Origin of the sequence: Streptomyces sp. NPDC051822, from assembly GCF_044452745.1 — a bacterium.
Classification (GTDB): Bacteria; Actinomycetota; Actinomycetes; order Streptomycetales; family Streptomycetaceae; genus Streptomyces.
The window spans coordinates 453,593-913,507 of sequence record NZ_JBITBZ010000002.1; the positions used below are offsets into that span (position 1 = coordinate 453,593).

General features: G+C 71.9%; 401 protein-coding genes, 8 tRNA genes, 2 pseudogenes and 2 riboswitches (2 of these 413 only partly in view). Of the genes and pseudogenes, 256 read left to right on the forward strand and 155 right to left on the reverse strand.

Features of this window, described 5'->3' with window-relative positions; all coding sequences use genetic code 11:
• The 5 genes from ACIA8N_RS07895 to moeZ all read left to right on the forward strand — a co-directional run.
• On the forward strand, positions 1-1,632 hold the 3' portion of the coding sequence (locus ACIA8N_RS07895) for a glycosyltransferase (protein WP_365785267.1). The gene continues 63 nt to the left of window position 1, outside the view; 1,632 of the gene's 1,695 nt are visible here — the last part of the coding sequence; the start codon falls outside the window, past its left edge; the stop codon is at positions 1,630-1,632.
• A gap of 13 nt (positions 1,633-1,645) precedes the next feature.
• Positions 1,646-2,929 (forward strand): hypothetical protein, encoded by a 1,284-nt coding sequence (locus ACIA8N_RS07900; protein WP_365785265.1) that lies wholly within the window; start codon positions 1,646-1,648, stop codon positions 2,927-2,929.
• A 130-nt stretch (positions 2,930-3,059) separates the two neighbouring features.
• On the forward strand, positions 3,060-4,031 hold the full coding sequence (locus tag ACIA8N_RS07905; protein WP_365785263.1) for an NAD-dependent epimerase/dehydratase family protein: 972 nt from the start codon (positions 3,060-3,062) through the stop codon (positions 4,029-4,031).
• The gene (locus ACIA8N_RS07910; RefSeq protein WP_365785261.1) at positions 4,019-4,765 is read left to right on the forward strand and encodes a spherulation-specific family 4 protein; all 747 of its coding nucleotides are present in this window, start codon (positions 4,019-4,021) and stop codon (positions 4,763-4,765) included. Before ACIA8N_RS07905 ends, ACIA8N_RS07910 begins: the two co-directional genes overlap by 13 nt.
• A 63-nt stretch (positions 4,766-4,828) precedes the next feature.
• Complete coding sequence (moeZ, locus tag ACIA8N_RS07915; protein ID WP_030207517.1) at positions 4,829-6,007, forward strand: adenylyltransferase/sulfurtransferase MoeZ; 1,179 nt, start codon at positions 4,829-4,831, stop codon at positions 6,005-6,007.
• A 76-nt stretch (positions 6,008-6,083) separates the two neighbouring features.
• Here the strand turns inward: moeZ and ACIA8N_RS07920 are convergent, their stop codons facing one another.
• The 3 genes from ACIA8N_RS07920 to ACIA8N_RS07930 all read right to left on the reverse strand — a co-directional run bounded on the left by ACIA8N_RS07920 (position 6,084) and on the right by ACIA8N_RS07930 (position 12,122).
• Positions 6,084-7,640 (reverse strand): alpha/beta hydrolase, encoded by a 1,557-nt coding sequence (locus ACIA8N_RS07920; RefSeq protein WP_365785258.1) that lies wholly within the window; start codon positions 7,638-7,640, stop codon positions 6,084-6,086.
• Between the two features lie 54 nt (positions 7,641-7,694).
• The gene (locus tag ACIA8N_RS07925) at positions 7,695-9,269 is read right to left on the reverse strand and encodes an alpha/beta hydrolase (protein WP_365785256.1); all 1,575 of its coding nucleotides are present in this window, start codon (positions 9,267-9,269) and stop codon (positions 7,695-7,697) included.
• A 201-nt stretch (positions 9,270-9,470) separates the two neighbouring features.
• Complete coding sequence (locus tag ACIA8N_RS07930) at positions 9,471-12,122, reverse strand: flippase-like domain-containing protein (protein ID WP_399415920.1); 2,652 nt, start codon at positions 12,120-12,122, stop codon at positions 9,471-9,473.
• A gap of 186 nt (positions 12,123-12,308) precedes the next feature.
• Between ACIA8N_RS07930 and ACIA8N_RS07935 the strand changes: the two genes are divergently transcribed.
• The 7 genes from ACIA8N_RS07935 to nudC all read left to right on the forward strand — a co-directional run bounded on the left by ACIA8N_RS07935 (position 12,309) and on the right by nudC (position 24,143).
• Positions 12,309-12,674 carry an MGMT family protein gene (locus ACIA8N_RS07935; protein ID WP_030548499.1) on the forward strand — a complete coding sequence of 122 codons (366 nt, stop codon included), beginning with the start codon at positions 12,309-12,311 and terminating at the stop codon, positions 12,672-12,674.
• A gap of 233 nt (positions 12,675-12,907) precedes the next feature.
• Complete coding sequence (locus ACIA8N_RS07940; RefSeq protein ID WP_365785252.1) at positions 12,908-16,288, forward strand: ATP-dependent DNA helicase; 3,381 nt, start codon at positions 12,908-12,910, stop codon at positions 16,286-16,288.
• Positions 16,289-16,454: 166 nt separating this feature from the next.
• Positions 16,455-17,219, forward strand: coding sequence for a hypothetical protein (locus ACIA8N_RS07945; protein WP_365785250.1), 765 nt, complete (start codon positions 16,455-16,457; stop codon positions 17,217-17,219).
• 97 nt (positions 17,220-17,316) lie between these two features.
• Complete coding sequence (locus tag ACIA8N_RS07950; protein WP_365785248.1) at positions 17,317-18,183, forward strand: hypothetical protein; 867 nt, start codon at positions 17,317-17,319, stop codon at positions 18,181-18,183.
• A 70-nt stretch (positions 18,184-18,253) separates the two neighbouring features.
• A complete protein-coding gene (locus ACIA8N_RS07955) occupies positions 18,254-21,694 on the forward strand; it encodes a UvrD-helicase domain-containing protein (protein WP_365785246.1) in 3,441 nt (1,146 codons plus the stop codon).
• A 10-nt stretch (positions 21,695-21,704) separates the two neighbouring features.
• Positions 21,705-23,117, forward strand: coding sequence for a dipeptidase (locus ACIA8N_RS07960; RefSeq protein WP_365785244.1), 1,413 nt, complete (start codon positions 21,705-21,707; stop codon positions 23,115-23,117).
• Positions 23,118-23,186: 69 nt separating this feature from the next.
• Entirely contained in the window at positions 23,187-24,143 is a 957-nt protein-coding gene (nudC, locus tag ACIA8N_RS07965; RefSeq protein ID WP_365785334.1) for an NAD(+) diphosphatase, read from the forward strand.
• Positions 24,144-24,226: 83 nt separating this feature from the next.
• On the opposite strand, the gene ACIA8N_RS07970 is transcribed toward nudC, so the two are convergent.
• Complete coding sequence (locus ACIA8N_RS07970; protein ID WP_004925982.1) at positions 24,227-24,469, reverse strand: mycoredoxin; 243 nt, start codon at positions 24,467-24,469, stop codon at positions 24,227-24,229.
• Positions 24,470-24,617: 148 nt separating this feature from the next.
• Between ACIA8N_RS07970 and ACIA8N_RS07975 the strand changes: the two genes are divergently transcribed.
• The 5 genes from ACIA8N_RS07975 (at position 24,618) to ACIA8N_RS07995 (ending at position 28,497) form a co-directional block, all read left to right on the forward strand.
• Positions 24,618-26,801 carry an ATP-dependent DNA helicase UvrD2 gene (locus ACIA8N_RS07975; protein ID WP_365785242.1) on the forward strand — a complete coding sequence of 728 codons (2,184 nt, stop codon included), beginning with the start codon at positions 24,618-24,620 and terminating at the stop codon, positions 26,799-26,801.
• Positions 26,802-26,973: 172 nt separating this feature from the next.
• A complete protein-coding gene (locus tag ACIA8N_RS07980) occupies positions 26,974-27,333 on the forward strand; it encodes a hypothetical protein (RefSeq protein WP_365785240.1) in 360 nt (119 codons plus the stop codon).
• Positions 27,334-27,506: 173 nt separating this feature from the next.
• Positions 27,507-27,884: a WhiB family transcriptional regulator gene (locus ACIA8N_RS07985; protein WP_030207475.1), complete on the forward strand. Its 378-nt coding sequence runs from the start codon at positions 27,507-27,509 to the stop codon at positions 27,882-27,884.
• Positions 27,881-28,204, forward strand: coding sequence for a hypothetical protein (locus ACIA8N_RS07990; protein WP_030207473.1), 324 nt, complete (start codon positions 27,881-27,883; stop codon positions 28,202-28,204). Before ACIA8N_RS07985 ends, ACIA8N_RS07990 begins: the two co-directional genes overlap by 4 nt.
• Positions 28,205-28,314: 110 nt before the next feature.
• The gene (locus ACIA8N_RS07995) at positions 28,315-28,497 is read left to right on the forward strand and encodes a hypothetical protein (RefSeq protein WP_365786848.1); all 183 of its coding nucleotides are present in this window, start codon (positions 28,315-28,317) and stop codon (positions 28,495-28,497) included.
• 56 nt (positions 28,498-28,553) lie between these two features.
• Here ACIA8N_RS07995 and ACIA8N_RS08000 read toward each other — a convergent pair whose 3' ends face one another.
• Positions 28,554-29,933, reverse strand: coding sequence for an AarF/ABC1/UbiB kinase family protein (locus ACIA8N_RS08000; RefSeq protein ID WP_365786846.1), 1,380 nt, complete (start codon positions 29,931-29,933; stop codon positions 28,554-28,556).
• Between the two features lie 41 nt (positions 29,934-29,974).
• Positions 29,975-31,150, reverse strand: coding sequence for a TOMM precursor leader peptide-binding protein (locus ACIA8N_RS08005; RefSeq protein WP_365786844.1), 1,176 nt, complete (start codon positions 31,148-31,150; stop codon positions 29,975-29,977).
• 257 nt (positions 31,151-31,407) lie between these two features.
• Here ACIA8N_RS08005 and ACIA8N_RS08010 point away from each other — a divergent pair, with 257 nt between their 5' ends.
• The 4 genes from ACIA8N_RS08010 (at position 31,408) to ACIA8N_RS08025 (ending at position 35,256) form a co-directional block, all read left to right on the forward strand.
• Entirely contained in the window at positions 31,408-31,983 is a 576-nt protein-coding gene (locus ACIA8N_RS08010) for a SprT-like domain-containing protein (RefSeq protein ID WP_365786842.1), read from the forward strand.
• Between the two features lie 132 nt (positions 31,984-32,115).
• Entirely contained in the window at positions 32,116-33,786 is a 1,671-nt protein-coding gene (locus ACIA8N_RS08015) for a TerD family protein (protein WP_365786840.1), read from the forward strand.
• Positions 33,787-33,800: 14 nt separating this feature from the next.
• Positions 33,801-34,481: an AIM24 family protein gene (locus ACIA8N_RS08020; protein ID WP_365786838.1), complete on the forward strand. Its 681-nt coding sequence runs from the start codon at positions 33,801-33,803 to the stop codon at positions 34,479-34,481.
• 19 nt (positions 34,482-34,500) lie between these two features.
• Positions 34,501-35,256, forward strand: coding sequence for an AIM24 family protein (locus ACIA8N_RS08025; protein ID WP_030548470.1), 756 nt, complete (start codon positions 34,501-34,503; stop codon positions 35,254-35,256).
• Positions 35,257-35,343: 87 nt separating this feature from the next.
• Here ACIA8N_RS08025 and ACIA8N_RS08030 read toward each other — a convergent pair whose 3' ends face one another.
• Both ACIA8N_RS08030 and ACIA8N_RS08035 read right to left on the reverse strand, forming a co-directional pair.
• On the reverse strand, positions 35,344-35,865 hold the full coding sequence (locus ACIA8N_RS08030) for an NUDIX hydrolase (RefSeq protein ID WP_030207454.1): 522 nt from the start codon (positions 35,863-35,865) through the stop codon (positions 35,344-35,346).
• On the reverse strand, positions 35,862-37,292 hold the full coding sequence (locus ACIA8N_RS08035) for a zinc-dependent metalloprotease (protein ID WP_365786834.1): 1,431 nt from the start codon (positions 37,290-37,292) through the stop codon (positions 35,862-35,864). Before ACIA8N_RS08035 ends, ACIA8N_RS08030 begins: the two co-directional genes overlap by 4 nt.
• A gap of 274 nt (positions 37,293-37,566) precedes the next feature.
• Here ACIA8N_RS08035 and ACIA8N_RS08040 point away from each other — a divergent pair, with 274 nt between their 5' ends.
• From ACIA8N_RS08040 to ACIA8N_RS08055, 4 genes are all read left to right on the forward strand, one after another.
• Positions 37,567-38,676, forward strand: a complete 1,110-nt coding sequence (locus tag ACIA8N_RS08040) for an SDR family oxidoreductase (RefSeq protein ID WP_365786832.1) — start codon at positions 37,567-37,569, stop codon at positions 38,674-38,676.
• 179 nt (positions 38,677-38,855) lie between these two features.
• Positions 38,856-39,317: a molybdenum cofactor biosynthesis protein MoaE gene (locus tag ACIA8N_RS08045; protein ID WP_365786830.1), complete on the forward strand. Its 462-nt coding sequence runs from the start codon at positions 38,856-38,858 to the stop codon at positions 39,315-39,317.
• Positions 39,318-39,552: 235 nt separating this feature from the next.
• The gene (locus ACIA8N_RS08050; protein ID WP_365786860.1) at positions 39,553-39,684 is read left to right on the forward strand and encodes a hypothetical protein; all 132 of its coding nucleotides are present in this window, start codon (positions 39,553-39,555) and stop codon (positions 39,682-39,684) included.
• A gap of 65 nt (positions 39,685-39,749) precedes the next feature.
• On the forward strand, positions 39,750-40,838 hold the full coding sequence (locus ACIA8N_RS08055; RefSeq protein ID WP_365786828.1) for a PDZ domain-containing protein: 1,089 nt from the start codon (positions 39,750-39,752) through the stop codon (positions 40,836-40,838).
• A gap of 66 nt (positions 40,839-40,904) precedes the next feature.
• Here the strand turns inward: ACIA8N_RS08055 and ACIA8N_RS08060 are convergent, their stop codons facing one another.
• Complete coding sequence (locus ACIA8N_RS08060) at positions 40,905-41,456, reverse strand: PPA1309 family protein (protein ID WP_359206130.1); 552 nt, start codon at positions 41,454-41,456, stop codon at positions 40,905-40,907.
• Positions 41,457-41,591: 135 nt separating this feature from the next.
• Between ACIA8N_RS08060 and ACIA8N_RS08065 the strand changes: the two genes are divergently transcribed.
• The 4 genes from ACIA8N_RS08065 to ACIA8N_RS08080 all read left to right on the forward strand — a co-directional run bounded on the left by ACIA8N_RS08065 (position 41,592) and on the right by ACIA8N_RS08080 (position 46,907).
• Positions 41,592-44,492, forward strand: a complete 2,901-nt coding sequence (locus tag ACIA8N_RS08065; RefSeq protein WP_365786858.1) for a UPF0182 family protein — start codon at positions 41,592-41,594, stop codon at positions 44,490-44,492.
• 45 nt (positions 44,493-44,537) lie between these two features.
• Positions 44,538-44,611, forward strand: a tRNA-Met gene (locus tag ACIA8N_RS08070).
• A gap of 204 nt (positions 44,612-44,815) precedes the next feature.
• On the forward strand, positions 44,816-46,786 hold the full coding sequence (locus ACIA8N_RS08075; protein WP_365786826.1) for a tetratricopeptide repeat protein: 1,971 nt from the start codon (positions 44,816-44,818) through the stop codon (positions 46,784-46,786).
• Between the two features lie 47 nt (positions 46,787-46,833).
• A tRNA-Met gene (locus ACIA8N_RS08080) sits at positions 46,834-46,907 on the forward strand.
• 110 nt (positions 46,908-47,017) lie between these two features.
• Here the strand turns inward: ACIA8N_RS08080 and ACIA8N_RS08085 are convergent.
• The gene (locus tag ACIA8N_RS08085; protein ID WP_365786824.1) at positions 47,018-47,437 is read right to left on the reverse strand and encodes a Fur family transcriptional regulator; all 420 of its coding nucleotides are present in this window, start codon (positions 47,435-47,437) and stop codon (positions 47,018-47,020) included.
• Positions 47,438-47,581: 144 nt separating this feature from the next.
• On the opposite strand from ACIA8N_RS08085, the gene ACIA8N_RS08090 reads away from it, so the two are divergent.
• Positions 47,582-49,051, forward strand: a complete 1,470-nt coding sequence (locus ACIA8N_RS08090) for a catalase (RefSeq protein WP_365786822.1) — start codon at positions 47,582-47,584, stop codon at positions 49,049-49,051.
• A 77-nt stretch (positions 49,052-49,128) separates the two neighbouring features.
• Here ACIA8N_RS08090 and ACIA8N_RS08095 read toward each other — a convergent pair whose 3' ends face one another.
• Together ACIA8N_RS08095 and hisN are read right to left on the reverse strand one after the other, a co-directional pair.
• Positions 49,129-49,518: a cyclic nucleotide-binding/CBS domain-containing protein gene (locus tag ACIA8N_RS08095; RefSeq protein ID WP_030548447.1), complete on the reverse strand. Its 390-nt coding sequence runs from the start codon at positions 49,516-49,518 to the stop codon at positions 49,129-49,131.
• Between the two features lie 150 nt (positions 49,519-49,668).
• Positions 49,669-50,478, reverse strand: a complete 810-nt coding sequence (gene hisN / locus ACIA8N_RS08100; protein WP_015036048.1) for a histidinol-phosphatase — start codon at positions 50,476-50,478, stop codon at positions 49,669-49,671.
• 116 nt (positions 50,479-50,594) lie between these two features.
• On the opposite strand from hisN, the gene ACIA8N_RS08105 reads away from it, so the two are divergent.
• On the forward strand, positions 50,595-51,248 hold the full coding sequence (locus ACIA8N_RS08105) for a helix-turn-helix domain-containing protein (protein WP_365786856.1): 654 nt from the start codon (positions 50,595-50,597) through the stop codon (positions 51,246-51,248).
• On the opposite strand, the gene ACIA8N_RS08110 is transcribed toward ACIA8N_RS08105, so the two are convergent.
• From ACIA8N_RS08110 to ACIA8N_RS08125, 4 genes are all read right to left on the reverse strand, one after another.
• Positions 51,140-51,463 (reverse strand): multidrug efflux SMR transporter, encoded by a 324-nt coding sequence (locus ACIA8N_RS08110; protein ID WP_030548441.1) that lies wholly within the window; start codon positions 51,461-51,463, stop codon positions 51,140-51,142. The two genes, ACIA8N_RS08105 and ACIA8N_RS08110, sit on opposite strands and share 109 nt — an antisense overlap.
• A gap of 92 nt (positions 51,464-51,555) precedes the next feature.
• Positions 51,556-52,569: a ribosome small subunit-dependent GTPase A gene (rsgA, locus tag ACIA8N_RS08115; protein WP_365786819.1), complete on the reverse strand. Its 1,014-nt coding sequence runs from the start codon at positions 52,567-52,569 to the stop codon at positions 51,556-51,558.
• Positions 52,570-52,572: 3 nt separating this feature from the next.
• Positions 52,573-53,904 (reverse strand): 3-phosphoshikimate 1-carboxyvinyltransferase, encoded by a 1,332-nt coding sequence (gene aroA, locus ACIA8N_RS08120; RefSeq protein ID WP_365786817.1) that lies wholly within the window; start codon positions 53,902-53,904, stop codon positions 52,573-52,575.
• Between the two features lie 21 nt (positions 53,905-53,925).
• The gene (locus ACIA8N_RS08125) at positions 53,926-54,621 is read right to left on the reverse strand and encodes a M50 family metallopeptidase (protein ID WP_365786815.1); all 696 of its coding nucleotides are present in this window, start codon (positions 54,619-54,621) and stop codon (positions 53,926-53,928) included.
• Between the two features lie 48 nt (positions 54,622-54,669).
• Here ACIA8N_RS08125 and ACIA8N_RS08130 point away from each other — a divergent pair, with 48 nt between their 5' ends.
• From ACIA8N_RS08130 to def, 8 genes are all read left to right on the forward strand, one after another.
• Positions 54,670-55,485: an SOS response-associated peptidase gene (locus tag ACIA8N_RS08130; protein WP_365786813.1), complete on the forward strand. Its 816-nt coding sequence runs from the start codon at positions 54,670-54,672 to the stop codon at positions 55,483-55,485.
• Positions 55,486-55,557: 72 nt separating this feature from the next.
• Entirely contained in the window at positions 55,558-56,190 is a 633-nt protein-coding gene (locus ACIA8N_RS08135) for an alpha/beta family hydrolase (protein ID WP_365786854.1), read from the forward strand.
• A gap of 252 nt (positions 56,191-56,442) precedes the next feature.
• Positions 56,443-57,099 carry a sigma-70 family RNA polymerase sigma factor gene (locus ACIA8N_RS08140; RefSeq protein WP_030207410.1) on the forward strand — a complete coding sequence of 219 codons (657 nt, stop codon included), beginning with the start codon at positions 56,443-56,445 and terminating at the stop codon, positions 57,097-57,099.
• On the forward strand, positions 57,096-57,419 hold the full coding sequence (rsrA, locus tag ACIA8N_RS08145; protein ID WP_030207407.1) for a mycothiol system anti-sigma-R factor: 324 nt from the start codon (positions 57,096-57,098) through the stop codon (positions 57,417-57,419). Before ACIA8N_RS08140 ends, rsrA begins: the two co-directional genes overlap by 4 nt.
• 153 nt (positions 57,420-57,572) lie before the next feature.
• Complete coding sequence (locus ACIA8N_RS08150; protein WP_365786852.1) at positions 57,573-58,973, forward strand: HD-GYP domain-containing protein; 1,401 nt, start codon at positions 57,573-57,575, stop codon at positions 58,971-58,973.
• Positions 58,970-60,229: an HD domain-containing protein gene (locus tag ACIA8N_RS08155; RefSeq protein WP_365786811.1), complete on the forward strand. Its 1,260-nt coding sequence runs from the start codon at positions 58,970-58,972 to the stop codon at positions 60,227-60,229. Before ACIA8N_RS08150 ends, ACIA8N_RS08155 begins: the two co-directional genes overlap by 4 nt.
• A 79-nt stretch (positions 60,230-60,308) precedes the next feature.
• Positions 60,309-61,289 carry a hypothetical protein gene (locus tag ACIA8N_RS08160; RefSeq protein WP_030548424.1) on the forward strand — a complete coding sequence of 327 codons (981 nt, stop codon included), beginning with the start codon at positions 60,309-60,311 and terminating at the stop codon, positions 61,287-61,289.
• 60 nt (positions 61,290-61,349) lie between these two features.
• Positions 61,350-61,988 (forward strand): peptide deformylase, encoded by a 639-nt coding sequence (gene def, locus ACIA8N_RS08165; RefSeq protein WP_365786809.1) that lies wholly within the window; start codon positions 61,350-61,352, stop codon positions 61,986-61,988.
• Positions 61,989-62,283: 295 nt separating this feature from the next.
• On the opposite strand, the gene ACIA8N_RS08170 is transcribed toward def, so the two are convergent.
• From ACIA8N_RS08170 to ACIA8N_RS08195, 6 genes are all read right to left on the reverse strand, one after another.
• Positions 62,284-63,300 carry a ribonucleotide-diphosphate reductase subunit beta gene (locus tag ACIA8N_RS08170; RefSeq protein WP_030548422.1) on the reverse strand — a complete coding sequence of 339 codons (1,017 nt, stop codon included), beginning with the start codon at positions 63,298-63,300 and terminating at the stop codon, positions 62,284-62,286.
• On the reverse strand, positions 63,300-65,681 hold the full coding sequence (locus tag ACIA8N_RS08175) for a ribonucleoside-diphosphate reductase subunit alpha (protein ID WP_365786807.1): 2,382 nt from the start codon (positions 65,679-65,681) through the stop codon (positions 63,300-63,302). The genes ACIA8N_RS08170 and ACIA8N_RS08175 overlap by 1 nt, the downstream gene beginning before the upstream one ends.
• A 132-nt stretch (positions 65,682-65,813) precedes the next feature.
• Positions 65,814-65,964, reverse strand: a riboswitch (cobalamin riboswitch).
• Positions 65,965-66,001: 37 nt separating this feature from the next.
• A complete protein-coding gene (locus ACIA8N_RS08180) occupies positions 66,002-66,502 on the reverse strand; it encodes a GNAT family N-acetyltransferase (protein ID WP_365786805.1) in 501 nt (166 codons plus the stop codon).
• A gap of 103 nt (positions 66,503-66,605) precedes the next feature.
• Positions 66,606-68,231, reverse strand: a complete 1,626-nt coding sequence (mctP, locus tag ACIA8N_RS08185) for a monocarboxylate uptake permease MctP (RefSeq protein WP_365786803.1) — start codon at positions 68,229-68,231, stop codon at positions 66,606-66,608.
• A complete protein-coding gene (locus ACIA8N_RS08190; protein ID WP_365786801.1) occupies positions 68,228-68,491 on the reverse strand; it encodes a DUF3311 domain-containing protein in 264 nt (87 codons plus the stop codon). The genes mctP and ACIA8N_RS08190 overlap by 4 nt, the downstream gene beginning before the upstream one ends.
• A gap of 193 nt (positions 68,492-68,684) precedes the next feature.
• Entirely contained in the window at positions 68,685-69,449 is a 765-nt protein-coding gene (locus tag ACIA8N_RS08195; RefSeq protein ID WP_365786850.1) for a GntR family transcriptional regulator, read from the reverse strand.
• A 285-nt stretch (positions 69,450-69,734) separates the two neighbouring features.
• Between ACIA8N_RS08195 and ACIA8N_RS08200 the strand changes: the two genes are divergently transcribed.
• From ACIA8N_RS08200 to ACIA8N_RS08215, 4 genes are all read left to right on the forward strand, one after another.
• Positions 69,735-71,030, forward strand: a complete 1,296-nt coding sequence (locus ACIA8N_RS08200; RefSeq protein ID WP_030548413.1) for an extracellular solute-binding protein — start codon at positions 69,735-69,737, stop codon at positions 71,028-71,030.
• A 318-nt stretch (positions 71,031-71,348) separates the two neighbouring features.
• Entirely contained in the window at positions 71,349-72,371 is a 1,023-nt protein-coding gene (locus ACIA8N_RS08205) for a carbohydrate ABC transporter permease (RefSeq protein WP_030207372.1), read from the forward strand.
• Positions 72,368-73,234: a carbohydrate ABC transporter permease gene (locus ACIA8N_RS08210; protein WP_078623429.1), complete on the forward strand. Its 867-nt coding sequence runs from the start codon at positions 72,368-72,370 to the stop codon at positions 73,232-73,234. Before ACIA8N_RS08205 ends, ACIA8N_RS08210 begins: the two co-directional genes overlap by 4 nt.
• 7 nt (positions 73,235-73,241) lie before the next feature.
• Positions 73,242-74,768: a glycoside hydrolase family 3 N-terminal domain-containing protein gene (locus ACIA8N_RS08215; protein ID WP_365782225.1), complete on the forward strand. Its 1,527-nt coding sequence runs from the start codon at positions 73,242-73,244 to the stop codon at positions 74,766-74,768.
• Between the two features lie 89 nt (positions 74,769-74,857).
• Here ACIA8N_RS08215 and nagB read toward each other — a convergent pair whose 3' ends face one another.
• Positions 74,858-75,643 carry a glucosamine-6-phosphate deaminase gene (nagB, locus tag ACIA8N_RS08220; protein WP_365782223.1) on the reverse strand — a complete coding sequence of 262 codons (786 nt, stop codon included), beginning with the start codon at positions 75,641-75,643 and terminating at the stop codon, positions 74,858-74,860.
• 178 nt (positions 75,644-75,821) lie between these two features.
• On the reverse strand, positions 75,822-76,583 hold the full coding sequence (locus ACIA8N_RS08225) for an SDR family oxidoreductase (protein WP_365782221.1): 762 nt from the start codon (positions 76,581-76,583) through the stop codon (positions 75,822-75,824).
• Between the two features lie 84 nt (positions 76,584-76,667).
• On the opposite strand from ACIA8N_RS08225, the gene ACIA8N_RS08230 reads away from it, so the two are divergent.
• Positions 76,668-77,324 (forward strand): TetR/AcrR family transcriptional regulator, encoded by a 657-nt coding sequence (locus ACIA8N_RS08230; protein ID WP_365782219.1) that lies wholly within the window; start codon positions 76,668-76,670, stop codon positions 77,322-77,324.
• Positions 77,325-77,618: 294 nt separating this feature from the next.
• Entirely contained in the window at positions 77,619-79,085 is a 1,467-nt protein-coding gene (locus tag ACIA8N_RS08235; protein ID WP_030553379.1) for a sensor histidine kinase, read from the forward strand.
• Between the two features lie 147 nt (positions 79,086-79,232).
• Here the strand turns inward: ACIA8N_RS08235 and ACIA8N_RS08240 are convergent, their stop codons facing one another.
• Together ACIA8N_RS08240 and ACIA8N_RS08245 are read right to left on the reverse strand one after the other, a co-directional pair.
• On the reverse strand, positions 79,233-79,490 hold the full coding sequence (locus ACIA8N_RS08240; RefSeq protein ID WP_003953983.1) for a WhiB family transcriptional regulator: 258 nt from the start codon (positions 79,488-79,490) through the stop codon (positions 79,233-79,235).
• Between the two features lie 318 nt (positions 79,491-79,808).
• Positions 79,809-80,777, reverse strand: coding sequence for a diacylglycerol kinase family protein (locus tag ACIA8N_RS08245; protein WP_365782217.1), 969 nt, complete (start codon positions 80,775-80,777; stop codon positions 79,809-79,811).
• An 87-nt stretch (positions 80,778-80,864) separates the two neighbouring features.
• Here ACIA8N_RS08245 and ACIA8N_RS08250 point away from each other — a divergent pair, with 87 nt between their 5' ends.
• On the forward strand, positions 80,865-81,284 hold the full coding sequence (locus ACIA8N_RS08250; protein ID WP_365782215.1) for a hypothetical protein: 420 nt from the start codon (positions 80,865-80,867) through the stop codon (positions 81,282-81,284).
• Between the two features lie 6 nt (positions 81,285-81,290).
• Here ACIA8N_RS08250 and ACIA8N_RS08255 read toward each other — a convergent pair whose 3' ends face one another.
• From ACIA8N_RS08255 to ACIA8N_RS08265, 3 genes are all read right to left on the reverse strand, one after another.
• Positions 81,291-82,295, reverse strand: a complete 1,005-nt coding sequence (locus ACIA8N_RS08255; RefSeq protein ID WP_399415939.1) for an RNA polymerase sigma factor SigF — start codon at positions 82,293-82,295, stop codon at positions 81,291-81,293.
• The gene (locus tag ACIA8N_RS08260; protein ID WP_019889334.1) at positions 82,292-82,705 is read right to left on the reverse strand and encodes an anti-sigma regulatory factor; all 414 of its coding nucleotides are present in this window, start codon (positions 82,703-82,705) and stop codon (positions 82,292-82,294) included. The genes ACIA8N_RS08255 and ACIA8N_RS08260 overlap by 4 nt, the downstream gene beginning before the upstream one ends.
• Positions 82,706-83,079: 374 nt before the next feature.
• Positions 83,080-83,340, reverse strand: a complete 261-nt coding sequence (locus tag ACIA8N_RS08265; RefSeq protein ID WP_365782212.1) for a UBP-type zinc finger domain-containing protein — start codon at positions 83,338-83,340, stop codon at positions 83,080-83,082.
• A 39-nt stretch (positions 83,341-83,379) separates the two neighbouring features.
• Here ACIA8N_RS08265 and ACIA8N_RS08270 point away from each other — a divergent pair, with 39 nt between their 5' ends.
• Positions 83,380-84,978: a Na+/H+ antiporter gene (locus ACIA8N_RS08270; protein WP_365782209.1), complete on the forward strand. Its 1,599-nt coding sequence runs from the start codon at positions 83,380-83,382 to the stop codon at positions 84,976-84,978.
• 34 nt (positions 84,979-85,012) lie between these two features.
• Here ACIA8N_RS08270 and ACIA8N_RS08275 read toward each other — a convergent pair whose 3' ends face one another.
• Positions 85,013-85,912, reverse strand: a complete 900-nt coding sequence (locus tag ACIA8N_RS08275) for a pyridoxal-phosphate dependent enzyme (RefSeq protein ID WP_365782207.1) — start codon at positions 85,910-85,912, stop codon at positions 85,013-85,015.
• A gap of 58 nt (positions 85,913-85,970) precedes the next feature.
• Positions 85,971-86,561: a peptidoglycan recognition family protein gene (locus tag ACIA8N_RS08280; protein ID WP_365782205.1), complete on the reverse strand. Its 591-nt coding sequence runs from the start codon at positions 86,559-86,561 to the stop codon at positions 85,971-85,973.
• Between the two features lie 254 nt (positions 86,562-86,815).
• Between ACIA8N_RS08280 and ACIA8N_RS08285 the strand changes: the two genes are divergently transcribed.
• Both ACIA8N_RS08285 and ACIA8N_RS08290 read left to right on the forward strand, forming a co-directional pair.
• Positions 86,816-88,231 carry a family 2B encapsulin nanocompartment shell protein gene (locus ACIA8N_RS08285; protein WP_365782203.1) on the forward strand — a complete coding sequence of 472 codons (1,416 nt, stop codon included), beginning with the start codon at positions 86,816-86,818 and terminating at the stop codon, positions 88,229-88,231.
• 110 nt (positions 88,232-88,341) lie between these two features.
• Positions 88,342-89,391 carry a family 2 encapsulin nanocompartment cargo protein polyprenyl transferase gene (locus tag ACIA8N_RS08290; RefSeq protein ID WP_365782201.1) on the forward strand — a complete coding sequence of 350 codons (1,050 nt, stop codon included), beginning with the start codon at positions 88,342-88,344 and terminating at the stop codon, positions 89,389-89,391.
• A gap of 44 nt (positions 89,392-89,435) precedes the next feature.
• On the opposite strand, the gene ACIA8N_RS08295 is transcribed toward ACIA8N_RS08290, so the two are convergent.
• Entirely contained in the window at positions 89,436-90,011 is a 576-nt protein-coding gene (locus tag ACIA8N_RS08295; protein ID WP_365782199.1) for a TetR family transcriptional regulator, read from the reverse strand.
• Between the two features lie 102 nt (positions 90,012-90,113).
• On the opposite strand from ACIA8N_RS08295, the gene ACIA8N_RS08300 reads away from it, so the two are divergent.
• From ACIA8N_RS08300 to ACIA8N_RS08310, 3 genes are read left to right on the forward strand one after another with little or no spacing between them, the layout of a single operon-like run.
• Entirely contained in the window at positions 90,114-90,695 is a 582-nt protein-coding gene (locus tag ACIA8N_RS08300) for a dihydrofolate reductase family protein (RefSeq protein ID WP_365782197.1), read from the forward strand.
• Between the two features lie 50 nt (positions 90,696-90,745).
• Positions 90,746-90,985: a hypothetical protein gene (locus ACIA8N_RS08305; RefSeq protein WP_365782195.1), complete on the forward strand. Its 240-nt coding sequence runs from the start codon at positions 90,746-90,748 to the stop codon at positions 90,983-90,985.
• A 42-nt stretch (positions 90,986-91,027) separates the two neighbouring features.
• Positions 91,028-91,447, forward strand: coding sequence for a DUF6304 family protein (locus ACIA8N_RS08310; protein ID WP_030207306.1), 420 nt, complete (start codon positions 91,028-91,030; stop codon positions 91,445-91,447).
• Positions 91,448-91,557: 110 nt separating this feature from the next.
• Here ACIA8N_RS08310 and snpA read toward each other — a convergent pair whose 3' ends face one another.
• Positions 91,558-92,202: a snapalysin gene (gene snpA / locus ACIA8N_RS08315; RefSeq protein ID WP_365782193.1), complete on the reverse strand. Its 645-nt coding sequence runs from the start codon at positions 92,200-92,202 to the stop codon at positions 91,558-91,560.
• A gap of 185 nt (positions 92,203-92,387) precedes the next feature.
• On the opposite strand from snpA, the gene ACIA8N_RS08320 reads away from it, so the two are divergent.
• The 3 genes from ACIA8N_RS08320 to ACIA8N_RS08330 all read left to right on the forward strand — a co-directional run bounded on the left by ACIA8N_RS08320 (position 92,388) and on the right by ACIA8N_RS08330 (position 94,835).
• Positions 92,388-93,356 (forward strand): LysR family transcriptional regulator, encoded by a 969-nt coding sequence (locus tag ACIA8N_RS08320; RefSeq protein WP_365782191.1) that lies wholly within the window; start codon positions 92,388-92,390, stop codon positions 93,354-93,356.
• Entirely contained in the window at positions 93,353-93,886 is a 534-nt protein-coding gene (locus ACIA8N_RS08325; protein ID WP_365782189.1) for a GNAT family N-acetyltransferase, read from the forward strand. Before ACIA8N_RS08320 ends, ACIA8N_RS08325 begins: the two co-directional genes overlap by 4 nt.
• Before the next feature lie 130 nt (positions 93,887-94,016).
• Positions 94,017-94,835 carry a class I SAM-dependent methyltransferase gene (locus ACIA8N_RS08330; RefSeq protein WP_365782187.1) on the forward strand — a complete coding sequence of 273 codons (819 nt, stop codon included), beginning with the start codon at positions 94,017-94,019 and terminating at the stop codon, positions 94,833-94,835.
• Positions 94,836-94,905: 70 nt separating this feature from the next.
• Here ACIA8N_RS08330 and sodN read toward each other — a convergent pair whose 3' ends face one another.
• A complete protein-coding gene (gene sodN / locus ACIA8N_RS08335) occupies positions 94,906-95,301 on the reverse strand; it encodes a superoxide dismutase, Ni (RefSeq protein ID WP_015036129.1) in 396 nt (131 codons plus the stop codon).
• 173 nt (positions 95,302-95,474) lie between these two features.
• Between sodN and sodX the strand changes: the two genes are divergently transcribed.
• The gene (gene sodX, locus ACIA8N_RS08340; RefSeq protein WP_365782185.1) at positions 95,475-95,909 is read left to right on the forward strand and encodes a nickel-type superoxide dismutase maturation protease; all 435 of its coding nucleotides are present in this window, start codon (positions 95,475-95,477) and stop codon (positions 95,907-95,909) included.
• Here the strand turns inward: sodX and ACIA8N_RS08345 are convergent.
• Positions 95,813-96,442, reverse strand: a complete 630-nt coding sequence (locus ACIA8N_RS08345; RefSeq protein WP_365782183.1) for a CGNR zinc finger domain-containing protein — start codon at positions 96,440-96,442, stop codon at positions 95,813-95,815. The genes sodX and ACIA8N_RS08345 overlap by 97 nt on opposite strands.
• A gap of 93 nt (positions 96,443-96,535) precedes the next feature.
• Here ACIA8N_RS08345 and ACIA8N_RS08350 point away from each other — a divergent pair, with 93 nt between their 5' ends.
• Positions 96,536-97,285: a class I SAM-dependent methyltransferase gene (locus ACIA8N_RS08350; RefSeq protein WP_365782181.1), complete on the forward strand. Its 750-nt coding sequence runs from the start codon at positions 96,536-96,538 to the stop codon at positions 97,283-97,285.
• Positions 97,286-97,356: 71 nt separating this feature from the next.
• Here ACIA8N_RS08350 and ACIA8N_RS08355 read toward each other — a convergent pair whose 3' ends face one another.
• From ACIA8N_RS08355 to ACIA8N_RS08365, 3 genes are read right to left on the reverse strand one after another with little or no spacing between them, the layout of a single operon-like run.
• A complete protein-coding gene (locus ACIA8N_RS08355; protein WP_030553409.1) occupies positions 97,357-98,124 on the reverse strand; it encodes an amino acid ABC transporter ATP-binding protein in 768 nt (255 codons plus the stop codon).
• A complete protein-coding gene (locus ACIA8N_RS08360) occupies positions 98,121-99,071 on the reverse strand; it encodes an amino acid ABC transporter permease (RefSeq protein WP_365782179.1) in 951 nt (316 codons plus the stop codon). The genes ACIA8N_RS08355 and ACIA8N_RS08360 overlap by 4 nt, the downstream gene beginning before the upstream one ends.
• A 49-nt stretch (positions 99,072-99,120) precedes the next feature.
• Positions 99,121-100,089 carry an ABC transporter substrate-binding protein gene (locus ACIA8N_RS08365; RefSeq protein WP_365782177.1) on the reverse strand — a complete coding sequence of 323 codons (969 nt, stop codon included), beginning with the start codon at positions 100,087-100,089 and terminating at the stop codon, positions 99,121-99,123.
• Between the two features lie 538 nt (positions 100,090-100,627).
• On the opposite strand from ACIA8N_RS08365, the gene ACIA8N_RS08370 reads away from it, so the two are divergent.
• From ACIA8N_RS08370 to ACIA8N_RS08380, 3 genes are all read left to right on the forward strand, one after another.
• Complete coding sequence (locus tag ACIA8N_RS08370) at positions 100,628-101,839, forward strand: NADP-dependent malic enzyme (RefSeq protein WP_365782175.1); 1,212 nt, start codon at positions 100,628-100,630, stop codon at positions 101,837-101,839.
• Between the two features lie 161 nt (positions 101,840-102,000).
• Positions 102,001-102,966 carry a zinc-binding dehydrogenase gene (locus tag ACIA8N_RS08375; protein WP_365782173.1) on the forward strand — a complete coding sequence of 322 codons (966 nt, stop codon included), beginning with the start codon at positions 102,001-102,003 and terminating at the stop codon, positions 102,964-102,966.
• Positions 102,967-103,087: 121 nt separating this feature from the next.
• Positions 103,088-104,461, forward strand: a complete 1,374-nt coding sequence (locus tag ACIA8N_RS08380; protein WP_365782171.1) for a cellulase family glycosylhydrolase — start codon at positions 103,088-103,090, stop codon at positions 104,459-104,461.
• Positions 104,462-104,537: 76 nt separating this feature from the next.
• On the opposite strand, the gene ACIA8N_RS08385 is transcribed toward ACIA8N_RS08380, so the two are convergent.
• Together ACIA8N_RS08385 and ACIA8N_RS08390 are read right to left on the reverse strand one after the other, a co-directional pair.
• The gene (locus ACIA8N_RS08385; protein ID WP_365782169.1) at positions 104,538-105,437 is read right to left on the reverse strand and encodes a helix-turn-helix transcriptional regulator; all 900 of its coding nucleotides are present in this window, start codon (positions 105,435-105,437) and stop codon (positions 104,538-104,540) included.
• A gap of 1 nt (position 105,438) precedes the next feature.
• Positions 105,439-106,314, reverse strand: coding sequence for a DUF4097 family beta strand repeat-containing protein (locus tag ACIA8N_RS08390; protein WP_365782167.1), 876 nt, complete (start codon positions 106,312-106,314; stop codon positions 105,439-105,441).
• A 147-nt stretch (positions 106,315-106,461) separates the two neighbouring features.
• On the opposite strand from ACIA8N_RS08390, the gene ACIA8N_RS08395 reads away from it, so the two are divergent.
• Entirely contained in the window at positions 106,462-107,277 is an 816-nt protein-coding gene (locus tag ACIA8N_RS08395; RefSeq protein WP_365782165.1) for a hypothetical protein, read from the forward strand.
• A 67-nt stretch (positions 107,278-107,344) separates the two neighbouring features.
• Here the strand turns inward: ACIA8N_RS08395 and ACIA8N_RS08400 are convergent, their stop codons facing one another.
• Positions 107,345-107,530 (reverse strand): DUF6104 family protein, encoded by a 186-nt coding sequence (locus ACIA8N_RS08400; protein ID WP_030207192.1) that lies wholly within the window; start codon positions 107,528-107,530, stop codon positions 107,345-107,347.
• A gap of 139 nt (positions 107,531-107,669) precedes the next feature.
• Here ACIA8N_RS08400 and ACIA8N_RS08405 point away from each other — a divergent pair, with 139 nt between their 5' ends.
• From ACIA8N_RS08405 to fxsT, 7 genes are all read left to right on the forward strand, one after another.
• Positions 107,670-108,119, forward strand: a complete 450-nt coding sequence (locus ACIA8N_RS08405; protein ID WP_365782163.1) for a CU044_2847 family protein — start codon at positions 107,670-107,672, stop codon at positions 108,117-108,119.
• Positions 108,116-110,164, forward strand: a complete 2,049-nt coding sequence (locus tag ACIA8N_RS08410) for a trypsin-like peptidase domain-containing protein (protein ID WP_365782161.1) — start codon at positions 108,116-108,118, stop codon at positions 110,162-110,164. The genes ACIA8N_RS08405 and ACIA8N_RS08410 overlap by 4 nt, the downstream gene beginning before the upstream one ends.
• 121 nt (positions 110,165-110,285) lie before the next feature.
• Positions 110,286-111,302, forward strand: coding sequence for a MoxR family ATPase (locus ACIA8N_RS08415; RefSeq protein WP_365782159.1), 1,017 nt, complete (start codon positions 110,286-110,288; stop codon positions 111,300-111,302).
• A gap of 7 nt (positions 111,303-111,309) precedes the next feature.
• Positions 111,310-114,588, forward strand: a complete 3,279-nt coding sequence (locus ACIA8N_RS08420) for an SAV_2336 N-terminal domain-related protein (protein WP_365782157.1) — start codon at positions 111,310-111,312, stop codon at positions 114,586-114,588.
• A 138-nt stretch (positions 114,589-114,726) separates the two neighbouring features.
• Complete coding sequence (locus ACIA8N_RS08425; protein ID WP_030207171.1) at positions 114,727-114,924, forward strand: hypothetical protein; 198 nt, start codon at positions 114,727-114,729, stop codon at positions 114,922-114,924.
• Positions 114,925-115,071: 147 nt separating this feature from the next.
• Complete coding sequence (locus ACIA8N_RS08430; RefSeq protein WP_365782155.1) at positions 115,072-116,349, forward strand: HEXXH motif domain-containing protein; 1,278 nt, start codon at positions 115,072-115,074, stop codon at positions 116,347-116,349.
• Positions 116,350-116,407: 58 nt separating this feature from the next.
• Positions 116,408-119,431 carry an FxSxx-COOH system tetratricopeptide repeat protein gene (gene fxsT, locus ACIA8N_RS08435; protein ID WP_365782153.1) on the forward strand — a complete coding sequence of 1,008 codons (3,024 nt, stop codon included), beginning with the start codon at positions 116,408-116,410 and terminating at the stop codon, positions 119,429-119,431.
• 77 nt (positions 119,432-119,508) lie between these two features.
• Here fxsT and ACIA8N_RS08440 read toward each other — a convergent pair whose 3' ends face one another.
• From ACIA8N_RS08440 to ACIA8N_RS08495, 12 genes are all read right to left on the reverse strand, one after another.
• Positions 119,509-123,327, reverse strand: coding sequence for a multifunctional oxoglutarate decarboxylase/oxoglutarate dehydrogenase thiamine pyrophosphate-binding subunit/dihydrolipoyllysine-residue succinyltransferase subunit (locus ACIA8N_RS08440; protein WP_365782151.1), 3,819 nt, complete (start codon positions 123,325-123,327; stop codon positions 119,509-119,511).
• Positions 123,328-123,617: 290 nt separating this feature from the next.
• Positions 123,618-124,670, reverse strand: a complete 1,053-nt coding sequence (locus ACIA8N_RS08445) for a HAMP domain-containing sensor histidine kinase (protein WP_030207165.1) — start codon at positions 124,668-124,670, stop codon at positions 123,618-123,620.
• Positions 124,671-124,750: 80 nt separating this feature from the next.
• Positions 124,751-125,488, reverse strand: a complete 738-nt coding sequence (locus tag ACIA8N_RS08450) for a response regulator transcription factor (protein WP_030207163.1) — start codon at positions 125,486-125,488, stop codon at positions 124,751-124,753.
• Positions 125,489-125,570: 82 nt separating this feature from the next.
• Complete coding sequence (locus tag ACIA8N_RS08455) at positions 125,571-126,242, reverse strand: spermidine synthase (protein ID WP_365782149.1); 672 nt, start codon at positions 126,240-126,242, stop codon at positions 125,571-125,573.
• An 86-nt stretch (positions 126,243-126,328) separates the two neighbouring features.
• Complete coding sequence (locus ACIA8N_RS08460; protein WP_365782147.1) at positions 126,329-126,928, reverse strand: hypothetical protein; 600 nt, start codon at positions 126,926-126,928, stop codon at positions 126,329-126,331.
• Positions 126,925-127,512, reverse strand: coding sequence for a hypothetical protein (locus ACIA8N_RS08465; protein ID WP_365782145.1), 588 nt, complete (start codon positions 127,510-127,512; stop codon positions 126,925-126,927). The genes ACIA8N_RS08460 and ACIA8N_RS08465 overlap by 4 nt, the downstream gene beginning before the upstream one ends.
• A complete protein-coding gene (locus ACIA8N_RS08470) occupies positions 127,436-128,254 on the reverse strand; it encodes a hypothetical protein (protein WP_365782143.1) in 819 nt (272 codons plus the stop codon). Before ACIA8N_RS08470 ends, ACIA8N_RS08465 begins: the two co-directional genes overlap by 77 nt.
• Positions 128,251-129,066 (reverse strand): ABC transporter ATP-binding protein, encoded by an 816-nt coding sequence (locus ACIA8N_RS08475; RefSeq protein ID WP_365782141.1) that lies wholly within the window; start codon positions 129,064-129,066, stop codon positions 128,251-128,253. Before ACIA8N_RS08475 ends, ACIA8N_RS08470 begins: the two co-directional genes overlap by 4 nt.
• A complete protein-coding gene (locus ACIA8N_RS08480; RefSeq protein WP_365782241.1) occupies positions 129,063-129,974 on the reverse strand; it encodes a zf-HC2 domain-containing protein in 912 nt (303 codons plus the stop codon). The genes ACIA8N_RS08475 and ACIA8N_RS08480 overlap by 4 nt, the downstream gene beginning before the upstream one ends.
• Positions 129,975-130,150: 176 nt before the next feature.
• Complete coding sequence (locus ACIA8N_RS08485) at positions 130,151-130,834, reverse strand: RNA polymerase sigma factor (protein ID WP_399415955.1); 684 nt, start codon at positions 130,832-130,834, stop codon at positions 130,151-130,153.
• A 33-nt stretch (positions 130,835-130,867) separates the two neighbouring features.
• Positions 130,868-131,443 (reverse strand): hypothetical protein, encoded by a 576-nt coding sequence (locus tag ACIA8N_RS08490; protein WP_365782139.1) that lies wholly within the window; start codon positions 131,441-131,443, stop codon positions 130,868-130,870.
• Positions 131,444-131,507: 64 nt separating this feature from the next.
• Entirely contained in the window at positions 131,508-132,149 is a 642-nt protein-coding gene (locus ACIA8N_RS08495) for a GNAT family N-acetyltransferase (protein ID WP_365782137.1), read from the reverse strand.
• 130 nt (positions 132,150-132,279) lie between these two features.
• Between ACIA8N_RS08495 and lon the strand changes: the two genes are divergently transcribed.
• Positions 132,280-134,691, forward strand: a complete 2,412-nt coding sequence (lon, locus tag ACIA8N_RS08500) for an endopeptidase La (RefSeq protein ID WP_365782135.1) — start codon at positions 132,280-132,282, stop codon at positions 134,689-134,691.
• A gap of 119 nt (positions 134,692-134,810) precedes the next feature.
• The gene (locus tag ACIA8N_RS08505; protein ID WP_365782132.1) at positions 134,811-135,404 is read left to right on the forward strand and encodes a DUF4240 domain-containing protein; all 594 of its coding nucleotides are present in this window, start codon (positions 134,811-134,813) and stop codon (positions 135,402-135,404) included.
• Between the two features lie 13 nt (positions 135,405-135,417).
• On the opposite strand, the gene ACIA8N_RS08510 is transcribed toward ACIA8N_RS08505, so the two are convergent.
• Together ACIA8N_RS08510 and ACIA8N_RS08515 are read right to left on the reverse strand one after the other, a co-directional pair.
• On the reverse strand, positions 135,418-136,314 hold the full coding sequence (locus tag ACIA8N_RS08510; RefSeq protein ID WP_365782129.1) for a lytic polysaccharide monooxygenase: 897 nt from the start codon (positions 136,312-136,314) through the stop codon (positions 135,418-135,420).
• A 193-nt stretch (positions 136,315-136,507) separates the two neighbouring features.
• Positions 136,508-137,338, reverse strand: coding sequence for a lysozyme (locus tag ACIA8N_RS08515; RefSeq protein ID WP_365782127.1), 831 nt, complete (start codon positions 137,336-137,338; stop codon positions 136,508-136,510).
• Positions 137,339-137,711: 373 nt separating this feature from the next.
• On the opposite strand from ACIA8N_RS08515, the gene ACIA8N_RS08520 reads away from it, so the two are divergent.
• Positions 137,712-138,179 carry a MarR family transcriptional regulator gene (locus ACIA8N_RS08520; protein ID WP_365782237.1) on the forward strand — a complete coding sequence of 156 codons (468 nt, stop codon included), beginning with the start codon at positions 137,712-137,714 and terminating at the stop codon, positions 138,177-138,179.
• Between the two features lie 4 nt (positions 138,180-138,183).
• Here ACIA8N_RS08520 and ACIA8N_RS08525 read toward each other — a convergent pair whose 3' ends face one another.
• On the reverse strand, positions 138,184-138,975 hold the full coding sequence (locus ACIA8N_RS08525; protein WP_365782125.1) for a hypothetical protein: 792 nt from the start codon (positions 138,973-138,975) through the stop codon (positions 138,184-138,186).
• A gap of 359 nt (positions 138,976-139,334) precedes the next feature.
• Here ACIA8N_RS08525 and ACIA8N_RS08530 point away from each other — a divergent pair, with 359 nt between their 5' ends.
• The 6 genes from ACIA8N_RS08530 to ACIA8N_RS08555 all read left to right on the forward strand — a co-directional run bounded on the left by ACIA8N_RS08530 (position 139,335) and on the right by ACIA8N_RS08555 (position 145,965).
• Positions 139,335-142,352, forward strand: coding sequence for a nitrate- and nitrite sensing domain-containing protein (locus ACIA8N_RS08530; RefSeq protein WP_365782123.1), 3,018 nt, complete (start codon positions 139,335-139,337; stop codon positions 142,350-142,352).
• Positions 142,349-142,840: a roadblock/LC7 domain-containing protein gene (locus tag ACIA8N_RS08535; RefSeq protein ID WP_078946129.1), complete on the forward strand. Its 492-nt coding sequence runs from the start codon at positions 142,349-142,351 to the stop codon at positions 142,838-142,840. Before ACIA8N_RS08530 ends, ACIA8N_RS08535 begins: the two co-directional genes overlap by 4 nt.
• Positions 142,837-143,268, forward strand: a complete 432-nt coding sequence (locus tag ACIA8N_RS08540; RefSeq protein ID WP_365782120.1) for a DUF742 domain-containing protein — start codon at positions 142,837-142,839, stop codon at positions 143,266-143,268. Before ACIA8N_RS08535 ends, ACIA8N_RS08540 begins: the two co-directional genes overlap by 4 nt.
• Entirely contained in the window at positions 143,249-143,980 is a 732-nt protein-coding gene (locus ACIA8N_RS08545) for an ATP/GTP-binding protein (protein ID WP_365782118.1), read from the forward strand. The genes ACIA8N_RS08540 and ACIA8N_RS08545 overlap by 20 nt, the downstream gene beginning before the upstream one ends.
• 48 nt (positions 143,981-144,028) lie before the next feature.
• Positions 144,029-145,264: a styrene monooxygenase/indole monooxygenase family protein gene (locus tag ACIA8N_RS08550; protein ID WP_365782116.1), complete on the forward strand. Its 1,236-nt coding sequence runs from the start codon at positions 144,029-144,031 to the stop codon at positions 145,262-145,264.
• A 173-nt stretch (positions 145,265-145,437) separates the two neighbouring features.
• Complete coding sequence (locus ACIA8N_RS08555) at positions 145,438-145,965, forward strand: DUF6584 family protein (protein WP_365782114.1); 528 nt, start codon at positions 145,438-145,440, stop codon at positions 145,963-145,965.
• 58 nt (positions 145,966-146,023) lie between these two features.
• Here ACIA8N_RS08555 and ACIA8N_RS08560 read toward each other — a convergent pair whose 3' ends face one another.
• From ACIA8N_RS08560 to ACIA8N_RS08580, 5 genes are all read right to left on the reverse strand, one after another.
• Complete coding sequence (locus ACIA8N_RS08560; protein ID WP_365782112.1) at positions 146,024-146,473, reverse strand: hypothetical protein; 450 nt, start codon at positions 146,471-146,473, stop codon at positions 146,024-146,026.
• A gap of 47 nt (positions 146,474-146,520) precedes the next feature.
• Positions 146,521-147,897 carry an NlpC/P60 family protein gene (locus ACIA8N_RS08565; RefSeq protein ID WP_365782110.1) on the reverse strand — a complete coding sequence of 459 codons (1,377 nt, stop codon included), beginning with the start codon at positions 147,895-147,897 and terminating at the stop codon, positions 146,521-146,523.
• A 74-nt stretch (positions 147,898-147,971) separates the two neighbouring features.
• Positions 147,972-148,274 (reverse strand): hypothetical protein, encoded by a 303-nt coding sequence (locus tag ACIA8N_RS08570; RefSeq protein ID WP_365782108.1) that lies wholly within the window; start codon positions 148,272-148,274, stop codon positions 147,972-147,974.
• Between the two features lie 37 nt (positions 148,275-148,311).
• Positions 148,312-149,034 carry a TetR/AcrR family transcriptional regulator gene (locus ACIA8N_RS08575; RefSeq protein ID WP_365782106.1) on the reverse strand — a complete coding sequence of 241 codons (723 nt, stop codon included), beginning with the start codon at positions 149,032-149,034 and terminating at the stop codon, positions 148,312-148,314.
• Positions 149,035-149,231: 197 nt separating this feature from the next.
• The gene (locus ACIA8N_RS08580; RefSeq protein ID WP_365782104.1) at positions 149,232-150,167 is read right to left on the reverse strand and encodes a diiron oxygenase; all 936 of its coding nucleotides are present in this window, start codon (positions 150,165-150,167) and stop codon (positions 149,232-149,234) included.
• 205 nt (positions 150,168-150,372) lie between these two features.
• Between ACIA8N_RS08580 and ACIA8N_RS08585 the strand changes: the two genes are divergently transcribed.
• The gene (locus ACIA8N_RS08585; RefSeq protein ID WP_365782102.1) at positions 150,373-151,482 is read left to right on the forward strand and encodes a ferritin-like domain-containing protein; all 1,110 of its coding nucleotides are present in this window, start codon (positions 150,373-150,375) and stop codon (positions 151,480-151,482) included.
• Between the two features lie 28 nt (positions 151,483-151,510).
• Here ACIA8N_RS08585 and ACIA8N_RS08590 read toward each other — a convergent pair whose 3' ends face one another.
• The 7 genes from ACIA8N_RS08590 to ligD form a co-directional block, all read right to left on the reverse strand.
• Positions 151,511-152,989 carry a penicillin-binding transpeptidase domain-containing protein gene (locus ACIA8N_RS08590; RefSeq protein WP_365782100.1) on the reverse strand — a complete coding sequence of 493 codons (1,479 nt, stop codon included), beginning with the start codon at positions 152,987-152,989 and terminating at the stop codon, positions 151,511-151,513.
• A gap of 34 nt (positions 152,990-153,023) precedes the next feature.
• A complete protein-coding gene (locus ACIA8N_RS08595) occupies positions 153,024-154,403 on the reverse strand; it encodes an FtsW/RodA/SpoVE family cell cycle protein (protein WP_365782098.1) in 1,380 nt (459 codons plus the stop codon).
• 60 nt (positions 154,404-154,463) lie between these two features.
• Positions 154,464-155,735, reverse strand: a complete 1,272-nt coding sequence (locus tag ACIA8N_RS08600; RefSeq protein ID WP_365782096.1) for a HAMP domain-containing sensor histidine kinase — start codon at positions 155,733-155,735, stop codon at positions 154,464-154,466.
• Positions 155,732-156,445, reverse strand: a complete 714-nt coding sequence (locus ACIA8N_RS08605) for a hypothetical protein (protein WP_365782095.1) — start codon at positions 156,443-156,445, stop codon at positions 155,732-155,734. Before ACIA8N_RS08605 ends, ACIA8N_RS08600 begins: the two co-directional genes overlap by 4 nt.
• 172 nt (positions 156,446-156,617) lie before the next feature.
• On the reverse strand, positions 156,618-158,783 hold the full coding sequence (locus ACIA8N_RS08610) for a PBS lyase (protein ID WP_365782235.1): 2,166 nt from the start codon (positions 158,781-158,783) through the stop codon (positions 156,618-156,620).
• A 211-nt stretch (positions 158,784-158,994) separates the two neighbouring features.
• Positions 158,995-159,879, reverse strand: coding sequence for a DNA ligase (locus tag ACIA8N_RS08615; protein WP_365782093.1), 885 nt, complete (start codon positions 159,877-159,879; stop codon positions 158,995-158,997).
• A gap of 128 nt (positions 159,880-160,007) precedes the next feature.
• Positions 160,008-160,904: a non-homologous end-joining DNA ligase gene (gene ligD, locus ACIA8N_RS08620; protein ID WP_365782090.1), complete on the reverse strand. Its 897-nt coding sequence runs from the start codon at positions 160,902-160,904 to the stop codon at positions 160,008-160,010.
• Positions 160,905-160,953: 49 nt separating this feature from the next.
• Between ligD and ACIA8N_RS08625 the strand changes: the two genes are divergently transcribed.
• From ACIA8N_RS08625 to ACIA8N_RS08635, 3 genes are all read left to right on the forward strand, one after another.
• Positions 160,954-162,039, forward strand: coding sequence for a Ku protein (locus ACIA8N_RS08625; protein ID WP_365782088.1), 1,086 nt, complete (start codon positions 160,954-160,956; stop codon positions 162,037-162,039).
• A 272-nt stretch (positions 162,040-162,311) separates the two neighbouring features.
• The gene (locus tag ACIA8N_RS08630) at positions 162,312-163,922 is read left to right on the forward strand and encodes a M4 family metallopeptidase (RefSeq protein WP_399415965.1); all 1,611 of its coding nucleotides are present in this window, start codon (positions 162,312-162,314) and stop codon (positions 163,920-163,922) included.
• Between the two features lie 273 nt (positions 163,923-164,195).
• Positions 164,196-164,996, forward strand: coding sequence for a DUF4239 domain-containing protein (locus tag ACIA8N_RS08635; RefSeq protein WP_365782086.1), 801 nt, complete (start codon positions 164,196-164,198; stop codon positions 164,994-164,996).
• 577 nt (positions 164,997-165,573) lie between these two features.
• On the opposite strand, the gene ACIA8N_RS08640 is transcribed toward ACIA8N_RS08635, so the two are convergent.
• Entirely contained in the window at positions 165,574-166,245 is a 672-nt protein-coding gene (locus tag ACIA8N_RS08640) for a hypothetical protein (protein WP_365782084.1), read from the reverse strand.
• A gap of 126 nt (positions 166,246-166,371) precedes the next feature.
• Complete coding sequence (locus tag ACIA8N_RS08645; RefSeq protein WP_365782082.1) at positions 166,372-167,499, reverse strand: hypothetical protein; 1,128 nt, start codon at positions 167,497-167,499, stop codon at positions 166,372-166,374.
• A 263-nt stretch (positions 167,500-167,762) separates the two neighbouring features.
• Between ACIA8N_RS08645 and argF the strand changes: the two genes are divergently transcribed.
• Together argF and asnB are read left to right on the forward strand one after the other, a co-directional pair.
• Positions 167,763-168,812 carry an ornithine carbamoyltransferase gene (gene argF / locus ACIA8N_RS08650; RefSeq protein WP_365782080.1) on the forward strand — a complete coding sequence of 350 codons (1,050 nt, stop codon included), beginning with the start codon at positions 167,763-167,765 and terminating at the stop codon, positions 168,810-168,812.
• Positions 168,813-168,877: 65 nt separating this feature from the next.
• On the forward strand, positions 168,878-170,428 hold the full coding sequence (gene asnB / locus ACIA8N_RS08655) for an asparagine synthase (glutamine-hydrolyzing) (protein WP_365782078.1): 1,551 nt from the start codon (positions 168,878-168,880) through the stop codon (positions 170,426-170,428).
• Here asnB and ACIA8N_RS08660 read toward each other — a convergent pair.
• Together ACIA8N_RS08660 and ACIA8N_RS08665 are read right to left on the reverse strand one after the other, a co-directional pair.
• On the reverse strand, positions 170,363-171,415 hold the full coding sequence (locus ACIA8N_RS08660) for a saccharopine dehydrogenase (protein ID WP_399415968.1): 1,053 nt from the start codon (positions 171,413-171,415) through the stop codon (positions 170,363-170,365). The two genes, asnB and ACIA8N_RS08660, sit on opposite strands and share 66 nt — an antisense overlap.
• 175 nt (positions 171,416-171,590) lie before the next feature.
• Positions 171,591-171,662, reverse strand: a tRNA-Arg gene (locus ACIA8N_RS08665).
• 159 nt (positions 171,663-171,821) lie between these two features.
• On the opposite strand from ACIA8N_RS08665, the gene ACIA8N_RS08670 reads away from it, so the two are divergent.
• The 25 genes from ACIA8N_RS08670 (at position 171,822) to ACIA8N_RS08790 (ending at position 197,696) form a co-directional block, all read left to right on the forward strand.
• On the forward strand, positions 171,822-172,319 hold the full coding sequence (locus ACIA8N_RS08670; RefSeq protein WP_365782076.1) for a response regulator: 498 nt from the start codon (positions 171,822-171,824) through the stop codon (positions 172,317-172,319).
• A gap of 155 nt (positions 172,320-172,474) precedes the next feature.
• Complete coding sequence (gene nrtL / locus ACIA8N_RS08675; RefSeq protein ID WP_365782074.1) at positions 172,475-173,455, forward strand: ArgS-related anticodon-binding protein NrtL; 981 nt, start codon at positions 172,475-172,477, stop codon at positions 173,453-173,455.
• Between the two features lie 18 nt (positions 173,456-173,473).
• Positions 173,474-174,865 carry a diaminopimelate decarboxylase gene (gene lysA, locus ACIA8N_RS08680; RefSeq protein WP_365782072.1) on the forward strand — a complete coding sequence of 464 codons (1,392 nt, stop codon included), beginning with the start codon at positions 173,474-173,476 and terminating at the stop codon, positions 174,863-174,865.
• Positions 174,866-175,036: 171 nt separating this feature from the next.
• Complete coding sequence (locus tag ACIA8N_RS08685; RefSeq protein WP_365782229.1) at positions 175,037-176,335, forward strand: homoserine dehydrogenase; 1,299 nt, start codon at positions 175,037-175,039, stop codon at positions 176,333-176,335.
• 6 nt (positions 176,336-176,341) lie between these two features.
• Entirely contained in the window at positions 176,342-177,412 is a 1,071-nt protein-coding gene (gene thrC, locus ACIA8N_RS08690; protein WP_365782069.1) for a threonine synthase, read from the forward strand.
• Positions 177,413-177,713: 301 nt separating this feature from the next.
• Entirely contained in the window at positions 177,714-178,631 is a 918-nt protein-coding gene (thrB, locus tag ACIA8N_RS08695) for a homoserine kinase (RefSeq protein WP_365782067.1), read from the forward strand.
• A 416-nt stretch (positions 178,632-179,047) separates the two neighbouring features.
• Positions 179,048-181,114 (forward strand): transcription termination factor Rho, encoded by a 2,067-nt coding sequence (gene rho / locus ACIA8N_RS08700; RefSeq protein WP_365782065.1) that lies wholly within the window; start codon positions 179,048-179,050, stop codon positions 181,112-181,114.
• A gap of 205 nt (positions 181,115-181,319) precedes the next feature.
• The gene (locus ACIA8N_RS08705; protein WP_365782063.1) at positions 181,320-182,417 is read left to right on the forward strand and encodes an LCP family protein; all 1,098 of its coding nucleotides are present in this window, start codon (positions 181,320-181,322) and stop codon (positions 182,415-182,417) included.
• 134 nt (positions 182,418-182,551) lie between these two features.
• The gene (gene rpmE / locus ACIA8N_RS08710) at positions 182,552-182,773 is read left to right on the forward strand and encodes a 50S ribosomal protein L31 (RefSeq protein ID WP_030210647.1); all 222 of its coding nucleotides are present in this window, start codon (positions 182,552-182,554) and stop codon (positions 182,771-182,773) included.
• Between the two features lie 98 nt (positions 182,774-182,871).
• A complete protein-coding gene (gene prfA, locus ACIA8N_RS08715) occupies positions 182,872-183,948 on the forward strand; it encodes a peptide chain release factor 1 (protein WP_359214636.1) in 1,077 nt (358 codons plus the stop codon).
• 49 nt (positions 183,949-183,997) lie between these two features.
• The gene (gene prmC, locus ACIA8N_RS08720) at positions 183,998-184,879 is read left to right on the forward strand and encodes a peptide chain release factor N(5)-glutamine methyltransferase (protein ID WP_211270406.1); all 882 of its coding nucleotides are present in this window, start codon (positions 183,998-184,000) and stop codon (positions 184,877-184,879) included.
• Positions 184,880-184,964: 85 nt separating this feature from the next.
• Positions 184,965-185,612 carry an L-threonylcarbamoyladenylate synthase gene (locus tag ACIA8N_RS08725; protein ID WP_030553520.1) on the forward strand — a complete coding sequence of 216 codons (648 nt, stop codon included), beginning with the start codon at positions 184,965-184,967 and terminating at the stop codon, positions 185,610-185,612.
• On the forward strand, positions 185,609-186,256 hold the full coding sequence (locus ACIA8N_RS08730) for a low molecular weight phosphatase family protein (RefSeq protein ID WP_030553522.1): 648 nt from the start codon (positions 185,609-185,611) through the stop codon (positions 186,254-186,256). The genes ACIA8N_RS08725 and ACIA8N_RS08730 overlap by 4 nt, the downstream gene beginning before the upstream one ends.
• Positions 186,257-186,392: 136 nt before the next feature.
• The gene (gene glyA / locus ACIA8N_RS08735; RefSeq protein ID WP_365782060.1) at positions 186,393-187,640 is read left to right on the forward strand and encodes a serine hydroxymethyltransferase; all 1,248 of its coding nucleotides are present in this window, start codon (positions 186,393-186,395) and stop codon (positions 187,638-187,640) included.
• Positions 187,641-187,758: 118 nt separating this feature from the next.
• Positions 187,759-189,072 carry an MraY family glycosyltransferase gene (locus ACIA8N_RS08740; protein WP_365782058.1) on the forward strand — a complete coding sequence of 438 codons (1,314 nt, stop codon included), beginning with the start codon at positions 187,759-187,761 and terminating at the stop codon, positions 189,070-189,072.
• 262 nt (positions 189,073-189,334) lie between these two features.
• Entirely contained in the window at positions 189,335-189,748 is a 414-nt protein-coding gene (locus tag ACIA8N_RS08745) for a hypothetical protein (protein WP_365782056.1), read from the forward strand.
• 222 nt (positions 189,749-189,970) lie between these two features.
• Positions 189,971-190,780, forward strand: coding sequence for a F0F1 ATP synthase subunit A (gene atpB / locus ACIA8N_RS08750; RefSeq protein WP_030553529.1), 810 nt, complete (start codon positions 189,971-189,973; stop codon positions 190,778-190,780).
• 89 nt (positions 190,781-190,869) lie between these two features.
• Entirely contained in the window at positions 190,870-191,103 is a 234-nt protein-coding gene (gene atpE / locus ACIA8N_RS08755) for an ATP synthase F0 subunit C (protein WP_030553531.1), read from the forward strand.
• A gap of 41 nt (positions 191,104-191,144) precedes the next feature.
• Positions 191,145-191,690, forward strand: coding sequence for a F0F1 ATP synthase subunit B (locus ACIA8N_RS08760; RefSeq protein ID WP_030553533.1), 546 nt, complete (start codon positions 191,145-191,147; stop codon positions 191,688-191,690).
• A complete protein-coding gene (locus tag ACIA8N_RS08765; protein WP_030210626.1) occupies positions 191,687-192,502 on the forward strand; it encodes a F0F1 ATP synthase subunit delta in 816 nt (271 codons plus the stop codon). Before ACIA8N_RS08760 ends, ACIA8N_RS08765 begins: the two co-directional genes overlap by 4 nt.
• Positions 192,503-192,639: 137 nt before the next feature.
• Entirely contained in the window at positions 192,640-194,238 is a 1,599-nt protein-coding gene (atpA, locus tag ACIA8N_RS08770) for a F0F1 ATP synthase subunit alpha (RefSeq protein WP_359214655.1), read from the forward strand.
• Positions 194,239-194,258: 20 nt separating this feature from the next.
• Positions 194,259-195,176, forward strand: a complete 918-nt coding sequence (locus tag ACIA8N_RS08775) for a F0F1 ATP synthase subunit gamma (protein ID WP_359214658.1) — start codon at positions 194,259-194,261, stop codon at positions 195,174-195,176.
• A complete protein-coding gene (atpD, locus tag ACIA8N_RS08780; protein WP_030210618.1) occupies positions 195,176-196,618 on the forward strand; it encodes a F0F1 ATP synthase subunit beta in 1,443 nt (480 codons plus the stop codon). Before ACIA8N_RS08775 ends, atpD begins: the two co-directional genes overlap by 1 nt.
• A gap of 111 nt (positions 196,619-196,729) precedes the next feature.
• On the forward strand, positions 196,730-197,104 hold the full coding sequence (locus tag ACIA8N_RS08785; protein ID WP_030210616.1) for a F0F1 ATP synthase subunit epsilon: 375 nt from the start codon (positions 196,730-196,732) through the stop codon (positions 197,102-197,104).
• Between the two features lie 145 nt (positions 197,105-197,249).
• Positions 197,250-197,696 (forward strand): DUF2550 domain-containing protein, encoded by a 447-nt coding sequence (locus ACIA8N_RS08790; RefSeq protein WP_030553537.1) that lies wholly within the window; start codon positions 197,250-197,252, stop codon positions 197,694-197,696.
• 71 nt (positions 197,697-197,767) lie between these two features.
• Here ACIA8N_RS08790 and ACIA8N_RS08795 read toward each other — a convergent pair whose 3' ends face one another.
• From ACIA8N_RS08795 to ACIA8N_RS08805, 3 genes are all read right to left on the reverse strand, one after another.
• Complete coding sequence (locus ACIA8N_RS08795) at positions 197,768-199,615, reverse strand: glycosyl hydrolase family 18 protein (RefSeq protein ID WP_399415977.1); 1,848 nt, start codon at positions 199,613-199,615, stop codon at positions 197,768-197,770.
• A 124-nt stretch (positions 199,616-199,739) separates the two neighbouring features.
• Complete coding sequence (locus ACIA8N_RS08800) at positions 199,740-200,384, reverse strand: response regulator transcription factor (protein WP_365782052.1); 645 nt, start codon at positions 200,382-200,384, stop codon at positions 199,740-199,742.
• Positions 200,381-201,592, reverse strand: a complete 1,212-nt coding sequence (locus tag ACIA8N_RS08805; protein WP_365782050.1) for a histidine kinase — start codon at positions 201,590-201,592, stop codon at positions 200,381-200,383. The genes ACIA8N_RS08800 and ACIA8N_RS08805 overlap by 4 nt, the downstream gene beginning before the upstream one ends.
• A gap of 152 nt (positions 201,593-201,744) precedes the next feature.
• Here ACIA8N_RS08805 and ACIA8N_RS08810 point away from each other — a divergent pair, with 152 nt between their 5' ends.
• Positions 201,745-202,377, forward strand: coding sequence for a hypothetical protein (locus tag ACIA8N_RS08810; RefSeq protein WP_365782048.1), 633 nt, complete (start codon positions 201,745-201,747; stop codon positions 202,375-202,377).
• Here the strand turns inward: ACIA8N_RS08810 and ACIA8N_RS08815 are convergent.
• From ACIA8N_RS08815 to ACIA8N_RS08825, 3 genes are all read right to left on the reverse strand, one after another.
• A complete protein-coding gene (locus tag ACIA8N_RS08815) occupies positions 202,297-202,869 on the reverse strand; it encodes a cob(I)yrinic acid a,c-diamide adenosyltransferase (protein WP_030210599.1) in 573 nt (190 codons plus the stop codon). The genes ACIA8N_RS08810 and ACIA8N_RS08815 overlap by 81 nt on opposite strands.
• Positions 202,870-202,883: 14 nt before the next feature.
• Positions 202,884-203,633, reverse strand: a complete 750-nt coding sequence (locus ACIA8N_RS08820) for an ABC transporter permease (RefSeq protein ID WP_365782045.1) — start codon at positions 203,631-203,633, stop codon at positions 202,884-202,886.
• 171 nt (positions 203,634-203,804) lie between these two features.
• Positions 203,805-204,578: an ATP-binding cassette domain-containing protein gene (locus tag ACIA8N_RS08825; RefSeq protein WP_365782043.1), complete on the reverse strand. Its 774-nt coding sequence runs from the start codon at positions 204,576-204,578 to the stop codon at positions 203,805-203,807.
• A gap of 88 nt (positions 204,579-204,666) precedes the next feature.
• Here ACIA8N_RS08825 and ACIA8N_RS08830 point away from each other — a divergent pair, with 88 nt between their 5' ends.
• The 4 genes from ACIA8N_RS08830 to ACIA8N_RS08845 all read left to right on the forward strand — a co-directional run bounded on the left by ACIA8N_RS08830 (position 204,667) and on the right by ACIA8N_RS08845 (position 209,685).
• The gene (locus ACIA8N_RS08830; RefSeq protein WP_365782041.1) at positions 204,667-205,305 is read left to right on the forward strand and encodes a TetR/AcrR family transcriptional regulator; all 639 of its coding nucleotides are present in this window, start codon (positions 204,667-204,669) and stop codon (positions 205,303-205,305) included.
• A gap of 181 nt (positions 205,306-205,486) precedes the next feature.
• On the forward strand, positions 205,487-206,335 hold the full coding sequence (locus ACIA8N_RS08835; protein WP_030210575.1) for a 3-hydroxyacyl-CoA dehydrogenase family protein: 849 nt from the start codon (positions 205,487-205,489) through the stop codon (positions 206,333-206,335).
• 126 nt (positions 206,336-206,461) lie between these two features.
• Positions 206,462-206,785 (forward strand): STAS domain-containing protein, encoded by a 324-nt coding sequence (locus ACIA8N_RS08840; protein WP_030210572.1) that lies wholly within the window; start codon positions 206,462-206,464, stop codon positions 206,783-206,785.
• A gap of 245 nt (positions 206,786-207,030) precedes the next feature.
• Positions 207,031-209,685, forward strand: a complete 2,655-nt coding sequence (locus ACIA8N_RS08845) for an ATP-binding protein (RefSeq protein ID WP_399415981.1) — start codon at positions 207,031-207,033, stop codon at positions 209,683-209,685.
• A gap of 88 nt (positions 209,686-209,773) precedes the next feature.
• Here the strand turns inward: ACIA8N_RS08845 and nucS are convergent, their stop codons facing one another.
• Complete coding sequence (gene nucS / locus ACIA8N_RS08850; RefSeq protein WP_365787704.1) at positions 209,774-210,445, reverse strand: endonuclease NucS; 672 nt, start codon at positions 210,443-210,445, stop codon at positions 209,774-209,776.
• 249 nt (positions 210,446-210,694) lie between these two features.
• Here nucS and ACIA8N_RS08855 point away from each other — a divergent pair, with 249 nt between their 5' ends.
• Positions 210,695-211,087, forward strand: a complete 393-nt coding sequence (locus ACIA8N_RS08855) for an SCO5389 family protein (protein ID WP_030210566.1) — start codon at positions 210,695-210,697, stop codon at positions 211,085-211,087.
• 146 nt (positions 211,088-211,233) lie between these two features.
• Here ACIA8N_RS08855 and ACIA8N_RS08860 read toward each other — a convergent pair whose 3' ends face one another.
• Positions 211,234-212,268: an LLM class flavin-dependent oxidoreductase gene (locus ACIA8N_RS08860; protein ID WP_365787707.1), complete on the reverse strand. Its 1,035-nt coding sequence runs from the start codon at positions 212,266-212,268 to the stop codon at positions 211,234-211,236.
• A gap of 198 nt (positions 212,269-212,466) precedes the next feature.
• Here ACIA8N_RS08860 and ACIA8N_RS08865 point away from each other — a divergent pair, with 198 nt between their 5' ends.
• Entirely contained in the window at positions 212,467-212,799 is a 333-nt protein-coding gene (locus tag ACIA8N_RS08865; RefSeq protein WP_365787709.1) for an ATP/GTP-binding protein, read from the forward strand.
• Positions 212,800-212,806: 7 nt separating this feature from the next.
• Here the strand turns inward: ACIA8N_RS08865 and ACIA8N_RS08870 are convergent, their stop codons facing one another.
• The 7 genes from ACIA8N_RS08870 to mce form a co-directional block, all read right to left on the reverse strand.
• On the reverse strand, positions 212,807-213,637 hold the full coding sequence (locus tag ACIA8N_RS08870) for an ABC transporter permease subunit (RefSeq protein ID WP_365787711.1): 831 nt from the start codon (positions 213,635-213,637) through the stop codon (positions 212,807-212,809).
• Entirely contained in the window at positions 213,634-214,749 is a 1,116-nt protein-coding gene (locus ACIA8N_RS08875; protein WP_365787713.1) for an ATP-binding cassette domain-containing protein, read from the reverse strand. The genes ACIA8N_RS08870 and ACIA8N_RS08875 overlap by 4 nt, the downstream gene beginning before the upstream one ends.
• A 182-nt stretch (positions 214,750-214,931) precedes the next feature.
• Positions 214,932-215,711, reverse strand: a complete 780-nt coding sequence (locus ACIA8N_RS08880) for an ABC transporter permease (protein WP_365787715.1) — start codon at positions 215,709-215,711, stop codon at positions 214,932-214,934.
• Between the two features lie 2 nt (positions 215,712-215,713).
• Positions 215,714-216,718, reverse strand: coding sequence for an ATP-binding cassette domain-containing protein (locus ACIA8N_RS08885; RefSeq protein WP_365787717.1), 1,005 nt, complete (start codon positions 216,716-216,718; stop codon positions 215,714-215,716).
• A gap of 85 nt (positions 216,719-216,803) precedes the next feature.
• On the reverse strand, positions 216,804-217,739 hold the full coding sequence (locus ACIA8N_RS08890) for a cellulose-binding protein (protein WP_030210548.1): 936 nt from the start codon (positions 217,737-217,739) through the stop codon (positions 216,804-216,806).
• A 114-nt stretch (positions 217,740-217,853) separates the two neighbouring features.
• Positions 217,854-222,278: a polarized growth protein Scy gene (gene scy, locus ACIA8N_RS08895; protein WP_399416087.1), complete on the reverse strand. Its 4,425-nt coding sequence runs from the start codon at positions 222,276-222,278 to the stop codon at positions 217,854-217,856.
• Between the two features lie 185 nt (positions 222,279-222,463).
• Positions 222,464-222,916 (reverse strand): methylmalonyl-CoA epimerase, encoded by a 453-nt coding sequence (gene mce / locus ACIA8N_RS08900; protein WP_365787721.1) that lies wholly within the window; start codon positions 222,914-222,916, stop codon positions 222,464-222,466.
• A gap of 137 nt (positions 222,917-223,053) precedes the next feature.
• Here mce and ACIA8N_RS08905 point away from each other — a divergent pair, with 137 nt between their 5' ends.
• Both ACIA8N_RS08905 and meaB read left to right on the forward strand, forming a co-directional pair.
• Entirely contained in the window at positions 223,054-224,256 is a 1,203-nt protein-coding gene (locus tag ACIA8N_RS08905; protein ID WP_365787723.1) for an acetyl-CoA C-acetyltransferase, read from the forward strand.
• Between the two features lie 25 nt (positions 224,257-224,281).
• Positions 224,282-225,238, forward strand: a complete 957-nt coding sequence (meaB, locus tag ACIA8N_RS08910; RefSeq protein WP_030553566.1) for a methylmalonyl Co-A mutase-associated GTPase MeaB — start codon at positions 224,282-224,284, stop codon at positions 225,236-225,238.
• Positions 225,239-225,301: 63 nt separating this feature from the next.
• On the opposite strand, the gene ACIA8N_RS08915 is transcribed toward meaB, so the two are convergent.
• The 4 genes from ACIA8N_RS08915 to ACIA8N_RS08930 all read right to left on the reverse strand — a co-directional run bounded on the left by ACIA8N_RS08915 (position 225,302) and on the right by ACIA8N_RS08930 (position 227,926).
• Positions 225,302-225,778 (reverse strand): MarR family transcriptional regulator, encoded by a 477-nt coding sequence (locus ACIA8N_RS08915; protein ID WP_365787726.1) that lies wholly within the window; start codon positions 225,776-225,778, stop codon positions 225,302-225,304.
• Positions 225,779-225,861: 83 nt separating this feature from the next.
• Positions 225,862-226,647, reverse strand: a complete 786-nt coding sequence (locus tag ACIA8N_RS08920; RefSeq protein ID WP_365787728.1) for an AIM24 family protein — start codon at positions 226,645-226,647, stop codon at positions 225,862-225,864.
• Positions 226,644-227,294 carry an AIM24 family protein gene (locus ACIA8N_RS08925; RefSeq protein ID WP_030210529.1) on the reverse strand — a complete coding sequence of 217 codons (651 nt, stop codon included), beginning with the start codon at positions 227,292-227,294 and terminating at the stop codon, positions 226,644-226,646. The genes ACIA8N_RS08920 and ACIA8N_RS08925 overlap by 4 nt, the downstream gene beginning before the upstream one ends.
• The gene (locus ACIA8N_RS08930) at positions 227,294-227,926 is read right to left on the reverse strand and encodes an AIM24 family protein (protein WP_365787732.1); all 633 of its coding nucleotides are present in this window, start codon (positions 227,924-227,926) and stop codon (positions 227,294-227,296) included. The genes ACIA8N_RS08925 and ACIA8N_RS08930 overlap by 1 nt, the downstream gene beginning before the upstream one ends.
• A gap of 138 nt (positions 227,927-228,064) precedes the next feature.
• On the opposite strand from ACIA8N_RS08930, the gene ACIA8N_RS08935 reads away from it, so the two are divergent.
• From ACIA8N_RS08935 to ACIA8N_RS08965, 7 genes are all read left to right on the forward strand, one after another.
• A complete protein-coding gene (locus ACIA8N_RS08935) occupies positions 228,065-228,406 on the forward strand; it encodes a DUF3817 domain-containing protein (RefSeq protein ID WP_365787730.1) in 342 nt (113 codons plus the stop codon).
• Positions 228,403-228,696: an MTH1187 family thiamine-binding protein gene (locus ACIA8N_RS08940; RefSeq protein ID WP_030553578.1), complete on the forward strand. Its 294-nt coding sequence runs from the start codon at positions 228,403-228,405 to the stop codon at positions 228,694-228,696. Before ACIA8N_RS08935 ends, ACIA8N_RS08940 begins: the two co-directional genes overlap by 4 nt.
• 167 nt (positions 228,697-228,863) lie before the next feature.
• Positions 228,864-229,586 carry a hypothetical protein gene (locus ACIA8N_RS08945; protein ID WP_365786298.1) on the forward strand — a complete coding sequence of 241 codons (723 nt, stop codon included), beginning with the start codon at positions 228,864-228,866 and terminating at the stop codon, positions 229,584-229,586.
• Positions 229,583-230,266 (forward strand): DUF4166 domain-containing protein, encoded by a 684-nt coding sequence (locus tag ACIA8N_RS08950; protein WP_365786300.1) that lies wholly within the window; start codon positions 229,583-229,585, stop codon positions 230,264-230,266. The genes ACIA8N_RS08945 and ACIA8N_RS08950 overlap by 4 nt, the downstream gene beginning before the upstream one ends.
• On the forward strand, positions 230,263-230,943 hold the full coding sequence (locus ACIA8N_RS08955) for a TetR/AcrR family transcriptional regulator (protein ID WP_365786302.1): 681 nt from the start codon (positions 230,263-230,265) through the stop codon (positions 230,941-230,943). The genes ACIA8N_RS08950 and ACIA8N_RS08955 overlap by 4 nt, the downstream gene beginning before the upstream one ends.
• Positions 230,944-231,033: 90 nt before the next feature.
• Positions 231,034-232,848 carry a cellulose synthase catalytic subunit gene (locus tag ACIA8N_RS08960; protein ID WP_365786304.1) on the forward strand — a complete coding sequence of 605 codons (1,815 nt, stop codon included), beginning with the start codon at positions 231,034-231,036 and terminating at the stop codon, positions 232,846-232,848.
• A gap of 3 nt (positions 232,849-232,851) precedes the next feature.
• Positions 232,852-234,813 (forward strand): kelch motif-containing protein, encoded by a 1,962-nt coding sequence (locus tag ACIA8N_RS08965; RefSeq protein WP_365786306.1) that lies wholly within the window; start codon positions 232,852-232,854, stop codon positions 234,811-234,813.
• 10 nt (positions 234,814-234,823) lie between these two features.
• On the opposite strand, the gene ACIA8N_RS08970 is transcribed toward ACIA8N_RS08965, so the two are convergent.
• A complete protein-coding gene (locus ACIA8N_RS08970; RefSeq protein WP_365786308.1) occupies positions 234,824-235,840 on the reverse strand; it encodes a glycoside hydrolase family 6 protein in 1,017 nt (338 codons plus the stop codon).
• Between the two features lie 207 nt (positions 235,841-236,047).
• Here ACIA8N_RS08970 and ACIA8N_RS08975 point away from each other — a divergent pair, with 207 nt between their 5' ends.
• The 3 genes from ACIA8N_RS08975 (at position 236,048) to ACIA8N_RS08985 (ending at position 238,775) form a co-directional block, all read left to right on the forward strand.
• Positions 236,048-236,557: a MarR family transcriptional regulator gene (locus ACIA8N_RS08975; RefSeq protein ID WP_030210505.1), complete on the forward strand. Its 510-nt coding sequence runs from the start codon at positions 236,048-236,050 to the stop codon at positions 236,555-236,557.
• 112 nt (positions 236,558-236,669) lie between these two features.
• Entirely contained in the window at positions 236,670-237,002 is a 333-nt protein-coding gene (locus ACIA8N_RS08980) for a DUF3817 domain-containing protein (protein WP_030210502.1), read from the forward strand.
• A 72-nt stretch (positions 237,003-237,074) separates the two neighbouring features.
• Positions 237,075-238,775 (forward strand): methylmalonyl-CoA mutase family protein, encoded by a 1,701-nt coding sequence (locus ACIA8N_RS08985; RefSeq protein WP_365786311.1) that lies wholly within the window; start codon positions 237,075-237,077, stop codon positions 238,773-238,775.
• Between the two features lie 78 nt (positions 238,776-238,853).
• Here the strand turns inward: ACIA8N_RS08985 and ACIA8N_RS08990 are convergent, their stop codons facing one another.
• Both ACIA8N_RS08990 and ACIA8N_RS08995 read right to left on the reverse strand, forming a co-directional pair.
• Entirely contained in the window at positions 238,854-239,264 is a 411-nt protein-coding gene (locus tag ACIA8N_RS08990) for a PPOX class F420-dependent oxidoreductase (protein ID WP_365786313.1), read from the reverse strand.
• Between the two features lie 34 nt (positions 239,265-239,298).
• Positions 239,299-239,931 carry a TetR/AcrR family transcriptional regulator gene (locus ACIA8N_RS08995; protein WP_365786315.1) on the reverse strand — a complete coding sequence of 211 codons (633 nt, stop codon included), beginning with the start codon at positions 239,929-239,931 and terminating at the stop codon, positions 239,299-239,301.
• Positions 239,932-240,229: 298 nt separating this feature from the next.
• On the opposite strand from ACIA8N_RS08995, the gene ACIA8N_RS09000 reads away from it, so the two are divergent.
• The 4 genes from ACIA8N_RS09000 to ACIA8N_RS09015 all read left to right on the forward strand — a co-directional run bounded on the left by ACIA8N_RS09000 (position 240,230) and on the right by ACIA8N_RS09015 (position 244,385).
• Positions 240,230-241,201 (forward strand): tetratricopeptide repeat protein, encoded by a 972-nt coding sequence (locus ACIA8N_RS09000; protein ID WP_365786317.1) that lies wholly within the window; start codon positions 240,230-240,232, stop codon positions 241,199-241,201.
• A 560-nt stretch (positions 241,202-241,761) separates the two neighbouring features.
• On the forward strand, positions 241,762-242,454 hold the full coding sequence (locus tag ACIA8N_RS09005; protein WP_365786319.1) for a DUF6230 family protein: 693 nt from the start codon (positions 241,762-241,764) through the stop codon (positions 242,452-242,454).
• A gap of 109 nt (positions 242,455-242,563) precedes the next feature.
• Positions 242,564-243,112, forward strand: coding sequence for a DUF6114 domain-containing protein (locus tag ACIA8N_RS09010; protein ID WP_365786321.1), 549 nt, complete (start codon positions 242,564-242,566; stop codon positions 243,110-243,112).
• Positions 243,102-244,385 carry a hypothetical protein gene (locus ACIA8N_RS09015; protein ID WP_399415992.1) on the forward strand — a complete coding sequence of 428 codons (1,284 nt, stop codon included), beginning with the start codon at positions 243,102-243,104 and terminating at the stop codon, positions 244,383-244,385. Before ACIA8N_RS09010 ends, ACIA8N_RS09015 begins: the two co-directional genes overlap by 11 nt.
• A gap of 82 nt (positions 244,386-244,467) precedes the next feature.
• On the opposite strand, the gene pyk is transcribed toward ACIA8N_RS09015, so the two are convergent.
• The 3 genes from pyk to pta form a co-directional block, all read right to left on the reverse strand.
• Positions 244,468-245,898, reverse strand: a complete 1,431-nt coding sequence (gene pyk / locus ACIA8N_RS09020; RefSeq protein ID WP_365786324.1) for a pyruvate kinase — start codon at positions 245,896-245,898, stop codon at positions 244,468-244,470.
• Between the two features lie 82 nt (positions 245,899-245,980).
• Positions 245,981-247,204 carry an acetate kinase gene (locus ACIA8N_RS09025; RefSeq protein ID WP_365786326.1) on the reverse strand — a complete coding sequence of 408 codons (1,224 nt, stop codon included), beginning with the start codon at positions 247,202-247,204 and terminating at the stop codon, positions 245,981-245,983.
• Positions 247,201-249,288, reverse strand: a complete 2,088-nt coding sequence (gene pta, locus ACIA8N_RS09030; RefSeq protein ID WP_365786328.1) for a phosphate acetyltransferase — start codon at positions 249,286-249,288, stop codon at positions 247,201-247,203. Before pta ends, ACIA8N_RS09025 begins: the two co-directional genes overlap by 4 nt.
• 378 nt (positions 249,289-249,666) lie before the next feature.
• Here pta and ACIA8N_RS09035 point away from each other — a divergent pair, with 378 nt between their 5' ends.
• On the forward strand, positions 249,667-250,692 hold the full coding sequence (locus ACIA8N_RS09035) for an ATP-dependent 6-phosphofructokinase (RefSeq protein ID WP_365786330.1): 1,026 nt from the start codon (positions 249,667-249,669) through the stop codon (positions 250,690-250,692).
• 174 nt (positions 250,693-250,866) lie between these two features.
• Positions 250,867-252,030 carry a helix-turn-helix transcriptional regulator gene (locus ACIA8N_RS09040; RefSeq protein ID WP_365786332.1) on the forward strand — a complete coding sequence of 388 codons (1,164 nt, stop codon included), beginning with the start codon at positions 250,867-250,869 and terminating at the stop codon, positions 252,028-252,030.
• Here ACIA8N_RS09040 and ACIA8N_RS09045 read toward each other — a convergent pair.
• From ACIA8N_RS09045 to ACIA8N_RS09060, 4 genes are all read right to left on the reverse strand, one after another.
• Positions 252,027-252,770, reverse strand: a complete 744-nt coding sequence (locus ACIA8N_RS09045) for a tyrosine-protein phosphatase (protein ID WP_365786334.1) — start codon at positions 252,768-252,770, stop codon at positions 252,027-252,029. The genes ACIA8N_RS09040 and ACIA8N_RS09045 overlap by 4 nt on opposite strands.
• A 53-nt stretch (positions 252,771-252,823) precedes the next feature.
• On the reverse strand, positions 252,824-253,432 hold the full coding sequence (locus ACIA8N_RS09050) for a helix-turn-helix transcriptional regulator (RefSeq protein ID WP_365786379.1): 609 nt from the start codon (positions 253,430-253,432) through the stop codon (positions 252,824-252,826).
• Positions 253,433-253,641: 209 nt separating this feature from the next.
• A complete protein-coding gene (locus ACIA8N_RS09055; RefSeq protein ID WP_365786336.1) occupies positions 253,642-254,337 on the reverse strand; it encodes a response regulator in 696 nt (231 codons plus the stop codon).
• Positions 254,334-256,163: an ATP-binding protein gene (locus ACIA8N_RS09060; protein WP_365786338.1), complete on the reverse strand. Its 1,830-nt coding sequence runs from the start codon at positions 256,161-256,163 to the stop codon at positions 254,334-254,336. Before ACIA8N_RS09060 ends, ACIA8N_RS09055 begins: the two co-directional genes overlap by 4 nt.
• Positions 256,164-256,292: 129 nt before the next feature.
• On the opposite strand from ACIA8N_RS09060, the gene ACIA8N_RS09065 reads away from it, so the two are divergent.
• Positions 256,293-257,711 (forward strand): cation:dicarboxylate symporter family transporter, encoded by a 1,419-nt coding sequence (locus ACIA8N_RS09065; protein ID WP_399415997.1) that lies wholly within the window; start codon positions 256,293-256,295, stop codon positions 257,709-257,711.
• A 330-nt stretch (positions 257,712-258,041) separates the two neighbouring features.
• Here ACIA8N_RS09065 and ACIA8N_RS09070 read toward each other — a convergent pair whose 3' ends face one another.
• Both ACIA8N_RS09070 and ACIA8N_RS09075 read right to left on the reverse strand, forming a co-directional pair.
• Entirely contained in the window at positions 258,042-258,923 is an 882-nt protein-coding gene (locus ACIA8N_RS09070; RefSeq protein WP_365786342.1) for an aldo/keto reductase, read from the reverse strand.
• Positions 258,923-259,819, reverse strand: a complete 897-nt coding sequence (locus ACIA8N_RS09075) for an NAD-dependent epimerase/dehydratase family protein (protein ID WP_365786344.1) — start codon at positions 259,817-259,819, stop codon at positions 258,923-258,925. Before ACIA8N_RS09075 ends, ACIA8N_RS09070 begins: the two co-directional genes overlap by 1 nt.
• A 67-nt stretch (positions 259,820-259,886) precedes the next feature.
• Here ACIA8N_RS09075 and ACIA8N_RS09080 point away from each other — a divergent pair, with 67 nt between their 5' ends.
• The 5 genes from ACIA8N_RS09080 to ACIA8N_RS09100 all read left to right on the forward strand — a co-directional run bounded on the left by ACIA8N_RS09080 (position 259,887) and on the right by ACIA8N_RS09100 (position 264,131).
• On the forward strand, positions 259,887-260,411 hold the full coding sequence (locus ACIA8N_RS09080; protein WP_365786346.1) for an Lrp/AsnC family transcriptional regulator: 525 nt from the start codon (positions 259,887-259,889) through the stop codon (positions 260,409-260,411).
• A gap of 70 nt (positions 260,412-260,481) precedes the next feature.
• On the forward strand, positions 260,482-260,898 hold the full coding sequence (locus ACIA8N_RS09085; protein WP_365786348.1) for a MerR family transcriptional regulator: 417 nt from the start codon (positions 260,482-260,484) through the stop codon (positions 260,896-260,898).
• Positions 260,899-260,903: 5 nt separating this feature from the next.
• Entirely contained in the window at positions 260,904-261,245 is a 342-nt protein-coding gene (locus tag ACIA8N_RS09090) for a thioredoxin domain-containing protein (RefSeq protein WP_365786350.1), read from the forward strand.
• Between the two features lie 58 nt (positions 261,246-261,303).
• Positions 261,304-261,741 (forward strand): hypothetical protein, encoded by a 438-nt coding sequence (locus ACIA8N_RS09095; protein WP_365786352.1) that lies wholly within the window; start codon positions 261,304-261,306, stop codon positions 261,739-261,741.
• Positions 261,742-261,887: 146 nt separating this feature from the next.
• Positions 261,888-264,131 (forward strand): UvrD-helicase domain-containing protein, encoded by a 2,244-nt coding sequence (locus ACIA8N_RS09100; RefSeq protein WP_365786354.1) that lies wholly within the window; start codon positions 261,888-261,890, stop codon positions 264,129-264,131.
• A 70-nt stretch (positions 264,132-264,201) separates the two neighbouring features.
• On the opposite strand, the gene glgB is transcribed toward ACIA8N_RS09100, so the two are convergent.
• The 5 genes from glgB to ACIA8N_RS09125 form a co-directional block, all read right to left on the reverse strand.
• Positions 264,202-266,457, reverse strand: coding sequence for a 1,4-alpha-glucan branching enzyme (gene glgB, locus ACIA8N_RS09105; protein WP_365786356.1), 2,256 nt, complete (start codon positions 266,455-266,457; stop codon positions 264,202-264,204).
• 162 nt (positions 266,458-266,619) lie between these two features.
• Complete coding sequence (locus tag ACIA8N_RS09110) at positions 266,620-267,969, reverse strand: maltokinase (protein WP_365786358.1); 1,350 nt, start codon at positions 267,967-267,969, stop codon at positions 266,620-266,622.
• A 246-nt stretch (positions 267,970-268,215) separates the two neighbouring features.
• A complete protein-coding gene (treS, locus tag ACIA8N_RS09115; RefSeq protein WP_365786360.1) occupies positions 268,216-269,910 on the reverse strand; it encodes a maltose alpha-D-glucosyltransferase in 1,695 nt (564 codons plus the stop codon).
• A complete protein-coding gene (locus ACIA8N_RS09120; protein WP_365786362.1) occupies positions 269,907-271,892 on the reverse strand; it encodes an alpha-1,4-glucan--maltose-1-phosphate maltosyltransferase in 1,986 nt (661 codons plus the stop codon). The genes treS and ACIA8N_RS09120 overlap by 4 nt, the downstream gene beginning before the upstream one ends.
• Before the next feature lie 432 nt (positions 271,893-272,324).
• Positions 272,325-273,278 carry an NmrA family NAD(P)-binding protein gene (locus tag ACIA8N_RS09125; protein ID WP_365786364.1) on the reverse strand — a complete coding sequence of 318 codons (954 nt, stop codon included), beginning with the start codon at positions 273,276-273,278 and terminating at the stop codon, positions 272,325-272,327.
• Between the two features lie 118 nt (positions 273,279-273,396).
• Here ACIA8N_RS09125 and ACIA8N_RS09130 point away from each other — a divergent pair, with 118 nt between their 5' ends.
• From ACIA8N_RS09130 to glgP, 6 genes are all read left to right on the forward strand, one after another.
• The gene (locus ACIA8N_RS09130; protein WP_365786366.1) at positions 273,397-274,377 is read left to right on the forward strand and encodes an AraC family transcriptional regulator; all 981 of its coding nucleotides are present in this window, start codon (positions 273,397-273,399) and stop codon (positions 274,375-274,377) included.
• Between the two features lie 159 nt (positions 274,378-274,536).
• A complete protein-coding gene (locus ACIA8N_RS09135; protein ID WP_365786368.1) occupies positions 274,537-275,961 on the forward strand; it encodes a 4-hydroxyphenylacetate 3-hydroxylase N-terminal domain-containing protein in 1,425 nt (474 codons plus the stop codon).
• Positions 275,958-277,370: an MFS transporter gene (locus ACIA8N_RS09140; protein WP_365786370.1), complete on the forward strand. Its 1,413-nt coding sequence runs from the start codon at positions 275,958-275,960 to the stop codon at positions 277,368-277,370. The genes ACIA8N_RS09135 and ACIA8N_RS09140 overlap by 4 nt, the downstream gene beginning before the upstream one ends.
• Before the next feature lie 40 nt (positions 277,371-277,410).
• Positions 277,411-278,517 carry a monodechloroaminopyrrolnitrin synthase PrnB family protein gene (locus ACIA8N_RS09145; protein ID WP_365786373.1) on the forward strand — a complete coding sequence of 369 codons (1,107 nt, stop codon included), beginning with the start codon at positions 277,411-277,413 and terminating at the stop codon, positions 278,515-278,517.
• A 22-nt stretch (positions 278,518-278,539) separates the two neighbouring features.
• Positions 278,540-279,865 (forward strand): FAD-dependent monooxygenase, encoded by a 1,326-nt coding sequence (locus ACIA8N_RS09150; RefSeq protein ID WP_365786375.1) that lies wholly within the window; start codon positions 278,540-278,542, stop codon positions 279,863-279,865.
• A 127-nt stretch (positions 279,866-279,992) separates the two neighbouring features.
• Complete coding sequence (gene glgP / locus ACIA8N_RS09155) at positions 279,993-282,545, forward strand: alpha-glucan family phosphorylase (protein ID WP_365786377.1); 2,553 nt, start codon at positions 279,993-279,995, stop codon at positions 282,543-282,545.
• Between the two features lie 126 nt (positions 282,546-282,671).
• Here glgP and ACIA8N_RS09160 read toward each other — a convergent pair whose 3' ends face one another.
• Together ACIA8N_RS09160 and ACIA8N_RS09165 are read right to left on the reverse strand one after the other, a co-directional pair.
• On the reverse strand, positions 282,672-284,702 hold the full coding sequence (locus ACIA8N_RS09160) for a M4 family metallopeptidase (protein ID WP_365780376.1): 2,031 nt from the start codon (positions 284,700-284,702) through the stop codon (positions 282,672-282,674).
• Between the two features lie 222 nt (positions 284,703-284,924).
• Entirely contained in the window at positions 284,925-285,845 is a 921-nt protein-coding gene (locus ACIA8N_RS09165; protein WP_365780377.1) for a TetR/AcrR family transcriptional regulator C-terminal domain-containing protein, read from the reverse strand.
• A gap of 124 nt (positions 285,846-285,969) precedes the next feature.
• Here ACIA8N_RS09165 and ACIA8N_RS09170 point away from each other — a divergent pair, with 124 nt between their 5' ends.
• On the forward strand, positions 285,970-287,472 hold the full coding sequence (locus ACIA8N_RS09170; RefSeq protein WP_365780378.1) for an MFS transporter: 1,503 nt from the start codon (positions 285,970-285,972) through the stop codon (positions 287,470-287,472).
• A gap of 49 nt (positions 287,473-287,521) precedes the next feature.
• Here ACIA8N_RS09170 and ACIA8N_RS09175 read toward each other — a convergent pair whose 3' ends face one another.
• The 3 genes from ACIA8N_RS09175 to glgX form a co-directional block, all read right to left on the reverse strand.
• A complete protein-coding gene (locus ACIA8N_RS09175) occupies positions 287,522-289,336 on the reverse strand; it encodes an ABC transporter ATP-binding protein (protein ID WP_365780379.1) in 1,815 nt (604 codons plus the stop codon).
• Positions 289,333-291,144, reverse strand: a complete 1,812-nt coding sequence (locus ACIA8N_RS09180; RefSeq protein ID WP_365780380.1) for an ABC transporter ATP-binding protein — start codon at positions 291,142-291,144, stop codon at positions 289,333-289,335. The genes ACIA8N_RS09175 and ACIA8N_RS09180 overlap by 4 nt, the downstream gene beginning before the upstream one ends.
• 63 nt (positions 291,145-291,207) lie before the next feature.
• Positions 291,208-293,406 carry a glycogen debranching protein GlgX gene (glgX, locus tag ACIA8N_RS09185; protein WP_365780381.1) on the reverse strand — a complete coding sequence of 733 codons (2,199 nt, stop codon included), beginning with the start codon at positions 293,404-293,406 and terminating at the stop codon, positions 291,208-291,210.
• 215 nt (positions 293,407-293,621) lie between these two features.
• Here glgX and ACIA8N_RS09190 point away from each other — a divergent pair, with 215 nt between their 5' ends.
• The 8 genes from ACIA8N_RS09190 to ACIA8N_RS09225 all read left to right on the forward strand — a co-directional run bounded on the left by ACIA8N_RS09190 (position 293,622) and on the right by ACIA8N_RS09225 (position 301,302).
• The gene (locus ACIA8N_RS09190; RefSeq protein ID WP_365780544.1) at positions 293,622-294,788 is read left to right on the forward strand and encodes an Ig-like domain-containing protein; all 1,167 of its coding nucleotides are present in this window, start codon (positions 293,622-293,624) and stop codon (positions 294,786-294,788) included.
• A gap of 198 nt (positions 294,789-294,986) precedes the next feature.
• Positions 294,987-296,252: an Ig-like domain-containing protein gene (locus ACIA8N_RS09195; RefSeq protein ID WP_365780382.1), complete on the forward strand. Its 1,266-nt coding sequence runs from the start codon at positions 294,987-294,989 to the stop codon at positions 296,250-296,252.
• A 110-nt stretch (positions 296,253-296,362) separates the two neighbouring features.
• Entirely contained in the window at positions 296,363-297,130 is a 768-nt protein-coding gene (locus tag ACIA8N_RS09200) for an enoyl-CoA hydratase/isomerase family protein (protein ID WP_030553672.1), read from the forward strand.
• 70 nt (positions 297,131-297,200) lie between these two features.
• Entirely contained in the window at positions 297,201-297,707 is a 507-nt protein-coding gene (locus ACIA8N_RS09205) for an ATP-binding protein (RefSeq protein ID WP_365780383.1), read from the forward strand.
• Between the two features lie 372 nt (positions 297,708-298,079).
• A complete protein-coding gene (locus tag ACIA8N_RS09210) occupies positions 298,080-298,844 on the forward strand; it encodes a polysaccharide deacetylase family protein (RefSeq protein ID WP_365780384.1) in 765 nt (254 codons plus the stop codon).
• Positions 298,844-300,025: a hypothetical protein gene (locus ACIA8N_RS09215; RefSeq protein ID WP_365780385.1), complete on the forward strand. Its 1,182-nt coding sequence runs from the start codon at positions 298,844-298,846 to the stop codon at positions 300,023-300,025. The genes ACIA8N_RS09210 and ACIA8N_RS09215 overlap by 1 nt, the downstream gene beginning before the upstream one ends.
• Before the next feature lie 75 nt (positions 300,026-300,100).
• A complete protein-coding gene (locus ACIA8N_RS09220) occupies positions 300,101-300,316 on the forward strand; it encodes an EF-hand domain-containing protein (RefSeq protein WP_030223519.1) in 216 nt (71 codons plus the stop codon).
• Positions 300,317-300,384: 68 nt separating this feature from the next.
• Entirely contained in the window at positions 300,385-301,302 is a 918-nt protein-coding gene (locus tag ACIA8N_RS09225; RefSeq protein WP_365780386.1) for a CopD family protein, read from the forward strand.
• Between the two features lie 137 nt (positions 301,303-301,439).
• Here ACIA8N_RS09225 and ACIA8N_RS09230 read toward each other — a convergent pair whose 3' ends face one another.
• The 6 genes from ACIA8N_RS09230 to gcvT all read right to left on the reverse strand — a co-directional run bounded on the left by ACIA8N_RS09230 (position 301,440) and on the right by gcvT (position 306,713).
• A complete protein-coding gene (locus ACIA8N_RS09230; RefSeq protein ID WP_365780387.1) occupies positions 301,440-301,832 on the reverse strand; it encodes a PIN domain-containing protein in 393 nt (130 codons plus the stop codon).
• Entirely contained in the window at positions 301,829-302,101 is a 273-nt protein-coding gene (locus ACIA8N_RS09235; protein ID WP_365780388.1) for a hypothetical protein, read from the reverse strand. Before ACIA8N_RS09235 ends, ACIA8N_RS09230 begins: the two co-directional genes overlap by 4 nt.
• Positions 302,102-302,276: 175 nt before the next feature.
• Entirely contained in the window at positions 302,277-303,647 is a 1,371-nt protein-coding gene (locus tag ACIA8N_RS09240; RefSeq protein WP_030223510.1) for an L-serine ammonia-lyase, read from the reverse strand.
• A 170-nt stretch (positions 303,648-303,817) separates the two neighbouring features.
• The gene (gene glyA, locus ACIA8N_RS09245; protein ID WP_365780389.1) at positions 303,818-305,086 is read right to left on the reverse strand and encodes a serine hydroxymethyltransferase; all 1,269 of its coding nucleotides are present in this window, start codon (positions 305,084-305,086) and stop codon (positions 303,818-303,820) included.
• Positions 305,087-305,118: 32 nt separating this feature from the next.
• Positions 305,119-305,496 carry a glycine cleavage system protein GcvH gene (gene gcvH / locus ACIA8N_RS09250; RefSeq protein ID WP_365780390.1) on the reverse strand — a complete coding sequence of 126 codons (378 nt, stop codon included), beginning with the start codon at positions 305,494-305,496 and terminating at the stop codon, positions 305,119-305,121.
• Between the two features lie 101 nt (positions 305,497-305,597).
• Positions 305,598-306,713, reverse strand: a complete 1,116-nt coding sequence (gene gcvT, locus ACIA8N_RS09255) for a glycine cleavage system aminomethyltransferase GcvT (RefSeq protein ID WP_365780391.1) — start codon at positions 306,711-306,713, stop codon at positions 305,598-305,600.
• 173 nt (positions 306,714-306,886) lie between these two features.
• A riboswitch (glycine riboswitch) is annotated at positions 306,887-306,986 on the reverse strand.
• A gap of 151 nt (positions 306,987-307,137) precedes the next feature.
• Here gcvT and ACIA8N_RS09260 point away from each other — a divergent pair.
• The 11 genes from ACIA8N_RS09260 (at position 307,138) to ACIA8N_RS09310 (ending at position 319,290) form a co-directional block, all read left to right on the forward strand.
• Positions 307,138-307,800: an AAA family ATPase gene (locus ACIA8N_RS09260; RefSeq protein ID WP_365780392.1), complete on the forward strand. Its 663-nt coding sequence runs from the start codon at positions 307,138-307,140 to the stop codon at positions 307,798-307,800.
• A 124-nt stretch (positions 307,801-307,924) separates the two neighbouring features.
• Positions 307,925-308,665 carry an enhanced serine sensitivity protein SseB gene (locus tag ACIA8N_RS09265; RefSeq protein WP_030223499.1) on the forward strand — a complete coding sequence of 247 codons (741 nt, stop codon included), beginning with the start codon at positions 307,925-307,927 and terminating at the stop codon, positions 308,663-308,665.
• Positions 308,666-308,738: 73 nt separating this feature from the next.
• Positions 308,739-309,530, forward strand: coding sequence for an enhanced serine sensitivity protein SseB C-terminal domain-containing protein (locus ACIA8N_RS09270; RefSeq protein WP_365780393.1), 792 nt, complete (start codon positions 308,739-308,741; stop codon positions 309,528-309,530).
• A 361-nt stretch (positions 309,531-309,891) separates the two neighbouring features.
• Positions 309,892-310,920, forward strand: coding sequence for an ABC transporter permease (locus ACIA8N_RS09275; RefSeq protein ID WP_365780394.1), 1,029 nt, complete (start codon positions 309,892-309,894; stop codon positions 310,918-310,920).
• A gap of 106 nt (positions 310,921-311,026) precedes the next feature.
• Positions 311,027-312,790 (forward strand): ABC transporter substrate-binding protein, encoded by a 1,764-nt coding sequence (locus ACIA8N_RS09280; RefSeq protein WP_365780395.1) that lies wholly within the window; start codon positions 311,027-311,029, stop codon positions 312,788-312,790.
• A 114-nt stretch (positions 312,791-312,904) separates the two neighbouring features.
• On the forward strand, positions 312,905-313,903 hold the full coding sequence (locus ACIA8N_RS09285; RefSeq protein WP_365780396.1) for an ABC transporter permease: 999 nt from the start codon (positions 312,905-312,907) through the stop codon (positions 313,901-313,903).
• Positions 313,900-315,018 carry an ABC transporter ATP-binding protein gene (locus ACIA8N_RS09290; protein ID WP_365780397.1) on the forward strand — a complete coding sequence of 373 codons (1,119 nt, stop codon included), beginning with the start codon at positions 313,900-313,902 and terminating at the stop codon, positions 315,016-315,018. The genes ACIA8N_RS09285 and ACIA8N_RS09290 overlap by 4 nt, the downstream gene beginning before the upstream one ends.
• Positions 315,019-315,026: 8 nt before the next feature.
• Positions 315,027-316,181, forward strand: a complete 1,155-nt coding sequence (locus tag ACIA8N_RS09295; protein ID WP_365780398.1) for a dipeptide ABC transporter ATP-binding protein — start codon at positions 315,027-315,029, stop codon at positions 316,179-316,181.
• Positions 316,182-316,359: 178 nt separating this feature from the next.
• Complete coding sequence (locus tag ACIA8N_RS09300; protein ID WP_030216132.1) at positions 316,360-317,037, forward strand: trimeric intracellular cation channel family protein; 678 nt, start codon at positions 316,360-316,362, stop codon at positions 317,035-317,037.
• Positions 317,038-317,060: 23 nt separating this feature from the next.
• A complete protein-coding gene (locus tag ACIA8N_RS09305) occupies positions 317,061-317,969 on the forward strand; it encodes a thioesterase family protein (protein WP_365780399.1) in 909 nt (302 codons plus the stop codon).
• A 157-nt stretch (positions 317,970-318,126) separates the two neighbouring features.
• Positions 318,127-319,290 carry a cysteine desulfurase family protein gene (locus ACIA8N_RS09310; protein ID WP_365780400.1) on the forward strand — a complete coding sequence of 388 codons (1,164 nt, stop codon included), beginning with the start codon at positions 318,127-318,129 and terminating at the stop codon, positions 319,288-319,290.
• 48 nt (positions 319,291-319,338) lie between these two features.
• On the opposite strand, the gene ACIA8N_RS09315 is transcribed toward ACIA8N_RS09310, so the two are convergent.
• Positions 319,339-320,016, reverse strand: a complete 678-nt coding sequence (locus ACIA8N_RS09315; RefSeq protein WP_365780401.1) for an N-acetylmuramoyl-L-alanine amidase — start codon at positions 320,014-320,016, stop codon at positions 319,339-319,341.
• A 61-nt stretch (positions 320,017-320,077) separates the two neighbouring features.
• Between ACIA8N_RS09315 and mnmA the strand changes: the two genes are divergently transcribed.
• Positions 320,078-321,223, forward strand: a complete 1,146-nt coding sequence (mnmA, locus tag ACIA8N_RS09320; protein ID WP_365780402.1) for a tRNA 2-thiouridine(34) synthase MnmA — start codon at positions 320,078-320,080, stop codon at positions 321,221-321,223.
• A gap of 156 nt (positions 321,224-321,379) precedes the next feature.
• Here mnmA and ACIA8N_RS09325 read toward each other — a convergent pair whose 3' ends face one another.
• Entirely contained in the window at positions 321,380-322,162 is a 783-nt protein-coding gene (locus tag ACIA8N_RS09325) for an alpha/beta fold hydrolase (protein ID WP_365780403.1), read from the reverse strand.
• 97 nt (positions 322,163-322,259) lie between these two features.
• Here ACIA8N_RS09325 and ACIA8N_RS09330 point away from each other — a divergent pair, with 97 nt between their 5' ends.
• From ACIA8N_RS09330 to gatB, 9 genes are all read left to right on the forward strand, one after another.
• Positions 322,260-322,799 carry a TIGR00730 family Rossman fold protein gene (locus tag ACIA8N_RS09330; RefSeq protein ID WP_365780404.1) on the forward strand — a complete coding sequence of 180 codons (540 nt, stop codon included), beginning with the start codon at positions 322,260-322,262 and terminating at the stop codon, positions 322,797-322,799.
• 7 nt (positions 322,800-322,806) lie between these two features.
• Positions 322,807-323,505, forward strand: a complete 699-nt coding sequence (locus ACIA8N_RS09335) for an SDR family oxidoreductase (RefSeq protein ID WP_030553711.1) — start codon at positions 322,807-322,809, stop codon at positions 323,503-323,505.
• 17 nt (positions 323,506-323,522) lie between these two features.
• Entirely contained in the window at positions 323,523-324,521 is a 999-nt protein-coding gene (locus ACIA8N_RS09340; protein ID WP_365780405.1) for a methionine synthase, read from the forward strand.
• A 32-nt stretch (positions 324,522-324,553) separates the two neighbouring features.
• Positions 324,554-326,743 (forward strand): NAD-dependent DNA ligase LigA, encoded by a 2,190-nt coding sequence (ligA, locus tag ACIA8N_RS09345; RefSeq protein WP_365780406.1) that lies wholly within the window; start codon positions 324,554-324,556, stop codon positions 326,741-326,743.
• Between the two features lie 263 nt (positions 326,744-327,006).
• A complete protein-coding gene (locus ACIA8N_RS09350; RefSeq protein WP_399416014.1) occupies positions 327,007-329,196 on the forward strand; it encodes a putative bifunctional diguanylate cyclase/phosphodiesterase in 2,190 nt (729 codons plus the stop codon).
• 106 nt (positions 329,197-329,302) lie between these two features.
• Complete coding sequence (gene gatC, locus ACIA8N_RS09355) at positions 329,303-329,599, forward strand: Asp-tRNA(Asn)/Glu-tRNA(Gln) amidotransferase subunit GatC (RefSeq protein ID WP_015036350.1); 297 nt, start codon at positions 329,303-329,305, stop codon at positions 329,597-329,599.
• Between the two features lie 5 nt (positions 329,600-329,604).
• Entirely contained in the window at positions 329,605-331,101 is a 1,497-nt protein-coding gene (gatA, locus tag ACIA8N_RS09360) for an Asp-tRNA(Asn)/Glu-tRNA(Gln) amidotransferase subunit GatA (RefSeq protein ID WP_365780408.1), read from the forward strand.
• Positions 331,102-331,106: 5 nt separating this feature from the next.
• Positions 331,107-331,340 (forward strand): hypothetical protein, encoded by a 234-nt coding sequence (locus ACIA8N_RS09365; protein ID WP_365780545.1) that lies wholly within the window; start codon positions 331,107-331,109, stop codon positions 331,338-331,340.
• Between the two features lie 16 nt (positions 331,341-331,356).
• Positions 331,357-332,868, forward strand: coding sequence for an Asp-tRNA(Asn)/Glu-tRNA(Gln) amidotransferase subunit GatB (gene gatB / locus ACIA8N_RS09370; RefSeq protein ID WP_030216159.1), 1,512 nt, complete (start codon positions 331,357-331,359; stop codon positions 332,866-332,868).
• Between the two features lie 78 nt (positions 332,869-332,946).
• Here the strand turns inward: gatB and ACIA8N_RS09375 are convergent, their stop codons facing one another.
• Positions 332,947-334,794: a protein kinase gene (locus ACIA8N_RS09375; RefSeq protein ID WP_365780409.1), complete on the reverse strand. Its 1,848-nt coding sequence runs from the start codon at positions 334,792-334,794 to the stop codon at positions 332,947-332,949.
• A 303-nt stretch (positions 334,795-335,097) separates the two neighbouring features.
• Between ACIA8N_RS09375 and ACIA8N_RS09380 the strand changes: the two genes are divergently transcribed.
• From ACIA8N_RS09380 to ACIA8N_RS09405, 6 genes are all read left to right on the forward strand, one after another.
• Positions 335,098-337,212 (forward strand): phosphocholine-specific phospholipase C, encoded by a 2,115-nt coding sequence (locus ACIA8N_RS09380; protein ID WP_365780410.1) that lies wholly within the window; start codon positions 335,098-335,100, stop codon positions 337,210-337,212.
• A gap of 199 nt (positions 337,213-337,411) precedes the next feature.
• Positions 337,412-339,652, forward strand: coding sequence for an MMPL family transporter (locus tag ACIA8N_RS09385; RefSeq protein ID WP_365780411.1), 2,241 nt, complete (start codon positions 337,412-337,414; stop codon positions 339,650-339,652).
• Positions 339,630-340,196, forward strand: a complete 567-nt coding sequence (locus ACIA8N_RS09390; protein ID WP_365780412.1) for a GNAT family protein — start codon at positions 339,630-339,632, stop codon at positions 340,194-340,196. The genes ACIA8N_RS09385 and ACIA8N_RS09390 overlap by 23 nt, the downstream gene beginning before the upstream one ends.
• A gap of 35 nt (positions 340,197-340,231) precedes the next feature.
• Positions 340,232-340,849 carry a hypothetical protein gene (locus ACIA8N_RS09395; protein ID WP_365780413.1) on the forward strand — a complete coding sequence of 206 codons (618 nt, stop codon included), beginning with the start codon at positions 340,232-340,234 and terminating at the stop codon, positions 340,847-340,849.
• A gap of 167 nt (positions 340,850-341,016) precedes the next feature.
• Positions 341,017-341,214: a hypothetical protein gene (locus ACIA8N_RS09400; RefSeq protein ID WP_365780414.1), complete on the forward strand. Its 198-nt coding sequence runs from the start codon at positions 341,017-341,019 to the stop codon at positions 341,212-341,214.
• Between the two features lie 7 nt (positions 341,215-341,221).
• Positions 341,222-344,278, forward strand: coding sequence for an AAA family ATPase (locus tag ACIA8N_RS09405; RefSeq protein ID WP_365780415.1), 3,057 nt, complete (start codon positions 341,222-341,224; stop codon positions 344,276-344,278).
• Here ACIA8N_RS09405 and ACIA8N_RS09410 read toward each other — a convergent pair.
• The 3 genes from ACIA8N_RS09410 to ACIA8N_RS09420 form a co-directional block, all read right to left on the reverse strand.
• A complete protein-coding gene (locus ACIA8N_RS09410; protein WP_365780546.1) occupies positions 344,162-344,494 on the reverse strand; it encodes a DUF6191 domain-containing protein in 333 nt (110 codons plus the stop codon). The genes ACIA8N_RS09405 and ACIA8N_RS09410 overlap by 117 nt on opposite strands.
• A 27-nt stretch (positions 344,495-344,521) precedes the next feature.
• Positions 344,522-345,676 (reverse strand): PQQ-dependent sugar dehydrogenase, encoded by a 1,155-nt coding sequence (locus ACIA8N_RS09415; RefSeq protein ID WP_365780416.1) that lies wholly within the window; start codon positions 345,674-345,676, stop codon positions 344,522-344,524.
• Positions 345,677-345,812: 136 nt separating this feature from the next.
• Positions 345,813-346,823 (reverse strand): aldo/keto reductase, encoded by a 1,011-nt coding sequence (locus ACIA8N_RS09420; RefSeq protein WP_365780417.1) that lies wholly within the window; start codon positions 346,821-346,823, stop codon positions 345,813-345,815.
• A gap of 75 nt (positions 346,824-346,898) precedes the next feature.
• On the opposite strand from ACIA8N_RS09420, the gene ACIA8N_RS09425 reads away from it, so the two are divergent.
• Complete coding sequence (locus ACIA8N_RS09425; RefSeq protein WP_365780418.1) at positions 346,899-347,864, forward strand: 2-hydroxyacid dehydrogenase; 966 nt, start codon at positions 346,899-346,901, stop codon at positions 347,862-347,864.
• A 365-nt stretch (positions 347,865-348,229) separates the two neighbouring features.
• Here the strand turns inward: ACIA8N_RS09425 and ACIA8N_RS09430 are convergent, their stop codons facing one another.
• Positions 348,230-348,580 carry a hypothetical protein gene (locus ACIA8N_RS09430; protein ID WP_365780419.1) on the reverse strand — a complete coding sequence of 117 codons (351 nt, stop codon included), beginning with the start codon at positions 348,578-348,580 and terminating at the stop codon, positions 348,230-348,232.
• Positions 348,581-348,658: 78 nt separating this feature from the next.
• Here ACIA8N_RS09430 and ACIA8N_RS09435 point away from each other — a divergent pair, with 78 nt between their 5' ends.
• From ACIA8N_RS09435 to ACIA8N_RS09460, 6 genes are all read left to right on the forward strand, one after another.
• Complete coding sequence (locus ACIA8N_RS09435; protein WP_399416020.1) at positions 348,659-351,499, forward strand: putative bifunctional diguanylate cyclase/phosphodiesterase; 2,841 nt, start codon at positions 348,659-348,661, stop codon at positions 351,497-351,499.
• Positions 351,500-351,728: 229 nt separating this feature from the next.
• Complete coding sequence (locus ACIA8N_RS09440) at positions 351,729-353,579, forward strand: acetolactate synthase large subunit (RefSeq protein ID WP_365780420.1); 1,851 nt, start codon at positions 351,729-351,731, stop codon at positions 353,577-353,579.
• A gap of 41 nt (positions 353,580-353,620) precedes the next feature.
• Positions 353,621-354,148, forward strand: a complete 528-nt coding sequence (gene ilvN, locus ACIA8N_RS09445) for an acetolactate synthase small subunit (protein WP_030216183.1) — start codon at positions 353,621-353,623, stop codon at positions 354,146-354,148.
• A 119-nt stretch (positions 354,149-354,267) separates the two neighbouring features.
• Positions 354,268-355,269 carry a ketol-acid reductoisomerase gene (ilvC, locus tag ACIA8N_RS09450; protein WP_030216185.1) on the forward strand — a complete coding sequence of 334 codons (1,002 nt, stop codon included), beginning with the start codon at positions 354,268-354,270 and terminating at the stop codon, positions 355,267-355,269.
• Positions 355,270-355,507: 238 nt separating this feature from the next.
• Positions 355,508-357,097 carry a phosphoglycerate dehydrogenase gene (gene serA, locus ACIA8N_RS09455; protein ID WP_030553741.1) on the forward strand — a complete coding sequence of 530 codons (1,590 nt, stop codon included), beginning with the start codon at positions 355,508-355,510 and terminating at the stop codon, positions 357,095-357,097.
• Positions 357,098-357,169: 72 nt separating this feature from the next.
• Positions 357,170-357,745 (forward strand): TetR/AcrR family transcriptional regulator, encoded by a 576-nt coding sequence (locus ACIA8N_RS09460; RefSeq protein ID WP_365780421.1) that lies wholly within the window; start codon positions 357,170-357,172, stop codon positions 357,743-357,745.
• Positions 357,746-357,755: 10 nt separating this feature from the next.
• Here ACIA8N_RS09460 and ACIA8N_RS09465 read toward each other — a convergent pair.
• The 3 genes and pseudogenes from ACIA8N_RS09465 to ACIA8N_RS09475 form a co-directional block, all read right to left on the reverse strand.
• Positions 357,756-358,933 (reverse strand): annotated as a pseudogene (locus ACIA8N_RS09465) (DUF1266 domain-containing protein).
• On the reverse strand, positions 358,924-360,072 hold the full coding sequence (locus tag ACIA8N_RS09470) for a DUF1266 domain-containing protein (protein WP_365780423.1): 1,149 nt from the start codon (positions 360,070-360,072) through the stop codon (positions 358,924-358,926). Before ACIA8N_RS09470 ends, ACIA8N_RS09465 begins: the two are co-directional and overlap by 10 nt.
• 40 nt (positions 360,073-360,112) lie before the next feature.
• Positions 360,113-361,243, reverse strand: coding sequence for a helix-turn-helix domain-containing protein (locus ACIA8N_RS09475; RefSeq protein WP_365780424.1), 1,131 nt, complete (start codon positions 361,241-361,243; stop codon positions 360,113-360,115).
• Positions 361,244-361,426: 183 nt separating this feature from the next.
• Between ACIA8N_RS09475 and ACIA8N_RS09480 the strand changes: the two genes are divergently transcribed.
• Both ACIA8N_RS09480 and pruA read left to right on the forward strand, forming a co-directional pair.
• A complete protein-coding gene (locus tag ACIA8N_RS09480; protein ID WP_365780425.1) occupies positions 361,427-362,353 on the forward strand; it encodes a proline dehydrogenase family protein in 927 nt (308 codons plus the stop codon).
• A gap of 30 nt (positions 362,354-362,383) precedes the next feature.
• Entirely contained in the window at positions 362,384-364,024 is a 1,641-nt protein-coding gene (gene pruA, locus ACIA8N_RS09485) for an L-glutamate gamma-semialdehyde dehydrogenase (RefSeq protein ID WP_365780426.1), read from the forward strand.
• A gap of 84 nt (positions 364,025-364,108) precedes the next feature.
• Here the strand turns inward: pruA and ACIA8N_RS09490 are convergent, their stop codons facing one another.
• Positions 364,109-364,993: an alpha/beta hydrolase gene (locus tag ACIA8N_RS09490; RefSeq protein WP_365780427.1), complete on the reverse strand. Its 885-nt coding sequence runs from the start codon at positions 364,991-364,993 to the stop codon at positions 364,109-364,111.
• A 110-nt stretch (positions 364,994-365,103) separates the two neighbouring features.
• Between ACIA8N_RS09490 and ACIA8N_RS09495 the strand changes: the two genes are divergently transcribed.
• A complete protein-coding gene (locus ACIA8N_RS09495) occupies positions 365,104-365,640 on the forward strand; it encodes a GNAT family N-acetyltransferase (protein ID WP_365780428.1) in 537 nt (178 codons plus the stop codon).
• A gap of 22 nt (positions 365,641-365,662) precedes the next feature.
• Here ACIA8N_RS09495 and ACIA8N_RS09500 read toward each other — a convergent pair whose 3' ends face one another.
• Both ACIA8N_RS09500 and ACIA8N_RS09505 read right to left on the reverse strand, forming a co-directional pair.
• Entirely contained in the window at positions 365,663-366,421 is a 759-nt protein-coding gene (locus tag ACIA8N_RS09500; protein WP_365780429.1) for a hypothetical protein, read from the reverse strand.
• Positions 366,418-366,759: a helix-turn-helix transcriptional regulator gene (locus ACIA8N_RS09505; RefSeq protein ID WP_365780430.1), complete on the reverse strand. Its 342-nt coding sequence runs from the start codon at positions 366,757-366,759 to the stop codon at positions 366,418-366,420. The genes ACIA8N_RS09500 and ACIA8N_RS09505 overlap by 4 nt, the downstream gene beginning before the upstream one ends.
• Positions 366,760-367,032: 273 nt before the next feature.
• Between ACIA8N_RS09505 and ACIA8N_RS09510 the strand changes: the two genes are divergently transcribed.
• The 3 genes from ACIA8N_RS09510 to ACIA8N_RS09520 all read left to right on the forward strand — a co-directional run bounded on the left by ACIA8N_RS09510 (position 367,033) and on the right by ACIA8N_RS09520 (position 369,633).
• Positions 367,033-367,164 (forward strand): hypothetical protein, encoded by a 132-nt coding sequence (locus ACIA8N_RS09510; protein WP_281181669.1) that lies wholly within the window; start codon positions 367,033-367,035, stop codon positions 367,162-367,164.
• 82 nt (positions 367,165-367,246) lie between these two features.
• Positions 367,247-368,287, forward strand: coding sequence for a 3-isopropylmalate dehydrogenase (locus ACIA8N_RS09515; RefSeq protein WP_365780431.1), 1,041 nt, complete (start codon positions 367,247-367,249; stop codon positions 368,285-368,287).
• A gap of 257 nt (positions 368,288-368,544) precedes the next feature.
• Complete coding sequence (locus ACIA8N_RS09520) at positions 368,545-369,633, forward strand: branched-chain amino acid aminotransferase (protein ID WP_365780432.1); 1,089 nt, start codon at positions 368,545-368,547, stop codon at positions 369,631-369,633.
• A 3-nt stretch (positions 369,634-369,636) separates the two neighbouring features.
• On the opposite strand, the gene ACIA8N_RS09525 is transcribed toward ACIA8N_RS09520, so the two are convergent.
• On the reverse strand, positions 369,637-371,064 hold the full coding sequence (locus ACIA8N_RS09525; protein WP_365780433.1) for a cytosine permease: 1,428 nt from the start codon (positions 371,062-371,064) through the stop codon (positions 369,637-369,639).
• Positions 371,065-371,210: 146 nt separating this feature from the next.
• Between ACIA8N_RS09525 and ureA the strand changes: the two genes are divergently transcribed.
• From ureA to ACIA8N_RS09565, 8 genes are all read left to right on the forward strand, one after another.
• Positions 371,211-371,906 (forward strand): urease subunit gamma, encoded by a 696-nt coding sequence (gene ureA, locus ACIA8N_RS09530; protein ID WP_365780434.1) that lies wholly within the window; start codon positions 371,211-371,213, stop codon positions 371,904-371,906.
• Positions 371,906-373,588: an urease subunit alpha gene (locus tag ACIA8N_RS09535; protein WP_365780435.1), complete on the forward strand. Its 1,683-nt coding sequence runs from the start codon at positions 371,906-371,908 to the stop codon at positions 373,586-373,588. The genes ureA and ACIA8N_RS09535 overlap by 1 nt, the downstream gene beginning before the upstream one ends.
• A 20-nt stretch (positions 373,589-373,608) precedes the next feature.
• Positions 373,609-374,625, forward strand: a complete 1,017-nt coding sequence (locus tag ACIA8N_RS09540; RefSeq protein WP_365780436.1) for an agmatine deiminase family protein — start codon at positions 373,609-373,611, stop codon at positions 374,623-374,625.
• Between the two features lie 29 nt (positions 374,626-374,654).
• Positions 374,655-375,284 (forward strand): TetR/AcrR family transcriptional regulator, encoded by a 630-nt coding sequence (locus ACIA8N_RS09545; protein ID WP_365780437.1) that lies wholly within the window; start codon positions 374,655-374,657, stop codon positions 375,282-375,284.
• A gap of 75 nt (positions 375,285-375,359) precedes the next feature.
• Complete coding sequence (locus ACIA8N_RS09550) at positions 375,360-376,688, forward strand: MFS transporter (protein ID WP_365780438.1); 1,329 nt, start codon at positions 375,360-375,362, stop codon at positions 376,686-376,688.
• A gap of 282 nt (positions 376,689-376,970) precedes the next feature.
• On the forward strand, positions 376,971-378,602 hold the full coding sequence (gene cimA / locus ACIA8N_RS09555; RefSeq protein WP_365780439.1) for a citramalate synthase: 1,632 nt from the start codon (positions 376,971-376,973) through the stop codon (positions 378,600-378,602).
• 118 nt (positions 378,603-378,720) lie between these two features.
• On the forward strand, positions 378,721-381,069 hold the full coding sequence (locus tag ACIA8N_RS09560) for a glycoside hydrolase family 3 protein (protein ID WP_365780440.1): 2,349 nt from the start codon (positions 378,721-378,723) through the stop codon (positions 381,067-381,069).
• Between the two features lie 59 nt (positions 381,070-381,128).
• A complete protein-coding gene (locus ACIA8N_RS09565) occupies positions 381,129-382,475 on the forward strand; it encodes a hypothetical protein (RefSeq protein ID WP_365780441.1) in 1,347 nt (448 codons plus the stop codon).
• A gap of 15 nt (positions 382,476-382,490) precedes the next feature.
• Here the strand turns inward: ACIA8N_RS09565 and dnaN are convergent, their stop codons facing one another.
• Complete coding sequence (gene dnaN, locus ACIA8N_RS09570) at positions 382,491-383,609, reverse strand: DNA polymerase III subunit beta (protein ID WP_365780442.1); 1,119 nt, start codon at positions 383,607-383,609, stop codon at positions 382,491-382,493.
• 173 nt (positions 383,610-383,782) lie between these two features.
• Here dnaN and ACIA8N_RS09575 point away from each other — a divergent pair, with 173 nt between their 5' ends.
• A complete protein-coding gene (locus ACIA8N_RS09575) occupies positions 383,783-384,223 on the forward strand; it encodes a DUF4267 domain-containing protein (protein ID WP_365780443.1) in 441 nt (146 codons plus the stop codon).
• A 47-nt stretch (positions 384,224-384,270) separates the two neighbouring features.
• A complete protein-coding gene (locus ACIA8N_RS09580) occupies positions 384,271-385,419 on the forward strand; it encodes a serine hydrolase domain-containing protein (RefSeq protein ID WP_365780444.1) in 1,149 nt (382 codons plus the stop codon).
• An 84-nt stretch (positions 385,420-385,503) separates the two neighbouring features.
• Here the strand turns inward: ACIA8N_RS09580 and ACIA8N_RS09585 are convergent, their stop codons facing one another.
• Positions 385,504-386,115: a YceI family protein gene (locus ACIA8N_RS09585; RefSeq protein WP_365780445.1), complete on the reverse strand. Its 612-nt coding sequence runs from the start codon at positions 386,113-386,115 to the stop codon at positions 385,504-385,506.
• 171 nt (positions 386,116-386,286) lie between these two features.
• Here ACIA8N_RS09585 and ACIA8N_RS09590 point away from each other — a divergent pair, with 171 nt between their 5' ends.
• From ACIA8N_RS09590 to ACIA8N_RS09610, 5 genes are all read left to right on the forward strand, one after another.
• Positions 386,287-386,796 (forward strand): hypothetical protein, encoded by a 510-nt coding sequence (locus ACIA8N_RS09590; protein ID WP_365780446.1) that lies wholly within the window; start codon positions 386,287-386,289, stop codon positions 386,794-386,796.
• A gap of 131 nt (positions 386,797-386,927) precedes the next feature.
• Positions 386,928-390,815, forward strand: coding sequence for an endo-alpha-N-acetylgalactosaminidase family protein (locus ACIA8N_RS09595; protein ID WP_365780447.1), 3,888 nt, complete (start codon positions 386,928-386,930; stop codon positions 390,813-390,815).
• A 119-nt stretch (positions 390,816-390,934) separates the two neighbouring features.
• Positions 390,935-393,256, forward strand: a complete 2,322-nt coding sequence (locus tag ACIA8N_RS09600; RefSeq protein WP_365780448.1) for a polysaccharide lyase 8 family protein — start codon at positions 390,935-390,937, stop codon at positions 393,254-393,256.
• A 164-nt stretch (positions 393,257-393,420) separates the two neighbouring features.
• Positions 393,421-395,004 (forward strand): acyl-CoA carboxylase subunit beta, encoded by a 1,584-nt coding sequence (locus tag ACIA8N_RS09605; RefSeq protein WP_030216282.1) that lies wholly within the window; start codon positions 393,421-393,423, stop codon positions 395,002-395,004.
• Between the two features lie 14 nt (positions 395,005-395,018).
• Positions 395,019-395,213: an acyl-CoA carboxylase subunit epsilon gene (locus tag ACIA8N_RS09610; protein ID WP_365780449.1), complete on the forward strand. Its 195-nt coding sequence runs from the start codon at positions 395,019-395,021 to the stop codon at positions 395,211-395,213.
• A gap of 154 nt (positions 395,214-395,367) precedes the next feature.
• Here ACIA8N_RS09610 and ACIA8N_RS09615 read toward each other — a convergent pair whose 3' ends face one another.
• The 8 genes from ACIA8N_RS09615 to ACIA8N_RS09650 all read right to left on the reverse strand — a co-directional run bounded on the left by ACIA8N_RS09615 (position 395,368) and on the right by ACIA8N_RS09650 (position 406,086).
• Positions 395,368-395,949: an ATP/GTP-binding protein gene (locus ACIA8N_RS09615; protein ID WP_266897066.1), complete on the reverse strand. Its 582-nt coding sequence runs from the start codon at positions 395,947-395,949 to the stop codon at positions 395,368-395,370.
• Positions 395,930-396,478 carry a DUF742 domain-containing protein gene (locus tag ACIA8N_RS09620; RefSeq protein ID WP_365780548.1) on the reverse strand — a complete coding sequence of 183 codons (549 nt, stop codon included), beginning with the start codon at positions 396,476-396,478 and terminating at the stop codon, positions 395,930-395,932. The genes ACIA8N_RS09615 and ACIA8N_RS09620 overlap by 20 nt, the downstream gene beginning before the upstream one ends.
• 92 nt (positions 396,479-396,570) lie before the next feature.
• The gene (locus ACIA8N_RS09625; protein WP_030224397.1) at positions 396,571-396,984 is read right to left on the reverse strand and encodes a roadblock/LC7 domain-containing protein; all 414 of its coding nucleotides are present in this window, start codon (positions 396,982-396,984) and stop codon (positions 396,571-396,573) included.
• A 7-nt stretch (positions 396,985-396,991) separates the two neighbouring features.
• Positions 396,992-400,321 carry a nitrate- and nitrite sensing domain-containing protein gene (locus tag ACIA8N_RS09630; RefSeq protein WP_365780450.1) on the reverse strand — a complete coding sequence of 1,110 codons (3,330 nt, stop codon included), beginning with the start codon at positions 400,319-400,321 and terminating at the stop codon, positions 396,992-396,994.
• 339 nt (positions 400,322-400,660) lie between these two features.
• On the reverse strand, positions 400,661-401,251 hold the full coding sequence (locus ACIA8N_RS09635) for an ATP/GTP-binding protein (RefSeq protein ID WP_359205260.1): 591 nt from the start codon (positions 401,249-401,251) through the stop codon (positions 400,661-400,663).
• Positions 401,232-401,636, reverse strand: a complete 405-nt coding sequence (locus tag ACIA8N_RS09640; RefSeq protein WP_030206207.1) for a DUF742 domain-containing protein — start codon at positions 401,634-401,636, stop codon at positions 401,232-401,234. The genes ACIA8N_RS09635 and ACIA8N_RS09640 overlap by 20 nt, the downstream gene beginning before the upstream one ends.
• Positions 401,637-401,799: 163 nt before the next feature.
• On the reverse strand, positions 401,800-402,213 hold the full coding sequence (locus tag ACIA8N_RS09645; RefSeq protein ID WP_015036421.1) for a roadblock/LC7 domain-containing protein: 414 nt from the start codon (positions 402,211-402,213) through the stop codon (positions 401,800-401,802).
• A gap of 9 nt (positions 402,214-402,222) precedes the next feature.
• Entirely contained in the window at positions 402,223-406,086 is a 3,864-nt protein-coding gene (locus ACIA8N_RS09650) for a nitrate- and nitrite sensing domain-containing protein (RefSeq protein ID WP_365780451.1), read from the reverse strand.
• 570 nt (positions 406,087-406,656) lie between these two features.
• Here ACIA8N_RS09650 and ACIA8N_RS09655 point away from each other — a divergent pair.
• From ACIA8N_RS09655 to ACIA8N_RS09700, 10 genes are all read left to right on the forward strand, one after another.
• Positions 406,657-406,872, forward strand: coding sequence for a hypothetical protein (locus ACIA8N_RS09655; protein WP_365780452.1), 216 nt, complete (start codon positions 406,657-406,659; stop codon positions 406,870-406,872).
• 80 nt (positions 406,873-406,952) lie between these two features.
• The gene (locus tag ACIA8N_RS09660) at positions 406,953-407,747 is read left to right on the forward strand and encodes a fumarylacetoacetate hydrolase family protein (RefSeq protein WP_365780453.1); all 795 of its coding nucleotides are present in this window, start codon (positions 406,953-406,955) and stop codon (positions 407,745-407,747) included.
• The gene (gene gltX / locus ACIA8N_RS09665) at positions 407,740-409,215 is read left to right on the forward strand and encodes a glutamate--tRNA ligase (RefSeq protein ID WP_365780454.1); all 1,476 of its coding nucleotides are present in this window, start codon (positions 407,740-407,742) and stop codon (positions 409,213-409,215) included. The genes ACIA8N_RS09660 and gltX overlap by 8 nt, the downstream gene beginning before the upstream one ends.
• A gap of 87 nt (positions 409,216-409,302) precedes the next feature.
• Positions 409,303-409,947 (forward strand): DUF4241 domain-containing protein, encoded by a 645-nt coding sequence (locus tag ACIA8N_RS09670; protein WP_365780455.1) that lies wholly within the window; start codon positions 409,303-409,305, stop codon positions 409,945-409,947.
• 42 nt (positions 409,948-409,989) lie between these two features.
• A complete protein-coding gene (locus ACIA8N_RS09675) occupies positions 409,990-410,712 on the forward strand; it encodes an HAD family hydrolase (protein ID WP_365780456.1) in 723 nt (240 codons plus the stop codon).
• Between the two features lie 92 nt (positions 410,713-410,804).
• Positions 410,805-410,876, forward strand: a tRNA-Gln gene (locus tag ACIA8N_RS09680).
• Positions 410,877-410,918: 42 nt separating this feature from the next.
• Positions 410,919-410,991, forward strand: a tRNA-Glu gene (locus ACIA8N_RS09685).
• Positions 410,992-411,052: 61 nt separating this feature from the next.
• A tRNA-Glu gene (locus ACIA8N_RS09690) sits at positions 411,053-411,125 on the forward strand.
• Positions 411,126-411,139: 14 nt separating this feature from the next.
• Positions 411,140-411,211 (forward strand) — tRNA-Gln (locus ACIA8N_RS09695).
• A gap of 39 nt (positions 411,212-411,250) precedes the next feature.
• Positions 411,251-411,323 (forward strand) — tRNA-Glu (locus tag ACIA8N_RS09700).
• A gap of 136 nt (positions 411,324-411,459) precedes the next feature.
• Here ACIA8N_RS09700 and ndgR read toward each other — a convergent pair.
• The gene (gene ndgR, locus ACIA8N_RS09705; protein WP_015036427.1) at positions 411,460-412,176 is read right to left on the reverse strand and encodes an IclR family transcriptional regulator NdgR; all 717 of its coding nucleotides are present in this window, start codon (positions 412,174-412,176) and stop codon (positions 411,460-411,462) included.
• A gap of 140 nt (positions 412,177-412,316) precedes the next feature.
• On the opposite strand from ndgR, the gene leuC reads away from it, so the two are divergent.
• The 4 genes from leuC to ACIA8N_RS09725 all read left to right on the forward strand — a co-directional run bounded on the left by leuC (position 412,317) and on the right by ACIA8N_RS09725 (position 415,530).
• A complete protein-coding gene (gene leuC / locus ACIA8N_RS09710) occupies positions 412,317-413,741 on the forward strand; it encodes a 3-isopropylmalate dehydratase large subunit (protein ID WP_365780457.1) in 1,425 nt (474 codons plus the stop codon).
• 6 nt (positions 413,742-413,747) lie between these two features.
• Entirely contained in the window at positions 413,748-414,341 is a 594-nt protein-coding gene (leuD, locus tag ACIA8N_RS09715; RefSeq protein WP_365780458.1) for a 3-isopropylmalate dehydratase small subunit, read from the forward strand.
• Between the two features lie 104 nt (positions 414,342-414,445).
• On the forward strand, positions 414,446-414,673 hold the full coding sequence (locus ACIA8N_RS09720) for a hypothetical protein (protein WP_030206244.1): 228 nt from the start codon (positions 414,446-414,448) through the stop codon (positions 414,671-414,673).
• Between the two features lie 143 nt (positions 414,674-414,816).
• Positions 414,817-415,530 carry an HU family DNA-binding protein gene (locus ACIA8N_RS09725; RefSeq protein WP_365780459.1) on the forward strand — a complete coding sequence of 238 codons (714 nt, stop codon included), beginning with the start codon at positions 414,817-414,819 and terminating at the stop codon, positions 415,528-415,530.
• Between the two features lie 84 nt (positions 415,531-415,614).
• Here ACIA8N_RS09725 and ACIA8N_RS09730 read toward each other — a convergent pair whose 3' ends face one another.
• Both ACIA8N_RS09730 and cofC read right to left on the reverse strand, forming a co-directional pair.
• Positions 415,615-415,824, reverse strand: coding sequence for a hypothetical protein (locus ACIA8N_RS09730; protein WP_365780460.1), 210 nt, complete (start codon positions 415,822-415,824; stop codon positions 415,615-415,617).
• A gap of 10 nt (positions 415,825-415,834) precedes the next feature.
• Positions 415,835-416,509 (reverse strand): 2-phospho-L-lactate guanylyltransferase, encoded by a 675-nt coding sequence (cofC, locus tag ACIA8N_RS09735; RefSeq protein WP_365780461.1) that lies wholly within the window; start codon positions 416,507-416,509, stop codon positions 415,835-415,837.
• Between the two features lie 127 nt (positions 416,510-416,636).
• Between cofC and ACIA8N_RS09740 the strand changes: the two genes are divergently transcribed.
• From ACIA8N_RS09740 to ACIA8N_RS09750, 3 genes are all read left to right on the forward strand, one after another.
• A complete protein-coding gene (locus ACIA8N_RS09740) occupies positions 416,637-417,389 on the forward strand; it encodes a lysophospholipid acyltransferase family protein (RefSeq protein WP_365780462.1) in 753 nt (250 codons plus the stop codon).
• Positions 417,386-418,387, forward strand: a complete 1,002-nt coding sequence (locus ACIA8N_RS09745; RefSeq protein WP_365780463.1) for an NAD(P)H-dependent glycerol-3-phosphate dehydrogenase — start codon at positions 417,386-417,388, stop codon at positions 418,385-418,387. The genes ACIA8N_RS09740 and ACIA8N_RS09745 overlap by 4 nt, the downstream gene beginning before the upstream one ends.
• 128 nt (positions 418,388-418,515) lie before the next feature.
• Positions 418,516-419,655 (forward strand): D-alanine--D-alanine ligase family protein, encoded by a 1,140-nt coding sequence (locus ACIA8N_RS09750; RefSeq protein ID WP_030551085.1) that lies wholly within the window; start codon positions 418,516-418,518, stop codon positions 419,653-419,655.
• A gap of 35 nt (positions 419,656-419,690) precedes the next feature.
• Here ACIA8N_RS09750 and ACIA8N_RS09755 read toward each other — a convergent pair whose 3' ends face one another.
• Together ACIA8N_RS09755 and ACIA8N_RS09760 are read right to left on the reverse strand one after the other, a co-directional pair.
• The gene (locus tag ACIA8N_RS09755; protein WP_365780549.1) at positions 419,691-420,170 is read right to left on the reverse strand and encodes a DUF3515 domain-containing protein; all 480 of its coding nucleotides are present in this window, start codon (positions 420,168-420,170) and stop codon (positions 419,691-419,693) included.
• Between the two features lie 23 nt (positions 420,171-420,193).
• Positions 420,194-420,427, reverse strand: coding sequence for an Lrp/AsnC family transcriptional regulator (locus tag ACIA8N_RS09760; RefSeq protein WP_030551081.1), 234 nt, complete (start codon positions 420,425-420,427; stop codon positions 420,194-420,196).
• 233 nt (positions 420,428-420,660) lie between these two features.
• Here ACIA8N_RS09760 and ACIA8N_RS09765 point away from each other — a divergent pair, with 233 nt between their 5' ends.
• Together ACIA8N_RS09765 and thiD are read left to right on the forward strand one after the other, a co-directional pair.
• Positions 420,661-421,623, forward strand: coding sequence for a thiamine-phosphate kinase (locus ACIA8N_RS09765; protein ID WP_030206271.1), 963 nt, complete (start codon positions 420,661-420,663; stop codon positions 421,621-421,623).
• Positions 421,620-422,420 carry a bifunctional hydroxymethylpyrimidine kinase/phosphomethylpyrimidine kinase gene (gene thiD / locus ACIA8N_RS09770; RefSeq protein ID WP_365780464.1) on the forward strand — a complete coding sequence of 267 codons (801 nt, stop codon included), beginning with the start codon at positions 421,620-421,622 and terminating at the stop codon, positions 422,418-422,420. The genes ACIA8N_RS09765 and thiD overlap by 4 nt, the downstream gene beginning before the upstream one ends.
• 123 nt (positions 422,421-422,543) lie before the next feature.
• Here the strand turns inward: thiD and rpmB are convergent, their stop codons facing one another.
• A complete protein-coding gene (rpmB, locus tag ACIA8N_RS09775) occupies positions 422,544-422,729 on the reverse strand; it encodes a 50S ribosomal protein L28 (RefSeq protein WP_003957616.1) in 186 nt (61 codons plus the stop codon).
• A gap of 275 nt (positions 422,730-423,004) precedes the next feature.
• Here rpmB and ACIA8N_RS09780 point away from each other — a divergent pair, with 275 nt between their 5' ends.
• The 9 genes from ACIA8N_RS09780 to mutM all read left to right on the forward strand — a co-directional run bounded on the left by ACIA8N_RS09780 (position 423,005) and on the right by mutM (position 432,028).
• Positions 423,005-424,618 (forward strand): DAK2 domain-containing protein, encoded by a 1,614-nt coding sequence (locus ACIA8N_RS09780; RefSeq protein ID WP_365780465.1) that lies wholly within the window; start codon positions 423,005-423,007, stop codon positions 424,616-424,618.
• Positions 424,619-424,690: 72 nt separating this feature from the next.
• Complete coding sequence (gene recG, locus ACIA8N_RS09785; RefSeq protein ID WP_365780466.1) at positions 424,691-426,901, forward strand: ATP-dependent DNA helicase RecG; 2,211 nt, start codon at positions 424,691-424,693, stop codon at positions 426,899-426,901.
• Between the two features lie 81 nt (positions 426,902-426,982).
• On the forward strand, positions 426,983-427,564 hold the full coding sequence (rsmD, locus tag ACIA8N_RS09790; RefSeq protein ID WP_365780467.1) for a 16S rRNA (guanine(966)-N(2))-methyltransferase RsmD: 582 nt from the start codon (positions 426,983-426,985) through the stop codon (positions 427,562-427,564).
• A gap of 26 nt (positions 427,565-427,590) precedes the next feature.
• Complete coding sequence (gene coaD / locus ACIA8N_RS09795) at positions 427,591-428,070, forward strand: pantetheine-phosphate adenylyltransferase (RefSeq protein ID WP_211270411.1); 480 nt, start codon at positions 427,591-427,593, stop codon at positions 428,068-428,070.
• Between the two features lie 110 nt (positions 428,071-428,180).
• Positions 428,181-429,236 carry an ATP synthase F0 subunit B gene (locus ACIA8N_RS09800; RefSeq protein ID WP_365780468.1) on the forward strand — a complete coding sequence of 352 codons (1,056 nt, stop codon included), beginning with the start codon at positions 428,181-428,183 and terminating at the stop codon, positions 429,234-429,236.
• 111 nt (positions 429,237-429,347) lie between these two features.
• On the forward strand, positions 429,348-430,031 hold the full coding sequence (locus ACIA8N_RS09805) for a DUF177 domain-containing protein (protein ID WP_365780550.1): 684 nt from the start codon (positions 429,348-429,350) through the stop codon (positions 430,029-430,031).
• Positions 430,032-430,033: 2 nt separating this feature from the next.
• Entirely contained in the window at positions 430,034-430,207 is a 174-nt protein-coding gene (gene rpmF / locus ACIA8N_RS09810) for a 50S ribosomal protein L32 (RefSeq protein ID WP_015036448.1), read from the forward strand.
• Positions 430,208-430,227: 20 nt separating this feature from the next.
• On the forward strand, positions 430,228-431,040 hold the full coding sequence (gene rnc, locus ACIA8N_RS09815; protein ID WP_365780469.1) for a ribonuclease III: 813 nt from the start codon (positions 430,228-430,230) through the stop codon (positions 431,038-431,040).
• 127 nt (positions 431,041-431,167) lie between these two features.
• Positions 431,168-432,028 carry a bifunctional DNA-formamidopyrimidine glycosylase/DNA-(apurinic or apyrimidinic site) lyase gene (mutM, locus tag ACIA8N_RS09820; RefSeq protein ID WP_365780470.1) on the forward strand — a complete coding sequence of 287 codons (861 nt, stop codon included), beginning with the start codon at positions 431,168-431,170 and terminating at the stop codon, positions 432,026-432,028.
• A 28-nt stretch (positions 432,029-432,056) separates the two neighbouring features.
• On the opposite strand, the gene ACIA8N_RS09825 is transcribed toward mutM, so the two are convergent.
• Positions 432,057-432,443, reverse strand: coding sequence for a helix-turn-helix domain-containing protein (locus ACIA8N_RS09825; RefSeq protein ID WP_365780471.1), 387 nt, complete (start codon positions 432,441-432,443; stop codon positions 432,057-432,059).
• Between the two features lie 122 nt (positions 432,444-432,565).
• Between ACIA8N_RS09825 and ACIA8N_RS09830 the strand changes: the two genes are divergently transcribed.
• Positions 432,566-433,150 carry a flavodoxin family protein gene (locus ACIA8N_RS09830; RefSeq protein WP_365780472.1) on the forward strand — a complete coding sequence of 195 codons (585 nt, stop codon included), beginning with the start codon at positions 432,566-432,568 and terminating at the stop codon, positions 433,148-433,150.
• Between the two features lie 87 nt (positions 433,151-433,237).
• Here ACIA8N_RS09830 and ACIA8N_RS09835 read toward each other — a convergent pair whose 3' ends face one another.
• Positions 433,238-434,191, reverse strand: a complete 954-nt coding sequence (locus ACIA8N_RS09835; RefSeq protein WP_365780473.1) for a CAP domain-containing protein — start codon at positions 434,189-434,191, stop codon at positions 433,238-433,240.
• Positions 434,192-434,400: 209 nt separating this feature from the next.
• On the opposite strand from ACIA8N_RS09835, the gene ACIA8N_RS09840 reads away from it, so the two are divergent.
• The 4 genes from ACIA8N_RS09840 (at position 434,401) to ACIA8N_RS09855 (ending at position 440,679) form a co-directional block, all read left to right on the forward strand.
• Positions 434,401-434,682, forward strand: a complete 282-nt coding sequence (locus tag ACIA8N_RS09840; RefSeq protein ID WP_030206330.1) for an acylphosphatase — start codon at positions 434,401-434,403, stop codon at positions 434,680-434,682.
• 392 nt (positions 434,683-435,074) lie between these two features.
• Positions 435,075-435,293, forward strand: coding sequence for a hypothetical protein (locus ACIA8N_RS09845; protein WP_030206333.1), 219 nt, complete (start codon positions 435,075-435,077; stop codon positions 435,291-435,293).
• A gap of 185 nt (positions 435,294-435,478) precedes the next feature.
• Positions 435,479-439,051 (forward strand): chromosome segregation protein SMC, encoded by a 3,573-nt coding sequence (gene smc / locus ACIA8N_RS09850; RefSeq protein ID WP_365780474.1) that lies wholly within the window; start codon positions 435,479-435,481, stop codon positions 439,049-439,051.
• A 194-nt stretch (positions 439,052-439,245) separates the two neighbouring features.
• Positions 439,246-440,679, forward strand: coding sequence for a sugar porter family MFS transporter (locus tag ACIA8N_RS09855; RefSeq protein WP_030551055.1), 1,434 nt, complete (start codon positions 439,246-439,248; stop codon positions 440,677-440,679).
• Positions 440,680-440,723: 44 nt separating this feature from the next.
• Here ACIA8N_RS09855 and ACIA8N_RS09860 read toward each other — a convergent pair whose 3' ends face one another.
• Together ACIA8N_RS09860 and ACIA8N_RS09865 are read right to left on the reverse strand one after the other, a co-directional pair.
• Positions 440,724-441,695, reverse strand: coding sequence for an LLM class flavin-dependent oxidoreductase (locus ACIA8N_RS09860; RefSeq protein WP_365780475.1), 972 nt, complete (start codon positions 441,693-441,695; stop codon positions 440,724-440,726).
• 232 nt (positions 441,696-441,927) lie between these two features.
• Positions 441,928-442,539 (reverse strand): annotated as a pseudogene (locus ACIA8N_RS09865) (RNA-guided endonuclease TnpB family protein); the annotation flags it as partial.
• A gap of 92 nt (positions 442,540-442,631) precedes the next feature.
• On the opposite strand from ACIA8N_RS09865, the gene ftsY reads away from it, so the two are divergent.
• A complete protein-coding gene (ftsY, locus tag ACIA8N_RS09870; protein ID WP_365780476.1) occupies positions 442,632-443,855 on the forward strand; it encodes a signal recognition particle-docking protein FtsY in 1,224 nt (407 codons plus the stop codon).
• Between the two features lie 76 nt (positions 443,856-443,931).
• Here ftsY and ACIA8N_RS09875 read toward each other — a convergent pair whose 3' ends face one another.
• Positions 443,932-444,585 carry a bifunctional DNA primase/polymerase gene (locus ACIA8N_RS09875; protein WP_365780477.1) on the reverse strand — a complete coding sequence of 218 codons (654 nt, stop codon included), beginning with the start codon at positions 444,583-444,585 and terminating at the stop codon, positions 443,932-443,934.
• 427 nt (positions 444,586-445,012) lie between these two features.
• Between ACIA8N_RS09875 and ACIA8N_RS09880 the strand changes: the two genes are divergently transcribed.
• The 6 genes from ACIA8N_RS09880 (at position 445,013) to ftsH (ending at position 454,730) form a co-directional block, all read left to right on the forward strand.
• On the forward strand, positions 445,013-446,488 hold the full coding sequence (locus ACIA8N_RS09880; RefSeq protein ID WP_365780551.1) for a hypothetical protein: 1,476 nt from the start codon (positions 445,013-445,015) through the stop codon (positions 446,486-446,488).
• A gap of 344 nt (positions 446,489-446,832) precedes the next feature.
• Complete coding sequence (locus tag ACIA8N_RS09885; protein ID WP_365780478.1) at positions 446,833-448,179, forward strand: ammonium transporter; 1,347 nt, start codon at positions 446,833-446,835, stop codon at positions 448,177-448,179.
• Positions 448,176-448,514 (forward strand): P-II family nitrogen regulator, encoded by a 339-nt coding sequence (locus ACIA8N_RS09890; RefSeq protein ID WP_015036464.1) that lies wholly within the window; start codon positions 448,176-448,178, stop codon positions 448,512-448,514. Before ACIA8N_RS09885 ends, ACIA8N_RS09890 begins: the two co-directional genes overlap by 4 nt.
• Positions 448,515-448,534: 20 nt before the next feature.
• Positions 448,535-451,003 carry a [protein-PII] uridylyltransferase gene (locus ACIA8N_RS09895; protein ID WP_365780479.1) on the forward strand — a complete coding sequence of 823 codons (2,469 nt, stop codon included), beginning with the start codon at positions 448,535-448,537 and terminating at the stop codon, positions 451,001-451,003.
• Between the two features lie 118 nt (positions 451,004-451,121).
• Positions 451,122-452,675 (forward strand): signal recognition particle protein, encoded by a 1,554-nt coding sequence (gene ffh, locus ACIA8N_RS09900; protein WP_030206373.1) that lies wholly within the window; start codon positions 451,122-451,124, stop codon positions 452,673-452,675.
• 132 nt (positions 452,676-452,807) lie between these two features.
• A complete protein-coding gene (gene ftsH, locus ACIA8N_RS09905) occupies positions 452,808-454,730 on the forward strand; it encodes an ATP-dependent zinc metalloprotease FtsH (RefSeq protein WP_365780480.1) in 1,923 nt (640 codons plus the stop codon).
• Between the two features lie 42 nt (positions 454,731-454,772).
• Here the strand turns inward: ftsH and ACIA8N_RS09910 are convergent, their stop codons facing one another.
• Positions 454,773-455,498, reverse strand: coding sequence for a methyltransferase domain-containing protein (locus ACIA8N_RS09910; protein ID WP_365780481.1), 726 nt, complete (start codon positions 455,496-455,498; stop codon positions 454,773-454,775).
• Positions 455,499-455,875: 377 nt separating this feature from the next.
• Between ACIA8N_RS09910 and ACIA8N_RS09915 the strand changes: the two genes are divergently transcribed.
• The 7 genes from ACIA8N_RS09915 to lepB all read left to right on the forward strand — a co-directional run.
• Positions 455,876-456,469 (forward strand): hypothetical protein, encoded by a 594-nt coding sequence (locus ACIA8N_RS09915; RefSeq protein WP_030551033.1) that lies wholly within the window; start codon positions 455,876-455,878, stop codon positions 456,467-456,469.
• 185 nt (positions 456,470-456,654) lie between these two features.
• Positions 456,655-457,098 carry a 30S ribosomal protein S16 gene (gene rpsP, locus ACIA8N_RS09920; RefSeq protein ID WP_030206380.1) on the forward strand — a complete coding sequence of 148 codons (444 nt, stop codon included), beginning with the start codon at positions 456,655-456,657 and terminating at the stop codon, positions 457,096-457,098.
• Positions 457,099-457,100: 2 nt separating this feature from the next.
• Entirely contained in the window at positions 457,101-457,340 is a 240-nt protein-coding gene (locus tag ACIA8N_RS09925) for an RNA-binding protein (RefSeq protein ID WP_005311361.1), read from the forward strand.
• 119 nt (positions 457,341-457,459) lie between these two features.
• Positions 457,460-458,017 (forward strand): ribosome maturation factor RimM, encoded by a 558-nt coding sequence (gene rimM, locus ACIA8N_RS09930; RefSeq protein WP_365780482.1) that lies wholly within the window; start codon positions 457,460-457,462, stop codon positions 458,015-458,017.
• Complete coding sequence (trmD, locus tag ACIA8N_RS09935; protein ID WP_365780483.1) at positions 458,014-458,835, forward strand: tRNA (guanosine(37)-N1)-methyltransferase TrmD; 822 nt, start codon at positions 458,014-458,016, stop codon at positions 458,833-458,835. Before rimM ends, trmD begins: the two co-directional genes overlap by 4 nt.
• 126 nt (positions 458,836-458,961) lie before the next feature.
• The gene (gene rplS, locus ACIA8N_RS09940) at positions 458,962-459,312 is read left to right on the forward strand and encodes a 50S ribosomal protein L19 (RefSeq protein ID WP_015036473.1); all 351 of its coding nucleotides are present in this window, start codon (positions 458,962-458,964) and stop codon (positions 459,310-459,312) included.
• Positions 459,313-459,381: 69 nt separating this feature from the next.
• Positions 459,382-459,915 carry the 5' portion of a signal peptidase I gene (gene lepB, locus ACIA8N_RS09945; RefSeq protein WP_365780484.1) on the forward strand. The gene runs 276 nt beyond the window's last position, so 534 of the gene's 810 nt are visible here — the first part of the coding sequence; the start codon lies at positions 459,382-459,384; the stop codon falls past the right edge of the window.

Consider the following 459,915-nt stretch of genomic DNA (forward strand, 5'->3'; position numbering starts at 1 on the left):
TGCGAGCGGCTCGTACACGGACTCGGGCAGCACCAGTTCGACCTGTACGCGCTCGGCGGATCCGGCACCCCGGCGGCGCTCCCCGCGAACGCCCGCGTCGCACGGGTCGCGGACCTCGGCGGCCCCGACGCGGCCCCGGCGGGCAGGACGCTCCTGGAGCGGGCCGGCTGCGGCGACCACCGCGCCGCCCGCCGCGCGTACGGCCGCCGCGAGCGGCACCGCTTCATCGAGGCCTTCCACCAGCTGGCGGCCGGCCTCTGCACGGACGACGAGGACGGGTCCTGGCCCTCCACGGACGGCGCCACGGCCGGGCTCCGCGGCGCGGCCGCCTTCGCCGCCGGGCTCCACGCGCTCGCCGACCTCGCCCGTGAGCGCGGCGGTCTCTCCGGGGCGCTCCGCTCCGACGACGCCGTGCGCACCCTCGAAGCCGCCTGCCGCGCCCCCGGCGCGCGCCGGGGCGCCGCCGCCGCGGGGCTCCCCGACCACCTCGCCTTCGTCGAGCACCTGGAGCGCGCGCTGCGCCCCCTCTCCCTCGACTGGTACGAGGGCGACGCGCTCGGCGCCGTCGACCTCTGCCACGCCGCCGCCGGAGGCACCACCGCCCTCCCCGGCCTGCTGGCCAAACGCTTCTTCGGGACGCCCCTGCTCGTCACCGAATACGGCGTGCAGCTCCGCTCCCACTACCTCTCGGCCGCCGGTGCCGACCGCTCGGGGCCGCTGCGCACCCTGCTCGCCGCCCTCCACGGCCGGCTCGCCGGCGAGGTCTACCGGCAGGCGGAGCTCCTCACCCCCGGCAACGCCCACGCCCGCCGCTGGCAGGAGAAGTGCGGCGCCGACCGCACCCGGATCCGCACGGTCCACCCCGGCATGACGGCCGACCGCTTCGCCGAGGTCGGCGAGGACGAGGAGAGCGGCGACCCCGCCACCCTGGTCTGGGTCGGCCGCGTCGAACCCGCCAAGGACCTCATCGCCCTGCTGCACGCCTTCGCCGAGATCCGGGCCCGCCAGCACGACGCCCGGCTGAGGATCGTCGCCGCACCCGTACGGGACCAGGGATCAGGGGCGTACCTCGCGCACTGCAAGGGGCTCGCCGCCCAGCTCTTCCCCGACGAGGCGGCCGGAGCGCACGCCGTCGGCGAGAACCCGGTCACCTTCGAGGAACTCGGCGGCCCCGAGGCGCCCACCCTGGAGGACGTCTACGCCTCCGGCGCGGTCGTCGTCCTCTCCAGCGTCGTCGAGGGCTTCCCCGCGAGCCTCGTCGAGGCGATGTTCTGCGCGCGGGCCACCGTCTCGACCGACGTCGGCGCGGTCGTCGAGATCATCGGCGGCACCGGCCTCGTCGTCCCGCCGCGCAACCCCCGGGCACTCGCCGACGCCTGCCTGGCGCTGCTCCGCGACCCCGAACGCCGCTACCGCCTGGGCGCCGCCGCCCGCGCCCGCGCGCTCGAACTCTTCACCGTCGAACAGAACCTCGCCGCGTTCCGCGGCATCTACCTGGAGCTCCTCTCCCACGCGCCGGTGCGCCACCGCTCCGGGGACGGCGTGCCCTTCGCCCACCCCGCCGAGGCGCACGTCCCGGGCAGCTGGGCGCAGAAGGCCGTGGCCGCCGAGACGGGAGCCCCCGATGCCTGAAGGAGGCACCCCCATGCGCGGCTCCGCCGCCCCGACGAGCCCCGGAGCCTGGGACGCCCGTTCCGAAGCCCTGCTCGGCGCCACCGCCCTGACCCCGCACGCCGGCGGAAGCCTCGAACCGCGCCCCACGGAGGAGCCCGTCGACGTCCCGCCCGCCGGGATAGCCCCTGCTCCCTCGGTGACCTCCGGCCCGGTCCCGTCCGCGACGCCCTCCCCGGCCCCCGTCGAGGCCCCGGCCTCCCGCACCGCGCCCGCCTCCCGCGCCCGGCGCGGGAACGCCGACCCGGTCAAGGTGCTCATGCACCGGCACCAGGAACTCTGCGCACGTGCCGTCGACCCGCTGGAGATCGCCGCCGGACTCGAAGCCCAGGGGTTCACCGACCGGACCGCCGCCCGGTTCCGCCACCGGGACGTCTTCTCGCTCGCCGAGGAGCTCTACGCGCGCGTGCCCCGGGGGACCGAGGCCGTCCCACCCACCGTGCCCGCGGCGGCCCGTTCGGACGCCTGGGTCCTCGCCGTCCTCACCCCGGGCGCCGCCGCCGCGCTCACCGGCATCGGGCTCGCCGTCACCCACGGCCCCCTCCGGCTCGCCGTCGGCGCGGCAGGGGCGCTGCTGCTCGCCGGAGCCCTCCTGTTCGCCGTCCGGCGCGGACCCCTCCGCGCCCCCGACGGTGCGACCCCGCCCGCCGTCCGCGTCTGGACCCTGTGGCTCCTGGCGTACGCGGTCGCCGGCGACGGACTCCTCACGCAGGTCCTCAGCGGCGGCCCCGACGGCCCCTGGGACCTCGCCCCGGGACCGCTCCTCGGCCTCGCGCTCGCCGTCGCGCCCGCCGCCTGGTGCGCCCGGCTCTTCGCGAACCGGGCTCGCCGCAGGATCGCCGACAGCCGGGGGCTCGCCGACTTCGCCGCCGGTGTCCGGCCGCTGCTCCTCGGCACCGTGGCCCTCCAACTCCTCGCCCTCGCCGTCCTGCTCGGGCTCACCGGGTTCAGCTCCGGGGCCCTGGCCCTCGGCGCGCTCCTGCTGTTCGCCCGGCTCCTCACCGTCCACGGCTTCCCCGAGACGGCCGCCGCCGCCCTCGCCGCCGCCAGTGCGGCCGAGGCCCTCGCCCTCGCGAGCGTCTTCGCCGCCCGCGTCCCCGCCCCCGGCTTCGACGCGCTCGCCGCACCGGTGCGCGCCGTCGTCGACACCTGGGGCCCCGGGGCCGTACCCACCCTCGTCTGCGGCGCCGCCGCGCTCGGCCTGCTGGCCCACGCGACCGGCTCCCTCGTCCGGGCCTCGGCCCACGCCACCCCGTGAATGTCCCGCGCCCCCGCGGAGCCGACGCCGCGGGCGCGCCCCGTCACCTCTGTCATCACCCCGCAAGGAGACCCAAGACCATGACCCCGCAACCTCCAGCACCGGCCGGTCGGCACGAAGGGGCCGCACGATGAGGGTGCTACTGCTCGGAGCCAACGGCTTCATCGGCCGCTTCGTCGCCGACCGCCTGCTCGCAGACCCGGCCGTCCACCTCACCGCGCTCGGCCGGGGCGACGACGCCGACGTGCGTTTCGACCTCGCGTCCGGCAGCCCCGGCGCGCTGACCCGCTTCCTCGACGCCGTCCACCCCGGAGTCGTCGTCAACTGCGCGGGCGCCACCCGCGGCGGAGCCCGGGACCTGACCCGGCACAACACCGTCGCCGTCGCCACCGTCTGCGAGGCCCTGCGCCGCAGCGGCTGCGGCGCCCGGCTCGTCCAGGTCGGCTGCGCCTCGGAGTACGGGCCCAGCCAGCCCGGCTCCTCCACCGCCGAGGACGCGGTGCCCCGCCCCGGCGGCCCGTACGGGGTGTCGAAGCTGGCGGCGACCGAGCTCGTCCTCGGTTCCGGCCTCGACGCCGTGGTGCTCCGGGTGTTCTCGCCCGTGGGACCCGGCACGCCCGCGGGCTCGCCGCTCGGCCGGCTCGCCGAGGCGATGCGCCGGGCCATGCAGGCCGGGGACGGCGAGCTGAAGCTCAGCGGCCTCGGGGTGCAGCGGGACTTCGTCGACGTGCGGGACGTGGCCAGGGCCGTCCACGCGGCCTCGCTGTCCGCCGCGCAGGGCGTCGTCAACATCGGCACCGGCCGCGCGGTCCGGCTCCGGGACGCCGCCGCGGTCCTGGCGAGAGTCGCGGGCTACGCCGGCAACCTGCACGAGCTGGACGCCCCGCACGGCATGGCGCAGCGCCCCATGATCGGCGCCCCCCGCACCGAGGGGACCATCGCCGACCAGCTGGCCTCCGCGCCCTACCCGTACCCCGACGGCTGCGGCCCCTGGCAGCAGGCCGACGTCCGCACCGCCCGCGACCGGCTCGGCTGGCGGCCCCGGATCAACCTGGAGGAGTCGCTCGCGGACATCTGGATGGAGGCGGCGTGTCGCATCTGACGACGAGCACCGCCACCGGGGCGGTCCAGGCCCTCGGAGTGGGCGTGCCCGGCTACGCCCACCCGCTGCTCGCCCCGGTCGAGTGGGGCGAGCTGACCCGCCCCGGGACCCCGCTGCACTGGGCCGTGCTGAACGTGGCCGAGGGGCCGGGCAGCCGCCCGGACCCGCACTGTCTGGAGGCGGCGGGAAAGCTCCGTAACGCCGGGGTCAGGGTCCTCGGGCACCTGGACGCGGCCCACGGTTCCCGGCCCTTCGGGGAGCTGGTCTCGGAGGCCCACCGTTTCCTCGACTGGTACAAGGTGGACGGCTACTACCTGGACCGCGCCCCCGCCGACCGGGCGGACCTGGCCGGGATGCGGCGGGTCACCGCGACCCTGGAGGCGGTCCTCGGCGGTGAGGCGCACCTCGTCCTCGGCCACGGCGCCCATCCCCATCCGGGATACGCCGAGGTCGCCGACCAGCTCGTGACCTTCTCCGGTGCCTGGGCGGACTACCGCTGGTCGCAGGTGGCGGAGTGGACGGCCGAGTACACGGAGTCGAAGTTCGTCCATCTCGTGCACGGGGTCCCGCGGACCCACCTCGAAGAGGCGCTGCGGATCGCCCGCTGGCAGGGGGCCGGGACGATCTTCTTCACGGACCGTCCGGGGGGCCGGGGACAAAGCGCGCCATTCCACTCGCTGCCCGGCTACTGGGACGAAATCGTCTCGCGGATCGGACCGGGTGTCTCGGAATGAGGAGGGGCGTGGCAGTGTTACGGGGAGAACAACCGTACTGACATACCGACAACCGGAGTCCCCGTGTCGCTGCCACCCCTGGTCGAGCCGGCTGCCGAGCTCACCGTAGACGAGGTCCGCAGGTACTCCCGCCACCTGATCATCCCGGACGTCGGGATGGACGGGCAGAAGCGGCTGAAGAACGCCAAGGTGCTGTGTGTCGGCGCCGGTGGCCTCGGCTCGCCGGCGCTGATGTACCTGGCCGCCGCCGGCGTGGGCACGCTCGGCATCGTGGAGTTCGACGAGGTCGACGAGTCGAACCTCCAGCGCCAGATCATCCACAGCCAGGCCGACATCGGCCGCTCCAAGGCCGCCTCGGCGCGCGACAGCGTGCTCGGCATCAACCCGTACGTGAACGTGATCCTTCACGAGGAGCGGCTCGAAGCCGAGAACGTGATGGAGATCTTCGGTCAGTACGACCTGATCGTCGACGGCACGGACAACTTCGCCACCCGTTACCTGGTGAACGACGCCTGCGTGCTGCTGAACAAGCCGTACGTCTGGGGCTCGATCTACCGCTTCGACGGCCAGGCGTCGGTCTTCTGGTCCGAGTACGGCCCCTGCTACCGCTGCCTCTACCCGGAGCCCCCGCCGCCGGGCATGGTCCCGTCCTGCGCCGAGGGCGGCGTCCTCGGCGTGCTGTGCGCGTCCATCGGCTCCATCCAGGTCACCGAGGCCATCAAGGTCCTCGCCGGCGTGGGCGACCCGCTCGTCGGCCGCCTGATGATCTACGACGCCCTGGAGATGCAGTACCGCCAGGTCAAGGTCCGCAAGGACCCGGACTGCGCGGTCTGCGGCGACAACCCGACCGTCACCGAGCTCATCGACTACGAGGCCTTCTGCGGCGTCGTGTCCGAGGAGGCCCAGGAGGCGGCGCTCGGCTCCACGATCACTCCGAAGCAGCTCAAGGAGTGGATCGACGAGGGCGAGAACATCGACATCATCGATGTCCGCGAGGTCAACGAGTACGAGATCGTCTCGATCCCCGGCGCGCGCCTGATCCCGAAGGGCGAGTTCCTGATGGGCACGGCCCTCCAGGACCTCCCGCAGGACAAGCGGATCGTCCTGCACTGCAAGACGGGTGTCCGCAGTGCGGAAGTCCTCGCCGTGCTCAAGTCCGCGGGCTTCGCGGACGCGGTGCACGTCGGCGGCGGCGTGATCGGCTGGGTCCACCAGATCGAGCCCGAGAAGCCGGTCTACTAGGCGACGCACGGCGACAGACGGCGACACACGGAAGGCCCCGGACCTCCTCGCGAGGTCCGGGGCCTTCCGCGCGTCCTCAGCAGGTCGTGCCGTACGCGGGGACCCTGCCGTCCAGGAGGTACGCGTCGACCGTCCGCGTCACGCACCTCGAGGTGCCGTAGGCGCCGTGGCCCTCACCCTTGTTGGTGACCAGGATGCCGACGCCGTCGCCGAGTTCCTTCGCCATCTTCTCCGCGCCCTCGTACGGGGTGGCCGGGTCGCCCGTGGTGCCGACGACCAGGATCGGGGCGGCGCCGGGGGCGCTCGCCTCCGGGTTGGCCCGCTCGCCCTTCACCGGCCAGTCCCAGCACCAGCCCGCCGTGTCCCAGGCGAGGAACGTGCCGAACACGGGGGACAGCTCGCGGAACTCGGGCACGAGGGCCTTCGCCTGGGCGGCGGTCGGCCGGGCGTTGGAGTCGGCGCAGGAGATGGCCCGCTGGGAGTGCGACTGGGTCGAGTAGTGGCCGTTCGCGTCGCGGTCGTTGTAGTAGTCGGCGAGTTCGAGCAGGGCGTCCCCGCTACCGCGCTCCGCCTCCTCCAGCGCCTCCGTCAGGAGGGGCCAGTTGGCCTGGCCGTACAGCGTGACCGCTATGCCCGTGAGCGCCAGGCCCTCGGTGAGCCGCCGTTCGCCGACGGCCAGCGGCTCCCGGTCCAGCTTCGTCAGCAGGCGGGTGATCCGCTCGTTGCCGGCCTCGCGGTCCTGGCCGGTGCTCTTCAGGTAGTTGTCCAGGGCGCGCTGGAAGCCGATCGTCTGGTGGCGGGCGTGCCCGACGGAGTCGGCCGTCGGGTCGACGACCGCGTCGAGGACGAGCCGGCCCACGCGCGACGGGAACAGGTGGGCGTACGTGCCGCCGAGCTGGGTCCCGTACGAGATGCCGAAGTAGTTCAGCTTCTCGTCCCCGAGCACCTGCCGGATCAGGTCCAGGTCCCTGGCGGTGGCGGTGGTCGTGGTGTGGGCGAGGAGCGGGCCGGAGCGGCGGGCGCAGCCGGCCCCGAAGGCGGCGCCGTCCTCGAGGTACGCGGCCTCCTCGGCGGCCGAGTCGGGGGTGAGGTCGACGGTGGCCTCGGCGGCGGCCTGTTCGGCGTCGCTCCGACAGACGACGCCCGCGCTGCGGCCCACCCCCCGCGGGTCGAAACCGACCAGGTCGTAACGCTCGCCCGGCTTCCGGTACTCGTCCTCCAGCTGCGGCAGCATCGCCACGCCCGAGGCGCCGGGCCCGCCGAAGTTGAAGAGGAGCGAGCCGATGCGGCCACGCTCGTCGGTGGCCTGCTTGCGGATCAGCGCGACCGGCAGGGTGGCGCCCTCGGGCTTCGCGTAGTCGACCGGGACGGTCACCGTGGCGCAGCGCCACTTCGCACCGGGTGCCTCGCCGCCCCCCTGGGCCTCGCAGGTCTTCCAGTCGGGGCGCTGGCCCGTGAGGGCACCGGGGAGCGCCGGGGCGGCGGGCGCGGTGCCGGTGGCGCCGGCCGAGGGCTTGGCGTCGCCGGTGGGCGGGGCCGACGTGGCGCCGGTGCCGCCGCCGTCCGTGCTCGTACAGCCCGCGACCAGGACCCCGGTCACCGCCAGCACCGTCATGCGTACACGTATGGACATGTGTTCCCCCTGGATCCCGGCAAGGCGGCCATCCTATGGGCCCGATTTTCCCGCCTACTTGCACACCGTCCCGGAGGTCGGGACCTTGCCGTCGAGGAGGTACGCGTCGACCGCCTTCTTCACGCACGCGCTGCCGCTGTTGTACGCGCCATGGCCCTCGCCCTCGTACGTCAGCTCCACGCCGACGCCGTCGCCGAGCGCCTTCACCATCGACCGGGCGCCCTCGTACGGCGTCGCCGGGTCCCCGGTGTTGCCGACGACCAGGATCGGCGCGGAACCGGGCGCGGACACGTCCGGGTGCTCCCAGGTGCCCGCCACCGGCCACTGCGAGCAGCTGGAGAGGGCCCAGCCCATGAAGTCGCCGAAGACGGGGGAGGCCTCCCGGAACTCGCCGAGCCGCTCCTTCGCCTGGCCGAGGGTGTAGCGCTCCTTGAAGTCCACGCAGTTGATGGCGGCGTTGGCGGCCTGGATGTTGCTGTACGAGCCGTTCTGGCCGCGCCCGTTCATCGAGTCGGAGAGGGACAGGAGCAGCGCCCCGTCGCCGCCGTCGGCCGCGTCGAGCCCCTGCTCCAGATAGGTCCAGAACTCCTTGGAGTACAGGGCCTGCGCGATGCCGTTGGTGGCCTGCGTCTGGGTCAGCTTCCGGTCGCCGATGCCGGGGATCGGCTCCTTGTCGAGGGCCGCGAGCAGCTCCGTGACGAAGGACTCGATCTCGGCGACGCTCGTGCCGGGCAGGGTGCACTCGTCGCCCCGGTCCACGCAGTCCTGTGCGAAGTTGTCCAGGGCGAGCTGGAAGCCCTTCGCCTGGCCGAGCGCGCCCTCCTCGACTCCCGCGTCCGGGTCGACGACGGCGTCGAAGACGGCCCTGCCGACGTTCTTCGGGAACAGATGGGCGTAGACGCCGCCGAGTTCGGTGCCGTACGAGATTCCGAAGTAGTGGAGCTTCGTGTCCCCGAGGACCTGGCGCATGAGGTCCATGTCCCGGGCGGCGTTCTCGGTGCCGACGTGCGGCAGGGCCCGGCCGGCGTCCTTCTCGCAGCCGGACGCGTACTTTTTCTGCGCCTCGGAGAGCGTCCGTTCCTCGGTCTCGTCGTCGGGTGTGAAGTCCAGGGCGTAGTACGCGTCGAGCTCCTTGTCGGTCGCGCATTCGACGGGGTCGCTGCGGCCCACCCCGCGCGGGTCGAAGGAGACCAGGTCGTAGCGCCCGCGCAGGGTCTCGTAGTCCTTGGCGAAGCCGGGAAGCCCGGTGATGCCGGAGCCGCCTGGCCCGCCGAAGTTGAAGACGAGCGAACCGATCCGCCGGTCCTTGTCGCGGGCCCGGGCCCGGATCAGCGCCAGCTCGATCGTCTCGCCCTCCGGCACCGCCCAGTCGAGCGGCGTCTGGAGGAAGGAGCACTCCCAGGCGGTGCCGCCGGGGAGCGGCGAGGGCGGCTCGCCGCCGCCCTCGGCGGCGGACGGCGCCGGGCAGGGGGCCCAGGCGAGTTTCTGCGCCGCGAGGGCCGGGAGCCCGGCCGAGCCGCTCGGCTTCGTCGGATCCGCCGCGTCGTCGCCCCCGCCCGAGCACCCGGCGGCGAGCAGCACGGTGGTGGCGGTCAGCAGAGCGGCGCGCTGGGCGGCGGAGATCGGCATGACCCCATCGTGGGCCGCCGCCCCCGAGGCCGCGCGGGACGGAGGTCCATGCGGGTGGCCGGGGGCCGGCGGAGCCCGGATTGCGGACTGCCGGGCTCCGCGGCTAGCCAGGATCCGGACTACCGGTCTCGGCGGGTATCCCGGATCCGGACTACCGGCCTCGGCGGGTTATCCCGGATCCGGACTACCGGGCTCGGCCGGTCACAGCGCCTCGCGCTTCGTCAGCCAGTTGAAGCAGAGCCAGCCCGGCAGCACCGGGATCCACAGGGTGAGCAGGCGGTAGAGCAGGACGGCCGGGGTGGCGACCTCCAGCGGCAGGCCCACCGCGACCAGACCGAAGGTCAGCGCGCCCTCGACCGCGCCGACACCGCCCGGCGTCGGCGCCGCCGAGCCGAGCGCGTTGCCCGCGAGGAAGACGACCGCGACGCTCGCGTAGCTGATCGTCTGGTTCCCGTTGCTGAAGGCCCGGATCGAGGCGTCCAGACAGAGGACGAACACACCGGTGAGGAGCAGCATCCCGCCGATGCCGGTGACCAGCTTCATCGGCCGCTGGAGCACGTCCAGCATGCGCGGCACCACACCGGCGAACAGCGACCGCAGCCGGGTCGACACGAACTTGCGCATGAACGGGATCGCCGTGACGACCAGGACGAGCACCGCGACCGTCAGGAGACCGGCGATGACCGTCCTCGACGGGGTGAAGGACTGCGACTTCTCCGTCCCCGTCAGATAGCCGAAGGAGAGCAGGAGCAGGATGTGCGCCCCGAGACCGAAGAGCTGGGAGGCGCCGACGCTCGCCACCGCGAGCCCCGGCCGCACGCCCGCGCGCTGGAGGAAGCGGGTGTTCAGGGCGACACCGCCGACCGCCGCGGGGGCCACGATCTTCACGAACGAGCCGGCGACCTGCGCCACCACCGTCCGCCAGAACCCGACCCGCTCCGGTACGAAGCCGAGCAGGCTCATCGCCGCCGCCACGTAGCTGACGGCGGAGAACAGGACCGCCGCCGCGACCCACCGCCAGTCCGCCTGACTGATCGTGGAGAGCGGGGTGCGGGCGATCTGCGAGAGCAGGAAGTACGCGGCGACCGCGCCGGCGATCAGGCTGACCAGGGTCCGCGGCTTGATCCGTTCGAGCCGGACCGGCTCCACCGGGGCCTGCGGGCGGATCAGCAGCACCTGCTGCCGGATCTGGGCGAGCAGATCCTCCTCGCGGGCCTCGTCGAGGGCCGTGTCCAGGGCCCGCTTCTCGGCCTTCTTGTCCGCCTTCTTCTCGGCCTTGGTCTCGGCGCGTACGAGCGTCGGGTCCGCGGCGACCTCCGCCGCGTGGCCCTTCGCCAGCTCCCGTTCGTGCTTGGCCGCCTCCGAGGCGGCGAGCACGGCCTCCCGCTCGCGGGCCGACCGCTCCCGGGCCAGTTTCCGCAGCGTCGCGCGCGTGGAGCGGCTCAGCGCGATGGGCTGGAGCAGCGGCAGGCAGTCGGCGACGGTGTCCGGGCCGAGCACGTCGACGGCCGCGGCTACCGCCCGCTCGGCCCCGACCCGCAGGCCCAGGGTGGTGAGCAGCTGGGCGATGTCCATCCGCAGGATCAGATCGCCGGCGGCGATCTCGCCGCCGCGCAGATCGGTGAGGATCACTCTGCCGGAACGATCCACCAGAATCGCGTCGCCGGTGAGCCTGCGGTGGGCGATCCGGCGCGACTGGAGCGCCCGCATCTGCCGGAAGGCGCTGCGGACCAGTTCGTCGGTGATCTCGTGGTCGTCCAGCGAGTCCAGGCTCCGGCCGCCGATGTGCTCGTACACCAGCATCACGGCGTCCGGGCCGAGCTCAGAGGTGGCGATCAGCTTCGGCGCGTTCGCCCCGGCGGCGATCGCCGCGTACGCGAGGAGCGCCTCCTGTTCCAGGGCCTGGCGGAGCGAGACGATCGAACGGCGGGTGGTGATCGTCCGGAGGGTGAGCCTGCGCCACGCGCGGTAGAAGAAGCCGTGCGCCTGCTGTTCCCGGTCGACGACGGTGACGTCGAGCGGCGGCCCCTCCTCCAGGGTCACGATGTACCGGCGGCCCCGGTCGCCGCTGTCCGCCGCGTCGGGCACTCCCTCGGCGCGCAGCGCCGTCACCGGCCGGAAGCCGACCCGGCGCAGGCCGGCGAGGAGGGTCTGCCCGGTGGGCCGGACGTTGGGGGAGCCGACCGCGTACAGCGTGCCGTACGCCACCGTCCAGCCGATCAGGACGGTCAGGATGATCGAGAGCGCGGTGGTGTAGCCGGCCACCAGCATCGTGAACGCGTCGAGCAGCAGCACCGCCCAGAGCGAGACCCGCCAGCGCGGCCTGCGGGCCATGCCGACGGCGGTCATGTACGCGATCACCGGGGCCAGGTAGTTGTGGACCGGGTCGGTGAGCCCGCCGCCGGACTGCGCCTGGGTCAGCGCGTCCTGGATCGTGCCGGGCGCGGCCTGGGCGACCCAGAGGTCGGTGGCGAGGGTGACGCCGTGCGCGAGGACGGCGGCGAGGACGCCGTCGGCGATGCGCAGGCCGTCCCGTTTGATCAGGCGCTCGATGGCGAAGGCCACGGGGACGAGCAGGACGGCGATGGAGGAGACGAGTCCGGCGATCTTGACGAAGACGTCGGGTGCGCCGACGGCGCCCTTGTTGATGTCCTCCTCCAGGCCGGAGGTCGTCGCGTGGGCGAACGCGGCGACGGCGATGACCAGGGCGATGGCGAGGAGACCGGCGAGCAGCCGCATGAGGTCGGAGGGCCGGTGCACGCGGGCGGCGAGCAGCGGTTCGTCACCGGAGACGCGCTCGGGCACGTCGGCCTTGCCCTCCTCGGGAGGCTGCGTCTCCTGCCCCATCACCATGTCCGTCTCTGCATGCGCGTCGCGTTGTTCTCGTTCTCGTTCTTGTTCGTCAGTTTGTTCTTGTCTGTGCGTTTGTTCTTGTACTTGTCGCTCTTGATCTCGTATCACCAGTCACCGCCCGCACGATGGTGGCATGAAGAGCCGCCGCACGGAGGCATCAGGGCCATGTCGGTGGGGTGAGGCACGATGGGGCGGATGAGCATGGAGGAGCCTGTGGGGGAGACCGGAGAACTGCCCGAGTACGCGGAGCGGGTGCTCGACGTCGCCGACGGGATCCCGCCCGGCCGGGTGATGACCTACGGCGACGTCGCCGAGTGGCTGGGCGAGGGCGGGCCGCGTCAGGTCGGCCGGGTGATGGCCCTGTACGGCGGGACGGCGCCCTGGTGGCGGGTGGTCCGCGCGGACGGCACGCTGCTGCCGGGACACGAGCTGCGGGCCCTCGGCCACTACCGCGAGGAGGGCACCCCGCTGCGCGAGGCCGGCCGCGCCGCCGAGGGACACGTACCGCGCATCGACATGCGGCGGGCGCGCTGGGACGGAACTCACACCTGAGGGACCCGGCCGGGGTGGGACCGGCCGGACACGGCGGATACGGCTCCGCCCGGGGCGCGTACGGCTCCGCCCGGAGGGTGGAACGGGGCCCGGAGTACGGCTCGGCGACGGGCCGTTTCGCGTAACGTCGACGTTCGCGTCCTCCGCGACGGCGGGCCGGCGCGCTCGCCTGCCGGCCGCGGCGGACGACCGCCTCACCCGCACCACCACTCCCACCAGGACCGGCGACCCACGTGAGTACCTCCTCCACCACCCGGCGTACGCCGCCGCACCAGGGACAGCCGTACCCCGGTCCGGGACGGCAGCGGACCCCGGGCGCGTACCGACTGGTGCGTACCACGCCGGCCCCGATGGATCCCCCTCACCTGGACGCAGCCCAACGGGAAGTGGTTGACCACACCGGCGGACCGCTTCTCGTCCTCGCAGGACCCGGCACCGGCAAGACCACGACCCTGGTCGAGTCCGTCGCCGCCCGCATGGAGAACGGCGCCGACCCCGAGCGCCTCCTCGTCCTCACCTTCAGCCGCAAGGCCGCCGTCGAACTCCGCGACCGCATGGCCGCCCGGCTCGGCGGCCGCCGCCCGCCCCAGGCCACCACCTTCCACTCGTACTGCTACGCCCTGATCCGCGCCCACCAGGACGCCGAGCTCTTCGCCGAACCCCTGCGGCTCCTCTCAGGACCCGAGCAGGACCTCGCCGTGCGCGAGCTGCTCGCCGGCCACGTCGACCTGGGGAAGAGCGGCCTCGGGAGCATCCGCTGGCCCGACGAACTGCGCGCCTGCCTCACCACCCGCGGCTTCGCCGACGAGGTACGGGCCGTCCTCGCGCGCTCCCGGGAGCTCGGCCTCGGACCCGACGCGCTCGCCCGGTTCGCCGACCGCGTCGGCCGCCCCGACTGGAAGGCCGCGGCCGGCTTCCTCGCCGAGTACCTCGACGTCCTCGACCTCCAGGGCGTCCTCGACTACACGGAACTCGTCCACCGGGCCGTCCTCCTCGCCGAGGACATCAGCCTGCCCGCGTACGACGCGGTGTACGTCGACGAGTACCAGGACACCGACCCGGCGCAGGTCCGGCTCCTCCACGCGCTCGCGGGCGGCGGACGCCGCACGGTGGTCGCCTTCGGCGACCCCGACCAGTCCATCTACGCCTTCCGCGGCGCCGACGTGAACGGCATCCTCGACTTCCCCTCCTCCTTCGGCGGCGCCGACGTACGCGTCCTGCGCACCGCCCGCCGCTCCGGAGCCGGCCTGCTCGGGGCGACCCGGCTGCTCGCCCAGCGGATGCCGATGCCCCGGCTCCCCGCCGACAAGGTCCGCGCCCACCGCGACCTCACGGCGGCGCGGGACGGCGGCGGGGCGGAGGCGTACACGTACCCGACGGCCTCCGCGGAGGCCGAGAACATCGCCGACCTGCTGCGCCGCGCCCACCTGGAGGACGGCGTCCCCTGGCAGGACATGGCCGTCCTCACCCGCGCCGCCGCCTCCCTCCCTTCCCTCCGCCGCGCCCTCACCTCGGCGGGCGTCCCGGTGGAGACCGACGCGGCGGACACCCCGCTCCGCCACGAACCGGCGGTGGCCCCCCTGCTCCTCGCCCTGCGCGCGGTGGCGGGCGCGGCACCGGACCCGGTCGTGAGCGAGCCCGAGCCCGAGCCCGAGTCGGACCAGGTTGTGGGCGAGCCCGCGCCTGATGCGGGCCTGGTCGTGGGCGTGCGTTCCACCGAGCCCGAGCCCGACGCCACCGCCTGGCTCCCCGTGGAGACCGCGCTCGAACTGCTCGCCTCCCCCCTCGCCGGGGTGGACCCCGCCGACCTCCGCCGCCTGGGCCGCGCCCTCAGGGACGAGGAGAGGGCCGCCGGCAACAAGGTCCCGCCCCCCTCCGACGTCCTCCTCGCCCGCGCCCTCGCAGAGCCGACGCGCCTCGTCGCCCACGACCCCGCGTACACCCGCGGCGCGAAGCGGCTCGGCGACCTCCTCCGGGAGACCCGGGCACTGCTCGCGGCGGGCGGTACCGCCGAAGAGGCCCTCTGGGTCCTCTGGAACGGCACCCCCTGGCCCGGCCGCCTGGAGCGCGCCGCCCTGCGCGGCGGCCCCGCCGGCCGCAACGCCGACCGCGACCTCGACGCCGTCTGCGCCCTCTTCGAGACCGCGGCCCGCGCCGAGGAACGCGTCGGCGGCCGCGGTGTCCTCAACTTCCTCGAAGAGCTCGACGCCCAGGACATCGCCGCCGACACCCTCACCCGACGCCACACCCGCCCCGACGCCGTCCGTCTGATGACCGCCCACCGTTCCAAGGGCCTCGAATGGAGCCTCGTCGTCGTCGCGGGCGTCCAGGAGGGCCTCTGGCCCGACCTGCGCCGCCGCGGATCCCTCCTCGAAGCCGACCGGATCGGCCGCGACGGCCTCGCCGAGCCCCTCACCCCCGGCGCCCTCCTCGCCGAGGAACGCCGGCTCTTCTACGTGGCCGCCACCCGCGCCCGCGACCGGCTCGTCGTCACCGCGGTGAAGGCCGCCGCCGAGGACGGCGACCAGCCCTCCCGGTTCCTCACCGAGCTCGGCGCCGAACCGAAGGACGTCCCCGGCCGCCCCCGCCGCCCCCTCGCCGTCTCCGCCCTGGTCGCCGAACTGCGCGCCACCACCGTCGACCCGGCGGCCTCGCCCGCGCTCAGGGACGCGGCCGTCCAGCGCCTCGCCGAACTCGCCGCGCTCACCGACGAGGACGGTCAGCCGCTGGTGCCCGCCGCGCACCCCGACCGCTGGTGGGGCCTGTTCGAGCCGACGCACAGCACGGTGCCGCTGCGCGACCGCGACCTGCCCGTCGGCCTGTCGCCGAGCGCCCTGGAGAACCTGGTCACCACCTGCTCCCTCCAGTGGTTCCTGGGCCGCGAGGTCAAGGCCGCCGCCCCCGCCACCGCCGCCCAGGGTTTCGGCAACGTCGTCCACGTCCTCGCCGACGAGGTCGCCTCCGGCCGTACTCCGGCGGACCTCGACGTCCTCATGGCCCGCCTGGACTCCGTCTGGGACGCCCTCGCCTTCGACGCCCCCTGGAAGTCGGCCCAGGAGAAGCAGCACGCGCGCGTGGCCCTCGAACGCTTCCTGAGCTGGCACGTCATGGACCGGGGCGGCCGCACCCCCGCCGCCTCGGAACACGGCTTCGACGTGACCCTGGAGGCGGGCGAGTACGAGGTCCGCATCCGGGGCTCGATGGACCGCGTCGAGACGGACGAGCAGGGCCGCGCGTACGTCGTCGACTTCAAGACCGGCAAGTCGGCGCCCACCCGCGACGAGGTCGCCCACCACCCGCAGCTCGCCGTCTACCAGCTCGCGGTACGGGAGGGCGCCCTCGACGAGGTCTTCGACGGCCGCCGACCGGAGCCGGGCGGCGCCGAACTCGTACAGCTGCGGCAGCCCGCCCCCCAGAAGGAGGGCGGCGACGCCCTCCCGAAGGTCCAGGCGCAGGAGCCGCTGGCGGGGGAGTGGGTCGGCGACCTGCTCGCCACCGCGGCCGGCCGGGTCCTCGACGAGCGCTTCTCCCCGACCACCGGTCAGCACTGCGCGAACTGTGCCTTCCGGGCGTCGTGCAGCGCCCAGCCGGAGGGCCGCCAGGTCGTCGACTGACAGTGAGGATGTACGTGAGCTGCCGCTCTTCTTTCCTTCGCCTTGTGGGGAGCGTCACGTTCCTGTCCGTACATCCTTCGCACGCCCTGCGAGGTCACTCTCTCCGCGTCGCCCTCACAAGGGCGGCGTGAAGACAAGCTGTGAAAGACGCTGAGGGAGTACGCGCATGAGGGCCAACAGGAAGCTCTGGGCAGTGGCGACGGTCTGCGTGGCCGTGGTCGCCGGTGTCACGGGCTGTTCCAAGGGTGAGGACAAGCCCGCCGACCCCTTCACGGGCCTCACCGCGGACGCCATCGCGGACAAGGCCGTCGAGACGACGAAGGCGGCCACCGCGCTTCGTATGCACGGCACCGGCAAGTCCGACGGTGACGAGCTGACGGTCGACTTCTCCGTCGACGACAAGGGCAACTGCAAGGGCTCGATGCAGGCCCCCAAGGGCGGCAAGGCCGAACTCATCGGCACCGGCGGCGTCAGCTACATGAAGGGCGACGACACCTTCTGGCGCTCCAGCGGCGGCGAGGACGGCGCCTCGGCGGACGAGTCCGGCGCCATGGGCGAGATGCTCAAGGGCCGCTGGCTGAAGATGCCCGCCGACGCCGGCTCGGACAGCCCCTCCGCCTTCTGCGACCTCAAGACCATCGTCAAGGACATGGACGAGGACACGCCGCGCAAGGGCCTGACCCGCGGCGCCGACGCCGATGTCGACGGCAAGCCCGCCGTCACCCTGACGAAGAAGGGCGAGAAGGGCGAGACCACCACCTTCTACGTCGCCAAGGACGCGGCCAAGCCGTACGTCCTGCGCGTCGTGGAGACCGGCGGCGAGGAGCCCGGCACGACCACCCTGAGCGACTTCGACAAGCCGGTCACCGCCACGGCCCCGCCGGCCGACCAGACCGTCGACATGGAGGAGCTGATGAAGGGCGCCTCCTGACGCCCTTCCCCACGCCCCTCCCACGGCAGGAGTAGCGGCCACGCGCGCGTGGGGCGACCCTGGTGAGAGCCCTCGGGGAATCCGCGAGGAGGCTCACATGGCGCCCCGTCCCGACCGAAAGCTCCTTGCCGCCGCCGTCGTCTGCGCGGCCGTCGTCGCCGGTCCCGTGCCGACGGCGGCCTGGGCGGCGACGGCGGGCCCTCCGGCCGGCGCCGGCCAGGCCGCGCCGGCCGCAGTGGCCGTGGCCGCGGCCGCCCCGGCGGCCCTGGCCCCGTCCCCGGATCCCTTCGCCGACCTCACCCCCGACGAGATCGGCGACAAGGCCGTCACCGCTACCCGCTCGGCGACCTCGCTCCGCATGGCGGGCCGGATCGTCACGGACGGCCAGCCGCTCGACATCGACTTCGCCGTCAACGACCGCTTTGAGTGCACAGGCGTCATGAAGATCGAGGGCGGCACAGCGGAACTCCGCCGCCTCGACGAGATCACCTACATGAAGGGCGACGAGGCCTTCTGGCGCGCCTCCATGACCTCCCAGGGGATGTCCGAGGCGCAGATCGACACCACGATCGAGCTGGTCAAGGGCCGCTGGCTGAAGATCGCTCCGGGGCAGCCGGGCAGCGGCGACCTCGGCGGCGTCTGCGACCTGAAGGAACTACTCGCCGACCTCGACAAGGACAAGGACGAGGAGAAGGCGGAGGGCGAGGGACTGACCAGGGGCCCCGACGCCGAGGTCGACGGCACCCCCGTCGCGACGCTGGTGAAGAAGAAGGACGGCGGTGAGACCACCACCGTGTCCGTCGCCCGGGAGGGCAAGCCGTACATCCTGAAGATGGTCAAGACCGGCGGCGACGAACCCGGCTCGATGACGCTCTCCGACTACGACAAGCCCGTGAAGGTGGTCGTCCCGCCCGCCGACGAGACGGTCGACCTCTCCAAGCTGCAGAGAAGCACGCCCGCGTGAGCCCACGTGAGGTGCACCGGGCAGACCGGGCGGGACCGGACTGTCGGTGGTCCGCGTTAGCCTCTTTGAGGTGACCGCACGCATCACCGACCCCGAGCAGCTCAAGGAGCTCCTCGGCATCCCCTTCACCCCGGAGCAGACGGCCTGCATCACCGCGCCGCTCGCCCCGCAGGTCGTCGTGGCCGGAGCCGGCTCCGGCAAGACCACGGTGATGGCCGCCCGGGTGGTCTGGCTGGTCGGCACGGGCCAGGTGGCCCCCGAGCAGGTCCTCGGTCTCACCTTCACCAACAAGGCCGCGGGAGAACTCGCCGAGCGCGTCCGCACCGCCCTCGTCCGCGCCGGAGTCACCGACCCCGACGTCATCGACCCGGACAACCCCCCGGGCGAGCCCCGCATCTCTACGTACCACGCGTTCGCCGGGCAACTCCTCACCGACCACGGGCTCCGCATCGGCCTCGAACCCACCTCCCGGCTCCTCGCCGACGCCACCCGCTACCAGCTCGCCGCCCGCGTCCTGCGCGAGGCCCCCGGCCCGTACCCGGCCCTCACCCGGTCCTTCCCGACCCTCATCACCGACCTGCTCGCCCTCGACGCCGAGCTCGCCGAACACCTCGTACCGCCCGAGCGGCTCCTCGCGTACGACTCCGAGCTGCTCACCGGCCTCGCCGACGTCAAGCTCAGCAACGCCGAACTGCGCAAGGTCCCCGAGGCCGCCGCCGCCCGCCGGGAACTCCTCGACCTCGTCGTCCGCTACCGCGCCGCCAAACGCTCCCGTGACCTGCTCGACTTCGGCGACCAGATCGCCCGCTCCGCCGAACTGGCCACCACCCGGCCCGAGGTCGGCGAGATCCTCCGCGCGGAGTTCCGGGTCGTCCTCCTCGACGAGTACCAGGACACGTCCGTCGCCCAGCGGCTGCTGCTCTCCGGCCTCTTCGGCCAGAGCACCACCGGCACCGGCACCGGCACCGGCCACGCCGTGACCGCGGTCGGCGACCCCTGCCAGGCCATCTACGGCTGGCGCGGCGCCTCCGTCGCCAACCTGGACGACTTCCCCGAGCACTTCCCGCACGCGGACGGCAGCCCCGCGAGCCGCTACTCCCTCTCCGAGAACCGGCGCAGCGGCGGCCGCCTCCTCGACCTCGCCAACGGTCTCGCCGGCCCCCTGCGCGCCATGCACGCGGGCGTGGAGGCGCTGCGCCCCGCGCCCGGCGCCGAGAACGACGGCAGCGTCCGCATCGCGCTCCTCCCCACCCACGCGGAGGAGATCGACTGGCTCGCGGACTCCCTCGCCCACCTCGTCCGCACCGGCCGCGAGCCCGGCGAGATCGCCGTCCTGTGCCGTACCGCCACCGACTTCCCCGCCATCCACGCGGCCCTCGTCGCCCGTGACGTGCCCGTCGAGGTCGTCGGCCTCTCCGGCCTCCTCCACCTGCCCGAGATCGCCGACCTGGTCGCCGTCTGCGAGGTCCTCCAGGACCCCGGGGCCAACGCCTCCCTCGTCCGGCTCCTCACCGGCCCGCGCTGGCGGATCGGCCCCCGGGACCTCGCCCTCCTCGGGCGCAGGGCCCGGCTCCTGGTCCACCGGGGCGGCGAGGAACCCGACCCCGAGCAGCGGCTCGCCGCCGCCGTCGAAGGCGTCGACCCGGCCGAGGTCGTCTCCCTCGCCGACGCCCTCGACACCTTCCTCGACTCCGGCGGCGCGGCCGACGACGGCCTGGCGTTCTCCGCCGACGCCCGGGTCCGCTTCGCGCGCCTCGCCGCCGAACTGCGCGCCCTGCGCGGCTCCCTCGCCGACCCCCTCATGGACGTCCTGCACCGGGTGCTCACGGCAACCGGCCTCGAAGTCGAGCTGTCCGCCTCCCCGCACGCGCTCGCCGCCCGCCGCCGCGAGACCCTCGGTCACTTCCTCGACATCGCCGCCGGCTTCGCCTCCCTCGACGGCGAGGCCAGCCTGCTCGCCTTCCTCGGCTTCCTGCGCACGGCCGTCCAGTTCGAGAAGGGCCTCGACAACGCCCTCCCGGGCGGTGAGAACACCGTCAAGGTCCTCACCGCCCACAAGTCCAAGGGCCTGGAGTGGGACGTCGTCGCCGTCCCCGGCCTCGTCACCGGGCAGTTCCCCAGTACGCGCGCGCGTGAGGCGTGGACCTCCCAGCCGCAGGTGCTCCCGCACGACCTCCGCGGCGACGCGGCCACCCTGCCGACGATCGGCGCGTGGAACGCGAAGTCCCTCACCGCCTTCAAGAACGACATGCGGGACCACCAGCACACCGAGGAGCTCCGCCTCGGCTACGTCACCTTCACCCGCCCCCGCTCCCTCCTTCTCGGCTCCGCCCACTGGTGGGGCCCGACCCAGAAGAAGCCCCGCGGCCCCTCCGACTTCATGCGCGCCCTGTACGACCACTGCGCGGCGGGCCACGGCGACATCGAGGCCTGGACGGAGGCACCGGAGAAGGACGCGGAGAACCCGTCGTCGGCGGACCGGGACGGGGATCTGGCGTGGCCGCTGCCGCTGGACGCGGACTCGTTCAAGCGCCGCAAGGAAGCCGCGGACCAGGTGCGGGCCAGGTTGTGGGCCATCGTCCCGCAGGGCGATGGGGGTGCCCCCTGCTCCAGCGAAGCCGAGAGCTCGGGGGAGGGTGGGCACAACCCCCCTGGCGCGGCGACCGACCCCAAGGACCCGCACCCGGAGGACCTCTGGCCGGACGAGGAGGAACCCGTCTGGGACGAGGACGAGGAGGCCCTCCCGGAGGACACCCACGCGGACGCGGTCCCGGCCCCCCGCGAGGAGGCCCATCCGCTCACCCCCGAGGACGCCCGCGCCATCGCCTCCTGGGACCGCGACCTCACCGCCCTCACCACCGAACTCCGCCGTACCCGCGCCACCACCCGGGACGTCCTCCTGCCCGCCTACCTCTCCGCCTCCCAGGTGCTGCGCCTCGCCGCCGACCCCGACGGCTTCGCCCAGGAGCTGGCCAGGCCCATGCCCAAGGCGCCGCAGCCGGCCGCCCGCCGGGGCACCCGGTTCCACGCCTGGGTGGAGTCCCGTTTCGAGGAGCTGCCGCTGCCGTTCCTCGGCCCGGAGGAGCTGCCCGGCGGCGAAGACTTCGCGGGCGAGCCCGAGATCCTCGACGAGCGGGACCTCGACGAGCTCAAGGAGGCCTTCGGCCGTACCGCGTACGCCCGCCGCACCCCGTACCGCGTCGAGGTCCCCGTGCACCTCACCCTCGGCGGCCGGGTCGTGCGGGGCCGCATCGACGCCGTCTACCGGGACCCGGACTCCGGCGCGTACGAGATCGTCGACTGGAAGACCAGCCGGGTGCGCACCGCCGACCCCCTCCAGCTCGCCATCTACCGGCTCGCCTGGGCCGAGCAGCACGGCCTCGCGCCCGAGGACGTGGCCGCCGCCTTCGTCTACGTCCGTACGGGTGAGGTGGCCAGGCCCGCCCGCCTGCCGGGCCGGGCCGAGCTCGAAGCCATCCTGCTTGGCGGAGCACCCCCGGACGCCGGATAGGCTCGGAGGCATGAGCGAGACCCCGGACAGCGCCGTCCACGCCGTACGCACGTACATCGACCAGCACCGCGCCGCCTTCCTCGGCGACCTGGCCGAGTGGCTGCGCATCCCCTCCGTGTCCGCCCAGCCGGACCGGGCGGGGGACGTACGGCGCAGCGCCGAGTGGCTCGCGGCCAAGCTCACCGCGACCGGGTTCACCACCGTCGAGGTCTGGGAGACCGATGGCGCCCCGGCGGTCTTCGCCGAGTGGCCCTCCGACGAGCCCGACGCCCCGACCGTCCTCGTCTACGGCCACCACGACGTGCAGCCCGCGGCCCGCGAGGACGGCTGGCACACGGACCCTTTCGAACCGACCGTGGTCGACGGCCGGATGTACGCGCGCGGGGCCGCCGACGACAAGGGCCAGGTGTTCTTCCACACCCTCGGCGTCCGCGCCCACCTCGCCGCCACCGGCCGCACGGCGCCCGCCGTGCACCTCAAGCTGATCGTCGAGGGCGAGGAGGAGTCGGGATCCCCGCACTTCCGCGCCCTGGTCGAGGCGCACGCGGAGCGGCTCGCCGCCGATGCCGTGATCGTCTCCGACACCGGCATGTGGTCCGAGACCACCCCCACCGTCTGCACCGGCATGCGCGGGGTCGCCGACTGCGAGATCGAGCTGTACGGCCCCGACCAGGACATCCACTCCGGCTCCTTCGGCGGCGCCGTCCCGAACCCGGCCACCGTCGCCGGCCGGATCGTCGCCGCGCTCCACGACGAGCACGAGCGCGTGGCGATCCCCGGCTTCTACGAGGGAGTGACGGAGCTCACCGACGCCGAGCGCGCCCTCGTCGCCGAGCTGCCCTTCGACGAGGACGCCTGGCTGCGTACGGCGAAGTCGCACGGCACGCTCGGCGAGGCCGGCTTCACCACCCTGGAGCGGGTCTGGGCCCGCCCCACGGCCGAGGTCAACGGCATCGGCGGTGGTTACCAGGGCCCCGGCGGCAAGACGATCGTGCCCGCCTCCGCCCAGCTCAAGCTGTCGTTCCGCCTCGTCGCGGGCCAGGACCCGGACAAGATCGAACTCGCGGTACGGGACTGGCTCGCCGGACTCGTCCCGGCCGGCATCCGGTACGGGATCGTCTTCGGCGCCCCGACCCGTCCCTGCCTCACCCCGCTGGACCACCCCGCCCTCAAGGCGGTCGCCGGGGCCATGAGCCGGGCCTTCGACGGCGCCAAGGTCCGCTACACCCGCGAGGGCGGCTCGGGCCCGGCCGCCGACCTCCAGGACGTCCTGGATGCGCCCGTCCTGTTCCTCGGCATCTCGGTACCGTCCGACGGCTGGCACGCCCCCAACGAGAAGATCGAACTCGATCTCCTCATGAAGGGCGTCGAGACGACCGCCCACCTGTGGGGCGACCTGCCCGCCGCCCTAGGGCGTGTCTGACCGGCCCTGGCCGCCGAGCGCCGAACCCACACACCGATCCGGGGGAGTTGGAAAGCACCTGTGAGCACCCTGAAGAACGCGCCGGACCTGAAGAACGCGCCGGCGGACCGCCCGATCTCGCTCACCGCTGCGAGCGGCATCGACCGCGCCGCGCACCACCGCCTCGACGAGGCGTGGCTCGCGGCCGCCTGGAGCCACCCCACGACCCGTGTCTTCGTGGTCTCGGGCGGCCAGGTGCTGATCGACGACACCCCCGACGGCCGGACCGAACTGGTCATGACCCCGGCGTTCGAGGCCCCGGTCACCGAGACCCACCGCTACTTCCTGGGTACCGACGCCGAAGGCGTCTCGTACTTCGCGCTCCAGAAGGACTCCCTGCCGGGCCGCATGGACCAGTCCGCCCGCCCGGCAGGCCTCCGCGAGGCGGGCCTGCTGCTCTCGGACCGCGACGCGGGCCTGATGGTGCACGCGGTGGCCCTGGAGAACTGGCAGCGACTCCACCGCTTCTGCTCGCGCTGCGGCGAGCGCACGGTCATCGCGGCGGCCGGCCACATCCGCCGCTGCCAGGCCTGCGGCGCCGAGCACTACCCGCGCACCGACCCGGCCGTGATCATGGCGGTCACGGACGAGCAGGACCGCATCCTCCTGGGCCGCCAGGTCCACTGGCCGGAGGGCCGCTTCTCGACCCTCGCCGGTTTCGTCGAGCCCGGTGAGTCCATCGAGCAGTCGGTCGTCCGCGAGGTCTTCGAGGAGGCCGGCGTCACGGTCGGCGAGGTCGAGTACATCGCCAGCCAGCCCTGGCCGTTCCCGTCCAGCCTCATGCTGGGCTTCTTCGCCCGCGCGACCTCCTCGGAGATCACCGTCGACGGCGAGGAGATCCAGGAGGCCCGCTGGTTCTCCCGCGACGACATGACCGCCGCCTTCGAGTCCGGCGAGGTCCTCCCGCCGTACGGCATCTCGATCGCCTCCCGGCTGATCGAACGCTGGTACGGCAAGCCCCTCCCGAAGCCGGGCGACGCGGTCTGACCCGAACACGACGAAACCCCCGGCCACACGGCCGGGGGTTTCGTCGTGTCCGGGTCCGGCTCGGACGCCGGCCCGGCTTCGGCTCAGACGCCGACCTTCTGCTTGACCTGCGCGAGGCTCGGGTTCGTCAGCGTCGAGCCGTCCGGGAAGAGGACGGTCGGGACGGTCTGGTTGCCGCCGTTGGCCTTCTCGACGAACGCCGCCGAATCCGGGTCCTGCTCGATGTTGATCTCCGTGTACGCGATGCCCTCGCGGTCCATCTGGCTCTTCAGCCGACGGCAGTAGCCGCACCACGTGGTGCTGTACATCGTCACAGTGCCCTGCATGGCGAGGCGCTCCTCTTCGTTCGCTGACGGGTGCCGAGAAGAAGAACGTACGCCCCGACCGGGCCATTCCCGGAATTCGTATGACCGGTGGCACGGGCCTGTGGACAATGCTCGGCACCGATCGTCCGCGACCTGGCAGCATTGGGGGGTGACAGCAGCAACGCACTCCACTCTCTTCCCGCAGGTCCCGGAGACGGCCGACGCGGTGCTCGACGGGCTCGACCCGGAGCAGCGCGAGGTCGCCCTGGCCCTGAACGGCCCGGTGTGCGTGCTGGCGGGAGCCGGCACGGGCAAGACGCGGGCCATCACCCACCGGATCGCGTACGGGGTGCGGGCGGGCATACTCCAGCCCGCCAGTGTGCTGGCCGTCACCTTCACCAACCGCGCCGCGGGCGAGATGCGCGGCCGGCTCCGCGAGCTCGGCGCGGGCGGCGTCCAGGCCCGTACGTTCCACTCCGCGGCCCTCCGCCAGCTCCAGTTCTTCTGGCCGAAAGCAGTCGGTGGCGATCTGCCCCGGCTGCTGGAGCGGAAGGTTCAGCTGGTCGCCGAGGCCGCGGCCCGCTGCCGGATCCGGCTCGACCGGAACGAGCTCAGGGACGTCACCGGGGAGATCGAGTGGGCCAAGGTCACCCAGACCGTCCCCGCCGACTACCCGGCCGTCGTCGCCAAGTCCGTCAGGGACGCCCCCCGGGACCCGGCGGAAATTGGCCAGATCTATGCCATGTACGAGCAGCTGAAGCGCGACCGCTCGGTGATCGACTTCGAGGACGTGCTGCTGCTCACCGTCGGCATCCTCCAGGACCGGCACGACATCGCCGACCAGATCCGCCGCCAGTACCAGCACTTCGTGGTGGACGAGTACCAGGACGTCTCACCGCTCCAGCAGCGGCTGCTCGACCTGTGGCTCGGTGACCGCGACAACCTCTGCGTCGTCGGCGACGCCAGCCAGACCATCTACTCCTTCACCGGCGCCACCCCCGACCACCTGCTGAACTTCCGCACCCGGCACCCGGGCGCCACGGTCGTCAAGCTCGTCCGCGACTACCGCTCCACCCCGCAGGTCGTCCACCTCGCCAACGGACTGCTCGGCCAGGCCCGCGGCCGGGCCGCCGAGCACCGCCTGGAACTGATCTCCCAGCGCGACCCGGGCCCCGAGCCCGTCTACACGGAGTACGCCGACGAGCCGACCGAGGCCGAGGGCACCGCCCGCCGCATCAGGGACCTCATCGCCGCCGGAGTCCCGGCCGGCGAGATCGCCGTCCTCTACCGGATCAACGCCCAGTCCGAGGTCTACGAGCAGGCCCTCGCCGACGCCGGAGTGCCCTACCAGCTCCGCGGCGCCGAGCGCTTCTTCGAGCGCCAGGAGGTACGGGAGGCGGGCATCGCGCTGCGCGGCGCCGCCCGCGCCGGGGGCAACGACTCCCTCCTCGACGACGTCGAGGACCTGCCCGCGCAGGTCAGGGCCGTCCTCTCCACCAAGGGCTGGACCGGTCAGCCGCCCACCGGCTCCGGCTCCGTCCGCGACCGCTGGGAGTCCCTCGCCGCCCTCGTCCGGCTCGCCGAGGACTTCGCCCGCGCCAAGCCCGGCGCCACCCTCTCCGACCTGGTCGCGGAACTGGACGAGCGCGCCGCGGCCCAGCACGCCCCGACCGTCCAGGGCGTCACCCTCGCCTCGCTGCACGCCGCCAAGGGCCTCGAATGGGACGCCGTCTTCCTGGTCGGCCTCACCGAGGGCATGATGCCCATCACCTACGCCAAGACCGACGAGCAGGTCGAGGAGGAGCGGCGCCTGCTGTACGTCGGCGTCACCCGCGCCCGGCTCCACCTCACGCTCTCCTGGGCGCTCTCCCGCTCCCCGGGCGGCCGGGCCTCCCGGCGCCCCAGCCACTTCCTCAAGGGACTACGACCCGGCTCGGGGACGCTCGGCGCCACGGGCTCCGGCGGTTACGGCTCCGCTTCCTTCGAGCGCGGCGGCGGAGCGGGCCGGCGCAAGCCGCGCGGCCCCGTCCTGTGCCGGGTCTGCGGGGCGACCCTCACCGAGGCGGGCGCGATGAAGCTGATGCGCTGCGAGGACTGCCCGTCGGACATGGACGAGGCGCTGTACGAGCGGCTCCGCGACTGGCGCTCGGATCAGGCCAGGGAGCTCGGCCAGCCGGCCTATTGCGTGTTCACCGACAAGACCCTCATGGCCATCGCCGAGCGTGTCCCCTCCACCGGTGGAGAGCTCTCGTCGATCTCCGGGGTCGGTGCCCGCAAGCTGGACCGCTTCGGGGACGAGGTCCTGGCCATCTGCGCAGGTGGGGTGGGTGGGGCGGGAGACGGGGAGAGCTGAGGAAAACTCGTCGGAAAAATAGTTTGCGCACGCCCCGTCAAGCCCCATAGGTTCTTAACCACGGACACGGCGGCTTCTTCGAAGCCCTGTCTTCGTGCTGTACTTGTCCAATAGAACATGAGGGTCCGGCTCGCACCCGAGCCCTCCGAGACGCCGAGAGGAGGCGATTCCAGTGATCAGCTACACCATCCAGACCAGCACCGCCAGCTTCGTCAGCACCGCCAAAATGACCGATCGCTCCGTCGTCTCCGCCTGCACCCTCGGCCTTTCCGCCTCGGCGTTCATTGGCACCGGTCTGCCTGTCGCCGGCCTGCCCGTCACCGGTCTTCCCGTCTCCGGACTCTCCGGTCTCGGCATGGCCGCCATCGAGCGCCGCGACGAGCGACCGACCAAGGCACTGGAAGCAGTAGCAGCAGGCAAGGCCTCGGCCTATGGCTTTGCGGCGACCAGTGCCGGCAACCAGCAGACGACGAAGCACCACCACACGATGTGGGCCTTCCGTGGGCTCGAACCCTGGAGTGATCCAGTCTGATCCATGATCAGACCGGCGCCTTCAGGGCCGCGGAACCCCACCCGGGATCCGCGGCCCTTCTGTTTGTCCCCGAACGGGGACGACGGCGTGAAGGCGCCTCGGGACAGATACCACCCGGTACCAGCCGAAACCCCGGTCAACAGGCCGGAACGACCAGACGAGGAAAGACCACCGTGCAACTCGAAGCGCACGCCCCGTCCGTACCGCCTTCCGATTCGATCCCCCTGCCCGGCCTCACGGAGGACCCCGCTTTGACCCCCGTCACCCCCCTCACCGCGCTCACCGCGCTGGACGACGCCATCGAGAACCTCGGCGTCCCCGTCCCCTGTCGCGCCTACGACCCGGAGGTCTTCTTCGCGGAGTCCCCGGCCGACGTCGAGTACGCGAAGTCCCTCTGCCAGACCTGCCCCCTCGTGGCGGCCTGCCTGGCCGGTGCCAAGGAGCGCCGCGAGCCCTGGGGTGTCTGGGGTGGCGAGCTCTTCGTCCAGGGCGTGGTCGTCGCCCGCAAGCGGCCCCGTGGCCGCCCGCGCAAGAACCCGGTCGCGGCATGAGCGCCACCGGAACCATCGACCGCCCCCTCACGCACGATCCCCAGAAGCAGGCCCCGATGACCTCTTCCGCAAGCGAGCCCGTCGGCTTCGCGACCCCAGTCTTCTCCCCGTCCGCCGCGCCCACCGCGCGTCAGAACAGGACCCGTGAAATGCAACTCATCCCAGAAGCCCTCGCCCGTGCGCATATGGACCAGCGACGGCATGAGGCCGAGGCGGAACGCCAGGCCCTGCGCCTGGTCGCCGCCCGGCGCATGCAGCGCCGCGCCGAGCGCGTCTCGCTGCGTGCCCGCCGCGCGCTGGCCATGGCCGTCATGCACTAGGCAGTGACCTCGCGCCCCCAGGGGCGCCGTCGCGGGGGCCGGTCCGTCAGGACCGGCCCCCGCGGTGCGTTGTCGGGTCCGCGGGGCCTTGTCGGGTTATCGTCACGAAGATGAACGACGCCCGTACCCCCGAGGGACCCGTCGCCTGCGCGCGCTGCGGCAAGACCGCCGAGACCCTGCCGCTGACCTGGACCTGTTCGGTGGAGAACGGCCGGCGCAGCTACTTCTGCGAGGACTGCGCCCGCGCCAACATCCGCTCGATCGAGGGCCGTCTCGACTCCTCCTGGTGGTGACGCCCCGGACCTCGGGTCACCCGCCCGGACCTCGGGTCACCCGCCCGGACGTCGGGTCACGTGTCCTGGGCGGCCGGTGACACCTCTTCGGTCTCGGCGGGAGCCGCGAAGCCCGGCAGCCACTCCTCCAGTTCCGCCCGCAGCCGTACCGTCGCGTTGAGCTGGCACAGCACGCCGATGGTGCTCAGCGTCACCCGGTGTATCAGCAGGTACGAGGGCGGCAGGTTGAGCTGCTTGCCCAACTGGTGGGCGGGGGAGCGGGGATCGGCGATCCGGGCCGCCTGGGCACGCATCCAGCCGCGGGTGAAGACGAAGGCCTCCGCCTCGGCCGGCTCGATGATCGGCAGCAGGTACTCCAGGACCGTGTCCGGGGCGAGCGCGACGGACTCCTTCACGAAGCCTTCGGCGCGCAGCAGTTCGTAGACGGTGTCGGCCTCACCGGTGAGCGCCATCCGCAGACAGGTGCCGATGGTCTCCGGCAGCCCGCCCGGAAGCCGGTCCACGGTGCCGAAGTCCAGCACCCCGAGTCGCCACGACTCCGGTCCCCCGTCCTCGTCTGCGCCCGGAAGCAGCCGGAAGTTCCCCGGGTGCGGATCGGCGTGCAGCAGACCGGTCCGCGCCGGGCCGGAGAAGAGGAACCGGGCGAGGAGCTGGCCCGCCCGGTCCCGCTGCGCCTCCGTGCCGTCCGCGATGATCTCCGCGAGCGGGATGCCGTCCATCCACTCGGTCACGAGGATCTGCTCCGACTGGTGCACCACCGCAGGGACCACCACGCCCGGGTCGTCCGCGAACTCCTCCGCGTGCCTCTGCTGCGACGCCGCCTCCAGGGCGTAGTCCAGCTCCTCGGAGACCCGGTCCCGCATCTCCGTGATCAGCGGCTTGATGTCCATCCCCGGGATCAGCGGCCCGAGCAGCCGTGCGAAGCGACTCAGCTGCGCCAGGTCGGACAGCAGTGCCTCCCCGGCCCCGGGGTACTGCACCTTCACCGCGACCTCGCGCCCGTCGTGCCACACGGCCCGGTGTACCTGGCCGATCGAGGCCGCCGCGGCCGGCTTGTCCTCGAACTCCAGGAACAACTCGCGCCACTCGGCGCCGAGCCGCTCCTCCAGGACCGCGTGCACCGTCCGCGTCGGCATCGGCGGCGCGGCGTCCTGAAGCTTCGTCAGCGCCGCCCGGTACGGTCCTGCCACCTCCTCGGGAAGGGCCGACTCGAAGACGGACAGCGCCTGCCCGAACTTCATGGCCCCGCCCTTGAGCTCACCGAGCACCTTGAACAGCTGCTCGGCCGTGCGCTGCTGGAGCTCGCGGGCGACCAGCTCCGCCGATCTGCCCCCGATCCGCTTGCCCAGGCCCCAGGTGGCCCGGCCCGCGAAGCCCAAGGGCAACGCGGCCAACTTCGCGGTCCGGGTGACCGCCTTCCGGGGAAGATCAGACATACGCCCCTCCAAAACCCAGACTGCCGTGCCGCGCAGGGCCGTTACCCCGCCATTGTGTCCTGCGCCCCTCGGGCTGCCGAGACGCGCACCCCCTCTGCGTCGTTCGCCGCCCCGCAGGGACAGTACGGATGAGGTCTCAGACGCTCCGCCCGCCACTCGACGCGGGGCAGTGACGCCGACCAGCGGGTGCCCGTGCTCGCCGGGAGATCGCCGTCCAGAAAAGCCAGCGCGTGTGCCGCCGCGAGACCTGCCACCGCCGTAGCGAGCCCCAGGTCGCAGGCGGGCAGCGGATGCGCGGCGCCGGAGCGCCACTGGGCGAGCAGCCGGGGCGAGACGGGCTCCCGGTCGGTCCGCGCCTCCTGGAGACACCGCGCGCAGGCGGTGCCGCCCGGCAGGACGAGCGGTCCGACGGTGCCCGTCGCCTCCAGGACCCCGGCGTACAGGTGCGGGGTGCCGGTGGCGATCCACCGCTCGGCCGGAAGCGGATCGGGGACGTACGCGCCGAGACCGTCGCGCGGTGTCACCACGACGAGTGACAGGCCGACCCCGCCGGAGCCCTCACCCGGCCCGCTCCGGTCGTCCGCCGCGGGACCGCTCGACGCGCCCGGTCCGCCGCGGCCGCGCCGCCATCTCCCGACCATGCGTCGGGCCGCCGTCGCCCGGCGCTCCCCGACGGCCTCGGCGGGAAGGCCGCCCGGGGCGGTCTCCCAGGGCTCGACCCGGCCCGAGTCCACCACGTCGACCCCGCCGACTCCCGCCGCCGAGAGGAGCGCCGCCACCGTCGTCCCCACCCGCCCCGCGCCGCGCACCTGGACGCGCAGGGCGCGCCGGGCCGCCAGGGTCCGTACCGCCCGCTCCGGTTCGGGGTGGACGACGGAGAGGGAGGCCAGATCGGCACGGAGCGGGTCGAGGACCGGGTCCACGACGCCCGCCTTCGGGCCCGGCCTGCCGGGCCTTCCGGTCGTGGCGTCGGCGAGCAGGCCGGCCGACTCCAGGCGTTCGAGGAGCGCGTCGAGGCGGCCCTCGGGCAGGCCGAGCGCCCGCGCCTCGGCGCGCAGCAGTTCGGTCCCGCGGGTGCCGTCGAGCAGCCCGAGCAGCGTGCCCGTCCGCTGGTCGACGGGGTCGAGGACCACCGCGTGCGCGGGCGTGACGCCGAACTGGACGCAGCGCAGACTCCGCCAGGCCCGCCGCAGTGCCGGTTTCACCATCGGATGCATTTCTCTGGCCCCCGCCCTCGTCCTGTCCCCACGGATGTATCGGAACGTCGTGATCACTAACGTCACGACCACGTCGTGATCGACAACGCCTCTTTCGCCGTCCCGAGGTGAGAATGCCCCGTCGCCGCGACGGCTGCCGAAAGTTGTCCACAGGCGAGGCAATTAGTCATTCGAATGGTGCGGGGCGGGTGCGGATCGTTCCCGAAACCACTCCCGGGGCGGGACTTCCCCCACCGCAGGCGGGTAACGTCGGGGCCGTGCCCGTCGACCCACAGCGCAGCCTGACCGACTCCCCGCACCGCGGTGCGGGGACGAACGCGGTCGAGGTCCGCAGAAGCGCACGACGGAGCAGAACCGTCTCGGCCTACCGCGAGGGCGACCGGACCATCGTGCTCATCCCGGCCCGGATGTCCGAGACCGAGGAGCGCCGCTGGGTCGGCGTCATGCTCGACAAGCTCGCCGCCAAGGAGAGCCGCGGCGTCCTCGGGGACCGGGAGCTGACCGAGCGGGCGCTGCGCCTGTCCGAGCAGTACTTCGACGGCCGGGCCCGCCCCCGCTCCGTGCGCTGGGTCACCAACCAGAACACCCGCTGGGGCTCCTGCACCCCCTCCGAGGCCAGCATCCGCCTCTCCCACCGGCTCCAGGGCATGCCCGAGTACGTAGTGGACTACGTCCTGCTGCACGAGCTGGCCCATCTGCTCGTCCCCGGACACGGGCCGGGATTCTGGCGGCTCCTGGAGGCGTATCCCCGCACCGAGCGGGCCCGCGGCTACCTGGAGGGCGTGGTCGCCGCCGCGCGCCTGCCGCACCTCCCGGCCGCTCGCGAGGAGTGACAGCGCCGGTACGCGCGGGTGAGCGGGTTTCCCGATTCCGTACCGAAAACGACCTGCCCTGTCTCAATGTCGCACTCAGCGGCTAGCCTGGCGCGAGCAATCGCCATTCGGGATGGGGGACGGTCGTTACGCATGGCCAGGGAATTCCAACGCGGCCACAAGGCCAAGATCAGTGATCTCACCGCGGGAACCGATCTGTACGTGGGCGTGCAGATCGCGGCGCCCGGGCTGACCTTCGACATCAGCTGTTTCGGACTCGACGCGGAAGAGCGGCTCTCCGACGACCGCTACTTCGTCTTCTTCAACCAGCCGAAGACTCCCGAGGAGTCCGTGCAGCTGCTCGGGGCCCAGTCCGGTGACACCGAGTCGTTCCGCGTCACCCTCGACCGCATCCCCGCCAGCATCCACAAGCTGTCGTTCACCGCGACGATCGACGGCGCCGGCCAGATGTCCCAGGTCGGCCCCGGTCACCTGCGGATCGTGGCGGGTGGCGAGGAGGTCGCCCGGTACGCCTTCACGGGCTCGGAGTTCAGTACCGAGCGCGCGGTGATGCTCGGCGACTTCTACCTCAAGGACGTCTGGCGGTTCGCCGCCGTCGGCCAGGGCTTCGACGGAGGTCTCGACGCGCTCCTGCGGAACTTCGGCGGCGAGGTCGCCGAAGAGGAGCCTGCCGCGCAGCAGCAGGCCGGCGCCCCCGGCTTCGCGCCTCCGCCGCAGGCGGCGACGCCTCCGGCCTTCGGCGCGCCCGCGGCGCCCGCGCCCGCTTTCGGCGCACCCCAGGCACCCGCGCCCGCCTTCGGCGCGCCGCAGGCGCCCACCCCGCCGCCCGCGCCCGCGCAGCCGGTGCACGCCACGCCCACGATGGTGGCCCCCGTGGCGCCCGCGCCCGTCCCGCCGCCCGCGCCGGCTCCCGCCCCCTACGGGCAGCCGCCGCAGCAGCCCCAGTACGGGCAGATCCCGGGGCAGTACCCGGGCCAGGGCCAGCCGCCGCAGGCGCCCTACGGCCAGGCCCCCGCCCCCTACGGTCAGGCCGCCCCTCCCGCGTACGGGCAGGCCGCCCCCGCCCCGTACGGGCAGCAGCCGCCGTACGGCCAGCAGCCCGGCGTCCCGCAAGGCGTGCCACAGGGCGTGCCGGCGACCGGAGCGGGGCTCGCCGCCGCGCTCGCGCCGTACAAGGAGACCGCCACCGGCGCCCGCTGGACCCCGCAGAACCAGCAGCTCATGCGGGTCGACCTGGCCATGGGCGGCACCCCCGTCCTCGCCCGGCAGGGCTCCATGGTCATGTACCAGGGCAAGGTCGACTTCTCCCACAAGGGAGCCGGCTTCACCGGCCGGATCGTCGGCAACGCCACCGGCCAGGAGATGCAGCTGATGCGCTGCACGGGCCGCGGCCAGCTCTTCCTCGCCGAGGAGGGCGCCCACCTGCACCCGATCGAGCTCCAGGGCGACGGCATCTGCGTCTCCGCGGAGAACGTCCTCGCGTTCGACGAGTCCCTCCAGTACGAGGTGCGGCGCATCGAGGGCCACGGCATCCCCGGCGGAGCCCTGTTCACCATGCAGTTCCAGGGCACCGGCACCGTCGTCGTCAAGACGCACGGCGTCCCCGTCGTCCTGCCCGTCACCCCGACGACCTTCGCCGACTGCAACGCCGTCGTCGCCTGGTCGTCCGCGTCCCAGGTCGTCCTCTCCAGCCAGGTGAGGCTCCGGCGCAACGCCTACCCGGGTCACAGCGGGGAGACCGTGAACCTCCAGTTCCGGGGAGCCCCCGGCAACTTCATCGTCGTCCAGCCCTACGAGGTCTGAGGGAGCCCGAAGTCATGAACCAGCAACTCGCGGGCTATGCCCCGACCCCCGTCGCGGCCCGGATGGAGAACCACGGCCGCACCATGCTCAGGGTGGCCATGGCCTCCGGCCAGGACCTCTACGCCCGGACCGGCTCGATGGTCTCCTACGAGGGCTACATCACCTACGAGCCCAACCCGCCCGCCGCCCGCCAGGTCGCCCAGCACTGGGCGACCGGCGAGGGCGCGCCGATCATGAAGTGCTCGGGCGACGGGCTGCTCTACCTCGCCGACTACGGCGCCGACGTCGTCGTGATCAACCTCCAGAACGACTCGATCTCCGTCAACGGCACCAACCTGCTCGCCTTCGACGCCCACCTCCAGTGGGGCGTCGAGCGGGTCAAGGGGCTCGCCAAGTTCGCCGGACAGGGCCTGTTCAACGTGGAGATCGCCGGTACCGGCTGGGTCGCGCTCACCTCGCGCGGCACGCCGATCGTGGTCGACTGCGGCCGCGGCGACGACGAGACCTACGTCGACCCCGACGCCCTCGTCGCCTGGTCCCCGGCGCTCAAGGTCAAGGGCAAGCGCAGCTTCAAGGCCTCGTCCCTCATCGGGCGGGGCAGCGGCGAGGCCTTCCAGATGGCCTTCTCGGGCCAGGGAATCGTCGTCGTACAGCCGAGCGAGGACAGCACCGACCGCCTGCGGATCCGGGGCTGAGGGGGAGCGAGAACACACCATGCAGAGCCCGCTTTTCAACCACGCCGAACAGCAGAGCCAGGAGCGGTACGTCATCCAGAACCCGCAGCTCCTGCGGGTCAGCCTCACCGGCCAAGACGACATCCTCGCCCGTAAGGGCGCCATGGTCGCGTACCAGGGGCTCGTCGACTTCGACGGCGAGTACAAGACCCCGAGCCAGCGCCGGGCCCAGGCCCGCACCGGCGAGGGCCTCGACCTGATGCGCTGCTCCGGCCAGGGCACGGTCTACTTCGCCAACCTCGCCCAGTACGTCCACGTCGTGGACGTCGAGCAGGAGGGCCTGACCGTCGACAGCGCCTACGTCCTGGCGCTCGACTCGACCCTCAACACCGAGGTCATCGCCGTCGACAGCCAGTACGGCATCTCCGGCTCCGGCAAGTACCAGCTCAACATCTCCGGCCGCGGCAAGGTCGCCCTGATGACCTCCGGTCAGCCGCTGATGATGCAGGTCACGCCCGAGAAGTACGTCAGTGTCGACGCGGACGCGATCGTCGCCTGGTCCACCGGGCTGCGCGTCCAGATGCAGGCGCAGACGCACAACTCCAGCATCCGCAGCCGCCGCGGCAACACGGGGGAGGGCTGGGAGCTCAGCTTCCTGGGCCAGGGCTTCGCGCTCGTCCAGCCCAGCGAGGTCATGCCCCCGCAGAACGCGGCCATCGGGCAGGGCGTCGCCGCCCAGTTCGGCGCGGGACAGCACGGCTCCCACGCCCAGAACCAGAACAACGCCTGGAACTGAGCACGGGACACACGGAAGGGGCGGTCGCCACGGCGACCGCCCCTTCCGCATGCCCCGCCGACGCGGGCGTCCCGCTCGGGGCGCCCGCTACAGACGGTCGAGCGTGTTCTCCAGGAGACGGACCACGGACGTGTCCGCCACGCCCGCCACCTCCTCGTACGCGAACCAGCGCAGGTCCAGCGACTCCTCGCTGATCTCCGCCACCGCACCGGCCGGCGCGAGCGCCGCGTACTGCACGTCCAGGTGCCAGTGGCACGGCGCAGGAATCGGATGCCGGTCGAGCCGCACCGGACCGCCCGGCAGCAGCGTCAGACCCGCGATCCCGGACTCCTCCGTCGCCTCGCGCAGCGCGGCCGCCTCCACCGTCACGTCGTCCGGCTCGCAGTGGCCGCCCATCTGCAGCCACATGCCCAGCTTCTTGTGCAGGGTGAGGAGCACCCGGCCCCGCGAGGGGTCGACGACCAGCGCGCTGCTCGTGAGATGACCGGCACCGCACGGCTTGTACATGCCGTCGGGATGGGCGTCCAGATGGTCCAGATAGACCTGCCGGAGCTCCTCCTGGCCCCCGTACGCCTTCAGTACGAGGACCGCGTCGTCGTGCAGGCTCACTCCTTGCCTTCCCCGTCCTCCGGGGCGTCGCCCCTCGCCGCGTCGCCGAGCATCTTGTCCAGCTCGGTGAAGTCGAGGTGCTCGCGGTGCACGAAGCCGTCCGGGTCGTCCAGGTCGGTCGCCGTCGGCAGCATGTCGGGGTGCTCCCACAGGGCGTCCCGGCCGTCGACCCCGCGCGCGTCGGTCAGCGACGCCCACAGGCGCGCCGCGTCCCGCAGTCGCCGCGGACGCAGCTCGAGACCGATCAGGGTCGCGAAGGTCTGCTCGGCGGGACCGCCCGACGCCCGGCGCCGGCGCAGCGTCTCGCGCAGCGCGTCCGCCGAGGTCAGCCGCGTCTTGGCGGCCTCGTGGACCACCGCGTCAACCCAGCCCTCGACGAGCGCGAGGGCCGTCTCCAGCCGGGCCAGGGCCGCCTTCTGCGCCGGCGTGTCCTCCGGCTGGAACATGCCCTGCTGCAGCGCCTCCTGAAGCTGCTCAGGACGCGACGGGTCGAGCTGGCCGACCGCCTCCTCCAGCTTCGAGGTGTCGACGGTGATCCCGCGCGCGTACCCCTCGACCGCGCCGAACAGGTGCGCGCGCAGCCACGGCACGTGCGCGAAGAGCCGCTGGTGCGCGGCCTCGCGCAGGGCCAGATAGAGCCGCACCTCGTCGGAGGGCACGCCCAGGTCCTTGCCGAAGGCCTCGATGTTCAGCGGAAGCAGCGCGGCGCGGTTGGCGGGGCCGAGCGGGAGACCCACGTCGGTCGAGCCGACGACCTCGCCGGCGAGCGCGCCCACGGCCTGCCCGATCTGCTGGCCGAACATGGCGCCGCCCATGGAGCGCATCATGCCGATCAGCGGGCCGGCCATGGCCTGCATCTCCTCCGGCAGGACGTCGCCCATCGCGGCGCCGACCCGCTCGGCGACCGGGTCCACGAGCTGCTGCCACGCGGGCAGCGTCGCCTCGACCCACTCCGCGCGGCTCCACGCCACCGCCGTGTTCGCCCCGGAGGGCAGCGACGTGACCTGGTCGAGCCACAGGTCGGCGAGGCGCACGGCCTCCTCGACCGCGGACTTCTCGGCCGGGCCCACGCTGGCGTCCTTGGTGCCGTCGGCGGCGCCCTGGGCCACCACCTGGCGCGCGATCTGCTTGGCCATGTCCCAGTTCACGGGACCGCCCTCGTAGCTCAGCATCTGGCCGAGCTGCTGGAAGGCCGCACCGAGATCGTTGGGGTTCAGCGAGCCGAACATGGCCGCGAACGGGTTGTCCGCGCCGCCGGGGCCGCCCATGCCGGGCAGTCCGCCGAAGCCGAACGGGTTCGCCCCGAACGGGTTGCCGCCCTGGCCGCCGGACCCCTGGCCACCTCCGGCGGGGTCCTTCTTCTTGCCCTCGTCGCCGTTGTCCGGCTCCTCCGGCGGAAGGCCGAATCCGAATGGGGTGTCACTCACAGGTTTCCTCGGCTCGTAGGGCCGCCGGCCTCCTGCCGACGGCGACTGCCCGACCAGGGCCCGTCCAGACAAGCCCCGCACACCACCAGCGTAGGTGGTGTCCCGCCGATCGGACCGGGCTCTCGACCGGTCCGATCGGCGGGACACCATCTGACATCCGGGCCCGGAAACGGGCTCGGTGCTCCGTAGGGCCCTGCCCTGCGGCAGGATGGACGCCACCTGGTCCGTACGCGTCATGCGCGTACGTACTGAAGACAACCGCTGGAGACGCCCGGTGAGTTCCCCAGATCCTCAGGTTCGCGGAGCGCGAAACCACTCAACCCGGTCCGCCGCGCGCGGCCCCGTCGTCGCGGTCACCGGCGCCGCTTCCGGCGTCGGTGACCTGCTGACCAGGCGCCTCGCCGCCTCCGACGAGGTCAAGAAGGTCGTCGCCATCGACGAGCGCAGGGGCGAGGTCGCCGAGGCGCACTGGCACGTCCTCGACGTGCGCGACCCGGCCATCGCCGAGAAGCTGCGCGGCGCGGACGTCGTCGTGCACCTCGCCGTCGATCTCGACCTGGAGAGCGACCCCGCCGCCCGAACGGCCTACAACGTGCGCGGCACGCAGACCGTGCTGACCGCCGCCGCGGCGGCCGGCGTCCACCGCGTGGTGCTGTGCACCTCCGCGATGGTCTACGGCGCCCTGCCCGACAACGACATCCCGCTCTCCGAGGACGCCGAGCTCAAGGCCACGGCGGAGGCCACCGGCGTGGGCGACATGCTGGAGATCGAGCGCCTCGGCCGCCGGGCACCCCGCGCGCACCCCGGGCTCAACGTCACCGTCGTCCGTCCGGCCGTCCTCGTCGGCGGTACGGACACGGCGCTGACCCGCTACTTCGAGTCGCCCCGGCTCCTCGTCGTCGCGGGATCCCGGCCGACCTGGCAGTTCTGCCACGTCGAGGACCTGGTCAGCGCCCTGGAGTACGCGGCCCTCGAGAAGGTCGACGGGGAGTTCGCCGTCGGCTGCGAGGGCTGGCTGGAGCAGGAGGAGGTCGAGGAGCTCTCCGGGATCCGGCGCATGGAGCTGCCCTCCGCCGTCGCCCTCGGCGCGGCGGCCCGCCTCCACCGCATCGGGCTCACCCCGTCCCCGGCCGGCGACCTCGCCTACACCATGCATCCCTGGGTGGTGAGCGTCGGACGGCTGCACGACGCCGGCTGGCGGCCGAAGTGGACGAACGAGGAGGTCCTCACGGCGCTCCTGGAGGAGGTCGAGGGCCGTCACACGGTCGCCGGCCGCCGGCTGGGCCGCAAGGACGCCACGGCGGCCGGTGCGGCCGGTGCGACGGTGGCGCTGCTCGGCACGGCGGCGCTCGTCCGGCAGATGCGGAAGCGGCGCGGGATCTGACCGGCGCCGGGCGTCCGCCGGACCGGACAGCCTGACCCGGTCGACGGGCCGGACCAGCTGGACCCGGTCGGCGGGCCAGGTTCTCGCGCGACCGTCTGTAGGACCCTCCTACCGCAGCCGCCGTCCGCCGGTCGAAACCGCTATTCCGGGATCCCGCGCGCGTGCGGCACGATGGGTCCATGGCACCGACGTTTGACCACCCCGGCGAGCAGGCCGCAGCCGACCCGATCAAGCTCCTCGCGATCCGGGAGACCCCGCTCTCCCTCGACGAGGTCTTCCGGGCCGTCGGCGACGACGCCTCCGGCGGGACGACGCTCTTCGTGGGCACCGTGCGCAACCACGACGGCGGCGCCGACGTGGACGCCCTGGGCTACTCCTGCCACCCCACGGCGGAGGCGGAGCTGCGCCGGGTCGCGGAGAAGGTCGTCGCGAACTACCCGGTCCGCGCGCTGGCCGCCGTCCACCGTGTGGGCGACCTCCGGGTGGGCGACATCGCGGTGGTCGTCGCCGTGTCCTGCCCGCACCGCGGCGAGGCCTTCGAGGCCTGCCGCAAGCTCATCGACGACCTCAAGCACGAGGTCCCCATCTGGAAGCACCAGACCTTCTCGGACGGCACCGAGGAGTGGGTGGGGGCCTGCTAGAGGCGACCCCGGCAGGCAAGGCGGCGCGCCGACACCGTGTAGCCGACCGCCCGATTTGCGTAACCGGCCCCCAGGCGCGAGCGTTGGCATCACAGATGACAGAGTTCGCTGATCAACTCACTGGGGATGGGAGGTCGGGATGGCAGCGCTGGCCTGGTTGCTGATTCCGCTTTTCGCAGTCGTCGGCGCGGCGATATGGGGAAGCTGGGCTTCGAGGAACAAGACCATAGGCGACGTGGCCGAACTCGCGGGCTACGCACGCTTCCGGGACGCGATGGAGCGTTCCCACACCACGACTCCCCACGCCGCCCGCGCGGACCTCGAACCGGCCGCAGCCGCCGGTGTCACCACCTCGCCGTCGAGCTGACTCCGGCCGCCCCGTACGGACCGCCCCAGGGGTGCACTCACAGGCGAGTCCCGTACTGTCGTTCCATGCCACGCCGCACCGCGACGATGCTCGCCTCCACCCTGGTGTTGATCTGTCTGCTCATCGCAGGCGTCCTGATCCCGGTGCCGTACGCGGAGATGAGTCCCGGCCCCACGGTCAACACCCTCGGTGAGGCCAGGGGCGAGCCCGTCCTCTCGATCTCCGGACGCAAGACCTACCCGACCGACGGTCACCTCAACATGACGACCGTCCGGGTCACCAGCGCGGACTACAAGATGAACGCCGTCGAGGCCGTCTACGGCTGGCTGGCCCACGACAACGTGGTGGTGCCGCACGACACGCTCTACCCGGACGGCAAGACCGAGGAGCAGTCGAGCCAGGAGAACGCCGAGGAGTTCAGCCAGTCCCAGGAGAGCGCCAAGGTGGCCGCCCTCGGGGAGCTGGGGATCCCGGTGGTCGCGAGGGTCGTCGTCGGATCGGTGATCAAGGGCTCGCCGTCCGAGGGCAAGCTGCACGCCGGAGACGTGATCAAGGCCGTCGACGGCGTGCCGATCGCCGCCCAGGACGAGGTCGCCAAGCAGGTCACGAAGCGCAAGCCCGGCCAGGACGTCGAGTTCACGGTCGTCCCCGCCAAGGAGGCCGCGGCGGCCGAGAAGGCGCGCAAGGAGCCGACCGTCACCCGGAAGGTGGTCATCACCACCACCACGTCCGATGAGGGCGACCGCGCCGTCGTCGGCATCAAGGCCGGCACCGACCACGTCTTCCCGTTCACGATCGACATCAACCTGGCCGACGTCGGCGGCCCCAGCGCCGGCCTGATGTTCGCCCTCGGCATCGTCGACAAGCTCACCCCGGACAGCCTCACCGGCGGCCGGTTCGTCGCCGGGACGGGAACCATCGACGACGCGGGCAAGGTCGGCCCGATCGGCGGGATCCAGATGAAGCTGGTCGGCGCGCGCGACGCCGGCGCGGAGTACTTCCTCACCCCGGCCGACAACTGCGCGACCGCCGTCTCCGACATCCCCGAGGGGCTCACCCTCGTCAGGGTCGACACCATCGACGACGCCACGAAGTCCCTGGAGAAGCTCCGCAAGGGCGACACGAAGTCCCTGCCGAGCTGCTCGAAGAACTGAGCGGCGGATACGCCGAAGGGGCGCCCGGTCGACCGACCGGGCGCCCCTTCGGCGTACCGCCGTGTCTCAGGACTCGAAGGTCGCCGCCAGTGCCTCGGCGAGGCCGGGCACCAGGTCGGGGCCCGTGAGGACCTCGGTCGCGGTGTCCTTCTCGCGCAGCCGGATCGCCGCCTCGCGCGCACCGCTGCGGAGCACCGCCACGGTCATCCGTACCTCCTGGCGGTCCGGGTGGGCGGCCACCCACTTGGCGAGCTGCTTCTCGCCGAGGCCCTGCGGGACCTGCGTCTCGGCCGAGGGGGGCAGCATGAGCCGCTCCACGGTCATGGCGCAGCCGGCCACGGTGTCGGGCCAGGCGACGGTGCCGAGGAACTCGTCGAGGGGCTTTCCGCGCGGCAGTTTGTCCTGCTCGATCGGGGTGTAGGTGGTGGCGTCGTCACCCAGGCCCAGCTGGGAGGCGAGGGCGGGTGCCTTGGCGCGCAGGCGTGCGGTGTCGACGAGGGCGAAGAGACGGGCCGGCTGGTCCCAGCCGAGGCCCGCCGCGTACTCGTCGATCTCGAGCACCGCGCGGGTGAGGGGGCTCGCGGCCATCGCCGGGCCGGAGGGGGAAACGTTGGACATGACCAACATCCTGCCTCCTCCACCCCGGAACACGGGAACTAGGTAAAGCCTCAGTAAGTTGCATCAGTGGGCTCTACGATCGCGGGGCCTGCTTTCAGACGCATCAACATCGAGGGGCGCACGTTGGCTTTCCAGATGCCGGACCGCGGCGGTAGCCCGTCCGGGCCAAGGATGAGGGTCGGCCGGCCGTCCCGGCGGGCCCGTACCTTGCTCATGACTCTCGGGGTGCTGGCCGTTCTGGCCATGGCGTTCGTGATGTTCGCCGGGTTCTGGACGGACTGGCTCTGGTACCGCTCGGTCGAGTACTCGTCCGTGTTCACCACCACGCTGTGGACCAAGATCGGCCTCTTCGCGGTCTTCGGCCTGCTGATGGGGCTCGCCGTCGGCCTCAACATCTGGCTGGCGTACCGGCTGCGGCCGCCGCTCAGCGCGATGTCCCTCGAGCAGCAGAGCCTCGACCGGTACCGGATGGGCCTCGCCCCGTTCAAGAAGTGGGTGCTGCTCGCGGTCACCGCCCTGGTGGCGCTGATCGCCGGCGCCTCCGCCTCGGGACAGTGGCGTACGTGGCTCATGTGGGTCAACGGCGTGAAGTTCGGCCAGAAGGACCCGCAGTTCGGGCTCGACGTGTCGTTCTACGCCTTCGACCTGCCCTGGTACCGCTTCCTGCTCGGCTTCGGCTTCGCCGCCGCCGTGCTGTCGCTGATCGCCGCCGCGCTCACGCACTACCTGTACGGCGGGCTGCGGATCACCAGCCCCGGCGCGCGTGCCACGGCCGCCGCCACCGGCCACCTGTCGGTGCTGCTCGGCGTCTTCGTGTCGCTGAAGGCCGTGGCCTACTGGCTCGACCGGTACGGCCTGGCCGTGAAGTCCAGCGACTTCAAGGCGACCGGCAACTGGACGGGCCTGCGGTACGTCGACGCCAACGCGTACCTGCCGGCGAAGACCATCCTGTTCTGCATCGCCGCGATCTGCGCCGTGCTGTTCTTCGCGACGCTCTGGCGCCGCACCTGGCAGCTGCCGGTGATCGGCTTCGGCCTGATGGTGCTCTCCGCGATCCTGATCGGCGGCCTGTACCCGGCCATCGTGCAGAAGTTCCAGGTCCAGCCGAACGAGCAGGCCAAGGAAGCGCCGTACATCCAGAAGAACATCGACGCGACCCGCAAGGCGTACGCGATCGACGGGACCAAGCCCGAGAACTACTCGGGCAAGTCGACGGTGAAGGCCAAGGACCAGCTGCGGGCGGACTCCGACTCGGCGGCCAGCTACCGCGTCCTCGACCCGAACATCGTGTCGCCGACGTTCCAGCAGCTGGAGCAGAAGCGGAAGTACTACCAGTTCCCGATGACCCTGGACGTCGACCGCTACCAGGGCAAGGACACCGTCGTCGGTCTGCGTGAGCTCAACATCAAGGGCATCCCGAAGCGCAACTGGATCAACGACCACTTCACGTACACCCACGGCTACGGCGCCATCATGGCCTCGGGCACCCAGACCGACGCGAACGGCTCCCCGGTCTTCACCGAGGCCGGCCTGCCGACCAAGGGGACGCTCGGCACGTACCAGCAGCGGATCTACTACGGCGAGAAGACCGACCAGTACTCGATCGTGGGCGGCCCGCAGAAGGAGCTGGACTACGAGGAGAACGGCGAGAAGACCACCAGCTACAAGGAGAAGAGCGGCGTAAGCCTCTCCAGCACCTTCAACCGCGCCGCGTACGCGGTGGCCTTCAGCGAGCCGCAGATCCTCTACTCGGGGGCCATCGGCGAGGGCTCGCGGATCCTCTACAACCGCACCCCGAAGGAGCGCGTCGAGGCGGTCGCGCCCTGGCTGACCATCGACGGCGACGCCTACCCGGCGGTCGTCGAGGGCCGGATCCAGTGGATCATCGACGCCTACACGACGACCAACGGCTACCCGTACGCGTCGCGCACCACCCTCGGCGACACCACGGCCGACTCGCTGACCGTCGGCAACCAGCAGCGCGCGGTCGTCGCCCAGCAGAACCAGGTCAACTACATCCGCAACTCGGTGAAGGCCACCGTCGACGCCTACGACGGCACGGTGACCCTCTACCAGTGGGACACCCAGGACCCGGTCCTGAAGACCTGGATGAAGGCGTTCCCGGACACGGTCAAGCCGAAGTCCGAGATCAAGGCCGACCTGATGGAGCACCTGCGGTACCCGCAGGACATGTTCAAGGTCCAGCGCGAGCTGCTGACCCGCTACCACGTCACCGACCCCGCCCAGTTCTACAGCGGCTCGGACGCCTGGCAGGTGCCGGACGACCCGACCAACAAGGACGGCAACGCGGTCCCGCCGTACTACCTGAGCATGAAGATGCCCGGGGACACGGCGCAGCGCTTCTCGCTGACGACGACGTTCACGCCGAACGGGCGGCCCAACCTGGGCGGCTTCATGGCGGTCGACGCCGACGCCACCAGCAAGGAGTACGGCCGGCTGAGGCTGCTGCGGGTCACCGAGGACGTTCCGGGACCGGCGCAGGTGCAGAGCAAGCTCAACGGTCTGCCGTCGGTGGCCACCTTCGTCCGGGACATGAAGGGCGCCGACTCCGACATCCAGTACGGCAACCTGCTGACCGTCCCGCTCGACGGCGGCTTCCTGTACGTGGAACCGGTGTACGCCCAGGGACGGAACGCGCTCTACCCGCTCCTGAAGAAGGTGGCCGTGTCGTACGTGGACGCGGACCAGCCGGACGGTGACACGACCAAGGACACCACGGTGTTCGAGGACAACCTCACGGAGGCGCTCAACGCGGTCTTCGGGGTCGACGCACCGACCACACCGCCGCCCACCTCGCCCACGACCCCGCCGGGCACCACCGAGCCGCCGGCGACGAACGACGCCAAGCTCAAGCAGGCCATCGCCGACGCCCAGAAGGCGTACGACGCGGGCGAGGCGGCTCTGGCGAAGGGCGACTGGACCGCGTACGGCAAGGCCCAGGAGGACCTGCAGGCGGCACTCGAGCGGGCCGCGGAGGCCGGAGCGAAGCTCAAGACGACCGGATCAAGCGGCTGACCTGAGGTTTTCCACCCCGCGTCCGTGATACTGTTGGTTCACCGACGCGGGGTGGAGCAGCTCGGTAGCTCGCTGGGCTCATAACCCAGAGGTCGCAGGTTCAAATCCTGTCCCCGCTACTCAGAGGATGAGGGCCCGGATCCATAAGGATCCGGGCCCTCGTCGTGTGTCGGCGTGCGGAGGGGGCCCGAAGAGCGGTAGGGAGGGGGCGAGTTGGCGTGAGTCGTGTTTGACTTGTCTCTCTGTGGGCATGTCGACAAAACGCTGAGTGACCTCACTGGCTGCGGTATACCAGGTGTGCTCGGGTTGCGGGTGGTGCGACGATGGTATTTATGGGGGACAGGGCAACTCTGTTGGAGACAGGGCGGTTTGTGCAGCGGCACGCCAGGAACGCCGCGGACGAGATCATCGAGGCAGTAGGGGCCGTCGATACGGCCGTCGACACCACCGCCGAGACCGATGCCGACACCGAGAACGAGACCGAGACCGAGGCCCGTCACCGGCGCGCCGCCGAGCGCGGCGACCTCGCCGCGATGAGCGCCCTCGGCGCTCTGCTGCTGCGCCGCGGCGACCTCGACGGCGCCGAGCCCTACCTGCGCGGTGCCACCGCCGAAGGTGACCGGGCCGCCGCCAACAACCTCGGCGTCCTGCTGCACCAGCGCGGATACGCGGAAGAGGCCGCCGGCTGGTGGCGCGTCGCCGCCGTCGCGGGCTCCGCGCCCGCCGCCCACGCGCTCGGCCGCCACCACCGCGAGCGCGGCGACGAGCCGGCCGCCGAGTACTGGCTGCGCCAGGCCGCCGAGCAGGGCCACGCCCTCGGCGCGTACGCCCTCGCCGACCTCCTGGAGCACCGCAGCGACGTCGGCGCCGAGCGCTGGCTGCGCGCCGCCGCCGAACAGGGCCACCGCGAGGCCGCCTACCGGCTCGCCCTCGCCCTGGAGCGCCGCGCCACCGAGACGACCCGCGGCCCGCACGAGACCGGCACCCGGCTGAGGGCGCCCGGCACCGGCGTGGTCGTGCCCTCCGGCGCGACCGCCACGGCCGGAGCGGTCACGCCAGGACCCGCCGCCGGCGAGCCCGGCGGCGCGCCCGCTGAGGCCGAGCAGTGGTTCCGGCAGGCCGCCGCGCGCGGCCACCGGCGGGCCGCGCTGCACCTCGGCGCGATCCTGGAGCACCGCGGCGAGCTCAAGGAGGCCGGCCGCTGGTACCTCAGCTCCGCCAAGGAGGGCGAGGCCAAGGCCGCCTGCGCCCTCGGCTTCCTGCTCCGCGACGCGGGCGACGAGGAGAGCGCCGCCGTGTGGTGGCTGCGCGCCGCCCAGGACGGCGACGGCAACGCCGCCAACGCCCTGGGCGCGCTCCACGCTGCCCGGGGCGAGCAGCAGACCGCGGAGCGCTGGTACCGGGCCGCCATGGACGCGGGCGACGTGAACGGGGCGTACAACCTCGGTCTGCTCTGTGCCGCGCAGGACCGCATCCCGCAGGCCGAGCAGTGGTACCGCCGCGCCGCCTACGCGGGCCACCGCGAGGCCGCCAACGCGCTCGCGGTGCTGCTCCTGCAGGCCGGTGACGCCAACGGCGCCGAGCCCTGGTTCTCCAAGGCCGCAGAGGCGGGCAGCGTGGACGCCGCCTTCAACCTGGGCATCCTCCACGCAGGCCGCGACGACGACCGTACGGCCCTCGTCTGGTACGAGCGGGCCGCCGCCGCCGGGCACACCGAGGCCGCCCTCCAGGTCGGCATCGCCGCCCTGCGCGACGGTGACGAGCGGACCGCCGAGCGGCACCTGCGCTGCGCGGCCGGTGGCGGCAGCGCCGAGGCCGCCTTCCGGCTCGCCTCGGTGCTCGACGCGCGTCGCCCCGACCCCGGCCCCGCCGTCCTCGGCGCGCCCCGGGAGGAGAAGACCGAGTGCGAGGAGTGGTACGAGCGGGCCGCCCAGCAGGGGCACCGGCGGGCCCAGGTGCGGGTCGGCATGCTCGCCGCCGGGCGCGGCGACCTGGCGGAGGCCGACCGCTGGTACCGCGAGGCGGCGGAGGCGGGCAGCCGCAACGGCGCCTTCAACCTCGGGCTGCTGCTCGCGCGTGAGGGCAGCGAGCGCGAGGCCGCCCTCTGGTGGACCCGGGCCGCCCGGGCCGGCCACGGCCGGGCCGCGCTCCGGCTCGCGCTGCTCGCGGCGCGCCGCGGGGAGCTGACGGAGGGGCGGCGCTGGTGCGCCCGAGCGGTGGAGCTGGGCCCCGCGGAGGTCGCCGAGCGGGCGGCGCGACTGAGCGAGGCGCTGCACCAGGAGCTCACCGCGTAAGGGATTTGCGCTGGTCGGGGGCGGTCCCGTAGAGTCGGGTCTACCGACGCGGGGTGGAGCAGCTCGGTAGCTCGCTGGGCTCATAACCCAGAGGTCGCAGGTTCAAATCCTGTCCCCGCTACTCAGCAGAAACGAAGGCCCGGATCCAGTCACTGGATCCGGGCCTTCGTCGTGTGTCATGGCCGGGGGAACGGGGAGAGCCCCCGCTTCGGCGGGGGCTTCCTGCTGCTGTCAGGCGGTCGTCGCGCAACTCGGGCAGATGCCCCGGTATGTGACCTCGACGTTCGAGATCGTGAAGCCGAAGCGCTCGGTGTCCGGCAGGTCCGCCAGCGGGTCGCCGCCCGGGTGGACGTCACGGATCGCGCCGCAGCGTCCGCAGACCAGGTGCTGGTGCGGCCGGTGGGCGTTGGGGTCGTACCGCTTGGCGCGGCCGTCGGTCGCGACCTCGATGACCTCGCCGAGGGTGACCATCTCGCCCAGCGTGTTGTAGACGGTCGCGCGCGAGATCTCCGGCAGTCGTGCCACGGCCGCCGCGTGGACCTCGTCGGCGGTCAGGTGGACGTGGTCCCCGTCGAGCACCTCGGCGACGACGCGCCGCTGCGCGGTCATTCGCCAGCCGCGGCCGCGCAGTCGTTCCAACAGGTCGCTCATGGGCGCCAGCTTAACAGTCGGGTGCCGTGATCCGATCAGGTGTGATTTTAGAAGTACACTTGACTTAGACAATGTCCATTGTAGAGTCGGGTGCGGCACCGGCCAGCGCCCCACGAGGGCGCGGCCGGAGGACAGGACTCGCGAATGACGCAGGAGGCGCACGTGACGCAGGGACCGCTCACCACGGAGGCCGGCGCGCCGGTCGCCGACAACCAGAACAGCGAGACGGCGGGCGTCGGCGGTCCGGTCCTCGTACAGGACCAGCTCCTCCTGGAGAAGCTCGCCCACTTCAACCGTGAGCGCATCCCGGAGCGCGTGGTCCACGCGCGCGGTGCGGGCGCCTACGGCACCTTCACGCTCACCCGTGACGTGTCGCGGTGGACGCGGGCCGCGTTCCTCTCCGAGGTCGGCAAGGAGACCGAGACCTTCCTGCGCTTCTCCACCGTCGCGGGCAACCTCGGCTCGGCCGACGCGGTGCGCGACCCGCGCGGCTGGGCGCTGAAGTTCTACACCGAGGAGGGCAACTACGACCTCGTCGGCAACAACACCCCGGTGTTCTTCATCAAGGACGCCATCAAGTTCCCCGACTTCATCCACACCCAGAAGCGCGACCCGTACACGGGCTCGCAGGAGGCGGACAACGTCTGGGACTTCTGGGGGCTCTCCCCGGAGTCGACCCACCAGGTGACCTGGCTCTTCGGTGACCGCGGCATCCCCGCCTCGTACCGCCACATGGACGGATTCGGCTCGCACACGTTCCAGTGGAACAACGAGGCCGGCGAGGTCTTCTGGGTCAAGTACCACTTCAAGACCGACCAGGGCATCAAGAACCTCACCCAGGACGAGGCCAACCGCCTCGCCGGCGAGGACCCCGACTCGCACCAGCGCGACCTGCGCGAGGCCATCGAGCGCGGTGACTTCCCGACCTGGACCGTGCAGGTCCAGATCATGCCCGCGGCCGAGGCGGCCACCTACCGCTTCAACCCGTTCGACCTCACCAAGGTGTGGCCGCACGCGGACTACCCGCCGATCGAGATCGGCAAGCTGGAGCTCAACCGCAACCCCGAGAACGTCTTCGCCGAGGTCGAGCAGTCCGTCTTCAGCCCGGCGCACTTCGTGCCCGGCATCGGACCGTCCCCGGACAAGATGCTCCAGGGCCGGCTCTTCGCCTACGGCGACGCCCACCGCTACCGCGTCGGCATCAACGCCGACCACCTGCCGGTGAACCGCCCGCACGCCACCGAGGCGCGCACCCACTCCCGTGACGGCTTCCTGTACGACGGCCGCCACAAGGGCGCGAAGAACTACGAGCCGAACAGCTTCGGCGGCCCGCACCAGACGGACCGGCCGCTGTGGCGGTCGACGGCGGTCACCGGCGGCACCGGCAACCACGCTGCCCCGGTCCACGCCGAGGACGACGACTTCGTGCAGGCGGGCAACCTCTACCGCCTGATGTCGGAGGACGAGAAGGGCCGTCTGATCGGGAACCTGGCGGGCTTCATCGCCAAGGTCTCGCGTGACGACATCGCCGAGCGGGCGATCGGCAACTTCCGCCAGGCGGACGGTGACTTCGGCAAGCGGCTGGAGGCCGCGGTCCAGGCCCTCCGCGGCTGACGACGCTTGCCGTAGAGGAGGCGGGCCGGATTTCCGTACGGATTCCGGCCCGCCTCCGCGTATCGAGACGGGGAATCTCAGCCGGCGACGCTGTGCACCGGGATCCAGCAGCGGATGATGTCGCGCACGGAGACGATGCCGACGGGGCCCCGGTCGTCGAGGACGACGAGGTGGCGGAAGCCGCCATGGGTCATGGCCTCGGCCGCCTTCGCCAGGGTCCAGGTGGGCGCGGCGAAGACGACGTCGCGGGTGGTGTGGGACCCCGCGGTCTCGCAGTCGGGGTCCTGGTCCCTGGCGAGGGAGTTGAGGATGTCGCGCTCGGTGAGGATGCCGAGGCCGCCGGCGTCGGTGTCGAGGACGACGGCCGCGCCGACGCGGCGCGCCGACATCAGCCGGGCCGCCTGCCGGAGGGTGTGGGCGGGGCCGATGGTGAGGACCACGGTGCTCATGGCGTCACGGACGAGCATGGGCGGAGCCACCTCCTTGGTGAATTCTTCAAAGAGAAGGGATTCACAAGTTCACAAGTGGGGGGACTCTCAGAGTGGCATCGAGGAAGGGACCCGACAAGGGGGCGCGCAAGGCGCCCCGGGGGAGTGAACGGGGAGTGAATGCGGCGCTCAGCCCTCCGCGTTCTCCTGGTTCAGGTAGCTCAGCAGCTCACCGTGGAGCAGACCGTTCGACGCCGCCGCGTTCCCGCTGTGCGGACCGTGCCGACCGTCGAGACCCGTGTACGTACCGCCCGCCTCCTGCACCACGACCGCCACCGCCGCCATGTCCCACAGCGACAGCTCCGGCTCCGCGCAGATGTCCACCGAGCCCTCCGCGACCATCATGTACGGCCAGAAGTCGCCGTACGCCCTGGTCCGCCAGCACGCGCGCGTGAGGTCCAGGAAACCCTCCAGGCGGCCCTGCTCCTCCCAGCCGCTCAGCGAGGAGTACGCGAAGGAGGCGTCCTCGAGGGACGCCACCTTCGACACCCCGATCCGGCTCGCCGAGGCCAGGCTGCGCCCGGTGTACGCCCCCAGGCCCTTCGCCGCCCACCAGCGGCGGCCGAGCGCCGGGGCCGACACCACGCCCACCACCGGCTGGAACCCGGTGTCCCCGGCCTCCATCAGCGCGATCAGGGTCGCCCAGACGGGCACACCGCGCACGTAGTTCTTCGTACCGTCGATCGGGTCGATCACCCAGCGGCGGGGGCCCGAGCCCTCCACGCCGTACTCCTCGCCCAGGATCGCGTCGCGCGGCCTGGCCCGCTGGAGCTGCCCCCGGATCAGTTCCTCGGCGGCCTTGTCGGCCTCGCTCACCGGGGTCATGTCCGGCTTCGTCTCGACCTTGAGGTCGAGCGCCTGGAACCGGTCCATGGTGGCCGCGTCGGCGGCATCCGCGAGGACATGGGCGAGACGCAGATCATCGTGGTAATCGGCCATGGTCGGCACTCTATCCCCGTGTGATCCCCGAACGGAGAACCGTCCGCGGGCACCCTTGACAGGGTGTGGGCGGCTGCCGACGCTGGGCGGAGAACCGTTCCCTCCCGGAGGTGGCGATGGCGCCCGCCCGCGAGGCCCTGCTCGACGCCGCGCTCGCCGCGCTGGAGCACCGGCCGTGGTCCGCCGTGCGGATGGCCGACCTCGCGGCGGCCGCCCGGGTCTCCCGGCAGACCCTCTACAACGAGTTCGGCAGCAAGGAGGGGCTCGCCCGTGCCCTGGTGCGGCGGGAGGCCGACACCTACCTCCAGGGCGTACGGCGACTGCTCGCCGACCCCGCCCCGCCCGAACGGAACCTGGTGGCCGTCGCCGAATGGACCGTGGCCAGGGCCGCCGCACGGCCCGTCCTGCGGGCCCTGCTCACCGGCGCCTGGGACGCGCGGCTGCCGGCGCCCCGGCCCGCCAGGCACGGCGCACGCCCCGCGGCCGTCCCCGCCCAGCGCCTCGCCGACGAGGGGCCGCCCGCGCCGGGCGAGCTGGTGGCGGCGACCGCGGCCTGCGCCGGCGAGCGGTGGGCGGCGGGCTGCGAGCTGGCCGTCCGGCTCGCCCTCAGCCATGTCGTGGCGCCCGCCGTCCCGTACGACCGGGGACGGGGGACGGCCGGTCAGTGGGAGGAGCCGGAGAGCTGGAGTCCGATGACCCCGAGGATCACCAGCGTGATCGAGACGATCTTGAGCGTGGAGACCAGGTCGCCGAGGAAGACCATGCCGTAGATCGCCGTCCCCGCCGCACCGATCCCGGTCCACACCGCGTACGCCGGGCCCACGTCGAGCTTGCGCAGCGCGAGCGTGAGGAGACCGAAGCTTCCCATGGCGAAGATCGCGAAGGCGATCGTCGGCCACAGCCGGGTGAATCCGTGCGAGAGCTTCAGACAGACCGCGAAGCCCGTCTCCAGGAAACCTGCGACCACCACCAGCAGCCACGCCATCGTCAGTGCCTCCCACGCCGTCGGTGACTGCTTCGTCGCACTTGGTGCGATTATGCACTTACCTGGAGCGGTCGGCCCTAAACGCGGACGGCTCAGTCGCCCTCGCGTCGCTCCCGGGTGGCGAGGAGCCGTCGCAGCGACACCAGGCGCGCCTGATCGGCGTGTCCCTCGGCCACCCACGCGTCGAGCGCGCAGTCCTGCTCGTCGTGGCTGCACGCGCGCGGGCAGTTCTCCGTGCCCGGTACGAGGTCGGGGAACGCCAGGATCACCCGGGACGGGTCGACGTGGTGCAGACCGAAGGAGCGCACGCCAGGCGTGTCGATGACCCAGCCGCCCTCCTTGTCGTCCAGCGGCAGGGCGAGCGCCGAGGTGGTGGTGTGCCGGCCGCGGCCGGTGACCGCGTTGACCACACCGGTGCTCCGCCGCCGGTCCGGCGGCACCAGGGCGTTGACCAGGGTCGTCTTGCCGACGCCCGAGTGCCCCACGAACGCGGTGGTGCGCCCCTTGAGGTGCTCGTGGACCCGCTCGGCAGCGACCCCGTCGACGAACTCGTCGCGCGTGGTCACGACGTACGGCACACCGAGCGCGCCGTACATCTCCAGGAGCGAGTCCGGCGACGCCAGGTCCGACTTGGTGAGGACGAGCAGCGGGGTGAGGCCGCCGTCGTAGGCGGCGACCAGGCAGCGGTCGATCAGCCGGGGGCGCGGCTCGGGGTCGGCGAGCGCGGTGACGATCGCGAGCTGGTCGGCGTTGGCGACCACCACGCGCTCGTACGGGTCGTCGTCGTCGGCCGTGCGCCGCAGCACCGAGGTGCGCGGGCTGATCCGCACGATCCGGGCCAGCGTGTCCTTCTCGCCGGACAGGTCCCCGACGATCGAGACCCGGTCGCCCACCACGGCGGCCTTGCGGCCCAGCTCGCGCGCCTTCATCGCCGTGATGACCAGGTCGTCGACCAGACAGGTGAGCCGGCCGCGGTCGACGGTGAGGACCATGCCCTCGACGGCGTCCTCGTGCTTCGGGCGGATGCTCGTACGGGGACGGGTGCCCTTGCGGTTGGGCCGCTGGCGGATGTCGTCCTCGTCGGTGTTCTTGCCGTAACGCCGCATGGTTCAGACCCCGAGCATTTCGGTCCACATCGTCGGGAAGTCCGGCAAGGTCTTCGCCGTCGTCGCCACGTCCTCGATCTGCACGCCCTCGACCGCGAGGCCGATGATCGCGCCCGCCGTCGCCATGCGGTGGTCGTGGTACGTGTGGAAGACGCCGCCGTGCAGCGGGCGCGGGCGGATGTGGAGACCGTCCTCGGTCTCGGTGACGTCGCCGCCCAGCTCGTTGATCTCCTTGGTGAGCGCCGCCAGCCGGTCCGTCTCGTGCAGCCGCAGATGGGCGACCCCGCGCAGGGTGGACGGCGAGTCGGCGAGCGCCGCGACCGCCGCGATGCCCGGCGTCAGCTCGCCGACCTCGCCCAGGTCCACGTCGATGCCGTGGATCCGGCCCGTACCGGTGAAGGTCAGCCCCGCCTCGGTCAGCTCGCAGGATCCACCCATCTCGGTGAAGATCTCCCGCAGCGCGTCACCGGGCTGGGTGGTCCGCTCCGGCCAGTCCCGGACCGTCACCCGGCCGCCGGTCACCAGGGCGGCAGCAAGGAACGGCTGTGCGTTCGACAGGTCCGGTTCGACCACCAGGTCCCGGCCGCGCAGCGCCGAAGGCGCCACACGCCACACGTCCGGCGCACCGCCGTGCTCCGGCTCGTCGACCTGCGCGCCGACCGCGCGCAGCATGTCGACGGTCATCCGGATGTGCGGCAGCGAGGGCAGCCGCGTGCCCACGTGCCGTACCTCGACGCCCTGGTTGAAGCGGGCCCCGGACAGCAGCAGGGCGCTCACGAACTGGGAGGACGAGGAGGCGTCGATCTCGACCGTGCCCCCGTCGAGGCCACCGGCGCCGTGCACCGTCATGGGCAGCGCGCCCCGGCCCTCGTCGTCGATGCGGGCGCCGAGCGCGCGCAGGGCGTCGATCACGCCGTGCAGCGGGCGCTCGTGGGAGCGGGGGTCGCCGTCGAAGCGCACCGGGCCGTCGGCGAGAGCCGTGACCGGGGGCAGGAAGCGCATGACCGTACCGGCGTTGCCGACGTCGACGGTCGCCTCGCCGCGCAGCGGGGAGGGGATGATCCGCCAGGCCTCGCCGGAACCGTCGGGGCCGACGCCCTCCTCGATCCTCACGCCGAGGGTACGGAGCGCCTCGGCCATCAGGAGGGTGTCCCGGGAGCGCAGCGGGCGGCGCAGCCAGCCGGGCTCGGAGGCCAGTGCGGCGAGCACCAGGGCGCGGTTGGTGACCGACTTCGATCCGGGCACGGTGACGGTCGCGTCGACGGCGCCGCGGGCGTACGGGGCGGGCCAGAGGTCGGTGGGCGGGTCGGTGTGCGCGGAAGCAGCTGCGGTCATGGAACTCACTGTACGGGGGAGTCAGAAGCCGAGGAGCCAGCGCCCGCCGCCGATCAGGGACGAGATCGCGACCGCGTGGAAGAAGAACAGCCACGCGCCCGCGGGCACATGGGTGAGCCTCGCCAGCTGGTCGGCGTCCGAGTCGGGGGTGCCGCCGTGGCGCCGCTTCGCCTGGAGCTCGAAGGCCGGGCGGACGCCGCCGAGCAGCAGGAACCAGACCACCGCGTAGGCGAAGACCGACTGGACCTCGGGAGCGGTCAGCCAGGAGACGAGGAGGAAGGCGGCGCCCGTCAGGACGACGGTGAGGACCCCGTACGCGTTGCGGACCATCACCAGCATGGCGAGCAGCAGGGCGGTCGCGGCCCACAGCAGAAGGGTGACCCGGTGGGTGCCGAGCAGGGCGGCGCCGCCGAGGCCGAGCAGGGGGGCCGCGGGGTAGCCGGCGGCCAGGGTGAGGACCACGCCGAGACCGGTCGGGCGGCCCCGGCTCACGGTCAGTCCGCTGGTGTCCGAGTGCAGCCGGATGGCTTCGAGGCGCCGGCCGGTGGCGAGGGCGATCAGCCCGTGGCCGCCCTCGTGGGCGATGGTGATCGCGTTGCGGGCGAGGAGCCAGACGCGGCGGGGCACGGTGACGGCGAGGGCCGCGACGCCGGTGGCGATCACCAGCCACGCGGCCGGGGCGTCCTGCGGACCGAAGAGGTCCATCGAGAGGTCCATCGTTCGGGCCGCTCCTCGGGGGTCGGGGATCGTGGCAGTCTGGCACGTATGTGCGGACGGTATGCAGCGAGCCGGCGGCCCGAGGACCTCGTCGACGTCTTCGGTGTCCACAAGTGGGAGCCGGAGGAGACTCTGGCCCCCGACTGGAACGTGGCCCCCACCAAAGAGGTCTGGGCCGTTCTGGAGCGTCCTCTGAAAGACGCGGAATCCCCGCGGCCGGTTCGCCAGCTGCGCAGGTTGAAGTGGGGCCTCGTCCCCTCCTGGGCGAAGTCGCCCGAGGGCGCCGCCCGGATGATCAACGCGCGGGCCGAGACCCTGGACGAGAAGCCCTCCTTCAAGAAGGCCTTCACCTCCCGCCGCTGCATCCTGCCCGCCGACGGCTACTACGAATGGGTCACCGGCGCGGGGGAGCGCGAACTGGAGGTCGAGGGGAAGAGGAAGCGGCCCCGCAAGCAGCCGTACTTCGTGACGCCGGCCGACGGCTCGGTCTTCGCGATGGCCGGGCTCTACGAGTTCTGGCGCGACCGGACCCTGCCCGCGGAGCACCCTTCCGCGTGGTGGGTGACCTGCTCGGTGATCACCACCGAGGCGGAGACCGGGCCGCTGGGCGTCGCCCCGGCCGAGGGCCCGCACTCGCTCGCCGACATCCACCCCCGGATGCCGCTGATGCTCACCGAGGACCGCTGGGACGCCTGGCTCGACCCGGCGCGCACCGACCCGGAGGAGCTGCGCGGGTTGCTCGCCGCGCCGCCCGGGGGGCTCATGCGGGCCTATCCGGTGGCGACAGCGGTCAGCAACGTCCGGAACAACGGACCCGAACTTCTCGAGGAACTGGCGGGACCGGAGATCATCACGCTGTTCTGACGGCTCGGGCGGACGCGTCTCCGATGCGCGCGTTTCGGGTGCCTGCGGGGGCAGGATGGGCCCGTGACCGACGTGACACAGTACGAGACCGTTCCCACCGGCGCCGGTGAAGCCCGCGTCACCTGGCGCGAGGCGGACGGGCCGTGGGCCGTGCTCGCCCTCGGCCACGGAGCCGGCGGCGGCGTCGAGGCCCGCGACCTCCAGGCCCTGGCCGGCGCGCTGCCCGCGCACGGCGTGACCGTCGCCCTCGTCGAGCAGCCCTGGCGGGTAGCGGGCAAGAAGGTCGCGCCCGCGCCGAAGACCCTCGACACCGGATGGCGCGGCCTCTGGCCCGCCCTCGCCGGGCCCGGCCTCCCGGTGATCGCGGGCGGCCGCAGCGCGGGCGCCCGGGTCGCCTGCCGTACCGGCCGTGACCTGGGCGCACGCGCCGTCCTCGCCCTGAGCTTCCCGCTGCACCCGCCGGGCAGGCCCGAGAAGTCCCGCGCCGAGGAACTCCTCGGCACCGGGCTCCCGACCCTCGTCGTCCAGGGCGGCAACGACCCCTTCGGACGGCCGGAGGAGTTCCCGGAAGGCCCGTACGAGCTCGTCGGGATCCCGTACGGGGACCACGGCTTCGCCCTGCCCAAGCGGGCGCCCCTCGGCCAGGACGAGGCCCTCGCCGCGCTCGTGGACGGCGTCGTCCGGTGGATCACCGCCCTGCGCTGATCTCCGCCGCCGCACCGGGAATGTGGAGCGGGGGACCACTGTTGTTCCGTGCGTCGGTGTGAGAGCAAGGAAGAGGGAGTCCGTCGCATGGGTTCGACCATCTGCCCGGAGCGTGCGCAGGCCGCTGACCTCGACTGGACAGTGCTGGCCGCGCCCAAGGGCGCCCCGATTCGGGCGGCGGGCGGAGCGGTTCCTCGTCTATCCTCCGAAACGAGCGGGTCCGCCTTCGGGCTCGCCGCCGCGCTGGAGGAGGTGGGTCCGGTCACTGGGACCGACACAGGGACCGACGACGGCCCCGAGGAGACGACCGAGGAGCGCAACGCGCGCTTCGAGCGGGACGCCCTCGGATTCCTCGACCAGATGTACTCGGCCGCGCTGCGCATGACGCGCAACCCCGCGGACGCGGAGGACCTGGTGCAGGAGACCTACGCCAAGGCGTACGGATCCTTCCACCAGTTCCGCGAGGGGACGAACCTGAAGGCGTGGATGTACCGCATCCTCACGAACACCTTCATCAACTCGTACCGCAAGAAGCAGCGTGAGCCCCAGCGCAGCGCCGCCGAGGAGATCGAGGACTGGCAGCTCGCCCGCGCCGAGTCGCACATGTCGACCGGTCTGCGCTCCGCCGAGTCCCAGGCGCTCGACCACCTCCCGGACTCCGACGTGAAGGAAGCGCTCCAGGCGATTCCCGAGGAGTTCCGCATCGCCGTCTATCTCGCCGATGTCGAGGGCTTTGCGTACAAGGAGATCGCGGACATCATGGGGACACCCATCGGTACGGTGATGTCCCGGCTGCACCGGGGCCGCCGCCAGCTGCGCGGCATGCTCGAGGACTACGCCCGCGACCGCGGGCTGGTACCCGCGGGCGCCGGAGAGTCGTCGAACGATCTGAAAGGCTCGGGCTCATGAGCTGCGGAGAGCCGCACGAGACGGATTGCTCAGAGGTCCTGGATCATCTCTACGAGTTCCTCGACAACGAGATGCCCGACAGTGACTGCACGAAGTTCGAGGTGCACTTCGAGGAGTGCTCCCCGTGCCTGGAGAAGTACGGGCTCGAGCAGGCGGTGAAGAAGCTCGTCAAGCGCTGCTGCGGCAGCGACGACGTGCCCACCGACCTGCGGTCCAAGGTGATGGGCCGGATCGACCTGATCCGCTCGGGGCATCTGGTGCCCGAACAGGAGGTCACGGCGATCCTCCCGACGACGCCCACTCCGGCGCCGCAGGAGTAGACGCCGGAAACGCGGAAGCGGGAACGGGGGCCGTCGCGGCACGACACGCGACGGCCCTCTTCGTATATCAGCTTGTATCACCCGATGGTGCGAACCTGCGCCGCAACGCCGCCCCCAGCAGCCCAACTCGCTAGCGTGACAGGCGTGATGGGCGTGAAGGTCATTCCGCGAGCGGCCCGCGTGTACATCGGCTGCGCCCTGCTCGGCGCCGGGGCCTGCGCCCTGCCCGCGCTGCGCCCCGGCGCGGCCACCCCCTGGAGCACGGTCGCGCTCCTCGCCGCCCTGTACGCGCTCTGCGAGCTGCCCGCCCGCTGCCGGCTCCTCGGCCGCGCCCTCGGCGGCTCCGTCCCCATGGGAGCCGGCTCCTTCTTCCCCGTCCTCCTCGCCGCCGCCCTGATCCTGCCGCCCTCCGCCGCCGCGCTCACCGCCCTGCCCGGCAGCCTCCTCGCCCGCGTCGACGAACCACCCGCCGCACCCCGCCGCGCCTGGCGGGCCGCCGCCACGGCCCTCGCCGTCTGGGCCGCCGCCCACACCGCCGGGGCACTCGGCATCGGCGAAGCCCTCGGACACGGTCCCGACGTCCCCGACTTCCCGTACGCCCTGCTCCCCGCCGGCGCCGCCGCGCTCACCTTCTGCCTCGTCCTGACCGCCCTCGACGGCGGCATCAGGGCCGCCGCCGACGGACTGCCCCCACGGGCCGCCTGGCGCGGCCTCCTCGGCCGCGCGCTCGCCCCGCACACCGTGCACGGGCTCGCCGGACTCATGATGGCCGTCCTCTGGCGCAGCGCCCACGGCCCGGTCTCGGCGCTCTTCGTGCTCCTCCCGATGTACATCTCCTGCTGGGTCTTCGCCCAGTACCACCGGGAAAGGGCCGCGCACCAGGCCACCATCCGCGCCCTCGTCCAGGCCGTCGACATCAAGGACCGCTACACCCGCGGCCACAGCGAACGCGTCGGGCACGCCTCCGTCCTGATCGCCCGTGAGCTGGGCATGCCGGAGGACCGCCTCGACGTCGTACGGTTCGCCGGCATCCTCCACGACGTCGGCAAGCTGGGCGTGCCCACCCGCGTCCTCCGCAAGGACGGGCCCCTCACCCCCGAGGAACGCCGGATCATCGAACTGCACCCGGAGTACGGCCACGAGATGGTCCGGGGCATCGGCTTCCTCGGCGACGCGCGGGCCGCGATCCTCCACCACCACGAACGCATGGACGGCAGCGGCTACCCCTACGGCCTGCACGGCGACGAGATCCCCGAATTCGCCCGGGTGGTCGCCGTCGCCGACGCCTTCGACGCCATGACCTCCACCCGCTCCTACAGCCGGGCCCGCCCGGTGCCGACCGCCGTCGCCGAACTGGAGCGGTGCGCGGGCACCCACTTCGACCCCCGGATGGTCGCCGCCCTCGTCAGCGCCCTGGACCGGCACGGCTGGCAGCCCGCCGTCACCGCCGACACCAGCGACACCACCGTCACCGCCGAGGGCCAGGCCCCGTCGGCCGAGCACGTTCCGCCGCCCCGCGAACCCCTGCCCGCCCACCCGAAGGAACACGCGTGAAACCCGGCGCCGCCACCGTCGGCGCCGTCCACGGCGCCGCGCTGCTCCTCAGCCTCACCGGCCTCGGCGCCACCCTCTGGTACGGCGTCGCCGAACCCGGCAACGCCCTCGCCTTCGGCACCCTCGTCGCCCTCGGCGAACTCGCCCGGTGGGGCGCCTCCCCGGACGAGAGGGAACCGGCACCGCTCGCCGCCGCCGGAGCCCTCGCCTACGCCCTGCTCGGAACGAGCGGAGGCACCGCCACCACCCACGGCGTCCTCCAGATCGTCGCCGTCGTCATCGCCGCGGGGCTCGCCGGGATCGTCCCCCACGTCGCCCGGGGCCGCGGACCCGGCCGCGACCACCTCGCCCGCCGCGTCCTCACCGTCGGCTTCGCCGCGCTCTGCTTCCAGCCCCTCTTCAACTCCGGCATCCTCGTCGAGCACCTCGGCCAGGGCCCGCCGTACGCCCTCTTCCTGCTGCTCCTGCTCGTCCTCACCGCCCTCTGCGACGCGGTCCTCGCCGCCCTCCTGCTCCGCGCCCGCACCGGATTCCCGTACGGCCCCCTCCTGCGCGACGAACTCCGCGCCCTCCTCGGCATCGGCTCCGCCGTCTGCGCCACCGGCACCGTCATGGCGCTCGGCGTGGCCGCCGCCGGCCTCTGGGCCCTGCCCGTACTCGCGGTACCGCTCCTCCTCACCCAGGTCTCCTTCCGGCGGTACGCCGCCGTGCGCACCGTCAACCGGCAGACCATCGCCTCCCTCGCCCGTGCCACCGAGATCGCCGGCTGCACCCCGCCCGGCCACGCCCGCCGGGTCGCGGCCCTCAGCGCGGCCGTCGGACGCGAGCTGGGCCTCTCCGGGACCGAGCTGACCGTCCTGGAACACGCGGCCCTCATGCACGACATCGGACAGCTCTCCCTCGTCGACCCGGTCGCGGGCGGCGCCACCGCCCTCCTCCCGTCCCGCGAACAGCGCCGGATCGCCCTCCTGGGCGGCGAGGTCGTCCGCAGGACCGGCGTCCCCGAGGCCGTCGCCCTCGTCGTGGAGCGGCAGGCCGACCCGTACCGCGAGCAGCCGCTGCCCGCCCGGATCGTCCGGGCCGTGAACGCCTACGACGACCTCGCGGGCGGCGAGGGCCCTGTCGCCGCCCTCGACGCCCTGGAGCGGCTCCGGCTCGCCACGGCCCGCGACTTTCACCCGGATGTCGTCGAGTGCCTGGCCAGGGTCCTGGCACGGGGCGGAGCTGCTGGGGTGACCTCGGCCCCCACTGGGTAACCCATGGGTAATGAGCGCGCGTCCGACCGGGCATGGTTGGATGCGAACAAGAGGGTGAAGCGACCGGCAGGCGGGAATCGTGAAGATCTTCGGGAAGGTACGGCATCGGCCCTCCGCCTCGTGGCGGCAGGCCACCGACCGCGCGTTCACGCTGATCGGCGACGGCCGGTACGAGGACGCGGGCGCGCTCCTCACGCGCGCGGCGGACCTGGAACCCTGGCTCTCGGAGTCCTGGTTCAACCTGGCGCTGCTGCACAAGTTCCGGCACGACTGGGAGCAGGCGCGGGCCGCCGGGCTCCGCGCGGTCGCGCTGCTCGACAAGGAGACCGGCGCCCCCGACTGGTGGAACGTCGGCATCGCCGCCACCGCCCTCCAGGACTGGCCGCTGGCACGCCGCGCCTGGCAGGCGTACGGCCTCAAGGTCCCGGGCGCCGCCGCGGGCACCGGCGAGCCCGCCGGGATGGAGCTTGGCAGCGCCGCCGTCCGCCTCTCGCCCGAGGGCGAGGCCGAGGTCGTGTGGGGCCGCAGGCTCGACCCGGCCCGGATCGAGGTCCTCTCCATCCCGCTGCCGTCCTCCGGACGCCGCTGGGGCGAGGTCGTCCTCCACGACGGCGTGCCGAACGGCGAGCGGACCACCACCGCGGGCCCCTCCTACCCGGTCTTCGACGAGATCGAGCTGTGGGCGCCCTCACCCGTACCCACCTGGGTCGTCCTCCTGGAGGCCGCCACCGAGGCCGACCGGGACGCCCTGGAGCAGCTCGCCGCGGAGGCGGGCTTCGCCGCCGAGGACTGGTCGTCCTCCGTGCGGCTGCTCTGCCGTGCCTGCTCCGAGTCGACCATGCCCAGCGCCGAGGGCGAGGGCGAGCACTCCGACCCGCACGACCACAGCGAGCCGGGACACCCCGGGCCGCTCGGCCACCGCTCGCCCGGCGAGCTGTGGGTGCCGGAGCGGGAGTGCGGCCTCGCGGCCCCGGCCGGCCTGGTGCGCGGACTCCTCGACGGCTGGGTGGCGGACAGCCCGGACAGCCGTGAGTGGCGCGATCTGGAAGAGGTCTGCTGACCCTGCCCGTAGGCTGTACGGGATCGTTTACTGGGGTTCCGAGGAAGGCACGCGCCGGACATGACGCAGCAGGACACTGACGAGCAGCTCAACGACGGAAACGACGGATTCGTCGTGGACACCGAGGACTGCGAGGCGCGCGAGCTCGCGTACCGCGAGCGTGGCACGGCCCGCCCGATCACCGTCGTCGGCAACCCCGTGCTCCACCGGGAGTGCAAGGACGTCACCGAGTTCGACGACAAGCTCGCGTCCCTCATCGACGACATGTTCGCCAGCCAGAAGGCCGCCGAGGGCGTGGGCCTGGCCGCCAACCAGATCGGCGTGGACCTCAAGGTCTTCGTCTACGACTGCCCCGACGACGAGGGCGTCCGGCACACCGGCGTCGTGGTCAACCCGGTCCTCCAGGAGCTCCCGGCCGACCGGCGCGTCCTCGACGAGTCCAACGAGGGCTGCCTCTCCGTGCCGACCGCGTACGCCGAGCTGGCCCGCCCCGACTACGCGGAGGTCCACGGCCAGGACGCCCAGGGCAACCCGATCAAGGTGCGCGGCACCGGCTACTTCGCCCGCTGCCTCCAGCACGAGACGGACCACCTGTACGGCTACCTGTACATCGACCGCCTCTCCAAGCGCGACCGCAAGGACGCCCTGCGCCAGATGGAAGAGGGCACCCCGAGGTACGAGACGGTGCCGAACGCCTGATCGCCGTGGACATGGCCGGGCCCCGCTCCTTCACGAAGGAGCGGGGCCCGGCTTTCGTACGACTACTGCCAGCCCATGTCGGCGGCGGCGACGGCGGCCGTCCCGCCGACCAGCAGAACGGTGAAGACGGCCGTCGTGAGCGTGCGAGCGATGCGGGTCATGAGAATCCCCCCAAGGGTGTGTGCCACTGGGACATGCCCCGTGGGTTCGCCCTGCGGCAAGTGCCCACGAGACATGCGACTTTACGGCAGCGCCCGGGCGGACGAACTGGTTCCTCGCCTTCTGATCCGAAAACTCAGAAGTCCTCGTCCAGGTCCACCGAGCCCTCGACCGCCACCTGGTAGGCGGACGGGCGGCGCTCGAAGAAGTTCGTGAGCTCCTGGACGCCCTGGAGCTCCATGAACGCGAACGGGTTCTCCGAGCCGTACACCGGGGGGAAGCCGAGGCGCTGGAGGCGCTGGTCGGCGACGCACTGGAGGTACTCGCGCATCGACTCGGTGTTCATGCCCGGCAGGCCGTCGCCGCACAGGTCGCGGCCGAACTGGAGCTCCGCCTCGACGGCCTCCCGCAGCATGTCGGTGACCTGCTGCTGGAGCGCGTCGTCGAAGAGCTCCGGCTCCTCCTTGCGGACGGTGTCCACGACCTCGAAGGCGAAGTTCATGTGCATCGTCTCGTCGCGGAACACCCAGTTGGTGCCGGTCGCGAGACCGTGCAGCAGGCCGCGGGACCGGAACCAGTAGACGTACGCGAAGGCGCCGTAGAAGAACAGGCCCTCGATGCACGCGGCGAAGCAGATCAGGTTCAGCAGGAAGCGGCGGCGGTCGGCGGCCGTCTCCAGCTTCTCGATCTTCTCGACCGAATCCATCCACTTGAAGCAGAACTGCGCCTTCTCGCGGATGGAGGGGATCTCCTCGACCGCGTCGAACGCGGCGGCGCGGTCGGCCGGGTCGGGCAGATAGGTGTCGAGCAGCGTCAGATAGAACTGGACGTGCACGGCCTCCTCGAACAGCTGGCGCGACAGGTACAGGCGCGCCTCCGGGGAGTTGATGTGCTTGTAGAGCGTCAGGACCAGGTTGTTCGAGACGATCGAGTCGCCCGTCGCGAAGAACGCGACCAGACGGCCGATCATGTGCTGCTCACCGGGCGTGAGCTTGGCGAGGTCGGCGACGTCCGAGTGGAGGTCGACCTCCTCCACGGTCCAGGTGTTCTTGATGGCGTCCCGGTAGCGCTCGTAGAAGTCCGGGTAGCGCATCGGACGCAGGGTCAGCTCGAAGCCCGGGTCGAGGAGGTTCTTGTTGTCGCTGGTGCTCATTACTGGCAGGCCTCGCAGGACTCGGGGTTTTCGAGGGAGCAGGCGAGGGCGTCCGCGTCGGGCGTCGCCTGCTGTACGGGAATGGTGGCGGCGGCCGTCGACGCCTGCGCGGCGCGGGCGATCCGGGTCGCCGGGCGGGAGCGCAGGTAGTACGTCGTCTTCAGACCCTGCTTCCAGGCGTACGCGTACATCGACGACAGCTTGCCGATCGTCGGCGTCTCCAGGAACAGGTTCAGCGACTGCGACTGGTCCAGGAACGGCGTACGGGCGGCGGCCATGTCGATCAGACCGCGCTGCGGGATCTCCCACGCCGTGCGGTACAGCTCGCGCACCTCGGCCGGGACCCAGGTGAAGCCGGCCACGGAGCCGTTGGCGTCGCGCAGCGCCTCACGGGTCTGCGCGTCCCACACGCCGAGCCGCTTCAGCTCGTCGACCAGGTAGGAGTTGACCTGGAGGAACTCGCCGGACAGCGTCTCGCGCTTGAACAGGTTGGAGACCTGCGGCTCGATGCACTCGTAGACGCCCGCGATCGAGGCGATCGTCGCCGTCGGCGCGATGGCGAGGAGCAGGGAGTTGCGCATGCCGGTCGACGCGATGCGGGCGCGCAGCGCCGCCCACCGCTCCGGCCAGTTCAGCTCGACGTCGTAGTGGTCGGGGTGCAGGACACCACGGGCCGTACGGGTCTTGTCCCAGGCCGGCAGCGGGCCGCTGCGCTCGGCGAGGTCGGCGGAGGCCTCGTAGGCCGCCAGCATGATGCGCTCGGCGATCTTCGTCGACAGGGCGCGGGCCTCCGCCGAGTCGAACGGCAGCTTCAGCTGGAAGAAGACGTCCTGGAGGCCCATGGCGCCCAGGCCGACCGGCCGCCAGCGGGCGTTGGAGCGGCCCGCCTGCTCGGTCGGGTAGAAGTTGATGTCGACGACCCGGTCGAGGAAGGTGACGGCCGTGCCGACGGTGGCGTCGAGCCGCTCCCAGTCGATGTCCTGGGTCGAGGCGTCCACGAACGAGCCGAGGTTGACCGAGCCGAGGTTGCAGACGGCCGTCTCGCCGTCGTTCGTGACCTCGATGATCTCGGTGCAGAGGTTCGAGGAGTGGACGACCGTGCCGGGCTCGGCGGTCTGGTTGGCCGTCCGGTTCGAGGCGTCCTTGAAGGTCATCCAGCCGTTGCCGGTCTGGGCCAGGGTCCGCATCATCCGGCCGTAGAGGTCACGGGCCGGCATGGTCTTGCGGGCCAGGCCCTTCGCCTCGGCGGCGCGGTAGGCGGCGTCGAACTCCTCGCCCCACAGGTCGACGAGCTCGGGCACGTCGGCGGGGGAGAACAGCGACCAGTCGGCGTCCGCGTTGACCCGGCGCATGAACTCGTCCGGGATCCAGTGCGCCAGATTCAGGTTGTGCGTACGGCGCTGGTCCTCGCCCGTGTTGTCGCGGAGCTCCAGGAACTCCTCGATGTCCGCGTGCCAGGTCTCCAGGTAGACGGCGGCGGCGCCCTTGCGGCGGCCGCCCTGGTTCACGGCGGCGACGGAGGCGTCGAGGGTCTTCAGGAACGGCACGATGCCGTTGGAGTGCCCGTTGGTGCCGCGGATCAGCGAACCGCGGGCGCGGATGCGGGAGTACGAGAGGCCGATGCCGCCCGCGTGCTTCGAGAGGCGCGCCACCTGGTGGTAGCGGTCGTAGATGGAGTCCAGCTCGTCCTGCGGGGAGTCGAGCAGGTAGCAGGAGGACATCTGCGGGTGGCGGGTGCCGGAGTTGAAGAGCGTGGGGGAGGAGGGGAGGTAGTCCAGACGGCTCATGAGGCCGTACAGGGCCGCCACCTCGTCGAGCGCGCGGACGCTCTCGTCCTCGGCCAGGCCGCAGGCCACGCGCAGCATGAAGTGCTGCGGCGTCTCGATGACCTTGCGGGTGATCGGGTGGCGCAGCAGATAGCGCGAGTAGAGGGTGCGCAGACCGAAGTAGCCGAAGCGGTCGTCGCCCGCCGGGTCGATCGTCGCGTCGAGCCGGGCCGCGTGCAGGGCGACGAACTCGGCGGTGCGGTCGGCGATCAGGCCCTCGCGGTGACCTGTGGCGACGGAGGCGGAGAAGGAGACCGCGCCCTGGCCGGCCGCCTCGTCGGCGATAGTGACCGTCAGGAGCCGGGCGGCGAGCCGGGAGTACGCGGGGTCCTCGGCGATCAGGCCGGCGGCCGCCTCGGTGGCCAGCTCGCGCAGCTCCGCCTCGTCCGACGCGGCGCTGCGGCCGCGGAGCGCGGCGGCGGCGACCTTGCCGGGGTCGGTGTCGGGGAGATCGGCGGTGAGGTCGGTCAGGGTCCGCAGCAGTACGGTCCCGGGGCCGTCGCTCTCGACCGCGGAAACCTCGGCGGAAGCCGGATCGGCGGGCGCGATGGTCACGTGGGGGCTCTCCCTCGCTCGGCTCGGGGCCGCGGCGGGGGAAGGCGGGCAGGCGGGCATCCGTAACGCCGGACGCGACGCTTCCACCGGCCCACTCCGCGAGGCCCGGACGTCAGTGGCACCCGGAACGGACGGACCGGGTGCGCTGTCGGCAGGTCCTCGGACTCACGTCGTACGAAACTCGTCGTATCCGTACGAAGCACACCGTTGCGGGACAGTTCCGGATTCGCGCCGGATTCCCCTGCGTCGACAGCGAGGTCGAGCATACATGTGGGGGGCGCCGCTCTTGGCGCCCCCCACATGTTGTGTCGCCCGGCGACTCAGAACTCCAGCGCGTAAGTCCTGAGTGTGTGGTCGGGGATGGGCTCCCAGTCGCGGTGCGGGGTGCGGACGAAGCCGAGGCGCTCGTATATCCGGTGCGCCGAGACCATCTTCGCGTCCGTGGAGAGCACGAGGCGCGCGCACCCGGGGAGGGCCCGTGCGCGCTCCACGCACGCCCGTACGAGGGCTTCTCCGACGCCCCTGCCGCGGGCGTCGGGGGTGACCGCGAGCATCCGGAACTCGGCCTCGCCGGCGACCGCGATGTCCGCCCAGGGGGTGCCCCCGGTGGCGAAGGTCACCCCGCCGATGAGGTGCCCGTCGGCCTCCTCGGCGACGAGCACCTCGGCCTCGCGCGCCCGGCGTGCCGTGTCCCTGAGCACCTCCAGATAGAAGTCCTCCGCCCCGTACTTCAGCAGCCCGTCGTTCAGATAGGTCCCTGCGGTCAGCTCGCCGAGCGCCTCGTACTCCTCGGGCCGTACCGCCCTGATCGTGAAGTCCATGAGGGCAGTGTGCCTCCGACCGGCCGCCGGCTCCCAGAACGGCGAAGGCCGTCCTGCCCCCGGAGGGAGGCGGGACGGCCTTCGTCAGGTCGTGGGCGGGCGGTCAGTGGGTGTCGGCGCCGAGCTTCGGCATCTCGGTCTGCACGCCCTTGTCGCCGGCGTCCGCCGTGTAGTCCGAAGGGGAGGTCTCGTCGACGCCCTCGGGGGCCTTGACGGCCTTGAGGACGAAGGTGAGGACGACCGTGACGACGAGGTTCAGGACGAAGGCGGTGAGACCGATGTAGCCGATCTCGCCGATGCCCGGGATCTCGGTGGAGTGGCCGCCGAAGTGCTTCTGGGTCGGGCTGGCGACGCCGTACGCGGCGACCGTGCCGTAGATCATGCCGACGGCCCAGCCGGCGAGCAGCGCCCAGCGGTGCATCCAGCGGGTGAACAGGCCGCCGACGAGGGCGGGGAAGGTCTGCAGGATCCAGATGCCGCCGAGCAGCTGGAAGTTGATCGCTACCGTCTTGTCCATGGTGAGGACGAAGGCGAGCGCGCCGACCTTCACGAGGAGCGAGACCAGCTTGGAGACCTTCGTCTCCTGCGCCGGGGTGGCGTCCTTCTTGATGAAGTCCTTGTAGATGTTGCGGGTGAAGAGGTTGGCCGCGGCGATCGACATGATCGCGGCGGGCACGAGCGCGCCGATGCCGATCGCGGCGAACGCGACGCCCGCGAACCAGTCCGGGAACATCGTCTCGAAGAGCTGCGGGATGGCGAGCTGTCCGTTCTTCACCTGGATCCCGGCGGCGATCGCCATGAAGCCGAGCAGCGCGAGCAGGCCCAGCATCAGCGAGTACAGCGGCAGGATCGTGGTGTTGCGGCGGATGACCTCACGGCTCCGGGACGACAGGGTCGCCGTGATGGAGTGCGGGTACATGAACAGCGCGAGCGCCGAGCCGAGCGCGAGCGTCGCGTACGTCCACTGGCCGGCGTCACCGGGCACGAGCGAGCCGCGCGGCTTTCCGGTCGCCTCGTTGGTCTGCGCGTACGCCTCGCCCGCCTTGGAGAAGATCTCGTCGAAGCCGCCCAGCTTGATCGGGATGTAGATGATCGCCACCACGATGACGATGTAGATCAGCGTGTCCTTGACGAAGGCGATGAGCGCGGGAGCGCGCAGACCCGAGGAGTACGTGTACGCCGCGAGGACGCCGAAGGCGATGAGCAGCGGCAGGTCCTTGATGAACCAGTGGGTGTCCTCGCCGCCGCCGACGCCCATCACGTCCAGGACGGCCTGGATGCCGACGAGCTGGAGCGCGATGTACGGCATGGTGGCGAGGATGCCGGTGACCGCCACCGCGAGGGAGAGGCCCTTGGAGCCGAAGCGGCCGCGTACGAAGTCGGAGGTGGTGACGTATCCGTGCTTGTGCGAGACCGACCAGAGGCGGGGCAGGAACGTGAAGATCAGCGGGTAGACCAGGATCGTGTACGGCACGGCGAAGAAGCCGGCCGCGCCCGCCGTGTAGATGAGCGCCGGGACGGCGACGAAGGTGTACGCGGTGTAGAGGTCGCCGCCGAGCAGGAACCAGGTCACCCAGGTGCCGAACGACCGGCCGCCCAGGCCCCATTCGTCGAGGCTGTTCTCGTTCTCGGCCCTGCGCCAGCGCGAGGCGAGGAAGCCCATGACCGTGACGGCCAGGAAGAAGAAGATGAAGACGGCGAGTGCGACGCCGTTCACGCCGTCCTTCATCGCGCGTCACCTCCCTTGCGGGCGCGCTGGTCCAGCTGCCACAGCTTGTACGCGACCATGGTGAGCGCGGTGGAGATCAGCACCCAGAGCATCTGGTACCAGTAGAAGAACGGAATGCCTGCGAAGAGCGGCTCGGTCTTCGCGTAGGAGCTCACCCAGAGCATCGCCACGAACGGCGCGAACAGGCAGAGTGCGATAACCACCCGCAGGGGCGTGATGGTCCCTTGATTCCCTTGATTCCCTTGTGTCACTTCTGGCATCGTGCCTCGTCCCCTCGCTGATCACCTTGGTAATGGTGGGGAAATCTAGGGGACGCTTCAGCTCCGCGGAACCCCCGCCCGTATAACGGATGTGATTGCCATACGGAAGTTCCGGAAATGCGAAACGAGGGGGCCGCCGAATTCTCGGCGACCCCCTCGTCCGGTGTGCGGATCCGCTCAGCCGCGGACCCGCTCAGCCGTTGGGGCGCTTCAGACGCGCCACGAACTTGTACCGGTCGCCGCGGTAGACGGACCGCACCCACTCCACCGGCTCGCCCTGGCCGTCGAGGGAGTGGCGGGAGAGCATCAGCATCGGCAGGCCCACGTCCGTGCCGAGCAGCCCGGCCTCGCGCGGGGTGGCGAGGGAGGTCTCGATGGTCTCCTCGGCCTCGGCGAGGTGCACGTCGTAGACCTCGGCGAGCGCGGTGTACAGCGAGGTGTACTTGACCAGCGACCGGCGCAGCGCGGGGAAGCGCTTCGCCGACAGATGGGTGGTCTCGATCGCCATCGGCTCGCCGCTCGCGAGCCGCAGGCGCTCGATGCGGAGCACCCGGCCGCCGGTGGAGATGTCGAGCAGTCCGGCGAGCGTGTCGTCGGCGGTGACGTAACCGATGTCGAGGAGTTGCGAGGTCGGTTCGAGGCCTTGGGCGCGCATGTCCTCCGTGTAGGAGGTGAGTTGCAGGGCCTGGGAGACCTTGGGCTTGGCCACGAAGGTGCCCTTGCCCTGGATGCGCTCCAGGCGGCCCTCGACGACCAGCTCCTGGAGGGCCTGGCGCACGGTGGTGCGCGAGGTGTCGAACTCGGCGGCGAGGGTGCGCTCGGGCGGGACCGGCGTGCCGGGCGGCAGGGTGTCCGTCATGTCGAGCAAATGCCGCTTCAGTCGGTAGTACTTGGGCACGCGCGCGGTGCGGGTGGGTGCCCCACCCTCCGTCTCCGTGCTGCCCGCGTCCGTGGCCATGGCCTGCCTTCCCGACTCCTGTGCTGCTGCCGTCACCGGCTCCTCCGTCTGTCGCGGCTCACATGGTGGCACGGACCGGTCACGGGTCGTCGCCCTCCCTCAGGTGTCGGTCCGATAACGGACCCGACTGCCCTTCTTATACACCCTTGACACCCCTAAAGGTCTAGGCCAAGCTCCGGGTACTGGTCTAAACCATTAAAGACCAGGTCCCAGCCCCACGAGCACTACCTGACGTATGTCTTCGCGCGGTGGGCAGGGGTTGCAGGCATCCCTGAGGAGGGTGGCGTGAAGCGCAAGCTCATCGCGGCGATCGGCGTCGCAGGCATGATGGTCTCTATCGCTGCGTGCGGTTCGGACAGTGACAAGGGCAAGGACGGCGGCAAGGCGTCCGCCGGCGGCGACAAGACCCTGACCGTCTGGGTCATGGACGGTTCCGCTCCGGACGCGTGGATGGCCGAGGTGAACAAGGCCTTCGAGGCCAAGCACCCGGGCGTCAAGGTCAAGGTCGAGAAGCAGATCTGGAACGGCATCCAGGAGAAGGTCACCACCGCCCTCTCCGAGGACACCCCGCCGGACGTCCTGGAGCTTGGCAACACCCAGACCGCCGGCTACGCGGTCACCGGCGGTCTCGCCGACCTGACGGGCGACAAGGCCACGCTCGGCTACGACGCCTGGAACAAGGGCATGGTCGCCTCCAACGAGCTGGACGGCAAGCTCTACTCCGCCCCGTGGTACGCCGCCAACCGCGTCGTCGTCTACGACAAGGCGGCCTACAAGAAGGCCGGCGTCACCCCGCCGAAGACCCGCGCCGAGTGGATCGAGGGCCTGAAGAAGCTCAAGGCCTCCGACCCCAAGAGCCAGGCGATCTACCTGCCCGGCCAGAGCTGGTACGTCCTCGCGGGTCTCATCTGGGACGAGGGCAGCGACCTCGCGGTCAAGGACGGCGACAAGTGGAAGGGCAACCTGTCCTCCCCCGAGGCCGCCGCCGCCATGAACTTCTACAAGGAGCTGGCGTCCTACTCGACCGCTCCCAAGGACAAGGACGAGGCGACCCCGCAGCAGTCCACCGACGTCGTCCCCAAGGGCGGCGTGGCGTCCTGGATCGGCCTCGGCTGGGAGGCCGGCGGCGCGATCGACGCCATGAAGAAGGCCGGCAAGACCGCCGACTTCGGCTACTTCCCGATCCCGGGCAAGACCGCCGACAAGCCCGGCTCCGTCTTCCTCGGCGGCTCGAACCTCGCCATCGCCGAGCGCTCCCAGAACAAGGAGCTCGCGAAGGAGTGGCTGGCCCTCGCCGCCGGCAAGGACTTCATGACGAAGTACGCCGCCGCCACCGAGGGTGCGCTGCTTCCGAACACCGACGCCGCGCAGTTCAAGCCCGCCGCCGGCTCCTTCGCCGAGGCCATGGCCCTCTCCTCCGCCTCCGGCAAGGTCACCCCGGTGACCCCGGGCTGGGCGAACGTCGAGACCGCCCCGAACCCGATCAAGGACTACATGACCAAGGTCCTCAAGGGTGAGGACGCCAAGGCGGCCGGCGAGGCGGCCGACAAGGTCATCAACGAGCGCATCAACCAGCAGTAACCCGTAGCCCGGTGGTGGGGGGGGGGGGGGCCCGGGCCCCCCCCCCCCCCGGGGGGGGGGGGGGGGGGGGGCGCCGCCCCCCCCCCCCCCCCCCCCCCCCCCCCCGCCGGGGGGGGCCCCCCCCGGCGGCGAGCGTGCACAAAACCCAACACCCCCCCCCCCCCCCCCCCCCGCGCCCCCCCCCCCCCCCGGGCGCCCCCCCCCCCCCCCCCCCCCCCCACCACCGGGCGTTGTGCAGTGATGCAGTGATCAGCGGCCCGCTCCCCCGGGCCGCGCCCCGGTGGGCGCGGGAGCCCCAGAACCGCGAGGAATAAGACCATGACCGTGGACTCCCAGGGGACGGCGACCGCCGATCCTCAGGACGCGCCCGGAAGGGCGGCAGGAAAGTCCCAGACTCCGCCACCTTCTTCGGGCCCGAAGGAAGTCCTTCAGCCTCCACGCGGCAGACGCTCCCTGCCCAGCGGGCTGCTGCCGTACCTGCTCGTCGCGCCGGCCCTGCTGTCGATGGCGGCGCTCCTGCTCTACCCGCTGATCCGCAATGTGATCCTCTCCTTCCAGCAGCTCAACCGGAAGGAGTTCATCACCCGCGAGACGGTGTGGACCGGCTTCGACAACTACACCGAGCTCCTCGGCGACTCGCACTTCTGGACCGTCGTCGTCCGAAGCGTCGTCTTCACGGCCGTCAACGTCGCCCTCATCATGGCGATCGGCACCGGCATCGGACTGCTCCTGAACCGGCTCGGCAAGAAGATGCGCCTGGTCCTCTCGCTGTCCCTGATGTTCGCCTGGGCCATGCCGATCGTCGCCTCCGTCACGGTCTTCCGCTGGCTCTTCGACGAGCAGTTCGGCGTCGCCAACTGGGTGATGCGCACGCTCGGCTTCTCCGGCTACGAGCAGCACAACTGGTTCGAGACCGGCTTCTCCACCCTGGTCATCATCCTGCTCCTGCTCGTCTGGGGCTCCGTCCCCTTCGTCGCCCTCAACATGTACGCCGGCCTGACCACCGTCGGGACCGAGCTGTACGAGGCCGCCAAGATGGACGGCGCCAGCGGCTGGCGGACCTTCTGGGCCGTGGTCTTCCCGAACCTGAAGTCCTTCTTCATGATCACGACCTTCCTGGAGATCATCTGGATCTTCAAGGCGTTCGCCCAGGTCTACGCCATGAACCAGGGCGGCCCCGACCGCGGTTCCGAGACCCTCCCGGTCTACGCCTACATCGAGGGCGTCGGCCAGTTCCACTACGGTGTCGCCGCCGCCATCTCCATCCTGACGATCGTGATGCTCATCGCGGTCATGTCCTTCTACTTCCGCCTGATCCTGAAGCAGGAGGAGGAGCTGTGAGCGCCACCACCCAGACTCCGCAGAAACTGCGCACCAGGAAGCCGCTCACGGTCGGCACTGTCGCCAAGAACGTCAGCGCCCTCGTCCTCGCGGTGGTGTTCGTCTTCCCCGTCTACTGGATGTTCTCGTCCTCGCTGAAGCCGCAGCACGAGATCATGACGAAGGACCCCGTCTTCGTCTTCACGCCGACGCTGGAGAACTACACGACGGCGACCGGTGTCGACCTCTTCTGGACGTACGTCACCAACAGCCTCATGGTCACCATCGGGGCCGTGCTGCTCGCCCTCCTCGTCGCCCTGGCCGCGAGCTTCGCCATCGCCCGGATGAGGTTCAAGGGCCGCAAGGGCATCGTCCTCATCGTGATGCTGGCCCAGATGGCCCCCTGGGAGGTCATGGTCATCGCGATGTACATGATCTCCCGTGAGAACGACATGCTGAACAGCATTCCGATGCTCACGCTCGTCTACTTCGTCATGGTCCTCCCGTTCACGATCTGGACCCTGCGCGGCTTCATCGCCGCCGTCCCGGTCGAGTTGGAGGAGGCCGCGCAGATCGACGGCTGCACCCGTGGCCAGGCCTTCCGCAAGGTGATCTTCCCGCTCCTGGCCCCCGGCCTGATGTCGACCTCGCTCTTCGGCTTCATCACGGCCTGGAACGAGTTCGCCATGATCCTCATGCTGAACAAGGACAAGGAGTCGCAGACCCTGACGCTCTGGCTGACCCAGTTCCAGACCGCGTTCGGCAGCGACTGGGGCGCCACCATGGCCGCCTCCACGCTCTTCGCACTTCCCGTGCTCGTCGTCTTCCTCTTCCTCCAGCGCAAGGCCGTCGGCGGCATGACCGCCGGCGCGGTGAAGGGATAAGGGCCCCATGACCACACTCGTACACGGCACGGACACCCTGACCCGTGACGCGCTCACGGTGCTCCAGCCGGGCTTCGTCGGCACCACCGCCCCCGACTGGCTGCTCCGCCGCATCGGCGAGGGCCTGTCGTCGGTCGGCCTGTTCGGCCGGAACATCGCAGGACCCGAGCAGCTCGCCGCGCTCACCGCGCAGCTGAGGGCCGAGCGGGACGACGTCCTCGTCGCCATCGACGAGGAGGGCGGGGACGTCACCCGCCTGGAGGTCAAGCAGGGCTCGTCGTTCCCCGGCAACTACGCGCTCGGCAGCGTGGACGACGTCGAACTCACCCGGGCCGTGGCCCGCGAGCTCGGCCGCCGGCTCGCCCGGTGCGGGGTCGACCTCAACTGGGCGCCCTCGGCGGACGTCAACTCCAACGCCGAGAACCCGGTCATCGGCGTCCGGTCCTTCGGGCCGGACCCGGACCTGGTCGCCCGGCACACCGTGGCGTACGTCGACGGCCTCCAGGGAGTCGGGGTCGCGGCCTGCACGAAGCACTTCCCCGGACACGGCGACACGAACGTGGACTCCCACGACGCGCTGCCCCGGATCGATGTGGACCTCGCCACACTGCACGCCCGTGAGCTGGTACCTTTCCGCGCCGCCGTCGCCGCGGGTACCAAAGCGGTCATGAGCGCGCATATTCTGCTCTCCGCGCTCGACCCGCACCGCCCGGCCACCCTGAGCCCGCAGATCCTCACCGGTCTGCTCCGCCAGGAACTGGGCTTCGAGGGGCTGATCGTCACCGACGGCATGGAGATGCAGGCCGTCGCGGCGACGTACGGCATCGAGCGCGGATCCGTCCTCGCCATCGCCGCGGGCGCCGACGCCATCTGCGTCGGCGGCGGGCTGTGCGACGAGGGCACCGTACTGCGGCTGCGCGACGCGCTCGTGAACGCGGTACGGACCGGTGAACTGCCCGAGGAGCGGCTGGCCGACGCCGCGGCGCGCGTGCGCGCCCTGGCGGCCTGGACCCAGTCGCACCGGGCGAGGGGCGGGGCTGAGACGGTGCCGGGCGCGGCAGTGCAGGAGGGGACCGCGCCCGGCGCCGACATCGGACTCGTCGCCGCCCGCCGGGCGCTCAAGGTGACCCGGGGGGAGCGGCCGTACACGCCGATGACCAGCGCTCCGTACGTGGCCTCCTTCACGCCCGTCGCCAACTTCGCGGTCGGCGACGAGACGCCCTGGGGCATCGCCGCCGAACTCGGGCGACTGCTGCCCGGCACGGAGACCGGCTCCTACGCCGACTCCTCCGTGGACGCGGTCCTCGCCGCCGCGGGGGACCGGCGGATCGTGGCGGTGGTACGCGACGCCCACCGGCACCCGTGGATGACGGAGGCCCTGGACAGCCTCGTCGCGGCCCGCCCCGACACCGTGGTGGTGGAGATGGGCCTCAACGAGGCCGAGCCCCGTGGGGCCCTGCACATCGCCACCCACGGCGCTGCCCGGGTCTGCGGCCGCGCGGCCGCGGAGGCCGTGGTCGGTACCGCTTCCTGAGCGACTCCCGTACGCGGAGGGGCCCGGCACCTGGATCAAGGTGCCGGGCCCCTTCACGTACGGGGAGCGCGTGTGGAGTGCGTGCGGGTCTAGATGCCCTGCCAGGCGGGCTTGTTGGCGAAGGTGTGGCGGAAGTAGTCCGCGAGCTTCAGCTTGGAGGCGGCGGCCTCGTCCACCACGACCGTGGCGTGCGGGTGCAGCTGGAGCGCGGAGGCCGGCACGAGCGCCGCCACGGGGCCCTCGACGGTCTGCGCCACGGCCTCGGCCTTGCCCTCGCCGGTGGCGAGCAGCACCAGGTGGCGGGCCTCCAGGATGGTGCCGATGCCCTGGGTGATGACGTGGTGCGGCACCTGCTCTATGTCGTTGTCGAAGAACCGTGCGTTGTCCACGCGGGTCTGCTCGGTCAGCGTCTTGATCCGGGTGCGGGAGGCGAGCGAGGAGCACGGCTCGTTGAAGCCGATGTGCCCGTCGGTGCCGATGCCGAGGATCTGCAGGTCCACGCCACCGGCCTCGGCCAGCGCCCTGTCGTACGCCTCGCAGGCGGCCAGGACGTCCTCGGCGGAGCCGTCCGGGCCCATGAACGCCTCGGGGGAGAGCCCGAGCGGCTCGACGACCTGGCGGAGCACGGTCGAGCGGTACGACTCCGGGTGCCCGGCCGGCAGCCCGACGTACTCGTCCAGCTGGGCGATCCGGGCCCGGGAGGCGTCCACGCCGCCGGCCTTGACCTGGGCGATCAGGGCGTCGTAGATCGGGATCGGAGTCGATCCGGTGGCCACGCCGAGCAGCGCGTCCGGCTTACGGCGCAGGAGGTCGGCGATGCCGTCCGCGATGAGTTCGCCGCCCGCCTTGGCGTCCTTGACGATGACAACTTCCACGCTGTGCCTGCCGATCTGGTGAGGGGCTGGTGAAGGGCCGTGTGGTATAGACCAATCCAAGGCCAAATCTAGCAGAGGAGAGGCCGTCTCCTCATGCCGTTCCACCCCACGGACGGCCACCGACTCCATCGTCGGCCGCCCCCGCCGCACCAGCCACTCGGAGCCCTCCTGCCCCCGTTCAGGCCAGCGAGCCGCCCGTGGCGTCGATCCAGTGGCCCGTCACCCAGCGCGCGTCCTCGGAGGCGAGGAAGGCCACCACGTCCGCTATCTCCGCCGGGGTGCCGACCCCGCCGAGCGCCGACATCGCCGCCGCCCCGGCCCAGGCCTGCTCGTCGCCCCGCAGCCAGTCCGCGTTGATGTCGGTGTCGATGATTCCCGGCGCCACCGCGTTGACCGTGATGCGCCGGGGGCCGAGGACCTTGGACAGGTCCCGGGTGAACACGTCGAGCGCGGCTTTCGACATCGAGTAGGCGATCAGGTCCGGCATGGCCGCCGTCTTGGTCAGGCCGGTCGAGATGTTGATGATCCGGCCGCCGTCCCGCAGTCGACCCGCGCCCAGCTGGGCGAGGAAGAACGGCGCCCTGGCGTTGACGGCGAAGACCCGGTCGTACTCCTCCTCGTCGAGTGTCGCGAACGGCTTCGACGCCGCGATCCCCGCGTTGTTCACCAGGATGTCCAGACCGCCCTCGCCGCCGACGGCCGCGTCGAACGACTCCCACAGGGCCGCCGCGTCCCCCGGCACCCCCAGCTCCTGGCCGAGCGCGAAGGCCTCGCCGCCGGCCTCCTCGATCGCCGCGACCGTCTCCTTGGCCGCCGTCTCATTGCTCCCGTAGTGCACCGCGACCCGCGCCCCCTCGCGGCCGAGCCGCTCGGCGATCCCCCGCCCGATGCCCCGGCTTCCGCCCGTGACCAGTGCCGTCTTCCCCGCGAGCACGCCCATGGCGACGCCCCCCTCACTTGTGTAGTGGTCGTTACGAAAAGACCGTACCCCACCTTTCGTATCGAGCGCTATAGAATTCACTCCATGGTGACGAGACAGCGCGGCCGCCCCCGCTCCTTCGACCGGCTCACGGCCCTCGAACAGGCCACGATGGCCTTCTGGGAGCACGGCTACGAGACGACCTCCGTCTCCGACCTCACGCGCGCCATGGGCATCAGCGCCCCCAGCCTCTATGCCGCCTTCGGCGACAAGAAGACCCTGTTCGAGGAGGTCGTCGAGGCATACGCCGGGTCCTACGGCGCCTACGGCGGCCGGGCCCTGGCGGAGGAGAGGAGTGCGCGCGAGGCCATCGGGCGCATGCTGCGCGAGGCCGCCACGCTCTTCACGGAACCGGGTCACCCCCGCGGCTGCCTGATGATCTCGGCGGCGACGAACTGCTCGACCCCCGAGGTCGAGGAGGCCCTCAGAGCGCGCCGGAACGAGAACCTGTCGACCTTCGAGGCCAGGATCCGCCGGGACGTCGAGTCGGGCGACCTGCCCCCCGACGTGGACGCCCGCGCGCTCGCCCGCTTCAGCGGCGCCGTCCTCCAGGGCCTGTCCCAGCAGGCCAGGGACGGCGCGACGGCGGAGGAGCTCACGGCCGTGGCCGAGACGGCGATGCGGGCCTGGCCGCCGGCCGCCGCAGAGGCCCCGGAAACACCCGAAAAGCCCCCGGAAACACCCGCGGGCCGCGGCGCCTGACGGGACCCTCAGCCCGCCCGGCACCGCAGCCCGGAGTTTCTCCGGCCGGGGGTGTGCGGTCCCTCGGCCGTTGTGGGAGGTCTCGACGCAGTCAGGGCAGAGAGCGTCGGGTACCTCGGTCCATCCTCCTGTGCGGGGAGGATGGAGGTCTATTGCATTCATTGTGGACTAGACCATTCTTGTCTGTCCATCCACAGGAACGCGGTGCTTCCTGGCCCATCCTCCAGCACGGAGCCGGATAGATCCAGGTTCACCGCCCCTTTATTCCGCGGGTACGCTCGCACCGTGCCCTCCATGAACGACCTCGTGCGCCAGCACACCGCCCTGAGCGACTCGGACCTCGAGTGGCTCCACCTGCTGGTGTCGGAGTGGCAGCTGCTCTCCGACCTCTCCTTCGCCGACCTCGTCCTCTGGGTCCCGACCCTCGACGGCACGCGGTACGTGTCCGTCGCCCAGATGCGGCCCAACACCGGCCCCACCTCCTACCAGGACGACATGGTCGGCCACCTCGTGCCGCGCGGGCGCCGCCCGCTGCTCGACGCCGCGCTCGACGAGGGCAGGATCGTCCGCGAGGGCGACCCGGAGTGGCGCGAGGAGGTCCCGGTACGGGTCGAGTCCATCCCCGTGCGCCGCGAGGGCCGGGTCCTCGGCGTCATCGCGCGCAACACCAACCTGCTCACCGTCCGCACCCCCTCCCGCCTGGAGCTCACCTACCTCCAGTCGGCGTCGGACCTGGCCCAGATGATCGCCGCCGGAACGTTCCCCTTCCCCGGCGAGCAGGTCGACATGGACTCCTCGCCCCGGGCCGGCGACGGCCTCGTGCGCCTGGACGCCGAGGGTGTCGTCCAGTACGCCTCGCCCAACGCCCTCTCCGCGTACCACCGGCTCGGCCTCGCCGCCGACCTCGTCGGTCAGCACCTCGGTCAGATCACCGCCGAACTGGCCCCCTCCCGCGGCCCGGTGGACGAGGCCCTGGTCACGCTGGCCTCCGGCTACGCGCCGCGCGAGTTCGAGGTCGAGGGCAACAGCGGGGTGATCCAGCTGCGGGCCATCCCGCTCAAGCCCAAGGGCACCCGCATCGGTTCGCTGGTCCTGCTCAGGGACGTCACCGAACTGCGTCGCCGCGAGCGCGAGTTGATCACCAAGGACGCCACCATCCGGGAGATCCACCACCGGGTGAAGAACAACCTCCAGACGGTGGCCGCCCTGTTGCGTCTCCAGGCCCGCCGGATGGATTCCGACCAGGGTCGCGAGGCGCTCAACGAGGCCGTCCGGCGCGTCGGTTCGATCGCCATCGTCCATGAGACGCTGTCCCAGAACCTGGACGAGCGGGTGGAGTTCGACGAGATCGCCGACCGGGTGATCGCGATGGTCGCCGAGATCTCCCCGGGCAAGGTCACCTGCCGGCGCAACGGCCGCTTCGGCATTCTCGACGCCCAGGTCGCGACCCCGCTCTCCATGGTCCTCACCGAAGTCCTGCAGAACGCGCTGGAGCACGCGTTCGCCCCGGGCGACGAGGGCGCCGTCGAGGTCACCGCCGTACGCGGCGAGCCGAGGGCGGACGCCCGGCTCCTGATCACGGTGCAGGACGACGGCCGCGGTCTGCCCGAGGGCTTCGACCCGCAGCGGGCCGGCAACCTCGGCCTCCAGATCGTACGGACCCTGGTGGAGGGGGAGTTGGGCGGTTCCTTCGACATGCTCCCCGGCGCGGAGCGCGGTACGAAGGTGGTTCTCGACATCCCCGTGCAGCCGCAGAAGTAGGACGCGACGGAGAACAGCAGCGAGCCCCGGACCGAAGGGAATCGGTCCGGGGCTCGAATGCTGTGGGTTACTGCTGCGCGCTGCGGCTCAAGGGCGGTGATTGCATACGCGATGTATGCGCCGTCGGCCTCAGGCTGTCGGTGGGCGTCAGGCGCTGGCGTTACGCGCCCGGTTGCGAGCGGCGCGGCGCTTCATCGCGCGGCGCTCGTCCTCGCTGAGGCCACCCCAGACGCCGGAGTCCTGGCCGGACTCGAGCGCCCACTGCAGGCACTGCTCCATGACGGGGCAGCGGCGGCAGACGGCCTTGGCTTCCTCGATCTGCAGCAGCGCAGGACCGGTGTTGCCGATGGGGAAGAACAGCTCGGGGTCTTCCTCACGACAAACGGCGTTGTGACGCCAGTCCATGGCTGCTACCTCTCTCAGTGTTTCGTGCGAGTTGCTTGTGAATGTGAACGCTTTCACGAATCCCCCCGCAAGGGAAGGGCCGACTGCCAGGTGAACTGGTGTGGTCCTTGTTACTGAGGAGGGGTTCTGGCTCTCAGTGGAGGCCGGTGTTGCGGGCCGTCCCGATCGCCAAGAAGAGACTCCCAAACCCCAGCAACGGATACAACCCCTTCCGGAAAGTTTTTTTTGATTCCTCGGTGTCGGCTAGGTCACAGCCGTACTTCGTAGGGGTGGATGCGCGCCTAAACGTTCGAGTGAAAGGACTTTGGGCCCTTCCACTCACACAATCACACGCAGTGCACGGCGTACGCCTGTGAACGCGACGCTCGTACGCAGTCCGAGGTGGTCTCCGTCCATCTGCAGGGGGAGGGGAACCTTCGAATGCAAGGTGAAGTCGGTCAGGTCGTGCAGAGTCGTCGCATGCTTGCCGCGCGGTCCCCGCTCGGGGGTCGAGGTGAGCAACTGAGTGGCGTAACGGGCCACCGCCGGAGTGGAGAGACGGCGCAGTCCGAGCACGTCGAGCGCGGTCTCGAAGGAAGCCTCCGGGGACGCGTACACCGGACGATTGCCCAGGTAGGTCCAGGGGGAGGTGTTGCAGATTATGGAGAGGACCAGGTCCTCGACCGGCTCGGAGCCGGGGCGCTCCAGGGTGATCGTGCCGTGCCGGCGGTTCGGTTCCTCCAGGAACTGGCGGAACACCTGGCGCAGATAGAGGGCGTGCGTGGACCGCTTCCCGCGCTCCCTCTGCTGTTCGACCCGGCCGATGACGCTGGCGTCGAAACCGAGCCCGGCGCAGAAAGTGAACCAGCGCGACGGCACCGATTCGTCCTCCGTACCCGGCGCCCCGGACGCCAGCCCGAGGCTCACCGTGCGTGTCCGGCGCTCACGCAGTGCGTCGAGCAGGGCGCCGGTCGCCTCCACCGCGTCGTTCGGCAGCCCGAGGGCGCGGGCGAACACGTTCGTCGACCCGCCGGGCACCACCGCGAGGCTGGGCAGCCGGTCGGGGTCGGGCCCGTCGTGCAGCAGTCCGTTGACGACCTCGTTCACCGTGCCGTCGCCGCCGAGGGCCACGACGAGGTCGATGTTGCCGGCGTCGGCGGCGCGCCGGCCCAGGTCCCGGGCATGCCCGCGGTACTCGGTCGTGACCGCCTCGAGCTTCATCTCGCTCGCGAGCGCGTGGATGAGCACGTCGCGGGTGCGGGCACTGGTGGTGGTGGCTGCCGGGTTGACCACGAGAAGTGCGCGCATGGGCGCCAGCGTACCTACCCGGCGGTACCGGGGCCCAGCCCAGGGCGACCCCGCAGAGCCTGCCGGGCCCCGGATACCCTGCCTTCCATGAGCAGTACGGAGCAGACCCCCCGCCCCGCCCGCCTCGCCGCCGCCGCGGCCGTGGCCGGCATCGAGGCCCTCGGGCTCGTCGCCGGGGGCGTCTACATGCTGGTGGACGCCCTGACCGGGAAGTCCGGCGACCTCACCGGTGCCATGACCGGCGCCGTGACGCTCGTCGCACTCGGGCTGATTCCGCTCGCCGCGGCCCGGGGCCTGTGGCTGCGCCGCTCCTGGAGCCGGGGCCCGGCCGTGATCACCCAGATCCTGGCGCTGCCGGTCGCCTGGCAGATGCTCCAGGCGAACAGCGCGATGATCCCGGCCGGTGTCGTCCTCGGCGTCCTGGCCGTCACCGGGCTCGTCCTCCTGGTGAACCCGGCCACGACCGAGGCGCTCGGCATCCGGCGCCCCGGTCAGGACACCGCGTAACCGGTCCTACTCCTCCACCAGCAGCTTCTCCCGCAGCTGCGCGAGCGTCCGGGCGAGCAGCCGGGAGACGTGCATCTGCGAGATGCCCACCTCCTGCGCGATCTGCGACTGGGTCATGTTCCCGAAGAACCGGAGCAGCAGAATCCGCTTCTCCCGGGGCGGCAGGTCCTCCAGGAGCGGCTTGAGCGACTCGCGGTACTCGACCCCCTCCAGGGCCTCGTCCTCCGCGCCCAGCGTGTCCGCCACCGCGGGGGACTCGTCGTCCGTGTCGGGAACGTCCAGGGAGAGCGTCGAGTAGGCGTTCGCCGACTCCAGACCCTCCAAGACCTCCTCCTCCGAGATCCCGAGCCGCTCGGCCAGCTCGTGGACCGTGGGTGAGCGGCCGTGCTGCTGGGACAGCTCCGCCGTCGCCGTGGTCAGCGAGAGCCGCAGCTCCTGGAGCCGGCGCGGAACCCGCACCGCCCACCCCTTGTCGCGGAAGTGGCGCTTGATCTCGCCGACCACCGTCGGGGTCGCGTACGTCGAGAACTCGACACCGCGCTCCGGGTCGAACCGGTCCACCGACTTGATCAGGCCGATGGTCGCCACCTGGGTCAGGTCGTCCAGCGGCTCGCCGCGGTTGCGGAAGCGCCGGGCCAGGTGCTCCACCAGCGGCAGGTGCATCCGCACCAGCCGGTTGCGCAGCTCCGCCTTCTCCGGGGAGCCCTCGGGCAGCTCACGCAGCGTGACGAAGAGAGCGCGGGCGGCGCTCCGGTCGTGCGGATCCGGGACGGTGGGGGCGACGTCCGGAGCCTCGTCGGCTCCTTCGCCGTCACGGTCACCGTCCTCGGCCTTGGCCGCTGAGGCCTCCGCCTCGGGCCCGGGCTCCTGCGCCGCCTCGGAGACCCCTGGTGCCCCCGGAACATCGTGGTGCTGCTCGTGCTCGCTCATCTGGTCCGCCTGCTCCGTAGCGACCTCGTGCGGCCGCGCCTGCTGCTCAGGGATGCCGGCCGTCGCGTCCCCGCTCCTCACGCCGGGCCTGGCCCCGCGCCGCGCTGTTTGTACAGGCTGATCGAGACCGTACGGTCGTCGGCCACCGACGATTCCACCTTCCCGGCCAGTGCCGACAGCACCGTCCAGGCGAAGGTGTCCCGCTCGGGCGCCCGGCCGTCGGTCGTCGGGGCGGAGACGGTCACGTCGAGGGAGTCGTCGACCAGCCGGAACACACAGCTGAGGACGGATCCGGGCACGGCCTGCTGGAGCAGGATGGCGCAGGCCTCGTCGACCGCGATCCGCAAGTCCTCGATCTCGTCGAGGGTGAAGTCCAAGCGCGCCGCGAGGCCGGCCGTGGCCGTACGCAGCACGGACAGATAGGCACCCGCAGCGGGCAGCCGGACTTCCACGAAGTCCTGGGTCCCGGGCTCGCCTGCGATCTGGGACACCCTCACCTCCAAGGTGGCACAAGCTCATTCGGGGCTCGGGGGGAGAGGCCCCGAACCGGGCGGTGCGCAGGGGGCTGCGCGGTCCGCCGTGACGCTATCGCGATCCGTCCCGCCGTGTCGCCGCGAGTTCCCAGCCCCTGTCGACCCCCCGCCATCGATCATCACCCATGGTAGGGCCATGGATGCGGATGGTGGTCGGGGGTCCGCCGGGGCCGGAAACGTGCGACCGGCGGAGGGGTGACGTACCCAACCGGAGAGCGGGCGAACCACCCGACGGCCGAATCGCCGGACGGTCGTACGGTCGGAGGATCGAACCGGTCCCGCAAAGGGGGTGAAGGGGGGCTTTTCGGCCGCCCCGGCCCGACCTCCGGAGCTCAGACGATCGAGCCGTCCACGAAGCACCAGCGCCAGGCCTCGCCCGGCTCGAACGTCCGCATCACCGGGTGCCCGGTCGAGCTGAAGTGCCCCGTCGCGTGCCGCCCCGCCGAGGAGTCGCAGCAGCCGACGTGGCCACACGTCAGGCAGAGGCGCAGTTGGACGGGGTGCGTGCCGTCCGCCAGACACTCGGGGCAGGTGTCGGCCGCCGGCGCCGGTTCGGGGCGCGGCATTTCGGCAACGTGCGGGCACTCACTCATGATGGCCAGGTTACGTGGCGGATCAGGACAGGGACGGGCATGAACGCACTGCAGCTGGTGGCACTGGTGGCGGCGAGCGCCGCCATCGCGGGACTCGCCCGCAGGACCCCGGTGCCCGCTCCGCTGCTCCTGGTCGCCGTGGGCCTCGTCGCCTCGTACGTCCCCGGGGTACCCGACTACACCCTCGACCCGCACATCGTGCTGCCGCTGATCCTGCCGCCCCTCCTCTACACGGCGGCGGTCGACTCCTCGTACCTCGATCTGCGGGCCAACATCCGGCCCGTCGCCCTGCTCTCCGTCGGGTACGTCCTCTTCGCCACCGTGGCGGTGGGCTGGCTCGCGTACGTCCTCGTGCCCGACCTCCCGCTGACCGCGGCGCTCGTGCTCGGCGCGGTCGTCGCCCCGCCGGACGCGGTCGCCGCCACCGCGATCGCCCGCAAGCTCGGCCTGCCCCACCGGATCACCACGATCCTCCAGGGCGAGTCCCTCGTGAACGACGCCACCGCCATCACCGCCTTCAAGGTCGCCCTCGCCGCGGCCGTCGGCGAGGGCGTGAGCTGGGCCGGCGGCATCGGGGAGTTCGCGCTCGCGGCGCTCGGCGGCATCGGCGTCGGCCTGGTCCTCATGGTTCCCATCCACTGGCTGCGCCGGTGCCTCGGTGACTCCCTCCTCCAGAACACGCTCTCCCTCCTCATCCCCTTCGTCGCCTACGCGGCGGCCGAGGAGGTCCATGCCTCAGGAGTCCTCGCCGTCGTCGTGGTCGGCCTCTTCCTCGGGCACCGGGCCTGGCAGGTCGACTTCGCGACCCGGCTCCAGGAGGAGGCCGTCTGGAAGATGGTCGCCTTCATCCTGGAATCCGCCGTCTTCGCCCTGATCGGTCTTCAGCTTCCGTACGTCGTCCAGGGCCTCGGGCGGTACGGCATCGGCGAGGCGATCTGGTACGCGGTCGGAGTGTTCGTCGCCGTGGTCGTCGTCCGGTTCGTCTGGGTCTACCCGGCGACCTTCCTGCCACGGTGGCTCTCCGCCGGCGTCAGGGAACGGGAACCCGGAGTCGACTGGAAGGCGCCGCTCGTCGTCGGCTGGGCCGGCATGCGCGGTGTGGTCTCCCTCGCCATCGCCTTCTCCATCCCCGTCGTCACCGACGGCGAGGAGTTCCCCGCCCGCAACCTCGTCCTCTTCCTCACCTTCACCACGGTCATCGGCACCCTGGTGGTCCAGGGCCTCACCCTGCCGCCCCTCATCCGGTTCCTGAAGCTCCCCGGGCGGGACAGGTACGCCGAGACCCTGGCCGAGGCGCAGGCCCAGAGTGAGGCCTCGCGGGCCGCCGAGGAACGCCTCGACGCGCTCCTCGCCGACGAGCGCAACGCGCTGCCACAGCCCCTCGCGGACCGGCTCCGCACGGTCCTGGAACGGCGGCGCAACGCGGTCTGGGAGCGCCTCGGGGCCGTCAACGAGGCCACCGGGGAGACAGCGGACGACACCTACCGGCGCCTCTCGCGCGAGATGATCGACGCCGAGCGGGAGGTCTTCGTGCGACTGCGCGACGCCCGCCGGATCGACGACGAGATGATGCGGACCCTGCTCCGCCGGCTCGACCTGGAGGAGGCCGCCGCCTTCCGCGAGGAGGCGGACGGCTGAGCAGCCGACCTCCGTCGGTTCGTTTCCCGGGACGTCACGGGCCGTCGGGAGCGCCCGTCACCACCGCCACGAGCCGGGTGCCCGCCGGGAACGCGCCCTCCTGCGCCAGGGTCGTGAGGCCGTGGAGCATTTTGGCCACATACAGTCGCTCGATGGCGAGTCCGTGCCGCGCCTCGAAGTCGCGTGCGAACGCCTCCAGAGCGGGGGACACGCGCGCGTACCCCCCGAGATGAAAACGCTCGTCCAGGGTCCAGTCGCCCCGGGGCCCGCCGAACGCCGCCTCCTGGAGGGCGCGGACCTCCGCGCCCAGGAAGCCGCCCTTGAGGACCGGGACGCCGAGCGCGCGCTGCCCGGGCGAGAGGCCGGCCGCCATGCCCGCGAGGGTGCCGCCCGTGCCGCAGGCGACGGCCACCGTGTCCGCCGCCCCGGCGAGCTCGCGGCCCAGCTCCACACACCCGCGGACGGCGAGTGTGTTGCTGCCGCCCTCCGGGACCACGTACGCGCCCGCGGGTGCCCGTTCCAGGAGCGCCGCCAGGACCGCGGGGTCGTTCTTCGCGCGGTACGTGGTCCGGTCCACGAACTCCAGACGCATGCCGTCGGCCGCGCACCGCGCGAGGGAGGGGTTGAGCGGGCGCCCCGCCAGCTCGTCGCCGCGGACGACGCCGACCGTGGGGAAGCCGAGCAGCCGCCCGGCGGCCGCCGTGGCCCGCAGGTGGTTGGAGTAAGCGCCGCCGAAGGTGAGCACGGGACGCCCGTCCGCCGCCGCCAGGTTGAGGGCGAGCTTGCGCCACTTGTTGCCCGGCAGGTCGGGGTGGATGAGGTCCTCGCGCTTGAGCAGCAGCGTGAGCCCGCGCCGGGCGAAGCGCTCGTCCTCCACCGGTTCCAGGGGCGAGGGGAGCCGGGGCCGCAGGTGGGAGAGGTCGAACGCGTTCACCCGGCCATTGTCCCGGCCACGCGCGCGCGGGGCGCGGCCGGTCCCGCGCCGGCGGCGGTCAGCGCAGCAGGTCGGCCACCCGGTCCCGCATCGAGGCCATCGTGAAGCCGCGCGGGTCGACCTTTCCGGGCTTCCACTCCCGGTGCCCGATGACCGAGCGGTGCGTCCAGCCGTGCACGCGGCACAGCGCGGCCGCCGCCTTCGCGATGGCCTCCAGCTGGACCTTGGGCCACGGGTCCTCGCCGTCCCCGAGGTTCTCGCACTCGAAGCCGTAGAAGTGCCGGTTGCCGTCCGTGGTGGCCTCGTTGTCCGGCGGCAGGCCCTGCTCGGCGATCACCGCCCGGAGCACCTCGTCGTCGCCGAGCCCGGCGTGGTTCGCGCGCCCGTAGCCGACGAGGTGCACCGTGCCGTCCTTGGCGATGACGCCGTGACAGAGCGGCCCCGGCAGGGCCTGGTAGCCGTCCCGGCAGATCCGGACGGTGTTCGCGGTGCCGCGGGTCACGGTGTGGTGGATCATCACGCCGTGCACCGGGCCCCAGGGGCCCTTGTGGTTGCGGTTGTGGGTGGACCAGTCGCCGACCTGGACGACCGTGAGGCCCTGGTCGCGCAGCGCGTCGAGGAACCTGCTCGCCGACATGGGTGTGGACATGACCGACTCCCTTCGGGGGACGGGGTGAGCTTCCGGAGTACCGGAGTCCGCTACTCCGCCGCCATCCCCTCGAACCGTGTGCGACTCGATCCGGACAGGGGCCGCCGGGGCGGGTGGGGCTCCGCTGTTCGGATGGAAATCGCGTGACATGCCCCGAAGATCGTCGAACAGTCCCACTCGAATGTGTAATGGCGTCGACACGCTCCGTGCTGAAAGGCTTGGTGTCGCAAGTCAGTCATACGAGAGGGAGTTCCATGTCCGTTGGTTCGGTTGGCGACGACGTACGCGCGGAGCAGCAGGCGCCGCAGCAGAGTCTCGGCACCGCCGCCGCGCGGAACCTCGCCACGACCACCAAGTCGGCACCGCAGATGCAGGAGATCACCTCACGGTGGCTGCTGCGGGCGCTGCCGTGGGTCCAGGTGCAGGGCGGTACGTACCGGGTGAACCGGAGGCTCAGCTACTCCGTCGGTGACGGCAAGGTCACCTTCGTCCAGACCGGAGAGCGCGTCGCGGTCATCCCCGCCGAACTCGGCGAACTCTCCGTCCTGCGCGGCTACGAGGACGAGGAGGCCCTGGCCGAGCTGGCGTCCCGCTGCCGCCAGCGGGAGTACGCGGCCGGCGAGGTGATCGCCGTCGCGGGCGAGCCGACCGACCGGGTCCACCTCCTCGCGCACGGCAGGATCGAGCAGGTCGGTGAGGGACCGTACGGCGACGAGGCCGTCCTCGGGGTCCTCGCCGACGGCGCCCACTTCGGCGACGTCGCCCTCGTCGACCCGGACGCCACCTGGGAGTGGAGCGCCCGCGCCGCCACGGCCTGTACGGTCCTCGAACTCACCCGGGACGACGTCCGCAACCTCGCGGAGCGGGCCGGTTCGCTCGCCGCCCACCTCGCGACCGTGGCGGCGCTGCCCCACCAGCGGACCAACAAGTACGGCGAGGCCGAGATCGACCTCTCCGCCGGTCACGTCGGCGAGGCCGTCGTCCCGCACACGTACGTCGACTACGACGCCTCGCCCCGCGAGTACGAGCTGAGCGTCGCCCAGACCGTGCTGAAGGTGCACAGCCGGGTAGCCGACCTCTACAACCAGCCGATGAACCAGACCGAGCAGCAGTTGCGGCTCACGGTCGAGGCGCTCCGCGAGCGCCAGGAGTACGAGCTCGTCAACAACAAGGAGTTCGGCCTCCTCTCCAACTGCGACTACGGGCAGCGGCTCCAGCCCCACGACGGCGCCCCCAGCCCCGACGACATGGACGAGCTGCTCTCCCGCCGCCGGGGCTCCAAGATGTTCCTCGCCCACCCGCGGGCCATCGCCGCCTTCGGCCGCGAGCTCAACAAGCGCGGCCTCGTGCCCGAGACGATCGACGTCAACGGCAACCGCATCCCGACCTGGCGCGGCGTTCCGATCTACCCGTGCAACAAGATCCCGGTCTCGGACGCCCGCACCACGTCGATCATCTGCATGCGTACCGGCGAGGCCGACCAGGGCGTGATCGGTCTGCACCAGACCGGCATCCCCGACGAGATCGAGCCCAGCCTCTCCGTCCGCTTCATGGGCATCGACGAGCAGGCGATCATCTCCTACCTCGTCACGGCCTACTACTCGGCGGCGATCCTCGTCCCGGACGCGCTCGGTGTCCTGGAGAACGTCGAGGTCAGCCGCTGGCGCTGAGCCGACGACGCGCCCGGGGGCGGGAACCGAACCCTCCCGCCCCCGGGCGTTCCCGGCTCGTCGCCGCAGCACCGACACGACTGCCACGGAGGGATACGAAGGAAGTGACCGTGACCATAGCCAGCGCGGATGCCGTCGCCGACGGCCAGGGGGCCGTGGTGCTCCTGGAGCGGACGCGCACCGCTGTCGATCCACAACTGCGCTCGACCGTCGAGACCCTGCCGGGTTCCATGCGGCGGGTCGCGATGTACCACTTCGGCTGGGAGCACGCCGACGGCAGCCCGGCCGCCGAGCAGGCGGGCAAGGCGATCAGGCCCGCCCTCGTCCTCGCGGCGGCCCGTGCGCTGGGCGCCGAGGAGGCCGGGGCCGTGAAGGCCGCGGCGGCGGTGGAGCTGGCGCACAACTTCACCCTGCTCCACGACGACATCGTCGACGAGGACGTGACCCGCAGACACCGGCCCACCGCCTGGACGGTCTTCGGGATCCCGGACGCGCTGATCGCCGGCGACGCGATGTGCGCGCTCGCCCTGCGGATGCTCGCCGAGGACCCGCATCCCGTCTCGGCGGCGGCCTCCGCGCGCCTGGCGGCCTGCATCATCGAGCTGTGCGCCGGGCAGCAGGCGGACTGCGCCTTCGAGGGGCGCGGCCCCCGCGAGGTCTCCCTCGACGAGTGCGTGGCCATGGCCACCGCCAAGACCGGCGCCCTGCTGGGCTGTTCCTGCGCCCTCGGCGCGCTCTACGCGGGCGCGGGAGAGGAGGAGGTCGCGGCGATGGACGCGTTCGGCCGGGAGGCAGGCCTCGCCTTCCAGCTGATCGACGACCTCATCGGGATCTGGGGCGACCCCGACCGGACGGGCAAGCCGGCCGGAGCCGATCTCGTCGCCCGCAAGAAGTCGCTGCCGGTCGTGGCGGCGCTCGCGTCGGGTACCCCGGCGGGCGAGGAGCTGGCCGAGCTGTACGCGCTTCCGGCGCTCGACGCGGCGGCGGTTCGGGCGGCGGCGGACGCGGTCGAGCGGGCCGGCGGGCGCGACTGGGCCCAGGCCCAGGCGGCCGAGCGCATGGGCCGTGCCGTCGAGCACCTGGCACAGGCGGTTCCCGACCTGGCGGCGGCGGGCGACCTGCTCGCCCTCGCGGAGTTCGTCACGCGGCGCTCGCGCTGAGGCCGAAGGCCGTCACCCGGCGTCCGTGCTGACGGCCCCCGGTCTCACCGCTCGGGCACGAGGCGGTGGACCACCGTCTCGATCAGCTCGTCCAGGTCCCGGTCGCCGTGCAGGCCGGGCACGGTGAAGTGGTCGAACAGCAGCCCGGTCAGGGCGAAGTAGAGCAGCCGGACCGTGTCCGCGTCCCCCGGCATTCCGGAGTCGAGGTGCAGCCGGACGTTCTCGTCCAGGTCGGCGCGGAGCACCTTGGTGAGCTGGGTCCGCAGCTCCGGGCGGCGTGCGGCTTCGAGCCGCAGCTCGAAGAGGCCGAGGTAGCAGGTGCGTTCGGCCGCGAGCCGCCGGGCGAGCTGCCTCATCAGCTCGACGACCAGGGGGCGGCTCGGCGGCGGCAGCAGGGCGGTGTCGATGACGCCGGGCTCCGGGGTGAGCCGTACGAAGATCCGGTCGGCGACCTGCGAGAGCACCTGGTCGCGGTCACGGAAGTAGTTGGACGAGGTGCCCGTGGGGACCGCCGCCCGGGCGTCGACCGCCCGGAAGGTCAGCCCGCGGGCGCCTTCGTCCGCCAGGACCTCGATCGCGGCGTCGAGCAGTGCCGTACGCCGCTCCGGATTTCTCGCCATGTCGATCTCTTTCGGAAGAGGGCTTGCGTAACCACTACAAGTGAAGCACTATAGCCGTCGTGGTTGCGGCAGCGGCCACGTTCCCACTGGAAGAGGACCGGCTTGCGCAAGCTCACGTACTACATCGCCTGCACCATCGACGGATTCATCGGTGACCCCGACGGCGATGCCAGCTCCATGTTCAAGTACACGGAGGGCTCGTACGCGGCGACCATGGCCGCCGAGTACCCCGAGACCTTCCCGACGCACGCCCGGGAGATCCTCGGGGTCGAAGGCGAGAACAGGCACTTCGACACGGTCGTCCAGGGGGTGGCGTCGTACCGGCTCGCCCTGGACATCGGCATCACCAGCCCGTACAACCACCTCCGCGAGTTCGTCGCCACGCGCTCGCTCACGGAGTCGCCCCACCCGAACGTCGAGCTGATCGCCGACGACCTCGTCGGCCGCATCCGCGAGCTCAAGGCCGAGGACAGCCCCCTGGACGTCTGGCTCTGCGGCGGCTCCACCATCGCGGGTGAGCTCATCGACGAGATCGACGAGCTGATCATCAAGACGTATCCGCAGGTCTACGGCTCCGGCATGCCGATGTTCGGCGCCGGCTTCGAGCCCCGCGACTTCGAGCTCGGCGCGGTGCGCACCTTCGACAACGGCGTGCTCGTCCGTACGTACACCCGGAAGCGGTAGCCGTACGCCGGCGGGAAGCGCTCCCGTGCGGGGCGTCCTACCCTGGACGTATGGGTGACGAGGCGCATCACACGACGCGGGACCCCCTGGGCGAGCACAAGTGCCCGGCCTGCGGTCGTCCGCTTGCCATGCTGGCCACCCGGCACAAGGTCCTCGGGGCCTGGGTGCCGGAGTGGGAAGTGCAGCCCTGCCGCAACCCCGACTGCCCGCTCCACGAGAGCGCGGAAGCCTCGAGCGCGCACGTGACCGGCAAGAACGACGAGATCGGGAGAAGTCCGGCCTCTGGGTGACCGGACGCGCGCCGGAGCCGGTCATACCGCTACAGTCCGCGCATGTCATCGGAGTCGACAGAAGTCTGGACCGGCTGGTACCGGGACCGCAGCGGCGCGGAAGCGATCGTCATCACGGCCGACGGGCGGCACGTCGCCACCCGGATCAGGGGGATCGAGTACACGGGCGAGAGCTTCGCCGCGCTCAGCGCGGCCGACGAGGGCGGGCAGGCCCTCACCGGCTGCGTCCTGGAGTGGGACCTCCCGCTCCCGGTCGTCGTGGACGGCGCCACCCAGCCGGCCACGTTGGGCTGCCTCCTGACGCTCGGCGAGCGCGCGGACCTCAGCCTGACGCTGCACTACGGGGGCGCCGCCTTCGAATCGTGCGTCGCCGGAGGTGACTTCGACGGGGCTCTTGAGCGGGTCCGGCGGCAGCTCCCGCCGGGCGCGGACTTCGCCCGCCGCCTGCTCCAGACGGCCTGAGAACGAGGACGGCGGCGCCCCGAGGGGGCGCCGCCGCCGTGTTTCCCGGGCCGGCCGCCCGGCTCCGACGGCCGCCCGGCTCCGGAGACCGCTCGGGCTCCGGCCGCTCGTCAGCTCTTGAAGGCGGACGCGAGACCGTAGCGCCACAGCTGGTCGACGCGGGAACGCTCCTGGGTGTTCGGCTGGGCGTTCTGGCAGGACGTACCGGGTCCGCCGCCCGACATCAGCTCGCTGCACGGACCGCTGTAGTGGTCCGGGAGCCCCAGGACGTGCCCGGTCTCGTGGGCGGTCACCCGGGTGGAGTTGTACTGCTGGTTCTGCCGGTAGTCGAGGAAGATGTAGCCGCTGCCGTGACCGTCGGTGCTCGCGTACGAGCCACGGGAGTCGTTGCCCTCGTAGTAGCGGAAGTCGGGGTTGCTGCCCTCGACGAGCCGGACGTTCACCACCGAGCTGTTCCATATCTGGGTGGAGCGGGCGATCTGGGTGCGGAAGGTCGGCGCGTTGGCGGCGCTGTAGACGACGGTGACGGCCAGCGCGCCGGGGTTGGCGGCCCGCTTCTTCGCGACCGACTTCACGACGGCCTCGAAGAAGGCCTGATTGGCCTTGGCCTCCTCGGCCGAACCGGCGTACGCCACGGCGGCGCCGGCCTGGCGGTCGGCGCTCACGGCCGCCGCCGGCGCCGTACCGAGCGAGACGGCGAGACCGAGACCGAGGGTGGCGGTCAGGACGGAGGTGAGGACCTTGGGGTGACGCATGGGGGGCTCCTCCTCTAGGGGACTGGAGAGAGTCTCGGGGGAGGCGGGGCGCGCGGGGATGATGCCAACCGCCGATAACCCCACGACATCACCGCAGTGACCTGCCCCAACTGCCTTGCAATCAAAGGCGATTGACGTGTTCCTGACGTCTGGTGCGACCCGGGGGGCCGCCCTACCCTCGGGGCATGGAGCTGGAGGTCAGACACCTGCGCGTGCTCTGCGCCATCGCGGACACGGGCAGCCTGCACAAGGCGGCGCGTCAACTGGGCATGAGCCAGCCCTCGCTGACCACCCAGCTGCGCCGCATCGAGAACTCCCTGGGCGCCGAGCTCTTCTCCCGCGGCCGCACCGGCTGCCGCCCCACCCCGCTCGGCCGCTCGCTGCTCAGCCGGGCCCGCCCGCTCGTCGCCGACATGGCCGCACTCGTCACCGAGACCCGCGCCGCGGCCGCCCGCACCGAAGGACCAGGGCTCCGCGTCGGCTCCACCGCGAGCCGGGCCCTCCCCGGCTGGCTCCGCCGGCTCCGCCAGCGGCTGCCCGGCACCGACATCGCCCTCCGGATGGACGTCTCCGCGAACGCGCTGCTGCGCGCCGTCGCCGCGGGCCGGCTCGACGTGGCCTTCGTGCACGAGGTGGAGGGCTGCCCCTTACGGGTCCCCGAAGGCCTGGAGCGACGGGTCCTGGTCGCCCGCGAACCGCAGTTCGTCTCGATGGCCCGCGACCACCCGGCCGCCGGCAGGCCCGTGGTCGACCTCGCCGAACTGGCCGGTGACCACTGGATGGTCGACCCGACCGTGGACGGCGAATGGGACGGACTCCGCCGCGTCCTGGCCGCCGCCGGCATCGACCCGCCCCTGCTGCACGGCGACTACCACACGGCCGCCTCCCTCATCGTCCTCGGCGAGGCCGTGGCGCCCTGCCAGCCCACCTCGGTCCCGCGCGAGGACATGGCCGTCCGCCCCCTGCGCGGCGACCCCCTGGCGGTCCGGCTCCTCCTGTACGCGCGGCCCGGAGCGCCCCTGGACACCCTGTACGCGGAACTCGCCACGGCCTACCGGGAGGTGGCCCTGAGGGCGGCCCCGTACCGGGAGTGGCTCCACCGCCAGGGGACGGCGGCGGCGCTGTCGGTGGGACCGTGCATGATGACGGCATGAACGCACGCGAGGACGGCACGGGCCGGACGAGGGCAGGGGACGAGCCGAGGAGCGCCGCCCCGTCAGTGGTACGTCACGCGCGCCCCGGGGACATGACCCGGATCGTCGAACTCATCGCCGAGCACGCGGCGTACGAGAAGGCGTCACCCCCGGCCCCGGGCCTCGCGGACCGCCTGAGCCGCCTCCTCTTCGGCCCCGGGCAGCCCCGCCTCCGCTGCCTCGTCGCGGCCCTCCCCGACGGCACCCTGGCGGGCTACGCCACCTGCGCCCCGGAACTCTCCACCTGGGACGGCACGGAGTACCTCCACATGGACTGCCTCTACCTCACGGAGACCTCCCGCGGCCACGGCCTGGGCCCCCTCCTGATGGCCGCGGTCACGGCCGAGGCCCGCGCCCTGGGCCTCTCCGAGATCCAGTGGCAGACCCCGGCGTGGAACGAGAACGCGATCCGCTTCTACGACCGCCTCGGCGCCACCTCCAAGGAGAAGCGCCGCTACACCCTCCCCGTGGACCCGGTCACCGCCCTCTGACCGCGTTCCGGGCCGCAGTCGGGGCGCCCGCAGTACGGTGGATCCGCGCAGGCGGTGCTTCTGCGTGAACGACTCCTGTACAAGGCCGTCCGTGCGTGCTGCCCGCTGCCGACCCTCCGGAGTTGCCGACATGACCGAGATGTCCGCCGCCCACGACGCCGCCGCCACCGACCGGGCCCGCCTGGCGGGGAGCGCGTACGACGGAGACCGGGACCTTGCGGCCCGGCAGTCGCTCTACCTCTGGCAGACGCCCCGGTACGACCTCCCCGGCCTCGTCACCGAGCGGCTGGGCGACGTACGCGGCCGGGTCGTCGACATCGGCTGCGGCAACGGCACGTTCGTCCAGCGGCTGCGCCAGGACCGTCCGGACCTGTCCCTGCTCGGCCTCGACATCGCCCCCGGCATCCTCGCGCATGTCCCGGGGCCGGTCGCCGTTGCGGACGCCACGAGCCTGCCGCTGGCGGCGGGGAGCGTCGACGGCGCGCTCGCACTCCACATGCTCTACCACGTGCCCGACATCCCCCAGGCGGTCAGGGAGCTGGCGCGGGTCGTGACCCGGGAGGGGGTGGTCATCGCCTCCACCAACAGCGACCGCGACAAGGCCGAGCTCGACGAGCTGTGGCGGCTGGCCGCCGGCGACGTCCTCGGCGTCGACCGCGGCCCGGCACGGATCGCACTCGGTTCCCGCTTCGCCCTGGAGAGGGCTCCGGCCGTCCTCGGCGAGGAGTTCGGCCGCGTGGAGGTCGTCGAACTGCCCGCGACCGTCACGGTCCGCGACCCCGAACCCGTCATCGCCCACATGGCCTCGTACCGCGCCTGGGCGGACCAGCAGGACGCCCCCTTCGACGCGACCATCGACCGGGCCCGCGTCCTTGTGGCCGCACACATCTCCCGGCACGGGGCCTTCGAGATCACCTGCCGCGCGGGCATCCTCGTCTGCCGTCCGTGACCGGCCCGAAAAGGCCGACGGCCCGCCCGGGTGACCGGGCGGGCCGTCGTGTCCACCGGGGACGAGAAGGTCAGGCCTTCTTCGTCTCCCAGAAGATGCGGTCGATCTCGGCGATGAGTTCCAGCGCCTTCTCGCCCGTCTTCGGGTCGGTCGACGCCTTGGCGGCCGAGAGGGCCTTCAGGGTGTCGTTGACCAGCTGGTTGAGCTCGGGGTACTTCTCGAAGTGCGGGGCCTTGAAGTAGTCGCTCCAGAGCACCGACACGTGGTGCTTGGCGAGCTCCGCGCGCTGCTCCTTGATGACCGTGGCGCGGGCGCGGAAGTGCGCGTCCTCGTTCGCCAGGTACTTCTCCTGGACAGCCTTGACCGACTCGGCCTCGATGCGGGCCTGGGCGGGGTCGTACACGCCGCACGGGAGGTCGCAGTGGGCGCTGACCTTCACCTTGGGGGCAAACAGGCGGGAGAGCATTGTGCCGTCCTTCCTCGTGATCGTCTTCTCAGGTGGGACATTACTCGGTGAGAAGGGCGATTTCGCGGGCGCCCCCTGGGGCTTAGGTCAAAAGTCCAGGGTCACCATGGGACTCGTGTACGAGTGGACGAGCGGACGCGCGAGCGGACCGGGAGCGGATCGGGAGGTGCCGGATGAGGGGACCGGGGTCGGAGCGGGTGGCGGAGGCCGGGGCTCCGTTCGGGATCGCCGAGGTGACGGGGGTGTCGATGGTGCCCACGCTGCTGCACGGCGATCAGCTGCTGGTGCACTACGGGGCGCGGCTGCGCGCCGGCTGCGTGGCCGTGCTGCGGCATCCGCTCCAGCAGGATCTGCTCATCGTGAAGCGGCTGATCGAGCGACGCGACGGCGGCTGGTGGGTGCTGGGGGACAACCCCGACGCCGAGGGTGACAGCCGGGTCTTCGGAGCCGTACCGCCCGAGCTGGTTCTCGGGCGGGTGCGGGCGCGCTACCGGCCGGTGACGCCGGGGCGTCAGCGGTCGGCCGGTGTGGTGCTCTCCTGGCTGCTCTCGGCGGTCAGGCCCGTGTCGTCCGGCCGGTCGGCCTCCAGGCGTTTGCGGGCCCGGTAGGCGGCCACGTTGGCACGGGTCGCGCAGCGGTCCGAGCAATAGCGGCGGGAGCGGTTGGTGGAGGTGTCCAGGTAGGCGTTGCGGCAGGGCGGGGCCTGGCACAGACCGAGCCGGTCGGCACCGAACTCCGTCAGGTGAAAGGCGAGGCCCATCGCCGCGATGGCCGCGTATCCCGCGGTCGCGTTCGACGGGTGGTCGGCGAGGTGCATGTGCCACCGCGGCCGGCCGTCCTCGTCGAGGGTGTCGTGGCCGGAGATCTGGGGGCTGACCGGGTACTCCAGGAGCAGGGAGTTCAGCAGGTCCACCGCGCCCGTGTGGTCGCCCTCGTCGGCCGCGGTGAAGACCGCCCGCAGCCGGGCCCGGACCGCGCGGAAGCGGGTCACGTCGGAGTCGGTGGCCCGGCGGGCCATCTGGGTGGCGGGCCCGAAGAGTTCGCGGATGACCTCGACGGAGGTGAGGGCGTCCTTGTTGCGGACCGGCTCCTCGGTGTTGACCAGACGCACGGCGTAATCCGAGTAATAGGCCAGTTCCACTTGTAGTCCTTACTCTGGCGGTCTAGTGTCTTGGTCGGAAGGGGTAACGACTGTTTCCCCTGTCAGGGTATTACGCGAGGGGGAGGATCGGCGATGACCGGGACCGACTGGGCGGGCTGGCAGCAGAGCTGGGACCGTCAGCAGGAGTGGTACATGCCGGACCGTGAGGAGCGGTTCCGGGTGATGCTCGACATGGTCGAGGCCGTGGTGGGGCCGAAGCCCCGCATCCTCGACCTCGCGTGCGGTACGGGAAGTATCACGGATCGCGTCCTCAAGAGGTTCCCCGAGGCGAGAAGCGTCGGCGTCGACCTCGACCCCGCCCTGCTCGCCATCGCCGAGGGGTACTTCGCCGGCGACGAGCGCGTGACCTTCGTGACCGCCGACCTCAAGGACCCCGCCTGGCCCGCGCGGCTGCCCCACGGCTCGTACGACGCCGTCCTCACCGCCACGGCCCTCCACTGGCTCCACAGCGGGCCCCTGACCGCCCTCTACGGTCAGCTCGCCGGTCTCGTCCGGGACGGTGGCGTCTTCATGAACGCCGACCACATGATCGACGGGACCACGCCCCGTATCAACGCCGCCGAGCGCGCCCAGCGGCACGCCCGCATGGACCTGGAGAAGGCCGCCGGGGTCCTCGACTGGGCCGACTGGTGGGCCCTCGCCGCCAAGGACCCCGTCCTCGCCGAACCCACCGCCCGCCGCTTCGAGATCTACGGCGAGCACGCCGACGGCGACATGCCCTCCCCGGCCTGGCACGCCGACACCCTCCGCGCCGCCGGCTTCGGTGAGGCCAGGGCCGTCTGGGCCTCGCCCTCCGACACCCTCCTCCTCGCCGTGAAGTAGACAGGACGGGCGAGAACAGGCGAGAGGGGCGGTACGGGCCACCCGTACCGCCCCTCTCCTGTGTCGTGCGCCTACAGCACCTTCGACAGGAACGCCTTCGTCCGGTCGTGCTGCGGGTTGCCCAGGACGTCCCGCGGGTTGCCGGACTCGACCACCACGCCGCCGTCCATGAAGACCAGCGAATCGCCCACCTCGCGGGCGAAGCCCATCTCGTGGGTGACGACGATCATCGTCATGCCCGACTCGGCGAGGTCCCGCATGACGTCGAGGACGTCACCGACCAGCTCCGGGTCGAGCGCCGAGGTCGGCTCGTCGAAGAGCATCAGCTTCGGCTCCATCGCCAGCGCGCGGGCGATGGCGACGCGCTGCTGCTGGCCGCCGGAGAGCTGCGACGGGTAGTTGCCCATCTTGTCCCGCAGGCCGACCCGGTCGAGCAGACGCTCGGCGCGCTCCCGCGCCACCGCCTTGGACTCGCCCTTGACCTGGATCGGGGCCTCCATGACGTTGCCCAGGGCCGTCATGTGCGGGAAGAGGTTGAAGCGCTGGAAGACCATGCCGATGTCACGGCGCTGGACCGCGACCTCGCTGTCCTTCAGCTCGTAGAGCTTGTCGCCCTTCTGCCGGTAGCCGACCAGGTGGCCGTCGACCGACAGCCGGCCGCCGTCGATCCGCTCCAGGTGGTTGATGCAGCGGAGGAAGGTCGACTTGCCGGAGCCGGAGGGGCCGACGAGGCAGAAGACCTCGCCGTTCTGCACCTCCAGGTCGATGCCGCGGAGGATGTGGGCGGCGCCGTAGGACTTGTGGACGCCCTCCGCCTTGACCATGGGCTGACCGGTCATGCCGATGCCTCCGGGGAACGCTTGAACGTGGTGAGGTTCGCCTTGATCCGCTGGAGCGGGGTGGGCGGCAGGTTACGGGTCGAACCGCGGGCGAAACGGCGCTCCAGGTAGTACTGGCCGACGCTGAAGACGCTGGTCAGCGCGAGGTACCAGATGGAGGCGACGAAGAGCATCTCCATCACGGCACCGGCCGTGTTGCCGATGTTCGACGAGGCCCGCAGCAACTCGGTGTACTGCACGGCCGAGACCAGCGACGAGGTCTTCAGCATGTTGATGAACTCGTTGCCCGTCGGCGGCACGATCACCCGCATGGCCTGCGGAAGGACGATGCGACCCATGGTCTTGGTCTGGGACATGCCGAGCGCGTGCGCCGCCTCGGTCTGGCCCTCGTCGACCGACTGGATGCCCGCGCGGACGATCTCCGCCATGTAGGCGCCCTCGTTGAGGCCGAGGCCGAGCAGCGCCACCATGAACGGCGTCATGACGTCCACGGTCTCGTTCTTGTAGATCGGCCCGAGGTCGATGTACTGGAAGATCAGCGACAGGTTGAACCAGACAAGGAGCTGGACGTAGACCGGTGTGCCGCGGAAGAACCAGATGTAGAGCCAGGCGACCGCGCCTGTCACCGGGTTCTTGGACAGGCGCATCACCGCGAAGACGATGCCCAGGACCAGGCCCAGGGCCATCGAGGCGACGCTGATGATGATCGTGTTCCACAGGCCGCTGATGACCGAGGGGTCGAACACCTTGTCCCACACCGTGTCCCAGAGGATGTTGCCCTGGGAGAAGGCGAAGACGAGCCAGCCGAGCAGTGCGACGACCACGACGGCGCTGATCCAGCGCCCGTAGTGCCGCACGGGGATGGCCTTGATCGCCTCGTACGGATTGCCCGAGGCGCCGGACCCGGCCGGAGCGGCGGCCGGGTCCTTGCTGATCTTGTCAGTCACGACGACTGCCCTTCAGTGGAGCGGGGAGGTTCTGCCGGCGTCGGGGAGGTCACTTGCCGGCGTTGATGGTGGCCGACTTGACGGCGCTGCCCTCGACGTTCCACTTCTTCAGAGCCTCGGCGTACGTGCCGTCCTTGATGATCGCGTCGAGCGCTTCCTTGACGGCGTCGCGCAGCTGGGTGTTCTCCTTCGAGACGCCGATGCCGAAGAGGCCGACGTCGCTCTGGCTGCCGACGACCTCGAAGTCGTTGCCGCCGCCCGAGGTCTTCGCGATGTACGCGGCCACCGGGTAGTCGTTCAGGTCGGCCACGGCGCCGCCGGCCTTGACGCGGGTCTGTGCCTCGGCGTCGGTGTCGAACGCCTGGATCGTCAGCTTGTCGGCGCCGCACTTCGTGGCCTGGGCCTTGAAGGTGTCCTCGTAGATCGTGCCGCGCTGGACGGCCACGGTCTTGCCGCACAGGTCGTCGAGGGAGTTGATGCCCTGCGGGTTGCCCTTCTTGACCAGCAGGGAGACGCCGGAGCTGAAGTAGTCGACGAAGTCGATGCCCTTGCCGATCTTCTTCCCGCTGTCGTCCAGGCCCTCCTGGCGCTTCTTGTTGTCCGTCATCGAGGACATGATCAGGTCCTGGCGGCCGGTGTAGATCGAGGTGATCAGGCCGTCGAAGGTGCCGGACGTGAACTTGAACTCGACGCCGAGCTGCTTGCTCAGGGCCGCGGCGATGTCGGGGTCGACACCGACGATCTTGCCGCCCTCGGTGAACTCCATCGGAGCGTACGAGGCGTCGGTGCCGACCTTGATGACACCGGCCTTCTGGATGTCGGCGGGGAGCTTCGAGAAGAGCGGCGCGGCGTTGGTCGACGGCGAGCCGCCTTCCTTCGTCGGGGTCGCGGAGCCGCCCTCGGTCTGGTCACCGCAGGCGGTCAGCAGCACGGAGCCGGCGACCGCGATGGCGGCGACCGCGGCAAGACGGGAGGTGCGGGTCTTGGCGGTCGTACGGCGCGTGGTGCGTGCGGTCATGATCGGGTTCCTCCGGCGTGTGAGGGAGTTGCCAGGCGGCCACGTACATCTCTTCGAGTGTCGTGACCTCGTGTGATTACGGCATCTTGCCATTCGGACCGCCTCAAACCGACGGCCACGGATGTCAAAATCGGGTAACGGGTGACGGCCGAATGCCGACAGGCCGGTACATCCGGGCCGGATCATCTTCTGAATCCCTTCCCCACCGCCGGAAAATCTCCTGTTGATCTCGCCATTCGGACGAGGGGAACGCGGCCAATCGGGTGGGGACGATATCTATCGGGACATGGGGTGACGTGTCGCTCTCCGTCCGTGTCCGGATGCACTCGGTATGAGTCGCGTCACCGAGGCGTTATGGACTCGTCTGCGGTGCCGTCCGTCCGGTAAGAAGGATCCTTACACCCCTCATCCGGGGCTCAGGGCGCGTTGTGCGGCGCGCCCGCGCGGCTGCCAGACACGGCGGGCGCGGTGCCTCCCCACCCCTCCTCAACCGGGAGTGGACCACCCTCAAATGAAGAAGACTTAAGGGGTCAACCCAATGGCAGCGGAGATCGTCAATCCTCGCAATGACAGCGGTACGGAAGGAGCTCCCGAGGAGCTCTTCGATCCTGTCTTCGCCCTCCACAGGGGCGGCAAGATGGCCGTGCAGGCCACCGTCCCCCTGCGGGACAAGGACGACCTGTCCCTCGCGTACACGCCCGGCGTCGCCAAGGTGTGCACCGCGATCGCCGAGCAGCCCGAGCTGGTCAACGACTACACCTGGAAGTCCCAGGTCGTCGCGGTCGTGACCGACGGTACGGCAGTGCTCGGCCTCGGCGACATCGGCCCGGAGGCCTCCCTCCCGGTCATGGAGGGGAAGGCCATCCTCTTCAAGCAGTTCGGCGGCGTGGACGCGGTCCCGATCGCCCTCGCCACCACCGACACCGACGAGATCGTCGAGACCGTCGTCCGGCTCGCCCCGTCCTTCGGTGGCGTGAACCTGGAGGACATCTCGGCGCCGAGGTGCTTCGAGATCGAGCGCAAGCTCCAGGAGCGCCTCGACATCCCCGTCTTCCACGACGACCAGCACGGCACCGCGATCGTCACCCTCGCCGCCCTCCGTAACGCGGCGAAGCTGACCGGCCGGACCCTCGGCGAGCTGCGCGCGGTCATCTCCGGCGCGGGTGCGGCCGGCGTCGCCATCGCGAAGTTCCTCCTGGAGGCGGGCCTCGGAGACGTCGCCGTCGCCGACCGCAAGGGCATCGTCAGCCGCGACCGCGAGGACCTCACGGACGTCAAGCGCGAGATCGCCGAGCTCACCAACAAGGCCGGTCTCTCCGGCTCCCTGGAGAGCGCCCTGGCCGGCGCGGACGTGTTCATCGGCGTCTCAGGCGGTACGGTCCCCGAGGCCGCCGTCGCGGCCATGGCTCCGAACGCGTTCGTGTTCGCCATGGCCAACCCGAACCCCGAGGTCCACCCCGACGTCGCGCACAAGTACGCGGCCGTCGTGGCGACCGGCCGCTCGGACTACCCGAACCAGATCAACAACGTGCTCGCGTTCCCCGGCATCTTCGCCGGTGCGCTCCAGGTCCGGGCCTCCCGGATCACCGAGGGCATGAAGATCGCCGCGGCCAACGCGATCGCGGACGTGGTGAAGGACCAACTCGCCGCCGACTGCGTCATCCCGTCGCCGTTCGACGAGCGGGTCGCCCCGGCCGTCGCGGCCGCGGTCGCCGCCGCCGCCCGTGCCGAGGGCGTCGCCCGCCGCTGACGCGCGCACCTGGCGTCGTGCCCACGGGTACGCGTGTCGTGCCCACGGGTACGCGAAGGGCCCCGTTCCGTACGCCGGGACGGGGCCCTTCCGTGTGGGCGACACGGGTCACACCGGGGTGTGGTTCCCCTCGCCGTCCGCCGCGGCCTAGGGTCGGGGCCATGTTCGCTGCCTACGCTGCCCGAATCGACCGCGACCAGCCCCTGAACGGCCTCGAATTGGGCGAACGCCCCGAACCGGTTGCGCGGCCCGGCTGGACCACCGTCACCGTCAAGGCCGCCTCGCTCAACCACCACGACCTGTGGTCGCTGCGCGGGGTCGGGCTGCCCGAGGAGAAGCTGCCGATGATCCTCGGCTGCGATGCCGCCGGCATCGACGAGGACGGCAACGAGGTCGTCCTGCACTCCGTGATCGGCCAGACGGGACACGGCGTCGGGCCGGACGAGCCCCGGTCCATCCTCACCGAGCGCTACCAGGGCACCTTCGCCGAGCGGGTGAGCGTGCCCCGCTGGAACGTGCTGCCCAAGCCGAAGGAGCTCTCCTTCGAGGAGGCCGCCTGCCTGCCCACCGCCTGGCTGACCGCCTACCGGATGCTCTTCACCAACGCCGGGGTAAGGCCCGGGGACTCGGTGCTCGTGCAGGGCGCGGGCGGCGGTGTCGCCACCGCCGCCATCGCTCTCGGCAAGGCGGCCGGCCTCCGGGTCTTCGCCACCAGCCGCGACGAGGCCAAGCGCAAGCGGGCCGTGGAGCTGGGTGCCGTCGAGGCCTTCGAGCCGGGCGCCCGGCTCCCGCAGCGGGTGGACGCGGTCATCGAGACCGTCGGCGCCGCCACCTGGTCCCACTCGGTCAAGTCGCTGCGGCCGGGCGGCACGCTCGTCATCTCGGGTGCCACGAGCGGCGACCGGCCCGCACACGCCGAGCTGACCCGGATCTTCTTCCTGGAGCTCAAGGTCGTCGGCTCGACGATGGGCTCCAAGGACGAACTGGAGGACCTGCTGTCCTTCTGCGCGGCCACGGGCGTCCGTCCGGTGATCGACGAGGTCCTGCCGCTGGACCGGGCGCGGGAGGGCTTCGAGAAGATCGCCTCCGGCGAACTCTTCGGCAAGATCGTCCTGACGACCTCGTGAACACCCCGACGACTTCGTGAATACCTTCTGACGACCTCTTGATGACTCGTCAGGACTACTGATGGTATCTCCGGCACGCGAAACATGAACAATCCTCACCTCGTCGTGCCGGAGGTCTCCCTTGCTGCGCACCATCCTGACGGCCGGTGCCGTCGTCGCCGCTCTGCTCGCCCCGACCGCCGCCCACGCGGAACCGGCCCCGGTCCCGGCCGGAATCCCCGCCCTCACCGACGAGCACGGCCGCACCCTCACCCTGCGCGGCTGGAACGTCGAGGACAAGACGAACCGAGGCGCCGCCGCCCTCTCCGCGATCACCGAACGGCAGTTCCGCGACATGCGGGCCAAAGGCTTCAACTTCGCCCGCCTCCTGGTCTTCTGGGACGACCTGGAACCCCGGCCCGGCGAGTACAGCCAGGACTACCTCCGGAAGATCGAGCGGATCCTGGACTGGGCCGAGAAACACGACGTCAGGGTCCTCGTCGACGCCCACCAGGACGTCTTCGGCCCCGCGTTCGGCCACCGGGGCGTGCCCGCGTGGGCGACCAGGACCGACGGGCTGCCCTTCACCCCGCACCCGGACGACTGGTTCTCCGAGTACTTCGAACCCGCCGTCCAGCGGGCCTTCACCCACCTCTACGAGGACGAAGACCTGCGGCGCGCCCAGGCCCGCATGTGGCGGGTGCTCGCCGACCGCTTCGAGGACCACCCGGCCGTCCTCGGCTACGACCTGATCAACGAGCCGATGGGCGAGATACGGGAGGGTGAGGACCTGGCGATGGCGGCCCGCCGCATCGAACGGGACCAGCTCACCCCGATGTACAACCGCCTCGCGGACGCCGTCCGTTCGGTCGACCCCTCCACGTGGGTCTTCGTCGAGCCGACCCCGATCGTGGGCGAGGGGGTGCCCACCGGGCTCGGGCGGATCGACGACCCGAAGGTCGTCTACGCCCCCCACTTCTACAACACCGCCATGGAGGCGGGTGCCGACTACGACCCGGCCGCCGGCTGGATCGAGAACTACGAGCAGGCCGTCACCCGGTACCCCGAGGAGCACAAGGTGCCCGTCGTGGTGGGCGAGTGGGGTCCGCTCAACAACTCCCTTCCGAACATGAACCGCTTCTACCGCGAGGCGATGGCCTCCCTGGGCCGCTACGGCTCCGGCTGGGCCGGCTACGTCTGGTGCTACGGCGGCGGCTACTGCGCGGTGGACGGTGCCGGGACCTTCCGTACGAACAAGGAGCTCACCGCCGAGCCGTACGCGGAGGCGGTCGCGGGCACGGTCCGCTCCGCCGCCTACGACGGGGCGGCAGGCGTCTACCGCCTCTCGTACGACTCCGCCCGGCGCGGCCCCCGGGTCACCGAACTCTCCCTGCCGCCCGGCACCTGGCGGGTGGCGGCCGGCGGAGCGGCGCTGGTGCTCCGCACGTCGCCGGGCAGGGCCTGGATCCTCGCGGCCCCGGGCGCCCGGGTGACGGTGACCGCCGACCGGGGCTGAGGCCCGCCGTCGACCGGACTGGGCCCCGGCCCGGTCTCGGCCCCCGGCCCACGCTTTGGCCCCCCGCCCCGTCCGGCTACGGCGTGGGGCGGGACCGCAGCAGGCCCGTGATGCGGATCGCCGCCGCCGACAGCTGTTCTCTGGCCTCGGCCAGTTGGTCCTGGCTCACGCCGTGGTCGCGGGCCGCGTCCCGGATCTCGTCGCGGAAACGGTCGAGGAGCCGGTCGAGGTCACGGGCCGGGTCGCCCGAGCCCTCCGTGTCCCGCGCCCACTCGGGCACCTCGCCGACCGGGGCCGTCATGAACGACGGCTCCTGGGCGGCCGCCTTCGGGTGGGTCGTACCCGCCACCAGGCCGCCGAGCTGGGCCGTGATGTCCGAGAGGCCCTCCCAGACCCCCTTCGGCCAGTCGCCCCGCGAGAAGCGGTCCTGGACCTCCTCCTGCACCTGCTGGGCGATCCGCTGGAACTCCTTCGCCTGGTGGCGGGCGGACTTCGCCTCGGCGCGGGCCTGGCGGGCCTGTTCCTTCCACTCCTGCCCGACCCGGCGCAGCTCCTCCCTGGCGTCGGCGAACGAGGACGGCTCCGCCGTGCGGGTCCGGCCCGCCGCCGCGCGCATCTCGCTGCGCACCCGGCCGGCCGCGCCGCGCACGTCGTCGCGCATCTCCGCCGCCAGCTCCGACACCGACTCGCGGATCTCCCGCTCCAGGTCGTCCAGTTCGGTGCCGCGCCCGGCCAGCTCGGCACGGCCCGCGTCGGTGATCGAGTAGACCTTCCGGCCGCCCTCGCTGGCATGGGTGACGAGGCCTTCGGCCTCCAGTTTGGCGAGCCGCGGGTAGACCGTGCCCGCCGAGGGGGCGTAGAGCCCCTGGAAGCGCTCCTCCAGGAGGCGGATCACCTCGTAGCCGTGGCGCGGGGCCTCGTCGAGCAGCTTGAGCAGGTAGAGGCGGAGGCGGCCGTGCGCGAAGACGGGCGGCATGTCAGAGCACCTTTCCGGTCGCGGAGGTGGTGGGGGAGGAGGTGGGGCCGGTTTCCCCGTCGGGCTCGGGGCGCCGCAGCAGGGCGATGGAGCCGGAGACGGTGGTCGCCTTGAGGGTGCCGCGGCCCGAACCGAGGGTGCCGGTGACGGACTTGGTGCCCCACTGGCCGTCCACGCGCAGGTCCTCGAAGGCGTTCGCCACGGAACCGCTCGTGGTGCTCGCCTCGACGCGCGCGTCCGCCGGGTGCGGGAGCCGGATGGCGACCTCGCCGGAGACACTGGCGAGCCGGATGTCGGCGGGCGGCCCGTCCAGGTCGGCCGGGTCGAGGTCGATGACCATGTCACCGCTGACCGTCTCCGCCTTCACGGAGGCGCCCGCGCCCTCGATCACCGTCACGTCGCCGGTCACGGTGTTGATCCGGAGGGCGCCGGTGACCGACTGGGCCTCCAGATTGCCCGAGACGCTCTCGGCGCGGACCGGTCCCGAGAGGCCGAGGAGGGTGGTGTCGCCGGTGACCCCACGCACCTCCGTACGCCCTCTGATGCCGGTGACGACGGCCTCGGCGCCGACCACTCCCACCTCGACGTCGACGCCCGCGGGAACGGCGACGGAGACGACGGCCCGGCGCCGGTACTCCTTGCGGTCGAGCCACTTGAGGATGCTCTTCCACTGCAGGTCCTCGTAGCTCACCGTCAGGGTGGAGCCGTCCTGCGACACGATGAGCGGAGGGCCCTCGATCTCCGAGATCTCCACGCGGGCGGAACTCTCCTCCGTCCCCACCACGTTCACCGTGCCGTTGACGATGCGGACCTGCAGGCGGGTCACGGGGTCGGCCGGTGCCAGCTTCGTCGGCTCGGTGACGGACCACTCTGTCATGGTGCTGACCTCCCGTTCGGCAACGCAACATATCGCGTCTTTCCAGAGACACGCTATATCGCGGTGAAAGGAAGTCAACCCTGACTCTTCCCTGACAGGGATGACAATCACCGCCGTACACGGACAAACTGCCCTAGCGTAGGGCCCATGAACGCGACCTCCGGACCGCGCCCCGTCGGCGCACTGCTGCTCTGCCGCGCCGACCCCCCGGCGGTCCGGCCGCCCGCCCAGCTGCTCAGGGAACAACTGCTCCTCGCCCCGGCGGGCGACGACTGGAGCGTGCTCGTCCCGGAGGGGAAACCGTGGCTCCACGGCGGGGAACCCGTCGAACAGGTCGTCACGGGCTGGGCCACCGCCCTCGCCGTCTCCGCCGCCACCTGGCCCGTCGTCGCGCTCTGGTGGGACCGCGACAGGGCGGGACTCACGCTCGCCGCCGGCTTCCGCCGTACGGTCGGCTACACCTGGCTCGCGGACGGCACGCCCGCCGGCGAGGACGAGGCCATGCGCACCTTCGCCGCGCGGCTCGCCCTCGACCCGGTCCTGGACGTGCAGGCCCTGGAACCGCTCACCGTGCCCGACCCGGAGGCCGACGCCCACAGCCGGCTCGTCGGCGTCGTCGCCGTCCTCACCCGCGCCGGCCTCGCCCTGCCGACCGGGCTCCTGCCCGGCGAGAACCCCGACAGGCTCCGCTCCGTCGCCCTGGCGCAGGGCGCGGAACAGCTCGAATGGTCCGGCTGGAAAGACGCGGTGCGCGCCGAACTCGACGCGGTGGAGGGCAGTCCCCTCGGGCCGTACCTGCGCGGCCCCAAGGCGCGCGCACTGGGTGCGGCGCAGCTCGCGGCAGGGGCGCCGCTGCTGCTCTGGGGCATCGGCCGGCGCAGTGGCGGCTGGGCGGCGGCCGGGGCACTGCTCGTCGCGCACGGCGCGCTCGGACTCGCCTACGACCGGCTGCGGGACGGGTGACCCGGGGCGGGATGCCCCGGAGAGGGATGACCCGGGGCGCGGCGAGCTTCGCTACGCGCGCGTGCTCCTACTCCTCGTCGTCCTCGTCGTCGTCCAGACGGGCCAGCCAGGTCGCGAGGCGCTCGACGGGCACCTCGAAGTCGGGGTTCAGGTCGACGAACGTCCGCAGCTGCTCGGCGAGCCACTCGAAGGTGACCTCCTCCTCGCCTCGCCGCTTCTCCAGTTCCTCGATGCCACGGTCGGTGAAGTACATGCGATCAGGATAGGCCGTACCTCTCCCGTCCCCTGTCGCCCGTCAGTCCCACCGACTAGCCTTCCTCATCATCGTTGCGGGGAGCGGGGGCGCTGTGACTCACGGGATCGCTCGGATTCGGCTGGACGACGGTACGCCGGTGTGGGCACGGGTCAGTGACGTGCAGGAACTGGGCAGGGGCGGCGGGTTCCAGGACACCGGTGTCAGGGACCGGGTGGTCTCGATGACCGGCGGGCTCACGGACGTGGTCCGCGGGGTGGTCGGCTCGCTCCGCGCCGGACTCGACCCGCAGGGTCCCGTGGAGGTCGCGGTCAGCTTCGGCATCGAGCTCTCGGCACAGTCCGGCAAGGTCATCGGCGTTCTCGCGGACGGCTCGGGCAAGGCCTCCGTGAGCGTCTCCCTCACCTGGACCGAGCCGGGCAGGACCCCGGCGGCGGAGCCTGGACCGGCCCCGGCGTCCGCGGCGGAGGCGGCGTCCGGCACGGTGCCCGCGACCGACCCCGCCCGCCCGATCCCGGCGCCCGCCCGCAGCCAGGACGCACCCGACAGAGCCCCTCGGACGCACCCGGCGGCCGATGAGCCCGCATGAGCGCCTTCGACGCTCTCGTGCGCCCCGCACTCGTACGCATCGCGGCTCCCGGCTGCGGGTATGACCCGCACGGCGACCGGTACTGGGGCACCGGCTTCTTCATCGCCCCCGGCTGGGTGCTGACCTGCGCCCATGTCGTGGCCGAGGGGGGAAGCGCGGTGTGGAGGAGCGAGCCGGCCATCGGCATCACCTGGGAGGACGGCAAGACCACCCGGGAGACCACCGGCACCGTCGTGCTCGCCCTGCCGCGCCCCGAGAGGCCCGACGACCCGCCGGACCGGTGGGCCTTCCCCGACCTCGCGCTCGTGCGGGTGCCCGGCGCCCACAAGGCGTCCTGCGTGCGCCTCAGCGAGCGCCCGCCCGTCCCGCCGACCGCCGTCGGACTGCACGGCTGGTCCCGGGAGACGGGCGAGCTCGGCATCCGGCACGTCCACGGCACCCTGATCGGCAGCGACGGCAAGGCCCTCATCACCGACTGGGTCATGCCCGTCGAAGGCTGCTCCGGCGGGCCCGTCGTCGACCACCGGCAGGGCGCCGTCATCGGCCTCAACAAAGGCCGTGGGCGCGACGGCGGCGCGGTCGTCCCCGTCACCGCCCTGCGCCGGCTGCACGACCTTCCCGGCGGCGAGGCCATGGGCGAGGCGCTGCGCGCCCACGACCGGTACCACCTCGCCAGCTACCGGTCCCTCGACGACCGGCCCGACTGGACCCGCGTCCAGGGGAAGCTGACGGGCACCCAGGGCGGTGTGAGTCCCGGCCTGCGCACCCGCCTGTACGGGCACTTCGCCGAGCTGCCCGCGGCCACCGCACCCGGCGAGATCCTGGACCTGATCGACCAGGTCAAGGCCTGGATCAGGGACGACGACCTGCCGGACGCCCTGGAGGACGATCCGCGCACCTGGAGCGAGGGCGCCGGACTCCTTCGCGGCCTGCGGGCGCCCGGCAGGGACGGCGTCCGCGACCTCGACCTGGACGCGGTGCTCCTGTACGCGGCCCATGTCGTCCGGCACGTCGGCGCGCGGTACGGCGAGCGGGCCGAGACGGCCGCCCTCACCGGCTGGATCGTCAACCAGTCGGGAGACGCCGACCGGCACCTCCGGCGCGAGATCGACCGGCTCGTCACCCCCGGCAGGCCCGCGCCCCTCTCCGTACGCGAACCCCGCGCGCGTGCCGACGTCCTCCTGGAGATCGGCCTCCCCCTCTACGACCGGCGTTACCCGTGGCGGGTCAAGCTCCTCCTCGACGGGCACACCGTCAGCCCGCTCCACTTCGACGACCGGGGCGTCGAGCGGGCCCGCCTCGGCGAGGCCCTCCGCGAACCGCTCGCGGACGCCCTGCGGCGCGGCGACAGCGGACCGCACCTGGCCGCCGTGCAGGCGGTGCTGCCGCGTGAGCTCTTCGACGAGCCCCTGGACACCTGGCGGATCGACCCCCCGCAGGGCCCCGACGGCGCCTGGGCGACCACCCTCGGCCAGCGCAGGATCGTGGTCATCCGTGACGCCCACCGCCACGGCAGGGAACCGGCGCCCGAGTGGCGGGAGCGCTGGGAGGCGGAGGAGCGCGGACCGCTCCGTGCCGTCCCGCTGCGCGGCGAGGTGCCCGGCACCGGCCCGGACACCCACACCGCGCGCGTACGCAGGGAGACCTGGGCGGAGACGTACGACCGGCTCCGTGAGGCCGACGGCGCCGCCGTCCCGGTCTACTGCGGCCACGTGGGCGGCGGCGACGGGCTGATGGCGATGAACGCGGCCCTCGCCGCCGGCCACCCGCTCGCCCTCTGGCGGACCGGCGCCCACGACCACACCGACTGCGCGGAGTTCCACGAGCAGGCCGAGCTGCTGCTCGCCGCCGGATCCGCCGCCTGGGGAGTGCCCGGGCCCGTCCGATCCCTGCGCACCCGCGCGGCCGACCCGGCGGCCGGGCCCGAGGCCCGCGCCCGGTACGCCTGGGCCCAAAGCATCGCGGTGCTGTTCGACCCGCCCGACCGACCGCCGTACGGCGGGCCCCTGGAGCCGCCGCCGCTGCTCGCGGAGGGGGAGCAGTGACCCCAGCGGCCGCCGGGGCGACCCGCTCGCGATCCGTCCGGATACGCCATCGGCAGGCGCCGTCCCCGGGCGGTACCTTCGACGGACCCGGCATCGACACCACAGCCAGGAGGAGTCCATCGTGAACGATTGGCGGATCTACCGTGGTGCCGGTCTTCCGCACGACGAGATACAGCGGCTGCCCGCCCCACCGCCCTGGCGCGACTTCTCGACGGGCAGCGCCGACGACACCCTGGCCGGTTCCGACCGGCGGCTCGGCGTCAAGCGCAGACTCGTCCAGAACCACCACCCCCGGCCCGCCGAGACCGACGCCGTCAACGCCGCCCTCTACCTCCGGCGTCCGCTCCTCGTCACCGGCAACCCCGGCACGGGCAAGTCCACCCTCGCGCACGCCGTCGCCCACGAGCTGGGCCTCGGCCGGGTGCTGCGCTGGCCGATCGTCAGCCGCACCACCCTCCAGGACGGTCTCTACCGGTACGACGCCATCGGCCGCCTCCAGGACGTGCAGCTGGAGCGCGCCCAGGCCGGTTCGCCCGGCTCCGCCGCCGCGGCCCCGGCGGGCATCGGCTCGTACATCCGGCTCGGGCCGCTCGGCACCGCGCTGCTTCCCTCCGATCAGCCGCGGGTGCTGCTCATCGACGAGCTGGACAAGAGCGACCTCGACCTGCCGAACGACCTCCTGAACGCCCTGGAGGAGGGCGAGTTCGCCATTCCCGAGCTGGAGCGGCTCGCGGACCGTGAGCCCGTCGTGGAGGTGCTCAGCGACGACGGCCGCAAGGTGCGGGTGTTCGGCGGCCGGGTCCGCTGCACCACCTTCCCCTTCATCGTGCTCACCTCCAACGGCGAACGTGACTTCCCCGCCGCCCTGTTGCGCCGCTGCATCCGGCTGGAGCTCGAACCGCCCGGCGAGGAGCAGCTCCGCGCCATGATCGAGGCCCACCTCGGGACCGAGGCCGCCGCGGGCGAAGGGGAGCAGGGTCTCGTCCAGCGCTTCCTGAACCGCGAGCCGGGCGAGGTGATCGCCACCGACCAGCTCCTGAACGCGCTCTACCTGACCCAGCACGCCTCCCGTGCCGAACGGGTCACCAGGGAACGCATCGCCGACATGCTCATGCAACCGCTCGATCAGCCGAGGTGACGGTCGGATGCACCGGATGCATCTGGAGGAGATCACCCGCAGACTGCGGGCCGGTGGCCAGGACCCCACCGCCGAGGACCTCGCGGACGCCCTCTGGCTGTCCCAGTGGCTCCCCGGCCCCGACTCGCGGGATCCGGGCCCGGCGGACGGGGCGGCGGCCGGCCCGCCTCCGGAGACGGCGGAGGGCGCAAACGACCGTCTGCGCCGGTCTGCCGGGCAGCGGGAGCAGGGCGAGAGCGGTGATGTTCGCGACGGCGGGGGCGCGGCAGGCGTGGCGGACCAACCGGGGTCCGCCGCCCACGAGTCCGTCTCCCTCCACATGACCACCACCGGAGCCACCGGAGCCGCCGGAGCCGCCGGAGCCGTGGGCGCCGCCGGAACCGACGGAGCCGACGGCCGCGGCGGGCGTACGGATCGGAGCGCGACGCTGCCCGTACGCGCCCCCGGCGCCAACGCCCTGCCCGGACTCCTCGGCCTCCAGAAGGCCCTCCGCCCCCTGCGCGGCTACGCCCTCGCTCCGCACCGCCCCGGCGAGGGCACCCTCGACGAGGAGGCCACCGCCGAACGCAGCGCCGCCGCTGGCTTCCTCGTCCCCGTCCTGCGCCCGGCCACCGGGCTCCGCCCCGACATCCAGCTCCTCATGGACACCGGCCCCGCCATGGTCGTCTGGGACCGGATGGTCGAGGAACTCCGCCAGGCCTGCCAGCAGTCCGGTGCCTTCCGGGACGTGCAGGTGCACCGCCTGTACGACACCGGCGAGGGGCCCCCGCTCGTCACCACCACCTCGGGCGCCGACGGCCGGCCGCGGCTGCGCCCCGTCGACCAGCTCCACGACCCGACCGGCCGCCGCCTCACCCTCGTCGTCAGCGACTGCGTGGGCCCCCTGTGGCAGTCCGGCGCCGCCCAGCGCTTCCTGCGCCGGTGGCCCCGCCACTCCCCGCTCGCCCTCGTCCAGCCCCTGCCGCCCCGCCTCTGGTCCCGGACCGCGCTCCCCGCCGAACCGGGCACCTTCCAGCGCTCCGCGGCCCCCGGCGGCCACACCGTCTTCCGCTCCGACGACGAGCCCTGGGGACCGCGGGAGCCCGGCCGCCGGGCCGTGCCCGTGCTCACCCCGACGCCCGAGGCCTTCGCCTCCTGGACCCGGCTCCACACCGGGCACGGCGGCAACGCCGTACGCGGCTGGGCCGCCTGGCTCACCCCAGGACCGGCGGAGCCGCCCGTGCCCAGGACACTCCGCGCCCGGCGGAGCGACGACGAACTCCTCCGCGCCTTCCGGGCCGCCGCCTCGCCCGGTGCGCTCCTGCTCGCCGTCCATCTCGCGGCGGCCCCGCTGACCCTGCCGGTCATGCAACTCGTCCAGCGCGCCATGCTGCCCGACACCGGCCCCATGGAACTGGCGGAGGTCCTGCTCAGCGGGCTCCTGCGACGGCTGCCCGGCCCCACCCCGTACCCCTGCTACAGCTATCCGCCCGGCATCCAGCAGCACCTCCTCGGCTCGCTCGACCCCAGCGCAGCCGCCCTCGTCCTCAAACACTGCTCCGCCTATGTGGAGCGCAATTTCGGCCAGGGGATGCGCAACTTCCCGGCGCTCGCCGCCGCGCGTCTCGCGGGAGCGGAGCCGGGAGCGGGAGCGGGAGCGGAAGCCGGAGCGGCAGCGGAAGCAGGGACCGGTACGGACCGGGACACCGGCCTGCCTCGCGAGCGCCACACGACCCAGGCGACCCACGCGACCCACGGCACCGACCGAAGCGACCGGACCGACCGGGCTCACGAGACCGACGCGACCGACGAGCCCGTCGGGCCGGACGGAGCCGAGACCGAGCTCTTCGCCCGCATCCCCGCGCGCGTACTGCGCTTCTACCACCCCGACCTGGTCACCCCCGACCCGCTCACGGAGGCCCGCCGGCTCCTCGCCCAGGGCCGGGCCCAGTCCGACCCGGCCCTCCTCGCCGGCGCCCGCGAACGCGCCGAGGCCGCGCTCCCCGCCGAGCCGGTCGAGGCCCGGATCGTCCTCGCGGGCGCCCTGTACGCCGAAGCGGGCACCGCCGCCGCCCGGCGTACCGGCCGCCGCCCGGAACTCCTCGGCCAGGCCGCCGACACCCTCGTACAGGCCGGTGAGCTGGCCGCGCCCGGCGAGGAGGCATGGGCCGAGGCCCGGCTCGAACTCGCCGTCGTCCACCACGCCCTGTGGCGCGTCACCGAGGAAACCGGCCATCTCGACGCGGCCCTCGCCGCCCTCGACGAGGAAGCCGACCGCTGGCCCGGGACCGCCCGCCACACCCTCCATCTGCGCCGCGGCCGTCTGCTCCTCGCCCGGGGTGACGGCGAGGCCGCGGTCGGCGAACTCACCGCCGCCCTCGCCCTCCACGAGAGCGCCGCCGTCCTCCTCGACCTCGCCGACGCCCTGCGGCTCGCCGAGGCCGAGCCCGGCCGCATCCGCCTCGTGCTCGACCGCGCCGAACCCCTCATCAGCCACGGCCGTGCCCTGCGGCTGCGCTTCACCACGGCACGCGCCCGGCTGTACGACTCCGAGGGCGACGGGGCCGCCGCCGACGCGGCGTACGAGGAGGCCACCCTGCTGGCCCCCGACGACAGCGAACAGCGCGGCCCGCTCCTGCTCACCTGGGGCGGATCGCTCCTTCGGCGCGCGGCGGCCGGCACCGGCACCGCGCCAGTGGACCGGGCCGAGGGCGTCCTGCGCGAGGCCCTCACCCGGCTGCCCGCAGGGGCGCCGGAGCGGGCGAGGGCGCGGACCCTGATCGGCAGCGTCCTCGCGCTCCGCTTCCACCGCGCCGGATTCCTTCCCGACCTCTTCGAGAGCCGTCACCTGCTCGAACAGGCTCTCCGTGGCACCGACGACCCGGGTGAGCGTGCCGAGGTGTGGCTGCAGCTCGGGCGGGTGCGGCTGGAGTTGGCCGAGACGGCGCGGGACGGGCTGATCGGCGACGCGCTCACCGCGTACCGCAACGCGGGGGAGGACTCCCGTACCGCCCACGGAGACGACCCGGGAACGATCACCGGCGCCCGCGCGCTGCACGCCCAGGGAGCCGTCCTGTGGCTGATGGGCCGTCCGGCCCGGGCCGGAACCGTGCTGGTCGCCGCGACCGAGCGGTGGCGGCGGCTCACCGGGCGGCTCGTGGAGGTGGACTGGACGGACGTGGAGCGGACCAGAGCCCTGCTGAGCGAGGTCGAGGGCGCGGCGGGAGGGGGCCGGGTGAGGGTCTCCGACGAGGACTGGCGCAGGATCGCACCGCCCTGGTGGGCGTGGAGCGGCACCACCGGATGAGCTTGTCGTCGGACGGCTGGATAACGGGGGCGTGAATGGGCGCAGTTGAATCGAAAGGGTTTCCGGTCTCCCGGGGTCGGGAAGAACCGCTGCGCCGCTACGACCGTGGGGGACAGCGTCGGTGAGGAGGAGCCGAGAGTGTTCGAGCGTACGGAGTGGGCGACCGGTGTCGGCCGGAGTGCCGGCCGGTCCCCGCGTCTGCCCGATCTCGCGGCCGTTGATCTGCGGACCTTGCGCGTCACGGACGACGCCGTCGTCGGCGCGGCGGTCGAGAGAGTGCTGCGCCACCCCTCGGACCTGGTCGTCTCCTGGCCGGAGGACGCCCTCGTCGACTGACGTACGAGCGGCCGGAGCCGTTCGGTCCGGGCCGCCCCGCACCCGCCCCGACCACTCGTTTCCGGCCGTATCGAGGCCGAAGCCGAAGCCGAAGCCGACCTCAACGCCGACGACGAGGCCGAGGCCGGTCCACCCCAGGAGCCGGGAGTGATCGCCACGCCCCCGCGCCCCGCGGCCTTCGCCGCCCTGGCGGCCACCCGGCCCGCCCCGGCGGGCGCCGCCTTCCTGCGGTCCGGAGTGCACGCCCGACGCCTGCTGCTGCTCAAGGCCCTGCTCGTCCGGGTGCGGCGCCACCGCGACGAGGTCGCCCCCGAGACCCTGCGCGGCTTCGAGGCCGCCTGGCGCCTCCTCGAGAGGACCGAGCGCGCCGCCCCCGGAGTGGTCCGCGCCGTCCTCGACTACCCGACCACCGGCGCCTGGCTCGCCGCCGCCCTCACCGAGCCCGCGGGCCCCGCCCTCGACCGGCACCTGACCCGCCTCGAACTGGTCGCCGCCACCGCCGCCCTGCGGGCGGGCCGGCCGCTCGACCTCGTCGTCCAGGCACCCGGCGGCATGCTCTCGCTCCCGGGCGTCGGCAGCGTCCTGGTGGCCCCGGGCCCGGTCCGGCTGACCTCCCGCGCCCAGGCCGTACGGGTCCGCTCCGACGACGCCCGAGGGGCGCCCGCGGCGCTCCTCAGGCTGGTCGACGCCCGCACCGGCGCCGTCACCGGCAGCGGCCCGGGCTGGCGCGGCCTGCGCGGCCTCGCCGGCGGGGCCGCCCGCCTGGAGGACCTGGATCCGTACCGGGTGCCGCCCGGCGGCGTCGGGACTCCCGCCAGGGTCGCGGCCGAGCGGCCCGACATCGACCACGCCGCCTGGTCCGCGCACTGGCGGGCCGCCGGGGAGCTGCTGCGGCGGACCGACCGGGAGCGGGCGACGGAGGTCGGGCGGACGGTCGGCGCGCTCGTGCCGCTGCTCCCGCACGGGCCGCGCTCCGTCGGAGCCACCCTGAGCGTCGCCCCGGGGGCCGTCCTGATGACGCCGTCGGCCGGCGCCTTCGACATGGCGGAGACGCTCGTCCACGAGCTGCACCACAGCAAGCTCTCCACGCTCCACGAGCTCGTCCCGCTCTACCGCCCCGGCCGTGCCGCGCTGTACCGGGTCGGCTGGCGCACCGACGCGCGCCCGGTCGCAGGCGTCTTCCAAGGGGCCTACGCCCACCTGGCCTTGGCCGATCTGTGGCGGCGGGCGATGGCCGCCCCCGGGGTGCCGGGACCGTGGAGCGTACGGGCCGTGCAGCAGTTCGACCATGTCCACGATCAGGTGGGCGAAGCGCTCGCGATGCTGCTTGAATCCGATGAACTGACCAATGAGGGGCGGGAGTTCGCACGGCAAATGAGGCGGCTCCATGCGAGCCTCGGCGCGAGCCCCAGGGCCCGTGGGTAACACTGTGCCCACGGCACATGACACTGCGTTGCGCGTGAGCGGGACGGGAGACGTACAGATGGCGGAACAGCGGTCGGGCGGAGGCGCGGAGAGCCACGGGGGCAGGGCCGCGCCCGAACACGTCCTGGTGGTCTTCCCCGGATACCACCGCCCCTGGGCGGCCTGGATCAACCAGCGCCTCGAAGCCCACGGCGTACGCGCCACCCTCCAGCGCTGGGACCCGCCCCGCGAAGTCCCCCTGGAGGACTCCCTCGGCGACCTGCTGCTCGCCCGCGGCCAGGTGCTCCTCGTCCTCAACGACTGGTTCTTCGAACTCGGCCCCCGGCCCGCCGGCGAGTGGAACGACGTCCTGCGCGGCTTCGTCGCCGCCCACGCCGAGCGCTTCGCCGCCGTCAACCTCACCAACCGCACCCTGCTGCCGTCCACCGCGGTCCTCGAACCCGTCAGCCTCTGGGGCGTCGGCGAGGAGGAGGCCGAGGTACGGCTCCTCAGCAGGCTCGCCATCGAGCCCCGCAGGAACGCGGGCCGGCGCCTCCCGGCGAGCGCCCTCGCCCGCTACCCGGACACCCCGCCGGAGATCTGGGGCGACATCCCCCGCCGCAACCCCCGCTTCACCGGCCGCGACGACCTCCTCACCGAACTGCAGGAACGGCTCATGGACGCCGAGCGCGGCAGCGCCGCCTGCACCCTGCTCGGCATGTCCGGCATCGGCAAGACCCAGATCGCCGCCGAGTACGCCCACCGCTTCAGCCCCGACTACGACGTCATCTGGTGGGTCAACTCCGACGACCGCAACGTCCAGCGCGACCGCCTCGGCGAACTCGCCGTCAAACTCGCCCTGCCCACCGGCAGCGAGCCCGGCGAACGCATCCGCGCCGTCCGCGAAGCCCTCCGCCGCGGCGACCCGCACGCCCGCTGGCTCGTCGTCTTCGACGGCTGGGACGACACCGACGGCATCGACGTCATGCTGCCGCAGGGACCCGGCCACGTCCTCATCACCTCCCGCAACCGCGGCTGGCGCGAGCACACCGACTTCCTGGAGATCCCCAGCTTCGACCGGGCGGAGTCCACCGGCTACCTGATGCGCCGCGCGCCCCAGATCAACGCGGCCGAGGCCGACGAGGTCGCCGCCGAGTTCGGAGACGTACCCCTGCCGCTCGTCCAGGCCGCCGCCTGGCTCGGCGAGTCCGGCATGGACGCCCCCGAATACCTGCGCATGGTCCGCGACGGACGGCTCTCCACCGTCGACGACCCCACGGCGGGCGACGGCATGCCCAACGCCTCCCTCACCTCCTGGTCGATACTGATCAACCGACTCCGCCGCGCCCAGCCGCAGGCCATCGACATCCTCAGCCTGTGCGCCTCCTTCGCCCCCGGCCGCATCCCGCTCGGCATCGTCCGCGCCTACCCCCAGGCACAACTGCCCGAGGACCTGCGCTGGATGGCCACCGACCTGCCCGCCTGGACGCGCGCGCTCGACACCCTCGTCAACTACTCGGTGCTCACCCGCGAGACCCGCGGCCCCATGACCACCGACGAGATCGGCCCCCACCAGGAGTCGATCCACATGCACCGCCTGGTCCACGACATCGTCGCCCGGCTCACCGACGGCGATCACCGCGACGCCCACCGCAAGGCCGTCCGCACCCTGCTCGCCGAGGCCGACCCGGGCAACCCCACGGACAGCAGGCACTGGCCCCGCTACTCCGAACTCCTGCCCCACCTGGAACCGTCCGGCGCCCTGCGCAGCACCGACCCCCGCATCCAGGTCGCCGTCCTCAACTGCCTGCGGTTCTGCGACCGCAGCGGCGAGTACAAGGCGGGCATCCGGCTCGCCGGGCGCATCCGGGACGAGTGGACGTCCTTCATGGACCCGCTGGCCCCGCACATGCAGGAACTCACCACCCTCGAAGGGGACATCCTCCGCCGCTACGGCCGGTTCCGGGAGGCGTACGACCTCGACCTCGCCCAGCGCGAGCGCCTCGCCGCCACGGGCAACAGCGACCGGCTCGGCACGCTCCAGAGCAAGATCTCCATCGCCCGCGACCTGCGCTTCCTCGGCCAGTACCAGGAATCCGAGCAGCTCCAGCGGGAAGCCCTCGCCGAGGCCAGGAGCCTCCTCGGCGACACGCAGTTCCTCACCCTCGTCGCCCGCCACAACCTCGGCGTGGTGCTGCGGATGCTGGGCCGCTACCAGGAGGCGTACGAGCAGGACACCGACACCCTCGCCACCTGCGAGACGGTCCTGCGCCCCCACCACGCCTCCACGCTCAACTCCAACAACGCCGTCGCCCAGGACCTGAGGCTGCTCGGCCGCTACCGCGAGGCGCTCGGCCGCCAGGAGGCCAACGTCAAGCTGCACGTGAAGATCCTCGGCCCCCAGCACCTCCACACCCTGTACGCGCGCAGCCAGCTCGCGCTCTGCCGCCGCCGCGAAGGCGGCTTCAAGGAGGACATCGGCACGATGATGGCCTCCGTCCTCGACCACCTGGAACAGGCCTACGGCCGCGACCACTACGTGACGCTGTCGGCCGTCACCAACTACGCCAACTTCCTCCGCGAACACGGCGACCTCGACCTGGCGAGGGAGCTCATCACGGAGGCCGAGGCCGGCTACCGCGCCCTCCTCGGACCCGCCCACCCCGTCTCCACCGGCGTCCTCGCCAACACCGCCCTCGTCATGCAGGCCTCCGGCGACCGGTCCTCGGCCCTGACCATGCTGGAGTCCGCGCTCGCCGGACTCACCGCCACCCTCGGCTCCGACCACCCGTGGGTCCTCGGCTGCGCCCTCAACGCCACCGCCGCACGCAACTTCAACGGCAGGGTCGTCGAGGCCGCCGAACTCAGCCGCGACACCCTCCGCAGGGCCCGGCACGTCCTCGGCAACGAGCACCCGCTGACCCTCTCCTGCCAGGTCGCGCTCGCCACCGACCTGCGCGGCCTGCGCGAGACCGAGGAGGCCGGGAAGCTGGAGGAGGACGCGCTGCTCACCCTCACCAGGACCCTCGGCGCCCAGCACCCGCACACCCTCTCGGCCCGCCAGCGCAACCGCCCCTACTGGGACTTCGAGGCCAACCTCTGACCGTCGGGGGAGACGCCGGAGGCCCGGCACCCACTCGGGGTGCCGGGCCTCCTTCCGTACGTGTACGGAGCGACAGGTCAGGCGTCGAAGACCTCGTTGACCAGCTGCTGCTGCTCCGCCTGGTGACGCTTGGCCGAGCCGACCGCCGGGGAGGAGGAGTGCGGACGCGAGATCCGGCGCAGGCGCTCGCCCGCCGGGATGTCCGCGCCGACCGCCAGGTCCAGGTGGTCGATCAGGTTGAGCGCGATGAACGGCCAGGCACCCTGGTTCGCCGGCTCCTCCTGCGCCCAGATGTACTTCGCCGCGTTCGGGTACTTGGCGATCTCGGCCTGCAGCTCGGCACCCGGCAGCGGGTACAGACGCTCCAGACGGATGATCGCGGTCTCCGTGTCACCGCGCTTCTGACGCTCGGCCTCCAGGTCGTAGTAGACCTTGCCGGCGCAGAAGACGACCTTGCGGACGTCGGCGGCCTGCACCGTCGTGTCGCCGATCACCGGGCGGAAGCCGCCGGTGGTGAACTCCTCCACCTTGGACGCCGCGGCCTTCAGACGCAGCATCGACTTCGGGGTGAAGACGATCAGCGGCTTGTGGTGCGGGTTGTGGACCTGCCAGCGCAGCAGGTGGAAGTAGTTCGACGGCAGCGTCGGCATGGCGACCGTCATGTTGTCCTGGGCGCACATCTGGAGGAAGCGCTCCGGGCGCGCGGACGAGTGGTCCGGGCCCTGGCCCTCGTAGCCGTGCGGCAGGAGCAGCGTGACGCCGGAGGTCTGGCCCCACTTCTGCTCGGCCGAGGAGATGAACTCGTCGACGACGGTCTGCGCGCCGTTGACGAAGTCACCGAACTGGGCCTCCCAGATGACCAGGGAGTCCGGACGGGCCAGCGAGTAGCCGTACTCGAAGCCCATCGCCGCGTACTCGCTGAGCAGCGAGTCGTAGACGTTGTAGTGGGCCTGGTCCTCGGTCAGGTAGAGCAGCGGGGTGTAGTCCTCGCCGGTCTCCTGGTCCACCAGGACCGCGTGGCGCTGGCCGAAGGTGCCGCGGCGCGAGTCCTGACCCGAGAGGCGGACGGGGGTGCCCTCCATGAGGAGGGAGCCGATGGCGAGGGTCTCGCCGAAGCCCCAGTCGATGGTGCCGTCGTCGATGGACGCGGCGCGGCGCTGCATCTGCGGCAGCAGGCGCGGGTGGACCGTGATCCGCTCCGGGATGCTGACCTGCGACTCGGCGATCCGCTTCACGACCTCCTGGGAGACCGCGGTGGTGACGCCGACCGGGAAGGCGGCCTTGGCGTCCGGCACGGTCGTCGCGGCGGGGGCGGTGGTGGCCTCGCGGACCTCCGCGAACACCTTCTCCAGCTGGCCCTGGAAGTCCTGGAGCGACTGCTCCGCCTCTTCGAGGGTGATGTCGCCGCGACCGATGAGCGACTCGGTGTAGAGCTTGCGCACCGAACGCTTCTTGTCGATCAGGTTGTACATCTGCGGGTTGGTGAACGAGGGGTTGTCGCCCTCGTTGTGACCGCGGCGGCGGTAGCAGATGAGGTCGATCACGACGTCCTTGTTGAACGTCTGGCGGAACTCGAAGGCGAGCCGCGCGACGCGGACCACGGCCTCCGGGTCGTCGCCGTTCACGTGGAAGATCGGCGCCTCGATCATGCGGGCCACGTCGGTCGCGTACATCGAGGAACGCGACGACTCCGGGGCGGCGGTGAAGCCGACCTGGTTGTTGATGACGATGTGGACCGTGCCGCCGGTGCGGTAGCCGCGCAGCTGCGACATGTTGAGCGTCTCGGCGACGACACCCTGGCCGGCGAAGGCCGCGTCACCGTGCAGGGCGACGGGCAGGACGGTGAAGTCCGTGCCGCCCTTGTTGATGACGTCCTGCTTGGCGCGGACGATGCCTTCCAGGACCGGGTCGACCGCCTCCAGGTGCGAGGGGTTGGCGGCCAGGGAGACCGTGATCTCCTCGCCGTCGAGACCGGTGAAGATGCCCTCGGCGCCCAGGTGGTACTTGACGTCGCCGGAGCCGTGCATCGACTTCGGGTCGAGGTTGCCCTCGAACTCGCGGAAGATCTGCGCGTACGACTTGCCGACGATGTTCGCGAGGACGTTCAGGCGGCCGCGGTGGGCCATGCCGATGACGACCTCGTCGAGGCGCGACTCGGCGGCCGAGTCGATGACCGCGTCGAGCAGCGGGATGACGGACTCGCCGCCCTCCAGGGAGAAGCGCTTCTGGCCGACGTACTTGGTCTGCAGGAAGGTCTCGAAGGCCTCCGCCGCGTTCAGCCGGCGCAGGATCCGCAGCTGCTCCTCGCGCTCCACACGGGAGTGCGGGCGCTCGACGCGGTCCTGGATCCACTTGCGCTGCTTCGGGTCCTGGATGTGCATGAACTCGACGCCGGTGGTGCGGCAGTACGAGTCGCGGAGCACGCCGAGGATGTCGCGGAGCTTCATCATCGACTTGCCGGCGAAGCCGCCGACCGCGAACTCCCGCTCCAGGTCCCACAGGGTGAGGCCGTGCTCGGTGATGTCCAGGTCGGGGTGCTTGCGCTGCTTGTACTCCAGCGGGTCGGTGTCGGCCATGACGTGGCCGCGGACCCGGTAGGAGTGGATGAGCTCGAAGACCCGCGCGGCCTTGGTGACGTCGTCGTCGTGCGACGCGTCGATGTCCTTGAGCCAGCGGACCGGCTCGTAGGGGATGCGCAGGGCCTTGAAGATGTCGTCGTAGAAGCCCTGCTCGCCGAGGAGGTAGTTCGCGACGACGCGCAGGAACTCGCCGGAGGCGGCACCCTGGATGACCCGGTGGTCGTACGTCGAGGTCAGGGTCATGACCTTCGAGATGCCCAGCTTGTTCAGGGTGTCCTGGGAGGTGCCCTGGAACTCGGCCGGGTAGTCCATCGAGCCGACGCCCATGATGACCGACTGTCCGGGCATCAGACGCGGCACGGAGTGGACGGTGCCGAGGCCGCCGGGGTTGGTCAGGGAGACCGTGACGCCCGTGAAGTCCTCCATCGTCAGCTTGCCCACGCGGGCCCGCTTGACGATGTCCTCGTACGCCTGCCAGAACTCGAAGAAGTTGAGCGTCTCCGCCTTCTTGATGCCCGCGACGACGAGCTGGCGGTCGCCGTTGGGCTTCACCAGGTCGATCGCGAGACCGAAGTTCACGTGCTCCGGCTTGACCAGGGTCGGCTTGCCGTCCTTCTCCGCGAAGGAGTAGTTCATCGACGGCATGGCCTTGATCGCCTGCACCATCGCGTAGCCGATGAGGTGCGTGAAGGAGATCTTCCCGCCCCGGGCGCGCTTCAGGTGGTTGTTGATCACGATCCGGTTGTCGAAGAGCAGCTTCACCGGGACGGCGCGGACGGACGTGGCCGTCGGCACCTCCAGGGAGGCGTTCATGTTCTTCGCGACCGCGGCGGCGGGACCGCGCAGCGTGACCAGCTCGGGGCCGGCGGGTGCCGCGGTCGCCGGAGCGGCGGCAGCGGGCTTGGCCGGGGCCGGAGCGGCGGCGGGCTTCGCGGCGGCAGGGGCGACCGGAGCGGCCGGAGCCACGGCGGGCTTCGGGGCGACCGGGGCCGGAGCGGCCGGAGCGGGCACGGTGGCCGGGGCGGCTACCGGAGCGGCAGGCGCGGCCTGTGCGGGGCCCGTCTGCGTCGCGGCGGGCACGGCCTGGCCGGCGCTCTGCGTGGTGGGTGCCGGGGCGGCCGGGGTGTCCGACGCTCCGGGCTTGTAGTCGGCGAAGAAGTCCCACCAGGCACGATCGACCGAATTCGGGTCCTGGAGGTACTGCTGGTAGATCTCGTCGACGAGCCACTCATTGGCACCGAAGGCGGTCGCAGGGTTCTGGCCCTGCCCGTCTTGGTCGGTCGGGGAGCTCGGGGTACTGGGGGACTGAGACGACACGGCGGCAACCGCCCTCTTCCGCTTCACAAGGTGATGGACAGCGGAAATAAAGGCTACGCCTGTCCGGCCGAGAGGTGCAGGCCGGGCGCTCCAACGTCGCGCAAGTCACACTTGACGAGGTGTTTCGGAGCCGTGAATGGCGGGAAACAAGCGTGGTTCCGCTGCTGTGAGGGTACGGAAAAGCGCAGGCACGGCCCTCTTCGGCCGCACCCCTGATCGCGTCCCGCTCACGTGCACGCAGGTCCTGCTCACGTACACGCAGAACGCGCTCTTCCGGTTCGAACCCTACGTCAATCTCTCGGAGGAAGACTGCCCGGAAGGGTGACCCTGATGCGGCACCCACGTGAGGATTCGGCCACACCGATCCCGCCGCCGTGCAGATCCACCGCCCAGCGGGCGATCGCGAGCCCGAGCCCCGTGCCGCCGTCGCTGCCCGGCCCCTGCCGCAGCGGCGCCGTGCCCCGGTTGAAGCGCTCGAAGACCTTGTGCCGCTCCGACTCCGGGATGCCGGGACCCTCGTCCTCGACCTCCAGCTCCAGCGAGTCCGGATACGGGCCGCGCCGCGCCCTGACCGTGACCCGGCCGTGCGGCGGCGAGTGCTTCACCGCGTTGTCGATCAGGTTCGCCATCACCTGGTGCAGCCGCTCCGCGTCCGCGACCGCGACCAGCTCGGGCGGCGACACGTCCAGGTGAAGATGCACGTCCGTACGGTTGTGCAGCCCGGAGGTGGACGAGAGGCCGCGCTGCGACGCGGCCAGGTTCGCCTCCCGCAGCACCCCCGACAGATACGGCCACACCTCGAAACGGCTCGCCCTCAGCGCGACGACACCGTTGTCGAGACGTGACAGGTCGAGCAGTGTCTCCACCAGCCGGCCAAGGCGTTCGGTCTGTTTGAGCGCCGACCGCATGGTCTCCGGATCCGCCTCGGACACCCCGTCCACGACGTTCTCCAGTACGGCCCTGAGCGCGGCGATCGGTGTGCGCAGCTCGTGCGACACGTTCGCGACCAGCTCCTTGCGGTGCCGGTCGACGGCCTCCAGGTCGTCCGCCATCCGGTTGATCGTCGAGGCCAGGTCGCCCAGCTCGTCCCGCCGGTCCGCGCCCCGCACCCGGCGGCTGAAGTCGCCGCGCGAGATCGTCCCGGCCACCGTCGTCATCTCGTCGAGGGGAGCCGTCAGGGACTGGGCCACGAACTGGGTGATCAGCAGGGTCGCGATCATCGCGAAGATCGTGATGTACCGGAACTCCGTCGACGTCCGGATCGCCACCAGGGCCAGGCACGAGGTCAGCAGGACCGCCCCGACGACCAGCGCGCCGAGCTTGGTCTTGATCGAGATCACGATCCGGCGCGGCCCGGGGGCGGCCCCGCTGCCCGCTCCTCGCGGTCCCTGCCGCCCCCGCGGCCCCCTGGGCCCCCGCCGGCTCACAGCGCCGGGGTCTCCAGGGCGTAACCGACACCGTGGACCGTACGGATCCGCTCGGCCCCGATCTTCCGGCGCAGCGCCTTGATGTGGCTGTCCACGGTCCTGGTGCCCGAGGCGTCCGCCCAGTCCCACACCTCGGCGAGGAGCTGCTCGCGGGAGAGCACCGCCCGGGGCGTGCTCGCCAGGCAGACGAGCAGGTCGAACTCGGTCGGCGTCAGGTGCACGTCCTCGGAACGCACCCGGACCCGGCGCTGCGCGTGGTCGATCTCCAGCTCGCCGAGCCGCAGGATGCCGCTGCGCGGGGTGACCGCCGCGAGCGCGGCCCGTTCCACCCGGCGCAGCAGGACGTGCACCCGGGCGGCCAGCTCGCGCATCGAGAACGGCTTGGTCATGTAGTCGTCCGCCCCGACGCCGAGGCCGACCAGCATGTCGGTCTCGTCGTCGCGGGCGGTCAGCATGAGGACCGGGACGGGGCGCTGGGCCTGGACCCGGCGGCACACCTCCAGGCCGTCGAAGCCGGGCAGCATCACGTCCAGGACCATCAGGTCCGGCTGCCAGGCCTCGGCCGCGTCCACGGCGGCCGGGCCGTCGGTCGCGGTCTGCACGAGGAAGCCCTCGGCGCGCAGCCGCGCCGAGATCGCCTCCACGATCGTCGCGTCGTCCTCGACCACCAGGACACGTCGCTGAGCCCCCGGAGTGGCCGCCGCACCGTGGTGAGTGGTGTGTGTCTGCTCCATTGCCCCGCCTCGCGTCGCCGATGTCGGCTCAGCAGCCTAGAGGTACCGGCGGCGTCCCGGCTATCCAGGAGCTGTCCTGCGGCTATCCGGGACGGACGGCGAGGTGCACCACGTCGGGGACGCCCCGGGCAACGGGGATCTCTTCCGTCCGTACCCCGTTGAATCCGGCATTCCGCAACGACTCTTCGAAATCGCCGGACGGCTGGGCGGACCACACGGCGAGCACTCCGCCCGGGTTCAGGCGGGCCGCGCAGGTGGCCAACCCCTCGGTGGAGTACAGGGATTCGTTGTCGTCGGTGACCGTCCAGTCCGGGCCGTTGTCGATGTCCAGACAGAGGGCGTCGTAGGTGTCCGACGAGGTACGGAGGTACTCCACGAGGTCCGTGTGCAGGATCACCGTCCTCGGATCGCCGAGCGCCCTCCCGGAGATCGCGGCGAGCGGCCCCTGCCGGTGCCAGTCGATGATCGCCTCCTCACGCTCGGCGACGGCGATCCGCCCCCAGCGGGGCTCGGCGGCGGCATGCGCGAGCGAGAAGCCCACCCCCAGGCCGCCGACCAGGACTGAGGCGCCGGCCCGCGACTGCTCGGGCAGGGCGGCCAGGGCCGCGTCGATCAGCAGCCGCTCGGAGCGCCCGTCGGAGGTGTCCATCAGGAAGGTGCCGTTGGCGATGATCTCGTAGTGCTCGTCGCGGCGGCGCAGCACCACTTCTCCGTACGGCCCTTCCCGGCGGTCGAGGGTCACGGTTTCCGACATCGTTCGTCACTCCGTCCGTTTCTCGTCATGTCGTGGTCGTCCACCGACACGTTACGAAGCCACGGGGTCACGAATCCTGGATATCCTCAGGATTCCCCGGTCATGTACCGGGCGCCCCGCCACCCGTACGCACACGTACCCGCCACGAAGACGGCAACCGCCACCGTCCACGCGCCGCCCTGCGGGCCCGGCTGCATCACCCACGCCCACCACTGCGCCGCACCGCCCGGCTCCGAGGGGGCCGCGAGGTAGACCACGCCGACGAGGAAGACCGGCGGGAGCCAGCTCAGCCGGGCACCGACGACGGCGGCGGCGCCCGCCGTCAGCCCCACGAGCCCGAGCGTGTTCCGTACGGCGGCGGGCGCCCCGTACGCCTCCGCGTGCCCCGGCAGAGCGAGGGCGAGCAGGGCGACGGCGAGCCCGGTCGCGGCGAGGACATGGGCGAGCCGACGGGGCCACCACGCGCGGACCGCCGTACGGTCCAGCTCGTCGCTCGGGGCGTGCAGGCTCGCCCCGACCGCCGCCGCGGCGAACAGCGGGCCGAAGACGACGACCGGGAGGCGGGCCGTGTGGTCGAAGCCGGGCAGGGAGACCAGCCACCAGGCCGCCGAGAAGGCGGCCGCGGCCGCGCCGGCGAGGGCGGCGAGCGTGCCGGACAGCGCGCGGGAGCGCAGATAGAGCCTCACGGGACCGGCACCTCGTCAGGGTCGCAGCTGTCCGCGGCCAGATAGCGGGCGAGGTAATCGCGCTGCTCGGCGGGGGACTTGGCGGTGAGCCGGTCGATGTACGGCCGGGCGGCGGTGGGATCGGGGCCGTAGCCGTCGGGGGTGGGCGCCAGCCACTCGCTGACGGCGAGGTGGATGACGCTCGCCCGCTCGGCGTTCGGGCCGGTGCCGTCGCCGGGTTGGCAGGTGTCCGAAAACAGCCAGTTCACGGCCGAGTTCAGATACAGATCGGCGCGCACGAGCCGGCCGCGCACCGCCTCCCCCTCGGTGTCGGGAAGGGCGACGTCACCGGGGCGGGCGGGACCGCCCGGGCCGCCCACCCAGCGCACCGGGGCGCCGGGCAGCCCCTTGAGGCGGGCGTTCAGCGGGGCGAGGGCCGCCGACACGTCCGGCAGCAGGCTCTCGTCCACGGCCGTCAGACACACCTGCGGGGCGCCGTCGTCGCACACCCACCGGGCCAGGGCGGGGTCATGGCGCCACGGCCCCTCGTCCCCCGGCAGCCGCAGGATCAGGCCCGCCGCGGCGACGGCCACGGCCGGCGGCACGAGGGCGAGCGGGAGCAGCCGGTTCCCGCGCAGCCCGTACGCGAGGAGCACGGCGAGCGCGATCCCCGCCGTCCATACCATCGACACGGGACCGAACCACCACACCGGCCGGTCCCAGAAGAACTGGTGCTCGCCGGCCGGACCGAGCCAGCGCACCGGGCCCTCCTGGTAGGCGCTCAAGGCCAGGCCGACGTACCCCGACGATCCCCACGAGCGGGGCGGTCAGCCGCCAGCGCACGACCCGCCCGACGACATGGCCGAGCGCCCCGAGGGCGGCGACGGCGACCGCGTCGGCGGCGACGAGTTCCAGGTAGGGGCGGCCCGCGGAGACGTACGGCCAGGTCACGAGGAGACAGACGGCGTCGGCGAGGAGCAGCCCGGCGGCCGGCCAGAGCGCGGACGGCGCGACGGCGACGAACAGGCGCCGCAAGGGGGAGCGGGGCACGGACTCCCAGAGGTCCGTCGTCCCGCGCCGCCGGTCCCGGCCGCCCTGCCAGCCGCCCGCCGCGAGCGCGAGCGGCCCGGCGAGCAGCCCGGCGACGACGTGCAGCATGTTCGTGGCGTCGGCCCAGCGGCCCTGCCAGTCGGGAGCCTTGCCGTACATCGTGACGAGGACGGTGACGGCGACGGCGGCCCCGGTCCAGGGGCCGAGGCCGCGCCGCAGCTCGGTGCGGAGCGGGGAGGGGGCCCGTGCGGGCGTGGCTCCGTCGGTACGGGGCGGGGGGACGAGGGTGGTGGTCACCGGAGCGCCTCCTTCGGGTGGGTGCCGGACGCCCGGTGGACGCCGGACGCCCGGTGGGCGTGCAGGGCCGCCGTGTAGCCGCGTTCGACGGCTTGGCTCGCGGAGTCGTCCGGCGCGCCGGACTCCCCTCCGAGCGCGGTCAGCTCGACCGTGGTGCCCTGGAAGGCGAGCCGCCCCGCCTCGATGAGGGCGACATCGGTGCAGGCGGCGGCCACGTCCTCCACCAGGTGCGTGGAGACCACCACCGTCGTCTCCCCGCCCAACTCGCGCAGCAGCTCACGGAAGTCGACCCGCTGTTCCGGGTCGAGGCCGGCGGTCGGCTCGTCGAGCAGCAGGAGGTCGGGCTCGTTCACGATGGCCTGGGCGATCCCGGCACGCCGGACCATGCCGCCGGACAGCGTCTTCATCCTCGCGTCGATCCGGTCGCCCAGCCCGACCCGCCGCACCGCGCGCTCCACCGCCGCCGGGGCCCGGTCGGCGGGCAGCTCCTTGAGCCAGGCCACGTACGCGACGAACTCGCGCACCGTGAAGGACGGGTAGTAGCCGAACTCCTGGGGCAGATAGCCGAGCCTGCGCCGCACGCCGGTGCGGTCGCGATGGCTCGCGACATCCTCGCCGAGCAGCTCCACCCGGCCGGAGGAGGGCGCGGCGACGGTCGCGAGGACCCGGATGAGGGAGGTCTTCCCGGCTCCGTTCGGGCCGAGCAGCCCGTGCACGCCGGGCCCCAGGGTCAGGTCGAGCCCGTCGAGGGCGACGGTACGGCGGTGGCGGACGGTCAGTCCGGTCACCGCGACGGCGGGCGAGGGGTTCATCGGGGCTCCAGGTGGTCGAAGGAACGGCGCCGCAGGACGAGGAGCGCCGCACAGGCCAGCGCGGCGGCGGCCCAGCCCCCTTGCGCGGCGGAGCCGGAGAAGTACGGGGCGAGCGCCCCCGCCCCCGCGCCCGCCTCGGGTCCCGCGAGGAGCGGGCCCGTCACGGCGAGCAGCCATCCGCCGCCGAGCGTCGCGGCCGCCGCCCGGCAGCCGACGAACGAGCCCAGCGCGAGGGCGGCCAGGGTCAGCGCCAGACCCGGAAGCAGCCACGCGGCGGCCCCCGGGAACCCGGCCACCCGCGGCAGCAGGGCGGCGCCCGCCGTCAGCAGCGGTACGCAGCCGGCGAGCACGGCGGCGGTACGGGTGAGCAGCAGCCGCAGTCCGCCCGAGGGCGTGGCGGCGGTGATCTCGTACAGGGGGTCGGCGTGCCGTCCGTACGAGACGGCGACACCGGCGAGCGGAAGGATCGGGGAGATCGCGAGGAGCAGGCTGCCCGCGCCCTGGAACCCGGCGCCGTGGGCGAGACCGAAGGCACCGCCGACGACGAGGACCACGGCCACCGCCCAGGACCCCCGGAGGGCGGGCCCGACGGCCCACCAGAGCCGTGCCCACCTTCCGAGGGGGCTTCCGGCGGAGACGGGCACGGACGCGGGCACGGAGACGGGCGAGACAGGCACAGGGGCGGGCGCGGAGACGGGCGAGACAGGCACAGGGGCGGGCGCGGGGGCGGGCCGGTGGCCCAGCGAGGTCAGGAGCTCGGCGCGGACGGCCGCGAGTACGGGACCGGCGGCGCTCGCGCGGACGGCGGCCGACACACGGGCCGCGCAGGCCGTACAGGACTCGACGTGCTTCTCCAGGGACCAGGCGTCCGTCTCGGGGGCGCTGCCCTCCGCGTACCGCAGCGCCATGGCGTCGGTGACGTGCCAGGGCGGTCGGGGGGAGCCGGGGCCGGGACGGGGTACGGGGCCGCGTCCGGGTCGGGGTGCGGGGCCGGAGCCGGGTCGGGGTGCGGATTCGGGGTCGCGTCCGGGTGCGGGTGCGGGTGCGGGTGCGGGCGACGGGTGGGCTTCGGGGCGCGGTGTCGTCATGCGGTGCCTCCCAGGGCGTGCGGGCCCCCGGGGTGCCCGGCGGCGAGGGCGGCGCGCAGCTCGCGGCGGGCGCGCAGGGCGCGGGTCTTGACGGTGCCCTCGGGTATGCCGAGGAGCCGGGCCGTCTCACGCGTCGTCAGGCCGTCGACGACGGTGGCCCGGAGGACCTCGGCGAGTTCGGGCGAGATCCGGTCGAGGGCGGCGCCGACCTCCGCGTACTCCAGGCCCGCGAGGACCCGGTCCTCCGCGGAGGGCGCGACGGCCGGCGGCGCGGGGTGGGCGGGGTGCGCGGAGGCGTGTGCACCGGCCTGCGCGGTGACGTGTGCGGCGGCGTGCGCGGCGGCCCGTTCGGCGCGGGCGCGGGCCCGCTGGGCGTCCACCAGGCGCCGGGCGGCGATCACCCACAGCCAGCCGCCGGCCTCGCCCCGGCCGCGGTGGCCGCCGGCCGAGCGCCAGACGGTGACGAAGGTGTCCTGGAGGACCTCCCTCACGGTCTCCTCGTCGGGGCAGCGGCGGGCCAGGCGCGCGTGCAGCCAGCCGGCGTGCCGGTCGTAGAGGACGGCGAGTGCCTCGGTGTCCCCCCGCGCGACCGCGCGCAGCAGCGCCGCGTCGTCGGCGGCGCCGGCATCGTCTTCCTCGCCCCCCGAGGGGCCTCCCCCTGTGGGGCGCGACAGTCTCACGCCCTCTCTATCGCAGGGCGGGCCCCGAACGGTTCACGGGCCGGTGGGCGGCCCGCCCCCGGGGAGCGCGTCGAAGACGCGGCGGAGGGCCGGCGGGCGTTCGCCGTCGTCCGCGACGACGAGGCGGTGGCGGTAGGTGACGAAGTACTGGAAGCCGTCCGGGATCGGGCCGCCGGTCGGCCGGTCCGGCACGCGCGCGTAGGCGGGGTCTTCGAGCGCGGCCCGCAGTTCCGCGGCCTCGGCGGGGGTCATGCGGCCGGTGCGGGGCGGCTTCGTGCCGGAGCGGCTCGTCCAGGTGCCGTCGTAGTGGACGACCAGCTGGTTGCGGACCCCGGCGAGGCCGCCGTTGACGACCACCTCGACGAGGACCTCCTGCCCCTGCGGCTCCTCCGTCCCTTCGGGAGGCGCCACCGTCCCGGCCGCGGTGGTCGGCGCGGGCGGCGTGGCGGCGCTCGACGCGGGTCCGCCTGGTGCGGGCGGGGTCCCGGCACCGCAGCCGCTCGCGCCGAGAGCGCCGCCGAGGGTCAGGGCCGCCGCGAGGAGCAGGGCGCCGCGCCGCCTCGCCCGTACAGCGGGAAGGGCTCGTACGGCTCGTCCGGCTCGTGTCATGGACCGAGCATGCACGGGCGGCCGCGCCCCCGCAGCCGGAAGGGAGGAGTCCGCGTCCGGGCGGTCAGATCTCCTCCGCCCGGACGATGCCCGTGAGCGGCCCCCGGTAGCGCCAGTCCAGCGAGTCGTAGAGCGCGAGGCCGTCCGTGGTCGCGGAGAGCACCCCGGTCTCGGCGCCCGCCTGGGCGGCGGCGGCCTCCAGGGTGCGCATGACGTTGGCGCCGAGGCCGCGCCGCCGGTGCGCGGGGTCGGTCTCGATCTGGTCGGCGACGGCGGTGGAGCCCGTCGGGGCGATCTGGCCGCGCGCGGCGAGGGTGCCGTCGGGGGCGAGGACGCGGACCCGTATGACGCCGTCCCTGACCTCGGTGGTCCGTGCGTACCCCTCCGGCGGCGCGGGCCGGGCGCCGGGGTCGAGCGGCTTGACCATCATGAAGCCCGGGTCGTCGGGGACCGTCCATCCCTCGGTGATCCACGAGGCCGCCTCCTCGGGGCCCGCCATGATCTTGAGCCAGCTGTACGGGGCGGTGAGCCGGGTGCAGAGCGCGCCGACGGAGGCCGCGTCGGGGGCGGGCAGGACGTGCCGCACGACGTGCCGGGTGAGGCCCACGTCGATCCGGTAGCCCCAGGGCTCGGGGACGGCGGCCGGGGTGCCCCGGGACACCGTCCAGCCCGCCACCCACGCCGATGTAATAGATGCGATATCCATAGAGGTATTACAGGTCCTGAATGCTCCTGGTGGGAGAGTGATCGCTCAGAGCGAACGCGCGTCCGGGAACATTCATCGGCTCAGGTGCATTGAGTCCACATAGCTCAACTTGACTGCCGAAGGGGAGATCATGGCTTCTGAGTCCAAGCCGTCCGTGCTGCTCACACTGCCCGTACTGCCGCTCGACGACGAGGTCGTGCTGCCCGGAATGGTGGTGCCCCTGGACCTCTCCGACAACGACGTACGCGCCGCCGTCGAAGCCGCCCAGGCCGCCGCCCGCTCCGGCACCGGCAAGCCCAGGGTGCTGCTCGTGCCCCGCGTCGACGGGACCTACGCCGCCACCGGCGCCCTCGGCACCGTCGAGCAGGTCGGCCGCCTCTCCGACGGCGACCCCGGCGCGCTCATCCGTGCCCTCGGCCGGGTGCGCATCGGCGCCGGCACGACCGGGCCCGGCGCGGCCCTGTGGGTCGAGGGCGGCACCGTCGAGGAGACCCTGCCCGACCCGCTGCCCGGCCAGGTCACCGACCTGGTCAAGGAGTACAAGGCACTCGCCACCAGCTGGCTCAAGAAGCGCGGCGCCTGGCAGGTCGTCGACCGCGTCCAGCAGATCGACGGCGTCGGCGCCCTCGCCGACAACGCCGGCTACTCGCCCTTCCTCACCGTCGAGCAGAAGGTCGCGCTCCTGGAGACCGCCGACCCGGTCGCCCGCCTCAAGCTCGCCACGGCCCAGCTCCGCGAGCACCTCGCCGAGCAGGACGTCGCCGAGACCATCGCCAAGGACGTCCAGGAGGGCGTCGACAAGCAGCAGCGCGAGTTCCTGCTGCGCCGACAGCTCGAAGCCGTCCGCAAGGAACTCCGCGACCTCAACGGCGAGGCGGAGGGGGACGAGTCCGACGACTACCGCGCCCGCGTGGAGGCCGCCGACCTGCCCGAGAAGGTCAGGGAGGCCGCCCTCAAGGAGGTCGAGAAGCTGGAGCGGTCCAGCGACCAGTCCCCCGAGGGCTCCTGGATCCGCACCTGGCTCGACACCGTCCTCGAACTGCCCTGGAACGAGCGCACGGAGGACCGGTACGACATCCGCGGCGCCCGCGCCGTCCTCGACGCCGAGCACGCGGGCCTGGACGACGTGAAGGAACGGATCACCGAGTACCTGGCCGTGCGCAAGCGCCGCTCCGAGCGGGGCCTCGGCGTCGTCGGCGGCCGTCGCGGCGGAGCCGTACTCGCCCTCGTCGGCCCGCCCGGCGTCGGCAAGACCTCCCTCGGCGAGTCCGTCGCGCACGCGATGGGACGCGAGTTCGTCCGGGTCGCCCTCGGCGGCGTACGGGACGAGGCGGAGATCCGAGGCCACCGGCGCACGTACGTCGGCGCGCTGCCCGGCCGGATCGTACGGGCCATCAAGGAGGCCGGCTCCATGAACCCGGTCGTCCTCCTCGACGAGATCGACAAGGTCGGCTCCGACTTCCGCGGCGACCCCGCGGCGGCCCTCCTCGAAGTCCTCGACCCGGCGCAGAACCACACCTTCCGCGACCACTACCTGGAAGTCGAACTCGACCTCTCCGACGTCGTCTTCCTCGCCACCGCCAACGTCCTCGAAGCCATCCCCGAGGCCCTCCTCGACCGCATGGAACTGGTCAGGCTCGACGGCTACACCGAGGACGAGAAGGTCGTCATCGCCCGCGACCACCTGCTGCCCCGGCAGCTGGAGCGGGCCGGCCTGGAGCCCGGCGAGGTCGTCCTGACGGACGCGAGCCTGCGCAAGCTGGCCGGCGAGTACACCCGCGAGGCGGGCGTCCGCACCCTGGAGCGGTCCATCTCCCGGCTGCTCCGCAAGGTCGCGGCCCAGCACGAACTGGGCGACCGCGAACTGCCCTTCACGGTCGCACCGGACAACCTGCGGGAACTCATCGGGCGGCCGCACCACGTGCCGGAGTCCGCGCAGGACCCGGCGGAGCGCCGCACCGCCGTGCCGGGTGTCGCCACCGGGCTCGCCGTGACGGGGGCGGGCGGGGACGTCCTCTTCGTCGAGGCGTCCCTCGCCGACCCGGAGACCGGCGCCGCCGGCCTCACCCTCACCGGCCAGCTGGGCGACGTGATGAAGGAGTCGGCGCAGATCGCGCTCTCCTTCCTCCGCTCGCACGGCGCCGAACTGGAGCTGCCCGTCACCGGCCTGAAGGACCGGGGCGTGCACATCCACTTCCCGGCGGGCGCGGTCCCCAAGGACGGGCCGAGCGCGGGCGTCACCATGACGACCGCACTCGCCTCGCTCCTGAGCGGCCGACAGGTCCGCACGGACGTGGCCATGACCGGCGAGGTCTCCCTCACCGGCCGGGTCCTGCCGATCGGCGGCGTGAAGCAGAAGCTGCTCGCCGCGCACCGGGCGGGCATCACGACGGTCGTGATCCCCAAGCGGAACGAGGCCGACCTGGACGACGTCCCGGCCGAGATCCTGGAGAAGCTGGAGGTCCACCCGGTGACGGACGTCCGGCAGGTACTGGAGATCGCGCTGGCGCCGGCGGCGGTGCCGGTGGGCGTGGCGGCGTAACCCCGTACGCATCGGCACGCGGCTTCTCGAAGGGCTTGGTACGGCGGAGCGGGGTGTCCCCGGTGGGCACCCCGCTCCGCCGTACCGGGTTGTCGGTGCGAAGTGTCATGCTCGTACGCATGAACGACGACGCCTTCTGGGCTCTCATCGACGAGTTGAGCCGCCGTCCCGGTGACCGGGACGAGCGGCTGGAGTGGCTGGGTGGGCAGCTGCTGCTGCGGCCGGCCACCGAGAGCGCGGAGTTCCAGGTACGGCTGGAGCGGGCGTGCGAGGCCGCCGACACCAAGGGGGTGTGGACCGCGGCGAACCGCGTCGAGAGCGGCTCCTGCACCGACGACGGCTTCCACTACTTCACGCTCTGGCTGGTGGGGCAGGGCCGCAAGGTGTACGAGTCGGTCCTCGCCGACCCCGACGCGCTGGCCGACGTGCCGGGGATCCGCCTCCTGGTGGGGCGGCCCCGTGACGAGTGGCACGACGACGAGTGGCCGGAGTGGGAGGAGCTCGACTACGTCGCCCAGGACGCGTACGACGAGCTGACCGGCCAGGAGGACGACGACGGCGAGGAGTTCCTCGACGCGGTGGAGGAGGCCGAGGCGGCGGCCGAGGCCGCGGGGGAGTGGGAAGAGGACGACGAGCTCCGGGGGGCTCGTCAGGAGGGGGTGGCGATCCCCCGGCTCACCGCCCTCTTCCCGCTCGGGACGTCCGGCCCCTGATCGCCCGGAGGGCTCAGGAGGCGGACGGGTTCCGGCGGCGGCCGATCAGCAGGCTCCCCGCCGCGAAGGCGGTGAGGGCGCCCGCGCCCGCGAGGGCCAGGGGGAGCGGCGAGGAGGGGGCCTCGGCCGTCCCGGCGGAGAGGGCCGGTGCCTGCTCGTCGCCGCCGTGGCCCGCGTGGCTCACGGTGGACAGCTCCGCGCCGGCCGCGATCTTCGCCTCGGTCGGGGCCTGGGCCTGTGACGAGGGCTGGGCCGGGGCCTGCGCCGCCGTCCCGCTCCCGAAGGTGACGTCCGAGCAGCTGTAGAAGGCCTCGGGGCTGTCGTTGCGCTGCCACACCTTGTAGACGATGTGCCGTCCCGTACGGGCGGGCAGGTTGCCCGTGAAGGCGTAGTAGCCGTCGGTGGCGGTACGGGGCGTGGCGTACACGGCGACGGGGGTCGCGTCCAGGTCCGACCACTTCAGCGGCTGCGTGGGGTCGAAGCCGGGCTTGGTGAGGTAGACGGTCATGGTGCCGGAGTGGGCGGCCGTCACCCGGACCTTGAAGTCGAAGGAGCCCGCGGTGACCGCCGTCGCGGGCCAGTCGGTGCGCGCCCAGTCCAGGGCGCGGTACTTCTCGCGGTTGGCCGAGCAGAGCTTGCCGTCCGGGATGACGGCCTGGTGCTGTCCTGCGGCGTTCGCGATGTTGACCTCGTTCCAGTCGTAGAGCGGCTGGGTGCCGGAGTCGGCGACGAGGTCCTTGCAGACCTGCGACCTGGGCGTCTCGGGCCCCTCCGCGTAGCAGGCGGCCACCCGGCTGACGGGGTTGAAGACGGCCCCGTGGGCGCTCGCGGTGGTGGGGGTGAGGCTGACGAGTGCGGCCGCGGCGGACAGGGCGGCGACGCCGGTGGCGGTACGGCGGGAGGACGGCATGCGGGGGCTCTCTCTCGTGCGTGGGGGAGGACGGGACGAGCAACGCGCGCTGACCGCAGGGAAGTTGAACTCCGTGCGATCGTCGAAGAGCCTCGCATTGGTCCATACCAATAGGCAAGGGGGTGGACCGGGAAAGCCGAAGCGGCCCCCGGGGTGCCGCCCACCCGGGGACCGCTTCGGAGCAGCGGGGGCGTCAGCCGTTCGCGAGCGCCTGCACGCGCGAGAGGTCGCCGTTGAAGTGGTTGTGGTCGCCGACCGTCGGGCCGGAGGAGGTGTACTGCCACATCGTGTAGTACAGCCAGCCGGCCGGGAGTTCGCCCACCGTGGAGGCGTACCGCGCGACCCACAGCGGGTTGGTCGAGCCGAAGCCGGAGTAGTTGCCGGTGCACTGGGTCCACCAGCTCGTCGCCGTGTAGATCACCGCGTCCCGGCCGGTCCGGTACTTGTAGCGGTTCACGAAGTCGCGGATCCAGGCCACCATCCCGGCCTGGGTCTTGCCGTAACAGGTCGCCCCGTACGGGTTCCATTCGATGTCGAGCACGCCCGGCAGCGTCCTGCCGTCCTTCGACCAGCCGCCGCCGTTGTTCACGAAGTAGTCGGCCTGGGCGGCGCCGGTCGTCGTGTCCGGGGTCGCGAAGTGGTACGAGCCGCGGATCATGCCGACGTTGTACGAGCCGTTGTACTGCTGCGCGAAGTAGGTGTTCTTGTAGTAGGTGCCCTCCGTCGCCTTGACGTAGGCCCACTTGACGCCGCTGTTCCACAGTGTGGACCAGGCGACGTTGCCCTGGTGGCTGGAGACGTCCACGCCTTCCGTCTGGACGGCCTGGATCGAGATGCCGCCAGGCGCGCCGTCGCGCCCGTCGTGTTCGAGGACGCCCATGCCCATGCTGGCGGACCCCCGCTCGGGCACCTGGCGGACGCCCGGGTCCTGGGCGGCGCCGGCGGGTCCGGCGAGGGGGAGAAGGAGGGCCAGGGCCGCGAGGGCGGCACCGGCGAGGGTCGTTCCGGATCTGTGCACACGCATTCCGTGCCTCCGAAAGGATCGGTGGGGGAGCGAGGTCGAGAGCCTCTGGTGTGGACATGTCATCGACGAGGCCGGGGATGACGCTACGCACGTAGACCCGGGCGGCGGAAGGGGGACCGGATACCGCCGTTGGTCTACTCCTGCGAAATACTGGAGGAGCTGCGGCGATGGCCTCGGCCGGCAGAAACTTTCAGCGGCCGGAAAGCCGCCGGGAGTCACCGGAGAACGCGTGGGAGGTGCTGACGTGCACGGAAGCGGTACGGGAAGCGAAGACCGGGTCGCACCGCCCGCCGGCGTGCGCCCGGGAGAGCCGCCCGCGGGAGCGGTCGAGCCGGCGGTCGAGCCGGCGGTCGAGCCGGGCACCCCGTCCGCAGTGCCCGCCGAGCCCGGCACCCCGCCCGCCGGCGCCGTCGACCGGGAGTTCCTCGCGCTCGAACGCGAGCTGGCGGTCTTCCTGCGGCGGGCCCGCGCCCAGTCCGGCGAGATGGCCAGGGAGGTCCACCCGGAGCTGGAGCCCGCCGCCTACGGCCTCTTCGTGCGCCTCGACGACGCCGGCCCCCAGCGGGCCACCGAACTCGCCGGGTACTTCGGGGTCGGCAAGGCCACCATGAGCCGCCAGCTCCGTGCCCTCGAGGACCTCGGGCTCGTCGCCCGCGACCCCGACCCCGCCGACGGGCGCGCCTCGCTGGTCCGGCTCACCGAGGAGGGCCGGCAGCGGTTCCGGCGCGTACGAGACGCCCGGCGCGAGCGGTACGTCCGCAAGCTCACCGACTGGGACCGCGCCGAGGTCGCCGAACTCGCCCGGCTGCTGAACCACTTCAACGTCCGCTTCGAGGGGTGACCCCTCAGGGGGCGGGCAGTTCCACGTAGGCGGCCGTGGCGTCGTCGTGCCGCTTCCAGCGGCGCACCCCGCCCGCCTCCCCGTCCGCCGCCTCCAGGGCCCGCACCCGGTGGAGCAGGCCGAGCGGCCCCTCCTTGCGCAGGACGCGGTGGCAGTCCGTCCAGTCGCCCTCGCGGAACAGGTCCACCCAGCGGCTCGCCCCGTCCGTGAGCGCGGCCAGGGACCGTACCTCCGCGCGCGGGGTCGTCCCCGTCACCGCCCGCCCCGCGACCGCCGGATCGGCCGCCGCGGTGAAGAAGCCGCCCTCCCGGTTCCGCAGCCGGTCCGTCGCCGCCAGGGAGCGCAGGACCTCCACCGGCACCCGGTCGAGGCGGTCGTCGAGCACGGCCCGCACCGACCCGTCCGGGGACTCCAGGAGGAGGACGGAGTCCGAGAGGACGAGGTGCTCGACCCGGGTCCCGTCCCAGCGGGCGAGCACCACGGTCGCCTGGGGCGTACGTACGTGAGAAAGGTCACAGGTGTTCCGGTGGGCGTCCGCGGTGCGCCGGATTGCGACGGAGAGGATCTCCGGCAGGGTCATGTCCGGCCGGGAAGCGGACAGTTCGGTCAAAGCCCCGCCCAGTCGTGCGGTGAACCACGGCACGGTGTGCACACAACCGTCATCACCCACGGGCGGTGTGACGCCGTCGAGTAGGACGACGACCCCGCCGCTGCCCGAGGCGGGCAGCGCGGTGGCCACCCAGTCCTCGTTGGGGCGTTCGGGGCTGCCGGGGAGGGAGGCGGCTTCACTGCGCATGGCGTCCAGTGTGCCCGGCCAGGTGCGCTCCTTCACGAGACCTGCAAATGACCGTAAATGGCCTGTACCAACCCGGCGGGGGCGGTTCGAGAGGCGGAACGGGCACTTCCGTGGAGCTGCGGGCGGGCATCTTGCCAAAGCCCGCGCGGAAGATCCAACCGGGGGCCCCGCGGGGCCCTCGGGGCCCGCCCGGAGAAGTTGTTCGCCAACTCATGAGTGTTGTTCACTCGTTCGGGTGGCGGAGCGGCCGATGCACGCCCCCTTCCCAGAAGCGCTGGAATGGTCGGAAGCCGTACCAGGGGTGGGGGCGCTCCATGTGACCGGCCGTCACCTCTGCTTTGTGGCTGGACGAGTCAAGAATGCGAGCACCGGTGCAGATGAAGCGGCCTCGGAGCAAGAACGGCGCGCGGAGCCAGACCCCCGGTGTGATCCCGACCCCGGACGCGGGCGCCGCCACGGCGCCCCACGGCAACCCCGGCTCCGGAAACGTCGTCTCCGGCAACCCCGTCTCCGGGGACTCCGTTTCCGGCAGCGCCACCACCCCGGGCAGCGCGCCCGCCGGGCAGGCCCCCGCCGGCCGTTCCAAGCGCGTCCGCAACCGGCTGGTCGCCGGCGTCGCCCTCGTCGGCGTCACCGTCCTCGCCGCCGGAGCCCCCGCGGTCCTCGCCGCCTCCACCCAGCTCACCGACTCCCAGCGCCTGGTCACCCTCGCCGAACTCGACCGGCAGGCCGTCACCCTGGCCCACTCCCTCGCCGACGAGCGCGACGAGGTCGTCGCGTACATCGCCGCGGGCCGGGACGCCCAGAGCGGCGACGCCAAGGACAAGCGCCAGGTCACCAGCGTCCGGTCGACGCGGGTCGACCGGCAGATCGACGAGATCCGGCCCGCGGCCTCCGCCGAACTCCGCCGCGACCTCGCCGGAGTCCCCTCCGTCCGCCGCGCCGCCCTCACCGGCAAGGGCACGGCCCTTGAGGCCCACCGGGCGTACTCCGAGGTCATCGCCAAGCTCCAGGCCCTCGCCGACGAACTGGCCGACGAGACGCCGCCCCGCGCCTCCGACACCGCGCTCACCGAGACCACCCGCGCCCCCGCCGCCCTCGGCCGCGCCGTCGAACAGGCCTCGGCCACCCGCGGCCTGCTCCTCGCCGCGCTCTCCGTGGCACAGCCCGAGCCCACCGGGGACGTCCACTACGACCCCGAGACCGGCACCTACGTCCCCGACGTCCCCGAAGGCACCGCGGAGGCGGAGCGGGCCCGCGACGCCCTCACGGCCGCCGCCCAGCAGGCCAGGGTCCGCGAACTCGCCGCCCTGGGCGACTTCGACCAGGCCGCCGGCTCCGCGGCCCGGGACGCCATGGCCGCGACCGTCGCCGGACCGGACGTCAAGAGCGCCGAACGCTCCCTCGCCTCCCTCACCGACCAGCCCCGCCTCACGGAGACCGAGCGCGAGACCGACCGGGCCGGCCTGGAGTCCGCCCTCTCCGCCCGCATCGAGCAGATGCGCGGCCTCGAGTCCCGTCTCGCCGCCGACCGGGTCGAGCACCTCGGCGCGCTCCGCAACGACGACGTCACCGCCCTCGAACTGCGCATCGCCTTCCTCGGCGGCTGCCTGCTCGTCGCGATCGGCATCTCCACCTACGTCGCCCGCACCCTCACCCGGCCGCTCGCGGTCCTCCGTATCGGCGCCGCCAGGCTCGCCGCCGCCCCCGCGCCGCAGACGGAGGAGCCGGTCCGCTTCACCGGCCGCAACGACGAGTTCGCCCAGGTCGTCCGCTCCCTCAACACCCTGCACGGCAAGCTCCACGGCCTCGCCGCGCACACCGAGCGACTCACCGCGGGGCAGGCCGACCTCGCCTCGGCCAAGGACGCCCTCGGCGCCGAGCTGGCCACCCAGCGCGCCGAACTCCAGGGCCGGGTCGCCCTCCTCACCGCCGACCTCGAACGGCTCAGGAGCACCGTCCACCACACCTTCGTCAACCTCTCGCTGCGCAGCCTCGGGCTCGTCGAGCGGCAGCTCGGCGTCATCGAGAAGCTGGAGGAGCGCGAGCAGGACCCGGACCGCCTCGCGACCCTCTTCAAGCTCGACCACATGGCGACCGTGATGCGCCGCCACAGCGAGAACCTGCTCGTCCTCGCCGGGCACGAGCACGTCCACGGCCACGCCGGGCCCGTCCCGCTCGTCGACGTGCTGCGCGCCGCCGTCAGCGAGATCGAGCGGTACGAGCGGGTCACGATCCAGTCGCTGCCGCCGCACGCCCAGATCGCCGGGTTCGCCGCGGACGACCTGAGCCACCTGATCGCGGAACTCCTGGAGAACGCCACGTCGTTCTCGCCGCCCGACGCGGAGGTCCAGCTCTCCGGCTGGCTCCTGGAGTCCGGCGAGGTGATGCTCTCCGTGCAGGACGCGGGCATCGGCGTGACCCCGTCCCGCCTCGCCGAGCTCAACGAGCGCCTGGCCGAGGCCGATCCGGCCGCCTTCGACGGCGAGGGCCTCGGCATGCGCGTCATCGCCATGCTCGCCGCCCGCCACGGCGTCCGCGTCGAGCTGCGCGAGCAGAAGCCGGGCGGCACGGCGGCCGTCGTGGTCCTGCCGCAGGCCCTGCTTCCCACCGCTCCGCCGGCCACCGTGACGGAGCCGGTACGGGTGGCGGGCGCGGCGCCCGTGATCCAGCTGCCCGGCTCGGCCGCGGAGGCCAACTCCAACACGCTGCCGTCCCGGAACCGCGACCCGCTCGTGGAGGCGGCGGAGCGCGCGTTCCTGGAGGCGGAGGTGAACGCGGCGAGGGGCGCGGAGACGCCCCCGGAGCCGGCTCCCGGGCCGACCCCGGAGCCGGCCCCTCACCAGGACGTGGAGCCGGCCTACGAGGAGCCCGAGCCGACCGCCCCGGGCGCGTCGGTCTCCGAGACCACGCTCCAGGTCCGGCTGCCCGCCCCGCCGCCGGAGCCGGACGCCCACGGACGCGCCGCCGACGAGCCGCTCACGGCCCAGCCGGTCGCGGCCACCCCCGTCACCGACCAGCCCGTCACCGACCAGCCGGTCACCGGCGAACAGGCCACCGGCGAACAGGCCACCGACGAGCACGCCACCGACGAGCAGGTTCCCGGCCCGCGCCCCGCCCAGTGGGAGCGGATCACCGACAAGGGCCTGCCCAAGCGCACCCCGCAGGTGGTCCGCCCGGCCGGCGGCGCCACCACGCCCCGGCAGGGCGGCGTGGACGCGGAGGCCCTGCGCCGCCGCCTCGGCGGCTTCCACCAGGGAGCCAAGGCCGGGCGCCGCGACGTGGAGGCGGAGATCGACACGGCGCGGATAGATGCCGCGAGGACCGCACGTAAAGAGGAGTTGACGGGGGACACAGTCGAGGAGGCACGCAGTTGACTGCGACGGGAACGTTCGGACTGAGCACGGAAGCCCGCAACCTGCAATGGCTGCTGGGGAATCTGGTGGAGGAGGTACCCGGCGTCCGCTCGGTCGCCGTCGTCTCCTCCGACGGCCTCCTGCTGCTCTCGTCCGACCCGGCCGCCCAGCAGAGCACGACGGCCGCCGCCGAAGCCGGCCGTCCTGACGGGCCGCGCGGCTCCAGCGCCGACCTGGCCACCATCGTCTCCGGCATCGGCAGCCTGACCATCGGCGCCGCGCGCCTGATGGACGGCGGCGGGGTCAAGCAGACCATGGTGGCGATGGAGGAGGGCAGCGTCTTCGTGATGTCGATCAGCGACGGTTCGCTGCTCGGCGTACACGCCACGCCCGACTGCGACATGAGCGTCGTGGCGTACCACATGGCGCTCTTCGTGGGCCGCGCCGGTCACGTACTCACCCCCGAAGTCCGCAGCGAGCTGCGCAAATCGATGGAGAGCCCCCAGTGACCTCAGCTTCTTCGGCCTACCCGGGGCCTTACGCCCACCGGCTGCCGGTACGCGGAGACGGCCGGCGCCCCGCGCGCGTACGCCCGTACTCGCTGACCGGCGGGCGTACCCGCTTCGGCCACGTCCTGCTCGTCGAGACCTTCGTGGCGGCGCTCGAAGCGCCCGCCGCCCGCAAGGTCCTGACGGACGGCGGGCCCGGCGCCCGCGGTCTGATGCCGGAGATGCGGGCGATCGTCGAGATCTGCCGCCGGATGCGGACGGTCGCGGAGATCTCGGCGCTGTTGAAGATGCCGTTGGGGGTCGTCCGGGTGCTCCTCAGCGACCTGGCCGACCAGGGAAAGATCCGTGTGTACGGGACCGGTCACGGCACCGGCCAGCCCGACCGCGCGCTCCTCGAAAGGGTGCTGAGTGGACTCCGTCGTCTCTGACGCCTCCGCCGTCTCCGATTCACCGTCGGTCGCCGGCATCCCCGCGCAGCCCGAGGCCGATCCGTTCGGACGGGATACCGCCGGCTCGCACACCCCGGCGCCCGCCCAGGCCCCCGTCCCGGACGCCGACGACGGGGCGCAGGACTGGCAGCTCGACCACACCCGCGCACCGATCGCGACGAAGATCGTCGTCGCGGGCGGCTTCGGCGTGGGCAAGACCACCTTCGTCCGCGCGGTCTCGGAGATCACCCCGCTCCAGACCGAGGCGCTGATGACGCGGGCGAGCGAGGACACCGACGACCTCAGCGCCACCCCGGACAAGCTCACCACCACGGTGGCGATGGACTTCGGCCGGATCACGCTCGACAACGACCTGGTGCTGTACGTCTTCGGCACGCCGGGACAGCAGCGCTTCTGGTTCATGTGGGACGACCTGGTGCGCGGGGCGATCGGCGCGATAGTCCTCGCCGACACCCGCAGGCTCACGGACTGCTTCCCCGCCCTCGACTACTTCGAGAGCTGTGGACTTCCGTACATCGTGGCCGTCAACCACTTCGAGGGCACCGAGGTGTTCGAGGCGGAGGACGTCAGGGAAGCTTTGACCGTGCCGCCGCACGTACCCGTGGTGATCATGGACGCGCGCAAGCGGTACAGCGTCGTCGAGAGCCTGCTCGCGATGGTCGCGCACGCGCTCGAAGCCACCCCCGAATAGCCCTCCCCCGTCACGACTGACACGACCGTCACGCCAGGAGCACCATCCATGCGGAAGATACTCATAGTCGGCGCGGGCCAGTCCGGCCTGCAGCTCGCCCTCGGACTCCAGTCGCGGGGGTACGAGGTCACCCTCATGTCGAACCGGACGGCGGACGAGATCCGGTCCGGCCGGGTCATGTCCACCCAGTGCATGTTCGACACCGCGCTCCAGCACGAGCGGGACCTCGGCCTCGACTTCTGGGAGTCCCAGGCGCCGCGCATCGAGGGCCTCGGCGTCTCCGTCGCGGGCCCCGACTCGGGCCGGGTGATCGACTGGGTCGGGAAGCTCGACGGCTACGCCCAGTCCGTCGACCAGCGGGTCAAGATGGCCGGCTGGATGGAGACCTTCGCCCAGCGCGGCGGCCAGCTGGTGATACACGGCGCGGCCGTCGGCGACCTGGACTACTTCTCCCGCAGCTACGACCTGGTGCTCGTCGCGGCGGGCAAGGGCGAACTGGTGTCGATGTTCGGCCGGGACGCCTCCCGCTCCCCGTACAGCGAGCCGCAGCGCGCGCTGGCCGTCGCGTACGTCCACGGCCTCGGCCCGCGTCCCGAGCACCCGGACTTCGACGCGGTCCGCTGCAACATCGTCCCGGGCGTCGGCGAACTCTTCGTCATGCCGACCCTGACCACCGGCGGCCGTGCCGACATCCTCTTCTGGGAGGGCGTCCCGGGCGGCCCGCTCGACGCGTTCCAGGGCGTGAAGGACCCGGCGGAGCACCTGTCGCTGACCCTGGAGCTGATGGAGCAGTTCACGCCCTGGGAGTACGCGCGGGCCACCAAGGTCGAACTGACCGACGCCGGCGGCACCCTCGCCGGCCGGTACGCGCCGACCGTCCGCAACCCGATCGGCCGCCTCCCCGGCGGCGGACTGGTCCTGGGCGTCGCCGACGTGGTCGTCGCCAACGACCCGATCACCGGACAGGGCTCCAACTCGGCGTCCAAGTGCGCCGCCGCGTACCTCGCCGCCATCGTCGAGCACGGCGAGAAGCCCTTCGACGAGGAGTGGATGCAGGGCGCCTTCGACCGCTACTGGCAGACGGCCCAGCACGTCACCAAGTGGACGAACGCGATGCTCGCCCCGCCGCCGGAGCACGTCCTCAACCTGCTCGGCGCGGCCGGCCGGCTCCAGCCGGTCGCCGACCGCTTCGCGAACGGCTTCAACGACCCGTCGGACTTCGAGAACTTCTTCTTCGACCCGGAGAAGACGAACGCGTACCTGGCCTCCCTCACCGGAAACTGACCGCTCGCAGGAGTGGGTCCGGAAGGGTGCTGGTGGTCCTATCCGACCACCGGCACCCCTCCGGCCCGCCGCGACTCACCCTCCGGGCCGCCGCGACTCACCCTCCGGGCCGCCTCGGCGGAGCCCGCGCAAAGGGTTCGAACCATCCGGCCGCCGTGTTCGATGATGTGCGCATGTCCCTCTCGAACACCCTGGACCGCGTGGACGCGGACCTGGCCGCCGGCCGTGTGCCGATGGCGCGCCAGCGCCTGCGCGGGCTCGTCTCGTCCTTCCCGTCCGACCTGGCCCTCCGCCGCCGTCTCGCCGAGGTGTACCGCCTCTACGGCGACGCCGCGGAGGCGGGGCGCTGGATGTACCTCGAAGAGGACCGGAGCGAGGACGAGACCGCCGCCTTCGAGGCGCGCTACCGGTCTACGGGCCGGCGGATGAAGGCCCTCGCGTGGCGCGGTCCCGAGGCGCTCGCCGCCACCGCGTTCGCGGAGGGACAGCTCGCGGCACTGAGGACGGCCCGCGACGAGGAGACCCGGCGCCCGGTCGCCTGGGACGACCCCGCCTCCTACGAGGACGACGAGGACGAGGCGTACGAGGCGCCCTCCGAGCCCTGGACGGTCGGCGGCGTACTCGCGGGCCTCGGCTGCCTGGTGGCGGTCGGCGCCTTCGTGGCGGTCTGGATCATCGGCGTCATCGCCCTCTTCGACTGAGAGACACGGCTCGCGGCCCCGGCGCGGCCCGCCTCCGCCCGGCGGACCGCGAGCGGAGTCAGCAGGCCCGTGAGCGCGAAGAGAGCGCCCACGGCGAGCCGGCCGGGGCGGCCCCAGCCGACGCACAGCGCGATGAGCAGGCGGGTCCCACCGCCTCTGCCAGCCCGGCGCCGAGACCGAAGGCGCTTAGGTACTGGCCGGTGGCGTGAGGCGGGGCGAGTGCGTACGACACCTCGAAGCCGCCCGCCGAGTGCCACAGTTCGCCGACGGTGTGGACCACCACAGCGGTCAGCAGCAGCCCGACCGCCACCACCCCCGGCATCCCCGCCGAGCGCGCGACGAGCGCGCAGGAGACGAGGAAGGCCGCTGCGGCCCGGCGGTACGCGCGCCCGCCCGCGCGCGGGATGTCGATGCCGCGGCTCGCGCGCACCTGGAGGGCGACGACGAGCACGGTGTTGGCGAGCATCGCGCCCGGGACGAGTCGGTGCGGGGCGGTGGTGGGCCTCACACGCAAGAGTAAGAGGCATGCCAATTCAAAGAGTTGAGGCCAAGGGCTCAGGTGTGGTCGTACCCCTCGTCCTCGCCGTCCCTGGCCCCCGCCGGAAGCGCGGGCGGGCTGTACGCGGCCAGGGGCTCGCCGCCCGGGTCGGGGCGCACGGCACCGAGCAGCGGGTTCGCCGCGATGGGGGAGACCTTCACCTTCCCGCCGGGCCGCGGGGCCTGCACCACGAGGCCCTCGCCCAGGTAGACCGCCACATGAGTGGCGCCAGGGAAGTAGACCACCAGGTCCCCGGGGCGCAGCTCGGACAGCGGCACCCGGGGCAGGGTCGCCCACTGCTCCTGGCTGGTGCGCGGCACCTCCCGGCCCGCCGCCGCCCACGCCCGCTGGGTGAGGCCCGAGCAGTCGTACGTCTCCGGGCCCTCCGCCCCCCACTCGTACGGTTTGCCGATCTGGCCCACCGCGAACCGCAGCGCCTCCGCGCCCGCCCGGGACGGGGTCCGCCGGCCGTCCAGGACGCCGGAGCCGAGGAGTTCGCGCTGCGCGCCCGCCGTCTGGGTCCGCTCAAGCTCGGTGAGTCTGGCCAGCTGCTCCGGCGAGAGCCCGGCGAGCAGCTTCTCGACCTCCGCGAGACGGGCCCGCACCTCGTCGCGGCGGGTGCGCTGCGCGGCGGCGAGGGTCTGCTGCCGGTCCAGGGCCTTCCGGGATGCGCTCGCCAGGGCGGCCGCCTGCCGCTCGGCCCCTTCGAGCCGTGGCAGGGCCGCGGCACGGTCGCGTGCGGCCCGGGCCATCAGGTGCCCCTGGTCCAGGGCGGACCGGGGGCTCGGCGCGAAGAGCAGCCGCAGGTAGGAGGAGAGTTCGGACCTGCCCTGGTACTGGTCCCGGGCGATCCGCCCGGCGGCGGCGCGCCCCTTCTCCAGGGCGGTACGGGCGGCGGTGAGCCGGGCGGTGAGCTTCTTGGTGTCGGCGGTCTGGAGCTTCAGCGCCTCCTCGGCGGCGTTGAACCGCTCGGTGGCCTCCTCGGCCTGCCGGTACAGCGTCCGCATGCGCGTCAGCAGGGCGGTGACGGAGTCGCCACCGGGGGGAGGGAGAGCGGCGCCGTCGTCGAGTGCGGCGGGGCTCTCGGGGACGTCGGGGTCGTCGGGCGCGTCGGGTCCGGCGGGCTGGACCTCGCCCTCGGCCTCGGCATCACCCCCACCCCCGCCCTCAGCCTCGGCCTCGCCTTCGGCGGGATCCACCGGCCCGGCCTCCGGATCGACGGGCTCCACCGGCTCCGCCGCCGGGTCGGCCCAGGCGATCGGGGCCTCCGCCGGAGGTTCCCCCGGCGGCTCCGGCGCGCCGGCGGCGCCCGTGGGACCCGTCACCCCGGTGAACGCCGTCGCCGCGGCGAGCGCCCCCGTGCAGACCGTACGCAGCAACAGCCTCCGCGACACGTCACCACCTCCACGGGGATGATGACGTCTCACTTCATCTGATTACCGTACGAATGGTGGCGCGCCCGGCGTGCTCACCCGTTCGGCTCAGCATCCGTCGGCGTCGGCTTCGGCGTCGGCTTGGACCACGGCCACTTCAGCTCGCGCCGCTCGCGGCCCTCCGGCGCGTACTGGTAGACCCAGCCCCGCTGGAGTCCGAGCCGCTTCGTGTAGCCCGAGGGCTCGCGCCGGTACGTGTACAGGGCCGGCGGGCGACCGTCGTGTGCCGGGACCGGGACCTCGTACCACTTCGGCGGGTGGCCGGTCGGGCCGAGCAGGATCGGCAGGACCCGGCCGTCGAGCGGGCCGCCGCGGAAGGGGGTGTTCTCGCTTCTCACCCCGACAGTCTCTCCCGCCCAGGGCAGGCCCGGGGGCTCACAGCAGGCGGGCCGCCTCGCCCACCACCGGAATCACCCGCCGGGCCAGCCTCGCCACCGGTCCCTCCGGCGTCTCCTGGGCGAGCAGCCGGCCGACGACCCGTGCCGTCTCCTCGTCGCTCGCCGCCGTCGCCGCGAGGAGGGCGACGAGATGGTCGACGAGCCAGTCCCGCAGCTCCCCGGCCGGGGACCGCGCGTCCTCGTCGAGCCAGATGAGCGAAGCCGCCTCCACGGCGGCGATCCACGTCCTGACCAGCATGCCCAGCCGTGGCCCCGGGTGTTCCACCCCCAGGTGGACGAGGATCTGCTCGGCGGCGGCCCGACGCACCTCGTCGACGATCGCGGTGGTCCGGGAGGTCTCGGCGACGCTGCCGCCGCGCAGCAGGGCGCTGAACCCCGCGTCGTGCTCGTCGACGAAGGCGAGATACCGGTCGAGCACCCGGCCGAGCCGCTCCGTCGGCGGACCGTCCGGCGGCTCGGTGAAGCAGCGGTTCAGCGCGTCGGCGGAGGAGCGCAGGGCGGCCTCGTACAGCTGCTGCTTGCCGCCGGGGAAGTAGCGGTAGACGAGGGGCCGCGAGACGCCGGCCGCCTCGGCGACGTCGTCGAGCGAGACGTCCTCGGGCGTCCGGTGGGCGAAGAGCTCCTGGGCGGCGTCGAGGAGCTGCCCGCGCCGCTCCTCGACACTGAGCCTGCGGTACGCGGGAGTGGCGGCGCTCGTCATGGTCCGCAGCGTAACCGCGGAACGCGCCGGTCAGGCGGCCGGTCCGGAACCAGCCCCTTCCGGGCGCCGAGGGCGGGAAGGTGGCCTGGAACTCCTCCGCCACGGAGGAACCGGCCGCGAACCGGCCCCCAACCAGCCGCGAACCAGCCCCCAACCGGCCGCGAACCGGCTCGGAACGGGTCCCGCACCCGCTCGGGTCAGGCCAGCAGCCCGGACGACTTCCAGAGCCGGCGCCCCGCCCCGCGCAGCACGCCGATGTCGTCGAGGAAGTCCGTGAGCCGCCGCGCCCCGGACTGCATGACCTCGCGCCGGTGCCCGCTCGCCCGCACCTGGGCCACGGCCTCCCGCCGGTCCAGGCCCACCGCCTCGTACACCTGGGGGTTGACGAAGCAGGTGGAGAAGACCCGGGCGGCCTCGCCGCAGCTGAGCCGGGTGAACTCCTGCTCCCAGCGCGGCGCCGTCACCATCTGGCGCCGCAGCTCCTCCCGGGCGTACCGCACGTGGCGGGCCTCCTCCACCACGTGGATGCGGGTCACACCGCGCACGAGGGCCTGCACCCGCTCGTCGGGGAAGGTCAGCCGCTGCATCCAGTCGAGGATCTCCTCGCCGAGCAGGGTCGAGGCGAAGGACCCGGGGGTGGTGGAGACGGTCTTCAGGATCCGGGCGAGATTGTGGTAGATCCGCGGCACCGGGTACGCGGGCGTGCCGCCCCGCTGGATCATCCGGGCGAACATCATCGAGTGCCGGCACTCGTCGGCGATCTCGGTGAGCGCGTACCGCACGTGATGGCTGGTCAGCGACTTGTCGTAGATGTGGCGGACGAGCAGCTGCATGAGGATGATCTCGAACCAGACGCCCAGCGAGGCGAGCGAGGCCGCCTCGTGGCGCGAGAGCGCGATCCGCTGCTCCTCGGACATCCGCCGCCACAGCGGGGTGTCGTAGAGCGAGACCAGCTCGGGCGGCCAGAACCACTTGCCGTCCTCGAACGGCGCATCCCAGTCCAGTTCGGTGTCCGGGTCGTAGGAGTGCTTGCGGGAGGACTCCAGGAGGCGCTCGGCGACCTGCTCACGGTCGCGCAGCGGCCCCAGGGCGTCCCGCAGGAGGCTGAAGTCGGGCTCGGTGAAAGGGGTCATGGTGGAGGCACCTCGCTGCGTTCGCCGTCGCGTACCTGTCCTTCACCCTTATGAGACTGCCCGTCAGCAGCACCGTCAATCCCCCGTGCGCGACTTGTTGACGACCCGTCTAGCAGCGTGTGAGCCTGGCCGGAGGCGCGTACGAAGGAATCGTACGAACGACTCGCACCACGGGAACGGCCATCCGACCCCCAAGGAGGCGTCAGTGTCGACGCGCGACCTCTACACCACGGCCCCGCCCGCCCTCACCTGGCAGGTGCCCGCCACGGGCGCCGCCCGCTTCTCCTGGGAGTACGAGGAAGGCCGCGAACGCCTCCTCGCCCTCTACCAGAAGGGCAAGGACAAGCAGTGGGACGGCGCCACCCGGATCGACTGGGACCTGGAGGTCGACCCGTACGACCCGCTCGGCACCCCCGACGAGGTCCTCACCCTCCACGGCACCCGCCACTGGGCGAGGATGACCGAGAAGGACAAGGGCGACCTGCGCCGGCACTACGCCTCCTGGCAGTTCAGCCAGTTCCTCCACGGCGAGCAGGGCGCCATGATCTGCGCCGCCCGGATCGTCGAGTCCGTCCCCGACCTCGACGCCAAGTTCTACTCGGCCACCCAGACCATGGACGAGGCACGGCACGCCGAGATCTACGGCCGCTTCCTCCACGACAAGATCGGCATGCTCTACCCGATCAACGACAACCTCAAGGGCCTCCTCGACGACACCCTGCGCGACTCCCGCTGGGACATGCCCTACCTCGGCATGCAGGTCCTCATCGAAGGCCTCGCCCTCGCCGCCTTCGGCATGATCCGCGACACCACCGACAAGCCGCTCCCCAAGCAGATCCTCGCGTACGTCATGCAGGACGAGGCCCGGCACGTGGCCTTCGGCCGGATGGCCCTGCGCGACTACTACCGGCAGCTGTCCGACGCCGAACTGCGCGAACGCGAGGAGTTCGTCATCGAGGGCTGCCACCTGATGCGGGACCGGCTGCGCGGTGTCGAGGTCCTGGAGAACTTCGGCATCCCGAGGAAGGAGGCGGAGGAACTCAGCGAGCAGAGCGAGTTCCTGCACCTCTTCCGCAAGCTCCTCTTCAGCCGCATCGTCCCCTGCGTCAAGGACATCGGCCTCTGGGGCGAACGCCTCCAGAAGGCCTACCTCGACATGGGCGTCTTCGACCTCGGCGACTCCAACCTCGACCTGCTCATGACCCAGGACGAGGAGATCGCGGAGGCGCTGGACCGCGAACGGTTCGCGGCGGAGGAGCGGGAGCGGGTAGCGGAGGTGGCGGAGGCGATCGCCGAGGGGGGAAAGACGTCCTGAAAGGACATCGGATCCACCAAGCCCCGACCTACGGATTCCGCCTCTCCGCCTCCAGCCGCAGCGCCTCCCCCATCACCGCCCGGGCGATCGGCGCCGCGCTGCCGCCCCCGCTGATGTCCGTACGGGAGGCCTCGGCGTCCTCGACGACCACGGCCACGGCGACGGCCGGCTGGGCCGTGTCGTCGGCCTGGGCCCAGGCGATGAACCAGGCGTACGGGGTGCCGGTGTTGCCGAAGCCGTGCTGTGCGGTGCCGGTCTTGCCGCCGACCCGGGCGCCGGGGATCGCCGCCTTGGAGCCCGTGCCCTCCTCCACGGCCTTCACCATCAGGCGCTGGAGCTGGAGGGCGGTCGAGGGGTTCATCGCCTGCCGGTAGCTGCGGCGGCCGGTGCGGTCGACCGTGGTGCCGCCGGCGGTGGTCGTGCGGTCGACGAGGTAGGGGTGGGCGATCTCCCCGTTGTTGGCGACGGCCGCCGCCACCAGGGCCATCTGGAGCGGGGTCGCCGTCGTGTCGAACTGCCCGATCGACGAGAGCGCGAGCTGGTCCGGGCTCATCTCCCGGTCGAAGTTGGACTTCGCGACCCAGGAGGGGACCCGGAGCCCGGTGTCGTTGAAGCCGAAGCGTTCCACGGCGTCGACCATGCCCGTCAGGCCGACCTCCACCCCGAGCCCGGCCATCACGGTGTTGCAGGACCACTGGATCGCGTACGCGAGGGACGCGTCCGCGCACCCCCGCGCCTCGTTCGGCAGCACCTGCCGGGTGCCGGGCAGGACGAACGGGTCGGGCGTGTCCGTCGGCGCGTCCACGTCCCGTACCGCCCCCGCGTCGAGGGCCGCCGCGGCCGTCACGATCTTGAACGCGGAGCCCGGCGGGTACGTCTGGCGCAGCGCGCGGTTCAGCATCGGCTGGTTCGGCGAGGTGTTCAGCCGCTTCCAGGCGTCCTTGACCCCCCGGCCCGTACCGGAGAGGACGCCCGGGTCGTACGAGGGCGAGCTGACGAGCGCCAGGATCCGGCCGCTGTACGGCTCGACCGCCACGACCGCCCCGCGCTTCCCGGCGAGCCCCCGGTAGGCCGCTTCCTGCATCGGGGACCGGATCGTCGTCACGACGTCACCGCCCGCCTGCCGGCCCCGCGTGAGGTCGTTCCAGAGCGGCAGCGGCGCCAGCATCGGTTCGGTGCCGGCCAGGACCGCGTCCTCGGCGTGCTCGACGAGGGTCGTGCCATAGGTCTGCGAGGAGTAGCCGGTCAGCGGCGCGTACAACGGCCCCTGGCGGTAGGTGCGTTCCCAGCGCAGCTGCTGCCCGCTGTCCCGGGAGCCCGTCACCGGCTTCCCGTCGACGACGATCTCGCCGCGCGGCTGCGCGTACCGGTTGATGGCGATCCGCCGGTTGGCCGGGTTGTCGTCGAGGGACTCGGCCTCGAAGACCATCACGCGCGCGGAGTTGACGAGGAGGGCCGCGAGCAGGACGAGACACAGCGCGGCGGCCCGCCGGGCGTACCGGATCACGAGGCGCCGCCCTTCCCGGTGGCGTACGGCCGGATCACGAGGCGCCCTCCTTCACCGGGGCGAGCGTCCCGGTGTCGGCGGAGTCGGGCTGAGGTGCGCGCGCCGAGTCGCTGACGCGGATGAGCAGCGCCACGATCACCCAGTTGGTGACCACCGACGAACCTCCCTGGGCGAGGAACGGCATGGCCATGCCGGTCAGCGGGATGAGCCCCATCACCCCGCCCGCGATCACGAAGACCTGGAGCGCCACGATCGACGCGAGCCCGATGGCGAGGAGCCGCCCGAAGGGGTCGCGCAGCGAGAGCCCGGCGCGGTATCCCCGGGCGACGAGCAGCGCGTACAGCAGGAAGAGCGCCGTCAGGCCGACGAGTCCCAGTTCCTCGCCCGCCGTGGCCAGGATGAAGTCGGACTTGACGGCGAACCCGATGAGGACGGAATGGCCGAGTCCGAGCCCGCTGCCGAGCATGCCCCCGGCGGCGAAGGAGAACAGCGACTGCGCGAGCTGCCCCGGGCCGTCGCCCGCCCGGATGGAGGCGTACGGGTCGAGCCAGTCCTGCACCCTGCTGTGGACGTGGGGTTCGAGCGAGCCGACGAGGAAGGCTCCGGCGGAGGCGAGTACGAGACCGACGGCGATCCAGCCGATCCGGCCGGTGGCCACGTACAGCATGATCACGAAGAGCCCGAAGAAGAGCAGCGAGGTACCCAGGTCCCGTTCCAGGACCAGCACGCCGACGCTGAGCAGCCAGATGGCGACGATGGGCCCGAGCACCCGCCCGGCCGGGAACTGGAACTTCCAGATCCGGCGGCCGGTGTACGCGAGCGCGTTGCGGTTGGCGGCGAGGTACGCGGCGAAGAAGACGGCGAGCAGGATCTTGGCGAACTCGCCCGGCTGGAAGGAGAGACCGCCGATCCGGATCCAGATCCTGGCGCCGTTCACGGCGGGGAAGAAGATCGGCAGGATCATCAGCCCGAGCGCGGCGGCCACGGACACGTACGCGTAGCCCTGAAGGACGCGATGGTCGCGAAGCAGCAGCACGACCACGATGAAGAGCGCGACGCCGAGCGTCGACCACACCAGCTGGGTCGCCGCCGCCTGGTCGTGGGGCGTCTCCAGGTCGAGGCGGTAGATGAGCACCAGGCCGAGCCCGTTGAGCAGGACCGCGATCGGCAGCAGCAGCGGATCGGCGTACGGGGCTCGGAACCGGACCGCGAGATGGGCGACGAGCGCGAGCAGGCCGAGCCCGGCCCCGTAGCGGGCGGCGTCCGGCGGTACGGCGCCGCTGCGGGCGAGGCCGACCTCGGCGTAGCCGTAGACGGAGATGAGGACGGCGCAGACGAGGAGGGAGAGTTCCACGCCGCGGCGCTTCGGGATGCGTACCCCGGGCGGGGGAGCGTCCGTGCGCGGTGCGGTCATGGCCGCAACGTAGCAAGCGGTATGCCCTATGTCCCTTTTGTGTGACGGTGTGCCGTCCGCTCAGTCGGCCGGCCCGTCCTCTTCGAGGGATACGTACTCGGGAAGCCGCAGCCGGGCGACGGCGCCCCCTCCTTCCGCGTCGGCGAACACGAGCCCGGCGCCGATCACCTCGGTCTGCCCCGCGGCGATCGTCAACCCCAGGCCGTGCCCCTTGCCCCCGCCCTCGGTCCGAAAGCGCTGTGGCCCCGACTCGATCAGATAGCGGGGATACCCACTCCCATGGTCCCGCACGGACACCACGGACCCGTCGACGGTGACGACCACGGGCGGGCCCCCGTGCTTGTGGGCGTTGGCCACCAGATTGCCGAGGACCCGCTCGAGCCGCCGCCGGTCCGTCTCCACCATGGCGTCCCGCACGACCCGTACCTCTGTCTCCGTGCCCGAGGCCCGAACCAGCCGCTCGACGAGCTCACCGAGCGGGTGCACGGCCAGATCCACGGTCTCGTTGCCCGCGTCGAGCCGCGAGATCTCCAGGAGATCCTCGGTCAGTCCCCGCATGGCCCGCACCCGGTCCCGCACGAGCTCCGAGGGCCGCCCCTCCGGCAGCAGTTCGGCGGCGGCCGAGAGCCCGGTCAACGGCGTGCGCAGCTCATGGGCCACGTCGGCGGTGAACCGCTGCTCGCTCTGCAGCTTGCGCTGCAGCGAGGAGGCCATGGTGTCGAGCGCCCCGGAGACCGTCGCCACCTCGTCCTGCGGACGCGAGGGGTCCTTGGTCCGGGGATCGTCCACGCGCGCGTCGAGATCACCGGCGCTGATCCGGCGGGCCACCTGGGCGGTCAGGTGCAGCCGCCGGGTGACCCGGGTGACGGCGAAGGCGCCCACCAGCAGCGTCGCCCCGATCGCGAGGACGGAGGAGCCGAGGATCGAACGGTCGAGCGCGTCGATGGTCTCGGCGCTCTGGGTGTAGTCGACGCGGACGGCGAGGGCGCGCCCGTCGGCGGGTCCCGCCGCCCACATCGTCGGCCGGCCCTCGTGGTCACCGACCACCGTGCCCCGCTCGCCCCGGACCGCGAGCGCCCGCAAGGACGCCGGAAGCCCCACCGGATCGATCCCGGAGAACCGGGGGATCGGCTCGCCCGACTCGTACAGCCGGGTGACGTCGTCGAGCCGCGCGAGCGCCTTCTCCCGGGAGTCGGCAACCGTCTGCCCGGCGACGGAGACATGCACGAGAACACCGAGCAGAGCCGCGAGGGCGCAACACATCACTCCGATGAAGACGGCGGCCTTCCACGTGAGGGTCGCGGTCCAGGCGGGCAGCCGGGGCGCCCTCACGGGCGGGTCTCGACGGGCGAGGGGACGGTCGGACCGACAGGACGGGGAACGGCCCCGGCCGAGGGCTTCACCCGCACGATCTCGTCCCGGGTGGGCAGCATGCTGTGCTGCTGCTCGTCCCAGGACCAGGCGGTGCGGTACTCGTACCCGGGGATGCCGGCCGAAGCGACCCGCATGATCAGATCCCGTCCGGCCAGCTCGACGCTGACGACCTGGTCGACGGTGGACATGATCCGGGTGAGCCCGCCCTTCTCGGCGAGGTAGACCCGGATCCCGACCTGCTGCTCGGGCATGCGGATCCCCACGATGAGCTCGTCCCGCCCGTTGCCGGTGAGATCCCGGTAGTACGGCCGCATGACGGGACAGCCGGCAGGCGCGCTGCCGCAGGCCGCGATGGCACGGGCGGTCTCCTCGTACATCCCGTCGGGACCGCTGTACACGCCGGGCCGGGCCCGCACCTCGGCGCGGACGACCGCCACGGCATCGACCGAACGGACGTCGTCGCCGGAAACCCTGAGGCCGGGTACGCGCGAGGTCTCCGACTCGCCGTAGTCGAACGGCGGATCGGTCGCGGGCGGAAGATCGGGCCAGAGCCGTACGGGCCCCACGGCGGCAGGAGTGGCACCGGCACTCTCCAGGGCACCCTCACCACACCCCGCGACGAGCAGCAGACCACAGACGGCGGCAAACACCCGACGAGGCTTATCCACAGGGAGACCTTATTCGCAGGAAAGCCCCGTCTGCCCACCGCTGAAATGACGAGCCGCAGACGCCCGACGAGGCCCGAACGCGACCCCCGGAACGTCCCCCACGGAGGGCGCACCAACCGATGCGAACCCACCAAGCCAAGCCCCGACCACCGAGCGCAACCCTGGAACGCCCCTAGAAAACCCCCCGCTCCATCCGGGCCAACGCGGCCCGGCACAAGGTCAGCAGCTTCTCGTCGAGGTGGACGTCATGACTGCCCGAGGCCCCTTCGCGGGCGTTGTGCCGCCGCCGACGGGTCAGCTCCGTGAGGACCACCAGCTGCGCGGACGCCGCCGCGGGCCCCATCTCCGCCAGACATTCGGCGACGTCCACGCGCGCGTGCCGGTTCTCCTCCCAGGCGGCGAGCAGCACCGGCAGGGCCGCCGCAGTGTCCCCGGACACCCGCCACAGGGCCGCGGCACTGCGGACCCGCACCCACAGGTCCCGCGAGGCGAGCCCGGGCCGGAGGGCGGGAGCGGCCGCGGCGGCGGCCGGGCCTATCTCGCCGAGGGCCTGGGCGGCGACGCACCGGTCGGCGCCCGAGACGCCCGGCCGCAGCCACCGTTCGAGGGCCGGCAGGACCTCCGCAAGGTCGCCCTCGGCCGACCACAGGGCACGTGCCGCGGCGGTGGCGACGGCGGCCGATTCGGAGGCCATGAGTCTTCGCATGTCCGGTACGGCTTCCCGGGCGGCGGGCCCGAAGGCCGCCAGGGTCCGCAGGGCGGCCTCGCGCACCCAGTCGCGCCGGTTGGGCGGCGCCCCGCGCAGGACCCGCAGGACCTCCGGCAGGGCCTGCCCGCCCCGTACGGCCCCGAGGGCGAACAGCAGGGGCGCGGCCCGGTCGTGGAGCCGCTCGTCGAGATCGACCTCGGAGAGCCGGCGCCGCAGCAGCGGGGCGAGCATGGCGGCGGAGGGCCCGAGCCCGTCCACGGCGTACAGCAGCTCCCGCCGCACCTCGCCCTCCTCCAGGGCGCGCGCGAGCAGCGGAACGGCGCGGCTGTCCCCGGCGCGGGCCAGCGCGAGGAGCACCCCGTCCCGCCCGGACCGCCCGCCGCCACGCGAACCGGCCCCACCGGCCCCGACCTGACCGGCACCCCCGGGCCGACGCGAACCCCCGAGCCCAGGCCCCGCCCCCGCCGCCGCCCCCGCCACTGGCCCGGCGGCGAGCCGCGCGACGAGCGCGTCCGCGGCGGGCGCGCCCAGCTCGAAGAGCCGCTCGAGGAAGGTGGCGGCGGCCTCGCGGAGCCGCGGCTCGGGGTCCTGGAGCTGCGCGCCGACGAGCCGGACGACTTCCTCGTACCGCCCGCGCCAGACCCGTATCAACCCGCCGCACAGCCAGATCGCGTCGGAGCGCTGCCCCCAGTCGGGGCTGCGCAGCTGCGCGAGGATGAGGGCGATGCGGTCGTCGACCCGGTCGTCGAGGGCCGTGTGCAGGGTCCGGAGCAGTTCCTCGGTCCAGGGGGCGGGCCGTCCGGCGGCGTGTTCCTCCAGGAGCTCCCGGAACTGTCCGATCAGCGTCGAGGTGGCCGGCCGCTCCGGCGCCGCGGGTTCGGGCCGGTGCGCCGTGGTCCTGATCTCCTCAAGGAGCCCGGTCACGCAGGGCACGACGTCGTCGGGGATGTCGCCGGGGGCGCACCGGGCCCGCTGGGCGAGGGCGGCGAGGCGGAGGCCGGGGTCCTGGGCGGCGCGGGCGAGCCAGCCGAGCCAGTCGACGGTCTCGGTGCGCAGGGAGGCGTGCCGCAGGGCGATGCGCCCGACGGCGGCGACGAGGGCGAGCCGTACCTCGGTGTCCCGCTCGACGGTGAGCCGCTCCCGCAGGAGGGTGAGGACCCGGGCGGGCTCGGGGTGGAGGGAGGCGAGTGCGCAGGGCGCGGTGAGCCGCACCTCGGGGTCGGGGTCGCAGACGAGCCCGAGGAAGACGTCGGAGCCTGCGGCGATGGCGGCCGCGGCCATCGCGTAGTTGGCGGCGGGGATGAACTCCTCGTCGTCGGCGCCGAGTTCGTCCAGCTCGTCGTCGTCGTCGAGTTCGATCCCGCCGATGCTGGTGAGCAGTTCGACGATGCAGCCGCGGTCCTGGACGGCGGGGTCGGCGACGAGTTCGAGGAGGAAGGGGATGCAGGCGAGGGTGGAGTCGTAGACGTCGCCCTGGTGGTGCACGGCCCCGTACATGCCGTCGAGGGCGGTCTCCCGCTCCGCGGGGTCGGCGGAGGCGAGTCCGCGGAGCAGCTCTGGCACGTCGTCCGCGGGGCCGTACGCGTGCCCCAGTGAGGCCCAGTCGACCTCCTCGATCCCCGTCAGCATGTACCAGGCCGCCTTCCCCGTGAGCGCTGTACCAGGCAGCAAGTGTGCACCACGGGAGGGGTGACGAGGCGGTAGCGGCGACACCGGCCGCGCGGGAGGCTTCCGTTGCGTTCTCTTTGCGCCATGTACGGTACGCAGCAAGGCAGTTGCTCTGCGTATACGACTCGAAGACGGTTCCGCACGGCCCCGCGCGGTGCCGGCGGCGGGCGGCTCAACCTTCGCCCCGTACGCGTACGAAGGTCGGGTTCTCCTGCCGCTGCCGCCCCGCGATCTGCCGCAGTTCGACGGGTACCGGGGGGTCCACCCACCGCACGGGCCCGTGGTCCGGTTCCTGGACGAGCGGCCCGGCGCGGTCGCCCACCAGGGACCCGACCTCGCGCGACTGGGCCGGGGTGAGCCGGGGCGAGGTGGTCACGGTGCGGCCGTCGGGGAGCCGTACGACCAGGGTCCGGGGCCGGTCGGCGGGGCCGAGGACGCCGAGGAGGACGCCGTCGCTGGTGTCCGCGTGCCGGATCTTCCGCCATGCCCAGGTGGGCCCGGCGCGGTAGGGCGAGCCGAGGAGCTTCGCGACGATGCCCTCGACGCCCGCTTCCCGCAGGTCGTGGAACCAGCTGCGCGCGGTCTCCTCGTCGAGGGTGGCCAGGACGCGCTGGATCGGCGGACGCGCCTCCCCCAGGGCCGTTCCGAGCAGCTCCCACCGGTCGCGGAGCGGCAGGCTCCGTACGTCCCGGCCGGGGACGGCGAGGAGGTCGAAGGCGATGTACGAGACGGGAACCCCGGCCCTTACCCGGTCCGGGTGCGAGCGCAGCAGGTCGGTGAAGCTGAGCCGCCCCTCCCGGTAGGCGCACAGCTCCCCGTCGAGGACGATCCCGGGCGGCAGCTGGTCGCGCAGGTGGGCGGCGATGTCGGGGAACTCGGGGGCGAGGTCGCGGCGGGAGCGGGACTGGAGGACGACCCGCCCGTCGCCGAGGACGAAGGCGAGCGCGCGGAACCCGTCCAGCTTGAGCGAGTACTGCAGCTCCCGGGGCGGCCGGGCCTGTACGGGGATCTCGTCGGCGGGCCGCGGCCGCATGACGTCGACGGGCGGGAACAGCACGACGGCCGCGGACTCCCCGGCACCCCCGCCCCTGGCATCCCCATCCCCGGCGCCCCCGCCCATGGCACTCCCGCCCCAAGCGCCCCGGCCCCCGGCGCCCGCCACGCCTCCCGCGCCCCCGGCGCCCCTCACGGCAGTCTCCCGGCCCGTTCGGGCTCGAAAAGGGGCGCCAGGAGGTCCCCGTACCGCTCAAGACGTGGCGTGATGTCGTCCATCAGGAAAACGAGGGCCTCCGGGGTCGCGGCGCGGTGGGCGCCGTCCTCCACCTCCTCCCAGGTGACGGGGGCGGAGACGGCGGGCCGGGCCCTGGCCCGCAGGGTGTAGGGGGTGGCGGTGGTCTTGGCGGCGGCGTTCTGGCTGTGGTCGACGAAGACCTTCCCGGGCCGCAGCGCCTTCGCCATCCGGTGCACGACCAGCTTGGGCAGCGCCGCCTCCGCCTCGACGGCGAGCTGCCTCGCGTACGCCGAGACCTGGGCGGACGGCGTCGGCGCCACGGGTACGAGCAGGTGCAGCCCCTTGGACCCGGAGGTCTTGGCGAAGGCCTCCAGGCCGTCGGCGGCGAGCCGCTCGCGCAGGTGCAGCGCGACCCGGCAGCACTCGACGACCGTCGCGGGCGGCCCGGGGTCGAGGTCGAAGACGAGCCGGTCGGCGACGGCGGGGGAGGAGGTCCGCCACTGGGGCGTGTGGAACTCCACGACGAGGTTCGCCGCCCACATCAGGGAGGCCAGGTCCTGGATCACCACCTGCCGGGCGCCCGGGTCCTCGGAGCGGGGTACGGGGGTGGTCGTCACCCAGGAGGGTGTGCCGGGCGGGGGATTCTTCGTGAAGAAGAGCTGCCCCTCGGGACCGTCCGGATAGCGCAGGAAGGACACGGGCCGGTCCCGCAGATGCGGCAGGATCGCGGCCCCGACGGTCGCGTAGTAGTGGAGCACCTCCCCCTTGGTGGTGCCGGTGACCGGGTGGAGCACCTTGTGCAGGTTGCTGAGCGCCAGGCGCCGTCCGTCCACCTCTGTGAGGGGCGTCATACGATGAGAATCGCACGTTTTGGGACAATTCGGCTCGAAAGGGAGAACCGTGAGATCCATCTGGAACGGTGCCATATCCTTCGGGCTGGTCAGCATCCCGATCAAGCTCGTGAACGCCACGGAGAGCCGGTCCGTCTCGTTCCGCCAGATCCACACCGAGGACGGCGGACGCGTCCGCTACAAGAAGGTGTGCGAGGTCGACGGCGAGGAGCTCTCGGCCGCGGAGATCGGCAAGGCGTACGAGGACGCGGACGGGACCATGATCCCGATCACCGACGAGGATCTGGCCGCCCTGCCGCTGCCCACGGCGAGGACGATCGAGATCGTCTCCTTCGTGCCGGCCGGTGAGATCGACCCGCTCCAGATGGACGCCGCGTACTACCTCTCGGCGAACGGCGTACCCGCCGCCAAGCCGTACACGCTGCTCCGGGAGGCGCTCAAGCGCAGCGACAAGGTGGCCGTGGCCAAGTTCGCCCTCAGGGGGCGCGAGCGCCTCGGCATGCTCAGGGTCGTGGACGACGTGATCGCGATGCACGGCCTGCTGTGGCCGGACGAGATCCGCGCCCCGGAAGGGGTGGCCCCGGAGACCCCGGTCGCCGTACGGGAGGCCGAACTCGACCTGGCGGACGCCCTGATGGCCACGCTCGGCGAGGTCGACATCAGCACCCTGCACGATGACTACCGCGCCGCGGTCGAGGAGATGATCGCGGCGAAGGCGGAGGGCGGCGAGGGTGTCGCGGCCCCGGAGCCGGGGGAGCCGGCCGGTGGTCAGGTCATCGACCTGATGGCGGCCCTGGAGAGCAGCGTCAGGGCGGCGAAGGAGGCGCGCGGCGAGGGGGACGCCGTGGTGACGGAGTTCAAGCCGCGCGGTACGCCGAAGGAGACGGGCGGCAAGAAGTCCACGTCCAGGGCGCCGGTGAAGGGGACGGCGGCTCCGGCCCGCAAGTCGACGTCGACGGCCACGGGCCAGGCGGCGAAGAAGACGGCGGCGAAGAGCACGGCGAAGACGGCGGCGAAGAAGGCGACGGCGAAGGAGGAGCCGAAGGCCACGGCGAAGAAGACGGCGGCGAAGAAGGCGACGGCCAAGAAGTCCGCCCCGGCCAAGAAGGCGACCCCGCGCAAGCGCACGGCCTGAACCCCGCCAGCCCCACCGGCCCCCCACCGCCCCACCCGCACACGAAGCCCCCCGGCTCTCCCGCCGGGGGGCTTTCCGTTGCCCGCTTCCGGGCAAATGTCACCCTCGACCCCGCCCAACACCCCGCATACCGAACACACTTCACTGTCCTTCGGACAACACATGGTCAAATTCTTGTTGCAGACCTGTCAAACAGGCTCATTCGCTGGCACGCTCTCACCCGCGCCACCACCCCCCCCACAACCCCCACGCTTTTCAGCGAAGGAGCCCGCGTGACCCGCCAGCAGTCCTCGCACCGCCGCACCGCCACCACCGCCGCCGCCCTGATCGCATCCGCCGCGATGGTCGTCGTCGGAGTCCAGACCGGATCCGCCAGCGCCGACGTCCAGCGGGAGGCCGGCGCCACCGCGCTCGTGCTCACCGGCTCCGAGCGCGCCGCCGCCGTCCAGGAGGCGCAGGCCGGAGCGGCCGCCACGGCCAGGGCCATCGGCCTCTCCGGCCAGGAGAAGCTCGTCGTCAGGGACGTTGTCAAGGACGCCGACGGCACCGTCCACACGCGGTACGAGCGCACGTACGAGGGCCTGCCCGTCCTCGGTGGCGACCTCGTCGTCCACCAGAAGAAGAACGGCTCGCGCGCCACCACGAAGGCGACCGAGGCCCGTATATCGGTGGCGAGCACGGCCGCGAAGGTCACCGCCGCGACCGCGGGCAAGGCCGCCGCGGCCTCCTCCGACGCGAAGTCCGCCGCCCCCGCCTCGTCCCGCAAGGTGATCTGGGCGGCCACCGGCAAGCCGGCCCTCGCCTGGGAGACGACCGTCACGGGCGTCCAGGCCGACGGCACCCCGAGCGAGCGCCACGTCATCACCGACGCCGCCACGGGCAAGGAGCTGTACGCGTACGAGGCGATCGAGACGGGCACCGGTCACACCCAGTACGCGGGCACGGTCACGCTCGGCACGGCCCCCTCGTACACCCTCACGGACACGGCCCGCGGCGGCCACAAGACGTACGACCTGAAGGGCGGCACCAGCGGCACCGGCACCCTCTTCACCAACAGCACCGACACCTGGGGCAACGGCCTGGCGACGAACCGCGAGACCGCCGCCGCGGACGCCCACTACGGCGCGGCCCTCACCTGGGACTTCTACAAGAACGAGCTGGGCCGCAACGGCATCCGCGGTGACGGCGTCGCCGCCTACTCCCGCGTCCACTACGGCAACGCGTACGTCAACGCCTTCTGGTCCGACTCCTGCTTCTGCATGACGTACGGCGACGGCGCGGGCAACGCCAAGCCGCTGACCTCCATCGACGTGGCCGGCCACGAGATGACCCACGGCCTGACCGCCGCCACCGCCAACCTGCGCTACAGCAAGGAGTCGGGCGGCCTCAACGAAGCCACCTCCGACATCCTCGGCACCTCGGTCGAGTTCTACGCGGCCAACGCCTCGGACGCCGGCGACTACCTCGTCGGCGAGAAGATCGACATCCGCGGCAACGGCACCCCGCTCCGCTACATGGACAAGCCGAGCCGCGACGGCAACTCCGCCGACTACTGGTCCAGCAGCCTCGGCCGCCTCGACGTCCACTACTCCTCGGGCCCGGCCAACCACTTCTTCTACCTGCTGGCCGAGGGCAGCGGAGCCAAGACGATCAACGGCGTCTCCTACAACTCCCCGACCTCCGACGGCTCCACCGTCACGGGCATCGGCCGCGCCGCCGCCTACAAGATCTGGTACAAGGCCCTCTCCACCTACATGACCTCCTCCACCAACTACGCCGGCGCCCGCGTGGCCACCCTCTCGGCGGCCGCCGACCTCTACGGCGCGGGCAGCCCGGAGCACACCGCCGTGGCCAAGGCCTGGACGGCGATCAACGTCAAGTAACCACCCCCACCACCCAGGGGCCGCCCGGCGAAAGCCTGCCGGGCGGCCCCTTCCGGGCTTCGGCGGGCAGCCGGCGTCAACCTCGCGACGCGCGAGCACCGTCTCGCCCGGGGGACGGCCGACCACCGGGGACATGGGCGAGACACGCCTGAGCGCGGGGCTGAACAGGCCTGAGCGCGGCTGGGGACACGCCTGAGCGCGGGGCTGGGACAAGCCTGAGCGCGCCGTCGCGGCGGCGCCGCCGTGATCACCGCGTCCCTAGACTTCCCGCACATGTCGCTCTGGCTGCTCAATCACTTCAGCACCTTCACCCTGGCCCTGATCACCGTCGGCGGGACGGTCGCCCTGGCCGCCGCCGGCAGCGTGGTGGCCCGCCGTAAGTACCCGTCGCTGGCCGAGGGCGAGCACAACGACATGGTCGGGGTGACGCTGGGGATGTTCGGCGCCATCTACGGGATCATCCTCGCCTTCGTCATCGTCACCCTCTGGACCCAACTGGACAGCACCCAGACCATCGTGGCCACCGAGGCCACCGACGTCGCCCTCATCGCGCGCGACGCCGGCGCCTTCCCGCCACCGGTCCGCGCCGACCTCGACGCGGCCCTCAGCGGCTACGTCCACGCGGTCGTCGAGGACCAGTGGCCCCGCATGCGCGACGGGCAGCCCACCTACGGGGCCACGGAACAGCACCTCCAGACCGCCTTCGGCGTCCTCCAGGCGTACGAGCCGAAGACCACCCGCGAGGAGGTCTTCTACGAGGAGGCCGTCGCCCGCCTCAACGACGTCGCCGGTCAGCGCCGCTCCCGCCTGACCATGGCCGAGCAGGAACTTCCGCCGCTGCTCCAGGTCCTGGCCTTCGGCGGCGCGCTCGTCCTGATCCCGCTCACCTTCCTGTACGGCATGCGCAGGCTGCGGATCCAGCTCCTCTTCGTCGCCTCCGTCGCCGCCCTCATCGGTTTCAGCCTGCTCCTCGTCCTGGTGCTCGACCGTCCCTTCGCCGGCGAACTGAGCGTGAGCCCCGCCCCGTACCAGGAGGGCGCGCTCGCCCGGTACTGGGAGCCCGTGAGCCGCTGACGGACACGGCGACAGGCCGTGACCGCGGTCAGGTGACCGGCTCCGGCGGGGGCACCGGACCGGGCAGAGGCCCCGGATGCGGTCCCGGCTCCGGGGAAGGGCCGCCCGGCTGAGGATCCGGTTCAGGTTGCGGCGGCGCGGGAGGCACCGGATCCGGCCCGCCGGGCCCGGGCACCGGGCCGGGAACGGGCCCGGGCTGCGGTCCGGGCCCGGGACCCGGCGCCGGGGTGGGACTCGGCGGAACCGGATCGCTGGGCGGATGCCCCGACCCCGACCCCGACCCCGACCCCGGCCCCGACCCCGGCCCCGACCCCGGACCTGGCTTCGGCCCCGGACCTGGCGTCGGCTTCGGGGACCGCGGGTCGGCCGGGAAGGGGCGTGTCGGGGGCGCGGGGGGCGGTTCCGGGGGGTCGTGGGGGAACGGACGGGTGGGTGGCCCGCTCTTGGTGCTCATCATTGCCATCGTGCTCATCATCGTGATCCGCCTCCTTCGGCCTTGGCACCCACCGGCTACCCGCCACGGTGCGGGTCACGCGTGGGGTGTCCGGCCGTCGTCGGCGCGGAGCGGCCGGCGACGCTACTTCCGGCCCGGAGTCCATTTCATGCCGAGCCGGTACGCGCGGGAGATCACGTCCTGCACACCGGGTCCGTCCTGCGGGGTGAACCAGCGCACCTCGCGTCCGACGACGAGTTCGCCCTTCTGCCGCTTGATGAGGGCGATGGCGCAGGCGTGCGCCTGGGGCGGGCAGTCGTCCAGAGTCACCTGGAAGCGGTCGCCGCGATCGGACGTCAGGGTCACCACCGCGTCGAGGCCGCGGAAGTCGCCGGACCCCTCGTAGATGTAGACGAAGAGGAGGAGCTTCTGGAACTCGGCCTGGTGGTCCAGGTTGATGACGAGGTTCTCGCCCGTCGCGTGGGCGCCGGTCCTGTCGTCCCTGTCGAGGGCGACGTACGGGAAGCGGTCCACCGAACCGAACGCGTTGCCCAGGGCCTGGACCACGGTCTTGGAACCGTCGGTGCAGCGGATCATGCAGCCGAGGTCGAGATCCACCTTCCTGGCCGCGGCAGACCGCAGCGACGCCCGGACCCGCCCGAACAGACCACGGGCCTCGCCTGCCGCCCGCTGCGCGACGGCCTGCGGCGAGGTCCAGTTGAGATTGACCTTGATCAGTCCGGACGTCACACCGTGCTTGTCCAGAGAGACCGTGGGCGAAGCCTTGGTCAGGTTCACGGTGGTGGGCTTCGTCATGCGGCACCTTTCCGGGTCGGGGACGTCCGAAGTCGTGGCGGACGAAGGCGGGATGCGCCGCGGTGCCGACGGGCTGACGACGGCGTGCTCACGGCGTGCTCACGGCGTGACCACGGCGCGTCCGGCTCAGCGGCGGATGCCCGCGTACGCCGACGGGGAGACGCCACCCTCCGCTCCCGCCGTGCCGCCCACGGTCCACACCCGGCCCGCCGCGTCGGCGGCGGCCCCGTACAGGTAGCCGGCGCCGGCCGGGTCCTCGGTCCGGGTGAGGAAGCCCTGGGGACCGGGGGTCAGGACGTAGTTCCCGGCCGGGTTGACGGCGGGGTCCATGGTCTCGCCCACCGCCACCGGACGGCCCGAGCCGTCGAAGGCGATGTCGAACAGCTGGCCCGTCTCGGCGGGGGTACGGACCGTGCGCCACGCGCGACCGTCGTAACGCACGATCACGGGACGCCGCCACAGCCTCTCGTCCCTGATGTGGCCGACGGCCCAGATGTCGTTCGCCGCCCGCTCCTCGATCCCGTCGAAGATCGCCCCGTCGAGCGCGGGCGGCAGGCTCTGCCTGGTCCACGACGTGCCGTCGAAGCGGGAGACGCCGTCGCCGAGGGCGAGGAGGACGCCGCCGGCCCGCGCCTCCAGCTGGGAGACCCAGTTGAGCCCCGTGTTCGCGGGCAGCCGGGTCCAGCCGCCGCCCCCGTCCGCGTCCCCGCGGAACATGACCGGCACGTAATCCCCGGCCGTGTCGGCGTAGCCGCCGTACACCCAGACCGAGCCGCCCGCGTCCACGTCGACGGCCGACAGCGAGGTCGCGTCGGCGCCCTCGGGGAACGGCAGGGCGGCCTCGCTCCACGCGGTGCCGTTCCAGTGCTGGAGCAGTGCGCGCCCGCGGTCCCAGTCCGACTCGCCCACGAGTTCGTTGCGCGAGCCGACGGCCCAGACCTGGTCGGGCGCGCCGACGGCGAGGTCGTCCAGGCGGCCGTGTTCGGCGGGCTGCGGGGGCGCCTGCCACCCCGTACCGGTCCAGCGCAACGCCACCGGCGCGAAGGGACGGGTGGTCGCGTCGCTGCGCGAGCCGACCGCCCAGGTGGCACCTCCCGCGGTCTCGATGTCGAACAGGACGCTGCCGTTGCTGTCGGGCGGGCTGACGTCCCGCCAGGTCCGGGTGTCGGCGGCGGCGGGTGAGACGGCGGTGGCGACGACCGCCGTCAGTCCGACGGCAAGGGCGGTCGCCGCCCGGGGCAGGGAACGAAGCATGAAAGGGCATCCTCGGCTCGGAGTGAACGACATGACCGATGTGATCGATGTGATCGACGTGATCGATGTGACGTGCTTGCTCTCGATACGTTCGATGCGCCGAGCCCCCGGAAATGTTTCACCGACGTCGAGAAGACCGGCCCGCCGCCCTCCCCTTCCTCCCTTCCTCCCTCCGTCCCCACCCGATCGGCTCGTTTCAACGGCTGGGCGAGGGGAGACGCATTGCGAGAGCCTCACGCCAGTGCGGGGAAGGGACACACGACATGGGCGACGACCACCGGGCGCGGGGCCTCCTCAAGGACCCCGACCTGACGTCCGACCGGGTCGAGGAACTGATCGCCCGGGCGGCGCACCTCAAACGCGTACACCGGACCTCGGCCGACCGGCCGGCCCTGGCGGGCAGGACCATCGCGCTGCTCTTCGCCAAGTCATCCACCCGTACCCGCTCCGCCTTCGAGCTGGCCGCCCTCGGGCAGGGCGCGCGTGTCTCCTGCTTCGGGCCCGGCGCGAGCCATCTGGGCGTGCACGAATCGGCCGTCGACACCGCCATGGTGCTGGGACGGCTGTACGACGGGATCGCCTACCGGGGCCCGAGTCACGACACCGTCGAAACGCTCGGCCGGCACGCAGGAGTCCCGGTCTGGAACGCGCTGACGCCGCCGTGGCACCCCACCCAGGCCCTGGCCGACGTCCTCACCGTCAAGGAGCACTGCCGCAGACCCTGGACGGACATCTGCCTGACCTTCGTCGGCGACGGCAGGTCGAACGTGGCCAACTCGCTGCGGATCACCGGCGCGCTGCTGGGCATGACGGTCCGTGTCGTGGCCCCCGGGTCGATGACCGGCGCGGCGGACGTACGCGAACGGGCCGAGCGGATCGCCCTGCGCACGGGCGGCCGTGTGGAGGACACGGACGACATCGAGGCGGGAGTGCGCGACGCCGACTTCGTGTACGCCGACACGTGGATCCATCTCGGTGAGCCGGTCGACTCCTGGCGACCCAGGATGGTCGCCCTCGCCCCGTACCGGATCGACGACCGGGTCCTCTCGGCGGCGAAGAACCCGGAGGTGCGGTTCCTGCACTGCATGCCCGCGGTGCACGACAGCAGTACCTCGGTCGGCGCGGCGGTGCTGGCAGAGACGGGCCGGGAGGGCGCGGAGGTCACCACCGAGGTGTTCCGCGGCCCCGCCTCGCTCGTCGTCGACCAGGCGGAGAACCGGATGCACGCGATCAAAGCCCTGCTGGTCAGCGACCTGGCCGACGCGGCCCACGACCGTCCCGCGGAAGATGGTTCACCCCGGCAGTGGCCCTAGCCAGGGACGGATCCACCCCCTGCTGATCCACCCGTACGCGCCCCTGCCGATCTAGGAGTACGCACATGTGCGGAATCGTCGCCGCGACCGGCCGGGTCGATGTGCCGCTCTGCCGCGAGATGCTCGCCCGGATCGCGCACCGCGGTCCCGACGGCACGGGAGAGATCCACCGCGGTGACGTCTGGCTCGGCCACCGGCGCCTGTCCATCATGGACCCCGCCGGCGGGCATCAGCCGCTCGTGGGTCCGGACGGCCGTTCCCTCCTCGTCGCCAACGGCGAGATCTACAACCACCTTCGGCTCAGGGAGGAACTCGGCGTCGAGCGGTTCACCACCGGCTCCGACAGCGAGGCGGCACTGCACGCACTGCTCGCGGACGGCCCGGCCGGACTCACCCGGCTGCGAGGCATGTTCGCCCTGGCGTACGCCGACGAGGCGGGCTCCCTCCTCGTGGCCCGCGACGCCCTGGGCGTGAAGCCTCTCTACTGGGCCCGCAAGGACGGCTGCGTGCTCTTCGCCAGCGAACTCCGGGCCTTCGACCCCGCCGACCGGCCGATGGTGGAGAGCTTCCCGCCGGGATGCTCCTGGAGCCCGCGGGGCGGCCTCGTCCGCTTCGCCGACGCAGTCCCGCCTCACGTCCGCCCGGCCAGGCGCGCCCAGGCGGGGGAACCGGCCGAGACGCTGCTCAAGTCGGTGCGGGAGACGATCACCGGCGCCGTCGAAGCCCGGATGATGAGCGACGTCGGCATCGGCGTGTTCCTCTCCGGTGGCCTCGACTCGGCGATCGTCACCGCCGTGGCCGCGGAGTACGCGCGACGGCACGGAGACCGCCGCCCGCTCCCCACGTTCGCGGTCGGCGCCCCCGGCAGCCCCGACCTGCTGGCCGCGCGGGTGGTCGCGGAGCATCTCGGCACCGATCACCACGAGGTGGTGATGACGCCCGAGGACGCCGTGGCCGCGCTGCCGAGGGCGGTCCGGGCGATCGAGCACTTCGACGTGCACCTGGTGCGCAGCGCCGTACCGAACCTGCTCCTCGCCGAATACGCCTCCCGGCACGTGCGCGCCGTGCTCACCGGCGAGGGCGCGGACGAGCTGTTCGCCGGGTACCCGGACTGCCATCGCGAGCCGTACCTGCACCCGGACGCCCTCCAGGCCCGGCTGGTGGAGACGGTGGAGGGACTGCACAGGGAGAACCTGCAGCGCTGTGACCGGACCACGATGGCGTACGGGATGGAGGCACGGGTGCCGTTCCTCGACCGGGACGTCATCGAGCTGGCGCTCTCGATCCCGCCGGAGCACAAGATGACCGGTCCGGGCGTCGAGGAGAAGAAGCTGCTGAGGGACGCCTTCGCCGGCTGGCTTCCGGAGGAGATCCTGCGCCGCGGCAAGCTCCAGTTCGGCCACGGTTCCGGTTCCAAGAACGCCTTGACCGCCGCGTTGTCGACCTCCGTCTCTGTCTCCTCGCCTTCGGACGCCCAGGAGGAGGCTGCGTTCTACGCCCTGTGGCGGGCCGCGTTCCCCGGCATCCACCCGGAACGCACCCTGGGCCGGTCACCCGCCGTCCGGCGTGCCGACGGCTCGCCGGAAGGCCCGCAGGCAGCGCCCCCACTCCGGTGAGCCCTCCCGCAGCGCGAGGAGGAGGGGCCACAGGTCCGCGGAGAAGGCCCTGCTGGACTCGGCGGGAAGCAGGGAGGGCAGGTTGTCGATGGCGATGACGTCGAGCGGCCGGGGGCGGGCGCGCAGCCGCTCCACCGGTCGGTCCCAGTCCGTGGCCCTGTCGTAGACCGGGAGCGCGTGGAGGGGTGAGCCGACGTCGCAGGTGACGTCACCGATCACCGACAACCGCCGCCGGGGGCCGTCCAGATCGTCCTTCGTCAGGAACGGGGCCACCGGGTGGTCGGTGGCGATGGTGTTCACGAGGATGTCGTGCGCGAGCAGCGCGTCGCGGTCCAGCGCCCGGGTCTCGGCACTGTTCCAGCGGCTCGGCGCGACACCCGCGGTCGTGAGCGCGTCACAGGCCCCGCGGCCGCTGCGTCCGTGGGCGCCGATCACCACGGCGGTGAGCGGTTCGCCGCCGGAGGGCGGACGCAGCCTCTCGTCCAGCTCGCGCTGGGGCAGCGAGGCGAGGGGCGCGGTCAGGAGGCCCCTCCGGTGCAGAACGGCGAGGGCCGCGCCCGCGTATCCGGCCCAATGGCCGAACGCGGCGAGACGATGGCCGCCGGCGTCCACCAGGTACTCCAGGTCGAGCAGCAGACCCCCGCCGGCCTCGAACCGCCGGAGCAGGGCCCGCGCCCCCGCCTGTCCCTTGTAGGCGTGCCCGAAGTAGATGTGCCGGTGCCGCAACGGGCCGGGCCGGTCGGGCAGTTCTTTGAGTCCGAGGACGTAACTCCCCGCGGGGCAGAGGCTCGTCCAGCTGTCCTGCGGCGCGATCTCGCAGCCGGCGGCGGCGTACTCGTCGACCTGGAAGACGCGCTGCGTGGACTCCTCGACGGTCAGCCGAACCCCGTGCTCGACCAATCTGCGGGCATCCGCCGGGGCGAGCGCCGCACGCTGCTCGTTCCGCCGGGTCTCGTGTCGCATCCACAGGCACAGGGTGTCGGGCACCGGACGAGCGTCCGACATCCCCGCCCACCTGAACGCCCCGCCTCACCGCCGACCCCCGCGCGCGGCCCGTTCGCGTGACAGCCGTTCGGCCCAGCACACCCGCCCGCACACACAACAAGACCCCGCACTCAGCGTTTCCACTGATCACGGGGTCTGTGTGGCACTTCCTGCGAAGTGCCCCCGGCAGGATTCGAACCTGCGCACACGGCTCCGGAGGCCGTTGCTCTATCCCCTGAGCTACGGGGGCGCTGCCGCGTTCAGCGGCGACGGGTAGAACCCTACCAGCTCTCCGGGAGTGGCTGTGAACAGGTATTTCCGGGGCGTCACCAGGGGGTGGGTCCCCCGCGCGGGTCAGAAGTGGGTAAAACCCGGACGCGGCCGTTGGGGGCGCCCTACTCTCGTTCGTGTGTCAGGCGTGTCCGGTCGGGTGCTCGTTGTCGATGACAACAAGGTGATCCGGCAGTTGATCAGGGTCAATCTCGAACTCGAGGGGTTCGAGGTCGTGACCGCGGCCGATGGTGCCGAGTGTCTGGATGTCGTACATCAGGTTCGTCCTGATGTCGTCACCCTGGACGTCGTCATGCCCCGACTCGACGGGATCAAGACGGCCGAGCGGCTGCGGGCCGATCCCCGCACCAGTCATCTGCCGGTCGCGATCATCAGTGCCTGCGGTGAGCACGAGGTCGCCGGCGTGGCCGGTTCCGGTGCCGACGCCTTCCTCGCCAAGCCCTTCGAGCCTGCCGAGCTCGTCCGCGTCGTGCATCAGCTGATGCAGCGGGAGCCCCGTGAGCGGCGCGAGCGGCCGGAGTCGGGCGGGTCCGACGGGGGAGAAGAGCCTGCCGCAGTGGAGGGGCGGCAGGAGCCGGGGACCCGACGTGCCGGCAGCACCCCCGGGATGCACTGAGCACGGTTCCGCCATCACGGGTCCGGATTCACGATTCCGGAATCACGGGTCCGGAATCACGTTCCCGGCGTCCCCGCGTCCCCTTCCGCCCCCCAGGTGCCCGCATGGCGAAACCCGTTCGCGTTTCGACCCCCCTCCTCCCCTAGGCTTGACCCGTGACCCCCGCGGACCTCTCCCTCACCGTGCTGCACGCCGTGCGCCGTGCGGTCGACGACGGTGCGCTGCGGGTCGACGTGCCCCCGCGGGTGAAGGTCGAGCGGGCCCGGCCCGGTGGTACAGGGGAGTACGCCAGCAACATCGCGCTCACTCTCGCCCGGCCCGCCGGGCGCAGCGCCCTCGTCGTCGCCGGGATCCTGGAGGAGCGGCTCCGTGACGCGCCCGGGCTGCGGGGCGTCGAGATCACCGGGCCCGGGTTCCTGAACTTCACCCTCAGGCGGGACGCCGGTGGCACGCTGGTGCGCGAGATCCTCGCCGCCGGGACCGGGCAGGGTTCCTCGTACGGGAGCGGCAGCGCCCTCGCAGGGACGACCGTCCGCTTCGCCCGCCCCGCCGAACCGCGGGCCGTCCTCGTCACCGAGACCGTCGTCCTGCTCCTGCGGGCGCACGGGGCCGACGCCGCGTTCGGCGGTGCCGAGCGGATCCACGTACGGCCCGGGACCTACGAGCCCGACGTCCTCGGCGTCGACGCCGCCCGCTGGGCCCTGCTGCGGCCCGCGCCGCAGGACCGGCCGCTCGACGGGCCGCCCCTCCTCGTCCAGCACGAGCGCAACTCCCTCTTCCGCGTCCGGTACGCGCACTCCCGGGTGCGCCGGCTGCTCGTCAACGGCGCGCAGCTCGGCGTCACCCCCTTGTACGAGGAGGAGGCGCCCGTCGACGCGCCCGAACTCCTCGGTCTCCTCGGCGACCACCCCGCCGTCCTCCTCGCCGCCGCCCGCCACCGCGCCCCCGACCGGGTCGCACGGCACGTGGAAGCGACCGCCGACGCGCTGCTCGCGTTCCAGCACACCGTTCTGCCGCTCGGCGACGAGAAACCCTCGGCCGCCCACCGCTCCCGGCTCGCGCTCGCCGAAGCCGCCGGGACGGTGCTCGCCGGTGGCCTCTCCGTGCTCGGCATCAGCGCACCCGACCGGATCTGAGAGAGCAGAAGAACAGACATGAGCCGTTCCGCCCACCCCGCAGGGCCCCGCCACGCCGACGTCCTCCCCGAGGGGCACTACACCGCACCCGCGGCCGACCTCAACGTCCTCGACCCGAAGGTCTGGTCCCGGACCGTCGACAGGGACGAGCGGGGGGTCCTCACCGTCGGCGGCATCGGCGTCGACGCGCTCGCCGAGGAGTTCGGCACGCCCGCCTACTTCCTCGACGAGACCGACTTCCGCGCCCGCTGCCGCGCCTGGGCCGACGCCTTCGGCAAGGACGCGGACGTCTTCTACGCCGGAAAGGCGTTCCTCTCGCGTGCCATCGTGCGGTGGCTCAAGGAGGAGGGGCTGAACCTCGACGTGTGCTCCGGCGGCGAACTCGCCACCGCCCTCTCCGCAGGGATGCCCGCCGAGCGGATCGCCTTCCACGGCAACAACAAGAGCGAGGAGGAGATCCGTACCGCCGTCGAGGCCGGCGTCGGCCGGATCGTCCTCGACTCCTTCCAGGAGATCGTGCGCGTCGCCCACATCGCACAGTCCCTCGGCAAGCGGCAGCGCGTGCAGATCCGGGTGACGGTCGGCGTCGAGGCCCACACCCACGAGTTCATCGCCACCGCGCACGAGGACCAGAAGTTCGGCATCGCGCTCGCCGGCGGGCAGGCCGCGGAGGCCGTACGGCGTGCGCTGAAGCTCGACGGCCTGGAGCTCATCGGCATCCACTCGCACATCGGGTCCCAGATCTTCGACATGGCCGGCTTCGAGGTCTCCGCCCGCCGCGTCGTGCAGCTGCTCGCCGAGGTCCGCGACGAGCACGGCGTCGAACTGCCCGAGATCGACCTCGGCGGCGGCCTCGGCATCGCGTACACCTCCGAGGACGACCCGCGCGAGCCCCACGAGATCGCCAAGGCGCTCGGCGAGATCGTGACGCGCGAGTGCGAGGCCGCCGGGCTCACCACCCCGCGCATCTCCGTCGAGCCCGGCCGCGCGATCGTCGGCCCGACGGCCTTCACGCTCTACCGGGTCGGCACGGTCAAGCCGCTCGAAGGGCTGCGCACGTACGTGAGCGTCGACGGCGGCATGTCGGACAACATCCGTACGGCCCTGTACGACGCCGAGTACAGCGTGAGCCTGGTCTCGCGGACCAGCGACGCCGCGCCGATGCTCTCCCGGGTCGTCGGCAAGCACTGCGAGAGCGGTGACATCGTCGTACGGGACGCCTTCCTCCCCGCCGACGTGGCGCCCGGCGACCTCATCGCCGTGCCGGCCACCGGCGCGTACTGCCGGTCCATGGCCAGCAACTACAACCACGCGCTCCGGCCGCCCGTCGTCGCCGTCCGGGAGGGCGAGGCGCGGGTGATCGTCCGGCGCGAGACGGAGGAAGATCTCCTGCGTCTCGACGTCGGATGATGAAATAGTCGAGTGATGGCCGAGTGATGAAATAGATGTCTCAGGATCCGGACAGGGGGCGGAAACCCCCGTCCGGTGAGTGAGACTGGTTCCACCGCGGAACCGCGGAGACACGAACCGCAGAGACACGAAACGTAGAGATACGAAGCAGGACGGGAAAGAGGTCGGATGATGCGTACGCGTCCGCTGAAGGTGGCGCTGCTGGGCTGTGGAGTGGTCGGCTCAGAGGTGGCGCGCATCATGACGACGCACGCCGACGACCTCGCCGCGCGCATCGGCGCCCCGGTCGAGCTCGCCGGCGTGGCCGTCCGCCGCCCGGACAAGGTCCGCGAGGGCATCCCCGCGGAGCTGATCACCACCGACGCCACGGCCCTGGTCGAACGGGACGACATCGACGTCGTCGTCGAGGTCATCGGCGGGGTCGAGCCGGCCCGCACCCTCATCACCACCGCCTTCGAGCACGGCGCCTCCGTCGTCTCGGCGAACAAGGCCCTGCTCGCCCAGGACGGCGCGAGCCTCTACGCCGCCGCCGAGAAGCACGGCCAGGACCTCTACTACGAGGCCGCCGTCGCCGGCGCCATCCCGCTGGTCCGGCCGCTGCGCGAGTCCCTCGCCGGCGACAAGATCAACCGGGTCATGGGCATCGTCAACGGCACCACGAACTTCATCCTCGACAAGATGGACACGTCCGGCGCCGGCTACTCCGAGGCGCTCGACGAGGCCACCGCCCTCGGGTACGCCGAGGCCGACCCGACCGCCGACGTCGAGGGCTTCGACGCCGCCGCCAAGGCCGCCATCCTCGCCGGGATCGCCTTCCACACGCGCGTGCGCCTCGACGACGTGTACCGGGAGGGCATGACCGAGGTCACCGCCGCCGACTTCGCCTCCGCCCGGCAGATGGGCTGCACCATCAAGCTGCTCGCCATCTGCGAGCGGGCCGCCGACGGCGGCTCCGTCACCGCGCGCGTGCACCCCGCGATGATCCCGCTCAGCCACCCGCTGGCCTCCGTCCGTGAGGCGTACAACGCGGTGTTCGTCGAGGCGGACGCGGCCGGGCAGCTCATGTTCTACGGCCCCGGCGCCGGCGGCTCTCCGACCGCCTCCGCCGTCCTCGGCGACCTCGTCGCCGTGTGCCGCAACAAGCTCAACGAGGCCAACGGCCCCGGCGAGTCCGCGTACACCCAGCTGCCCGTCAGCTCCATGGGCGAGGTCGTCACGCGCTACCACATCAGCCTCGACGTGGCCGACAAGCCGGGCGTCCTCGCCCAGGTCGCGACGGTCTTCGCCGAGCACGGTGTATCCATCGACACCGTCCGCCAGCACGGCCGACAGGACGGAGACGGCGAGGCCTCCCTCGTCGTCGTCACCCACCGCGCGCCCGACGCCGCCCTCTCCGGGACCGTCGAGGCACTGCGCAAGCTCGACACCGTGCGCGGTGTCGCCAGCATCATGCGTGTTGAAGGGGAGTAAGGACCCATGACCAGCAAGGGCACCCACCAGTGGCGCGGCATCATCGAGGAGTACCGGGACCGCCTTCCGGTCACGGACACGACGCCGGTCGTCACGCTCCGTGAGGGCGGTACGCCGCTCGTTCCCGCTCAGGTCCTCTCCGAGCGCACGGGCTGCGAGGTGCACCTCAAGGTCGAGGGCGCCAACCCCACCGGCTCCTTCAAGGACCGGGGCATGACCATGGCCATCTCGAAGGCCAAGGAGGAGGGCGCGCAGGCCGTCATCTGCGCCTCCACCGGCAACACCTCCGCCTCCGCCGCCGCCTACGCGGTGCGCGCCGGCATGGTGTCGGCCGTCCTCGTGCCGCAGGGCAAGATCGCGCTCGGCAAGATGGGCCAGGCCCTCGTGCACGGCGCGAAGATCCTCCAGGTCGACGGCAACTTCGACGACTGCCTGACGCTGGCCCGCGCGCTCTCCGAGAACTACCCGGTGGCGCTGGTCAATTCGGTCAACCCGGTCCGCATCGAGGGCCAGAAGACCGCCGCGTTCGAGATCGTGGACATGCTGGGCGACGCTCCCGACATCCACGTGCTGCCCGTCGGCAACGCCGGCAACATCACGGCGTACTGGAAGGGGTACCGCGAGTACGCCGCCGACGGTCTCGCGACGCACCGGCCGCGCATGTGGGGCTTCCAGGCCTCCGGTTCCGCCCCTCTGGTGCGCGGCGAGGTCGTCAAGGACCCGTCGACGATCGCCACCGCGATCCGTATCGGCAACCCGGCCTCGTGGGACTACGCGATCGCCGCGCGCGACGAGTCGGGCGGCTTCATCGACGAGGTGACGGACCGTGAGATCCTGCGCGCCTACCGCCTGTTGGCCGCTCAGGAGGGCGTCTTCGTCGAGCCCGCGTCGGCCGCGTCCGTCGCCGGTCTGCTGAAGGCCGCGGAGCAGGGCAAGGTCGACCCCGGCCAGCGGATCGTCTGCACGGTCACCGGCAACGGCCTCAAGGACCCCGACTGGGCCGTCGCCGGCGCGCCGCAGCCGGTCACCGTCCCGGTCGACGCGGCCGCCGCCGCCGAGCGCCTCGGTCTGGCCTGATCCCGATCCCCTGAGTGGGGCAGCAGTACTGATCGAAACCCGATCAGGAACGTACATAGGCGCACAGGTTGGCTCGCGACACGCATCGTGCGCCTCCTGTGCGCCCTATGTCGCGGCAGAACCTTCCTTCGATAGGCTGTACCGAACCCGCCCCGACGCATATGCGCGGTGTCGTTGCCGTTGTCGCCTTCGTGGCCGAAACGGCCCCCGGGTTCTCGTGTACTTCCCCTGAAACACCCGCTGTTCTGAGTACCCGCTGTTCTGAAACACCGTTGTCGCAATCAAGGAGAGTCATCGAGCGATGGCCGGTCCAGCGTTCCGCGCCGCCGCCGTACGGGTGCGCGTCCCCGCCACCAGCGCCAATCTCGGTCCGGGCTTCGACGCCTTCGGCCTGTCGCTGGGCCTCTACGACGACGTCGTCGTCCGTGTCGCCGACTCCGGGCTGCACGTCGACATCGCCGGTGAGGGTGCCGAGACGCTCCCGCGCGACGAGAGCCACCTGCTCGTACGCTCCCTGCGCACGGCCTTCGACCTGCTCGGCGGGCAGCCGCGCGGCCTCGAGGTCGTCTGCGCCAACCGCATCCCGCACGGCCGCGGCCTCGGCTCCTCCTCCGCCGCCATCTGTGCCGGCATCGTCGCCGCCCGCGCCGTGACCATAGGCGGGGACGCCCGGCTCGACGAGGCCGCCCTCCTGGAGCTGGCCACCGAGATCGAGGGTCACCCCGACAACGTCGCCGCCTGTCTGCTCGGCGGATTCACGCTCGCCTGGACCGAGTCCGGTGCCGCGCGGGCGATCAGGATGGATCCCTCGGATTCCATCGTTCCGGTGGTTTTCGTCCCCGGGAAGCCGGTGCTGACGGAGACCGCCCGCGGCCTCCTCCCGCGCACCGTCCCGCACGTGGACGCCGCCGCCAACGCCGGACGCGCCGCCCTCCTCGTCGAGGCCCTGACCCGCCGCCCCGAGCTGCTGCTCGCGGCCACCGAGGACAGGCTGCACCAGGAGTACCGGGCTCCCGCGATGCCGGAGAGCATCGCCCTGGTGAACCGGCTGCGGGCGGACGGCGTCCCCGCGGTCATCTCCGGCGCGGGCCCCACGGTGCTCGCGCTGGCCGAACACGGTACGGCCGACAAGGTCGCCCGACTGGCGGGCGAGGGCTGGGCCGCCAACCGGCTCGACCTCGACGCGCACGGAGCGTGCGTCCTGCCGCTGGCGCCCTAGGGCGCGGCGGTACGGACGCCGGGCAGCGTCCGTGCCAGGAGATTGCCGGTGAGGGAGAGGGGGAATGTTTGTTGGAGCCGGTAGTGTTAACCTCAAGTCAGCACCCGGCGCCTTTGTGGCGCGGTGCTGAGTGTCCCCATCAGGGACCACCGATTCTTCCGGGAGCCTCCCCAACTGCCTGAGCAGCCTGCCTGAGCAGTTTCGAGCACGCTCCGGAACCGGCACGACACCCCTCGCTCTTCTGCAGTGAGGGCCGAGCAGGGGGCGCTCGGGCCGGACCCACAGCACGTTCTCTCTCCGCCGTACCCGGCGGGACCACCGCCCCGGACACGGTCCACCCACACGGGACCGCTGCCGGACAGCACAACCGGTCGCCGAGCCAGATGGCCGACGTCCGCTCCAGGGAAGGACCCTTCGTGAGCGACACCACCGATCTGATGGGCGTGACTGCCGACAGCAGTGTCGACGCCGCGCCCGCCGCAGGTGCTGCCACCGGCGGCACCGCCCGGCGCCGCCGCTCCGGCACCGGCCTCGACGGCATGGTCCTGGCCGAGCTGCAGCAGGTCGCGTCCGGCCTCGGTATCAGGGGCACCGCGCGGATGCGCAAGAGCCAGCTGATCGAGGTCATCAAGGAGGCCCAGGCCGGTGGAGGCTCCGCCGCCCCCGCCAAGGCCGCCGACGCCACCGAGACCAAGCCGAAGCGCCGCGCCACCACCAAGGCCCGGACGGGCGAGACCGCCACCGAGGCCCCCGCGCCCAAGGCGGAGAAGGCCGAGAAGGCCGTCGCCCAGCAGCAGATCGACATCCCGGGCCAGCCGGCGTCGGACGACCAGCCGGCCGGTGAGCGCCGTCGTCGTCGGGCCACCGCCCCCGCCGGTTCGCCGGAGGGCGAGGCCAAGGCCGAGGCCCCGCAGGCCGTCAAGACCGAGGCCCGCGCCGAGACCCGTACCGAGGTCAAGGCCGACACGCAGACCGACACCAAGGCCGACGCCGCCGTCGACGGCGCCGAGGGCCGTGGCCGCCGTGACCGCGGCGAGCGGGGCGAGCGCGGGGAGCGCGGCGAGCGCCGTGACCGCCGTGACCGTCAGCGCGACCGCGGCAAGGGTGACGAGCAGCAGGGCGGTGGCCAGGGCGGCCAGCGTCAGCGCCAGGGCGGCCAGGGCCAGGGCCAGCAGGTCCAGAGCCAGAGCCAGAGCCAGCAGGGTGGCCCGCAGGCCGGTCCGCAGGACGACTACGACGACGAGGCCGGCGGCCGCCGCGGACGCCGCGGTCGTTACCGCGACCGTCGTGGGCGCCGTGGGCGTGACGACTTCCAGGCCGGCGAGCCGCAGGTCGCGGACGACGACGTCCTGATCCCCGTCGCGGGCATCCTCGACATCCTCGACAACTACGCGTTCATCCGGACCTCCGGCTACCTGCCCGGTCCGAACGACGTGTACGTCTCCCTCGCCCAGGTCCGCAAGAACGGTCTGCGCAAGGGTGACCACGTCACCGGCGCCGTCCGGCAGCCGAAGGACGGCGAGCGCCGCGAGAAGTTCAACGCGCTGGTCCGCCTGGACTCGGCCAACGGCATGGCCGCCGACTCCGGCCGTGGCCGCCCCGAGTTCAACAAGCTGACCCCGCTGTACCCGCAGGACCGGCTCCGTCTGGAGACCGACCCGGGCGTGCTGACCACCCGGATCATCGACCTCGTGTCGCCGATCGGCAAGGGCCAGCGCGGTCTGATCGTGGCCCCGCCGAAGACCGGCAAGACCATGATCATGCAGGCGATCGCCAACGCGATCACCACGAACAACCCCGAGTGCCACCTGATGGTCGTCCTGGTCGACGAGCGTCCGGAAGAGGTCACCGACATGCAGCGGTCGGTCAAGGGCGAGGTCATCTCCTCGACCTTCGACCGTCCGGCCGAGGACCACACCACCGTCGCCGAGCTGGCCATCGAGCGCGCCAAGCGTCTCGTGGAGCTGGGCCACGACGTGGTCGTCCTGCTCGACTCGATCACCCGCCTGGGCCGCGCGTACAACCTCGCGGCGCCGGCCTCCGGCCGCATCCTGTCCGGTGGTGTCGACTCGACCGCCCTCTACCCGCCGAAGCGCTTCTTCGGTGCCGCGCGCAACATCGAGGACGGCGGCTCGCTGACCATCCTCGCGACCGCGCTGGTCGACACCGGTTCGCGCATGGACGAGGTGATCTTCGAGGAGTTCAAGGGCACCGGCAACATGGAGCTCAAGCTCGACCGGAAGCTCGCCGACAAGCGCATCTTCCCGGCGGTGGACGTCGACGCGTCCGGTACCCGTAAGGAAGAGATCCTGCTCGGCGCCGACGAGCTCGCCGTCACCTGGAAGCTGCGTCGCGTGCTGCACGCGCTCGACCAGCAGCAGGCGATCGAGCTGCTCCTCGACAAGATGAAGCAGACGAAGTCGAACGGCGAGTTCCTGCTGCAGATCCAGAAGACGACGCCTGGCGGCAAGAACGACGACTGACGCGAGACCCGCGTCACACGACGAGTACCGGGCCCCGTGCCCGTAACCCCGCCGTGACCTGCGTGAACCACTGCGCCCACCGTGCCCCGCACGGTGGGCGCAGTGCTGTTCCCGTCGGCGCTCACCGAAACCTCACAGGTCCGTATGCAACCCTTTCGGGTGCTTCGCCGTCACATACGGTGAACCGAGGGCCCGAGGGATGACGATGACCGAGCAGAGCAAGAGCGCCCGAACAGGCGGCGCGGGAAGCGGCCGCCGCCGCAAGCCGCCCGCCCCGCGCAGCCGAAGAACGGCGGTCCTCGTCTCGGGTGCCGTCGCGATCCTCGCCCTCGGCGGCGCCGGACTCGGATACGTGTACGTCAAGCTCGACGGCAACCTCCAGGGCGTCGACATCAACGCCCAGCTGGGCAGCGACCGCCCCGACGACGTCGACGACGGCTCCATGGACATCCTCGTCCTCGGCTCCGACTCGCGCGCCGGCGACAACGGCGCCTACGGCGAGGACGAGGGCGGCGCCCGCTCCGACACCGCGATGGTCGTCCACGTCTACGAGGGCCACAAGAAGGCGAGCGTCGTCTCGATACCCCGCGACACCCTCGTCGACCGGCCCTCCTGCACCGACGGCCGCGGCGGCACCGTCGCCGGCGAGCAGCGGGCCATGTTCAACACCGCGTACGAGGCCGGCGGCCCCGCCTGCGCCGTCAAGACGGTCGAGTCGATGTCCGGCATCCGCATGGACCACTACATCGAGGTCGACTTCACCGGCTTCAAGAAGCTCATAGACGAACTCGGCGGGGTGGAGATCACCACCACCACGGCCATCAAGGACGACAAGAGCCACCTCGACCTCCCGCCGGGCACCCACACCCTCGACGGCGAGCAGTCCCTCGGCCTCGTCCGTACCCGCAAGAGCGTCGGCGACGGCAGCGACCTCGGCCGCATCCAGCTCCAGCAGGCCTTCGTGAAGGCCTTCATCGACCAGGTCAAGGACATCGGCGTCCTCAGCAACCCGACCAAGCTCCTCGGCCTCGCCGACGCCGCCACCAAGGCCATCACCCCCGACTCCGAACTCGACTCGGTCAAGGAACTCATGGGCTTCGCGAAGGGCCTCTCCGGCATAGGCGCCCAGAACGTCCACATGGTCACCCTGCCCGTCGAGTACGACCCGCGGGACCTCAACCGGGTCATCCCCCTCGAAGCCCAGTCGCGGCAGGTCTGGACGGCCCTGAAGAACGACCGGCCGATCCCCGCGTCGGCGACGCGCGACGCGGCCACCGGCAAGGCCGACGGCGTCGTGAGGTAGCCGGGGAATACTTCCGCCCGGACCCCGGTTTGGGCAGATGCGGCCAGTCCTGGCAGACTGGTACGTCGGCCCCGGTTCACGCTCGTCGCAACCCGCGGAAGCGACCCGGAGCCCTCCCGAAACTAGGAGACACCTTGAAGCGCGAGATTCACCCCGAGTACGTCGAGACCCAGGTCAGCTGCACCTGTGGCGCGTCGTTCACCACCCGTAGCACCCTCACCGAAGGCACCATCCGTGCCGAGGTCTGCTCCGAGTGCCACCCGTTCTACACGGGCAAGCAGAAGATCCTCGACACCGGCGGCCGCGTGGCCCGCTTCGAGGCCCGCTTCGGCAAGGCCGGCTCCGCCGCGAAGTAGCGAGCCCCTGCGCCGGTCCACGGTCGCCCCGCGCGGGTGGCCGGGACCGGCGCTTTGCCGTCCCCGTAGCAACTGACGAAAAGACCAGGAGCCCCCCGATGTTCGAGGCGGTCGAGGAACTGGTCGGCGAGCACGCCGGCCTGGAGACGAAGCTCGCGGACCCCTCGGTCCACGCCGACCAGGCGAACGCGCGCAAGCTCAACAAGCGCTACGCCGAGCTGACCCCGATCGTCGCCACCTACCGGGCCTGGAAGCGGACCGGTGACGACATCGAGACCGCCCGCGAGTTCGCGCACGACGACCCCGACTTCGCCGCCGAGGTCAAGCAGCTGGAGAAGGACCGGGAGGAGCTCACCGAGAAGCTCCGCCTGCTCCTCGTCCCGCGCGACCCGAGCGACGACAAGGACGTCATCCTGGAGATCAAGGCGGGCGCGGGCGGCGACGAGTCCGCGCTCTTCGCCGGCGACCTGCTCCGCATGTACCTCCGGTACGCCGAGCGCGTCGGCTGGAAGACCGAGATCATCGACGCCACCGAGTCCGAGCTGGGCGGCTACAAGGACGTCCAGGTCGCCGTGAAGACCAAGGGCGGCAACGGCGCCACCGAGCCCGGCCAGGGCGTCTGGGCCCGCCTCAAGTACGAGGGCGGGGTGCACCGCGTCCAGCGCGTCCCCGCGACCGAGTCGGCCGGCCGCATCCACACCTCCGCCGCCGGCGTGCTCGTCACGCCCGAGGCCGAGGAGGTCGAGGTCGAGGTCCACGCCAACGACCTGCGCATCGACGTCTACCGCTCGTCGGGCCCCGGCGGCCAGTCGGTCAACACCACCGACTCCGCCGTCCGCATCACGCACCTGCCGACCGGGATCGTCGCCTCCTGCCAGAACGAGAAGAGCCAGCTCCAGAACAAGGAGCAGGCCATGCGCATCCTGCGCTCCCGGCTGCTCGCCGCCGCGCAGGAGGAGGCCGAGTCCAAGGCCGCCGACGCCCGCCGCAGCCAGGTCCGCACCGTCGACCGGTCCGAGAAGATCCGTACGTACAACTTCCCGGAGAACCGGATCTCGGACCACCGCGTCGGCTTCAAGGCGTACAACCTGGACCAGGTGCTCGACGGCGAGCTCGACCCGATGATCCAGGCATGCGTCGACGCCGACTCGGCCGCCAAGCTCGCAGCGGCGTAAGCGGCGGCGTAAGTTCCCCAAGTCCCACCCCGCACCACGGAGGACCAGCGTGCAGTCACTTTCTGGGGGGCGACCCCCAGGCCCCCGAAGTCTGCTGCTCGCCGAGGTGGCCCAGGCCACCCAGCGGCTGGCCGACGCCGGCGTCCCCTCTCCGCGTTTCGACGCGGAGGAGCTCGCCGCGTTCGTCCACGGCGTCAAGCGGGGGGAGCTGCACAACGTCAAGGACGTCGACTTCGACGCCCGCTACTGGGAGACCGTCGCCCGCCGCGAGGCCCGCGAGCCGCTCCAGCACATCACAGGGCGGGCGTTCTTCCGCTACCTGGAGCTCCAGGTGGGACCCGGCGTCTTCGTGCCCCGCCCGGAGACCGAGTCGGTCGTCGGCTGGGCCATAGACGCCGTACGCGCCATGGACGTCGTCGAACCCCTCATCGTCGACCTCTGCACCGGCTCAGGGGCCATCGCCCTCGCCATGGCCCAGGAGGTGCCGCGCTCGCGCGTGCACGCCGTCGAACTCTCCGACGACGCCCTCGTCTGGACCCGCAAGAACGCCGAGGGCTCCCGCGTCAGCGTCCACCAGGGCGACGCGCTCAGCGCCCTCCCGGAGCTGGACGGCCAGGTCGACCTGGTCATCTCCAACCCGCCGTACATCCCCCTCACCGAGTGGGAGTACGTGGCGCCCGAGGCCCGCGACCACGACCCGGAGATGGCCCTCTTCTCCGGCGAGGACGGCCTCGACACCATCCGCGGCATCGAGCGCACCGCCCACCGGCTCCTGCGCCCCGGCGGCCTCGTCGTCATCGAGCACGCGGACACCCAGGGCGGGCAGGTGCCGTGGATCTTCAACGAAGAGGCCGGCTGGGCCGACGCCGCCGACCACCCGGACCTGAACAACCGGCCGCGCTTCGCGACCGCCCGCAAGGCCATGCCATGACCGGCATGACGGCGACGACTGGCATGACTGGCACCACTGGCATGACTGCGATGACGAACCACGCGTACGAGGAGGCCGGGAACTGATGGCACGGCGATACGACTGCAACGAGGCGACCGACCGTGTGACCGGTCTGCGCGAGGCCGCGTCCGCCGTCCGCCGGGGCGAGCTGGTCGTGCTGCCCACCGACACCGTGTACGGGATCGGGGCGGACGCCTTCAGCAGCGAGGCCGTGGCGGACCTGCTGGCCGCCAAGGGCCGTGGCCGCAACATGCCCACGCCCGTGCTCATCGGCTCCCCGAACACCCTCCACGGCCTGGTCACGGACTTCTCCGAGCAGGCCTGGGAGCTCGTCGACGCCTTCTGGCCCGGCGCCCTCACCCTCGTCGCCCGGCACCAGCCGTCCCTCCAGTGGGACCTCGGCGACACCCGCGGCACGGTCGCCATCCGCATGCCCCTGCACCCGGTCGCCATCGAGCTGCTCACCGAGGTCGGCCCGATGGCCGTGTCCTCGGCCAACCTGACGGGCCACCCGTCCCCCGAGGACTGCGACGCGGCCCAGCAGATGCTGGGGGACTCCGTCTCCGTCTACCTCGACGGCGGGCCCACGCCCGGCATCGTCCCCTCGTCCATCGTCGACGTCACGGGCAAGGTCCCGGTGCTGCTGCGCCAGGGCGCGCTGTCCCCGGAGGAGCTCCGGAAGGTCGTACCCGACCTCGAGGTGGCGAATTGACCGCCCCTGAGGGGCGTGGCATAGCGGGGTTCGACGACAGCAACACCTTCCGCATCCTCCACGTCAGCACCGGCAACGTCTGCCGCTCGCCCATCACCGAGCGGCTGACCCGCCATGCCCTGTGCGACCGCCTCGGCGACCCCCTCGGGGGCGGCCTGATCGTGGAGAGCGCGGGCACCTGGGGCCACGAGGGCGCCCCGATGGAAGCCAACGCCGAACTGGTCCTCGCGGACTTCGGCGCGGACTACAGCGGCTTCGTGGGGCGAGAGCTCCTCGACGAGCACGTCATCCGCGCAGACCTGGTCCTGACCGCGACCCGCGACCACCGGGCCCAGGTCATCTCGATGGGCCATTCGGCGGGCCTGCGCACCTTCACCCTGAAGGAGTTCACCCGCCTGGTCCGCGCGATCGACCCCGCCACGCTCCCGGACGCCCACGACGAGGGCATGGTGGAACGCGCGCGTGCCCTGGTCCGCGCGGCAGCGGCTCTACGCGGGTGGCTCCTGGCCCCGTCGGTCGACGCGGACGAGGTCAACGACCCGTACGGGGCACCCATCACGTTCTTCCGCTCGATCGGCGACGAGATCAACCAGGCGCTGGAACCCGTGGTGACGGCGCTGACGGGTGTGTCGGCGCGGGATTGACTGCGTGGCCACGTCGGGCGGTCGGAGGCCGCCGCAGCGGTCCGACGCCCAGGAGGCCCCTCGGGCCGAGTGGTGCGAGGGGCGCGTCTGGAGGAGTCGACGGGCGGGCCGGGGGGCCGGTGCCTACATTGGTGACATGTCGGTCACCGTGCCCCTCCATGAGGACCTCGACGTCCTGCGCCGCCAGGACCCCGAGATCGCCGACGTGCTGCTCGGCGAGGTGCGCCGGCAGACCGACAGCCTGCAGCTGATCGCGGCCGAGAACTTCACCTCGGCCGCCGTCCTCGCGGCCCTCGGCTCCCCGCTCGCCAACAAGTACGCCGAGGGCTACCCCGGCGCCCGTCACCACGGCGGCTGCGAGTACGCCGACGCCGCCGAGCGGATCGCCGTGGAACGGGCCACCGCGCTCTTCGGAGCCGACCACGCGAACGTCCAGGCGCACTCGGGCTCCTCGGCCGTCCTGGCGGCGTACGCGGCCCTTCTGAGGCCCGGTGACACGGTCCTGGCCATGGGACTGAACCACGGCGGGCACCTCACCCACGGTTCACCCGCCAACTTCTCCGGGCGCTGGTTCGACTTCGTCCCCTACGGCGTGGACGCCGAGACCGGGCTCGTCGACTACGAACAGGTCGCCGCGCTCGCCCGCCACCACCGCCCCAAGGCGATCGTGTGCGGCTCCATCTCCTACCCCCGCCACCTCGACCACGCGATCTTCCGTGAGATCGCCGACGAGGTCGGCGCCTACCTCATCGCCGACGCGGCCCACCCCATCGGCCTGGTCGCCGGGGGAGCGGCCCCCAACCCGGTGCCGTACGCCGACGTGGTCTGCGCGACCACCCACAAGGTGCTGCGGGGCCCGCGGGGCGGAATGATCCTCTGCGGTGACGACCTCGCGGGGCGGATCGACCGGGCGGTTTTCCCGTTCACGCAGGGCGGCGCCCAGATGCACACCATCGCGGCCAAGGCGGTGGCCTTCGGGGAGGCGTCCACCCCGGCGTTCACCGGGTACGCCCATCAGGTGGTCGAGAACGCACGGGTGCTGGCCGCCGCGCTCGCCGACGAGGGCTTCGCCCTGACCACCGGCGGCACCGACACCCACCTCATCACCGCCGACCCGGCGCCCCTCGGCGTCGACGGCCGCACGGCCCGGGCCAGGCTGGCCGCCGCCGGCCTGGTGCTCGACACCTGCGCCCTGCCCCACGGGGAGGCGCGCGGCATCCGGCTCGGCACCGCGGCCGTCACCACCCAGGGGATGGGCGCGGTGGAGATGGCCCGGATCGCCACCCTGTTCACCGCGGCGCTGCGCGACGACGCCGGCGAGACCGCGCGGGTCCGGGCGGAGGTACGGGCACTGACGGGGCGTTTTCCCCCGTATGGACGCTGAGGAAAGACCGGGGAAAGACCGAGCGCAACCGTTCGGGTGCCCCCGGTGTCTCAAAGCACATGGACGGCACGGCTAGGGTGTGGGGCTGAGATGGCCAGCGATTCCTGTGGGGCAGCCCGTGCGTGATTACCTGCTGACGCTCTGTGTCACGGCCGCGGTGACCTATCTGCTCACCGGTCCGGTGCGGAAGTTCGCCATCGCGACCGGGGCGATGCCGGAGATCCGTGCCCGCGACGTACACCGAGAACCGACACCGAGGCTCGGTGGCATCGCCATGTTCTTCGGGCTGTGCGCGGGACTCCTCGTCGCCGACCACCTGCAGAACCTGAACAGCGTCTTCGAGCTGTCCAACGAGCCGCGCGCGCTGCTCTCCGGCGCGGCCCTGATCTGGCTGATCGGCGTCCTCGACGACAAGTTCGAGCTGGACGCGCTGATCAAGCTGGGCGCGCAGATGATCTCGGCGGGTGTGATGGTCGCCCAGGGTCTGACGATCCTGTGGCTGCCGATCCCGGGCGTCGGCGTGGTCCTCCTGACCCCGGCGCAGGGCACGCTCCTGACCGTCGCCCTGGTCGTCCTCACCATCAACGCCGTCAACTTCGTGGACGGACTCGACGGCCTCGCCGCCGGCATGGTCTGCATCGCCGCCGCCGCCTTCTTCCTGTACGCGTACCGCCTCTGGTACGGCTACACGATCGAGGCCGCCGCCCCCGCGACGCTCTTCACGGTCATCCTCATGGGCATGTGCCTGGGCTTCCTGCCGCACAACATGCATCCGGCGCGGATCTTCATGGGCGACTCCGGCTCGATGCTGATCGGCCTGATCCTGGCGGCCTCCGCCATCTCGATCACCGGCCAGGTCGACCCGGACGCGCTGAAGATCTTCGAGGGCTCGACCCGCGAGGCCACCCACGCCGCCCTGCCGGTCTTCATCCCGCTGCTGCTGCCACTGACGATCATCGCGATCCCGATGGCGGACCTGGTCCTGGCGATCGTGCGCCGCACCTGGAAGGGCCAGTCGCCGTTCGCGGCCGACCGCGGGCACCTGCACCACCGTCTCCTGGAGATCGGCCACTCGCACAGCCGCGCGGTGCTGATCATGTACTTCTGGTCGGCGCTGATCGCCTTCGGGACGCTGGCGTACTCGGTCCACTCGGCCTCGATGTGGATCGTCCTCTGCGTCGTCGCGCTGAGCGCGATCGGCCTGGTGCTGCTCCTGCTGCCGCGCTTCACCCCGCGCGCGCCCCGCTGGGCCGAGTCGGTCGTACCGCCCCGCTACCGCCGCCGCAAGAGGGTTGTCGCCGCGGAGGCGGTTCAGGAGCCCGTCGTGGACGAGGAGGAGCGGATTCCGGTGCCGGCGGGTCTCCACGGCTCCACGGCCATCGGCAACCGCGCGCGCTTCACCGACCGGCGGAAGGCCGGAACGCCGAGTTGACGAATGCCGCATCTGCGGCCACTACCAGACAAGACGCCCTCCTGTCGCGCACACACGCGCGGAGTAACTCTCATGTGTGACAGTTGGCACACCTTCTGGGTAAAGAACTACTCAAATAGTTTGTGATACCGTTCACGAGACCCGGCGACAGAGCCGAAAGACCGTAGTGCGACGGTCCGTTGGCCCCGAGACCCACCTCGGACCGGGCTTACGCTCGTCCATGACGACACCATCGCCCCCTCCATCAAGCGGAGACACCGCCATGCCGTCCAACGACGCACGCCTTCTTCTGCACATCGCCGTACCCACCGCAGCTGTCGGCGCCGTCGCCGCAGTCATCAGCGGGGTGGTCGCCGGTGGGAAGGGCGCGATCGGCGCCGTCGTCGGCACCCTGGTGGTGATTCTCTTCATGGGGATCGGGCAGGTGGTTCTCCAGCGGACGGCGAAGTCTCTCCCGCACCTCTTCCAGGCCATGGGGCTGATGCTCTACACGGCCCAGCTGCTGGTGCTCTTCATCTTCCTGGCCTTGCTCAAGAAGACCACGCTGTTCGACTTCAAGGCCTTCGCCCTCACGTTGCTCGCGACGACCGTGGTGTGGGTCGCCGCACAGGCTCGGGCCTACATGAAGGCCAAGATCGCGTACATCGACCCCGGAAACACGGGGTCCAAGTCGTGAAGGGTAGGGCCGGGATAAAGCCGCGTTCGGCTTCCTGCTATCGTCCGGTGCCAACTGCGGCACTGCGGGCGCGGGCATCCGAGACGCCTGTCCCAGCGCGAGGCTCGATGCCGAACCGCCGCCCCCTTATCCGTAAGACCAGTCCAGTGCCGACCCGCGGCTGCGTGCCGCGCCGACACAACGAGGTTGCCGTACCTATGCGCCACGCTGAAGGAGCCCGCGGTGAGTGCTGACCAGACGCTTGCCTTCGACCCGGATTGCCACATCTTCACCGGATGTGGCTTCCCGGCGCCGGGCCTGCACACGTTCATGTACGAGCCCATGTTCTCCGTGGGTGGCTTCGACTTCTCCAAGCCGATGCTGCTCGCCATCCTGGGTTCGCTCGTGGTCGTCGGGTTCTTCTGGGCCGCCTTCAACAAGCCCAAGCTGATCCCCGGCAAGATGCAGATGGTCGGTGAGGCCGGCTACGACTTCGTGCGCCGCGGCATCGTCTACGAGATCATCGGCAAGAAGGACGGCGAGAAGTACGTCCCCTTCATGGTGTCGCTGTTCTTCTTCGTCTGGATCATGAACCTCTGGTCGATCGTTCCGCTCGCCCAGTTCCCGGTCACCTCGCTGATCGCGTTCCCGGCGGCGCTCGCACTGATCGTCTACGTGCTCTGGGTCTCCCTGACCTTCAAGAAGCACGGGTTCGTCGGCGGCTGGAAGAACATCGTCGGCTGGGACAAGTCCCTCGGCCCGATCCTGCCGCTCATCGTGGTCCTCGAATTCTTCTCGAACCTGATCATCCGGCCTTTCACGCACGCGGTCCGACTGTTCGCGAACATGTTCGCCGGTCACCTGCTCATCGTGATGTTCTCGCTGGCCTCCTGGTACCTGCTGAACGGCATCGGCATCGTCTACGCCGGTACGTCGTTCGTGATGGTCGTGGTGATGACCGGCTTCGAGCTCTTCATCCAGGCTGTCCAGGCGTACGTCTTCGTCCTCCTTGCCTGCAGCTACATCCAGGGCGCTCTCTCCGAGCACCACTGAGTCCGGTCCTGACCGGCAGCACCCCCTGAACCAACAGTCGTCCGGTGGCCAACCCCCACCGGGTCCTTGAAAGAGAAGGAAGAACCGGCATGTCCCAGACCCTCGCCGCTGTGACCGGCAACGTCGCCTCCATCGGCTACGGCCTCGCGGCCATCGGCCCCGGCGTCGGCGTCGGCATCATCTTCGGTAACGGCACCCAGGCCCTCGCCCGTCAGCCCGAGGCGGCCGGCCTGATCCGCACCAACCAGATCATGGGTTTCGCCTTCTGTGAGGCGCTCGCCCTCATCGGCATCGTCATGGGCTTCGTCTACCCGTCTGCCTAAGACGGAATTGACAGCCCGACTTTTTCACGGAAGGCACTGATGTGAACGCTCTGCTTCTTGCGGCAGCGGAGGAGCCCCAGCCTCCTCTGATCCCGCATCTCGACGAGCTCGTCATCGGCCTGATCGCCTTCGTCATCGTCTTCGGCTTCCTCGCCAAGAAGCTCCTCCCGAACATCAACAAGGTTCTGGAGCAGCGTCGCGAGGCCATCGAGGGTGGCATCGAGAAGGCCGAGTCGGCCCAGATCGAGGCTCAGAGTGTGCTGGAGCAGTACAAGGCCCAGCTCGCCGAGGCCCGCCACGAGGCCGCGCGTCTTCGCCAGGAGGCGACGGAGCAGGGCACCGCGATCATCCAGGAGATGAAGGCGGAGGGCCAGCGCCAGCGCGAGGAGATCATCGCGGCCGGTCACGCGCAGATCGAGGCCGACCGCAAGGCCGCCTCCGCGTCGCTGCGCCAGGACGTGGGCAAGCTCGCCACCGACCTGGCCGGCAAGCTGGTCGGCGAGTCCCTCGAGGACACCGCCCGCCAGAGCCGCACGATCGACCGCTTCCTCGACGAGCTCGAGGAGAAGGCCGAGGCCGTCCGATGAACGGAGCGAGCCGCGAGGCACTGTCCGCCGCCCGTGAGTCCCTCGACGCGCTGACCGACAACACCTCGGTCGACGCGACGAAGCTCGCGGACGAGCTGACGTCCGTCACCGCGCTGCTCGACCGCGAGGTGTCGCTGCGCCGGGTCCTGACCGACCCCGCTCAGTCGGGTGAGGCCAAGGCCGAGCTCGCGCAGCGACTCCTGAGCGGTCAGGTGGGCGGCGAGACCGTCGACCTGGTCTCCGGCATGGTGCGTTCCCGCTGGTCGCGCTCGCGTGACCTGGTCGACGCGGCCGAGGAACTGGCGAACATCGCCGACCTCACCGCGGCGCAGAAGGCGGGCGCGCTCGACGACGTCGAGGACGAGCTGTTCCGGTTCGGCCGGATCGTGTCCTCCAGCCCCGAGCTCCGCTCGGCGCTGACGGACAAGGCCGCCAAGGCCACCGCCAAGGGCGAGCTGCTCCGCAGCCTGCTCGGCGGCAAGGCCCACGCCACCACCGAGCGCCTGGTCGTCCGTCTGGTGACCCAGCCCCGTGGACGTAGCCTGGAAGCGGGACTCGAGTCCCTGTCCAAGCTCGCCGCGGCGCGCCGGAACCGGATGGTCGCCGTCGTCACCTCGGCGGTGCCGCTGTCCGACCAGCAGAAGCAGCGCCTCGGTGCCGTCCTGGCCAAGCTGTACGGCCGTGCGATGCACCTGAACCTGGACGTGGACCCGACGGTCCTCGGCGGGATCACCGTGCAGGTCGGCGACGAGGTCATCAACGGTTCCATCGCGGAGCGCCTCGACGAGGCGACCCGTCGACTGGCCGGCTGACGGCAGCCACAGAACACAGCATCACAGCATCACCAGCGGCCCGGTTGGGCCGTGCAGAGATTGCAGAAGATTCCTGGGGGTCGGCCCCCAGACCCCTTAAGAAACTTCGGGCCCAACAAGGAGAGCAGGGAACCCAGATGGCGGAGCTCACGATCCGGCCGGAGGAGATCCGGGACGCACTGGAGAACTTCGTCCAGTCGTACCAGCCGGACGCGGCCTCGCGCGAGGAGGTCGGCACGGTCAGCCTGGCCGGTGACGGTATCGCGAAGGTCGAGGGTCTTCCCTCGGCCATGGCGAACGAGCTGCTGAAGTTCGAGGACGGGACCCTGGGTCTCGCGCTGAACCTCGAAGAGCGCGAGATCGGCGCGATCGTCCTCGGCGAGTTCAACGGCATCGAGGAGGGGCAGTCGGTGCAGCGCACCGGCGAGGTCCTCTCCGTCGGCGTCGGTGAGGGTTACCTGGGTCGCGTCGTCGACCCGCTCGGCAACCCGATCGACGGTCTCGGCGAGATCGCGACCGAGGGCCGCCGCGCCCTCGAGCTGCAGGCCCCGGGCGTTATGGCCCGTAAGTCGGTGCACGAGCCGATGGAGACCGGCTACAAGGCCGTCGACGCCATGACGCCGGTCGGCCGTGGTCAGCGTCAGCTGATCATCGGTGACCGTCAGACCGGCAAGACCGCGCTGTGCGTCGACACGATCATCAACCAGCGTGACAACTGGCGCTCGGGCGACGTGAACAAGCAGGTCCGCTGCATCTACGTCGCCGTCGGCCAGAAGGGCTCGACCATCGCGTCCGTTCGCGGCGCCCTGGAAGAGGCCGGTGCGCTCGAGTACACGACGATCGTCGCCGCCCCGGCGTCCGACCCGGCCGGCTTCAAGTACCTGGCGCCGTACACCGGTTCCGCCATCGGTCAGCACTGGATGTACCAGGGCAAGCACGTCCTGATCGTCTTCGACGACCTGTCGAAGCAGGCCGACGCCTACCGCGCCGTGTCGCTGCTGCTGCGCCGCCCGCCGGGCCGTGAGGCCTACCCGGGTGACGTCTTCTACCTGCACTCGCGTCTCCTCGAGCGCTGCGCGAAGCTCTCGGACGAGCTGGGTGCCGGTTCGATGACCGGTCTCCCGATCGTCGAGACCAAGGCGAACGACGTGTCGGCGTTCATCCCGACCAACGTCATCTCCATCACCGACGGCCAGTGCTTCCTGGAGTCCGACCTGTTCAACGCCGGCCAGCGTCCGGCCCTGAACGTCGGTATCTCGGTCTCGCGTGTCGGTGGCTCCGCCCAGCACAAGGCGATGAAGCAGATCTCCGGCCGCCTTCGCGTGGACCTGGCCCAGTTCCGTGAGCTGGAGGCGTTCGCCGCCTTCGGTTCCGACCTGGACGCCGCCTCCAAGGCGCAGCTGGAGCGTGGACAGCGCATGGTCGAGCTGCTCAAGCAGGCTCAGTACCAGCCGATGCCCACCGAGAACCAGGTCGTCTCCGTCTGGGCCGGTACCACCGGCAAGATGGACGACGTCCCGGTCGTCGACATCCGTCGCTTCGAGGCCGAGATGCTGGCGTACCTCCGCCAGAGCCACTCGGGCCTCATGACCTCCATTCGTGAGGGCGGCAAGATGTCGGACGACACCCTGCAGGCCGTGGGCGACGCCATCGCGGAGTTCAAGAAGCAGTTCGAGACCTCTGACGGCAAGCTGCTGGGCGAGGACGCTCCTGCCGCCGTCAACGTCTCGAAGTGACGACGGAAGGGACCTGACTCATGGGAGCGCAGCTCCGGGTCTACAAGCGTCGCATCAAATCCGTCACCGCGACGAAGAAGATCACCAAGGCGATGGAGATGATCGCCGCCTCGCGTGTCGTCAAGGCGCAGCGCAAGGTACAGGCGTCGACTCCGTACGCGACCGAGCTGACCCGCGCGGTCACGGCGGTGGCCACGGGTGCCAATGACAAGCACCCGCTGACCACCGAGGCGGAGAACCCGATCCGTGCCGCGGTCCTGCTCCTCTCGAGCGACCGCGGTCTGGCCGGCGCCTTCAACTCCAACGCCATCAAGGCGGCGGAAAAGCTGACGGCGAAGCTGGAGGGCGAGGGCCGCGAGGTCACCGTCTACGTCGTCGGCCGTCGTGGCATCGCGCACTACAACTTCCGCGAGCGGAAGCTGGCCGGTACGTGGACCGGGTTCACGGACCAGCCGTCGTACGGCGACGCCAAGACGATCGCGGCACCGCTGATCGAGGCGATCGAGAAGGACACGGCCGAGGGTGGTGTGGACGAGCTCCACATCGTCTACACCGAGTTCGTCTCGATGATGACGCAGACGGCGGTCGAGGCCCGGCTGCTGCCCCTCAGCCTCGATGAGGTGGCGAAGGAAGCAGGCGACACGGACACGCTCCGTCCGCTGTACGACTTCGAGCCGTCGGCGGAGGACGTCCTCGACGCCCTGCTGCCCCGGTACGTCGAGAGCCGGATCTACAACGCGCTGCTCCAGTCGGCTGCCTCCAAGCACGCCGCCACGCGCCGCGCGATGAAGTCGGCCACCGACAACGCGGGAGACTTGATCAACAATCTCTCCCGACTTGCCAACGCGGCCCGCCAGGCCGAAATCACCCAGGAAATCAGCGAGATCGTCGGTGGCACCGCAGCCCTGGCCGACGCGACCGCGGGGAGTGACAAGTAATGACGACCACTGTTGAGACGGCCGCCGCCACGGGCCGCGTCGCCCGGGTCATCGGCCCGGTCGTCGACGTGGAGTTCCCCGTCGACGCGATGCCGGCGATCTACAACGCCCTGCACGTCGAGGTCATGGACCCGACCGAGGAGGGCGCGACCAAGACGCTGACCCTCGAGGTCGCCCAGCACCTCGGTGACGGCGTCGTCCGCGCCATCTCCATGCAGCCCACCGACGGTCTGGTCCGCCAGGCCCCGGTGACCGACACGGGCACGGGCATCACCGTCCCGGTCGGTGACGTCACCAAGGGTCGTGTGTTCAACACGCTCGGCCAGGTGCTGAACGACGACGAGTCCACCGTGGCCGACGCGCCGCGCTGGACCATCCACCGCAAGGCCCCGGCCTTCGACCAGCTCGAGTCCAAGACCGAGATGTTCGAGACCGGCCTGAAGGTCGTCGACCTTCTCACCCCGTACGTCAAGGGTGGAAAGATCGGTCTGTTCGGTGGTGCCGGTGTCGGCAAGACCGTTCTGATCCAGGAAATGATCGTCCGTGTGGCCAAGCTGCACGACGGTGTGTCGGTCTTCGCGGGCGTCGGCGAGCGCACCCGTGAGGGCAACGACCTCATGGTGGAGATGGAGGAGGCCGGCGTTCTGGACAAGACCGCGCTGGTCTTCGGCCAGATGGACGAGCCCCCGGGCACCCGTCTGCGCGTGGCCCTCGCCGGTCTGACCATGGCGGAGTACTTCCGCGATGTGCAGAAGCAGGACGTGCTGTTCTTCATCGACAACATCTTCCGCTTCACCCAGGCCGGTTCCGAGGTGTCGACCCTGCTCGGCCGTATGCCCTCCGCGGTGGGTTACCAGCCGAACCTGGCCGACGAGATGGGTCTCCTCCAGGAGCGCATCACCTCGACCCGTGGTCACTCGATCACCTCGATGCAGGCGATCTACGTCCCCGCGGACGACCTGACCGACCCGGCTCCGGCCACCACCTTCGCCCACCTCGACGCGACGACGGTTCTCTCCCGTCCGATCTCCGAGAAGGGCATCTACCCGGCCGTGGACCCGCTGGACTCCACGTCCCGGATCCTGGACCCGCGCTACATCGCGCAGGACCACTACGACGCCGCCACGCGCGTCAAGGGAATCCTGCAGAAGTACAAGGACCTCCAGGACATCATCGCGATCCTCGGTATCGACGAGCTGAGCGAGGAGGACAAGCTCGTTGTCCACCGCGCCCGGCGTGTCGAGCGCTTCCTGTCCCAGAACACCCACGCGGCGAAGCAGTTCACCGGTGTGGACGGTTCGGACGTTCCGCTCGACGAGTCGATCGCCGCGTTCAACGCGATCTGCGACGGTGAGTACGACCACTTCCCCGAGCAGGCGTTCTTCATGTGTGGTGGCCTCGAGGACCTCAAGGCCAACGCCAAGGAGCTCGGCGTCTCCTGAGCCCCGTGCTCTCCCGAGGGGGGCGGGTCCGTCCCGCCCCCCTCACCACGCCCACTAGAATTGACCCCAACACCCGGCACGACCGCCGGGTGGTGACCCGAGGAGCCACCCTTGGCTGCTGAGCTGCACGTCGAGCTGGTCGCCGCGGACCGGAGTGTCTGGTCCGGCGAGGCCACCCTGGTCATCGCGCGTACCACCTCCGGCGACATCGGCGTCATGCCCGGCCACCAGCCGCTGCTCGGTGTGCTGGAGTCGGGCCCGGTGACCATCCGTACCAGTGAGGGCGCGACCGTCGTCGCGGCCGTCCACGGCGGATTCATCTCCTTCGCCGACGACAAGCTGTCTCTGCTCGCGGAGATCTGCGAGCTGGCGGACGAGATCGACGCCCAGCGCGCCGAGCGCGCGCTGGAGCGTGCGAAGGCGGATTCCGACGCTGCCGCCGAGCGGCGCGCCGATGTCCGGCTGCGCGCGGTAGCGGTCCGCTGACGGTCCGCGCCGAGTAGTAGTGCCCTCAGCCGCGGCACGGTCGGAATTTTCCAGACCGTGTCGCGGCTGAGGCGATGCAGATGCAGGTTGTATTCGGTTGTGCCGGCGGTGCCGGCTACGGGACGCAGCGAGGAGGTCGGTGAAGATGTTCCTCGCTCTGCTCGTGTGCGGCCTGGTCGTCGCACTGGTGGTGATCGGGCTCTTCGTCTTCGGCTTGCGCCGCAGGCTGATCCAGCGTGCCGGCGGCACCTTCGACTGCTCCCTGCACTGGAACGTCCCCGACGAGCCGGACCCGACCGGCAAGGGCTGGGTCTACGGTGTCGCCCGCTACAGCGGTGACGAGATCGCCTGGTTCCGCGTCTTCTCGTACGCTCCCCGGCCGCGCCGGGTCCTCGAGCGCTCGTCCATCGTGGCCCTGGAGCGCCGGATGCCGGAGGGCGAGGAGGAGCTCGCGCTGCTCTCCGACGCGGTGATCCAGCCCTGTATGTACGAGGGCGTGCGGCTGGAGCTGGCGATGAGCGAGGACGCGCGGACCGGTTTCATGGCCTGGCTGGAGGCGGCGCCTCCCGGGCAACGGGTGAACGTCGCGTAAGAGACGTGAGGAAGCGGGGGTCGGCGTGCTGCGCCGACCCCCGCTTCGTCGTTCGCGGCCTGTCGTACGTGCTAGTTCAGGCCGTTGTTGATGGCTCCGACGAGTTCACCGTTGCCGGTGTCACCGCTGAACTCCCAGAAGAAGGCGCCGCCCAGGCCCTGGTTCTTCGCCCAGCTCATCTTGGACGTGACCGTGGCCGGGGTGTCGTAGCTCCACCAGTTGGTGCCGCAGTGGGCGTACGCGGTGCCCGCGACGGTGCCGGTGGCCGGGCAGGAGGCCTTGAGGACCTTGTAGTCCTCGATGCCCTGCTCGTAGGTGCCGGCCGCGGGGCCGGTCGCCGTGCCGCCGGGGGCGGACTGGGTGACGCCGGTCCAGCCGCGGCCGTAGAAGCCGATGCCGAGGAGCAGCTTGTTGGCGGGGATGCCCTTCGCCTTGAACTTGGCGATGGCCTCGGCGGAGTTGAAGCCGGCCTGCGGGATGCCGGCGTACGAGGTGAGCGGGGAGTGCGGGGCCGTCGGGCCCTTGGCCGCCCAGGCGCCGAAGAAGTCGTACGTCATCACGTTGAACCAGTTCATGTACTGCGCGGCGCCCGCGTAGTCGGCGGCTTCGATCTTGCCGCCGGCGGAGGCGTCGGCGGTGACGGCCGCGGTGACCAGGTTGTTGGCTCCGAACTTGGCGCGCATGGCCTGCATCATGTTCTTGAAGGACGCGGCGCCGCTGGTGTCACAGGACAGACCGCAGGCGTTGGGGTACTCCCAGTCGAGGTCGATGCCGTCGAAGACGTCGGCCCAGCGCGGGTCCTCGACGAGGTCGTAGCAGGACTGGGCGAAGGCGGCCGGGTTCTGGACGGCCTGGCCGAAGCCGCCGGACCAGGTCCAGCCGCCGAAGGACCAGAGGATCTTGATGTTCGGGTAGGCCTTCTTCAGCTTGCGCAGCTGGTTGAAGTTGCCGCGCAGCGGCTGGTCCCAGGTGTCGGCGACGCCGTCGACGGACTGGTCGGCGGTGTAGGCCTTGTCGTAGTCGGCGTAGGCGTCGCCGATGGTGCACTTGCCGCCCGTGACGTTGCCGAAGGCGTAGTTGATGTGGGTGATCTTGGACGCGGAGCCCGAGGTCACGATGTTCTTCACGTGGTAGTTGCGGCCGTAGACGCCCCAGTTGGTGAAGTAGCCCATCTTCACGGTGTTGCCGACCGGCGGGTTGGTCCCGCCGCCCGTCGTGCGGACGGAGGCAGCACCGCTCGCCGGGCCGGTCTGGTCGATGGTGTCGCGGGCGACGACCGTGTAGCTGTAGTCGGTGCCGGCGGTCAGGCCGGTGTTGGTGTACGTGAGCCCGGTGACCGTGGCGATCGTGGCGCCGTCACGCTTGACGTCGTAGTTCTTGATGCCCTTGTCGTCGGTGGCGGCCGTCCAGGTGAGCTTCACCGAGGTGTCGGTGACGGCGGAGGCGACGGGGGTGCCGGGGGCCGAGGGGGCGTTGTCGCCCGGCTGGCTGGTGCCGTCGCAGGGGCCCCCGTTGACCTTGCAGCCGGTCGGGGAGCCGGTCCCCGTGCCGTTGAAGCCGAAGGAGATGCTGGCGCCGGGGGCGAGGGTGCCGTTCCAGCCGACGTTCTTGGCGGTCCAGTGGGTGCCCGAGCCGGTGACGGTGGCGTCCCAGGCGGAGGTGACGGCCGTGCCGGCGGGGTAGTCCCACTCGACGGTCCAGGAGGAGAGGGTGGTGGTGCCGGTGTTCTTCACCGTCCACTTGCCCTCGAAGCCGGTGCCCCAGTCGGAGGCCTTGGTGTAGGTGGCGGTGGCCGATGCGGCGGCCTCGGCGGGGGTGGCGAGGCCGACCATGGCGGCCAGCGGCAGGATCAGGGCGGTCAGACCGGCGGCGGCCCGGTGTCTGAACCCTGTTCTGCGCGTCGGTGCTTGAGTGCTCAACGGTGCTCCTCAAGTTGCGGACGGACATGGGTGGGGGTGGTCCGTGAAGATGCGCGCGCCCCGCGAGCGTAGGAAGGTCTGTACCAATCGTCAAGAGGTCCAGACCAACGTCACCGCCGCCCCCTCAGACCCCCAACTCCTGCGCGAGCACCGCCGCTTGGACCCTGCTCCGCAGCTCCAGCTTCCCCAGCACCTTGCTGACGTGCGTCTTCACCGTCGCCTCCGCCATGTCGAGCCGTACCGCGATCTCCGCGTTCGACAGGCCCCGCCCGAGCGCGGAGAGCACCTCGCGCTCCCGGGGAGTGAGCGAGGTGAGGATCCCTGGATCCGACGTCCGTACGGGACGGCCCGTCGCCGCGAACTCGGCGATGAGGCGCCGGGTCACCGCGGGGGCGATCAGGCCCTCGCCGCGCGCCACCGTCCGTACGGCCTCGATCAGCTCCCGCGCGTCCGCGTTCTTCAGCAGGAAACCCGCCGCGCCCGCCCGCAGCGCCCCGAACACGTACTCGTCCAGATCGAAGGTGGTCAGGACGAGGACGTCCGCGAGGCCCTCCGCGACCACGATGCCCGTCGCCGTCACCCCGTCCATCCTCGGCATCTGCACGTCCATCAGGACCAGATCCGGACGGAGTTCGCGGGCCAGCTCCACCGCGCGCTCGCCGTCCGGGGCCTCCCCGACCACCTCGATGTCCGGCGCGCTGCCCAGGATGAGGACGAGCCCCGCCCGCACCGCGTTCTGGTCCTCCGCGACCACCACCCGCACCGTCATGTCCGGTCCTCGTCGTTCCTGTCCATGGGCAGCTCCGCCCGTACCCGCCATCGCTTCCGCCCCTCGCCGTCCGACACCGGACCGGCCTCGAAGACCCCGTCGAGCAGGGCCACCCGTTCCCGCATCCCCACCAGACCCGCGCCCGAACCCGGGGCGGTCGGCCCCGGGCGCTCCCCGTACGGACTCGACACCTCCACGGAGAGCGCGTCCGGGCCCTGCGCGAGCGTGATCCGCACCTCGCCGGGGGCCGCGTGCTTGAGGGCGTTCGTCAGCGCCTCCTGCACGATCCGGTACGCGGCGAGCTCCACCGGAGCCGGCGGCGTTCCCGCCGACTCCCGGGTGTCGTCCAGGACGAAGGTCAGCCCGGCGGGGTCGCCGTTCGGCCCCGCCTGCGCGACCAGCGCGTCGAGGGCGGCCAGGGTGGGCGCGGCGGCCGGCTCCGTCTCCGCGCCGCTGTCCCTGAGCAGCCCGATGAGCCGCCGCATCTCGGCCAGGCCCGCCACGCTGTTCTCCCGGATCACCGTCAGGGCCTGCCGGGTCGTCCCCGGATCGTCGAGGGAGAGCGCCGCCGTCGAGTGGATCGCGATCGCCGAGAGATGGTTCGCCACCATGTCGTGCAGCTCCCGCGCCATCCGGGCCCGCTCCGCCACCACCGCCTGCGCCCGGTCCATCTCGGCGAGCAGCGCCGTCTGCTCGGCCCGTAGCCGGGCGGCCTCCGCCGCGTTCCTGTGGTTGCGCACGATCGAGCCCGTCACCGCGGGCAGGAAGGAGACCATGCCGGTCAGCGCGCCCACGAGCAGCGCGATCGCGTTCTGCCACCAGACCAGGAAGGCGCCCGTCGTCGCGACGGTGATCAGCCCCATGACGTACGGGATGCGCCGGGCCTGGGCGGGTGTGCCGTACAGCACCGCCGCGTAGACCACGTCCGTGAACATCAGGACCGTGGCGAGATTGCCGTTGGTGAGCTGGTCGCCGACGATCGCGAGGGTGGCGACGATCAGGGCGAACCGGGGAGCGGTACGGCGCACGGTCTCCGTCGCGGCCATCACGGTCAGCGGGATCAGCGTCGCCCAGCGCTGCCCGAAGACGTGGTCGAACGTCACGTACAGCCCGAACGACCACAGGAGCAGTCCGCCGGCGAGTCCGCAGGCCGCGATGAGCAGGTCGACGCGGTGCGGGCGGGGGAGTGCGGGGCGGGGGAGCGTCACGTACTCATCCAACACGGCCGCCCGCCGGGCGACCTCCTCGTCCGGGCCGATCCGGCCCTCCGCCGAAGGATGTAGACGCACTTCGTCACCGGCGACGACGAACGCGGCCGGATCCCACGGGACGCTGAAGGGGAACCGAAAGGGGAACCGTCGTGATCGTCACGCTGATCGTCGTCTGTGAGATCGGTTTCTGGGTCCTGCTGGCCGCGGGCCTCGCCGCCCGCTACCTCCTGAAGATGCCCCGGACGGGTGCCGCGCTGCTGCTGTGCGAGCCGCTCCTGGAGGTGCTGCTCCTCGTCGTCACCGCGATCGACCTGAAGAACGGCGCCGATCCCAGCTGGAAGCACGGCCTCGCCGCCGTCTACATCGGCTATACCGTCGGCCACGGTCACCGGACCGTGAAGTGGCTCGACGGCCACGCCGCCCACCGCTTCGGCGGCGCGCCGCCGCCCGTGAAGCCGCCGCGGTACGGCATGGCGCGCGCCCGGCACGAGGGCGCGGTCTGGCTGGGTTCGGTGGTCGCCGCGGCCGTCGCGTCCGGCCTGCTGCTCCTGGCGATCTGGTACGTCGGCGACGACGGGAACACGGACGGGCTGCGGAGCTGGATCTTCTTCGCCTGGCGGGCGGCGGGCATCCACGGCCTGATCGCGCTCAGCTACGCGATCTGGCCGAAGAAGGCCCCGGAGGGGATCTCGGAAGACGGCTCAGCGGTCCCCGCCCGGGACCCAGAGCACGTCCCCGACCTCCTTGTTCGCCGTACGGGCAAGGATGAAGAGAAGGTCTGAGAGGCGGTTGAGGTAGGTCGCGGTCAGGGTGTTCATCGTCTCCCCGTGGATCTCCAGGGCCGCCCAGGTGGAGCGCTCGGCCCGCCGGACCACCGTGCACGCCTGGTGCAGCAGGGCAGCGCCGGGCGTGCCGCCCGGCAGGATGAAGGAGCGCAGCTTCTCCAGCTCCTCGAGGAAGCGGTCGCAGTCGGCCTCCAGCTTGTCGACGTAGCTCTGCTCGACGCGGAGCGGGGGGTACTTCGGGTCCTCCACCACCGGCGTGCAGAGGTCCGCTCCCACGTCGAACAGGTCGTTCTGGACCCGGACGAGGACCTTCACGACCTCCTCGTCGAGCTGCCCGAGGGCGATCGCCGTACCGATGGCGGCGTTGGCCTCGTTGGCGTCGGCGTACGCCGAGATCCGCGGATCCGTCTTTGCGGTCCGGCTCATGTCGCCGAGGGCGGTGGTGCCCTGGTCGCCGGTACGGGTGTAGATGCGCGTCAGATTGACCATGGGGCCAAGCGTAGTTACGCGCCGGAGCTTCGGAACGTCCGTGTGCCCACCGTCACTGCCAGTGCCGCCACTCCCAGGGCGACGAGCACCCCGTGGAGCAGGGCCGGTGTCGTGTAGTGGCCGACGTACGCCTCGCGGACCGCGTCCACCAGGTAGCGGAACGGCATGACGTGCGAGAGCGCGTCGAGCCAGCCGGGGGCGAGCGTCATCGGCAGCATCAGGCCCGACAGCAGCATCGCCGGCATCGCGAGCGTGTTGATCGCGGGGCCGAACGACTGGGGGGTGCGCAGCCTGAGGGCGAGCGCGTACGAGAGCGAGGCGAGCGCCACCGACAGCAGGGCCACGAAGCCGAAGCCGATCAGGATCCCGGCGAGCGGAGCCCGCAGGCCCATCGGCAGCGCCACCAGGACGAGCAGGACCGCCTGGAAGACGAAGAGCGCGGCGTCCCGCAGGACCCGGCCGAGGAGCAGGGCGAGACGGCTGACGGGGGTGACCCGCATCCGGTCGAACACGCCCCAGTTCTTCTCCATGATGATCGAGAAACCGGCGAACGAGGCGCCGAAGAGCCCCAATTGGAGCAGCAGGCCGGGGACGAGGACCTGCCAGGAATCGCCCTCGCGGCCGAGCGGGAGGCCGGTGAGCAGCGGCCCGAAGAAGAAGAGGTAGAGCAGCGGCATCAGGACGCCGAAGAAGATCTGGAAGGGGGAGCGCAGGGTCTGGCGGGCGTAGCGCCCGAAGAGGAGCGCGGTGTCGTGGAGAAGCATCAGTGGTCCTAGGGGGTGTCTTGTCGGTCAGGCCGGATCAGGGAGCGGGGTCTGGTGCCGTGGATCGCAAGGCGGAGGAGGGCGCCATGGCGGAGCCATGGCAACCGACGGCAACGCGGCGAGGCGCGGTGTCAGACGCCGCGAGCCCGGCCTGATCGGCACGACACCCCCCTAGACGGCTACAGGAGTGGTGTCGACGGGGGCCGGGCCCCGGCCGGTGATGGCGAGGAAGGCGTCCTGGAGCGTCGTCGCGCCGTGAGCGGCCTTGAGCGCGGCGGGGCTGCCCTCGGCGACGACCGTGCCCTTGTCCACGATCACCAGCCGGTCGGCGAGTGCGTCGGCCTCGTCCAGGTAGTGGGTGGTGAGGACGACGGTGGTGCCGTACTCGTCGCGCAGCCTTCGCACCAGGGCCCACAGGTCGGCGCGGCTGCCGGGGTCGAGCCCCGTCGTCGGCTCGTCGAGGAGGAGGAGCTCCGGCCGGTGGGTGAGCCCCATCGCGAGGTCGAGCCGTCGCCGCTGGCCGCCGGAGAGCGCCGGGGTCGCGCGGTCGAGGAATTCGGTGAGGCCCAGGTCGGCGGCGAGTTCCTCGGCGCGGGCCGCAGCGCGGGCACGGCTCATGCCGTAGAGCCGGCCTTGGGTGACGAGTTCCGACCGGACGGTCTCCTGGGGGTCGAGGCCGCCGGACTGGGCGACGTACCCGATGCGCCGGCGTACGGCGGCGGGGTCCCGTACGAGGTCGTGGCCGGCGACGGTGGCGGCGCCTGCCGTGGGCGGGAGGAGCGTGGTGAGCATCCGGAGCGTGGTGGTCTTCCCGGCGCCGTTGGGTCCGAGCAGTCCGACGATCTCGCCGGGCCGGACGGTCAGGTCGATCCCGCGGACGGCCTCGACGGTGCCGTTCCTGGTAGTGAAGGTCCGGGCGAGCCCGGCCGTACTGATGATGGGCATGGCGACTACGAAAACAGAGTCACTGAAATTTTGCAATGTCACCAAAAATAGAGCGTCACTGAAGTTTCAGGGAGCCTAGGATGGGCGCATGGCCGAGGGACTCAGGGAACGCAAGAAGCGCGAGACGAAGCAGCGGATCTCGGACATCGCGACCGGGCTGTTCCTGGAACGGGGCTTCGCCCACGTGACCGTCGCGGACGTCGCCGAGGCGGCGGACGTCTCCGTCAACACCGTGTACAACTACTTCCCGGCCAAGGAGGACCTCTTCCTCGACCGGATGGACGGCGTCACCCAGCGCCTCGCCCGGATGATCCGGGGACGCGACCGGGGGGAGTCCGCCGCCCGTGCCGTGCTGCGCGGACTGCGTCAGGACATCGGCGCCGTCTCACCCGCGTACGGACTCATGGACGGCTTCGACGCCTTCATGAACGTCATCGAGCACGCCCCCACCCTCAAGGCCCGGCTCTTCCACGTCCAGGAGCAGGTGCAGGACGCCGTGGTCGCCGTGCTCCGGGAGGAGACCGGCGCGCCCGCCGACGACCCGCTGCCGTTCCTCGTCGGCGGGCAGCTCGCCTGGATCGAGAACACCGCCGTCGGCTTCATCACCCGCGAGATGACCACGGGAGGCAAGGCGACAGCCGTCTCGCGCAAGGCACTCGTGCTCCTCGACGAGATCGAGGAGCTGCTGAGCGAGAGGGTCCTGGGCTACGCCGTACGCGAGCGGTGACGACCCTCGCGCACGCACGCCGGGCACCCGGCGGCCGCCGGGACGCCCGAACGGGGTGTCGTGAGTGTGACGTCCGTCAAAGAGGGCGTGACGCGCATTACTTCACGGTCACATGGCGGCTCCGTACCGCTAATCTCCGCCGGAGAGCCAGAAGTGAACAGGCGTTAAGGGGTGGAACATCGTGGCCAGGAAGCTCGCCGTCATCGGGGCCGGACTCATGGGGTCCGGCATCGCGCAGGTCTCGGCACAGGCGGGCTGGGACGTCGTCCTGCGTGACGTCACCGACGCCGCCCTCACCCGCGGCACCGACGGCATCAAGGCGTCGTACGAGCGGTTCGTCGCCAAGGGCAAGCTGGACGCCGCCGACGCCGAGGCGGCGCTCGGCCGGATCACCGCCACGACCGAGCTCGAAGCCGTCGCCGACGCGGACATCGTCGTCGAGGCCGTCTTCGAGAACCTCGACGTCAAGCACGAGATCTTCCGCTCGCTCGACAAGATCGTCAAGGACGGCGCCGTCCTCGCCTCCAACACCTCCGCGATCCCGATCACCAAGATCGCCGCGGTGACGGAGCGTCCCGAGGCAGTCGTCGGCGTCCACTTCTTCTCGCCGGTGCCGATGATGCAGCTCGTCGAGCTCGTCCGCGGCTACAAGACCAGCGACGAGACCCTCGCCGCCGCCCGGGAGTTCGCCGAGTCCGTCGGCAAGACCTGCATCGTCGTCAACCGCGACGTCGCCGGCTTCGTCACCACCCGGCTCATCTCCGCCCTCGTCGTCGAGGCCGCCAAGCTCCACGAGTCGGGCGTCGCCACCGCCGAGGACATCGACATCGCCTGCAAGCTCGGCTTCGGCCACGCCATGGGCCCGCTCGCCACGGCCGACCTCACCGGCATCGACATCCTGGTGAACGCCGCCAACAACATCTACACGGAGTCCCAGGACGAGAAGTTCGCGCCGCCGGAGCTGATGCGCCGGATGGTGGACGCGGGTGACATCGGACGCAAGAGCGGGCAGGGCTTCTACAAGTACTGAGCCGGACCCGCCACCCCGCCTCACCCCGTGGGGTGAATTCAGGTACCGGTTCGCTGACAAGGCGCAACGCTTCTGCTGTCACGGCAGTCAGTTGTTGCGAAGACGGAGCACTCTCGGGGAGCACATATGCATATCAGGGGCGACCACGTCGAGCTGGTCGTCGGGGGCCGCCTCGACGTCCGCAGCGCGGCGGACGCCCGTACGGTCCTGCACTCGGCCGTCGACGACGGTGTCGGCGATCTCGTGCTCGACCTGACCGGCCTCGACTCCTGGGACGCGACCGGACTCGGCGTGATCATGGGCGCCCACCGACGGGCCGGCCGCTGCGGCAGGCGCCTCGTGCTGCGCGGGGTGCCACCCCAGATGCAGCGGCTGCTCGTCGCCACCCGGCTGCACCGCATCCTCGCCATCGAGGGCGGCCTCGCCCTGGAGTCCCTGCCCCGGGTCTGATCCCCGCCCCGGGTCCGACGGACACCGGGGTGGCGGCCGTCCCGGCGGCGGCCGCACGGGTACGGGCGTGTGAAGCAGCTGTGTGATCCAGGCGTCACGCTCAATCCTCACAAGACCGTGACGTCTTGGTCTCCGGGGCACCCCACCTGTTCCCGGCCGCCTGACCACGGTCTAGGGTTCGGTCGCCTGCACATTGACGGAACCACCCGGCGGGCACCGGACACCGCTTCTTGGGGGCTTGGACCATGGACCCGATCAACCGGGGGCCGGAGGAGTACGGACACGACTCCGAGGGCGACGGCGCCCGCCAGGGACGAGGCACGCCCGTACCCGCGCCCGCACCCGTGCGTGCCCGCGTCGTCCGGATCCTCTCCGGCGACCTGCTCGTCACCGTCAACCCCGTCGACGGCAGCGAGATCGAGCCCTGCCCGCCCGGCCGGGAATCCGCCGCCCCCCGTCCCCGTACCCCCGAGGAGCGCGCCGAGGCCGCCCGCGCCGCCGCCCCGGCCGTCCCGCCGGGCCCGCCCGCGCCCGCGCTGCCTCTCCTCGAACGCCAGGAGGAGCGCGAGCGCCTCGCCGGGATCCTCGGCCGCGGCCGCTCCGCGCGCCTGACCGGCCCCGCCGGATCCGGCCGCACCGCGCTCCTCGACGCGGTCGCCGCCGACTGCGCGGACCTCGCCCCCGACGGGGTCGTCCGGCTGTCCGGCCACCACCGCACCCCGGCCGAACTCCTCCACGAGCTCTTCGCCGCCGTCCGGTACGCCCCCGAACACCGGCCCGGCCGCGCCGAACTCCCCGACCGGCTCCGCGACGTCGGGGCCGTCGTCGTCGTCGACGACCTGGAGTTCGGCGGCGCCGCCCTCGACGAGCTCCTCGCCGCCGCCCCCGAATGCGCCTTCCTCCTCGCCGCAGGACCGGACGTCCCCGCGCCCTCGCCCGAAGCCCACGTCGAGGAGCTCCACCTCGCCGGCCTCGGCCGCGGCTCCGCCCTGAAGCTCCTGGAGAGCGCCGCCGGACGCACCCTCACCGACGACGAGGCCAACTGGGCCGGCGACCTGTGGTTCGAGTCCGAGGGCCTGCCGCTGCGGTTCGTCCAGGCAGGGGCACTGCTCCGGCAGCGTGACCGGCTCCGCGTCACCCCGGCAGAGTTCGACGCCTTCGGCGCCCTCGAAGAGGCCTTCGGGCCCACCGACCCCGCCGCGGCGGCCGCCGTCGCCGCGGCCGCCTTCGACGGAGTCGACGACCACGACGTCGAACTGCGCGAGATACCCCTGCCCAGTCTCGGCGAGGGCGCCGCGCCCGCCGCCCTGCTGGCCTCCCGGCTCAGCCGCTCCGCCCAGACCACCCTGCGGTTCGCCGTCGCCCTCGGCGGCGAGGTCCCGCACCAGGCCCACCTGCCGGCCCTGGTCGGCGACACCCACGCCGACGCCGCCCTCGGCGAACTCATGGCCTGCGGCCTGCTCTCGCCGGTCGGCCCCCGCTACCGTCTCGCCGTCGGCGTCCTCACCCAGCTGCTCGCCCAGGGGTACGGGACCGAGGCCGCCGACCGCGCCCACACCGTCGCCCAGCACTACGTCTGGTGGACGACCCATCCCTCCGTCACCCCGGAGCGGGCCGCCGCCGAGTCCGACGCCCTCCTCGCAGCCCTGGCCGTCTGCGTCGGTACGGGGACCGCCACCCCGGTCGACGCCGAGGTGACCGCCGAACACCGCGCCACCGCCGTCCGGCTCGCCCGTGCCGCCGCCCCCGCCTTCGCCGCGGGACTGCACTGGGGCGCCTGGGAACGCGCCCTGCGCGCCGGACAGGAGGCCGCCCGGCTCACCGGAGAGGTCGCGGAGGAGGCCTACTTCCACCACGAGCTCGGTGTCCTGGCCCTCTGCACCGGAAACCTGGAGCGGGCCCGCGCCGAACTGGAGGCCTCCATCGGCATGCGCGGGGTGCTCGCCGACAAGCGCGGCACCGTCGCCGGCCGCCGGGCGCTCGCCCTCGTCGCCGACCTCGCCGGAGACCACGGCGCCCCGGCCGCGGGGCCCGTCTCGCCGCCCCGCGGCACCCCGGCCCTGCGCGGCCCGGCCGCACGCCCGGCCAGGGAGGCCGCCACGGCCGCCCTGCCGCTCGGCCCGGTACAGCCGGCTCCGCCGGTCGGCCCGGTGGGGCAGAACAAGCCCGCCGCGGCCCCGGCGTTCGCGTTTCCGGACTTCGCGGACAAGGGCCCGACGCTCGTCACCCGGCCCGACACCGACCACGGCGACGGCCGCCGCAGCCTCAAGAGCGGCATCCTCACCGGCGCGCGCCGCAACCTCGCCGCCGTCGGCGCGGGCGCCCTCCTCGTCGCCGTCCTCGGCACCGTCGTGACCCTCGGGGCGACCTCCGGCAGCGGCGACGACCCGGCCGTCAACCGCGTCACCTCCGACAGCACCGCGACCGAGGACCCCACCGACGGCGGGGCGGACGGCGCGGACGGCGAGGAGCCGCCGGCCGAGGGCGAGGCGGGGGAGCCGGGCGAGACCGGCGACCCCACCCACTCCGGCTCCCCGAGCCCGTCCGGCTCCGGCAGCGCGTCGCCGTCCTCCTCCACGAGCCCCGGCACCACGGGCTCGTCGTCGCCGTCGGACTCCCCGACGGCGACGACGTCCCCCACGGGGACCACGGAGCCGACGACGGCTCCCACCACGACGAGCGGGCCGCGCCCGACGACCACGCGCCCGGCGCCGACGACCGCCTCGCCGAAACCGCCGACGACCACCACCTCGCCGTCGCCGTCGACGACACCGCCCGCGACGACACCGCCGGTCACCACCAGCCCGCCGACGACGGACGCCCCGAGCAACTCCGCCTCCGCGACCCTCGGCGCCTCGCCCGCCCCCGGCGACTCCACGAGCGCGGAGACGCCCGCCTGACGGACGTACCCCGACGGCGTACGACCGAGGTGTACGACGACGGCCCCGGGTGCGGTGGAACGCACCCGGGGCCGTCGTCGTGCACCGCTCAGAACAGGCGCAGCTTGTCGTCCTCGATGCCGCGCATCGCGTTGTAGTCCAGGACCACGCAGCCGATGCCGCGGTCCGTCGCGAGCACCCGCGCCTGCGGCTTGATCTCCTGCGCCGCGAAGACGCCCCGCACCGGCGCCAGGTGCGGATCGCGGTTGAGCAGCTCCAGGTAGCGGGTCAGCTGCTCGACGCCGTCGATCTCACCGCGCCGCTTGATCTCCACGGCGACCGTCGCACCGTCCGAGTCCCGGCACAGGATGTCCACCGGGCCGATGGCGGTCGGGTACTCGCGGCGGATCAGGGTGTAGCCCTCGCCCAGGGTCTCGATGCGGTCGGCGAGGAGCTCCTGCAGGTGCGCCTCGACGCCGTCCTTGATCAGACCCGGGTCCACACCCAGCTCGTGCGAGGAGTCGTGGAGGATCTCCTCCATCGTGATGATCAGTTTCTCGCCCGCTTTGTTGATCACGGTCCAGATGCCCGCCTCACCGTCGACACCCTCCTTGAGCGTGCACGGCGGCGACATCCAGTTGAGCGGTTTGTACGCCCGGTCGTCCGCGTGGATGGAGACGCTGCCGTCTGCCTTGACGAGGATCAGACGGGGCGCGGAGGGCAGGTGGGCCGTGAGCCGGCCCGCGTAGTCCACGGAGCAACGGGCGATGACGAGACGCATGGTCCGCAACGCTACAAGACGGGCGCTCTTCCGCGCGATTCGGGCATCGGCCGGAGGACGCCGGGGCATGATCCTGAGCCGAACACCCGTCGGTTATCAGCCGGTTGTGTTCCCAATCTCCTGGTGCGGGCAGGACCGCGCGCTTACCGTGGAAGCTGGAGGTCGTCGTCCGCGCACGCTGCGTGTTCGGCCGACCGGTCCTCGCCCTGCCCGCAAGACCCCGTCCGCGGGGTCGCGAGAGGAGAACCCATGTCGCTCGACGTCTCACCGGCACTGTTGGAACAGGCCGAGCGAGGCGAGGTCGACGAAGCCGACTTCGTCGACTGCGTCCGGACCTCCCTGCCCTACGCATGGGAGATGATCAGTTCTCTGGTGGCCCAGCTGAAGGTCGACGGCGGAGAGTTCGCCGACAACCAGACGCCGCCGCCGAATGAGCAGGCACGTGGTCAGCTGCTGCGCGCGCTCGCCAGCGACGCCATTCGTGGTGCGCTGCAGCGGCATTTCGGGGTGCGTCTCGCCTTCCAGAACTGCCACCGCGTGGCGGTGTTCCCGCTGGACCCGGCGGTGGACGAGCGGCTCGCCCGCTTCACGTCCGTACGGGGGCAGCTGCTGAACCAGTCGCCGACACTGCGCGACTGCTGAGACATGGTGCCGCCGCCCCGCGTCGCGGGAGACGTGGCCGACGCGTGCCGACACGCGTCGACCCCGGAGCGATGCCGGAGCGGCGGCACGGTCCCTGCCCCGACAGCCCGCACGGACGGGCCTCACAGATGGCCTCACCGTCGGCCTCACACCAGGAGCGGCAGGACCTCCGCGCCGAGCCGCCGGACGTTCTCCTCGGTCGCCGCGAGGTCGCCCGAGCCCTCGGCGAGCAGGGCGAAGCGCGTGATGCCCGTACGCTCCGCAGTCGCCGCCAGCCGGTCCGCGGCCCGCCGGGGCGTGCCCACCGGATGCAGACCGCACAGCAGCTCCGTGTACGCCACGGGGTCCCGCATCGACCGGTGGCGGCCGTCGACCGTGACATGCGCGTCGAGCCCCTGCCTCAGCCAGCCCGGCATCGCCTTCACCAGCGCCTCCGCCGCGTCCGCGCCCCGGTCCGCGAGCTGTGCCACCCCCGCCGAGACGTGGCGGGACCCGATCCGCGCGATCTCGTCGGGATCACGTCCGGCCTCCCGTGCGTACCGCGCCCAGGCCGCGACCATCTCGGCCTTGTCCTCGTCACCGCAGTGCATGCCGAGCAGCATCGGGAGGCCGCGCTCCGCGGCGAGTCGCACGCTCTTCGGCGAGGTGCAGGCCACCACGACCTCGGGGGACGGGTCCCCGCCGATCAGCTCGTCGGGACGGGGCACCACCGCGACCTCGCGGAAGGAGAATCGTTCGCTCTCGGCGCCCACGCGCGGCTCGGTGAGCCAGCGCAGCAGCAGATCGAGCGATTCGGGGAACCCGTTCTCGTACGCGTCGAGACCCGCGCCGAACACCTCCAGGTCGACCCAGGGACCGCCCCTGCCCACCCCCAGGGTGAACCTGCCGCCCGAGGTGAGGTGCAGCAGCGCCGCCTGCTCGCCCAGGGAGACCGGGTGGACGGTCGGCAGCACGCTCACCGCCGTGCCCACCCGCAGCCGCCGGGTGCGGCCCAGGAGCAGCGCGGCCAGTGTCACGGCCGACGGGCAGACCCCGTACGGCACGAAATGGTGCTCGGCCAGCCAGACCGAGTCGAGGCCCGCCTCCTCGGCGACCTCGGCGGTCCGCACCGCCCGGTGCAGCGCCTCACCCTGTCCCTGGCCCGGGAACTGGGCGGCCAGAACGAACGTACCCACGCGCATCGCCTTCTGCCTCCTTGCGGCCGACGCGTATCTCCCCTCGCACTGGCAACAACGTCTGACACGTGCCAAAGGCAACGGCCGTTCATGAAGTTCTTGCGATTTTCGGCTAAGCCGTCGCGGACGGGGCCCGGGGCACCGCGTCGCGGCCCGTAGGCTTGGAAGAACGGTCCGTGTTCCCAGACCCAGTGAGGTGTGCCCGTGTCCCCGCGCCACAACCGCTCCCGAGGCGGCGAGAAGCCCGAACAGCAGCAACCGGGCGACCACGGCGACCGGTACGGCGGCGTACAGCGCACCGAGACCTGGCAGGGCGAGGAATGGTACGTACGCCTCGTCGCCGGGGCGAGCTCACCCGGGAAGCGCTACCGCTGCCCCGGCTGCGACCAGGAGATCCCCGGCGGAGCCCCGCACGTCGTCGCCTGGCCCGAGTACGGCGGGGTGGACGACCGGCGCCACTGGCACAAGGCCTGCTGGAGCGCGAAGGACCGCCGCACCAGCAGGGTGCAGCGGTCCCGGAACGCGCCTAAGTACTAGAGGGCGGCTACACGTCCCGCTTGTTCAGCAGGGCGAACGCGCCGCCGAACACCACGGCCGTGACCGCGAACATGATCAGCAGCGGCTCCCAGCCCGCCGGGCCGTCCTCGCCGAACGGCGCGGCGTCGCTGTACAGGGAGATCATCTGCGAGGGGATCGAGTAGGTCAGCAGGAACTCCTGCACCGACCTGAGCGACTCGGAGAACATGAACATCGCCGCCACCAGCGGCAGCAGCAGCACGCCGATCATCACGGTGATCGCGCCCGCCGAGTGCCGGACGAGGGTGCCGATCGCCATCGACAGCAGTCCGAGCAGCGCCAGATAGGCGCCCGCGCCCACCGTGGCCCGCAGCCACTCCATGGCGGTCGGCTCCGCCGCGTCGACGATGGAGACCTGCGCCACGGCCACGAGCGCGGCGATCACCGTGGTCAGCGAGAAGACCAGCAGGAAGAAGACGACGGCCTTCGCCGTGAGCACCCGGGCCCGGCTGGGGCAGGCCGTCAGGGTCGTACGGATCATGCCCGTGCCGTACTCGGATGAGATCGTCAGCACCCCGAGGGTGATCACGCAGATCGAGGCGGGCAGCATCCCGAAGAAGCCGAAGCCGAGCGCGGCCTCGTCGCCCATCGGCGCCTCGGAGGCCGCGGCGATCGCCGCCACGCCCAGGCCGATGCCGACCATGAGCAGAATCGTCACTCCCAGCGTCCACATCGTCGACCGCACCGAGCGGATCTTCGTCCACTCGGAGGCCAGCGCGTCACCGAGGTGCGCGCGGCGCACCGGGATGGGGGAGACATAGCCCTGCGGGGCGTGGTGGTACGGAGCGGGGGCGGTCATCGGGCGTCCTTGGGGGTGTCGCTCGGCTGAGGCTGCTGCTGCGGGGAGGTGTACGGGTTCTGTCCGGGCGGCGGCGGGGCGTACCAGCCCTGCTGCGGCACTTCCTGGACCACCGGCGGCTGGGGCGGCATCCCGTACCCCGGCTGCCCCGGGTGCGGCTGCTGCACGGGCGGCTGGAGGTGCGCGAGCTTGTCGTCGGTGGAGCGGTAGTCCACGGCGCCCTGCGTCAGACGCATGTACGCCTCCTCCAGGGAGGCCTGGTGCGGGGACAGCTCCCAGAGCCGTACGTCCGCGTCGTGCGCCAGGTCGCTGATCCTCGGCAGCGGCAGGCCCGTCACGCGCAGCGCGCCGTCCGGCTCGGACATCACCTGGCCGCCGGCCTCCATCAGCGCCGCCGTCAGCTTCTCGCGCTGCCCCGGCTCCGTCTGCGGGGTCCGCACCCGGGCGAAGTCGGCGGAGTTCGCCGAGATGAAGTCCGTGACGCTCATGTCCGCGAGCAGCTGGCCCCGGCCGATCACGATCAGGTGGTCCGCCGTCAGCGCCATCTCGCTCATGAGGTGGCTGGAGACGAAGACCGTCCGGCCCTCGGAGGCCAGCTTCTTCATCAGGTTCCTGACCCAGAGGATGCCCTCGGGGTCCAGACCGTTGACCGGCTCGTCGAAGAGCAGCACCTGCGGGTCGCCGAGGAGCGCCGCCGCGATGCCGAGCCGCTGGCCCATGCCGAGCGAGAAGCCGTTGGAGCGCCGCCTGGCCACGTCCTGGAGGCCGACCACGCCGAGGACCTCGTCGACGCGCTGCGCCGGGATGCCGGCGAGCTGCGCGAGCGACAGCAGGTGGTTGCGCGCGCTCCGCCCGCCGTGCACGGCCTTGGCGTCGAGGAGCGCGCCGACCTGCCGGGGAGCGTTCGGCAGCTGCCGGAAGGGGTGGCCGCCGATCGTCACGTGTCCGGCGGTGGGCTGGTCGAGGCCCAGGATCATGCGCATCGTGGTCGACTTGCCGGATCCGTTGGGCCCCAGGAAGCCGGTGACGACTCCGGGCCTCACCTGGAAGGAAAGGTTGTACACGGCCGTCTTGGCGCCGTAGCGCTTCGTCAGGCCGACTGCCTCGATCATTCTGCAGCCCCATCGACAGGTCGGTCGCATCCATGTCGGGGCGTGGCGGCCTTCGGCCGGAGCCCCCCGTATGAGCTAGGAGCTTATCCAGCCATTGACGGTTCCGGCGAAGCGGAGGGGAACCTCCGGGAGAATCCCTGGTCATCCCCTACGGGGTCAGGCAGTCGCCTTGTTCCACGGGGTCAGGCGTCCCGCTTCCTCAGCACCAGGTAGCCGCCGATCAGCGCGGCCGCCACCCAGATCAGCATGATCCCGAGCCCGCCCCAGGGGCCGTACGGAGCCTCCTCCGAGTTCATCGCGTTCGGCACGACCTGCATGATCTTCGCCCCGGCCTGGTCGGGGAAGTACGCGGCGACCTCCTTCGCCTTCGGCACCGCCGACAGGATCTGCGAGACCAGGAAGAAGAACGGCACCAGGATGCCGAGCGACAGCATCGACGAGCGCAGCATCGCCGCCACGCCCATGGAGAACAGGGCGATCAGGCCCATGTAGAGCCCGCCGCCGATCACCGCCCGCAGCACGTTGTCCGCGCCGATCGAGGTCCGGTGCTCGCCGAGCAGCGCCTGCCCGAGGAAGAAGGAGAGGAAGCTCGTCGCCAGACCCACCACCAGCGCGAGGGCGCCCGCCACCGCGATCTTCGAGAAGAGGAACGTCGCGCGCTGCGGCACGGCGGCGAGCGAGGTGCGGATCATGCCGGAGGAGTACTCGGTCCCCACCACCAGGACACCGAAGACCACCATCGCCAGCTGCCCCAGGATCATCCCGGAGAAGCTGATCAGGGTCGGGTCGAAGGTGGCCCGCTCCAGGTCGCTCAGGTCGTCGAAGGTGGAACTCATCAGGGCGCACAGCGCCGCGCTCATCGCCACCGTGACGAGGAGGGCGCTCGCCAGCGTCCAGACGGTCGACGACACCGTCCGGATCTTGGTCCACTCGGACTGCAGGACCGCGGATGCCGCTGCCATCGTCAGGCTCCCTGGGAGGTCGGGTCGGAGGCCGGAGGGGAGGCCGGGCCCGAGGGCGTGCCCCACCGCGGGCCGGGTGGCGGTCCGGCGCCGTGGACGTCCGTGCCGTGCGCGTGGTACTCCACCGCACCGGCCGTCATCTGCATGAACGCCTCTTCGAGCGAGGCGCGCTGGGAGCTCAGCTCGTGCAGTACGAGACCGTTCGCCGCCGCCAGTTCGCCCAGCTTCTCGATCGCCACCCCGTCCACCTCGAGGGTGCCGTTGCCGGCCTCGACCGCGATGAACCCGTTGGCGTGCAGCAGGTCCCTGAGCCGTTCCTGCTGCGGTGAACGGAGCCTCACATAACTGCGGGAATTCTGCTGGATGAAATCCGCCATCGACGTGTCGGCCAGCAGCTTTCCCTGCCCGATCACGATCAGATGATCTGCCGTCAGCGCCATTTCACTCATCAGATGGCTGGAAACGAAGATCGTTCTGCCCTCGGCCGCCAACGCCTTCATGAGATTGCGGATCCAGTGAATTCCCTCTGGATCCAGACCGTTGACGGGTTCGTCGAACATCAGGATCTCGGGATCACCGAGCAGCGCGGACGCGATCCCGAGCCGCTGCCCCATCCCGAGGGAGAAACCCTTCGACTTCTTCCGCGCCACCGGCGTCAGACCCACCAGGTCAAGCACCTCGCCCACCCGGCGCTCCGGGATGCGGTTGGACTGCGCCAGGCACAGCAGGTTGTTGTACGCCGACCGGCCGCCGTGCATCGCCTTGGCGTCGAGGAGCGCCCCGATGTACTTCAGCGGCTCGTCCAGCTCCCGGTAGTGCCGGCCGTCGATCCGGACCGTCCCGCTCGTCGGGTTGTCCAGGTCGAGCATCATCCGCATGGTCGTCGACTTGCCCGCCCCGTTCGGCCCGAGGAAACCGGTGATCACGCCGGGACGCACCTGGAAGGAGAGGTGGTCGACCGCCGTCTTCGGCCCGTACCGCTTGGTCAGGCCCTCAAGCTCGATCATGCGTACCAACCTAAGGGCGCGCAAAACCCCCCGCCACCGGAGTGACGGGGGGCTTCGGGCGACGCTGGGGGAGCCGTCGGGAGTGTCAGCGGGTCTGCTGGGCCGGCACGCCCGCCGGGCGCTCGTCGTCGATCGGGGAGCCGGCCGCCGCCACCGCGGCACCGGTCAGCGTCGCCAGCATCTCGCGGACGTTGGTCAGCTGGGCGTTGATCGAGTCGCGGCGGTTCGTCAGGGCCGCGAGCTCGCGCTCCGACTCCGAACGGATCCGGTCGGCCTTGGCGTTCGCGTCGGCCACGATGTCCTCGGCCTGGCGCTGCGCGGTCTCCACCGTCTGACGGGCCCGGCGCTCCGCGTCCGTCCGCAGCTTCTCGGCCTCCAGGCGCAGCTGCTCGGCGCGGTGCTCGATCTCCGCGAGGCGCTTCTCGGCCTTCGCCTGACGCGAGGCCAGGTCCCGCTCCGACTGCTCGCGGCGCTTCGCCAGGTTGGTCTCGAAGTCCGCGGCGGCCTGGGCGGCCTTGGCGCGGGTCTCCTCGAAGAGGGCGTCCGCCTCCTCACGCTTCGACTGCGCGTCCTTCTGCGCCTCGGCGCGCAGCGTGTTGGCCTCGCCCTGCGCCTTCTCGACGATCCGGACGCCCTCGTCCTCGGCCTTCGACTTGCGCTCGGCCGCGAAGGACTCCGCGTCGTTGCGCACCTGCTGGGCGGCCGACTCGGCCAGCTCGCGGTGCTGCTCGGCGGCGCGACGGGCCTCCTCACGCAGGTCCTTCGCCTCCTCCTCGGCGAGCCGCAGGATCTTCTCGACCCGGGCGCCGAGTCCCGCGTACGACGGCTCGGCGTCGGTGACCTGCGCCTGGGCGTTCTGCGTCTCGAGGTGGAGTTCCTCGATGCGCTTCTCCAGAGAGGTGATGCGGGACAGAGCACTGTCACGGTCGGACACGAGCTTGGTAATGCGGTCGTCCACCTGACCGCGGTCGTAACCGCGCCGCACGAGCTCGAAGCCGAAGGGGGAGGATGTGTCGCTCATGGGTTTCCTGTCGAATGAGACCGGTGAGGTGTTAGAGGGAATCCTAGGGGCCGAAGCGGCGTGTCATCGAGCGTATGCCCGTTTGATCTGGAGAATGTCCAGCCTTTTGAGTGGCTAGCCGTCCTGGGGCTTGCCACCCGAACGAGTGGAGCCCGCCGACGCACCCGCCTTGGCTCCCACCGCCCCGGCCGACTTGGTCCCGGCGGAAGGCGTCTCGAAAGACTCCAACGCCTCCAGGACGTCCTGGACACGGGAGATCTCGGCATTGATGTCCTTGCGGCGGCGCACCAGCACCTCCAGCTCCCGCTGACCCTCCTCGACCGTCCGCTCGGCCTCCGCCTGCGCCTCGGCCCTGATGCGTTCGGCCTCCGCCTTGATCTCCTCGGCCTCCGCGATGAGCGAGGCCTTCTTCTGCGAGGCCTCCTTGAGGAGCGCCTCAGCCTTGCGGACCGCGGCGATACGGACCTTGCTCGCCTCCGAACTCGCCTCGGAGACCAGCTCCTTGGCCTTCTCCTCGGCCTCGGCGCGCTGCTCCGTCGCGGCCTTCACGAGGTTGTCGACCCGCTCGCCGGCCGTCCGCATCTGCTCGGCGCTCTCACGGCGCGCCCGCTCGTGCAGTTCCTCGATCTCGCCCTCGACCCGGCTGCGCAGCTCCTCGGCCCGGTCCCTTATGGCCGTCGCGTCACCGCGCGCCCCGACCAGGAGCTCGTCCGCGTCCGTACGGGCCTTCTCGACCAGCGAGTTGCCCTCGACGGTCGCCTCGGCGACGATCCGCTCGGCCTCCTTGCGGGCCGCGCCGACCATCGTGTCCGCCTGCGTCTCGGCCTCCGTGGTGGCGCGCAGCGCCTCCTCCTGGGCCTTGGCGATGAGCTGGTCCGCCTGCTCGGCCGCGTCGGAACGCTTCCGGGCGCCGGCCTCGCGCGCCTCGTCGAGCGTGCGGTCCGCCTCCTCGCGGGCCTCCGACCGCATCCGCTCGGCCGCCGCCTCCGCGTCGGCCCGCAGCCGCTCCGACTCGGCACGGATCCGCTCGGCGTCCTGCCGCGCGGAACCCACCGTCGCCTCGGCCTCGGCGCGCGCGTCCGCCGTGACGGCGTCGGCGAGTTCGCCGGCCTCACGGGTGACGCGCTCCGCCTCGGCGTTCGCCTCACGGGTGAGCCGCTCGGCCTCGCTCGTCGCCTGGGCGAGGAGCGCGTCGGCCTGCTCGGCGGCGTCGCTGCGCCGCTTGTCGGCGGCCTTGCGCGCCTCGTCGAGGACCTGCTCGCCGTCGGCCAGGGCCGCGGCCCGCAGGGCCTGGGCGTGCGCCTCCCCGTCGATCTTGACCTGTTCGGCCTCGGCACGGAGGCGCTCGGCGTCCTGTTCCGTGGTGTCCATGAGCTCGACCGCCTCGGCGGTGAGCCGCTCGGCCTCGCTCGTCGCCTGGGCGAGGAGCGCGTCGGCCTGCTCGGCGGCGTCGCTGCGCCGCTTGTCGGCGGCCTTGCGCGCCTCGTCGAGGACCTGCTCGCCGTCGGCCAGGGCCGCGGCCCGCAGCGCCTCCGCGTGCGCCTCCCCGTCGGCCTTGACCTGCTCGGCCTCGGCACGCAGCCGCAGGGCGTCCTGTTCGGCGGTCTCCATGAGCTCGACCGCCTCGGCGGTGAGCCGCTCGGCCTCGCCCGTCGCCTGGGCGAGGAGCGCGTCGGCCTGCTCGGCGGCGTCGCTGCGCCGCTTGTCGGCGGCCTTGCGCGCCTCGTCGAGGACCTGCTCCGCCTCGGCGGCGATCCGCTCCGCCTCCGTACGCGCCTCGCCGACCAGCGACTCGGCGCGCTCCGCGGCCTCCGAACGGATCCGGTTCGCGTCCTCCCGGGCGTCCGCCCGGGTCCGGGCCGCGTCCTGCTCGGCGGAGGCGAGGGAGTCCGTCGCCTCCGTCCGTACCCGCTGGGCGTACTCCGCGGTGTCCGACCGCAGCTTCTCCGCCTCGGCGATCGCGTCCGTGACGGTCCGCTCGGCCAGCGCCTTCGCGGCCTCCGTCTCCTCGTGGGCGCGCGCCCTGACCCGGCCGGCGTCCTCGGTGGCCCGCTCCCGCTCCTCGTGCGCGTCGGCGCGGACCCGGTCCGCCTCCTCCTGCGCCTCGGTACGCGTCCGCTCGGCCGCGTGCTCGGCGGCGCTGCGCAGCCCGGCGATCTCCTCCTCGGCCTGCTCCCGCAGACCCGCCACCGAGTCCCGTACCTCCTGGGCGGCTCGCGAGGCGGCGGTGACCACCTCGGTCGCCCGCGCGTCCGCCTCCTCGACCAGGCGCTGCGCCTCGACCTGCGCGTCCTCGACCCGCTTGCGGGCGGCGGCGAGGAGCTCCTCGGACTGCTCGCGGGCGTGCTCGCGCTCCCGTCCCGCCTCGGAACGGGCCGACTCGAGGGTCTCCTCGGCCTCCCGGCGGCGCCGGACGGCCTCCTCCTGCGCGGCGGCGAGCGCTTCGGCGGCCTCGGCGGCCACCCGCTCGGCGGCCGCGGCGGCCTCCGCCCGCATCCGGTCGGCGGTCTCCTGGGCCTCCGACCGCAGCCGCTCGGCCTCCTCTGCGGCCTCCGTGCGGAGCCGTACCGCCGCGGTCTCCGCCTCCGTACGCGTCGTGGAAGCGTCCGACGAGGCCTCGGCGCGCAGCCGCTCGGCCTCCTGCTCCGCCTGTTCCTGGAGGGTACGGATGCGCTCGGCGGCCTCGGTCCGCAGCCGCTCCGTCTCCTCGGCGGCCTCGCGCCGCATCCGCTCGCCCTCGGCACGCGCGTCGGTGAGCTCCTCGCCGGCCGCCGCCACCTTCGCCTCGGCGTCGGTGTGCAGCCGGGTCAGCTCCTCCGCGGCCTCCGCGCGGCGCGCCTCGGCGGCCCGCTCGGCGTCCGCGCGCAGAGCCGCGGCGGCCTTCTCGGCCGCGTCCCTGACCGACTCGGCCTGCTCCTCGGCCTCGGCGCGCAGCCGCTCGGCCTCGGCGCGGGTCCGCTCAAGGGTCTCCTCGGCCTGCGTGCGGAGCGTCTGGGCGCGCTCCATCGCCTCCGACTTGACCCGCTCGCTCTCGGCGCCGGCCTTGGTGCGCAGCCCGTCGGCGTCCGTACGGGCCTTGGTGAGGAGCTCCTCGGCGGTCTTCGCCGCCTCCTCGATCTGCTGGACGGCCTCGCGGCGGGCCTCGCCGCGGATCCGCTCGCCCTCGTCGATGGCCTCGGCGCGCAGCTGCTCGGCCTCGCCGCGCAGCCGCCGCGCCTCCTCCTGGAGTTCGACGGTCTTGGCGCGGTACTCCTTGGTGTCGTCCTTGGCCGAGCCGAGCAGTTCGTCGGCCTGCTCCTCGGCCTGGGCGCGGAGCCGGTCGGCCTCGGTCTCGGCCTCGCGGCGGACCCGCTCGGCCTCCTCGGAGGCCTTGCGGGTGGTCTCGCGGGCGTCCTCGGACGCCTTGGTGAGGATCTCCTCGGCGTTGCGCGCGGCCTTGGCGAGGGCGGCGGCGGAGTCCTCCGCGGCGGCGGTACGGGCCTTCTCGGAGGCCTCGGTGACGAGCTTCTCCGCGTGGGCGGTCGCCTCGCGGAGCTTCTCCTCGGCCTCGGCCTTGAGGGCTTCGGCGTCCTTGGTGGCCTCGCCGACGAGCCGGGCGATCTCGGTCTTGGCGGTGCGGGTGCGCTGCTCGTTGACCGACTCGGCGGAGGCGAGCTGGCGGGCGGCGGCGTCCTTGGCCTCGGAGAGGGCCTTCTCGGCCTCGGCGCGGGCGAGCCGGAGCTTCTCCTCGGCCTCCTGCATGCGCTGCTCGGCGGCGCGGGACAGCTCGGTGGCCTGGCGGCGGGCCTGGTCGGTCTCCGCGGTGGTGGTCGAGCGGAGCTGCTCGGCGTGGCTGGTGGCCTCCTGCGCCTGGCTGGAGGCGGCGCTCAGGAGTCGCTCGGCGTCCTTGCGGGCACGCAGCAGAATCGCTTCGGCCTCGGCACGGGCCGCCTCGGCCTCCGCGCCGACCCGGCGGCTGGTCTCCTCGGCGAGGCGGGTGGCCTCGGCGCGGGCGGCGGCGAGCGACTGCTCGGCCTCCGCGCGGGACTCCTCCATCAGGCGGCGGGCCTGGGACTCCGTACGGGCGCGGAGCTGCTCGGCCCAGGCGACGTTCTCGTTGACGTGCGCCTCGACGGTCTGCCGGCGCTCGTTGAGCTCCTGGTCCAGCTGCTGGCGCCGCTGGACGGCCTCGTTGTGCAGCTCGGCCTGGAGCCGGGCCTGGTGCTCGGCGTGCTCCTGGAGGATGCGCTGGGTCTGGGCGCGGGCCTCGCGCAGCTCGCGCTCGGCGTCCTGGCGCAGCTGCTCGGCCTGCGCCTGGGCGTTCCGCAGCAGCTGCTCGGCCTGGTAGCCGATGTCCGCGCTGTCGTACGCGGGCCGGGACGCGATGGTGCGGCGCGCCTCGTGGAGCTTGGCGCGCAAGACCTCGACCTGGTATCCGAGGTCCTCGGCGTGCTGGACGGCCTTCTCGCGCTCGGTCTTCAGCCGGTCCATCTCGGCTTCGAACCTGGCGAGATGGTCGTCTTCAGCTCGGTGGCTCTCCTGGCGTTCGTAGCCCCGCACTGCGCGGTCCATCCGTCCCCTGGTCGCAACACTCCAACGAGCACCGCCCTCACGGCCGAGGACGGACCCCCGGGGGATCGTGACAGATCGGACGACCCCGACATCCCGACTTCGGTGCCGCACGGAGCGGCCCCGACCGGCCCCGGCCCGGAGCCGCCCACTCTACCGGGCCAGGAATCCGGAGGTCAGTGCTCCACTGAGGAGTGGTCAGCGGACGGCTCGGCCGAGGTGACCAGTTCGGTGAGTACTCCGTGGCAGTCCTTGGGGTGCAGGAAGGTGATCCGGGAGCCCATCGAGCCGATCCGGGGCTGGTCGTAGAGGACCCGTACGCCCTTGGAACGGATGTCCCCGGCAGCGCCGTCCACGTCTGCCGTCCCGAAGGCGATGTGGTGCACGCCCTCGCCGTTCTTGGCGAGCCACTTGCCCACCGCCGAGTCCTCCCGGGTCGGCTCCAGGAGCTGGAGGTAGGAGGCCCCGCCGTCCGAGGTGTCGTTGATCTTGAGCATGGCCTCGCGGACGCCCTGCTCCTCGTTGACCTCGGAGTGGAAGACCTCGAACCCGTACGTCGCACGGTAGAACTCGACAGTCTTGTCCAGGTCGAAACAGGCGATCCCGATGTGGTCGATTCGCGTCAGCATGCCTCCAGTGCAGCGCCGGGAGGGTGGTTACGCAACGTGCGCGCCGTCACACCGGCTGGCCGGTGACCGCGCGCGGCGCCCCTCAGTACATTGGCGGTAAACCCTCGTTCACTTCTCATCCCTAGGGGCCGTGCCTCATGTCTGGAACGACCGGTACCACCTCAGTGATCGTCGCGGGCGCCCGCACGCCCATGGGTCGCCTGCTCGGTTCGCTCAAGTCCTTCTCGGGCGCGGACCTCGGCGGCTTCGCCATCAAGGCGGCCCTCGACCGGGCCGGCATCGACGGCCGTCAGGTCCAGTACGTGATCATGGGCCAGGTGCTCCAGGCGGGTGCCGGCCAGATTCCGGCCCGCCAGGCCGCCGTCAAGGCCGGCATCCCCATGAACGTCCCCGCGCTCACCATCAACAAGGTGTGTCTGTCGGGCCTGGACGCCATCGCCCTGGCCGACCAGCTGATCCGCGCCGGCGAGTTCGACATCGTCGTCGCCGGCGGCCAGGAGTCGATGACCAACGCCCCGCACCTGCTCCCGAAGTCCCGCGAGGGCTTCAAGTACGGCGCCATCGAGATGCTCGACTCCATGGCGTACGACGGCCTCACCGACTCCTTCGAGGGCATCGCCATGGGCGAGTCCACGGAGAAGCACAACACCCGTCTGGGCATCAAGCGGCCCGAGCAGGACGAGATCGCCGCGCTCTCGCACCAGCGCGCCGCCGCCGCCCAGAAGAACGGCATCTTCGAGGCCGAGATCACCCCGGTCGAGATCCCGCAGCGCAAGGGCGAGCCGGTCGTCTTCTCCCAGGACGAGGGCATCCGCGCGGAGACCACCGCCGAGTCCCTCGGCAAGCTCCGTCCCGCCTTCGCGAAGGACGGCACGATCACCGCCGGCACCTCCTCGCAGATCTCCGACGGCGCCGCCGCCGTCGTCGTCATGAGCAAGGCCAAGGCCGAGGAGCTGGGCCTGGAGTGGATCGCCGAGATCGGCGCCCACGGCAACGTGGCGGGTCCGGACAACTCGCTCCAGTCGCAGCCGTCCAACGCGATCCAGCACGCCCTGAAGAAGGACGGTCTGACCGTCGACGACCTCGACCTGATCGAGATCAACGAGGCCTTCGCCGCGGTCGCCGTCCAGTCAATGAAGGACCTCGGCGTTACCCCCGAGAAGGTGAACGTCAACGGCGGCGCCATCGCCCTCGGCCACCCGATCGGCATGTCCGGCGCCCGCGTGGTGCTGCACCTGGCCCTGGAGCTCAAGCGGCGCGGCGGCGGCATCGGCGCCGCGGCCCTCTGCGGCGGCGGCGGTCAGGGCGACGCGCTGATCATCCGCGTCGCAGGCAAGTAAGTCACCCAACCGAGGAGCAGCGCAGATGGTGGACGTCCCCGAACTCGTCGCCCAGGCACGGGAGGGCAGGCCACGGGCCGTGGCCCGGCTGATCTCGCTCGTGGAGGGGGCGTCCCCGCAGCTGCGCGAGGTGATGGCGGCCCTCGCGCCGCTCACCGGCGGCGCGTACGTGGTCGGCCTGACGGGTTCGCCCGGCGTCGGCAAGTCGACGTCGACGTCCGCCCTCGTCTCCGCCTACCGGCGGGCGGGCAAGAGGGTCGGCGTACTGGCCGTCGACCCTTCCTCGCCGTTCAGCGGGGGAGCGCTCCTCGGTGACCGCGTCCGGATGTCGGAGCACGCCTCCGACCCGGGCGTCTACATCCGCTCCATGGCGACCCGCGGCCATCTGGGCGGCCTCGCCTGGTCCGCCCCGCAGGCCATCCGCGTGCTGGACGCGGCCGGCTGCGAGGTGATCCTCGTGGAGACCGTCGGCGTCGGTCAGTCGGAGGTCGAGATCGCCTCCCAGGCCGACACCTCGGTGGTCCTCCTCGCGCCTGGCATGGGCGACGGGATCCAGGCCGCGAAGGCGGGCATCCTGGAGATCGGCGACGTGTACGTGGTGAACAAGGCCGACCGGGACGGCGCGGACGCCACCGCCCGCGAGCTCAACCACATGCTGGGCCTGGGCGAGGCGCGCGGGCCCGGCGACTGGCGGCCGCCGATCGTCAAGACGGTCGCTGCGCGCGGCGAGGGCATCGACGAGGTCGTGGAGGCCCTGGAGAAGCACCGCGCCTGGATGGAGGAGCACGGGGTCCTGGCGGAGCGCCGCCGCTCCCGTGCCGCGCGCGAGGTCGAGACCATCGCGGTCACGGCCCTGCGCGAGAAGATCGGGGACCTGCACGGCGACCGGCGCCTGGACGCGCTCGCCGAGCGGATCGTGGCCGGCGACCTCGACCCGTACGCGGCCTCGGACGAACTGGTCGCGAGTCTGACCGGAAACTGATCGGTACGGAAAGGGCCTCCCCGGGGTGCACCGGGGAGGCCCTTTCTTCCGTTCTCTGTCAGGTCACGGCTTCCCGCGCCGTCCGCGGAGCTGCTCCGCGACCGGCTTCAGGGACTCGTGGAGGTCGCCGAGGGCCTCCGGGCCGATCTGGTCGATGAAGTGCTTGCGCACCGACTCGACGTGGTGCGGGGCGACCTTGCGCATGGTCTCCATGCCGTCGTCGGTGAGGACGGCGTACAGCCCGCGCCGGTCGGACTCGCAGTTCTCGCGCCGGACGAGTCCGGCGTTCTCCATGCGGGTGATCTGGTGGGAGAGGCGGCTCTTCGACTGGAGGGTGGCCGCGGCCAGGTCGCTCATGCGCAGCCGCCGCTCCGCCGACTCCGAGAGGTTCACCAGGATCTCGTAGTCGTTCATCGTCAGACCGAACGGCTGGAGGTCCCTCTCCAGCTGGTACGTCAGCATTCTCTGTACGTCCAGGAAGGTGCGCCAGGCGCACTGCTCGCCATCGGTGAGCCACGGGGTGGCGGTCTCGGTCTCCATATATGGATTCTACCTAAGAAGTTGAATACTTGACGAAGTCTGGGAGCGCGCGTTCGAAGGCGTCACCCTCCGCAGACTACCGCTCACAGACCGAAGCGACGCTGAAGGTCTCCCAGCTGGCCGGGAAGGCGCGGTGCCGAGCCCTGGACCGCCTGGCCTGAACCGTGCGATCCATGACCGCCCGGGACGCCCGCCTGCGCCGGCGGCCCGCCGATCGCCCGCTCCGCCATCAGCAGCTCCGTCGACTGGAGCAGGACCGTGCCCGCGCCCACGAACTCGAACTGGTGCTCCTCGCCCGACGTGCCGCCGATGCCCGTGAGGGCTCGTACGCCGCCCATCACGCCCGTCATGTAGCCGTGGTCGTAATGGTGGCAGGGGGACGGGCAGTCCGCCCAGCCGACCAGCGCCTGCGGGTCCACGCGCATCGGCGGCTCCATGAAGACCACGGGACCGTTCGACGCGGCCACGAACTTGCCCGTGCCGATCAGCGTCACGAAGCCCGGCACGATCGACTGCTTCAGCGCGAGGGTCGGCTCGTAGGCGAGGAGATTGCCCGAACGGATCGTCAGGTTCCCCTGGTCCAGGTCGAACGAGTTCACGTCGAACGCCCGGTCCGCGAGCAGCATCTTCCCGCTGCCCTCCGCGACCACCCAGTCGCTCGCGTGCAGCGGCGAGTGGAAGGACGTACGGACCAGACGGTCGAGCCGCCCGTGCCCGATGCCGTTGAACTCGATCCGCCCGTAGTAGGCGATCATCTTGCCCTTCTGCAGGAACCACTGGGATCCCTTCAGCTCCACGCAGAAGGTGTACGGGTTCACGTTGTCGTCCGACGGAAGGGTCGTCGGGTCGTGGATCACCGGGGTGCTCACAGCTTCTCCTCCGAGGCCTGGACGTACACCGCTCCGCTGCCGCTCAGCTCCAGCTGGAACGCCTCGCCCGAGCCGCGCCCCACCATGTCGCGCCAGCCGAGCGCGGTGGAGAGCTTGTTCCGCACGTCGCCGTGGTGGGCCACGTACGCCTGCGGGTCGACGTGCACCGGGCGGCCCGGGGTGATCGGCAGTTCGATGACCCCGCCGTGCGCCATGACGGCCACCGCGCCGTGGCCCTTCAGGGTCGTGGTGAAGAGGCCCTGCCCGGTCACCTGGCCGCGGACCATGCCCATGACCCCGCCCTGCGAGCCCATGAACATCGTGCCCTGCTCCAGGGTGCCGTCGAAGGCGAGCAGCCGGTCGGCCTCCACGTACAGGGTGTCGCCCGTCAGGCCGATCACCTGGATGTGGTGGCCGCCGTGCCCGAACATCACCGTGCCGTTGCCCTCGACGGTCATCAGGGGGGTCGCCTCGCCGGCCACCCGGCGGCCGATCATCGACATCAGACCGCCCTGGCCGCCCGCCATGTTCGGCGTGAACGTGACGTCGCCGCGGTACGCGAGCATCGCGCCGCGCTGGCTGAACATCCGCTGCCCGGGGATGACGGTCGCCTCGACCATCTTGGAGTTGACTTCGCGGAACGGCATCAGACGTCGCCCCCGATCGTGTTCCGCTCGCTGGGCTGGACGTACACGAGGCCGTCGCCCTCGAAGCGGATCTGGAAGGCCTCGCCGCCGCCCTCACCCATGAACGTGCGGAAGGTCACACCCGACTGGAAGTGCTGCTGCAGGTTGCCCTGGTGGGCGATGTACGCGCCGGGGTCGACCTGGAGCGGGTACTGCGGGGTCACCCGCAGCACGACCGCCGGGCCGTCCGACATGATCGCCGCCTGGCCCGTGCCCTCGACCGTGGTCGTGAACAGCCCGTTGCCGGTGGCGCCGCCGCGCATGCCGGTGAAGGTCGTCCCGGTGCGCAGGCCCGCGTCGGTGCAGAGCAGATTGCTCGCCTCGACCCAGAGCTTGTCGCCGTGCAGGGACACGAGGTTGATCTCGGAGGCCCGGTCGGCGAACCAGCAGGTCCCCTGGCCGCGCACCTCCATCACCTCCATCTGCTCGCCGGTGAGCCGACGGGTGACCATGCCGCGCAGGCCCTCACCGCCGCCACTCAACTTCTTGAACGCCATCTGGCCGTCGTAGGCGACCATCGAGCCGTTCTTCGCCTTGACGGCGTCGCCTGTCAGGGAGACGGCGAGCACTTTGCTGCCTTGGAGCCGGAACATTGCCACCGGTAGAAGGTACTGGGGACCCGGATAAAGAGACAGCAAAGTCGCCGTGCACAATGAGCAGGCCCTTGTGCATCCGTTCACAAGATCCCGTCGCAGATCCCGTCGCTCGATTGATCGAAGGTGACCCCCTCCGTGGACATCAAGACCGCTTCCTCCCTCCACCGGCTCCGGCTCGTCTCCGCGCCGGAGGCCGTCTCCTTCCTGCTCCTGCTGGTCTGCTCGGTGCTCAAGCGGACGACCGACTTCAACGCGGTGCCGGTCATGGGCGCGATCCACGGCGTGCTGTTCGTCCTCTACGTCCTCTTCTGGCTGGACGCCTGGAACCGCACCAAGTGGGGCTTCGGCACCGCCGCGCTCTACTTCGTCCTCTCGGTGCTGCCCTTCGGCGGCTTCTACGCCGACCGGAAGCTGAAGCGCGAGGCCGCAGACGCCGTCATCGCCTCCCGCGCCCGCGCCGAGGGTGTGAAGGCGTGATCGTCGCGTTCTCGGTGACCCCGCTGGGTGTGGGGGAGGAGGTCGGCGAGTACGTCGCCGACGCCGTCCGGGTGGTCCGCGAATCCGGCCTCCCGAACCGTACCGACGCCATGTTCACCTCGATCGAGGGCGAGTGGGACGAGGTGATGGACGTCGTGAAGCGTGCCGTCGCCGCCGTGGAGGCGCGGGCGCCCCGCGTCTCCCTGGTCCTCAAGGCCGACATCCGCCCCGGTGTGACGGACGGTCTGACCTCGAAGGTCGAGACGGTGGAGCGCCACCTCGGCGCCTGACGCCACCCCCTCCGTACGAGAAGCCCCCGGCCCTTGATCAGGGCCGGGGGCTTCTCGTACGGAGGGGGTGGCGTCAAGTGGTTGAGCGACTGCTCAAAATCGTCTACCGTCGGCGGCGGGGCATGTTTTGAGCACTCGCTCAAAAGGCCTGGATGAGGGGGACGTCCATGGGTCTCTACGTCGAGACGACCGTCCGCACGGACCTCGAGACGCTCTGGGCACGCACCCAGGAACCCGACCGGCACCAGCGGTGGGACCTGCGGTTCACCGAGATCGCCTACCTGCCGGGCGCCGAGGGCGAGCCCCGGCGCTTCCGGTACGCGACCCGCGTCCTGCCCTTCCTGACCGTCGCCGGCACCGGTGTCTCCGCGGGGGAGCGCCACCGGACCGGCGGCGACCGGGTCTCCGCCCTCCGCTTCTTCTCCGGCCATCCCCTCTCGCTCCTCGCCGAGGGCAGCGGCTACTGGCGGTACGTCCCCACCCCCGACGGCATCCGCTTCCTCACCGGCTACGACTACCGGCCGCGCTGGGGGCGCCTCGGCCGCGCCGCCGACCGGCTCCTCTTCCGGCCCCTCATGGGCTGGGCCACCGCCTGGTCCTTCGACCGGCTGCGGCTCTGGTGCGAACAGGGCGTCACCCCGGAGCGCTCCCGGGACCGCTGGCTCCTCGAAGGCGCCGCCCGGCTGCTGCTCGTGGTCGTCCCCTGGGCCGTCGCCTCCCTGCCGCTGGGCGCGCCGTCGCTCGCCGCCGTGCCGCTCACCGTCGTCGGGGTGGCCGCCGCCGTCCTCGTACCGCCGTCGTCGCGGACCCCCGCCGCCCGGCGCTGTCTGCGCGTCCCGCCCGCCCGCACCCGGGAGCCCCGGCTCCTCGCCGCCCTGGAGCAGCCGTGACCTCGATCTTCCGCACCGTCATGGGGGACGACGCCTTCGGGCGGCTGCACCCGGAGCTCCAGCGGCGCTTCTCGGTGGGGCTCGCGAGCGGCGAGCTGTGCGTCGGGCGGGGCGTCATGGACCGCGTGTGGCACGGCCGGGCGTTCGTGAAACCGTTCCTCGCCGTCGGCGGGCTGCGGAACATCCTGCTGCCCCGCACCGGCCGGGACGTCCCCTTCGTCATCGAGAACGTGCCCTACGCCGACTCGTACGGGCGGGAGACCGTCACCTTCGTCCGGACCTTCGCGCTGCCCGGCGGACCCCGGCGCTTCGACGCGACCATGGTCCACAGCCAGGAGCGGAACTGCGTCCTCGACTACCTCGGCACCCACCAGCACCTCGCCAGCGACCTCCACCTGTCCGCCGAGGCCGACGGCTCGCTCCTCATCACCTCCGGCGAACACCGCTTCCGTGAAGGCCCGTTGGACGTGCGCGTCCCCGAACTCCTCGGGGGCAGGGCCGAGGTCCGCGAGTCCTTCGACGAGCGCACCGGCCGCTTCCAGATCAACGTCCGCGTGGTCAACCGGTACTTCGGGCCCCTCTTCGGCTACGAGGGGTCGTTCACCGCCGCATACGCCGACGTACGCTCGCTGGGGGTGCGCGCCGGGCTGCGCCCGGTGCGCGAGGAGGTACGGGTGTGAGCGGGAAGACCGCGGGGAGTGTGAAGGCGCAGGACGCCCGCACCCGGGAGACCCGGGAGAAGCTGCTCGAAGGGGCCCTGCGCACCCTCGTCGAGCAGGGCATCGCCAAGGCCTCCGCGCGCGCCATCGCGACCACCGCCGGGGTCAACCAGGCTCTGGTCTTCTACCACTTCGGGTCCGTCGACGAGCTGCTCGCCGCCGCCTGCCGCCACGGTGCCGAGCAGCGGGTCGCCCGGCACCGCGAGCGGCTCCGCTCCGTGGGCAGCCTCACCGAGCTGCTCGCCTTCGGGCGCGCGCTGCACGCCGAGGAGCGGGAGGCCGGGCACGTCGACTTCCTCGGGCAGCTGCTCGCCGGGTCACGGGCGCACCCGCGGCTCGGGCCGGCCACCGCCGCCGGGCTCGACCTGTGGATCGCCGAGATCGAACAGGTGCTCGTCCGGGTCCTCGCGGGGACCCCGCTCGCCGAGTTCACCGACCCCGCCGGGCTCGCCCGGGCGGTCGCCGCCTCGTTCATCGGCCTCGAACTGTACGAGGGCGTCGACCCCGCCGGCGCGGAGGCGGCCTTCGCCGCCCTCGAGCAGCTCGGTGCCCTGATGGCGGCCGTCGAGTTGCTGAACCCGGTCGCCCGAAAGGCCGTCACCTACACGCTGCGGCGGCAGAGCGGCCGCGCCCGGTAAAACCGCTCACTCGGACTACTCCAGTCGACACGCCGAACGATGTCCCCTTTTGTTGGGGTATCGACCCGTTCGACGACAGCTGGAGGCACCGTGCGGCCGGGAGGCTACGACTACGACACCTACAGCCGACTCGCCGGTCCGCTCACGGAGCCGGACCCGGCCGCCTACACGGTGCAGTACCGAAGTCTGCTCGCGAAGGAGCCGCACCGAATACGAGCCGTCCTGCTGATGAGCCTCGCGCCGGTCCTCTCGGCGCTGCTCCTCGCCTACCTCGTCTGGCCCAGCCACTGGACCGTACGCGAGGGCGACGCACGCTGGCTCGTCCACCTCGACACCGTGATGCTCGTGTCGATCGGGCTCATCTGCCTCTTCATGCTGGTGAACGTCACGTCGATCGCCCACGCCACCATGGTCGCCCGCGACCCGATACCCGTGTACGCCGAGAAGGGCACCCGCGTCGCCTTCCTCACCACGTACGTCCCGGGCAAGGAACCGCTCTCCATGGTCCGCGGCACCCTCGAAGGCGCCACCCGGCTGCGCCACGAGGGCACGCTCGACGTCTGGCTCCTCGACGAGGGCGACGCCGACGAGGCCAAGGCGCTCTGCGCCGAACTCGGGGTACGCCACTTCACCCGCGCCGGGGTCCCCGAGTGGAACCGGAAGAAGGGCGTGCACAAGGCGAAGACCAAGCACGGCAACTACAACGCCTGGCTCGCCATGCACGGAGACGACTACGACTACTTCGCCTCCGTGGACACCGACCACGTCCCGCTCCCCGACTTCCTGGAGCGGATGCTCGGCTACTTCCGCGACCCCGACATCGCCTTCGTCGTCGGACCGCAGGTGTACGGCAACTACACCAACATCGTCACCAAGGCCGCCGAGTCCCAGCAGTTCCTGTTCCACGCCCTCATCCAGCGGGCCGGCAACCGCTACCACGCGCCCATGTTCGTCGGTACGAACAACGTCGTCCGGATCTCCGCCCTCAAGCAGATCGGCGGCCTGTGCGACTCGATCACCGAGGACATGGCCACCGGCTTCGAACTGCACCGCAGGAAGAACCCGCGCACCGGCCGCTACTGGCGCTCCGTCTACACCCCGGACGTCCTCGCGGTCGGCGAGGGCCCCGCCTCCTGGACGGACTTCTTCACCCAGCAGCTGCGCTGGTCCCGGGGCACGTACGAGACGATCGTCAAGCAGTACTGGAAGGCGCCCTTCCGCACCCCTCCCGGCCGCTTCCTCAACTACACCCTGATGCTCGTCTACTACCCGATGACGGCGGTCAACTGGCTGCTCGGCATCCTCAGCGGCGTCCTCTACCTGTGGCTCGGCGCCTCCGGCACCCAGGTCGCCACCTCCGTGTGGCTGATGATCTACAGCGACGCCGTCGCCCTCCAGATCGGCCTCTACCTCTGGAACCGGCGGCACAACGTCTCGCCCCACGAACCCGAGGGCTCCGGCGGCCTGGCCGGCATGGCGATGTCCGCGATCTCCGCGCCCATCTACCTGAAGTCCCTCGGCTCGGCCGTCCTGCGCACCCGCGGCCGCTTCGTCGTCACCCCCAAGGGCGGCGAGGCCAGCCCCGACCGCGTCCTCACCTTCCGCATCCACCTCTACTGGGCGGCGATCCTCATCGCCTCCCTCGCCGCCTCCGTGCACTTCGGCCACACCCACGCCGCCATGCGCACCTGGGCCGCCCTCGCGCTCGTCATCGCCCTCGCCCCGGTCTCCCTCTGGGCCTGGACGACGGTACGGGCCCGCCGCCTGCAGCGGGTCCGCGACCGCGCCAGGGACCGCGCCCGCAAGCGCGGCCTCGCCGACGCCCGCGAAGGGGTCGGGGTCCTTCCCGCCGCGCTCCCGCCGGCCGCGCCCGCGCCCGCCCCCACGACCACCGGAGGGAACTGAGCCATGGCCTACCGGCCGTCCAAGAAGTTCAAGAAGACCCTGCTCGGCAGCGGCGCGGTCCTGGTCCTCGCCGCGCTCAACGCCCCCGCCGCGGTCTCCTTCGCCGAGGAGAAATACCACGCGTACAAGATCGCCCAGCCCGGATACAAGCGGGCCTTCGGCTCCTGGGCGCCGGTGAACGTCCCCTCCCCGTACAGCGTCAACGCCATCCACGCGGCCCTCCTGCACACCGGCAAGGTGCTGCTCATCGCCGGCTCGGGCAACAGCCAGAAGAACTTCGACGCCGGCACCTTCACGACCGTCCTGTGGGACCCGGTGAAGAACACCTTCAAGAAGATCCCCACTCCCGAGGACTTCTTCTGCGCCGGCCACACCCAGCTGCCCGACGGCCGGCTGCTCGTCGCCGGCGGCACCGCCCGGTACGAGATCCTCAACGGCGAGGTCAAGAAGGCCGGCGGCGGCATGCGGGTCAAGAACGAGAGCCCCGACAAGGCGGTCACCCTCAAGAAGGGCACCGTCTTCCGCTCCCCTTCCGGCGTCGAGTACGTCTCCAAGTTCGACGTGACCGTCCCCAAGGCCAAGCGCGAGTTCGAGATCTCGTACTTCAAGAGCGGCCAGATGAAGCCGTGGAAGACGAAGGTCACCGCCGCCGAGGTGCGCGTGTTCGTCGAGGCCCGCAAGGAGGGCCCGCAGGCCCTCACCACCGAGGCCGCCCAGTACGAGGTCGTCGGCCTCAAGGGCGACGCGGCCGACGACGTCTACGGTCTCGCGCAGAAGCTCACCACCGAGAAGCAGGACTTCCAGGGCATCAAGAGCGCCTACGAGTTCGACCCGAAGGCCGAGAAGTACATCCCGGTCGCCCCCATGAAGGACGCCCGCTGGTACCCCACCCTCGTCACCCTGGAGGACGGCAAGGTCCTCGCCGTCTCCGGGCTCAACGACGTCGGCGACGTCGTCCCCGGCGACAACGAGATCTACGACCCCGAGACCAAGAAGTGGTCCAAGGGCCCCTTCCGGTACTTCCCCACCTACCCCTCCCTCTTCCTCACCAAGGGCGGCAAGCTCCTCTACAGCGGCTCCAACGCCGGCTACGGACCCGCCGAGAAGGGCCGCGAACCGGGCCTGTGGGACCTGAAGAAGAACTCCTTCACCAAGCTCGGCGGGCTCACCGACCCCGACCAGCTGGAGACCTCCGCCTCCCTGCTGCTGCCGCCCGTCCAGAACCAGAAGGTCATGGTCCTCGGCGGCGGCGGCGTCGGCGAGTCGTCCAAGTCCACCGCCCGCACCTCCATCATCGACCTCTCCAAGGAGAGCCCCGTCTTCACCGACGGGCCGGCGCTCCCGCAGGGCACCCGCTACCTCAGCAGCGTCCTGCTGCCCGACGACACCGTCTTCACGACCGGCGGCTCCGAGGACTACCGGGGCCGCAGCGGCAGCGACATCCTCAAGGCGCAGTTCTACGACCCGAAGGCCAACGCCTTCGCCGAGGCCGCCGAACCCACCGTCGGCCGCAACTACCACTCCGAGGCACTGCTGCTGCCCGACGGCCGGGTCGCCACCTTCGGCTCCGACCCGCTCTTCGACGACAAGGACAACACCCGGCTCGGCACCTTCGAGCAGCGCATCGAGGTCTTCACCCCGCCCTACCTCCACAAGGCGGGCGACGACCGGCCCGTCCTCGGCGAGGGCTCACGGGAACTCGACCAGAACGGCCGCGCCACCTTCAAGACCAAGGACGCCGGCCGGATCGCGAAGGCCCGGCTGATGCGGCCCAGCGCCGTCACCCACACCACGGACGTCGAACAGCGCTCGGTGGCGCTCGGCCTGACGAAGAGCCGCGACGGGATGACCGTCACCGTCGACGTACCGCAGGACCGGACCCTCGTCCCGCCCGGCTGGTACATGCTCTTCGTCACCGACGACAAGGGCATCCCGTCCGAGGCGAAGTGGATCCAGGTGAACTGAGCGTGGTCGGCTAGGACTTCGCCCTGCGCGCCAGGCCCAGGGCGTAGTCCGGCCACCAGGTCCCGGCCGCCGGGCCACCCCTGCACTGGCCGTCCGAGTCGCCCGGCCGCTTGATCCACAGATACGCGTCGACCAGCTCGTCCCCGGTCCGGTCCGTCGGGGGTACGCCGAGGGCCCGGCCCGGCGGATTGCACCAGGCCTCCGCCCGGTCGCCCGGGAGGGGGCCGTCGCCGTTGCGGCTGGTGTCCACCGTGAAGTGGGTGCCGCCGAGCAGCCCGGAGAGCGTCGCGCCGAAGCTCCGTACCGAGTCGTTCGTCTGGAAGTTGGAGACGTTCAGCGAGAAGCCGTCCGCGCGGGCGACCCCCGCCCGGCGCAGCGGCTCCACCAGCTTGCCCGGATCGTCGATCCAGGCCGGGTTGCCCGCGTCCAGATACACCCGGGTGCGCGGCTGCCGCTTGAGCCGTTCGATCGCCCCGGCGAGCAGCTCGTACCGCTCGTCGTGGTACTGCGCGGGGGTGCAGCCGTCCACGATGTGCGGCACCGCGTCCGGCTCCAGGACGACGATCGCCGAGGTCTCCCCGAGCGCGGTCGCGAAGGAGTCGATCCAGTTCCGGTAGGCCTGCGCGTCGTGCGAGCCGCCCGCCGAGTACATCCCGCAGTCGCGGTGCGGGATGTTGTACGCGACGAAGACGGCCGTACGGTTCTCCGCCGCCGCTCCCCGCACCGCCCGCGTGACGTCCGGCACGGGATCGTCTCCGTCCGGCCAGTCCGCCACCGGCCGCTCCGCGATCCGCTTCAGGACCTCGGCGTCCTCGGTCCTGCCCTGCGCCTCGTACTGGCGGACCTGCTTCGCAGCGTCGCTCTCCGGGTCGACCCAGAACGGCGAGCCGCTCGCCGGGGCCACGGTCTCACCGCGCGAGGACGGCGGGCCGACGGGACCCTTCGGGGGCGCGTCCTCGCCGCAGCCGGTCAGGAGCAGCGCGGAGAGCAGGGTCAGGGCGACGGCGGTGACGGTGCGGCGGGACATCCGGCCCCCAGGGTCGGGTACGAGACGGTACGAAACCGTGTCTTATGCAGCATTCCGGGCCATCGTGGCATGAGGGCAGGTCCGCGCCGGGCTGCGACACCGCGATCCGGGACCCACGGCACCCGCCGGTCGTACGCGGTCGCCGGAGCGCCGACCGAAAGGCGAGACGGGGCTGACCGGCATATGGCCAGTCGGTAAGGTCGACGGGTGCCGAAGCCGCTCAGTCTCCCCTTCGACCCCATCGCCCGAGCCGACGAACTCTGGCAGAAGCGCTGGGGCCCGGTCCCCTCGATGGCCGCGATCACCTCGATCATGCGCGCCCACCAGATCCTGCTCGCGGAGGTCGACGCCGTCGTCAAGCCGTACGGGCTGACCTTCGCGCGCTACGAGGCCCTGGTGCTGCTCACCTTCTCGAAGGCGGGCGAGCTGCCGATGTCGAAGATCGGCGAGCGGCTGATGGTCCACCCCACCTCGGTGACGAACACGGTGGACCGCCTCGTGAAGTCCGGCCTGGTGGCCAAGCGCCCCAACCCCAACGACGGCCGGGGCACCCTCGCCACCATCACGGAGAAGGGTCGCGAGGTGGTCGAGGCCGCGACCCGCGACCTGATGGAGATGGAGTTCGGGCTCGGGGCGTACGACGCGGAGGAGTGTGCGGAGATCTTCGCGATGCTGCGGCCGCTGCGGGTCGCGGCGCACGATTTCGACGAGTCCTGACCCGCGCGTCTCCCGGGTCCTGGCCCGCGTCCGTACCGGGTCCCGACCGGCGTCCGTACCGAGTCCCGACCCGCGCGAAGATCGCCCGGATCGTGCGGTTACGCTCGACGGCATGAAATCCAGCGTGCTGACCCGCTACCGCGTCATGGCGTACATCACCGCCGTCATGCTCCTCGTGCTCTGCACGTGCATGGTCTTCAAGTACGGGTTCGACATGGGCGAGGACGTGACCTTCGCGGTCTCCCAGGCCCACGGCGTTCTCTACATCATCTACCTCGTCTTCGCCTTCGACCTGGGCTCCAAGGCGCGCTGGCCGTTCGGCAAGCTGCTCTGGGTGCTGCTGTCCGGGACGATTCCCTTCGCCGCGTTCTTCGTCGAGCGCAAGATCGTCGCCGAGACGCTTCCGCTGGTCAGCGGCGCGCAGCCGCAGCCGGCCAAGGCCTGACCCCCTGCCTCCGCACGTATGTGCGGAGGTTTGCCATCGACATTTACTAGGACGTCCTAGTAAATTCGAAGCATGGACGCTGACGCGATCGAGGAAGGCCGCCGACGCTGGCAGGCCCGTTACGACAAGGCCCGCAAGCGGGACGCCGACTTCACCACGCTCTCCGGTGACGACGTCGAGCCCGTCTACGGGCCCCGGCCCGGCGACACCTACGAGGGGTTCGAGCGCATCGGCTGGCCCGGCGAGTACCCCTTCACCCGGGGACTCCACGCGACCGGCTACCGGGGCCGGACCTGGACCATCCGGCAGTTCGCCGGCTTCGGCAACGCCGAGCAGACCAACGAGCGCTACAAGATGATCCTGGAGGCCGGCGGCGGCGGCCTCTCCGTCGCCTTCGACATGCCGACCCTCATGGGCCGCGACTCCGACGACCCCCGCTCCCTCGGCGAGGTCGGCCACTGCGGAGTCGCCATCGACTCCGCCGCCGACATGGAGGTCCTCTTCAAGGACATCCCGCTCGGCGACGTCACGACCTCCATGACGATCTCCGGGCCCGCCGTCCCGGTCTTCTGCATGTACCTGGTCGCCGCCGAGCGCCAGGGCGTCGACCCGGCCCTGCTCAACGGCACGCTGCAGACCGACATCTTCAAGGAGTACATCGCGCAGAAGGAGTGGCTCTTCGAGCCCGAGCCCCATCTGCGTCTCATCGGCGACCTCATGGAGCACTGCGCGCAGGGCATCCCCGCGTACAAGCCGCTCTCCGTCTCCGGCTACCACATCCGCGAGGCCGGAGCGACGGCCGCGCAGGAGCTCGCGTACACCCTCGCCGACGGCTTCGGCTACGTCGAGCTCGGCCTCAGCCGCGGCCTCGACGTGGACGTCTTCGCCCCCGGCCTCTCGTTCTTCTTCGACGCCCACCTCGACTTCTTCGAGGAGATCGCCAAGTTCCGCGCCGCCCGCCGCATCTGGGCGCGCTGGATGAAGGAGGTCTACGGCGCCAAGACCGACAAGGCGCAGTGGCTCCGCTTCCACACCCAGACCGCCGGCGTCTCCCTCACCGCCCAGCAGCCGTACAACAACGTCGTACGCACCGCCGTCGAGGCCCTCTCCGCCGTCCTCGGCGGCACCAACTCCCTCCACACCAACGCCCTCGACGAGACCCTCGCGCTCCCCAGCGCGCAGGCCGCCGAGATCGCGCTGCGCACCCAGCAGGTGCTGATGGAGGAGACCGGCGTCGCCAACGTCGCCGACCCGCTGGGCGGCTCCTGGTACGTCGAGCAGCTCACCGACCGCATCGAGGCCGACGCCGAGAAGATCTTCGACCAGATCAAGGAGCGCGGCCGCCGCGCCCACCCGGACGGGCAGCACCCGATCGGCCCGATCACCTCCGGCATCCTGCGCGGCATCGAGGACGGCTGGTTCACCGGCGAGATCGCCGAGTCCGCCTTCCAGTACCAGCGGTCCCTGGAGAAGGGCGACAAGCGGGTCGTCGGCGTCAACGTCCACCACGGCTCGGTCACCGGCGACCTGGAGATCCTGCGGGTCAGCCACGAGGTCGAGCGGGACCAGGTGCAGACCCTCGGCGAGCGCAGGGAGCGCCGGGACGACGCCAGGGTCCGCGCCTCGATCGACGCGATGCTGAAGGCCGCCCGCGACGGCTCGAACATGATCGTCCCGATGCTGGAGGCCGTACGGGCCGAGGCCACGCTCGGCGAGATCTGCGACGCGCTGCGCGACGAGTGGGGCGTCTACACGGAACCCCCGGGCTTCTGACCGACACGCCTGATTCGGAAGGGGCGGTACGGGACTCCCGTACCGCCCCTGTCGTACGCGGACGGACCGCGAGGTGACTTACTTCGTGGCCGTGCCCACGATCTTCGTCGGGGTGATCCGGACGGTCACCCGGACCTCCTCCGGCGGCAGGTCCAGGTACTCCTGGCCGGCGCCCTCGCCCTCGTAGCTCTCCGCGAGCGCCACGGCCAGCGCGCGGCCGGTGTCCTCGGTGACCGTCGCCGTACCCCGTATCTCCGCGTAGACGTCCGCATCGTGGCGGTCGTGGACGGTGAGGCTGACCCGGGCGTCGGCCCGGATGTTCTTGATCTTGCGACGGCCCTCCTGGCTGGAGATCAGCACGTCGTCGCCGTCGCGGCCCACCCACACGACCGAGGTCTGCGGGGAGCCGTCGGGCTGGATCGTGGCCAGCACGGCCGGGTTGGTGTCGTCGAGCAGTGCCCGGACGGGGTCCGGCAGATGAATGATCATGGCCGTCACCGTAGGGGGTCCCGGCCGACGGCGCTCAGCCGAGAGCCGCCACCGCTCCCAGGCCGCCCACCAGGAGGGCGGAGAGGCGGGCCACCCATGCCTCGTCGACCGGTTCGGCGCTGACCAGGGCGCGATGGACGACCGCGCCCGCGATGACGTCGAAGATCAGGTCGTCCGTGGCGTCCACGGCGTCCGGATCGCGGTCCGCGGGGAGTTCGCCGCGCTGCTGCGCCCGCCGCCGGCCCGTCAGGACGAGCCGCTTCTGGCGGTCGACGATCGAAATGCGGATGCGCTCGCGCAGCGGCGCGTCCCGGGTCGACTCGGCGACCACCGCCATCAGGGCCGTCTTGGTCTCGGGGCGTTCGAGGAGGGCCGCGAACTGCAGGACGACGTGCTCGATGTCGGCCTGGAGGGAACCCAGGTCGGGCAGTTCGAGTTCATCGAAGAGGACGGCGACGGCGTCCACGACGAGTTCGTTCTTGTTGGCCCAGCGGCGGTACAGGGTCGTCTTCGCCACCCCCGCGCGGCCGGCGACGTCCCCCATCGTGAGCTTGGACCAGCCCAGCTCCACCAGGGCCGCGCGGGTCGCCTCCAGGATGGCCGCGTCGGCCTCGGTGGAGCGGGGACGCCCGGTACGGCTGCTGCGGGGGTTGGTGCGGCTACACATGGACGTCGACCATACCCGCCGGTAGGTACGACGCCAGAGGCGCGTGATGTGAGGCAGTTCACCGGCCCGATCGCTTCCGCGCCCTCCCCGCGGATCCCCCGGGAGAGTTACGCTACGACCTGTAGCGAAAGGCTTTGAGCGGCCCGAGCGACAACCTGGCGCCGGGTGGGGACCCGGCGCGAAACCGAAGACGAAGAACCGTGTCGCCCCATGTCTCGCACACCGGCGGGAGACGTGCGGACGGCACGGTTCAGCCATGGCTTACCGGTTACGTGCGCGGAAGGGGGAGGATGTACGCATGCAGCCCCGAAACATGTCCATGAGCGGCGTCGTCGACCTCGCCGCGGTGAAGGCGGCCGGAGAGGCCAAGGCGAAGGCGGAGCAGGCGCGCGCCGAAGCCGCCCGGCAGGGTGGCTCCGCCGCGGTGCCCCCGTCCGCCCTGGTGATCGACGTCGACGAGGCCGGCTTCGAGCGCGATGTGCTCCAGCGTTCCGCCGAGGTCCCGGTCGTCCTCGACTTCTGGGCCGAGTGGTGTGAGCCCTGCAAGCAGCTCGGCCCCCTCCTGGAGCGGCTCGCCGTCGAGTACAACGGCCGCTTCCTGCTCGCGAAGATCGACGTCGACGCCAACCAGATGCTGATGCAGCAGTTCGGCATCCAGGGAATTCCGGCCGTTTTCGCGGTGGTCGCCGGTCAGGCGCTGCCGCTCTTCCAGGGCGCCGTGCCCGAGGCCCAGATCCGCGAGACCCTCGACCAGCTGATCCAGATCGGCGAGGAGCGCTTCGGCCTCACCGGCATCGCCGTCGACGCGGGCGCGTCCGAGGGCGGTCCCGCGGTCGAGCGTCAGGTCGTCGGCCCGTACGACGCCCTCCTCGAAGCGGCCCTGTCCGCGCTCGACGCGGGTGACCTGGCCGGCGCGGTCCAGGCGTACAAGAACGTGCTCGCCGACGACCCGGCCCACCCCGAGGCGAAGCTCGGCCTGGCCCAGGCCGAACTCCTCGCCCGGGTGCAGGACCTGGACCCGGGTGCCGTCCGCAAGAACGCCGCGGAGAACCCGGCCGACGTGACCGCGCAGATCGCCGCCGCCGACCTCGATCTGGTGGGCGGTCATGTGCAGGACGCCTTCGGGCGCCTCGTGGAGACCGTGCGGCGTACGGTCGGCGAGGACCGGGACGCGGCGCGGCTGCGGCTCCTGGAACTGTTCGAGGTGATTGGCGCCGAGGACCCGCGGGTCACGGCGGGCCGTCAGGCGCTGGCCCGCGTGCTGTTCTGACGATTTGGCAACAGGGTGACAAATGGCGGCCGCGCTTTACCAAAACTTGGTAATCGCGGCCGCTGTTACTTGCAGTAAGTCGAACGCGGCCTTCTGTCTGGATTCATGCGGCGATCTGCCGATATTCCCGGTCGCGCGGACGTACCCTGTGTGGCCGTCCGGCGCCGCCCCGCCATGGCGCGGTTATCCACCCGTTACTAGCCGGTAACGAACCCCCTTGTGCCCGGGCCCGGAATGGACCACGATCGGCGACGCTCGGTCCGAACCGCACGTCCCCGGCAATCAACCGGGAACCGCGGCGAAGGTCCCCACCGGGCGGACCGGTGCACGCACCGGTCGTGGACAGGGGGGTTCCCGCTCTCACCGAACGGGGCCTGTCCATCAGGCCGCGCGCCGAAGCGCGGTCCAGGTTGTCGCTCGGGGGTGATCGCCGGTGATTCGGACGCGCGTCGCGCCGCCTGATGCCTCGGCGCTCTCCTTCCCGAGGACGTAGCTCTTCTCCCATCCCAGGGCGGGCCCCGGCCCCTCCGGAGATGTACGTCCGAGAAGGAGGAATTCTCATGAAGTCCCAGGTTCGTGGCGGGACCCGATGGAAGCGGTTCGCCGTCGTCATGGTCCCGAGCGTGGCCGCGACGGCCGCGATCGGCGTCGGCCTGGCCCAGGGCGCGCTGGCCGCGTCCTTCAGCATCTCCGGCCAGGAGTTCAAGGTTAAGGCGAAGCAGCTCGAGGGCTACGACTTCGTCCAGTACGGCAGCTATGTCAACGGCAAGAACCTCAAGGGTGAGGACTTCGCCGCGCCGGTCGCCGTCTCGGGCTTCTCCGAGGCGTACATCACCAGCATGTGCCAGTCCGTCGTGACCCCTCACGTGCCGCTCATCGGCACCGTCTCCCTTCAGCTGACGGCCGGTACCGAGGCCGAGAAGACCGGCAAGAAGGAAGACAAGGTCTACGCGAAGGACATCTACCTGGATGTCTCGGACCTGAAGTCGGACGCCGAGTTCAAGAAGATCGACATCGGTGTCGCGGCCGGGAACCTCAACACGGGACCTGACGGCAAGCCGATCGAGGGCAAGCCCGGCATTCAGCCCGGCACCGCCGGCAAGGCGAACCCGTTCGGCTTCTCGCAGCGTGCCGAGGAGGCAGTGCTGTCGAACGTGGAGCAGAAGGCGTGGGCGACCACCGCCGCCACCTTCAAGCTTCCCGACCTGAAGCTGTCGCTGCACCGGGGCACCAAGGAGTGCTTCGCGGGCTAGTGGCCCGTCCGGCGGGCGCGGGCCGTCGCGCACGGCCCCGCCCGCACGGCTCGACCCCATCCTTCTGAGCAACATTTCACAGCAAGACCGCTTCCAGGGAGCTGTTTCCATGAGCGCCGAGTCCACTGCTTCCCGCGGAGCCCAGATCCGGCAGCGTTTCCGCACCTGGCGGGGCGACCGTCCCTTCTGGGCGGGGCTGTTCACCATGCTGGGCGGCGTACCGATCGCCTACCTCCCGTACGGCGACATGCGGCTCGGGAACATCACCCTTGCCATGGCGACGACCGCCGGGGCCGGCGCCCTGATCATCGGCGTCCTGCTCATCACACTCGGTCTGACGATGTGGTTCCAGCCCATCGTCAGAGTGTTCGCGGGCGTCGCGGCGATCGTCCTGGCACTCGTCTCCCTCCCGGTGTCGAACTTCGGTGGCCTCGTCATCGGGTTCCTGCTCTCCCTCATCGGCGGCGCCATGTCCGCCTCGTGGGCCCCCGCGCCCCCGATCGAGGAGACCTTCGACGCAGAGCACGACGGTCAGCCGGAGTCAACCGGCGAAACCGAGGCCGTCGTGGCGACCGGTGTCCCGGAGCAGCGCGAGGCCGAGCAGCAGATGACCGAAACGACGATCGACGCCAACGGCGGGAGGAACAGTGCGGGGTGACGAGACTCAGTCGGCGCTCGCGAAAGGTGGCCCGCGGCACGCGGCCCCGCGCAAGTCGCTGCTGAACATGATCCAGGGCCCCGCCGGCAAGGCGATGGCGCTCGCCGCCATGCCGACCGCGGTGTTCGTGGGCATGGGCCTCACGCCCAAGCTCGCCCTCGCCGACGAGGGGGACCTCCCCTTCGCACCCGGCCCCTGCGTGACCCGCTCGGACGAGCCGGTGACCGAGGAGCCGACGAAGCCCGCCGAGACGGCGAAGCCGACCCCGTCCGCGACTCCTTCGGCGACCGCGTCGGCCACGCCGGGCGCCACCGCGACCCCGGACGCCACCGCCACGCCGACGCCGACCGCGACGGAGACCGGGCAGGCGACGACCCAGCAGACCCAGGAGCAGGCGAAGGCCACCGCCGCGCCGACCGCGACGCCGACGGCCACGCCCACCCCGACGAAGTCCGTGAACCCGCTGGACCCGCTGGGCGTGGGCGACGCGCTCAGGGACCTCTTCGACGGCCCGGACCCGGAGCCGACGGCGACGCCGACGACGGCGGCCCCGACGGCGGCCCCCACCACCACGGCTCCCACGACCGCGGCTCCCGCCCGGAAGGCGACGACCGCCGAGCCGGAGGCGACCGCCGACACGGCCGCCGACCAGGCCGCCGAGGACACGAAGGCCGCGATCGAGAAGGCCGCCGAGAAGGCGGGTCTCCCGGTCGAGGAACTGCCCGAGAGCGCCAAGGGCCTCGACGCCAAGAAGGACGAGGACATACCCGACGGCGCGAAGCCCCGCTTCCCGTGCCCCGAGCGCGACGACGCGGCGCTCGCGGCGGCCGAACTGGAGCCGGGGATCCCGCTGCTCCCGGACGAGCCGTGGCGCCTTGAGAGCACGAAGCTCAGCCTCAGCGGCCTGAAGTACCACGGCATCGTCGAGGTGAAGACCTACAGCGGCAAGATCAAGAAGGTGCTGAAGTTCACCGCGACCGAGGTGGGCATCAGGGACCTGCACCAGCTGACGGAGCACTCCGAGGGGTACACGGGCCACGTCCGCTCCGCGCAGGGCAAGACGTCGACCATCACCGAGGGCACGGTGACGATGTACACGGAGGAGCTGAAGGGCAACCTCCTCGGCCTGATCCCGATCACCTTCAGCGCGGAGTCCCCGCCGCCGCTCGACCTCCCCGAGGTCTTCTTCACCCACGTGAAGCTCAAGCAGGCCGGTCAGTTCGGCGGCACCCTCAGGGTTCCGGGCCTCCGCAACACGATCGAGCCCAGCTGACCCCCGTACCACTCCGGGAGCCGCACAAGGGGAAGCCCCCGTCCATCGGACGGGGGCTTCGCCGTGCGTCAGGCGCGCGCGATCAGACGCGCTCGCTGCCGCCCAGGTGGTGGACCCGGACCATGTTCGTGGTGCCGGGGACGCCGGGGGGCGAGCCGGCGGTGATGATCATGGTGTCGCCCTCGTTGTGGCGCTGGAGCTTCAGGAGCTCGGCGTCCACGAGGTCGACCATCGCGTCCGTGGTCTCCACGAACGGGACGAGGAAGGACTCCACGCCCCAGCTCAGGGTGAGCTGGTTGCGGGTGTTCTCGTCGGTCGTGAAGGCGAGGATCGGCTGCTGCGTCCGGTAGCGGGACAGGCGGCGGGCGGTGTCGCCGGACTGCGTGAAGGCGATCAGCGCCTTGCCGCCGAGGAAGTCGGCGATCTCGCAGGCCGCGCGGGCGACGGAGCCGCCCTGGGTGCGCGGCTTCTTGCCCGGGACCAGGGGCTGCAGGCCCTTGGAGAGCAGCTCCTCCTCGGCCGCGGCGACGATCTTCGACATCGTCTTCACGGTCTCGATCGGGTACGCGCCGACCGAGGACTCGGCGGACAGCATGACCGCGTCCGCGCCGTCCAGGATCGCGTTGGCGACGTCGCTCGCCTCGGCGCGGGTCGGCCGCGCGTTGGTGATCATCGACTCCATCATCTGGGTGGCGACGATGACCGGCTTGGCGTTGCGGCGGCAGAGCTCCACGAGGCGCTTCTGCACCATCGGGACCTTCTCCAGCGGGTACTCGACGGCGAGGTCGCCGCGGGCCACCATGACCGCGTCGAAGGCCGCGACGACGGCCTCCATGTTCTCGACGGCCTGCGGCTTCTCGACCTTGGCGATGACGGGGACCCGGCGGCCCTCCTCGTCCATCACCTTGTGGACGTCCTTGACGTCGTTGGCGTCGCGGACGAAGGAGAGCGCGACCATGTCGCAGCCCATGCGGAGCGCGAAGCGGAGGTCGTCGACGTCCTTCTCCGACAGGGCGGGGACGTTGACGGCCGCGCCGGGCAGGTTGATGCCCTTGTGGTCGGAGATGACACCGCCCTCGACGACGATGGTCTTGACCCGGGAGCCCACGACCTCGACGACCCGCAGCTCGACGTTGCCGTCGTTGATGAGGACCTGGTCGCCCTTGGAGACGTCGCCGGGCAGACCCTTGTAGGTGGTGCCGCAGATCGACTTGTCGCCGGGGACGTCGTCGGTGGTGATGGTGAACTCGTCACCGCGCACCAGCTCGACCGGTCCCTCGGCGAAGGTCTCGAGGCGGATCTTGGGACCCTGGAGGTCGGCGAGGACGCCGACGGCGTGCCCGGTGTCCGCGGAGACCTGTCGGACGCGGTCGTACCGCTCCTGGTGCTCTGCCTGGGATCCGTGGCTGAAGTTGAATCGGGCCACGTTCATGCCGGCCTCGATGAGAGCCTTCAGCTGCTCATACGAGTCGACGGCGGGGCCCAGCGTGCAGACGATTTTGGAACGGCGCATGAGGCGGATCCTATCGGTTTGTTTCACTGCGGAATATTCCGACTGGCGGAAAGTACAAATGGGCGCGAGGCCGCTCAGGCGTTCACTCGTTCGAGCCCGCGGTGCTCTGAACGAGCGCGTGACTCTGGCGCGCGATCTCCAGCTCCTCGTCCGTCGGCACCACGGCCACCGCCACCCGCGCGTAGACCGGCGAGATCACCCGGGCCTCGTCGGAACGCACGGAGTTGAGGTCCGCGTCCACCGCGAGCCCCAGCTCCTCCAGGCCCGCGATGGCAGCCTCCCGCACCGGGGCCGCGTTCTCACCGACCCCCGCCGTGAACGCCACCGCGTCCACCCGGCCGAGCACCGCGTAGTACGCCCCGATGTACTTCTTCAGCCGGTGGACGTAGATGTCGAAGGCGAGCGCCGCACGCTCGTCGCCCTCGTCGATCCGGCGCCTGATCTCCCGCATGTCGTTGTCGCCGCACAGCCCGACGAGGCCGGACTTCTTGTTCAGCAGGACGTCGACCTCGTCCTCGTCCATGCCCGCCACCCGCTTCAGGTGGAAGGTGACCGCCGGGTCGATGTCGCCCGAGCGGGTGCCCATGACCAGGCCCTCCAGCGGGGTCAGGCCCATCGAGGTGTCCACGCACCGGCCGCCCCGCACGGCCGAGGCGGAGGCGCCGTTGCCCAGGTGCAGCACGATCACGTTCACCTCCTCCGGCTCCTTGCCGAGCAGCCTCGCCGTCTCGCGCGAGACGTACGCGTGCGAGGTGCCGTGGAAGCCGTACCGCCGGATCCGGTGCGCGTCCGCGGTCTCCACGTCGATCGCGTACCGTGCCGCCGACTCCGGCATCGTCGTGTGGAACGCCGTGTCGAAGACCGCCACCTGCGGCAGGTCGGGCCGCATCGCCATCGCCGTACGGATGCCGACGAGGTTCGCCGGATTGTGCAGCGGCGCCACCGGCACCAGCCGTTCGATCTCCGCGAGCACCTCGTCGTCGATCACGGTCGGCGCGGTGAACCGCAGCCCGCCGTGCACCACCCGGTGGCCGATCGCCGCCAGCTCGGGCGAGTCCAGACCGAGACCGTCCGCCGCCAGCTCCGCGGCGACCGCCTTCAGGGCGGCCGCGTGGTCGGCGATCGGGCCGGTCGTCTCGCGCTTCGCGCCGCCCTGCGGCGGGGTGTGCACGAGCCGCGAGGACTCCTCGCCGATGCGCTCCACGAGCCCCTGGGCGAGACGGCTGTCGTCGCGCATGTCGAGCAGCTGGTACTTCACCGAGGAGGACCCGGAGTTGAGGACGAGCACACGGGTGGGGGTGGTCATGCCGGGAACTCCTGGGTCTGGGTCTGGGACTGGATCGCCGTGATGGCGACCGTGTTGACGATGTCGCTGACGAGCGCGCCGCGCGAGAGGTCGTTCACGGGCTTGCGCAGCCCCTGGAGCACCGGGCCGACGGCCACGGCGCCGGCCGAACGCTGCACGGCCTTGTACGTGTTGTTGCCGGTGTTGAGGTCAGGGAAGATCAGGACGGACGCCTGCCCCGCCACCTCCGAGTCCGGCAGCTTCGTCGCCGCGACCGAGGGCTCCACGGCCGCGTCGTACTGGATCGGACCCTCGATCCGCAGCTCCGGACGCGCCTCGCGCACCAGCTTGGTCGCCTCCCGCACCTTGTCGACGTCCGCGCCCGAACCCGAGGTGCCGGTGGAGTACGAGAGCATCGCGATCCGCGGCTCCACGCCGAAACGGGCGGCGGTGGCCGCCGACTGGACGGCGATGTCCGCGAGCTGCTCGGCGTTCGGGTCCGGATTGACCGCGCAGTCGCCGTACACGAGGACCTTGTCGGCGAGGCACATGAAGAACACCGAGGAGACGATCGAGGCGTCCGGCTTGGTCTTGATGATCTCGAAGGCCGGACGGATCGTCGCCGCCGTCGAGTGCACCGAGCCCGACACCATGCCGTCGGCCAGGCCCTCCTGGACCATCAGCGTGCCGAAGTAGTTGACGTCGGAGACGACGTCGTACGCCAGCTCCACGGTGACGCCCTTGTGGGCGCGCAGCGCCGCGTACTTCTCCGCGAACGAGTCCCGCAGCTCCGAGGTCTGCGGGTCGATCAGCTGCGTACCGCGCAGGTCCACGCTCAGGTCGGCTGCCTTCTTGCGGATGGTCTCGACGTCGCCGAGCAGCGTCAGGTCGCAGACGTCACGCCGCAGCAGCACGTCGGCGGCGCGCAGCACCCGCTCCTCGGTGCCCTCGGGGAGCACCACCCGGCGCCGGTCGGCGCGGGCCTGCTCGATCAGCTCGTGCTCGAACATCATCGGGGTGACCCGGCCGCTGCGCGCGACCGAGACCCGCTTCAGCAGGTCGGCCGTGTCCACGTGCCGCTCGAAGAGGCCGAGGGCCGTCTCCGCCTTGCGCGGGGTGGCCGCGTTCAGCTTGCCTTCGAGGGCGAAGAGCTCGGTGGCGGTCGGGAAGCTGTTGCCCGGTACGGAGATGACCGGGGTGCCCGGCGCGAGGCGGGCCGCCAGGGTCAGGATCTCCTTGCGAGGCCGCTCGTCGAGGGTGAGCAGCACCCCCGCGATCGGCGGGGTGCCGGCCGAGTGCGCGGCCATCGCGCCGACGACGAGGTCGGCCCGGTCCCCGGGGGTGACGACCAGACAGCCGGGGGTCAGCGCGTTGAGGAAGTTCGGCAGCATGGCGCCGCCGAAGACGAAGTCGAGGGCGTCGCGCGCGAGGCCCGCGTCGTCGCCGAGGACGACGGAGGCGCCGAGCGCGTGGGTGATCTGGGCGACGGTGGGCGCGGCCAGCGCCGGCTCGTCCGGCAGGACGTAGCAGGGCACCGGAAGCCGGGCGGTGAGCCGCTCGGCGAGGGCGTCCCGGTCCTCGCCCGCCACCCGGTTGACGATCACCGCGAGCACGTCGCAGCCGAGTCCGTCGTACGCCCGGAACGCGTTGCGGGTCTCGGCCCGTACGGACTCCGCCGGCTGGCCCTTGCCGCCGACGACGGGGATGACGGAGGCGCCGAACTCGTTGGCGAGCCGTGCGTTGAGCGCCAGCTCGTCGGGGAGCTGGGTGGCCGCGAAGTCGGTGCCGAGGACGAGGACGACCTCGTACTCGCGGGCGACGGCGTGGAAGCGGTCGACGAGCTGCGAGACCAGCTCGTCGGTGCCCCGCTCGGCCTGGAGCGCGGAGGCCTCGTGGTAGTCCATGCCGTAGACCGTCGAGGCGTCCTGCGAGAGCCGGTAGCGGGCCCGCAGCAGGTCGAAGAGCCGGTCGGGACCGTCGTGCACCAGCGGCCGGAACACCCCCACCCGGTCCACCTGGCGGGTGAGGAGTTCCATGACTCCCAGCTCGACGACCTGGCGGCCGTCACCGCGGTCGATCCCGGTCACGTACACGCTGCGCGTCACGCCGTGGTCTCCTGTCCAGTCCTGCGGAACTCGGGGTCTGCCTCAGTCCACCGCCGGCCGGTCCCTCGCCGGTCCGTGGCCGGTCCCTGGCCGGTCCCCGGCCGGTCAGCCGCCGGTCGGTCCCCTGCCGGTGTCCTCCGCTGCCCGTCAATCCACTGCCCTCAAAAAGCCCCGATAGGGCGGCATTACCCCCTTGACAATACCCCCGCCGATAGTTAGGTCGCCCGCCGGACAAAGGGCCCGGAAGCCCGGGACGAAAGGCCTCCGCGGGCCCGCCGGAGGGACGCGCGGAACAGCGGCGAGCGCGCCCCTCAGGCCCGGCGTGTGAGAATCGCTATGGCTCACCACGGACCGCGACCGAGCAGGAGACACAGCACGATGCGCATCGGAGTTCTCACCGCAGGCGGAGACTGCCCCGGCCTGAACGCAGTGATCCGGTCGGTCGTGCACCGGGCGCTCACCGGTCACGGCGACGAAGTCATCGGCTTCGAGGACGGGTTCAAGGGCCTCCTCGACGGCCACTACCGCCCCCTCGACCTGAACGCCGTCAGCGGCATCCTGGCCCGCGGCGGCACCATCCTCGGCTCGGCCCGCCTGGAGCGGAACCGGCTGGCCGAGGCCGCCGAGTCCGCCCCCGACCTCGCCCGCGAGTACGGCATCGACGTCCTCATCCCCATCGGCGGCGAAGGCACCCTGACCGCCGCCCGGATGCTCTCCGACGCCGGCATGCCCGTCGTCGGAGTCCCGAAGACGATCGACAACGACATCTCCTCCACGGACCGCACCTTCGGCTTCGACACCGCCGTCGGCGTCGCCACCGAGGCCATGGACCGCCTGAAGACCACCGCCGAGTCCCACCAGCGGGTGATGGTCGTCGAGGTGATGGGCCGCCACGCCGGCTGGATCGCCCTGGAGTCCGGCATGGCCGGCGGCGCGCACGGCATCTGCCTGCCCGAGCGGCCCTTCCAGATCGACGACCTCGTCAAGATGGTCGAGGAGCGCTTCGCCCGCGGCAAGAAGTTCGCCGTCATCTGCGTCGCCGAGGGCGCCCATCCGGCCGAGGGCTCGATGGACTACAAGAAGGGCGAGATCGACCAGTTCGGTCACGAGCGCTTCCAGGGCATCGGCAACCAGCTCGCCGTCGAGCTGGAGCGGCGCCTCGGCAAGGAGGCCCGCCCGGTCATCCTCGGCCACGTCCAGCGCGGCGGCACGCCGACCGCGTACGACCGGGTGCTCGCCACCCGCTTCGGCTGGCACGCGGTGGAGGCCGCGCACCGCGGCGATTTCGGCCGCATGACGGCGCTGCGCGGCACGGGCGTCGAGATGGTGCCGCTCGCCGAGGCCGTCACCCAGCTCAAGACGGTCCCCGCGGACCGCATGCGCGAGGCGGAGTCCGTCTTCTGACACCGGCCGAAGTGGCCCCGACCGTCCCCCCGTGGACGGTCGGGGCCACTTCGCCGTTTCCGGCATCCCCCGGAAATGCCGGATTCCACTCTTGAGCCGGAGCGCGGGATCAACAAGGGTGGGGGCCTGTCCCGGACATGTCCCAACCCTGTCCGGGGGAAGGGAGAGCCGCGGATGGCACCGGGGGAGTACACCCCTGACCCGCTGGGGGCCCGGACCCCCGCCGAGTTCCTCGCGCGCCTCCAGGCCCTCAAGGACCGGTCCGGCCTCACCTACCGCGAGCTCGCGGCGCGGGCGGAGGCCCGCGGCGACCTGCTGCCCCGCTCCACCGTGGCGAACATGCTGTCCCGCACCACCCTGCCCCGCGAGGAACTGCTGACGGCGTTCGTCCGCGCGTGCGGGGTCGCGCCGGCGGAGCTGGAGAGCTGGCGGAAGGTACGAAGCGAACTCGCGGGGCGGGGGACGTACGCGCCGACAGAGGAGGCCGGGACGGAGGCAGCCGGGACGGAGGAGGCGGGGACGGAGGCAGCCGGGACGGAGGAGGCGGGGACGGAGGAGGCGGGGACGGAGCAGGCGGGGACGGAGCAGGCGGGGACGGAGGAGTCAGCGAGCGAGGCGGACCAGGTGTCCGGATCTCCCGCGCCGCCCTCCTCCTGGCCGCAGGCCGCCGAACCTCCGGCGTCGCCGCCCCCGGGGGCCCGGTTCCGGTTACGTCGGGCGGTCGTCGCCACGGTCGCGGTCGCCGGCCTCGTCCTCGCCGGGGTCAGCGCCGTCGCCGCCTTCCGGGACGGCCGCACCGGGCACGCCGGGCACCCGGGACAGGGCGGGCAGCCGCCCCGCACGCCTGCCGCCCCGGCCGTCCCCGCCGCCCCGGCCGCCGGGGACGTACGCATCCGCGTGACCGGCACCGACTTCTGCCTCGGCGAGCGGCGCGGCACCCGGTCCGGCCAGATCCACCAGCTGCCGTGCGCCGAGGCGGGCGTTCCGCTGTACTCCCTCGCGGCGGTGGCCGGCGGCCGGTGGAGGATCGTTTCGGACCACCCCGACTACGGCCCCGGCTGCTCCGGCATACCCTCCGGCGGGCGGATACCCGGAGCCGCGTACGAGGACTCCGAGTGCGGTGACCCGAGCCGGGTCGAGACGTTCGCACTCCAGCCGTACGGCACCCCCGTCCGGGGCCACCGGATCGTCCCGGTGGGCTCCGCGACGCCCGGCAGCTGCGTCACCGTCACCGGAGACCGCATGGCCGCCGGGGCGCGTCTCGCCCAGGCGCCGTGCGCGCCGGACGCCGCCGGCCAGCTCTTCGTCTTCGAGAGACGGCAGGCCCCGGGCGGCTAGCGAGGGCTTTCCACCAGCCGGTCCCTGAGCGTCCTCACCACCGACGGGTCGAGCCCGACGTGCCCCGTGACGTACGCGTCCACCGAGCCGTACCGCGCGCGCAGGTCCGCGAGGAACAGCCGGATGACGTCGGCGGGGGCCCGGCCGTAGCCCGGCCAGCGGAGCTCGCGGCCCGGGTGGGAGGCCCGCCAGTCGGCGATCAGCCGCTCCGTGGCGAGCTCGGTGAGCGCGAAGTCCGCGAGGATCTCGTCGTCGGGGACCCCGATGAGGGCGAGGACGACGGCCGCGAGCAGGCCCGTACGGTCCTTGCCCGACGCGCAGTGGAAGACGAGCGGTCCCTCGGCCGAGGCGATGAGTTCGAGGGCCGTACGGAGTTCCTCGGCCCCGTCCTCCGCGACCTCCGCGAACCGGTCGGCGAGGTAGCGCCAGGGATCGAGGTCCGGGTCGATCTCCGCCTGGTCGTAGGGGCGGTGCTCGATGGAGAGGTTGTGCCAGGAGACGCCCTCGGTCTCCGGCAGGCGGCCCTTGGCGGCGATCTCCCACGGGTAGCGCAGGTCGATCACCGTGGCCACGCGCAGTGCGCGGAAGCGTTGCAGGTCGGCGGGGTCGGCGTCCGCCAGCTTGGCGAGGGAGTCGGAGCGGTAGAGGGTCTCCCACCGCACGGTTCCGCCGTCGGCGGTCCGATAGCCGCCCAGGTCGCGGAAGTTGTGGAGTCGTTCGAAGGGTATGTGTCGTCTCACGGCGCCAACCTACGGCCGCGACCTCCGATGATCCAGGAACCCGAGGACAGGCGCTAGGAACCCACGGCCGTCCAGAAGTGGCCGGTGATCCCGTCCAGATACGCGCGCCCCTCGTCGCCGGTCGCGCCCGAGGCGCCCCAGCTGCTGGTCGCCGCCATCCGGGCGTGGTACTCGGTGTGGAGCCGCTGGAGGGCGGACTCCAGGATCCGCTTGGGCAGCGGGACCATCTTCACCGCCGGTTTCACGTACGCCTGCCAGCGGGTGGTGGCGGCGTCGCGCAGCAGCTCGGCGAGGCGTTCGTCGCCGCCCGTCGCGGTGATCAGGGCGCGCGGACCGAGGCCGAGGACGTCGGCGAGGGCCGCCGTCTGGCGTTCGGTGCCGCGCCAGCTGCCCTCGTCCTCCATCCGCTGGTACGCGTGGGCCGCCATGCCCACCATCCTGGCCAGGTCCTCGGCGGCGAGCCCGCGGGCCATCCGGTGCTCGCGCAGGCTGGAGGCGGCGGCGATCAGCTCGGCGGGGGAGCACCAGAGGACGCCCGCGAGGGCGGTGAGTTCCTGGTCGTCGGGAGCGGCCCGGCCGCGTTCCCAGGCGACGACGGTGTCGGGGGTGACGAACAGGCCGTACTGGGCGCGCAGGCCGTAGGCGACGTGATCGGGGGCCATGCCGAGGCCCTCGCGCAGACGGCGGGCGGCCAGGGCGTTGAAGGGTGGGGAGGGTTGGTGCACCCGGCCACGGTAGGTGCGGAGGGTGACGGATGGCTACGGTGCGTTCCACCAAGGTCCGCCGTCGTAGGAACGTGGGAACCGATCAGTAACTGGGTGTCGAAACCATGGAAACGATCAGTGACGGACCGTGGTCGCCTTGGAAACCGTCAGTGCCCCCGGGCCGGGCCGTCCAGCCAGCGGTACTGGAGTTCGGGCCGCCCGATCTGCCCGTACTGCGGTGCGCGTACGGCCCGGCCCCCGGTGACCAGGTGCTCCAGGTAGCGGCGCGCGGTGATCCGGGAGATGCCGACCGCCGCGCCCGCCTCGGCGGCGGTCAGACCCGCCGGGGTGGCCCGGAGGGTACGGGTGACGGCCTCCAGGGTAGGGGCGCTCAGGCCCTTGGGGAGCGTGGCGGGGTGCGGGGCCCGGAGCGTGGCAAGCGCCCGGTCCACCTCGTCCTGGCCGGAGGCCTCCCCGGCGGTCGCCCGGAACTCGGCGTACCGGGCGAGCCGGTCCCGCAGGGTCGCGAAGGCGAAGGGCTTCAGGACGTACTGGACGACGCCGAGCGACACGCCCTCGCGGACGATCGCCAGGTCGCGGGCCGAGGTCACGGCGATGACGTCGGCCGAGTGCCCGGCGGCGCGCAGCGCGCGCAGCAGCTGGAGGCCGTGACCGTCGGGCAGGTAGAGGTCGAGCAGGATCAGGTCGACCGGCGTCCGGTCGAGCAGTCGCAGGGCGGCGGCCCGGGAGTGCGCGACCCCGACGACGGTGAAGCCCTCGACCCGCCCGGCGTAGAGGGCGTGGGCGTCGGCGGCGACGGGATCGTCCTCGACGACGAGCACCCGCAGGGGAGGCGCGCTCACGCGGACACCTCCGCTCCGGGGACGTCGCCGGTGGCCTGCGCGGGCTGCGAAGGCACGCGGGGCAGGGGTGTGTCGCCGGTGGCCGGCGCCGGCTGGGAGGGCAGGCCCGGGGCGCGCGCGTCGCCGACGGCCGGCGTCGGCTGCTCTCGCCGGGCGCCGGGCCGGCGGAGGCGGGACGACGGCGGCTCCGCGGCCTTCCGGGTGCCGGGGTCCGGCGCGGGCTCGGGCGATCCGGACGCTCGGGGCAGGGGCAGCCGTACGGTGAACTGCGCCCCGCCCTCCGCCGCGTCCGCGAGGTCGAGCGTGCCCGACGCGCGGGTGACCGCCTGGCCCACCAGGGCCAGGCCGATGCCGCGGCCCGGACCCCGGGTCGACCAGCCGCGGCCCAGGACCGCGTCCCGGTCGGCCGCGCGCACGCCGGGCCCGCTGTCGCCGACCCGGAGCAGCAGCTCGCCGTCGCCCGAACGGGCCGCGACCGTCACCGTCACGCGCGCGTGCGGGGTGCCGCCCACCGCCTCCACCGCGTTGTCGATCAGGTTGCCCAGGATCGTCACCAGGTCCCGGGCCGGCAGGGCGGCCGGCACGAGCCCGTCGTCGATGCGGCTGTCCTCGGTGAGGACCAGCTCCACACCCCGCTCGTTCGCCTGCGCCGCCTTGCCGAGGAGCAGCGCCGCGAGGACGGGCTCCCCGACGGCGTCCACGACCCGGTCGGTCAGCGCCTGCGCGAGCTCCAGTTCCGCCGTCGCGAACTCCACCGCCTCGGCCACGCGGCCCAGTTCGATGAGCGACACGACCGTGTGCAGCCGGTTCGCCGCCTCGTGGGCCTGTGAGCGCAGGGCCTCCGTGAACCCGCGCTCGGAGTCCAACTCACCGGAAAGCGCCTGGAGTTCCGTACGGTCCCGGAGCGTGACGACCGTGCCGCGCCGCTCCCCGCCCACCACCGGCCGGGTGTTGACCACGAGGACCCGGTCGGCCGTCAGGTGCGTCTCGTCCACGCGCGGCTCCGAGGACAGCAGGGCGCCCGTCAGCGGCGCCGGCAGCCCGAGCTCCGCCGCCGGCCGGCCGACGACCCCCTCGTCCAGGCCGAGCAGCTCGCGCGCCCCGTCGTTGATGAGGGCGATCCGCCGCCGTCCGTCGAGCATCACGAGACCTTCGCGGACCGCGTGCAGCGCGGCCTCGTGGTAGTCGTGCAGCCGGCTCAGCTCCGTCGCGTTCATGCCGTGCGTGTGGCGCCGGAGGCGCGCGTTGATGACGTACGTCCCGGCGCCGCCGAGCGCGAGCGCCGCGCCCGCCATGCCGAGCAGCGCGGTCACCTGCTCCCGTACCTGCTGGCTGATCCTCTCGATCGTGATGCCCGCGCTGACCAGGGCGACGACCCGGCCGTCGTCGAAGACGGGCGCCACGGTCCGTACGGAGGGACCGAGTATCCCCAGATGCGTCTCCGAGTACGTACGGCCCGCCACGGCCTCCTCGATGTGGCCGAGGTACGTGCGGCCGATCTGCGCGGGCTCGGGGTGGGTCCAGCGGGTGCCGTCCGGCGCCATGATCACCACGAACGCGACGCCCGCGTGGCGGCGCAGGGACTCGGCGTACGGCTGGAGCGCCGCCGACGGGTCGGCGGAGCGGGCCGCGGCGACCACCGAAGGGGAGTCGGCGACGGCCGCGGCGGTCGCGGTCGCCTGGCGCCGCGCGGTCTCCTCCGCCTGCGCCCGGTCCGTGACGTACGCGAAGACCGCGCACCCCGCCACGACGACGGCCACGAGCACGACCTGCATCGCGAAGAGCTGGCCGGCCAGGCTGCGGGGGCGGGGGAGCGGGAGGCGCATGCGGGTAAGTGTGCACGTCGGGGTTTGCGCCGACGCATTGCGTTCCCGAATCGTTCTTTTCTCCGGAGCGGCCCTCAACGGTCTCGGCGTGAACGAAACGTACGCAAGGGTGACCCCGGTCACAGGCTGATGGATAGTCGCGGAGTCCACCGGGACGTGGACACCCATCAGCACGAGGAGGACCCCGTGGCCGCACGACGGGACCGTACCCACTATCTGTATCTGGCCGTCATCGGAGCCGTGGTGCTCGGCATCGCGGTCGGCTTCCTGGCGCCCGGCGTCGCCGTCGAGCTCAAGCCGCTGGGCACCGGCTTCGTCAATCTGATCAAGATGATGATCTCGCCGATCATCTTCTGCACGATCGTGCTCGGCGTCGGATCGGTCCGGAAGGCCGCGAAGGTCGGCGCCGTCGGCGGCCTCGCCCTGGGCTACTTCATGGTCATGTCGACCGTCGCCCTCGCCATCGGCCTGGTCGTCGGCAACCTCCTGGAGCCCGGCTCCGGGCTCCACCTCACCAAGGAGCTGGCCGAGGCCGGCGCCAAGCAGGCCGAGGGGGCGAGCGAGTCCACGCCGGACTTCCTGCTCGGGATCATCCCGAAGACCCTCGTCTCCGCCTTCACCGAGGGAGAGGTCCTCCAGACCCTCCTGGTCGCCCTGCTCGCCGGGTTCGCGCTCCAGGCCATGGGCGCGGCGGGGGAGCCGGTCCTGCGCGGGATCGGGCACATCCAGCGGCTCGTCTTCCGCATCCTCGGAATGATCATGTGGGCGGCACCCGTCGGCGCGTTCGGCGCGATCGCCGCCGTCGTCGGCGCGACCGGCGTCGATGCACTCAAGTCCCTCGCCGTCATCATGATCGGCTTCTACGCGACCTGCGCGATCTTCGTCTTCGTGGTGCTCGGCGCGCTCCTCAAGCTGGTCGCCGGGCTCAACATCTGGACCCTCCTGAAGTACCTGGGCCGCGAGTTCCTGCTGATCCTCTCCACCTCGTCCTCGGAGTCCGCGCTCCCGCGGCTCATCGCGAAGATGGAGCACCTGGGCGTCAGCAAGCCCGTCGTCGGCATCACCGTGCCGACCGGCTACTCCTTCAACCTCGACGGCACCGCGATCTACCTGACGATGGCCTCGCTCTTCGTCGCCGAGGCGATGGGCGACCCGCTCTCGCTCGGCGAGCAGATCTCGCTCCTCGTGTTCATGATCATCGCCTCGAAGGGGGCCGCGGGCGTCACCGGCGCCGGTCTCGCCACCCTCGCGGGCGGCCTCCAGTCGCACCGGCCCGAGCTGGTCGACGGCGTGGGCCTCATCGTCGGCATCGACCGCTTCATGAGCGAGGCCCGCGCCCTCACCAACTTCGCGGGCAACGCCGTCGCGACGGTGCTTGTCGGCACCTGGACGAAGGAGATCGACAAGGCGCGGGTCGCCGAGGTCCTCGCCGGCCGGGTCCCGTTCGACGAGAAGACCCTGGTCGACGACCACGCCCCCGCCGCCCCCTCCCCGGTCCCGGACCAGCGGGCCGAGGACGGCGAGGAGAAGGCGCGGGCGGGCGTGTGAGGACCGGGGGAGGGGGTGCCGCCGCGCGGGGCTCCTCCCCACCGCGCCCCTTCCCGAACCGGGGGCTCCGCTCCCGGACCCCCGCGCCTCAAACGCCGGCGGGGCTGGGATGCGGCGGAAACCTCAGCCCGCCCGGCGTTCGAGGGCACGGCCGCAGGCCGTACGGGGTCTGGGGGCTTGCCCCCAGTTTCGGGAAGGGGCGGGGTGGGGAACGGCTCAGCGCGGCGGCACCCCACCCCCCACCAGTGCCAGGTCCCGGGCCTTGAGCCGGATCCGGGGCCCGGGGGAAGGGCGTCCCCGCCGGGGGCGCCCTTCTCGTGACCCGAATCCTCAGCGGCCGTTCAGCACCGCCAACTCCTCACCCGTCAGCACGAGCGACGACGCTCCCGCCGAGTCCCGTACCGTCTCCGGCCGGCTCGCCCCCGGGATCGGCAGCGCCGTCTCCGAGCGGGCGAGCAGCCAGGCGAGCGCCACCCGCTGCGGGCTGACCCCGCGCTCCCGCGCCACCCGGTGGAAGCCTCCGAAGCCGGGGTCCTCCTCCAGGGCGGACGCCCCGTCGAGCGAGCTGCGCGAGATCCCGCCCAGCGGGCTCCACGGCAGGAACGCCAGACCGAGTTCCGCGCAGAGCCGCAGCTCGGGCTCGCTGTCCCGGACGGCCGGCGAGTAGCGGTTCTGTACGGAGACGAGCCGGTCGCCGAGGATCTCGCGGGCCAGCAGGATCTGCGCCGTGTCCACGTTGGAGACGCCGGCGAGCCGGACCGTGCCCGCGTCCAGCAACTCCCGTATCGCGCCGAGGGATTCGGCGTACGGGACGGCCGGGTCCGGCTTGTGCAGCTGGTACAGGCCGATCGGGGTGGTCCCGAGCCGCCGGGCCGAGTCCTCCGCCGCCCTCCGCAGGTGCTCGGGCCGCCCGTCCACGGTCCAGCCGCCGTCGGCCGTCCGTCCCCGGCCGCCCTTCGTGGCCACGAGGACGTCGTCCGTGCGGCCCCCGTACGCGGCCAGGGCGCGGGCCACGAGCAGCTCGCCCTCGCCGGGCACGCCGCCCGGCGGGTGGTAGGAGTCGGCGGTGTCGAGCAGGGTCACCCCCGCGTCGAGCGCCGCGTGCACGGTGGCGAGGGCCCGTGCCTCGTCCGGCCGGCCCTCGATGGAGAGCGGCATGGTGCCGAACCCGACCGCCCCGACCCGTACGTCGCCCAGCTTCCTGAACCGCATCAGCGCACCTCTCCGACCGTCTCGGCCACGGCCCGTGCCAGCCACTCGGAGGAGTGCGAGAAGGCGTAACCGAGTCCGGTGGCGCGGGAGTTGTCCATCCCGTACGAGCGGGCGAAGGAGAACGGCGACACCTCGCCGACCTCCACCTCCTGGAAGACGGTCCGGCCGCCGACCCTCTTCTCGATCTCCGCGCAGAGGTCGGCGGTGGTGAGCGGGCCGTGGGAGTGGGCGTTCACCGGGCCGGTGAAGCCGGCCTCGACCGCCCAGGCGAGGAAGGCGGCGATCTCCTCCACGTACACATAGGTCGCCGGACGGTTCACCGCCGGGACGGCGATCGGCTCCCCGGCCCGGATGCGCCGCACGTAGTGGTCGAGCCGGCCGGTGAACTCGTCGGCGCCACCGAGCACATGGGCCACCCGCACCGAGGTCCAGGCGAAGGGCGCACCCGCCGCGAAGACCGCCTCGGCCTGGCGCTTGCCCTCCCCGTAGTGCGCCTCGCGGAACTCTGGGTCCTCCCAGGCGAGGGCGGTGTCGACGGTGACCGCGTCCAGGTCGAGGACGTCCTCGGCGAGCGGTGCGGCCGAGTCCTCGTACCCGTACACCTCCACGGTCGACGTCATCACATAGCGTCCGGTGCGCGGGCCGAAGACGCGCAGGGCGATCTCGGCCTGGCGCGGCGTGTAGCAGACCTGGTCCACGACGACGTCGAAGGAGCGGCCCGCCAGAACGGATTCCAGGGCGGCCTCGTCGTCGCGGTCGGCGACGAGATGCCCGATTCCCTCCGGGGCGCCGGAAGAACCCCGGTTGAGGAGGGTGACCCGGTGGCCGGATTCCCGCAGCAGGGCGATCAGTCGCTTTCCGAAATAGCGGTTACCGCCGATGACCAGAACGTCCATCAATCCCAACTCCCTTGTCTCGCCGCCCAAGTGTTACGTTGATCCGTCGCCGCCTGAAGGGGGAGAAATGGGAGTCCTGGCCGCCGCACCGAAAGAACCACGGCCTGCGCGCCCCGCCGCCGTCGAAACGTCGGCCGCCGCTTTCGACCCGGTCGACCGGCAGATCCTGGACCTCCTGCAGAGCGACGGCCGCATCAAGCTCAGCGAGCTGGGCCGCCGCGTCCGGCTCAGCCCCGCGGCGGTCACGGAGCGGGTCCGCCGCCTGGAGGCGAGCGGCGCCGTCACCGGCTACGGCGCCCACGTCTCCCCGGCCCGGCTCGGCTACGGCATCCAGGCCTTCATCCGGGTGAACCCGCACGGCGGCTACACCCTGAAGCACCCGCGGACCCTGGAACTGACCGCGCGCCCCGAGATCCTGGAGGTCCACCACGTGGTGGGCGAGGACTGCTGGATCCTCAAGGTCGCCGTCACCGACACCGTCCACCTGGAAGAGGTCCTGGAACAGACCTCGGCGCTCGGCAGGACCACGACCTCGATCGTCCTGTCGTCCCCGGTGGTGCGCAAACCCCTGCTGCCGGCCGACCGCGCCTGACCCCGCGCACCTGACCCCGCACCCCCGACGCCTTGCCTTGACGTCGGCGTCAACGCTTACGGTCGGGGACATGCGCATCGGAGAGCTGGCCGAGCGGGTCGGGACCACCACGCGGACCCTGCGGTACTACGAGTCCCGTGGTCTCCTGACCGCCCGGCGCACGGAGCGGGGGCACCGCACGTACGACGAGGACGACCTGCGGCTCCTCCAGCAGATCAGGACCCTCCAGGACTTCGGGTTCGACCTCGAGGAGACGCGGCCGTTCGTCGACTGCCTGCGCGCCGGGCACCCGGCGGGGGACTCCTGTCCCGCGTCGATCGCCGTCTACCGGCGGAAGATCGCCGAGCTCGACGGACTGATCGGCCGGCTCCAGGCGGTACGCGCCCAGGTGGGCGCCGAGCTGCTGCGGGCCGAGGCGGAGCTGCCGCACGGCCCCGAGCCCCGGTGCGAACTCGGTACGGAGTGGGACACGGAGCGGGAGGGATGACGGAGATGACGACACAGACGCAGGCGCTGGCCGAGGTCACGGACGCGGACTTCGGGACGGAGGTGCTCGGCGCGGGGCTGCCCGTCCTGGTGCAGTTCACGGCGGAGTGGTGCGGGCCGTGCCGGCAGCTGAAGCCGGTGCTGCGCGCGCTCGCCGCGGAGCAGGCGGAACGGCTCCGGATCGTCGAGATCGACGTGGACCGGAACCCGGAGACCACCCTGCGGTACGGGGTGCTCGCGACCCCGACGCTCATGGTGTTCCGTGCGGGCGAGCCGGTGAAGTCGCTCGTGGGCGCCCGGCCGAAGCGCCGCCTCCTGGAGGAGCTGGAGGACGTGCTCGCCGGGTGATCCCGGCGCCCGGCCGTGCGGCGGGGAACCGGCGGCACGGGCGGAGCGTCGAAGGGCCGTGACTCGGAGAACCGGACACGTCGTCCTCGCCTTCGCACTGGCCGCCGGGGTGCTCACGGGCTGTGCCACGACCGGCCGGGGCACGGAGGCCGTCCGCGCGACCCCGCCCGTCCGCGCGACATCGGCCGCGCCGGCCGACCCGGCCGACCCGGCGGCACCGTCCGACCGGGCGACACCCGCGGTCCGGACGATCCCCTTCGATCTGTACACCCATTGCGGAATCGACGAGGCCCGCATCGGCTCGACGTACTTCGAGGCGGAGACCCCGCTCTCCGACGGCTCGGGGAACCCGCCCGACGGATGGGGCAACCCCTACCAGCGCGGCACGATGACCCTGAAGTCCGCGACGGAGGCCGTCTTCACCGACGACGCGGGGCACGAGGTGCGGTTCCGCGCCAGACCCGGCGCGACCGCCGTCAAGCACCTGTGCGCCTAGGGCCTGTCCGGCAGGGCATACGGAAATACCCCGACTACAATTGACAGTCGGGGTATTTCATCGCGTATATTGGTGGATTCCGTGTCCGGAATCAGCACGGACACAAAGAAGTTCAATAAACGCACTGTATCGCGCCGGGAGTCGAATTGTCAACCGAGGAATTTCGGAACGAGCAGCAATTCATCACCGATCTCTACTCGCGACTCGACGACCTGAGGGCCGAGGCCGAGGCCGCCGTGGGGCGGGCCCTGCGCACCCCGGGGGTCGGCGGCAACCAGGGCCGGCTCGAACGGGACGTCATGGTCGCCGAGCAGTCGGGGCTGCTCGCCGCGTTCAACGCGGGGGAGAGCGGGCTCTGTTTCGGCCGTCTCGTCTTCAAGGACGGGCGCGACCACCACATCGGTCGGCTCGGTATCCGCGAGGACGACCCGAACCGCACCCCGCTCGTCGTCGACTGGCGCGCCGAGATCGCCCGCCCCTTCTATCTCGCCACCGGGTACGAGCCGATGGGGCTCTCCCGCCGCCGGCACATCAGCACCCTCGGCCGCACGGTCACCGCGCTCCACGACGAGGTGCTCGACCTCGCCGACGCCACCCGCACCGGGCACGAGAGCCGCGACGCCGACGAGGTGCTGCTCGCCGCGCTCGACGCCGCCCGCACCGGGCGGATGCACGACATCGTGCAGACCATCCAGGCCGAGCAGGACGCCATCATCCGTTCCCCGCACCGAGGGGTCCTCGTCGTCGAGGGCGGCCCCGGCACCGGCAAGACGGCGGTCGCCCTGCACCGGGCCGCGTACCTCCTCTACGCGCACCGCGAGCAACTCGCCAAGCGCGCCGTGCTCATCGTCGGCCCCAACCCCGCCTTCCTCGGTTACATCGGCAACGTCCTGCCCTCCCTCGGCGAGACCGGCGTCCTCCTCGCCACCCCCGCCGAGCTGTTCCCCGGCGTCCGCGCCACCGGCACCGACACCCCTCGCGCCGCCGCCGTCAAGGGCTCCGCCGCCATGGCGGAGGCGCTCGCCGCGGCCGTACGGGACCGTCAGCAGGTCCCCGAGCGCGGCGAACCGCTGATCGTCCCGCACGATGACGGCGACCTGGTCATCGACTGGGACATGGCCCTGGAGGCCCGGCACAAGGCCCGCGAGACGGCCCTCCCGCACAACCTGGCCCGCCCCTACTTCGTCTTCCGCATCCTGGACGCGCTCGCCGAACAGCTCGCCGACCGCATCGGCGCCGACCCCTACGGCGGCCCCAACTTCCTCGGCCCCGACGACATCGCGCTGCTCGCCAAGGGCGTCGCCGCCAACCCCGACGTCCACGCGGCGATCGACACCCTCTGGCCGGATCTCACCCCGCGGGACTTCCTCGCCGACTACCTGACCGAGCCCACTCACCTCCCCGAAGCGGACGCCGCCGCGATCCGGCGCGGGCACGGGCCCTGGACCCCCGCCGACGTTCCGCTGCTCGACGAGGCCGCCGAACTCCTCGGCGAGGACGACTCGGCCGCCCGCGCCGCCGAGGAGGCCGAACGGCAGAAGCAGATCCAGTACGCGCAGGGCGTCCTCGACGTCTCCTACGCCTCGCGCACCTACGAGTTCGAGGACAAGGAGGAGCAGGACAAGGACGCCTCCGAGGTCCTCTCGGCCCACGACATCATCGACGCCGAACGCTTCGCAGAGCGGCACGAGGAGGCCGACCACAGGACCGCCGCCGAACGGGCCGCCGCCGACCGCACCTGGGCCTTCGGGCACATCATCGTCGACGAGGCCCAGGAACTCTCCGCGATGGCCTGGCGGCTGCTCATGCGCCGCAGCCCGAACCGCTCGATGACCCTGGTCGGCGACCCGGCCCAGACCGGCGACCCGGCGGGCGTCGGCGCCTGGGAGCGGATCCTCGCCCCGTACGTGGACGACCGCTGGGAGCTCGTGCGGCTCGGGGTCAACTACCGCACGCCGGCCGAGATCATGGCCGTCGCGGCCGAGGTGCGGCGGGCCGAGGACCCGGGGTTCGAGCCGCCGAGCTCGGTGCGCTCCACCGGGGTGGAGCCCTGGGACCGTACGGTCGACGACCCGGTCAAGGAGGCCGCGGACGCGGTCGCCGCCGTGGCGCGCGACGAGGGCAGGACCGCCGTGATCGCCCCGCCGGAGCTGCTCCCCGGCCTGGTCGCGGCCCTGCCGGACGCCGCGCACGGCCAGGAGCCCGACCTCACCCGGCCGGTGGTCCTGCTCGACCCCCGGCAGGCGAAGGGCCTGGAGTTCGACACGGTCCTGGTCGTCGACCCGGAGGGCATCGTGGCCGGGGCCGCGCACGGGACCAACGACCTGTACGTGGCGCTGACCCGGGCGACCCAGCGGCTCGGGATCATCCGCGCGGCGGACCGAACCTAGAAACCCGGATGCCTCCGCCCGAGGGCGGAGGCATCCGGTGGCGGGGCGTCCGGGCGGCGCGGACCCCCCGCTAGGCCGGCCGCAGCCAGACCGTCGCGAGCGGCGGCAGCGTCATCCGGACGCTCGCCGCACGCCCGTGGTGCGGCACCGACTCCGTCTTCAGCGGGTCACGTGCCACCACGTCCCCGCCGCCGTACCGGCCGGCGTCCGTGTTCAGGACCTCCGCCCAGGCGACCACGTCGTCCGGCACGCCGAGCCGGTAGTCGTGCCGGACGACCGGGGAGAAGTTGCAGACGGCGAGCAGCGGCGAGCCGGACGCGTCGAAGCGCAGGAAGGCGAAGACGTTGTCCTCGGCCGCGTCCCCGACGACCCACTGGAAGCCCTCGGGGGAGGTGTCCCGCTCCCAGAGCGAGGGCGTCGCCGCGTAGACCGTGTTCAGGTCGCGTACGAGATCCCGCACGCCCCGGTGGTCGGCCTCCGCCCCGTACGCCGGGTCGAGCAGCCACCAGTCGGGCCCGTGGTCCGCCGACCACTCCCCGCCCTGGGCGAACTCCTGGCCCATGTAGAGGAGTTGCTTTCCGGGGTGGGCCCACATGAAGCCCAGGTAGGCGCGGTGGTTGGCCCGCTGCTGCCACCAGTCGCCCGGCATCTTCGACACCAGGGACCGCTTGCCGTGCACGACCTCGTCGTGGGAGATCGGCAGGATGTAGTTCTCGCTGTACGCGTACACCATCGAGAAGGTCATCTCGTGGTGGTGGTACTTGCGGTGCACCGGCTCCTTCTGCACGTACTCCAGGGAGTCGTGCATCCAGCCCATGTTCCACTTCATGCCGAAGCCGAGACCGCCGAAGCCGCCGGGCCCCACCTGGTCCGTCGCCCGCGTCACCCCGTCCCAGGCCGTGGACTCCTCCGCGAAGGTCACGATCCCCGGGCAGCGCCGGTACACGGTCGCGTTCATCTCCTGCAGGAACGCCACCGCGTCCAGGTTCTCCCGGCCGCCGTGCTCGTTCGGCAGCCAGTCGCCGTGCTCCCGCGAGTAGTCCAAGTAGAGCATCGAGGCCACCGCGTCGACCCGCAGACCGTCGATGTGGAACTCCTGGCACCAGTACACGGCGTTCGCCACCAGGAAGTTCCGCACCTCCTTGCGCCCGTAGTCGAACTCCAGGGTGCCCCAGTCCGGGTGGTGCGAGCGGCGCGGATCCTCGTGCTCGTACAGCGGCCGCCCGTCGAACTCCGCGAGCGCCCAGTCGTCCTTCGGGAAGTGCGCGGGCACCCAGTCCATCAGGACCCCGATCCCCGCCCGGTGCAGCGAGTCGACCAGGAACCTGAAGTCGTCGGGGGTGCCCATGCGGGCCGTCGGGGCGTAGAAGCCGGTGACCTGGTAGCCCCACGAGCCGCCGAAGGGGTGCTCGGTGACCGGCATCAGCTCCACGTGCGTGAAGCCGAGGTCGCGGACGTACGCGGGCAGCTGCTCGGCGAGCTGGCGGTACGTCAGCCCCGGTCGCCAGGAAGGCAGGTGGACCTCGTAGACCGAGAGGGGCGCCTCGTGGTGCGGACGCGCCCCGCGCCGCGCCATCCACTCCTGGTCGTCCCAGGTGTAGTGCGAGGCCGTGACGATCGACGCGGTGTTCGGCGGGCACTCGGTACGGCGGGCCATCGGGTCCGCGCGCAGGGTGTGCGTACCGTCGGGGCGCGTGATGTCGTACTTGTAGACCGCGCCCTCGCCGATCCCCGGCACGAAGAGCTCCCACACGCCCGTCGAACCCAGCGAGCGCATCGGAAGCCCCGTGCCGTCCCAGTGCGTGAAGTCACCGGTGACCCGGACCCCGCGCGCGTTCGGCGCCCAGACAGCGAAGCGGGTCCCGGCCACACCGCCGTGGGTCATGGGGTGGGAGCCGAGCGCCGTCCACAGCTCCTCGTGCCGGCCCTCGCCGATGAGGTGCAGATCCAGCTCGCCGAGGGACGGCAGGAAGCGGTACGGGTCGTGGACGGCGAGCTCGTCGCCGTCGTAGCGGACCCGCAGCTCGTACGCCGGCACCTTGCGCAGCCGCGGCAGGAGCCCCGAGAAGAGGCCGTCGCCTTCGTCGTGCAGCGGGATCCGCCCGCTCTTGGTGACGACGGTGACCTCCTTCGCCCACGGGCGCAGCACCCGGACCACCACCCCGCCGCGTACCGGGTGCGCGCCGAGCACGCCGTGCGGGTCGTGGTGCTCCCCGGCGAGCAGCCGGCCCCGGTCACCCGGATCGAGCGGTGGCGCCTTCCGGGGCGCGGGGGACTTGGCGGGGGTGGTGCTGCGGGCCGTCTTGCCTGCGGGGCGGGCGGTCACCGGGGTGCCTCCTAAGGGGTACGGGGTACGGATGCGCAACGGTGGGGCGCGGGAGAGGGACACTCGGCCGAACGGGGCGCGTGGCGGTTGCCGCAGGCGGGACGGCCGGGGCGGAGCGGGGGACTGCTCCGAACGGGGGGTGGGAGGGAGCGGGGCGTCGGCTCACCGGGCGGTGGCCAGACGTTCGATCGCGGACATCGGGACCGGGAGCCAGTCCGGGCGGTGCCGGGCCTCGTACACGACCTCGTAGACCGCCTTGTCGGTCTCGTAGGCCCGCAGGAGCGCCGGGTCCGCGCGGGGATCGGCCCCGGCCGCCTCGGCGTAGCCCGTGCAGAACGCCGCCCGGCACCGCGTCGCCCAGTCCGCGTTCCACGGGCGGTGGGTGCGGGCCGCGTAGTCGAAGGAGCGGAGCATCCCTGCCACGTCGCGGACGGTGGGCTGCGGGCTGCGCCGCTCGTCGAGCGTCTTCGCCGGCTCGCCCTCGAAGTCGATGACGGCCCAGCCGCCGTCGGACCCCCGCAGGGTCTGCCCCAGGTGAAGGTCGCCGTGGATGCGCTGGACCGCGCTGCCGCCCGCCGCTCCGCTCGCCGCCGCGAAGACGGCCCGCAGGCCGGGCACGTGCGGAAGGAGCGCGGGCACGGCCTGCGCGGCCGCGTGCAGCCGCCGGTCCATCGCCGCCGCCAGCTGCTCGGTCTCGGCCAGGGCGAGGCGCCGGGTGGGCAGCGCCTCGGCGAGGGCGAGGTGGACCTCTGCCGTCGCGCGGCCGAGGTCGCGCGCCTCCGCGGTGAACTCGCGTCCGTCGGCGAGCGCGTCGAGCGCGAGCCGCCAGCCGTCGCGGGAGTCCCGCAGATAAGGCTGGAGGACGCCGAGAGTGGCGGCCCCGGACTCGAACCAGGCGACCGGGGCCGGGACCCGCGCGCAGCCGGCCCCGGCGAGGGCGAGCGGCAGCTCCAGGTCCGGATTTGCCCCCGGACTGACCCGGCGGAAGATTTTCAGAATGAACGAATCCCCGTACACCAAAGAGGAGTTGGACTGCTCCGCGTCCAGAACCCGGGGGGCCAGGGCGGGAGGCAGCGCCGTCGTCGCATGGAAGCGCAGGGGGCCGGTCCGGCCCGGGGTGCGCAGCCGCTCGTAGAGGAGGCCGGCGAGCCGCGGGTCGCGCAGCCCCTCGTACACGGCCCGTCCGGCGAGCGGCCCCTGCCGGATCCGCCCGATCAGGGCGGGGGCGAGGCGGGGCGGCAGCTGGGTCCGTACGCCCAGGAGCAGTTGATAACAGTCGGCGGGCGTGCCGGTCTGGCGGCTCGGCTGTTCGACCCGCACGAGCAGATGGAGGAGGCCGGGGCCCGGACCGTCGAGGGGCAGCAGCTCGGTGGCCGCTTCCAGTGTGAATCCGGTGACCCGGCGGCCCTTGCCCGCGAACCAGCGCTGCCGGGGCAGCCATTCGTGGAGCAGGGGGGTGAGTGACGGAAGGAGGGCGTCCGGGGCCCGGGTGGTGGATGCGGTCTCCGGCATGGCATCGCGTCCTTTCCCCGGGGCGCGCAGTTGGCTTTCGTATGCGTTCAAATGCGCAGAGTGTCCCGGATGACGGCTTGGACTGTCCGGATGTGCGGGACGTGTCGGAAGGGGAAGATCCGTACGGGCCCGACAAGAAGGCCCGTATGGACCTGAATCGTGACGATGAACGTGTGTGGGTCACAGTGCCCAGAGTGGGACGGGGGAAAACCGTCCCACCCCGGACGTATTCGAACTGACCTGCGGTCAGCCCTTCTTGAGACGGAACCAGTAGAAGCCGTGTCCCGCAAGGGTCAGGAGGTACGGCAACTGGCCGATGGCCGGGAACTGCACGCCGCCGATCAGCTCGACCGGGCGCGTGCCGTCGAAGCGGCGCAGATCGAGTTCGGTCGGCTGCGCGAACCGCGAGAAGTTGTTCACGCAGAGGACCAGATCGTCGCCGTCCTCGCGGAGGAACGCGAGCACCGCCGGGTTGGACGCCGGGAGTTCGGTGTACGTGCCCGTCCCGAAGGCCCGGTTCTGCTTACGGATCTCGATCATCCGCTTCGTCCAGTGCAGCAGCGAGGACGGCGAGGCCATCCCCGCCTCCACGTTGGTCACCTGGTAGCCGTGGACCGGGTCCATGATGGTCGGCAGGTAGAGCCGCCCGGGGTCGCAGGAGGAGAAGCCCGCGTTGCGGTCGGGCGTCCACTGCATGGGAGTCCTGACCCCGTCCCGGTCGCCCAGCCAGATGTTGTCGCCCATGCCGATCTCGTCGCCGTAGTACAGCACCGGCGAACCGGGCAGCGAGAAGAGCAGCGCGGTGAACAGCTCCATCTGGTTGCGGTCGTTGTCGAGGAGCGGGGCAAGGCGCCGCCGGATGCCGATGTTGGCCCGCATCCGCGGGTCCTTGGCGTACTCGGCGTACATGTAGTCGCGTTCCTCGTCCGTGACCATCTCGAGGGTGAGCTCGTCGTGGTTGCGGAGGAAGATGCCCCACTGGCAGCCGGAGGGGATCTCCGGGGTCTTCGCCAGGATTTCCGAGACCGGGTAGCGCGACTCGCGCCGCACCGCCATGAAGATGCGCGGCATGACCGGGAAGTGGAAGGCCATGTGGCACTCGTCGCCGCCCGAGCGGAAGTCGCCGAAGTAGTCGACGACGTCCTCCGGCCACTGGTTCGCCTCGGCGAGCAGCACCGTGTCCGGGTAGTGGTCGTCGATCTCCTTGCGGACCCGCTTCAGGAAGGCGTGGGTGGCGGGCAGGTTCTCGCAGTTGGTGCCCTCCTGCTGGTACAGGTACGGCACCGCGTCCAGCCGGAAGCCGTCGATCCCCAGGTCCAGCCAGAACTTCAGTGCGGAGAGGATCTCCTCCTGCACCGCCGGGTTCTCGTAGTTGAGGTCGGGCTGGTGCGAGAAGAAGCGGTGCCAGTAGTACTGCTTGCGTACCGGGTCGAAGGTCCAGTTGGACGACTCGGTGTCGACGAAGATGATCCGGGCGTCCGCGTACTGCTTGTCGTCGTCGGCCCAGACGTAGTAGTCGCCGTACGGTCCGTCCGGGTCGCGCCGCGACTCCTGGAACCAGGGGTGCTGGTCGCTCGTGTGGTTCATGACGAAGTCGATGACCACGCGCATCCCGCGCTGGTGCGCCGAGTCGACGAACTCGACGAAGTCGGCGAGGTCGCCGAACTCGGGCAGCACGGACGTGTAGTCGGCGACGTCGTAACCGCCGTCCCGTAGGGGGGACTTGAAGAACGGCGGCAGCCAGAGGCAGTCCACGCCCAGCCACTGGAGGTAGTCCAGCTTGGCCGTGATGCCCCTCAGGTCCCCGACGCCGTCCCCGTTGCTGTCCTGGAAGGACCGGACGAGGACCTCGTAGAAGACGGCCCGCTTGAACCAGTCGGGATCACGGTCCTTGGCGGGGGTGTCCTCGAAGGTGTCGGGGACGGGCTCGTTGACAGTCATGATGTGGGTGACCCTCCGGTCTGCGGGGACGGTCGCAGGGCGAGGACGTGCGCGGGTGTGACACCCGGCTCTAGGCGCACGTAGCTGGCCCTGCCCCAGTGATAGGTATCGCCGGTGAGCTCGTCGCGCACCGGCACGGTCTCGTGCCAGTCCAGGCCGAGTTCCGGCATGTTCAACGAGACCGTCGCCTCCTGGGTGTGGTGCGGGTCGAGGTTGACGACCACCAGAACGGTGTTCGAACCGGAGCGCTTGCTGTACGCGATCACCTGAGCGTTGTCGGTGTCGTGGAAGGTCAGGTTCCGCAGCCGGCGCAGCGCCGGGTGACGGCGCCTGATCCGGTTCAGGGCGGTGATCAGCGGAGTGATCGTCTCCCCGGCACGCTCCGCCGACTCCCAGTCCCGCGGCCGGAGTTGGTACTTCTCCGAGTCGAGGTACTCCTCGCTGCCGTCCCGCAGCGCGGTGCCCTCGCACAGCTCGTACCCGGCGTACATGCCCCAGGACGGCGAGAGCGTCGCCGCGAGCACCGCCCGCACCTCGAACGCGGGCCGCCCGCCCTTCTGCAGGTAGGCGTGCAGGATGTCCGGGGTGTTCACGAAGAAGTTCGGCCGCATCTGCGCCGCCGTCTCCCCGGACAGCTCCGTCAGGTACTCCGTCAGCTCCTCCTTGGTGTTCCGCCAGGTGAAGTACGTGTACGACTGCTGGAAGCCGATCGCGCCGAGCGTCCGCATCATCGCCGGCCGCGTGAAGGCCTCCGCCAGGAAGATCACGTCCGGGTCGGCCCCGTTGATCTCGCCGATCACCCGCTCCCAGAACACCACCGGCTTGGTGTGCGGGTTGTCGACGCGGAAGATCCGGATCCCGTGGTCCATCCAGAAGCGGAGCACCCGCACCGTCTCGGCGACGATCCCGTTCATGTCCTTGTCGAACGCGATCGGGTAGATGTCCTGGTACTTCTTCGGCGGGTTCTCCGCGTACGCGATCGAACCGTCCGGCCGGTGGTGGAACCACTCCGGGTGCTTCTCCACCCACGGATGGTCCGGGGAGCACTGCAGCGCGAAGTCGAGCGCGATCTCCAGACGCAGCTCCCTTGCCCGCGCCACGAAGGCGTCGAAGTCCTCGAAGGTGCCGAGATCCGGGTGGAGCGCGTCGTGCCCGCCCTCGGGCGAACCGATCGCCCACGGCACGCCCACGTCGTTCGGCGACGCCGAGAGGGAGTTGTTCGGGCCCTTGCGGTGTGTCTCGCCGATCGGGTGCACCGGCGGCAGGTACACCACGTCGAAGCCCATCGCGGCGACCGCCGGAAGCCGCTCGGCCGCGGTGCGGAAGTTCCCCGGAACCGTACGGCCCTTGACCTTCCGCACGCCCTCCGAACGCGGGAAGAACTCGTACCAGGAGCCGAACAGGGCGCGCTCCCGCTCCACCCGCAGCGGCAACGCGGGCGAGGAGGAGAGCAGTTCACGCAGCGGGTAGCGGTCGAGGGACTCGACCACGCGCGGGGCGAGCGCCGCCGCGAGCCGGACGGCGGCCGGCCGGGACACGTCCCGCAGCGCGTCCGCCGCCGCGAGCACCGCCTCCCGGCCGCCGCCCTTCTTCGGGACGCCCTTGGCGGCCCGCTCGTGCAGCTCGGCGCCCTCGGCGAGGACGAGTTCGGAGTCGATGCCGGCCGGGATCTTGATCTTCGCGGTGTGGCGCCAGGTCGCCACCGGGTCGCTCCACGCCTCGACGGTGTACGTCCAGAGGCCCTCGGCGTTCGGGGTGACCTCGGCACCCCACCGGTCGGTGCCCGGGGCCAGTTCCCGCATCGGGGTCCAGGGTCCGGGCCGGCCCGAAGGGCCGCGCAGTACGACATTGGCGGCGACGGCGTCGTGGCCTTCGCGGAAGACGGTCGCCGTCACCTCGAAGGACTCTCCGGCCACCGCCTTCGCGGGGCGCCGACCGCAGTCGACCAGTGGGCGGACGTCCAGTACGGGAATGCGTCCCATGAGCGGATTCACGGCATCACCTGAAGGGTTACGGGGGTGCGGGTGGTGGTTCGCTCTTTCTAGCTCCGTCGACGGCCGGCGGGTTGCGGGCATGGCCGCTCCTGTCCGCGTTCACTCGAATGGCGGGTGCACAGGGATGAACAGAAGTCACGGGGAGACGGGTTTCGGGGGTGTACCGGAGGAGCCTTCCCCCGGTTCACGGGTGGGCAATCCCGGCGCTTTGTTAACTACTAGGGCGTAGCCCCCCAGGCAAGGCCGGGAGCCGGACAAAGAAACGCCCCGCCCCCCTCTTTTTGGGGCTCGGTTCGCCTCCGGGGCGCTGGAGCCGGGCTCACAGGGGCGCCCCTTCGGCTCACTCGCCGGGCGCGAACAGACCCCGCCCGTGTGGGGCGGGGTCTGTTTCCGGCGGTCGGGGCGTGCGGGGGGCGGTGGTCAGCGGTGGGGTGACGGGTCCTGCGACGGGTCCGGTTCTTCCGCGTCCGTCGACCAGATCTGCCAGGGCTGACGGGCCACCCACTCCTCCACCGGGGCCGGTTCGAGGGCGAGGACCTCCGCCGACACCCCGTCGTCGTCCGCCATCAGAAGCGGATCTGCGCCGCTCGCCATGTAGTGGTAGATCCCGGCCACCCCCGCCGCCGTCTCCGGACCGAGCAACCGGGCCAGACCCCGTTCGAAAGCGGCCGGATCCAGCTCCTCGTACCGCACCGCGCGACCGAGACCCCGGCCGAAGGCCGCCGCCAGCTCACCGCCCGTCAGCGCACGCGCGCCGCCGATGTCGAAGGTCCGCCCCTCCATGCCCTCCAGCGTCAGCGCCGCGAGCGCCGCCTGCGCGAGGTCCCGGTGCGAGAGCCACGCCGTCCGCGTGGACTCCGGCAGCGGATAGGCGAGCACGCCCTCGTCGACCAAAGCCGGACCGTTCCACGGCGAGAACAGGTTGTCCAGGTACACCGGCGGCCGGATCACCACCAGCGGCACCCCGCTGTCCCGCAGCACCCGCTCCGCGAGCCGTCGCGTCTCGAACGCGGCGACCTCCGTCGGGCCGAGCGGCACCCGGGTGTTGGCGTTGAGGACCAGCCGTTCCGTCCCCGCCTCCAGGGCCGCCGCCGCGACGTTCCTCGCGTACGCCTCCACCCGCTCGCTCCCGTACACCAGCGGCATCGTGACGAACGCGTGCGTCGTGCCCTCGAAGAGCCGCCGCACGTCGTCCCGCCGCCCCAGATCGCCCGCCAGGAAGAAGGCCCCTGGCAGCGGCGGACGGTCGGCCGCGGGGCGCCGCGTCAGGGTCCGCACCCGGTGGCGCCGCCCGGCGAGCAGCCGGGCCACCGCACCGCCCTGGAACCCGGTCGCTCCCACCACCGCCACCCGCATCGGAATCTCACTGGACATGTGTGTCTGAGGCCCTTCGATAGGCTGTCGCCGCTGCCGTGTCGGCGTTCCTCCAGGCTCGCCGGGGCGGCTTCGGCCGTTCAATTAACAAACCGGGGCGGAAGTTGAAGGATCGTCCATGGACACCGTGGGAACCGACCGTCACGACGAAGAACACGACGAAGAGCACGACGACCTGCTGAGCGAACTGCTCAAACCCCTCCGCCTCACCGGCGTCTTCGACAGCCGCTGGCACGTCCGCGCCCCCTGGGCCATCGAGGGCGACGCCGAACGCAGCTGCGCCGTCCTCCACTACGTCGTCGAGGGCGACTGCTGGATCACCGCGGACGGCGAGACCCCCGTCGCCCTGCACGCGGGAGACCTCGTCGTCTTCCCCACCGGCACCGCGCACCGCCTCTCCGACCGGCCCGAACGCCAGGGCGTCCCGCTCAAGGCCGTGCTGCCCGAGCGGCAGCCCGGCACCTCGGGCGAGATCGTCATCGGCGGCAGCGGACCCGAGAGCCGGCTGCTCTGCGCCGGGCTCCACTACGACGCCAGCGCCGCCACCGGTCTCTACGGCTGCCTGCCCTGGGCCCTCGTCCTCGACGGCGCCCAGGTCGACCGCGAGCCGCTGCTCCGCGACACCCTGCGGCTGCTCGCCGACCCCGACCGGCCCGTCCGGCCCGGCGACCGGCTCATCACCCTGCGCGCCTTCGAGATGGCGCTCGTCCTCGCCCTCCGCCCGGTGCTGCGCGAACTCGCGGGAAGCGCGGCCTCCCTGCCCCTGCTCAGGCACCCGGGGATCAGCCGGGCGGTCGTCATGATGGCGACCCGGTTCGCCGAGCCCTGGACGATCGACTCCCTCGCCCGGGAGGTCGGCATGTCCCGCTCCGCGTTCACCGCCGCCTTCCGCGAACTGGTCGGGGAGTCACCGGCCCGGTACCTCGCCGCCCGCCGGATGCAGGAGGCCTGCCGGCTGCTCACCGAGACCTCGCTCCCGCAGTCCGCCGTGCCCGCCCGCGTCGGATACCAGAGCGCCGTCGGCTTCCACCTCGCCTTCCGCAAGTGGTTCGGAGTGACCCCCGGGGAGCACCGCGCGGGAGCCGTCCGGGCGGCCTGATGCGCCGGACACCCCCTCCCGCCGGGCCGACCTGACATCTTCGGGGCCGCCTGGACGGTTCTTAAGGACCCCTGGACGGTCGTTCATTGTCCGGGCGGGGTCCGCCGGACAGTCTCGGGACCGGCAGAGCCGTGACACCCGAGGAGAGGCGATACACCGGTGACGAGGTGCGGGCAGGAGTATCTGGAGGGGCTGCGCGACGGGCGCGAGGTCTGGCTCGACGGGGAACGGGTCAAGGACGTCACCGCCCACCCCGCCTTCCGGTCCGCCGCGGCCTCCTTCGCCGGCCTCCACGACCTCGCCGACGACCCCGCGCACCGCCCCGTCCTCGTCCAGGGCGGAGTGCGCCGCGCCTACGCCGTGCCCCGCTCGTACGAGGACCTCGTCGCCCGCCGCCAGGCCTTCCGCACGACCGCCGAGGCGAGCTACGGCTACCTGGGCCGTACCCCCGACTACATGGCGGCCGGCGCGGCCGGGTTCGCCGCCGCGCCCGACGTCTTCACCGGCGGGACCTTCGACGGCGCCGAACACGCCCTCGCCTTCCACCGCCGGCTCGCCGAGGGCGACCTGCACGCCGCCTTCACCCTCGGCAACCCCGGCGGGGGCGAGGACGACCGGACCCTGCGGGTCGTCGCCGAACGGGACGGCGGGATCGTCGTCCGGGGCGCCAAGACCGTCGGCACCGGCGCCGTCTTCGCCGACGAGATCCTCGTCGGCACCATCGAACCCCTCGCCCCCGACGACACCGCGCACGCGCTGACCTTCTCCGTACGCCCCGACGCCCCCGGCCTGAGACTGATCTCCCGCACCTCCTACGAGGAACGCTCCCGGTCCGTCTTCGACCACCCGCTCTCCTCCCGGTACGACGAGAACGACGCCATGCTGGTCTGCGAGGACGTCTTCGTGCCCTGGGAACGGGTCCTCACCTACCGCGACCCGGCCACCACCGGCGCGATCTGGTGGCAGACCCCCGCCTACCTCAACTTCGTCCACCAGGCCGCCACCCGCTTCTGGACGAAGCTGGAGTTCCTCACCGGCCTGGCGATCCTCATCACCCGCTCCCACGGGACCGAGCAGCTGCCGCCCGTCGTCCAGGCCGTCGGCCGCCTCCTCGGCATGGTCGCCCAGGCCAAGGCGTTCGTCCTCGCCGCCGAGGCCTCGTACGAGGAGGTCGACGGCGGCCGCGGCGGCGTCCGGCCCGGGCAGGAGATCTCCCACGCCCAGCGGATCATGGCCGGCGAGCTCTACCCCCGCGCCGTCCAGGACATCAAGCTCCTCGCGGGCGGAGCCCTCGTCCAGCTCCCCGCGAGCGGCCGCGACCTCCTCCACCCCGAACTCGGGCCGCTGGTCCGCCAGTACTTCGGCACCCCCGGCCACCCCGCGGAGGACCGCCTCAAACTCCTCAAACTCGCCTGGGACGCCCTCGGTTCGGAGTTCGCGGGCCGCCACGAGCAGTACGAGCGCTTCTACCACGGCGCCCCGCACGTCTACCTGACCATGCAGGCCAGGGCCGGGGCCGCCGAGAGGTGCGAGAGCCTCGCGCAGGCCTGCCTCGACGGGTACGGCCTGGGGACGACCCGGTGACGACACCGCACGCGGCGCCCCGGCGCGGGGCGCTCCTCCTGCTCGCCGCCACCCAGCTGCTCCTGATCACGGACACCGCGATCGTCAACGTCGCCCTGCCCTCCGTCGGCGAGGACCTCGGCTCCGGCTCCGCGGGCCTCTCCTGGGTCGCCAACGCCTACCTCATCACCTTCGGCGGACTGCTCCTCCTCGGAGGCCGCGCCGCCGACCTCCTCGGCCACCGGCGCGTCTTCCTCGGCGGCCTCGGCGTCCTCGCCGTCGCCTCCGCCGCCGGTGGTCTCGCGCCCGGCGCCGGCGCCCTCGTCGCCGCCCGCGCCGCCCAGGGCGCCGGCGCCGCCCTCGCCGCGTCCGCCGCCTTCGCCCTGCTGCTCCTGCTGTTCCCCGACGGCCCCGCCCGCCACCGGGCCCTCGGCGCGTTCGCCGCCATGGGCGGCCTCGGCGGAGTCCTCGGCACGGTCCTCGGCGGCGTCCTCACCGACCTCCTCGGCTGGCGCTCCACGTTCTGGCTGAACGTGCCGCTCGCCGCCGTGCTCGCCCTTCTCGCCCTCCGGGTCCTCGACGGCCGCCCCGGCCGCCTCCGCCCCGGCGGACTCGACCTCGCGGGGGCGGCCACCGCGACCGCGGGACTCGGTCTCCTCGCCTACGCGCTCGTCGGCGCGGCGGAGACCGGCTGGCTGTCCGCCCGCACCCTCACCGCCGGAGGAGCGGGCGTCGCCCTGCTGCTCGCCTTCGCCGCCGTCGAGACCCGGGCCGCCGCGCCGCTCGTCCCGCCCGCGGTCCTCACCCGCCCCGCGCTCCGGAGCGCCAACGTGCTTGCCGCGCTCGCCCAGACGACGCTGTTCCCGATGTTCTTCCTGGTCAGCCTCCACCTGCAGAGCGTCCTCGGGTACGGGCCCCTCGGCGGCGGCCTCGGCCTGCTGCCGCTGTCGCTCGTCGTCGTCGCGGTCGCCCCGCAGACCGGCCGGATCATCTTCCGGATAGGGCTGCACCGGGCCATGACCCTCGGCTTCGTCCTGCTGTGCGCCGGCACCCTCTGGCTCGCCCTCGCGCTCACCCCGGACGGCACGTATCCGAGCACCGTCCTCGCCCCCAGCCTCCTGATCGGCGCCGCGCTGCCCCTCGTCATGGTCACCACGAACGTGGCGGCCACGGCGGAGGCCGCGGCCGAGGAGACCGGACTCGCCTCCGGACTCGTCAACACCAGCCAGCAGTTCGGCTCCGTCCTCGGCCTCGCCGTCCTCGTCGCCGTCGCCGCCGCCCGTACCGACGCCGTGGACGCGGCCCGCGCCACCGCCGAGACGGCGGGCCACCGCGCCGCCCTCCTCACGGGCGCCGCGGCCGCCGCCCTGGCCGCCCTGCTCTCCGTCCGCCTCCACCTGCCGAAACCGGCCCCGACCCCCGTCCCCTGACCACAGGCGAACGAGCCTCCAAGAGGAAAGGAGCGTCGCCGTGTTCGGCGATCTGCTTCACACGACCGAGGACATACGCGCCGCCGACCCCCTCGGCGCCGACGCCCTGCTCGCCGCCGTGCCGGCGATGAACGCGGCGGCCGACGTGCCCGCGCTGACCGTCGCGCTGCGCGCCCTGCTGCCGGACCTGGACCGGGCCGCCGAATGGAGCGTCGACGGCGCCCTCGCGGCCATGCGGGACCTCGGCATCCTGCTGGGCTCCCTGAAACGGCACGGTGTGCAGCCGCTCACCGCCGTCCCCGAGGCGCTCCCCGTCCTCGAACTCCTCGGCCGCCGGACCGACATGGTGCCCCGGGACACCGTCCACCACTACACGACCTGGAACCCGGTCGGCCCCCGCCGCCGCTCCTACACCGGCCATCCCACGGAGGCCCTCCTCCAGGAATCCGTGCGGATGGTGCTCCCCGGCCTCGTCGCCGCGCTCGACGACTGCGGCCGGATCGCCCGCCTCGAACCGTACGACCCGGGGTTCGCGGCGGCCCTCGACCGGGTGGCCCGCCACGTGCGGGCGATGGTCGACTCGATCGACCTGACCGTGGCCCGGGTCCCGCCCGAGTACTTCGCCCTCACCCTGCGCCCGTACTACGAGGAGATCGAGATCGCGGGCCGCGACTACCTGGGCCCGGCCGCCGCCCAGGTGCCGCTCTGGCTGGTCGACCTGACGCTCTGGCAGTGCGACCGGCCGGACCCCGCCTACGACGCCTTCCTCGCCGAGGCGGTGCCGTACGCGCTGCCGGCCTGGCGCGCGTTCCACACCCGGCACCGGGGCGGGGTGTCCGCCGTGAGCAAGCTGTCCGCCGCGGTGAGCTGGGAGGGCGCGGACCGGCTGCCGCCCTCGCTCACCGCCTCCGCGGAGGCACTGGGCCGGGTGCTGCGCGTCCTGAAGACCTTCCGCGCCCGGCACCTCGGCATCGCCCGCAAGGCGTACAGCGAGGACGTACGCCTGTACGAGGAGGGCAGCGGCGGGGCCCCGGTCGCGCTGCTGCGCTCGGTCCTGGACCTGACCAGGGAGAACGAGACCATGGTGCGCCGCGCGACCGTGCGGCGCCGTCCCGCAGGGGCCCCAGTCGGGCCGTCGGCCGCGTAGCGGCGCCGAAGGAGCAGTCGAGATGTCCCCCCACACCTATGGTCAGAGCCCGCACATCGTGATCGCCGGCGGCGGCATCGCGGGCCTCACCGCCGCCCTCGCCCTGCACGCCGCCGGTTTCGAGCGGGTGACCGTCGTCGAGGCGGCGCCCGCGATCCGCCCGCTCGGCGCCGGGCTCAACCTGATGCCGAACGCGGTCCGCGAACTGGCCGCACTCGGCCTGCTCGACGCCCTGGAGGCGGGCGCCGTGCGCACCCGCGAGCTGCGCTACTACCACCGCTCCGGCGGGCTGATATCCCGGGAGCCGCGCGGCCTCGGCGCGGGCTACCGCTGGCCGCAGCTCTCCGTCCACCGCGGGCACCTCCAGCAGGTCCTGGCAGGCGCCGTACGGGCCAGGCTCGGGGCGGCGGCGCTCGTCACCGGGGTCCGGGTGTGCGGGGTGGAGCCGCTGCCGGACGGCAGGCCCCGGCTGCGGCTCGAACACCGGGAGGGCGCCGTCCGGGGCCGGGCCTCGCTCGTCCCCGACGTCCTCGTGGGCGCCGACGGCATCCGCTCGGCGGTGCGGGCGGCCCTGCACCCGGCGGAGGGCGGACCGCAGTGGAACGGGATGCTGGTGTGGCGGGGAGTCTCCCGGATGCCGGCGCGGGCGGTGGGCTCGTTCATGCTCATCGCGGGCGACGACCGGCAGAAGGCCGTGGTGTACCCGATGAGCCGGCCGGCCGGTCAGAGCCGGGAGGTCCTGGTGAACTGGGCGCTCGCCAGGCCCGCGGAGCCCGACGGCGCCCCGCCGGAGGAACGGCTGCGCGGGGACTGGGACCGCACCGTCCCCGTGGAGACGTTCCTGCCGTTCTACGAGGGCTGGGAGTTCGACGGCGTCAGCGTCCCCGACGTGCTGCGCGCCGCCGACTCCGCGCACGAGTACCCGATGGTCGACCGCGACCCGCTCGACCGCTGGACCCACGGCCGCACCACCCTCGTGGGCGACGCCGCCCACGCCATGTACCCCGTCGGCTCCAACGGGGCCACCCAGTCGATCGTCGACGCGCGCGCCCTCGCCCACGCCCTCGCCCGGCACTCCGACGACCCCGCCGAGGGCCTCGCCGCGTACGAGCGCGAACGCCGGCCGGTCACCACCGCGCTCCAGCGCGCCAACCGGGAACGCGGCCCCGAGGTCGTCATCGACCTCGCGCACGCGCGCGCCCCGCACGGCTTCACCGACATCCACGAGGTCATCCCCGCCGACGAACTCGCCGCCATCGCCGGCCGGTACGCCGCCACGGGCGCCTTCGACCCGACGACCGTCAACCAGGGCTCCCCGTACGAGGTGCCGCTCCCCGCCACCGGCTGACCGCGCCGCCGCGCCCCCCACGCGCCGTGGTCCCGCGGCGGCCCGTGCCCTAACGTCGGAGCGGAACGACGGACGCACAGCGTGGTGCGTCCACTCCGCTCCGTACTCGCCTGCGAAGGTGGACAGCGTGAAGGCAATCCGTCGATTCACCGTGCGTCCCGTCCTCCCCGACACCCTTCGACCCCTCGCCGACCTCGCGCACAACCTGCGCTGGTCCTGGCACGAACCCACCCGCGCGCTCTTCGCCGCGCTCTCCCCGCAGAGCCCGCCGGGCGCCGACCCCGTCCGGATCCTCGGCACCCTCGAAGCCGCCCGGCTCACCGCGCTCGCCGCCGACCAGGACTTCCTGGCCCGGCTGCGCGCCGCCGCCGACGACCTCGACGCCTATCTCCACGCCCCCCGCTGGTACCAGGAGCAGTCCGGCGCGCCCGCGGCCCTGGCCTACTTCTCGCCCGAGTTCGGCGTCACCGCCGCCCTGCCCCAGTACTCCGGCGGCCTCGGCATCCTCGCCGGCGACCACCTCAAGTCCGCGAGCGACCTCGGCGTCCCCCTGATCGGCGTCGGACTGCTCTACCGGCACGGCTACTTCCGCCAGTCCCTCGCCCGGGACGGCTGGCAGCAGGAGCAGTACCCCGTCCTCGACCCCGGCGAACTGCCCGTCACCCTGCTCCGCGAGGCCGACGGCACCCCCGCCCGGATCACCCTCGACCTGCCCGGCGGGCGCCGCCTGCACGCGCACCTGTGGATCGCCCAGGTCGGCCGCGTCCCGCTCCTCATGCTCGACTCCGACGTCGAGGAGAACGCCCCCGGCGAACGCGGCGTCACCGACCGGCTGTACGGCGGCGGCAGCGAGCACCGGCTGCTCCAGGAGATGCTGCTCGGCATCGGCGGAGTCCGCGCCGTCCGCACGTACACCCGGCTCACCGGCACCCCGGACCCCGAGGTCTTCCACACCAACGAGGGCCACGCCGGCTTCCTCGGCCTCGAACGGATCCGAGAACTCCAGGGCGAGGGGCTCGACTTCGACAGCGCCCTGGAGACCGTCAGGGCCGGGACGGTCTTCACCACCCACACCCCCGTCCCCGCAGGCATCGACCGCTTCGACCGGGGCCTGGTCGCCCGCCACCTCGGCGAGGACGGCGCGCTCCCCGGGGTCGACACCGGGCGGATCCTCGCCCTCGGCGACGAGATCCCGCTCGGCGGCGAGCCCGGCGTCTTCAACATGGCCGCCATGGGCCTGCGCCTCGCCCAGCGCGCCAACGGCGTCTCCACCCTCCACGGAGCCGTCAGCCGCGCCATGTTCGCCGGGCTGTGGCCGGGCTTCGACGCCGAGGAGGTGCCGATCACCTCGATCACCAACGGTGTCCACGCCCCCACCTGGGTCGCCCCCGAGGTCGGCCGGCTCGGCCCCGACGCGAGCGACAGCGAGCTGTGGGAGCTGCGCCGCACGCTGCGCGAACGGCTCGTGACCGACGTACGGGAACGCCTTCGCGCCTCCTGGCGGCAGCGCGGGGCCGCCGCCGCGGAACTCGGCTGGACCGACTCCGTCCTCGACCCCGACGTCCTCACCATCGGCTTCGCCCGCCGCGTCCCCTCCTACAAGCGGCTCACCCTGATGCTCCGCGACAAGGACCGGCTGCGGGCGCTCCTTCTCCACCCCGAGCGTCCGGTGCAGCTCGTCGTCGCCGGGAAGGCGCACCCCGCCGACGACGGCGGGAAGCGGCTCGTGCAGGAACTCGTCCGGTTCGCCGACGACCCCAGGGTCAGGCACCGGATCGTCTTCCTGCCCGACTACGGCATGGCGATGGCCCGCGACCTCTACCCCGGCTGCGACGTCTGGCTCAACAACCCGCTGCGCCCCCTGGAGGCCTGCGGCACCAGCGGCATGAAGGCCGCCCTCAACGGCTGCCTCAACCTGTCCGTGCTCGACGGCTGGTGGGACGAGTGGTTCGAGCCCGACTTCGGCTGGGCCATCCCCACCGCCGACGGCGCCGCGGCCTCCGACGAGGACCGACGCGACGACCTGGAGGCCGCCGCCCTCTACGAGCTGATCGAACGCCGGGTCGCCCCCCGCTTCTACGACCGGGGCCCCGAGGGGGTGCCCGCGGGATGGACGGCGATGGTCCGGCGCACCCTCGCCGATCTCGGCCCGAAGGTGCTCGCCGACCGGATGGTCCGCGAGTACGTCGAGAGGCTCTACGTGCCCGCCGCCACCGCCCGCCGGGCCCTCACCCCGGCCCGCGCCCGGGACCTCGCCGCCTGGAAGGCCCGGGTCCGGGAGGCCTGGCCCAAGGTGACCGTCGACCACGTCGAGGTCGGCGACGGCCTCGCCGACGACCTCGCGGACGCGGAGCTTGGCGCCACCCCGGTCGTCCGGGTCCGGGTGGCGCTCGGCGCGCTCGGCCCCGACGACGTCGAGGTGCAGGCCGTCACCGGCCGGGTCGATGCCGACGACACCCTCACCGACACCCGTGCCGTCCCGCTGAAGCCGGCGGGCGGCCCGGATCTGGAGGGCAGGCTGACCTACGCCGGCACCCTGGAACTCGACCGCACCGGCTCCTTCGGCTGCACGGTCCGCGTCCGCCCGACCCACCCGCTGCTCGCCCACCCGTCCGAACTCGGCCTGGTGGCCGTGCCGGGAGAGTCGACGGGGGAGGGGGCGGGGGTACTGCTGAGGTAGCCCCCTGAGGGCGCCCGCGATCCGTCACGGCACCTCGGCCCGGTCCAGGGTGTGCAGCCGCCGTCCGGACGTGCGGACGCCCGGAGGGAACGTTCCCTCCGGGCGTCCGCGGCATCGCTTCCGGGGTTACGGGAAGGTCAGCTTGAAGTTGTTGATGTAGCCGGTGTCGATCGAGGCCTTGTCCTGGACGCGGAGCTTCCAGGCACCGTTGGCGACCTCGGAGGAGGCGTTCACGGTGTAGGTGGCGACGATGTTGTCGGCGCTGCCGCCGGAGCGGTTGCTCAGGCTGTAGGCCGAACCGTCCGGGGCGACGAGGTCGACGACCAGGTCACCGCGGTAGGTGTGGACGATGTCCACGTCGACCTTGAGGGTGGAGGGCGCGTTGCCGGTGATGCCGGTGACGTTGACCGTGGAGGTCACCGCGGCGCCGTTGTCCGGGATGGACACGTCGGCCGCGTTCTCGAAGACCTTGCCGACCGGCGGCTCGGTGCCGCCGGGGCGGGTACCGACGTTGACGCCGGCCCAGGCGTGCTGGACCGCGAGCACCTCGGGGCTTCCGGCGCCGTACAGCTCCGTGGCCACCGCGACGGTGCCGGTGCGGGCGCCGGCGTAGTTGGTGGAGGAGTTGAACTTGGTGGTGAGCGCCTTGAACCAGATCAGCGAGGCCTTGTCACGGCCGATGCCGGTGACGGGCAGGCCGTCGGAGGTCGGCGAGTCGTAGTTCACGCCGTTGACGGTCTTGACGCCGCTGCCCTCGGAGAGCAGGTAGTACCAGTGGTTGGCCGGGCCCGACGAGTAGTGGACGTCGACGCTGCCTATGCCGGAGTACCAGTAGTCCTTGGACGAGCCGTCCTTGCTGGGCTTGTCCATGTAGCGCAGCGGGGTGCCGTTGCCGCGGATGTCGATCTTCTCGCCGACGAGGTAGTCGCCCTTGTCCTGGGCGTTGTTGGCGTAGAACTCGACGGCCGCCGCGAAGATGTCCGAGGTGGCCTCGTTGAGGCCGCCGGACTCGCCGCTGTAGACCAGACCGGCGGTGACGGAGGTCAGGCCGTGCGTCATCTCGTGCGCGGCCACGTCGATCGAGGTGAGCGGCTTGGCGTTGGCAGCGCCGTCGCCGTACGTCATGCAGAAGCAGGAGTCCTGCCAGAAGGCGTTGACGTACGCGTTGCCGTAGTGGACCCGGGAGTACGCGCCGACGCCGTCACCGCGGATGCCGGAGCGGCCGTGCACGTTCTTGTAGTAGTCCCAGGTGAGGGCGGCGCCGTAGTGCGCGTCGGCGCCCGCGGTCTCCAGGTTCGACGGGGTGCCGTCGCCCCAGACGTCGTCGGAGCCGGAGAACAGCGTCCCGGTGCCGGACGTACCCCGGTTGAGGTTGTACGTCTTGTGGTTGCCGCGGGTCGTGTCGGTGAGCGTGTACGAGGGCGCGGTGCCGAGGGTGACCGAGCCGCTGTACTGCGTGTTGCCGGTGCCGTTGTGCACGGCCTGCCACTCGTACAGCTTCGCGCCGGTCTTCGCGTCCGTCACGACGTGCAGCTCGTTCGGGGTGCCGTCGTGCTGGAGGCCGCCGACGACGGTCTCGTACGCGAGGACGGGGGCGCCCGAGGCCATCCAGACGACCTTGCGCGGGGCGCGCTCGGCGTCCGTCTCCTTCGAGCCCTCCGCCGTGGCGAGGCCGACGGCCTGCTTCTCGGCGGCGGCCGGGGCGACCGTGGCCGTGAGGTCGACGTTCTTCAGCTCGGCGCGGGAGGACTTGGTGACCGAGGCGGTCGCGCCGGCCTTGGTCTCGGCGACGATCAGGTCACCGCCGAGGACGGGCAGCCCGGCGTAGGTCCGCTCGTAGCGCGTGTGGGTCGTGCCGTCGCGGTCCTGTACGACGTCGCGGACGACCAGCTTCTCCTGGGCGCCGAGGCCGAGGGACTTGGCCGTGGCGGCCTTGTCGGCGTCGGCCGCCTTGATGAGCGCGGTGCGCTCGGCGGGGGTGAGGTCGGCCGGGAGCTTGCCGGGGTTCGCCGAGGTGCCCTGCTGGGCCTTGGGGGCGATGGTCCAGGAATCGTCGGCCGCGGTGGCGGATCCGGTCTGGACGCTCACGGCGAGCATGGCGGCGGCAGCGATCAGAGCGCCGGTCGCGGTGGCGCGACGGCTGGGCGTGGATCTCACGCAGACTCCTTCTTGCGAGGGGGGTACCGGCGGACTGGGTGGGGTCCGTCCGGGCGGAGCAAGCAGAGCTGTGGAGCACGTTCAGGTGACGCGGAAGCCGTTCGGGTGAAGCGCCGAACGTTGGTGCGAGTTGGGGAGAGAGTGGCAGGGCTGACGGGGACCTGTCAGGAGTGCGGCGGGAAGTTGGCCAAAATTCGTCCGCTGCCCGTACGCCCGTGTTCGTTAACCGGACGTTTCGTCGATCATGGCCGCGATGCCGTCCAGCGTTCGCCGAAGCCCGAATTCGAAGAGCGACTCCAGGTCCAGACCGAAGTCGCCACCGCTGGTCACCGCTTCCAGCTCGGGGTACGAGCCGCTCGCCTGGATCGCGTCGTGCCGTGGCTCATTCTGTTCCATCCACTCGCCGTCGGAGATCCCCGTGTCCTGGCGCGCCTGCTCCTCCAGGTCGTCGGCCATCGCCAGGCCCTGCACGTACGCGAAGACCAGCAGATGCGTGTGCAGCTTCTCCGTGGACGTCAGCGGAGTCCCCCGCAGCGACTTCAGCACCCACTCCAGGTACGCCAGCGCGTTCGGCGTCGCCACCGGCCGCGTGAACGAGGCCATCGCGTGGGCCATCCAGCGGTGCCGGCGGTACATCCCGCGCAGCCAGCGCGCGCCCTGTTCGAGGCCCGTCCGCCACTCCTTCGGCGCGGGCCCCAACGGCACCTCCCCGCACGCCGCGTCCGTCATCAGGCGCACCAGCTCCGCCTTTCCCGGCACATGGCGGTACAACGCCATCGTCGACACCCCGAGCGCCGTCGCCAGCCGGCGCATCGTCAGGGCGTGCAGCCCCTCGGCGTCGGCCAGCGCGAGTGCCGCCTCGACCAGCCGCTCCCTCGACAGCGGCTCGGTGCCCGGGTCCCCCTTGAGGTGCGCGTTCGGGGCCGCCGGGGTCACCACCACCGTGCCCACGCCCGGTTCCGGCCGCACCAGGCCCTCCTGGCGCAGCACCCCCAGCGCCTTCGTGGCCGTCGCCATCGCCACGCCCCACTCGCGGGTGATGGCCCGCGTCGACGGCACCCGGTCGCCCGGGGACAGCTCGCCGGACCGGACGCGGCGGCGGAGTTCCGCGGCGATGGCCAGGTAGGGCGGTTCGGTCGTCACGGGGCGGAGTGTACTAGTGCGCTATGACGTCGTACACCGCGGAGTCGTGGGGAATTGTGCGCTGCCACGACGGCGTACTAGGGCGGGCGTGGCGGCGTACGCACGTCCCTGCTTCTCTCCCCGCATGACCTCACTCACGACGAACCCCGGAGCCGGATCCGGCCCCGGACCAGCCGCCCGTGCCGGCCGCCGCGAATGGACCGCCCTCGGCGTCCTCATGCTGCCCCTCCTCCTCGTCTCCATGGACATCTCCGTCCTCTACTTCGCGATCCCCTCCATCGCCGCCGACCTGCGCCCCGGCGCCACCGAGCAGCTGTGGATCCTCGACATGTACGGCTTCGTCCTCGCCGGACTCCTCATCACCATGGGCGCCCTCGGCGACCGCATCGGCCGCCGCAGGCTCCTCCTCGGCGGCGCCGCCCTCTTCGGTCTCGCCTCCGTCGCCGCCGCCTACGCCCACAGTCCCGGCACCCTCATCGCCGCCCGCGCGCTCCTCGGCGTCGCCGGCGCCTGCCTCATGCCGTCCACGCTCGCCCTCATCCGCACCCTGTTCCACGACCCGGCCCAGCGCGCCAAGGCCGTCACCCTGTGGACCGCCGTCATGGCGAGCGGCATCTCGTTCGGACCCGTCGTCAGCGGGGCCCTCCTCGAACACTTCTGGTGGGGGTCCGTCTTCCTGCTCAACCTCCCCGCCATGGCCCTGCTCCTCGTCCTGGGGCCGATACTGCTTCCCGAGTCCAAGGGGGCCCCCGGCGGCGGGCGCTTCGACCTGCTCAGTGCGCTGCTCTCCCTGGCCGCGCTGCTGCCCCTCATCCACGGCGTCAAGGAGCTCGCCCAGGACGGGTGGGCGCCGGTGCCCGCCCTCGGTGTCACCGGGGGGCTTGTCCTTGTTCTCGTGTTCGTGCGCCGGCAGGCCCGTCTCGCCCATCCGATGGTCGACCTCGGCCTCGTCCGGACCCGCGCCTACGGCGGCTCCGTTCTCGTCAACCTGCTCGCCATGGTCGCGACCGTCGGCTTCGCCGTCTTCCTCACCCAGTACCTGCAGTCCGTCCTCGGCCAGAGCCCCTTCGAGGCCGCGCTCTGGAGCCTCGTCCCCACCGGCGGCGTCCTCGTCGCCGCGCCGGTGGCCGCGGCGCTCGCCCGGCGGGTCGACCGCGCGTACGTCATGGGCGGCGGGTTCCTCGCCGCGGCGGGCGGCTTCGCCTGGCTCGCCGGGGTCGACCGCGCCACGCCGCTGTGGGTCGTGCTCGTCGGCGGCGCCGTCTATGCCTCCGGGCTCGTCTCCGCGATGACCCTCGCCAACGAACTCGCCCTCGGCGCCGCGCCGCCCGAGCGCGCCGGTTCCGCCGCCGCCGTCCTCGAATCGGGGCAGGAGCTGGGCGGGGCGCTCGGGATGGCCGTCCTCGGGTCCGTGGGTGCCGCCGTCTACAGCGCCGCGATGCCCTCGTCCGCGCCTGCCGTCGCGCGGGAGACGCTCGGGGGTGCGCTCGGGTTTCCCGGGCCTGTGTTGGACGCTGCGCGGAGCGCCTTCGTCGAGGCCATGGGTGGAGCCGCCGTCGCCGCCTCCCTGCTGATGCTTGTCGCGGCTGGGGTGTCGGTCGCCTTGTTGCGGGGGGTGCGTGCCTGACGGTCGTGGGCCGTGGGGGCCGTTCCGGGCCCCCACTGCGGTCTCGTCGTCAGCTCACCAGGCTCTCGCGCCATGCCTGGTGCAGGCCCGCGTAGCGGCCCTCGTGCGTGATCAGGTCCGACGGCGTGCCGTCCTCGACGATCCGGCCCGACTCCATCACGAGGACCCGGTCCGCGACCTCCACCGTGGAGAGCCGGTGGGCGATGACCACCGCCGTACGGCCCGCGAGGACCGTGTCCATCGCCCGCTGCACCGCCCGCTCGCCCGGTACGTCGAGGGAGCTGGTCGCCTCGTCCAGGATCAGGACCGCCGGGTCCGCGAGGAGGGCGCGGGCGAAGGCGACGAGTTGGCGCTGGCCCGCCGAGATCCGGCCGCCGCGCTTGCGTACGTCCGTGTCGTAGCCGTCCGGGAGGTTCTCGATGAACTCGTGCGCCCCGATGGCCCTGGCCGCCGCCTCGATCTCCTGCCGGGTCGCGTCCGGGCTGCCGATCGCGATGTTCTCCGCGACCGTGCCGGAGAAGAGGAAGGCCTCCTGCGTGACCATGACGACGCCGCGGCGGAGTTCCGGGGTGGCCAGGTCGCGCAGGTCCACGCCGTCGAGACGCACGGCCCCGTCGGTGGGGTCGTAGAAGCGGGCCAGGAGCTTCGCCAGGGTCGACTTGCCCGCGCCCGTCGCCCCCACGACCGCCACCGTCTGGCCCGGGGGGATCGTCAGGTCGAAGGCCGGCAGGATCTCGCCGCCCGTCCGGTAGGCGAAGGAGACCTTGTCGAAGGTCACCTCGCGGCCCGGAGTGCCCGAGCGGGCCGGGAGGCTCCTGGGTGTCGTCGTCTCCGGCACGCCCGGCTCCTGGGCCAGCAGGCCCGCGATCTTGGTGAGGGACGCCGCCGCCGACTCGTACGAGTTGAGGAACATGCCCAGGCGGTCGATGGGGTCGTACAGGCGCCGCATGTACAGGACCGCCGCCGCCAGGACGCCCAGTTCGAGGGAGCCCGAGGCCACCCGGTAGGCGCCCCACAGGCACATGCCCGCGACGGCCGTGTTCGCCACGAGGCGCGAGCCGACGACGTAGCGGGCCATCTCCAGGAGCGCGTCGCCGTTCGACCGCTCGTGGCGGCGGTTGAGGGTCGCGAACTCCTTGTCGTTGACCGGTTCCCGGCGGAACGCCCGGACCGGGCGGATGCCGTTCATCGTCTCCGCGAACTTCACGATCACGCCCGCTATCGCCGTGGAGCGTTCGGCGTAGACCGCCCCTGCCCGCCTTCGGTAGAGGCGTACGAGGAGGAGGAGGGGGAGGAAACTCGCTATCGCCACCGCTCCGATGCCCAGGTCCAGCCAGAGGAGGATGAGGGAGATCGAGACGAAGGAGAGGACCACGCCGATCAGTTCCTGGAGGCCCTCGGAGAGGAGTTCCTGGAGGGATTCGACGTCCGTGGTCGAGCGGGAGATCAGCCGGCCCGAGGTGTAGCGCTCGTGGAAGTCGACGCTGAGGACCTGGGCGTGGCGGAAGATCCGGCCGCGCAGATCGAGCAGGACGTCCTGGTTGATGCGGGCCGCGCCACGGACGAAGACGTACTGCAGGACGCCCGAGAGCGTCGCGCAGAGGAGGTAGCCCAGTGCCACCGCGATGACGGGGCCGTGGTCGCCGGCGCGGAAGGCGGGGACGCCCCGGTCGATGGCGTACGCGACGAGCAGCGGGCCCGCCTGGATCGCCCCCTCCTTGACCAGGATCACCAGTGCGGCGAAGGCGACGCGCGTGCGGTGGGTCGCGAGGAGCGAGCGGAGCAGCGCGGCCGTCGCTCCCGGGGGCGACGGCAGGTCGTCGCGGTCGAAGGGGTCGGTGCGGTCGGTCGTGGTGTCCGTCATCGGTCCTCGGTCCCCTTGTCCTCGCCCGACATCAGCCAGGCGTACTCCTCACTGGTCCGCAGCAGTTCCTGGTGCGTGCCCACGGCCGCGATCCGGCCCCGGGACAGCAGCGCCACCCGGTCGGCCAGCATCACCGTCGACGGGCGGTGTGCCACGACCAGTGCCGTCGTCTCCCGCAGCACCTCCCGGAGGGCCGCCTCGACGCGGGCCTCCGTGTGGACGTCGAGTGCCGAGAGCGGGTCGTCAAGGATCAGGAAGCGGGGGCGGCCGACGACCGCGCGGGCGAGGGCGAGGCGCTGCCGCTGGCCGCCGGACAGGCTCAGGCCCTGTTCGCCGACCTGGGTCCCCGCGCCCTCGGGCAGCCGGTCGACGAACCCGTCGGCCTGCGCCACGCCGAGGGCGCGTCGCAGCTCCGGCTCGCCCGCCTCGTCGCCTGCGCCCATCAGGACGTTCTCCCCGACGCTCGCCGAGAACAGCGTCGGCTCCTCGAAGGCCATCGACACCAGGGACCGCAGGCGCTCCCGCTCCATCAGGGCGATGTCCTCGCCGTCAAGGAGGATGCGGCCGGCGGACGCCTCGTGCAGCCTCGGTACGAGCGCGGTCAGGGTGGTCTTGCCGGAGCCCGTGCCGCCGACCAGGGCCAGGGTCTCCCCGGGGCGGATGTGCAGGTCGATCCCGTCCAGGACCGGTGGGGCGTCCCGCGGCGCGTCCGGGTAGCGGAACGACACGCCCTCGAAGCGCACCCCGCCGGGACCGTCCGTCGTGGTGGCCGTGCGGGCGGGTGCGTCGGGTTCCTCGTCGGCGTCCATCACCTCGAAGTACCGCTCCGTCGCGGTCGCCGCCTCCTGGCTCATCGCGAGCAGGAAGCCGATCGACTCCACCGGCCAGCGCAGCGCCATGGCCGTCGACAGGAACGCGACGAGCGTCCCCGCCGACAGGTCGCCGTCCGCCACCTGCACGGTGCCGAGCACCAGGGCCGCGCCGATGGCCAGTTCCGGTACGACGGTGATGACGGCCCAGATCATGGCGAGCAGCCGGGCCTTGACCAGTTCCGTGCCGCGCAGGGTGCTCGCGAGGTCCCGGAAGGCCAGGGCCTGGCTGCGGTGCCGGCCGAAGCCCTTCACGATCCGGATGCCGAGGACGCTCTCCTCGACGACGGTCGTCAGGTCGCCCACCTGGTCCTGTGCGCGGCGCGCCACCGCCCCGTACCGGCCCTCGAACACCGAGCAGACGATCACCAGGGGGATGACCGGGGTCAGCAGCACCAGGCCGAGCGACCAGTCCTGGGCGAGCAGCAGGACGTAACCCGCGAGGATCGTCACGCCGTTGACCAGGAGGAACGTCAGCGGGAAGGCCAGGAACATGCGGACCAGCATGAGGTCGGTCGTGCCGCGCGAGAGCAGTTGGCCCGACGCCCACCGGTCGTGGAAGGCGATCGGCAGCCGCTGGAGCCTGCCGTACAGGTCGGCCCGCATCCGCGCCTCGACCCCGGCCAGCGGCCGGGCCACCAGCCAGCGCCGGAACCCGAAGAGCACCGCCTCGGTGATCCCGAGCAGCAGGAGGTAGAGGGCTCCGAGCCACACCCCGCCGGGGTCCCGCTCCGCGACGGGCCCGTCCACCAGCCACTTCAGGACGAGGGGGATGACGAGGGACAGGCAGGAGGCGACGACGGCGACGAACGCGGCCGTGAACAGGCGCCTCCGCACGGGCCGTACGTACGGCCAGAGACGGAGCAGCGCCCGTACCGCCGAGCGGTCGGGCGCGGCGGCGGGCGCGGGGGGCTCTGGGGCGACAGGTATCTCGGGCATCAGGTGCGACCTTACGGTTCGCCCCTGACGCGTCTCATCCGGTTTTCCGGTCGGCGCGCGGCCTCACCCCCTGACCCGCAGCAGCACCACCGACCGTGCCCCCACCGTGATCGTCTCCCCGCCCCGGTGCTCCGTGCCGGGGGCGGCGGACTGGTCCTCGCGGGCGGTGTCGACGGTCAGTTCGTACGTCTCCGCCCAGGGCGGGCCCGGGAGGCGGAAGTCGAGGGGCTGCGGGCCCGCGTGGAGGACGGCGAGGAAGCTGTCGTCGGTGATCTGCTCGCCGCGCTCGTCCCGGCCCGGTATGTCGCGGCCCGACAGGTAGAGGGCGATCGTGGCCGTGGGCGCGTACCAGTCCCGCTCGGTCATCTCGGTGCCGTCGGCCCCGAACCAGGCCAGGTCCCGCAGCCCGTCGGCGCCCCGGCCGGAGAAGAAGGCCCTGCGGCGCAGTACCGGGTGGCGGTGGCGCAGGTCGAGCAGGCGGCGGGTGAGGGTGAGGAGGTGGGACCTCCCCGGGTCGTCGGGGAGGGTCCAGTCGACCCAGCCCGTCTCGTTGTCCTGGCAGTAGGCGTTGTTGTTGCCGCCCTGGGTGCGGCCCATCTCGTCGCCCGCGACGAGCATCGGGACGCCGGTGGAGAGGAGGAGGGTCGTGAGGAGGTTGCGCTGCTGGCGCAGGCGCAGGGCGGTGATCTCGGGGTCGTCGGTCTCGCCCTCCGTCCCGCAGTTCCAGGAGCGGTTGTCGTGGGTGCCGTCCCTGTTGCCCTCGCCGTTGGCCTCGTTGTGCTTGCGCTCGTACGTGACGAGGTCCCGCAGGGTGAAGCCGTCGTGCGCGGTGACGAAGTTGACGGAGGCGTACGGCCGGCGCCCGCCCCAGGCGTACAGGTCGCTGGAGCCGGAGAGCCGGTAGCCGAGGTCCCGCACGTCGGGCAGCGCGCCGCGCCAGAAGTCCCGTACGGCGTCCCGGTAGCGGTCGTTCCACTCGGTCCAGAGGGGCGGGAAGGCGCCGACCTGGTAGCCGCCGTTGCCCACGTCCCACGGTTCGGCGATCAGCTTGACCCGGCGCAGGACGGGGTCCTGGGCGATGACCGCGAGGAAGGGGGAGAGCATGTCGACGTCGTGCATGGAGCGGGCGAGCGCCGCCGCCAGGTCGAAGCGGAAGCCGTCGACGCCCATCTCCGTGACCCAGTAGCGCAGGGAGTCGGTGATGAGCCGCAGCACCTGCGGCTGGACGACGTGCAGGGTGTTGCCGCAGCCCGTGTAGTCGGCGTACCGGCGGGCGTCGGACTGGAGCCGGTAGTAGCCCCGGTTGTCGATGCCCTTCAGGGACAGGGTGGGGCCGAACTCGCCCGCCTCCGCGGTGTGGTTGTAGACGACGTCGAGGATGACCTCGATCCCGGCCGCGTGCAGCGCCCGCACCATCCGCTTGAACTCGCCGACCTGCTGCCCGGTCGTCCCCGAGGAGGAGTAGCCGGCGTGCGGGGCGAAGTAGCCGATGGAGTTGTAGCCCCAGTGGTTGCGCAGGCCGCGCCGGAGGAGGTGGTCCTCGTGCGCGAACTGGTGCACCGGCAGCAGCTCCACCGCCGTCACCCCGAGCCCTACGAGGTGCTCGATCGCCGCCGGGTGGGCCAGGCCCGCGTAGGTGCCCCGCAGGTGCTCGGGGATGCCCGGGTGGAGCCGGGTGAAGCCCTTGACGTGCATCTCGTAGATGACCGAGTCCTGCCAGGGCGTCTTGGGTCTGCGGTCGTCGGACCAGTCGTCGTCGTCCTGGACGACGACCCCCTTCGGTACGAACGGTGCGGAGTCCCGCTCGTCGCGGACGGTGTCGGCCACGTGCTGCTGCGGCCAGTCCCTGACGTGCCCGTACACCTCGGGCGGCAGCGTGAAGTCGCCGTCGACGGCCCGCGCGTACGGGTCGAGGAGCAGTTTCGCCGGGTTCCACCGGGCGCCCGTCCACGGGTCCCAGCGGCCGTGCACCCGGTAGCCGTACCGCTGTCCCGCCCCGATCCCGGGCACGAAGCCGTGCCAGATCTCATGGGTCAGCTCGGTCAGCGGCAGCCGCCGCTCCGTCCCGTCGGGGTCGAAGAGGCACAGTTCGACGGCCTCCGCCCCGCCCGCCCACAGGGCGAAGTTGGTGCCCGCGATCCCGTCGGGGCCGACCCGGCAGCGGGCGCCCAGGGGTGTCGGGGCGCCGGGCCACACGGGTGGACCGCCGGCCCGCTCCGGGGCATGCTCCGGTACCGCCTCCTGCTCGGTTGTGCTCGCCACCGTTCCGGCCTCCCGCGGCTCGTCGGGCCCGCACACGGGGGAGCGGCGGCGTCCCGGCCGCCGCTTCCGCGCGTGGTCCTCCTCCTGTTCTGCCCGCACGGGCCCGCTCCCAACATGACCCGTACGCACGTTTCCCCTGGAGGGTGGCCGTCGTTGGGCCGAGCGTGACACTTGTATGGAAGCGGGCGGGGTACGCCCTCGCGGTGGCGGGACTGATGGCGGGCCTCGTGGGCTGCACGGGAGACGGCGGCGGACGGGGCGTCGACGTCTCCCTGCCGGGCAAGGCGCGGGCCCCGGGTGACGTCATCCGGATCAGCCCCGAGGACGGCAGCAGGGGGGTGCCCGCCGGGGGACCGGTCGAGGTGGGGGTGGACAGCGGGCGGCTCGAACGGGTGACCGTGGTCCAGGTGGAGGACGCCCAGCGGACCCAGGTCGCGGGGGAGATCTCCGCGGACGGGCTGCGCTGGCGGCCCCGGCCGGACACCCGGCTCGCGCTGGCCGCGAAGTACAGCGTGGACGCGGTCGCGCTCGACGCGCACGGGCGCCGTTCCGCCCGGCACACCACCTTCACCACCGTCGTACCGGAGAGCCGTTTCATCGGTTACTTCAAACCGGAGAATCGTTCCACGGTCGGCACCGGCATGATCGTCTCCTTCGGCTTCAACCGGCCGATCGAGAACCGGGCCGAGGTCGAACGGGCCATCAGGATCACCTCGGAGCCACCGGTGGAGGTCGTCGGCCACTGGTTCGGCAAGGAGCGGCTCGACTTCCGCCCCGCCGCGTACTGGCAGCCGGGCACCCGCGTCACCGTCGAGCTCGGCCTGCGGGACGTCGAGGGGGCGCCCGGCGTGTACGGGATCCAGCGCAAGACGGTCGGCTTCACCGTCGGCCGCTCCCAGGTGTCCCTGGTGGACGCCGCGGCGCACACCATGGAGGTCAGGAGGAACGGCGAGGTCCTGGCCACCCTGCCGATCACGGCCGGGGCGCCGAAGACCACCACGTACAACGGGAAGATGGTCGTCACCGAGCTGTACGACGTGACGCGGATGGACGGGCGCACGGTCGGCTTCGGCGGCGAGTACGACATCAAGGACGTCCCGCACGCGATGCGCCTCACCGAGTCGGGGACCTTCCTGCATGGCAACTACTGGGCCTCGCCCGGCACCTTCGGCTCCGCCAACGTCAGCCACGGCTGCGTCGGGCTGAGGGACGAGAAGGGCGGCAGCGCGGACTCGCCCGCGGGCTGGTTCTTCGACCGGACGCTCATCGGCGACGTGGTGGAGGTGGTCAACTCCCGGGACCGGAAGGTGGCTCCCGACAACGGCCTCGGGGGCTGGAACATGGAGTGGGACCGGTGGAAGGCCGGCTCCGCCCTGCACTGATCCGGAAGGCGGCCCCAGTCCCTCTCGTACCCCCCCTGCAACGCCCGTCGCCCTACCAGATCGATCGGGACGGAACGGTGACATTCACGAGGATCTTTCGTGTCCTGCGGTGTGATTATCTAGCGCCGTGTGCGCGAGTGAATGCGCACGGGGGTGGGGCCCTGGCGGTGCCGGGCCGTGTGAGGGGAGAACACCACAGTGAACGGGCAGCCGATATCGGGGACATCGGTAGGGACGACCGGGCGACGCGGCCGACGACGCGGGGGCGTCCGGCTGCAGGCCCTCGCGGCGGGGGCGATGCTCCTGGTGCTCACCGCCTGCGGCGGCGGCGAGACGCCCGCCGGCGGCGGTACGGGGGGACAGGGTTCGGCCCAGGGCGGCGGCAAGCAGGACAACGCCGCCTCGCAGGCGGTCGTGACGATCCTTCCGAAGGACGGCGCCGACGCGGTCGCCACCAGCGGGGCCCTCAAGGTCACCGCGGCCCAGGGCAAGCTGACCACGGTCACGGTCGCCGACTCCAAGGGCACCGAGGTCGAGGGCGAGATCGCGGCGGACGGCGCCAGCTGGACGCCCACCGCCCACCTGGCCGCGGCCACCCAGTACAAGGTGCACGCGGTCGCCAAGGACGCCGAGGGACGTGAGTCGGCGAAGGACACCACCTTCACCACCCTGGTCCCGAAGAACACCTTCATCGGCCACTACACGCCGGAGGACGGTTCGACCGTCGGCGTCGGCATGCCGGTGTCCATCAACTTCACCCGGGGCATCACCGACCCCGAGGCCGTCGAGAAGGCCATCAAGGTGACGGCCGTCCCCGCCGTCGAGATCGAGGGCCACTGGTTCGGCAACGACCGCCTCGACTTCCGCCCGGAGAACTACTGGGCCGCGGGCACCAAGGTGACCGTCGAGCTCAACCTTGACGGCGTCGAGGGCCGCCCGGGCGTCTACGGCAAGCAGAAGAAGAAGGTCTCCTTCACCATCGGCCGCCGTCAGGTCTCCACGGTCGACGCGAGCGCCAAGACGATGAAGGTCGAGCGCGACGGCAAGATCATCAAGACGATCCCGATCACCGCGGGCGCCCCGTCGACGACCACGTACAACGGTCAGATGGTCATCAGCGAGAAGTTCAAGGTGACCCGCATGAACGGGGCCACCGTCGGCTTCGGCGGCGAGTACGACATCAAGGACGTGCCGCACGCGATGCGCCTGTCCCAGTCCGGCACCTTCGTCCACGGCAACTACTGGGCCTCGGCGGGCACCTTCGGCTCCTCCAACGTCAGCCACGGCTGCGTCGGCCTCCAGGACGCGCGGGGCGCGGGCGACAGCTCCATGCCGGCCGCCTGGTTCTACGACCGCTCGATCATCGGCGACGTCGTCGTCGTGAAGAACTCCAAGGACAAGCAGATCAAGCCGGAGAACGGCCTGAACGGCTGGAACATGCCCTGGTCGGAGTGGATCGCGTAGCCGTACGCGACGGAGTGCGGGCCCGGTGCTGTGAGCAACAGCACCGGGCCCCTTCGCGTGCTGTGCCCTCTGGGGGACACCCCCAGACCCCCCGCCACTAACCTTCCCTCATGACTGTGAACCTCGAAGTCGCCGAAGGCGTCGGCACGATCCGCCTCGACCGCCCCCCGATGAACGCCCTGGACGTCGCCACCCAGGACCGGCTGCGCGAGCTGGCCCAGGAGGCGACCGACCGCGACGACGTACGGGCCGTGATCCTGTACGGCGGCGAGAAGGTGTTCGCGGCCGGCGCGGACATCAAGGAGATGCAGGTCATGGACCACGTGGCCATGGTCAAGCGCTCCCGCGCCCTCCAGGACTCCTTCACCGCCGTCGCCCGCATCCCCAAGCCGGTCGTCGCCGCCATCACCGGCTACGCCCTCGGCGGCGGCTGTGAGCTCGCGCTCTGCGCCGACTACCGGATCGCCGCCGACAACGCGAAGCTGGGCCAGCCGGAGATCCTGCTCGGCCTGATCCCGGGAGCGGGCGGCACCCAGCGCCTCTCCCGCCTGGTCGGCCCCTCCAAGGCGAAGGACCTCATCTTCACCGGCCGGATGGTCAGGGCGGACGAGGCCCTGACGCTGGGCCTGGTCGACCGGGTCGTGCCGGCCGCCGAGGTGTACGAGCAGGCGCACGCCTGGGCCGCGAAGCTGGCGCAGGGCCCCGCGGTCGCCCTGCGGGCCGCCAAGGAGGCGATCGACCAGGGTCTGGAGGCGGACATCGACACCGGTCTGGCCATCGAGCGCACCTGGTTCGCGGGTCTGTTCGCGACGGAGGACCGCGAGCGCGGCATGCGCAGCTTCGTCGAGGAGGGCCCCGGGAAGGCGAAGTTCGCCTGACGGATGTTCCAGGGGGCCGATTCCACCGGAACGGCCCCCGCGGACGTCTCCGTGCGGCCATGATGGGGGCATGGCGGGCCTGGAGGGTAGGGAACAACCGTGGCAGCGCGGCAGCGCCGCCGCAGCGCGGTGGTCACCGGCCGCGGATGACGAACAGGCCGCCGAGGCAGTGGAGTTGTACGGTAATCCGGCAGAGGAGGACGTCCGGCTGCCGTCCCGTCCGGAGTCCGCGTGGCTGGCCCGCAGGCTCACCCATCACGTGGTGCTGCGGCAGTGGGGCCTCGGCCCGCAGATCGCCGAGCACGCGGTCCTCCTCGTCTCCGAACTCGTGGGGAACGCGGTCCGGCATACCGGCGCCCGGGTCTTCGCCTTGCGGTTACAGCGGCGGCGCGGCTGGATCCGCGTCGAGGTCCGGGACCCCTCGCGCGGACTGCCCTGTCTGATGCCGGTGCACGAGCTCGACGTCAGCGGCCGGGGGCTCTTCCTCGTCGACAAGCTCTCGGACCGCTGGGGTGTGGATCTGGCCCCGCGCGGCAAGACGACCTGGTTCGAGATGCGGGTCGCCGACCGGCCCTGAACGCACGGAAGCCCCCGTGCGCCGTGGTGAGGCAGCTGGGGGCTTCCGTGTGGTGCGCCGTGGACGGGGGGGTGTATCCACGGCTGCTATGTCGACCTGGCCCGGGTCAATGGGGGTCGTGTCTCCGACTATGGCAGACAGGCGGCCTTGCCGCCAAAAGCCCCTAGCGGGGCAATCATGGATGAAAGCGGACAGTTCGATAGTGAATCGTTGGTGACGTGGAGCACTCGCCTTGCAAACAGTGAATGGCTATGCGGTTCACTGCTTGTTTCCCCGGGTCGTCCGCATACTGGACGATCGATAAGGCGTCCGTAAACGTCCTGAATTGGCCTAATCGTAATAAATCGGGCATCGGCGGCTTTGAATGGTCGGGTGAAGCCGACCGACCGCCGCGGCGCCCTCAGGGCAGGTGCCGCCACCGCCCTCGCGGGAGCCCTCGCCACCGCCTGCGGCACCGGCTCCCCCTCCCCGGGCCCCCGCCCCTCCGGCCCCGCCCCCGCGCCCGCCGCCGCCCCCGCCCCACGGCGCCTCCCCGGACAGCCCGCCGAGATCACCCACGGCCCCCGCGGCCGGCCCCTGGTCGCCCTCACCTTCCACGGCCAGGGCGACCCCGCCCTCGCCAGGACGCTCCTCGCCCAGGCCGAGAAGGCCGGCGCCCGCGTCACCGTCCTCGCCGTCGGCAGCTGGCTCGACGCCCACCCCGGCATGGCCCGCCGCGTCCTCGACGGCGGCCACGACCTCGGCAACCACACCCAGCACCACACCGACGTCAACGCCATGACCGAGGCCCGGGCCCACGCCGAGATCGAGGCCTGCGCCACGCGGCTGCGCCGGCTCACCGGCTCCATCGGCACCTGGTTCCGGCCCTCCCGCACCCGGCACGCCGCCCCCGCCGTCCTGCGCGCCGCACACCGCGCCGGATACCCGCACGTCCTCTCGTACGACGTCGACTCCCTCGACTTCACCTCGCCCGGCGCCACCGCCGTCGTCCGCAACGTCACCGGCACGGTCCGCGCCGGATCCGTCGTCAGCCTCCACTTCGGCCACCCGGACACCGCCGCCGCGCTGCCCCTCCTCCTCGCCGACCTCGACCGCCGCGGACTGCGCGCGGTCACCACCACGGAGCTGCTGACCTGATGGCACACCTCTCCCGGCGCACCAGGACCGTCCTCGCCGCCGCCGTCCTCGCCACCCTCACCGCCTGCGGCACCGGAGACCCCGGCGACGGCGCCGCCCCCGTGAAGAAGGCGGCCGCCCCCGCCGCGCGCAAGCCGGCCGCCGCCCCCGAGGGACTCCCCGGCATGCCGCCCGTCCTCGACCCGAACGACGTCTACGCCGCCGACCGGCCGAACCGGCTCTCCCCGGTCGTCAAGGACTTCCCCTCCCGGGTCTACGTCCCCAACACCAACTCCAACACCGTCTCGGTCATCGATCCGGCCACGTACCAGGTCATCGAGACCATCCCGGTCGGCATCCAGCCCCAGCACGTCGTCCCCTCCTGGGACATGAAGACCCTCTGGGTCAACAACAACCGGGGCCACACCCTCACCCCCATCGACCCCGCCACCGGCGTCGCGGGCAAGCCCGTCGAGGTCCACGACCCGTACAACCTCTACTTCACGCCCAACGGCAAGTACGCCGTCGTGATGGCCTCCCTCGACCGCGAACTCGTCTTCCGCGACCCCCACACCATGGAACGGAAGAAGACCGTCCCGGTCAGCTGCTACGGCGTCAACCACGCCGACTTCTCCGCCGACGGGCGCTACTTCGTCGTCTCCTGCGAGTTCTCCGGCGAACTCCTCAAGGTCGACACCGAGAAGATGGAGGTGATCGGCCAGCAGAGACTGCCCTTCGAGGGCGCCATGCCGCAGGACGTGAAGATCTCGCCCGACGGCAAGACCTTCTACATCGCCGACATGATGGCCCACGGCATGTGGGTCCTCGACGGCGAGAAGTTCACCACCCCGACGCTCCTGCCCACCGGCAAGGGCTGCCACGGCCTCTACATCAGCCGGGACTCGCGCGAGATGTACGTCCCCAACCGCGGCGAGGGCTCCGTCTCCGTCTTCGACTTCGCGAAGAACAAGCTCACCAAGAAGTGGTGGCTGCCGGACGGCGGCTCCCCCGACATGGGAGGCGTCTCCGCCGACGGCAAGGTCCTGTGGCTCTCCGGCCGCTACGACTCCGAGGTCTACGCCATCGACACCACGACCGGGAAGCAGCTCGCCCGCATCCCCGTCGGCGGCGGCCCCCACGGCCTCGCCGTCTACCCCCAGCCCGGCCGGTACTCCCTCGGCCACACCGGCGTCTTCCGGTGAGGGCTCGGTCCGCCGCCGTCACCGGGCCAGCTAATCTGACCACCGTCAGAGAAGTACCGAGAAGGGGCGGAAGCAGTGGCGGACATCGAGTCGGCACGCACGGCATTCAACAAGTTCGACGCGAACGGGGACGGCTTCATCACCGCCGCGGAGTACAAGAGCCTCATGGCGCAGCTGGGCGACTTCAACGTCACCGAGACGGTCGCCGAGGCCCTCATCAAGCAGCGTGACGACAACGGCGACGGCGTCCTGTCCTGGGACGAGTTCTGGGCGCACCTCAGCAAGGCCTGATCCGTCGGCCCCGGCGGGCGGCGCCGGCCTGAGTTGCCGCCCGCCCGGGGCTCGGTGACGATCGTCCGGTGACGCTTCCCGGACCCTTCGGTACCCCGAGCCGTCTGATGGCGGCGGTCCTCGCCGCGGTCGTCGTCAGCGCTGTGATCGTCCTCGCCCTCCTGGGCACGGGCCTGGCCCAGACGGGCACCGGCGAGCTCCGAATACCCGCGGCGGGCACCACCGCGCTGCTGCGGTTCCTCGTCCTCGCCGGTCTGGCCGTGCACGTCGGCGAACTCGCCGGCCGCCGTCTCGCCGGGGAGGGGCCACGGCCCCGCGCCCTCTCCGTGCCCGCCGCCCTGCTCGCCACGGCAGCCTCCGCCGGACTCCTGCTCCTCCTCACCGCCGTCAGCGGACTGAGCCCGCCCGTCGCGTACGGGCTCCGCGAGGGCCGCCTCCTGCTCGTCACCGCCAACGCCTTCGCCCTCGCCGCCCTGTGCGCCGCCTCCCGGCGCCCGGCCCTCGCGGTCGCCCCGCTCGCCGTCGCGGTTCTCGCCGAGGCCATGCGGGCCCACCCCGAGACGTCCGCCCCCGCCCTCGGCATCGCGCTCACCGTCGTCCACCTCACGGGCGCCTCGCTCTGGTTCGGAACGCTCCTGTACGTGCTGCGCACCATGCGGCTGCGGCGCGGCGGACGCGAGGTCCTCGTCCGCTACGCCCGGATGGCCGCCTGCGTGTACGCCGCCCTCGCGGTCACCGGCACCGTCTCCACCCTGCGCAGGCTGCCGCTGGACGCCGTCCTGACCACGGCCTACGGCCGGATCCTGCTGGTCAAGCTGGTGCTGTTCGGGATGGTCAGCCTGCTGGCCCTGGCTGCCAGGAGCCGGATGCTCTCCGGCGGCGACGCGGATGCCCCGGCACGGATCGAGGTGGCGGTGCTGGCGGTGGTCGTGGTCGTCTCGGCGCTCCTCACGGTCGTCCCGGACCCGCACTGGCTCACGCCCTGACGCCGGTGTCCTCGGGGCCGCCCCGGGGCGTCCTCAGGGCGTCCTGCGTCCTCAGGAGGACGCCCCGACGGGGACCTCGATCCGGCCGGTGAAGGGGGACCGGGTTTCCGCGCCTGGGTCGAGACGAGGCCTCGTGGTCAGACCTTGACGATGCGGACGCTGGGGCCGCAGAGCATCAGGAGGTCTTCGGGGTCCGATGTCAGGACGGTCACCGGGGCCGGCGAGGTGAGCGCGGTGGCGGCCACGATGGCGTCGAGGGCGTACTTGTGGCCGTGCAGTCCGGCCGCAGCCAGGAGTTCGCTCGCATGGCGGGCGATGGCTTCGTTGGGCGGGATGATGTTCACGCGGGAGACGGCGTAGTCGAAGCGGGCTTGGTTGACCTTGGGGTCGCGTGCTTCGACGAGGGTGACGGAGCTGGTGACGACGCGGATGTCTTCGGCTTCGGCTGCCGTAAGCCACTCGGTGATCTCAGGTGTGCGTCGTACCAGTTTGGACAGGCCTTCGCAGTCCAGGACGAGCGTGCCGCTCACGCGGCGTCCGCCGAGCTGGCAGTCTCGCCGCGGAGGACCGCACGTTTGGCGTCGACAGCCGACTGGTCGACCGGGCCATGCGCGGCTTCCGCGTCCTCGATGAGTTCGCGCAGTCGGTCCCGCTCCAGTTGGCGCTGGATGAGGGACTCGACGTAGGCAGACATGCCTCGCTTGCCCGTACGTGCCTTGAGGGCAGCGATGGTGCCTTCGTGGAGCGAGACCGATACGGGCCGGACGGGTCCTTCGCCGGGCGCCGGGGAGGTAGCCATGAGCGCCAGTTTAACAAGACTCTTGTTATTAGGCAGGCGATTGTTCGATCCGCTGTGCCCGAGGGACATACTTTCATGTCTGTCCCAGGGAGATTCCAGGGACTTTCCGCCGTGCAAGCAGGGAAGGCCCTGGCAGCGCTGAAAGATGGAAACGCGCTGGTCAGGGCCTACGGCCTCAGCACTCGATGATGTTCACCGCGAGCCCGCCGCGCGCGGTCTCCTTGTACTTGACGCTCATGTCCGCGCCGGTCTCCTTCATGGTCTTGATGACCTTGTCGAGGGAGACCAGGTGGCTGCCGTCGCCGCGCATCGACATCTTCGCCGCCGTGACGGCCTTGACCGCCGCCATGCCGTTGCGCTCGATGCAGGGGATCTGGACCAGGCCGCCGACCGGGTCGCAGGTCAGGCCCAGGTTGTGCTCCATGCCGATCTCGGCCGCGTTCTCCACCTGCTCGGGCGTGCCGCCGAGGACCTCGGCGAGGGCGCCCGCCGCCATCGAGCAGGCCGAGCCGACCTCGCCCTGGCAGCCGACCTCGGCGCCGGAGATCGAGGCGTTCTCCTTGAAGAGCATGCCGACCGCGCCCGCCGCGAGCATGAAGCGGACGACGCCCTCGTCGTCGGCGCCGGGCACGAAGTTCATGTAGTAGTGCAGGACCGCAGGGATGATGCCGGCCGCGCCGTTCGTCGGGGCGGTGACCACCCGGCCGCCCGCCGCGTTCTCCTCGTTCACGGCCATCGCGTACAGGGTGATCCACTCCATCGAGTGGGCCGCGGGGTCGCCCTCGGAGCGCAGCTTGCGGGCCGTGTTCGCGGCGCGGCGGCGCACCTTCAGGCCGCCGGGCAGAATGCCCTCGCGGGACATGCCGCGCGAGACGCAGGCCTGCATGACCCGCCAGATCTCCAGGAGGCCCTCGCGGATCTCCTCCTCCGTGCGCCAGGCCTTCTCGTTCTCCAGCATCATCGCGGAGATCGAGAGACCGGTCTCCTTGGCGAGGCGCAGCAGCTCGTCGCCGGTGCGGAAGGGGTACTTCAGGACGGTGTCCTCGGGGACGATCGGGTTCTCGCCCTCGACTGCGTCCTCGTCGACGACGAAGCCGCCGCCGACCGAGTAGTACGTCTTCTGCAGGACGAGGGCACCCTCGGCGTCGTACGCGAAGACCGTCATGCCGTTGGCGTGGTACGGCAGCGCCTTGCGGCGGTGCAGGATCAGGTCCTCGTCGAAGTCGAAGGGGATCTCGTGCGCGCCGAGCAGGTTGATCCGGCCGCTCGCCTTGATCCGCTCGAACTCCTCGTCCGCCGTCTCCACGTTCACCGTGCGGGGCGAGTTGCCCTCCAGGCCGAGGAGCACCGCCTTGGGGGTGCCGTGGCCGTGGCCGGTGGCGCCGAGCGAGCCGTACAGCTCCGCCCGTACCTTCGCGGTGTGGGCGAGCAGGCCCTCGTTCTTCAGCCTGCGGGCGAACATCCGGGCGGCGCGCATCGGGCCCACCGTGTGGGAGCTGGACGGGCCGATGCCGATCGAGAACAGGTCGAAGACCGAGATGGCCACGGGGGGACTCCTTGTGGGGGCTAGACGCCGTTGTCTGCCGGGGTGGTGCAGAACAAAGCAGGAAGATCGGAACGGGGCACGACATGGGGTGGGGCACCGCGCCCACCTTTCAGTGTGCGCGATGCCCCGGACGTGTCGTACGAACTAAACCGGAACTAAATCGTACGAAACTACTTCAGGCCGGGGTACAGCGGGTGCTTGTCGGCGAGGGCCGTCACCCGGGCCTTCAGCGACGCGGCCTTGTCGGCGTCGAAGCCGGGCTTCAGGGTCTCCGCGATGATGTCGCCGACCTCGGTGAAGTCCTCGGCCTGGAAACCGCGGGTGGCGAGCGCCGGCGTACCGATGCGCAGACCCGAGGTGACCATCGGCGGGCGCGGGTCGTTCGGAACGGCGTTCCGGTTGACCGTGATGCCGACCTCGTGGAGACGGTCCTCGGCCTGCTGGCCGTCCAGCTCGCTGTCGCGCAGGTCGACGAGGAGCAGGTGGACGTCCGTGCCGCCGGACAGGACGGAGACACCGTGGGCGGTGACGTCGTCCTGGACCAGGCGCTCGGCGATGATGCGGGCGCCGTCCAGGGTGCGCTGCTGGCGCTCCTTGAACTCCTCCGAGGCCGCGACCTTGAAGGAGACGGCCTTGGCCGCGATCACGTGCTCCAGCGGGCCGCCCTGGAAACCGGGGAAGACCGAGGAGTTCAGCTTCTTGGCGAACTCCTTCTTCGCCAGGATGATGCCGCCGCGGGGGCCGCCGAGCGTCTTGTGCGTGGTGGAGGTCACCACGTCCGCGTACGGGACCGGGTTCGGGTGCAGACCGGCGGCGACCAGGCCGGCGAAGTGGGCCATGTCGACCCACAGCTTGGCCTCGACCTCGTCGGCGATCCGGCGGAACTCGGCGAAGTCCAGCTGACGCGGGTAGGCGGACCAGCCCGCGATGATCACCTTCGGGCGGTGCTCCTTGGCGAGGCGCTCGACCTCGGCCATGTCGACCAGACCGGCCTCGTCCACGTGGTACGCGACCACGTTGAACTGCTTGCCCGAGAAGTTCAGGCGCATGCCGTGGGTGAGGTGACCGCCGTGCGCCAGGTCCAGACCCAGGATCGTGTCGCCGGGCTGGGCGATCGCGAAGAGGGCGGCCTGGTTCGCGGAGGCGCCGGAGTGCGGCTGGACGTTGGCGTACTCGGCGCCGAACAGGTCCTTGACCCGGTCGATGGCGATCTGCTCGGCCACGTCGACGTGCTCGCAGCCGCCGTAGTAGCGGCGGCCCGGGTAGCCCTCGGCGTACTTGTTGGTGAGGACGGAGCCCTGCGCCTCCATGACGGCGACCGGAGCGAAGTTCTCCGAGGCGATCATCTCGAGGGTGGACTGCTGACGGCGGAGCTCGGCGTCGACGGCGGCGGCGACGTCCGGGTCCAGCTCGTGGAGAGGGGTGTTCAGAAGCGACATGAATCGATCCCTAAGGGGTCTCGGGCCCGGTCTCAGTTCCCGGCGAACGCGGTGTACTCGTCGGCGGAGAGCAGCTCTTCCGGCTCACCCGTGACGCGCACCTTGAACAGCCAGCCACCCTCGAACGGAGCCGAGTTCACCAGGGACGGGTCGTCCACCACGTCCTGGTTGGAGGCGACGACCTCGCCCGTGACGGGGGAGTACAGGTCGCTCACGGACTTCGTCGACTCCAGCTCGCCGCAGGTCTCACCCGCGGTGACGGTGTCGCCGACGGCGGGGAGCTGGGCGTAGACGACGTCACCGAGCGCGTTGGCCGCGAACTCCGTGATGCCGACCGTCGCGACGCCGTCCTCGGCGGTCGACAGCCACTCGTGCTCCTTGGTGTACCGCAGCTGCTGGGGGTTGCTCATGACCTGATTCTCCTGGATCGGGGGAGTGCTGGTGAACGTGGGTCTCGCGGGGTGAGACCCGGGATGAGACGACTGCGTCACTTCCGGCGCTTGCCGGACGTCTACTTCCGGCGCTTGTAGAACGGCAGCGCCACGACCTCGTACGGCTCGTGCGTACCGCGGATGTCCACCCCTACACCCTCGGTGCCGGGCGCGGCGTGCGCCGCGTCCACGTACGCGATGGCGATCGGCTTTCCGAGGGTCGGGGACGGGGCACCGGAGGTCACCTCGCCGATCACCACGCCGTCCTTGACGACGGAGAAGCCGGCGCGCGGGACGCGGCGGCCCTCGGCGACCAGGCCGACGAGCTTGCGCGGCGGGGCGGTCTCGGCACGCTCGGCGGCGGCCTCCAGGGCCTTGCGGCCGACGAAGTCGCCCGGCTTCTCGAACTTCACGACCCGGCCGAGGCCGGCGTCGAAGGGGGTGAGCGCGGTGGTCAGCTCGTGGCCGTACAGCGGCATGCCCGCCTCCAGGCGGAGCGTGTCGCGGCAGGACAGGCCGCAGGGGATCAGGCCGACGCCCTCGCCCGCCTCGGTGAGCGCCTTCCACACGCCCTCGGCGTGCTCGGGCTTCAGGAACAGCTCGAAGCCGTCCTCGCCGGTGTAGCCGGTACGGGCGATCAGCGCGGGCACGCCCGCGACCGTGCCGGGCAGTCCCGCGTAGTACTTGAGCCCGTCCAGGTCGGCGTCGGTGATCGACTTCAGGATGCCGGGGGACTCGGGGCCCTGGACGGCGATCAGGGCGTACGCGTCACGGTCGTCGCGGACCTCGGCGTCGAAGCCGCCGGAGCGGGCCACGAGGGCGTCCAGGACGATCTGCGCGTTGGAGGCGTTGGCGACGACCATGTACTCCGTCTCGCCGAGGCGGTAGACGATCAGGTCGTCGAGGATGCCGCCGTCCTCCTGGCAGATCATCGTGTAGCGGGCGCGGCCGTTGCCCACCGTGGAGATGTTGCCGACGAGCGCGAAGTCGAGCAGGTCGACGGCCTGCGGGCCCGTCACCGTGATCTCGCCCATGTGGGACAGGTCGAAGAGACCCGCCTTGGTGCGGACGGCGACGTGCTCGTCGCGCTCGCTGGCGTAGCGGAGCGGCATGTCCCAGCCCGCGAAGTCGGTCATGGTCGCGCCCAGCGAACGATGCAGCGCATCGAGGGCGGTCAGACGGGGGGCAGTGCTCATGGGGTGGCTCCCGGATCCCAAGGGCGGTTCGGTGACGAAACACATGACGGGCGAGGACGTCCTCCCCATCTGTCATGGAACCTGAGAGGTTCACCGAGAGCATCTCGTCACACGAGAGATCGGCTTGCACCTTGGGTGGGGACACAACAGGGTGTCCCGCTTTTCAGATCTGCCTCATCCGCGCGGTACGGGGCCTGAGAGATTCAAGGGAGGGTCTTGCTCCTTCGGCGTCCGGACGCGCTGGGCGGTCCGGAACTCTCCCGCGCGGATTCGAGCGGCCGGTATGCGATTGTGTGGCGACTGTGCGCGCCTGGCGCGGACATCATTGCACGCGAGCCACGCGGGGCACATCGCTTGTGTCTCATTACCGTTTCTTTACACTTTGTGGGCAAGGGTCTCCCAAGGCCCGGCAGGGGGAGAAGCGATGAGGATCCAGCACACCGGCGCGTACGCGCCGAGTACCGGCATACCGTCCCAGCGAGCCCGCGCGAGGACCCGCCGGCGCGGCAGACTCCTGCGCGACCTCCGCGAGCGCGGCGGCCGCGGCCCCCGCGCCCTCACCTTCGCGGCCGGCGACCTCGTGGTGATCTCCGGCCTGCCCGGAAGCGGCAAGTCGACCCTCATGAAGCGCGCCGCCGAGGGCACCGGCATCGACTCCCAGGACGCCCGCGAGCGGTGGGAGGCCCGGATGCCCCGCCTCCTGCCGTACGCGCTCTACCGCCCCCTGGTCCGGCTCGCGCACTACGCGGGCCTGCGCCGCGCCCTGCGCTCCGGCGCCGGCGTGGTCGTGCACGACTGCGGCACCCAGTCCTGGGTGCGCGGCTGGCTCGCCCGCGAGGCCCGGCGCCGCGGCCGTGCCCTGCATCTGGTCCTCCTCGACGTCAGTCCGGACACCGCCCGCGAGGGCCAGCGCGCCCGCGGCCGCGGCGTCTCCGCCTACGCCTTCGCCCGGCACCGGCGGGCCGTCGCACGGCTCGTCGGCGCCGCCGAGTCCGGCCGCCTTCCGCACGGCTGCGCCTCCGCCACCCTGCTCGACCGGGACGCGGCGGACACCCTGCGGAGAATCGGCTTCCGGGCGGCCGCCTGACGGGCGCCGGCTTCCGCACCCTCCCGGTTCCGTACCCTTTTGGCCACGCCGCCCCCGGGGCGGCGTTAGGGTGCTGCCCGGGGCGGCCGGTGCGGCAGGCCGTGCGAGAAGGAGAAACGCGACCGTGGACGTGACGTGGCCGGGCAACGAGCTCGAAGAGGTCCTTGTCGCCTCACTCGGCAACCCCGCGGCCGGCGGCCGGCTGGTCGAGGTGCTCGGGCGCAGCCCGATCTGGGTGCCCCTGCCCAACGGCGGCGGGCCCGACAGCCCCGACCTCGACCTGCCCACCATGGAGATCGAGGGCGCGGCCTACGTGCCCGTCTTCAGCTCCGAGCAGCAGTTCCTCGCCTGCGTCGGCAGCCACATGTCCTTCACCGTCGCCCCCGCCCGTGACTTCGCGCGCGGCCTGCCCCCGCAGCTCGGCATCGCGGTGAACCCCGGCGGCACCGTCGGCGTCCCGCTGCCCCCGCCCGCCGTCGCCGAGCTGTGCCGGGTGGGCCGCACCCCGCTCGACGGCCCCGCCAGCGGCGGTCGCGTCCGCCTCTTCGAGCCCGACTGGCAGGACGACCCGGTCGACTTCCTCGCCGCCGCCTCCGCCGAGTTCGAGGCGACCGGCGTGGTGACCACCGCCCGCCGGGCCCTCGCCAGCGTCGAGGGCACCGAACCCGCCCTCTTCATCGGCGTCCAGCTCGCCGGCTGGGACGGCGTCGACCGCAACGCGCCCCTGGACGCCCTCGGCCGCGCCCTCGGCCGCGTCGAGGTCGCCTGGCCGGTCAACCTCATCCTGCTCGACATGGCGCAGGACCCGGTCGGCGACTGGATGCTGGAGCGGGTGCGCCCCTTCTACCAGCGCGCCGCCGTGTGACAGAGGGCCTGTCTAAGCTGAACTGCATCGGTAGCGGGACGAACGTGGTGGACGGAAGAGGGGCGGGACCAGGGTGAGCGCGTCAGGCACGGCTGCGGCCGGGAGGGTCGAGCACATGCTGCGCCAGGTGGCACCCGGACGCTACGACGCGTACGAGCAGCTGCTGCACGCCCTCGCCGACGGCGAACTCTGGATGCTGCTCTGGCAGGGCTCTCCCGGCTCGCCCGAGGCCCAGTACGGGAACATGGAGGTCGACGGCTTCGGCTACGCGCCCTGCGTCACCTCCGCCCAGGAGCTCGCCGCCTCCGGCTGGAACCGCGCCCACGAGCTCGTCACCGGCCGCGAGATCGCGCGCGCCCTCTACCCCGACCGCTGGGGCGTATGGCTGAATCCGCACGCCCCCGGCGGCGGCGTCGGCGTCCCCTGGGCCGATCTGCGCCGGATCGCCACCGGCCTCGACCGGATGCCCGCAGGGCCGCTGCGGGTCACCGAGCCCGCCCTGGAGATGCCGCAGTTCTACGCCCTGCTCACGCAGAACGCGCACCGCACCCCGGCCGTCCGGGCGCTGCGCCGCGGCTGGGTGCAGCCCGCGCTGGGCTCCCCGTACCTCGCCATCGGTCTCGATCTGTACGACAGCTCCGCGGCGGCCGTGGACACGGTCCGCGCGATGATGCGCCAGTCGATCGGCGCCGTACCCGAGGGACTGCCCGTCTCGACGGTCGCGCTCTCCGACGCGTACGACCCGGTGGCCCTCTGGCTGAGGGCGAACGGGCGGCCCTTCTACGACCGCGAGGCGCACGCCGGGCGCGGCTCGGCGCCCGCCCCCGGGTACGGCTACCCGCCACCGGCACCGTCCGGATACTGAGACGCCTCCCTTCTCCATCGTGTCCCACCGGCCTCCGGAGTTCGCTCCGGAGGCCGTCGTTCACCCCAATTCATCACGGCGAACGCCTGCTTGAGCGACATGTCCGATTGGGGGGAAGAGGCCCCGAGATGGTCCGCTCACGTGATCGCGACGTCCGGATAACGGAAGTCGCAGCACCGCATCACGTTTGAGCAAACATTCCCCGTCAGGGCTGGCGGGTGATCGTGAACGCATTGAAGACTCCCCGGAACACCGGGCGTTCGGCTCCTTTCGAGCAGGTGCCCAGCAGGTTGTTCCACCGAGCCGCTACCCGCGGCGGGCAAGGGCCGGCTACCGGCGGCCGAGAGGGGTCCTCACCACGATGACGGCACCACTGCACGAGACGAGTGCGGGCGAGTCGACCGCCACCGTCGTCGCCGCGCCCGACGCACCCGGCACACCGGACAAGTCCGGCGGCTCCGCCAAGGCGATCGAGGGCCGCTCGCCCTGGAAGATCGCCTGGACCCGCCTCAAGCGCGACAAACTGGCCCTCGCGGGCGCCTTCGTCGTTCTCTTCCTCGTCCTGGTCGCGCTCTTCGCCCCGGTCATCGTCGGCCTCCTCGGCCACCCGCCGGACGAGTTCCACGAGGACCAGATCGACCCCCTCTTCGGCACCCCGATCGGCTCCTGGGGCGGTGTCAGCTCCGAGTTCCTCTTCGGCGTCGAGCCCGTCAACGGCCGCGACGTCTTCAGCCGCATCGTCTACGGCACCCGGATCTCGCTGCTCGTCGCCGTCGCGGCGGCGGTCTTCGCCGTCGTCCTCGGCACCGTCCTCGGCATCGTCGCGGGCTACTTCGGCGGCTGGATCGACGCGGTCCTCAGCAGGGTCATGGACGTCATGCTCGCGTTCCCGCAGCTGCTCTTCACGATCGCCCTGGTCTCGGTCCTGCCGAACGAACTCCTCGGACTCGACGGCTCGGGCGTCCGCATCGCCGCCCTGATCGTTGTCATCGGCTTCTTCGGCTGGCCGTACGTCGGCCGTATCGTCCGCGGCCAGACCCTGTCGCTGCGCAACCGCGAGTACGTCGAGGCCGCCCAGAGCCTGGGCGCCGGCCGGATCTACATCCTGCGCCGCGAGCTGCTGCCCAACCTGATCGCCCCGATCACGGTCTACGCGACCCTCATGATCCCCACCAACATCCTCACCGAAGCGGCGCTCAGCTTCCTCGGCGCGGGCGTGAAGCCCCCCACCGCATCGTGGGGGCAGATGCTGTCGACGGCCATCACCACCTACGAGGCGGACCCGCTCTTCATGGTGATCCCGGGCCTCGCGATCTTCATCACCGTTCTGGCGTTCAACCTCTTCGGCGACGGCGTGCGTGACGCGCTCGACCCGAAGGGCTCCCGCTGACCGTTCGCCGACACGCAAGACCCGCCCCTGCCGCTGGCGACAGGAGGCCCACCCCAAATCGGCGGACCGCCGTATCGGCCGCCACTACCCGGAGGTTGCGAGACCCATGATGAGCTCTCAGAGGCGCAGAATCGCCGCAGGCGCGCTGCTCGCGGCGGCCACGATGGTCGTCACCACCGCCTGCGGCGGCGGCACCGAGACCGGTGGCGACAAGGGCAAGACCGGCGCGGCCGGCTTCAACGCCGCCGTGAACAAGGTCGCCAACGCCTCCGACAAGAAGGGCGGCGAGCTGAAGTTCATCGGCTCGCAGGAGGCCGACTCGTGGGACCCGCAGCGCGGCTACTACGGCTTCGTGTGGGACTTCGCCCGGTACTACACCCGCCAGCTGGTCACCTACAAGGCCGAGCCGGGCGCCGCCTCCACCGAGCTCGTCCCGGACCTCGCCACCGACGCCGGCAAGGTCTCGCCCGACGGCCTCACCTACACCTTCACGCTGAAGGACGGGGTGACCTGGGAGGACGGCAAGCCGATCACCTCCAAGGACATCAAGTACGGCATCGAGCGCATCTGGGCCCAGGACGTCATCTCCGGCGGCCCGATCTACCTGCAGCAGGTCCTCGACCCCAAGGGCGAGTACAAGGGCCCGTACAAGGACACCTCCGCGGACAAGCTCGGTCTGAAGGCCATCGAGACCCCGGACGACAAGACCATCATCTTCAAGCTGCCGGTCGCCAACGGTGACTTCCTGCAGATGCTGGCCATGCCCGCCGCCTCCCCGGTCCGCCAGGACAAGGACACCAAGGCCAAGTACGGCCTGAAGCCCTTCTCCTCGGGCCCGTACAAGTGGGAGTCGTACACCCCGAACAAGTCCATGAAGCTCGTCCGCAACGACAAGTGGGACGCGAAGACGGACACCATCCGCAAGGCGCTCCCGGACAAGATCAGCGTCACGTTCACCACGAACGCCGACGACATGGACAACCGTCTGATGGAGGGCGAGTACGACCTCGACCTCAACGCCACGGGAATCGGCTCCGCCGCCCGCCAGAAGGCGCTCCAGCAGCACAAGGGCAACGTCGACAACCCGCAGACGGGCTTCATCCGCTACGCGGTCTTCCCGCAGACGGTCATCCCCAACATCGAGTGCCGCAAGGCCATCATCTACGCGGCCGACTCCAAGTCCCTCCAGACCGCGCGTGGCGGCCCGCAGGCCGGTGGCGACATCGCCACCAACATGCTGCCGCCGGCGATCAAGGGTGCCGACCCGCAGGCCGACCCGTACGGCAAGCTCGCCGGCACGCCGGACCTCGCCAAGGCGAAGGAGGCCCTGAAGAAGTGCGGTAAGCCGGAGGGCTTCAAGACCACCATCGCGGTCCGCAACAACAAGAAGATCGAGATCGCGACCGCCGAGTCCCTCCAGCAGTCGCTGAAGGCCGTCGGCATCGACGCCCAGATCGACCAGTTCGACGGCGCCCAGACCTCCGGCATCATCGGTTCGCCGAAGGTCGTCAAGGACAAGGGCTACGGCATCATCATCATGGGCTGGGGCGCCGACTTCCCGACCGGTCAGGGCTTCCTCCAGCCGCTGGTCGACGGCCGCTTCATCCTCCAGAGCGGTAACAACAACTTCTCGGAGCTGAACGACAAGGCCGTCAACGGCCTGTTCGACCAGGCGCTGAAGGAGACCGACCCGGCGAAGGCCGGCGAGCTCTACAAGCAGATCAACACCAAGGTCTCCGAGGCCGCGGTCTACCTGCCCTTCACCCACGAGAAGAACATCATCTGGCGCAGCTCCCGGCTGACCAACGTCTACACCGCGGACGCCTACAACGGCCGCTACGACTACGCGTCGCTCGGCGTCGTCAAGTAATCCGACCCGCTCCACCGGCGCACCACCCGCCGCCAGGTCCGAAGGGCAGGTGATGGCCGAGGGCGGCGGCCGGGGGACCCGATCGGGCCCCCCGGCCGCCGACCGGCCGACCGCATGCTTGCATACATAATCCGACGGCTCTTCTCAGTCGTCGTGATGCTGCTCGTCGTCACTCTGGTGACGCTCAGCATCTTCTTCCTCATCCCCAAGATGACCGGCAGCGACCCTGCCGCGATGTTCGTCGGCAAGCAGGCGGATCCGGCTTCCATCGAGGCAGTCCGGCAGAAGCTGGGTCTGGACGAGCCGATCCTGGTGCAGTTCTGGCACTTCGTCTCCGGCATCTTCGTCGGCCGTGACTACACGGGCGGTGGCGACACGATCCACTGTGCCGCGCCGTGCTTCGGCTACTCGTTCCGCACCGAGCAGGACGTCTGGTCGATGCTGGTCGACGCCTTCCCGGTCACCCTCTCCATGGTCATCGGCGCGGCCCTGCTCTGGCTGGTCCTGGGCGTCTCCACCGGCGTGGTCTCCGCCCTCAAGCGGGGCACGGTCATCGACCGCGCGGCGATGATCACGGCGCTCGCCGGCGTCTCGCTGCCCATCTTCTTCACCGCCATGCTGGCGATGCTGGTCTTCCGGACCCAGCTGGGCTGGGTCAACGCCTCGTACACGCCGATCACCGAGTCCTTCGGCGGCTGGTTCGGCGGGCTGCTGCTGCCCTGGGTCACCCTCGCCTTCCTGTACGCGGCGATGTACGCGCGGCTCACCCGCGCCACCATGCTGGAGGTCCTCGGCGAGGACTACATCCGTACCGCACGGGCCAAGGGCCTTCCGGAGTCGGTCGTGCTCGGCAAGCACGCCATGCGCTCCACCATGACCCCCATCCTGACCATCTTCGGCATGGACCTCGGCGCCCTCGTCGGCGGCGCGATCCTGACCGAGACCGCGTTCAGCCTCCACGGCCTCGGCGGCCTCGCCATCAAGGGCGTGAACGAGCGTGACCTGCCGCTGATCCTGGCGGTCACCCTCATCACCGCCGCCTGCGTCGTCATCGCGAACCTCGTGGTGGACCTGCTGTACGCGGTGATCGACCCCCGAGTGAGGCTCGCATGACGGACAAGCTGACGAAGACCGGCGCGGCGGTGGGAGAACCCGTCGCCACCGGGAAGTCCGCCGGGAAGTCGGCCCCCTCGGACGCCTTCCTCGACGTACGCGACCTGAAGATCCACTTCCCGACCGACGACGGTCTGGTCAAGTCGGTCGACGGCCTCAGCTTCCAGCTGGAGAAGGGCAAGACCCTCGGCATCGTGGGCGAGTCCGGCTCCGGCAAGTCGGTCACCTCGCTCGGTATCATGGGCCTGCACACGGTCGGCCAGTACGGGCGGCAGAAGGCGCGGATCTCCGGCGAGATCTGGCTCGACGGCCGCGAGCTGCTCACGGCAGACCCGGACGAGGTCCGCCGGATGCGCGGCCGCGAGATGGCGATGATCTTCCAGGACCCGCTGTCCGCGATGCACCCGTACTACACGGTCGGCAACCAGATCGTGGAGGCGTACCGCGTCCACAACGACGTCGACAAGAAGACGGCGCGCAAGCGGGCCGTCGAACTCCTCGACCGGGTCGGCATCCCCGAGCCCGCCAAGCGGTTCGACAACTACCCGCACGAGTTCTCCGGCGGCATGCGCCAGCGCGCGATGATCGCCATGTCGCTCGTCAACAACCCGTCGCTGCTCATCGCCGACGAGCCGACGACGGCGCTCGACGTGACGGTCCAGGCCCAGATCCTGGACCTGATGCGGGACCTCCAGAAGGAGTTCGGCTCGGCGGTCGTCATCATCACCCACGACCTCGGCGTCGTCGCCGAGCTCGCCGACGACATCCTCGTCATGTACGGCGGGCGCTGCGTCGAACGCGGACCGGCCGAGTCCGTCTTCTACGAGCCGCAGCACCCCTACACCTGGGGCCTGCTCGGCTCGATGCCGAGGATCGACCGTGAGCAGACCGAGCGGCTCATCCCGGTCAAGGGCAACCCGCCCAGCCTCATCAACATCCCGAGCGGCTGCGCCTTCAACCCCCGCTGCCCGTACGCGGACGTCCCCAAGGGCGGCATCACGCGTACCCAGCGGCCGGAGCTGGCGCCGGCCGGGGACCGCCATTTCTCGGCGTGCCACATGCCGCAGGAGGAGCGGACCCGCATCTGGACCGAAGAGATTGCGCCGAAACTGTGAGCGACAACATGGAACCTCTGCTCAAGGTCACCGGCCTGAAGAAGCACTTCCCCATCAAGAAGGGGCTGCTCCAGCGCCAGACCGGCGCCGTCAAGGCGGTCGACGGGATCGACTTCGAGGTCCTGCCCGGTGAGACCCTCGGCGTCGTCGGCGAGTCCGGCTGCGGCAAGTCCACCATGGGCCGGCTCATCACCCGGCTGCTCGAACCGACCGACGGGCGGGTCGAGTTCCAGGGCAAGGACATCTCCCACCTCGGGGTGTCGGGCATGCGCCCGTTCCGCCGGGACATCCAGATGATCTTCCAGGACCCGTACGGGTCGCTGAACCCGCGCCACACGGTCGGCTCGATCGTCTCGGCGCCCTTCAAGCTCCAGGGCGTCGAGCCCGAGGGCGGCGTCAAGAAGGAGGTCCAGCGGCTCCTCGGCCTGGTGGGCCTCAACCCCGAGCACTACAACCGCTACCCGCACGAGTTCTCGGGCGGCCAGCGCCAGCGCATCGGCATCGCCCGCGCGCTGGCCCTGAAGCCGAAGCTGGTCGTCGCGGACGAGCCGGTGTCGGCCCTGGACGTCTCCATCCAGGCGCAGGTGGTCAACCTCCTGGACGACCTCCAGCAGGAGCTCGGCCTCACGTACGTGATCATCGCCCACGACCTGTCGGTCATCCGGCACGTCTCGGACCGCATCGCGGTCATGTACCTGGGCAAGATCGTGGAACTCGCGGACCGCAAGTCCCTGTACGAGAACCCGATGCACCCGTACACCCGGGCCCTGATGTCCGCGGTCCCGATCCCGGACCCGCGCCGTCGGGGCGCCAAGAGCGACCGCATCCTCCTCACCGGAGACGTGCCGTCCCCGATCGCCCCGCCGCCGGGCTGCCGCTTCCACACCCGCTGCTGGAAGGCCACGGACCTCTGCAAGACCCAGGAGCCCCCGCTCGTGGAACTCCGCCCGGGCCAGCGCGTGGCATGCCACCACCCGGAGAACGCGGAGCTGCTGACGATCCCGGGAGCGAGGGAGTCGGTGGAGATCACGAAGGCGGAGACGGCGCCGGCCGAGGTCGAGGCGTCGACCGAGGCGGAGGCCTCGCCCGAGGCTGACGTCGAGGTCGAGGCGCCGGTGGACGCGGACGCGTCGGCCGAGGGCGGCGACGCGCCGAAGGCGTAGCCGCACCGCAACACCCTTGGAGGCCCCCGCCGCCGCACCGGCGACGGGGGCCTCCGGCGTACCCGCCGGGCCGACGGGGGTTCGGGGGTGGAGCCCCCCGGTCCCGTCGGGGTTCGGGGGAGGGGCGGTCGGGGGGAGGGGTCCCGGCCCCCACGGGCGCGACCGGCACAATTGGGCGGTGCTCCACGACCTGTTCACCCCCTCCGTCCAACACGCCCTCGATCTCGTCGGCATCTTCGTCTTCGCCATCTCCGGCGCCCTCCTCGCCGTCCGGAAGAACTTCGACGTCTTCGGCATCGCCGTCCTAGCCGAGGTCACCGCCCTCGGCGGCGGTCTCCTGCGCGACCTGATCATCGGCGCCGTACCCCCGGCCGCCTTCACCGATCTCGGCTACTTCGTCATGCCCCTGGTCGCGACGGTCCTCGTCTTCTTCCTCCACCCGGAGGTCGAGCGGACCCAGACCGCCGTCAACGTCTTCGACGCGGCCGGCCTGGGCCTGTTCTGCGTGACCGGTACGACGAAGGCGTACGAGTACGGTCTCGGCCTCACCTCCTCCGCCGCGCTGGGTCTCGCGACCGCCGTCGGCGGCGGCGTCCTGCGCGACGTGCTCGCCAACGAGGTGCCGTCGCTGCTGCGCTGGGACCGGGACCTGTACGCGGTCCCGGCGATCGTCGGGGCGGCGATGGTGGTGCTGTTCATCCGGTTCGACGCGCTGAACGCGTTCACCAGTGGCGCCGCCGTCCTGACCGCCTTCCTCCTCCGTCTGCTCGCGATGCGCTACCACTGGCGCGCCCCCCGCGCCTGGAACCGGCGCTCCTCCGCCCGCGAGGAGCCGGAAAAAGCTACCGCTCAGTAGGTAGCTGCGGTACCGTCGAAACCATGAGCACGAGCACCGAGACGAGCACCGAAGCGAGCCCCGCGCCGGAGGCCGCGACGGACACCACGACGGAGACCGCGACCGGCCCCGCGTCGAGCGAGTTCGACCGCGACACGGCCGTCACCCTGCGGGAGCCCGGCGTCTACGACGCCGACCTGTCCGCCGGCTGGACGATCATCCACGCGGTCAACGGCGGCTACCTCCTCGCTCTCCTCGGCCGCGCGCTCGGCGAGCACCTCCCGCACCCCGACCCGTTCACGATCTCGGCGCACTACCTCACGCCGTCCGTGCCGGGCCCCGCGGTGATCAGGACGGAGACGGTCCGTACGGGCCGGACGCTGTCCACCGGGCAGGCCTCCCTCTTCCAGTACGCCGAGGACGGCACCGAGGTCGAGCGCATCCGGGTCCTCGCCTCGTACGGAGACCTCGACGCCCTCGCCGACGACGTCCGCACCACCGCGACGCCCCCGGCGATGGCCCCGATCGAGAACTGCTTCAGCGCCGCCGACAACCCGGCCCCGAGGATCCCCGGCTCCTCCGCCATCGCCGACCGGCTCGACCTCCGCCTCGACCCGGCCTGCGTCGGCTGGGCGGTCGGCGCGCCCTCCGGCAGGGGCGAGATGCGGGCCTGGTTCGGCCTCGCCGACGGCCGCGAGCCCGACGCGCTGACCCTGCTCCTGACGGTCGACGCCCTGCCGCCGACCTCCTTCGAGCTGGGCCTCAAGGGCTGGACCCCCACCGTCGAGCTGACGACCCACGTCCGCTGCCGCCCGGCCCCCGGTCCGCTGCGGGTCTCCATCACCACCCGCAACCTGGCGGGCGGCTTCCTGGAGGAGGACGCGGAGGTCTGGGACAGCGCGGACCGCCTGGTGGCCCAGTCCCGACAGCTGGCCCGTGCCCCGCGCGACTGACCCCGTGCCCCCGCGCCCGACCCCGCGACGGGCCGCGCCGTCGCGGGGTGCACGGTACGGGACGCCCGTGCCCCGCGGCCGATAAGCGCCTGCGCCACCCGTCCCGGACGGGCCGGGCGCCGAGCCCGCCGCCGCAGGCTCGTAGAATCGACCCACCATGGCTTACCTCGACCACGCCGCGACCACGCCCATGCTCCCCGAGGCGATCGAGGCGATGACCGCCCACCTCGCCGTCACGGGCAACGCCTCCTCCCTGCACGCCGCCGGACGGCGCGCCCGGCGGACCGTCGAGGAGGGGCGCGAGACGCTCGCCGCCGCGCTCGGCGCGCGGCCGAGCGAGGTCGTCTTCACCTCCGGCGGCACCGAGGCCGACAACCTCGCCGTGAAGGGCCTCTACTGGGCCCGCCGCGACGCCGACCCCCACCGCACCCGCGTCCTGGCCAGCCCGGTGGAGCACCACGCCGTGCTCGACGCCGTCGACTGGCTCGCCACCCACGAGGGCGCCACCGTCGAGTACCTCCCCGTCGACCGCCACGGCCGCGTCCACCCCGACGCCCTGCGCGAGGCCATCGCCCGGGACCCCGACTCGGTCGCCCTGGCCACCGTCATGTGGGCGAACAACGAGATCGGCACGATCATGCCGGTCCGTGAACTCGCCGATGTCGCAGCCGAGTTCGGCGTTCCCCTGCACGCCGACGCGGTCCAGGCGGTCGGTCAGATCCCCGTCGACTTCGCCGCCTCAGGGCTCGCCGCGATGACCATGTCCGGCCACAAGATCGGCGGTCCCTACGGCATCGGCGCCCTGCTCCTGGGCCGCGAGCACACCCCCGTGCCCGTACTGCACGGCGGAGGCCAGGAGCGGCACGTCCGCTCCGGCACCCTCGACGTGCCGGCCGTCGCCGCGTTCGCCGTCGCCGCCCGGCTCGCCGCCGAACGGCGCGAGGAGTTCGCCCGCGAGGTCGGCGCGCTGCGCGACGAGCTCGTCGCCGCCGTCCGTGCCGTCGTCCCCGACGCGATCCTCGGCGGCGACCCGGTCGAGCGGCTCCCCGCCAACGCCCACTTCACCTTCCCCGGCTGCGAGGGCGACTCCCTGCTCCTGCTGCTCGACGCCGCCGGGATCGCCTGCTCCACCGGCTCGGCCTGCACCGCCGGCATCGCCCAGCCGAGCCACGTCCTGCTGGCCACCGGCACCGACCCGGACCTGGCCCGGGGCACCCTGCGCTTCTCCCTCGGCCACACCTCCACCAAGGAGGACGTCGCGGCGGTCGCCGGGGCGATCGGCCCGGCCGTCGAACGCGCCAGGACCGCCGGCCTCACGTGAGCGGCCGGCCTCACGTGAGCACGTGAGCGCCGTCCAGGGCCGTGCGCCTCACACGCGTGCCTTGGACGCCTCACGCACCAGCTTCATGTAGCGGTCCCAGTCCCAGTGCGGCCCCGGGTCGGTGTGGTCGGTGCCCTCGACCTCCACGTGCCCGATGATGTGCTCCCGGTCCACGGGTATCCCGTGGCGGGCGCATATGTCGGCCGTGAGCCGCGCCGACCCCGCGTACATCGCCGCCGTGAAGTCCTGCGCCCGGTGGACGAAGCCCTCGTGCTCGATGCCGATGCTGCGCTCGTTCATGTCGCGGTTGCCGGCGTGGAAGGCGACGTCGAGCTCGCGGATCATCTGCGCCACATGACCGTCCTTGCGGACGACGTAGTGCGTGGCGGCGCCGTGCCCCGGATTCTTGAAGACCTTCAGCGCGGTCGCGTAACTGCCCTGGACGACATGGATCACGACCCGGTCGATCCGGTAGTCGTCCGGCCGGTCGGCCCGCCGCCAGTTCGCCCGCGCGGCCGAGGTCCACTCGGCCGCCCGGTGGTCGAGCTCCCCCTCGACCCGCTTCTTCTCCATCCCCGGCAGCCGCCACCAGGCGCGCGCCAGCTCGTCCCTGGCCAGCACGCCGGCGCCGATCACCGCGGCCCCGCCGCCGAGCAGCACCGCGCGCCGCCCCACCCGCCTGCTCGACCCGTCCGACTGGCCCGCCCCGCTCGACTCGCTCCCCATGCCACCCAGAACGCTTACTACCGCGACTGTGGTTCCCGGCGCCCCGTACCCTGGTAGGGCTATGACTCAGACCCCGCCCCAGCGCCCCCGCACCCAGCCCCTCCGGGTACTCGCCGCCATGTCGGGTGGAGTGGACTCCGCCGTCGCCGCCGCCCGTGCCGCAGAAGCGGGCCACGACGTCACCGGCGTGCACCTCGCCCTCTCCGCGAACCCGCAGTCCTTCAGGACCGGAGCGCGCGGCTGCTGCACGATCGAGGACTCCCGTGACGCGCGCAGGGCCGCCGACGTCATCGGCATCCCCTTCTACGTGTGGGACCTGGCCGAGCGGTTCCGTGAGGACGTCGTCGACGACTTCGTCGCGGAGTACGAGGCCGGTCGCACCCCCAACCCGTGCCTGCGCTGCAACGAGAAGATCAAGTTCGCGGCGCTGCTCGACAAGGCGCTCGCCCTCGGCTTCGACGCGGTCTGCACCGGCCACTACGCGACGGTCGTCCTGAACGAGGACGGCACCCGCGAGCTGCACCGGGCCTCCGACATGGCGAAGGACCAGTCGTACGTCCTCGGGGTGCTCGACGAGAAGCAGCTGGCGCACGCGATGTTCCCGCTGGGCGACACCCTCACCACCAAGGACGAGATCCGGGCCGAGGCCGAGCGGCGCGGGCTCGCGGTCGCGAAGAAGCCCGACAGTCACGACATCTGCTTCATCGCCGACGGCGACACCCAGGGCTTCCTGGCCTCCCGCCTGGGCAAGGCCGAGGGCGACATCGTCGACGAGGCCGGTACGAAGGTCGGCACCCACGAGGGCGCGTACGGCTTCACCATCGGCCAGCGCAAGGGCCTGCGGATCGGGCACCCGGCGGCGGACGGCAAGCCCCGCTACGTCCTCGACATCTCGCCGGTGGACAACACGGTGACGGTCGGCCCCGTCGAGGCCCTGGACGTCACCGGCCTGACGGCGATCAAGCCCCGCTGGTGCGGCACCGCCCCGGAGGGCGAGGGCCGCTACACGGCCCAGCTCCGCGCCCACGGCGGCGAGACCGAGGTGACGGCGTCCCTGACGGACGGCGAGCTCACGGTCGCCTTCGCCGAGCCGGTGCGGGGCGTGGCCCCCGGCCAGGCGATCGTCCTCTACGACGGCACGCGCGTGGTGGGCTCGGCCACGATCGCGACGACGACCCGCCGCACGGTGGAGGGCGCGACCGCCTAAGGGAGTGTCTTGTCGATCAGGCCGGGCTCGCGGGGTCTGGTGCCGCACCTCGCCGCGTTGTCGTCGGTTGCCATGGCTCCGCCATGGCGCCCTCCTCCGCCTTGCGATCCACGGCACCAGACCCCGCTCCCTGATCCGGCCTGATCGGCAAGACCCCTAGGCGGCCTCGCTCGTCTCCCGCTCCTCCACCAGGAACTCCTCCAGGACCGGGGCCAGGACGTGCGGGGCCACCTCGTGCGTCTGGCCCGTCAGGGTGCGGTGGCGGGCCCGGGGGAGGGCGGCCGTCAGGGCACGGGCCGCGCTACGGGAACCCGCCGGGCTCGCGCCCCCGTCGACCACCAGTACGCGCGCGTGGACCCGGGCGAGGTGCCGCGCCGACCCGTCGCCGAGGACGGCACGGTCGTACGCCAGGGTGTGCGCGAGTTCCACGACGCCCGGCCGCAGCTCCGCCGGCACGGCCGAGTCCGCGAGGAACAGGTCGAGCGCCGCCCCCCGCCGCCCCCGGTCGAGCAGCGCCACCGCTCCGTGGTGCCGCGCCGCGGCCTCCGCCGAGTAGGGCGGCTCGTACACCGACACGGGCCCGGCCGACAGACCGGCCGCCAGCGCGCCGAGCACCAGGGCGCCCCCCGTCCCCGTCCCGTGCAGGGCCACCCCGTCCCCGGCCTCCGCGACCACCGCCGCCAGGTCCTCGAACTCCCGCTCCACCGCGTACGGCCCGGTGTCACCGCTCCCGCCGCGGCCCCTCCGGTCGTACGCGAGCACCGAGAAGCGCCGGGCCAGCAGCAGGCCGAGCGGCCGCTCCGTCGCGGCCGTCCCCAGGGCGCCGCTCACCAGGACGAGCGGCGGCCCGTCCCCGTACCTCTCGTACGCGATCGGCGTCCCGTCCTGTGACGTGACCCGCCCCCTGAGCCTGCGCAGCGCGATGTCCACCTCGTTCATGCCATGGCAGACCCGGCCCGTCGCCGTAACTCATCGCCACGTACCGGTATTTCCGGAAGAATCTTGGAAGCCGCTGGTCAGGGCCTACGGTGGGGCGATGAACATCTGTGTCTTCCTCTCCGCGGCCGATCTCGACGAGCGCTACACGGCTCCCGCACGGGATTTCGCCCGCCTCCTCGGCAAGGCCGGCCACACCCTGGTCTGGGGCGGATCCGACACCGGTCTGATGAAGGTCGTCGCGGACGGCGTGGAGGAGGCCGGCGGCCGGCTCGTCGGCGTCTCCGTCGACTTCCTCGCCCACAAGGCCCGCCCGCAGGCGGACCAGATGGTCGTCGCAGGCGACCTGGCCGAGCGCAAGGCGCTGCTCCTCGCGAAGTCCGACGCCATCGTGATCATGGTCGGCGGCACCGGAACCCTCGACGAGGCGACCGAGATCCTGGAACTGAAGAAGCACGGCAAGCACGCGAAGCCGGTGGTCCTGCTGAACACGGCGGGCTTCTACGACGGACTGAAGACCCAGTTCCACCGCATGAACGAGGAGGGCTTCCTGCCGATCCCCCTCACCGACCTCGTCTTCTTCGCGGACGACGCCCCGACGGCACTCGCCCACCTGGAGGAGAACATCGCCTCCCGCTGATGCGAGCATGGCTCCCATGGCTACACATGTGATCACCGGAGCCGGTTCCGGCATCGGCGCGGCCGTCGCGCGCCGCCTCCACGCGCGCGGGGACGAACTCGTGCTCCACGCGCGCGACGCGGGGCGGGCCAAGGAGCTCGCCGCGGAGTTCCCCGGGGCCCGGACGCTCGTGGGGGATCTCGCGGACCCGGACCGGCTCTCCTGGGCGTTCTCGCACCAGACCATGCCCGAGCGGGTGGACAGCCTGCTGCACATCGCGGGCGTCGTCGACCTCGGGCCCATCGGCGACCTCACCCCGAAGACCTGGCACCACCAGCTCAACGTCAACCTCATCGCACCCGCGGAGCTGACCCGGCACCTCCTGCCCCAGCTCCGGGTCTCGCAGGGCCACGTGGTCTTCGTGAACTCCGGCGCCGGGCTCAACGCGCACGCCGAGTGGGGCGCCTACGCCGCTTCCAAGCACGGCCTCAAGGCCCTCGCGGACTCCCTGCGGCACGAGGAGCACGCCAACGGAGTGCGGGTCACCTCGGTCTACCCGGGCCGTACCGCGAGCCCGATGCAGGCGAAGGTGCACCAGCAGGAGGGCAAGGAGTACGACCCGTCGCGCTGGATCGACCCCGAGTCGGTCGCGACGGCGATCCTCACGGCGATCGACCTGCCGCGCGACGCCGAGATCAACGACCTCACCGTCCGTCCGGGGCGGTAGACATGAGCACATCGGACATGAGTGACACGAAGCTCTGGGGGCCCGCCACCGGGGTCGGCTCCCTGCCCGGCGGCGACGCCCGCGAGGCCGCGAGGGCGGCCACCGGCTCCTTCGAGGACTTCCCGTTCCTGGCCGAGCTGCCCGCCCGGGGCCCCGGCGCCGACATGATCGGCCGGACCCTCGGGATGCTCGTCGACCTGTACGCGCACGTGGAGCCGAGCGGCTGGCGGATCAGCGACCGGCCCGGCCGGGACACCAGGCGGGCCCGTTCCTGGCTCGGCGAGGACCTGGACGCCCTGGAGGAGTTCACCCAGGGGTACGAGGGTGCGCTCAAGGTCCAGGCCGTGGGCCCGTGGACGCTCGCCGCGGGGCTGGAGCTGCGCGGCGGCGAGTCGGCGCTCGGGGACGCGGGCGCCTGCCGCGACCTGGTCGGCTCGCTCGCCGAGGGACTCCACGGGCACCTCGCGGACCTGCGCAAGCGGATCCCCGGGGCCAAGGTCGTGCTCCAGCTCGACGAACCCTCGCTCACCGCCGTCCTGCGCGGCCACGTCCGCACCGCCAGCGGCTACCGCACCTACCGGGCCGTCGACCGGCAGGTCGTCGAGAGCGCGCTGCGGGACGTGATCGCCGTCCACGACGGACCGGTGACCGTCCACTCCTGCGCACCCGACGTCCCGTTCGCGCTGCTGCGTCGCGCCGGCGCCGCCGGGATCTCGTTCGACTTCGGACTGCTCACCGAGCGTGACGACGAGCAGATCGGCGAGGCCGTGGAGTCCGGTACGAAGCTCTTCGCCGGTGTGGTCCCGTCCACCGACACGGCATTGTCGGACCCGGGCGGTAGCGTCATGGGTGTCAGGACACTGTGGCGCAGGTTGGGGCTGAATCCGGGGACTCTCGCGGAGTCCGTGGTCGTCACCCCCACGTGCGGGCTCGCGGGCGCTTCGCCCGCCTACGCCCGCGCGGCGCTCGCCCACTGCGCCCGGGCGGCGAGATCGCTCGCGGACAACCCAGAGTGACCGGGTTTCGAGGCACGGGAGGACGGACGAAGGTGGCAGTCGAACAGGGGGCCCTGCCCGCCGAGGCACGGGAGAAGCACGCCGATCTGGCCGAGCAGGTCGAGGAGCACCGCTTCCGGTACTACGTGAAGGACCAGCCGGTCATCAGCGACGGCGAGTTCGACAAGCTCCTGCGCGCCCTGGAGGCGCTGGAGGAGGAGTACCCGGAGCTGCGTACGCCGGACTCGCCGACCCAGAAGGTGGCGGGGCAGTACGAGGCGGTGTCTTCGGTGTTCTCCGCCGTCGAGCACCGGGAGCGCATGCTCTCCCTGGACAACGCCTTCGACGACGAGGAGTTGGCGGCCTGGTCCGAGCGGGTCGCCCGGGACGTCGGCACCCCCGACTTCCACTACCTGTGCGAGCTGAAGGTCGACGGCCTCGCGGTCAACCTCACGTACGAGCGCGGGCGGCTGACCCGGGCCGCCACCCGCGGCGACGGCCGCGCCGGCGAGGACATCACGCCCAACGTCCGGACGATCGCCGACATCCCGGACCGGCTCCACGGGGACCGCGTCCCCGGCCTGGTGGAGATCCGCGGCGAGGTCTACTTCCCGATGGAGGCCTTCGAGGGGCTCAACGCCCGCCTGGTGGAGGCCGGCGACAAGCCCTTCGCCAACCCGCGGAACGCGGCGGCGGGTTCGCTCCGCCAGAAGGACCCCAAGGTCACCGCCTCCCGCCCGCTCCACATGGTCGTGCACGGCATCGGCGCCCGCGAGGGCTTCGAGATCTCCCGGCTCTCGGAGACGTACGACCTGCTCCGCGAGTGGGGCCTGCCCACCGCCCGGCACAACAAGGTGGTCGGTTCGCTCGACGAGGTGCGGGAGTTCATCGCGTACTTCGGGGAGAACCGCCACTCGGTGGAGCACGAGATCGACGGGGTCGTCGTCAAGCTCGACGAGATCCCGCTCCAGGGCCGGCTGGGCTCCACCGCGCGCGCCCCGCGCTGGGCGATCGCCTGGAAGTACGCGCCGGAAGAGGTCAACACCAAGCTGATCGACATCAAGGTCGGCGTCGGCAGGACCGGGCGCGTCACCCCGTACGCGCAGGTGGAGCCGGTGACGGTGGCCGGGTCCGAGGTCGAGTTCGCCACCCTCCACAACCAGGAGGTGGTGAAGGCCAAGGGCGTGCTGATCGGCGACACGGTCGTGCTGCGCAAGGCCGGTGACGTCATCCCGGAGATCCTCGGGCCGGTCGCCGACCTGCGGGACGGCAGCGAGCGGGAGTTCGTCATGCCGGCGGAGTGCCCCGAGTGCGGCACCCCGCTGAAGCCGATGAAGGAGGGCGACATCGACCTCCGCTGCCCGAACGCCCGCACCTGCCCGGCCCAGCTGCGCGAGCGCGTCGAATTCCTCGCCGGTCGCCAGTGCCTGGACATCGAGAACTTCGGCGCGGTGGCCGCCGCCGCCCTGACCCAGCCCCTGGAGCCCGCCGAGCCGCCGCTCACCGACGAGGGCGACCTCTTCGACCTCACCATCGAGAAGCTGCTGCCGATCAGGGCGTACGTCCTCGACCCGGACAGCGGGCTGCCGCGCCGGGACCCGAAGACCGGCGAGGAGAAGATCGTCGCGGTCTTCGCCAACCAGAAGGGCGAGCCGAAGAAGAACGCGCTCGCGATGCTGGAGAACATCGCGGCGGCGAAGACCCGGCCGCTGGCCCGGTTCATCAACGGGCTCTCGATCCGGCACGTGGGGCCGGTCGCGGCCGAGGCGCTGGCCCGCGAGTTCCGCTCCCTGGAGCGGATCGAGCAGGCGAGCGAGGAGGAGCTGGCGGCCGTCGACGGGGTCGGCGGGATCATCGCGACCGCGGTGAAGCAGTGGTTCGCCGAGGAGTGGCACCGGGAGATCGTGCGCAAGTGGCGCGCGGCCGGGGTCAGCCTGGAGGACGAGGGCGCAGGCGAGGACGAGGGTCCGCGTCCGCTGGAAGGGCTCACGGTCGTGGTGACCGGCACGCTGGAGAACTTCACCAGAGATGGCGCAAAAGAGTCCCTCCAGAGACTCGGAGCGAAGGTGACCGGTTCCGTTTCGAAGAAGACCGCCTTCGTGGTGGTCGGTGAAAACCCTGGTTCGAAGTACGACAAGGCGATGCAGCTGAAGGTTCCGGTTCTGGACGAGGACGGCTTCGCGGTCCTGCTCGAACAAGGGCCCGAGGCCGCCAGGGAAGCCGCCGTCCCGGTCACCGGCTAGGGACCTGGGACCTCTCGCGAAGCTCACCCGTTCGGCGCATACCAGATCGTTACGGGTGGGCGGGCCGCATTCGGGCAAGACAGGGAGAGCGCTGCCCGTCGAAGCCCTCGGCGGCCTAGTGTGGTGACCGTGCGTCTCGTCCTGCACGGCCGCGCGAGGGCTCTGCCGGTCGTGGCGTCAGGACGACGGCCCCGTGGCACGAGGAACGACCGGCTGAGCCCTCGGCCGGCCGGCCGGCGTGCGGCGGACGGCCGGACGGCCGCGTGACCGCGGCCCATCGCACACCGACGGCACCGCCGCCTGTGAGAGGGACGGGAATGGAACCGACCGAGAGCGCCGCCCCGGTCGCACGGCCGTACGGCCGTGTGGTCTCCCTGGGCTTCACCTCCCGGCTGCCCGCAGCCGTGGTGGGCATCGCCGCCGTCGTGCTCGTCGCGGGGCTCCAGCGGGCCCTGAGCACGGGCCACGGACTCTTCCCCAGTGGGGTCGTCGGCTGGTCCCTCGCCGTCCTCACCGGCCTGATCGTCGGCCATCTGGTGGCCCTCGGCCGGGACCGCTGGTGGGGCGGCACGGGCTCCGGCGCCGCGCTCACCCTCGCCGTCCTGCTGCTGTACGGCTGGGTCCCCGCCGGACTCGTCTCGCTGACCGTCGTCGCCCTCGTCGGCGCCGCCCGCCGGCACCGCTGGCGCCAGGGCCTGCTGCACGGCGCCGCCGACGTCATCGGAGTCGCGGCCGCCGCCCTCGTCCTCGCCCTCTTCGGAGACGTACCCAGCGTCGAACAGCCCTGGCAGCCCCTCGACTGGACGATCGGGGACCTCCCGGAAGTCGTGCTCGCCGCGGCCACCTACCTCGTGGTGACCCGACTCCTCCTGTGGTACACGCTCGCGCCCCAGGGCCGCGGACTGCCCACGGTCGCCCGCACCGCCCTCCTCCGCCAGGGCCTCGTCGCCGTCGCCCTCCTCGGCATCACCCCGCTGATCTGCGTCGTCGCCGTCAGCAGACCGGTCCTGCTGCCGCTCTTCGCCGTCCCCCTCATCGCCCTCGACTCCACCCTGTGGATCGCCCGCGCCCGCGCGGAGGAACAGCTTCGGGACCCGCTGACCGGGCTGCCCAACCGGCAGTGGCTCCTGGAGCGCGCCTGGACCGCCCTGGAGGAGGCCGAGGGCCAGGGAGCCCGCGCAGCCCTCGTCCTGATCGACCTCGATCGCTTCCGATCGGTCAACGACACGCTCGGACACCTCGCGGGCGACCGACTGCTCCTTCAGATCGCCGACCGGCTCCGCCTCGCCCTGCCCCGCGGCGCAGAGGCCGCCCGGCTCGGCGGCGACGAGTTCGCCGTCCTGCTGCCCACCGCCGACTCCACCACCAGCGCCCAGCGCGTCGCCCGCCACCTCGTCGCCGAGCTCTCCTCGCCGCTCGACCTCGACGGGCTCACCCTCGTCCTGGAGGCCAGCGCGGGCGTCGCCGTCTTCCCCGACCACGCCCTCGACGCCGAGGGCCTGCTGCGCCGCGCCGACGTCGCCATGTACCAGGCCAAGCGGGACCGCACCGGCGTCGAGGTCTACGAGTCCAAGCGCGACTCCAACACGCCGGACCGGCTCGGCCTCCTCGGCGACCTGCGCCGCGCCCTCGACGCGGGCGAGGTCGAACTGCACTACCAGCCCAAGGTCCGCTTCGACGGCCAGGTCGCGGGCCTCGAAGCCCTCGTCCGCTGGGTGCACCCCGAGCGCGGAAAGGTCCCGCCCGACGAGTTCATCGCCATCGCCGAGTCCTCGGGACTGATGCCCCACCTCACCGAGTACGTCCTGGAGACCGCCCTCGCCCAGGTCGCCCGCTGGCGCGCCCAGGGGCTCAACGTCCCGGTCGCCGTCAACGTCTCGCCGCGCGACGTGCACACCCCCGGGTTCGCGGGCGCCGTCGCAGCCCGGCTGGCCCGCCACGGCGTCCCGGCCGGCGCGCTCCAGCTGGAGATAACGGAGCACGTGCTCCTGGAGGACCCCCAGCGGGCCGCCGACACGCTCAACGGCCTCACCGGCCACGGCGTCAAGATGTCCCTCGACGACTTCGGCACCGGATACTCCTCGCTCGTCCATCTGCGCAGGCTCCCCGTCAGCGAACTGAAGATCGACCGCTCCTTCGTCGCCCGGCTCGCCGTCGACACCGAGGACGCCGAGATCGTCCGCTGCACCGTCGACCTCGCCCACTCCCTCGGCCTCCTCGTCGTCGCCGAGGGCGTGGAGGACGACGAGACCTGGGAACGCCTGCGTGACCTGGGCTGCGACGCCGTCCAGGGCTGGCTGGTCGCCGCCGCGATGCCGCCCGTCGAGGCGACCGCCTGGCTCCTGGCCCGCAGCGAGCACGGCTGGCGCCGCCCCGCCGACATCGCCCTCCAGGCCGAGCTCGACCAGGCCGCGGGCCGGCTCGACCACCCCTCGGGCCAGGTCGTCCCGTAGGACGGCCCCGCCCGGCACGGAGACGCCGGGCAAACCGTTTCACGGGCAGCGGCACCGGCCCCATAGGATGGGGCCACACCATCAAGCTCACCCCGTGAGGATCCGCATGCCTGGCATCACGCGCGAGGAGGTCGCCCACCTCGCACGGCTGGCGCGTCTGGAGCTGAAGGGCGAAGAACTCGATCACTTCGCCGGCCAGCTCGACGACATCATCGGCGCGGTCGCCCGCGTCTCCGAGGTCGCCGACCAAGACGTACCGCCGACCTCCCACCCGCTGCCGCTGACCAATGTCATGCGCGCGGACGAGGTCCGTCCGTCGCTCACCCCCGAGCAGGCGCTCTCCGGCGCCCCGGCCCAGGAGCAGCAGCGTTTCAAGGTGCCGCAGATCCTGGGGGAGGACTAACAGTCATGACGGACAACATCATCAAGCTCACCGCGGCCGAGATCGCCCGCAGGATCGCCGCCGGCGACCTGACGGCCGTCGAGGTCACCGAGGCGCACCTCGCCCGCATCGAGGCCGTCGACGAGAAGGTCCACGCCTTCCTGCACGTCGACCGTGAGGGCGCCCTCGCCCAGGCCCGCGCCGTGGACGAGAAGCGCGCCCGCGGCGAGAAGCTCGGCCCGCTCGCCGGTGTGCCCCTCGCGCTCAAGGACATCTTCACCACCGTCGGCATGCCGACGACCGTGGGCTCGAAGATCCTTGAGGGCTGGATCCCGCCGTACGACGCGACCCTGGTCAAGAACCTCAAGGCCGCCGACGTCGTCATCCTCGGCAAGACCAACATGGACGAGTTCGCGATGGGCTCCTCCACGGAGAACAGCGCGTACGGCCCCACCGGAAACCCCTGGGACCTGACCCGGATCCCCGGCGGCTCCGGCGGCGGCTCCTCCGCCGCGCTCGCCGCGTACGAGGCCCCCCTCGCCATCGGCACGGACACCGGCGGCTCCATCCGCCAGCCCGCCGCCGTCACCGGCACCGTCGGCGTCAAGCCGACCTACGGCGGCGTCTCCCGCTACGGCATGGTGGCCTTCTCGTCCTCCCTCGACCAGGGCGGCCCCTGCGCCCGTACGGTCCTGGACGCGGCCCTCCTCCACGAGGCCATCGCCGGGCACGACCCGCTCGACTCGACCTCCATCGACGCCCCGGTCCCGCCGGTCGTCGAGGCGGCCCTGAGCGGCTCCGTCGGCGGCATGCGCGTCGGCGTCGTCAAGCAGTTCCGCGGCGAGGGCTACCAGGCCGGCGTCGTGCAGCGCTTCGACGAGTCCGTCGAACTGCTCAAGGAGCTGGGCGCCGAGATCGTCGAGCTGGACTGCCCGACCTTCGACCTCGCCCTTTCGGCGTACTACCTGATCGCGCCGTCCGAGTGCTCCTCGAACCTGGCCCGCTTCGACGCCATGCGCTACGGCCTGCGGGTCGGCGACGACGGCACCCGTTCGGCCGAGGACGTCACCGCCCTCACCCGTGAGGCCGGCTTCGGCGACGAGGTCAAGCGCCGCATCATCCTCGGCACGTACGCGCTCAGCTCCGGCTACTACGACGCGTACTACGGCTCGGCCCAGAAGGTCCGCACCCTCATCACCCGCGAGTTCGAGCAGGCCTTCGAACAGGTGGACGTGATCGTCTCCCCGACGACGCCCACCACCGCCTTCCCGATCGGCGAGCGCGCCGACGACCCGATGGCGATGTACCTCGCGGACCTGTGCACCATCCCGACCAACCTGGCCGGCAACGCCGCCATGTCGCTGCCCTGCGGCCTGGCGCCCGAGGACGGTCTGCCGGTCGGCCTGCAGATCATCGCTCCCGCCATGAAGGACGACCGGCTGTACAAGGTCGGCGCCGCCGTCGAGGCCGCGTTCGTGGAAAAGTGGGGGCATCCGCTGCTTGAGGAGGCTCCGTCGCTGTGAGTGCCATGGCAAAGAAGGCCAAGAACTTCAAGAAGTCGAAGACCGGCGTCTACGTCTCGCTGGCCACCACCGCGTTCGGCGCGGTCAGCGTCGCCAAGCAGGCCAAGATGGCCCGCAACGACGACGACATGCTGCGGCTCGTCGACGCCGCGGTGTCCGCCGCCGCCATCGTTACCGGCCTGGCGATCCTCTACCGGGAGCTGAAGCGCCTGGGCGACGACGACGTCCTGCTGGGCTGAGAGGGAAAGTCTCACCGTGACTGTCACTGAACTGCTGTCGTACGAAGCGGCGCTTGCCGAGTACGACCCCGTCATGGGCCTGGAGGTCCATGTCGAGCTCGGCACCCGGACGAAGATGTTCTGCGGCTGCTCGACCGAGCTGGGCGCGGAGCCGAACTCGCAGACCTGCCCGACGTGCCTCGGCATGCCCGGCTCGCTGCCGGTCGTCAACGCGATCGGCGTCGAGTCCGCCATCAAGATCGGCCTCGCGCTGCACTGCGAGATCGCCGAGTGGTGCCGCTTCGCCCGGAAGAACTACTTCTATCCGGACATGCCGAAGAACTTCCAGACCTCCCAGTACGACGAGCCGATCGCCTTCAACGGCTACCTGGACGTCCAGCTGGAGGACGGCGAGATCTTCCGCGTGGAGATCGAGCGCGCCCACATGGAGGAGGACACCGGCAAGTCGCTGCACGTCGGCGGCGCCACCGGTCGCATCCACGGCGCCTCGCACTCGCTGCTCGACTACAACCGGGCCGGCATCCCGCTCATCGAGATCGTCACCAAGCCGATCGAGGGCGCGGGCGAGCGGGCCCCCGAGGTCGCCAAGGCGTACGTCGCCGAGCTGCGCGAGCTGATCCGCGCCCTCGGTGTGTCCGACGCGCGCATGGACAAGGGCCAGATGCGCTGCGACGTGAACCTGTCGCTGCGCCCCCACGGCACCAAGACCTTCGGTACCCGCTCGGAGACGAAGAACGTCAACTCGCTCCGTTCGGTGGAGCGTGCGGCGCGCTTCGAGATCCAGCGCCACGCGGCCGTGCTCACCTCCGGTGGCACGATCGTGCAGGAGACCCGTCACTTCCACGAGGACGACGGCTCCACCACCTCCGGCCGCATCAAGGACAACGCCGAGGACTACCGGTACTTCCCGGAGCCCGACCTCGTCCCGGTGGCCCCGGCCCGCGAGTGGGTCGAGGAGCTCCGCAAGGGCCTCCCCGAGCTGCCGCGCGTGCGCCGCAACCGGCTGCGCGAGGAGTGGGGCGTGTCCGAGCTGGACATGCAGTCCATCCTCAACGCGGGCGCGGTCGACGCGATCGTCGCCACGATCGAGGCGGGCGCCGACGCGGCATCGGCCCGCAAGTGGTGGATGGGCGAGCTGGCCCGTAACGCCAACGAGCAGGGCGTCTCCCTGGAGGAGCTGGCGATCACGCCGGCGGACGTGGCCCGGGTCTCGGCCCTGGTCGCCTCCGGCGACCTCAACGACAAGCTGGCCCGCCAGGTCATCGAGGGCGTTCTCGCCGGCGAGGGCACCCCTGACGCGGTCGTCGAGAAGCGCGGTCTGAAGGTCGTCTCCGACGACGGCGCGCTCGGCACGGCGGTCGACGAGGCCATCGCGGGCAACGCGGCCATCGCGGACAAGATCCGCGGCGGCAAGGTCGCGGCGGTCGGCGCCCTGGTCGGCGCGGTCATGAAGGCCACCAGGGGCCAGGCGGACGCGGCGAAGGTCAAGGACCTGATCCTGGAGAAGCTCGGCGTCAGCGAGGGCTGAGCTGCTTCTCGTACAGCTCAAGGGGACGGCCCCGCACCGGAGTTCCGGTGCGGGGTCGTTTCGCGTACGCGGGTGGGGTCAGCGCCTGAGGAGCGGGGCGGCGATCACACCGCTGCCCTCGTCGGTGCAGGTCTCCTCCACCTTGAGGCGCAGCCGCAGCGCGCCCTCGATCTTCAGTGACTTCGTGATCGGCTTGCCCAGGTCCACGGTCTCGTTGAAGAGGGCGGGCTGGTCGTCCACGGAGACGATGATCCGGGCGGTCTCGATGTTCGAGCCGTCGTCGATGCCGGCGGTGAAGTCGAACCAGGACCATTCGCGGTTGAGGTCGTACTCGACGTAGGCGCCGTTGTAGCAGTCGCCGATGAGGGCGGCCCCGTACTCCTTGGTGTCGATCTTCGCGGTGCCGACGGAGAAGCTGTCGGGGTCGCTGACGGAGGCGAGGGTGGTCAGATCGGCGGTGGGCGCGTCCGGTACGGTCCCGGGGTCGTCGGTGGGGCTCGCCGACTCGTCAGGTGTGGTGGCCGGGTCGGTCGGCTCCTCGGCCGTCGGCTGGTCGGTCGGTTCCGTCGGGGCGTCGCTGGGGGGCTCCTCCGTCACCTGTGCCGCAGTGGTGCTCGTGGCGGGCGGACCGGCTTCGCTCCCCTTCCCTTCCTTGTCCTTGTCGCCGAGGAGCTGGACGCCGATCACGGCGAGGACGGCGATGAGGACGACGCCGGCCACGGCGCCGATGAGCGGGCCCTTGCGCCGCCGCCCCGGCGGGGGGCCCGCGGTGGTCGGGGCGGGATCCGGCGCCGGGGGGCCGAAGCCACCGGGCGGCGCGGGGACGGGTGTGGCGACGGTGGGAGGGGCGGTCACCGGCTGGGACTCGGCGGCCGGCCGGGGGGTCACCACCGGTGCGGCCACGACCGGCACGGCCGCCGGTGGGGGCGGCGTCGCGGGCTGCGGCGGTGTCCCGGCAGGCGACGGCGGGAGCGGCGGCGGGACCGACGGCGCCGGCGGGACCGCGTCCGCGACCGTCACCGGGCGCGAGGTCGTCGTGGAGACCACCCCGTGCCGTACGTCCTTCACCCACCCGGACAGCGACAGCGGACGCCGGTCCGCGTCGGCCGCGGCGATGCTCAGGACCCGTTCCCGCTGGTCCTCCGGGAGCCCCGCGATCTGCGGCAGCGCGCGGAACGCGGAGACCAGCTGCTCGGGCGCGGCCGGCGGGGACTGCCCGCTGAGCAGGAAGTAGGCGATGGCGCCGAAGGCGTAGCGGTCGGTGCCCGGGGTGCGCTTGCCCTCGAAGATCTCGGGGGCCGCGTAGCCGGGGGTGAACCACACCTCGGCGGTCTGGTGGTCGGCGGTGAGCTTGCTCAGGCCGAAGTCGACGAGGGTCGCCTGTCCGTGCTCGTCGACCATCACGTTGCCGGGGGAGAGGTCGCCGTGGACGACGGTCCGCCCGGACGGGGTGGCCTTGCCGGAGTGCAGCCAGTCCAGGACGTCGGCGAGCTGTTCCAGGGTTCGCATCACCTCGCGCCGCTCACCGGGTGTGGCGAGGGTGCGTTCGGCCCGCCAGTCGCGCAGGTCGAGGCCGTCGACGTGGTTCATGACGAGCACCAGGGCGCGGCCGGTGATGGTCCCGGACTCGCCGGGCCGGTGGATCGGCGGCCCCTGGAAGTGCTCCCGTACGCCGACGACTCCGGGCCGGTGGACGAAGCGCAGCAGCTCGGCCTGCTCGTTCCACTTCTGGCTGATGCGCTCGAACACCTCGGGCGTGATCGTGGTCTTCGAGTCGAGGACCTTGACGACGACGGGCTCCGTGCCGCCGGCCAGTTCGATCTCCGCGAGGTAGAGCACGGCCTCGCCGCCCCGGCCGATGGACCGGAGGAGCCGGTACCGGTCGGGTGTGGAGTCGGGGCCGATGTGATGTGCCGTGTTGCTCAAATTTCCCCCTGGGCACAGCGATTGACTGGTCATCAGCTTGCCGCTCGGTCGGGTTCGGGGTCAACGAGGGTGGGGTTGCGGGCCGGTAAAGGACATGCGTGCGGGGCGTCCGGGGGTGCGCGTGCGGTCCGCGGGGGCGCCCGGCTGTGGCCGGAAATCGCTTGGACTCCCGTCGCGTTCCCTTGGACGTTCACCACCGCGCCCCCGTCGGGTCTTCTCGTCGTCATCCCGTCTCACTACCGTCCCCGGCGTACCACCCAATGGCTCGAAGGCGAACCATTGGCCGTCGACTGGAGGTCGGTCTTGCCCCCCGAGAGGTCCCCCGAGAAGTCCCCCGAGCTGTCCCGCAGAAGGCTCCTCGCGCTGGGTGGAGGCGCCTTCGGTGTCGCTGCCGCCGGGTCGCTGCTGCCGCCGTCGCTGCAGGCCGCGATGGCCGCGGAGCCCCCGGCCGGGGGGATGTCGGCGGTCCGGCACGTGGTGATCCTGATGCAGGAGAACCGTTCCTTCGACCACTACTTCGGCACCCTCCGCGGTGTCCGCGGATTCGGCGACCGCAACGCCGTCGAGCTGCCCTCCGGCACCTCCGTGTTCGAGCAGCCCGCCGCCCTCGGCCGGACCGTGCTGCCCTTCCCGATCCGCGGCGCCGCCGAGACCCAGAAGAAGGACCTCCAGTACATCGGGGACCTCGACCACTCCTGGAGCGGCGGCGGCAAGGCCTGGCGCGGCGGCTGGATGGACGGCTGGGTCTCGGCCAAGACCGCCGCCACCATGGCGTACTACGACCGGCAGGACATCCCCCTGCACTACGAGCTGGCCGACACCTTCACCGTCTGCGACGCCTACCACTCGTCCGTCCACACCTCGACGAGCCCCAACCGCAACCACCTCTGGTCCGGCTGGACCGGCTTCGAGGCCGACGGCAACCGGGCGGTCACCAACGCCGCGTACGCCGAGGGCACCCACCCCGGCTACGGCTGGCCCACCTACGCCGAGCGTCTCGAAGCCGCCGGGCGCAGCTGGAAGACGTACACCGAGTGGGAGAACTTCACCGACAACAACATCGAGTTCTTCACCAGCTTCAAGAAGATCGCCCGCAAGGCCCTCGCCGGGACCGGCGGGCACACCTTCATGGAGTCCTTCTACGCCGCCGTCCGCGACACCGGCGACGCCACCGAGCGCGCCCGCCTGCTCGGCCTCCTGGAGGAGGGCGTCGCCACCCTCACCGAGGCCGAGCGCTCCCTCTTCGAGCGCGGACTGCGCCGGGTCGAGAGCGGCACCCTCGCCGACGCCTTCCGCGCCGACGTCGCCGCCGGCACCCTCCCCGAGGTCTCCTACCTCGTGCCCTCGGCGATCGACTCCGAGCACCCCGGCTCCTCCTCGCCGATCGCCTCCGCCACCCTCGTCTACAAGGTGCTCGACGCCCTCGGCGCGCACCCTGACGTGTGGCGCCACACCGTCGTCCTGATCAACTACGACGAGAACGACGGCTTCTTCGACCACGTGCCGCCGCCGGTCCCGCCCACCGACGACACGGACGAGCGCTGGAAGGGCCAGCCCACCGGCCTCGGCATCCGCGTCCCGCTGCTCGTCGTCTCGCCCTGGTCGGTCGGCGGCTACGTCTGCTCCGAGACGTTCGACCACACCTCGGTGATCCGCTTCCTGGAGAAGCTCACCGGCATCGAGGAGCCCAACATCACCCCCTGGCGCCGGGCCGTCACGGGCGACCTCACCTCCGCCTTCGACTTCAGGCGGGGCCGCCGGCAGCCGCCCGTCGAGCAGCCGGGCCCGATCCCGCCCTTCACCGGCCGCTGGCGGCCCCAGCCCCCGGCCGTGCAGCGGATGCCCGTCCAGGAGCCCGGTGTCCGCCCCGCCCGCCCGCTGCCGTACCAGCCGGACGCCGCCGCGACCACCGGCACCGGCGCCGTGAAGGTCGCGCTCAGCAACAGGGGCAGGGCGAGCGCGCACTTCGCCCTCTACCCGTACGCGGGCGAGTTCGCCTTCCCCCAGCACCAGGACGTCAGGGGTACGGGGGAGTGGACCGTCCCCGTCCCGGGTGATCATTACCGCTTCACGATCACCGGCCCCAACGGTTTCCGCCGCGAGTTCGAGGGCCCCGCGACGGGCGGCGCCGAGCTGGGCTCCCGTATCGACCACCACGACCGCGACCTGCACCTCACCGTACGGAACACCGGATCGGCCGCCGTCTCCTTCACGGTCAGGCCGCTCGGGTACGTAGACCTCGACGACCTCGGCGACTGGACCCGCACCGTCACCGTGAAGCCCGGGAAGACCCGTACCGTCGTCCACTCGGCCGCCGACGCGCACGGCTGGTACGACGTCGAGGTGACCGCGCCCGGGGGCTTCCGCCGCCGGCTCATGGGGCACATCGAGAACGGTCGCGCCAGCGTCTCCGGCTGAGCGTCCGCGGTGAGCGTCCGTGCCCGGGGTTCAGGACCTTTGTTCCGATCCCCGGGCATGCCTGTGAGTATCGACACGAAACGGGCAAACGATCACGTTTGGCTGCCACAGTGGGCGCACGTAGTCATGTGTGTAGGTCATGCGTTCTTTTCGGGCTGTTCCCGCGAAAGATCCACGAACCACCCAGGGAGCACGTCCTTTGGCAGCCATCGCACGGTGGTGCATCAAGCACCGCCTCGTCGCCGTCCTCCTGTGGCTCCTCGCCCTCGGCGGGGTCGGCACCACGGCCGTCGTCGCCGGCAGCGCGTACTCCAACGACTACGAGGTCCCCGGCACCGAGTCCGGCCGGGCCACCGCCCTCCTCGAACGCGGCTTCCACGGCCTCGGCGGCGACAGCGACACCATCGTCTGGCACACCGGCCAGGGCAGCGTCCGCGCCGACGCCGTCGAGAAGCGCATGAGCGCGATGCTCGACGAGGTCGCCGAACTGCCCGGCATCGCCGCCGTCACCTCCCCGTACGGCGACCTCCCGGGACAGATCAGCGAGGACGGTCACACCGCCTACGCCGTCGTCACCTTCCACGAGCAGGCCGACGACATCCCCCAGGGGCAGGCCCGCGCCCTCGTCGACACCGCGAAGGCCGCCGAGGCCGACGGTGTCGCCGTCGAGCTGGGCGGCAGCGCCGTCGCCCTCACCGAGGCCCCCGGCGGACACATCGCCGAAGTCGTCGGAGTCGCCGTCGCCGCCGTCGTCCTCTTCCTCGCCTTCGGCTCCCTCGCCGCCTCCGCGCTCCCCATCGCGACCGCGCTCGTCAGCGTCGGCATCGCCTACTCCGGGATCGTGCTCCTCGGCCACCTCATGACCGTCGCCGACTTCGCCCCCATGCTCGGCATGCTCGTCGGGCTCGGCGTCGGCATCGACTACGCCCTCTTCATCGTCACCCGGCACCGCAGAGGCCTGAAACGCGGCCTGTCCGTCGCGGAGGCGGCGGAGACGGCCGTCGCCACCACCGGCCGCGCCGTCGTCTTCGCCGGAGCCACCGTCTGCATCGCGCTGCTCGGCATGCTGATCCTGCGGCTCAGCTTCCTCAACGGCGTCGCCATCGCCGCCTCCCTCACCGTCGTCCTCACCGTCGCCGCCTCCGTCACCCTCCTTCCGGCACTGCTCTCGCTCATCGGCATGCGGGCGCTGTCCCGGCGCGAACGCCGGACGCTCGCCGAGCACGGGCCGCAGCCCGAACTGCCCACCGGCTTCGCCGCCCGCTGGTCCGCCTTCGTCGAACGGCACCCGAAGCTGCTCGGGGCCGTCGCCGTCGTCGTCATGGGCTTCCTGGCCCTGCCGACCCTCTCGCTCCACCTCGGCACCTCCGACCAGGGCAACGGCCCGGCGACCGCGACCACGCGGCAGGCCTACGACCTGATCGCCGACGGCTTCGGGCCCGGCGTCAACGGTCCGCTCACCCTCGTCGCAGGGCTCGACGGCGCCGACGACCGGGTCGCCCTCGACCAGCTGCCCGCCGCGCTCTCCGCCACCCGCGGGGTCGCCTCCGTCTCCCCGGTCACGTACAACAGCTCCGGCGACACCGCCGTCCTCACCGTCGTCCCCGAGTCCTCGCCCCAGTCGAAGGCCACCAGCGAGCTCGTCGACCGGCTCCGCGCGGACGTCCTCCCCCGGGCAGAGGCCGGCACCTCCCTCGACGTCCACGTCGGCGGTGTCACCGCCTCGTACGACGACTTCGCCGAGATCATCATCGGCAAGCTGCCGCTCTTCGTCGGCGTCGTCATCGCCCTCGGCTGTCTGCTGCTCCTGCTCGCCTTCCGCTCGATCGGCATCCCGCTCAAGGCCGCCGCCATGAACGTCGTCGCCGTCGGCGCCGCCTTCGGCGTCGTCGTGGCGATCTTCCAGTGGGGCTGGGGGAGCGAGCTCCTCGGCCTCGGCAGCGCCGGGCCGATCGAACCCTTCCTGCCGGTGATCATGGTCTCCGTCCTCTTCGGACTCTCCATGGACTACCAGGTCTTCCTGGTCAGCCGGATGTACGAGGAATGGCTGGAGACCGGCGACAACCGGCGCGCGGTACGGGTCGGCCTGGCCGAGACCAGCCGGGTGATCAACTCCGCCGCCGTCATCATGATCTCCGTCTTCCTCGCCTTCGTCCTCTCCGGCGACCGGGTCATCGCGATGTTCGGCATCGCGCTCGCGGCGGCCGTCGCCCTCGACGCCTTCGTGCTGCGCACCCTCCTCGTCCCCGCGCTCATGCACCTGCTCGGCGGGGCGAACTGGTGGCTGCCCCGATGGCTCGACCGCCTGCTGCCGCGGATCAGCATCGAACCGCCCGAGTGCCGCGAGGCCGCCGACGCCCGTGCGAAGATCCCCACGCAGTTCGTGACGGTTCCGGCCGTGGAGGAGAGGATCGAGGATGTTCGCGATATCGCTGGGTGACGACGGCGCGGAGCTGAGGCCCCTGGAGCCCTGGCGGGCCGAGGAGTTCCTGGCGCACATGGACCGGGGACGGGAGTTCATCGGGGAGCACATCGCCCTGCCGGACTTCGTCGCCGACCTGGACTCCGCCCGCTCCTTCCTCCGCTCGTACGCAGAGAAGGCCGCGAGCGACACCGGACGGATCTACGGCATCTGGACCGACGGCACCCTCGTCGGCGGCGTCCTCTTCCGGACGTTCGACGCCACGCACGGCACCGCGGAGGCGGGCTGCTGGCTGGAGCCCACCGCCGCCGGGAAGGGCCTGATCACCCGGGCCTGCCGGGTCATCATCGACTGGGCGGTCGAGGAGCGCGGCATCCACCGCGTCGAATGGCACGCCTCCGTGAAGAACGGGGCGAGCATCGCCGTCGCCCGCCGTCTGGGCATGACGCGGGAGGGCGTCCTGCGGGAGAACTACCCGCACCGCGGCACGCGTACGGACACGGAGGTCTGGGCGGTCCTGGCCCCCGAGTGGCGGGCGGCGAAGGCCGGGGCGGCGTCTTAAGACGGTTCTCATGTGCGCCGCCTAGCGTGCGCCGCATGGACACCAAGACGACGACAGAGAAGACCGGCGAGACCGGCGACAACGCCGAGAGCCCCGAGGGCGCCGGTAGCGCCGGGGCGGGCAGCGCCGCGAAGGCCGCCGAGCCGGCCGAGGCGGCGGAGGCCGCGCCCGCCGCGGAGCCGCTGGACGCCGACGATCTCGGTCCGGCCGACGAGGCCGACGGAGACGACGAGGACGACGAGGGGCTGTTCCCGGACGAGGCCCCCGCTCCCGCCTCCGCCGGCATCGGCGGCGCCGCAGCGGCCGTGGTGTCCGCCGCCCTCGGCGTCGTCGCGCTCACCGGCACCTGGACCGGCAAGGTCGTCGCCGAGCGGGAGACCCTCATCGGCCAGATCAAGACCTCCGGATCCGGCACCCCCGCCCAGCAGATCTCCGAGATCTACGCCGACGCCTGGCACAGCGTCGCCCTGGTGAACGGCGTCCTTTCGCTCGTCGCCCTGCTCGTGGCCGTCCTCGTGCTCGTCCTTCCCGGGCGCCCCTCCTGGGTCCGCGCGGTCGCCGTCGCGGGCGCCGTCCTGGGCGGCCTCGGCCTGCTCCTGTCGGTCGGTACCTACTTCGACCTCTTCCTGAACCTCCCGACCGCCGGGTCCTGAGGCCCCCGGCTGATCCCTCGGGCGGCGCCTAAGGCCCCCCTGAGTACCTCCTAAGGCCCCCCGTACCCCGAACATGCGGCACTCGCCCGATGCGGCCGCACCCCCTGGGAGACGAAAGTCGAGGCATCGCAAGGAGCGATACCTCGACCGAGACCCAGGAGCACCCGATGTTCGCGTACGAACTCCACCGCATGAACCACGCCGAACTCGTCCGTGAGGCCGCCGCCCAGCGTCTGTCCCGCCAGGCCGCCGCCTCCGTCTCCACCGCCCGGGGCCTGCGCCGCCTCGGCCGGCGGAGCGGCGGCCAGGACGCGGAGGGGCGGGTGAGCGACGGCGGACGCAGCCGCTTCGCCCGGGCCGCGTGACCCCCGTATGAGCGACGGTACGGACGGCTGTGCGATGCTCGGCGCCGTGGAGACCAGGTCAGTCAGCCCCGTGTTCGTCGGCCGCGCCGGCGAACTCACCGCCCTCACCGAGGCGCTCTCCCGTGCGACCGCGGGAGAGCCCCAGGCGCTGCTCATCGGCGGCGAGGCGGGGGTCGGCAAGACCCGGCTCATCGAGGAGTTCCTCGACACGGCCTGCGACCGGGGCGCCGTCGTCGCGCTCGGCGGCTGCGTCGAACTCGGCGCCGACGGACTGCCCTTCGCGCCCTTCGCCGCCGCACTGCGCTCGCTGCGCCGCCGGCTCCCCGACGAACTCACCGCGGCCGCCGAGGGACAGGAGAGCGAACTCGCCCGCCTCCTTCCCGAACTCGGCGAACCCGGCAGTCACGAGCCCTCCGACGAGGACAGCACCGCCCGCCTCTTCGAGCTGACCGTACGGCTCCTGGAACGGCTCGCCGCCGACCGTACGCTCGTGCTCGTCCTGGAAGACCTGCACTGGGCCGACGCCTCCACCCGCCACCTCCTCACCTACCTCCTCCGCACCCTCCGCCGCGGCCGGATCGTGGTCCTCGCCAGCTACCGCGCCGACGACATCCACCGCCGCCACCCGCTGCGCCCCCTCCTCGCCGAACTCGACCGGCTCCGCACCATCCGCCGCATCGAACTCGCCCGCTTCACCCGCACCGAGGTGCACCGCCAGCTCACCGGCATCCTCGCCGCCGAACCCGACCCCGGTCTCGTCGAGGAGGTCTTCGAACGCTCCGACGGCAACGCCTTCTTCGTCGAGGAACTCGTCGTCTCCCACGAGGCTGGCTGCGCCCCCGGCCAGCTCAGCGACTCCCTGCGCGACCTCCTGCTCGTCCGGGTCGAGACGCTCCCCGAAGACGCCCAGCGGGTCGCCAGGATCGTCGCCGAGGGCGGTTCCACCGTCGAGTACGGACTGCTCGCCGCCGTCGCCCGGCTCACCGAGGACGAACTCATCGAGGCGCTCCGGGCCTGCGTCGGCGCCAACATCCTGCTCGCCGTCCCCGACGGCGACGGCTACCGCTTCCGCCACTCCCTCGTCCGCGAGGCCGTCAGCGACGACCTGCTGCCGGGCGAACGCTCCCGCCTCAACCGGCGCTACGCCGAAGCCCTGGAGGCCGACCCCGGGCTCGTCCGCGCCGAGGAACGCGCCACCCGGCTCGCCACCTACTGGTACCACGCGCACGACACGGCCAAGGCCCTGCCCGCCGTCCTCCGCGCCTCCGTCGCCACCCGCAAGCGCCACGCCTACGCGGAACAACTGCGCCTCCTCGAAAGGGCCATGGAACTCTGGGACGAGGCCCCGGCCGAGATCCGCCGCTCGCTGCGGCCCATGGACTACGCCGAGGCCTACCCGCCCTGCGGCTGCGACCCCGAGACCACCCCGCTCCGGTACCTCGACCTGCTCGCCGAGGCAGCCGTCGCCGCCCGGCTCAGCGGCGACCGCGAACGCGCCCTGAAGATCGGCAGGACGGCGCTCCGCCTCCTCGACGGCACGGACGAGAACGACCCCCTCCGCGCCGCCTGGTTCTGGACCGAGCGGGCCCGCCTCCAGTCCAACCTCGGCCGGGGCGACGGCTGGGAGGAGATCTCCCGCGCCCAGGAACTCGTCAAGGGCCTGCCGCCGTCCGCCGTCCACGCCGCGGTCCTCGTCGGCGCCGCCGGCTGGGGCATGCTCCGCAACCCCGGACCCGAGGCCCTCACCGCCGCCGAACGCGCCGTCGAATACGCCCGCCACGTCAACGCCGAGTCGATCGAGCTCAACGCCCGCCTCACCCTCGGCACCCTCATGACCGCGGCCGGGGACGTCGAGGCGGGCCTCGCCGAGATGCACGACGTACGGGAACGGACCACGGCCCTCGGCCAGTTCACCGAGGCCGCCCGCGCCCACATCAACATCGCCTCCTCCCTCGAAGCCCTCGGCCGCTCCCGCGAGGCCGTCGAACTCTCCGACACCGGAATCCGTCTCGCCCGCACCTACGGCCTCGTCGACAGCGTCAGCTGGATCGAGGCCAACCGGGCCGAGTCCCTCCTCTCCCTCGGGCACTGGGACGAGACCCAGGAGGCCGCCGAGCGACTCCTCCGCTCGGCGTCCAGCAGCAAGCCCCGCGGCTCGGCCTCCCTCCGCCTGGCCCAGCTCGCCGTCGCCCGCGGCGAACTCGACGCGGCCCGCCGCCACCTCGCCGAAGCCCGCGCCGCCTACGGCGCCCGCGACCCGATCCCGCAGTACACCCTGCTCATGGGACAGATCGAGATCGCCGTGGCCGCCGCGGAGGGCCGCTTCGCCGACGTCAGGACCCGGCTCGCCGCCGTCGAACAAGCCGGCTTCCCGCCCGGCACCCACCGCTACGGCTGGCCGCTCGTCCTCACCGCCGCCACCGCCGAGGCCGACAGCAGGGGACTGCCCGCCGCCGACGAGGGCCGCGCGCAGGCGCTGGACACCATCCGCGGCTGCGTCCGCCGCCTCGCCACCCCGGCCCCCGTCTGGGCCGCCCACGCCCAGCAGGTCTCCGAGGAGATCGCCCGCGCCGAGGGCCGCGAGTCCGCCGCCCGCTGGGCCGAGACCGTCGCCGCCTACGAACCGCTTGAACGCCCCGCCCAGCTGGCCCGCGCCCGCCACCGCCTCGCCGACGCCCTCCTCGTCGAGGGAGGCCACCGCGAGGAGGCCGCGGCCCTGCTCCGCGAGGCCCATGCCACCGCCACCCGCCTCGGCGCCCGCCCGCTCCGCGAGGACGTGGAACTCCTCGCGGCCCGCGCCCGCCTCTCCCTGTCACCCGAGAAGCGGGCCGCGGCACCGGCCGAGGCCGCCGACGACACCTTCGGCCTGACCCCTCGCGAGCAGGACGTCCTGCGCCTGGTCGCGGCCGGCCGCACCAACCGTCAGATCGCCGAGCAGCTGTTCATCTCACCCAAGACGGCCAGCGTCCACGTCTCCAACATCCTCGCCAAGCTGGGCGTCGCCGGCCGCGGCGAGGCCGCCGCCCTGGCCCACCGCCTCCATCTCCTCGACACCACCCTCTGAGCCCTTCAAGCCCACGGAGTCGACGGAGTCCACTGAGTCCCCTGAGACCACTGAGTCCGCCGGGGCCGGGCGGGGCGCCCGTATCGTCACCCGGCCCGATGTCAGGTCTATCGGTCCGCGCGAAGGATCGGCGTCGCCCGGATCCTCCCTGGTCAGAGCCTGCCTGCGCTGCTCCTCCTCGGTGTGCCTGCGTCCCGGCGCGAACAGCTCCGCCATCGAGTCGAACACGGTCGCCCGCCTCCTTCAGTTCACCTCCAGCCGGAGGATCCTGTCGTCCCCTGGCCCGGGAGTGCCCCGGGTGTCGGTTTCGCTGGTCACCAGCCAGAGCCGCCCGCCGCCCCCGGCGAGGACCGTGCGCAGGCGTCCGTACTCCTCTGTCAGGAACGCCTCGGGGTTCCCCGACTGTTCCGCGCCGGAGAGCGGGACCCGCCACAGGCGCTCGCCTCTGAGCCCGGCCATCCAGATCGCGCCCTTCGCGTAGGCGATTGCGCTGGGGGAGGCCTCCGAGGTCCGCCACTGCGCCACCGGGTCCACGAACCCCGCCCGCCCGGCCTTCCCCTCGGCCTCCGGCCAGCCGTAGTTCTTGCCCGGCTCGACCAGATTCAGCTCGTCCCAGGTGTTCTGCCCGAACTCCGCCGCCCACAGGCGGCCCTCCGCGTCCCAGGCGATGCCCTGCACATTGCGGTGGCCGTACGAATAGACCACCGAACCGGCGAAGGGATTGCCCGGCGCGGGCCGGCCCTCCGGTGTCATCCGCAGGATCTTCCCGCCGAGCGACTCCCGGTCCTGGGCGAGGCCCGTGCGGCCCGTCTCGCCCGTCCCCGCGTACAGCATCCGGTCCGGCCCGAACGCGATGCGGCCGCCGTTGTGCACGACCCCCTTCGGGATGCCCGTGAGCACCGGCTGCGGCGCACCGAGCCGGTCCCCGTCCCCGCCCCCGTACCGCATGCGCACGATGCGGTTGTCCGACTCCGCCGTCAGATACGCGTACACCCAGCCGTTCCGCACCGCGAGGCCCATGAGGCCGCCCTCGCCGCCCGGAACCACCCCCGGCACCTCGCCGAGCGAGGTCTTCGCCCCGGTCCGCCCGTCCACCCGGGTGATCGTCCGCTCGTCCCGCGAGGAGACGAGGAGGTCCCCGCCGGGCAGCTCCGCGAGCCCCCACGGCGACTTCAGCCCCTCGGTCAGCGTGCCCGACACCGTCACCCGGCCACCGGCGGGCGCGGAGGAAGCGGCCGGAGGCGAGGAGGAGGCGGAGGCCGACGCGGAGGCCGAAGGGGGCGACGACGTCGGCGGAGCCGTACCCGAGCGGTCCTCGGTGTCTCCCGAGGAGCAGCCCGCCACCAGGATCAGCACGGCGGCGCCCCACAGGGCCTTCACAACAGCAGGACGGCTCATGGCACGGTCCCCCTTCGACGAGTCGAGCTGCATCCCTTCACTCTTGATACACCGCTCGACCCGATCAGGTTCCCGACCGCCCCGCCCCGCCCCCCGGTGTCGCCCGGTGTCGCCCGGCGACCCTCCGGCGGCGCCCTCAGTCCCACGATCCCCGGGGTGCCGGGAGCGACGCGATCTCCGCCAGGTCCACCGGCGTCAGCCGCAGCCCGGCGGCCCGGGCGTTCTCCACCGCCCAGCGCTCCCGCTTCGCCCCCGGCACCGGCACGACGTGCGGCCCCCGGCCGAGCACCCACGCCAGCGCCACCTGCGCCGGCGTGACGTCCGGGCCGTGCCGCGCGGCCACCCGCCGCAGTCCCACCACCAGCGGCTGGTTGGCCGCCATCATCTCGGCCGTGAACCGGGGATGCCGGGCCCGCGGATCGTCCGGCTCGAAGCCGCCGCCCGGGGTGAGCGTCCCGGTGAGGAAACCGTTCCCCAACGGCATCGCCGCCAGGAACCCGACGCCCCGCGCCGCGCACCACGGCAGCAGCCGCACCAGCGCCTCCTGCGACCACACCGACAGCTCGGCCTCCACCGCTGCCACCGGGAAGACCTGCTGGACCCGCTCCAGTTGGCGGATCGTTCCCTCATAACCGTCACGGCTGACGCCCGTGGCGCCCCTGCGGGCCGACCGGGAGCCGACGGCGCACAGCCCGAGGGCCCGGACCTTGCCCGCGGAGACCAGCTCGGCCATCGCGCCCCAGGTCTCCTCGACCGGCACCTCCGGATCCGCGCGGTGCAGCTGGTACAGGTCGATCACATCGGTCTGGAGCCTCCGGAGCGAGGCGTCGCAGGCCCGACGCACGTATCCCGGCCTGCCGTTGGCGACCACGTGCTGATCGCCGACGAGCAGCCCGCACTTCGTCGAGACGAACGCCTCCGCCCGTCGCTCCTTCAACACCCGCCCCAACAGAAGCTCGTTGGTGAACGGCCCGTACATGTCGGCGGTGTCGAGCAGGCTCACCCCGGCGTCGAGCGCCGCGTGCACCGTCCGCAGCGAGCGGTCCCCCCGCTGTTCCGAACGGCTGTACGCCCAGCTCATCGGCATGCACCCCAGGCCGATCGCACCCACGTCGAGCGCCGTCGCCCCGATAGTCCTGCGCTCCACCTGCCGGTACCCCTCCCTGTGCCGTCCCCCAAAGTAACCAATGGCGCAAAGGATTCTTCGCATAGCCTCCCGGTCATGACCTTCGAAGACACGACCACCGACGTGTGGCTTCCGATTCCCGCGGGCGAGATCGAGGGACTCCCCGAACCGGGCACGTCGCGCCTGAACTACCGCTTCTGGGACGGCGGACCGGAGTTCCCCGCCGACCCGGCCCGCTGCGCCTTCTACGTCGTCCCGTACATGAAGGGCAGCGAGATCGCCGTCCGGCCGCTGGCCGCGATGACCTCGGTCCGGGCGGTGCAGACGCTGTCCGCGGGCATCGACCACGTCACGCCCGGCATCGGCTCACTGCCCGCGGGCGTCGCCCTCTGCAACGCGAAGGGCGTCCACGAGGCCAGCACCGCCGAGCTCACGCTCGCGCTGATCCTGGCCTCGCTGCGCGGCATCCCCGGCTTCGTGCGCGGCCAGGACGCCGAGGAGTGGCGGGACGGCTTCTACCCGGCCCTCGCCGACAAGTCCGTCCTGATCGTGGGGTACGGGTCGATCGGCGCCGCCATCGAAGATCGGCTCGCGCCCTTCGAGTGCGCGCGGGTAGCGCGCGTCGCACGCTCCGCGCGCACCACAGCGCGCGGTCCCGTCCACGCCCTGACAGAGCTGCCGACCCTGCTCCCGGAGGCGGACGTGGTCGTGCTCTCCACTCCGCTCACGCCCGCGACCAGGCATCTCGCCGACACCGGGTTCCTGTCCCGGATGAAGGACGGGGCGCTCCTCGTGAACGTTTCCCGCGGACCGGTCGTGGACACGACGGCGCTGCTCAAGGAGGTCGAGAGCGGCCGGATCACGGCGGCGCTCGACGTCACCGATCCGGAACCGCTGCCGGCCGGGCACCCGTTGTGGCACGCTCCCGGTGTCCTGATCAGTCCCCATGTGGGAGGTTCCACCTCGGCCTTCATGCCGCGTGCGAAGCGGCTGATCGCGGGACAGCTGCGCCGGTTCGCGGCGGGCGAGGAACTGGCGAACGTACTCCTCACCACCGGCTGAACCACCGGCTGAACCACGAGCTGAACCACCGCCAGAACGCGGCGGCGCGCTGGGGCGGCCGGACGGCGCGTACGGGCCGCCGGGCGGGGCGTACGGCCGGCCGGCCGGGGCCGCGCCTGGGCCGGTCGGGTGAGCGCGCCCCCGACACGCGCCGCGTACAAGCCCGCAGGTCGTCACGGAGAGTACTGCGACCCTGTCCCTGAGTGACCGTCCTGGTGTATCGTCCCGGAACGGGGGACTGCGTCGAGTACGGGCTGACGCTGGGGAGCGAAGTGACGGGACATCAGATTCCGAGGGGGGCGACGGGTGAGGCACGGCCGGAGGACCGACGATCCGACGCGGCGACGCCGCCGCCGGCAAGCCTTTCACGCCTCGCCGCGGGCCTCACGCACGCCGTGCCGGACCAGGCCGCGCCCCACCGCGCGCCCCGCGCCGCCGAGCCGACGGCCACCGAACCGGCCGCCGGGCCGCACGTCGGGCCACCGGACGAACCCGGACCGTGCGCCGCATCGCCGCTCCCGTCCGGGCCAGGCGCCGAAGGCCGCGCCGCCGAACGACCGGACCACGGCGACGGCGGCGACGGTGACGGTGACGGTGACGGCGGCGACGGTGACGGCGGCGCGTGTGAGGACTGCGGCGCCGCGGTACCGGAGCCCGTCGCCCCCGTCGCCCCCGTCCTGCGGGACCCCGCCGGACCCCACGACTGCGACGGCCACGCCCCCGGGCGTGCCGACGAGCCGAAGGCGCGCCCGCACGACGTGGCCGGGTGCGGTGGTGCGGTGCCGGAGGCTCCGGTGAGCGCGCCCGGAGTGGTCCTCGAGCGCCGCCCCGTCGGCGGCGGAGGCGGCGACTCCGGACATCCGGACCCCGGGCGCCCCGGCGCCGGCGGGATCCTCGCCCAGATCGCCCTCGGGCTCATCTGCGCCGGATACACGATCGGCGCCTCGCTCGGCTGGGGCTCGCCCGAACTCGCGCTCTTCATGGGCGACTTCGGGCTCAGCGCCGCCGCCTTCACCGCCGCGGTCTCCTGCTTCCTCTACGGCCGCACCCACCGCGGCAGCGCCCGCCCCGCCTGGCTGCTCTTCGCCTTCTCCTCGTTCATGGCCGCCGTGGGCAACGCCATCTGGGGCTGGTACGAGGTCGTGCTGCGCATGGAGGTGCCGGACTCCTCCGTCGCCGACCTCTTCTTCTTACTCTTCGCGCCGCCCGCCATCGTGGGCCTCCTCGTCCTGGCCAAGAAGCCCGTCACCCGGGCCGGCTGGGTCTGCCTCGGTCTCGACGCCTGGCTCATCGGGGGCTCCCTCCTGACGCTCTCCTGGAGCCTCGCCCTCGCCCACACCGCGCACTTCCAGGACGAGCCCGTCGCCCAGGCGGCGCTGTCGCTCGCGTACCCGCTGCTCGACATCGTCCTCGTGAGCATGGTCCTCGTCCTGCACTTCCGGCGCTCACAGGCGAACCGGTCGGCGACCAACACCGCCATCGCCGCCCTCGCCCTGACCGTCCTGTGCGACGCCCTGTTCACCTCGCCGCTGCTCCGCGAGAACTACGCCTCCGGCCAGCTGCTCGACGCGGGCTGGTTCGCCGGCTCGCTGCTGCTCGCCTACGCGCCCTGGGGGGTGCGCCGGCTGCCGGACACCTCGGTCGCGGAGAGCGGACCGTGGCTCCACAGCCGTCCGGTCGCCGGCTCGCTCGCCGCCCTCACCCCGTACCTCGCCGCCGCGGTCTGCACCCTCGGGATCCTCTACAACGTCGTCGAGGGGCGCAGGGTCGACCGCGTCGTCGTCCTCACCGGCTGCACGGTGGTCCTCGCCCTCGTCGTCCGGCAGGGCATCATGCTCCTCGACAACATCGCCCTCACCCATGAACTGGCCCAGAAGGAGAACCACTTCAGGTCACTCGTGCAAGGGTCCAGCGACGTCATCATGATCGCCGCGCCGACCGGGATCCTCCGCTACGTCAGCCCGGCCGCCGCCGGGGTGTACGGACGCGACGCCGAGGAGCTGATCGGCTCCGAGCTGGCCACCCTGATCCATCCCGAGGACCTCGGGGCCGTCGTCCACGAGGTGCGGCGCTTCCTGGCCGCCTCGCCCGCGGAGGAGCCCACCACCCGGATCGAGTGCCGTTTCCGCTCGGGCCGCGGCGACTGGCTCAACGTCGAGTCCACCGTCAACCGGCACCAGGGCGGCCTGATCTTCAACAGCCGGGACGTCACCGAACGCGTCCGGCTCCAGGCCCAGCTGCAGCACAACGCCGAGCACGACCCGCTCACCGACCTGCCCAACCGGGCGCTGTTCACCCGGCGGGTCCGGCAGGCGCTCGGCGGCCGGCGCGCCACCGACCCCGGCACCGCCGTGCTCTTCATCGATCTCGACGGCTTCAAGGGCGTCAACGACCGGCTCGGCCACCAGGCGGGGGACGACCTCCTCGTCCAGGCCGCCCGCCGCCTCCACGACTCCGTACGGGCCGGGGACACGGCCGCCAGGCTCGGCGGCGACGAGTTCGCCGCCCTCATCCTCGGCGACGGCAGCCGTGACCAGGCCGCCCGCCGGATCCAGGTCCAGGAGATCGCCGACCGGCTCCGGCTCACGCTCTCCCGTCCGTACCGCGTCGACGGGGGCACCGAGGTGCGGGTCGCCGCATCGATCGGCGTCGCCTTCGCCGAAGCGGGCATAGAGGCCGGCGACCTCCTGCGCAACGCCGACCTCGCCATGTACCGGGCCAAGGCGGCCGGCAAGGACCGCGTCGAGCTCTACGCGCCCCAGATGCAGGCCGAGGTGGTGCGCAGGACGGAGCTGGCCGCCCGGCTGCGCACCGCACTCCACGACGGCGAGTTCGCCCTCCTCCACCAGCCGGTCGTCGACCTCGCCACCGGACGGATCTCCGCCGTCAGCGCCCAGGCGCGCTGGCGCTCGGCCCAGGGCATCCTCTTCACCCCCGCCGAGTACCTCCGCGTCACCGACGACGGCGAGCGCACCGCGGAGCTGGCCAGGTGGCTGCTCGAATCGGCCGTGGAGCAGGCCGCCGAGCGGGCGGGAATCGGCCACCACGCGCCGGTGTCCATCCGGCTCCCGGCCGACCGCCTCCTGGACCGCTCGCTCCCCCTCGGCTCCGTCGAGTCCCTGCTGACCCGGCACGGTCTGCCGTCGGGCTCCCTGATCATCGAACTGGGCGACAGCGACCCCCGGATCCCGCTCGACGAGCTGGAACAGCGCCTGATCACCCTGCGCCGCCTCGGGGTGCGGATCGCGCTCGACGGATTCGGCAGCGGACACGTGGCGATCAACGCCCTGCGGAGGCTTCCCGTCGACATACTGAAGCTCGACCGGGGCCTGGTCGAGGGCGTCGTCGAGTCGGCCCGGCTCCGCAAGATCACCCGTGGGGTGCTCCGTATCGCCGGCGAGCTCGGGATGCAGACCGTCGCCGAAGGAGTCGACGTACCGGAGCAGGTCATCGCGCTGCGGGCGATGGGCTGCGGTCACGCGCAGGGCATGGCCTTCGCGGGCCCGCTCGACGAGTACCGGCTGCGCAGAGCCCTGGTGCGGGACGAGTACCCGCTGCCCGGCACGGTCCCGCTCCGGGTCGGAAACCGTCCCCCGTTCCGCTCAAATACTGAGACGCCTGTCCCACCCACTTGACAGTGATGAGGCCCGAGAGGGAGGGTCAGTGCCATGCGCACCCGAATTCTCGTACTTGGAAAGCGCGTCGGCTGAAGCAGGGCCCACCGTAGGCCCGGCTTAGAAAGCACCCGACGCGCTCCCCTCGCTTGCCTCACGGCACGAGGGGTTTTTTGTTGCACCGGCTCACCCCCAAGTCGCCGCAAACCCTCGCAAAACACCTCGCAAAAACCCTCTGCTTCGAGAAGAGATGCTGATGACCGAGCAGGCCACCGGGCACCATCCGCAGCCGCGGCCCCGTAACGGCGGGCAGCCCGCCGCCACCGTCGAGCACGTCACGGGTGCGCAGTCCCTCATCCGTTCTCTCGAGGAAGTGGGCGCGGACACCGTCTTCGGCATCCCCGGCGGCGCGATCCTTCCCGCGTACGACCCGATGATGGACTCCAAGCGAGTGCGTCACATCCTGGTCCGTCACGAGCAGGGCGCGGGCCACGCCGCCACGGGTTACGCCCAGGCGACCGGCAAGGTCGGCGTCTGCATGGCGACCTCGGGGCCCGGTGCGACCAACCTCGTCACCCCGATCGCCGACGCGCACATGGACTCCGTCCCGCTCGTCGCGATCACCGGCCAGGTCGCCTCGAAGGCGATCGGCACGGACGCCTTCCAGGAGGCGGACATCTGCGGCATCACGATGCCGATCACCAAGCACAACTTCCTGGTCACCAAGGCCGAGGACATCCCGCGGACGATCGCCGAGGCCTTCCACATCGCCTCCACCGGCCGCCCGGGCCCGGTCCTGGTCGACATCTCCAAGGACGCCCTCCAGGCGAAGACCACCTTCAGCTGGCCGCCGCAGACGGACCTGCCCGGCTACCGTCCGGTGACCAAGCCGCACGCCAAGCAGATCCGCGAGGCCGCCAAGCTGATCAGCGCCGCCAAGCGGCCGGTCCTCTACGTCGGCGGCGGCGTCATCAAGGCCGGTGCCACCGCCGAGCTGAAGATCCTCGCCGAGCTGACCGGCGCCCCGGTCACCACCACTCTGATGGCCCTCGGCTCCTTCCCCGACAGCCACCCGCTGCACGTGGGCATGCCGGGCATGCACGGCGCCGTCACCGCCGTCACCGCGCTGCAGAAGGCCGACCTGATCGTCGCCCTGGGTGCGCGCTTCGACGACCGCGTCACCGGCAAGCTCGACAGCTTCGCCCCGTACGCCAAGATCGTCCACGCGGATATCGACCCGGCCGAGATCGGCAAGAACCGCGCCGCCGACGTCCCGATCGTCGGTGACGCCCGCGAGGTCATCGCCGACCTGGTGCAGGCCGTCCAGGCCGAGCACAGCGAGGGCAACAAGGGCGACTACACCGCCTGGTGGAGCGACCTGAACCGCTGGCGCGAGACCTACCCGCTCGGCTACGACCTGCCGGAGGACGGCAGCCTCTCGCCGCAGCAGGTCATCCAGCGCATCGGGCAGCTCGCCCCCGAGGGCACGATCTTCGCCGCGGGCGTCGGCCAGCACCAGATGTGGGCCGCCCACTTCATCGACTACGAGCAGCCGGCCACCTGGCTGAACTCCGGTGGTCTCGGGACGATGGGCTACGCGGTCCCCGCCGCCATGGGTGCCAAGGCCGGCATGCCGGACCGCACGGTCTGGGCGGTCGACGGCGACGGCTGCTTCCAGATGACCAATCAGGAGCTCACGACCTGCGCCCTGAACAACATCCCGATCAAGGTCGCCATCATCAACAACGGCGCCCTCGGGATGGTCCGCCAGTGGCAGACCCTCTTCTACAACCAGCGCTACTCGAACACCGTCCTGCACTCCGGCCCGGACGACGTCCAGGCGAACAAGGGCACGCGCGTCCCCGACTTCGTCAAGCTCTCCGAGGCCATGGGCTGTGTCGCCCTGCGCTGTGAGGACCCGGCCGACCTGGACAAGGTCATCGCCGAGGCCAACGCCATCAACGACCGTCCGGTCGTCGTCGACTTCATCGTCCACGAGGACGCCCAGGTGTGGCCGATGGTCGCCGCCGGCACCTCCAACGACGAGGTCATGGCCGCGCGGGGCGTGCGTCCCGACTTCGGCGACGGCGAAGACGACTGAAGCGCGGAACGAAGCAGAGCGAAAAGGAAGAGACCCAGACCATGTCCACCAAGCACACGCTCTCCGTTCTCGTCGAGAACACGCCCGGCATCCTCGCCCGGATCGCCGCACTGTTCTCGCGCCGCGGCTTCAACATCGACTCCCTCGCCGTCGGCATCACCGAGCACCCCGACATCTCCCGCATCACCATCGTGGTCAATGTCGAGGACCTGCCCCTCGAGCAGGTGACCAAGCAGCTCAACAAGCTGGTCAACGTCCTGAAGATCGTCGAACTCGAGCCCAGCGCCGCGATCCAGCGCGAGCTCGTCCTGGTGAAGGTCCGCGCCGACAACGAGACCCGTTCCCAGATCGTCGAGATCGTCCAGCTGTTCCGCGCCAAGACCGTGGACGTCTCGCCCGAGGCGGTCACCATCGAGGCCACCGGTTCGAGTGACAAGCTCGACGCGATGCTCAAGATGCTCGAGCAGTTCGGCGTCAAGGAGCTCGTGCAGTCCGGCACGATCGCCATAGGGCGCGGCTCCCGGTCCATCACGGACCGGTCCCTGCGGGCCCTCGACCGCAGCGCCTGACAGTCATCGGAGGTCAACCGCCGGTCCATCCGGCGGTCCGACTGACGAGACCCGAAAACGTTCCTCCCGCTCCCCGCCGTACGGTGGGACGCAACACCAGCACCTCAAGGAGATTCCCAGTGGCCGAGCTGTTCTACGACGACGACGCCGACCTGTCCATCATCCAGGGCCGCAAGGTCGCGGTGATCGGATACGGCAGCCAGGGCCACGCCCACGCGCTGTCGCTCCGTGACTCCGGTGTCGACGTCCGCGTCGGTCTCCAGGAGGGCTCGAAGTCCAAGGCCAAGGCCGAGGAGCAGGGCCTGCGCGTCGTCTCCGTCGCCGAGGCCGCGGCCGAGGCCGACCTCATCATGATCCTGACGCCGGACCCGATCCAGGCCAAGGTCTACGAGGAGTCCATCAAGGACAACCTGAAGGCGGGCGACGCCCTCTTCTTCGGCCACGGCCTGAACGTCCGTTACGGCTTCATCGAGGTCCCCGAGGGCATCGACGTCGCCCTGGTCGCCCCGAAGGGCCCGGGTCACCTGGTCCGCCGTCAGTACGAGGAGGGCCGCGGCGTTCCGTGCATCGCGGCCGTCGAGCAGGACGCGACCGGCAACGCCTTCGCGCTGGCGCTCTCGTACGCCAAGGGCATCGGCGGCACCCGCGCGGGCGTCATCAAGACGACGTTCAAGGAGGAGACCGAGACCGACCTGTTCGGTGAGCAGGCCGTCCTCTGCGGTGGTACCGCGGCGCTGGTCAAGGCGGGCTTCGAGACGCTGACCGAGGCCGGCTACCAGCCGGAGATCGCCTACTTCGAGTGCCTGCACGAGCTGAAGCTCATCGTCGACCTCATGTACGAGGGCGGCCTGGAGAAGATGCGCTGGTCGGTCTCCGAGACCGCCGAGTGGGGCGACTACGTCACCGGCCCGCGGATCATCACGGACGCCACCAAGGCCGAGATGAAGAAGGTCCTCGCGGAGATCCAGGACGGCACCTTCGCCAAGGAGTGGATGGCCGAGTACCACGGCGGTCTGAAGAAGTACAACGAGTACAAGACCCAGGACGAGAACCACCTCCTGGAGACCACCGGCAAGGAGCTGCGCAAGCTCATGAGCTGGGTGAACGACGAGGAGGCGTAGGCCTTCAGGGCGGGGGCCGGACACTGTGTCCGGCCCCTTCCCGCATCGTTGGACACCCCGTCCAACCACGGACGGGTGATCCTTCCAACGAGGCGCATGAAGTGCGCCGACGCACCACTACACTTCTCAACAACATTCGCGTTCAGGCCCACAGCGTCGTGCGCTTTCACGCGGCAAGCCCCCTCCACCGCCTGCGGCCGTCGGGACGGCCGTCCGCACTGGATCTGTGAGGACTCACGTGAGCTCGAAACCTGTCGTACTCATCGCTGAAGAGCTGTCGCCCGCCACCGTCGACGCGCTGGGCCCGGACTTCGAGATCCGGCACTGCAACGGCGCGGACCGCGCCGAGCTGATCCCCGCCATCGCGGACGTGGACGCGATCCTGGTCCGTTCCGCGACCAAGGTCGACGCCGAGGCCCTCGCCGCCGCGAACAAGCTGCGGGTCGTCGCCCGTGCCGGTGTCGGTCTGGACAACGTCGACGTCTCCGCCGCCACCAAGGCCGGCGTGATGGTCGTCAACGCGCCGACGTCGAACATCGTCACCGCCGCCGAGCTCGCGTGCGGTCTGCTCGTCGCCACCGCGCGCAACATTCCGCAGGCCAACACCGCCCTGAAGAACGGCGAGTGGAAGCGCAACAAGTACACGGGCGTCGAGCTGAGCGAGAAGACCCTCGGCGTCGTCGGCCTCGGCCGCATCGGCGTCCTGGTCGCCCAGCGCATGTCGGCCTTCGGCATGAAGATCGTCGCGTACGACCCCTACGTGCAGCCGGCCCGCGCCGCCCAGATGGGCGTGAAGCTCCTCGCCCTGGACGAGCTGCTCGAAGTCGCCGACTTCATCACCGTCCACCTGCCGAAGACCCCGGAGACCCTCGGTCTCATCGGCGACGAGGCGCTGCACAAGGTCAAGCCCTCGGTCCGGATCGTCAACGCCGCGCGCGGCGGGATCGTCGACGAGGAGGCGCTGTACTCGGCGCTCAAGGAGGGCCGGGTCGCCGGCGCCGGCCTCGACGTGTACGCGAAGGAGCCCTGCACGGACTCCCCGCTCTTCGAGCTCGACCAGGTCGTCTGCACCCCGCACCTCGGCGCGTCCACGGACGAGGCCCAGGAGAAGGCCGGCATCGCGGTCGCCCGCTCGGTGCGCCTCGCGCTCGCCGGTGAGCTGGTCCCGGACGCGGTCAACGTCCAGGGCGGCGTCATCGCCGAGGACGTCAAGCCGGGTCTCCCGCTCGCCGAGAAGCTCGGCCGGATCTTCACCGCGCTCGCGGGCGAGGTCGCGGCCCGTCTCGACGTCGAGGTGTACGGCGAGATCACCCAGCACGACGTGAAGGTGCTCGAACTGTCCGCGCTCAAGGGCGTGTTCGAGGACGTGGTCGACGAGACCGTGTCGTACGTCAACGCCCCGCTGTTCGCGCAGGAGCGCGGGGTCGAGGTGCGGCTGACCACGAGCTCCGAGTCGCCCGACCACCGCAACGTGGTCACCGTGCGCGGCACGCTCTCGAGCGGCGAGGAGGTCGCGGTCTCCGGCACGCTGGCCGGTCCGAAGCACCTCCAGAAGATCGTCGCGGTCGGCGACTACGACGTGGACCTGGCGCTCGCCGACCACATGGTCGTGCTGCGCTACGAGGACCGTCCGGGTGTCGTCGGCACCGTCGGCCGCATCCTCGGCGAGGCCGGTCTGAACATCGCCGGCATGCAGGTCTCCCGCGCGGAGGAGGGCGGCGAGGCGCTCGTCGTGCTCACCGTCGACGACACGCTCCCGGCTCCGGTGCTCGCGGAGATCGCGTCGGAGATCGGCGCCACCTCGGCCCGCTCGGTCAACCTGGTCTGACGCACGCCTCTCGTACCCGGTCGCTAGACACACGTCTTACACAAGTGTCTAGCGGCCGGGTACAGTGCTGTCATGGGACACAAGGAAGACCTCCTGGAGGGCGCCAAGCGCTGCCTCCTGGAGAAGGGGTACGGGCGCACCACCGCCCGCGACATCGTCGCCGCGTCGGGCACCAACCTCGCCTCCATCGGCTACCACTACGGCTCCAAGGACGCCCTGCTCCAGCAGGCCTTCCTCGCCCTCACGGAGGAGTGGGGCGAGCGGGTCACGGTCCCGGAAGCGGGCGAGGGTGCCGTACGCCCCCCGGCCGATCCGTACGAGCGCTTCCGCGCCATGTGGGCGCAGCTCATCGGCGCCGCCGAGGCCAGCCGCCCGGTATGGAAGCTGCAGACCGAGGTCGTCACCCGGCTCGACGACGACGAGAAGCTGCGCGAGGCCATCAAGGAACCTCAGCGGGAGGGCCGGCTCGGCATCGCCGAGGGCATGCTCGGCATCGACCCGGAGGCGGACCCCGAGAAGGCCCGGGTGGCCGGACTGCTCTGCCAGGCCCTGGCGACCGGCGTGATGATCCAGTGGATGGTCGACCCGGACACGGCACCGAGCGCCGACGACCTCACGGAGGGCCTGAAGGTGCTGATGGGGGAGTAGGGCGGTTGGTTCAACGCCACGGGATGTGCCGCCAGGGGCTGCCCTCGTGCTCCGTCAGGACGCGGTGGCGGCCACGTTCTCCTCGTGGTACCGGCCGTACTCCTCCCCGTCGAAACGCAGTGCCCGCCCCAGCGCGTATCCCGCCGAATAGTCCTGCCAGGACCCGTAGGCCGACCGGGCGAGGGCCCCGGCGTGGACGATCGCCTGCTCCGCCTCCGGGGGCGCGCAGAAGCGGGCCGTCAGGCCCCAGCGGGCCAGGTTCACCGCCCGTCCGTAGTCGTACGCGATCGTCTTGAGCACCCGTCCTTGCGGCGGCAGCAGCCCGTCGGCCCGGAACCGCGACTCGTAGCGCAGGATCCGGCGCACCAGCTCCTCGATGTGCCGCACCGACGACGGGCTCGCGCCCAGGTCCTGGGCGTGCCCGGCGGCCGTCTCGCGCCACTCGTCGGCCGAGGGCGCCTCGCCCCGCGCCCTGCGCAGCTCCTCGCGGACCTTGAGGGCGAAGTCCGGCTCCGGCGGGCTGTTGCGCCCGTCGAGCAGCGCGTCCAGCTGCTTGCGCCAGCCCGCGCGGTCGGTGACGCCCCAGCCTTCGCGGAGGGTGTCGAGGATGATGGTGTACCCCATGTAGGCCGAACCGACGTCGTTCCACGGGACGCCGTTGCCGAACGCCAGATGGGTGCCGCAGGCGAGGCCGAAGGCGAGCGGGCCGTGCAGCGGCCCGTGGCGAAGGGCCGCGAACCGGTTCTTCGTACCGCGTTCGTTCTCGCTGTACACGCGCAGCCACCACGCGCGGTGCTCGGGCGTGGTGGGCAGCAGGAACTGCCCTGGGGTGCCGCCGTTCACGGAGAGGAGCACCCGGGGGTCGCTCCACCCGAACTCGGCGGCCCACCGGAGAGTGATCTGGTGGAACACCCAGTCCGGATGCCAGGGAGGCAGCATCCCCCGGGTGAGGACCGGCCGGACGACGAGCCCCTTAGCCACCTGCTGGGTCCTCCAACAGACCGTGTCGGGTTCGGCGTCCACCTCGGCCCTCGGCGCGCCGATGAACAGCTCGGACCCGGCGAGGATCCGGATCTGTTCGGCCTCGTCGCCGCGGAGCCCCGCCTCGTGCAGCAGCTGCTCGGTCTCGGACGGCGGGATCCACGGGGCGCCGTGGGCTTCGGGGCGGTGGTGGGAGTTCATGACCATGAGATGTTCCGGTAGGGGCTCGCAGGGTCCTGGGTGAGGATGCGGTGGAGGGCCACGGACTCCTGGTACATCGGCTCGGCGTCGCCTTCGTCGAAGTGGATCAGCCGGGCGAGCAGATAGCCGAGGGAGAACGCCTCCCAGGAGCCGTACGCCGGCCGGGCGGCTTCGAGGACCGCGAGGACGGACTGTCGGGCCTCCTGCGGATCGCAGTACCGCGCGCCGAGCGCGAGGCGTACGACGTTCACGGCCCGGCCGTGGTCGAAGGCGGCGAGCGTGTCGACCCGGCCGTCCGGCGGGAGGAGGCCGTCGGCGCGGAACCGCTCCTCGTAGTGCATGATGCGGCGCAGGAACTCCGAGGCCTCCGCCCGGTCCTCCCCGTAGGGGTCGTTCCGCTCATACGCGGCCGTGACCGCCGACGCCCACGCCTCGGCACTGGGCGTGCCGCCCAGGCGCGCGGCGAGCCGGCGCCGGACGCCGAGGACGGACTCGGGGACCCGGCCGACGAGCCGGGTGTCGATGAGGGTCCGCAGTTTGTCGCGGAAGTCCGCCCGGTGGTACACGCCCCAGGGTCGGCGCAGCCGGGCGATGTCGGTGGGGTAGTCCTCGTACTGGGCCCCAAGTCCGTTCCACACCAGGCCGTTGAGCACGGAGAGGTGCGCGCCGAGCGCGAGGGCGTGCGCGACAGGACCGTGCAGGTGCTCGCCGGCGTGGGTGAGCAGCCGCAGCCGCGCGGGGCCGCCGCCCCGTCCGGCCGCCTCCTGCCAGGCCCGCCGGTCGGCCGGCCGGCCGGGCAGGGAGACCTCGAACGGGGTCTCCGGGTTGACCGCGAGCCACCACCTGTCGTGCGGCCAGGCCGCGGCGAGCGCGTCGAGGGTGAGCTGCCGGAACACCCAGTCCGGGTGCCACGGCGGCAGCATGCCCTCGGTGAGGACCGGTACGACGGTGCGCCGGGCGGCCTTGTCGCGCTGGGAGGGGAGGGGGGTGGTGAAGCCGGGCACGTCGGCGTGCAGCCGGGCGACGAGCACGTACAGGCGGGTTCGCCCGAGGATGTCCAGGACGGCGGCCCGGTCCCCGCACGCCTCGGCCTCGTACAGCTGCCGCTCGGTGTACGTCGGTGCGGCCCAAGTCCCCGTGGTCATGGGGCGATCCTAATAAATGGGCCCGCGAGGGGGCCGCCCCTCAGAGCCGGGCGGACTTCAGGGACATGTGGAGGAGCAGGCGGTCCTCGCCGTCGTCCAGGTCGAGGCCCGTGAGCTGTTCGACCCGGGACAGCCGGTAGTAGAGGGTCTGGCGGTGGATGCCGAGGGCCGCCGCCGTGCGGCCCGCCTGGCCCGCGTTGTCGAGGAACGCCTCTGCGGTGCGGGCGAGTTCGGCGTGGGCGGGGGTGATCAGGGGCGCGACGGCGGGGTCGATCTCGGGGTGGTAGAGCGCCGCGAGCAGACGGTACGGGCCGATGCCGGCCCACTCGGCGACGGGACCGAGCTTCGGCTGTGCCGTGGCGGCGCGGGCCGCCGTGTTGGCTTCGCGCCAGGCGGCGGGGAGTTCCGCGAGGCCCCGGCGGGGGGTCGCGATGCCCGCCGGGGTGGCGCCACGCAGTCGGCCCGCGGCCGTGTGGGCGGGGGAGAGGTCCTCGGCCGTGCGCAGCCGTACGAGGACGGCGAGGGCTTCTCCCGCGGGGACGGACGCGCCCTCGGGGAGGGGGGTGACCGCCGCAGCCCCGGGGACCGCCCGGATCGAGGGTGCCTCGCCCCGCCAGGGGGTCACGCAGACGACGGTGTGCAGACCGTCCGCGCTGGGGCCGAGGGCCGCCCGGAGCGCCGCGACGGCCATGTCGCTCTGCCAGCCGCGCCCGGCGGTCAGCACCGCGGCGAACTCGCGCGAGAGGTCGGCGTCCGCGCGCTCCTCGCCGGCGAGGAGGTCGCCGATCCGGGTGGCGACCTCCATCGCGGCGTCGAGCTGGGCGGGCGTGGGGCCGGGCTCCGCGTCGAGCAGCCAGACGTATCCGAGGACGACGCCCCGGTGGCGTACGGGCAGACAGAGGCGGTCCCGGAACACCCCGGCGTCGGGGGCGGCCGGGATGCGGACCGGGCCGGTCGCCCGGGTGATGCCGAAGCCCTCGAACCAGGCGCGGACCGCCGGGGTCGACTTCCGGGTCAGGATCGACCGCGTCCTGACCGGGTCCATCGCGGTGTCGTCGTCGCTGTCGTGGGCGCCGAAGGCGATCAGTCCGAAATCGCGGTTCTCCAGCGTCGCCGGGGCGCCGAGCAGCGCCGAGATCTCGTCCACCAGTTCTTGGTAATCGCCTTTCACAGCGCCATTCTCGCACCCCTCTCAGACAAATGTATGAGCCGCTGTCCACGGATGCGTGACAGCTGTAGATGGCGGACGATCGGAGCGATCCATAGGTTTCACGGTGGTTCTTCGTGCTGTTCCCGGTTTCTTACGAAAGAGCGGGTACGGCATCCTTCGTCACCTGTCCTTCTGGAGGTCCCCGTGCTGGGTCCCGTGATCCTCGCCGCGTCGCGCAGCGACAAGATGCGCCGTTTCGTGTCGGCCGCCCCCGGGACCAAGCAGGTCGTCGCCCGCTTCATCGCCGGCGAGTCGGTCGACGACGTCGTCCCGATCGTCCAGGAGCTGAGCGACCGCGGCCTGGAGGTCACCCTCGACGTCGTCGGTGAGGACATCACCACCGTCGAGCAGTCGTACGCCGCCCGGGACGCCTACCTGGAGCTCATCGGCCGCCTCAAGGAGCTGGGCCTCGGCGCCCGCGCCGAGATGTCCGTGAAGCTGTCGATGTTCGGCCAGTCCCTGGAGAACGGCCACGAGCTGGCCCTCGCGAACGTCCGGCCCGTCGTCGCGGCCGCTGCCGAGATCGGCACCACGGTCACCCTGGACGCCGAGGACCACACCACCCTCGACTCGATGTTCGCCATCCACGAGGAGCTGCGGAAGGACTTCCCGCAGACCGGCTGCGTCATCCAGGCGTACCTCTTCCGCACCGAGGACGACGCCCGCCGCCTCGCCGAGAACGGCTCCCGCGTCCGGATCGTGAAGGGCGCCTACAAGGAGCCCGCCTCCGTCGCCATCCAGGACAAGCCCGAGATCGACAAGGCGTACGTCCGGATCATGAAGATCCTGATGGACGGCGAGGGCTACCCGATGATCGGCTCCCACGACCCGCGTCTGATCGCCGTCGCCCAGGAGCTGGCCCGCCGTGCCGGGCGCAAGCTGGACGAGTACGAGTTCCAGATGCTGTACGGCATCCGCTCCGAGGAGCAGCACCGCCTCGCCGCCGAGGGCCACCGCATGCGCGTCTACACCGCGTACGGCACCGACTGGTACGGCTACTTCATGCGCCGTCTCGCGGAGAAGCCGGCCAACCTGCTCTTCTTCGTCCGCTCCATCCTCACCAAGGGCTGAGCCCACCTCTCACAAGGAGTATCGAGTCTTATGGACGCTGTCACCCAGGTCCCCGCTCCGGTCAACGAGCCGGTGCACAGCTACGCCCCCGGTTCCCCGGAGCGTGCCCGCCTCGAGGTCAAGCTCAAGGAGCTGGCCGAGAACCCGCGCGAGCTGCCGATGACCATCGGCGGCGTGAAGCGTCTCGGCGGCGGCGAGGAGTTCAAGGTCGTCCAGCCGCACAACCACAAGGCCGTCATCGGCACCTTCCGCGGCGCCACCACCCAGGACGCCCAGGACGCGATCGACGCGGCCCTCGCCGCGGCCCCGGCCTGGCGCGCGATGGCCTTCGACGACCGTGCCGCGATCATCCTGCGCGCCGCCGAGCTGCTCGCCGGTCCGTGGCGCGAGACGCTGGCCGCGTCCACGATGCTCGGTCAGTCGAAGACCGCCCAGCAGGCCGAGATCGACACCCCCTGCGAGCTCGTCGACTTCTGGCGCTTCAACGTGGCGTACGCCCGCCAGATCCTGGCCGAGCAGCCCCCGGCCAACTCCCCGGGCGTGTGGAACCGTCTCGACCACCGTCCGCTCGAAGGCTTCGTCTACGCGATCACGCCGTTCAACTTCACGGCCATCGCGGGCAACCTGCCCACCGCCCCCGCCCTCATGGGCAACGTGGTGGTCTGGAAGCCGTCCCCGACGCAGACCCACTCCGCCGTGCTCCTCATGGAGCTCCTGGAGGAGGCCGGCCTGCCGAAGGGCGTCATCAACCTGGTGACCGGTGACGGCATCGCCGTCTCCGAGGTGGCCCTGAACCACCGCGACCTGGCCGGCATCCACTTCACCGGTTCCACCAAGACCTTCCAGCACCTGTGGAAGACGGTCGGCACCAACATCGAGAAGTACCGCTCGTACCCGCGGATCGTCGGCGAGACCGGCGGCAAGGACTTCGTCGTCGCCCACCCGAGCGCCGACCGCGCCATCCTGAAGACCGCGCTGACCCGCGGCTCCTTCGAGTTCCAGGGCCAGAAGTGCTCGGCGTCCTCGCGCGCCTACGTCCCGGCGTCCATCTGGAACGACGGCTTCAAGGAGGAGTTCGCGGCCGAGGTCGACGGCATCACCATGGGTGACGTCACCGACCTGTCGAACTTCATCGGCGCCGTCATCGACGAGCGCTCGTTCGCCAAGAACAAGGCGGCGATCGACCGTGCCGCGGCCGACCCGACCTGCACGATCATCGCCGGCGGCACGTACGACGACTCGGTGGGCTACTTCGTCCGCCCGACCGTCATCGCCTGCACGGACCCCGAGAACGAGGTCTTCAAGGCCGAGTACTTCGGCCCCATCCTGGCGATCCACGTGTACGACGACAGCTCTCCTGAGAAGTACGACGAGATGCTGACCCAGATGGAGTCGGTCTCGGACTACGCCCTCACCGGCTCGGTCATCTCCGGCGACCGCGCCGCCGCCGCGTACACGATGGAGAAGCTCCGCTTCGCCGCGGGCAACTTCTACATCAACGACAAGTCGACCGGCGCCGTCGTCGGCCAGCAGCCCTTCGGCGGCGGCCGTGCCTCGGGCACGAACGACAAGGCCGGCGCCCCGCAGAACCTGATGCGCTGGACGCTGACCCGCGCCATCAAGGAGACGCTGGTCCCGCCGACCGAGTACGGCTACCCGCACATGGGCTGACACGCCCGTAGCACCCCCTGATCACCGCCCCCCTCCTCGGTCCCCCAACTGAGGACGGGGGCGGTTCTCATTTCCCGGCGTGTCTCATTTCCCGGCGTGGCGCTTCAGGAAGTCGCCGATCAGCTCCGCGATCCGCGGGGCGTGGGTCTCCAGGGCGAAGTGGCCGGTCGGGAGGAGGTGGATCTCGGCGTCCGGGAGGTCGCGGCGGAAGGCCTCGGCCCCCGCCGGGACGAAGACCTGGTCGCCCTCGCCCCAGACGGCGAGGAGGGGGACCCGGCTGGTGCGGAAGTACTCCTGGAAGGCGGGGTACAGGTCGAAGTTGGAGCCGTAGTCGGCGATCAGGCCGAGCTGGATCCCGTCCTGGCCCTCGCGGGCCATCAGGGCGGCGTCGTGGTGCCAGGCGTCGGGGCTGAGGAGCTCGCGGTACTCGGCGGGGACGCCCGTCTCGTACTGCCACCTGATGCCGTCGAGGGAGCGGATGGCGCGGACCGGCTCCTCGGTCTCGGGGGTGCGGTTCTCGATCAGGGCGAGCACCGGGGCCCAGGCCTCGGCGCCGAGGCCCTCGGTGTAGGCGTTGCCGTTCTGGGTGACGACCGCGGTGACGCGCTCGGGGTGGGCGAGCGCGAGGCGGAGGCCGATGGGGGCGCCGTAGTCCTGGATGTAGAGCGCGTACCGGTCGAGGCCGAGCGCCTCGGTGAACTCGGCGGTGAGGGAGGCGAGTTCGGCGAAGGTGTAGTCGAACTCGGCGGCGGAGGGGGCGGCGCTGCGGCCGAAGCCCAGGTGGTCGGGGGCGATCAGCCGGTAGCCCTGGTCGGCGAGCGGCGGGATCAGGTCGCGGAACATGTGCGAGCTGGTGGGGAAGCCGTGCAGGAGCAGCAGCACGGGGGCGTCGGCCGGGCCGGCCTCGCGGTAGGCGATCTCGTGGCCGCGGACGGTGACGGTGCGGTGGCGGGTCGGCAGTACGGACATCGTTCTAACCCCTTAAGTGCTGCTCGCTGGTTATAGGTCGACCTAACCAGGCCTGCCTGTAACCTGTCAATGACTTTTTAGAGGTTAGGTGCGTATGGAAGGCTGGGCGCATGACCGTGAGGACCGCGCACACCCATGAACTCGGGGCCGCCCGGCTCCGCGCCGTCCGCGAGCTGCTCGACGCCGCCTTCGTGGGCGACTTCGGTGACGACGACTGGGACCACACTCTCGGAGGCGTCCACGCCTGGGTCGAGGACGAGCACGGCATCGCCGCCCACGGCGCCGTCGTGATGCGGCGGGCGCTCCACCGGGGCCGCTCGCACCGCGTCGGATACGTCGAAGGGGTCGCCGTACGGGCCGGGCTCAGGCGGCAGGGGCTCGGCGGGGCGGTCATGGCCGAGCTGGAGCGGGTCATCGACGGGGCGTACCTGTTCGGGGCCCTCGGGGCGACGGACGACGGGGCCGCGCTCTACCGAGCGCGCGGCTGGCGCGTCTGGGAGGGGCGCCTCGAAGCGCTCGGCCCCGAGGGGCTCGTCCACCTCGCGGAGGAGGAGGGCTTCGTCCTCCTGCGTCCCGCGGCCGGCCGTGAACTGCCGGACCCCGCCGCCCCGCTGGTCTTCGACTGGCGGGACGGCGACGTGATGTGAGGGGGCGTGACGTGGGGGAGCGTCAGCTCTCGCCGCGTCGTCGGGCGGCCTCGCGGTCCCGGTGGACGTGGCCCTTGTCCGTCTCCAGCTTCGCCGTGTACGTCGCGCCGATCGCCCAGCCGACGCCGAGCAGCGCGATCGTGTACCCCGGGAGCCCGAGGCCCGTCAGGGACACCCCCACCATGCCGAGCAGGGCCAGCACCCAGATCACCAGCGCCACCTTGCCCCGGGCGCCGAGGAACAGCCACCCGCGCGGGCGGGCGGGCAGCGCCTCAAGGCCCCCTTCGGGGCCGGCGGTCGCGGCCTTCGGGCGCTTGAAGTAGCCGTACATCAGCCACTCGCCGCACAGCTCCCACCCCTCGGGCTCCAGCTCGCCGAGGACCCGCTCGCGGCGCCCGCCCTTGAGGACCTCGCGGCGGTACTCCCAGCGCAGCGCCGCCCCGGGGGCGCGGCGGCAGACGAACCGCCCGATCGCGTCGAGCGACTCCACCTCCCAGCCCTGGTCGCCGTGGACGGCCAGCATCCGCCGGTCGTTGAAGAGGTCGGCCGTCCAGGTCCAGCTCTCCGCCGCCTCGTCCGGCTCGCCCGGCGGCGGCACGAGCCCGCCGAGCTGGGCGGCGAAGGCGGCGACGGGGCCGAACTCCTCCTCGGGGCCCGTCCCGGACTCGGCGAGGTGGGCGCGCAGGTCCTCCACGGTGGCGGCGATCTGCTCGTCCGGCACGCCCGAGGCGTGCAGCGTGCCGGTGAGCGCGCCGAAGTAGCGGTCGGAGTCCTCGGTCATGTCGTGTGTCCCCCTGGGTGGAGCGTGGTCTCGACGGCGCGGTGGAAGCGCAGCCAGTCGCGGCTCTCGGCGGCGAGGTGTTCGCGCCCCTGTGCGGTGAGCCGGTAGTAGCGGCGTCCGGGGCCGCGCTCGGCGGCCCGGAACTCGGCCTCCACCAGACCGGCTTCCTCCAGGCGGTTCAGTACGGGGTACAGCGTCCCGCCCTTGATCTCGCCGAGTCCCGCCTCCGCGAGCGCCTTGGCGATCTCGTACCCGTAGCTCTCTGCGTCGGTCAGGCGGGAGAGGACGAGCAGGTCGAGTACTCCCTTGAGCCAGCTGGATCTGCGGTCTGCGGCCATGGCCGTATTGCATCACCAGCTAGGTAGCAATGCAAGCTAGATAGACATGCCGTGACAGCGCCCCACCTCGGGGTCGTCTCAGATAGTAGGAAGTCCGAGTAATTGTGAGACAGAAGCGCGTTCCTGTCCTAGCTTTGTAGGAGCCGAACGTCCCGCTCCATCGAGCGCAGGGCGGACGAGAGCGCGACGCCCCGAACAGGCAACCCCTGTGGCCGTGCTCCCCGCCCCTTCCGGCGCCTTCGATCACCACTGATCTCGAGGAGTCGATCCCCCATGGCCGCTCAGACCGCCCCCCGCGTCCGCCACTCCGCCCACCGCCCCAGCGACGAGGCCCGCCAGAACGCCGCCGCCGCCCTCCAGCGAGCCCTCGACCGCCGTGACAACGGTGGCTCCACCGGGCACTGAGACGCAACCCGTCCGACATGGCGGTTCGTCCACATGGTGGACGGAGCGTGTCAGACGATGGGACGAAGAGTAGGGTGCCGACATGTCTCACAGCATCAATCTCGCAGTCATTCCCGGCGACGGCATCGGCCAGGAGGTCGTGGCCCAGGGCCTCAAGATCCTCTCGGCCGTCCTTCCCCAGGACGTGAAGCTGGAGACCGAGGAGTACGACTTCGGCGCCAAGCGCTACCACGCCACCGGTGAGACCCTCACCGACGCCGACCTCGACTCCCTCAAGAAGCACGACGCCATCCTGCTGGGCGCCATCGGCGACCCGTCGGTGCCCTCCGGCGTCCTGGAGCGCGGCTTCCTCCTGAAGCTCCGCTTCGCCTTCGACCACCACGTGAACCTGCGTCCCTCGAAGCTGCTCCCCGGCGTCGCCACCCCGCTCGCCGGGCAGCCCGAGATCGACTTCGTCGTGGTCCGCGAGGGCACCGAGGGCCCGTACACCGGCAACGGCGGCACCATCCGCAAGGGCACCCCGCACGAGGTCGCCACCGAGGTCTCGGTCAACACCGCCTTCGGTGTCGAGCGGGTCGTCAGGGACGCCTTCGCCCGCGCCCAGGCCCGCCCGCGCAAGAAGCTGACGCTGGTCCACAAGAACAACGTGCTGACCTTCGCCGGCCACCTCTGGACGGACATCTTCAACCGGGTGGCCCAGGAGTTCCCCGAGGTCACCACCGACTACCTGCACGTCGACGCCGCGACGATCTTCCTCGTCACCGACCCGGCCCGCTTCGACGTGATCGTCACCGACAACCTCTTCGGCGACATCATCACCGACCTCGCCGCGGCCGTCTCCGGCGGCATCGGCGTCGCCGCCTCCGGCAACATCAACCCGAGCGGCGAGTTCCCGTCCATGTTCGAGCCGGTCCACGGCTCCGCGCCGGACATCGCGGGCCAGGGCAAGGCCGACCCCACGGCCACCGTCCTCTCCGTCGCCCTCCTGCTGCGCCACCTCGGCTACGAGACCGAGGCCGCCCGGGTCGAGAAGGCCGTCGCGGCCGACCTCACCGAGCGTGGCGACGCCGTCCGCACGACGGACGAGATCGGCGACGCGCTCGCCGCGCGAGTAGCGAGCTGACCCGCGCCGACTGACTTCTGACAGCAGCCGCCGGGTCGCAAACCTGCACCCGGCGGCTGTACCTGTGCGGCCGCAGGGTGCCACCATCGAACCCTGGACCGCGTTCACCCGTTTCGTACACCGGTCCCCGCGAGCGATAATCGGACGTGGGGCCGTGGCATACGGGCATGCTCGGACGTCCACACGGTCATGGACTTCGGTCGATGACGGAGGCGTGACGCGGTCCTACACACACAACCGGTGAAGGACACGCACTCATGACGACGCCCACGATCGAGCTCAAGCCCTCCTCCAGCCCGCTGTCCGACGCGGAGCGCGAGGCGATCCTGGCCAACCCCGGATTCGGCCGCCACTTCACCGACCACATGGTCACCATCCGGTGGACCGAAGGCCGTGGGTGGCATGACGGTCAGCTCGTGCCGTACGGCCCGCTGCACCTGGATCCGGCCACGAACGTCCTGCACTACGCGCAGGAGATCTTCGAGGGCCTCAAGGCCTACCGCCGCCCCGACGGCTCGGTCGCCAGCTTCCGCCCGGACGCCAACGCCCGCCGCTTCCAGGCCTCGGCCCACCGCCTGGCCATGCCGGAACTGCCCGTCGAGACCTTCGTCGAGGCCTGTGACGCCCTCGTCCGGCAGGACAAGGCGTGGGTCCCGGCGCACGGCGGCGAGGCCTCGCTCTACCTGCGCCCGTTCATGATCGCGACCGAGGTCGGTCTCGGCGTCCGCCCGGCCAACGAGTACCTCTTCGTGGTCATCGCCTCCCCGGCAGGACCGTACTTCCCCGGTGGCGTGAAGCCCGTCTCCATCTGGCTCTCGGAGAACCGCGTCCGCGCCGTCCCCGGCGGCGTCGGCGACGCCAAGACCGGCGGCAACTACGCGGCCTCCCTGCTCGCGCAGGCCGAGGCGGCGGCGAAGGGCTGCGACCAGGTCGCCTACCTCGACGCCGTGGAGCACAAGTGGGTCGAGGAACTCGGCGGCATGAACCTGTACTTCGTGTACGGCAACAAGCTCGTCACCCCCACCCTCACCGGTTCGCTGCTCGCCGGCATCACCCGTGACTCGCTGCTCAAGCTCGCCGCGGACCTCGGTCTGGAGCCGGAGGAGGGCCGCGTCTCCATCGACCAGTGGCAGGCCGACAGCGCGAACGGCACCCTGACCGAGGTCTTCGCCTGCGGCACCGCCGCCGTGATCACCCCGGTCGGCACGGTCAAGTCCGAGCGGGGCGAGTGGCAGCAGTCGGGCGGCGAGCCCGGCGAGGTCACGATGAAGCTGCGCGAGGCGCTGCTCGCCATCCAGACGGGCAAGTCCGCGGACGTCCACGGCTGGATGCACGAGCTGGGCTGATCGCTACTCCGTAGCCGCCAGGGCTTCCGGGGCCGTCGCAGTGACGGTCGCGGGAGCCCTGTTCGGCGTCAGTACGGCGTACAGCGCGCCGCCCACGATCCCCGACACCACGAAGCTGCAGTCGATCCCGCCCGTCAGGGCGAGCAGCGGCCCCTCGTAGAGGGGCGTCGACACCGAGGCCAGGCCGGCCGCCGCGCCGATCGCCCAGGAGGCGGTGGCGCGCGGGTGCCAGCCCGCCGAGAACCAGTAGATCCCGCCGCGCGCACGGCGGTTGTAGACCTGGAGCGCCTCCGGGTCGTACGCACCCCCGCAGCGCGCGTGCCCGATCAGGGTGATCACCGCCCACGGGGTGCCGATCGCGGTGAGCAGCAGGACGAACGAGGTCATCGCGGTCTGCGCGTCCGAGGCGAAGTGGCCGAGGAAGACGAAGCCGGTGGCGACCGCCGCGACCACCAGGGTGGCGCGGGCCCGGGTGGCCTTCGGCAGGATGGCGTCCAGGTCGAGCCCCATCGAGTACAGCATCAGGCCGGCGTTGCCGACGGAGCCCGCGGTGGCCGCGATGAGCAGCGGGACCAGGTACCAGACGGGGGAGGCGGCGACGAGCGGCCCCGCGTAGTCGAGCGATCCGCGGGCGGCGAGCGCCGTGAACGTACCGAAGAGCTGGGGGATCAGGAGGCCGACGACCAGGCCGAGACAGGTGGCCCGCAGGACCGTGCGGGAGCTGTGCCGCTCGGGGGAGACGTACCGGGTGTAGTCGCCGAGCAGCGTGATGAAGGCGACCGGGCCGCTGAGGCCGGCCGCGACGGCGGAGAGCAGCCAGGTGGGCCAGAACGAGCCGAGCAGGTACGGGGTGTCCGCCACCGCCGCCGTCGTGAAGTCACCGGCGTAGGCGACGACTCCGAGGGCGAGGAGCGCGGTCATGCCGACGGCGAGGGCCTTGCTCAGCTTGAGCAGCAGCCGGTAGCCGTACACCGCGCCGACCACCGTGCAGGCGGCGAGCAGCGCGTACACGACGGCGTGGGTGGCGTCGCCGGTCGGCAGGCCGGTGAGCCTGGCGAGCGTGCCCACCATCACGTCGCCGCCGATCCAGAGGGTCAGCGCGGTGTAGCCGAGCGAGAGCAGCAGTCCGACCACGGAGCCGACGAGCCGGCCCCGGACGCCGAAGAAGGCGCCGGAGGAGGTGGAGAGGTTGGTCGCGGTACGGAGCGAGACGAGCGCGAGCGGGGCGGTGACGGCGACGCCCACGAGGGTTCCGGCGACGACGGAGGTGACCGAGGCCCAGAGGCCGAGGCCGAAGGAGGCGGGGAGCCAGCCGAAGACGATCACCCCCAGGCAGAGGTTGGATCCGAGCAGGATCGAGACGAGATCGCGGGGGCCGCTGGTGCGTTCTGCCTCGGGGACGGTGTCGACTCCGCGCTGTTCTATCGGCATGGGGACTCCTGGGGAAGGGAGCGGCGGGGTGGAGGGTGACAATTTAGAGTGACACTCAATGTGACCTGACCCTTGCTGGCGAGTCAATGCTTGGATCCCTGCGTCTCAACATTTAGAGTGTCACTCAAACAGGAGGTGTTTCGGACGTGCGACTGACCCCCACGGAACGCGACCGGCTGCTGCTCTTCGGTGCCGCCGAGCTCGCCCGTGCCCGCCGGGCCAGGGGCCTGCGGCTCAATGTCCCCGAGGCGACCGCGCTCATCGCGGACACGGTCTGCGAGGCGGCCCGCGACGGCAGGCGACTCGCCGAGGCGATCGAGGCCGCCCGCTCGGTCCTCGGCCCCGACGACGTCCTTCCCGGCGTCGCCGACGTGGTCACCGAGGTCCATGTCGAAGCCGTCTTCGACGACGGCTCACGGCTCGCGGTCGTCTCCGACCCGATCGGCGGCGGCGGCCTCGGCCCGGCGGCGCCCGGCGCGCTGCTTCCCGGCCCCGGACACCCGGAGACCGAGCCGGCGCTCACCCTCCCGGTACGGAACACGGCCACCGTCCCGGTCAGCGTCACCTCCCACTTCCACTTCTTCGAAGCCAACCCGCGCCTCGACTTCGACCGGGCCGCCTCCTACGGCATGCGGCTCGCCATCCCGGCCGGCGCCTCCTTCCGCTTCGACCCGGGCGGCGAGGCCGAGGTCCCGCTCGTACCGATCGGCGGCGCCCGCGTCGCCATCGGCTTCGCGGGCCTGGTCGACGGCCCGCTGGACGCGCCCGGCGCGAAGGAAGAGGCCCTGCGGCGCGCGGCGGCCTGCGGCTACCTGGGCACCGAGAACGGAGACGACGTCTGATGGACCCGTACGAGTACGCATCCGTGCACGGCCCGCGCGCCGGCGACCGTGTCGTCCTGGGCGACTCCGGGCTCGTCGTCCGGGTCGAGTCGGACTCCCAGCGGCCCGGCGACGAGTTCCTCGCCGGCTTCGGCAAGACCGCCCGCGACGGCCTCCACCTCAAGGCCGCCGCCGTCCGCGAGACCTGCGACGTCGTCATCAGCAACGTCCTCGTGCTCGACGCCGTCCTCGGCATCAGGAAGGTGTCGATCGGCATCCGCGAGGGCCGGATCCACGCCATCGGGCGGGCCGGCAACCCCGACACCCTCGACGGCGTCGACGTCGTCGTCGGCACCGGCACCTCCATCGTCTCCGGCGAGGGCCTCATCGCCACCGCCGGAGCCGTCGACACCCATGTCCACCTGCTCTCCCCCCGGATCATGGAGGCCTCGCTCGCGAGCGGCGTCACCACGGTCATCGGGCAGGAGTTCGGCCCGGTCTGGGGCGTCGGCGTCAACTCCCCGTGGGCCCTGCGGCACGCGTTCAACGCCTTCGACGCCTGGCCGGTCAACATCGGCTTCCTCGCCCGCGGCTCCTCCTCGGACCCGGCGCCGCTGGTCGAGGCGCTCGCGGAGGGCGGCGCGTCCGGCTTCAAGGTCCACGAGGACATGGGCGCCCATACCCGCGCCCTGGACACCGCGCTGCGGGTGGCCGAGGGCCACGACGTGCAGGTCGCCCTGCACAGCGACGGCCTCAACGAGTGCCTGTCCGTGGAGGACACCCTCCGCGTCCTCGACGGCCGTACGATCCACGCCTTCCACATCGAGGGCTGCGGCGGCGGACACGTCCCCAACGTCCTGAAGATGGCGGGCGTGCCGAACGTCATCGGCTCCTCCACCAACCCCACGCTGCCCTTCGGCCGCGACGCGGTCGCCGAGCACTACGGGATGATCGTCTCCGTCCACGACCTGAAGACCGACCTCCCCGGCGACGCCGCCATGGCGCGCGACCGGATCCGGGCCGGGACGATGGGCGCGGAGGACGTCCTGCACGACCTCGGCGCGATCGGCATCACCTCATCCGACGCGCAGGGGATGGGAAGGGCCGGCGAGACCGTACGCCGGACCTTCGCCATGGCCGGGAAGATGAAGGCCGAGCTGGGCCCCATGGAGGGCGACGGCCCGCACGACGACAACGCGCGCGTGCTCCGCTACCTGGCCAAGCTCACCATCAACCCGGCGATCGCCCACGGCCTCGCCCACGAGATCGGCTCGATCGAGGTCGGGAAGCTGGCCGACATCGTGCTGTGGCGGCCGGAGTTCTTCGGAGCCAAGCCGCAGCTGGTGCTCAAGTCCGGCTTCCCCGCGTGGGGGGTCGTGGGCGATCCGAACGCCGCCACGGACACCTGCGAACCGCTCGTCCTCGGACCGCTGTTCGGCGCGCACGGCGCCACCGCGGCCGACCTCTCGGTCGCGTTCGTCGCCCAGGCCGCCGTCGACCTCGGCGCCGACAGGATGCCCACCCGGCGCCGCCGCGTCCCCGTGCGCGGCACGCGCGGGATCGGCCCCGCCGACCTGCTGCTCAACTCCCGGGTCGGAGACGTCCAGGTCGACGACCGCACGGGACTCGTCTCGCTCGACGGCTCCCCGATCCGCTCCGAGGCGGTCGAGTCCGTCTCCCTCAACCGCCTCTACTTCCTCTGACCCCGCTTAAGGACCTGTCGATGAGCTACCGCATGCCCGCCGAGTGGATGCCGCACGAGCGCACCTGGATGGCCTGGCCCAGCACCAACCCCACCTTCACCAACGCGGACGAACTCGCCGAGGCCCGCGCCGCCTGGGCGTCGGTGGCCCGCGCCGTACGCCGCTTCGAGCCGGTGACGATGGTGGTCGCCCCCGGCGACGCCGCGTCGGCCGCCGCGCTGCTCGGCCCGGAGATCGAGCTCGTCGAGCGGGACCTCGACGACGCCTGGATGCGGGACATCGGCCCGACGTTCGTCACGAACGGAACCGAACTGGCCGCCGTGGACTGGGTGTTCAACGGCTGGGGCGCCCAGGACTGGGCCCGCTGGGAGCACGACTCCAAGATCGCCCGCCATGTCGCCGACCTCGCGCAGGTCCCCGTACTCGCCTCCTCCCTCGTCAACGAGGGCGGCGCGATCCACGTCGACGGCGAGGGCACCGTCCTGCTCACCGACACCGTGCAGCTCGGCTCGGGCCGCAACCCCGAGTGGACCCGCGAGCAGGTCGAGAACGAGATCCACGCCAAGCTCGGCACCACCAAGGCGATCTGGCTCCCCAACGGCCTCTCCGGCGACTACGGCCTCTTCGGCACCCAGGGCCACGTCGACATCGTCGCCGCCTTCGCCCGCCCCGGCACGGTCCTCGTCCACAGCCAGCAGAACCCGGCCCACCCCGACTACGAGCGGTCCCGGATGTACGTGAACATCCTGCGCGGCCAGACCGACGCGCAGGGCCGCCCCCTGGAGGTCGTCGAGATCCCGGCCCCCACCGTCCTCAAGGACGAGGGGGGCGACTGGGTCGACTACTCGTACATCAACCACTACCTGTGCAACGACGGCGTGGTCCTCTGCGCCTTCGACGACCCCCACGACGAACTGGCGGCCGAGATCTTCCGCCGCCTCTTCCCGGAGCGCGAGGTCGTCCTCGTCGACGCCCGGACGATCTTCGCGGGCGGCGGCGGCATCCACTGCATCACCCAGCAGCAGCCGAAGGTCTGAGCCCGCCGGGCATGCGGTAGAACGTACGAGTGAGTCAGAGCAGCAGCCCGCCGCCCCATCCCCGCCGCCGCAACCAGGCCGCACCGCCCCGCGAGGAGCTTCTCGCCGCGGCCATGGACACCATCGCCGAGCGCGGGCTCGACGGGCTCACCATGGCCGGGCTCGGGCGGCAGGTGGGGATGAGCAGCGGGCACCTGCTCTACTACTTCCGCACCAAGGACGAGCTGCTGCTCCAGACCCTGGAGTGGAGCGAGGGGCGCCTCGGGGCCGAGCGCAGCGCGCTGCTCTCCCGGCCGGGGAGCGTGCGCGAGCGGCTCGACGGCTACGTCGACGTGTACGTGCCCGACGGGCCGCGCGACCCGCACTGGACCCTCTGGCTGGAGGTCTGGAACCGGTCGCAGAACGCCGACGACGACGCCCGCGCGCGCCAGGCCGCCATCGAGGGGGCCTGGCACCGGGACCTCGTCGCGATCCTCGCCGAGGGCGTCTCGCGGGGCGAGTTCCGGGCGGTCGACCCGGACCGGTTCGCCACCCGGATGCGCGCCCTGCTCGACGGCTTCAGCGTGCACGTCGCCGTCGGCATCCCGGGCACGGGAAGAGAGCAAGTCCTGCGCCACGTAAGGGAGTTCATCGACCAGGATCTGGTGCCGCGACCGTAACGCACGCAAGTAGACCTGATCGTTGTGGGCTGCGGCCTTGTTGCGGGCGCGTGATCTCCGGCACGGTTTTGGACCATGGGACGAGATCAGTGGAAGAAGATCTGGGTCGGATCCGCGGGCAACATGGTCGAGTGGTTCGACTGGTTCGTGTACGCGAGCTTCGCCACCTACTTCGCGGGAGCGTTCTTCCCCGAGAGCAACGACACCGCCAGACTCATGAACACCGCCGGCATCTTCGCGGTCGGTTTCTTCATGCGGCCCGTCGGCGGCTGGCTCCTCGGCCGGGTCGGTGACCGCAGGGGGCGCAAGGCGGCCCTCACCCTCACCGTCACCCTGATGTCCGCCTCCGCCCTCCTCATCGCGGTCGCGCCCACCTACTCCGTCGCCGGCTACGGCGGCGCCGCCGTCCTCCTGGTCGCCCGCCTGCTCCAGGGCCTCTCCGTCGGCGGCGAGTACGCCGCCAGCGCCACCTACCTCACCGAGGCCTCGGACCCGAAGCACCGCGGCTTCGCCTCCAGCTTCCAGTACGTGTCGATGACCGCGGGCCAGATCCTGGGCCTCGGCCTGCTGCTCATCCTCCAGCAGACCCTGTCCAGCGAGGCCCTGCACAGCTGGGGCTGGCGCATCCCCTTCGTCATCGGCGCCCTCGGCGCGGCCGTCGTCTTCTACCTCCGCCGCACCATGCTGGAGACCGAGGTGTACGAGGAGAGCGCCGACGCCGGCGTCGCGGGCGACCAGAAGGGCACCCTCAAGGCCCTCTGGGCGCACAGGCGCGAGGCCTTCCTCGTCATCGCGCTCACCATGGGCGGGACCGTGGCGTACTACACGTACACCACCTACCTCACCAAGTACCTGTCCAACTCCGCCGGGCTGCCCAAGCAGACCGCGACCCTGGTCTCCTTCTGCGCCCTGATCGTCTTCGCCTGCCTCCAGCCGCTGGCCGGGCGCCTCTCGGACCGGATCGGCCGCCGACCGCTGCTGATCACCTTCGCGGTCGGCTCCACCCTCCTCACCGTGCCGATCATGACGATGCTGAAGCACGCGGGCTCCTTCTGGCCGGCCCTCGGCCTCTCCCTCCTCGCGCTCGTCGTCATCACCGGCTACACCTCCATCAACGCCTGCGTGAAGGCCGAGCTCTTCCCCACCGGCATCCGCGCCCTCGGCGTCGCCCTGCCGTACGCGATCGCCAACGCCCTCTTCGGCGGCACCGCCGAGTACGTGGCCCTCTGGTTCAAGGACGCCGGCATCGAGTCGGGCTTCTTCTGGTACGTGGCGGGCTGCGCGGCCGTCTCCCTGGTCGTCTACCTCACGATGCGGGAGACCCGGGACATCGACCTGGGCCGGGTCGGGACGGGCGAGGCCGCCGTGCCGGGGCAGAAGCGGGACCAGCTGCCCGTATCGTGAGACCGGCGTCCCGCCCGCGTTCCACCTGTGTCAGACTTCCGGCGTGCTTGCTACCACGATGATTATCGGCAGCAGCGCGCCGGTCCGCAGTGGCCACTGAACCGCGGCACGACCCCCGCGGCAGTGGACACCGTGCCTCAGACCCGCGCGCAGACCTCTCGCACCCGCGAGGGGTTTTTTCGTTTTCCGGCCCCACCCATGCCGGAAGCGGACGACGCGTGAGAATGGGGGCAAGTGGATCCAGACCTTCCGGAGCCACATCCGACAGGAGCCATCACAGTCATGACCACGGAGAACGGCGAGAGCTCGCGCCTCGGCGACAGCCACGTCGACGACAGCTTCCATGTCTTCGACACGACACTGCGCGACGGGGCGCAGCGTGAAGGCATCAACCTCACCGTCGCGGACAAGCTGACCATCGCCCGGCACCTCGACGAGTTCGGTGTGGGCTTCATCGAGGGCGGCTGGCCCGGCGCCAACCCGCGCGACACGGAGTTCTTCGCCCGCGCCACCCAGGAGATCGCGTTCAAGAACGCGCAGCTCGTGGCCTTCGGCGCCACCCGCAGGGCCGGCGGCAAGGCCGCCGAGGACCCGCAGGTCAAGGCCCTCCTGGACTCCGGCGCCCCGGTCGTCACCCTCGTCGCCAAGTCCCACGACCGGCACGTCGAACTGGCCCTGCGGACCACCCTCGACGAGAACCTGGAGATGGTCCGCGACACCGTCGCCCACCTGTGCTCCCAGGGCCGCCGCGTCTTCGTCGACTGTGAGCACTTCTTCGACGGCTACAAGGCCAACCCCGACTACGCCAAGGCCGTCGTCCGCGCCGCGCACGAGGCCGGCGCCGACGTCGTCATCCTCTGCGACACCAACGGCGGCATGCTCCCGGCCCAGGTCCAGGCCGTCGTCGCCACCGTCCTCGCCGACACCGGCGCCCGCCTCGGCATCCACGCCCAGGACGACACCGGCTGCGCCGTCGCCAACACCCTCGCCGCCGTCGACGCCGGCGCCACCCACGTCCAGTGCACCGCCAACGGCTACGGCGAGCGGGTCGGCAACGCCAACCTCTTCCCCGTCGTCGCGGCCCTGGAACTCAAGTACGGCAAGAAGGTGCTGCCAGACGGCGCCCTCGCCGAGATGACCCGGATCTCGCACGCCATCGCCGAGGTCGTCAACCTGACGCCCTCCACCCACCAGCCCTACGTCGGCGTCTCCGCCTTCGCCCACAAGGCCGGACTCCACGCCTCCGCGATCAAGGTCGACCCGGACCTCTACCAGCACATCGACCCCGAGCTGGTCGGCAACACCATGCGGATGCTCGTCTCCGACATGGCCGGGCGCGCCTCCATCGAGCTCAAGGGCAAGGAGCTCGGCGTCGACCTGGGCGGTGACCGCGAGCTCATCGCCCGCGTCGTCGAGCGGGTCAAGGAGCGCGAGCTCCAGGGCTACACGTACGAGGCCGCCGACGCCTCCTTCGAGCTGCTCCTGCGCGAGGAGGTCGAGGGCCGGGCCCGCCGCTACTTCCGTACGGAGTCCTGGCGCGCGATCGTCGAGGACCGCCCCGACGGCACCCACGCCAACGAGGCCACCGTCAAGCTGTGGGCCAAGGGCGAGCGGATCGTCGCCACCGCCGAGGGCAACGGCCCGGTCAACGCGCTCGACCGCGCGATGCGGCTCGCCCTGGAGCGGATCTACCCGCAGCTCGCCAAGTTCGAGCTGGTCGACTACAAGGTCCGCATCCTGGAGGGCCGCCACGGCACCGAGTCCACGACCCGGGTGCTGATCACCACCAGCGACGGCAACGGCGAGTGGTCGACGGTCGGCGTCGGCGAGAACGTCATCGCCGCCTCCTGGCAGGCCCTGGAGGACGCCTTCACGTACGGAGTCCTGCGGGCCGGGGTAGACCCCGCCGAGTAGCCGCCGGGCGTCCCGCCGAGCAGCGCGCGTCGTCCGGCCGAGCAGCCGAGCGTCGCCCCGTCGAGTAGCCGCGCGTCGTACCGACCCTCCGGGGTCGGTACGACCCAGCATGTCCGGTATGAATGGTCATACGTTCCGTGCGGCGCGGACGGGCATGGCGGCGGCCGTCGCATCCGGCGCCGTCCTCGCCGGATGCCTCACCGCGACTGCCACAGCCACGGCGACGGAGGCCGGATCCTCGACCACGTGGCCCCCGGACCCGGTACGCGTCACCGCCGCCCCGGTCACCACGGTGGCCGAGGGGGCCACGGCCCGCGTCCGCCTCACCGTCGACTCCGCCCGCCCGCTGACGCACCCGGTGACGGTCGGCTGGACGACGGCCGCGGCCGCCCCCGCCACCGCGGCGGGACCGGGCGGCCGGACGGACGCATCGACGCGCGCCCCTCGCGCCGGGGCCGCGGCCCCCGGCCGGGACTACCGGGCGGCCTCCGGCACGGTGACCTTCCCCGCCGGAAGCAGACCAGGGGCCACGCGCACCCTTGAGGTCGCCACCCTTCGCGACCGCGTGCCCGAGGCGGCCGAGGCCGTGCCGGTCACGCTCGACGTCACCGGTGCCACCGCGCCCGAGCGCGCCCCGCTGGTCGTCGTGGACGCGCACGGACTGCCCTACCTCGACCCGGCGCGCCCCGTCCGGGAACGGGTCGCCGACCTCCTCGGGCGGATGACGCTCGCCGAGAAGGCCGGCCAGATGACCCAGGCCGGCCGCAACGCCCTCGCCGCCCACGAGGACATCACCTCCTACGCCCTCGGCTCGGTGATCTACGAGGCCGAGGCCGACGGCTCGCCGGCGCAGACCCCCGAGGCCTGGCGGAAGGTGACGGACACCTACCAGTGGTACGCCCGCGCCACCCGCCTCCAGATCCCGCTGCTCCTGGCCACCGACGCCGTGCACGGCCACTCCTTCGTCAAGGGCGCTACGGTCATGCCCCACAACATCGGGCTCGGCGCCACCCGAGACCCCGCGCTCGTCGAGCGGCTCGCCGCGATCACCGCCGAGGAGACGAGGGCGACCGGGATCGCCTGGAACTTCGCGCCCTGTGTGTGCGTCGTGCGGGATGTGCGCTGGGGCCGTACGTACGAGTCCTTCGGCGAGGACCCGGAGCTCGTGGCGGCCATGGCGGTCGCCGTACGGGGCCTCCAGGGCGCCGCCGACGGCCGTGACCTCGCCCGCAACGACAAGGTCCTCGCCACCGCCAAGCACTTCGTCGGGGACGGCGGTACCGCCTACGGCTCCGGTCGCCCCCCGTACGCCATCGACCAGGGCGTCACCCGGATCGACCGGGGCGAGCTGGAGAAGGTGCACATCCCACCCTTCCGGCGGGCGATCGGACTCGGGGCGGGCGCCGTGATGCCCTCGTTCTCTTCGCTCGACCTGACCGGCGAGCGCAGCGGGCCGGTGAAGATGCACGCGTACGGCGAGATGATCAGCGGGCTGCTGAAGAGCGAGCTCGGGTTCCGGGGGATCGTCGTCAGCGACTGGGAGGCCGTCGACCAGATGCCGGGCGACGCGGTCACCGACGTACGTGACGCGGTCAACGCCGGCATCGACATGAACATGGCCCCGCTCACGTACAAGGAGTTCGGCCGGATCGTCGCCGACGAGGTCGCCGCCGGCCGGATCCCCCTCGCCCGGATCGACGACGCGGCCGGCCGCGTACTGGAGCAGAAGTTCCGCCTCGGCCTCTTCGAGAAGCCGTACGCCGACACCACCCACCTCGCCGGGATCGGCTCCCCCGAACACCGGGCGGCGGCCCGCGAGGCCGTCGCCCGGTCGCAGGTGCTGCTGAAGAACAGCGGGGGCGTGCTGCCGCTGCGCACCGGGCAGCGGCTGTACGTCGCCGGGTCCAACGCGGACGACCTGGCCAACCAGGCAGGTGGCTGGACCGTCGGCTGGCAGGGCGCCGGGGGGCGGGAGATCCAGGGCACCACCGTTCTGGACGGCATCCGGAGGGCGGACCCGCGGGCGCACGTCACCTACTCCGAGGACGCCTCGGCGCCGACCACCGGGCACGACGTGGGCGTGGTCGTCGTCGGCGAGACACCGTACGCGGAAGGGATCGGTGACGTCGGCGTCAACGGCCACGACCTGGAACTGTCCGCGGACGACAAGAAGGCCGTCGACCGGGTCTGCGCGGCGATGCGGTGCGCGGTCCTGGTCGTCTCCGGACGTCCGCAGCTCGTCGGCGACCGGCTCGCGGGGATCGACGCGCTGGTCGCCTCCTGGCTGCCGGGCAGCGAGGGCGACGGCGTCGCCGACGTGCTCTACGGCCGGCGGGCCTTCACCGGACGCCTCCCGGTCACCTGGCCGAGGTCGGCCCAGCAGCTGCCCCTGAACGCGGGCGACCACGGCTACGACCCGCAGTTCCGCTACGGCTGGGGCCTCACCACCCGGGTCGGCGCGAGTTGACCGCACAACAGTCTGACCGGAAGGTCTGAATATGCCCGTTTAGGGGTACTCCAGGTGGTATGAGGACGAGGATTCCGATGCTGTCGGCCGTGGGCGGGCTGCTCCTGCTCCTGCTGATGCTCCTGGCCCTGGCACCCTCCTCGGGCGCCAGGGCTACGGGGATACCCGACGCGGCCGCCGCCCTGAAACAGGGCCCGGTGTACGTCGACCCGGGCGCCGCCAGCCAGCTGTCGAAGACCGACGCGGACGCCCTCGCCCAGAAGATCAAGGACGCGGACAAGCCGCTCTTCGTGGCCGTCCTGCCGGCGAACGCCCAGTTCCCGCCGAACGGCCTCATCGACAACCTGCGCGCCCAGACAGGCGCCGCGGGGTTGTACGCGGTACGTCTCGGTGACCGCTTCGACGCGGGCTCCGACCCCGCCGTGATGTCCCCGGCCGCCGCGCAGAACCTGGCCGCCTCGGTACGTCAGCCCGGCGCCGACGCGGCCACCGAACTCAACGACTTCGTCGACCAGGCCCTGCCCGCCCTGCGCGGCTCCGCCCCCGCCTCCTGGGGCTCCGTCGGCACCGACGAAGGCGTCCCCGTCGCCGGACTCGTCACCCTCGGCGCCGTCGTGGCGGCCGGAGGCGCGAGCGCCTACGCGGTCGTCCGCCGCAACCGGCTCCGCAAGGAGGCCGAGGAGCGGGCCGCGCTCGACAAGCTGCGGGTCGTCGTCGACGAGGACATCACCGCCTTCGGCGAGGAACTCGAACGCCTCGACTTCCGTCCCTCGGAGCCCGGAGCCGACGACACCATGCGCGCCGACTACGAACGCGCCCTCGACGCGTACGACAAGGCCAAGTCCCTGATGGCCTCCGCAGGGCACCCCCACGACGTCCGCGCGGTCACCGAGGCGCTGGAGGACGGGCGCTACTCGCTCGCCGTCCTCTCCGCCCGGCGCGAGTCCCGACCGCTCCCGGAGCGCCGCGCGCCCTGCTTCTTCGACCCGCGCCACGGCCCCTCCGCCGAGGACCGCGCCTGGACCCCGGCCGGCGGCACCGCCCGCCAGGTCCCGGTCTGCGCCGCCGACGCGGCCCGTCTCGACGACGGCCTCGACCCGATGGCCCGCACGGTCGACGCGGACGGCGTCCGCCGCCCCTACTGGGAGGCGGGCCCGGCGTACGGTCCCTGGGCGGGCGGCTACTACGGCGGCGGCATGCTCCCCGGCCTGCTGATGGGCACCGTCCTCGGCTCCATGCTCGCGACCCCGGCCTACGCCTCCGAGTACGGCGGCGGCGACTTCTCCGGTGGTGACTTCGGCTCCGGCGACTTCGGGTCGGGCGACTTCGGCGGCGGCGACTCGGGCGGCTTCGGCGGCGGGGACTTCGGCGGCGGCGGAGGGTTCGACGGCGGGGGCGGCTTCTAAGCACCCCGGCCCGGCTCAGACCAGCGGCTTCACCGACATCAGCAGATGGCGGTGGGCCGCCGAGGGCCCGTCGGTGAGCAGGGCGCGCTGGCCGGGCCCCAGAAGGCGGAAGTGGACCTGAGGGGCGTCCAGGCTGGTGAGGGCGTCCAGGAGGTACCCCGGATTGAAGGCGACCGTCAGGGTGTCCGGATCCGCGTCCCTACCGGTGAAGGCGGCCGGCAGGCGCTGGGAGGCCACGTCGTCCTCGTAGCCCGCCTGGAGGTGGAGCGCGGTGGGGGTGAAGGTCAGCTGCACCGGGCTGTCGCCCTCGGCGACGACCGCGACCCGCTTGACGGCCTCCGTCAGCGGGGCCAGGTCGGTGGCCGCGAGGGCGTGCTCGCCGAGGGCGAAGAGCTTGTCGTGGCGGGGGAGCCGCCCGTCGAGCAGCCGCGTGGTGGTCCGCAGCCCGGCGCTCTCGAAGCCGATCGAGCCGCCGTCGAGGGCGAGCCGGGCCGGACCCGTGCCCGCGAGGGAGCGGGCGATCTCGGTCAGGCGGCGGGCGGGCACGACCACGTCGGCGTCCTGCGGCGTCGGCGCGTCGGCCTCCGGCTTCCACTCCAGGGTGCGGACGGCGTAGCGGTAGCGGTCGGTGGCCGCCAGCGTCATGGTGGTGCCGTCCAGGGCGAGCCGTATTCCGGTCAGTACGGGCAGCGAGTCGTCCCGGCCCGCCGCCACCGCGACCTGCCCGACCGCCGCCGCGAACGCGTCCCCGTCCACCAGGCCGCGGACCTCGGGCAGCGCGGGCGGTGCGGGGTAGTCGTCGAGCGGCAGCAGGGAGAGACCGAAGCGGGCGTCCCCGGAGGTCACCGAGAGACGGGCGCCCTCCACGGCCAGCTCCGTGCGGCCCCGGGGGAGCACCTTGCAGATGTCGAGCAGCCGCCGGCCCAGGACCAGCGCCCGGCCCTCGACGTCCGTGTCGGCCTCGACCTCGACCCGGGCCGACGCCTCGTGGTCGAGGCCGGAGACCCGGAGCCGGCCGTCCGCCGCCTCCAGGAGCAGGCCGCCGAGGACGGGCATGGGGGAGCGGGCCGGCAGGACGCGCGCGGCCCAGGCCACGGCATCGGTCAACACGCCGCTGTCGATACGGAATTCCATGCCGCCGACGCTAGCGGGCAGCACTGACAACGCCGCCGGTCGGCGGTTCCGGGCGTCGGGCGGGCCGATCGGACGAACAACTTTCTAGCACTGCTAGACAATGGAGCGTTGCTTCGTCTAGCGTTGCTATCACTTCCTAGCGCCGCTAGGGCAATCCTGTATCGGGGGAAACCGTGAATCTGCACCGCGTCACCACCGTCCTCTCCATGCTCATCGGTCTCGCCGGCATCTGGTTCGGCGTCAACTTCCTGCTGGACCCCGCCACCGCCGCCTCCGGCTTCGGCACGGCCTCCTGGCCCGAAGGCGACGCCGCCGGATACTTCGTGGTCAAGGCGGCCCGCGACATCGCCACCGGCGCGATCGTCCTCGCCCTCCTCGCGCTCGGCGAACGCCGCCCGCTGGCCTGGGTGATGCTCCTCCTCGCGGTCATCCCCTTCGGTGACGCGACCGCCGTCCTCACCCACGGGGGCGACTACGCCACCGCGCTCGGCGTCCACGCCGCGACCGGCACCGTGATGCTCCTCGTGGCCGGACTGCTCTTCGCGACCAGCTCCCGTGGCGCCCTCCGGGGCCGGAGCGAGTCCGCCCGTACGGGAAGGGAAGCGCGTGTCTGATCGTTCTCTTGGCCAAGACCGACCGCGAACCATGGGGGAGCAGCGCGATGAGTGACGTCCACGGCACGGTGGAGCCCGGATTCGAGTCCGTACGGGAGGAGTTCGCCACGGTGGTGGCGAGCGAGGCCCGTGACGGGGGAGCGCAGCTCGCCGTCCACCACCACGGCCGTCTCGTCGTGGACCTCTGGGGCGGCGACGGGGTCGAAGGGGACTCACTCCTGGGCCTCTACTCGTCCTCCAAGGGCGCCACGGCCCTCGTCACCGCCCTTCTCGTCCAGGAGGGCGCCCTCGACCTGGACCGGGAAGTCGCCTCCTGGTGGCCCGAGTTCGCGGCCGAGGGCAAGGGCGCGCTGACCCTGCGCCAGCTGCTCGCCCACCGTTCCGGCGTGATCGGTGCCGACGGCGGCCTCAGCCCGGCCGAACTCGCCGACGACCGGGCCATCGCCGCGCGGCTCGCCGGGCAGCGCCCCTTCTGGGAGCCGGACACCGGCCACGGCTACCACGCCCTCGTGTTCGGCGCCCTGGTCGGCGAGGTCGTCCTGCGGGCCACCGGCCGGACGGTCCAGGACCTCTTCGAGGAGCGGGTCCGCGCCCCGTACCGGCTCGACTACTACCTGGGCCTGCCCGAGGAGCTCGAACCCCGCTTCCGTACGGCCCTGCCGATGCTTCCCACCCCCGCCGAGCAGGCGTTCCTGGCGGAGAACCCGATCGCGCCGGACAGTCTCATGGCCATCGCGTTCAACTTCCACGCGGACCCGCCGTTCGACATCGTCGGCTACGCCAATTCCCGTACGGTCCGGGCGCGGTCACCGCTCTCCGGCGGTGGCGTCGGCTCGGCGCGCGGCCTCTCCCGGATGTACGCGGCCGTCGCCGGCGAGCTGGACGGGCGGCCTCCGCTCCTGAAGCCGGACATACTCGCCGAGGTGGCCCGCGTCCACTCCTCGGGCACCGATCTGGTGACGGGCGCGGAGAACGTCTTCGGCCTCGGCTTCGTCCCCCTCGGCACCAAGTACCCCGCGCTGTCCCCCGCCGCGATCGGCCACAGCGGCGCCCCCGGCTCCCAGGCCTTCGCCGACCCGGCGACCGGCCTCGCGTACAGCTACACCCGCCGCCGCTTCGGTTTCATGGCGGGCCCGGGCGCGGCCGAGAACGACCGTCTGGTCCCCGCGGTCGTCGAGGCGGCGCGCGGGCTCTGAAACGGCCCGGGGAACGCCGAGCGCCCGCCTTCCGCTGTCGCGGAGGGCGGGCGCGCTCGTGTGTCGTCCGGGGTGGGGCCGGGGTCAGGCGGCGTTCTTGATCGCGGAGATGTCGAAGTTCAGCTTGACCTTGTCGCTGACCATCACGCCGCCGGTCTCCAGGGCCGCGTTCCAGGTCAGGCCCCACGCGGAGCGCAGGATCTCGGCGGAGCCCTCGAAGCCGACGCGCTCGTTGCCGTAGACGTCGGTCGCGGTGCCGTTGAACTCCAGGTCGATGGAGAGCGGCTTGGTGACGTCCTTGATGGTCAGGTCGCCGGTGATCCGGTACTTGTCGCCGCCCAGCTGCTCGGCCGTCGACGAGCGGAAGCTCATCACCGGGAACTGCTCGGCGTCGAAGAAGTCACCGCTGCGCAGGTGGCCGTCGCGGTCGGCGATGCCCGTGTCGATGGAGGCGATCTTGACCTCGATGGAGGCGGCGGACGCGCCCGGGTTCGAGCCGTCAAGGGACAGCGTGCCCTCGTGCTCGGCGAAGCTGCCGCGCACGTTGGTGACCATGGCGTGACGGACGGTGAAGCCGATGCTGCTGTGGGCCGGGTCGATCGTGTAGTCGCCGGTCAGCGCGGCCAGGGCCGGGTCGACGGGGAGGGTGGCGACGGCGGTGGCGGTGTCGTTGCTCTTGCGGGTGAAGATGCCCATGACGTGCTCCTTGGGGGACGAGTCGGTACGAGCGGGGGGATCCGCTGCAAGCTTTGTTGAAGCTTCAACGAGAATGACGATAGCCCTATTCCGTTCAAGTTTCAACATCTCCGGAAGATGTTCACCCGCGCGGCCCCGACGCCCTCTGGCGGACGCGCGTAGAACTCCCCGATGAAGCTCCGCTCCGTCCTCACCGCGCTCGCCCTGGTCCTCGGCGCCCTCTTCGCGCCCGGCGTCGGCGTCCTCACCGGCGCCGGCGACGCCCACGCGGTCACCAAGATCAGCCACGCCACCGCGACCTCGATGTTCCGCAACTCCGGAATCACCTGGTCCTCGTCCGGCGGCTGCTCCGACCGCTACAACTCCACCTGCACGTCCTTCGAGCAGCTCAACCTCGCCACCGCCCAGGGCGCCCAGACCCTCAAGAGCGCCAGCGGCTGCGCCCTCAACATCACCGGCGGCACCGAGACCGGGCACGCGAGCGGCACGTACTCGCACTGGAACGGCTACAAGCTCGACTTCAGCAAGTACACCTGCCTCGGGAACTACATCAAGAACACGTTCACCTACATCGGCGTACGCGGCGACGGCTCCCCGCAGTGGAAGTCCGGCGCGGGCAACATCTACGCCGACGAGGGCAACCACTGGGACGTGACCTTCTACAACTGCGGCGGCTGCTGACCGCCCGACCGTCCCCGAAGGAGCCCCCTCCGGTGGTCACTTGGACTAACCGAAGGGGGTTCTTGGACTGGAGGGCCCCGCGCGGCGCGATCTCGTTGACGGTGCCGCCGGGGCGGGGCCAACTAGTGCGCATGTCCCTCCCCCAATCGCGAAGAATCCGTGCGGCCTGCGCGCTCGCCGTCGCTTCATCCGCCGTGTTCGCCCTGGCCGGGCCCGCCCTCGCCGACGGCGCCACGGCGGCGGAGGCCGCCGCCCTGGAAGCGGCCAGGACGGCGGACGCCACGACGGCGGACGCCGCCGTCACCGCGGATGCCCCGCTACTCACCTCCCCGCAGCTGTCCGTCGCCGTCGCCGAGGACTTCCCCCGCGTCCTCTCGTACACCGACCGCGGCACGGGCGCCCGCCTCCTCGGAAGTACGGCCCCGGTCACCCGGGTCGTCCTCAACGGCACCTCCCGCGCCGTCCAGGCCAAGGGCGCCCCCGTCCTCACGGCCTCCTCCGCCGCGTACACGCTGACCTTCCCCGACCTGCCCGGCGTCGAGATCGACGCGAGCCTGAGCGTCGACGGGCGGACCACCGCCTTCCGGGTGACCGCCGTCCGCGACACCGAGAGCTTCCGGGTCGGCACCCTCGACATACCCGGCCACGACCTGGTCTCCGTCGGCTCCTCCGACGCCGGCGCCGCGACCGCCTTCACCCGGCTCGACCCGGACTCCACCCGTACCGCCGACGTCTTCGCCCAGGTCACCGACGCGACCGCCGTCGAAGCGAACCCGGTGGGGGCGAGCTACGCGATCGTCAACACCGGCCGGCTCGCGGCCGCCGTCGAGTCCAACTCCAGCTACGACAAGCCCTCCGGCGCGTCCGCCCGCGACGGTGCCCGCTTCTGGCACCAGGCCCGCAGGACCGCGACCGAGACCCGCGTCGGCGTCTGGTCCGGCCAGTGGACCCACCGCGGCGAGGGCGCTCCGAAGCCCGCGAGCGGCGACGCCCTTCCCTGGGCCAAGGTCGTCGTCACCCCCGACGCCAACGCCGACGGCACCACCGACTGGCAGGACGGCGCCGTCGCCTTCCGGACGATCGGCGTGAAGGCCCCGGGCAGCGACCAGACGCCGGAGCGGGTGATCGCCCACATCCCCTTCAACTTCGCCTCCCAGGCCACCCACCCCTTCCTGCGCACCCTCGACGACGTCAAGCGGATCTCGCTCTCCACCGACGGGCTCGGCCAGTTCGCACTGCTCAAGGGGTACGGCTCCGAGGGCCACGACTCCGCCCACCCGGACTACGGCGGCAACTACAACAAGCGGGCCGGCGGCCTCGACGACCTCAACGTCCTCCTCAAGGAGGGCAAGAAGTGGGGCGCCGGCTTCGGCGTCCACGTCAACGCCACCGAGTCGTACCCCGAGGCGAAGAACTTCAGCGAGACCCTCGTCGACAAGACCAAGCCCGGCTGGAACTGGCTCAACCAGAGCTACTACATCGACCAGCGCCGCGACATCGGCAGCGGCGACCTCGCCCGCCGCTTCCAGCAGCTCCGAGACGAGACCGACCCCAACCTCTCCACGCTCTACATCGACGTCTACTACACCCACGGCTGGATCGCCGACGAGACGATGCGGGCCGTCCAGGACCAGGGCTGGAACGTCGCCACCGAGTGGTCCGACAAGTTCGAGCGGGCCTCCCTCTGGTCCCACTGGGCCAACGACCTCGACTACGGCGGCGCCACCAACAAGGGCCTCAACTCGCAGATCATCCGCTTCATCCGCAACGGCGAGAAGGACGTCTGGAACAACCACCCGGTCCTCGGCCAGACCGCCCTCGTCGACTTCGAGGGCTGGACCGGCGAGACCGACTGGAACGACTTCACCGCCAACATCTGGCAGCGGAACCTGCCCGCCAAGTACCTCCAGCAGCAGAAGATCACCCGCTGGAACGGCAACGACCTCACCTTCACCGGCGGCGTCCGCGGCACCGTCGAGAACGGCCGCCGCGCCTTCTACGAGAACGGCCGCAAGGTCCTCGACGGCGAGACCTACCTGCTCCCGTGGGCCGGCGGCACCAAGCTCTACCACTACAACAAGACGGGCGGGAAGACGAGTTGGGCCGTGCCCGGCACCGGCTCGTACACCGTCCACAAGCTCACCGACAACGGCCGCACCCAGACCGCGACCGTCCGGCCCGTCAACGGCCGCATCACCCTCGACGCCGTCGCGGGACAGCCGTACGTCCTCTACCGCAGCGCCCCCGTCACCAAGGACCCGCTCTGGGGCCAGGGCACCCCGGTGAAGGACCCCGGCTTCAACGACAACCGGCTCGGCGCCTGGTCGAAGACCGGCACCGTCGCCCGTGACACCGACGCCCAGGGCCGCAACAGCGCGAAGCTCACCGGCACCGCCGCCGCCTCGGTCCACCAGCGGATCACCGGACTCACCCCCGGCGCGCGGTACACCGCTTCCGCCCTGATCGAGGTCCAGGCCGGCGAGACCCGCCCCACCACCCTCTCCGCCGGAGGCCGGTCCGTCACCGTCGAACGCTCCGCGCTCCAGGACCGGGTGGCCGCGTCCGACTGGAACGGCACCCGCTTCCAGCGCGCCAAGGTCACCTTCACCGCCCCCTCCGACGGCACCACCACCCTGAGGATCGAGGCCTCCCCAGGGGCGGCCGCTGTCCGGATCGACGACGTACGGATCGTCGCCAACGCACCCGCCATCAAGGCCGGGACCCTCGTGTACGAGGACTTCGAGGCCGTCGACCAGGGCTGGGGTCCCTTCCTCAAGGGCGACTCCGGCGGCACGACCGACCCGCGCACCCACATCGCCCAGCTCCACGCCCCCTACACCCAGGCCGGCTGGAACGGAAAGCTGGTCGACGACGTCATCGGCGGCGCCGAGTCCCTCAAGTCCCACGACGAGAACAGCGGACTCGTCTACCGCACCGCGCCCTGGACCGTCCCCATGAAGGACGGCCACAGCTACCGCGTGGAGTACGCCTACCAGTCCAGCCACGCGGGCGCGTACGAGTGGGTCACCGGCTACGACCGCGCGAACGGCACCTCCGTGGAGACCCGCCGCACCCCGCTCGGGCAGCAGAGGAGCGACGGGCACTTCTCGGAGACCGTCACCGCCGGCTGCGGTGACACCTGGACCGGCCTGCGCAAGCGCGGGGACGCCCCCGACGGCGCCGACTTCGTCCTCGACGCCTTCACCGTCACCGACCTCGGCCCGGCCGCCGAGCGCGCCGCCTGCGGCACGCTCGCCCTCACCGCGCCCGACACCCTGGAGCCCGGCCGCCCGAACCAGGTCACGGCCACCTTCGGCAACGACGAGACCAACGAGGTCACCGGCGCCCTTGCCGTCCTCACCCTCCCCGAGGGCTGGACCGCCGAACCGGCCGGACCCGTCACCCTCGGCACGGTCGCCACGGGCGGCAAGGCCACCGCCACCTGGCAGGTCACCCCGCCGGTCGACGCGGCCTACCGGCCCTACCCGCTCGGCGCCTCCCTCACGTACGCCGTCGGGGGAGCGGAGCGCAGGCTCAACGCCACCACCACCGCCCGCACGCTGCCCCCGCCGCCCACCGCCGACAGCTGGGCCAGCGACCTGGACTGGACCTCGGCCGCCAACGGCTGGGGACCCGTCGAGCGCGACCTCTCCAACGGCGAGACCGGCACCGGCGACGGCTCCCCGCTGCGCGTCGGGGGAGTGACGTACGCCAAGGGCCTGGGCAGCCACGCCCCCGCGAAGATCCGCTACTACCTGGGCGGGCGCTGCACCTCCTTCACCGCCCAGGTCGGGGTGGACGACGTGCAGACCGTCCGGGGCAGCGTCCAGTTCAGCGTCCTCGCGGACGGCACGGAGAAGGTGAAGTCCCCGGTCCTCAAGGCCACGGACACCGCCTGGTCGCTCACCGCCGACGTCACCGGCGCCTCCTACGTCGACCTCGTCGTCGGCGACGGCGGCGACGGCAACGGCAACGACCACGCCGACTGGGGCGACGCCCGCTTCCACTGCGGAGGCTGATCGTGCGCGGCCCGGAGGAAAGCGCTTCCGCCGGGCCGCGCCGTGCTCATTGATTGCGTCGGAAACAGGGTGTTACACCAGGCGCCACCGGCCCCACCACTTCCCCCCGGGAGGCTCCTGTGCCCGTCCCCGCCTGGTCCCGCCGCACGTTCCTGATCACCGCGTCCGCAGCGGCCGCGGCCGTCGGACTCCCCTCCGCCGCCCATGCGGCGGAGAGCGAGTTCGAGGCCCTGCGGCTCCGCTGGCTCGACCTCCAGCTCGGCTCCGGCTTCGACGCCGCCACCGAGCCCTACGCCTCCCGCCTCGCCGAGACGGGCACCCTCGCGCGCGACTTCCGCGCCTCCATGACCCCCGCCACCGGCTCCCTCTGGCCCGACGCCCCCTTCGACCCGCCGGCCGGCATCACCCAGAGCTACAGCCGCCTGTGGACCATGACCCAGGCGTACGCGCAGCCCGGCACCGGCCTCACCGGCGACCCGGGCCTCCTCACCGACGTCCTGCGCGGCCTCGACCACCTCTCCGCCGGCGTCTACCGGGCAGGCGCCCCGCGCTACGGCAACTGGTGGGAATGGCAGATAGGCAGCCCGCGCCTCCTCATGGACATCGTGGCCGCGCTCCACCCCCACCTCGGCGCCGAACGGATCGCCGCCGCCTGCGCCGCCGTCGACCACTTCGTCCCCGACTCGGTCCTCACGAACTACACCGGCACCTCCACCGGCGCCAACCGTGTCGACCTCTGCCGCTCGGTCGCCCTGCGCGGAGTCCTCGGCGTGAACCCCGCCAAGATCGCCCTCGCCCGTGACGCCCTCTCGCCCGTCTTCCCGTACGTCACGAAGGGCGACGGCCTCTACGCCGACGGCTCCTTCGTCCAGCACACCTGGGTCGCCTACTCCGGCACCTACGGACAGGTCATGCTCGACGGCCTCGGCAGGCTCTTCTCGCTCCTCGCCGGATCCAGCTGGGCCGTCACCGACCCGAACCGGCAGATCGTCCTCGACAGCGTCGAGAAGGCGTACGCGCCCCTCATCCACGACGGCCTGATGATGGACAGCGTCAACGGCCGTGCCATCAGCCGCGGTCTCCTCAGGAACGACGACCGCCGGATCATGCGCTCCGACCACTTCCACGGCCAGGGCGTCATCGCCGCCATCGCCCTCCTCGCCCTCGGCGCCACCCCCGCCGAGCGGGACCGCTGGCACGCGCGCGTGAAGGGCTGGATCGAGCGCGACACCGTCTCCCCGATCCTGTCCGCCCGCCAGTTCGGCGTCGCCGACCTCGCACGGCTCCACGCCGTGGCCGCCGCCCCCGTCCCGGCCGCCCCCGAACCCACCGGGCACCGGCTCTTCGCCGCCATGGACCGGGCCGTCCACCGCCGCCCCGGCTGGGCCGCCAACATCGCCATGGCCTCGAACCGGATCTCGTACTACGAGTGCGGCAACGGCGAGAACCCGCGCGGCTGGCACACCGGCGCGGGGATGCTCTCCTGGTGGACCCCGGCCCTCGGCGACCAGTACACCGACTGGTTCTGGCCCACCGTCGACCCGTACCGCCTCCCCGGCACCACCGTCTCCACCCGCCGCCTCGCCGACCGGGCCGGCGGCGAATGGGGCGCGCCCAAGCCGGCCGTGCGCTGGGTCGGCGGGGCGACCGACGGCGAGTACGCGGCCGTCGGCCAGCACCTGAAGGGCCTCGGCTCCACCCTGGAGGCCCGCAAGTCCTGGTTCTGCGCGGCGGACGCCGTCATCTGCCTCGGCGCCGGGATCACCGCGACCGACGGCGTGCCCGTCGAGACGGTCGTCGACAACCGCCTGCTGGGGGAGTCGGGCACCCAGGCCTTCACCACCGGTGCGGGCTGGGCCCATCTGGAGGGCCACGGCGGCTGGGTCCTCCCCGGGGGCGCCGACGCCCTGCGCACCCTCCGGGAGGACCGCACCGGCGCCTGGAGCGACATCAACACCACCAGCTCCACCGAGCGCCGCACCCGCCGCTACCAGACCCTGTGGCTGGACCACGGCACGGACCCGGTCGCCGCCTCGTACGCGTACCTCGTCATGCCGGGCGCCTCCCGGCGCACGCTGGCGGCCCGCGCCGCCGATCCCGACTGGCTGCACGTACTCGACAACAGCGCCGACGCCCAGGCGGTCGCCGTGCCCTCCCTGGGACTGACCGCCGCGAACCTCTGGCAGGCGGGTACGGTGGGGCCCCTCACGGTCACCGCGCCGGCGAGCGTCCTCGTGCGCCGCCGCCGCTCCGTGCTCGACCTGAGGGTCTCCGAACCTTCCCGCACCGGGCGGCCGCTCGACCTTTCGTGGGACGCGCCGGTCCGCCGGGTGCTCGTCCACGACCCCTCGGTGGAGGTGCTCGCCACCGGGCGTTCGCTGAGGCTGCGGATCACACCCGGGACGGGCGGAGCCACCCACCGTTGCGAGGTCCTCCTCTAGGCTCCCAGCCGCTCTCTGTGGAACCCCTACAAACACGGGGGGTCCCTGGCTGTCGACTCGGGCTGGATGGGTCACGGTTCTGTCCAGCCCCACCAGGATTCGACACGGGAGACTGTACGGAGTGGACGGCGGGGTTTTCTTGTTCGACTTCGTAGGGTCGGAACATGACCGTTGTGGACCAGATCCCGAGCGAGCCCGCTGACGCCCGTGGCCGTGTGGCCGAGCTGCACGTCCTGCGCGAGCAGGCGCTCCGCGGCCCGAGCGAGCGGGCGACCGAGGCCCAGCACGCCAAGGGCAAGCTGACCGCGCGCGAACGCATCGAGCTGCTGCTCGACGCCGGTTCCTTCAGCGAGGTGGAGCAGCTGCGCCGGCACCGCGCCCAGGGCTTCGGCCTCGAGGCGAAGAAGCCGTACACCGACGGTGTGATCACCGGTTGGGGCACGGTCGAGGGCCGGACCGTCTTCGTCTACGCGCACGACTTCCGGATCTTCGGCGGCGCCCTCGGCGAGGCGCACGCCACGAAGATCCACAAGATCATGGACATGGCCATCGCGGCCGGGGCGCCGCTGGTGTCCCTCAACGACGGCGCGGGCGCCCGTATCCAGGAGGGCGTCTCCGCGCTCGCCGGATACGGCGGCATCTTCCAGCGCAACACGCGCGCCTCCGGCGTCATCCCGCAGATCTCGGTGATGCTCGGACCGTGCGCCGGCGGCGCCGCCTACTCGCCGGCCCTGACCGACTTCGTGTTCATGGTCCGCGAGACCTCGCAGATGTTCATCACGGGACCGGACGTCGTCAAGGCGGTCACCGGCGAGGAGATCACCCAGAACGGCCTCGGCGGCGCCGACGTCCACGCGGGCGTCTCCGGCGTCTCCCACTTCGCGTACGACGACGAGGAGACCTGCATCGCGGAGGTCCGCTACCTCCTGTCGATGCTCCCGCAGAACAACCGCGAGAACCCGCCGACCGTCCCCTCCGAGGACCCGGCCGACCGCCGCTCCGACGTCCTGCTCGACCTCGTGCCCGCCGACGGCAACCGCCCGTACGACATGCACAAGGTCATCGAGGAGCTCGTCGACGACGGCGACTACCTGGAGATCCACGAGCGCTGGGCCCGCAACATCATCTGCGCCCTCGCCCGGCTCGACGGCCAGGTCGTCGGCATCGTCGCCAACCAGCCGCAGACGCTGGCCGGTGTCCTGGACATCGAGGCCTCCGAGAAGGCCGCGCGCTTCGTGCAGATGTGCGACGCCTTCAACATCCCGATCATCACCCTTCTGGACGTCCCCGGCTTCCTGCCGGGCGTCGACCAGGAGCACGGTGGAATCATCAGGCACGGCGCCAAGCTGCTCTACGCGTACTGCAACGCGACCGTGCCCCGGATCTCCCTGATCCTGCGCAAGGCCTACGGCGGCGCCTACATCGTCATGGACTCCCAGTCCATCGGCGCCGACCTGACGTACGCCTGGCCCACCAACGAAATCGCGGTCATGGGCGCCGAGGGCGCCGCCAACGTGATCTTCCGCAAGCAGATCGCCGAGGCGGAGGACCCCGAGGCCATGCGAGCCCGCATGGTCAAGGAGTACAAGGCCGAGCTGATGCACCCGTACTACGCCGCGGAGCGCGGCCTGGTCGACGACGTCATCGACCCCGCCGAGACCCGCCAGGTGCTCATCCGGTCCCTCGCGATGCTCCGCACCAAGCACGCCGACCTGCCGTCCCGCAAGCACGGCAACCCGCCTCAGTAAGAGGAGTCATCCACGTGAGCATTCCCGCCAATCTTCTCCGCGTCGAGAAGGGCCACGCCGGCCCCGAGGAGCTCGCCGCCATCACCGCGGTGCTGCTGGCCCGCGCGGCCGCCACTCCCGAGCAGACGGACCACCAGGGCAGCACCACGGCCGGCTGGCGCCGTCTGGAGCGCGAGCACGGCTTCCGCGCCGCGCACAGCTGGCGCTGACCGCACGTCGCACCGAAGGCCCCCGCTCCACCCGGAGCGGGGGCCTTCGGCGTGCCTGGACCCGCGTGCCGGAACCGGCGGGCGGCACGGAAGAGGCCCCGCGCACCGTGGGGTGCGTGGGGCCTCTCACATCCGTACCGACGTCAGCGGGGACTTACCGCAGCCGGGCCATGAGGGCGTGCTCGACGAGCGTGATGAGGGCGCTCTTGGCGTCGGCGCGGTGGCGCGCGTCGGTGGTGATGATGGGGGTGTCGGGGCCGATCTGGAGGGCCTCGCGTACTTCTTCGGGCTGGTAGGGCTGGGCTCCGTCGAAGCCGTTGAGGGCGATGACGAAGGGGAGGCCGGAGTTCTCGAAGTAGTCGACGGCGGGGAAGCAGTCGGCGAGGCGGCGGGTGTCGACGAGGACGACGGCGCCGATGGCGCCGCGGACCAGGTCGTCCCACATGAACCAGAAGCGGTCCTGTCCGGGGGTGCCGAACAGGTACAGGATCAGGTCCTGGTCCAAGGTGATGCGGCCGAAGTCCATGGCGACGGTCGTCGTCGTCTTGTCGCCGGTGTGGGTGAGGTCGTCGATGCCCGCGGACGCGGAGGTCATGACGGCTTCGGTACGCAGCGGGTTGATCTCCGAGACGGCGCCGACGAACGTGGTCTTGCCCACGCCGAATCCGCCCGCCACCACGATCTTCGCGCTGGTGGTTGAACGGGCCGCGCCGCCGCTAGAGCTTGCGAAGTCCACTGAGCACCCTTTCGAGCAGTGTCACGTCTGGCTGGCCGCCGGCGGCTTCGTCGCCGCCCGGCTGGTGGATGGCGACGAGTCCGGCCTCGGCCAGGTCGGCGACGAGGATTCGGGCGACGCCGAGGGGGATGGAGAGAAGGGCCGAGATCTCCGCGACCGACTTGATCTCGAAGCACAGCCGGCAGATCCGCTGGTGCTCGGGCAACTGCCCCTGCAGCCGGGAAGGATCGGCCGTCGTGCTGACCAGCGCCTCGATGGCGAGCTGGTAGCGCGGCCGGGTCCGGCCGCCGGTCATCGCGTAAGGACGCACCAACGGGTTGTGCGCGCCCGCGCTGCTGGAACCGGCGGCGGACTGGGCACGCTGGGAGCCGTAGGCACCGGCGGACGGTCCCTGAGGCTGCCGGTAGGGCTGCGAGGCGCCCTGTCTGCTGGGGGCGGAGGGAAAGTTGAACCGGTTCTGCGCGTCGCCCTGAGGCGGCTGGTGCGCGTCATAACCGTTGTAAGGGCTCGCGCCCGGGGGTGTTCCCACGTTCTCCTCCTCGACTGCCTCGCGGTCCATGTCCCGTGGAACCGCGCCACCGCACCCTACGGGGCGGTGGCGCGAAACGCACTGTCTGTCTGTTAGTTGAGAAGACTTCCCTGAAGCTCCGCCCGGAGGTCGGGAGTCAGGACGGTGCCCGCGCGGTCGACGAGCAGCGCCATCTCGTAGCCCACGAGACCGATGTCGGCCTCCGGGTGGGCGAGCACGGCCAGCGAGGAGCCGTCCGAGATCGACATGATGAAGAGGAAGCCGCGCTCCATCTCCACGACGGTCTGGTTGACCGCACCGCCCTCGAAGATCCGGGACGCGCCCGCGGTCAGCGAGGTCAGTCCGGAGGCGACGGCCGCCAGCTGGTCGGCGCGGTCCCGGGGGAACCCGTCGGACATCGCCAGCAGGAGTCCGTCGGCGGAGACCACCACCGTGTGCGACACCCCGGGGGTGTTGTCCACGAAGTTGGTGATCAACCAGTTCAGATTCTGCGCCGCCTGGCTCATGCTCACACTAACGCTCCTGGTTGTAGGTACTGCCCGGGCCGAGGCCCGATCCGTTCGTGTCCGTTCCCGCGCTGCGCCCCTGCTGGACACCCCGGCGCAGGTTGCTCAACCTGCCCCGGACGTCCTCGGGTGCGCGGGAGACCTGGGGGCCGCCCTGCGGGGTCTGCTCAGCCGTGCCCTCGACCAGGTTGGCCTTCGGGACCCGGCGGGGGAGACCGGACGAGGTGACCCCGCCGGCCTTCGGGTCCTTGAGCTTCCCGGCCCGCTGCCAGCGCTCGTCGTTGGCCGAGCGCCACGTCTCGGTGCCTTCGGCTTCGTCTTCGTGCCGCTGCTCCTGCGCCGCCTGAACGGGCTTCGCCTGCTGCGGTGCCTGCTGCTGCGGCGCCTGCGGGCTCTGCGAGGCGACGCTGCCGCGCCGCGGCAGACCGGCGTCGGTCATCGCGTGACCGGCGTCCGGGGCGGAACTCGGGGTAGGACCGGGACGGTCGAAGCCTACGCCGTCAGGGGCCTGTTCGGGGGCGCTCGGAGCAGATTCCGTTTCCGCTCCGTACTGCTGCGTCCAGCCGCTGTCGTAAGCGTTCTGATCCTGCCACTCCGCCTGGTGGGGCTGGGCATCGAACGCGTTTCCGTACTGCTGGTGTTCGGTTTGCGGGGTCTCGTACGAGGCTTCCGCATAGCCGGGCTGCTGCGGGTAGGACTCGTAGCCCTGCTGCTGCGGGTACGCGTAGCCGTCCTGCTGCTGCGGGAAGTCGGCCGGGTACTCCTGGCCGTACTCCTGCGCCTGCTGCTGCCCGTACTCCTGACCCTGCGCGTACTGCTCCGCCGGGTACTCCTGCGCCTGCTGCTGCCCGTACTCCTGGCCCTGGGCGTACTCGTGGCCCTGGTTTGCGTACGCGTCCGGCTGCTGCTGCGGCTGCTCGTCCTGCTCCGTCTCGTCGCGGAAGAGCGGGCGGTCGCCACCCTGCGCCTGGGCCTCCAGGGCGGCACGCCGCCCCTCGCGCTTCAGCGAGCGGTTGACCGGGTCGAGCGGGGGCTCCTGCTCGTCCTGCTGCTCGTAGCGCGAGTCGTCGAAGCCGAGGTCGGCCGCGGTGAGCATCTGCTGCTGCGGGGCGGCCTCGAAGGCGCTCGGCTGTTGCTGCTGCTGTTGCTGCTGCTGCGGAATGATCTGGGAGACGGTGAAGTCGTCCTGGAGCGGCTGCTCGCCGCCACCACCGTGCGTGATCGCGTCCGGGAGCATCACCAGCGAGGTCGTGCCGGCCTGCTCGCCCGAGGGGCGGAGCTGGACCCGGATGCCGTGGCGGTCGGCGAGCCGGCCGACCACGAACAGGCCCATGCGCTGCGAGACGGCCGCGTCGACGGTCGGCGGGTTGGCCAGCTTGTGGTTGATGTCCGCGAAGTCCTCGGCGGTGAGGCCGATGCCCTTGTCGTGGATCTCGACCATCACGCGGCCGTCGGGGAGACGGGTCGCGGTGACGCGGACCTTGGTCTGCGGGGAGGAGAACGTGGTGGCGTTCTCCAGGAGCTCGGCGAGCAGGTGGACGAGGTCGGTCACGGCCTGGCCGTGGATCTCGGCCTCCGGGACGCCCGCCAGCTCGATGCGCTCGTACTGCTCCACCTCGGAGGAGGCGGCGCGCATGACGTCGACCAGCGGGACCGGCTGGTCCCAGCGGCGGCCCGGCTCCTCGCCGGCGAGGACCAGGAGGTTCTCGCCGTTGCGGCGCATACGGGTGGCCAGGTGGTCCAGGCGGAAGAGGTTCTCCAGCTGGTCCGGGTCGGCCTCGTTGTTCTCCAGGTCGGTGATGAGGGTCAGCTGGCCCTCGATCAGCGACTGGTTGCGGCGCGAGAGGTTCGTGAAGATCGCGTTGACGTTGCCCCGGAGCATGGCCTGCTCGGCGGCGAGGCGGACGGCCTCGCGGTGGACCTGGTCGAAGGCGCGGGCGACCTCGCCGATCTCGTCCTGCGAGTCGATCGGGATGGGCTGGACGCGGGTGTCGACGCGGCCCGGCTCGGTCCGGGAGAGCTGGTCGACCAGCATCGGCAGGCGCTGCTCGGCGATGCCGAAGGCGGCGTTGCGCAGCTGGAGCATCGAGCGGCTCATCTGGCGGGCCATCATGCCGGCGAGGATGAAGGCGGCGAGCAGGGCGACGACGACGATGCCGCCGATGACCCAGGCGTCGGTCTTGGCCTCGTCGGAGATCCTGACGGCCTCGGCGACGGCCTTGTCGACGAGGATCTTCTCGACCTCGGAGTAGCCCTCGAACTTGGCGGTGGCGACGGCCATCCAGGACTCGGCCGTGATGCCCTTGGCCTCCAGGGCCGCGAGGGCCTCGGGGGTCTTGGCGGTGCCGATCGCGGAGGCGACGCCGGAGTAGACGGAGCCGTCCTTGCCCTTGGGCAGCTCGACGCCGGCGGCCTGCATCTGCCTGGCGCCCTCGGCGGCCTTGCCGGCCATGACCTTCTTCAGCAGCTCGACGTCCTCGGGCATGCCACCGGAGGCGTACTCGCCGAGGGCGATCTGCTCCAGGTAGTTGTACGAGTTGAACGCCACGGACTGCTGGGCGAAGACGGCTTCGGTGCGGCTGGGCCGGACCAGGAGCTGGGTGCCGATCGAGCGCTGCAGGGACTCGGCGCCCTTGGCCAGCTGGACGGCGTACACGCTGCGGCCGTAGGCCGTGACGTTGCCGGTGCCGAGGCCGAGCTCGTTGGAGAACTCGGTGAGGTAGTGCTGGACGCCGGTGTACCCGAGCTGGGTGTTCACCGGGTCGAGGGCGCGGGTGTACGCGGCCTTGCGCAGCGCGTCGAGCTTCGGCTCCTCGTCCTTGAAGAGGCGGAGACGGCGCTCGAGGCCCTGGCCCGAGGGCAGGTTCTTGGCGGCCTCGTCGAACTTGATCCTGGCGGCGTCGGTCGCGGCGTAGGCCTGCGTGACGTCGTCGCTCTTGCGGTCCTCGGGGGTCTTCGCGGCGAGCAGGGGGCCGGCGGTGAGGTCGCGCTCGTTGAGCAGCGCGGTGCTGTACTCCGAGGCGGCGCGCACGATGAGCGCCGTCTTCTCGGCGTCCTGCGCCTCCTGCCAGGTGTCGATCGCGCCCTTGACCTGGAAGCCGCCCATGACGAGGCCGACGAGCACGGGTATGCAGAGGATCGCGTTCAGGCGGGTGGGCACCCGCCAGTTGCGGGGCGACAGCTTGCTGGAGCTCCCCTTGGCCGCCGGGGCGGGCGGCGGTGTCACGGGTATGTCCGCGGGCGACACAGCGGTACGCGACGGCGGCGTGAAGTTGCCCCGCGTGCCCCGCGTGCCCCGCGTGTCCTGCTCCGCGGAGCTTTCCTTGCTTCGCCTCACTCGACCAACAACCTCTCGGCGTCGGCACCTACGTTGTGCCGGTGTTTCGTTCAGGGCCGTACTACTCGGGAGTTCATGAATTGCAGCACGTGAAGGGGGTCCGTTCCAAACAGTGGGATGCGGCGCCTTTCAGTGGCCCACGCCTCGCATAAAACGGGCATAAAGAACGAGCCCCGCCAAATGGCGGGGCTCATGTGAGCGCAGCGACACCGAGCGGATGCATCGGGTGTCCGGGGCGCCCCAATTCTCATTCGAAACGTTATGAACGCGCGGGCGGCCGTGTCGAAGGACACAGACCGCCCCTGGCAGCGGCATATGACAACCGCCCTGGCGGATCCGCTACTTGAGCCGGGCCATGAGGGCGTGCTCGACGAGCGTGATGAGGGCGCTCTTGGCGTCGGCGCGGTGGCGCGCGTCGGTGGTGATGATGGGGGTGTCGGGGCCGATCTGGAGGGCCTCGCGTACTTCTTCGGGCTGGTAGGGCTGGGCTCCGTCGAAGCCGTTGAGGGCGATGACGAAGGGGAGGCCGGAGTTCTCGAAGTAGTCGACGGCGGGGAAGCAGTCGGCGAGGCGGCGGGTGTCGACGAGGACGACGGCGCCGATGGCGCCGCGGACCAGGTCGTCCCACATGAACCAGAAGCGGTCCTGTCCGGGGGTGCCGAACAGGTACAGGATCAGGTCCTGGTCCAGGGTGATGCGGCCGAAGTCCATGGCGACGGTCGTCGTCGTCTTGCCGCCGGTGTGCGTGAGGTCGTCGATGCCCGCCGAAGCGGACGTCATCACGGCCTCGGTACGCAGCGGGTCGATCTCCGAGACGGCGCCGACGAACGTGGTCTTGCCCACGCCGAATCCGCCCGCCACCACGATCTTCGCGCTGGTGGTCGCCCGTCCCTGAGAACCGGAACCGCCATTAGAGCTTGCGAAGTCCACTGAGCACCCTTTCGAGCAGAGTCACGTCCGGCGTGCCGCCGGTCTCTCCGTTGCCCGGCTGGTGGATCGCCACCATGCCGGCCTCCGCCAGGTCGGCGACGAGGATCCTGGCGACACCGAGCGGCATCGAGAGCAGCGCCGACACCTCGGCCACCGACTTGACCTCACGGCACAGGTGGCAGATCCGCTGGTGCTCCGGGAGGAGCGTGGCGAGGTGCGCCGGGTCGGCCGTGGTGCTGACAAGGGCTTCGATGGCGAGCTGGTAGCGCGGCCGGGTCCGGCCGCCGGTCATCGCGTACGGACGCACCAGCGGCTGGTCGCCCTCGTGCCCGTACTCGTCGACTGAGTTGCCGTACGGATCGTGAGAGGCGGGGGGCGGGGTCATGAATCCTCCGGGCGTGACAGCAAGCTCTCTGCCGTCTGATGGGGCCGGTGGGGGGCCGGGTGGGGCGGCCGGACGATGAGAAAACGGTCCGCAGGGCGGTACGGAGGGGCGTACCGCCCTGTCGATCGGTCGTGCGGTGGGGTTGTCCGGTAGGGGGAACCGGTCAGTGGAGCAGGCTGCCCTGGAGCTCCGCACGGAGGTCCGGGGTGAGGACGCTGCCGGCCCGGTCGACCAGGAGCGCCATCTCGTAGCCCACGAGGCCGATGTCGCACTCGGGGTGGGCGAGTACGGCCAGTGAGGAGCCGTCGGAGACCTGCATGAGGAAGAGGAAGCCGCGCTCCATCTCCACCACGGTCTGTGCGACGGGGCCCCCCTCGAAGATCCGGGACGCGCCCGCGGTCAGCGAGGTGAGTCCGGACGCGACCGCCGCCAGCTGGTCGGCACGGTCGCGGGGGAATCCTTCGGACATGGCGAGCAGGAGTCCGTCGGCGGAGACCACCACCGTGTGCGACACCCCGGGGGTGTTGTCCACGAAATTGGTGATCAACCAGTTCAGGTTCTGCGCCGCCTGGCTCATCGCGTTCAACTAGCGCTCCTGCTGATGGTTCGGACCGAGGTGGTGGTTACCCGTGGTCGAGTTGCCGGCCTGTCGGCCCTGCTGGATGCCGCGGCGCAGATTGGTCAGCCGGCCGCGGACGTCGTCGGGTGCACGCGAGACCTGGGGGCCGGCCGTGTGGGCCTGCTCCTGTGCGGTCCCGGGTACGAGGTTGGCCTTCGGCACACGGCGCGGAAGACCTGAGGTGGTGACACCGCCGGCCGCGGGCTTGCGCACCCGCTCGGCCTGGCGCACCAGCTCGTCGTTGGGCGTGGTCCGCCAGGCGGCCCCGCCGTTCTGCCGGCCGTCGGCGGCCGGGTCGCCGCTCTGCCGGGGCGCGGGAGCGGACGGCTGCGACACGACCGGGGTCTGCATCGTCTGCGCCGCGTCCGGGACACGCCCCGAACCCTGCTGCTGCCAGTTCGTCTCCAGCGAGTCGAACAGCGGCGTACGGCCGTCGCCCGCACCGGCCGGCGGCAGGGCCTCCGGACGGCGCGGCTGCTGGAGCTGAGGCTGACGCGGCTGCGGCGCCTGCTGCTGGACCGGCTCGGGACCCTGGCGCTGACCGCCGAAGTCGCCGCCGCCGAAGTCGCCGCCGGTCCGCTGCCGCGGGGACGGCGCCTGCGGGGCCTGCTGCTGCGCCTGCGGTACGTACGGCTGTCGGCCGAACTGCTGCTGCTGGCCGCCCTGGTACCCCTGGGGGGCCTGCTGCTGCCCGCCCTGGTAGCCCTGCGGCTGCTGCTGCGGGGCGTTGAAGTCGGGGCGCGCGAACTGGCCGGTGGAGCCGGGGCCCTGCGGGGCACCGAAGTCGGGACGCGGGAACTGCGCCGTCGACGCCGGATCCTGGGCACCGCCCTGGTAGGTCTGCTGGGGCTGCTGCTGAGCCTGCTGCGGGGCCTGCGGGGGCCTGCCCTGCGGCTGCCGCTGCGGGGCGTTGAAGTCGGGACGCGCGAACGGGCCCGTGGAACCAGGACCCTGCGGGGCCCCCGGAGCCGCGAACTGGCCCGTCGTCTCGGCCTCCTCGTGACCGCGCGGGGCGTCCAGCGGGGACATCTCCTGCTGCGGGCGCCGGACCGGCTGCTGAGCCTGGTCGTTGCCCCAGCTCGCGGCCTGCGGGCGCTGCGGCTGGGGGTTGCCCCCCGGCAGCTCGGCGCGCGGGAACTCGTAACCGCCGGAGCGGTTGTCCTGCGGAGCCTGCTGCGGCGCACCGGATCCGGCCTGCGGGCCGGAGGTGTTGCCCCACACGTCCGTACGGGAGGGGATGGCGCTCGCGGCGCCGCCGATGAGACCGCCGCCGGGGCCGGGCCGCAGCGGGTCGTGGCTCTGCGGGGCCTGCGGCAGCTGACCGGTCTGGTCCTGCTGCGCGTTCTGCGGCTGCGGGGTACGGGACTGCGGCGCGCCCTGCGGACCGCCCGTGAGGGGGGCTCCGTCCCGGGCGGGCAGCGCGGCCCGGGGACCGCTCGTACCGACCTGGCCGCGGGGGGCCGCGGTCCCGAGGAGGCCGGCGGTCGCCGACGGCGCACCGCCCTGGCCCGGACGTCCGCCGGGGCCGCCGCCCGCGCCGGGACCGGCGGGGAGCCGGCCGCCCGGAGCGGAAGAGCCCTGGGGCATTGCGCCCTGGCCGCCGGCACCCGGCTTGGGCATCGGCTTCTTGCCGCCCTGGGCGACGTCGACCGGCAGCATGACGAGCGCGGTGGTGCCGCCCGAGTCGGAGGGGCGCAGCTGGATGCGGATGCCGTGTCGCAGGGACAGGCGGCCGACCACGAAGAGACCCATGCGGCGGGAGACGGAGACGTCCACGGTGGGCGGCGAGGCGAGCCGCTCGTTGATCGCGGCGAGGTCCTCGGGGGAGAGGCCGATGCCGGTGTCGTGGATCTCGACGAGGACGCGGCCGTCGGGCAGCGCGTGACCGGTGACCCGGACCTTGGTCTGCGGCGAGGAGAACGAGGTGGCGTTCTCGAGCAGCTCGGCGAGGAGGTGCACGAGGTCGTTGACGACCCGGCCGGCGACCTCGGTCGCCGGGACGGAGGACAGCTCGATGCGCTCGTACTGCTCCACCTCGGAGGCGGCGGCGCGCAGGACGTCGACCAGCGGGACCGGACGCGTCCAGCGACGGCCCGGCTCCTCACCGGCGAGGACGAGGAGGTTCTCACCGTTACGGCGCATGCGCGTCGCGAGGTGGTCGAGCTTGAAGAGGGAGGACAGCTGGTCCGGGTCGGCCTCGCGGGACTCCAGCTCGGAGATGAGCGAGAGCTGACGCTGGATGAGGCCCTGGGAGCGGCGCGAGAGGTTGGTGAACATCGCGTTGACGTTGCCCCGGAGGAGGGCCTGCTCGGCGGCGAGGCGGACGGCCTCGCGGTGCACGTCGTCGAAGGCCGCGGCCACCTGGCCGATCTCGTCCCTGGAGTGCACACCGACGGACTCGACGGAGGTGTCGACGTCCTGCGGGTCCGACTCGGAGAGCTGCTTGACGAGCTCGGGCAGACGGTCCTGGGCGACCTTGGTCGCGGTGTCCTGGAGCCTGCGCAGCGACCGGATCATGGACCGGGCCACGACGAACGCGCCGATGAGCGAGACGCCGAGGACGAGGAGGATCAGGGCACCGTTGATGATGGCCTCGCGCTGCGACTCCTGCCGCAGCTCACGGGCCATGGTCTCCATGTCGCCGAGCAGACCGCGCTCGATGCGGTTCATGGCGGCGAGCTTGGTGCCGTACTCGTCGGTGAAGTTGAGGTGACCGCGCTTGACGCCGCCCTGCATCGCGTCGTCCATGTTGAGGACGCGCTCGGCGTACTTCTCGGCGGCGGTGATCGAGGGGTTGCCGCTGGTCAGGGACGCGGTGCGCTCGGTGGCGTCACCGCCGGTCGACTCGTAGATCGCCCGGAAGGACTTGAGCTCGACGCCCTCGGAGTTGAGCGCGGCCTCGGCGTAGAGGCGGTCGCCCTGCTGGATCTTGCCCGAGGTCCGGTCGCTCGGGGGCAGCGCGGCCGCGATGATCGCCTGCTGGATGGAGGCGTACTCCTTGGCGGACGAGAACGCGGCGAGCGCGCGGGTCCGCTTGATCATCTCGGGGTTGCTCGTCGCCTGCGCCATGTCCTGGGACAGGCTCAGCAGCGAGCGGATGAGGCGGCTGTACGCCTCGACCGTCACCGAGTGGGAGACGCCCTTCTCGTAGGCGTTGTCCCGGATGGTCTTGAGCTGGATCACCTGCGAGGCGATCTGGCCGACGTTCTGGCGGATGCTCCGGAGAGCCTCGTCGCTCTCGGTCGCCGGGATGTCCTCGGTGGCCTTGAGGAAGGCCTTGTACTCGATGTCCGTCTTCCGGCGCGGGTTGGCGACCTGGTAGTCGCTGGTCGGCCGGCCGTTGGCCAGCGGGCCCGCGGACAGGTCGCGCTCTGCCTGGAGGGCCTGCGCGAGGTCGGTCGCCTCACGGGTCAGCTTGGTGAGCAGCTGCATGTGGTCGAGCTGCTCCATGTCCTGGAGCGACTCGCTGATGCGGATGCCGCCCAGGGTGGTCGCCGCGACCACGGGGAGCGTGAGCAGTGCGACCAGGCGCGTGGAGATACGCCAGTTGCGCAGGGCTATTCGGGGGCCGGCCGAGTTCTCGGCGGTCCCGGCGTTGTCGGCCTTGTTCTTGGGGGGTGCATCGGACGGCTCGGCGGAAGCGGCCGCGGCGCTCGTGCGCCTGCCGCCGTCACCGCCTTCGCCGGACGGCCGCTGACCCTGGTTCGGGGTGTGCGAGGCCGAGGGACCGCGGTCGGTCCCGGCACGCGGTTCCTGCTCCGCCGGAGTATCCGCTCGGCCCTGGCGGGCCTGGGGAGACCCCGAGCCATCCCTCTTGAAACGTCCCTGCACTAGCGTCGCAACCTCTGGACCAGGCGTCCCTCCGGATGAACGGAGAGGACGGTGTCGGCGTCAATCGGGGGGCGGTGGAGCCCCCCAGGTGGTCGTCGGTGACCGGCGCAGTTCCCCCTTCCCCGCCACTAGGCCGGCGCTGCGTTGCGCCCCCTGCGCGCCGGCTTGAAACCCGCGGCGGTGCGTGGAATTCCAGCACAGTGCCGGATCTCCAACAAGAGCCGCGTGTCGCGCCGGGAAGGTCATGACAACCCGTGCGCACCCTGTCACCGCACGTAGAAGATGATCACGGAGGATTAGGACTTTTCCTCTCCAATGGCTGCGCGTACCCGTGTGTCCCAGTCGCGATGATCAGGAGCGGAATAGAACATTCAGTGGCGGAATGTCCCTTTCCGTCACGAGGAACGTCCGTCCGTAATGCCAGGAATGTCCGGGCGGTGGTGAGCAAACTCACACGCTGATCGATGTCTTAGCCATGCATTCGAAGGGAATCGCATGTTTAGCCTGACGCTTTACACCACCTCGCGCCCGAACGCGGCGCCCGTTTCGGAACAAGGTCAGATCACCGCGATGAATACGACGACGCCGCCGACGACGCCCGGCACCACGGCCAACCCCCGCCGTTCCACCCTCGTCCACCTCACGGACGCCGCGGAACTCGGCCGCGGCGCGCAGCCGGAGTACGCGCTCGCGCTGCCCACCCGGACGGCCAACCCCCGCCGCACGATCCTCATGCAGCCCCCGGCGCCCTACCAGCCGGAGCCGTACGCCTCCGCGTCGCGCTGATTTCGCAGGTCGGCCGCCCCCGCCGCGTTAGCCTGGAGCGTCAGACTCCAGCCAGTACCAAGTGAGGGGCGACAGCACTCGTGCGCATCGCCAGATTCTCCATCGACGGCAATGTGGCCTTCGGCGCCGTCGAGGGTGAGGGCACCGTCGAATCCGGCGGCCTCGTCCTCGACATCATCAAGGGCATCCCGTACACCGACTTCGAGCTCAGCGGCACCAAGGTCCCGCTGAGCAAGGTACGGCTCCTGCCGCCCGTGCTCCCCAACAAGGTCGTGGCCATCGGCCGCAACTACGCGGAGCACGCCGCCGAGCTCGGCAACGAGGTCCCCGACGTCCCCGTCGCCTTCTTCAAGCCCACCACCTCGGTGATCGGCCCCGGCGACGCCATCGAGTACCCCTCCTTCTCGAACGAGCTGCACCACGAGGCCGAACTGGCCGTGGTCATCGGCCGCATGTGCCGCGAGGTGCCCCGCGAACGCGTCAAGGACGTCGTCTTCGGCTACACCTGCGCCAACGACGTCACCGCCCGCGACGCCCAGAAGCGCGAGAAGCAGTGGGCCCGCGCCAAGGGCTTCGACACCTCCTGCCCCCTCGGCCCCTGGGTGGAGACCGGCCTGACCCTCGCCGCCGCCGGCGACCTGACCATCCAGGCCACGGTCAACGGCGAACAGCGCCAGCTGGGTCGGACGAGCGACATGATCCGCTCCATCGAGGACCTGGTCGTCCACATCACCGAGGCCATGACGCTGCTCCCCGGCGACGTCATCCTCACCGGCACCCCCGCCGGGGTCGGCCCCCTCAACGTCGGCGACGAGGTCGCCGTCACCATCGAAGGCATCGGCACTCTCACCAATAGGGTGATCAAGCGTGGCTAACGCGAACATCCGCGTCCGTTTCTGTCCCTCGCCGACCGGCAACCCCCACGTGGGCCTGGTCCGCACCGCCCTCTTCAACTGGGCCTTCGCCCGGCACAACGAGGGCACCATGGTCTTCCGCATCGAGGACACCGACGCCGCTCGCGACTCCGAGGAGTCGTACGAGCAGCTGCTCGACTCCCTGAAGTGGCTCGGCCTCGACTGGGACGAGGGCCCGGAGGTCGGCGGCCCGCACGCGCCGTACCGCCAGTCGCAGCGGATGGACATCTACAAGGACGTCGCCGAGAAGCTGCTCGCCGGCGGCTACGCGTACCACTGCTTCTGCACCGCCGTGGAGCTCGAAGCGCGCCGTGACGCGGCCCGCCTGGCCGGCAAGCCGTCCGGCTACGACGGCACCTGCCGCAACCTGAGCGCCGAGCGCATCGAGCGCTACCGCGCCGAGGGCCGCGACTCCATCGTCCGCTTCAAGATGCCGGACGAGCCGATCACCTTCACGGACCTGGTCCGCGGCGAGCTCACCTTCACCCCGGACAACGTCCCGGACTACGGCATCGTGCGCGCCAACGGCGCCCCGCTGTACACCCTGGTCAACCCGGTCGACGACGCCCTGATGGAGATCACCCACGTCCTGCGCGGCGAGGACCTGCTCTCCTCCACCCCGCGCCAGATCGCGCTCTACAAGGCGCTGATCGAGCTGGGCGTCGCCAAGGAGATCCCCTCCTTCGGCCACCTGCCGTACGTGATGGGCGAGGGCAACAAGAAGCTCTCCAAGCGCGACCCTGAGGCCTCCCTCAACCTCTACCGGGAGCGCGGCTTCCTCCGCGAGGGCCTGCTGAACTACCTGTCCCTCCTGGGCTGGTCGTTCTCGGCGGACCAGGACATCTTCACCATCGAGCAGATGGTGTCGAAGTTCGACATCGCCGACGTCAACGCCAACCCGGCGCGCTTCGACCTCAAGAAGGCCGAGTCGATCAACGCGGACCACATCCGCATGCTCGACGTGAAGACCTTCGCCGAGGCCTGCGAGCCCTGGCTGAACGCCCCGCACGCCAACTGGGCGCCCGAGGACTTCGACCGCGCCGCCTGGGAGGCCATCGCGCCGCACGCCCAGACCCGTATGACGGTCCTCTCGGAGATCACGGCCAACGTCGACTTCCTCTTCCTCCCCGAGCCGGTCTTCGACCAGCCCTCGTGGGACAAGGCGATGAAGGGCGAGCCGGCCGCTCTGCTCACCACGGCCCGCGAGAAGCTCGTGGACGCGGACTGGAGCGACCCCGAGTCCCTCAAGAACGCGGTCCTGGCCGCCGGCGAGGCCCACGGCCTCAAGCTCGGCAAGGCCCAGGCCCCGGTCCGCGTCGCGGTCACCGGCCGCACGGTCGGCCTGCCGCTCTTCGAGTCCATGGAGATCCTGGGCAAGGAGAAGTCCCTCACCCGCATCGACGCGGCCCTGGCGAAGCTCGCCATGTAACCGCACGCCGTACGCCACGGGGGCGCCGGCCGGAGGATCCCTCCGGCCGGCGCCCCCGTTGTCGTACCCGGGCCCTAGGGTCGGCCCATGTTCGTGACACCCCCTGACTACACGCTGTGGTTCACCCCAGGAACCGTCGTCCCGACGAGGGACAAGAAGGACGTCGTCTTCGGCGTGCGGGAGGTGGGGGAGCTGGAACTCCCCACCGGCCGGCTCGTCGCCTGCGACCCGATCGTCCACCTCTGCGACGACGACGAGCGCCCCGAGCCCTTCGCCGTCACGGTCCCGCCCGGCCGCTACCGGGTCCAGACCGCGGAGGCGTCCTTCACATACCCCTACGACCACACCGTGAACGCCGCCGCCCGCCTGGTGATCCGCGACACCCCGGTGGTCCGCTGGGAGCCCGCCCTGGTCCCCGGCGAGGACGCCCCCGAGGACGACTACTTCGGCTACGGCGTGGATGCCGGAGTCGGCTGCTTCGTCGATCCGGCCGCCCACCACTCCTTCCCCGGCACCGACGACGAGGCGGGCGTCGTCTGGGACGGCCTGGACAACAGCCCGACCTTCCCGATCGCCTTCGTCGCCGAGGGCGAGAACGGCCACGGCATCGCCGTCTTCACCTCGGGATGGGGCGACGGCCTCTACGCGACCTGGGTCGGCCGCGACGCCGAGGGCGAGGTCGTCTGCTTCGTCACCGACTTCCGTCCCTTCCGCTTCACCCGGACCGCATAAAACCGCTCCCGGCAGCCCCCCGCCCGGCGGTACCGTCGTCCCATGGCCATCCGCGCCGTCCTCTGGGACATCGACGACACGCTCTTCGACTACGCGAGCGCCGACCGGGCCGGCATGCGGGCCCACCTCGCCGCCGAGGGGCTCCTCGGGGCGTACGAGTCCGTCGAGGACGCCCTGCGCCGCTGGAAGGAGCTCACGGAGCTGCACTGGCGGCGCTTCGAGGCGGCGGGCGGCACCTTCCAGGACCAGCGGCGTCACCGCGTCCGGGACTTCCTCGGGGCGCCCGGATTCACCGACGCCCAGGCCGACGACTGGTTCGGCCGGTACGTGGTCCACTACGAGGCCGCCTGGGAGCTCTTCCCCGACGCCGTCCCCGTACTCGACCTGCTCGCCGCCGACTACCGGCACGCGGTCCTGTCGAACTCCAGCATCCACGCCCAGGAGCCCAAGCTCCGCGCCCTCGGCCTGAGTGACCGCTTCGAGGCCGTCCTCTGCGCCGCCGAGCTCGGCACCGCCAAGCCCGCCCCCGAGGCCTTCCACGCGGCCTGCGCGGCCCTGGACCTCGCCCCGCACGAGATCGTGTACGTGGGGGACCAGCCCGACATCGACGCCCGCGGCGCCCACGAGGCGGGGCTGCGAGGGGTGTGGCTGGACCGCTCCGCGACGGGCGGCAGGCCCGAGCTCGACCGGATCACCGACCTCCACCAGCTCCCCGCCCTGCTCCGCGGGGATACCCGTTTTGGAGCACCGTCCACCTTCGGGTAATGTTCTTCCTGCGCCGAGGGAACAAGCCGAAAGGCAAAAGCCCACAAAGCGCAAGCCGAGCAAGATCCTCCCTGGTGGGGACGTTGCCCCGGTGGCCTATGGTGTAATTGGCAGCACGACGGTTTCTGGTTCCGTTAGTCTTGGTTCGAGTCCAGGTAGGCCAGCTCGCAGAGCTCATCTGCAAACTCGTGGATGGCATCCACAAAGCCCCCGTTGTGTAGCGGCCTAGCACGCCGCCCTCTCAAGGCGGTAGCGCCGGTTCGAATCCGGTCGGGGGTACAGATCCTTCCCGCGGGATCACCTGGGTCGCACCCGGTGAACCCGATGCAGGATCGCTAGGGCCCCCGTTGTGTAGCGGCCTAGCACGCCGCCCTCTCAAGGCGGTAGCGCCGGTTCGAATCCGGTCGGGGGTACGGTTTAACCGCCATGGCCTATGGTGTAATTGGCAACACTACGGTTTCTGGTACCGTCATTCTTGGTTCGAGTCCAGGTAGGCCAGCTCGCAGAGCTCATCTGCACCGCGGATCTGATCCGCAAGGCCCCCGTTGTGTAGCGGCCTAGCACGCCGCCCTCTCAAGGCGGTAGCGCCGGTTCGAATCCGGTCGGGGGTACAAGACGAAGAAGCCCTTCCCTTCGGGGGAGGGCTTCTTCTCTGTTTCCCTCTGTCGCGCACACGCGGACACAACTCCGGCCCACCGCTGCGGCGTTGAAGCGGTGGGCCGGGACGAACAGAGGGAAGGGGGAGCGTCAGCCGGTGCGTCGGAGCGCCTCGGAGAGACGGGCGGCGGCGTCGATGACCGCCTGGGCGTGCATACGGCCCGGGTGGCGCGTCAGACGCTCGATGGGCCCGGAGACCGAGACGGCCGCCACCACGCGGTTCGACGGGCCGCGCACGGGCGCGGAGACGGACGCGACGCCCGGCTCCCGCTCACCGATCGACTGGGCCCAGCCACGGCGCCGTACGCCCGACAGGGCCGTCGCCGTGAAGCGGGCGCCCTGGAGGCCGCGGTGGAGGCGCTCGGGCTCCTCCCAGGCCATCAGGATCTGCGCCGACGAGCCCGCCTTCATCGTCAGCGTCGAGCCGACCGGGACGGTGTCCCGCAGGCCCGAGAGACGCTCGGCCGCCGCCACGCAGATGCGCATGTCGCCCTGCCGGCGGTAGAGCTGGGCGCTCTCGCCGGTGACATCGCGCAGATGGGTCAGTACCGGGCCCGCGGTCGCGAGCAGGCGGTCCTCGCCGGCCGCGGCGGCGAGCTCCGCGAGGCGCGGTCCGAGGATGAACCGGCCCTGCATGTCACGCGCCACCATCCGGTGGTGTTCCAGTGCCACGGCGAGACGATGTGCCGTGGGTCGTGCGAGTCCCGTCGCCGCGACCAGTCCTGCGAGGGTGGCCGGACCGGACTCCAGGGCGCTCAGGACAAGGGCTGCCTTGTCGAGAACGCCTACGCCGCTAGAGTTGTCCATGCAACGATATTCGCGTCTCACTCTGTGAAACGCAAGTTCAATTTCCTGCGGAACTTGTCACTCTGGTGAGGCGGCCGCACAACGGCCCGCGAAACGGGTCTCTAGTTGTGCCGGCGTAGACGTCGGCCGGAGGGAAAGCGATGGGTAGGACACTCGCGGAGAAGGTCTGGGACGACCACGTCGTCCGGCGCGCCGAGGGCGAGCCCGACCTCCTCTTCATCGATCTGCACCTGCTGCACGAGGTGACCAGCCCGCAGGCCTTCGACGGCCTCCGCCAGAACGGCCGGCAGGTGCGGCGCCTCGACCTGACCATCGCCACCGAGGACCACAACACCCCGACCCTCGACATCGACAAGCCGATCGCCGACCCGGTCTCCCGCGCGCAGCTGGAGACCCTCCGCAAGAACTGTGCCGAGTTCGGCGTCCGCCTGCACCCGCTGGGCGACGTCGAGCAGGGCGTCGTCCACGTGGTGGGACCGCAGCTGGGCCTGACCCAGCCCGGCACCACCGTCGTCTGCGGCGACTCGCACACCTCCACGCACGGAGCCTTCGGCGCCCTGGCCTTCGGCATCGGCACCAGCCAGGTCGAGCACGTGCTCGCCACCCAGACGCTCCCGCTGGCCCGCCCCAAGACCATGGCGATCACGATCGACGGCGAGCTGCCCGAGGACGTCACCGCCAAGGACCTGATCCTGGCGATCATCACCAAGATCGGCACCGGCGGCGGCCAGGGCTACATCCTGGAGTACCGGGGCTCCGCCATCGAGAAACTCTCGATGGAGTCCCGGATGACCATCTGCAACATGTCGATCGAGGCCGGCGCCCGCGCGGGCATGATCGCCCCCGACGAGACCACCTTCGCCTACCTCAAGGGCCGCGACCACGCCCCCGAGGGCGAGGACTGGGACGCCGCCGTCGCGTACTGGAAGACCCTCAAGTCCGACGAGGACGCGGTCTTCGACGCCGAGGTCGTCATCGACGCCGCCTCGCTGGCCCCGTTCGTCACCTGGGGCACCAACCCCGGCCAGGGCGCGCCGCTTTCGGGACACGTCCCCGACCCGGCTTCGTACGAAGACGCTTCGGAGCGCCTCGCCGCCGAAAAGGCCCTGGAATACATGGGGTTGACCGCCGGGCAGCCGCTGCGCGACATCCGGGTCGACACCGTCTTCGTAGGCTCCTGCACCAACGGCCGCATCGAGGACCTGCGCAACGCCGCCGGACTCCTCCAGGGCCGCAAGGTCGCCGACGGCGTCCGCATGCTGGTCGTCCCCGGCTCCGTCCGGGTCGCCCTGCAGGCCGTCGAGGAGGGCCTGGACAAGGTCTTCAAGGAGGCCGGCGCCGAATGGCGGCACGCGGGCTGCTCGATGTGTCTGGGCATGAACCCCGACCAACTGGCTCCCGGTGAGCGCTCCGCGTCCACCTCCAACCGCAACTTCGAGGGCCGGCAGGGCAAGGGCGGCCGGACGCACCTGGTCTCCCCGCAGGTCGCCGCCGCCACCGCCGTACTGGGCCATCTGGCCTCCCCGGCCGATCTGTCCGACGTCGCCACCACCGCGGGGGTCTGAGGAACCATGGAAGCTTTCACCACGCACACCGGCCGGGCCGTCCCGCTGCGCCGCAGCAACGTCGACACCGACCAGATCATCCCGGCGCACTGGCTCAAGAAGGTCACCCGCGACGGCTTCGAGGACGGCCTCTTCGAGGCCTGGCGCAAGGACTCCGAGTTCATCCTCAACCGCCCCGAGCGGCAGGGTGCCTCGGTCCTGGTCGCCGGCCCCGACTTCGGCACCGGCTCCTCCCGTGAGCACGCCGTCTGGGCGCTCCAGAACTACGGCTTCCAGACGGTCATCTCCGCCCGCTTCGCCGACATCTTCCGCGGCAACTCGCTGAAGAACGGCCTCCTGACCGTGGTCCTGCCGCAGGAGACGGTGGACGCGCTCTGGGAGCTGACCGAGGCCGACCCCACCGCCGAGATCACCGTCGACCTGGAGCAGCGCAAGGTCCTGGCCGCCGGGATCGACGCCGACTTCGAGCTCGACGAGAACGCCCGCTGGCGGCTCCTGAACGGACTCGACGACATCAGCCTCACCCTTCAGAACGAAGCCGACATCGCGGCCTACGAGGCGGCGCGACCGGCCCACAAGCCCCGTACAATTACGGCCTGAGCAGCGCTTTTCCAAGACTGCGCCCCCCACCGCCCGGTGGGGGGCGCAGTCGCTTGTTGAGACCCTGTCGGGCGACAACTCGCCCTAGATGGCACAATCGGTGCATGGAACGCGACAGCCAACTCGAGCTCTACGAGGCAGTCGCCGCCCGATTGAAGGAAGCGCACACAAGAGTGCGCTCACTGCAAGTCCCGGAGGGCGTAAGGATGGCGCTGTCCCGGAAGCTGCTGGTCGTGACGGCCGCGGCGAAGCACGATCTCAAGGACGCGGCAGCGCGTCTGGACCGGTTGATGAAGGACCTCGACGAGGGCCGATTCCCAGAGGACGACTGACACCAGGAACTCCGCAACAGCTCTTCCGCGTTGCGGCACTAGGGTGATTAGCCCGTTTCGTGTTTGATTTGCGGTATATACATGCCTAACGTGCGAAAAAGCTTGAACACTTTCGTTCTGGCAATGTCTCCGAAGGGGAAGACGTGAACAAGGCGCAGCTCGTAGAAGCGATTGCCGACAAGATGGGCGGTCGCCAGCAGGCCGCCGAAGCCGTCGACCACGTGCTCGACGCCATCGTGCGCGCCGTGGTCGGGGGCGACCGGGTCTCGGTGACGGGTTTCGGCTCGTTCGAGAAGGTCGACCGTCCGGCCCGCTACGCCCGCAACCCGCAGACGGGTGAGCGGGTGCGGGTCAAGAAGACCTCGGTTCCGCGCTTCCGTGCCGGTCAGGGCTTCAAGGACCTGGTCAGCGGCTCGAAGAAGCTCCCCAAGGGCGGCGAGGTCTCCGTCAAGAAGGCCCCCAAGGGCAGCCTCACCGGCGGCGCCTCCGCGACCGTGAAGAAGGCCGCCGCGAAGAAGGCCACCACCGCCAAGAAGGCCGCCGCGAAGAAGGCGACCCCGGCGAAGAAGACCACCACGACGGCGGCCGCCAAGAAGGCGACCCCCGCGAAGAAGACCACCACCACGGCGGCCGCGAAGAAGGCGACCCCCGCGAAGAAGGCCACGACGACCGCGGCGAAGAAGACCGCGAACGGCGCCGCCAAGAAGGCCACCACGGCCGCCGCCGCCAAGAAGGCGACCAAGGCCGCCGCCAAGAAGACCGCGCCGGCCGCGAAGAAGGCCACGGCGACGAAGGCGCCCGCCAAGAAGACGACGGCGCGCAAGACGACCGCCAAGAAGACCGCCGCCAAGAAGTAGGACGAGCGGTTCCGATCCGCCGGGCCGGGCTCCCCTCGGGGAGCCCGGCCCGCGGCGCGTTCCGAAGAGGTGGAGAAGGGCCGCTCAGAAGGTCTGGAGCGTCACCAGGGTGATGCGCAGGCCGGCCCCCGATGTGCCGGTCTCCGCCTCGATCCGCACCCGCTGCCCCGGCCGCAGCAGGCGCAGCCCGCCCGCCTCGAAGGCCTCCGCCCCGAACTCCACGGGGGTGCCGTCGTCGAGCAGCACACTGCCGCTGCGGGTCTCGGGGTCGTATGTGAACGCGGTCGCCTGCATGGACCGCAGCCTATCCGGCCGCCGACAGCCACCGGGCGGCCGTCCGCGGGCCGAGCCCAAGGGTCCCGGCCGCCGCGAGATCCTCACCGGTGTCCACGTCCCGGCGTACGGAATCCACCCCGGCGAGCGTGATTTCCACCGCGCCCGACGACAAATGCCGGAGTCTCGACGGACCTCCGAATGCCGGTTCCAATTCCACGTATGGACCTGCCGAGAGGAATGTCGTACCGATTTCGGCGGCATCCGCGAGAAATGCGCGCGGAAATTTCCCGGCCGCGTCCAGGACCCGGGTCAGCTCCTCGGGCCGCAGCGCCGGCAGATCCGCGTTGAGCGCCGCCACGCGCGCGTGCGGCCGCCGGGACCGCACCGCGCGGACCCCGTGCGCGAGGGCCGCGTTGAGTCCCGCCGCCGGGGTGTCCGGCACGATGCGCGCACCCAGGGCCGCGAGGGATGCCGAGGCTGCGGGATCGTCCGTGACCACCGCCACATCCCGTACCCGCGGGCAGTTGAGGACCGCCCCCACGGTGTCCTCGGCGAAGGCCAGCGCGAGCCACGGGCGCAGCCGGGCCCCAGCCGCCGCGGCCAGTCTGCTCTTCGCCAGGGCCAGCGGTTTCAGGGGTACGACAAGGGACCAGGCGTCGTCCGCTCCGGTGCGCGGCGGGTATATCGGGCTCGTCGGGCTCATCAGGGCCCATTCTGTCCCGCCCACGCGGTTCCGCGGAGGGCCCGGGGCGTACGGTGTCACTCGACAGACCAGGAGCATGGGGCGACACTTGACCCCCTGCCAGCCAGTCCCGGAGAAAGGTGTCCGAGTGCCCCGCCGCAGAATCGGCTTCTGGTACCGCCTCGCGGCGGTCATCGCCAAACCCCCCCTGGTGGTTCTGTTCAAGCGGGACTGGCGCGGTATGGAGCACATTCCGGCCGACGGTGGATTCATCACCGCGGTCAACCACAACTCCTACCTGGACCCGCTGTCCTACGCGCATTACCAGTACAACACCGGCCGCGTCCCGCGCCTCCTGGCCAAGGCGGCCCTCTTCAAGGCGCCCTTCGTCGGCATGATGCTGCGGGGCACCGGACAGATCCCCGTCTACCGCGAGACGACCAACGCGCTCGACGCGTTCCGTGCCGCCGTCGACGCCATCGAGCGGGGTGAGTGCGTCGCCTTCTACCCCGAAGGCACCCTGACCCGCGACCCCGACATGTGGCCCATGGCGGGCAAGACCGGTGCCGCGCGCGTCGCGCTGCTCACCAAGGTCCCCGTCATCCCGGTGGCCCAGTGGGGCGCCAACCTCGCGATGCCGCCGTACGCCAAGGAGAACAAGCTCAGCCTCTTCCCCCGCAAGACGCTGATCGTGCAGGCCGGTCCGCCCGTCGACCTCTCCCGCTTCCACGGCCTGGAGCCCACGCCCGACGTGCTCCGCGAGGCGACCGAGGTCATCATGGCCGCCATCACCGCCCTCCTGGAGCAGATCCGCGGCGAGCAGGCGCCCGCCGAACCGTACGACCACCGCAAGGCGCGTCTCGAGCAGCGGCGCAAGACCACAGAGGGAGGCGCCAAGTGACCAAGGCCGCCGTCTTCGGCAACGGATCCTGGGGCACCGCCTTCGCGATGGTGCTGGCCGACGCGGGCTGCGAGGTGAGCCTCTGGGGCCGCCGCGCCGAACTCGCCAAGGAGATCAACGCCTCCCGCACCAACCCCGACTACCTGCCGGGCGTCGAACTCCCGCGGGGGATCACGGCCACCGCGGACCCCGCGGAGGCCGCCGCGGACGCCGACTTCACCGTCCTCGTCGTCCCCTCGCAGACCCTGCGCGGCAACCTCGCCGCCTGGAAGCCGCTGCTCGCCCCGGACACCGTCCTCGTCTCCCTCATGAAGGGCGTCGAACTCGGCACCGCCGAGCGGATGAGCGAGGTCGTCATGGAGGTCGCGGACGTGCCCGCCGAGCGCGTGGCCGTCCTCACCGGACCCAACCTGGCCCTGGAGATCGCCTCCCGGCAGCCCGCCGCCGCCGTCGTCGCCTGCGTCGACGAGTCGGTCGCGCAGCGGTTCCAGACCGCCTGCCTGACCCCGTACTTCCGCCCGTACACCAACACCGACGTCGTCGGCTGCGAACTCGGCGGCGCGGTCAAGAACGTCATCGGGCTCGCCGTCGGCATCGCCAACGGCATGGGACTCGGCGACAACTCCAAGGCCACGCTCATCACCCGCGGCCTCGCCGAGACCACCCGCCTCGGCCTCGCCATGGGCGCCGACCCGCTCACCTTCTCCGGCCTCGCGGGCCTCGGCGACCTCGTGGCCACCTGCTCCTCGCCGCTCTCCCGGAACAACACCTTCGGCACCAACCTGGGCCGCGGAATGACCCTCCAGGAGACCATCGCGGCCACCAAGCAGACCGCCGAGGGCGTCAAGTCCTGCGAGTCCGTGCTCGATCTGGCCCGCCGCCACGGCGTCGACATGCCGATCACCGAGACCGTCGTCTCGATCGTCCACGAGGGCAAGCCGCCGGTCGTCGCCCTCAAGGAGCTGATGTCCCGCAGCGCCAAGTCCGAGCGCCGCTGACCGCACCGGCCGCCGCCGCCCCCGCCGCTGACCGCACGCGCCGCCGCACCCGCGGCGCTGCGCCGTACGCGCGGGACGGCAGCGGTGCGCTCAGGAGTTCGGGAGTCGCAAGGTACGCTCATCGCGATATGAGCGAGAACACCCAGAGCCCCCGCAAGCCGCGTGTGGCCGTCGTCTTCGGCGGACGCAGCTCCGAGCACGCCATCTCCGTCGTCACGGCGGGCGCCGTCCTGAGCGCCATCGACCGGGACAAGTACGACGTGCTGCCCATCGGCATCACGACGGACGGGCGCTGGGCGCTCACCGCCGACGCCCCCGAGCGCATGGCCATCGCCGACCGCGCCCTGCCGAACGTCGCCGACCTGGCCGAGTCCGAGGAGGGCGGCGTCGTCCTCTCCGTCGACCCGGCCAACCGCGAGGTCGTGCTCAGCGAGCCGGGGTCCGTCCCCAGGGCCCTGGGCGAGGTCGACGTGGTCTTCCCGATGCTCCACGGCCCGTACGGCGAGGACGGCACCCTCCAGGGCCTCCTGGAGCTCTCCGGCGTCCCCTACGTCGGCGCGGGCGTCCTCGCCTCCGCCGTCGGCCAGGACAAGGAGTACATGAAGCGGGTCTTCGTGTCCTTCGGCCTCCCGGTCGGCCCGTACGAGGTCATCCGGCCGCGCGAGTGGGACCAGAACCCGGCCGCCGCCCGCAAGAAGATCGTCGAGTTCGCCGCCGAGCACGGCTGGCCGCTCTTCGTGAAGCCGGCCCGCGGCGGCTCGTCCATGGGCATCACCAAGGTCGACGACCTCTCCGGCCTCGACGAGGCCATCGAGGAGGCCCGCCGCCACGACCCCAAGATCCTCGTCGAGTCGCTGCTGCGCGGCCGCGAGATCGAGTGCGGCGTCCTGGAGTTCGAGGACGGTCCGCGCGCCAGCGTGCCGGCCGAGATCCCGCCGGTCACCGACCACGACTTCTACGACTTCGAGGCCAAGTACATCGACTCGGCCTCCGGCATCGTGCCCGCGCCGATCGGCGACGAGGCCACCGCCGAGATCCAGCGCCTGGCCGTCGCCGCCTACGAGGCGGTGTCCTGCGAGGGCCTGGTACGCGCCGACTTCTTCCTCACCGAGGACGGCGACTTCGTCATCAACGAGATCAACACCATGCCGGGCTTCACGCCCATCTCCATGTACCCGCGCATGTGGCAGGAGAGCGGCGTCAGCTACCCCGAGCTCGTCGACCGGCTCATCCAGGCCGCGCTGACCCGCTCCACGGGCCTGCGCTGAACGAACCGGATCCGGAAAGACCGTGCCCCGGCCTCTCAGAGGCTCGGCGGCACGGTCTTCCGTACGGGAGCGGCCAGCTCGGCGAGCGGAGTCACGTCGTGCGCGAAGCGCTCGTCCATCGTGACCTCGACGTATGTCTTCCGGTACGTCGAGGTGAAGCGGGGTCCGCCGCCCTCCGGGTGCTCCAGCATCCAGTTCACGCCGTCCGCCTCGACGCCCTGCGCCTTGGGATCGCTCATCTTTTCGGGCCGGGGCACCCCGCAGCGCAGTACGATCGCACCGTCACCCCAGCCGGCGGTCAGCTCGGAGCCGGGCTCCGGGTCACTCCGCTCAAGACCCGCCACGGTGTCGGGAAGCTCCTTCGCCAGCGCCTGGCAGAAGGCGGCCTCCGCCGCCGGCGGGCTTGGAACCACGACGGACGCCGCGGCGTCCGGCGAGGAACAGCCGGCGGCGGCCAGCAGCAGAACGGCGGCCGACACGGCGGCGGGCAGGCCGAAGGGCCGGTGGGAAGACATCACCGGCCAAGCGTAGACGGGGGCTACAGATGAACGACCGGGCAGGTGAGGGTGCGCGTGATGCCGTCCACTTGCTGGACCTTGGCGACCACCATGCGGCCGAGATCGTCCACCGTGTCCGCCTGCGCGCGCACGATGACGTCGTACGGACCGGTCACGTCTTCGGCCTGGAGCACCCCCGGGATCTTGGAGATGGTGTCGGCGACGATCGACGCCTTGCCCACCTCGGTCTGGATGAGGATGTACGCCTGAACCACGGAACCTCCAGGGCGACCACGAGGATCTTGTGGGAGAAAGGGACGCCACGGTACCGCGTCGCCGCGGGCCACGGGGAGACCCGCGCGTCCCGAGGCGTTGCCGGGGTGGCGTACGCAGGACAGAAGTTGACGGCCTACTTGACGGTACCCAGCACGGTGACGGCCCGCGACCCGCGGCGCGAGACCACGCGCCCCCGCCCGCCGGCCGGCACGAAGACACGAGGTGAGACGCGGTGAAGGGCACAGTCGGAGAGCTGGGCGAGTTCGGGCTCATCAGGGAGCTCACGTCCCGGCTCACCTCCACCCCGGCGGTACGGATCGGGCCCGGCGACGACGCCGCGGTCGTCTCCGCCCCCGACCGGCGCGTGGTGGCCAGCACGGACATCCTCCTCGAAGGACGTCACTTCCGCCGCGACTGGTCGACGGCGTACGACGTCGGCCGCAAGGCCGCCGCGCAGAACCTCGCCGACATCGCCGCCATGGGCGCGGTCCCCACCGCGCTCCTCCTCGGCCTGGTCGTCCCCGCCGAACTGCCCGTCACCTGGGCCACGGAACTCATGGACGGCCTCCGCGACGAATGTCAGGTCGCGGGCGCGGCGGTGGTCGGCGGCGACGTCGTCCGCGGCGACACGATCATGGTCTCCATCACCGCCCTCGGCGACCTGCGCAACCACGACCCGGTCACCCGGGGCGGCGCCCAGCCCGGCGACGTCGTCGCCTACACCGGCTGGCTCGGCTGGTCCGCCGCCGGCTACGCGGTCCTCTCCCGCGGCTTCCGCTCCCCCCGCGCCTTCGTCGAGGCCCACCGCAGGCCCGAACCGCCGTACCACGCGGGCCCCGCGGCCGCCGGTCTCGGCGCCACCGCCATGTGCGACGTCAGCGACGGACTCATCGCCGACCTGGGGCACATCGCCGAGGCCAGCAAGGTCCGCATCGACCTGCGCTCGGGGCTCATCGACATCCCGACCCAGATGAACGACATCGGGCAGGCCGTCGGCGTGGACCCCATGCAGTGGGTGCTCACCGGGGGAGAGGACCACGCCATCGTGGCCACCTTCCCGCCGGACGTGAAGCTCCCCGCCCGCTGGAAGGTCATCGGCGAGGTCCTCAACCCCTCCGCGCTGCCCCAGGTCACCGTGGACGGCGCGCCCTGGCACACGGTGGGCGGCTGGGACCACTTCGGGGAGACGGAGTGACGTCCCGGCCCCCGCTCGTGCTGACCGTCGCCGGATCCGACTCCGGCGGCGGCGCCGGCATCCAGGCCGACCTGAAGACGATGCTCGCGCTCGGCGTCCACGGCATGAGCGTGCTCACCGCCGTCACCGCCCAGAACTCGCGGGGCGTCCAGGGCGTCTGGGAGCTGCCGGCGGAGGCCGTACGAGCCCAGTACCGGGCCGTCGTCGACGACATCGGCGTCCAGGCGGTCAAGACCGGCATGCTGGCCACGGCGGCGCTCGTGGAGACCGTCGCGGAGCTGCTCGCGGACACCGCCGCCCCGGTCGTCGTCGATCCGGTCGGCGTCTCCAAGCACGGGGACCCGCTGCTCGCCGAGACGGCGCTCGACTCCGTACGCGGGAAGCTGCTGCCCAGGGCGACGGTCGCCACCCCCAACCTGGACGAGGTGGCGCAGCTCACAGGCGTGCACGTGGTCTACGAGAGCGACATGCGGACCGCGGCCGAGGCGATCCTGTCGTACGGGCCGCGCTGGGTCCTGATCAAGGGCGGGCACCTGCCCACCGGCCAGGAGGCCGTGGACCTGCTCACCGACGGCTCGGAGGAGCACTGGCTGCGGGCCCCGCGCCTCGACAACCGGCACACCCACGGGACGGGCTGCACGCTCGCCTCGGCGATCGCCTCCGGGCTCGCCAGGGGTCTCGCGGTGCCGGAGGCGGTGCGGGAGGCCAAGGAGTACGTGACCGGGGCCATAGGCGCCGGGTTCGCCCTGGGCTCGGGCATCGGCCCGGTCGACCACGGCTGGCGGTTCCGGGCCTGAGGGCGCCGTGGGTCCCCCGATGGAGACCATGATCGTTTCAGGGCAAGGCAAAAGGCCGGTTCACCGAGGTGAACCGGCCTTTCAAGGCAACCGCAGGGGCTGCGCTACGACAGAACGTCGCGATTAGCGCGAGACCTTGCCGGCCTTGATGCACGAGGTGCAGACGTTGAGCCGCTTCGGCGTCCGACCGACCACGGCACGCACGCGCTGGATGTTCGGGTTCCAGCGACGGGACGTACGGCGGTGCGAGTGCGAAATGTTGTTGCCGAAGCCCGGCCCCTTGCCGCAGACGTCGCAGTTGGCAGCCACGGGTCACTCCAAAAGCTTCAGGATTTACAGTGAATTCCGGCGCACCGGAATCAGGAGTCTGAAGTGGCTTGCCGGGGAATGGCCCGGTGTGAACCGGGCAACCGAAGCAGCATACAACGCCTGCATCGGTGGAACGAAACTACCACGGTCTGGGCGGACGTCGCCCCGGACCCAGGTCACCGGGGGTCCCCCCTGCTCGAGCGAAGCCGAGAGCTTGGGGGAGCGACACCCTGCGTCTACCCTGCGGTGAGCTCACCGCCGAAGGAGGACCCCCGTTGTCGCGAGCCCTTCAGCCCTTCGAGGAGCTCGTCGAGCTCGACGCGGAAGCGGTCCGCTCCTGGTGCGCGCGGATGCTGGACGCGCTCGGCCGGGAGCGCGAGGAGATCGACGCGATCAACGTCTATCCCGTGGCGGACGGGGACACCGGCACCAATCTGTACCTGACGGCCGAGGCCGCGCACCGGGCCGTCGAAGCCGTCTTCGACGTCTGCGAACCCGACACCGCCGAGACCGTACGCGCCATGGCGCACGGCGCCCTGGTCGGCGCCCGCGGCAACTCGGGAACCATCCTTTCCCAGCTCCTGCGCGGCATGGCGGGCGTCCTCGCCGAGGGCCGTGACGGTGATCACCTCGCCCGAGCCCTCGCCGAGGCCGCGCGGGCGGCACGACAGGCCGTCGCCCACCCCGTGGAGGGCACCATCCTCACGGTGGCGTCCGCCGCGGCCGGGGCCTGCGCCGGCGGCGGCGGGCTCGTCGAGGTGGCGCGGAAGGCGCACGACGGGGCCGGTACGGCCCTCGCGGCCACCTCGGGCCAGCTCGCCGTCCTCGAACGCGCCGGAGTCGTCGACGCGGGCGGCAGGGGCCTGGTGACCGTCCTCGGCGCCCTCCTGGAGACCGTGACGGGACAGGCCCCGCCCAGCCCCGCCACCGCACCCGCGGCACCCGCACCCCGCGAGGAGCCGTGCCCCGGCGAGGACGGCCCCGCCTACGAGGTGATCTACCTCCTGGAGGCGGACGACGCGGCCGTGGAACTGCTGCGGGCCAGGCTCGACGCCCTGGGGGAGTCCCTCGTCGTCGTCGGCGGCGACGGACTGTGGAACGTCCACGTGCACGTCGACGACGCGGGCGCCGCCGTCGAGGCCGGCGTCGAGGCCGGCCGGCCGCACCGCATCCGGATCACCCACTTCGCGTCCGACACGGCGGCCGCCGACGGCCGCGGGGAACGCGCCCAGCGCGCGGTCGTCGCCGTCGTCCCCGGCGAGGGCCTCGCCGGGCTCTGCGCCGAGGCCGGCGCCACCACCGTCAGGACCCGCCCCGGCGAACAGCCCACCGGCGACGAACTCGTCGACGCGATCCGCCGGGCGCACGCGCGCGAGGTCGTCCTCCTGCCCAACGACGCCGAGCTGCGCCAGACCGCCGTCGCCGCCGCCGAACGCGTGAGGGCCGAGGGCATCCGCGTCGCCCTCATCCCCACCCGGGCCGCCGTCCAGGGCATCGCCGCCCTCGCCGTCCACGAACCCGACCGGCGCTTCGACGAGGACGTCGTCGCCATGACCGCCGCCGCGGGAGCCACCCGCTACGCCGAACTCGCCGTCGCCGAACGCCAGTCCTTCACCTCGGCGGGCGTCTGCCAGGCCGGCGACGTCCTCGGCCTCATCGAGGGCGACGTCGCCGTCATCGGCAAGGACCTCACCGAGACGGCCCGCACGGTCCTCGACCGGATGCTCTCGGCCGGCGGCGAACTCGTCACCCTCGTCGTCGCCGACGACGCCCCGCCCGAGCTCGCCCCCGATCTGGAACGCCACGTCAGGCGCGGCTACCTGGCCGTCGACACCACCACGTACCACGCGGGCGCGGGGGCCCCACCGCTCCTCATCGGGGTGGAATGACCCCCCTGGCGGGGGCCGACCCGGGCGCCGTCGTCCACAGCCTGGACGCGACTGTCGGTCCCTTGGTGTGGAATGGAACGCGTGCCCGCGCTCGACGAACCACTCAAGAAGTCCCTCGGCCCCGCCACCGCCAAGGTCATGGCCGAGGCGCTCGACCTGCACACGGTCGGTGACCTGCTCCACCACTACCCCCGCCGGTACGCCGAGCGCGGGGAGCTGACCACCCTCTCCGACCTGCCGCTCGACGAGCACGTCACGGTGGTCGCGCAGGTCGCCGACGCCCGCGTGCTCACCTTCAACGGCTCCAAGGGACGCGGCCAGCGCCTCGAAGTGACCATCACCGACGGCAGCGGCCGTCTGCAGCTGGTCTTCTTCGGCAAGGGCGTGCACAAGCCCCACAAGGACCTGTTGCCCGGCACCCGGGCGATGTTCTCCGGCAAGGTCTCGCTCTTCAACCGCCGCCTCCAGCTCGCCCATCCCGCGTACGAACTCCTCCGCGGCGACGGCGACGAGGCCGCGGACAGCGTCGGAAGCTGGGCCGGGGCCCTCATCCCGATCTACCCGGCCACCACCAAGCTGGAGTCCTGGAAGATCGCCAAGGCCGTCGACGCCGTCCTGCCGCATGCCGCCGACGCCGTCGACCCGCTGCCCCCGGCCCTGCGCGAGGGCCGAGGCCTCGCCGAGCTGCCCGAGGCGCTCCGGCTCATCCACCGGCCCCGTACCAAGGCCGACATCGCCACCGCCCGCGAGCGCCTCAAGTGGGACGAGGCGTTCGTCCTCCAGGTCGCCCTCGCCCGGCGCAGGCACGCCGACACCCAACTCCCCGCCGTCGCACGGCGACCCGCCCCCGACGGCATCCTCGACGCCTTCGATGCCAAGCTGCCCTTCACCCTCACCGACGGCCAGAAGAAGGTCTCCAAGGAGATCTTCGACGACCTCGCCACCGAGCACCCCATGCACCGCCTCCTCCAGGGCGAGGTCGGTTCGGGAAAGACCATGGTCGCCCTGCGTGCCATGCTCGCCGTCGTCGACTCCGGGGGGCAGGCCGCCATGCTCGCCCCCACCGAGGTCCTCGCCCAGCAACACCACCGCTCGGTCACCGAGATGATGGGCGAGCTCGCCGAGGGCGGCATGCTCGGCGGCGCCGAGCGGGCCACCAAGGTCGTCCTGCTCACCGGCTCCATGGGGGTCCCCGCCCGCCGGCAGGCCCTGCTCGACCTGGTCACCGGGGAGGCGGGCCTCGTCATCGGCACGCACGCGCTGATCGAGGACAAGGTCCAGTTCCACGACCTGGGCCTGGTCGTCGTCGACGAGCAGCACCGCTTCGGCGTCGAGCAGCGCGACGCCCTCAGGGGCAAGGGGAAGCAGCCTCCCCACCTCCTCGTCATGACCGCCACCCCCATTCCGCGCACCGTCGCCATGACCGTCTTCGGCGACCTGGAGACCTCCGTCCTCGACCAGCTGCCCGCCGGGCGCTCCCCGATCGCCAGCCACGTCGTCCCCGCCGCCGACAAGCCGCACTTCCTCGCGCGCGCGTGGGAACGGGTCCGCGAGGAGGTCGGGAAGGGGCACCAGGCGTACGTGGTCTGCCCGCGCATCGGCGACGACATCGACCAGGCGGCCCAGAAGAAGAAGGCCGGGGCCTCCGCCGAGGACGAGGCCGAGAAGCGCCCGCCGCTCGCCGTGCTCGACATCGCCGAGAAGCTCCGCACCGGACCCCTCGCCGGACTCCGGATCGCCGTCCTGCACGGCCGGATGCACCCCGACGACAAGGACGACGTGATGCGCCGCTTCGCCGCCGGCGAGCTCGACGTCCTCGTCGCCACCACCGTCATCGAGGTCGGCGTCAACGTCCCCAACGCCACCGCCATGGTGATCATGGACGCGGACCGCTTCGGCGTCTCCCAGCTCCACCAGCTGCGCGGCCGCGTCGGCCGGGGCTCCGCCCCCGGCCTCTGCCTCCTCGTCAGCGAGATGCCGGAGGCGAGCCCCGCCCGGCAGCGGCTCAACGCCGTCGCCGCCACCCTCGACGGCTTCGAGCTCTCCCGCATCGACCTCGAACAGCGCCGCGAGGGCGACGTCCTCGGCCAGGCCCAGTCCGGCGTCCGCTCCTCCCTGCGGGTGCTCACCGTCATCGACGACGAGGAGGTCATCACCGCCGCCCGCGAGGAGGCCACCGCCCTCGTCCTCGCCGACCCGGACCTGACCGCCCACCCGGGCCTGCGCACGGCCCTGGACGCCCTCCTGAGCGAGGAGCGGGAGGAGTACCTGGAGAAGGGCTGACCCCCACCGGCCCGATGGCGGCCATATCCTGAGACGTACGCACTGGACGTACGCACTGGACGACGCAGGACGAGGACACCGATGACCCGCGTGATCGCCGGCACCGCCGGCGGGCGCCGCCTGGCCGTGCCGCCCGGCAACGGCACCCGCCCCACCTCCGACCGCGCGCGGGAGGGCCTCTTCTCCACCTGGGAGGCGTTCCACGGCCTGGCCGGTTCGCGCGTCGCCGACCTGTACGCGGGCTCCGGCGCCGTGGGCCTCGAAGCCCTCTCCCGGGGCGCGGCCCACGCCCTGCTCGTCGAGGCGGACCCGCGCGCCGCGAAGACGATCCGGGACAACGTCCGGTCGATCGGCCTCCCAGGTGCCGAACTCCGTACCGGCAAAGCGGAGCAGATCGTGACGGGACCGGCGCCGGCCGACCCGTACGACCTGGTCTTCCTCGACCCGCCGTACGCGGTCACGGACGCGGATCTCCGCGAGATTCTCCTCACACTGCGCTCAGGGGGCTGGCTGAGCGAGGATGCCCTCGTCACCGTGGAGCGCAGCACCCGAGGCGGCGAGTTCGGCTGGCCGGCCGGATTCGAGCCGCTACGGTCCCGTCGTTACGGCGAGGGAACGTTTTGGTACGGTCGCGCCGCCTCTACGTGCGAAGACGCACGATGACCGGACCGGAGAGCGAGGGACCCAAGTTGCGCCGCGCCGTCTGTCCGGGGTCATTCGACCCCATCACCAACGGACACCTCGACATCATCGCCCGCGCCTCCAAGCTGTACGACGTCGTACACGTCGCGGTGATGATCAACCAGTCGAAGAAGGGCCTTTTCACGGTCGACGAGCGGATCGAGCTGATCCGCGAGGTGACCGCCGACTTCGGCAACGTCGAGGTGGAGTCCTTCCACGGGCTGCTCGTCGACTTCTGCAAGCAGCGGGACATCCCCGCCATCGTCAAGGGACTGCGCGCGGTCAGCGACTTCGACTACGAGCTCCAGATGGCGCAGATGAACAACGGCCTCACGGGCGTGGAGACCCTGTTCGTCCCCACCAACCCGACGTACAGCTTCCTCTCCTCCTCGCTGGTGAAGGAGGTCGCGGCCTGGGGCGGCGACGTCTCCCACCTGGTGCCCCCGACCGTCCTTCCCCGGCTCACCGAGCGCCTGGAGCGAAAGTGACGCGCGGCCATCTCCGCTGACGCTCCGTCACCTGGTGTCGGGCGGGCGCCGACTGCCCTTACAGTCGTCCCGTCCGTCTCCATCCAGCTGTAGAGAGTGGCGAGCACCCGGTGGACGTACAGAAGAAGCTCGACGAGATCGTCGCGACCGTGCAGGGCGCCCGCTCCATGCCCATGTCGGCATCCTGCGTGGTCAACCGGGCCGAGCTGCTCGCCCTGCTCGAAGAGGTACGGCAGGCCCTGCCGGGCTCCCTCGCCCAGGCCCAGGAGCTGATCGGCGGCCGGGAGCAGCTGGTCGAGCGGGCCCGCCAGGAGGCCGAGCGGATCATCGAGGCCGCCCACGCCGAGCGGGGCTCGATCGTCTCCGACACCCAGGTCGCCCGGGAGTCGCAGGAGGAGGCCGACCGGATCCTCTCCGAGGCCCGCCGCGAGGCCGAGGAGGTCCGCGCGGAGGCCGACGACTACGTCGACTCCAAGCTGGCCAACTTCGAGGTCGTCCTCAACAAGACGATCGGCTCCGTCGACCGGGGTCGCGAGAAGCTCCTCGGGCGCGGCCCGGGAGTCGACCAGGACGGTTACGCCGACCCGGACGCCCCCGAGTACAGCTCCGACCCGCAGACGCTGATCCACCGGGCCGACGAGTACGTCGACGCCAAGCTCGGTGCCTTCGAGGCCGTGCTCAGCAAGACCCTGGAGGCGGTCGGGCGGGGCCGGCAGAAGCTGCACGGCCGGATCGCCAGCGACGCCCTCGGCGAGCACATGGCGGCCCAGGACGGTTTGGACGGCTCCCTGCACACCAGTGACGCCGACTACCTGGCCGGGCTCGCCGAGCTCTCGGACCCCGAGCCGGTCCAGATCCCGGCCCAGCAGCAGCCTCAGCACTCGCAGCAGCCCCAGGGCGATCCGTACGCGGCGTACCAGCAGGTGCAGCAGCAGCCCGACCCGTACGCCGGCTACCAGCAGGTCCAGCAGCAGCCCGACCCGTACGGCTACCAGCAGCCGCAGCAGGCCGATCCGTACGGCTACCAGCAGCAGGACCCGTACGCGTACCAGCAGCCCGTCCAGCAGGCCCCGCAGCAACAGGGCGCCGCGCTCGACGAGACCAGCTTCTTCGACACCAGCATGATCGACCTGGAGCAGCTGCGCCGGTACGAACAGGGACAGTAGGGACGTCAGGGCCCGGATTGGGCCCTGAGCGAAGCGTCCAGTATCCTGGCTCTTCGGTCGCGCGTATGCCCGCGATCCTTGCTGCCCACCCACGTCCGGCAGCCACTCACGATGCGAAACGAATCGAAAGCAGGAAGACCCCTGAGCACGCGCCTCGACCACCGCAACCCCCTCGTGTTCGACACACACGAGCTGGGGCGGCGTCCTGGTGCCCTCCAGCGGATCTCGCGTTCGATCGAGGCCCCCGGATACCTGGGCGTCGAAGGAGTGATCGGAGTGCCCGAGGGCACTGCGGTGGACATTGATCTCCGTCTTGAGTCGGTCATGGAAGGGGTGCTTGTCACAGGCACCGCCCGTGCATCGGCCGAGGGGGAGTGCGTAAGGTGTCTGGAGCCCGTCGAGCTCGATCTCGACGTGGACTTCCAGGAGATGTTCTCGTACCCCGAATCCGACGACCGGGGCCGCTCGAAGGCGGCCGCGGACGACGAGGCCGAGGAAGGCGAGGACATGATCCCCCTCGAGGACGGCATGTTCGACCTCGAACCCGTGCTGCGTGATGCGGTGGTGCTCGCACTGCCGATGCAGCCGGTGTGCCGGGAGGACTGTGCGGGTCTGTGCTCCGAGTGTGGAGCCAACCTGAACGAGACCCCGGACCACCACCATGACGCCGTCGACGCTCGTTGGGCGGCACTGCAGGGACTCGCCGGTTCGCTGGGAACCGATGAGAAGGACAACATGAGCGGCAAGGCCTCTGACGGGGACGTCCGAAGCGCCGCCGAGAAGCAGGAGAAGTAGCCGTGGCTGTTCCGAAGCGGAAGATGTCGCGCAGCAACACGCGCCACCGCCGGTCGCAGTGGAAGGCTGCGGTCCCCACCCTGGTTTCGTGTGAGCGTTGCCAGGAGCCGAAGCTGCAGCACATCGCGTGCCCGAGCTGCGGCACCTACAACAAGCGCCAGGTCCTCTCGGTCTGATTGGGCTGGTGAGAGGCGCAATGTCTGAGTCCCGCAAGACGGACGACAAGACGGACCATGCCTCGTCCCACACGCTTCTGGAAGGGCGGCTCGGCTACAAGCTCGAGTCCGCCCTTCTGGTGCGTGCGCTGACCCACCGTTCGTACGCGTACGAGAACGGCGGTCTGCCCACCAACGAGCGTCTCGAGTTCCTCGGGGACTCCGTGCTCGGCCTGGTGGTCACGGACACGCTGTACCGCACCCACCCCGACCTGCCGGAAGGCCAGCTGGCCAAACTGCGGGCCGCGGTGGTCAACTCTCGTGCGCTGGCGGACGTGGGGCGCGAACTCGAACTCGGCTCCTTCATCCGGCTCGGCCGGGGCGAAGAGGGCACGGGCGGCCGGGACAAGGCGTCCATCCTCGCCGACACCCTTGAAGCGGTGATCGGCGCGGTCTATCTCGACCAGGGCCTCGAAGCGGCGTCCGAGCTGGTGCACCGGCTCTTCGACCCGCTCATCGAGAAGTCCTCGAACCTGGGTGCGGGCCTGGACTGGAAGACCAGTCTCCAGGAACTCACCGCGGCCGAGGGTCTGGGTGTGCCGGAGTACCTCGTCTCAGAAGAGGGCCCGGACCACGAGAAGACCTTCACTGCTGCCGCCCGCGTCGGTGGTGTCTCGTACGGCACCGGCACCGGCCGCAGCAAGAAGGAAGCGGAACAGCAGGCGGCGGAGTCCGCGTGGCGCGCTATTCGCGCGGCCGCGGACGAACGCCTGGCGGCGGCCAAGGCCGCGGCCGAGGCGGGAACGGGAGAGGTCGCCGACCCCTCTCCGAACGTCCACCCGGCGTCGGCCTGACGGCCGGCACACCGCTTCCCGAGAACCCCGTCCCCGGACGGGGTTCTCGTCTTTCCCGATGATTCTTTTCGGACGATTCCGCGGCGGTAGGGTTGAGCCGCTGTCGAAGACGTCCGGAGGAGTCCCCGTGCCCGAGCTGCCCGAGGTCGAGGTCGTACGGCGAGGTCTTGAGCGCTGGGTCGCCGGCCGGACCGTGACCGAGGTCGAGGTGCTGCACCCCAGGGCCGTACGACGCCATCCTGCGGGCGGTGCGGACTTCGCCGCCCGGCTGAAGGGGCAGCGGTTCGAGGTGGCGCGGCGCCGCGGCAAGTACCTCTGGCTTCCGCTCGCCGACACCGGCACCTCCGTACTCGGGCACCTCGGCATGAGCGGTCAGCTGCTCGTCCAGCCCGAGGACGCCCCGGACGAGAAGCACCTCAGGATCCGGATGCGGTTCGACGACTCCGCCGGCACCGAGCTCCGCTTCGTCGACCAGCGCACCTTCGGCGGGCTCTCGCTCCACGCCGAGACCCCGGACGGGCTGCCGGACGTCATCGGACACATCGCCCGCGACCCGCTGGACCCCGCCTTCGACGACGACGCCTTCCAGAGCGCGCTGCGCCTGCGCCGTACGACCGTGAAGCGGGCGCTGCTCGACCAGTCGCTGATCAGCGGCGTCGGCAACATCTACGCCGACGAGGCGCTCTGGCGGTCCCGGCTGCACTACGACCGGCCCACCGGCACCCTGACGCGGCCGCGCTCGGCCGAGCTCCTCGGGCACGTCCGGGACGTGATGAACGCGGCGCTCGCCGTCGGCGGCACCAGCTTCGACAGCCTGTACGTGAACGTCAACGGCGAGTCCGGCTACTTCGACCGCTCGCTCGACGCCTACGGGCGCGAGGACGAACCGTGCCGCCGCTGCGGCACGCCGATGCGGCGACGGGCCTGGATGAACCGCTCCAGCTACTTCTGCCCGCGCTGCCAGCGCCCACCGCGCGCGACGGCCTGAGGTCCTGTCCTTCGGACCCAGATGTTCGTCAGGCGGTGACCGGGGCCGCCCGGTTCGCGTCGTAACTCTCCCGGGCCGCCTCGACCTCGGGCATCCGCCCCTCCACCAGTCCGATCAGACCGATCAGCCGCTCCGCGATCTCGCGGCCGAGCGGGGTGAGCCGGTAGTCGACCCGCGGCGGGTTGGTCGGCTGTGCCTCGCGGTGGACGAGGCCGTCACGCTCCAGGGCGTGCAGGGTCTGCGACAGCATCTTCTCGCTCACGCCGTCGACCCGTCGCCGCAGCTCGTTGAAGCGGAACGTCCCGTCGTACAGCGCGCCCAGGGTCAGGCTTCCCCAGCGCCCCGTCACGTGCTCCAGCGTTCCGCGCGAGGGGCAGGCCCGGGCGAACACGTCGTAGGCGAGGTCGTCAGTCATACCCACCAGCGTACTCGCGTACAGCGCTCTCTGCGAGGTCACGCTCACCAGAAGCTTGCGCTATCAAAAAGTTAGTGCTCTACTTCTGGTGATCGCCCGCAGACCTGTTCGAGGAGCCTCTTGTGACCACCCCCGTCGTCTCCATCGCCTACCACTCCGGCTACGGCCACACCGCCGTCCTGGCCGAGGCCGTCCGCGACGGCGCCGCGGACGCGGGCGCCACCGTCCACCTCGTCAAGGTCGACGGGATCACCGAGGCCGAGTGGGAGCTGCTCGACTCCTCCGACGCGATCGTCTTCGGCTCGCCGACCTACATGGGCACCGCCTCCGGCGCCTTCCACCAGTTCGCCGAGGCCTCCTCGAAGCGTTGGTTCGCGGACGCCTGGCTCGACAAGCTCGCCGCCGGCTTCACCAACTCCGGCTCCAAGAGCGGCGACAAGCTGCACACCCTGCAGTTCTTCCAGACCCTCGCCGGACAGCACGGCATGACCTGGGTCAACCTCGGCCTCAAGCCCGGCTGGAACACCAGCGACTCCTCCGAGAACGACCTCAACCGCCTCGGCTTCTTCTCCGGCGCCGGCGCCCAGACCCCCAGCGACCTGGGCCCCGAGGGCGTCCACAAGGCGGACATCGCCACGGCCGAGCACCTCGGCCGCCGCGTCGCCACGACCGCCCGCACCTTCGCGGCCGGCCGCGCCGCCGCCTGACGTTCCCGCGCGGGCGCGTTCGTACGACGAAGGGCCCCGTCACCCTCCGGTGACGGGGCCCTTTCGCATACGTGCCTGCCCGGCGGGTCAGTACCCGAAGTTCTGGGTCCACCAGGGGCCGCCGTCGGCGAAGTGCACGCCGACGCCGAGGGTCGTGAAGTCGCAGTTCAGGATGTTGGCGCGGTGGCCGTCGCTGTTCATCCAGGACGTCATCACGGCCGCCGCGTCCGCCTGGCCGCGGGCGATGTTCTCGCCGCCCAGGCCGGAGACGCCGGCCTGCTCGGCGCGCTCCCACGGGGTGGCGCCGTCCGGGTCCGTGTGGTCGAAGAAGCCGCGGGCCGCCATGTCCGAACTGAACGCCCCGGCCAGGGCCGCCAGCTCGGCGTCCGCCGTCACCGGCGAACAGCCCACCTGGGCGCGCTCGACGTTGACCAGGCGGAGGACCTCCGCCTCGGCGGCCTCGCCGCGGTCGGCGGTGGAGGGGGCCGAGGTCTTCTCGACCGGGGCCTCGGTCGTCGGGGCCGGCTTGGGCGCGGGGGCCTGGGTGGTGGGCGCGACGGTGACCTTCGGCTTCGGCTTCGGCTTCGGGGTCGCGGTCGGCGCGGGCTTGGTGGCCGGGGGCTTCGTCGGGGTCGCCTTCGGAGTCGGCTTCGTCGACGGGGTGGCCGACGGGGTGGCCGAGGGGGAGGCCGCCTTGCCGCCGTCCGTACCCTTGCTCGATCCCGTACGCGTGCCGGTGGAGCCCGGGTCGGCGGTCGGGGTCCGGGAGGCCCCGCCCTGCGTCATCAGCTCGGGGGCCTGCCGTGACTGGCTCGGGCGCTCGCTCGTGCCCACGCTGCCCACGGTGAAGGTGTCCCCGCCCGGCAGCAGGCCGGAGGCGACGGCGACGGCTCCCATCGCGACCGCCGCGGAGGCGCCGAGCAGGCCGGTGCGGACGGGCGTGCCGCGCCGCTTGCGGCGGGCACCCCGGTGCGGGCCGTCCGTACCGGCCGCGTAGTCTTCCGCGGCGGGTGCGGCTCCGGCGCGACGGTGGCGTCCCATCTGCTCTGCCTTCCTCTGCTGGTCCTGCGTGGCTGCGTGGCCTGCGATCTTTGCCGACCGTCTTTGCTGATCTTTGCTGTCGAGACCGTTTCGGGCCGCCGGTCGAACAGTGCGGGCCCGAACGGGTGAGGCGTGTTCGGTCGGGACTGTAGTCCATGGACGGCCGGGGCGATGTGCTCATCTGCCAATCCGCCCGTTAGCGTGCAGTCATGAACGACGACGTACGGATGACCGCCTGGGTGCGCGGCCGGGTACAGGGAGTGGGCTTCCGCTGGTTCACCAGGGCAAACGCGCTGGAGATCGGCGGCCTCGTGGGCTTCGCCCTGAACCTCGACGACGGCCGGGTGCAGGTGGTGGCCGAAGGGGCGCGTGAGAATTGCCACCGCCTGCTCGCCTGGCTCCACTCCGCCGACACACCCGGGCGCGTGGACGGTGTCACTGAGATCTGGGCCACCCCGCGCGGCGGCTACGACGGCTTCGCCATCCGCTGAGGCGGCCGCGCCGGACCCCCGGTCCGGTGACCCAGAGGGGCCTCGAACGGACGCGCGGTAACAGCCGGGCGAAGGGGAAACCTCCTGGTGGTTGCCAAGAAGCGCGCGTCGTGGAAGGCTGCCCGGTAAGGATGATCGCGACGCCCTGAGGCACCGAGTCTGCGAGGCCCCGCCGCCCACTGAGCGGCCGTGGACTCCTCGGTCGCCCCTTCAAACGGGGCGTGATCGTGTTGACCGTCAAACTTTTTGGTGAGACTCTGGAAGCCCCGCGCACCTTAGCTGTTTGGCAGTTTGGAACCGGCACCACAAGCAGTACTGCCGAGCACCGCGGGTGCGAATCCCTCACGACCCAACCGCTTCGGTCGGTCACTCATTGTGGAGGACCATCCATCATGGCAAAGGCGCTTCTCGGTTACGTCGGCGGCTCCGACCCGCGACTCCTCGCCGAGATGCGACGGCTACAGCAGCGCGTCCAGGACCTTGAATCCGAGCTGGTACGGATCCAGTCCGAGAACGACTCGCTTGCCGCTGCCGCCGCTCATCACCAGGGAGAGTCGCTGCTGAACAGCATCGACCTCGACGTACCCCAGGCGGAGCCTGCGCTCACCTGACAACCCAGCCCCCCGGGGCCAGGTGGGAAACACTCGCCGGCACAGCCGACGGTGACATTCAAGGGGCGCTTCGGCGTCCCTTCTTTCTTTCACCCGCCGTTTCCCCGGCGTACCCCCCTTCTCATCCGAGGATCTGCCCTGCACCTTCGCGGGTGAAACGCACGAGCCCCGGTAGAGTCGCCTGGGTGCACCTCAAGGCCCTGACGCTCCGCGGATTCAAGTCGTTCGCCTCGGCCACCACCCTGCGGTTCGAGCCGGGTATCACCTGTGTCGTGGGCCCCAACGGCTCGGGGAAGTCCAACGTCGTGGACGCCCTGTCCTGGGTGATGGGCGAGCAGGGCGCCAAGTCGCTGCGCGGCGGCAAGATGGAGGACGTCATCTTCGCCGGCACGACCGGGCGCCCGCCGCTCGGCCGTGCCGAGGTCTCCCTCACGATCGACAACTCCGACGGCGCGCTGCCCATCGACTACGCCGAGGTCACCCTCACCCGGATCATGTTCCGCGGCGGCAGCAGCGAGTACCAGATCAACGGCGACACCTGCCGGCTGCTCGACTTCCAGGACCTGCTCTCCGACTCCGGCATCGGACGCGAGATGCACGTCATCGTCGGACAGGGACAGCTCGACTCGGTGCTGCACGCCGACCCGATGGGCCGCCGCGCCTTCATCGAGGAGGCCGCCGGCGTCCTCAAGCACCGCAAGCGCAAGGAGAAGGCGCTGCGGAAGCTGGACGCGATGCGGGCCAACCTCGCGCGCGTGCAGGACCTCACCGACGAGCTGCGCCGCCGGCTCAAGCCCCTCGGCCGGCAGGCCGCCGTCGCCCGCAGGGCCGTCGTCATCCAGGCCGACCTGCGCGACGCGCGTCTCCGCCTCCTCGCCGACGACCTCGTCCACCTCCAGCGGGCCCTCACCGCCGAGGTCGCCGACGAGGCGGCCCTGCTCGCCCGCAAGGAGGCCACCGAGACCGAGCTGCGCGCCGCGCTCGCCCGCGAGGCCGAACTCGAAGCGGAGGCCGCCGCCCTCGTGCCCCGTCTGGAGCGCGCCCAGCAGAACTGGTACTCCCTCTCCCAGCTCGCCGAACGCGTCCGCGGCACCGTCTCCCTCGCCGACGCGCGCGTGAAGAGCGCCACCACGGCGCCCGCCGAGGACCGCCGGGGCCGCGACCCGGAGGACCTGGAGCGGGAGGCGGCCCGCGTCCGCGAGCAGGAGGCGGAGCTGGAAGCCGCCCTCGAAGCGGCCGAGCGCGCCCTGGAGGACACCGTCACCCGCCGCGCCGAGCTCGAACAGGCGCTGGCGGCCGAGGAGCGCCGCCTCAAGGACGTGGCCCGCGCCCTCGCCGACCGGCGCGAGGGCCTGGCCCGTCTGCACGGCCAGGTCAACGCCGCCCGCTCGCGCGCCGCCTCGGCCAAGGCCGAGATCGACCGGCTCGCCGCCGCCCGCGACGAGGCGGGGGAGCGGGCGGTCACCGCCCAGGAGGAGTACGAGCAGCTCCAGGCGGAGGTCGAGGGACTCGACGCGGCGGACACCGAGCACGGTGAGCGGTACGAGGCCGCGCGCCGCGAACTGGCCGAGGCCGAGGCCGGGCTGAGCGCCGCCCGCGAGGCGGCGGGCGCCGCCGATCGCCGCCGCGCCGCGACCAGGGCCCGGCACGAGACCCTCGCCCTCGGACTGCGCCGCAAGGACGGCACGGGCGCCCTGCTCACCTCCGGACTCGGCGGACTCCTCGGCCCTGCGGCCGAGCTCCTCACCCTCACCCCGGGTTACGAGGTCCCCGTCGCCGCGGCCCTCGGCGCCGCCGCCGACGCGGTGGCCGCCACCGGGCCCTCCGCCGCCGCCGAAGCCCTGCGCCTGCTGCGCAAGCAGGACGCGGGCCGCGCCTCCCTGCTGCTGACCGAGGTCACGGAACCGGATCCCCTGCCTGCGGTCGAGGGGCGCCCGTACGCCGCCGACCTCGTCCGGGGGCCCGCCGAACTCATGGGCGCCGTCCGCCGCCTGCTCGCCGGGGTCGTGGTCGTCGGCGACCTGGACGAGGCCGAGGAACTGGTCAGGAGCCGACCGTCGTTGACCGCCGTCACCGCCGAAGGCGACCTGCTCGGTGCGCACTTCGCGCGCGGCGGCTCCGCGGGGGCCCCGAGCCTCCTCGAAGTCCAGGCCGCGGTCGCCGAGGCCGCCGCCGAGCTCGACGAACTGAGCTTCCACTGCGAGGAGTTGGCGACAGCTCAGCGGGAGGCCGACGAGCGTCGCCGTACCGCCGCCGCGCTCGTCGAGGAACTCGACACCCGCCGCCGTACCGCCGAACGCGAGAAGTCCGCCGTCGCCAAGGAGCTCGGGCGGCTCGCCGGGCAGGCCAGGGCGGCGGCGGGGGAGGCCGAGCGGACCGCGGCCGCCGCCGCCCGCGCCCAGGAGGCCCTGGAGCGGGCGACCGCCGAGGCGGAGGAGCTGGCCGAACGCCTCCTGGTGGCCCAGGAGGCCGCCGCCTTCGGGGACGGAACGGACGGCGGCGACGAGGAGCCCGACACCGCCACCCGTGACCGGCTCGCCGGCGACGGCGCCCACGCGCGCCAGACCGAGATGGAGGCGCGGCTCCAGGTCCGTACCCACGAGGAGCGGGTCAAGGCGCTCGCCGGGCGGGCCGACTCGCTCGACCGGGCCGCCCGCGCCGAACGGGAGGCACGCGCGCGTGCCGAGCAGCGCCGGGCCCGGCTGCGCCACGAGGAGCGGCTCGCGGGCGCGGTCGCCGCCGGCGCCCGGGGCCTCCTCGCCCATGTCGAGGTCTCGCTCGTCCGCGCCGAACGGGAGCGGGTGGCGGCCCAGGCGGCACGAGCCGACCGGGAGCAGGGCCTGACGGCCGCCAGGACCCGGGGCCGTGACCTCAAGGCGGAGCTCGACAAGCTGACCGACTCCGTCCACCGGGGCGAGGTGCTCGGCGCCGAGAAGCGGCTGCGGATCGAGCAGCTGGAGGCGAAGGCCCTGGAGGAGTTCGGTGTGGAGGCGACCGACCTGGTCGCCGAGTACGGCCCGGACCAGCCCGTGCCGCCGTCGCCCGCCGTCGAGGGCGGGGGCAGCGAGGGCGTGGAGCCCTCGGAGGCGGAGGAGGAGTCGCGCCCCTTCGTCCGTTCGGAGCAGGAGAAGCGGCTGAAGGCCGCCGAACGGGCGTACCACCAGCTCGGCAAGGTCAACCCGCTGGCCCTGGAGGAGTTCGCGGCCCTGGAGGAGCGGCACCGGTTCCTCTCGGAGCAACTGGAGGACCTGAAGAAGACCCGGACCGACCTGCTTCAGGTCGTGAAGGAGGTGGACCTGCGGGTCGAGCAGGTCTTCACCGAGGCGTACCGGGACACGGCCCGCGAGTTCGAGGGCGTCTTCTCGCGGCTCTTCCCGGGCGGCGAGGGCCGGCTGATCCTCACCGACCCGGAGAACATGCTCACCACCGGCGTCGACGTGGAGGCCCGCCCGCCGGGCAAGAAGGTCAAGCGGCTCTCGCTGCTCTCGGGCGGCGAGCGCTCGCTCACCGCCGTGGCGCTGCTCGTCTCGATCTTCAAGGCGCGGCCCAGCCCGTTCTACGTGATGGACGAGGTCGAGGCGGCGCTCGACGACACCAACCTCCAGCGGTTGATCCGGATCATGCAGGAGCTCCAGGAGTCCTCGCAGCTGATCGTGATCACCCACCAGAAGCGGACGATGGAGGTCGCGGACGCGCTGTACGGGGTGTCCATGCAGGGTGACGGCGTCTCGAAGGTCATCAGCCAGCGGCTGCGCTGAGGTATCCGTTCACGACCAAGTCTGTTCAAGTATTGAACCCACCTTCTCCTCAGGTGCTCATAAAGTCACACGACATCGACTATTGACTTCGAAACTTGAAGGCATAGGGTCTGCAACGTTGCTTTTACCTTCACGTGGTGGGCGGCGTGATGTTGTGCGCCACTGGAAGGGCTTCCCCCCACCGAGGAGTCCATGTGACCAACACCGCGCAGGCGCCCACGCCGCCGCCTTCCGAAGGCCGAGCCGCCCACCCGGATCACCTCGGCCACGTCATCTTCATCACGGCGTCGGCCGCGATGGGCGGTTTCCTCTTCGGATACGACAGCTCCGTGATCAACGGCGCCGTCGAGGCGATCCGCGACCGCTACGACATCGGCTCCGGCACCCTCGCCCAGGTCATCGCCGTCGCCCTGATCGGCTGCGCCATCGGCGCCGCCACCGCCGGCCGGATCGCCGACCGCATCGGCCGCATCCGCTGCATGCAGATCTCCGCGGTGCTCTTCGCCATCAGCGCCGTGGGTTCGGCGCTTCCGTTCGCCCTCTGGGACCTGGCCCTCTGGCGGGTCGTCGGCGGCTTCGCCATCGGCATGGCGTCCGTGATCGGCCCCGCCTACATCGCCGAGGTCGCCCCCGCCGCCTACCGCGGCCGGCTCGGCTCCTTCCAGCAGGCCGCGATCGTCATCGGCATCGCCATCTCCCAGCTGGTCAACTACGGCATCCTCCAGCTCGCCGACGGCGACCAGCGCGGCGAGATCGGCGGACTCGAGGCCTGGCAGTGGATGCTCGGCGTGATGGTCGTCCCCGCGCTCCTCTACGGCATGCTCTCCTTCGCCATCCCCGAGTCGCCCCGCTTCCTCATCTCCGTCGGGAAGACCGACCGGGCCAAGGAGGTGCTGGCCGAGGTCGAGGGCCACGACGTCGACCTCGACCTCCGCGTCGCCGAGATCGACCGGGCCATGCGCAGCGAGCACAAGTCCACCTTCAAGGACCTGCTCGTCGCCGGCGGCCGCTTCAAGCTGCTGCCCATCGTCTGGGTCGGCATCGGACTCTCGGTCTTCCAGCAGCTCGTCGGCATCAACGTCGCGTTCTACTACTCCGCGACCCTCTGGCAGTCCGTCGGCATCGACCCGTCGAGCTCGTTCTTCTACTCGTTCACCACGTCGATCATCAACATCATCGGCACCGTCATCGCGATGGTCCTGGTCGACCGGGTCGGCCGCAAGCCGCTCGCCCTCGTCGGCTCCATCGGCATGGCGATCGCCCTCGCCTTCGAGGCCTGGGCCTTCTCCGCCGACCTCGTCGACGGCAAGCTGCCGGAGACCCAGGGCGTGGTGGCCCTCGTCGCAGCCCACGTCTTCGTGCTCTTCTTCGCCCTCTCGTGGGGCGTGGTGGTCTGGGTCTTCCTCGGCGAGATGTTCCCCAACCGGATCCGCGCCGCCGCCCTCGGCGTCGCCGCCTCCGCGCAGTGGATCGCCAACTGGGCCATCACCGCCAGCTTCCCGTCCCTCGCGGACTGGAACCTCTCCGGCACCTACGTCATCTACACGGTCTTCGCCGTGCTCTCGATCCCCTTCGTGCTCAGGTACGTCAAGGAGACCAAGGGCAAGGCGTTGGAGGAGATGGGCTAATCCCCGCTGCCCCTCTCCTCACGACGACTGCCCCGGCCGAGGCCTCACGCCTTCAGCCGGGGCAGTACGTCGTCGCAGAACAGCCGCAGGCTCCGCCACCCCTCCTCCACCGGCATCCCGCCGCACAGGGGATGGAGCACCAGGCTCTCCAGGCCGAGGCCCGCGCACTCCTCCGGAGTGACGACCCGGTACACGCCCTCCGCGCGCAGCTCCGCCACCGTCGTCGCCGTGGACCGCACCGCCGAGCGGATGTCCTTCGACTGCCAGGAGGCGTACGTCCGGGCCTCGTGCAGGAAGTGCTCCCCGTGCTCCGCCCAGGTCCGGTCCGGGTCCTCCGACAGATGCAGCAGAGGAGTCTCCTCCGCCGGCATCATCGTCCAGCCGTCGGTCCCGTACTCCGCACACCGCTCCCGGTAGTACGTCTCCAGGTCCGGCAGGTGCGCGCTCGGGAAGAACGGCAGCCCCAGCCGCGCCGCCCGCCGCGCCGCGGCCCGTGAGGAACCCCCGACGAGCAGCAGCGGATGCGGCCGGGTGAAGGGGCGCGGGGTGACCCGTACCGTACGGCCCTGATACGTGAAGGGCTCACCGGTCCACGCCGTCAGCAGGGTCTCCAGGAGCAGGTCCTGGAGCTTGCCGCGCCGCCCCCAGTCGACGCCGCGCTCCTCGTACTCCTCCGGCCGGTAGCCGAGCCCCGCGACCGTCACCAGGCGGCCCCCGCTCAGCAGGTCGAGGACCGCGATGTCCTCGGCGAGCCGCAGCGGATCGTGCAGCGGCCCGATGATCGCCGAGACCGTGACGGCGATCCGCCGCGTCGCCCCGAAGACCGCGCCCGCGAAGGCGAAGGGGGAGGGCAGCCAGTTGTTCTCGACCCCGTGGTGCTCCTCGGTCTGCACGGTGTCGACGCCGTGCTCGTCGGCGTACGCGGCCATGGCGAGGGCCGCCCGGTAGCGCTCCGAGAGGGATTCGGGGGTCGCGCGCGGATCGACGAGGTTGAACCGGACGACTGTGAAGGGCATGGGAAGTCCCCCTTCGCTGGTATGCGGAAGAAGGACATTAGCTGACGCAACGTCAGATTGAAACGGTCCCGTGCACTTCGGCGGGTGCCACCGGCACCGCCTGCGGGGTGGGGTGCGGCAGCACCGCGTACAGCGCGCCCGCGACCACGATCGACGCCACCCGGACCAGACCGTTCGTCGGCAGCGTTCAGGAAGGAGTCGGCTTCCTTCCCCATCCCAAGGGAGGGGAGTCCTACAGATCGCGCCGTCTGGTTCTCTGCTTCGTCGTCGGCTGCCCGCCCGGAGTTCTCCGTTGGGGTCTTACGCCGGCTCCACAGACCGACACCGCCGGCCCGGCGGCCTTGAGGTTCTTCGCCGCGTTCACGTCCCGGTCGTGGGTCGTGCCGCAGCCGTCGCACGTCCAGGTACGGACGTGCAGCGGCAGGCTCTGGGCGAGCTTGCCGCAGTGGGAGCACAGCTTGGAGGAGGGGAAGAAGCGGTCGCCCGCGATCACTTCCCGCCCGTACCAGGCGGCCTTGTACTCCAGCATGCTTCGGAACTCGCTCCACGCGGCATCGCTGATGGCGCGGGCCAGGCTCCGGTTCCTGACCAGGGTGCGCACACCCAGGTCCTCGATCACGAGCGTTCGGTTCTCACGCACGAGTCGAGTGGTCAGTTTGTGCAGCCCGTCCCGCCGCCGGTCGGCGATACGGGCGTGGATCTTCGCGACCCTCCGCCGGGCCTTGAGCCGGTTGGCGCCATCCCCTGGAGCCTTGCGGGACAGTGCCCGCTGGGCCTTGGCCAGAGCGGCACGGTCACGGCGCTCGTGCCCCGGATTCGCGATCTTCTCCCCAGTGGACAAGGTCCGGCGGGGGGTGGTCAGCGCGACCGGCAGGGGCGCGCCCTCGTACGAGAAGCGACGGGACGCGGGGGAGGTCGCGCCATACTGGACGAGTTATGGAACTCATCCTTGCTGTAGTCATCGCTCTGGTCGTCGCGGTCGCCGTGACGAGCGGGCTCGTGATCAGCGGTCGCAAGAAGAAGCAGCTGCCGCCGGCCGAGCCGCCGTCCACCACGCCGACCATCACCGCTCCGCCCGCCGAACCGCACGTCGGCGAGGAGGCGGAGACACCGCGGGAGGAACCACGCCGCACCGTCGAGGAGGTCACCCTCCCCGCCGATGAGGCCGTCGGGACGCCGGTCGCCGTCGAGGACCCCGTCGTCGCCGAGCCCGCCGCCCCCGAGATCGAGATCCCGGAGCCCACCGCCGGCCGTCTCGTCCGCCTCCGGGCCCGGCTCGCCCGTTCCCAGAACTCGCTCGGCAAGGGGCTGCTGACGCTCCTGTCCCGCGAGCACCTCGACGAGGACACCTGGGAGGAGATCGAGGAGACCCTCCTCACCGCCGACGTGGGCGTCGCCCCCACCCAGGAACTCGTCGAGCGGCTGCGCGAGCGGGTCAGGGTGCTCGGCACCCGCACCCCGGAGGAGCTGCGCGGTCTGCTCCGCGAGGAGCTGGTCACGCTCCTGGACCCCGAGCTCGACCGCACGGTGCACACCGAGAGCCCCGCGGACGTCCCCGGCGTCGTCATGGTCGTCGGCGTCAACGGCACCGGCAAGACCACCACCACCGGCAAGCTGGCCCGCGTCCTCGTCGCCGACGGCAAGTCCGTCGTCCTCGGCGCCGCCGACACCTTCCGGGCCGCCGCCGCCGACCAGCTCCAGACCTGGGGCGAGCGCGTCGGCGCCCGTACCGTCCGCGGCCCGGAGGGCGGCGACCCGGCCTCGATCGCCTTCGACGCGGTCAAGGAGGGCATCGCGGAGGGCGCCGACGTCGTCCTCATCGACACCGCGGGCCGGCTCCACACCAAGACCGGCCTCATGGACGAGCTCGGCAAGGTCAAGCGCGTCGTCGAGAAGCACGGCCCGCTGGACGAGATCCTGCTCGTCCTCGACGCCACCACCGGCCAGAACGGCCTGACCCAGGCCCGCGTCTTCGCCGAGGTCGTCGACATCACCGGCATCGTGCTCACCAAGCTCGACGGCACCGCCAAGGGCGGCATCGTCATCGCGGTCCAGCGCGAGCTGGGCGTCCCGGTCAAGCTGATCGGCCTGGGCGAGGGCCCGGACGACCTGGCTCCCTTCGAGCCGGGCGCGTTCGTCGACGCCCTGATCGGCGACTGACCGCCGTCCGCGCGCACGCCCGAGGGGCCCCCGTCACCATCCGGTGGCGGGGGCCCTCACGTACGTCCTGGAGGTACTAGAAGTGCGTCCGGTGGCAGATGTACGCCAGGGTGCCGAGCAGCAGCCGCGCCTGCGGCGGCGCGCCCGCCGTGTCGAGCGTCGGGGGCCGCAGCCAGCGCACCGGACCGAGGCCGCCCAGGTCCGAAGGGGGAGCGGTGACGAAGCTGCCGGGACCCAGGCCCCGCAGGTCCAGATCGGCGTCGTCCCAGCCCATCCGGTACAGCAGCTGCGGCAGCTCCGCCGCCGCGCCCGGCGCCACGAAGAACCGCGCCCGGCCGGTCGGCGTCACGCACACCGGACCCAGCGGCAGCCCCATGCGCTCGAGCCGCACGAGCGCCGGCCTGCCCGCCGCCTCCGCGACCTCGATCACGTCGAAGGCACGGCCCACCGGCAGCAGCAGCGCCGCGCCCGGATACTCCGACCACGCCTTGACCGCGTCGTCGAGTCCGGCGCCGGCCGGGACCGGTTCCGCGAAGGAGAGGGGGTGCGCGCCGGGGGCCGTACAGGCCGGATCCCCGCAGGAGCACTGGCCGGAGAGGGCCCGGGCGCCGGGAACCACGTCCCAGCCCCACAGCCCTGTGTACTCGGCCACCGCAGTGCACTCCGTGGTGCGTACGCGGCGGCGTGCGCCGGTCCGCATCTCACGAATGCCGCCGATCGTGAAACCCATGCCCCCTCCAACGGGTCGAGCGCGCCGGTGGTTACGACCCGGAGCATCGTCGTCACCCTTCGTCACGTTCCGTCCGCCGCATGTGGCGTGCGGTCGCGCCAGGGGTGGTGCGGGCCGGTGCGTGCGCCTCTCCGCGCATCCGTCCGCCGACTCCGGTTCGTCGCATGTCAAGTGAATCGCGTTCCATGGGCGGCGAGTTCATTCGAAGGGGTGGCGAATGGTGGCGTTTCTTGAATCCCCCTCGTGGAGGGGTGATCGTAGGATTACTTTCGGTACTCGAACCACCGGGGGCCGTTGAGCCCGCGGGTATGCCGGAGGCAACCCGGTTTCCAGTTCGAAGGAGTGCGAACGCCGGACGGGTGCCGCGAGACGCGGCATTCTGGTAAGGCTTCGGATGACAGGCAATCAGGTGGATGGGGGCGTTCCAGTGGGCGGCAACGGCGCAGACGGTACGACTGCCGGCAAGCGCCCGAACGAGCAGCTGGGCTCGTGGTTCGTGCGCAGCGGCTGGTCCAAGGGCGAACTCGCGCGGCAGGTGAACCGCAGGGCGCGCCAGATGGGCGCGCACCACATCTCCACCGACACCTCGCGCGTACGCCGCTGGCTCGACGGCGAGCAGCCCCGCGAGCCCATCCCGCGCATCCTCTCCGAGCTGTTCTCCGAGCGCTTCGGCTCCGTCGTCGCCGTCGAGGACCTCGGTCTGCGCACGGCCCACCAGTCGCCCTCCGTCTCCGGCGTCGACCTGCCCTGGGCGGGCCCGCAGACCGTCGCGCTGCTCAGCGAGTTCTCCCGCAGCGACCTCATGCTCGCCCGGCGCGGCTTCCTCGGCTCCTCCCTGTCGCTCGCCGCGGGGCCCGCCCTCATCGAACCGATGCAGCGCTGGCTCGTCCCCACCCCCCTCGGCGACATCGAGCGGCCCGATCCCGCCGCGGAGGCCCGCCGTCCGAACCGGCTCTCCGAGCTCGAACTCGACCTGCTCGAGTCGACCACCGCCATGTTCCGCAAGTGGGACGCCCAGTGCGGCGGCGGACTGCGCCGCAAGGCCGTCGTCGGACAGCTCCACGAGGTCACCGACCTCCTCCAGGAGTCCCAGCCCGCCGCCATCGCCAAGCGCCTCTTCACCTGCGCCGCCGAACTCGCAGAGCTGGCCGGCTGGATGAGCTACGACGTCGGCCTCCAGCCCACCGCCCAGAAGTACTTCGTCCTCGCGCTGCACGCGGCCAAGGAAGCCGGCGACAAGCCCCTCGGGTCGTACATCCTGTCCTCGATGAGCCGCCAGATGATCCACCTCGGCCGGCCCGACGACGCCCTCGAACTCATCCATCTGGCCCAGTACGGCAGTCGAGACTGCGCCACCGCGCGCACCCAGGCCATGCTGTATGCGATGGAGGCCCGCGCCTACGCCAACATGGGCCAGCCGTCCAAGTGCAAGCGGGCCGTCCGGATGGCCGAGGACACCTTCGCCGACGTCGGTCTCGACGGCGAGCCCGAGCCCGACTGGATCGGCTTCTTCTCCGAGGCCGAGCTCAACGGCGAGAACTCCCACTCCTACCGCGACCTCGCCTATGTCGCGGGCCGCTCCCCGACGTACGCGTCACTCGCCGAACCCGTCATGGAGCGGGCCGTCGAGCTCTTCGAGAAGGACCCCGACCACCAGCGCTCGTACGCGCTGAACCTCATCGGCATGGCCACCGTCCACCTCCTCAAGCGCGAGCCCGAGCAGTCCGTCGTCCTCGCGGAGAAGGCCCTCGGCGTCGCCAAGAGCATCCGCTCCGAGCGGGTCAACACCCGGCTCCGCAAGACCGTCGACCAGGCGGCCCGGGGCTACGGCGACGTCGCCGAGGTCGTCCAGCTCACCGACCGGCTCACCCAGCTGCTGCCCGAGGCCGCCGAAGCGGTCTGACGAAGCGGTCCACCCCCAGGCCCCGGCTTCGCGGGCCCGCACAGACCCCGGCCGCGCCGGACGTCCCGTACTGCCCGACTCGGCTCCCCCGCCGCAAGGTCACACGGACGTCGGCGCGGCCGGCTTTCTGTCGCGTGCAGCGTACATACGGCACCTCCTCGTGATCCGGGCGTTCACGGCCACGTAACACGCCCCACCCCTTCGTCACCGCTCCGAAACATCGAGCGGCATCGGCGGAAACCGCGCTGCGCGAATCTCTGGCCCATAACCGGCCACCCCTCACGGCCGAGCCGCTCTCCGGCCCCGCCCCCGCACAGGCCGCATTCGACGACGAGGAGACGCCGATGGCACCAGCCATCACGACCCTGGCAGCAGACGCCCCCGAGCTGTCCGCCGCCAACACCGGGTTCATGCTCATCTGCTCCGCCCTGGTCATGCTGATGACCCCGGCACTCGCCTTCTTCTACGGAGGCATGGTCCGCGTCAAGTCCACCCTCAACATGCTGATGATGAGCTTCATCAGCCTCGGGATCGTCACGATCCTGTGGGTGCTCTTCGGCTTCAGCCTCGCGTTCGGCACCGACGTCGGCTCGATCGTCGGCTGGTCCTCCGACTACGTCGGCCTCAGCGGCATCGGCGTCACCGAGCTGTGGGACGGCTACACCATCCCGGTGTACGTCTTCGCCGTCTTCCAGCTGATGTTCGCGATCATCACGCCCGCCCTCATCAGCGGCGCCCTCGCGGACCGCGTCAAGTTCACCGCCTGGGCCCTCTTCATCACCCTCTGGGTCACCGTCGTCTACTTCCCCGTCGCCCACTGGGTCTGGGGTTCGGGCGGCTGGCTCTTCGAGATGGGCGTCATCGACTTCGCCGGCGGTACGGCGGTCCACATCAACGCCGGCGCCGCGGCCCTCGGCGTGATCCTCGTCATCGGCAAGCGCGTCGGCTTCAAGAAGGACCCGATGCGCCCGCACAGCCTCCCGCTGGTCATGCTCGGCGCCGGTCTCCTCTGGTTCGGCTGGTTCGGATTCAACGCCGGCTCCTGGCTCGGCAACGACGACGGCGTCGGCGCCGTGATGTTCGTCAACACCCAGGTCGCCACCGCCGCCGCCATGCTCGCCTGGCTGGCGTACGAGAAGATCCGCCACGGCGCCTTCACCACCCTCGGTGCCGCCTCCGGCGCGGTCGCGGGCCTCGTCGCCATCACCCCGTCGGGCGGCGCCGTCAGCCCGCTCGGCGCCATCGCCATCGGTGTCATCGCCGGTCTCCTGTGCGCCATGGCCGTCGGCCTCAAGTACAAGTTCGGCTACGACGACTCCCTCGACGTCATCGGCGTCCACCTCGTCGGCGGTGTCCTCGGATCCCTCCTCGTCGGTCTCTTCGCCACCGGCGGCGTCCAGTCCGACGTCAAGGGCCTCTTCTACGGCGGCGGCCTCGAACAGCTGGGCAAGCAGGCCGTCGGCGTCTTCGCCGTCCTCGCCTACTCTCTGATCGCCTCCGCGATCCTCGCCCTGATCATCGACAAGACGATGGGGATGCGGGTCAGCGAGGACGACGAGGTCTCCGGCATCGACCAGGTCGAGCACGCCGAGACCGCGTACGACTTCAGCGGAGCCGGCGGCGGCGCGTCCTCGCGAAGCACCGCCGCCCCCGCCCCGGCCGTCACGGAGAACAAGAAGGTGGACGCATGAAGCTCATCACCGCGGTCGTGAAGCCGCACCGGCTCGACGAGATCAAGGAGGCCCTGCAGGCGTTCGGCGTCCACGGCCTCACCGTCACCGAGGCCAGCGGCTACGGCCGCCAGCGCGGCCACACCGAGGTCTACCGGGGCGCCGAGTACACCGTCGACCTGGTCCCCAAGATCCGCATCGAGGTCCTCGTCGAGGACGAGGACGCCGAACAGCTCATCGACGTCGTCGTCAAGGCCGCCCGAACCGGCAAGATCGGTGACGGCAAGGTGTGGAGCGTGCCGGTCGAGACCGCCGTACGGGTCCGCACCGGCGAGCGCGGTCCGGACGCACTGTAAGCACACGAAGGAGCCGCCGGGTGACGAGCCTCGAAGTCAGCGAAGAGACCGAAGATTCGGGACCCGGCGGTTACGCGGCGGCCCGGCTGCTCCTCCTCCACGAGAAGGAGCGGTCCGGGCCGCCGCGCCGTACCGCCCTCGCCCGGCTCACCGACGACTGGCTGGCCGGGCTCTTCACGGCCGCCGCACCGCCCCGCGGGGTCGCCCTCGTCGCCGTCGGCGGCTACGGCCGCGCCGAACTCTCGCCCCGCAGCGACCTCGACCTCGTCCTGCTCCACGACGGCAGTGCCGACAAGGCCGTGATCGCCGCCCTCGCCGACCGGATCTGGTATCCCGTCTGGGACCTCGGGCTCGCCCTCGACCACTCCGTCCGCACCCCCGCCGAAGCCCGCGCCACCGCGGGCGAGGACCTCAAGGTCCACCTCGGGCTCCTCGACGCCCGGCCGCTCGCCGGAGACCACGGACTCGTCGCCGCCCTCCGCACCGCGATCCTCGCGGACTGGCGCAACCAGGCGCCCAAGCGCCTCCCGGAGCTCGACGAACTCTGCCGGGAACGCGCCGAACGCATGGGCGAGCTGCAGTTCCTCCTCGAACCCGACCTCAAGGAGGCCAGAGGCGGACTCCGCGACGCCCAGGTCCTCCGCGCCGTCGCCGCCTCCTGGCTCGCCGACGCCCCCCGGGAAGGCCTCGACGCGGCCCGCCGCCGCCTCCTCGACGCCCGCGACGCCCTCCACCTCACCACCGGCCGCGCCACCGACCGGCTCGCCCTCCAGGAACAGGACGCCGTCGCCGCCGAACTCGGCCTCCTCGACGCCGACACCCTGCTCCGCGAGGTGTACGAGGCCGCCCGGACCATCTCGTACGCCACCGACGTCACCTGGCGCGAGGTCAACCGCGTCCTCAAGGCACGCTCCGCCCGGCCCCGGCTCCGTGCCCTCCTCACCGGCCGCGCCGGAAGCGGCCGGGCCGGCGCGGGGAAACCGCCCGTCGAGCGCACCCCGCTCGCCGAGGGCGTCGTCGAGATGGACGGCGAGGTCGTCCTCGCCCGCACCGCCCGCCCCGAACGCGACCCCGTACTGCCCCTGCGGGCCGCCGCCGCGGCCGCCCAGTCCGCCCTGCCGATCTCCCTGCACGCCGTACGCCACCTCGCGGCCACCGCGAAACCCCTGCCCGTGCCCTGGCCCGCCGAGGCCCGCGAGGAACTCGTCACCCTGCTCGGCGCGGGCGAGGCCACCGTCCCGGTCTGGGAGGCCCTGGAAGCCGAAGGACTGATCACCCGGCTGCTCCCCGACTGGGAACGCGTGCGCTGCCGGCCCCAGCGCAACCCCGTCCACACCTGGACCGTCGACCGCCACCTCGTCGAGACCGCCGTACGGGCCTCCTCGCTCACCCGCCACGTCGGCCGCCCCGACCTTCTGCTCGTCGCCGCCCTGCTCCACGACATCGGCAAGGGCTGGCCGGGCGACCACTCCGTCGCGGGGGAGACCATCGCCCGCGACCTCGCCACCCGCATCGGCTTCGACCGCACCGACGTCGCCACCATCGCCACCGCCGTCCGCCACCACCTGCTCCTCGTCGAGACCGCCACCCGGCGCGACCTCGACGACCCCGCCACCGTCCGCTCCGTCGCCACCGCCGTCGGCACCGTCGGCACCCTGGAGCTGCTTCACGCCCTCACCGAGGCCGACGCGCTCGCCACCGGGCCCGCCGCCTGGTCCTCCTGGCGTGCCTCCCTCGTCGCCGACCTGGTCAAACGGGTCACGGGCGTCCTCGCGGGCGAGACCCCGCCCGACCCCGAGGCCGCCGCCCCCAGCGCCGAACAGGAACGCCTCGCCATCGAGGCCCTGCGCACCGGCGAACCCGTCCTCGCCCTCCACACCGAACCGCTCGCCGCGGAGCCCGAGGAACCGGAACCCGTCGGCGTCGAGCTCGTCATCGCCCTGCCCGACCGGCCCGGCGTCCTCCCCGCCGTCGCCGGCGTCCTCGCCCTGCACCGGCTCACCGTCCGCGCCGCCGACCTGCGGGCCGTCGAACTTCCCGCGGGACTCGGTGCGGGCCCGGGCCCCGTCCTCGTCCTCGACTGGCGGGTCGCCGCCGAATACGGCTCCCTCCCCGAGGCCGCCCGGCTCCGCGCCGACCTCGTCCGCGCCCTCGACGGCACCCTCGACATCCCCGCCCGCCTCGCCGAACGCGAGGCCGCCTATCCGCGCAGGCGCGGCCTCGCCGCCCCGCCGCCCCGCGTCACCGTCGCCGCCGCCGGCTCCCGCCTCGCCACCGTCATCGAGGTCCGCGCCCAGGACGCCCCCGGCCTCCTCCACCGGATCGGCCGCGCCCTGGAAGGAGCGGCCGTACGGGTCCGCAGCGCCCATGTGTCGACCCTCGGCGCCAACGCCGTGGACACCCTGTACGTGACACGGCCGGACGGCGGCCCGCTGTCGGACGAGGAGGCGATCGACCTGGCCAGGACCCTCGAGTCGGCGCTCCGCTGAGCCCCGGAGCGACCCGCCCCGCCCGCCGGATCCGGCGGGCGGGGGCACACACTTCGAGCGGCCCGATACCCTGGAGGGCAGTCCCACCGCCCCCGACACCTGAGGATCCGCGACCGCCGTGTTCGATACCCTCTCCGACCGCCTTGCAGCGACCTTCAAGAACCTCCGCGGCAAGGGCCGTCTGTCCGAGGCGGACATCGACGCCACCGCCCGCGAGATCCGCATCGCGCTCCTCGAAGCGGACGTCGCCCTGCCGGTCGTCCGGTCCTTCATCAAGCAGGTCAAGGAGCGCGCCACCGGCGTCGAGGTCTCCCAGGCCCTGAACCCCGCCCAGCAGGTCATCAAGATCGTCAACGAGGAGCTCGTCGCCATCCTCGGTGGCGAGACCCGGCGCCTGCGGTTCGCCAAGACCGCGCCGACCGTGATCATGCTCGCCGGTCTCCAGGGTGCCGGCAAGACCACCCTCGCCGGAAAGCTCGGCCTCTGGCTGAAGGGCCAGGGCCACTCCCCGCTGCTCGTCGCCTGCGACCTCCAGCGCCCCAACGCCGTCACCCAGCTCTCCGTCGTCGCCGACCGCGCGGGCGTGGCCTTCTACGGCCCCCAGCCGGGCAACGGCGTCGGCGACCCGGTCCAGGTCGCGAAGGACTCGATCGAGTTCGCGCGGACCAAGATGTACGACGTCGTCATCGTCGACACCGCCGGCCGCCTCGGCATCGACCAGGAGCTGATGCAGCAGGCCGCGGACATCCGCGACGCGGTCTCGCCCGACGAGGTCCTCTTCGTCGTCGACGCCATGATCGGTCAGGACGCGGTCAACACCGCCGAGGCCTTCCGCGACGGCGTCGGCTTCGACGGCGTCGTGCTCTCCAAGCTCGACGGCGACGCCCGCGGTGGTGCCGCGCTCTCCATCGCACACGTCACCGGCAAGCAGATCATGTTCGCCTCCAACGGCGAGAAGCTGGACGAGTTCGACGCGTTCCACCCGGACCGCATGGCGTCCCGCATCCTCGGCATGGGCGACATGCTCTCCCTCATCGAGAAGGCGCAGCAGACCTTCGACGAGGAAGAGGCCGCCAAGATGGCCTCCAAGCTCGCGTCGAAGAAGGGCCAGGACTTCACCCTGGACGACTTCCTGGCCCAGATGGAGCAGGTCCGCAAGATGGGCTCCATCTCGAAGCTGCTCGGGATGCTTCCCGGCATGGGCCAGATGAAGGAGCAGATCGCCAACATCGACGAGCGGGACGTCGACCGCACGGCCGCGATCATCAAGTCCATGACCCCGGCCGAGCGCCAGGACCCGACCGTCATCAACGGCTCCCGCCGCGCCCGTATCGCCAAGGGCTCCGGCGTCGAGGTCAGCGCGGTCAAGGGCCTGGTCGAGCGGTTCTTCGAGGCCCGCAAGATGATGTCCCGCATGGCCCAGGGCGGCGGCATGCCCGGGATGCCCGGCATGCCGGGCATGGGCGGTGGCCCCGGCCGGCAGAAGAAGCAGATCAAGCAGGCCAAGGGCAAGCGCAAGAGCGGCAACCCGATGAAGCGGAAGGCCGAGGAGCAGGCCGCGGCCGAGCGCCGCGAGCAGGCCCAGCAGGGCGGCGCCTTCGGCCTCCCGGCGGCCGGCCAGAGCCCGCAGGACTTCGAACTCCCCGACGAGTTCAAGAAGTTCATGAGCTGATCTCATGCGTGTGAGGGGCCCGGGACGGTGTGAAACCGTCCCGGGCCCCTTCTCACTCCTCCGGGCCGCCCGGCATGCCGGTTCCGGCCGACCTTCGGATACTGGATCCGACGTCGGCTTGAGGAGTTCAGCGTGGTCAACCCCGTGCCCCCGCGCGACCGGACCGACCAGCCGTGGCGCTCGGAGGGGGCCCCGCCTCCCCAGCCGCCGAAGAGGAAGATGCCCGGCGGCTGGCGGGGGCTGATCCTCACCGCGCTGATCGTCTACCTCGTCGCCAACATCGTGCTGTCGTTCTTCAACCGGGGCGACGAGCCGACGATCTCGTACACCGAGTTCAGCAAGCAGGTGGTCGCGGGCAACGTCACCAAGATCTACTCCAAGGGCGACGCCATCCAGGGCGAGCTCAAGAACGAACAGGCTCTGCCCAACGGCGACAAGGGCGACTACACCAAGTTCACCACCCAGCGCCCCGCCTTCGCCGACGACGACCTGTGGGCGCAGCTGACCAGACAGAACGTCACCGTCACCGCGGAGCCCGTCGTCCGGGAACGCAGCTTCCTCGCCAACCTCCTCATCTCCCTCGCCCCGATGCTGCTGCTCGTCGTGCTGTGGGTGTTCATCGCCCGCAGGATGAGTTCGGGGATGGGCGGTGCCGGCGGCATGCTCGGCCGCAAGGCGCCGCCCAAGCCCGTGGAACTGGAGGCCGGCAGGCGCACCACCTTCGCCGACGTCGCCGGAATCGACGAGGTCGAGGGCGAACTCAACGACGTCGTCGACTTCCTGAAGAACCCGCGGGCCTACCGCGAGATGGGCGCCAAGATGCCGCGCGGCGTGCTCCTCGCCGGGCCGCCCGGCACCGGCAAGACCCTGCTCGCCCGCGCCGTCGCGGGGGAGGCCGGGGTGCCGTTCTTCTCCGCCTCGGCGTCCGGGTTCATCGAGATGATCGTGGGCGTCGGCGCCTCCCGGGTGCGCGAGCTGTTCGCCGAGGCCCGCAAGGTCGCTCCCGCGATCATCTTCATCGACGAGATCGACACCATCGGCCGGGCCCGGGGCGGCGGCTCCGGGATGGGCGGGCACGACGAACGCGAACAGACCCTCAACCAGATCCTCACGGAGATGGACGGGTTCACCGGCTCCGAAGGCGTCATCGTGCTCGCGGCCACCAACCGCGCCGACGTCCTCGACCCCGCCCTCACCCGGCCGGGCCGCTTCGACCGGATCGTGCACGTCAACCCGCCCGACCGGGGCGGCCGCGAGGCCATCCTCAGGATCCACACCCGGGACATCCCGCTCGCCAAGGACGTCGACCTGGAGCACGTCGCCAGGACCACCCCCGGCATGACCGGCGCCGAACTCGCCAACCTCGCCAACGAGGCCGCCCTCCTCGCGGTCAAGCGCGAGCAGAAGGCCGTCACCCGGTCCGACCTGTCCGACGCCCTGGAGAAGGTCCAGCTCGGTGCGGAACGGCCGCTGGTGATGCCTGCCGACGAACGGCGCAGGACCGCGTACCACGAGAGCGGACACGCCCTGCTCGGCATGCTGCAGCCCGGCGCCGACCCGGTCCGCAAGATCACGATCGTGCCCCGCGGCCGGGCCCTCGGCGTCACCCTCTCCACCCCCGACTCCGACAAGTACGCCTACACCGAGGACTACCTGCGCGGCCGGATCATCGGCGAGCTCGGCGGCATGGCCGCCGAACAGGTCGTCTTCGGTGTCGTCACCACCGGCGCCGAGAGCGACCTGGAGCAGGTCACCAACATCGCCCGGGGCATGGCCGGACGCTGGGGCATGAGCGCACGCGTCGGCCGTCTCACCGCCATCCCGGGCGACGCCCAGCAGGCGTACGGCCTCTCGGCGGCGCCCGCCACCCTCGACACCGTCGACGCGGAGATGCGCCGCATCGTCGACGAGTGCTACGAGCAGGCCGTACGCCTGCTCGGCGAGCACCGCGACCAGCTGGACGCCCTGGCCGCCGCCCTCCTGGAGAACGAGACCCTGGAGGAGGCGGAGGCCTACCAGGCGGCGGGCATCACGCGCGCGGAGCGGCAGGACTGACCCCGCAGGGGGTAAGCCGGCGGCGGCCCCGGCCCGGGCGCCCTACTGCACCCGGGCCACGACGTACCGGAAGACGTTCGGCATCCACACGGTCCCGTCCGCCCGCACGTGCGGGGCGAGGGCCTCCTCGACCTCCTTCGCCACCTGCGAGAGGTCGGTCGCCCGGACGGCCTGGTCGAACGCTCCCGTCGACAGCAGGCCCCGCACCGCGCTGCCCTCGCTCGCGTACCCGAAGGGACAGGCCACCCGCCCCGACCCCGCCGGCCGCAGCCCCGCTGCCGCCACCAGCCCGTCGAGGTCCGTCCCGGCCGCCGGCCGGCGGTCCGCGAGCCGGGCCGCGACCCGCAGCACCGGCTCCGTGGCACACCGCTCCGGAGGCCCCCACCCGGCGAGTACGACCGCGGCACCCCGTTGCGCCGTTCGGGTGAGTGCCACGAGTTCCGGCAGCAGCGCGTCCGTCGCGTGGAAGGCCGTGATCACGTCGTACGGACCGGCCTCGGGCGGCGTCTCCGTGACCGCGACGCCCTCCGGAAGCCGCTCCCTGGCCAGCTCCGCGCGCGCGTGGTCCCGGTCCGCGCCGGCCACCCGCGCGCCCCGCGCGGCCGCCATGAGAAGCGCCAGACCGGAGCCGCAGCCGAGGCCGAGCACCCGTGAGCCCGCGCCCACGCCGAGGCGGTCGTACACCGCCTCGTAGAGCGGGACGAGCATGCGTTCCTGGATCTCGGCCCAGTCACGCGCGGGGTGGTGCGGGACGAGCGTAGGTGTCATGGAAAAGTGCTCCGATCCGTGCTCGGACGAAAGCCCCCGTAGCCCCAGGGAACTGCGCATCCCGGGCGGCGTCCAGTGCTCGCACCGCACCGATTCGCCCGGGGTGGGGCCGGTGCGCCGCCTTGCGTTCGGACCCGGTAATGTCCTCGCACAGTCCTCCGGACCGCTCGGGCCCTTCCAGGGGGCGCGCACCCCATGAACGCGCGCCGGAGCGTATGCGCCACTACGCACCACCTTGACGCGCCCTGCGTGAGTTCTCCGCAGATCTGCGCACTGGCCCTCGTCCGGACGCATCAACGGCAACTGACGGGTACGTGCAAATTATTTGGGATGCCCCGGAATGGAACCCGGCGGCACATCGGCTCGTTGTACACGACGTGAGCACGACACCACCTGTTCTCGCCGCAGAGCTGGCACAGGCGTGGGCCGACATTCAGCGGCACCACCCCGAGCTGCCCGATCTTGCCGCGCCCGAGTCCCTGATCGGAGAGTCCTCGTCCGCCTGCGGCGCCGAACTCTCCTTCGAACGACTGCTCCACGAGGCAGTCCACGGCATCGCCGCCGCCCGGGGTGTCCGCGACACCTCCCGCGCCGGCCGCTACCACAACCGCAGATTCCTCGCGATCGCCGAGGAGATGGGCCTGGACCACCCCGAGGAGCCACACGCCAGCAGCGGCTTCTCCCTGGTCACGCTCAACCCCGAGGCGCGGCGGCGCTACCGGCCGACCATCGAGCGGCTGCAGCGCGCCCTCAAGGCCCACACGGTCGCCACGGCGGCCGACACCAAGCGCTCCTTCCGCGGACCTGCCGCCCGGCACGGCTCCTCCGGCGGCGGTGTGCGCGTCAAGGCCGTCTGCGACTGCGGGCGGAACGTGCGCGTGGTGCCCTCGGTGCTCGCCCAGGCCCCGATCGTCTGCGGCGGCTGCGGCAAGCCCTTCCGCATCCCGGAGACGGTGGGCGCCGCCGGCTGACCCCCGGGGGGTGCCTCGCCGATCAGGCGCCCCCGCGGCGTGTGGCACAATGGCTAGCTGTACTCGACAGTCGCATAGGACCCCTCTCTCCTCCGGCTGACGCGTCCATCGGGCATCCGAGTACCGCAACCCCACGTGGCATCTCAAAGTGCCCAACCACGTCAAGACCAGGAGACACCACTCCAGTGGCAGTCAAGATCAAGCTCAAGCGCCTCGGCAAGATTCGTCAGCCCCACTACCGCATCGTCGTCGCCGACTCCCGCACCCGCCGGGACGGTCGCGCGATCGAGGAGATCGGCCTTTACCACCCGACGTACAACCCGTCGCGTATCGAGGTCGACTCCGAGCGTGCGCAGTACTGGCTGTCCGTCGGCGCCCAGCCGACCGAGCCCGTCCTCGCCATCCTGAAGCTCACGGGTGACTGGCAGAAGGCCAAGGGCCTCCCGGCCCCCGAGAAGGCGCTGCTCGTCCCCGCGACGAAGGAGGCGAAGCGCGCCTCGTTCGACGAGTTCGCGAAGACCCTCGAGTCCGGCGACGACAAGGGTGAGGCCATCACCCCGAAGGCCAAGAAGGCCGACAAGAAGGCTGACGAGGCCGAGGCCGCGTCGACCGAGTCGACCGAGGCCTGAGCATGCTCGAGGAGGCTCTCGAGCACCTCGTGAAGGGCATCGTCGACAACCCCGACGATGTGCAGGTCGCCTCGCGCAACCTGCGCCGCGGCCGCGTGCTCGAGGTCCGGGTGCACCCCGACGACCTCGGCAAGGTGATCGGCCGCAACGGCCGCACCGCGCGTGCGCTGCGTACCGTCGTGGGCGCCATCGGCGGCCGTGGGATCCGGGTCGACCTCGTCGACGTGGACCAGGTCCGCTGAGAACGTCGGCCACATCGGTTGATTGATGTGCCGGCACGGGCCGGGGAGGGCTTACGAGCCCACCCCGGCCCGTTGTCGTTTTCCGTCGTAGGAACTGCGTGACAGGAGAGTGTGGAGCAGTGCAGCTGGTAGTCGCGCGGATCGGCCGCGCCCACGGCATCAAGGGCGAGGTCACCGTCGAGGTGCGGACGGACGAGCCCGAGCTCAGGCTCGGCCCCGGAGCCGTACTCCTCACCGACCCGGCCTCCGCCGGGCCGCTGACCATCGAGTCCGGCAAGGTGCACAGCGGCAGGCTGCTGCTGCGCTTCGAGGGCGTCCGCGACCGCAATGCCGCCGAGGCCCTGCGCAACACCCTCCTGATCGCCGAGATCGACCCCGAGGAGCTGCCCGAGGAGGAGGACGAGTACTACGACCATCAGCTGATGGACCTCGACGTGGTCCTCGCCGACGGCACCGAGATCGGCCGGATCACCGAGATCTCCCACCTGCCGTCGCAGGACCTCTTCATCGTCGAGTGCCCCGACGGCACCGAGCTGATGATCCCCTTCGTCTCGTCGATCGTCACCGAGATCGACCTGGAGGAGCAGCGGGCCGTCATCGACCCGCCGCCCGGCCTCATCGACGACCAGGCCGTGATCGTCTCCTCCCGGGACGACGAACCGGGTGACGACGCATGAGACTCGACGTCGTCACGATCTTCCCCGAGTACCTCGAACCGCTGAACGTCTCGCTCGTCGGCAAGGCACGCGCGCGTGGACAGCTCGACGTCCACGTGCACGACCTGCGCCGGTGGACGTACGACCGGCACAACACGGTCGACGACACCCCGTACGGCGGCGGCCCCGGCATGGTCATGAAGACCGACCCCTGGGGTGACGCGCTCGACCAGACGCTCGCCGACGGCTACGAGAGCGGCGCCCACGGCCCCGTCATCGTCGTCCCCACCCCCAGCGGCCGCCCCTTCACCCAGGAGCTGGCCGTCGAACTCTCCGAGCGGCCCTGGCTGATCTTCACGCCGGCCCGTTACGAGGGCATCGACCGCCGCGTCATGGACGAGTACGCGACCCGGATGCCGGTCTACGAGGTCTCCATCGGCGACTACGTCCTCGCCGGCGGAGAGGCCGCCGTCCTCGTCGTCACCGAGGCCGTCGCCCGCCTCCTGCCAGGTGTCCTCGGCAACGCCGAGTCCCACCGTGACGACTCCTTCGCCCCCGGCGCCATGGCCAACCTCCTTGAGGGGCCCGTCTACACCAAGCCCCCCGAGTGGCGCGGCCGGGGCATCCCCGACGTCCTCCTCAGCGGGCACCACGGCAAGATCGCCCGCTGGCGGCGCGACGAGGCCTTCCGGCGCACCGCCGCCAACCGGCCGGACCTCATCGAGCGCTGCGATCCGGCGGCCTTCGACAAGAAGGACCGCGAGATCCTCTCGATGATGGGATGGGCGCCCGAGCCCGGCGGCCGATTTTGGCGCAAGCTCCACGACGTGGAAGAATAGGCCGCTGTCGTACGTCCGGCGCGCGCCCCTGCCACAGGGGGACGACGCCCGCCAGAGACGCACGGCATCCTCATCGTCCGAACGTACCGCTGGTGACCTGTGGCATCAGCGAGGAAAGAGACCTCCATGGCCTCCCTGCTCGACCAGGTCAACGCGGGTTCGCTCCGCTCCGACCTCCCCGCCTTCCGCCCCGGCGACACCGTGAACGTCCACGTGCGCGTCATCGAAGGCAACCGCTCGCGTATCCAGCAGTTCAAGGGCGTCGTCATCCGCCGCCAGGGTTCGGGCGTCAGCGAGACCTTCACGGTCCGCAAGGTCTCGTTCTCCGTCGGCGTCGAGCGCACCTTCCCGGTGAACAGCCCGATCTTCGAGAAGATCGAGCTCGTGACCCGCGGTGACGTCCGTCGCGCCAAGCTCTACTACCTGCGCGAGCTGCGCGGCAAGGCCGCCAAGATCAAGGAGAAGCGCGACCGCTGAGCTTCGGCTCCCGGCACGCTCGACGCTTCCGAGCCCTCGCACAGGCACGCCGGATAGGCTCTGCCCCCGATGGACACCGAAGCACAGCACACGGAGCGCGACCCCTCTTCCGAACCGGAGGAAGGGTCGCGCTCCGCGCGCGTTCCCGAGGACTCCGGGACGACGGAGCCGGACGAGGCCCCGGCCGGCGGGACCCTGTTCTCCTGGCGGCGCACCGCCCTCGTGGGCGGCGTCTGCGTGGCGTTCCTGCTGCTCCTGAGCCACTTCGTGACGCAGCCCTTCCTGATCCCGAGCGGCTCCATGGAACCGACGCTCCACATCGGCGACCGGATCCTGGTCAACAAGCTGGCGTACCGTTTCGGCAGCGAGCCCGGCCGGGGTGACGTCGTCGTCTTCGACGGCACCGGTTCCTTCGTACGGGAACGGCCCCGGGACAATCCGGTGACCGGGCTCCTGCACGACGGCGCCGCCGCCCTCGGGCTCGCGGAACCCGACGAGACCGACTTCGTGAAGCGGGTCGTCGGCATCGGCGGCGACAGGGTGGTCTGCTGCGACGAGGACGGCCGGCTCACCGTCAACGGCGTCCCCGTCCAGGAGCGGTAC

Coding starts and splice junctions, on each gene's coding strand:
- ACIA8N_RS09040 (WP_365786332.1), top strand. CDS start 250,867: ATGGCACCGGGGGAGTACACCCCTGACCCGCTGGGGGCCCGGACCCCC.
- ACIA8N_RS09560 (WP_365780440.1), top strand. CDS start 378,721: ATGAATGGTCATACGTTCCGTGCGGCGCGGACGGGCATGGCGGCGGCC.
- snpA (WP_365782193.1), bottom strand. CDS start 92,202: ATGCGTCACCCCAAGGTCCTCACCTCCGTCCTGACCGCCACCCTCGGT.
- ACIA8N_RS09590 (WP_365780446.1), top strand. CDS start 386,287: ATGAAGCTCCGCTCCGTCCTCACCGCGCTCGCCCTGGTCCTCGGCGCC.
- ACIA8N_RS09025 (WP_365786326.1), bottom strand. CDS start 247,204: ATGACCACCCCCACCCGTGTGCTCGTCCTCAACTCCGGGTCCTCCTCG.
- ACIA8N_RS08685 (WP_365782229.1), top strand. CDS start 175,037: ATGCGTACGCGTCCGCTGAAGGTGGCGCTGCTGGGCTGTGGAGTGGTC.
- ACIA8N_RS08250 (WP_365782215.1), top strand. CDS start 80,865: ATGAGCAGTACGGAGCAGACCCCCCGCCCCGCCCGCCTCGCCGCCGCC.
- ACIA8N_RS09675 (WP_365780456.1), top strand. CDS start 409,990: ATGGCCATCCGCGCCGTCCTCTGGGACATCGACGACACGCTCTTCGAC.
- def (WP_365786809.1), top strand. CDS start 61,350: ATGACGCAGCAGGACACTGACGAGCAGCTCAACGACGGAAACGACGGA.
- ACIA8N_RS08450 (WP_030207163.1), bottom strand. CDS start 125,488: ATGGAGCAGACACACACCACTCACCACGGTGCGGCGGCCACTCCGGGG.
- atpE (WP_030553531.1), top strand. CDS start 190,870: ATGTCCCAGACCCTCGCCGCTGTGACCGGCAACGTCGCCTCCATCGGC.
- ACIA8N_RS08295 (WP_365782199.1), bottom strand. CDS start 90,011: ATGGCGAGAAATCCGGAGCGGCGTACGGCACTGCTCGACGCCGCGATC.
- ACIA8N_RS08505 (WP_365782132.1), top strand. CDS start 134,811: ATGAACGACGACGCCTTCTGGGCTCTCATCGACGAGTTGAGCCGCCGT.
- ilvN (WP_030216183.1), top strand. CDS start 353,621: ATGTCCACCAAGCACACGCTCTCCGTTCTCGTCGAGAACACGCCCGGC.
- ACIA8N_RS09260 (WP_365780392.1), top strand. CDS start 307,138: ATGAGGATCCAGCACACCGGCGCGTACGCGCCGAGTACCGGCATACCG.
- ACIA8N_RS07930 (WP_399415920.1), bottom strand. CDS start 12,122: ATGGTGATGGGGCAGGAGACGCAGCCTCCCGAGGAGGGCAAGGCCGAC.
- ACIA8N_RS09125 (WP_365786364.1), bottom strand. CDS start 273,278: ATGTCCAGTGAGATTCCGATGCGGGTGGCGGTGGTGGGAGCGACCGGG.
- ACIA8N_RS09645 (WP_015036421.1), bottom strand. CDS start 402,213: ATGAGCCAGGCGGCGCAGAACCTGAACTGGTTGATCACCAATTTCGTG.
- ACIA8N_RS08005 (WP_365786844.1), bottom strand. CDS start 31,150: ATGCATCCGATGGTGAAACCGGCACTGCGGCGGGCCTGGCGGAGTCTG.
- ACIA8N_RS09925 (WP_005311361.1), top strand. CDS start 457,101: ATGCTCGAGGAGGCTCTCGAGCACCTCGTGAAGGGCATCGTCGACAAC.
- ACIA8N_RS08595 (WP_365782098.1), bottom strand. CDS start 154,403: ATGACCGCACCGCGCACGGACGCTCCCCCGCCCGGGGTACGCATCCCG.
- ACIA8N_RS08905 (WP_365787723.1), top strand. CDS start 223,054: ATGTCTGGAACGACCGGTACCACCTCAGTGATCGTCGCGGGCGCCCGC.
- ACIA8N_RS07970 (WP_004925982.1), bottom strand. CDS start 24,469: ATGCAGGGCACTGTGACGATGTACAGCACCACGTGGTGCGGCTACTGC.
- ACIA8N_RS09835 (WP_365780473.1), bottom strand. CDS start 434,191: ATGGGACGCCACCGTCGCGCCGGAGCCGCACCCGCCGCGGAAGACTAC.
- ACIA8N_RS08395 (WP_365782165.1), top strand. CDS start 106,462: ATGAACGCGACCTCCGGACCGCGCCCCGTCGGCGCACTGCTGCTCTGC.
- ACIA8N_RS07900 (WP_365785265.1), top strand. CDS start 1,646: ATGCGCGGCTCCGCCGCCCCGACGAGCCCCGGAGCCTGGGACGCCCGT.
- fxsT (WP_365782153.1), top strand. CDS start 116,408: ATGGCGGAACAGCGGTCGGGCGGAGGCGCGGAGAGCCACGGGGGCAGG.
- ACIA8N_RS09010 (WP_365786321.1), top strand. CDS start 242,564: ATGAGCGCCGAGTCCACTGCTTCCCGCGGAGCCCAGATCCGGCAGCGT.
- lysA (WP_365782072.1), top strand. CDS start 173,474: ATGAGCCGTTCCGCCCACCCCGCAGGGCCCCGCCACGCCGACGTCCTC.
- ACIA8N_RS09885 (WP_365780478.1), top strand. CDS start 446,833: ATGGCACCAGCCATCACGACCCTGGCAGCAGACGCCCCCGAGCTGTCC.
- ACIA8N_RS09150 (WP_365786375.1), top strand. CDS start 278,540: ATGTCCCCCCACACCTATGGTCAGAGCCCGCACATCGTGATCGCCGGC.
- ACIA8N_RS08480 (WP_365782241.1), bottom strand. CDS start 129,974: ATGGCGCTGCGGTACGCGGAGGGCAGCGCCCCCGAGACGGACGCCTGG.
- ACIA8N_RS08385 (WP_365782169.1), bottom strand. CDS start 105,437: ATGCCGCCCGTCTTCGCGCACGGCCGCCTCCGCCTCTACCTGCTCAAG.
- ACIA8N_RS08330 (WP_365782187.1), top strand. CDS start 94,017: ATGACCGAGATGTCCGCCGCCCACGACGCCGCCGCCACCGACCGGGCC.
- ACIA8N_RS08965 (WP_365786306.1), top strand. CDS start 232,852: ATGGCCTACCGGCCGTCCAAGAAGTTCAAGAAGACCCTGCTCGGCAGC.
- ACIA8N_RS09305 (WP_365780399.1), top strand. CDS start 317,061: ATGAGCACGAGCACCGAGACGAGCACCGAAGCGAGCCCCGCGCCGGAG.
- ACIA8N_RS08870 (WP_365787711.1), bottom strand. CDS start 213,637: ATGACCGCCCCCGCTCCGTACCACCACGCCCCGCAGGGCTATGTCTCC.
- ACIA8N_RS08060 (WP_359206130.1), bottom strand. CDS start 41,456: ATGTCCAACGTTTCCCCCTCCGGCCCGGCGATGGCCGCGAGCCCCCTC.
- ACIA8N_RS08985 (WP_365786311.1), top strand. CDS start 237,075: ATGGACGCTGACGCGATCGAGGAAGGCCGCCGACGCTGGCAGGCCCGT.
- ACIA8N_RS08830 (WP_365782041.1), top strand. CDS start 204,667: ATGGCCGAGGGACTCAGGGAACGCAAGAAGCGCGAGACGAAGCAGCGG.
- pruA (WP_365780426.1), top strand. CDS start 362,384: ATGGACGCTGTCACCCAGGTCCCCGCTCCGGTCAACGAGCCGGTGCAC.
- ACIA8N_RS07960 (WP_365785244.1), top strand. CDS start 21,705: ATGAGCGAGACCCCGGACAGCGCCGTCCACGCCGTACGCACGTACATC.
- ACIA8N_RS08085 (WP_365786824.1), bottom strand. CDS start 47,437: ATGAGCGACCTGTTGGAACGACTGCGCGGCCGCGGCTGGCGAATGACC.
- ACIA8N_RS08495 (WP_365782137.1), bottom strand. CDS start 132,149: ATGGATATCGCATCTATTACATCGGCGTGGGTGGCGGGCTGGACGGTG.
- mnmA (WP_365780402.1), top strand. CDS start 320,078: ATGACTCAGACCCCGCCCCAGCGCCCCCGCACCCAGCCCCTCCGGGTA.
- ACIA8N_RS09190 (WP_365780544.1), top strand. CDS start 293,622: ATGGCGGGCCTCGTGGGCTGCACGGGAGACGGCGGCGGACGGGGCGTC.
- ACIA8N_RS08000 (WP_365786846.1), bottom strand. CDS start 29,933: ATGTCTGATCTTCCCCGGAAGGCGGTCACCCGGACCGCGAAGTTGGCC.
- glyA (WP_365782060.1), top strand. CDS start 186,393: ATGTCGGTCACCGTGCCCCTCCATGAGGACCTCGACGTCCTGCGCCGC.
- ACIA8N_RS09470 (WP_365780423.1), bottom strand. CDS start 360,072: ATGACCACGGGGACTTGGGCCGCACCGACGTACACCGAGCGGCAGCTG.
- recG (WP_365780466.1), top strand. CDS start 424,691: ATGGAACGCGTGCCCGCGCTCGACGAACCACTCAAGAAGTCCCTCGGC.
- ACIA8N_RS08110 (WP_030548441.1), bottom strand. CDS start 51,463: ATGGCGTGGCTGCTGGTGGTGGTCGCAGGTTTCCTGGAGACGGGCTTC.
- ACIA8N_RS08325 (WP_365782189.1), top strand. CDS start 93,353: ATGAACGCACGCGAGGACGGCACGGGCCGGACGAGGGCAGGGGACGAG.
- ACIA8N_RS08745 (WP_365782056.1), top strand. CDS start 189,335: ATGCCGTCCAACGACGCACGCCTTCTTCTGCACATCGCCGTACCCACC.
- ACIA8N_RS09065 (WP_399415997.1), top strand. CDS start 256,293: ATGGATAGTCGCGGAGTCCACCGGGACGTGGACACCCATCAGCACGAG.
- atpD (WP_030210618.1), top strand. CDS start 195,176: ATGACGACCACTGTTGAGACGGCCGCCGCCACGGGCCGCGTCGCCCGG.
- ACIA8N_RS09840 (WP_030206330.1), top strand. CDS start 434,401: ATGAACGACGACGTACGGATGACCGCCTGGGTGCGCGGCCGGGTACAG.
- ACIA8N_RS09340 (WP_365780405.1), top strand. CDS start 323,523: ATGAGTGACACGAAGCTCTGGGGGCCCGCCACCGGGGTCGGCTCCCTG.
- ACIA8N_RS09330 (WP_365780404.1), top strand. CDS start 322,260: ATGAACATCTGTGTCTTCCTCTCCGCGGCCGATCTCGACGAGCGCTAC.
- ACIA8N_RS09035 (WP_365786330.1), top strand. CDS start 249,667: ATGCGCATCGGAGTTCTCACCGCAGGCGGAGACTGCCCCGGCCTGAAC.
- ACIA8N_RS08990 (WP_365786313.1), bottom strand. CDS start 239,264: ATGATCATTCATCTGCCGGACCCCGTCCGGGCACTGCTCGACGACACC.
- ACIA8N_RS08825 (WP_365782043.1), bottom strand. CDS start 204,578: ATGCCCATCATCAGTACGGCCGGGCTCGCCCGGACCTTCACTACCAGG.
- ACIA8N_RS08420 (WP_365782157.1), top strand. CDS start 111,310: ATGCACCGGATGCATCTGGAGGAGATCACCCGCAGACTGCGGGCCGGT.
- ACIA8N_RS09910 (WP_365780481.1), bottom strand. CDS start 455,498: ATGACACCTACGCTCGTCCCGCACCACCCCGCGCGTGACTGGGCCGAG.
- ACIA8N_RS09050 (WP_365786379.1), bottom strand. CDS start 253,432: ATGGCCCCCGATCACGTCGCCTACGGCCTGCGCGCCCAGTACGGCCTG.
- ACIA8N_RS09845 (WP_030206333.1), top strand. CDS start 435,075: ATGGCAAAGGCGCTTCTCGGTTACGTCGGCGGCTCCGACCCGCGACTC.
- ACIA8N_RS08130 (WP_365786813.1), top strand. CDS start 54,670: ATGTGCGGACGGTATGCAGCGAGCCGGCGGCCCGAGGACCTCGTCGAC.
- ACIA8N_RS08550 (WP_365782116.1), top strand. CDS start 144,029: ATGCGGAAGATACTCATAGTCGGCGCGGGCCAGTCCGGCCTGCAGCTC.
- ACIA8N_RS07950 (WP_365785248.1), top strand. CDS start 17,317: ATGGCGCCCCGTCCCGACCGAAAGCTCCTTGCCGCCGCCGTCGTCTGC.
- sodN (WP_015036129.1), bottom strand. CDS start 95,301: ATGCTCTCCCGCCTGTTTGCCCCCAAGGTGAAGGTCAGCGCCCACTGC.
- ACIA8N_RS08765 (WP_030210626.1), top strand. CDS start 191,687: ATGAACGGAGCGAGCCGCGAGGCACTGTCCGCCGCCCGTGAGTCCCTC.
- ACIA8N_RS08945 (WP_365786298.1), top strand. CDS start 228,864: ATGGGTCTCTACGTCGAGACGACCGTCCGCACGGACCTCGAGACGCTC.
- ACIA8N_RS09285 (WP_365780396.1), top strand. CDS start 312,905: ATGCTTGCATACATAATCCGACGGCTCTTCTCAGTCGTCGTGATGCTG.
- ACIA8N_RS09535 (WP_365780435.1), top strand. CDS start 371,906: ATGGACCCGTACGAGTACGCATCCGTGCACGGCCCGCGCGCCGGCGAC.
- ACIA8N_RS09730 (WP_365780460.1), bottom strand. CDS start 415,824: ATGCAGGCGACCGCGTTCACATACGACCCCGAGACCCGCAGCGGCAGT.
- ACIA8N_RS08880 (WP_365787715.1), bottom strand. CDS start 215,711: ATGGCAGCGGCATCCGCGGTCCTGCAGTCCGAGTGGACCAAGATCCGG.
- ACIA8N_RS08240 (WP_003953983.1), bottom strand. CDS start 79,490: ATGGACTGGCGTCACAACGCCGTTTGTCGTGAGGAAGACCCCGAGCTG.
- ACIA8N_RS09890 (WP_015036464.1), top strand. CDS start 448,176: ATGAAGCTCATCACCGCGGTCGTGAAGCCGCACCGGCTCGACGAGATC.
- ACIA8N_RS08180 (WP_365786805.1), bottom strand. CDS start 66,502: ATGGACTTCACGATCAGGGCGGTACGGCCCGAGGAGTACGAGGCGCTC.
- ACIA8N_RS09390 (WP_365780412.1), top strand. CDS start 339,630: ATGTTCGCGATATCGCTGGGTGACGACGGCGCGGAGCTGAGGCCCCTG.
- ACIA8N_RS08285 (WP_365782203.1), top strand. CDS start 86,816: ATGTCCGTTGGTTCGGTTGGCGACGACGTACGCGCGGAGCAGCAGGCG.
- ACIA8N_RS09495 (WP_365780428.1), top strand. CDS start 365,104: ATGACCGTGAGGACCGCGCACACCCATGAACTCGGGGCCGCCCGGCTC.
- ACIA8N_RS09550 (WP_365780438.1), top strand. CDS start 375,360: ATGGGACGAGATCAGTGGAAGAAGATCTGGGTCGGATCCGCGGGCAAC.
- ACIA8N_RS08245 (WP_365782217.1), bottom strand. CDS start 80,777: ATGCGCGCACTTCTCGTGGTCAACCCGGCAGCCACCACCACCAGTGCC.
- ACIA8N_RS08075 (WP_365786826.1), top strand. CDS start 44,816: ATGGTATTTATGGGGGACAGGGCAACTCTGTTGGAGACAGGGCGGTTT.
- dnaN (WP_365780442.1), bottom strand. CDS start 383,609: ATGGAATTCCGTATCGACAGCGGCGTGTTGACCGATGCCGTGGCCTGG.
- glyA (WP_365780389.1), bottom strand. CDS start 305,086: ATGTCGCTTCTGAACACCCCTCTCCACGAGCTGGACCCGGACGTCGCC.
- lon (WP_365782135.1), top strand. CDS start 132,280: ATGGCTTCTGAGTCCAAGCCGTCCGTGCTGCTCACACTGCCCGTACTG.
- rnc (WP_365780469.1), top strand. CDS start 430,228: ATGTCTGAGTCCCGCAAGACGGACGACAAGACGGACCATGCCTCGTCC.
- ACIA8N_RS08790 (WP_030553537.1), top strand. CDS start 197,250: ATGTTCCTCGCTCTGCTCGTGTGCGGCCTGGTCGTCGCACTGGTGGTG.
- ACIA8N_RS09410 (WP_365780546.1), bottom strand. CDS start 344,494: ATGGCGGAGCTGTTCGCGCCGGGACGCAGGCACACCGAGGAGGAGCAG.
- ACIA8N_RS09755 (WP_365780549.1), bottom strand. CDS start 420,170: ATGTCTTCCCACCGGCCCTTCGGCCTGCCCGCCGCCGTGTCGGCCGCC.
- gcvT (WP_365780391.1), bottom strand. CDS start 306,713: ATGAGCACTGCCCCCCGTCTGACCGCCCTCGATGCGCTGCATCGTTCG.
- ACIA8N_RS09640 (WP_030206207.1), bottom strand. CDS start 401,636: ATGACCCCGCCCCCCGCCTCTCACGATCCGTACGGCAACTCAGTCGAC.
- ACIA8N_RS09565 (WP_365780441.1), top strand. CDS start 381,129: ATGAGGACGAGGATTCCGATGCTGTCGGCCGTGGGCGGGCTGCTCCTG.
- ACIA8N_RS08370 (WP_365782175.1), top strand. CDS start 100,628: ATGGCAGCGGAGATCGTCAATCCTCGCAATGACAGCGGTACGGAAGGA.
- nucS (WP_365787704.1), bottom strand. CDS start 210,445: ATGCGTCTCGTCATCGCCCGTTGCTCCGTGGACTACGCGGGCCGGCTC.
- ACIA8N_RS09415 (WP_365780416.1), bottom strand. CDS start 345,676: ATGAGCCGTCCTGCTGTTGTGAAGGCCCTGTGGGGCGCCGCCGTGCTG.
- ACIA8N_RS09720 (WP_030206244.1), top strand. CDS start 414,446: ATGGAACGCGACAGCCAACTCGAGCTCTACGAGGCAGTCGCCGCCCGA.
- ACIA8N_RS08065 (WP_365786858.1), top strand. CDS start 41,592: ATGCCGGACCGCGGCGGTAGCCCGTCCGGGCCAAGGATGAGGGTCGGC.
- ACIA8N_RS08205 (WP_030207372.1), top strand. CDS start 71,349: ATGACCGTGGACTCCCAGGGGACGGCGACCGCCGATCCTCAGGACGCG.
- ACIA8N_RS09175 (WP_365780379.1), bottom strand. CDS start 289,336: ATGACGGACACCACGACCGACCGCACCGACCCCTTCGACCGCGACGAC.
- ACIA8N_RS09070 (WP_365786342.1), bottom strand. CDS start 258,923: ATGCGGTTCAGGAAGCTGGGCGACGTACGGGTCGGGGCGGTCGGGTTC.
- ACIA8N_RS08025 (WP_030548470.1), top strand. CDS start 34,501: ATGCAGAGCCCGCTTTTCAACCACGCCGAACAGCAGAGCCAGGAGCGG.
- ACIA8N_RS08580 (WP_365782104.1), bottom strand. CDS start 150,167: ATGACCCCTTTCACCGAGCCCGACTTCAGCCTCCTGCGGGACGCCCTG.
- ACIA8N_RS07990 (WP_030207473.1), top strand. CDS start 27,881: ATGAGCGCCACCGGAACCATCGACCGCCCCCTCACGCACGATCCCCAG.
- ACIA8N_RS09180 (WP_365780380.1), bottom strand. CDS start 291,144: ATGCCCGAGATACCTGTCGCCCCAGAGCCCCCCGCGCCCGCCGCCGCG.
- ACIA8N_RS08875 (WP_365787713.1), bottom strand. CDS start 214,749: ATGATCGAGGCAGTCGGCCTGACGAAGCGCTACGGCGCCAAGACGGCC.
- ACIA8N_RS09275 (WP_365780394.1), top strand. CDS start 309,892: ATGACGGCACCACTGCACGAGACGAGTGCGGGCGAGTCGACCGCCACC.
- ACIA8N_RS08390 (WP_365782167.1), bottom strand. CDS start 106,314: ATGACAGAGTGGTCCGTCACCGAGCCGACGAAGCTGGCACCGGCCGAC.
- asnB (WP_365782078.1), top strand. CDS start 168,878: ATGTGCGGAATCGTCGCCGCGACCGGCCGGGTCGATGTGCCGCTCTGC.
- ACIA8N_RS08840 (WP_030210572.1), top strand. CDS start 206,462: ATGCATATCAGGGGCGACCACGTCGAGCTGGTCGTCGGGGGCCGCCTC.
- ACIA8N_RS08645 (WP_365782082.1), bottom strand. CDS start 167,499: ATGCTTCGTTCCCTGCCCCGGGCGGCGACCGCCCTTGCCGTCGGACTG.
- ACIA8N_RS08215 (WP_365782225.1), top strand. CDS start 73,242: ATGACCACACTCGTACACGGCACGGACACCCTGACCCGTGACGCGCTC.
- ACIA8N_RS08355 (WP_030553409.1), bottom strand. CDS start 98,124: ATGACCGGTCAGCCCATGGTCAAGGCGGAGGGCGTCCACAAGTCCTAC.
- ACIA8N_RS08055 (WP_365786828.1), top strand. CDS start 39,750: ATGCCACGCCGCACCGCGACGATGCTCGCCTCCACCCTGGTGTTGATC.
- ACIA8N_RS08845 (WP_399415981.1), top strand. CDS start 207,031: ATGGACCCGATCAACCGGGGGCCGGAGGAGTACGGACACGACTCCGAG.
- ACIA8N_RS08635 (WP_365782086.1), top strand. CDS start 164,196: ATGTCGCTCTGGCTGCTCAATCACTTCAGCACCTTCACCCTGGCCCTG.
- ACIA8N_RS09005 (WP_365786319.1), top strand. CDS start 241,762: ATGAAGTCCCAGGTTCGTGGCGGGACCCGATGGAAGCGGTTCGCCGTC.
- ACIA8N_RS09750 (WP_030551085.1), top strand. CDS start 418,516: ATGAGCGAGAACACCCAGAGCCCCCGCAAGCCGCGTGTGGCCGTCGTC.
- ACIA8N_RS09605 (WP_030216282.1), top strand. CDS start 393,421: ATGACCGTTGTGGACCAGATCCCGAGCGAGCCCGCTGACGCCCGTGGC.
- ACIA8N_RS09170 (WP_365780378.1), top strand. CDS start 285,970: ATGACCTCACTCACGACGAACCCCGGAGCCGGATCCGGCCCCGGACCA.
- ACIA8N_RS09525 (WP_365780433.1), bottom strand. CDS start 371,064: ATGCCGATAGAACAGCGCGGAGTCGACACCGTCCCCGAGGCAGAACGC.
- ACIA8N_RS09290 (WP_365780397.1), top strand. CDS start 313,900: ATGACGGACAAGCTGACGAAGACCGGCGCGGCGGTGGGAGAACCCGTC.
- ACIA8N_RS07945 (WP_365785250.1), top strand. CDS start 16,455: ATGAGGGCCAACAGGAAGCTCTGGGCAGTGGCGACGGTCTGCGTGGCC.
- ligD (WP_365782090.1), bottom strand. CDS start 160,904: ATGACGCCCCTCACAGAGGTGGACGGACGGCGCCTGGCGCTCAGCAAC.
- atpA (WP_359214655.1), top strand. CDS start 192,640: ATGGCGGAGCTCACGATCCGGCCGGAGGAGATCCGGGACGCACTGGAG.
- mctP (WP_365786803.1), bottom strand. CDS start 68,231: ATGAAGGACGGCGTGAACGGCGTCGCACTCGCCGTCTTCATCTTCTTC.
- ACIA8N_RS09580 (WP_365780444.1), top strand. CDS start 384,271: ATGAGTGACGTCCACGGCACGGTGGAGCCCGGATTCGAGTCCGTACGG.
- ACIA8N_RS09315 (WP_365780401.1), bottom strand. CDS start 320,016: ATGGGGAGCGAGTCGAGCGGGGCGGGCCAGTCGGACGGGTCGAGCAGG.
- ACIA8N_RS08410 (WP_365782161.1), top strand. CDS start 108,116: ATGAGCGCCTTCGACGCTCTCGTGCGCCCCGCACTCGTACGCATCGCG.
- ACIA8N_RS09090 (WP_365786350.1), top strand. CDS start 260,904: ATGACGACACAGACGCAGGCGCTGGCCGAGGTCACGGACGCGGACTTC.
- ACIA8N_RS08860 (WP_365787707.1), bottom strand. CDS start 212,268: ATGCGCGTGGGTACGTTCGTTCTGGCCGCCCAGTTCCCGGGCCAGGGA.
- ACIA8N_RS08725 (WP_030553520.1), top strand. CDS start 184,965: ATGGCACGGCGATACGACTGCAACGAGGCGACCGACCGTGTGACCGGT.
- ACIA8N_RS08510 (WP_365782129.1), bottom strand. CDS start 136,314: ATGCCGTCCTCCCGCCGTACCGCCACCGGCGTCGCCGCCCTGTCCGCC.
- ACIA8N_RS09205 (WP_365780383.1), top strand. CDS start 297,201: ATGGCGGGCCTGGAGGGTAGGGAACAACCGTGGCAGCGCGGCAGCGCC.
- ACIA8N_RS08105 (WP_365786856.1), top strand. CDS start 50,595: ATGGCGCCCGCCCGCGAGGCCCTGCTCGACGCCGCGCTCGCCGCGCTG.
- ACIA8N_RS08225 (WP_365782221.1), bottom strand. CDS start 76,583: ATGGGCGTGCTCGCGGGGAAGACGGCACTGGTCACGGGCGGAAGCCGG.
- ACIA8N_RS07935 (WP_030548499.1), top strand. CDS start 12,309: ATGGGGCGGATGAGCATGGAGGAGCCTGTGGGGGAGACCGGAGAACTG.
- ACIA8N_RS09130 (WP_365786366.1), top strand. CDS start 273,397: ATGGACACCGTGGGAACCGACCGTCACGACGAAGAACACGACGAAGAG.
- ACIA8N_RS08310 (WP_030207306.1), top strand. CDS start 91,028: ATGTCATCGGAGTCGACAGAAGTCTGGACCGGCTGGTACCGGGACCGC.
- ACIA8N_RS09805 (WP_365780550.1), top strand. CDS start 429,348: ATGCGAAACGAATCGAAAGCAGGAAGACCCCTGAGCACGCGCCTCGAC.
- ACIA8N_RS09235 (WP_365780388.1), bottom strand. CDS start 302,101: ATGGCTACCTCCCCGGCGCCCGGCGAAGGACCCGTCCGGCCCGTATCG.
- rsrA (WP_030207407.1), top strand. CDS start 57,096: ATGAGCTGCGGAGAGCCGCACGAGACGGATTGCTCAGAGGTCCTGGAT.
- prfA (WP_359214636.1), top strand. CDS start 182,872: ATGTTCGAGGCGGTCGAGGAACTGGTCGGCGAGCACGCCGGCCTGGAG.
- aroA (WP_365786817.1), bottom strand. CDS start 53,904: ATGACCGCAGCTGCTTCCGCGCACACCGACCCGCCCACCGACCTCTGG.
- pyk (WP_365786324.1), bottom strand. CDS start 245,898: ATGCGCCGTTCCAAAATCGTCTGCACGCTGGGCCCCGCCGTCGACTCG.
- ACIA8N_RS08610 (WP_365782235.1), bottom strand. CDS start 158,783: ATGCTGACGGGGATCGAGGAGGTCGACTGGGCCTCACTGGGGCACGCG.
- ACIA8N_RS08815 (WP_030210599.1), bottom strand. CDS start 202,869: ATGGTCAATCTGACGCGCATCTACACCCGTACCGGCGACCAGGGCACC.
- ACIA8N_RS08270 (WP_365782209.1), top strand. CDS start 83,380: ATGAACGCACTGCAGCTGGTGGCACTGGTGGCGGCGAGCGCCGCCATC.
- ACIA8N_RS09425 (WP_365780418.1), top strand. CDS start 346,899: ATGACCTTCGAAGACACGACCACCGACGTGTGGCTTCCGATTCCCGCG.
- cofC (WP_365780461.1), bottom strand. CDS start 416,509: ATGAGCCCGACGAGCCCGATATACCCGCCGCGCACCGGAGCGGACGAC.
- ACIA8N_RS09395 (WP_365780413.1), top strand. CDS start 340,232: ATGGACACCAAGACGACGACAGAGAAGACCGGCGAGACCGGCGACAAC.
- ACIA8N_RS08305 (WP_365782195.1), top strand. CDS start 90,746: ATGGGTGACGAGGCGCATCACACGACGCGGGACCCCCTGGGCGAGCAC.
- ACIA8N_RS07920 (WP_365785258.1), bottom strand. CDS start 7,640: ATGTCCATACGTGTACGCATGACGGTGCTGGCGGTGACCGGGGTCCTG.
- ACIA8N_RS09110 (WP_365786358.1), bottom strand. CDS start 267,969: ATGCCGGAGACCGCATCCACCACCCGGGCCCCGGACGCCCTCCTTCCG.
- ACIA8N_RS08855 (WP_030210566.1), top strand. CDS start 210,695: ATGTCGCTCGACGTCTCACCGGCACTGTTGGAACAGGCCGAGCGAGGC.
- ACIA8N_RS08820 (WP_365782045.1), bottom strand. CDS start 203,633: ATGCTTCTCCACGACACCGCGCTCCTCTTCGGGCGCTACGCCCGCCAG.
- ACIA8N_RS09510 (WP_281181669.1), top strand. CDS start 367,033: ATGGCCGCTCAGACCGCCCCCCGCGTCCGCCACTCCGCCCACCGCCCC.
- ACIA8N_RS08525 (WP_365782125.1), bottom strand. CDS start 138,975: ATGCGCAGTGAAGCCGCCTCCCTCCCCGGCAGCCCCGAACGCCCCAAC.
- ACIA8N_RS08515 (WP_365782127.1), bottom strand. CDS start 137,338: ATGCGTGTGCACAGATCCGGAACGACCCTCGCCGGTGCCGCCCTCGCG.
- gatA (WP_365780408.1), top strand. CDS start 329,605: ATGACGGACAACATCATCAAGCTCACCGCGGCCGAGATCGCCCGCAGG.
- ACIA8N_RS08915 (WP_365787726.1), bottom strand. CDS start 225,778: ATGGAGACCGAGACCGCCACCCCGTGGCTCACCGATGGCGAGCAGTGC.
- ACIA8N_RS08930 (WP_365787732.1), bottom strand. CDS start 227,926: ATGTTCCGGCTCCAAGGCAGCAAAGTGCTCGCCGTCTCCCTGACAGGC.
- ACIA8N_RS08455 (WP_365782149.1), bottom strand. CDS start 126,242: ATGTCGGAAACCGTGACCCTCGACCGCCGGGAAGGGCCGTACGGAGAA.
- trmD (WP_365780483.1), top strand. CDS start 458,014: ATGAGACTCGACGTCGTCACGATCTTCCCCGAGTACCTCGAACCGCTG.
- ACIA8N_RS08475 (WP_365782141.1), bottom strand. CDS start 129,066: ATGAACCCCTCGCCCGCCGTCGCGGTGACCGGACTGACCGTCCGCCAC.
- ACIA8N_RS08170 (WP_030548422.1), bottom strand. CDS start 63,300: ATGAGCACCAGCGACAACAAGAACCTCCTCGACCCGGGCTTCGAGCTG.
- ACIA8N_RS08090 (WP_365786822.1), top strand. CDS start 47,582: ATGACGCAGGAGGCGCACGTGACGCAGGGACCGCTCACCACGGAGGCC.
- ACIA8N_RS08925 (WP_030210529.1), bottom strand. CDS start 227,294: ATGCCGTTCCGCGAAGTCAACTCCAAGATGGTCGAGGCGACCGTCATC.
- ACIA8N_RS08400 (WP_030207192.1), bottom strand. CDS start 107,530: ATGTACTTCACCGACCGTGGCATCGAGGAACTGGAGAAGCGGCGAGGC.
- ACIA8N_RS09120 (WP_365786362.1), bottom strand. CDS start 271,892: ATGGGACGCATTCCCGTACTGGACGTCCGCCCACTGGTCGACTGCGGT.
- ACIA8N_RS09625 (WP_030224397.1), bottom strand. CDS start 396,984: ATGAGCCAGGCGGCGCAGAATCTGAACTGGTTGATCACCAACTTCGTG.
- ACIA8N_RS09825 (WP_365780471.1), bottom strand. CDS start 432,443: ATGACTGACGACCTCGCCTACGACGTGTTCGCCCGGGCCTGCCCCTCG.
- ACIA8N_RS09405 (WP_365780415.1), top strand. CDS start 341,222: ATGAGCGACGGTACGGACGGCTGTGCGATGCTCGGCGCCGTGGAGACC.
- ACIA8N_RS09540 (WP_365780436.1), top strand. CDS start 373,609: ATGAGCTACCGCATGCCCGCCGAGTGGATGCCGCACGAGCGCACCTGG.
- ACIA8N_RS08235 (WP_030553379.1), top strand. CDS start 77,619: ATGAACGACCTCGTGCGCCAGCACACCGCCCTGAGCGACTCGGACCTC.
- leuD (WP_365780458.1), top strand. CDS start 413,748: ATGGAAGCTTTCACCACGCACACCGGCCGGGCCGTCCCGCTGCGCCGC.
- gcvH (WP_365780390.1), bottom strand. CDS start 305,496: ATGAGCAACCCCCAGCAGCTGCGGTACACCAAGGAGCACGAGTGGCTG.
- ACIA8N_RS08020 (WP_365786838.1), top strand. CDS start 33,801: ATGAACCAGCAACTCGCGGGCTATGCCCCGACCCCCGTCGCGGCCCGG.
- ACIA8N_RS09280 (WP_365780395.1), top strand. CDS start 311,027: ATGATGAGCTCTCAGAGGCGCAGAATCGCCGCAGGCGCGCTGCTCGCG.
- ACIA8N_RS08995 (WP_365786315.1), bottom strand. CDS start 239,931: ATGTGTAGCCGCACCAACCCCCGCAGCAGCCGTACCGGGCGTCCCCGC.
- ACIA8N_RS09505 (WP_365780430.1), bottom strand. CDS start 366,759: ATGGCCGCAGACCGCAGATCCAGCTGGCTCAAGGGAGTACTCGACCTG.
- gatC (WP_015036350.1), top strand. CDS start 329,303: ATGCCTGGCATCACGCGCGAGGAGGTCGCCCACCTCGCACGGCTGGCG.
- ACIA8N_RS08350 (WP_365782181.1), top strand. CDS start 96,536: ATGACCGGGACCGACTGGGCGGGCTGGCAGCAGAGCTGGGACCGTCAG.
- ACIA8N_RS08800 (WP_365782052.1), bottom strand. CDS start 200,384: ATGACGGTGCGGGTGGTGGTCGCGGAGGACCAGAACGCGGTGCGGGCG.
- ACIA8N_RS09520 (WP_365780432.1), top strand. CDS start 368,545: ATGACGACGCCCACGATCGAGCTCAAGCCCTCCTCCAGCCCGCTGTCC.
- rsgA (WP_365786819.1), bottom strand. CDS start 52,569: ATGCGGCGTTACGGCAAGAACACCGACGAGGACGACATCCGCCAGCGG.
- ACIA8N_RS08640 (WP_365782084.1), bottom strand. CDS start 166,245: ATGACGAAGCCCACCACCGTGAACCTGACCAAGGCTTCGCCCACGGTC.
- ACIA8N_RS09670 (WP_365780455.1), top strand. CDS start 409,303: ATGTTCGTGACACCCCCTGACTACACGCTGTGGTTCACCCCAGGAACC.
- ACIA8N_RS07905 (WP_365785263.1), top strand. CDS start 3,060: ATGAGGGTGCTACTGCTCGGAGCCAACGGCTTCATCGGCCGCTTCGTC.
- cimA (WP_365780439.1), top strand. CDS start 376,971: ATGACCACGGAGAACGGCGAGAGCTCGCGCCTCGGCGACAGCCACGTC.
- meaB (WP_030553566.1), top strand. CDS start 224,282: ATGGTGGACGTCCCCGAACTCGTCGCCCAGGCACGGGAGGGCAGGCCA.
- ACIA8N_RS09335 (WP_030553711.1), top strand. CDS start 322,807: ATGGCTCCCATGGCTACACATGTGATCACCGGAGCCGGTTCCGGCATC.
- ndgR (WP_015036427.1), bottom strand. CDS start 412,176: ATGGACAACTCTAGCGGCGTAGGCGTTCTCGACAAGGCAGCCCTTGTC.
- ACIA8N_RS08575 (WP_365782106.1), bottom strand. CDS start 149,034: ATGACGAGCGCCGCCACTCCCGCGTACCGCAGGCTCAGTGTCGAGGAG.
- ACIA8N_RS08970 (WP_365786308.1), bottom strand. CDS start 235,840: ATGTCCCGCCGCACCGTCACCGCCGTCGCCCTGACCCTGCTCTCCGCG.
- ACIA8N_RS09295 (WP_365780398.1), top strand. CDS start 315,027: ATGGAACCTCTGCTCAAGGTCACCGGCCTGAAGAAGCACTTCCCCATC.
- rplS (WP_015036473.1), top strand. CDS start 458,962: ATGGCCTCCCTGCTCGACCAGGTCAACGCGGGTTCGCTCCGCTCCGAC.
- ACIA8N_RS09365 (WP_365780545.1), top strand. CDS start 331,107: ATGGCAAAGAAGGCCAAGAACTTCAAGAAGTCGAAGACCGGCGTCTAC.
- ACIA8N_RS08045 (WP_365786830.1), top strand. CDS start 38,856: ATGGCACCGACGTTTGACCACCCCGGCGAGCAGGCCGCAGCCGACCCG.
- ACIA8N_RS09860 (WP_365780475.1), bottom strand. CDS start 441,695: ATGCCCTTCACAGTCGTCCGGTTCAACCTCGTCGATCCGCGCGCGACC.
- ACIA8N_RS09085 (WP_365786348.1), top strand. CDS start 260,482: ATGCGCATCGGAGAGCTGGCCGAGCGGGTCGGGACCACCACGCGGACC.
- thrC (WP_365782069.1), top strand. CDS start 176,342: ATGACCAGCAAGGGCACCCACCAGTGGCGCGGCATCATCGAGGAGTAC.
- ACIA8N_RS08190 (WP_365786801.1), bottom strand. CDS start 68,491: ATGCCAGAAGTGACACAAGGGAATCAAGGGAATCAAGGGACCATCACG.
- ACIA8N_RS08375 (WP_365782173.1), top strand. CDS start 102,001: ATGTTCGCTGCCTACGCTGCCCGAATCGACCGCGACCAGCCCCTGAAC.
- ACIA8N_RS08490 (WP_365782139.1), bottom strand. CDS start 131,443: ATGACACGAGCCGGACGAGCCGTACGAGCCCTTCCCGCTGTACGGGCG.
- ACIA8N_RS09460 (WP_365780421.1), top strand. CDS start 357,170: ATGGGACACAAGGAAGACCTCCTGGAGGGCGCCAAGCGCTGCCTCCTG.
- ACIA8N_RS08280 (WP_365782205.1), bottom strand. CDS start 86,561: ATGTCCACACCCATGTCGGCGAGCAGGTTCCTCGACGCGCTGCGCGAC.
- ACIA8N_RS08890 (WP_030210548.1), bottom strand. CDS start 217,739: ATGAGCGACACATCCTCCCCCTTCGGCTTCGAGCTCGTGCGGCGCGGT.
- ACIA8N_RS07925 (WP_365785256.1), bottom strand. CDS start 9,269: ATGCCGATCTCCGCCGCCCAGCGCGCCGCTCTGCTGACCGCCACCACC.
- ACIA8N_RS09585 (WP_365780445.1), bottom strand. CDS start 386,115: ATGGGCATCTTCACCCGCAAGAGCAACGACACCGCCACCGCCGTCGCC.
- ACIA8N_RS09075 (WP_365786344.1), bottom strand. CDS start 259,819: ATGGACGTTCTGGTCATCGGCGGTAACCGCTATTTCGGAAAGCGACTG.
- ACIA8N_RS08530 (WP_365782123.1), top strand. CDS start 139,335: ATGCGAGCACCGGTGCAGATGAAGCGGCCTCGGAGCAAGAACGGCGCG.
- ACIA8N_RS08265 (WP_365782212.1), bottom strand. CDS start 83,340: ATGAGTGAGTGCCCGCACGTTGCCGAAATGCCGCGCCCCGAACCGGCG.
- ACIA8N_RS08365 (WP_365782177.1), bottom strand. CDS start 100,089: ATGACCGCACGCACCACGCGCCGTACGACCGCCAAGACCCGCACCTCC.
- mce (WP_365787721.1), bottom strand. CDS start 222,916: ATGCTGACGCGAATCGACCACATCGGGATCGCCTGTTTCGACCTGGAC.
- rsmD (WP_365780467.1), top strand. CDS start 426,983: ATGACCCGCGTGATCGCCGGCACCGCCGGCGGGCGCCGCCTGGCCGTG.
- ACIA8N_RS08555 (WP_365782114.1), top strand. CDS start 145,438: ATGTCCCTCTCGAACACCCTGGACCGCGTGGACGCGGACCTGGCCGCC.
- ACIA8N_RS09325 (WP_365780403.1), bottom strand. CDS start 322,162: ATGAACGAGGTGGACATCGCGCTGCGCAGGCTCAGGGGGCGGGTCACG.
- ACIA8N_RS09490 (WP_365780427.1), bottom strand. CDS start 364,993: ATGTCCGTACTGCCGACCCGCCACCGCACCGTCACCGTCCGCGGCCAC.
- ACIA8N_RS09215 (WP_365780385.1), top strand. CDS start 298,844: ATGGCACACCTCTCCCGGCGCACCAGGACCGTCCTCGCCGCCGCCGTC.
- ACIA8N_RS09875 (WP_365780477.1), bottom strand. CDS start 444,585: ATGGGTTTCACGATCGGCGGCATTCGTGAGATGCGGACCGGCGCACGC.
- argF (WP_365782080.1), top strand. CDS start 167,763: ATGGGCGACGACCACCGGGCGCGGGGCCTCCTCAAGGACCCCGACCTG.
- ACIA8N_RS09655 (WP_365780452.1), top strand. CDS start 406,657: ATGAATACGACGACGCCGCCGACGACGCCCGGCACCACGGCCAACCCC.
- ACIA8N_RS09500 (WP_365780429.1), bottom strand. CDS start 366,421: ATGACCGAGGACTCCGACCGCTACTTCGGCGCGCTCACCGGCACGCTG.
- thrB (WP_365782067.1), top strand. CDS start 177,714: ATGGCCGGTCCAGCGTTCCGCGCCGCCGCCGTACGGGTGCGCGTCCCC.
- ACIA8N_RS08195 (WP_365786850.1), bottom strand. CDS start 69,449: ATGGCCACGGACGCGGGCAGCACGGAGACGGAGGGTGGGGCACCCACC.
- ACIA8N_RS09000 (WP_365786317.1), top strand. CDS start 240,230: ATGCAGCCCCGAAACATGTCCATGAGCGGCGTCGTCGACCTCGCCGCG.
- ACIA8N_RS08980 (WP_030210502.1), top strand. CDS start 236,670: ATGAAATCCAGCGTGCTGACCCGCTACCGCGTCATGGCGTACATCACC.
- ACIA8N_RS08095 (WP_030548447.1), bottom strand. CDS start 49,518: ATGCTCGTCCGTGACGCCATGAGCACCGTGGTCCTCACCATCGGCCCC.
- ACIA8N_RS08320 (WP_365782191.1), top strand. CDS start 92,388: ATGGAGCTGGAGGTCAGACACCTGCGCGTGCTCTGCGCCATCGCGGAC.
- ACIA8N_RS08775 (WP_359214658.1), top strand. CDS start 194,259: ATGGGAGCGCAGCTCCGGGTCTACAAGCGTCGCATCAAATCCGTCACC.
- ACIA8N_RS09400 (WP_365780414.1), top strand. CDS start 341,017: ATGTTCGCGTACGAACTCCACCGCATGAACCACGCCGAACTCGTCCGT.
- ACIA8N_RS09595 (WP_365780447.1), top strand. CDS start 386,928: ATGTCCCTCCCCCAATCGCGAAGAATCCGTGCGGCCTGCGCGCTCGCC.
- leuC (WP_365780457.1), top strand. CDS start 412,317: ATGGGTAGGACACTCGCGGAGAAGGTCTGGGACGACCACGTCGTCCGG.
- ACIA8N_RS09515 (WP_365780431.1), top strand. CDS start 367,247: ATGTCTCACAGCATCAATCTCGCAGTCATTCCCGGCGACGGCATCGGC.
- ACIA8N_RS08015 (WP_365786840.1), top strand. CDS start 32,116: ATGGCCAGGGAATTCCAACGCGGCCACAAGGCCAAGATCAGTGATCTC.
- ACIA8N_RS09060 (WP_365786338.1), bottom strand. CDS start 256,163: ATGCGCCTCCCGCTCCCCCGCCCCCGCAGCCTGGCCGGCCAGCTCTTC.
- ACIA8N_RS09080 (WP_365786346.1), top strand. CDS start 259,887: ATGGGAGTCCTGGCCGCCGCACCGAAAGAACCACGGCCTGCGCGCCCC.
- treS (WP_365786360.1), bottom strand. CDS start 269,910: ATGACTGTCAACGAGCCCGTCCCCGACACCTTCGAGGACACCCCCGCC.
- ACIA8N_RS07995 (WP_365786848.1), top strand. CDS start 28,315: ATGAACGACGCCCGTACCCCCGAGGGACCCGTCGCCTGCGCGCGCTGC.
- hisN (WP_015036048.1), bottom strand. CDS start 50,478: ATGGCCGATTACCACGATGATCTGCGTCTCGCCCATGTCCTCGCGGAT.
- ACIA8N_RS08705 (WP_365782063.1), top strand. CDS start 181,320: ATGACCGAGCAGAGCAAGAGCGCCCGAACAGGCGGCGCGGGAAGCGGC.
- sodX (WP_365782185.1), top strand. CDS start 95,475: ATGAGGGGACCGGGGTCGGAGCGGGTGGCGGAGGCCGGGGCTCCGTTC.
- ACIA8N_RS08230 (WP_365782219.1), top strand. CDS start 76,668: ATGGTGACGAGACAGCGCGGCCGCCCCCGCTCCTTCGACCGGCTCACG.
- ACIA8N_RS09310 (WP_365780400.1), top strand. CDS start 318,127: ATGGCTTACCTCGACCACGCCGCGACCACGCCCATGCTCCCCGAGGCG.
- ACIA8N_RS09200 (WP_030553672.1), top strand. CDS start 296,363: ATGACTGTGAACCTCGAAGTCGCCGAAGGCGTCGGCACGATCCGCCTC.
- ACIA8N_RS09440 (WP_365780420.1), top strand. CDS start 351,729: ATGCTGATGACCGAGCAGGCCACCGGGCACCATCCGCAGCCGCGGCCC.
- ACIA8N_RS08125 (WP_365786815.1), bottom strand. CDS start 54,621: ATGGACCTCTCGATGGACCTCTTCGGTCCGCAGGACGCCCCGGCCGCG.
- ACIA8N_RS08885 (WP_365787717.1), bottom strand. CDS start 216,718: ATGATCGAGCTTGAGGGCCTGACCAAGCGGTACGGGCCGAAGACGGCG.
- ftsY (WP_365780476.1), top strand. CDS start 442,632: ATGGAACTCATCCTTGCTGTAGTCATCGCTCTGGTCGTCGCGGTCGCC.